This is a genomic window from Kribbella capetownensis, assembly GCF_004331485.1.
Lineage (GTDB): Bacteria > Actinomycetota > Actinomycetes > Propionibacteriales > Kribbellaceae > Kribbella > Kribbella capetownensis.
Genome location: NZ_SJKD01000001.1, coordinates 675,339 through 1,122,949 on the forward strand (window position 1 = coordinate 675,339; position 447,611 = coordinate 1,122,949).

450 protein-coding genes, 3 tRNA genes, 4 pseudogenes and 2 riboswitches (2 of these 459 cut by a window edge) are annotated in these 447,611 nt (G+C 68.6%); of the genes and pseudogenes, 230 read left to right on the top strand and 227 right to left on the bottom strand.

Translation table 11 applies throughout. The features are described 5' to 3' along the window. A protein-coding gene (locus E0H75_RS03325; protein WP_131511526.1) for an HAD family hydrolase crosses the window boundary here: on the bottom strand, window positions 1-621 show its 5' portion. The gene continues 189 nt to the left of window position 1, outside the view; only the first 621 of its 810 coding nucleotides appear in the window; it begins with the start codon at window positions 619-621; its stop codon lies beyond the left edge, outside the window. Continuing rightward, window positions 618-1,892, bottom strand: coding sequence for a serine--tRNA ligase (serS, locus tag E0H75_RS03330; RefSeq protein ID WP_131511527.1), 1,275 nt, complete (start codon window positions 1,890-1,892; stop codon window positions 618-620). The genes E0H75_RS03325 and serS overlap by 4 nt, the downstream gene beginning before the upstream one ends. Before the next feature lie 94 nt (window positions 1,893-1,986). Here serS and E0H75_RS03335 point away from each other — a divergent pair, with 94 nt between their 5' ends. Further along, the gene (locus E0H75_RS03335) at window positions 1,987-3,579 is read left to right on the top strand and encodes a bifunctional phosphatase PAP2/diacylglycerol kinase family protein (RefSeq protein ID WP_131511528.1); all 1,593 of its coding nucleotides are present in this window, start codon (window positions 1,987-1,989) and stop codon (window positions 3,577-3,579) included. 70 nt (window positions 3,580-3,649) lie between these two features. Here the strand turns inward: E0H75_RS03335 and E0H75_RS03340 are convergent, their stop codons facing one another. Further along, window positions 3,650-4,144 carry a DUF4446 family protein gene (locus E0H75_RS03340; protein ID WP_131511529.1) on the bottom strand — a complete coding sequence of 165 codons (495 nt, stop codon included), beginning with the start codon at window positions 4,142-4,144 and terminating at the stop codon, window positions 3,650-3,652. A 124-nt stretch (window positions 4,145-4,268) separates the two neighbouring features. Here E0H75_RS03340 and larB point away from each other — a divergent pair, with 124 nt between their 5' ends. Continuing rightward, complete coding sequence (larB, locus tag E0H75_RS03345) at window positions 4,269-4,988, top strand: nickel pincer cofactor biosynthesis protein LarB (protein WP_131511530.1); 720 nt, start codon at window positions 4,269-4,271, stop codon at window positions 4,986-4,988. Further along, the gene (larC, locus tag E0H75_RS03350; RefSeq protein WP_131511531.1) at window positions 4,985-6,283 is read left to right on the top strand and encodes a nickel pincer cofactor biosynthesis protein LarC; all 1,299 of its coding nucleotides are present in this window, start codon (window positions 4,985-4,987) and stop codon (window positions 6,281-6,283) included. Before larB ends, larC begins: the two co-directional genes overlap by 4 nt. Window positions 6,284-6,287: 4 nt before the next feature. Here the strand turns inward: larC and E0H75_RS03355 are convergent, their stop codons facing one another. The 3 genes from E0H75_RS03355 to E0H75_RS03365 are packed head-to-tail and all read right to left on the bottom strand — an operon-like array spanning window position 6,288 to window position 8,976. Continuing rightward, a complete protein-coding gene (locus E0H75_RS03355; RefSeq protein ID WP_131511532.1) occupies window positions 6,288-6,605 on the bottom strand; it encodes a cupin domain-containing protein in 318 nt (105 codons plus the stop codon). Continuing rightward, window positions 6,602-8,188, bottom strand: coding sequence for an MptA/MptB family glycosyltransferase (locus E0H75_RS03360; RefSeq protein ID WP_131511533.1), 1,587 nt, complete (start codon window positions 8,186-8,188; stop codon window positions 6,602-6,604). The genes E0H75_RS03355 and E0H75_RS03360 overlap by 4 nt, the downstream gene beginning before the upstream one ends. Continuing rightward, the gene (locus E0H75_RS03365; RefSeq protein ID WP_131511534.1) at window positions 8,185-8,976 is read right to left on the bottom strand and encodes a glycosyltransferase family 2 protein; all 792 of its coding nucleotides are present in this window, start codon (window positions 8,974-8,976) and stop codon (window positions 8,185-8,187) included. Before E0H75_RS03365 ends, E0H75_RS03360 begins: the two co-directional genes overlap by 4 nt. Window positions 8,977-9,202: 226 nt before the next feature. Between E0H75_RS03365 and E0H75_RS03370 the strand changes: the two genes are divergently transcribed. Continuing rightward, window positions 9,203-10,414, top strand: a complete 1,212-nt coding sequence (locus tag E0H75_RS03370; RefSeq protein ID WP_131511535.1) for an arginine deiminase — start codon at window positions 9,203-9,205, stop codon at window positions 10,412-10,414. A 162-nt stretch (window positions 10,415-10,576) separates the two neighbouring features. On the opposite strand, the gene E0H75_RS03375 is transcribed toward E0H75_RS03370, so the two are convergent. The 8 genes from E0H75_RS03375 to E0H75_RS03410 form a co-directional block, all read right to left on the bottom strand. Continuing rightward, window positions 10,577-11,545, bottom strand: a complete 969-nt coding sequence (locus tag E0H75_RS03375; protein WP_131511536.1) for a DUF5926 family protein — start codon at window positions 11,543-11,545, stop codon at window positions 10,577-10,579. Between the two features lie 60 nt (window positions 11,546-11,605). Next, window positions 11,606-12,022 (bottom strand): ATP-binding protein, encoded by a 417-nt coding sequence (locus E0H75_RS03380; RefSeq protein ID WP_131511537.1) that lies wholly within the window; start codon window positions 12,020-12,022, stop codon window positions 11,606-11,608. A 229-nt stretch (window positions 12,023-12,251) separates the two neighbouring features. Beyond that, window positions 12,252-13,112, bottom strand: coding sequence for a glycerophosphodiester phosphodiesterase (locus E0H75_RS03385; RefSeq protein ID WP_131511538.1), 861 nt, complete (start codon window positions 13,110-13,112; stop codon window positions 12,252-12,254). A gap of 146 nt (window positions 13,113-13,258) precedes the next feature. Beyond that, window positions 13,259-14,575 carry an LLM class flavin-dependent oxidoreductase gene (locus E0H75_RS03390; RefSeq protein WP_238162794.1) on the bottom strand — a complete coding sequence of 439 codons (1,317 nt, stop codon included), beginning with the start codon at window positions 14,573-14,575 and terminating at the stop codon, window positions 13,259-13,261. Beyond that, entirely contained in the window at window positions 14,572-15,288 is a 717-nt protein-coding gene (locus E0H75_RS03395; RefSeq protein WP_131511539.1) for an ABC transporter ATP-binding protein, read from the bottom strand. The genes E0H75_RS03390 and E0H75_RS03395 overlap by 4 nt, the downstream gene beginning before the upstream one ends. Further along, window positions 15,264-16,100 (bottom strand): ABC transporter permease, encoded by an 837-nt coding sequence (locus tag E0H75_RS03400; protein WP_131511540.1) that lies wholly within the window; start codon window positions 16,098-16,100, stop codon window positions 15,264-15,266. Before E0H75_RS03400 ends, E0H75_RS03395 begins: the two co-directional genes overlap by 25 nt. Then, the gene (locus E0H75_RS03405) at window positions 16,097-17,146 is read right to left on the bottom strand and encodes an ABC transporter substrate-binding protein (RefSeq protein WP_131511541.1); all 1,050 of its coding nucleotides are present in this window, start codon (window positions 17,144-17,146) and stop codon (window positions 16,097-16,099) included. The genes E0H75_RS03400 and E0H75_RS03405 overlap by 4 nt, the downstream gene beginning before the upstream one ends. Next, window positions 17,139-17,699 (bottom strand): flavin reductase family protein, encoded by a 561-nt coding sequence (locus tag E0H75_RS03410; RefSeq protein ID WP_131511542.1) that lies wholly within the window; start codon window positions 17,697-17,699, stop codon window positions 17,139-17,141. Before E0H75_RS03410 ends, E0H75_RS03405 begins: the two co-directional genes overlap by 8 nt. Before the next feature lie 303 nt (window positions 17,700-18,002). Between E0H75_RS03410 and E0H75_RS03415 the strand changes: the two genes are divergently transcribed. Both E0H75_RS03415 and E0H75_RS03420 read left to right on the top strand, forming a co-directional pair. Further along, window positions 18,003-18,494: an RNA polymerase sigma factor gene (locus E0H75_RS03415; RefSeq protein WP_131511543.1), complete on the top strand. Its 492-nt coding sequence runs from the start codon at window positions 18,003-18,005 to the stop codon at window positions 18,492-18,494. Beyond that, window positions 18,491-19,057: a methylated-DNA--[protein]-cysteine S-methyltransferase gene (locus E0H75_RS03420; RefSeq protein ID WP_131511544.1), complete on the top strand. Its 567-nt coding sequence runs from the start codon at window positions 18,491-18,493 to the stop codon at window positions 19,055-19,057. Before E0H75_RS03415 ends, E0H75_RS03420 begins: the two co-directional genes overlap by 4 nt. Before the next feature lie 123 nt (window positions 19,058-19,180). Here the strand turns inward: E0H75_RS03420 and E0H75_RS03425 are convergent, their stop codons facing one another. The 7 genes from E0H75_RS03425 to E0H75_RS03455 all read right to left on the bottom strand — a co-directional run bounded on the left by E0H75_RS03425 (window position 19,181) and on the right by E0H75_RS03455 (window position 25,731). Beyond that, window positions 19,181-19,861: a class I SAM-dependent methyltransferase gene (locus E0H75_RS03425; RefSeq protein ID WP_131511545.1), complete on the bottom strand. Its 681-nt coding sequence runs from the start codon at window positions 19,859-19,861 to the stop codon at window positions 19,181-19,183. A 27-nt stretch (window positions 19,862-19,888) separates the two neighbouring features. Next, window positions 19,889-21,217 (bottom strand): purine-cytosine permease family protein, encoded by a 1,329-nt coding sequence (locus E0H75_RS03430; protein ID WP_131511546.1) that lies wholly within the window; start codon window positions 21,215-21,217, stop codon window positions 19,889-19,891. Continuing rightward, a riboswitch (TPP riboswitch) is annotated at window positions 21,211-21,337 on the bottom strand. Its footprint overlaps the gene before it by 7 nt. Before the next feature lie 20 nt (window positions 21,338-21,357). After that, the gene (locus E0H75_RS03435) at window positions 21,358-22,020 is read right to left on the bottom strand and encodes an alpha/beta fold hydrolase (RefSeq protein WP_131511547.1); all 663 of its coding nucleotides are present in this window, start codon (window positions 22,018-22,020) and stop codon (window positions 21,358-21,360) included. Further along, entirely contained in the window at window positions 22,017-22,856 is an 840-nt protein-coding gene (locus E0H75_RS03440) for a hypothetical protein (RefSeq protein WP_131511548.1), read from the bottom strand. Before E0H75_RS03440 ends, E0H75_RS03435 begins: the two co-directional genes overlap by 4 nt. A 40-nt stretch (window positions 22,857-22,896) precedes the next feature. After that, window positions 22,897-23,751 carry a DUF3152 domain-containing protein gene (locus E0H75_RS03445; protein ID WP_131511549.1) on the bottom strand — a complete coding sequence of 285 codons (855 nt, stop codon included), beginning with the start codon at window positions 23,749-23,751 and terminating at the stop codon, window positions 22,897-22,899. 99 nt (window positions 23,752-23,850) lie between these two features. Then, entirely contained in the window at window positions 23,851-25,044 is a 1,194-nt protein-coding gene (locus tag E0H75_RS03450) for an ATP-binding protein (RefSeq protein WP_131362408.1), read from the bottom strand. Window positions 25,045-25,152: 108 nt separating this feature from the next. Further along, window positions 25,153-25,731 carry a class I SAM-dependent methyltransferase gene (locus tag E0H75_RS03455; RefSeq protein WP_131511550.1) on the bottom strand — a complete coding sequence of 193 codons (579 nt, stop codon included), beginning with the start codon at window positions 25,729-25,731 and terminating at the stop codon, window positions 25,153-25,155. A 59-nt stretch (window positions 25,732-25,790) separates the two neighbouring features. Here E0H75_RS03455 and E0H75_RS03460 point away from each other — a divergent pair, with 59 nt between their 5' ends. Next, the gene (locus tag E0H75_RS03460) at window positions 25,791-26,813 is read left to right on the top strand and encodes a GTP pyrophosphokinase (protein ID WP_131511551.1); all 1,023 of its coding nucleotides are present in this window, start codon (window positions 25,791-25,793) and stop codon (window positions 26,811-26,813) included. Here the strand turns inward: E0H75_RS03460 and E0H75_RS03465 are convergent. Continuing rightward, window positions 26,800-28,221 carry an MFS transporter gene (locus tag E0H75_RS03465; RefSeq protein ID WP_131511552.1) on the bottom strand — a complete coding sequence of 474 codons (1,422 nt, stop codon included), beginning with the start codon at window positions 28,219-28,221 and terminating at the stop codon, window positions 26,800-26,802. The two genes, E0H75_RS03460 and E0H75_RS03465, sit on opposite strands and share 14 nt — an antisense overlap. Window positions 28,222-28,411: 190 nt before the next feature. On the opposite strand from E0H75_RS03465, the gene E0H75_RS03470 reads away from it, so the two are divergent. From E0H75_RS03470 to E0H75_RS03480, 3 genes are all read left to right on the top strand, one after another. After that, window positions 28,412-30,175: an ABC transporter ATP-binding protein gene (locus tag E0H75_RS03470; protein WP_131511553.1), complete on the top strand. Its 1,764-nt coding sequence runs from the start codon at window positions 28,412-28,414 to the stop codon at window positions 30,173-30,175. After that, complete coding sequence (locus E0H75_RS03475) at window positions 30,172-31,950, top strand: ABC transporter ATP-binding protein (protein WP_131511554.1); 1,779 nt, start codon at window positions 30,172-30,174, stop codon at window positions 31,948-31,950. Before E0H75_RS03470 ends, E0H75_RS03475 begins: the two co-directional genes overlap by 4 nt. 63 nt (window positions 31,951-32,013) lie before the next feature. Next, the gene (locus tag E0H75_RS03480; protein ID WP_131511555.1) at window positions 32,014-33,804 is read left to right on the top strand and encodes a S9 family peptidase; all 1,791 of its coding nucleotides are present in this window, start codon (window positions 32,014-32,016) and stop codon (window positions 33,802-33,804) included. On the opposite strand, the gene E0H75_RS03485 is transcribed toward E0H75_RS03480, so the two are convergent. The 3 genes from E0H75_RS03485 to E0H75_RS03495 form a co-directional block, all read right to left on the bottom strand. After that, window positions 33,797-34,705: a S66 peptidase family protein gene (locus E0H75_RS03485; protein WP_131511556.1), complete on the bottom strand. Its 909-nt coding sequence runs from the start codon at window positions 34,703-34,705 to the stop codon at window positions 33,797-33,799. The two genes, E0H75_RS03480 and E0H75_RS03485, sit on opposite strands and share 8 nt — an antisense overlap. Before the next feature lie 10 nt (window positions 34,706-34,715). Next, entirely contained in the window at window positions 34,716-38,099 is a 3,384-nt protein-coding gene (locus tag E0H75_RS03490) for a phosphodiester glycosidase family protein (protein WP_238162795.1), read from the bottom strand. A 149-nt stretch (window positions 38,100-38,248) separates the two neighbouring features. Next, on the bottom strand, window positions 38,249-38,572 hold the full coding sequence (locus E0H75_RS03495; RefSeq protein ID WP_131511558.1) for a rhodanese-like domain-containing protein: 324 nt from the start codon (window positions 38,570-38,572) through the stop codon (window positions 38,249-38,251). A gap of 118 nt (window positions 38,573-38,690) precedes the next feature. Here E0H75_RS03495 and E0H75_RS03500 point away from each other — a divergent pair, with 118 nt between their 5' ends. Beyond that, a complete protein-coding gene (locus tag E0H75_RS03500) occupies window positions 38,691-39,500 on the top strand; it encodes a hypothetical protein (protein WP_131511559.1) in 810 nt (269 codons plus the stop codon). A 72-nt stretch (window positions 39,501-39,572) separates the two neighbouring features. Then, complete coding sequence (locus E0H75_RS03505) at window positions 39,573-40,532, top strand: trypsin-like serine peptidase (protein WP_131511560.1); 960 nt, start codon at window positions 39,573-39,575, stop codon at window positions 40,530-40,532. Here the strand turns inward: E0H75_RS03505 and E0H75_RS03510 are convergent. Beyond that, window positions 40,525-41,382 (bottom strand): DNA-formamidopyrimidine glycosylase family protein, encoded by an 858-nt coding sequence (locus E0H75_RS03510; protein ID WP_131511561.1) that lies wholly within the window; start codon window positions 41,380-41,382, stop codon window positions 40,525-40,527. The two genes, E0H75_RS03505 and E0H75_RS03510, sit on opposite strands and share 8 nt — an antisense overlap. Before the next feature lie 115 nt (window positions 41,383-41,497). Between E0H75_RS03510 and E0H75_RS42890 the strand changes: the two genes are divergently transcribed. Further along, entirely contained in the window at window positions 41,498-41,638 is a 141-nt protein-coding gene (locus E0H75_RS42890) for a hypothetical protein (protein WP_165553432.1), read from the top strand. Here E0H75_RS42890 and E0H75_RS03515 read toward each other — a convergent pair. Next, window positions 41,635-42,456, bottom strand: a complete 822-nt coding sequence (locus E0H75_RS03515; RefSeq protein ID WP_131511562.1) for a class I SAM-dependent methyltransferase — start codon at window positions 42,454-42,456, stop codon at window positions 41,635-41,637. The two genes, E0H75_RS42890 and E0H75_RS03515, sit on opposite strands and share 4 nt — an antisense overlap. A 127-nt stretch (window positions 42,457-42,583) precedes the next feature. On the opposite strand from E0H75_RS03515, the gene E0H75_RS03520 reads away from it, so the two are divergent. Then, window positions 42,584-43,762 (top strand): DUF418 domain-containing protein, encoded by a 1,179-nt coding sequence (locus E0H75_RS03520; RefSeq protein ID WP_131511563.1) that lies wholly within the window; start codon window positions 42,584-42,586, stop codon window positions 43,760-43,762. Window positions 43,763-43,836: 74 nt separating this feature from the next. On the opposite strand, the gene E0H75_RS03525 is transcribed toward E0H75_RS03520, so the two are convergent. Continuing rightward, window positions 43,837-44,106: a hypothetical protein gene (locus tag E0H75_RS03525; RefSeq protein WP_238162796.1), complete on the bottom strand. Its 270-nt coding sequence runs from the start codon at window positions 44,104-44,106 to the stop codon at window positions 43,837-43,839. Between the two features lie 82 nt (window positions 44,107-44,188). Here E0H75_RS03525 and E0H75_RS03530 point away from each other — a divergent pair, with 82 nt between their 5' ends. From E0H75_RS03530 to E0H75_RS03555, 6 genes are all read left to right on the top strand, one after another. Beyond that, window positions 44,189-45,142, top strand: coding sequence for a GlxA family transcriptional regulator (locus E0H75_RS03530; protein ID WP_131511565.1), 954 nt, complete (start codon window positions 44,189-44,191; stop codon window positions 45,140-45,142). After that, entirely contained in the window at window positions 45,142-45,567 is a 426-nt protein-coding gene (locus E0H75_RS03535) for a GNAT family N-acetyltransferase (RefSeq protein WP_131511566.1), read from the top strand. Before E0H75_RS03530 ends, E0H75_RS03535 begins: the two co-directional genes overlap by 1 nt. A 58-nt stretch (window positions 45,568-45,625) precedes the next feature. Next, complete coding sequence (locus E0H75_RS03540; RefSeq protein WP_131511567.1) at window positions 45,626-46,321, top strand: PadR family transcriptional regulator; 696 nt, start codon at window positions 45,626-45,628, stop codon at window positions 46,319-46,321. 154 nt (window positions 46,322-46,475) lie between these two features. Beyond that, a complete protein-coding gene (locus tag E0H75_RS03545; protein ID WP_131511568.1) occupies window positions 46,476-47,459 on the top strand; it encodes an ATP-binding cassette domain-containing protein in 984 nt (327 codons plus the stop codon). After that, a complete protein-coding gene (locus E0H75_RS03550; protein ID WP_131511569.1) occupies window positions 47,459-48,247 on the top strand; it encodes an ABC transporter permease in 789 nt (262 codons plus the stop codon). Before E0H75_RS03545 ends, E0H75_RS03550 begins: the two co-directional genes overlap by 1 nt. Window positions 48,248-48,260: 13 nt before the next feature. Further along, window positions 48,261-49,265, top strand: coding sequence for an L-idonate 5-dehydrogenase (locus E0H75_RS03555; protein ID WP_131511570.1), 1,005 nt, complete (start codon window positions 48,261-48,263; stop codon window positions 49,263-49,265). Here E0H75_RS03555 and E0H75_RS03560 read toward each other — a convergent pair. Beyond that, window positions 49,248-50,327, bottom strand: a complete 1,080-nt coding sequence (locus tag E0H75_RS03560) for an adenosine deaminase (RefSeq protein ID WP_131511571.1) — start codon at window positions 50,325-50,327, stop codon at window positions 49,248-49,250. The two genes, E0H75_RS03555 and E0H75_RS03560, sit on opposite strands and share 18 nt — an antisense overlap. A 76-nt stretch (window positions 50,328-50,403) precedes the next feature. Between E0H75_RS03560 and E0H75_RS03565 the strand changes: the two genes are divergently transcribed. Together E0H75_RS03565 and E0H75_RS03570 are read left to right on the top strand one after the other, a co-directional pair. After that, the gene (locus E0H75_RS03565) at window positions 50,404-52,218 is read left to right on the top strand and encodes an ABC transporter ATP-binding protein (protein ID WP_131511572.1); all 1,815 of its coding nucleotides are present in this window, start codon (window positions 50,404-50,406) and stop codon (window positions 52,216-52,218) included. Then, a complete protein-coding gene (locus E0H75_RS03570) occupies window positions 52,205-53,998 on the top strand; it encodes an ABC transporter ATP-binding protein (RefSeq protein ID WP_131511573.1) in 1,794 nt (597 codons plus the stop codon). Before E0H75_RS03565 ends, E0H75_RS03570 begins: the two co-directional genes overlap by 14 nt. Before the next feature lie 6 nt (window positions 53,999-54,004). Here E0H75_RS03570 and E0H75_RS03575 read toward each other — a convergent pair whose 3' ends face one another. Beyond that, on the bottom strand, window positions 54,005-54,478 hold the full coding sequence (locus E0H75_RS03575) for a nitroreductase family deazaflavin-dependent oxidoreductase (protein WP_202872813.1): 474 nt from the start codon (window positions 54,476-54,478) through the stop codon (window positions 54,005-54,007). A gap of 112 nt (window positions 54,479-54,590) precedes the next feature. On the opposite strand from E0H75_RS03575, the gene E0H75_RS03580 reads away from it, so the two are divergent. Continuing rightward, window positions 54,591-55,283 carry a TetR/AcrR family transcriptional regulator gene (locus tag E0H75_RS03580; RefSeq protein WP_131511574.1) on the top strand — a complete coding sequence of 231 codons (693 nt, stop codon included), beginning with the start codon at window positions 54,591-54,593 and terminating at the stop codon, window positions 55,281-55,283. On the opposite strand, the gene aat is transcribed toward E0H75_RS03580, so the two are convergent. Then, entirely contained in the window at window positions 55,276-55,899 is a 624-nt protein-coding gene (gene aat, locus E0H75_RS03585; RefSeq protein ID WP_238162797.1) for a leucyl/phenylalanyl-tRNA--protein transferase, read from the bottom strand. The genes E0H75_RS03580 and aat overlap by 8 nt on opposite strands. Before the next feature lie 233 nt (window positions 55,900-56,132). Between aat and E0H75_RS03590 the strand changes: the two genes are divergently transcribed. Next, window positions 56,133-56,828 (top strand): EcsC family protein, encoded by a 696-nt coding sequence (locus E0H75_RS03590; RefSeq protein WP_131511576.1) that lies wholly within the window; start codon window positions 56,133-56,135, stop codon window positions 56,826-56,828. A 5-nt stretch (window positions 56,829-56,833) separates the two neighbouring features. After that, complete coding sequence (locus E0H75_RS03595; RefSeq protein ID WP_131511577.1) at window positions 56,834-57,220, top strand: VOC family protein; 387 nt, start codon at window positions 56,834-56,836, stop codon at window positions 57,218-57,220. A gap of 3 nt (window positions 57,221-57,223) precedes the next feature. On the opposite strand, the gene E0H75_RS03600 is transcribed toward E0H75_RS03595, so the two are convergent. Together E0H75_RS03600 and E0H75_RS03605 are read right to left on the bottom strand one after the other, a co-directional pair. Beyond that, the gene (locus E0H75_RS03600) at window positions 57,224-58,063 is read right to left on the bottom strand and encodes a helix-turn-helix transcriptional regulator (protein ID WP_131511578.1); all 840 of its coding nucleotides are present in this window, start codon (window positions 58,061-58,063) and stop codon (window positions 57,224-57,226) included. Window positions 58,064-58,104: 41 nt separating this feature from the next. Beyond that, window positions 58,105-59,073 (bottom strand): hydroxymethylglutaryl-CoA lyase, encoded by a 969-nt coding sequence (locus E0H75_RS03605; protein ID WP_238162799.1) that lies wholly within the window; start codon window positions 59,071-59,073, stop codon window positions 58,105-58,107. Here E0H75_RS03605 and E0H75_RS03610 point away from each other — a divergent pair. Then, entirely contained in the window at window positions 59,066-59,710 is a 645-nt protein-coding gene (locus E0H75_RS03610) for a GNAT family N-acetyltransferase (protein WP_131511579.1), read from the top strand. The genes E0H75_RS03605 and E0H75_RS03610 overlap by 8 nt on opposite strands. Window positions 59,711-59,791: 81 nt before the next feature. On the opposite strand, the gene E0H75_RS03615 is transcribed toward E0H75_RS03610, so the two are convergent. Beyond that, window positions 59,792-60,589 (bottom strand): metallophosphoesterase family protein, encoded by a 798-nt coding sequence (locus tag E0H75_RS03615; RefSeq protein ID WP_238162801.1) that lies wholly within the window; start codon window positions 60,587-60,589, stop codon window positions 59,792-59,794. A gap of 103 nt (window positions 60,590-60,692) precedes the next feature. Here E0H75_RS03615 and E0H75_RS03620 point away from each other — a divergent pair, with 103 nt between their 5' ends. The 4 genes from E0H75_RS03620 (at window position 60,693) to E0H75_RS03635 (ending at window position 65,072) form a co-directional block, all read left to right on the top strand. Beyond that, a complete protein-coding gene (locus E0H75_RS03620) occupies window positions 60,693-61,430 on the top strand; it encodes a DUF8175 domain-containg protein (protein ID WP_131511580.1) in 738 nt (245 codons plus the stop codon). Then, window positions 61,430-62,695, top strand: coding sequence for a TrbL/VirB6 family protein (locus tag E0H75_RS03625; RefSeq protein ID WP_131511581.1), 1,266 nt, complete (start codon window positions 61,430-61,432; stop codon window positions 62,693-62,695). Before E0H75_RS03620 ends, E0H75_RS03625 begins: the two co-directional genes overlap by 1 nt. A 129-nt stretch (window positions 62,696-62,824) precedes the next feature. Next, window positions 62,825-63,376: a MarR family winged helix-turn-helix transcriptional regulator gene (locus E0H75_RS03630; protein ID WP_131511582.1), complete on the top strand. Its 552-nt coding sequence runs from the start codon at window positions 62,825-62,827 to the stop codon at window positions 63,374-63,376. 133 nt (window positions 63,377-63,509) lie between these two features. Beyond that, complete coding sequence (locus tag E0H75_RS03635; RefSeq protein ID WP_131511583.1) at window positions 63,510-65,072, top strand: molybdopterin-dependent oxidoreductase; 1,563 nt, start codon at window positions 63,510-63,512, stop codon at window positions 65,070-65,072. Here the strand turns inward: E0H75_RS03635 and E0H75_RS03640 are convergent. Next, entirely contained in the window at window positions 65,053-65,682 is a 630-nt protein-coding gene (locus E0H75_RS03640) for a TetR/AcrR family transcriptional regulator (protein WP_131511584.1), read from the bottom strand. The two genes, E0H75_RS03635 and E0H75_RS03640, sit on opposite strands and share 20 nt — an antisense overlap. 56 nt (window positions 65,683-65,738) lie before the next feature. On the opposite strand from E0H75_RS03640, the gene E0H75_RS03645 reads away from it, so the two are divergent. Together E0H75_RS03645 and E0H75_RS03650 are read left to right on the top strand one after the other, a co-directional pair. Beyond that, window positions 65,739-66,431, top strand: a complete 693-nt coding sequence (locus tag E0H75_RS03645; protein ID WP_131511585.1) for an ATP-binding cassette domain-containing protein — start codon at window positions 65,739-65,741, stop codon at window positions 66,429-66,431. Continuing rightward, the gene (locus tag E0H75_RS03650; RefSeq protein WP_131511586.1) at window positions 66,428-68,482 is read left to right on the top strand and encodes a YhgE/Pip domain-containing protein; all 2,055 of its coding nucleotides are present in this window, start codon (window positions 66,428-66,430) and stop codon (window positions 68,480-68,482) included. The genes E0H75_RS03645 and E0H75_RS03650 overlap by 4 nt, the downstream gene beginning before the upstream one ends. Before the next feature lie 95 nt (window positions 68,483-68,577). Here the strand turns inward: E0H75_RS03650 and E0H75_RS03655 are convergent, their stop codons facing one another. The 9 genes from E0H75_RS03655 to E0H75_RS03695 form a co-directional block, all read right to left on the bottom strand. Next, a complete protein-coding gene (locus E0H75_RS03655) occupies window positions 68,578-69,555 on the bottom strand; it encodes a hypothetical protein (RefSeq protein ID WP_131511587.1) in 978 nt (325 codons plus the stop codon). A 161-nt stretch (window positions 69,556-69,716) separates the two neighbouring features. After that, a complete protein-coding gene (locus E0H75_RS03660) occupies window positions 69,717-70,421 on the bottom strand; it encodes a hypothetical protein (protein ID WP_131511588.1) in 705 nt (234 codons plus the stop codon). A gap of 141 nt (window positions 70,422-70,562) precedes the next feature. Then, window positions 70,563-71,807, bottom strand: coding sequence for a hypothetical protein (locus E0H75_RS03665; protein ID WP_131511589.1), 1,245 nt, complete (start codon window positions 71,805-71,807; stop codon window positions 70,563-70,565). After that, complete coding sequence (locus E0H75_RS03670) at window positions 71,804-72,709, bottom strand: carbohydrate ABC transporter permease (protein ID WP_131511590.1); 906 nt, start codon at window positions 72,707-72,709, stop codon at window positions 71,804-71,806. Before E0H75_RS03670 ends, E0H75_RS03665 begins: the two co-directional genes overlap by 4 nt. A 9-nt stretch (window positions 72,710-72,718) precedes the next feature. Further along, window positions 72,719-73,609, bottom strand: a complete 891-nt coding sequence (locus E0H75_RS03675) for a carbohydrate ABC transporter permease (RefSeq protein WP_131511591.1) — start codon at window positions 73,607-73,609, stop codon at window positions 72,719-72,721. A 1-nt stretch (window position 73,610) separates the two neighbouring features. Continuing rightward, window positions 73,611-74,990 (bottom strand): N-acetylglucosamine/diacetylchitobiose ABC transporter substrate-binding protein, encoded by a 1,380-nt coding sequence (gene ngcE / locus E0H75_RS03680; RefSeq protein WP_131511592.1) that lies wholly within the window; start codon window positions 74,988-74,990, stop codon window positions 73,611-73,613. A gap of 110 nt (window positions 74,991-75,100) precedes the next feature. Then, a complete protein-coding gene (locus tag E0H75_RS03685; RefSeq protein WP_131511593.1) occupies window positions 75,101-75,772 on the bottom strand; it encodes an N-acetylmannosamine-6-phosphate 2-epimerase in 672 nt (223 codons plus the stop codon). Continuing rightward, complete coding sequence (locus E0H75_RS03690; protein WP_131511594.1) at window positions 75,769-76,671, bottom strand: N-acetylglucosamine kinase; 903 nt, start codon at window positions 76,669-76,671, stop codon at window positions 75,769-75,771. Before E0H75_RS03690 ends, E0H75_RS03685 begins: the two co-directional genes overlap by 4 nt. Further along, entirely contained in the window at window positions 76,668-79,328 is a 2,661-nt protein-coding gene (locus tag E0H75_RS03695; RefSeq protein ID WP_131511595.1) for a PLL family lectin, read from the bottom strand. Before E0H75_RS03695 ends, E0H75_RS03690 begins: the two co-directional genes overlap by 4 nt. Window positions 79,329-79,465: 137 nt before the next feature. Here E0H75_RS03695 and E0H75_RS03700 point away from each other — a divergent pair, with 137 nt between their 5' ends. After that, window positions 79,466-80,551: a glycoside hydrolase family 172 protein gene (locus E0H75_RS03700; RefSeq protein ID WP_131511596.1), complete on the top strand. Its 1,086-nt coding sequence runs from the start codon at window positions 79,466-79,468 to the stop codon at window positions 80,549-80,551. 107 nt (window positions 80,552-80,658) lie between these two features. Here E0H75_RS03700 and E0H75_RS03705 read toward each other — a convergent pair whose 3' ends face one another. Together E0H75_RS03705 and E0H75_RS03710 are read right to left on the bottom strand one after the other, a co-directional pair. After that, entirely contained in the window at window positions 80,659-82,089 is a 1,431-nt protein-coding gene (locus E0H75_RS03705) for a gamma-aminobutyraldehyde dehydrogenase (protein ID WP_131511597.1), read from the bottom strand. A 9-nt stretch (window positions 82,090-82,098) separates the two neighbouring features. Then, complete coding sequence (locus tag E0H75_RS03710) at window positions 82,099-83,724, bottom strand: amidohydrolase (RefSeq protein WP_202872814.1); 1,626 nt, start codon at window positions 83,722-83,724, stop codon at window positions 82,099-82,101. 161 nt (window positions 83,725-83,885) lie between these two features. Here E0H75_RS03710 and E0H75_RS03715 point away from each other — a divergent pair, with 161 nt between their 5' ends. Beyond that, the gene (locus E0H75_RS03715; RefSeq protein WP_131511598.1) at window positions 83,886-85,265 is read left to right on the top strand and encodes an aspartate aminotransferase family protein; all 1,380 of its coding nucleotides are present in this window, start codon (window positions 83,886-83,888) and stop codon (window positions 85,263-85,265) included. A 181-nt stretch (window positions 85,266-85,446) separates the two neighbouring features. Here the strand turns inward: E0H75_RS03715 and E0H75_RS03720 are convergent, their stop codons facing one another. The 5 genes from E0H75_RS03720 to E0H75_RS03740 form a co-directional block, all read right to left on the bottom strand. Further along, window positions 85,447-86,814, bottom strand: a complete 1,368-nt coding sequence (locus E0H75_RS03720; RefSeq protein WP_131511599.1) for an NAD(P)/FAD-dependent oxidoreductase — start codon at window positions 86,812-86,814, stop codon at window positions 85,447-85,449. After that, entirely contained in the window at window positions 86,811-87,611 is an 801-nt protein-coding gene (locus E0H75_RS03725; RefSeq protein WP_131511600.1) for an ABC transporter permease, read from the bottom strand. The genes E0H75_RS03720 and E0H75_RS03725 overlap by 4 nt, the downstream gene beginning before the upstream one ends. 115 nt (window positions 87,612-87,726) lie before the next feature. Then, window positions 87,727-88,632 carry an ABC transporter permease gene (locus E0H75_RS03730; protein ID WP_131511601.1) on the bottom strand — a complete coding sequence of 302 codons (906 nt, stop codon included), beginning with the start codon at window positions 88,630-88,632 and terminating at the stop codon, window positions 87,727-87,729. Continuing rightward, window positions 88,629-89,762 carry an ABC transporter ATP-binding protein gene (locus E0H75_RS03735; RefSeq protein ID WP_131511602.1) on the bottom strand — a complete coding sequence of 378 codons (1,134 nt, stop codon included), beginning with the start codon at window positions 89,760-89,762 and terminating at the stop codon, window positions 88,629-88,631. The genes E0H75_RS03730 and E0H75_RS03735 overlap by 4 nt, the downstream gene beginning before the upstream one ends. A 2-nt stretch (window positions 89,763-89,764) precedes the next feature. Further along, the gene (locus E0H75_RS03740; protein ID WP_131511603.1) at window positions 89,765-90,955 is read right to left on the bottom strand and encodes a polyamine ABC transporter substrate-binding protein; all 1,191 of its coding nucleotides are present in this window, start codon (window positions 90,953-90,955) and stop codon (window positions 89,765-89,767) included. Between the two features lie 147 nt (window positions 90,956-91,102). Here E0H75_RS03740 and E0H75_RS03745 point away from each other — a divergent pair, with 147 nt between their 5' ends. Both E0H75_RS03745 and E0H75_RS03750 read left to right on the top strand, forming a co-directional pair. Beyond that, window positions 91,103-91,585 carry an Lrp/AsnC family transcriptional regulator gene (locus tag E0H75_RS03745; protein ID WP_131362315.1) on the top strand — a complete coding sequence of 161 codons (483 nt, stop codon included), beginning with the start codon at window positions 91,103-91,105 and terminating at the stop codon, window positions 91,583-91,585. Continuing rightward, complete coding sequence (locus E0H75_RS03750) at window positions 91,570-92,937, top strand: NAD(P)/FAD-dependent oxidoreductase (protein WP_131511604.1); 1,368 nt, start codon at window positions 91,570-91,572, stop codon at window positions 92,935-92,937. The genes E0H75_RS03745 and E0H75_RS03750 overlap by 16 nt, the downstream gene beginning before the upstream one ends. Here the strand turns inward: E0H75_RS03750 and E0H75_RS03755 are convergent. The 3 genes from E0H75_RS03755 to E0H75_RS03765 form a co-directional block, all read right to left on the bottom strand. Further along, window positions 92,934-93,575 carry a hypothetical protein gene (locus tag E0H75_RS03755; protein ID WP_131511605.1) on the bottom strand — a complete coding sequence of 214 codons (642 nt, stop codon included), beginning with the start codon at window positions 93,573-93,575 and terminating at the stop codon, window positions 92,934-92,936. The two genes, E0H75_RS03750 and E0H75_RS03755, sit on opposite strands and share 4 nt — an antisense overlap. A 63-nt stretch (window positions 93,576-93,638) precedes the next feature. Next, the gene (locus tag E0H75_RS03760) at window positions 93,639-94,220 is read right to left on the bottom strand and encodes a carboxymuconolactone decarboxylase family protein (protein WP_131511606.1); all 582 of its coding nucleotides are present in this window, start codon (window positions 94,218-94,220) and stop codon (window positions 93,639-93,641) included. Beyond that, entirely contained in the window at window positions 94,220-94,534 is a 315-nt protein-coding gene (locus E0H75_RS03765; RefSeq protein ID WP_131511607.1) for a hypothetical protein, read from the bottom strand. The genes E0H75_RS03760 and E0H75_RS03765 overlap by 1 nt, the downstream gene beginning before the upstream one ends. Window positions 94,535-94,703: 169 nt before the next feature. On the opposite strand from E0H75_RS03765, the gene E0H75_RS03770 reads away from it, so the two are divergent. The 10 genes from E0H75_RS03770 (at window position 94,704) to E0H75_RS03815 (ending at window position 107,211) form a co-directional block, all read left to right on the top strand. Continuing rightward, entirely contained in the window at window positions 94,704-95,444 is a 741-nt protein-coding gene (locus tag E0H75_RS03770) for a GntR family transcriptional regulator (RefSeq protein ID WP_131511608.1), read from the top strand. A gap of 72 nt (window positions 95,445-95,516) precedes the next feature. After that, the gene (locus E0H75_RS03775; RefSeq protein WP_131513003.1) at window positions 95,517-96,629 is read left to right on the top strand and encodes an FAD-dependent monooxygenase; all 1,113 of its coding nucleotides are present in this window, start codon (window positions 95,517-95,519) and stop codon (window positions 96,627-96,629) included. Between the two features lie 74 nt (window positions 96,630-96,703). Next, window positions 96,704-97,492, top strand: coding sequence for a TIGR03084 family metal-binding protein (locus E0H75_RS03780; protein ID WP_131511609.1), 789 nt, complete (start codon window positions 96,704-96,706; stop codon window positions 97,490-97,492). Then, window positions 97,489-99,201: an acyclic terpene utilization AtuA family protein gene (locus E0H75_RS03785; RefSeq protein WP_131511610.1), complete on the top strand. Its 1,713-nt coding sequence runs from the start codon at window positions 97,489-97,491 to the stop codon at window positions 99,199-99,201. The genes E0H75_RS03780 and E0H75_RS03785 overlap by 4 nt, the downstream gene beginning before the upstream one ends. Continuing rightward, the gene (locus E0H75_RS03790) at window positions 99,198-100,319 is read left to right on the top strand and encodes an acyl-CoA dehydrogenase family protein (protein WP_202872815.1); all 1,122 of its coding nucleotides are present in this window, start codon (window positions 99,198-99,200) and stop codon (window positions 100,317-100,319) included. Before E0H75_RS03785 ends, E0H75_RS03790 begins: the two co-directional genes overlap by 4 nt. Beyond that, window positions 100,316-101,869: an acyl-CoA carboxylase subunit beta gene (locus E0H75_RS03795; protein WP_131511612.1), complete on the top strand. Its 1,554-nt coding sequence runs from the start codon at window positions 100,316-100,318 to the stop codon at window positions 101,867-101,869. The genes E0H75_RS03790 and E0H75_RS03795 overlap by 4 nt, the downstream gene beginning before the upstream one ends. A gap of 7 nt (window positions 101,870-101,876) precedes the next feature. Next, window positions 101,877-103,835 (top strand): ATP-binding protein, encoded by a 1,959-nt coding sequence (locus E0H75_RS03800; RefSeq protein ID WP_131511613.1) that lies wholly within the window; start codon window positions 101,877-101,879, stop codon window positions 103,833-103,835. Beyond that, on the top strand, window positions 103,832-104,989 hold the full coding sequence (locus E0H75_RS03805) for an acyl-CoA dehydrogenase family protein (protein ID WP_131511614.1): 1,158 nt from the start codon (window positions 103,832-103,834) through the stop codon (window positions 104,987-104,989). Before E0H75_RS03800 ends, E0H75_RS03805 begins: the two co-directional genes overlap by 4 nt. A 49-nt stretch (window positions 104,990-105,038) precedes the next feature. Then, complete coding sequence (locus E0H75_RS03810) at window positions 105,039-106,607, top strand: AMP-binding protein (protein WP_131511615.1); 1,569 nt, start codon at window positions 105,039-105,041, stop codon at window positions 106,605-106,607. Further along, window positions 106,600-107,211, top strand: a complete 612-nt coding sequence (locus tag E0H75_RS03815; RefSeq protein WP_131511616.1) for a TetR/AcrR family transcriptional regulator — start codon at window positions 106,600-106,602, stop codon at window positions 107,209-107,211. Before E0H75_RS03810 ends, E0H75_RS03815 begins: the two co-directional genes overlap by 8 nt. Here the strand turns inward: E0H75_RS03815 and E0H75_RS03820 are convergent. Beyond that, window positions 107,184-107,918: an AraC family transcriptional regulator gene (locus tag E0H75_RS03820; protein WP_131511617.1), complete on the bottom strand. Its 735-nt coding sequence runs from the start codon at window positions 107,916-107,918 to the stop codon at window positions 107,184-107,186. The genes E0H75_RS03815 and E0H75_RS03820 overlap by 28 nt on opposite strands. Before the next feature lie 55 nt (window positions 107,919-107,973). Here E0H75_RS03820 and E0H75_RS03825 point away from each other — a divergent pair, with 55 nt between their 5' ends. Further along, entirely contained in the window at window positions 107,974-109,107 is a 1,134-nt protein-coding gene (locus E0H75_RS03825; protein WP_238162803.1) for an MFS transporter, read from the top strand. Here E0H75_RS03825 and E0H75_RS03830 read toward each other — a convergent pair. Next, on the bottom strand, window positions 109,097-111,352 hold the full coding sequence (locus tag E0H75_RS03830; RefSeq protein ID WP_238162805.1) for an NACHT domain-containing protein: 2,256 nt from the start codon (window positions 111,350-111,352) through the stop codon (window positions 109,097-109,099). The two genes, E0H75_RS03825 and E0H75_RS03830, sit on opposite strands and share 11 nt — an antisense overlap. A 110-nt stretch (window positions 111,353-111,462) precedes the next feature. On the opposite strand from E0H75_RS03830, the gene E0H75_RS03835 reads away from it, so the two are divergent. Then, the gene (locus E0H75_RS03835; RefSeq protein ID WP_131511618.1) at window positions 111,463-112,917 is read left to right on the top strand and encodes an MDR family MFS transporter; all 1,455 of its coding nucleotides are present in this window, start codon (window positions 111,463-111,465) and stop codon (window positions 112,915-112,917) included. On the opposite strand, the gene E0H75_RS03840 is transcribed toward E0H75_RS03835, so the two are convergent. After that, window positions 112,855-114,288: a sulfatase family protein gene (locus tag E0H75_RS03840; protein WP_131511619.1), complete on the bottom strand. Its 1,434-nt coding sequence runs from the start codon at window positions 114,286-114,288 to the stop codon at window positions 112,855-112,857. The two genes, E0H75_RS03835 and E0H75_RS03840, sit on opposite strands and share 63 nt — an antisense overlap. Window positions 114,289-114,332: 44 nt before the next feature. Here E0H75_RS03840 and E0H75_RS03845 point away from each other — a divergent pair, with 44 nt between their 5' ends. Beyond that, the gene (locus tag E0H75_RS03845; protein ID WP_131511620.1) at window positions 114,333-115,349 is read left to right on the top strand and encodes a GNAT family N-acetyltransferase; all 1,017 of its coding nucleotides are present in this window, start codon (window positions 114,333-114,335) and stop codon (window positions 115,347-115,349) included. A gap of 450 nt (window positions 115,350-115,799) precedes the next feature. Here the strand turns inward: E0H75_RS03845 and E0H75_RS42895 are convergent, their stop codons facing one another. Further along, window positions 115,800-115,973 carry a hypothetical protein gene (locus E0H75_RS42895; protein WP_165553433.1) on the bottom strand — a complete coding sequence of 58 codons (174 nt, stop codon included), beginning with the start codon at window positions 115,971-115,973 and terminating at the stop codon, window positions 115,800-115,802. Between the two features lie 229 nt (window positions 115,974-116,202). Here E0H75_RS42895 and E0H75_RS03850 point away from each other — a divergent pair, with 229 nt between their 5' ends. From E0H75_RS03850 to E0H75_RS03865, 4 genes are read left to right on the top strand one after another with little or no spacing between them, the layout of a single operon-like run. Then, window positions 116,203-117,498, top strand: coding sequence for an NsdA family TPR-like regulatory protein (locus tag E0H75_RS03850; RefSeq protein ID WP_131511621.1), 1,296 nt, complete (start codon window positions 116,203-116,205; stop codon window positions 117,496-117,498). An 8-nt stretch (window positions 117,499-117,506) separates the two neighbouring features. After that, a complete protein-coding gene (locus E0H75_RS03855; protein WP_131511622.1) occupies window positions 117,507-118,040 on the top strand; it encodes a GNAT family N-acetyltransferase in 534 nt (177 codons plus the stop codon). A 29-nt stretch (window positions 118,041-118,069) separates the two neighbouring features. After that, window positions 118,070-118,960 (top strand): oxygenase MpaB family protein, encoded by an 891-nt coding sequence (locus tag E0H75_RS03860; RefSeq protein ID WP_131511623.1) that lies wholly within the window; start codon window positions 118,070-118,072, stop codon window positions 118,958-118,960. 21 nt (window positions 118,961-118,981) lie between these two features. Continuing rightward, complete coding sequence (locus tag E0H75_RS03865) at window positions 118,982-120,181, top strand: ROK family transcriptional regulator (protein WP_131511624.1); 1,200 nt, start codon at window positions 118,982-118,984, stop codon at window positions 120,179-120,181. 193 nt (window positions 120,182-120,374) lie between these two features. Here the strand turns inward: E0H75_RS03865 and E0H75_RS03870 are convergent, their stop codons facing one another. The 4 genes from E0H75_RS03870 to E0H75_RS03885 form a co-directional block, all read right to left on the bottom strand. Beyond that, window positions 120,375-120,971, bottom strand: a complete 597-nt coding sequence (locus E0H75_RS03870; RefSeq protein WP_131362277.1) for a ParA family protein — start codon at window positions 120,969-120,971, stop codon at window positions 120,375-120,377. 112 nt (window positions 120,972-121,083) lie between these two features. Then, complete coding sequence (locus E0H75_RS03875) at window positions 121,084-122,043, bottom strand: ABC transporter substrate-binding protein (protein ID WP_131511625.1); 960 nt, start codon at window positions 122,041-122,043, stop codon at window positions 121,084-121,086. Beyond that, on the bottom strand, window positions 122,040-123,995 hold the full coding sequence (locus E0H75_RS03880; RefSeq protein ID WP_131511626.1) for an ABC transporter permease subunit: 1,956 nt from the start codon (window positions 123,993-123,995) through the stop codon (window positions 122,040-122,042). The genes E0H75_RS03875 and E0H75_RS03880 overlap by 4 nt, the downstream gene beginning before the upstream one ends. Further along, complete coding sequence (locus tag E0H75_RS03885) at window positions 123,995-125,065, bottom strand: quaternary amine ABC transporter ATP-binding protein (protein WP_131511627.1); 1,071 nt, start codon at window positions 125,063-125,065, stop codon at window positions 123,995-123,997. The genes E0H75_RS03880 and E0H75_RS03885 overlap by 1 nt, the downstream gene beginning before the upstream one ends. A gap of 155 nt (window positions 125,066-125,220) precedes the next feature. Here E0H75_RS03885 and E0H75_RS03890 point away from each other — a divergent pair, with 155 nt between their 5' ends. Further along, complete coding sequence (locus E0H75_RS03890; RefSeq protein WP_131511628.1) at window positions 125,221-125,877, top strand: hypothetical protein; 657 nt, start codon at window positions 125,221-125,223, stop codon at window positions 125,875-125,877. Between the two features lie 13 nt (window positions 125,878-125,890). Here the strand turns inward: E0H75_RS03890 and E0H75_RS03895 are convergent, their stop codons facing one another. Both E0H75_RS03895 and E0H75_RS03900 read right to left on the bottom strand, forming a co-directional pair. Continuing rightward, on the bottom strand, window positions 125,891-126,352 hold the full coding sequence (locus E0H75_RS03895) for a group II truncated hemoglobin (protein WP_131511629.1): 462 nt from the start codon (window positions 126,350-126,352) through the stop codon (window positions 125,891-125,893). 12 nt (window positions 126,353-126,364) lie between these two features. Then, window positions 126,365-127,264, bottom strand: coding sequence for an aminoglycoside phosphotransferase family protein (locus tag E0H75_RS03900; RefSeq protein ID WP_131511630.1), 900 nt, complete (start codon window positions 127,262-127,264; stop codon window positions 126,365-126,367). A 38-nt stretch (window positions 127,265-127,302) separates the two neighbouring features. On the opposite strand from E0H75_RS03900, the gene E0H75_RS03905 reads away from it, so the two are divergent. Then, window positions 127,303-128,025 (top strand): hypothetical protein, encoded by a 723-nt coding sequence (locus tag E0H75_RS03905; RefSeq protein WP_131511631.1) that lies wholly within the window; start codon window positions 127,303-127,305, stop codon window positions 128,023-128,025. Here the strand turns inward: E0H75_RS03905 and E0H75_RS03910 are convergent. From E0H75_RS03910 to E0H75_RS03950, 9 genes are all read right to left on the bottom strand, one after another. Beyond that, a complete protein-coding gene (locus E0H75_RS03910) occupies window positions 127,988-128,668 on the bottom strand; it encodes a class I SAM-dependent methyltransferase (protein ID WP_131511632.1) in 681 nt (226 codons plus the stop codon). The two genes, E0H75_RS03905 and E0H75_RS03910, sit on opposite strands and share 38 nt — an antisense overlap. A gap of 45 nt (window positions 128,669-128,713) precedes the next feature. After that, a complete protein-coding gene (locus E0H75_RS03915; RefSeq protein ID WP_131511633.1) occupies window positions 128,714-129,541 on the bottom strand; it encodes a siderophore-interacting protein in 828 nt (275 codons plus the stop codon). An 87-nt stretch (window positions 129,542-129,628) separates the two neighbouring features. Beyond that, window positions 129,629-130,069 carry a type II toxin-antitoxin system VapC family toxin gene (locus E0H75_RS03920; protein WP_131511634.1) on the bottom strand — a complete coding sequence of 147 codons (441 nt, stop codon included), beginning with the start codon at window positions 130,067-130,069 and terminating at the stop codon, window positions 129,629-129,631. Next, window positions 130,066-130,320 carry a type II toxin-antitoxin system Phd/YefM family antitoxin gene (locus E0H75_RS03925; RefSeq protein WP_131511635.1) on the bottom strand — a complete coding sequence of 85 codons (255 nt, stop codon included), beginning with the start codon at window positions 130,318-130,320 and terminating at the stop codon, window positions 130,066-130,068. Before E0H75_RS03925 ends, E0H75_RS03920 begins: the two co-directional genes overlap by 4 nt. A gap of 121 nt (window positions 130,321-130,441) precedes the next feature. After that, window positions 130,442-131,572, bottom strand: coding sequence for an endonuclease (locus E0H75_RS03930; RefSeq protein ID WP_238162810.1), 1,131 nt, complete (start codon window positions 131,570-131,572; stop codon window positions 130,442-130,444). A 354-nt stretch (window positions 131,573-131,926) separates the two neighbouring features. Beyond that, window positions 131,927-132,847 (bottom strand): ornithine cyclodeaminase family protein, encoded by a 921-nt coding sequence (locus E0H75_RS03935; RefSeq protein WP_131511636.1) that lies wholly within the window; start codon window positions 132,845-132,847, stop codon window positions 131,927-131,929. After that, window positions 132,847-133,974, bottom strand: coding sequence for an aminotransferase class I/II-fold pyridoxal phosphate-dependent enzyme (locus E0H75_RS03940; protein ID WP_131511637.1), 1,128 nt, complete (start codon window positions 133,972-133,974; stop codon window positions 132,847-132,849). The genes E0H75_RS03935 and E0H75_RS03940 overlap by 1 nt, the downstream gene beginning before the upstream one ends. Then, window positions 133,958-134,584: a helix-turn-helix transcriptional regulator gene (locus tag E0H75_RS03945; RefSeq protein ID WP_202872816.1), complete on the bottom strand. Its 627-nt coding sequence runs from the start codon at window positions 134,582-134,584 to the stop codon at window positions 133,958-133,960. Before E0H75_RS03945 ends, E0H75_RS03940 begins: the two co-directional genes overlap by 17 nt. A 33-nt stretch (window positions 134,585-134,617) precedes the next feature. Next, complete coding sequence (locus tag E0H75_RS03950) at window positions 134,618-135,427, bottom strand: PrsW family intramembrane metalloprotease (RefSeq protein WP_202872817.1); 810 nt, start codon at window positions 135,425-135,427, stop codon at window positions 134,618-134,620. Between the two features lie 145 nt (window positions 135,428-135,572). Between E0H75_RS03950 and E0H75_RS03955 the strand changes: the two genes are divergently transcribed. Beyond that, complete coding sequence (locus E0H75_RS03955; RefSeq protein WP_131511638.1) at window positions 135,573-139,205, top strand: S8 family serine peptidase; 3,633 nt, start codon at window positions 135,573-135,575, stop codon at window positions 139,203-139,205. Window positions 139,206-139,272: 67 nt separating this feature from the next. On the opposite strand, the gene E0H75_RS03960 is transcribed toward E0H75_RS03955, so the two are convergent. The 4 genes from E0H75_RS03960 to E0H75_RS03975 form a co-directional block, all read right to left on the bottom strand. Continuing rightward, the gene (locus E0H75_RS03960) at window positions 139,273-140,283 is read right to left on the bottom strand and encodes an exonuclease/endonuclease/phosphatase family protein (protein WP_131511639.1); all 1,011 of its coding nucleotides are present in this window, start codon (window positions 140,281-140,283) and stop codon (window positions 139,273-139,275) included. Between the two features lie 39 nt (window positions 140,284-140,322). Next, window positions 140,323-141,300, bottom strand: a complete 978-nt coding sequence (locus tag E0H75_RS03965) for a helix-turn-helix domain-containing protein (protein ID WP_131511640.1) — start codon at window positions 141,298-141,300, stop codon at window positions 140,323-140,325. 351 nt (window positions 141,301-141,651) lie between these two features. Next, window positions 141,652-143,475: a hypothetical protein gene (locus E0H75_RS03970; protein ID WP_131511641.1), complete on the bottom strand. Its 1,824-nt coding sequence runs from the start codon at window positions 143,473-143,475 to the stop codon at window positions 141,652-141,654. Beyond that, window positions 143,460-144,218 carry an ABC transporter ATP-binding protein gene (locus E0H75_RS03975; RefSeq protein WP_131511642.1) on the bottom strand — a complete coding sequence of 253 codons (759 nt, stop codon included), beginning with the start codon at window positions 144,216-144,218 and terminating at the stop codon, window positions 143,460-143,462. Before E0H75_RS03975 ends, E0H75_RS03970 begins: the two co-directional genes overlap by 16 nt. Window positions 144,219-144,426: 208 nt before the next feature. Here E0H75_RS03975 and E0H75_RS03980 point away from each other — a divergent pair, with 208 nt between their 5' ends. Continuing rightward, a complete protein-coding gene (locus tag E0H75_RS03980; protein ID WP_131511643.1) occupies window positions 144,427-145,257 on the top strand; it encodes a carbon-nitrogen hydrolase family protein in 831 nt (276 codons plus the stop codon). 155 nt (window positions 145,258-145,412) lie between these two features. On the opposite strand, the gene E0H75_RS03985 is transcribed toward E0H75_RS03980, so the two are convergent. After that, window positions 145,413-145,496, bottom strand: a tRNA-Leu gene (locus E0H75_RS03985). 223 nt (window positions 145,497-145,719) lie between these two features. Between E0H75_RS03985 and E0H75_RS03990 the strand changes: the two genes are divergently transcribed. The 6 genes from E0H75_RS03990 (at window position 145,720) to pknB (ending at window position 153,217) form a co-directional block, all read left to right on the top strand. Then, complete coding sequence (locus E0H75_RS03990) at window positions 145,720-146,538, top strand: FhaA domain-containing protein (protein ID WP_131511644.1); 819 nt, start codon at window positions 145,720-145,722, stop codon at window positions 146,536-146,538. A gap of 10 nt (window positions 146,539-146,548) precedes the next feature. Beyond that, window positions 146,549-147,031 carry an FHA domain-containing protein FhaB/FipA gene (locus E0H75_RS03995; protein WP_131511645.1) on the top strand — a complete coding sequence of 161 codons (483 nt, stop codon included), beginning with the start codon at window positions 146,549-146,551 and terminating at the stop codon, window positions 147,029-147,031. 10 nt (window positions 147,032-147,041) lie between these two features. Next, window positions 147,042-148,436: a PP2C family protein-serine/threonine phosphatase gene (locus tag E0H75_RS04000; RefSeq protein WP_131511646.1), complete on the top strand. Its 1,395-nt coding sequence runs from the start codon at window positions 147,042-147,044 to the stop codon at window positions 148,434-148,436. After that, a complete protein-coding gene (locus E0H75_RS04005) occupies window positions 148,433-149,830 on the top strand; it encodes an FtsW/RodA/SpoVE family cell cycle protein (RefSeq protein ID WP_131511647.1) in 1,398 nt (465 codons plus the stop codon). The genes E0H75_RS04000 and E0H75_RS04005 overlap by 4 nt, the downstream gene beginning before the upstream one ends. Continuing rightward, on the top strand, window positions 149,827-151,278 hold the full coding sequence (locus E0H75_RS04010; protein ID WP_131511648.1) for a peptidoglycan D,D-transpeptidase FtsI family protein: 1,452 nt from the start codon (window positions 149,827-149,829) through the stop codon (window positions 151,276-151,278). The genes E0H75_RS04005 and E0H75_RS04010 overlap by 4 nt, the downstream gene beginning before the upstream one ends. 115 nt (window positions 151,279-151,393) lie before the next feature. Continuing rightward, window positions 151,394-153,217 carry a Stk1 family PASTA domain-containing Ser/Thr kinase gene (gene pknB, locus E0H75_RS04015; protein WP_131511649.1) on the top strand — a complete coding sequence of 608 codons (1,824 nt, stop codon included), beginning with the start codon at window positions 151,394-151,396 and terminating at the stop codon, window positions 153,215-153,217. Between the two features lie 53 nt (window positions 153,218-153,270). Here the strand turns inward: pknB and E0H75_RS04020 are convergent, their stop codons facing one another. Both E0H75_RS04020 and E0H75_RS04025 read right to left on the bottom strand, forming a co-directional pair. After that, window positions 153,271-153,888: an aminodeoxychorismate/anthranilate synthase component II gene (locus E0H75_RS04020; RefSeq protein WP_131511650.1), complete on the bottom strand. Its 618-nt coding sequence runs from the start codon at window positions 153,886-153,888 to the stop codon at window positions 153,271-153,273. 17 nt (window positions 153,889-153,905) lie between these two features. Continuing rightward, window positions 153,906-154,676 carry a DUF881 domain-containing protein gene (locus tag E0H75_RS04025; protein WP_131511651.1) on the bottom strand — a complete coding sequence of 257 codons (771 nt, stop codon included), beginning with the start codon at window positions 154,674-154,676 and terminating at the stop codon, window positions 153,906-153,908. A 111-nt stretch (window positions 154,677-154,787) separates the two neighbouring features. Between E0H75_RS04025 and E0H75_RS04030 the strand changes: the two genes are divergently transcribed. After that, window positions 154,788-155,048 carry a cell division protein CrgA gene (locus E0H75_RS04030; RefSeq protein ID WP_131511652.1) on the top strand — a complete coding sequence of 87 codons (261 nt, stop codon included), beginning with the start codon at window positions 154,788-154,790 and terminating at the stop codon, window positions 155,046-155,048. A gap of 195 nt (window positions 155,049-155,243) precedes the next feature. Here the strand turns inward: E0H75_RS04030 and E0H75_RS04035 are convergent, their stop codons facing one another. Further along, entirely contained in the window at window positions 155,244-155,690 is a 447-nt protein-coding gene (locus E0H75_RS04035; RefSeq protein ID WP_131511653.1) for an Lrp/AsnC family transcriptional regulator, read from the bottom strand. An 81-nt stretch (window positions 155,691-155,771) separates the two neighbouring features. Here E0H75_RS04035 and E0H75_RS04040 point away from each other — a divergent pair, with 81 nt between their 5' ends. The 5 genes from E0H75_RS04040 to E0H75_RS04060 all read left to right on the top strand — a co-directional run bounded on the left by E0H75_RS04040 (window position 155,772) and on the right by E0H75_RS04060 (window position 159,515). Continuing rightward, window positions 155,772-156,380 (top strand): hypothetical protein, encoded by a 609-nt coding sequence (locus tag E0H75_RS04040; RefSeq protein ID WP_131511654.1) that lies wholly within the window; start codon window positions 155,772-155,774, stop codon window positions 156,378-156,380. A 42-nt stretch (window positions 156,381-156,422) separates the two neighbouring features. After that, complete coding sequence (locus tag E0H75_RS04045) at window positions 156,423-157,028, top strand: putative antibiotic biosynthesis monooxygenase (protein ID WP_131511655.1); 606 nt, start codon at window positions 156,423-156,425, stop codon at window positions 157,026-157,028. Between the two features lie 86 nt (window positions 157,029-157,114). Then, window positions 157,115-157,639: an EXLDI protein gene (locus E0H75_RS04050; RefSeq protein ID WP_131511656.1), complete on the top strand. Its 525-nt coding sequence runs from the start codon at window positions 157,115-157,117 to the stop codon at window positions 157,637-157,639. 137 nt (window positions 157,640-157,776) lie between these two features. Then, on the top strand, window positions 157,777-158,733 hold the full coding sequence (locus E0H75_RS04055; protein WP_131511657.1) for an ATP-binding cassette domain-containing protein: 957 nt from the start codon (window positions 157,777-157,779) through the stop codon (window positions 158,731-158,733). After that, window positions 158,730-159,515 carry an ABC transporter permease gene (locus E0H75_RS04060; RefSeq protein WP_131511658.1) on the top strand — a complete coding sequence of 262 codons (786 nt, stop codon included), beginning with the start codon at window positions 158,730-158,732 and terminating at the stop codon, window positions 159,513-159,515. Before E0H75_RS04055 ends, E0H75_RS04060 begins: the two co-directional genes overlap by 4 nt. On the opposite strand, the gene E0H75_RS04065 is transcribed toward E0H75_RS04060, so the two are convergent. Next, window positions 159,512-160,192, bottom strand: coding sequence for a pyridoxamine 5'-phosphate oxidase family protein (locus E0H75_RS04065; RefSeq protein WP_131511659.1), 681 nt, complete (start codon window positions 160,190-160,192; stop codon window positions 159,512-159,514). The two genes, E0H75_RS04060 and E0H75_RS04065, sit on opposite strands and share 4 nt — an antisense overlap. Window positions 160,193-160,261: 69 nt before the next feature. Here E0H75_RS04065 and pdxR point away from each other — a divergent pair, with 69 nt between their 5' ends. Beyond that, complete coding sequence (gene pdxR / locus E0H75_RS04070; protein ID WP_131511660.1) at window positions 160,262-161,641, top strand: MocR-like pyridoxine biosynthesis transcription factor PdxR; 1,380 nt, start codon at window positions 160,262-160,264, stop codon at window positions 161,639-161,641. Here the strand turns inward: pdxR and E0H75_RS04075 are convergent. From E0H75_RS04075 to arfA, 5 genes are all read right to left on the bottom strand, one after another. Beyond that, window positions 161,628-162,542, bottom strand: a complete 915-nt coding sequence (locus E0H75_RS04075; protein ID WP_131511661.1) for a hypothetical protein — start codon at window positions 162,540-162,542, stop codon at window positions 161,628-161,630. The two genes, pdxR and E0H75_RS04075, sit on opposite strands and share 14 nt — an antisense overlap. A 95-nt stretch (window positions 162,543-162,637) precedes the next feature. Next, on the bottom strand, window positions 162,638-163,522 hold the full coding sequence (locus tag E0H75_RS04080) for a hypothetical protein (protein ID WP_238162811.1): 885 nt from the start codon (window positions 163,520-163,522) through the stop codon (window positions 162,638-162,640). Between the two features lie 282 nt (window positions 163,523-163,804). Continuing rightward, on the bottom strand, window positions 163,805-164,707 hold the full coding sequence (locus E0H75_RS04085) for a glycoside hydrolase family 43 protein (RefSeq protein ID WP_131511662.1): 903 nt from the start codon (window positions 164,705-164,707) through the stop codon (window positions 163,805-163,807). 25 nt (window positions 164,708-164,732) lie between these two features. Then, entirely contained in the window at window positions 164,733-166,919 is a 2,187-nt protein-coding gene (locus tag E0H75_RS04090; RefSeq protein ID WP_131511663.1) for a family 43 glycosylhydrolase, read from the bottom strand. A gap of 62 nt (window positions 166,920-166,981) precedes the next feature. Further along, on the bottom strand, window positions 166,982-168,484 hold the full coding sequence (gene arfA / locus E0H75_RS04095) for an arabinosylfuranosidase ArfA (RefSeq protein ID WP_131511664.1): 1,503 nt from the start codon (window positions 168,482-168,484) through the stop codon (window positions 166,982-166,984). 125 nt (window positions 168,485-168,609) lie between these two features. On the opposite strand from arfA, the gene E0H75_RS04100 reads away from it, so the two are divergent. After that, window positions 168,610-169,611: a LacI family DNA-binding transcriptional regulator gene (locus E0H75_RS04100; RefSeq protein ID WP_131511665.1), complete on the top strand. Its 1,002-nt coding sequence runs from the start codon at window positions 168,610-168,612 to the stop codon at window positions 169,609-169,611. Here the strand turns inward: E0H75_RS04100 and E0H75_RS04105 are convergent, their stop codons facing one another. Beyond that, the gene (locus E0H75_RS04105; protein WP_131511666.1) at window positions 169,612-170,757 is read right to left on the bottom strand and encodes an FAD-dependent oxidoreductase; all 1,146 of its coding nucleotides are present in this window, start codon (window positions 170,755-170,757) and stop codon (window positions 169,612-169,614) included. 93 nt (window positions 170,758-170,850) lie between these two features. Here E0H75_RS04105 and E0H75_RS04110 point away from each other — a divergent pair, with 93 nt between their 5' ends. Continuing rightward, window positions 170,851-171,402 (top strand): TetR/AcrR family transcriptional regulator, encoded by a 552-nt coding sequence (locus E0H75_RS04110; RefSeq protein ID WP_131511667.1) that lies wholly within the window; start codon window positions 170,851-170,853, stop codon window positions 171,400-171,402. Here E0H75_RS04110 and E0H75_RS04115 read toward each other — a convergent pair. The 3 genes from E0H75_RS04115 to E0H75_RS04125 all read right to left on the bottom strand — a co-directional run bounded on the left by E0H75_RS04115 (window position 171,378) and on the right by E0H75_RS04125 (window position 175,365). Then, window positions 171,378-172,163 (bottom strand): sugar phosphate isomerase/epimerase family protein, encoded by a 786-nt coding sequence (locus E0H75_RS04115; protein WP_131511668.1) that lies wholly within the window; start codon window positions 172,161-172,163, stop codon window positions 171,378-171,380. The two genes, E0H75_RS04110 and E0H75_RS04115, sit on opposite strands and share 25 nt — an antisense overlap. 12 nt (window positions 172,164-172,175) lie before the next feature. After that, window positions 172,176-174,404 (bottom strand): DUF4328 domain-containing protein, encoded by a 2,229-nt coding sequence (locus E0H75_RS04120; RefSeq protein ID WP_238162812.1) that lies wholly within the window; start codon window positions 174,402-174,404, stop codon window positions 172,176-172,178. 235 nt (window positions 174,405-174,639) lie between these two features. Further along, entirely contained in the window at window positions 174,640-175,365 is a 726-nt protein-coding gene (locus E0H75_RS04125) for a DUF4328 domain-containing protein (protein ID WP_131511670.1), read from the bottom strand. 140 nt (window positions 175,366-175,505) lie between these two features. On the opposite strand from E0H75_RS04125, the gene E0H75_RS04130 reads away from it, so the two are divergent. Continuing rightward, complete coding sequence (locus E0H75_RS04130; protein WP_131511671.1) at window positions 175,506-175,979, top strand: methylated-DNA--[protein]-cysteine S-methyltransferase; 474 nt, start codon at window positions 175,506-175,508, stop codon at window positions 175,977-175,979. 198 nt (window positions 175,980-176,177) lie between these two features. Next, window positions 176,178-176,534, top strand: a complete 357-nt coding sequence (locus tag E0H75_RS04135) for a hypothetical protein (protein ID WP_131511672.1) — start codon at window positions 176,178-176,180, stop codon at window positions 176,532-176,534. 85 nt (window positions 176,535-176,619) lie between these two features. Here E0H75_RS04135 and E0H75_RS04140 read toward each other — a convergent pair whose 3' ends face one another. Further along, complete coding sequence (locus tag E0H75_RS04140) at window positions 176,620-177,483, bottom strand: hypothetical protein (RefSeq protein ID WP_131511673.1); 864 nt, start codon at window positions 177,481-177,483, stop codon at window positions 176,620-176,622. A gap of 248 nt (window positions 177,484-177,731) precedes the next feature. On the opposite strand from E0H75_RS04140, the gene E0H75_RS04145 reads away from it, so the two are divergent. Together E0H75_RS04145 and E0H75_RS04150 are read left to right on the top strand one after the other, a co-directional pair. After that, window positions 177,732-178,274, top strand: coding sequence for a peptidylprolyl isomerase (locus tag E0H75_RS04145; protein WP_131511674.1), 543 nt, complete (start codon window positions 177,732-177,734; stop codon window positions 178,272-178,274). Between the two features lie 63 nt (window positions 178,275-178,337). Then, entirely contained in the window at window positions 178,338-179,078 is a 741-nt protein-coding gene (locus tag E0H75_RS04150) for a rhomboid family intramembrane serine protease (protein WP_131511675.1), read from the top strand. Here E0H75_RS04150 and E0H75_RS04155 read toward each other — a convergent pair. Then, window positions 179,075-179,491 carry a PPOX class F420-dependent oxidoreductase gene (locus E0H75_RS04155; RefSeq protein WP_131511676.1) on the bottom strand — a complete coding sequence of 139 codons (417 nt, stop codon included), beginning with the start codon at window positions 179,489-179,491 and terminating at the stop codon, window positions 179,075-179,077. The genes E0H75_RS04150 and E0H75_RS04155 overlap by 4 nt on opposite strands. Before the next feature lie 45 nt (window positions 179,492-179,536). Between E0H75_RS04155 and E0H75_RS04160 the strand changes: the two genes are divergently transcribed. After that, window positions 179,537-180,139, top strand: coding sequence for a TetR/AcrR family transcriptional regulator (locus E0H75_RS04160; protein WP_131511677.1), 603 nt, complete (start codon window positions 179,537-179,539; stop codon window positions 180,137-180,139). Window positions 180,140-180,336: 197 nt separating this feature from the next. Here E0H75_RS04160 and E0H75_RS04165 read toward each other — a convergent pair whose 3' ends face one another. From E0H75_RS04165 to E0H75_RS04175, 3 genes are read right to left on the bottom strand one after another with little or no spacing between them, the layout of a single operon-like run. After that, a complete protein-coding gene (locus E0H75_RS04165) occupies window positions 180,337-181,368 on the bottom strand; it encodes an S-adenosylmethionine:tRNA ribosyltransferase-isomerase (RefSeq protein ID WP_131511678.1) in 1,032 nt (343 codons plus the stop codon). Beyond that, entirely contained in the window at window positions 181,365-182,084 is a 720-nt protein-coding gene (locus tag E0H75_RS04170) for an SDR family NAD(P)-dependent oxidoreductase (protein ID WP_131511679.1), read from the bottom strand. The genes E0H75_RS04165 and E0H75_RS04170 overlap by 4 nt, the downstream gene beginning before the upstream one ends. A 29-nt stretch (window positions 182,085-182,113) precedes the next feature. Next, a complete protein-coding gene (locus E0H75_RS04175) occupies window positions 182,114-183,673 on the bottom strand; it encodes an FAD-binding oxidoreductase (RefSeq protein ID WP_131511680.1) in 1,560 nt (519 codons plus the stop codon). Between the two features lie 118 nt (window positions 183,674-183,791). Here E0H75_RS04175 and E0H75_RS04180 point away from each other — a divergent pair, with 118 nt between their 5' ends. From E0H75_RS04180 to E0H75_RS04190, 3 genes are read left to right on the top strand one after another with little or no spacing between them, the layout of a single operon-like run. Beyond that, window positions 183,792-184,424: a TetR/AcrR family transcriptional regulator gene (locus tag E0H75_RS04180; protein ID WP_131511681.1), complete on the top strand. Its 633-nt coding sequence runs from the start codon at window positions 183,792-183,794 to the stop codon at window positions 184,422-184,424. Continuing rightward, window positions 184,421-185,995, top strand: a complete 1,575-nt coding sequence (locus tag E0H75_RS04185) for a glycerol-3-phosphate dehydrogenase/oxidase (RefSeq protein WP_131511682.1) — start codon at window positions 184,421-184,423, stop codon at window positions 185,993-185,995. The genes E0H75_RS04180 and E0H75_RS04185 overlap by 4 nt, the downstream gene beginning before the upstream one ends. A gap of 58 nt (window positions 185,996-186,053) precedes the next feature. After that, entirely contained in the window at window positions 186,054-186,980 is a 927-nt protein-coding gene (locus E0H75_RS04190; protein ID WP_131511683.1) for a DUF4328 domain-containing protein, read from the top strand. A gap of 9 nt (window positions 186,981-186,989) precedes the next feature. Here E0H75_RS04190 and E0H75_RS04195 read toward each other — a convergent pair whose 3' ends face one another. Together E0H75_RS04195 and E0H75_RS04200 are read right to left on the bottom strand one after the other, a co-directional pair. Continuing rightward, the gene (locus E0H75_RS04195) at window positions 186,990-187,748 is read right to left on the bottom strand and encodes a protein phosphatase 2C domain-containing protein (RefSeq protein WP_131511684.1); all 759 of its coding nucleotides are present in this window, start codon (window positions 187,746-187,748) and stop codon (window positions 186,990-186,992) included. Window positions 187,749-187,808: 60 nt separating this feature from the next. After that, window positions 187,809-188,696: an NAD-dependent epimerase/dehydratase family protein gene (locus E0H75_RS04200; protein WP_238162813.1), complete on the bottom strand. Its 888-nt coding sequence runs from the start codon at window positions 188,694-188,696 to the stop codon at window positions 187,809-187,811. A 147-nt stretch (window positions 188,697-188,843) separates the two neighbouring features. Between E0H75_RS04200 and E0H75_RS04205 the strand changes: the two genes are divergently transcribed. Continuing rightward, window positions 188,844-189,449: a pentapeptide repeat-containing protein gene (locus tag E0H75_RS04205; protein ID WP_131511685.1), complete on the top strand. Its 606-nt coding sequence runs from the start codon at window positions 188,844-188,846 to the stop codon at window positions 189,447-189,449. A gap of 79 nt (window positions 189,450-189,528) precedes the next feature. Here the strand turns inward: E0H75_RS04205 and E0H75_RS04210 are convergent, their stop codons facing one another. After that, window positions 189,529-190,170 (bottom strand): VanZ family protein, encoded by a 642-nt coding sequence (locus E0H75_RS04210; RefSeq protein ID WP_131511686.1) that lies wholly within the window; start codon window positions 190,168-190,170, stop codon window positions 189,529-189,531. A gap of 268 nt (window positions 190,171-190,438) precedes the next feature. Here E0H75_RS04210 and E0H75_RS04215 point away from each other — a divergent pair, with 268 nt between their 5' ends. Further along, the gene (locus E0H75_RS04215) at window positions 190,439-190,831 is read left to right on the top strand and encodes a response regulator transcription factor (protein ID WP_238162814.1); all 393 of its coding nucleotides are present in this window, start codon (window positions 190,439-190,441) and stop codon (window positions 190,829-190,831) included. Between the two features lie 10 nt (window positions 190,832-190,841). Here E0H75_RS04215 and E0H75_RS04220 read toward each other — a convergent pair whose 3' ends face one another. The 3 genes from E0H75_RS04220 to E0H75_RS04230 form a co-directional block, all read right to left on the bottom strand. After that, a complete protein-coding gene (locus E0H75_RS04220) occupies window positions 190,842-191,453 on the bottom strand; it encodes an FMN-binding negative transcriptional regulator (protein WP_131511687.1) in 612 nt (203 codons plus the stop codon). A gap of 93 nt (window positions 191,454-191,546) precedes the next feature. Then, window positions 191,547-192,185 carry an SDR family NAD(P)-dependent oxidoreductase gene (locus E0H75_RS04225; protein WP_131511688.1) on the bottom strand — a complete coding sequence of 213 codons (639 nt, stop codon included), beginning with the start codon at window positions 192,183-192,185 and terminating at the stop codon, window positions 191,547-191,549. Window positions 192,186-192,224: 39 nt separating this feature from the next. Beyond that, a complete protein-coding gene (locus E0H75_RS04230) occupies window positions 192,225-193,022 on the bottom strand; it encodes an LLM class flavin-dependent oxidoreductase (protein ID WP_131511689.1) in 798 nt (265 codons plus the stop codon). Window positions 193,023-193,078: 56 nt separating this feature from the next. Between E0H75_RS04230 and E0H75_RS04235 the strand changes: the two genes are divergently transcribed. Beyond that, entirely contained in the window at window positions 193,079-193,582 is a 504-nt protein-coding gene (locus E0H75_RS04235; RefSeq protein ID WP_131511690.1) for a nitroreductase family deazaflavin-dependent oxidoreductase, read from the top strand. Further along, a pseudogene (locus tag E0H75_RS43905) lies at window positions 193,579-193,779 on the top strand (VOC family protein); the annotation flags it as partial. The gene E0H75_RS04235 and the pseudogene E0H75_RS43905, both read left to right, overlap by 4 nt. Before the next feature lie 16 nt (window positions 193,780-193,795). On the opposite strand, the gene E0H75_RS43910 reads toward E0H75_RS43905, so the two are convergent. After that, the gene (locus E0H75_RS43910; RefSeq protein WP_131511691.1) at window positions 193,796-194,260 is read right to left on the bottom strand and encodes a GyrI-like domain-containing protein; all 465 of its coding nucleotides are present in this window, start codon (window positions 194,258-194,260) and stop codon (window positions 193,796-193,798) included. Window positions 194,261-194,352: 92 nt separating this feature from the next. On the opposite strand from E0H75_RS43910, the gene E0H75_RS04245 reads away from it, so the two are divergent. The 4 genes from E0H75_RS04245 to E0H75_RS04260 all read left to right on the top strand — a co-directional run bounded on the left by E0H75_RS04245 (window position 194,353) and on the right by E0H75_RS04260 (window position 196,635). Next, window positions 194,353-195,159 (top strand): metalloregulator ArsR/SmtB family transcription factor, encoded by an 807-nt coding sequence (locus E0H75_RS04245; protein ID WP_131511692.1) that lies wholly within the window; start codon window positions 194,353-194,355, stop codon window positions 195,157-195,159. Next, window positions 195,156-195,746, top strand: a complete 591-nt coding sequence (locus E0H75_RS04250) for a dihydrofolate reductase family protein (RefSeq protein WP_131511693.1) — start codon at window positions 195,156-195,158, stop codon at window positions 195,744-195,746. Before E0H75_RS04245 ends, E0H75_RS04250 begins: the two co-directional genes overlap by 4 nt. Before the next feature lie 186 nt (window positions 195,747-195,932). Further along, a complete protein-coding gene (locus E0H75_RS04255) occupies window positions 195,933-196,223 on the top strand; it encodes a hypothetical protein (protein ID WP_131511694.1) in 291 nt (96 codons plus the stop codon). Between the two features lie 67 nt (window positions 196,224-196,290). After that, window positions 196,291-196,635 (top strand): ClpX C4-type zinc finger protein, encoded by a 345-nt coding sequence (locus E0H75_RS04260; protein WP_131511695.1) that lies wholly within the window; start codon window positions 196,291-196,293, stop codon window positions 196,633-196,635. Between the two features lie 161 nt (window positions 196,636-196,796). On the opposite strand, the gene E0H75_RS04265 is transcribed toward E0H75_RS04260, so the two are convergent. From E0H75_RS04265 to gyrB, 6 genes are all read right to left on the bottom strand, one after another. Beyond that, window positions 196,797-196,872 (bottom strand) — tRNA-Ala (locus E0H75_RS04265). Between the two features lie 13 nt (window positions 196,873-196,885). Then, window positions 196,886-197,017 carry a DLW-39 family protein gene (locus E0H75_RS43915; protein ID WP_238162815.1) on the bottom strand — a complete coding sequence of 44 codons (132 nt, stop codon included), beginning with the start codon at window positions 197,015-197,017 and terminating at the stop codon, window positions 196,886-196,888. A gap of 34 nt (window positions 197,018-197,051) precedes the next feature. Next, window positions 197,052-197,128: transfer RNA gene (locus E0H75_RS04270), tRNA-Ile, on the bottom strand. A 108-nt stretch (window positions 197,129-197,236) separates the two neighbouring features. Further along, window positions 197,237-198,166, bottom strand: coding sequence for a DUF3566 domain-containing protein (locus tag E0H75_RS04275; RefSeq protein WP_131511696.1), 930 nt, complete (start codon window positions 198,164-198,166; stop codon window positions 197,237-197,239). Continuing rightward, on the bottom strand, window positions 198,166-200,784 hold the full coding sequence (gyrA, locus tag E0H75_RS04280) for a DNA gyrase subunit A (RefSeq protein ID WP_475009172.1): 2,619 nt from the start codon (window positions 200,782-200,784) through the stop codon (window positions 198,166-198,168). The genes E0H75_RS04275 and gyrA overlap by 1 nt, the downstream gene beginning before the upstream one ends. Window positions 200,785-200,928: 144 nt before the next feature. Further along, the gene (gene gyrB, locus E0H75_RS04285; protein ID WP_131513017.1) at window positions 200,929-202,905 is read right to left on the bottom strand and encodes a DNA topoisomerase (ATP-hydrolyzing) subunit B; all 1,977 of its coding nucleotides are present in this window, start codon (window positions 202,903-202,905) and stop codon (window positions 200,929-200,931) included. A 451-nt stretch (window positions 202,906-203,356) separates the two neighbouring features. Between gyrB and E0H75_RS04290 the strand changes: the two genes are divergently transcribed. Genes E0H75_RS04290 through E0H75_RS04300 form a run of 3 tightly spaced genes read left to right on the top strand, consistent with a single transcriptional unit; the run spans window position 203,357 to window position 205,142 of the window. Continuing rightward, window positions 203,357-203,992 (top strand): hypothetical protein, encoded by a 636-nt coding sequence (locus E0H75_RS04290; protein ID WP_131511698.1) that lies wholly within the window; start codon window positions 203,357-203,359, stop codon window positions 203,990-203,992. Continuing rightward, a complete protein-coding gene (locus E0H75_RS04295; protein ID WP_131511699.1) occupies window positions 203,989-204,582 on the top strand; it encodes a hypothetical protein in 594 nt (197 codons plus the stop codon). Before E0H75_RS04290 ends, E0H75_RS04295 begins: the two co-directional genes overlap by 4 nt. Window positions 204,583-204,584: 2 nt before the next feature. Beyond that, entirely contained in the window at window positions 204,585-205,142 is a 558-nt protein-coding gene (locus E0H75_RS04300; RefSeq protein WP_131511700.1) for a hypothetical protein, read from the top strand. Between the two features lie 15 nt (window positions 205,143-205,157). On the opposite strand, the gene E0H75_RS04305 is transcribed toward E0H75_RS04300, so the two are convergent. The 6 genes from E0H75_RS04305 to dnaA form a co-directional block, all read right to left on the bottom strand. Continuing rightward, a complete protein-coding gene (locus E0H75_RS04305) occupies window positions 205,158-206,501 on the bottom strand; it encodes a hypothetical protein (protein ID WP_131511701.1) in 1,344 nt (447 codons plus the stop codon). A 56-nt stretch (window positions 206,502-206,557) separates the two neighbouring features. Then, complete coding sequence (locus E0H75_RS04310) at window positions 206,558-207,136, bottom strand: DciA family protein (RefSeq protein ID WP_131511702.1); 579 nt, start codon at window positions 207,134-207,136, stop codon at window positions 206,558-206,560. Further along, complete coding sequence (recF, locus tag E0H75_RS04315) at window positions 207,129-208,268, bottom strand: DNA replication/repair protein RecF (protein ID WP_131511703.1); 1,140 nt, start codon at window positions 208,266-208,268, stop codon at window positions 207,129-207,131. Before recF ends, E0H75_RS04310 begins: the two co-directional genes overlap by 8 nt. Window position 208,269: 1 nt before the next feature. Continuing rightward, window positions 208,270-209,187 carry a phosphogluconate dehydrogenase (NAD(+)-dependent, decarboxylating) gene (gnd, locus tag E0H75_RS04320; RefSeq protein ID WP_131511704.1) on the bottom strand — a complete coding sequence of 306 codons (918 nt, stop codon included), beginning with the start codon at window positions 209,185-209,187 and terminating at the stop codon, window positions 208,270-208,272. Window positions 209,188-209,213: 26 nt separating this feature from the next. Further along, entirely contained in the window at window positions 209,214-210,359 is a 1,146-nt protein-coding gene (dnaN, locus tag E0H75_RS04325; RefSeq protein ID WP_131511705.1) for a DNA polymerase III subunit beta, read from the bottom strand. Window positions 210,360-210,880: 521 nt separating this feature from the next. Next, window positions 210,881-212,431 carry a chromosomal replication initiator protein DnaA gene (gene dnaA, locus E0H75_RS04330; protein ID WP_131513019.1) on the bottom strand — a complete coding sequence of 517 codons (1,551 nt, stop codon included), beginning with the start codon at window positions 212,429-212,431 and terminating at the stop codon, window positions 210,881-210,883. A 1,218-nt stretch (window positions 212,432-213,649) separates the two neighbouring features. Here dnaA and rpmH point away from each other — a divergent pair. The 8 genes and pseudogenes from rpmH (at window position 213,650) to E0H75_RS04370 (ending at window position 219,518) form a co-directional block, all read left to right on the top strand. After that, window positions 213,650-213,787 carry a 50S ribosomal protein L34 gene (rpmH, locus tag E0H75_RS04335; protein WP_130386492.1) on the top strand — a complete coding sequence of 46 codons (138 nt, stop codon included), beginning with the start codon at window positions 213,650-213,652 and terminating at the stop codon, window positions 213,785-213,787. 26 nt (window positions 213,788-213,813) lie between these two features. Next, window positions 213,814-214,173 (top strand): ribonuclease P protein component, encoded by a 360-nt coding sequence (rnpA, locus tag E0H75_RS04340; RefSeq protein WP_131511706.1) that lies wholly within the window; start codon window positions 213,814-213,816, stop codon window positions 214,171-214,173. Continuing rightward, a complete protein-coding gene (yidD, locus tag E0H75_RS04345; RefSeq protein WP_131511707.1) occupies window positions 214,170-214,481 on the top strand; it encodes a membrane protein insertion efficiency factor YidD in 312 nt (103 codons plus the stop codon). Before rnpA ends, yidD begins: the two co-directional genes overlap by 4 nt. Before the next feature lie 9 nt (window positions 214,482-214,490). Continuing rightward, window positions 214,491-215,468, top strand: a pseudogene (gene yidC, locus E0H75_RS04350) (membrane protein insertase YidC); the annotation flags it as partial. A 331-nt stretch (window positions 215,469-215,799) separates the two neighbouring features. After that, entirely contained in the window at window positions 215,800-216,318 is a 519-nt protein-coding gene (locus E0H75_RS04355) for a Jag family protein (protein WP_475009169.1), read from the top strand. Between the two features lie 27 nt (window positions 216,319-216,345). Next, on the top strand, window positions 216,346-217,017 hold the full coding sequence (rsmG, locus tag E0H75_RS04360) for a 16S rRNA (guanine(527)-N(7))-methyltransferase RsmG (RefSeq protein ID WP_131511709.1): 672 nt from the start codon (window positions 216,346-216,348) through the stop codon (window positions 217,015-217,017). Between the two features lie 464 nt (window positions 217,018-217,481). Beyond that, entirely contained in the window at window positions 217,482-218,417 is a 936-nt protein-coding gene (locus E0H75_RS04365; protein WP_165553441.1) for a ParA family protein, read from the top strand. 144 nt (window positions 218,418-218,561) lie between these two features. Then, on the top strand, window positions 218,562-219,518 hold the full coding sequence (locus tag E0H75_RS04370; RefSeq protein ID WP_131511710.1) for a ParB/RepB/Spo0J family partition protein: 957 nt from the start codon (window positions 218,562-218,564) through the stop codon (window positions 219,516-219,518). A gap of 2,429 nt (window positions 219,519-221,947) precedes the next feature. Here E0H75_RS04370 and E0H75_RS04375 read toward each other — a convergent pair. The 4 genes from E0H75_RS04375 to E0H75_RS04390 all read right to left on the bottom strand — a co-directional run bounded on the left by E0H75_RS04375 (window position 221,948) and on the right by E0H75_RS04390 (window position 225,812). Continuing rightward, window positions 221,948-222,301 carry a DUF3817 domain-containing protein gene (locus tag E0H75_RS04375; protein ID WP_131511711.1) on the bottom strand — a complete coding sequence of 118 codons (354 nt, stop codon included), beginning with the start codon at window positions 222,299-222,301 and terminating at the stop codon, window positions 221,948-221,950. Beyond that, window positions 222,298-223,236 carry an SURF1 family protein gene (locus E0H75_RS04380; protein WP_131511712.1) on the bottom strand — a complete coding sequence of 313 codons (939 nt, stop codon included), beginning with the start codon at window positions 223,234-223,236 and terminating at the stop codon, window positions 222,298-222,300. Before E0H75_RS04380 ends, E0H75_RS04375 begins: the two co-directional genes overlap by 4 nt. A 7-nt stretch (window positions 223,237-223,243) precedes the next feature. Next, a complete protein-coding gene (locus tag E0H75_RS04385) occupies window positions 223,244-224,194 on the bottom strand; it encodes a D-alanine--D-alanine ligase family protein (RefSeq protein ID WP_131511713.1) in 951 nt (316 codons plus the stop codon). 307 nt (window positions 224,195-224,501) lie between these two features. After that, window positions 224,502-225,812, bottom strand: coding sequence for an aminotransferase-like domain-containing protein (locus tag E0H75_RS04390; RefSeq protein ID WP_131511714.1), 1,311 nt, complete (start codon window positions 225,810-225,812; stop codon window positions 224,502-224,504). A 200-nt stretch (window positions 225,813-226,012) separates the two neighbouring features. Between E0H75_RS04390 and E0H75_RS04395 the strand changes: the two genes are divergently transcribed. The 4 genes from E0H75_RS04395 (at window position 226,013) to E0H75_RS04410 (ending at window position 228,031) form a co-directional block, all read left to right on the top strand. Further along, window positions 226,013-226,201, top strand: coding sequence for a hypothetical protein (locus E0H75_RS04395; protein WP_131511715.1), 189 nt, complete (start codon window positions 226,013-226,015; stop codon window positions 226,199-226,201). An 84-nt stretch (window positions 226,202-226,285) separates the two neighbouring features. Further along, entirely contained in the window at window positions 226,286-226,942 is a 657-nt protein-coding gene (locus tag E0H75_RS04400) for a GNAT family N-acetyltransferase (RefSeq protein ID WP_131511716.1), read from the top strand. Window positions 226,943-226,954: 12 nt separating this feature from the next. Further along, window positions 226,955-227,347 (top strand): DUF2784 domain-containing protein, encoded by a 393-nt coding sequence (locus E0H75_RS04405; protein WP_131511717.1) that lies wholly within the window; start codon window positions 226,955-226,957, stop codon window positions 227,345-227,347. Window positions 227,348-227,377: 30 nt separating this feature from the next. Beyond that, window positions 227,378-228,031, top strand: a complete 654-nt coding sequence (locus E0H75_RS04410; protein ID WP_238162816.1) for a permease prefix domain 1-containing protein — start codon at window positions 227,378-227,380, stop codon at window positions 228,029-228,031. On the opposite strand, the gene E0H75_RS04415 is transcribed toward E0H75_RS04410, so the two are convergent. Further along, window positions 228,011-228,337 (bottom strand): PadR family transcriptional regulator, encoded by a 327-nt coding sequence (locus E0H75_RS04415; protein ID WP_131363282.1) that lies wholly within the window; start codon window positions 228,335-228,337, stop codon window positions 228,011-228,013. The two genes, E0H75_RS04410 and E0H75_RS04415, sit on opposite strands and share 21 nt — an antisense overlap. Before the next feature lie 83 nt (window positions 228,338-228,420). Between E0H75_RS04415 and E0H75_RS04420 the strand changes: the two genes are divergently transcribed. Then, window positions 228,421-230,571: an MMPL family transporter gene (locus E0H75_RS04420; RefSeq protein ID WP_131511719.1), complete on the top strand. Its 2,151-nt coding sequence runs from the start codon at window positions 228,421-228,423 to the stop codon at window positions 230,569-230,571. Between the two features lie 46 nt (window positions 230,572-230,617). Here E0H75_RS04420 and E0H75_RS04425 read toward each other — a convergent pair whose 3' ends face one another. The 9 genes from E0H75_RS04425 to E0H75_RS04465 form a co-directional block, all read right to left on the bottom strand. Further along, window positions 230,618-230,968: a VOC family protein gene (locus tag E0H75_RS04425; RefSeq protein WP_165553443.1), complete on the bottom strand. Its 351-nt coding sequence runs from the start codon at window positions 230,966-230,968 to the stop codon at window positions 230,618-230,620. Window positions 230,969-231,059: 91 nt separating this feature from the next. Further along, window positions 231,060-232,184, bottom strand: coding sequence for an N-acetylmuramoyl-L-alanine amidase (locus E0H75_RS04430; protein WP_131511721.1), 1,125 nt, complete (start codon window positions 232,182-232,184; stop codon window positions 231,060-231,062). Window positions 232,185-232,223: 39 nt separating this feature from the next. Continuing rightward, on the bottom strand, window positions 232,224-232,541 hold the full coding sequence (trxA, locus tag E0H75_RS04435) for a thioredoxin (RefSeq protein WP_202867696.1): 318 nt from the start codon (window positions 232,539-232,541) through the stop codon (window positions 232,224-232,226). Between the two features lie 41 nt (window positions 232,542-232,582). After that, the gene (gene trxB / locus E0H75_RS04440) at window positions 232,583-233,581 is read right to left on the bottom strand and encodes a thioredoxin-disulfide reductase (protein WP_131511722.1); all 999 of its coding nucleotides are present in this window, start codon (window positions 233,579-233,581) and stop codon (window positions 232,583-232,585) included. 108 nt (window positions 233,582-233,689) lie between these two features. Beyond that, window positions 233,690-234,454, bottom strand: a complete 765-nt coding sequence (locus E0H75_RS04445; RefSeq protein ID WP_131511723.1) for an anti-sigma factor family protein — start codon at window positions 234,452-234,454, stop codon at window positions 233,690-233,692. Between the two features lie 130 nt (window positions 234,455-234,584). Further along, the gene (gene sigM / locus E0H75_RS04450) at window positions 234,585-235,280 is read right to left on the bottom strand and encodes an RNA polymerase sigma factor SigM (protein ID WP_238162817.1); all 696 of its coding nucleotides are present in this window, start codon (window positions 235,278-235,280) and stop codon (window positions 234,585-234,587) included. Continuing rightward, on the bottom strand, window positions 235,277-236,938 hold the full coding sequence (locus tag E0H75_RS04455; protein ID WP_131511724.1) for a protein kinase family protein: 1,662 nt from the start codon (window positions 236,936-236,938) through the stop codon (window positions 235,277-235,279). Before E0H75_RS04455 ends, sigM begins: the two co-directional genes overlap by 4 nt. Window positions 236,939-237,098: 160 nt before the next feature. Continuing rightward, entirely contained in the window at window positions 237,099-238,745 is a 1,647-nt protein-coding gene (gene murJ, locus E0H75_RS04460; protein ID WP_131511725.1) for a murein biosynthesis integral membrane protein MurJ, read from the bottom strand. Further along, entirely contained in the window at window positions 238,738-240,999 is a 2,262-nt protein-coding gene (locus E0H75_RS04465; protein ID WP_131511726.1) for a DUF6049 family protein, read from the bottom strand. Before E0H75_RS04465 ends, murJ begins: the two co-directional genes overlap by 8 nt. A gap of 24 nt (window positions 241,000-241,023) precedes the next feature. Here E0H75_RS04465 and E0H75_RS04470 point away from each other — a divergent pair, with 24 nt between their 5' ends. The 3 genes from E0H75_RS04470 to E0H75_RS04480 are packed head-to-tail and all read left to right on the top strand — an operon-like array spanning window position 241,024 to window position 243,922. Further along, the gene (locus tag E0H75_RS04470; protein WP_420323276.1) at window positions 241,024-242,481 is read left to right on the top strand and encodes a CCA tRNA nucleotidyltransferase; all 1,458 of its coding nucleotides are present in this window, start codon (window positions 241,024-241,026) and stop codon (window positions 242,479-242,481) included. A 38-nt stretch (window positions 242,482-242,519) separates the two neighbouring features. Next, window positions 242,520-243,314, top strand: coding sequence for a hypothetical protein (locus tag E0H75_RS04475; protein ID WP_131511727.1), 795 nt, complete (start codon window positions 242,520-242,522; stop codon window positions 243,312-243,314). Beyond that, the gene (locus tag E0H75_RS04480; protein ID WP_131511728.1) at window positions 243,311-243,922 is read left to right on the top strand and encodes a hypothetical protein; all 612 of its coding nucleotides are present in this window, start codon (window positions 243,311-243,313) and stop codon (window positions 243,920-243,922) included. The genes E0H75_RS04475 and E0H75_RS04480 overlap by 4 nt, the downstream gene beginning before the upstream one ends. On the opposite strand, the gene E0H75_RS04485 is transcribed toward E0H75_RS04480, so the two are convergent. After that, window positions 243,919-244,695: an aminotransferase class IV gene (locus tag E0H75_RS04485; protein WP_165553445.1), complete on the bottom strand. Its 777-nt coding sequence runs from the start codon at window positions 244,693-244,695 to the stop codon at window positions 243,919-243,921. The two genes, E0H75_RS04480 and E0H75_RS04485, sit on opposite strands and share 4 nt — an antisense overlap. Before the next feature lie 53 nt (window positions 244,696-244,748). Here E0H75_RS04485 and E0H75_RS04490 point away from each other — a divergent pair, with 53 nt between their 5' ends. Both E0H75_RS04490 and E0H75_RS04495 read left to right on the top strand, forming a co-directional pair. Continuing rightward, entirely contained in the window at window positions 244,749-245,369 is a 621-nt protein-coding gene (locus E0H75_RS04490) for a hypothetical protein (protein WP_131511730.1), read from the top strand. 44 nt (window positions 245,370-245,413) lie between these two features. Continuing rightward, complete coding sequence (locus tag E0H75_RS04495) at window positions 245,414-246,850, top strand: ATP-binding protein (protein ID WP_131511731.1); 1,437 nt, start codon at window positions 245,414-245,416, stop codon at window positions 246,848-246,850. Here E0H75_RS04495 and E0H75_RS04500 read toward each other — a convergent pair. Both E0H75_RS04500 and E0H75_RS04505 read right to left on the bottom strand, forming a co-directional pair. Then, window positions 246,832-247,290, bottom strand: a complete 459-nt coding sequence (locus tag E0H75_RS04500; RefSeq protein WP_131511732.1) for a GNAT family N-acetyltransferase — start codon at window positions 247,288-247,290, stop codon at window positions 246,832-246,834. The two genes, E0H75_RS04495 and E0H75_RS04500, sit on opposite strands and share 19 nt — an antisense overlap. Before the next feature lie 133 nt (window positions 247,291-247,423). Continuing rightward, window positions 247,424-247,999, bottom strand: coding sequence for a dihydrofolate reductase family protein (locus tag E0H75_RS04505; protein WP_131511733.1), 576 nt, complete (start codon window positions 247,997-247,999; stop codon window positions 247,424-247,426). Between the two features lie 135 nt (window positions 248,000-248,134). On the opposite strand from E0H75_RS04505, the gene E0H75_RS04510 reads away from it, so the two are divergent. Next, on the top strand, window positions 248,135-249,136 hold the full coding sequence (locus E0H75_RS04510; RefSeq protein ID WP_131511734.1) for a sigma-70 family RNA polymerase sigma factor: 1,002 nt from the start codon (window positions 248,135-248,137) through the stop codon (window positions 249,134-249,136). A gap of 23 nt (window positions 249,137-249,159) precedes the next feature. Continuing rightward, complete coding sequence (locus tag E0H75_RS04515; protein ID WP_238162818.1) at window positions 249,160-250,419, top strand: amidase; 1,260 nt, start codon at window positions 249,160-249,162, stop codon at window positions 250,417-250,419. Window positions 250,420-250,606: 187 nt separating this feature from the next. On the opposite strand, the gene E0H75_RS04520 is transcribed toward E0H75_RS04515, so the two are convergent. After that, the gene (locus E0H75_RS04520; protein ID WP_131511735.1) at window positions 250,607-252,523 is read right to left on the bottom strand and encodes a glycoside hydrolase family 30 beta sandwich domain-containing protein; all 1,917 of its coding nucleotides are present in this window, start codon (window positions 252,521-252,523) and stop codon (window positions 250,607-250,609) included. A 117-nt stretch (window positions 252,524-252,640) separates the two neighbouring features. After that, the gene (locus E0H75_RS04525) at window positions 252,641-254,110 is read right to left on the bottom strand and encodes an MFS transporter (protein WP_131511736.1); all 1,470 of its coding nucleotides are present in this window, start codon (window positions 254,108-254,110) and stop codon (window positions 252,641-252,643) included. A 111-nt stretch (window positions 254,111-254,221) separates the two neighbouring features. On the opposite strand from E0H75_RS04525, the gene E0H75_RS04530 reads away from it, so the two are divergent. After that, window positions 254,222-254,788 (top strand): TetR/AcrR family transcriptional regulator, encoded by a 567-nt coding sequence (locus tag E0H75_RS04530; RefSeq protein ID WP_131511737.1) that lies wholly within the window; start codon window positions 254,222-254,224, stop codon window positions 254,786-254,788. Window positions 254,789-255,059: 271 nt separating this feature from the next. On the opposite strand, the gene E0H75_RS04535 is transcribed toward E0H75_RS04530, so the two are convergent. Next, on the bottom strand, window positions 255,060-255,647 hold the full coding sequence (locus tag E0H75_RS04535) for a TetR/AcrR family transcriptional regulator (protein WP_238162819.1): 588 nt from the start codon (window positions 255,645-255,647) through the stop codon (window positions 255,060-255,062). Window positions 255,648-255,704: 57 nt separating this feature from the next. Between E0H75_RS04535 and E0H75_RS04540 the strand changes: the two genes are divergently transcribed. The 6 genes from E0H75_RS04540 to E0H75_RS04565 are packed head-to-tail and all read left to right on the top strand — an operon-like array spanning window position 255,705 to window position 261,150. Then, window positions 255,705-256,940 carry an acyl-CoA dehydrogenase family protein gene (locus tag E0H75_RS04540; protein ID WP_131511738.1) on the top strand — a complete coding sequence of 412 codons (1,236 nt, stop codon included), beginning with the start codon at window positions 255,705-255,707 and terminating at the stop codon, window positions 256,938-256,940. Further along, complete coding sequence (locus tag E0H75_RS04545; protein WP_131511739.1) at window positions 256,937-257,725, top strand: SDR family NAD(P)-dependent oxidoreductase; 789 nt, start codon at window positions 256,937-256,939, stop codon at window positions 257,723-257,725. The genes E0H75_RS04540 and E0H75_RS04545 overlap by 4 nt, the downstream gene beginning before the upstream one ends. Beyond that, window positions 257,718-258,767, top strand: coding sequence for a phosphotransferase family protein (locus E0H75_RS04550; protein WP_131511740.1), 1,050 nt, complete (start codon window positions 257,718-257,720; stop codon window positions 258,765-258,767). The genes E0H75_RS04545 and E0H75_RS04550 overlap by 8 nt, the downstream gene beginning before the upstream one ends. After that, complete coding sequence (locus E0H75_RS04555; RefSeq protein ID WP_238162820.1) at window positions 258,734-259,435, top strand: histidine phosphatase family protein; 702 nt, start codon at window positions 258,734-258,736, stop codon at window positions 259,433-259,435. Before E0H75_RS04550 ends, E0H75_RS04555 begins: the two co-directional genes overlap by 34 nt. An 8-nt stretch (window positions 259,436-259,443) precedes the next feature. After that, window positions 259,444-260,190, top strand: coding sequence for an SDR family oxidoreductase (locus E0H75_RS04560; RefSeq protein WP_131511741.1), 747 nt, complete (start codon window positions 259,444-259,446; stop codon window positions 260,188-260,190). A 3-nt stretch (window positions 260,191-260,193) separates the two neighbouring features. Next, complete coding sequence (locus E0H75_RS04565) at window positions 260,194-261,150, top strand: LLM class F420-dependent oxidoreductase (RefSeq protein ID WP_131511742.1); 957 nt, start codon at window positions 260,194-260,196, stop codon at window positions 261,148-261,150. Here the strand turns inward: E0H75_RS04565 and E0H75_RS04570 are convergent. From E0H75_RS04570 to E0H75_RS04590, 5 genes are read right to left on the bottom strand one after another with little or no spacing between them, the layout of a single operon-like run. Beyond that, on the bottom strand, window positions 261,106-261,426 hold the full coding sequence (locus E0H75_RS04570; RefSeq protein ID WP_131511743.1) for a hypothetical protein: 321 nt from the start codon (window positions 261,424-261,426) through the stop codon (window positions 261,106-261,108). The genes E0H75_RS04565 and E0H75_RS04570 overlap by 45 nt on opposite strands. Window positions 261,427-261,432: 6 nt before the next feature. Further along, window positions 261,433-261,744 (bottom strand): hypothetical protein, encoded by a 312-nt coding sequence (locus E0H75_RS04575; protein ID WP_131511744.1) that lies wholly within the window; start codon window positions 261,742-261,744, stop codon window positions 261,433-261,435. Window positions 261,745-261,769: 25 nt separating this feature from the next. After that, the gene (locus tag E0H75_RS04580) at window positions 261,770-262,192 is read right to left on the bottom strand and encodes an MmcQ/YjbR family DNA-binding protein (RefSeq protein WP_238162821.1); all 423 of its coding nucleotides are present in this window, start codon (window positions 262,190-262,192) and stop codon (window positions 261,770-261,772) included. Window positions 262,193-262,200: 8 nt separating this feature from the next. Further along, window positions 262,201-264,063: a sensor histidine kinase gene (locus tag E0H75_RS04585; RefSeq protein WP_131511745.1), complete on the bottom strand. Its 1,863-nt coding sequence runs from the start codon at window positions 264,061-264,063 to the stop codon at window positions 262,201-262,203. After that, window positions 264,053-264,766, bottom strand: a complete 714-nt coding sequence (locus E0H75_RS04590; protein ID WP_238162822.1) for a response regulator transcription factor — start codon at window positions 264,764-264,766, stop codon at window positions 264,053-264,055. Before E0H75_RS04590 ends, E0H75_RS04585 begins: the two co-directional genes overlap by 11 nt. 112 nt (window positions 264,767-264,878) lie before the next feature. Between E0H75_RS04590 and E0H75_RS04595 the strand changes: the two genes are divergently transcribed. From E0H75_RS04595 to E0H75_RS04615, 5 genes are all read left to right on the top strand, one after another. Next, window positions 264,879-265,949: a hypothetical protein gene (locus E0H75_RS04595; RefSeq protein ID WP_131511746.1), complete on the top strand. Its 1,071-nt coding sequence runs from the start codon at window positions 264,879-264,881 to the stop codon at window positions 265,947-265,949. Next, entirely contained in the window at window positions 265,946-267,241 is a 1,296-nt protein-coding gene (locus E0H75_RS04600; protein WP_131511747.1) for a peptidoglycan-binding protein, read from the top strand. Before E0H75_RS04595 ends, E0H75_RS04600 begins: the two co-directional genes overlap by 4 nt. Next, entirely contained in the window at window positions 267,238-267,504 is a 267-nt protein-coding gene (locus tag E0H75_RS04605; RefSeq protein WP_131511748.1) for a permuted SH3 domain-containing protein, read from the top strand. Before E0H75_RS04600 ends, E0H75_RS04605 begins: the two co-directional genes overlap by 4 nt. Further along, complete coding sequence (locus E0H75_RS04610) at window positions 267,501-268,187, top strand: ABC transporter ATP-binding protein (RefSeq protein WP_131363354.1); 687 nt, start codon at window positions 267,501-267,503, stop codon at window positions 268,185-268,187. The genes E0H75_RS04605 and E0H75_RS04610 overlap by 4 nt, the downstream gene beginning before the upstream one ends. Before the next feature lie 152 nt (window positions 268,188-268,339). Beyond that, complete coding sequence (locus E0H75_RS04615; RefSeq protein ID WP_238162823.1) at window positions 268,340-269,527, top strand: ABC transporter permease; 1,188 nt, start codon at window positions 268,340-268,342, stop codon at window positions 269,525-269,527. On the opposite strand, the gene E0H75_RS04620 is transcribed toward E0H75_RS04615, so the two are convergent. Both E0H75_RS04620 and E0H75_RS04625 read right to left on the bottom strand, forming a co-directional pair. Then, window positions 269,429-270,787 (bottom strand): MFS transporter, encoded by a 1,359-nt coding sequence (locus E0H75_RS04620; RefSeq protein WP_131511749.1) that lies wholly within the window; start codon window positions 270,785-270,787, stop codon window positions 269,429-269,431. The two genes, E0H75_RS04615 and E0H75_RS04620, sit on opposite strands and share 99 nt — an antisense overlap. Window positions 270,788-270,896: 109 nt before the next feature. Continuing rightward, the gene (locus E0H75_RS04625; protein WP_131511750.1) at window positions 270,897-271,379 is read right to left on the bottom strand and encodes a DUF4188 domain-containing protein; all 483 of its coding nucleotides are present in this window, start codon (window positions 271,377-271,379) and stop codon (window positions 270,897-270,899) included. Between the two features lie 109 nt (window positions 271,380-271,488). On the opposite strand from E0H75_RS04625, the gene E0H75_RS04630 reads away from it, so the two are divergent. Further along, window positions 271,489-271,905: an acyl-CoA thioesterase gene (locus E0H75_RS04630; protein ID WP_131511751.1), complete on the top strand. Its 417-nt coding sequence runs from the start codon at window positions 271,489-271,491 to the stop codon at window positions 271,903-271,905. Next, on the top strand, window positions 271,902-273,005 hold the full coding sequence (locus tag E0H75_RS04635; RefSeq protein WP_131511752.1) for a zinc-dependent alcohol dehydrogenase family protein: 1,104 nt from the start codon (window positions 271,902-271,904) through the stop codon (window positions 273,003-273,005). Before E0H75_RS04630 ends, E0H75_RS04635 begins: the two co-directional genes overlap by 4 nt. On the opposite strand, the gene E0H75_RS04640 is transcribed toward E0H75_RS04635, so the two are convergent. Continuing rightward, a complete protein-coding gene (locus tag E0H75_RS04640) occupies window positions 272,987-273,421 on the bottom strand; it encodes a YciI family protein (protein WP_202872819.1) in 435 nt (144 codons plus the stop codon). The genes E0H75_RS04635 and E0H75_RS04640 overlap by 19 nt on opposite strands. A 162-nt stretch (window positions 273,422-273,583) precedes the next feature. Here E0H75_RS04640 and E0H75_RS04645 point away from each other — a divergent pair, with 162 nt between their 5' ends. Beyond that, window positions 273,584-275,020, top strand: coding sequence for a M12 family metallo-peptidase (locus tag E0H75_RS04645; protein ID WP_131511754.1), 1,437 nt, complete (start codon window positions 273,584-273,586; stop codon window positions 275,018-275,020). 102 nt (window positions 275,021-275,122) lie between these two features. Next, window positions 275,123-276,556 (top strand): pre-peptidase C-terminal domain-containing protein, encoded by a 1,434-nt coding sequence (locus tag E0H75_RS04650; protein WP_131511755.1) that lies wholly within the window; start codon window positions 275,123-275,125, stop codon window positions 276,554-276,556. Between the two features lie 46 nt (window positions 276,557-276,602). Here E0H75_RS04650 and E0H75_RS04655 read toward each other — a convergent pair whose 3' ends face one another. The 7 genes from E0H75_RS04655 to E0H75_RS04690 form a co-directional block, all read right to left on the bottom strand. After that, complete coding sequence (locus E0H75_RS04655) at window positions 276,603-277,784, bottom strand: M20 metallopeptidase family protein (protein ID WP_131511756.1); 1,182 nt, start codon at window positions 277,782-277,784, stop codon at window positions 276,603-276,605. Window positions 277,785-277,955: 171 nt separating this feature from the next. After that, window positions 277,956-278,492: a dihydrofolate reductase family protein gene (locus E0H75_RS04660; RefSeq protein WP_131511757.1), complete on the bottom strand. Its 537-nt coding sequence runs from the start codon at window positions 278,490-278,492 to the stop codon at window positions 277,956-277,958. 120 nt (window positions 278,493-278,612) lie between these two features. Further along, a complete protein-coding gene (locus tag E0H75_RS04665; protein WP_165553447.1) occupies window positions 278,613-279,116 on the bottom strand; it encodes a helix-turn-helix domain-containing protein in 504 nt (167 codons plus the stop codon). Window positions 279,117-279,496: 380 nt separating this feature from the next. Continuing rightward, window positions 279,497-280,576: a hypothetical protein gene (locus tag E0H75_RS43490; RefSeq protein WP_202872820.1), complete on the bottom strand. Its 1,080-nt coding sequence runs from the start codon at window positions 280,574-280,576 to the stop codon at window positions 279,497-279,499. 356 nt (window positions 280,577-280,932) lie between these two features. Next, window positions 280,933-281,763, bottom strand: a complete 831-nt coding sequence (locus E0H75_RS04680) for a DUF72 domain-containing protein (protein WP_131511761.1) — start codon at window positions 281,761-281,763, stop codon at window positions 280,933-280,935. Between the two features lie 100 nt (window positions 281,764-281,863). Next, the gene (locus E0H75_RS04685; RefSeq protein ID WP_131511762.1) at window positions 281,864-282,943 is read right to left on the bottom strand and encodes an inositol-3-phosphate synthase; all 1,080 of its coding nucleotides are present in this window, start codon (window positions 282,941-282,943) and stop codon (window positions 281,864-281,866) included. 11 nt (window positions 282,944-282,954) lie between these two features. Further along, a complete protein-coding gene (locus tag E0H75_RS04690) occupies window positions 282,955-283,524 on the bottom strand; it encodes a PadR family transcriptional regulator (RefSeq protein ID WP_131511763.1) in 570 nt (189 codons plus the stop codon). Between the two features lie 214 nt (window positions 283,525-283,738). Here E0H75_RS04690 and E0H75_RS04695 point away from each other — a divergent pair, with 214 nt between their 5' ends. From E0H75_RS04695 to E0H75_RS04715, 5 genes are all read left to right on the top strand, one after another. Then, a complete protein-coding gene (locus tag E0H75_RS04695; RefSeq protein WP_131511764.1) occupies window positions 283,739-285,238 on the top strand; it encodes a short-chain fatty acid transporter in 1,500 nt (499 codons plus the stop codon). A 171-nt stretch (window positions 285,239-285,409) separates the two neighbouring features. Further along, window positions 285,410-287,626 (top strand): transglycosylase domain-containing protein, encoded by a 2,217-nt coding sequence (locus E0H75_RS04700; protein ID WP_131511765.1) that lies wholly within the window; start codon window positions 285,410-285,412, stop codon window positions 287,624-287,626. Between the two features lie 8 nt (window positions 287,627-287,634). Next, window positions 287,635-288,828: a mannosyltransferase family protein gene (locus E0H75_RS04705; protein WP_238162824.1), complete on the top strand. Its 1,194-nt coding sequence runs from the start codon at window positions 287,635-287,637 to the stop codon at window positions 288,826-288,828. A gap of 293 nt (window positions 288,829-289,121) precedes the next feature. Beyond that, entirely contained in the window at window positions 289,122-289,421 is a 300-nt protein-coding gene (locus E0H75_RS04710; RefSeq protein WP_238162825.1) for a sigma factor, read from the top strand. Window positions 289,422-289,609: 188 nt separating this feature from the next. Next, window positions 289,610-290,044, top strand: a complete 435-nt coding sequence (locus tag E0H75_RS04715) for a hypothetical protein (protein ID WP_131511766.1) — start codon at window positions 289,610-289,612, stop codon at window positions 290,042-290,044. A 19-nt stretch (window positions 290,045-290,063) separates the two neighbouring features. Here the strand turns inward: E0H75_RS04715 and E0H75_RS04720 are convergent, their stop codons facing one another. Further along, window positions 290,064-294,023: a GH92 family glycosyl hydrolase gene (locus tag E0H75_RS04720; RefSeq protein WP_238162826.1), complete on the bottom strand. Its 3,960-nt coding sequence runs from the start codon at window positions 294,021-294,023 to the stop codon at window positions 290,064-290,066. Between the two features lie 257 nt (window positions 294,024-294,280). Between E0H75_RS04720 and E0H75_RS04725 the strand changes: the two genes are divergently transcribed. Beyond that, window positions 294,281-295,180 carry an NAD-dependent epimerase/dehydratase family protein gene (locus E0H75_RS04725; protein ID WP_165553449.1) on the top strand — a complete coding sequence of 300 codons (900 nt, stop codon included), beginning with the start codon at window positions 294,281-294,283 and terminating at the stop codon, window positions 295,178-295,180. Continuing rightward, window positions 295,156-297,390: a glycosyltransferase family 2 protein gene (locus tag E0H75_RS04730; RefSeq protein WP_238162827.1), complete on the top strand. Its 2,235-nt coding sequence runs from the start codon at window positions 295,156-295,158 to the stop codon at window positions 297,388-297,390. Before E0H75_RS04725 ends, E0H75_RS04730 begins: the two co-directional genes overlap by 25 nt. On the opposite strand, the gene E0H75_RS04735 is transcribed toward E0H75_RS04730, so the two are convergent. Together E0H75_RS04735 and E0H75_RS04740 are read right to left on the bottom strand one after the other, a co-directional pair. After that, a complete protein-coding gene (locus tag E0H75_RS04735; protein WP_131511769.1) occupies window positions 297,299-297,787 on the bottom strand; it encodes a GtrA family protein in 489 nt (162 codons plus the stop codon). The two genes, E0H75_RS04730 and E0H75_RS04735, sit on opposite strands and share 92 nt — an antisense overlap. Continuing rightward, complete coding sequence (locus E0H75_RS04740; protein ID WP_131511770.1) at window positions 297,784-298,503, bottom strand: class I SAM-dependent methyltransferase; 720 nt, start codon at window positions 298,501-298,503, stop codon at window positions 297,784-297,786. The genes E0H75_RS04735 and E0H75_RS04740 overlap by 4 nt, the downstream gene beginning before the upstream one ends. Before the next feature lie 166 nt (window positions 298,504-298,669). Here E0H75_RS04740 and E0H75_RS04745 point away from each other — a divergent pair, with 166 nt between their 5' ends. Then, window positions 298,670-299,824 carry an NAD-dependent epimerase/dehydratase family protein gene (locus tag E0H75_RS04745; RefSeq protein WP_131511771.1) on the top strand — a complete coding sequence of 385 codons (1,155 nt, stop codon included), beginning with the start codon at window positions 298,670-298,672 and terminating at the stop codon, window positions 299,822-299,824. A 15-nt stretch (window positions 299,825-299,839) separates the two neighbouring features. Here the strand turns inward: E0H75_RS04745 and E0H75_RS04750 are convergent, their stop codons facing one another. Both E0H75_RS04750 and E0H75_RS04755 read right to left on the bottom strand, forming a co-directional pair. Continuing rightward, entirely contained in the window at window positions 299,840-300,208 is a 369-nt protein-coding gene (locus E0H75_RS04750) for a VOC family protein (RefSeq protein WP_131511772.1), read from the bottom strand. 10 nt (window positions 300,209-300,218) lie between these two features. Next, on the bottom strand, window positions 300,219-300,941 hold the full coding sequence (locus tag E0H75_RS04755; RefSeq protein WP_131511773.1) for a methyltransferase domain-containing protein: 723 nt from the start codon (window positions 300,939-300,941) through the stop codon (window positions 300,219-300,221). A 130-nt stretch (window positions 300,942-301,071) separates the two neighbouring features. Between E0H75_RS04755 and E0H75_RS04760 the strand changes: the two genes are divergently transcribed. Then, window positions 301,072-301,437, top strand: coding sequence for a VOC family protein (locus tag E0H75_RS04760; RefSeq protein WP_131511774.1), 366 nt, complete (start codon window positions 301,072-301,074; stop codon window positions 301,435-301,437). 10 nt (window positions 301,438-301,447) lie between these two features. Here E0H75_RS04760 and E0H75_RS04765 read toward each other — a convergent pair whose 3' ends face one another. From E0H75_RS04765 to E0H75_RS04775, 3 genes are all read right to left on the bottom strand, one after another. After that, the gene (locus E0H75_RS04765) at window positions 301,448-302,449 is read right to left on the bottom strand and encodes an alanine racemase (RefSeq protein WP_131511775.1); all 1,002 of its coding nucleotides are present in this window, start codon (window positions 302,447-302,449) and stop codon (window positions 301,448-301,450) included. Window positions 302,450-302,453: 4 nt separating this feature from the next. Continuing rightward, window positions 302,454-303,584 (bottom strand): lipid II:glycine glycyltransferase FemX, encoded by a 1,131-nt coding sequence (locus E0H75_RS04770; protein WP_131511776.1) that lies wholly within the window; start codon window positions 303,582-303,584, stop codon window positions 302,454-302,456. A gap of 62 nt (window positions 303,585-303,646) precedes the next feature. Further along, the gene (locus E0H75_RS04775; RefSeq protein ID WP_131511777.1) at window positions 303,647-304,567 is read right to left on the bottom strand and encodes an SDR family NAD(P)-dependent oxidoreductase; all 921 of its coding nucleotides are present in this window, start codon (window positions 304,565-304,567) and stop codon (window positions 303,647-303,649) included. Window positions 304,568-304,687: 120 nt separating this feature from the next. On the opposite strand from E0H75_RS04775, the gene E0H75_RS04780 reads away from it, so the two are divergent. From E0H75_RS04780 to E0H75_RS04790, 3 genes are read left to right on the top strand one after another with little or no spacing between them, the layout of a single operon-like run. Beyond that, window positions 304,688-305,248: a TetR/AcrR family transcriptional regulator gene (locus E0H75_RS04780; protein WP_131511778.1), complete on the top strand. Its 561-nt coding sequence runs from the start codon at window positions 304,688-304,690 to the stop codon at window positions 305,246-305,248. A gap of 9 nt (window positions 305,249-305,257) precedes the next feature. Then, window positions 305,258-305,974 (top strand): SDR family NAD(P)-dependent oxidoreductase, encoded by a 717-nt coding sequence (locus E0H75_RS04785; protein ID WP_131511779.1) that lies wholly within the window; start codon window positions 305,258-305,260, stop codon window positions 305,972-305,974. 31 nt (window positions 305,975-306,005) lie between these two features. Continuing rightward, window positions 306,006-307,214: an MFS transporter gene (locus E0H75_RS04790; RefSeq protein ID WP_131511780.1), complete on the top strand. Its 1,209-nt coding sequence runs from the start codon at window positions 306,006-306,008 to the stop codon at window positions 307,212-307,214. On the opposite strand, the gene E0H75_RS04795 is transcribed toward E0H75_RS04790, so the two are convergent. Then, window positions 307,183-307,719, bottom strand: a complete 537-nt coding sequence (locus E0H75_RS04795; protein WP_131511781.1) for an NUDIX hydrolase — start codon at window positions 307,717-307,719, stop codon at window positions 307,183-307,185. The two genes, E0H75_RS04790 and E0H75_RS04795, sit on opposite strands and share 32 nt — an antisense overlap. 82 nt (window positions 307,720-307,801) lie before the next feature. On the opposite strand from E0H75_RS04795, the gene E0H75_RS04800 reads away from it, so the two are divergent. Together E0H75_RS04800 and E0H75_RS04805 are read left to right on the top strand one after the other, a co-directional pair. Beyond that, window positions 307,802-308,548, top strand: a complete 747-nt coding sequence (locus E0H75_RS04800; RefSeq protein ID WP_131511782.1) for an SDR family oxidoreductase — start codon at window positions 307,802-307,804, stop codon at window positions 308,546-308,548. Window positions 308,549-308,592: 44 nt separating this feature from the next. Then, window positions 308,593-308,988, top strand: coding sequence for a hypothetical protein (locus E0H75_RS04805; RefSeq protein ID WP_131511783.1), 396 nt, complete (start codon window positions 308,593-308,595; stop codon window positions 308,986-308,988). 4 nt (window positions 308,989-308,992) lie between these two features. On the opposite strand, the gene E0H75_RS04810 is transcribed toward E0H75_RS04805, so the two are convergent. Together E0H75_RS04810 and E0H75_RS04815 are read right to left on the bottom strand one after the other, a co-directional pair. After that, window positions 308,993-309,796 (bottom strand): deoxyribonuclease IV, encoded by an 804-nt coding sequence (locus tag E0H75_RS04810; RefSeq protein ID WP_131511784.1) that lies wholly within the window; start codon window positions 309,794-309,796, stop codon window positions 308,993-308,995. A 64-nt stretch (window positions 309,797-309,860) separates the two neighbouring features. Continuing rightward, the gene (locus E0H75_RS04815; protein WP_131511785.1) at window positions 309,861-310,361 is read right to left on the bottom strand and encodes an Lrp/AsnC family transcriptional regulator; all 501 of its coding nucleotides are present in this window, start codon (window positions 310,359-310,361) and stop codon (window positions 309,861-309,863) included. Window positions 310,362-310,455: 94 nt separating this feature from the next. Here E0H75_RS04815 and E0H75_RS04820 point away from each other — a divergent pair, with 94 nt between their 5' ends. The 5 genes from E0H75_RS04820 (at window position 310,456) to rplI (ending at window position 313,529) form a co-directional block, all read left to right on the top strand. Next, window positions 310,456-311,589 carry an MFS transporter gene (locus E0H75_RS04820; protein WP_131511786.1) on the top strand — a complete coding sequence of 378 codons (1,134 nt, stop codon included), beginning with the start codon at window positions 310,456-310,458 and terminating at the stop codon, window positions 311,587-311,589. Window positions 311,590-311,786: 197 nt separating this feature from the next. Beyond that, the gene (rpsF, locus tag E0H75_RS04825; RefSeq protein ID WP_130386399.1) at window positions 311,787-312,077 is read left to right on the top strand and encodes a 30S ribosomal protein S6; all 291 of its coding nucleotides are present in this window, start codon (window positions 311,787-311,789) and stop codon (window positions 312,075-312,077) included. Between the two features lie 92 nt (window positions 312,078-312,169). Then, the gene (locus E0H75_RS04830) at window positions 312,170-312,754 is read left to right on the top strand and encodes a single-stranded DNA-binding protein (RefSeq protein WP_131511787.1); all 585 of its coding nucleotides are present in this window, start codon (window positions 312,170-312,172) and stop codon (window positions 312,752-312,754) included. An 80-nt stretch (window positions 312,755-312,834) separates the two neighbouring features. Next, window positions 312,835-313,068, top strand: coding sequence for a 30S ribosomal protein S18 (gene rpsR, locus E0H75_RS04835; RefSeq protein ID WP_012924539.1), 234 nt, complete (start codon window positions 312,835-312,837; stop codon window positions 313,066-313,068). 14 nt (window positions 313,069-313,082) lie between these two features. Continuing rightward, window positions 313,083-313,529: a 50S ribosomal protein L9 gene (gene rplI / locus E0H75_RS04840; protein WP_131511788.1), complete on the top strand. Its 447-nt coding sequence runs from the start codon at window positions 313,083-313,085 to the stop codon at window positions 313,527-313,529. A gap of 59 nt (window positions 313,530-313,588) precedes the next feature. On the opposite strand, the gene E0H75_RS04845 is transcribed toward rplI, so the two are convergent. Together E0H75_RS04845 and E0H75_RS04850 are read right to left on the bottom strand one after the other, a co-directional pair. After that, the gene (locus tag E0H75_RS04845) at window positions 313,589-313,801 is read right to left on the bottom strand and encodes a hypothetical protein (protein WP_131511789.1); all 213 of its coding nucleotides are present in this window, start codon (window positions 313,799-313,801) and stop codon (window positions 313,589-313,591) included. A 29-nt stretch (window positions 313,802-313,830) separates the two neighbouring features. After that, window positions 313,831-315,249: a hypothetical protein gene (locus E0H75_RS04850; protein WP_131511790.1), complete on the bottom strand. Its 1,419-nt coding sequence runs from the start codon at window positions 315,247-315,249 to the stop codon at window positions 313,831-313,833. Window positions 315,250-315,498: 249 nt separating this feature from the next. Between E0H75_RS04850 and E0H75_RS04855 the strand changes: the two genes are divergently transcribed. The 7 genes from E0H75_RS04855 to E0H75_RS04885 are packed head-to-tail and all read left to right on the top strand — an operon-like array spanning window position 315,499 to window position 321,954. Then, complete coding sequence (locus E0H75_RS04855) at window positions 315,499-316,113, top strand: DUF6668 family protein (protein WP_131511791.1); 615 nt, start codon at window positions 315,499-315,501, stop codon at window positions 316,111-316,113. Window positions 316,114-316,127: 14 nt separating this feature from the next. Next, window positions 316,128-316,406: a conjugal transfer protein TrbC gene (locus tag E0H75_RS04860; RefSeq protein WP_238162828.1), complete on the top strand. Its 279-nt coding sequence runs from the start codon at window positions 316,128-316,130 to the stop codon at window positions 316,404-316,406. A 3-nt stretch (window positions 316,407-316,409) separates the two neighbouring features. Continuing rightward, entirely contained in the window at window positions 316,410-317,915 is a 1,506-nt protein-coding gene (locus tag E0H75_RS04865) for an SCO6880 family protein (protein ID WP_202872821.1), read from the top strand. Continuing rightward, complete coding sequence (locus E0H75_RS04870; protein WP_238162829.1) at window positions 317,912-319,435, top strand: type IV secretory system conjugative DNA transfer family protein; 1,524 nt, start codon at window positions 317,912-317,914, stop codon at window positions 319,433-319,435. Before E0H75_RS04865 ends, E0H75_RS04870 begins: the two co-directional genes overlap by 4 nt. Continuing rightward, on the top strand, window positions 319,436-321,226 hold the full coding sequence (locus E0H75_RS04875) for a type IV secretory system conjugative DNA transfer family protein (RefSeq protein WP_131511792.1): 1,791 nt from the start codon (window positions 319,436-319,438) through the stop codon (window positions 321,224-321,226). After that, window positions 321,216-321,590 (top strand): DUF4913 domain-containing protein, encoded by a 375-nt coding sequence (locus E0H75_RS04880; RefSeq protein ID WP_131511793.1) that lies wholly within the window; start codon window positions 321,216-321,218, stop codon window positions 321,588-321,590. Before E0H75_RS04875 ends, E0H75_RS04880 begins: the two co-directional genes overlap by 11 nt. Window position 321,591: 1 nt before the next feature. After that, window positions 321,592-321,954: a YrdB family protein gene (locus E0H75_RS04885; RefSeq protein WP_131511794.1), complete on the top strand. Its 363-nt coding sequence runs from the start codon at window positions 321,592-321,594 to the stop codon at window positions 321,952-321,954. On the opposite strand, the gene E0H75_RS04890 is transcribed toward E0H75_RS04885, so the two are convergent. Continuing rightward, window positions 321,944-323,284, bottom strand: a complete 1,341-nt coding sequence (locus tag E0H75_RS04890) for an MATE family efflux transporter (protein WP_238162830.1) — start codon at window positions 323,282-323,284, stop codon at window positions 321,944-321,946. The two genes, E0H75_RS04885 and E0H75_RS04890, sit on opposite strands and share 11 nt — an antisense overlap. A 475-nt stretch (window positions 323,285-323,759) precedes the next feature. Between E0H75_RS04890 and E0H75_RS04895 the strand changes: the two genes are divergently transcribed. Together E0H75_RS04895 and E0H75_RS04900 are read left to right on the top strand one after the other, a co-directional pair. After that, a complete protein-coding gene (locus E0H75_RS04895; RefSeq protein WP_131513042.1) occupies window positions 323,760-326,834 on the top strand; it encodes a replicative DNA helicase in 3,075 nt (1,024 codons plus the stop codon). 191 nt (window positions 326,835-327,025) lie between these two features. Beyond that, window positions 327,026-327,292: a hypothetical protein gene (locus tag E0H75_RS04900; RefSeq protein WP_131511795.1), complete on the top strand. Its 267-nt coding sequence runs from the start codon at window positions 327,026-327,028 to the stop codon at window positions 327,290-327,292. Here the strand turns inward: E0H75_RS04900 and E0H75_RS04905 are convergent, their stop codons facing one another. After that, window positions 327,293-327,925, bottom strand: coding sequence for a MerR family transcriptional regulator (locus tag E0H75_RS04905; RefSeq protein ID WP_131511796.1), 633 nt, complete (start codon window positions 327,923-327,925; stop codon window positions 327,293-327,295). Between the two features lie 87 nt (window positions 327,926-328,012). Here E0H75_RS04905 and E0H75_RS04910 point away from each other — a divergent pair, with 87 nt between their 5' ends. Together E0H75_RS04910 and E0H75_RS04915 are read left to right on the top strand one after the other, a co-directional pair. After that, complete coding sequence (locus E0H75_RS04910; RefSeq protein ID WP_131511797.1) at window positions 328,013-328,519, top strand: DoxX family protein; 507 nt, start codon at window positions 328,013-328,015, stop codon at window positions 328,517-328,519. Beyond that, a complete protein-coding gene (locus E0H75_RS04915) occupies window positions 328,516-328,917 on the top strand; it encodes a hypothetical protein (protein WP_131511798.1) in 402 nt (133 codons plus the stop codon). The genes E0H75_RS04910 and E0H75_RS04915 overlap by 4 nt, the downstream gene beginning before the upstream one ends. Window positions 328,918-328,919: 2 nt before the next feature. On the opposite strand, the gene E0H75_RS04920 is transcribed toward E0H75_RS04915, so the two are convergent. Continuing rightward, window positions 328,920-329,930, bottom strand: a complete 1,011-nt coding sequence (locus tag E0H75_RS04920; protein WP_131511799.1) for a TetR/AcrR family transcriptional regulator — start codon at window positions 329,928-329,930, stop codon at window positions 328,920-328,922. A gap of 69 nt (window positions 329,931-329,999) precedes the next feature. On the opposite strand from E0H75_RS04920, the gene clpX reads away from it, so the two are divergent. Next, window positions 330,000-331,220, top strand: a complete 1,221-nt coding sequence (gene clpX, locus E0H75_RS04925) for an ATP-dependent Clp protease ATP-binding subunit ClpX (RefSeq protein ID WP_131511800.1) — start codon at window positions 330,000-330,002, stop codon at window positions 331,218-331,220. On the opposite strand, the gene E0H75_RS04930 is transcribed toward clpX, so the two are convergent. Next, window positions 331,168-332,181 (bottom strand): helix-turn-helix transcriptional regulator, encoded by a 1,014-nt coding sequence (locus E0H75_RS04930; protein WP_238162831.1) that lies wholly within the window; start codon window positions 332,179-332,181, stop codon window positions 331,168-331,170. The genes clpX and E0H75_RS04930 overlap by 53 nt on opposite strands. Before the next feature lie 60 nt (window positions 332,182-332,241). On the opposite strand from E0H75_RS04930, the pseudogene E0H75_RS44900 reads away from it, so the two are divergent. Further along, window positions 332,242-332,637, top strand: a pseudogene (locus tag E0H75_RS44900) (FAD-binding oxidoreductase); the annotation flags it as partial. Between the two features lie 873 nt (window positions 332,638-333,510). Here the strand turns inward: E0H75_RS44900 and E0H75_RS44905 are convergent. From E0H75_RS44905 to E0H75_RS04950, 3 genes are all read right to left on the bottom strand, one after another. Beyond that, complete coding sequence (locus E0H75_RS44905) at window positions 333,511-334,023, bottom strand: GrpB family protein (RefSeq protein WP_165553451.1); 513 nt, start codon at window positions 334,021-334,023, stop codon at window positions 333,511-333,513. Then, entirely contained in the window at window positions 334,020-334,415 is a 396-nt protein-coding gene (locus tag E0H75_RS04945; RefSeq protein ID WP_131511803.1) for a RidA family protein, read from the bottom strand. Before E0H75_RS04945 ends, E0H75_RS44905 begins: the two co-directional genes overlap by 4 nt. A 105-nt stretch (window positions 334,416-334,520) precedes the next feature. Beyond that, window positions 334,521-335,597, bottom strand: coding sequence for an ABC transporter ATP-binding protein (locus E0H75_RS04950; protein ID WP_131511804.1), 1,077 nt, complete (start codon window positions 335,595-335,597; stop codon window positions 334,521-334,523). 192 nt (window positions 335,598-335,789) lie between these two features. Here E0H75_RS04950 and E0H75_RS04955 point away from each other — a divergent pair, with 192 nt between their 5' ends. From E0H75_RS04955 to E0H75_RS04965, 3 genes are all read left to right on the top strand, one after another. Further along, window positions 335,790-336,356 (top strand): ArsR/SmtB family transcription factor, encoded by a 567-nt coding sequence (locus tag E0H75_RS04955; protein WP_238162833.1) that lies wholly within the window; start codon window positions 335,790-335,792, stop codon window positions 336,354-336,356. Then, window positions 336,349-337,182 (top strand): SRPBCC family protein, encoded by an 834-nt coding sequence (locus E0H75_RS04960; protein WP_131511805.1) that lies wholly within the window; start codon window positions 336,349-336,351, stop codon window positions 337,180-337,182. Before E0H75_RS04955 ends, E0H75_RS04960 begins: the two co-directional genes overlap by 8 nt. 122 nt (window positions 337,183-337,304) lie before the next feature. After that, a complete protein-coding gene (locus E0H75_RS04965) occupies window positions 337,305-338,522 on the top strand; it encodes an MFS transporter (RefSeq protein ID WP_131511806.1) in 1,218 nt (405 codons plus the stop codon). Window positions 338,523-338,567: 45 nt separating this feature from the next. On the opposite strand, the gene E0H75_RS04970 is transcribed toward E0H75_RS04965, so the two are convergent. After that, complete coding sequence (locus E0H75_RS04970) at window positions 338,568-338,939, bottom strand: hypothetical protein (protein WP_131511807.1); 372 nt, start codon at window positions 338,937-338,939, stop codon at window positions 338,568-338,570. 98 nt (window positions 338,940-339,037) lie between these two features. Between E0H75_RS04970 and E0H75_RS04975 the strand changes: the two genes are divergently transcribed. The 3 genes from E0H75_RS04975 to E0H75_RS04985 all read left to right on the top strand — a co-directional run bounded on the left by E0H75_RS04975 (window position 339,038) and on the right by E0H75_RS04985 (window position 340,979). Beyond that, window positions 339,038-339,886, top strand: coding sequence for a phosphotransferase enzyme family protein (locus E0H75_RS04975; protein WP_165553453.1), 849 nt, complete (start codon window positions 339,038-339,040; stop codon window positions 339,884-339,886). Window positions 339,887-340,106: 220 nt separating this feature from the next. Beyond that, the gene (locus E0H75_RS43495) at window positions 340,107-340,280 is read left to right on the top strand and encodes a hypothetical protein (protein ID WP_202872823.1); all 174 of its coding nucleotides are present in this window, start codon (window positions 340,107-340,109) and stop codon (window positions 340,278-340,280) included. 9 nt (window positions 340,281-340,289) lie between these two features. After that, a complete protein-coding gene (locus E0H75_RS04985; RefSeq protein ID WP_131511809.1) occupies window positions 340,290-340,979 on the top strand; it encodes a dienelactone hydrolase family protein in 690 nt (229 codons plus the stop codon). A 1-nt stretch (window position 340,980) separates the two neighbouring features. On the opposite strand, the gene E0H75_RS04990 is transcribed toward E0H75_RS04985, so the two are convergent. After that, complete coding sequence (locus E0H75_RS04990; protein WP_131511810.1) at window positions 340,981-341,913, bottom strand: AraC family transcriptional regulator; 933 nt, start codon at window positions 341,911-341,913, stop codon at window positions 340,981-340,983. A gap of 90 nt (window positions 341,914-342,003) precedes the next feature. On the opposite strand from E0H75_RS04990, the gene E0H75_RS04995 reads away from it, so the two are divergent. Continuing rightward, complete coding sequence (locus E0H75_RS04995) at window positions 342,004-342,849, top strand: NAD(P)H-binding protein (protein ID WP_131511811.1); 846 nt, start codon at window positions 342,004-342,006, stop codon at window positions 342,847-342,849. Window positions 342,850-342,940: 91 nt separating this feature from the next. Here the strand turns inward: E0H75_RS04995 and E0H75_RS05000 are convergent, their stop codons facing one another. The 3 genes from E0H75_RS05000 to E0H75_RS05010 all read right to left on the bottom strand — a co-directional run bounded on the left by E0H75_RS05000 (window position 342,941) and on the right by E0H75_RS05010 (window position 346,000). Then, entirely contained in the window at window positions 342,941-344,104 is a 1,164-nt protein-coding gene (locus E0H75_RS05000; protein ID WP_131511812.1) for a zinc metalloprotease, read from the bottom strand. 103 nt (window positions 344,105-344,207) lie between these two features. Then, window positions 344,208-345,023, bottom strand: a complete 816-nt coding sequence (locus E0H75_RS05005) for an ABC transporter permease (protein WP_131511813.1) — start codon at window positions 345,021-345,023, stop codon at window positions 344,208-344,210. Further along, window positions 345,023-346,000, bottom strand: a complete 978-nt coding sequence (locus tag E0H75_RS05010) for an ATP-binding cassette domain-containing protein (protein ID WP_131511814.1) — start codon at window positions 345,998-346,000, stop codon at window positions 345,023-345,025. The genes E0H75_RS05005 and E0H75_RS05010 overlap by 1 nt, the downstream gene beginning before the upstream one ends. An 88-nt stretch (window positions 346,001-346,088) precedes the next feature. Between E0H75_RS05010 and E0H75_RS05015 the strand changes: the two genes are divergently transcribed. Beyond that, window positions 346,089-347,054 carry a helix-turn-helix transcriptional regulator gene (locus E0H75_RS05015; RefSeq protein ID WP_131511815.1) on the top strand — a complete coding sequence of 322 codons (966 nt, stop codon included), beginning with the start codon at window positions 346,089-346,091 and terminating at the stop codon, window positions 347,052-347,054. Continuing rightward, window positions 347,051-347,635 carry a YdeI/OmpD-associated family protein gene (locus E0H75_RS05020; protein WP_131511816.1) on the top strand — a complete coding sequence of 195 codons (585 nt, stop codon included), beginning with the start codon at window positions 347,051-347,053 and terminating at the stop codon, window positions 347,633-347,635. Before E0H75_RS05015 ends, E0H75_RS05020 begins: the two co-directional genes overlap by 4 nt. A gap of 3 nt (window positions 347,636-347,638) precedes the next feature. Here E0H75_RS05020 and E0H75_RS05025 read toward each other — a convergent pair whose 3' ends face one another. The 3 genes from E0H75_RS05025 to pip all read right to left on the bottom strand — a co-directional run bounded on the left by E0H75_RS05025 (window position 347,639) and on the right by pip (window position 350,275). Continuing rightward, the gene (locus tag E0H75_RS05025; protein WP_131511817.1) at window positions 347,639-348,370 is read right to left on the bottom strand and encodes a cupin domain-containing protein; all 732 of its coding nucleotides are present in this window, start codon (window positions 348,368-348,370) and stop codon (window positions 347,639-347,641) included. 68 nt (window positions 348,371-348,438) lie between these two features. After that, window positions 348,439-349,248: a phytanoyl-CoA dioxygenase family protein gene (locus E0H75_RS05030; protein ID WP_131511818.1), complete on the bottom strand. Its 810-nt coding sequence runs from the start codon at window positions 349,246-349,248 to the stop codon at window positions 348,439-348,441. 76 nt (window positions 349,249-349,324) lie between these two features. Continuing rightward, window positions 349,325-350,275, bottom strand: a complete 951-nt coding sequence (gene pip / locus E0H75_RS05035; RefSeq protein ID WP_131511819.1) for a prolyl aminopeptidase — start codon at window positions 350,273-350,275, stop codon at window positions 349,325-349,327. Between the two features lie 633 nt (window positions 350,276-350,908). Here pip and E0H75_RS05040 point away from each other — a divergent pair. Continuing rightward, window positions 350,909-351,730 carry a UbiA prenyltransferase family protein gene (locus E0H75_RS05040; RefSeq protein WP_238162834.1) on the top strand — a complete coding sequence of 274 codons (822 nt, stop codon included), beginning with the start codon at window positions 350,909-350,911 and terminating at the stop codon, window positions 351,728-351,730. Here the strand turns inward: E0H75_RS05040 and E0H75_RS05045 are convergent. Continuing rightward, the gene (locus E0H75_RS05045; RefSeq protein WP_131511821.1) at window positions 351,712-352,581 is read right to left on the bottom strand and encodes a Vgb family protein; all 870 of its coding nucleotides are present in this window, start codon (window positions 352,579-352,581) and stop codon (window positions 351,712-351,714) included. The two genes, E0H75_RS05040 and E0H75_RS05045, sit on opposite strands and share 19 nt — an antisense overlap. Then, entirely contained in the window at window positions 352,568-354,145 is a 1,578-nt protein-coding gene (locus E0H75_RS05050; protein ID WP_131511822.1) for an ABC-F family ATP-binding cassette domain-containing protein, read from the bottom strand. Before E0H75_RS05050 ends, E0H75_RS05045 begins: the two co-directional genes overlap by 14 nt. A 105-nt stretch (window positions 354,146-354,250) precedes the next feature. Here E0H75_RS05050 and E0H75_RS05055 point away from each other — a divergent pair, with 105 nt between their 5' ends. Both E0H75_RS05055 and E0H75_RS05060 read left to right on the top strand, forming a co-directional pair. Continuing rightward, window positions 354,251-354,853, top strand: coding sequence for a TetR/AcrR family transcriptional regulator (locus E0H75_RS05055; RefSeq protein WP_131511823.1), 603 nt, complete (start codon window positions 354,251-354,253; stop codon window positions 354,851-354,853). Between the two features lie 28 nt (window positions 354,854-354,881). Beyond that, entirely contained in the window at window positions 354,882-355,637 is a 756-nt protein-coding gene (locus E0H75_RS05060; protein WP_238162835.1) for an SDR family NAD(P)-dependent oxidoreductase, read from the top strand. Window positions 355,638-355,647: 10 nt separating this feature from the next. Here E0H75_RS05060 and E0H75_RS05065 read toward each other — a convergent pair whose 3' ends face one another. Next, complete coding sequence (locus E0H75_RS05065; RefSeq protein WP_131511825.1) at window positions 355,648-357,165, bottom strand: LCP family protein; 1,518 nt, start codon at window positions 357,163-357,165, stop codon at window positions 355,648-355,650. A 185-nt stretch (window positions 357,166-357,350) separates the two neighbouring features. Between E0H75_RS05065 and E0H75_RS05070 the strand changes: the two genes are divergently transcribed. Further along, window positions 357,351-357,752 (top strand): GNAT family N-acetyltransferase, encoded by a 402-nt coding sequence (locus E0H75_RS05070; RefSeq protein WP_238162927.1) that lies wholly within the window; start codon window positions 357,351-357,353, stop codon window positions 357,750-357,752. Window positions 357,753-357,833: 81 nt separating this feature from the next. Here the strand turns inward: E0H75_RS05070 and E0H75_RS43920 are convergent. Both E0H75_RS43920 and E0H75_RS42905 read right to left on the bottom strand, forming a co-directional pair. Further along, window positions 357,834-358,904 (bottom strand): annotated as a pseudogene (locus E0H75_RS43920) (protein-arginine deiminase family protein); the annotation flags it as partial. Beyond that, a complete protein-coding gene (locus E0H75_RS42905) occupies window positions 358,810-359,244 on the bottom strand; it encodes a hypothetical protein (RefSeq protein ID WP_165553455.1) in 435 nt (144 codons plus the stop codon). The gene E0H75_RS42905 and the pseudogene E0H75_RS43920, both read right to left, overlap by 95 nt. Before the next feature lie 165 nt (window positions 359,245-359,409). Between E0H75_RS42905 and E0H75_RS05080 the strand changes: the two genes are divergently transcribed. Further along, on the top strand, window positions 359,410-360,225 hold the full coding sequence (locus tag E0H75_RS05080) for a DUF3152 domain-containing protein (RefSeq protein ID WP_238162836.1): 816 nt from the start codon (window positions 359,410-359,412) through the stop codon (window positions 360,223-360,225). On the opposite strand, the gene E0H75_RS05085 is transcribed toward E0H75_RS05080, so the two are convergent. Both E0H75_RS05085 and E0H75_RS05090 read right to left on the bottom strand, forming a co-directional pair. After that, a complete protein-coding gene (locus tag E0H75_RS05085; protein ID WP_131511827.1) occupies window positions 360,216-360,581 on the bottom strand; it encodes a VOC family protein in 366 nt (121 codons plus the stop codon). The two genes, E0H75_RS05080 and E0H75_RS05085, sit on opposite strands and share 10 nt — an antisense overlap. A 74-nt stretch (window positions 360,582-360,655) precedes the next feature. Further along, window positions 360,656-361,237, bottom strand: coding sequence for a MarR family transcriptional regulator (locus tag E0H75_RS05090; protein WP_131511828.1), 582 nt, complete (start codon window positions 361,235-361,237; stop codon window positions 360,656-360,658). Window positions 361,238-361,331: 94 nt separating this feature from the next. Here E0H75_RS05090 and E0H75_RS05095 point away from each other — a divergent pair, with 94 nt between their 5' ends. Continuing rightward, window positions 361,332-362,096 carry an SDR family NAD(P)-dependent oxidoreductase gene (locus E0H75_RS05095; protein WP_131511829.1) on the top strand — a complete coding sequence of 255 codons (765 nt, stop codon included), beginning with the start codon at window positions 361,332-361,334 and terminating at the stop codon, window positions 362,094-362,096. A 212-nt stretch (window positions 362,097-362,308) separates the two neighbouring features. Continuing rightward, the gene (locus tag E0H75_RS05100) at window positions 362,309-362,539 is read left to right on the top strand and encodes a hypothetical protein (RefSeq protein ID WP_012924486.1); all 231 of its coding nucleotides are present in this window, start codon (window positions 362,309-362,311) and stop codon (window positions 362,537-362,539) included. A 246-nt stretch (window positions 362,540-362,785) separates the two neighbouring features. Here the strand turns inward: E0H75_RS05100 and E0H75_RS05105 are convergent, their stop codons facing one another. Beyond that, the gene (locus E0H75_RS05105) at window positions 362,786-363,151 is read right to left on the bottom strand and encodes a VOC family protein (protein ID WP_238162837.1); all 366 of its coding nucleotides are present in this window, start codon (window positions 363,149-363,151) and stop codon (window positions 362,786-362,788) included. 34 nt (window positions 363,152-363,185) lie between these two features. After that, on the bottom strand, window positions 363,186-365,870 hold the full coding sequence (locus tag E0H75_RS05110; protein WP_131511830.1) for a BTAD domain-containing putative transcriptional regulator: 2,685 nt from the start codon (window positions 365,868-365,870) through the stop codon (window positions 363,186-363,188). Window positions 365,871-365,935: 65 nt separating this feature from the next. Between E0H75_RS05110 and E0H75_RS05115 the strand changes: the two genes are divergently transcribed. The 7 genes from E0H75_RS05115 (at window position 365,936) to E0H75_RS05145 (ending at window position 370,839) form a co-directional block, all read left to right on the top strand. Continuing rightward, window positions 365,936-366,577, top strand: a complete 642-nt coding sequence (locus tag E0H75_RS05115) for a DUF998 domain-containing protein (protein WP_131511831.1) — start codon at window positions 365,936-365,938, stop codon at window positions 366,575-366,577. Further along, a complete protein-coding gene (locus E0H75_RS05120; RefSeq protein ID WP_131511832.1) occupies window positions 366,574-367,023 on the top strand; it encodes a YdeI/OmpD-associated family protein in 450 nt (149 codons plus the stop codon). Before E0H75_RS05115 ends, E0H75_RS05120 begins: the two co-directional genes overlap by 4 nt. Next, the gene (locus E0H75_RS05125) at window positions 367,023-367,379 is read left to right on the top strand and encodes a YciI family protein (protein ID WP_131511833.1); all 357 of its coding nucleotides are present in this window, start codon (window positions 367,023-367,025) and stop codon (window positions 367,377-367,379) included. The genes E0H75_RS05120 and E0H75_RS05125 overlap by 1 nt, the downstream gene beginning before the upstream one ends. 17 nt (window positions 367,380-367,396) lie before the next feature. After that, window positions 367,397-368,353: a GNAT family N-acetyltransferase gene (locus E0H75_RS05130; RefSeq protein ID WP_131511834.1), complete on the top strand. Its 957-nt coding sequence runs from the start codon at window positions 367,397-367,399 to the stop codon at window positions 368,351-368,353. Between the two features lie 35 nt (window positions 368,354-368,388). After that, window positions 368,389-369,519, top strand: a complete 1,131-nt coding sequence (locus E0H75_RS05135) for a sensor histidine kinase (protein WP_202872824.1) — start codon at window positions 368,389-368,391, stop codon at window positions 369,517-369,519. After that, the gene (locus tag E0H75_RS05140) at window positions 369,516-370,169 is read left to right on the top strand and encodes a response regulator (RefSeq protein WP_131511835.1); all 654 of its coding nucleotides are present in this window, start codon (window positions 369,516-369,518) and stop codon (window positions 370,167-370,169) included. Before E0H75_RS05135 ends, E0H75_RS05140 begins: the two co-directional genes overlap by 4 nt. A 61-nt stretch (window positions 370,170-370,230) precedes the next feature. Beyond that, window positions 370,231-370,839, top strand: coding sequence for a hypothetical protein (locus tag E0H75_RS05145; protein ID WP_131511836.1), 609 nt, complete (start codon window positions 370,231-370,233; stop codon window positions 370,837-370,839). On the opposite strand, the gene E0H75_RS44910 is transcribed toward E0H75_RS05145, so the two are convergent. Then, window positions 370,768-371,457, bottom strand: coding sequence for a M23 family metallopeptidase (locus E0H75_RS44910; protein WP_420323277.1), 690 nt, complete (start codon window positions 371,455-371,457; stop codon window positions 370,768-370,770). The two genes, E0H75_RS05145 and E0H75_RS44910, sit on opposite strands and share 72 nt — an antisense overlap. A gap of 157 nt (window positions 371,458-371,614) precedes the next feature. Between E0H75_RS44910 and E0H75_RS05155 the strand changes: the two genes are divergently transcribed. Then, window positions 371,615-371,797 carry a DUF5808 domain-containing protein gene (locus E0H75_RS05155; protein ID WP_131511837.1) on the top strand — a complete coding sequence of 61 codons (183 nt, stop codon included), beginning with the start codon at window positions 371,615-371,617 and terminating at the stop codon, window positions 371,795-371,797. Between the two features lie 6 nt (window positions 371,798-371,803). Here the strand turns inward: E0H75_RS05155 and E0H75_RS05160 are convergent, their stop codons facing one another. After that, window positions 371,804-374,053, bottom strand: a complete 2,250-nt coding sequence (locus E0H75_RS05160; protein ID WP_131511838.1) for a HelD family protein — start codon at window positions 374,051-374,053, stop codon at window positions 371,804-371,806. A 172-nt stretch (window positions 374,054-374,225) separates the two neighbouring features. Between E0H75_RS05160 and E0H75_RS05165 the strand changes: the two genes are divergently transcribed. Genes E0H75_RS05165 through E0H75_RS05175 form a run of 3 tightly spaced genes read left to right on the top strand, consistent with a single transcriptional unit; the run spans window position 374,226 to window position 377,090 of the window. Further along, on the top strand, window positions 374,226-375,467 hold the full coding sequence (locus E0H75_RS05165) for a M4 family metallopeptidase (RefSeq protein ID WP_131511839.1): 1,242 nt from the start codon (window positions 374,226-374,228) through the stop codon (window positions 375,465-375,467). A 46-nt stretch (window positions 375,468-375,513) separates the two neighbouring features. Beyond that, window positions 375,514-376,041 carry an NADPH-dependent FMN reductase gene (locus E0H75_RS05170; protein ID WP_131511840.1) on the top strand — a complete coding sequence of 176 codons (528 nt, stop codon included), beginning with the start codon at window positions 375,514-375,516 and terminating at the stop codon, window positions 376,039-376,041. A 44-nt stretch (window positions 376,042-376,085) separates the two neighbouring features. Continuing rightward, the gene (locus E0H75_RS05175) at window positions 376,086-377,090 is read left to right on the top strand and encodes an LLM class flavin-dependent oxidoreductase (protein ID WP_131511841.1); all 1,005 of its coding nucleotides are present in this window, start codon (window positions 376,086-376,088) and stop codon (window positions 377,088-377,090) included. A 31-nt stretch (window positions 377,091-377,121) separates the two neighbouring features. On the opposite strand, the gene E0H75_RS05180 is transcribed toward E0H75_RS05175, so the two are convergent. Further along, complete coding sequence (locus E0H75_RS05180) at window positions 377,122-377,697, bottom strand: Lrp/AsnC family transcriptional regulator (protein WP_131511842.1); 576 nt, start codon at window positions 377,695-377,697, stop codon at window positions 377,122-377,124. Between the two features lie 132 nt (window positions 377,698-377,829). Here E0H75_RS05180 and E0H75_RS05185 point away from each other — a divergent pair, with 132 nt between their 5' ends. After that, a complete protein-coding gene (locus E0H75_RS05185; RefSeq protein ID WP_131511843.1) occupies window positions 377,830-378,999 on the top strand; it encodes a trans-sulfuration enzyme family protein in 1,170 nt (389 codons plus the stop codon). On the opposite strand, the gene E0H75_RS05190 is transcribed toward E0H75_RS05185, so the two are convergent. Beyond that, window positions 378,971-379,549, bottom strand: a complete 579-nt coding sequence (locus E0H75_RS05190) for a ClpP family protease (protein ID WP_131511845.1) — start codon at window positions 379,547-379,549, stop codon at window positions 378,971-378,973. The genes E0H75_RS05185 and E0H75_RS05190 overlap by 29 nt on opposite strands. 126 nt (window positions 379,550-379,675) lie before the next feature. Here E0H75_RS05190 and E0H75_RS05195 point away from each other — a divergent pair, with 126 nt between their 5' ends. From E0H75_RS05195 to E0H75_RS05210, 4 genes are read left to right on the top strand one after another with little or no spacing between them, the layout of a single operon-like run. Next, the gene (locus tag E0H75_RS05195) at window positions 379,676-380,032 is read left to right on the top strand and encodes a helix-turn-helix domain-containing protein (RefSeq protein WP_131511847.1); all 357 of its coding nucleotides are present in this window, start codon (window positions 379,676-379,678) and stop codon (window positions 380,030-380,032) included. Window positions 380,033-380,035: 3 nt separating this feature from the next. Then, window positions 380,036-381,019 carry a pyridoxal-phosphate dependent enzyme gene (locus E0H75_RS05200; protein WP_238162928.1) on the top strand — a complete coding sequence of 328 codons (984 nt, stop codon included), beginning with the start codon at window positions 380,036-380,038 and terminating at the stop codon, window positions 381,017-381,019. Window positions 381,020-381,059: 40 nt separating this feature from the next. Further along, complete coding sequence (locus tag E0H75_RS05205; protein ID WP_165553457.1) at window positions 381,060-381,833, top strand: phosphotransferase family protein; 774 nt, start codon at window positions 381,060-381,062, stop codon at window positions 381,831-381,833. Continuing rightward, a complete protein-coding gene (locus E0H75_RS05210; protein ID WP_202872826.1) occupies window positions 381,830-382,234 on the top strand; it encodes a GNAT family N-acetyltransferase in 405 nt (134 codons plus the stop codon). The genes E0H75_RS05205 and E0H75_RS05210 overlap by 4 nt, the downstream gene beginning before the upstream one ends. Here E0H75_RS05210 and E0H75_RS05215 read toward each other — a convergent pair. Then, entirely contained in the window at window positions 382,218-383,099 is an 882-nt protein-coding gene (locus tag E0H75_RS05215; protein WP_238162838.1) for a hypothetical protein, read from the bottom strand. The two genes, E0H75_RS05210 and E0H75_RS05215, sit on opposite strands and share 17 nt — an antisense overlap. 222 nt (window positions 383,100-383,321) lie before the next feature. Between E0H75_RS05215 and E0H75_RS05220 the strand changes: the two genes are divergently transcribed. Beyond that, the gene (locus tag E0H75_RS05220) at window positions 383,322-384,476 is read left to right on the top strand and encodes an MFS transporter (RefSeq protein ID WP_272948896.1); all 1,155 of its coding nucleotides are present in this window, start codon (window positions 383,322-383,324) and stop codon (window positions 384,474-384,476) included. A 10-nt stretch (window positions 384,477-384,486) separates the two neighbouring features. After that, the gene (locus tag E0H75_RS05225; protein WP_131511853.1) at window positions 384,487-385,413 is read left to right on the top strand and encodes a DMT family transporter; all 927 of its coding nucleotides are present in this window, start codon (window positions 384,487-384,489) and stop codon (window positions 385,411-385,413) included. Here E0H75_RS05225 and E0H75_RS05230 read toward each other — a convergent pair. Next, entirely contained in the window at window positions 385,338-386,027 is a 690-nt protein-coding gene (locus E0H75_RS05230) for a TetR/AcrR family transcriptional regulator C-terminal domain-containing protein (RefSeq protein ID WP_131511855.1), read from the bottom strand. The genes E0H75_RS05225 and E0H75_RS05230 overlap by 76 nt on opposite strands. Window positions 386,028-386,077: 50 nt before the next feature. Here E0H75_RS05230 and E0H75_RS05235 point away from each other — a divergent pair, with 50 nt between their 5' ends. Beyond that, complete coding sequence (locus E0H75_RS05235; RefSeq protein WP_131511857.1) at window positions 386,078-386,989, top strand: SDR family oxidoreductase; 912 nt, start codon at window positions 386,078-386,080, stop codon at window positions 386,987-386,989. On the opposite strand, the gene E0H75_RS05240 is transcribed toward E0H75_RS05235, so the two are convergent. From E0H75_RS05240 to E0H75_RS05250, 3 genes are all read right to left on the bottom strand, one after another. Then, window positions 386,986-387,786: an MBL fold metallo-hydrolase gene (locus E0H75_RS05240; protein ID WP_131511858.1), complete on the bottom strand. Its 801-nt coding sequence runs from the start codon at window positions 387,784-387,786 to the stop codon at window positions 386,986-386,988. The genes E0H75_RS05235 and E0H75_RS05240 overlap by 4 nt on opposite strands. 41 nt (window positions 387,787-387,827) lie before the next feature. Continuing rightward, window positions 387,828-391,070: a S8 family serine peptidase gene (locus E0H75_RS05245; RefSeq protein WP_131511860.1), complete on the bottom strand. Its 3,243-nt coding sequence runs from the start codon at window positions 391,068-391,070 to the stop codon at window positions 387,828-387,830. 63 nt (window positions 391,071-391,133) lie between these two features. After that, entirely contained in the window at window positions 391,134-391,730 is a 597-nt protein-coding gene (locus tag E0H75_RS05250; RefSeq protein ID WP_131511862.1) for a LysE/ArgO family amino acid transporter, read from the bottom strand. 73 nt (window positions 391,731-391,803) lie between these two features. Between E0H75_RS05250 and E0H75_RS05255 the strand changes: the two genes are divergently transcribed. After that, window positions 391,804-392,691 (top strand): LysR family transcriptional regulator ArgP, encoded by an 888-nt coding sequence (locus tag E0H75_RS05255; protein ID WP_131511864.1) that lies wholly within the window; start codon window positions 391,804-391,806, stop codon window positions 392,689-392,691. On the opposite strand, the gene E0H75_RS05260 is transcribed toward E0H75_RS05255, so the two are convergent. Next, window positions 392,642-393,847, bottom strand: a complete 1,206-nt coding sequence (locus E0H75_RS05260; RefSeq protein WP_131511866.1) for an FAD-dependent monooxygenase — start codon at window positions 393,845-393,847, stop codon at window positions 392,642-392,644. The genes E0H75_RS05255 and E0H75_RS05260 overlap by 50 nt on opposite strands. Window positions 393,848-393,943: 96 nt before the next feature. Here E0H75_RS05260 and E0H75_RS05265 point away from each other — a divergent pair, with 96 nt between their 5' ends. Beyond that, window positions 393,944-394,528, top strand: a complete 585-nt coding sequence (locus E0H75_RS05265) for a TetR/AcrR family transcriptional regulator (protein WP_131511868.1) — start codon at window positions 393,944-393,946, stop codon at window positions 394,526-394,528. Window position 394,529: 1 nt separating this feature from the next. Here E0H75_RS05265 and E0H75_RS05270 read toward each other — a convergent pair whose 3' ends face one another. Beyond that, a complete protein-coding gene (locus E0H75_RS05270; RefSeq protein WP_131511870.1) occupies window positions 394,530-395,033 on the bottom strand; it encodes a GNAT family N-acetyltransferase in 504 nt (167 codons plus the stop codon). A 72-nt stretch (window positions 395,034-395,105) separates the two neighbouring features. Between E0H75_RS05270 and E0H75_RS43925 the strand changes: the two genes are divergently transcribed. After that, window positions 395,106-395,807: a calcium:cation antiporter gene (locus E0H75_RS43925; RefSeq protein ID WP_238162840.1), complete on the top strand. Its 702-nt coding sequence runs from the start codon at window positions 395,106-395,108 to the stop codon at window positions 395,805-395,807. A gap of 5 nt (window positions 395,808-395,812) precedes the next feature. Continuing rightward, complete coding sequence (locus E0H75_RS43930; RefSeq protein ID WP_238162841.1) at window positions 395,813-396,217, top strand: calcium:cation antiporter; 405 nt, start codon at window positions 395,813-395,815, stop codon at window positions 396,215-396,217. On the opposite strand, the gene E0H75_RS05280 is transcribed toward E0H75_RS43930, so the two are convergent. The 3 genes from E0H75_RS05280 to E0H75_RS05285 all read right to left on the bottom strand — a co-directional run bounded on the left by E0H75_RS05280 (window position 396,183) and on the right by E0H75_RS05285 (window position 398,149). Next, window positions 396,183-397,523: an ankyrin repeat domain-containing protein gene (locus E0H75_RS05280; RefSeq protein WP_238162842.1), complete on the bottom strand. Its 1,341-nt coding sequence runs from the start codon at window positions 397,521-397,523 to the stop codon at window positions 396,183-396,185. The two genes, E0H75_RS43930 and E0H75_RS05280, sit on opposite strands and share 35 nt — an antisense overlap. After that, window positions 397,493-397,648: a hypothetical protein gene (locus E0H75_RS43935; RefSeq protein ID WP_238162843.1), complete on the bottom strand. Its 156-nt coding sequence runs from the start codon at window positions 397,646-397,648 to the stop codon at window positions 397,493-397,495. The genes E0H75_RS05280 and E0H75_RS43935 overlap by 31 nt, the downstream gene beginning before the upstream one ends. A 144-nt stretch (window positions 397,649-397,792) precedes the next feature. Next, entirely contained in the window at window positions 397,793-398,149 is a 357-nt protein-coding gene (locus tag E0H75_RS05285) for a YybH family protein (protein ID WP_131511872.1), read from the bottom strand. Window positions 398,150-398,296: 147 nt separating this feature from the next. Between E0H75_RS05285 and E0H75_RS05290 the strand changes: the two genes are divergently transcribed. Together E0H75_RS05290 and E0H75_RS05295 are read left to right on the top strand one after the other, a co-directional pair. After that, window positions 398,297-398,722 (top strand): hypothetical protein, encoded by a 426-nt coding sequence (locus tag E0H75_RS05290; RefSeq protein WP_202872828.1) that lies wholly within the window; start codon window positions 398,297-398,299, stop codon window positions 398,720-398,722. 2 nt (window positions 398,723-398,724) lie between these two features. Continuing rightward, window positions 398,725-399,420, top strand: a complete 696-nt coding sequence (locus E0H75_RS05295; protein ID WP_131511874.1) for a TetR family transcriptional regulator — start codon at window positions 398,725-398,727, stop codon at window positions 399,418-399,420. Here the strand turns inward: E0H75_RS05295 and E0H75_RS05300 are convergent, their stop codons facing one another. Next, a complete protein-coding gene (locus tag E0H75_RS05300) occupies window positions 399,421-399,927 on the bottom strand; it encodes a DinB family protein (protein ID WP_131511876.1) in 507 nt (168 codons plus the stop codon). Between the two features lie 423 nt (window positions 399,928-400,350). On the opposite strand from E0H75_RS05300, the gene E0H75_RS05305 reads away from it, so the two are divergent. Continuing rightward, window positions 400,351-401,826 (top strand): DEAD/DEAH box helicase, encoded by a 1,476-nt coding sequence (locus E0H75_RS05305; protein ID WP_238162844.1) that lies wholly within the window; start codon window positions 400,351-400,353, stop codon window positions 401,824-401,826. Between the two features lie 33 nt (window positions 401,827-401,859). On the opposite strand, the gene E0H75_RS05310 is transcribed toward E0H75_RS05305, so the two are convergent. Continuing rightward, window positions 401,860-402,426 (bottom strand): CGNR zinc finger domain-containing protein, encoded by a 567-nt coding sequence (locus E0H75_RS05310; protein WP_202872829.1) that lies wholly within the window; start codon window positions 402,424-402,426, stop codon window positions 401,860-401,862. Window positions 402,427-402,530: 104 nt separating this feature from the next. On the opposite strand from E0H75_RS05310, the gene E0H75_RS05315 reads away from it, so the two are divergent. Genes E0H75_RS05315 through E0H75_RS05325 form a run of 3 tightly spaced genes read left to right on the top strand, consistent with a single transcriptional unit; the run spans window position 402,531 to window position 405,249 of the window. Continuing rightward, window positions 402,531-403,433, top strand: a complete 903-nt coding sequence (locus tag E0H75_RS05315; protein ID WP_131511880.1) for a phosphotriesterase family protein — start codon at window positions 402,531-402,533, stop codon at window positions 403,431-403,433. A gap of 20 nt (window positions 403,434-403,453) precedes the next feature. After that, window positions 403,454-403,822: a DUF1304 domain-containing protein gene (locus tag E0H75_RS05320; RefSeq protein ID WP_131511882.1), complete on the top strand. Its 369-nt coding sequence runs from the start codon at window positions 403,454-403,456 to the stop codon at window positions 403,820-403,822. A gap of 47 nt (window positions 403,823-403,869) precedes the next feature. Beyond that, entirely contained in the window at window positions 403,870-405,249 is a 1,380-nt protein-coding gene (locus tag E0H75_RS05325; RefSeq protein WP_131511884.1) for an MFS transporter, read from the top strand. Here the strand turns inward: E0H75_RS05325 and E0H75_RS05330 are convergent. Further along, window positions 405,239-405,880 (bottom strand): LysE family translocator, encoded by a 642-nt coding sequence (locus tag E0H75_RS05330; RefSeq protein ID WP_131511886.1) that lies wholly within the window; start codon window positions 405,878-405,880, stop codon window positions 405,239-405,241. The genes E0H75_RS05325 and E0H75_RS05330 overlap by 11 nt on opposite strands. A gap of 108 nt (window positions 405,881-405,988) precedes the next feature. After that, a riboswitch (cobalamin riboswitch) is annotated at window positions 405,989-406,054 on the top strand. A gap of 52 nt (window positions 406,055-406,106) precedes the next feature. Between E0H75_RS05330 and E0H75_RS05335 the strand changes: the two genes are divergently transcribed. Genes E0H75_RS05335 through E0H75_RS05350 form a run of 4 tightly spaced genes read left to right on the top strand, consistent with a single transcriptional unit; the run spans window position 406,107 to window position 408,064 of the window. After that, window positions 406,107-406,304: a CbtB domain-containing protein gene (locus tag E0H75_RS05335; protein ID WP_131364919.1), complete on the top strand. Its 198-nt coding sequence runs from the start codon at window positions 406,107-406,109 to the stop codon at window positions 406,302-406,304. Between the two features lie 4 nt (window positions 406,305-406,308). Then, window positions 406,309-407,058 carry a CbtA family protein gene (locus tag E0H75_RS05340; RefSeq protein ID WP_131511888.1) on the top strand — a complete coding sequence of 250 codons (750 nt, stop codon included), beginning with the start codon at window positions 406,309-406,311 and terminating at the stop codon, window positions 407,056-407,058. Next, on the top strand, window positions 407,055-407,624 hold the full coding sequence (locus E0H75_RS05345; RefSeq protein ID WP_131511890.1) for a histidine phosphatase family protein: 570 nt from the start codon (window positions 407,055-407,057) through the stop codon (window positions 407,622-407,624). The genes E0H75_RS05340 and E0H75_RS05345 overlap by 4 nt, the downstream gene beginning before the upstream one ends. 56 nt (window positions 407,625-407,680) lie before the next feature. Further along, window positions 407,681-408,064, top strand: coding sequence for a hypothetical protein (locus tag E0H75_RS05350; protein WP_131511891.1), 384 nt, complete (start codon window positions 407,681-407,683; stop codon window positions 408,062-408,064). A 286-nt stretch (window positions 408,065-408,350) separates the two neighbouring features. Here E0H75_RS05350 and E0H75_RS05355 read toward each other — a convergent pair whose 3' ends face one another. From E0H75_RS05355 to E0H75_RS05370, 4 genes are read right to left on the bottom strand one after another with little or no spacing between them, the layout of a single operon-like run. After that, on the bottom strand, window positions 408,351-408,728 hold the full coding sequence (locus tag E0H75_RS05355; RefSeq protein ID WP_131511893.1) for a VOC family protein: 378 nt from the start codon (window positions 408,726-408,728) through the stop codon (window positions 408,351-408,353). 40 nt (window positions 408,729-408,768) lie between these two features. Further along, window positions 408,769-409,365, bottom strand: a complete 597-nt coding sequence (locus tag E0H75_RS05360; protein WP_202872830.1) for a class I SAM-dependent methyltransferase — start codon at window positions 409,363-409,365, stop codon at window positions 408,769-408,771. 37 nt (window positions 409,366-409,402) lie between these two features. After that, window positions 409,403-410,266 (bottom strand): fumarylacetoacetate hydrolase family protein, encoded by an 864-nt coding sequence (locus tag E0H75_RS05365; RefSeq protein ID WP_131511897.1) that lies wholly within the window; start codon window positions 410,264-410,266, stop codon window positions 409,403-409,405. 19 nt (window positions 410,267-410,285) lie between these two features. After that, window positions 410,286-410,981, bottom strand: coding sequence for a GntR family transcriptional regulator (locus E0H75_RS05370; RefSeq protein WP_131511899.1), 696 nt, complete (start codon window positions 410,979-410,981; stop codon window positions 410,286-410,288). Between the two features lie 103 nt (window positions 410,982-411,084). Here E0H75_RS05370 and E0H75_RS05375 point away from each other — a divergent pair, with 103 nt between their 5' ends. Beyond that, window positions 411,085-412,182 (top strand): mandelate racemase/muconate lactonizing enzyme family protein, encoded by a 1,098-nt coding sequence (locus E0H75_RS05375; protein WP_131511901.1) that lies wholly within the window; start codon window positions 411,085-411,087, stop codon window positions 412,180-412,182. Then, window positions 412,179-413,021, top strand: coding sequence for an amidohydrolase family protein (locus tag E0H75_RS05380; RefSeq protein WP_131511903.1), 843 nt, complete (start codon window positions 412,179-412,181; stop codon window positions 413,019-413,021). Before E0H75_RS05375 ends, E0H75_RS05380 begins: the two co-directional genes overlap by 4 nt. Here E0H75_RS05380 and E0H75_RS05385 read toward each other — a convergent pair. Further along, window positions 413,006-414,091, bottom strand: coding sequence for a DNA polymerase IV (locus tag E0H75_RS05385; protein WP_131511905.1), 1,086 nt, complete (start codon window positions 414,089-414,091; stop codon window positions 413,006-413,008). The genes E0H75_RS05380 and E0H75_RS05385 overlap by 16 nt on opposite strands. A gap of 12 nt (window positions 414,092-414,103) precedes the next feature. Further along, window positions 414,104-414,568: a GNAT family N-acetyltransferase gene (locus tag E0H75_RS05390; RefSeq protein WP_238162845.1), complete on the bottom strand. Its 465-nt coding sequence runs from the start codon at window positions 414,566-414,568 to the stop codon at window positions 414,104-414,106. A gap of 128 nt (window positions 414,569-414,696) precedes the next feature. On the opposite strand from E0H75_RS05390, the gene E0H75_RS05395 reads away from it, so the two are divergent. Then, a complete protein-coding gene (locus E0H75_RS05395; protein WP_131511907.1) occupies window positions 414,697-415,011 on the top strand; it encodes a WhiB family transcriptional regulator in 315 nt (104 codons plus the stop codon). Here the strand turns inward: E0H75_RS05395 and E0H75_RS42915 are convergent. Further along, a complete protein-coding gene (locus E0H75_RS42915) occupies window positions 415,008-415,178 on the bottom strand; it encodes a hypothetical protein (RefSeq protein WP_165553460.1) in 171 nt (56 codons plus the stop codon). The two genes, E0H75_RS05395 and E0H75_RS42915, sit on opposite strands and share 4 nt — an antisense overlap. A gap of 288 nt (window positions 415,179-415,466) precedes the next feature. Here E0H75_RS42915 and E0H75_RS05400 point away from each other — a divergent pair, with 288 nt between their 5' ends. Next, a complete protein-coding gene (locus tag E0H75_RS05400; protein WP_131511909.1) occupies window positions 415,467-415,886 on the top strand; it encodes a hypothetical protein in 420 nt (139 codons plus the stop codon). Between the two features lie 23 nt (window positions 415,887-415,909). Here E0H75_RS05400 and E0H75_RS05405 read toward each other — a convergent pair whose 3' ends face one another. Beyond that, a complete protein-coding gene (locus E0H75_RS05405) occupies window positions 415,910-416,686 on the bottom strand; it encodes a phytanoyl-CoA dioxygenase family protein (RefSeq protein WP_131511911.1) in 777 nt (258 codons plus the stop codon). 62 nt (window positions 416,687-416,748) lie between these two features. Here E0H75_RS05405 and E0H75_RS05410 point away from each other — a divergent pair, with 62 nt between their 5' ends. Next, window positions 416,749-417,642 (top strand): helix-turn-helix domain-containing protein, encoded by an 894-nt coding sequence (locus E0H75_RS05410; protein ID WP_131511913.1) that lies wholly within the window; start codon window positions 416,749-416,751, stop codon window positions 417,640-417,642. Between the two features lie 9 nt (window positions 417,643-417,651). Then, complete coding sequence (locus tag E0H75_RS05415; protein WP_131511914.1) at window positions 417,652-418,065, top strand: PaaI family thioesterase; 414 nt, start codon at window positions 417,652-417,654, stop codon at window positions 418,063-418,065. Between the two features lie 6 nt (window positions 418,066-418,071). On the opposite strand, the gene E0H75_RS05420 is transcribed toward E0H75_RS05415, so the two are convergent. The 3 genes from E0H75_RS05420 to E0H75_RS05430 form a co-directional block, all read right to left on the bottom strand. After that, window positions 418,072-418,413, bottom strand: coding sequence for a TFIIB-type zinc ribbon-containing protein (locus tag E0H75_RS05420; RefSeq protein ID WP_131511916.1), 342 nt, complete (start codon window positions 418,411-418,413; stop codon window positions 418,072-418,074). A 75-nt stretch (window positions 418,414-418,488) separates the two neighbouring features. Next, window positions 418,489-418,893: a nuclear transport factor 2 family protein gene (locus E0H75_RS05425; protein ID WP_131511918.1), complete on the bottom strand. Its 405-nt coding sequence runs from the start codon at window positions 418,891-418,893 to the stop codon at window positions 418,489-418,491. Between the two features lie 53 nt (window positions 418,894-418,946). Beyond that, window positions 418,947-420,827, bottom strand: coding sequence for a penicillin-binding transpeptidase domain-containing protein (locus tag E0H75_RS05430; RefSeq protein ID WP_238162847.1), 1,881 nt, complete (start codon window positions 420,825-420,827; stop codon window positions 418,947-418,949). A 301-nt stretch (window positions 420,828-421,128) separates the two neighbouring features. Between E0H75_RS05430 and E0H75_RS05435 the strand changes: the two genes are divergently transcribed. Continuing rightward, window positions 421,129-421,458: an L-rhamnose mutarotase gene (locus E0H75_RS05435; RefSeq protein WP_131511922.1), complete on the top strand. Its 330-nt coding sequence runs from the start codon at window positions 421,129-421,131 to the stop codon at window positions 421,456-421,458. Window positions 421,459-421,572: 114 nt separating this feature from the next. Here E0H75_RS05435 and E0H75_RS05440 read toward each other — a convergent pair whose 3' ends face one another. The 5 genes from E0H75_RS05440 to E0H75_RS05460 all read right to left on the bottom strand — a co-directional run bounded on the left by E0H75_RS05440 (window position 421,573) and on the right by E0H75_RS05460 (window position 426,715). Beyond that, window positions 421,573-422,280: a pirin family protein gene (locus E0H75_RS05440; protein WP_131511923.1), complete on the bottom strand. Its 708-nt coding sequence runs from the start codon at window positions 422,278-422,280 to the stop codon at window positions 421,573-421,575. Window positions 422,281-422,285: 5 nt separating this feature from the next. Next, window positions 422,286-422,792, bottom strand: a complete 507-nt coding sequence (locus tag E0H75_RS05445; RefSeq protein ID WP_131511924.1) for a DinB family protein — start codon at window positions 422,790-422,792, stop codon at window positions 422,286-422,288. Window positions 422,793-422,907: 115 nt separating this feature from the next. Then, window positions 422,908-424,287, bottom strand: a complete 1,380-nt coding sequence (locus E0H75_RS05450; protein ID WP_131511925.1) for a S1C family serine protease — start codon at window positions 424,285-424,287, stop codon at window positions 422,908-422,910. Between the two features lie 101 nt (window positions 424,288-424,388). After that, on the bottom strand, window positions 424,389-426,026 hold the full coding sequence (locus tag E0H75_RS05455; RefSeq protein WP_238162848.1) for a sensor histidine kinase: 1,638 nt from the start codon (window positions 426,024-426,026) through the stop codon (window positions 424,389-424,391). Next, entirely contained in the window at window positions 426,023-426,715 is a 693-nt protein-coding gene (locus E0H75_RS05460; protein WP_131364960.1) for a response regulator transcription factor, read from the bottom strand. The genes E0H75_RS05455 and E0H75_RS05460 overlap by 4 nt, the downstream gene beginning before the upstream one ends. A gap of 138 nt (window positions 426,716-426,853) precedes the next feature. On the opposite strand from E0H75_RS05460, the gene E0H75_RS05465 reads away from it, so the two are divergent. Beyond that, window positions 426,854-427,855 (top strand): acetamidase/formamidase family protein, encoded by a 1,002-nt coding sequence (locus tag E0H75_RS05465; RefSeq protein WP_131511926.1) that lies wholly within the window; start codon window positions 426,854-426,856, stop codon window positions 427,853-427,855. Here the strand turns inward: E0H75_RS05465 and E0H75_RS05470 are convergent. Next, window positions 427,848-428,825: an LLM class F420-dependent oxidoreductase gene (locus tag E0H75_RS05470; RefSeq protein ID WP_131511927.1), complete on the bottom strand. Its 978-nt coding sequence runs from the start codon at window positions 428,823-428,825 to the stop codon at window positions 427,848-427,850. The two genes, E0H75_RS05465 and E0H75_RS05470, sit on opposite strands and share 8 nt — an antisense overlap. Next, window positions 428,822-429,730, bottom strand: coding sequence for a DMT family transporter (locus E0H75_RS05475; protein WP_238162849.1), 909 nt, complete (start codon window positions 429,728-429,730; stop codon window positions 428,822-428,824). The genes E0H75_RS05470 and E0H75_RS05475 overlap by 4 nt, the downstream gene beginning before the upstream one ends. A gap of 62 nt (window positions 429,731-429,792) precedes the next feature. On the opposite strand from E0H75_RS05475, the gene E0H75_RS05480 reads away from it, so the two are divergent. Next, window positions 429,793-430,284 carry an Lrp/AsnC family transcriptional regulator gene (locus tag E0H75_RS05480; protein ID WP_131511928.1) on the top strand — a complete coding sequence of 164 codons (492 nt, stop codon included), beginning with the start codon at window positions 429,793-429,795 and terminating at the stop codon, window positions 430,282-430,284. A 77-nt stretch (window positions 430,285-430,361) separates the two neighbouring features. Then, window positions 430,362-431,573: a pyrophosphate--fructose-6-phosphate 1-phosphotransferase gene (locus tag E0H75_RS05485; RefSeq protein ID WP_131511930.1), complete on the top strand. Its 1,212-nt coding sequence runs from the start codon at window positions 430,362-430,364 to the stop codon at window positions 431,571-431,573. 1 nt (window position 431,574) lies between these two features. Here E0H75_RS05485 and E0H75_RS05490 read toward each other — a convergent pair whose 3' ends face one another. Together E0H75_RS05490 and E0H75_RS05495 are read right to left on the bottom strand one after the other, a co-directional pair. Further along, complete coding sequence (locus tag E0H75_RS05490) at window positions 431,575-432,015, bottom strand: low molecular weight protein-tyrosine-phosphatase (protein WP_131511931.1); 441 nt, start codon at window positions 432,013-432,015, stop codon at window positions 431,575-431,577. A 6-nt stretch (window positions 432,016-432,021) separates the two neighbouring features. Further along, on the bottom strand, window positions 432,022-432,408 hold the full coding sequence (locus E0H75_RS05495; RefSeq protein WP_131511932.1) for a phage holin family protein: 387 nt from the start codon (window positions 432,406-432,408) through the stop codon (window positions 432,022-432,024). Window positions 432,409-432,561: 153 nt separating this feature from the next. On the opposite strand from E0H75_RS05495, the gene E0H75_RS05500 reads away from it, so the two are divergent. Genes E0H75_RS05500 through E0H75_RS05535 form a run of 8 tightly spaced genes read left to right on the top strand, consistent with a single transcriptional unit; the run spans window position 432,562 to window position 441,560 of the window. After that, window positions 432,562-433,707 carry a DUF4185 domain-containing protein gene (locus E0H75_RS05500; protein WP_131511933.1) on the top strand — a complete coding sequence of 382 codons (1,146 nt, stop codon included), beginning with the start codon at window positions 432,562-432,564 and terminating at the stop codon, window positions 433,705-433,707. After that, window positions 433,704-434,429, top strand: coding sequence for a FadR/GntR family transcriptional regulator (locus tag E0H75_RS05505; RefSeq protein WP_202872831.1), 726 nt, complete (start codon window positions 433,704-433,706; stop codon window positions 434,427-434,429). Before E0H75_RS05500 ends, E0H75_RS05505 begins: the two co-directional genes overlap by 4 nt. A gap of 21 nt (window positions 434,430-434,450) precedes the next feature. Beyond that, on the top strand, window positions 434,451-435,734 hold the full coding sequence (locus tag E0H75_RS05510) for an ABC transporter substrate-binding protein (protein WP_131511935.1): 1,284 nt from the start codon (window positions 434,451-434,453) through the stop codon (window positions 435,732-435,734). Then, window positions 435,731-436,660, top strand: a complete 930-nt coding sequence (locus tag E0H75_RS05515) for a carbohydrate ABC transporter permease (RefSeq protein ID WP_238162850.1) — start codon at window positions 435,731-435,733, stop codon at window positions 436,658-436,660. The genes E0H75_RS05510 and E0H75_RS05515 overlap by 4 nt, the downstream gene beginning before the upstream one ends. Next, window positions 436,647-437,456 carry a carbohydrate ABC transporter permease gene (locus E0H75_RS05520; protein WP_131511939.1) on the top strand — a complete coding sequence of 270 codons (810 nt, stop codon included), beginning with the start codon at window positions 436,647-436,649 and terminating at the stop codon, window positions 437,454-437,456. Before E0H75_RS05515 ends, E0H75_RS05520 begins: the two co-directional genes overlap by 14 nt. A gap of 11 nt (window positions 437,457-437,467) precedes the next feature. Next, a complete protein-coding gene (locus E0H75_RS05525; protein ID WP_131511941.1) occupies window positions 437,468-438,295 on the top strand; it encodes an SDR family NAD(P)-dependent oxidoreductase in 828 nt (275 codons plus the stop codon). Continuing rightward, complete coding sequence (locus E0H75_RS05530; RefSeq protein ID WP_131511943.1) at window positions 438,292-439,506, top strand: enolase C-terminal domain-like protein; 1,215 nt, start codon at window positions 438,292-438,294, stop codon at window positions 439,504-439,506. The genes E0H75_RS05525 and E0H75_RS05530 overlap by 4 nt, the downstream gene beginning before the upstream one ends. Continuing rightward, the gene (locus E0H75_RS05535; RefSeq protein ID WP_131511945.1) at window positions 439,503-441,560 is read left to right on the top strand and encodes a hypothetical protein; all 2,058 of its coding nucleotides are present in this window, start codon (window positions 439,503-439,505) and stop codon (window positions 441,558-441,560) included. The genes E0H75_RS05530 and E0H75_RS05535 overlap by 4 nt, the downstream gene beginning before the upstream one ends. A 92-nt stretch (window positions 441,561-441,652) precedes the next feature. Here E0H75_RS05535 and E0H75_RS05540 read toward each other — a convergent pair whose 3' ends face one another. Then, a complete protein-coding gene (locus E0H75_RS05540) occupies window positions 441,653-442,321 on the bottom strand; it encodes a GntR family transcriptional regulator (RefSeq protein ID WP_131364984.1) in 669 nt (222 codons plus the stop codon). Window positions 442,322-442,419: 98 nt separating this feature from the next. Here E0H75_RS05540 and E0H75_RS05545 point away from each other — a divergent pair, with 98 nt between their 5' ends. Both E0H75_RS05545 and E0H75_RS05550 read left to right on the top strand, forming a co-directional pair. Next, window positions 442,420-443,532 (top strand): phage tail tip lysozyme, encoded by a 1,113-nt coding sequence (locus E0H75_RS05545; RefSeq protein WP_131511947.1) that lies wholly within the window; start codon window positions 442,420-442,422, stop codon window positions 443,530-443,532. Further along, window positions 443,525-444,121: a PEGA domain-containing protein gene (locus E0H75_RS05550; protein WP_131511949.1), complete on the top strand. Its 597-nt coding sequence runs from the start codon at window positions 443,525-443,527 to the stop codon at window positions 444,119-444,121. Before E0H75_RS05545 ends, E0H75_RS05550 begins: the two co-directional genes overlap by 8 nt. On the opposite strand, the gene E0H75_RS05555 is transcribed toward E0H75_RS05550, so the two are convergent. Next, complete coding sequence (locus E0H75_RS05555; protein ID WP_131511951.1) at window positions 444,105-444,977, bottom strand: dimethylarginine dimethylaminohydrolase family protein; 873 nt, start codon at window positions 444,975-444,977, stop codon at window positions 444,105-444,107. The genes E0H75_RS05550 and E0H75_RS05555 overlap by 17 nt on opposite strands. Before the next feature lie 189 nt (window positions 444,978-445,166). On the opposite strand from E0H75_RS05555, the gene hisC reads away from it, so the two are divergent. Together hisC and E0H75_RS05565 are read left to right on the top strand one after the other, a co-directional pair. Next, entirely contained in the window at window positions 445,167-446,246 is a 1,080-nt protein-coding gene (gene hisC, locus E0H75_RS05560; RefSeq protein WP_131511953.1) for a histidinol-phosphate transaminase, read from the top strand. Next, window positions 446,243-446,968, top strand: a complete 726-nt coding sequence (locus tag E0H75_RS05565) for an SDR family NAD(P)-dependent oxidoreductase (RefSeq protein WP_165553462.1) — start codon at window positions 446,243-446,245, stop codon at window positions 446,966-446,968. The genes hisC and E0H75_RS05565 overlap by 4 nt, the downstream gene beginning before the upstream one ends. Before the next feature lie 171 nt (window positions 446,969-447,139). On the opposite strand, the gene E0H75_RS05570 is transcribed toward E0H75_RS05565, so the two are convergent. Next, a protein-coding gene (locus tag E0H75_RS05570; protein ID WP_131511957.1) for a hypothetical protein crosses the window boundary here: on the bottom strand, window positions 447,140-447,611 show its 3' portion. It continues 122 nt past the right edge of the window; 472 of the gene's 594 nt are visible here — the last part of the coding sequence; its start codon lies beyond the right edge, outside the window; its stop codon occupies window positions 447,140-447,142.

Below are 447,611 nucleotides of genomic sequence, written 5' to 3' on the forward strand. Positions count from 1 at the left end.
CGCGAGCGCAACCTTGAGTCCGGTCGACTTGTCCACGCCTTCCGGCGCGATGTCGAGCCACGCGGTCCAGCCGACGAAGTAGCTGACACCGTGCAGACCGAGCCGTTCGGCCAGCTGGACGAAGTCCGCCTCGGACTGCTCCGGGTCGCGGATGATCAACCTGGTCACGGGTTCCGGTGCCAGTTCGTCGGCGCCGACCACGCGGATCTTCGCGCCGACCCCGAGGTCGCCGTCGGGGAACGGCGCGGTGACCAGGTAGCTGCCGTCGTGTTCCTCGACCGCCATCCGTGCGTTCGGCGCGTACTTGCGCACCGACGCGATCACCGTTGTCGGGTCGAAGGTCCGCTCGTCGACCACGCGACCGTCCGGGTACTGGAGCGTACGCGCACCGTTGCTACAGACAACGAATCCACCGGATGGCAAGCCGAACCGTTCGGCCACCGGGCGGGTGGTCGACCAGGCACGGCCGGTCGCCAGGATCACCGGGACCCGGGCGGCCGTCCGCCGGACCGCGTCGACGACCGCCTCGGACAGCTGTTCGTCGTGGTCGATCAACGTTCCATCGATGTCCAGGGCAACTACTGTCGGCGCGGCGGCCACCGGCCGCGGGCCGTTGGTCATCTGGCAACCGGTTCGAGGACTTCGCGACCGCCGAGGAACGGGCGCAGGGCGTTCGGCACCCGGACCGAGCCGTCGGCCAGCTGGTGCGTCTCCAGGATGGCGACGATCCAGCGGGTGGTGGCCAGCGTCCCGTTCAGCGTCGCGACCGGCTGCGTCTTGCCGTCGGCGTCGCGGTGCCGGATGTTCAGCCGGCGGGCCTGGAAGTCGGTGCAGTTCGATGTCGAGGTCAGCTCGCGGTACCGGCCCTGCGTCGGCACCCAGGCCTCGCAGTCGAACTTCCGGTACGCCGAGACGCCGAGGTCACCGGTCGCGGTGTCGATCACCCGGTAGGCCAGTTCCATCTTGTCGAGCATCTCCTTCTCCCAGCCGAGCAGCCGCTGGTGCTCGTCGGCCGCCTCCTCCAGGCTGCAGTAGGAGAACATCTCGACCTTGTCGAACTGGTGGACACGGATGATCCCGCGGGTGTCCTTCCCGTGCGACCCGGCTTCCTTGCGGTAGCACGACGACCAGCCCGCGTACCGCTTCGGTCCGTCGGACAGGTCCAGGATCTCGTCCATGTGGTACCCCGCCAGCGCGACCTCCGACGTACCTGTCAGGTACAGCTCGGGGTCTTCGAGGCGGTAGACGTCGTCGTGCGCCGACAGGTAGCCGGTGCCGCCCATCACCTCGGGCTTGACCAGCGTCGGCGTGATCATCGGGGTGAAACCGTTCTCGACCGCCTGCTGGATGGCCAGCTGGAGCATGCCGAGCTGGAGCAGCATGCCGGCGCCCTTGAGGAAGTAGAACCGCGAGCCCGAGATCTTCGCGCCGCGTTCCATGTCGATCGCGCCGAGCAACTCGCCCAGCTCGAGGTGGTCGCGGGGCTCGAAGCCCTCGGCGGCGAAGTCACGCGGCTTGCCGACCTCCTCGACCACGACGAAGTCGTCCTCGCCGCCGACCGGGGCGTCGTCGGAAACCAGGTTCGGCAGGTCGCGGGCGAGCTCGTCGAAGCGGTTCCCGGCCTCGTTCGCGGCGGCCTCGTTCGCCTTCACCTCGGCGGCCAGCGTCTTGGTCCGCTCCAGCAGCGCGGCCCGCTCGTCGCCCTTGGCCTGGGCGACCTGCTTGCCGAGGCCCTTCTGCTCGGCCCGGAGCGCCTCGAAGGCGGAGATGGACGATCGACGCTCACTGTCGGCGACCAGAATTTGGTCGACCAGGTCCGTACTCTCACCGCGCTTGGTCAGGGCCGCGCGCACGACATCGGGGTTCTCACGGAGCAGTTTCGCGTCAATCACACGATGAGGGTATCGGGGCGTGTCTGAACCAGCGAAGTCTATTCGGGATGATGTGGTGGCAACACGTGATCATCGAGGGGGATTTGAGCGGGTCATGAGCCACCATCCACCCACTACCGTCGGCCGTGCACTGACGGTCGTCCTGGGTGCGCTCCCGTTCACTGTGATCACCCTGCTCGTGACCGGTCACTGGCCGCCACTGCAGCGCTGGGACGAGTCCACCGCCGCCCGGGCCGCCACGTACGGCGCCGCCCACGAGAGCGTGGTCGACGTCTGGCAGGTGGTCGGTGCCGTGGTTCTGCCGTGGACCTCGCGGGCGGTGCTCGTGATCGTGGCGGCGTACCTCTGGCATCGCCGGGCCCGGCTGCTGGCGGTCTGGCTGCTGACGTCCGCCGTCGCCGAGCTGGTGCTGGTCCAGGTGGTCAAGGCGCTGGTCGAGCGACCCCGGCCGGTGCCGATGCTGGTCGAGGCCGAGGGCTTCTCGTACGTGTCCGGTCACGCGACCGCCGCGTTCGTGATGGCCGGCGCCCTCGGTGTCGTCCTGCCCTCGGTGCGCGGGTGGCGGCGCCGGTTCCGCTTGCTGGTTCTGCTGCCGGTCATCGCGGTGGTGTGGATCGCGTCTGCCGACCGGATCGCGCTCAACGTGGACTTCGTGTCGGACGTCCTGGGCGGCTGGGCGCTCGGCCTTGCGATCCTGACCGCCACCTCGATCGGCTTCGGGCTGCGACCGGGACTCCGGCGACGCAGGCGCCGTACCCCGTCCGATGGCGACGGTACGACGACCCCGCCGCGGGCAGCCGTGATCGTGAACCCGATCAAGGTCGGCGACGGGGTGGCGTTCCGGCGGAAGGTGACCCGGGCGCTGGCGGTCCGCGGGTTCGACGACCCGCTGTGGCTGGAGACGCGGGTGGACGACGCCGGCAACGCGATGGCCAAGCGAGCGATCGAGAACGAGTCGGACCTGGTCCTGGTGGCCGGCGGCGACGGGACGGTCCGGGTGGTCTGCGCCGCGCTGGCGTACACCGGCATCCCGGTCGGGGTGATCCCGGCCGGCACCGGCAACCTGCTGGCCCGGAACCTGCACATCCCGCTCGACCTGGACGACGCGCTGGAGCGGATCCTGGAGGGCCGCGAACGGCGGATCGACCTGGTCAAGGTGCACGGCGACGAGCTCGACACCGACCGGTTCGCGGTGATGGCCGGGCTCGGGCTGGACGCTGCGATCATCTCCGGCGCGCCGCCGCATCTGAAGGCGCAGATCGGCTGGACGGCGTACCTGGTGTCGGCGGCGAAGAACATCAACCATCCGTCGGTGCGGGTGGAGCTCACGCTGGACGACGAGGAGCCGATCGATCGGCGGGTGCGCACGGTGGTGATCGGGAACGTCGGCATGCTGCAGGCGAACATCCCGCTGCTCCCGGACGCCCGGCCGGACGACGGGCTGCTTGACGTGGTGGTGATCGCGCCAAGGCGGGTGACCCAGTGGCCGATCGTGCTCTGGCGGCTGATGACGCGGACGAACCGGACGGACATGTACCTCGAGCGGTTCACCGGCCGGAAGGTGGAGATCACCGCGGCGGTCGACGTAGAGCGGCAACTGGACGGCGATCCGATCGGGCCTGGGCGGTCTCTGACGGCCGAGATCGAGCCCGGCGCCCTGCTGGCCAGGGTGCCCAAGCGGCGTTAGAGGGCGTCTGAGAACTCTGCACCGTCGCGAGGAGTGCCCCCCGGTAGGCGCAGGGTTCTCAGACGCCCACTTAGCTCTCGACGGTTGGGCCGGCTTCCTTGCGGAGGGTGTCGATCGCCTCTTCCTCTTCCGGCGACAGCTTGGCCTCGCTCACGAACGCCTTGATCTCCTTGGCGTACGTCCGCGCGTCGGCCCGGCTGTTGATCGACGTCAGTACGACGCCGTCGCCCTGGTCGTCGAGCAGCGCCATCGACCACGACAGCTTGCCGCCGGTGTCGCCGAACGCGTCGTACCGGACCACCGCGAGGTGCTGCAGCGTCTCCCGCAGCTCGCCGCGGGTCACCTCGAGCTCCTTGCCCAGCTTCTTCAACTCGGACCGGACCGTGCCCTGCTTGGGCTCCGGCTGCTGCGGCTGGGGCTCTGCCTCCGGGGTCGGTGTGGCGGGCAGCTTGGACGATCTGGACGTAGCTGACTGCGTTCGCAGGGCCTGGATGGCGAACACCAGGGCGAGCACCGCCACGAACAGGGCGGCGATCGCAATAGCACCGGCTAACGTCGAAGACACGCACGAGAGCCTAAGGCATCGGGTGGTATGTCTGAGTACTCAGGCGATTGCGGAGAGTGCGTGGCGTGGGTTCATCGGTGGACCGGAGGAGATACCGCGGCCGGGCGCCACGTAGATTCACGGCGTGACACATTTGCCTGATCAAGGTCCGCAACCGGGCGTCCACGACCTCGGATACGCACGGCTCGACACCGACCGGCTGGAGCGCACCGGCGACGCCGAGGTGGTCTACGGAGCCGGCAAGGCGCCTGCCCAGATAGTGGAACTGCTGCGGACGCTGCACGAGACCCACCCGGATCACGCCGTACTGGCGACCCGGCTGAGCGAGGAGGCCCAGGAGGCGGTCGCCGCGGCGCACCCGTCCGCGGTGGTCGACCCGGTCGGCCGTACGGCGGTCCTCGGTACGCCGCCTGTACTGCGCGGCACCGTGGCGGTGGTGTCGGCGGGTACGTCGGATGCCCCGGTAGCGGCCGAGGCTGCGACGACGGCCCGGGTATTCGGGGCCGAGGTGGATCTGATTACCGATGTCGGTGTGGCGGGGCTGCACCGGGTCATGGGTGTTCGGGAACGGCTCGACGCGGCGGACTGCCTGGTTGTGGTGGCCGGCATGGAGGGTGCGCTGGCCAGTGTCGTCGGCGGACTCGTCGGCGTACCGCTGGTCGCCGTGCCGACGTCGGTGGGGTACGGCGCCTCGTTCGGTGGGGTGGCGGCGTTGCTGGCGATGCTGAACTCCTGTGCACCCGGTGTGTCCGTGGTGAACATCGACAACGGGTTCGGTGCGGGTGTGTTCGCGGCCCGGGTGGCGCGGCGCGCGGCTCCGCAGGAAGCGAAGGACCAGCCGTGAGGATTGCCTGGATCGACTGCTCGGCCGGCGCCTCCGGGGACATGCTTCTCGGCGCGTTCCTGGATGCCGGTGCCGACCTGGCGACGGTCAACACCGCGGTAGCCGCTGTGGACCCGTCCCTCTCGGTGACGGTCGAACGCACTGCCCGCCACCAGATAGCCGCCACCAAGGCCACCGTCCGCGTGGACGGCACACCGCACCCGGAGAACACCCCGGACGCCGGCCACGGACATGGGCACGGCCACGGACATGGACATGGACATGGACATGGACATGGCCACGATGGGACAGCAGACACCGCCGGCGATGAGCCGGCGCATCAGCACACTCGGCCTTGGGCGGAGGTGCGGCGGATGCTTCAGGAGGCTGCGCTCGACGGGGCGGTTCGGGACCGGGCGCTGGACACGTTTGCTCGGCTGGCCCGGGCGGAGGCGGCCGCGCACGGTGTGACTCCGGATGAGGTGCACTTCCACGAGGTCGGGGCGTTGGACGCGATCGCGGACATCGTCGGTGTCGCGGCGGCCTCGGTCGCCCTCGAGCTCGACCGAGTGGTGGTGTCGACGATCGCGTTGGGAGGTGGGCGGCAGGCGCGCGGGCAACACGGCGGCATCCCGATTCCGGGTCCGGCGGTGCTCCACCTGCTGTCCGAGGCCGACGCACCGGTGATCGGCGGCACTGCGCCGTACGAGATGACGACGCCGACCGGCGCGGCGCTGCTGGCGTCACTGGCGGACGAGTTCGGGCTGCTGCCGGCGATGCGGATCGAGCAGACCGGCGTGGGCGCCGGCGGCCGCGACCCGATCGAGGTGCCGAACCTCGTGCGCGTGGTCGTGGGCGAGGCGATCGAGAGCCCGGCCACCGAACTCGTCTACGAGACCAACGTCGACGATCTGGACCCCCGGATCTGGCCGCAGGTGCTCGCCCGCCTGATGGAAGCCGGCGCGGCTGATGCCTGGCTGACCCCGATCCTGATGAAGAAGGGCCGGCCCGCGCACACCCTGTCGGTCCTGGTCGGCAGCGCGAACGCCGAACTCGTCCGCTCCGTGATCCTGGCCGAGACCTCGGCGATCGGGCTGCGCGAGTTCGCGATCCGCAAGCACGCGGCTGACCGCGAGTTCGCCAGCGTCGACGTCGAGGGCCAGCGCATCCACGTCAAGATCGCCCGGTACGGCGGTCAGGTGGTCAATGTCCAGCCGGAGTACGACGACGTGGCCGCCGCCGCGTCGAACCTCAAGAAGCCGGTCAAAACCGTGCTGGCCAAGGCGATCGCGGCCGGCCACGACCTCTGGAGCTGACGGCTCAGCGACCGCTGTAGGGAGGGGCGAAGAACACCAGCAGGGCCAGATCCTCGGTCACGTCGGTGAACCGATGCTCCTCCCCGGCCGGCACGAACAACACGTCGCCGGGACCGACCGCCTCGGTCCCGCCCGGCGTCACCAGAGTCGCCCGGCCGGTCGTGACGACGTAGATCTCGTCCTCGTGATGCGGCGCCTGGTCGTCCAAGCCGCCGGCCGGGATCGAGTAGGTGCCCACGGACATGGCCGAGGTCCGCAACTGTTCCACGTAGTCGTTCGGCTCGCGGCGTACGAAGACGCCCACCCCCACCAGTTTCTTCATCCAGGGAGACTAGTGGTTTGCTGCGGCACCGACTTCGACTTACGGCGCGGCCAGTCGTACGGCCACCACTGCGCACCGCCGCGGCGGGCCCAGATGATCAGGCCGACCAGCACCGCGAGCTCGATGGCCGGGCAGATCGTGTCCCGGAGCCGGGCGCTGAACCACTCCAGCGAGTCGGACAGGCTGGCCGCCACCTGTCGAGCGTTCGGATCACGCCCGGGCACGTAGGCGATCGCGAGCATGGTCGTCCGGACCACCATCAGCCCGTCGACCTTCGACGCGGCGACCGCGGCCAGCGCGACCCAGGCGATCAGGTCGTACCAGGGCAGCGAGTACATCGCCGTCAGGATCCAGGCGATCGCGTAGATCGCTGTGTACCGGATGGCGGCCGGCGTGGGGTCGTCCGCGTGGGTCTGTGGGACCAGCGACTTGGGGAACACCTGCGTCAGCAGGATCGCGACCACGATCAGGCCGACCCAGGCGAGGATCGCCAGGACCGTGCGCACCAGTCCGTTCGGCAGGAACAGGGTGAAGAAGCTCAGCAGCACCTTGTGCGGCGTACCGGTGGAGATGAACGACGTCTGCGAGCGCGCCTGCTGGAACGCCTGCAGGCCGACGAAGGCGTACAGACCGCCCATCGCGAGAGCGCCACCACCGCAGAAGATCGCGGCCTTGCGCCGGTCGTTGTGCAACGCCCACAGCATCGCGACACCGACCAGGCCGATGGACAGCTTGGTGCAGCCGGCGACGCCGATCATGATGCCGGCCCAGAAGATGTGCCGCCGGAACAGCACCAGTGCGATCACCGCGAACATCACCGCGATCGCGTCGTTGTGCGCACCCGCCAGGACGGTCCACAGGATCAGCGGGTTGGCCAGGCCGAGCATGATCACGCGGCGCCGGTTCGGCAGGTTGGGCCCGACCAGCTTGACCAGCAGCAGTCCGGTGACGATCAGGCTGATCGCGACCGACAACTGCAGCATCCACACCGTCAGCTGCATCGAGTCGCCACCGATCAGCGACGACAGCCACTGGACCCAGGTCGCGATCGGGCCGTACACGCTCTTCGCGCCCTGCCAGGGCCGTTCCGTCGCCGCGATCACCGGGTCGTACCCGAGCCGGATCGTGTCCGCCGGCGCGGTCGTGTACGGGTCGCCGCCGAGCGACATGATCCGCCCGTACGCCGCGTAGATCAGCACGTCGCCCGAGGCCATCGGCGGGACCAGCGTGATCGCCGCCGTCGTACCGATGCCTAGGGCAATCAATCGGTCGATTCGCGGAGCCCAGCCGTTCTTCAGGGCCTTGGTGGCGAGGAAGACACCGTACCCGCCGAGGATGATCGCGACGTAGATCATCATCGTGACGAGCCAGTCGTTCGGCTTCGTGTCCCACCAGTACGACGGGAGCCACGCGTGCCGGTTCGTCAGCGTCAGCACGACCACGGACGGACCGAGCAGGCCGGCGCCGACGATCAGCGCCGTACAGGCGAGGTAGAGGGCGACGGCCCAGCGGCCGTAGCGGTTGCCCAGCCGCTGATCGGTGGTCGCGCCAACGGTGTCCGGGGTGACGTCTGGCTTGCTCATTGCCCCGACTTCCGAGGGAACAGGCTGCGGAGCGACGGACCGCCTCCGTCGGCGGGCAGGGCGCTACGCGCGGCCAGGGCGCGACGGACGTGCAAGTACTGCTTCGCGCGGTGCAACTGGCCGCGCAGATCGGTCCCGGTGGCCCGGTGCCGGACCTCGATCGGAACCTCCAGGATGCGGAACCCCTTGCGGCCGAGGTCGATGCTGAGCGCGGTCTCGACGCCGAACCCGGCGGCCAGCGGAACTGCGGAGTCGAACGCGGCCCGGGTCAGGCACCGCTGCCCCGACAACGGCTGCTCCGGCGCCCATCCGGTCGCCTCCTCGACGCCGGCACGAGCGAGCCGTACGACGAACCCGTGCCCGCCGGCCTTGGACCCGTCGGCCCGGACCTGCGCCGGCAGGGTGCCGATGGTCATGTCCGCCATGCCGTTCTGCACCGGCTCGATCAGCGGCGCCGCCGCGGTCGCGGAGTCGGTCAGGTCGGCGTCCAGGAACAGCAGATGCCGGGGCCGCGCCCCGTCACGCGCCGCGACCGCCGCCGCACCCGTCTCCATCGCCGCCGCCTTCCCCCGGTTCCGGTCGTGCCGTACGACGACGGCTCCGGCGCGCTCGGCGGCTTCTGCCGTACCGTCCGCCGAGCCGTCGTCCACGACCACGACCAGGTCCACCCCGATGATCTTGTGCACCGCGTCCACGGTGGCCGCGATCCGGTCCGCTTCGTCCTTCGCCGGGATCACACAGGCGACGGCACGCTCGAACGGCTCGGAAGGCAGGTCATGACCGGACACAGCACCGCAGCCTAGTTCCTCCACAGCCGATCGACCTCGTCAGCGTCCGGCTGCTGTGGATATCTCGTTCTTTCGTACGACCGTGACGACCAGACCCGGTCCCGGTCCCGCCAAGTTGGCGATTCGGGGATATTGTCGGACAATCTGACAGATTGGAACGGCGTCCCCCGGCTCGGGGTGTGGCTGCCGTAGCTTGGTTGGAACGACCGGACGAAAGGGGAGGCCCATGACCGAGGCGCAGGGAGCCGGCAGGGCGTACGGCGTCGACAGCGAGGTCGGTCCGCTCCGGACGGTGATGCTGCACCGCCCAGGGAACGAACTCCGCCGGCTGACCCCACGGAACAACGACAAGCTGCTGTTCGACGGCATCCCCTGGGTCGGCCGGGCGCAGGACGAGCACGACGCCTTCGCCCAGGCGCTGCGGGACCGCGACGTCGAGGTGCTGTACCTCGGCGAGCTGCTCACCGAGGCGCTCGGCGACCCCGAGGCCCGCGCCCGCGCGGTGAAGGGCACCACCGAGGACCTCCGGCTGGGCGACACCCTGCGTGACTACCTGCGCTCGTCACTCGCCGACCTCGATCCGGCCCGGCTCGCGGAGGCCCTGATGGCCGGCGTACGCAACGACGAGGTCCGGGCGGGCGGGCTGGTGACCTCTCTGCTGGCGCACGAGGACTTCCTGATCGACCCGCTGCCGAACCTGCTCTTCACCCGCGACTCCAGCGTTTGGATCCGGGACTCGGTCGCGGTCACCTCGCTGGCGATGCCGGCCCGGATGCGCGAGACGCAGCTGACCGAGTTGATCTACGGCTTCCACCCGCGCTTCGCCGGCGCCGACAAGGTGTACGACCACCAGCTCGAGCACGTCGAGGGCGGTGACGTCCTGGCGCTCGGTCCCGGCGTACTGGCCGTCGGAGTCGGCGAGCGTACGACGCCTGCCGGTGTGGAGCGGCTGGCCCGGCGAGTGTTCGCCAAGGGTCTGGCCCACACCGTGCTCGCCGTACCGATCGCGCAGCAGCGAGCCACGATGCACCTCGACACCGTGTGCACGATGGTCGACGTCGACGCCGTACTGATGTATCCGAACATGGCCGAAGAGATGCGTGCGCTCGCGGTGACCACCGACGGCGACCAGCTGCACGTCGCCGAGCCGGAGCCGTTCCTGGTGGCCGCTGCGAAGGCGCTCGGCATCGACACACTGCGCCGGATCGATACCGGTCTGGACCCGGTGACCGCCGAACGCGAGCAGTGGGACGACGGCAACAACACCCTCGCGCTGGCGCCGCGGGTCTGCATCGCGTACGAACGCACGGTGGAGACGAACGCGCGCCTGGAGGAGTCGGGGATCGACGTCATCCGGATCTCCGGGTCCGAGCTCGGCTCCGGCCGCGGTGGACCCCGCTGTATGTCGTGTCCGGTACTGCGTGCACCGGTCAAGTAAGCCCTACGACACGCGCAGTGAAATCGGGGCTTGTGGCGGACGACCGATCTGAGTACTCTTCATGCCTAGGCCCAGGCCCTGTTGCTCCCCCGTCAGCAGGACTTGGGCCGTCCACATTCTTCAGCCGAACGCCCGGGTGCGGTGCACCCGGGCGTTCGCATGTCAGCGGATGGTCAGCTGACGACTGGCCAGACCGGCCCGCGCGGCGCGCTCCTCGGTGGTGAGCGGAGCCTCGGTGGCGAGCGCCTTCTCCAGCGCCGTGGCGAAGTCGGCCGCCGGCTTCTCGACATCAGCCGCCTCAGCGTCGGCCGGGAGCTCCCAGACCGGCGCCAGCACGCCCAGGGCCCGGAAAGAGCCGATCAGACGGCTGCCCTCGATCAGCGCCGACGAGCCGGCCGCGTGCAGCCGAGCCAGAGCGTTGAGCAGAGTGTCCTCGCTGTGTGGCATCACCCAGCGCAGGTAGCGGCGGTCGCCGATCTGCGTCCAGTACGCCGCGTCGACCGACTCCAACCGCACCGTCGGGGCAGCGGCCGCGTTGGCGCGCTCCAGACCCGCGGCGACCTCGCCGGTCGGGTCCTCGACGTTCTCGCCGACCCAGTAGTCGAAGCCCTCGTGCACCTTCACCTCGATCGGCTTCGAGGTGTCGATCAGGTCCTGCAGCCGGGGACCGTCCTTCATCAGGTCGCCGAGCTGGATCGGGTTGCCCGGTTCGGTGTTCAGTGCGGCGGTGATCGCGTGGCCGAGGTCGCGGCTCGGGTCGCCCGACGACGCGTGCGTCTGCAGGCCGATCCAGATCGACTCGTCGTCGCGCACCAGGCCCGGCATCGCCATCGGCAGCAGGGTGACCAGGTTGACCACCTTGCCCGCGTGCTCACCGGTCAGCTCGACCTCCGCCGTACCGGAGGGGACGATCTCGCGGAAGGCGATCAGGTCGCACTCGGCCGGCAGGCCCTCGAACGGCCGTACCACGAAGGTGTCAGCGGCCTGGGCCCGCTCCCGGCCGTGGCACTGCTTGAACCGCTTGCCCGAACCACACGGGCAGGGCTCCCGCGGCCCGACATCGACCAGATCGGCCGGGTCCAGCGTGACGGTCGTCGTGTGCTTCGTGCGCTGCCGCGACTTCTTTCCCATGGGCGCAGTCTTGCAGCCCACCGCACCCCGCGGCCAACCAGCTCAGTCCGGGGTGCCGGCTCAGTTCGGGATGATGGCGTGGACAGTCCGATGGGTGGCGGCGGTCCGCACGTCCCAACTCGTGGTGAGCATGTCGACGATGGCCAGGCCCCGGCCGCCGATCGATTCCGGATGGGTGTCGCTGATGCGCTGCGGCTCGGTGTCGCCGCGACCGTCGGTGACCTCGACGTGGATCCCTGACCTGTCGATCCACCAGGCCGCGCGCACCTCACCGGCCGGCAGCGGAGGCGCGTACCGGATTGCGTTGGAGAGCAGTTCGGACAGCACCAGCTGCGCGTCGTCGGACGCGGCTTCGGTGATCCGGTACCGCTTCAGATAGGCGGCCAGACGGCGACGGGCGTCCGCTACCGCGGACACTTCGTGCGGCAGTACGACGTCCACGACGCTGACGTCGGCAGGCAGGGTCGCAGAGGACAAGCAGGGTCTCCTCGATCATTGGAACAGCCATACGAACATCTGCCCAGCTTCCGGCCCCGGAAAACACCCGCATGCATTCCGTTACATTGCCCCGGCGTAGATCACAGTTTTTGCCAGGAAACCGAGACGAAATCGACAGAATTGAACGTTGCAATAACGGGGCGCATTCATCCCACTACGTATCCACACCACTCTTCAATCCGCAGTGGCACGGCCCACATCCGACGTCCTAGGTGTGACGGCGGGGGCGTCTGCGGGGCGGATATGTCACAGTCGGGACCGGTGCGGCCGGGGGCTCCGCGAGGGTCTTGAGGGCGGCTTCCGGGCGGTCGGTGATGATCGCGTCGACGCTGATGTCGCGGCAGTGGCGGACGTCCGCGTCGGCGTTCACCGTCCAGACGTGGACCTGGTGGCCGTGTTTGTGCGCCCGGTCGACGTACTCCGGGTGGGCGGTGACGATCTCCAGGCTGGGGCCGGCGTACGAGACTCCGGTCGGCAGTGAGCCGTCGCGGAACCGGAGCGGGACCCGGTCCATCAGCAGCACCGTGCGGAGGCCGGGTGCCATCGTGCGCATCCGGCGCAGCGACAGCCAGGAGAAGCTCATCACGCGGACAGGGGACTCGGTACCCACGTTCGGGTGCGCCCAGCCGTAGCGGTCGAGCGCCTCGATCAGCCGGCGTTCGACCAGGCCGGCGTACCGGGTCGGATGCTTGGTCTCGATCGCCAACTCGACCGGCCGGCCCGCGTCCCGGACGGCGGACAGCAGCGTGTCCAGGGTGAGGACCTTGCGCAGGTCCGGGTCCGGCAGGTCGGCGTCCTCGTCGAGGTCCGCCCACGGGTTCTTCCAGGAACCCCAGTCGAACGACTCGAGCTCCTCGAGGCTCATCGTCGAGAGCACACCGCGGCCGTTGGAGGTGCGTTCGATCCGGCGGTCGTGGACGCAGACCAGATGTCCGTCGGCGGTGAGCCGGACGTCGCACTCGAGTCCGTCGGCTCCCGCCGCGACCGCCCGGCGGTACGCCGCCAGCGTGTGCTCGGGACTGACATCACTCGCGCCACGGTGAGCCACCACCAGGGGGCGTTTCGGCATAGAACAAACTCTGTCACGGCCTGGTGTGAACAAGTCACGCAGGCTCGCCGGTGCGTTGGAAAACGGTTTCTTGTTAACCACCACATTCACCGGACCCGCGGGTACGACGGCGCCGGGCCCGCCACCTGGAGGGCCCGGCACCTGCTTCAGACCGTTGCCTTCTGCAACGCGGTCAGGCCGTAGTGGTCGCGCAACGTCGTGCCGGTGTAGTCGGTGCGGAAGAGGTCGCGGGTCTGGAGGATCGGGATCACCTCGTCGACGAACGTGGCGAGACCGGACGGGAGGACCGGCGGCATGATGTTGAAGCCGTCGGCAGCGCCCGCCTCGAACCAGTGCTGGATCGCGTCGGCGACCTGTTCCGGCGTACCGGTGAACGTCCGGTGGCCGCGCCCGCCGCCGAGCCGGCCGATCAGTTCGCGAACGGTCAGCTTCTCCCGACGCGCCAGGGTGACGATCAGCGTGTAGCGGCTCTTCGCCCCCTCGATCTCGTCCTCGTCCGGCAGGTCGGCCGGGAGTTGGCGGTCGAGCGGCAGGTCCTCCGGCGTGACCCGGAGCGTCTTCGCCAACTGGGCCCGCGCGTACTCCGGCCGGATCAGCTCGTCCAACTGACACTCCAGCCGCTGAGCCTCCTCGACCGTGCTGCCGATCACCGGGACGATCCCCGGCAGGATCTTGATCGTCGACGGGTCGCGCCCCAGCGCCGCCGTCCGCGCCTTCAGGTCGCTGTAGAACGCCTGTGCGTCCTCCAGCGTCTGCTGCGCGGTGAACACCGCCTCGGCGTACTGCGCGGCCAGCCCCTTCCCGTCCTCGGACGACCCGGCCTGCACGATCAATGGACGCCCTTGCGGGGACCGCGGCAGGTTCAGCGGGCCGCGAACCTGGAAGTGACGTCCGACGTGGTCGATCGGCACGACCCGGTCGTTGACCGCCCAGACACCCTGCTCCTTGTCCGCGATCGCCGCGTCGTCCTGCCACGAGTCCCACAGCTCGTAGGCGACCTCGAGGAACTCCGCCGCCCGCTCGTACCGCTCCGCGTGCGCCGGCTGCTCCGCGAGATTGAAGTTCAGCGCCGCCTCCGGGCCGGCCGTCGTCACCACGTTCCACCCCGCACGCCCACCACTCACGTGGTCCACGCTGGCGAACCGCCGCGCGAGGTTGAACGGATCGTTGTACGTCGTCGACGCCGTCGCAATCAGCCCGATCCGCGACGTCACCGCAGCGAGCGCGGTCAGCAACACGGTCGGCTCCAGCGAACCGGCCGGCCGCCGGCCGACATCGCCGATCAGCACCGGCGAGTCCGCGAAGAACACCGAGTCGAAACGACCGCGCTCGGCGATCCGCGCCAGCTCCTGATAGTGCTCCACCGATGTGTTCGCGAACGGATTGCTCTCCGGCAGCCGCCACGAGGCCTCATGGTGCCCGGTACTCATCAGGAACGCGTTCAAATGCAACTGCCTGCTCACAACGAAACCCCCAAAGCGTCGAGAAGCCGCGCGCGGACGGCGGCGAATCCTGGATCGGCCGGGCTACGCGGCGCGGCCAGTTCGATCTGTTCCTGGGCCACCAGCCGGCCCTGGTCGAGCACGATCACCCGGTCGGCCAGCACGATCGCCTCGTCGACGTCGTGCGTGACCAACAGGACAGCGGGCTGGTGCGCCGCGCACAGCTTGCGCAGCAACGCGTGCATCTTCAGCCGAGTCAGCGCGTCCAGCGCCCCGAACGGCTCGTCGGCCAGCAGCAACTCCGGCTCGCGCACCAGTGACCGTGCCAACGCGACCCGCTGCTGCTCACCACCGGACAACTCGTTCGGCCAGGCGTTCTCGCGCCCGGCCAGCCCGACCTCTTCGAGACTCTGCCGGCCGCGTTCGCGGGCGCCGTTCAGCCCGAGTACGACGTTGTCCAAGACTTTTGCCCACGGCAACAGTCGGGAATCCTGGAAGACCACCGACACCTGAGCCGGTACGACGAGCTCACCGGTGCCGGTGACATCGGAGTCCAGTCCGGCCAGTGCCCGCAGCAACGTACTCTTCCCGGATCCACTCTTTCCCAGCAGGGCGACGAACTCACCCGGTGCGATGGCCAGATCCACCCCGTCCAGCACCGCGCGCTCGTCGTACCGGCGGACGAGACCGCGGACCTGGACCGCGGCGGTCAGGAGGCCAGCGTCCGGCGCCATGAGAGGGCCCTCCTTTGGATCAGGCGGACGGCTCCGTCGGACAGCAGGCCGAGGACGCCGTACAGGACGAGGCCGACGATGATGATGTCGGTCTGTCCGTACGTCCGGGCCAGCTCCATCATGTAGCCGATACCGCTGGTGGAGTTGATCTGCTCGACCACGACCAGCGACAGCCAGGCGCCGGTCACGGCGAACCGCAGGCCGAGCAGGAATCCGGGCAGGGCGCCCGGCAGTACGACGCGGCGGATGAAGTCCCACTGCGACAGTCCGACGGTCTGCGCGAGTTCGACGTACCGGCTGTCGATCGTGCGCAGGCCGTTGTGGGTGTGGAGGTAGATCGGCACGAACACCCCGAGCAGGATGGTGACGATCTTCATCGACTCACCGATGCCGAGCCACAAGATCAGCAGCGGCAGCAGGGCCAGCGACGGGATCGCCCGCTTGATCTGGATCGGCCCGTCGAGAAGCGCCTCGCCGATGCGCGACAGTCCGGACAGGAGAGCGAGGGCAACGCCCAGCACGACCCCAAGTCCGAGACCGATGAAGGCTCGCTGGGTAGAGGTCCACAGGTTCGACTGCAGGCGGCCGTCGGCGATCAGGTCGCCGGCCGTGGTGACCACGGTCCACGGCGCCGACAGCACCCGCTGGTCAAGCCGGCCGGTGGCCGACCCGATGCTCCACAGCACCAAGACAAGCAGCGGTCCGAGCGCGGCGCCGAACCTGATCGGCTTGCCCGGTCCAAGCCGACGGCGTCGTACGACGGGAGTGGTCTGCTCGGCGGTGCGCAGACCGGGCAGGGTGGTGGCGCTCATTTGGCCACCCCCGCCTTGATCGCGTCCGCGGCGACCGTCTGGAAGCGCAGGTCGTACAGGTCCTTGGCCTGGATCACCGGGTTGCCGGTCTCCTTGGCGAGCAGGTCGATCGTCTCCTGCTGCCGTTCGATCGCACCGCTCCAGTCGGCGCTGATGTCCGGGTGGCCGGCGTTGTCGACGAGCCACTGGCCGTCGGACTCGGTCAGGCCCTGGTCCTTCACGTAGTACCCCTGGATCCATTCCTTCGGATGCGTGTCGATCCATTGCTGCGCGACACCCCAGGCGGCGACGTAGGCACGGATCGCGGCTGCCTTGCCCGGGTCCTCCAGCGACTCGGTCGGCGCGTACAGATGCCCCGCGTCGTCGCGCAGTCCGTGCGGGATCGTGGTCGCGCCGTCCTTGCCGTACTTGGCCAGGTACCGCTTGATCTGAACGCCGCCGATCGGTGCGAGGTCGACCTGCTTCGCGGACAGGGCATTGGAGTACACATCACCCGTGCTCGGCAGCTCGACCAGCTTCACGTCCTCCTTGGTCAAACCAGCCTTCTTCAACACCTTCAGCACCAGCGCGCCCTGCGCCTGACCGGGGCTGTAGGCAACCTTCTTCCCGCGCAGGTCCGCGAGCGTCTTCACGGTCACGCCAGGTGCGACGCCCAGCTGGTAGATCGGGTGATCGAGCGGGTCCTGGCGGAACTTCGACGTGACGATCTTCACGTGCAGCCCGGTCCAGGTCGCGTGGATCGGTGGGATCTCCGCGACCGAGCCGAGGTCGAGAGCATGCGCCCGGAACGCCTCAGTGGTCTGCGGACCGCCACTCAGGTTGGCGAACTGGACGTACTTCGACACCTTGTCGAACTGGCCGGACAGCTTCAGCGCCACCGCGGTGGCCGGATCGCCGACGACGATCCTGGCGCCGTCCGGAACGGTCGTCGGCAGCGCGGCATCCAGCGAAAGCGCCGCGCCACCCGCCTTCGCGGCACCACCGCACCCGGCCAGCAAGGTGACAAGGGCTGCGGCCAGTACGGCGTACTTGTGGGGTCTAGGCATGGTGGGCCTTCGGGTTCGAGGTGGCGGTGACGTAGCGGCCGTCGTGGTAGAGCAGCGGCTCGTGTTCACGTCGTTCGGTGTGGGTCGCGAGACGGGCGACGACCAGGCAGTGGTCGCCGACGGCGAAGCGGTGCTCGACCTGGGCGCGCAGATAGCTCGGCGCCTCGTCGAGGACCGGCTCACCGGTGTGCAGGCGCGACCAGCGGGTCGGGTCGCCGAAGCGGTCGATGCCGCTGGTGGCGAACCGGCCGGCGATGGCGTGCTGTTCGGCGGACAGGAAGTTGATCACCACGCTGCGGGCGGTGCTGACGGTCGGCCAACTGGACGCGGTGGTCGCGATCGCGAACGAGACCAACGGCGGCAGCAGGCTGACCGACACCAGTGAGGTGGCGGTGAACCCGGCCGGACCGTGGCCGGCGTCCGCGGTGATCACCACGACACCGGCGGCGTGGCGGCGGAAGACGGAGCGGTAGACGTCGGCGTCGACGATCCGCTCCTCGGTGTGGTCGGGAACCACGGACAGGGCAGGACGGTTCAAGGCAGGAACAGACATGTCTCTCCCTCGGAATCGGGACAGCGGCGACCGGAGGGCAGCACGAAGCGGCCCGGCCGGGCGGAGTGTGGGAGGCGGATCAGCAGGCCTCGTACGGCGGGAGCACCGCCGGGACAACGGGGGCGGGGATCACCGACAGGTGGCGCTCGCCGTCCGGAGCAGATCGATGACGCGACGGCGGGTCAGCAAGGTCGTCGTCATGTCAGTCATCTTCTCATTAATGTCTACCAAAGAACTCGACAATCTCGGGATCCGGACCGGCCTCCCTCACATCCGCGGGCCGGCATGCGTTCTACTGTCGTGATGGCTCCGGAGAAGGTCGTGCTGCCACCGTTCCAGGCGCTTGTCGACGCGCACTGGCGAGACGTGGCACGGCTGGCGCGAGCCCTGGCCGGACCGGTGGACGGCGACGACGTGGCCCAGCGCGCGTGGGAGAAGGCGTTCGCCGCCTACCCCGGCCTGACGTCGGCGAAGAACCTGCGCAGCTGGCTCCTGACCATCACCGCCCGGTGCGCGACCGACCTGCATCGGGCGCGCAAACCACAACGACCCCTGGACGAAGCGCCGCCGGTCGCGGTCGAGGGCCCGGACGCCGCCAACTGGCCGGACCCGGACCTCTGGCAAGCGGTCAACGAGCTGCCCGAACGCCAGCGCTTCGCCATCACGCTGAAATATGTCGGCGACCTGGACCACCACGGCGTGGCCGCCGCCCTCGACACCACGCCCGCCGCATCGCGCCGGCTCGTCAGTGACGCGCTCGCGGTCTTGCGCAGCAAACTCGGAGTGAACGCATGAACGACCTCGAGAGCCGGTTGACCCGGTTCGCCACCCCAGACCTGAAACCACCCGTCCTCCCGGACGCTGACGTCGCCTACACCCTGCACGACACGCCGATCGGCACCATGCTGCTCGCGATCGCGAACGGCCGCGTGGTGGCCAGCTCCTTCGGCGACGAGGAGACGATGACCAACCGGCTGGCCCGCGCGGTGTCCCCGCGCGTCCTGCGGCAGCCCCGCGCACTGGACGACGTACGACGGCAGCTGGACGAGTATCTGGACGGTCGCCGGCAGGAGTTCGAACTGGAGGTGGACCTCGCGCTCGCGACGCCGTTCCAGCGGCTCGTGCTGACCGATCTGCCGCTGCAGACCAGCTACGGCGCCACGACGACGTACGGGCGGGTCGCGGGGGAGATCCACAAGCCGAAGGCGGCCCGCGCGGTCGGTACGGCGCTGGGTGCGAACCCGGTGTGCGTCGTACTGCCGTGCCACCGGGTGATCGGTGCGAGCGGAGCGCTCACCGGATACGCCGGCGGGCTCGACGCGAAGCGTTTCCTGCTGAATCTTGAATCGAAAAGCTGAGTTTTCCGGAATCGCCGGAGCTGGATTTACACTCGGAATAGAAAGGAGCAGATCCCCAGTGTGGAGTGGGGATCTGCTTCTTTGTTTCCCTTGCCTGCAAGGGCTGGTGGATTACCTGACCAGTCAGTCAGTGGCCGGTTGGTGGATCTCCAGGATGAGCCGGCGGCGGCCGCCCCAGTCCCGCTTGTAGACCTTGTAGTTCTCAATTCCGGCGGCCGCACAGAGCCGGCCGTAGCTGATCTCGTCGTGGATGAAGTGCACGCTGCTGGTGCCGTAGTGCTCGGTGGTGACGATCCGGTGCTCGGGGCCCTGGCGCATCCCGTTCGCGATCTCGCCCGCCGTCGCCGGCCCCCACGCCGGTCCCTCGATGATCGCCATCCCACCCGGCTTCAGCACCCGGGAGATCTCGCAGATCGTCGACAGTTGCTCCTCCTCGCCGAACAGTTCGTGGAACGCCGTCCACAGGCAGATCACCGCGTCGAAGGAGTCCCACTTGTACGGCAGGTCGGTCATCGAGCCGATCGCCCAGTCGATCGACAGTTCCTCCTCGGCCGCCTGCGCCCAGCCGGCCTCGATCAGGTTCGGGGAGATGTCGAGTGCGCGCACGGTCTTGCCGGCCCGGCGCAGCGGCAGCGCGACCCGGCCGTAGCCACAGCACAGGTCGAGCACCGACTCGCGCTCCTCGAGCAACTCCTCGACGGCCTTGACGATCGCCGCGTCCCGCTCGGGCGTGGTACGCGCGGCCAGTCCTTCGGCCCCGAGTTCCGCGTACTCGGCCCGGCTACGCAGTGCGGAGTTCAGCATGAGCGCAAGTATCCCGGTTACTCCGGGTCAGTTGTCCAGCGGCCGGCGCCCGATCCTGCCCAGTACCACCGCGGCCAGCATCGAGACGACGATCGAGGTGTACGTCGCTCCGAGCCAGGACGGCACGGGCTGGTCGTTGAAGACCCACTGCTGGACGTCGGTCCACAACGGCGACCAGCCGGACACCGTGCCGGGATTGACTAACTGGTACGAGACGAAGCCGATCAGCCAGGCGACGGCCGGTTGCCAGCGGAAGCGCGCCGTACCGGAGACGTCCCAGTTCATCTTGCTGACCACGAAGAAGTCGGCGATCGCGACCGCGAACAAGGGGATGAAGACCGAACCGATCAGGTAGAGGAACTGCGTGTAGTTGCCTAGGTCAACCAATAGTGCGATCGCCGTCGCGACCACGCCGATGCCGACCGAGATCCACCGGCGGTCGATGTGACCGACCAGATTGTGTGTGGCCATCGTGGTCGAGTAGATGTTCGCGTAGGCCTCGTCGACCTCGTCCACCAGCAGGACAAGCAACGCGATCGCACCGGCGGGAAGCGTGACCAGCGCGGTGATCACGTCCTCGCTGTTGGTCTGCAGGGTGGCGACTGCGAAGACACCCAAGGCGTAGTACGCGATCGCGGCCAGGCCGTAGCCGAGTGCGGAGCCACCGAAGGCTGCCTTGTTCGTGCGCGAGTGCCGGGTGTAGTCGGCGGCCAGTGGCGCGAACGACACCACACCGGCGGCGGCCAGGTCGACGGCCGGCCAGAAGCCGAACACGCTGTCCTGCGGCAGATCGTGCACGGGCTTGCTCAACACCTGCACGAACAAGTAGACCGATGCGATCAGCACCAGCCAGACCATGAACTTCCGCAGCACCTTCACGCTGCCCAGTGGTCTTACGGCCATCGCCGTCGCGATCACTCCCGCCACGAGAACGAATAGCCAGCGCCACCGCTCGCTCGTCACGGCGACCGCTGCCTGCGCGATGACGATGATCTCCATCGTTGCCCAGCCGACGTTCTGGGCGATGTTCAGCACGGTCGGCGCGATGGAACCGCGACGGCCGAACAGTCCGCGCAGACTCGCCATCGCCGGTGCACCGGTCTGCGAACCGAACACGGCTGCGCCGCCGAGCACGAGCGCGCCGATCCCGCAGCCGACGACGACCGCGAGCAGACCCTGCGCGAGCGAACCCGTGTACGCCGCCACCAGCGCACCGGTGACCGGGCCGAACAGCGAGATGCCGAAGTTTCCCCAGAGGGTGAACTGGTCCAGGAACCCGAGCGTGCGCGGAGAGTCCGTGGTGAGGACGAGCGGCGCCTCGGTCTGGCTGGCAGGACGAACAACAGTACTGGTCATGGTGACCCGCTCCCTACGCCGGCATTACCCGGTCAGGTTCAGGCGGTCGGCGACCCGGCTGTCCTCAGCTCGTCGCCCTCTCAGCCCGCGCGTCCGGTGCGAGCTCCCGCAAGGATTGCTACCGCGTCAACGATAACGCGTCAGACGGGATCCGGCGCGGCGGCTGCCCGCTGGATGAGAGCGGCCAGCTCCGGACCGTTGGTCACCACCGGCATGTGCGCGCCGGTCGGCAGGGTCCGCGCCTCACCGTGGCACACCTCGGCCAGCCGCTCGACCCACTCGGCCGTGGACACCAGATCGTACCGGCCGCGCACGATCATCACCGGCGCCAGCACACGGCCGATGACCCCGGCCAGATCGTGGTGCCTGGCCGCTTCGCCGGCGCGTGCGATCGAGGACAGCGTCGTACGGGCGTACTGCGGGGTGACAACCCTGATCAGCCGCGGCGACTCCGGTACGGCGGAACCCAGCCAGCGAGCGGCGAGGTCCACCCAGCTCGAGGCCCGGATGTCGCCGGTCGGTGCGACCAGGACCAGGGCGTGCACCAGTTCGGGGAAGGCGATCGCGGTCTCGACGACGATCTGGCAACTCGCCGAGTGCCCGACCAGGACCGACCGCTCGCGGATCTTGTCCGCCAGCGCAGTCCCGAGAGCTTGTGGACGCAGATCCTCCCGGGCACCGGCCGGTTCGCCGTACCCGGGAAGGCTGACCAGGTGGTACGGCGTGGTGAGGTGCTCGACGGTTCGGTCGTACGACGCCGGCCCGAGGCCGAGACCCGGGACCAGGACGACGGGGACGCTCACTCCCAGGGTGGCCGGTCCGGGCGGGCCTGGACGACCGGGTTGCCGAGCTCCGGTTTGAGCGCGCGGTAACCGAGGGCGAAGCCGGCCGCGAGGATCAGCAGGCCGAGACCACCCCAGCCGTACGCCGTCGGCAGCCGGTCCACCGAGTCGTCGATCGCACCCAGGCCGGTCGACAGGACCATGATCAGCCAGATCAGGATCGGGACCATCGACACCGCGACCAGCAGGAGTCCGCCGAGCTCGACTGGATCCGGCTGGCGGCCGGCCCTGCGGCGGGCGAGCACGTCGCGGCCCCACATCCAGAGCGCGACCGCGCCGACCAGGAGCAGCAGGAGCTGGCCGATCGTGTCGATCACGTCGGTGCGCAGCGGGTGGTTGAGCGGTGAGCCCGGAGCCTGGGAGATCTCCCGGAGGGCGACCCGCTGGATCGAGATCACCAGCAGCCCGTAGACGCCGGCGATGATCGCGGCGAGCAGGACGACCCGGGCCGCACGGGGATCGCGCGGTGCGACGGGTTGGTCCCGCCCGTACGTCGGCAGCTCGTGCTGCTGGGGATGCGCCGGAGGACCGTACGGAGTGCCGGGCCGGTAGCTCGGCGGCTGGTTGTACTGCGGTCCGCCGGCGGGGTCGGGCCCCGCGCCGGGCGGGGGGCCGTACGGGCCTGGTTGGGAGCTGTACGGCTGGGGCGGGGCGTAGTGGCCCTGGTCGGGAGGGCTCTGCGGTCCGGAGCCGAACGTGCCACCGTCGTACGGGGCAGGTTTGGCGTAGTGGTGGTCCTCGCCGGACTGTTCGGGCTCATCGCCCCGGCCGTAGGTCGGGAAATCCTGTGACGACATCGCTGCTCCCTCCCCTCCGACTCAGCTTCTCACGGACGGCTCAGGTTGCCTTGATCGTGGGCCACGCGTTCGGCAGGCAGCCGCCCAGGCCCATGGTCTGCTGCATCATGACTGGCGCAGGGGTCTTCGCCTGGGTGCAGGTGGAGTGGCCGTGACCGAGCGCATGCCCGACCTCGTGGTTGACCAGGTAGTTCCGGTAGAGGGCGACGTTCCCGCCGTACGCCGGAACCGCGTACAGCCACCGTTTGGCGTTCAGGACGGCACGGTCGTCGACGCGGCAGGACACCTCGCCGCCGGTGTCGAGCGGCAGGCACAGCTTGTCGGTCAGGGTCGGCGTGGCCAGGATGATCCGCAGGTCGGCGTCGACCTTGTCGGTGCGCTCGAAGTTGACCGGGTGGATCGCCTGCCAGCCGCGCGGATCGGTCAGTGTCTGGTGGATGATCGCGGCAACGGCGGGCCCGTTCAGCGACACGCCTTGCTCGATCTCGACCCGGTACGTCAGCTTGTCCTTCACGCCGCTGGCCTTGGCGAATCCTGGCACGACCGCGAGCCGGCCGGTGGAGACAGTGACGTTCGGCTTCGAGCTCTTCGGCTTCCGGGTCAGACTCGGTGCCGGGCGCAACGGAGTGGTGAACTTCTGCGTGGGCGTCGCGATCGGTGCCGGTGCGGGAGTCGCCACCGGGGTCGAGGCCGCCGGGGCGTTGGTGCCGGCAATGACCTCTGCCGCGAGGCTCCGCCGACCGGCAGCGTCCGGGTGCATCACCACCACGGTCCCGAGCACGGCCAATGCGGTGACCGAGAACCATTGCGCCTTGTGCGACTTCTTCCGGCTGTGCCGGCCACCGCGCTTGCGGACACGCGCGTCCGCCTGCTGGCCAGTCCGCCCGGTGGTCATGACGATTCACCCTACAGAGCCAGCACCACTCCACGAAAGGGCAGATTCATGACTTGCACCACCAATGATCCGAAGGCCCGGTGGCCGATCAGAGGTACCTCAGGCCGTACGGGTGCGGAGGAACTTGCCGAAGTGGGGGACCGTGAAGGCGACGGTGCCGCGTTCGGCGGAGAAGACGAGACCCTTCTTGATCAGGCCGTCGCGGGCCGGGGAGAGGGACTGGGGTTTGCGGTTCAGGGTGCTGGCGACCTCGGCGGTGGGGACCGAGCCGTCGTCGACGCCGATGCCGAGCTCGGCCATCGCGCGCATGTACTCGCGTTCGGCCGGGGTGGCGCGTTCGTAGCGGGAGCCGAAGAAGCCGACGGTGAGTTCGGCGGAGGCCTCCGGGCCCGCGACGGCGACGTCCTTGATGGTGATCGGTGAGGTCGGGGCGTGGTCCCAGGTGGCGTGCGCGAAGGCCTGGACGAAGTACGGATAGCCGTCGGTCTGGGCGTACAGCTCGTCCAGCGCCTCGTCGTCGTACTGGACGCCCTCACTCTCCGCCGGAATCATCAGCGCGCGATCGCACGCGTCGCGGGCGAGACGGTCGACGCGGATGTAGCGGAACAGCCGCTCGGAGTACGACTTGCTGGCCGACAGTACGGCGGGCAGATGCGGGAGGCCGGCGCCGACGACGACCAGCGGCGCGCTCTGCTGGGAGATCTCGTGGCAGGCGGCGCACAGCGCGGACAGGTCGTCGGGACTGATGTCCTGCATCTCGTCGATGAACAGCCCGACGCCGACGGACAGATCGCCGGCCAGATCGGCCGCATCGGTGAACAGCTCGATCAGGTCCATCTCGAGGTCACCGGAATCCGCGCGGCCCTTCGCGGCGGCCACGTCGACCGGTGGATGCCACCGGATGCCCTTGCGGTCGTTGGCGGCGGTGCGCAGCGCGAACGCCTTCAGTACGGCGCTGAAGCTGTCGACCCGCTCGTCGTCGCGGTGCCGGTGTCCCAGCTCGCGCATCGCGGTGTGCAGTGCCTGCGCGATCGGCAGCCGGATGCTCTGGTCCGGCCGGGCCTCGATCTTCCCGGTACCCCAGGCGCGCTTGATCGCCTGGCTGCGCAAGGTGTTCAGCAACACGGTCTTACCGACGCCGCGGAGTCCGCTCAGCACCAGACTCCGCTCCGGCCTGCCTGCCGCGACGCGTTCGAGCACCACCTCGAACTGCCGCACCTCGATGTCGCGTCCGGCCAGCTCAGGCGGTCGCTGACCGGCGCCGGGCGCATAGGGATTCCGGATCGGATCCATGCTTTCACTGTATGAGCGCGTCTAGCGTTTTCCTTAGATTTCGCTAGCAACCCCCAGAGCGTGTCGCGAGCCCTGTCTACAGCTTTCTAGCAATTCCGCTAGAAACTCCTAGACCCGCCTAGCCAGCACGTCGTACAGATGCCAGTGCTTCGGCCCGTTCAGCGCCTGCCCGTCGTTCTCCACCTCGTCGAGCCGCTCCACGCTCCATCCGTCCAGCAAGGCCCGGACCTCCGCGTCGTCCTGCGCGGAGATCTTCGGCTGCCGCGCCCAGTCGTCACGCACCCCGAGCAACTGGCCGGCGAAGATGCCGCCCGGCCGTACTGACCGGGTCACCACCGCCCAGGTCTCCGCAAACCGTTCCGGCGGCGCGAAGAACAGGCTGAAGCCCGCATGGACAAGGTCGCCGACCGGAGGCCGCGCATCCCACAGGTCGCTGCGTTCCAGCGTCAGACCTGGCCTGTCGCCGGCTCGGCGTGAGACCTCCGCGAGAGCAGCCGGGCTCGAGTCGACGGCGTGGACCTGCCAGCCGCGATCGAGCAGGTCGAGGGTCTCGTTGCCGGCGCCGCAGCCGAGGTCGACCGCCGTACCGGGCTCGGTGAAGTAGGCGAGCGCGGCCTGGTGCAGCGGTCGGGGCGCATTGCCGGAGGTGAAGGCGATGTACGGCGCCCAGTCGGTGATGTCGGGCATGGGGCGAGTCTTGCAGGCGACTCAGGACACTAGGCCTTCGGGAGCACTATCGTCCTGTCATGGTTGGGCGGGTGGAGTGGGCTCGGCAGGCGGGAGCCCTGTACGAGCGGATGCATCAGCAGTACGTCGGTGGCGCGCGCAAGCTCGAGGCGCTCATCGACGAGCTGATCGGTGACGAGGAGGGCATCAACTACCTCAGCGCGACCGCTCGCGCGAAGGATCCGGAGTCGTTCCTGGACAAGGCGTCGAAGCCGCATCCGGACGACCCGGCCCGGCCGAAGTACGACGACCCGCTGAACCAGATCACCGACCTGGTCGCGGCCCGGGTGATCACGTTCCTGGCCGAGGCGGTGGACCGGGTCTGCGAGGTGATCGAGGCCGAGTTCGAGATCGTCGAGCACACCGACATGGGTGCGCACACCCGGGCGCAGGGCGTGTTCGGGTACGCCAGCAAGCACTACCTGGTCCGGCTGAACGCGACTCGCCGCGAGCTGCCGGAGTACGCCGTACTGAAGAACCTGGTGATGGAGATCCAGGTACGGACCGCGGTCCAGCACGCGTGGGCCGAGTTCGAGCACGACATCCGGTACAAGCTGGACATCCCCCCGGACCGCAAGCCGGAGTTCGACCGGCGGTTCCTGCTGGCGGCGGCGCTGATGGAGCTGGTGGACAACGAGTTCACCGAGATCGACCGGCTGTACCGCGAGCTCGCGGCGGCCGAACCGGACAAGACCCCGCGTGACCTGACGACGGCGACGCTGACGACGTACCTGACTCGGCGCTATCCGGATGCGCCACACGCCAAGACGAACCACTACACGTGGATCCTCGGCATCCTGGCCCGGCTCGGCGTCACCACCGAGGAGCAGCTCACCGAACTCCTGACCGGCATCGACAGCTCCGCGGTCCAGGCCGCGATGACCCACCGCTTCCCGGCCGGCACGGTGCGCCGCCTCGACGACGACCTACTGGCCGCGAAGGGTACGGCGTACGTCGATCTGTTCCCGGACGAGGAACGCCGGCAGAAGATCCTCCGCGGACGCCTCAAAGCACTCACTCGCGCCGGGATCATCGAGTCTTGACGAGGTCCTCCGCGACGGCTTCGGCGGTACGGCGGGCCCAGGCGCCGGTGGTGATGAGGCCGAGCACGAGGACGAGTACGCCGCAGCCGGCGATGACGAACCAGCACAGCTTGGCCGCGTCGATGAAGCCGGTCTCCAGCGTGCCGACCAGACTGGCGGTGAGGATCGTGCCCGCGATCGCCACACCCAGCGAGGCACCGACCTGGCGGCTGGTCGACGCGATCGCGGCCGCGACACCGGCCTGGGAGCGCGGCATCCCGGACACCGCGGCGTTGGTGATCGGCGCGTTCAGCATCCCGAAGCCCAAGCCGAAGATCAGGTAGCCGACCAGCAGCATCGCGGTCGACGTGGTCAGACTCAACCGCGACAGCACCAGCCCGGAGACAGTCAGCATGCTCCCGGCAACGACCAGCGGCATGCGCGGACCGCGGTGCCCGACAAGCCAACCGGAGATCGGCGCGAACACCACAGTCATCGCCGCCATCGGAAGCGTCAGCAACCCGGCATGCAGCGCCGAGAACCCACGCACCGACTGCAGATAGAGCGAGTTCAGGAACAGGAATCCGGACAGCGCCGAGAACCCAGCGACCGCGATCAGCGTCGCCCCCGAGAACGGCGCACTCCGGAAGAACCGCGGCTCCAGCAGCGGTTGCTCGCGCCGCCGCTCGTACATCACCAGGGACACCAGCGACGCGACCGTCACCACGAAGCACCCGATGATCAACGGCGAGGTCCAGCCGGCCGACCGGCCCTCGATGATCCCGTACGTCAGCGCGCTGAGCAGCAGCACCACCAGCACCTGCCCGACCGGATCCATCCGCCGCGGCACCGCGGCCCGCGACTCGGGCACGAACCGCGCCGTCATCAGTACGGCGCCCAGCGTGACCGGCACGTTGATCCAGAAGATGAACCGCCAGCCCGCCGCGTCGACGAGCGCTCCGCCGACCACCGGGCCGACAGCCATGCTGAGCCCGACCACGCCACCCCAGACCCCGATCGCCTGGGCCCGCTCGCGTGGGTCGGTGAAGGTGTTGGTGATGATCGACATCGCCACCGGGTTGAGCATCGAGCCGCCGATCGCCTGCAGCATCCGGAACCCGATCAGCAGGCCGATGGTGGGCGCGACTCCGCACAGCAGCGACCCGAGCCCGAACACCACCAGCCCGGCCTGGAACGTCCGTCGCCGGCCGACCCGGTCCGCGGTCGAGCCGGAGACCATCAGCAGGCTGGCCAGCACCAGGGTGTACGCGTCGATGGTCCACTGCAGCTCGGACACCGAGGCGCCGAGCTCGGACCGGATGGCCGGCAGGGCCAGGTTCACGATGGTGGAGTCCAGGCCGACGATGAAGAGGCTGGAACAGCAGATGCCGAGGATCAGCAACCGCCGCCTACGCGTCAGCTCCTCCACCCGGCTCCCTCCGACACCATCTGCTTGAAGACTGTACAACCGCCGTCCGGGAGCGGTTTCCTCGTGCTCGGCCCTCGGAATCGGCCGGGGCCGAAAACGGTTGGCGGACTGTCGGCGGCCCCGCCTAGGCTTGATCCATTCGCCTGGTCAGGTGCCTTCTCCATCCTTCTATGCCTCTTTGTGAGACGTCATGTCCCTGCGCCTCATTCCGTTCGCCGACCCGGGTGTGCCGGACACCCGGTCCGGTCTCCGACTCATCATCTGGCTGGAGCACCAGCAGCTGCGCGGGCAAGCCCTCGCCGTGTTCTGGGGGCTGCTCTATTTCGGCGGTATCGCCGCCGCTCCGGTCGCCGTCGGTCTCGCCGTCCAGGCGGTGATCGACCTGTCCTGGCCCAAGCTGATCCTGGCCGGGGTGCTGCTGCTCGTGTTCGGTGCGGCCAAAGCTGGCGCCGACTCGTTCTTCCACCGTGCCGTGGTGACCAACTGGATCGGTACGGCGGCGCGCCTGCAGCAACTGCTGTTCCGCAAGGCCGCGGAGCTGGGTTCGCTGCTGACCCGCCGGATCGCCGCGGGTGAGGTGGTCGCCGTGAGCAGCGGCGACGTCGAGAAGATCGGCTGGTTCGTCGAGGTGCTCGGCCGGTTCGCGGCCGCACTGCTGACGTGCTTCGCCGTGGTGATCGGGCTGCTGTTCTACGAGCCGCAGCTCGGCCTGGTGGTCGCCATCGCCGTCCCGGTGCTGGCGTTCTCGATCGTCCCGCTGATGGGGCCGGCCGAGCGTCGTGCCGACGTGCAGCGCGCCAAGGGCGGCCGCGCGACCGAGCTGGCCGCGGACACCGTCGCCGGTCTGCGCGTACTGCGTGGCATCGGTGGCGAGCAGCTGTTCCTGGATCGCTACCGAGACGCCTCGCAGGACTACCGCGCCAGTGCGGTCCGCAGTGCCCGGATGTGGTCGCTGATCGCGGCTCTCCAGGTGCTCCTGTTCGGACTGTTCCTGGTGCTGGTCGTGTGGATGGGTGTCCGGCTGGTGACGTCCGGCCGGATCACTGTCGGCGAGCTCGTCACGACGTACGGGTTCATCACGTTCATGCTGGTGCCGCTGCACACGTTCGAGGAGACGGCGAGTGCCTTCATCTTCTCGAAGGTGTCGGCCCGCCGGGCCGCGCGTGTGCTGGCCCTGCAGCGGACCGACGAGACCATGGGCACCGCCGAGGCCCAGCTGCCCGAGGGCGACCTGCTGGACCCGGTCACCGGTCTGCATGTGCCGGCCGGGAGCTTCACCGCGGTCGTCTGCGGCGACCCGGACGCGGGTGGCCGGCTGGCCGATCGTCTGGGCGGTCACAGCCCGGGCGCCGAGGAGAACCAGGCGTCCGTGCTGCTGGACGGCGTACCGCTCGACGACATCCCGCTGGACTCCGCGCGCACTGTCGTACTCGTGCAGGACAAGGACCCGGTGTTGCTGTCCGGGACGGTGCGGGAGCTGTTCGACGTACCGTCCAGTGGAGATGTCTCACCGGAGACTGCGCTCGACGCCGCGCAGTGCGAGGACATTCTCGACGTACTGCGGCAGACGCTGCCGGCTGGTGTCTCGGACCCGATGCAGGCCGTGCTGACCGAGCGCGGACGGTCCCTGTCCGGTGGGCAGCGGCAGCGAGTGGCACTGGCCCGTTCGCTGTACGTCGACCCGCAGGTGCTGGTGCTGGACGAGCCGACCAGTGCGGTGGACGCGCACACCGAGGCCAGGATCGCGGACGGTCTGCGACTGCTGCGGGCCGGCCGGACCACTGTGGTGTTCTCCTCCAGCCCGCTGATGCTGGACCGCGCAGAGCGCGTGGTGTTCGTGCCGGAGGGCCGCGTCGAGGCGGTCGGGACGCACCACGAACTGGTGCACACCAACCCGCGCTACCGCGCGGTCGTCACCCGTGAAGACGAGCCAACCTTCGAGGAGTCGGCGTGAGGAGCCCCGAGTACGACCCGGCGGCGCCGCAGGAAGCGGCGCGGCTGCCGGTGGCAGGCAGCGCGACCGTGCGCGCCTATCTGAAGATCCTGTTCCGCCGGCACCGCCGTGCGTTCGCCTGGCTGACGCTGGTGAACACAGTGGCGGCGCTGAGCGGGATGGTCGGCCCCTGGCTGCTCGGCAACGTGGTGGAGAAGCTGTCGCAGGGCAAGAGCGACGTCGACCTGCCGTACGTCGTGGTCGGCTTCGTCTGCGCGCTCCTGGTGCAGACGGTGTTCGTCCGGCTGACCCGGTTGCGTGGCGCGGTGCTCGGCGAGGAGATGCTCGCCGACCTGCGCGAGGACTTCCTGGTCCGCGCGGTCGGGCTGCCGCCGGGTGTCCTGGAGCGGGCCGGGACCGGTGACCTGCTGTCCCGGATCACCACGGACATCGACCGGCTCTCGCACGCGATGCGGGACGCCGTACCGCAGTTGACGATTGCGGTGATCTGGGCGGGGCTGCTGATCGGTGCGCTGATCATCACCGCGCCGCCGCTGGCCGTGGCCGTGGTGATCGCGATGCCGATCCTGATCATCGGCGCCCGCTGGTACTTCCGCCGCGCGCCTTCGGCGTACCGGTCGGAGGCCGCCGGGTACGCTGCGGTGGCCTCAGGCCTGGCCGAGACCGTCGACGCCGGCCGGACCGTCGAGTCGCACCGGCTCGGCGATCGCCGGATCAAGCTGGGCGACACCCGGATCGGTCAGTGGGTGGCGTGGGAGCGGTACACGCTGTACCTGCGGATGATCCTGTTCCCGGTGATCAACATGACCCACACGGTGGCACTGGCTGCGGTGCTGGTGATCGGTGGCGGCTTCGCCATCCAGGGCTGGCTCACCGTCGGCGCCCTCACCACGGGTGCGCTGTACATCCAGATGCTGGTCGAGCCGGTCAACATGATGATCCGCTGGTACGACGAGCTCCAGGTCGCGCAGGTGTCGGTGGCCCGGTTGGTCGGGGTCCGTGAGATCGAGGCGGCCGCAGCCGACGAGCAGGCCGAGCCCGAGGGCCGGCGGGTGCTCGCCGACGAGGTGCGGTTCGGTTACCTGGAGGGCCGGGACGTCTTGCACGGCGTGACACTGACGGTCGAGCCAGGTGCCCGGGTGGCGCTCGTGGGGCCTTCCGGTGCGGGGAAGTCGACCCTTGGCCGGTTGCTGGCCGGCATCTACTCGCCGCGGCTCGGTGACATCACCTTGGGCGGTGCTGCCCTCGACAAGATGTCCGCCGAGCAGGTCCGAAGTCATGTGGCGCTGGTCAACCAGGAGCACCACGTGTTCGTGGGCAGCGTCCGGGACAACCTGCGGCTGGCTCGGCCGGAGGCGTCGGACGCCGACCTCTGGGCGGCGCTGCGCTCGGTCGACGCCGACGGCTGGGTCGCCGGGTTCGACAACGGGCTGGACACCGAGGTGGGTTCCGGTGGGATCTCGCTGACGCCGGCGCAGGCGCAGCAGGTCGCACTGGCCCGGCTGGTGCTGGCCGACCCGCACACGCTGGTCCTGGACGAGGCGACCTCGTTGATGGACCCGCGGGCCGCACGGCACCTGGAGCGGTCGCTGGCCGGCGTACTGGAAGGCCGGACCGTGGTGGCGATCGCGCACCGGCTGCACACCGCGCACGATGCGGACGTGATCGCGGTCGTCGAGGACGGCAAGATCGTCGAGCTCGGCGGTCACGACGAACTGGTCGATGCCCAGGGCCCCTATGCGGCGCTCTGGCACTCCTGGCACGGCGATCGCTGAGGCCAGGCTCGGGGGCAGGCCGTTGGGCCTGCCCCCGGACCTGTCGCGTGTGAGGATGAACCTGTGCTGACAACGCTGTTCTCACTGCCGTCCACAACCGCTCTCGATGTGAACGACGAGGGTGCACTGCTCGTCCTGTACGACGGCAGCGGCACCCGGCAGGTGCACCACGTGGCACCGGACGGGACCTGGCGGGCGTTGACCGCGCTGGACGACACCGTCCGCGGCGCACGGTTCATCCCCGAGAGCAGCCAGGTCGTGGTCGAGCACGACGACGGCGGCAGTGAGCTCGGTCAGCTCTCACTGCTCGACCTCGACGAGCCCGGTCTCCCCACCCTGACCCCGCTCGTCCACGACCCGGAGTACGTCCACCACCTCGTCGACGCCAGGCCCGGCCGCGTCCTGTTCACCACGAACCGGCGCAACGGCACGGACTTCGACCTGGTCGCCCACGACTTGGGCGGCGACAGGGACACGGCCCTGTACGACGGTGGTGGCTGGGTGATGGGTGTGACCCCGTCCCCGGACGACAAGTGGGTGGTGCTGTCCCTGGCCAGCGCGCCGGCGAACTCCATCCAGCTCCTCCTGGTCGACACCGGGACCCGGTCCGTCACCGAGCTCACGCCGTACGACGCGCACAACGACCAGGCGGCGGTGTCCTGGCTGCCGGACTCGACCGGGTTCCTGGTGTCGACGAACGCGGACCGGGACCGGATGGCCCTACGGCGGTACGACCTCAGCGACCGGGAGTGGACCGACGTACTCGTGGACGACTCCCGTGATCTGGCCGGCTGGGCCTCTCCCAATGGTGAGGACCTGCTGGTCGGCGTACTGCACGACGGCGAGGTGTCGCTGGCCCTGCATCGGCTCGACGACGGCTCCGAGGTCGCTCCGGTCGGTCTGCCCGCGGGCGGTTGCGCCGGACTGCTGATGTTGACGCCCGATCCGCACTGGTCCGCGGACGGCTCGTTCGCGGCGATCACGTACAGCTCGCCGGTCTGTCCGCCGACTGTGTTCCGCTACGTCCCGGCGTCCGGGGAGTTGCTGGAGGTGCGGCCGCCGGAGATGCCGGAGGCGCCGTCGCAGCTCACGCACCCGGAGAGCCTGCTGGTGCCGTCGTTCGACGGGGAGCAGGTGCCGGTGTTCGTGTTCCGGCCGACCGGCCCCGACCTCGGCACCACCATCGTCCACGTGCACGGCGGTCCGGAGGGCGCGGCGATGCGCAACTGGGTTCCGGTCGTCTCCGCTCTCGCCGCCGATGGCCACACGGTCGTCGTACCGAACGTGCGTGGATCGGCGGGGTACGGGAAGCGGTGGTACTCGCTGGACGACCGGGAGCTGCGGCTGGACTCGGTGAAGGACCTGGCCGCGATCCACGCGTGGCTCCCGACGATCGGCTCCGACCCGAAGCGGACAGCACTGTGGGGCGGCTCGTACGGCGGCTACATGGTGCTGGCCGGGCTCGCGTTCCAGCCGGAGCTGTGGGCTGCCGGTGTGGACATCGTCGGGATCGCCTCGCTGGTCACGTTCCTGGAGAACACCTCGGACTACCGACGCGCGATGCGTGAGCGCGAGTACGGGTACCTGGCCACCGACCGGGAGTTCCTGGAGTCCGCGAGCCCGTTGAACCGGGTCGACGACATCCGTGCGCCGCTGTTCGTCATCCACGGCGCCAACGACCCGCGGGTGCCGCTGTCGGAGACCGAGCAGGTCAGCGACGCGCTCACGAAGCGCGGCGTGCCCTGTCAGGTCCTGGTGTACGACGACGAGGGCCACGGCCTGGCGAAACTGAAGAACAAGCTCGACGCCTACCCGCAGGCGTTGGCGTTCCTACGTCGGCACCTGGTCAGCTGAACAGCGGTGCGAGCGTTCCGGCGGTAGCGTCCAGCCGCGCCGGCAGTCCGAGCGGTACGGCGAGGTTCAGGTCCTCATGCCCGATCGCGGCGCCCTCGACCATCGGCAGACCGAGCGGCTCCAGCCGATCGCGCATCACTGCGTTCACCAGGTCGGAGTCGTCCGCTCCGCTGAAGTCGCCGATCACCAGTCCGGTGACGCCCGCGAACCAGCCTGAGCGGAGCAGCTGCGTCAGCAGCCGGTCCACCCGGTAGGCGTCCTCGCTCACGTCCTCCAGCACGACGATGCCGGTCGGCGGCGCGTAGGTCGGCGTACCGATGCTTGCTGCGAGCATGGCCAGGTTGCCACCGCGCAGCGATCCGTCGGCGACGCCGCCGACCACAGTCCGGGCGCCTGCGGGCGCGAGAAGGTCGGTCACCTTCTCGGGCTCGAACAGCAGCTCGCGGAGCCGTTCCCGGCCGTCCGCAGCGCCCAACTGCTCCACAGCGGCGGCCATCGGTCCGTGGATGGTCACCAGTCCGCGGGCGTTCAGAGGCTCGTGCAGCGCGGTGATGTCGCTGAACCCGATGAACCATTTCGGCCCGGCCACCAGTTCGTCGAGGTCGACGTACTCGAGCATCCGCTGGACGCCGTACCCGCCACGGGCGCAGAACACAGCCGCGAAGCGTGAGTCCAGCCAGGCCGTCCGCAGGTCCTCGGCCCGGGCCTTGTCATCGGCGGCCAGGTAGGTCAGCCGCTCATGCCCGGCCAGCACCGACGGCATCACCTCGACCTCGAGGCCCCACGCCTTCAGGTGCCCGGTCCCGATCTCCAGCCGCGCCGCCTCGACCCGACCGGATGGCGCAACCACGGCCACCCGGTCCCCAGCCCGCAGCCTCGCGGGCACCCTCACGTCAGTCACGCGCGGAACGCTACCAAGTGACCTCGATCGTGCTGCTCTTGGAGACGCCGTTGACCGTGACGCCCAGCTGGACCGTGCCTGGGCGGATGCCGGTCACCTGGCCGGTGGCCGGGTCGTACGACGCGACGGCCCAGAACGGCGCGGTGTTCGCCGGACCGATGTGGAGGAGCGCCGAGCCGAACCAGTCGGACGACACCGGGAACGCGACCGGCACCCGGCGCTCGTCCTGCACCACGGTCGCGGCCGCCCTACCCGTCTCACCTCGGTGCAGCGTCGCGGGCGCAGCGAGCTCGAGCGAGTCCACATGCGGCCGCAGCTCGACCTGGAACCAGGACCGCTCCGGCGCCGACCACTTCCGCTCGCCGGCGGGAGCCGCGGTGGCCTTCGGGTCGATCCCGACCAGCGCCCAGCCAGTGAAGCCACCCGCGTCCGGCGCCGCGGCCGGGCTCTTGCCCGAGTTACCGGTCAGCGGCAGCAGCACGCCGTCCGTCCGGGTGGCGGCGAACGTCCCAGCATGCGCCGCCATGTACGCCGCACCCTTGCCGGTCTGCGCACGGAAGCCGGCCAGCCACTTCACCAGCATCGCGGCCTCCTTGCGGTCGCCGAGCTGCGAGTTGGCCGTCGGGGACGGATCGTCGATCGGGTGGTGCGCCATCACCACGACGTTCCGGATCGACTTGTTCCGGGCCGCGTCGTCGAGTTGCGCGCGCAGGTCGCGGATCTGGTCGAACCCACCGGCCCGCAGCGAACCGAGCGAGGAGTCACGCAGGATGAACCGCGTGCCCTTGTGGTCGAAGGTGCTGGTCGGCGAGCCGAAGACCTTGCTCCACTCGGACAGGTCACCCGGTCCGTAGCTCTCGTGGTTGCCGGGCACGTAGTGCACCGGAACCTTGCCGGCCACCTCCTCGTCGATGATCTGCTTGGCCAGCGCGATGTCGTTCGGGAAGGCCCGGTCGACGAAGTCACCGTTGATCACCAGGAAGTCCGGGTGCTGCGCGAGCGCCTCGCGGATCGTCCGCCGGGCCTGCTTGACGTAGTCCGAGTTCGGGTCGTCGGAGGTGAACTGCGCGTCCGACATCACCGCGAACCGCCAGCGGCCGGCGCCGGTCACCGTCCCGTCCGTGACCACCATCGGGTCGATCACCTTCGCCGGCGGCGCCACGGTCACCGGCGGCGCGCTGCGCACGGTCAGGTCGTCGATGATGATCCGGCCGGAGTACTGCCGGGTCGGCACGGTCTCGACGACGTAGATCCGCCAGAACCGCAGTGGCATCGCCAGACCGGGCGGGATGTCCGCCTCGACGTACTTCCAGCCGGTCCAGTCCACGGTGGCCGCGAGGTTCAGCGTCTGCGCGGTGCCACCGGCAGCGTCGTACGCATTCGCCCGCAGCCACGCACCCTTGCCGTCGCCGTAGACCCAGGCGCCCAGCTTCTGCGGCTGGCCGGGCAGCGTCTGCTGCGGTGCCTGCGAGAGGTACGCCGCTCGCGTCGCCGTACTGCCCGTCAGCGAGTAGTCGAGTGCGATCGCCTGGCCGCCGTCATGCCCTTCGGCGGCGGACGCCGAGGCCGTCGCCGCACCGACCGGTACGGCGTTCGCGGCCCACTTGGTCAGGTCGTCGACCTCGTCCACGACCGTGCTGGTCAGACCGGCGGTGACACTGAGCTGGGTGGTCAGGTCCCCGACGTTGGCCGTGACCACCGTCGAGACCGCCTCGTCGCTGAGGACGTTGACCTCGAACCCATTGCCCTTGGCAACCACCTTGACGACGGCCGGGTCGTAGGTCAGCCTGACGTCCCGCGGTTCGATCCAGGTGGAGAACCCGTCGGCGTCGTACCCGTCGACCTCGAAGAACCCCTTGGCGACAGAGTCCGCCAACGACACCTGCCGGGTCGACGGTGCCAGGCGGGTCGGCGTACCGAGGACCGTCATTGGGAACCTCCCGTTCGCCGAACCGCGAGCCGCCGTGACCACGACGTCGCCGGCCCGCCGGCCGGTCACCACACCCTGCTGGTCGACGCGGACATTGCCCCCGGCGAACCAGTACGGCGTACCTGTTGCGGGAGCGTAGGTCTCGTCGTGGCCGGTGGCGGTGAGAACGCGGCTGAGGCCGGTGAGGACGCGGGAGCTGCGCGACACATCGGCGTCCGGGCCATCGGCCGCCGTACCCAGAGCCTCGACCTGGTAGCCCTTGAGCCTGCCGGAGCCCTTCACCGGAAGGAGTCCGAGGCCGTTCGGGATCAGGCGCTCGCCACCGTCGGACGGGTCGTTCACCACCTGCGGACCGGCCTCACCGGGCGAGCGGGCCAGCATGGTGGAGGAGCCGCCGCCGTCGAGGTTGAGCGCGTCGTCGGCACCGAGGCCGATCATCAATTCGCCCATCTCCTTGAGCGACAGGCCGCGGGAGCCGGTCGCCCGGCCGTCGACGGTCAGCAGGAACATCCGGCTGCCGTCCTTGTCGAAGCCGACCGCCGTCCGGGGCGCGAGGTCGGCGTCCGGTACGTCGGCGGGGACCACACCGTCCTTGGCCAACTGGTAGTTGCCGCTGATACCGACCGCGACGTTCGCCGCGTCGGGGCGCAGGCCGTACTCGACGTCGACCTTGTCGCCGACCTCGAAGGCGGTGAGGGCGTCGGCGCCCGCCTCCCGGCCGATCAGCGCCTGCTCGTTCGCGGCCAGCGGCGTGGTGCCCGGAGTGGCGGCTGAGGAGACGACCACCCCGTCGCGAAGGATCACCTCGCGCACGGTCGGCAGGCCGTCGACGGTCCGGGTCCGGGCCGCGTCACCCCACTGCGGCGTGTAGAGGCCGATGCCGCCGGAGTTGACGGCCGGCGAGTTCAGGTTGGTCAGCTCGAGCTTGGTCGCGTCGTCGTCGGTCGCGCCGCCCTGCAGGAACAGCTGCGCGATCTGGCCGAGGCCGTCCTTGCCGATCACCGCGGTGTCGTTGTGGCCGGCGGCCGGCGCGTTGATCAGCCGTCCGTCGCGCTGGATGCCGACACCGAGCGGCGCGGTCGTGTCGTTGATGTCGAAGAAGTCGCCGTTGACGCCGGCGATCGCCCCTCGGCTCGCCAGTTGCCGGCTGAGCGGCGTACCGCCGGAGACCTTGCCGGTGTTGACGTAGTCGACCGTCACGCCGTGCTTGTCCAGGTCGGTGGTCAGGATGTCGCCGCGCTGCCAGCCCTTGGGGTCCAGGCGCTCGAACGACGTGTAGTTCACGCCGGGCGCGACCGGGCTGTCCTCGCGCGTCGTCAGTACGCCGTCACCGGCGATCCCGGCATCCGGGATCGGGCCGTCTGTTGTCTGCGCGGAGGACGGGCTGACCAGGACACCGGCCAGCAGGCCACCCGCGCCGATGGCTGCGATCACGGGTCGGGTCAAGGGACGGAAGAGCGACACGGGAGCCTCCCCAACGTGGACGGACGCGGCCATCCGACGCGATGCGCTCTACCGTCACATGAGGCACAGGTGTACGCCGGTCAACCGACCGGTGACAAAGTAACGTCTCCAGCGGCTGACCGGAAGGTTTTCTTCTCTATTGACTCGGATCAGTTGGTGCTGACCGGGCGCCCGGACACCTGCCACGCGTGCATGCCGCCGTCCAGGTTGATCGCCTCGCGGCCGATCGAGTTCAGGAACTGGGTGGCCATCCCGGACCGGCCGCCGACCGCGCAGACGCAGAGCACCTTCTGGTCCGCCGGCACCTCACCGACGCGCTGCTGCAGGTCGCCGAGCGGGATGTGCACGGCGCCGTCGATGTGCCCGCGGTCCCACTCGTCCGGCTCGCGGACGTCGAGCACGAACGCCTCCGCAAGCAAGGTGTCGTCGAGTTCGGCCACCACGACCGAGGGGATCTGCTGATTCTGGAACATGCCTCCGATCATCCCAGACGCCAGGTGACGCGATCCGGCCACGGCGGGCCGAGGCGTGGAAATCGCGTTGACACCGGCAGACCGGATTGCGGACCGTAGATCACAGGAGGCGGCGGCGTTGGCACTGATTCAGGGCATCCCCGGCGAGTTCGGGCCGCAGCCGTGGGGCGAGGCGATCCTGCGGAACGGTGAGCTCCTGCTGCTCCGGATCACCCGCCGTCCCCCCAACCACGAGGTCCGGCTGCCGGGCCTGGCGACCACGCCGCGGCACGTGGTCGAGGACGGTACCGGCAAGGCGCTGACCTGGCGCCACGACGGCGACGACCTGCTCGTCCGCCTGCCCGAGTCCACCGAGCGGGCCGTCGTCCGGGTCTCGCTGGAGGGCAAGCTGCGGATCGTCCCGCCGGACACGGTCACCGCCAACGCGGACGGCGTCTGGGACCTCACCCCGGCCGGTACGACGGCCCACCTCGTCGCCCGCCGCTCCGCGGACGTCGCCGTACGCGTCTTCGGCGACGCGTCCGGCGAGATCGAGCTGGCGAACCAGTCGCTGCCCATCCATCACCTCGGCCGGACCATCGGACCCTTCCAGGTGCCGGCCGGTCTCGTGGTCCCACTGACACTTCCGGCCGGCGTACGCCGGGTGCTCGTCGCGCCGGTTGGCACCGTGCTGGCGTCGATCCACGCCTGCGGTTCGGCCGGCGAGCTGGTCGTCCGAGTCACGAACTTCGGCCGCACGGTGGCTCAGGGCGAGGTCGAGCTGGCGCTGCCCACGGGGACCTGCCGCTGGATGTTCGAGGAGCTCGAGCCCGGCGGGTCAACGGGCTGGACCGCCACGATCACCGGACGGCCGGGTGTGTACGTCCTCGAGGCCCGGCTGGACGCCGGCCGTCGCTCAGCCTCGTCACCGTATTCGATTCACCTGTGACGGGTTGAATTCCGGCAACGGTTCCCCTGTACTGAGGCTGATCGATCTTCCGCCCCGATCGAGGAGTCACCCATGCGCACTGCCCTGCCCAGAACCCTGCGGCTGCTGGCCGCCGGCGTCCTGCTTACCGGAGCTGCCACCACCACCGCAGCCGCTTCGACCTCCAGCTCGCCTGCCGCGACAACCGCCGTACAGGCCCCTGCACTGCCGTCGAAGGTGCCGGCCGGTGCGCTCGACGCGACCGGCTACTGGACCGCCGACAAGCTGAAGAACGCGATCCCGGCCGATCTGCCCGGCGATGCCAGAACCCCAGCAAAACAAGGGCCTTCCGGACCTGGGGGCATCGCCTCGAAGCCAACAGCGCCGCTCGGCCACAAGCTCGCGAACGACATCGTTCCGAGTACGGCGGGCAAGCTGTTCTTCGTCGACAACGGGCTCAACTACGTGTGCTCGGCGTCCACGATCAACAACAACTACAAGAACCTGATCATCACCGCCGGCCACTGCGTCCACAGCGGCTCCGGTGGGGCGTGGCACTCGAACATCGTGTTCGCGCCGGCGTACTACAACGGCCAGTCGGGCTACGGCCTGTGGAACTGGAGCCAGGCGCGCACGTTCAACTCGTGGATGGACAGCAGCGACTTCACCCACGACCAGGCGTTCGTCACACTGCAGCAGCGCAACGGCGCCAACCTGATCGACGCGGTCGGCGGGAACGGACTGGTCTGGGGCAACAGCCAGAACCAGCCCGGTGCCCGGATCTGGGGCTGGCCGGCCGAGCCGCCGTACAACGGTGAGGTGCCGTACTACTGCGACGGCGACACGTTCGCGTGGGGCGGCTCGGACGCCGCTCTCACCTGCTCCATGAACGGTGGTGCGAGTGGCGGTCCGTGGCTGAAGGACCGGATCGACGCGAACCTCGGGTACGTGTTCGCGGTGACGTCACGACGGACGACCAGCGGTACGCCGACGTTGCTGTCGACACCGAACTCGGCCGACGTGAAGACGATGTTCGACCTGATGACTACTTGAGCAGCTTCGACAGGCGGCGGTCGGCCAGCGGCTTGCCGCCTGTCTGGCAGGTGGCGCAGTACTGCAGCGAGGAGTCGGCGAAGCTCACCTCGCGGACGATGTCACCGCAGATCGGGCACTTCTGGCCCTTGCGGCCGTGCACACGCAGACCGGACTTCTTCTCCGACTTCAGGTCCTGGACGGCGAGCCCGGCGGACCGGTCGACCGCGTCCTGGAGGGTCTCGCGCATCGCGTCGTACAGAGTCTTGAGCTCGTCCTCGGACAGATTCGAGGCGGGTTTGAAGGGGCTCATCTTCGCGACGTGCAGGATCTCGTCGGAGTAGGCGTTGCCGATCCCGGCGATGACCGACTGGTTCCGCAGGACGCCCTTGAGCTGAACCCGGCCCTGGCGCTTGAGGATGTCACTGAAGTCCTCCAGCGACAGCGTGAACGGATCCGGCCCGAGCCGCGAGATCCCGGGGACCTCGGCCGGGTCGCGGACGACGTACACCGCGAGCTTCTTCTGCGTGCCGGCCTCGGTCAGGTCGAACCCGGAGCCGTCGTCCAGCACGGTCCGCAGCGCGATCGGGCCCTTCCCCGGCCGCACCAGCCCGGTCGACTGCTCCTCCCGCCACCGCAGCCAGCCGGCGCGCGCCAGGTGGATCACCAGGTGCACACCCTGCGCCGAGATGTCCAGGAACTTCCCGTACCGGTGGACGTCGTCGATCAGCAGCCCGACCAGCGACGAGATCGGCGGATCGTACGTCTTCAACGCACTGATCGCGGTGATGTCCGCACGAACGAACGCCCGGCCGACGGCTCGCTCCCGCAGGAACACCGTCAGCGACTCCACCTCCGGCAACTCTGGCACCGTCCCAGTGTGCCGTAAGCCAGGGACACTTTCCCGGGGTTCTCCGGTAAATCACCTATTGGAGACAGTTGTGCCGGACGGCTACCGTCGGTGGCAACAGGATAGGGAGGCCCTCATGGGGTTTGTGAAGACGTTGGTGAAGGGTGCCGTCGTCGCCAAGCTGGCCCAGATCGCGCAGCGTGAGCTGAGCAAGCCGGAGAACCAGCGGAAGATCAAGGAAGCGTTCCAGAAGGTGCAGCAGCGGCGGGCGCACTAGACAGGCTTGTGGGCCTGGAGGGTGTAGGTGGCGGGGAGCCGGTTCGGGTTCTCCGTCAGGCGCCACTCTCCGGCCTTGTCCTCGGTCATCAGGCCGGGGAGGGCGTTCCAGGGCGCGCTGTCGTGCTCGGCGAGTGAGTCGAAGACCAGCCCTGCGCTCTGAAGCGCCGTGATGATCTCGGACAGTCCGTGGTTCCACTCGTGCGTGACTGTGGTGGTGAACTCGACGTCGGTCTCGACGTACGTCCCGCCCTCGTCCCACACGATGGGCTCCGTGGTCTCGAAGTAGGGCCACTTCAGCACGGCGTCTTCCGGCCCCGCGTCGAGCGCCCACAGCATCGGGTGGCCCTCGCGGATGAACAGCCGACCGCCCGGCTTCAGCAGCCCGGCCACCGTGCCGGCCCAGCGCTGGATGTCCGGCAGCCAGCCCAGCGCGCCGATCCCGGTGAAGACGAGGTCGTACGACGCCGCACCCAGCACCTCGACCGCGTCGTACACGTCGGCCACGTGGAAGTCGACCGGCAACCCGAGCCGGTCCGCCAGCGACTGCGCCTGCTCGATGGCCGGCTGGGAGAAGTCCAGCCCGCTCATCCGAGCGCCGAGCCGCGCCAGCGACACGGTGTCCGTGCCGATATGGCACTGCAGATGCACAGCCCGCAGCCCGGACACGTCCCCGAGCCGCGGCAGATCGAACCGCACCACCTCACTGATGTACGCCGGATCCGTCTCGAACTCCGCCACGTGATAGCTGGGCGACGCCACATGCGCAGGCACCCGCTCGTCCCAGTTCGCCCGATTCACATCCCGGTAGTCGGTCACGGGCCGTACTGTCGCACAACCCGGTCATGCGATCCCACGGATTTGTCGCGAGGTAGGTGAAAGTCCACCCCTAGGGGAGGGGGCAGGGTGAGTGTGTCCGGGGGCTGGGGTTGGTGTGCTGGAGCACATGAGCCAGGGACTCGATCGGACGCGGATCCAGGACATCGACGCGCTGCGTGGTTTCGCCCTGCTGGGCATCTTGATCGTCAACATCACCTTCGCCGCCTCGGGCTTCCCGATCCATCTGGCCGAGGATCCGGCGTACCAGTCGTGGCTGGATCAGACCGTGCACTGGGTGTCGGCGACGTTCGTGGACATGAAGTTCTACCTGTTGTTCTCGTTCCTGTTCGGGTACAGCTTCCAGTTGCAACTGGAGGCGGCGCAGAAGGCCGGCGCCGCGTTCAAGCCGCGGATGCTGCGGCGGCTCGGCGGCCTGTTCGTGATCGGGGCACTGCACGGGATCTTCCTGATCACCGGTGACATCCTCAGCGTGTACGCGCTGATCGGTGTGGTCCTGCTGGGGATGCGGCGAGTGTCGGACCGGACAGCGCTGATCGTCGCCGGTGCCATCTACGCCTACCTGTTCATCACGCTGGGTGCGGCGGCGCTGTTCATGGACACGTCGGCGATCCTCGACCCGACCACCGCTGTTGCCTCGGCACAGCAGACCGCGGCCAACCTGGCCGGCTCGTTCAGCGATGTCATCGGCGAACATGTCCGGGCCATGCCGACGTACGGCCTGTCGCTGCTGACCGTTCAAGGTCCGACGACTCTGGCCGCATTCCTGGTCGGCATGGTGCTCGGGCGCCGGCGGATGCTCGCGAACGTCACCGGCACCGAGGCAGTACTCCGGCTGATCCAACTGCTCGGCTTCACCATCGGCATCACCGGCGGGATCATCTACGCCTCCGCGGGCGGTAACGGAGACACAGGCGCGGTACTGACCAGCGTGCTGACCGCTCCGTTCCTCACCGCGGCGTACGTCGCAACGCTGCTCAGGGTCATGCACTCCGACCGTGGCCAGGACGTCCGCCGCCTGCTGGCGCCGGCCGGGCGGATGGCACTGTCCAACTACCTGGGTCAGTCGGTGGCGATGGTGCTGATCTTCACCGGCGTCGGACTGGCCCTGGTCGGGCAGGTGTCGGCGCTCGCGACGATGGCCATCGCGGTCGCGATCTTCGCCGTACAGGTCGTGCTGAGCCACCTTTGGCTGAACCGCTACGGCTACGGACCCGTGGAAGGCGTACTGCGGGCAATCACCAATGCCACCGCACCGACGTGGCGGCGCCGACTCAGCAGGGTTTGATCAGAGCAGGCGGGGTTTGATCAAACGGAACGGCCCGCCGGGGAAGCCCCCGGCGGGCCGTTCCGGCGTATCGGTCAGGCCGCGTGGCGGCCGTGGTGCGTGGTGAGACGGGCCCGGCGGATCGTGTGCACGGAGCCGGTGGTCGTCACGGGCTTGTGGTTGAAGGGTTCGGCCCTGCCGCCGAGGGCGAGCAGGTCGAGCTTGGTCCGGGCCACGTCGCGGTCGTCAGCGACCCAGGAGCCGTCCGGACCGGTGGACAGACCGGTCGAGTGGCGCCTGTTGCTGAACTCCAGAGCCGCGATCACGGCCAGCACGAGTACTACGAAAACGATGTATCCGGTCATGGCAGTAATCATGCTACCAACTAGATCCCGCCACCACTGGCACTATTGACATAGTTCCACAAATTACTGCCATACTGGCGCCATGCTGGAAAAGATCGCGGTCGTCCTGATGGAGGACGTGGCCATGTTCGAGTTCGGGGTGGTGTCGGAGGTGTTCGGCCTCGACCGGACCGATGACGGTGTGCCCGCGTTCGACTTCAAAGTGTGTTCGACCACGCCCGGCCAGCCGCTACGGAGCAGCAGTCACTCCGCGGTGATCGCGCCGTACGGGCTGGAGGAGCTCGAGGACGCCGACCTGGTCGCGCTGCCGGCGACGACCTGGCGGGAGGAGTACGACGAGCGCATTCTCGACGCGCTGCGGCGGGCCGAGGCCCGCGGGGCGATCCTGCTGACGGTCTGCTCGGGCGCGTTCGTGCTCGGCAAGGCGGGCCTGCTGGACGGGCGGCCGTGTACGACGCACTGGCGCTACGAGAAGAAGTTCCAGGAGCAGTTCCCGCTGGCGAAGCTGGACGCGGACGTGCTGTTCGTCGACGACGGCAACATCATCACCAGCGCCGGCACCGCGGCCGGGATCGACGCCTGCCTGCACCTGGTCCGCCGCGAGCTCGGCAGCGCGGTCGCGACCCGGATCGCCCGCCGGATGGTCGTCCCGCCCCAGCGCGACGGCGGCCAGCGCCAGTACGTCGACGTCCCGGTGCCGGAGTCGTCGAGCGAGAGCATGCAGCCGGTGCTCGACTGGATGGTCGACAACCTGACCATCGAGCACACCGTGCCCGCCCTGGCCCGGCGCGCCCAGATGTCCGAGCGCACCTTCGCCCGCCGCTTCGTCGCCGAGACCGGCACCACACCACTCAAGTGGGTCACCACCCAGCGCGTCCTTCGCGCCCGCACCCTGCTCGAGCAGACCCGGATGGGCATCGAGCAGATCGCCGCCGAATCAGGTTTCGGGACGGCAGCCTTGCTCCGCCACCACTTCCGTAGGGTGGTGGGCGTGCCGCCACAGGACTATCGCCGTACGTTCCAGACCGCCAGCTGATGCTCACGTATCGCGCCGCCGTCGCTGCCGATGCCGATGCCGTGATGGCCTTCTGGGCCGTCGCCGCTGAGGATTCTCATCGCCCGCCGGATTCATCCGAGGCCGTGTCGCGGCTGATCGCCCGTGACCCCGAGGCACTGATCCTTGCCGTGGACGACGGCACGGTCGTCGGCTCGATCATCGTCGGCTGGGACGGCTGGCGCTGCCACCTGTACCGCCTCGCGGTCGCCCCGACCCACCGCCGGCGGGGCATCGGACGCGAGCTTGTCGCGCGGGCCGAGGCCCGGTTCACGGCGTACGGCGGAACGCGGGCGGACGCGATGGTGCTCGACGACAACGCTCAGGCGCACGGCGTCTGGACGACCGCCGGGTATGCGCCGCAGCCGGAGTGGTCCCGCTGGGTCAAGCCACTCTTGAATACTTGACATCGGATACCCTCGGGCTAATACTCGATTTCGAGTAATCGAGGTCGAGGAGGGTCTGATGGCCAAGCGGAAGGTCGGGAATCCCCTGGCGTTCGCCGTGCTCGGGAGTCTGGGCGAGCGGCCGATGCACCCGTACGAGATCTCGACGATGCTCCGGGCCCGTGGCAAGGACCAGAGCATCAAGATGAACTACGGCTCGCTGTACTCGGTCGTCGCGGCGCTGGAGAAGAACGGCTTCATCGAGGCGCTGGAGACGATCCGGGACGGCAACCGGCCGGAGCGCACGGTGTACCAGATCACCGGCACCGGGCAGGCCGAGTTCGACGACTGGCTGACCGAACTGGTCGGCACGACCACCCGTGAGTTCCATCCCCTCGAGGCCGGCCTGGCATACCTGCCCGGCCTGCGCCCCGACCGCGCGGTCGAGTTGCTGGAGCAGCGCGCCAAATCGATCGACGCGGACATCGAAGCGACGACCGCAGTGCACGAGCAGATGGCGTCGACGGACTTCCCGCGCATCTTCTGGGTCGAGTCGGAGTTCCGGCTCGCGCTGCTCAAGGCCGAGTCGGAGTACGTGCACCAACTCGCCGAGGAGATCCGCGCCGACACACTGGGGGGGTCCGCCTTCTGGCGCAAGGCCTGGAAGCTCTTCGAGGAGAAGGGCATCACCCCGGCCGAGCAACTCAAGGACCCTGTCAAGTACTTCGGGACCGAGTTCGAGTGGATGCGGGCGATGCCACCAGAAGCCCGGTAACAGTACGAGACGGCCCTCGACCCACGGTGCGGCAACACCAGGGTCAAGGGCCGCAGTTCCTCGAGTCGGTCCGAAGACCTGGCACCCAAGGCGCAATCATCAGGATAGCCAGCAGCGGACCGGCTCCCATCACCCACAAGGGAGTCACCACATCATGGTTACGCACGCCCTCGACGCGGTCGACCTGGTCAAGACGTACCCGGCCGGCCGCAAGAAGCCTCCGCTGCGCGCACTGGACGGGCTGACGTTCAGCGTCCCGGAAGGCATCGTCCTCGGCCTCCTCGGCCCGAACGGCGCCGGCAAGTCCACCACCGTCAAGATCCTCACCACCTTGTCCCGGGCCGACTCCGGTACGGCGCGAGTCGCCGGGCACGACGTCGTCCGCGAGCAGGACCAGGTCCGGCACGCGATCGGATTTGTACCGCAGAAGTCCAGCTCGGACCCGATGGCCACCGGCGTCGAGAACCTCGTCCTCAGCGGCCGGATCTACGGCCTGTCCCGGGTGAACGCCGTACGCCGGGCCACCGAACTGCTCGAACGGTTCGGGCTGACCGAGTTCGGCGATCGTCAGGTCAAGACGTACTCCGGCGGCATGCAGCGCAAGCTGGACGTCGCGCTCGGGCTGGTGCACCGGCCGCAGGTGCTGTTCCTGGACGAGCCGACCACCGGCCTTGATCCGGAGGCCCGCGCCGATCTCTGGAACGAGGTCGGCCGGCTGTCCGGCGACGAAGGTCTGACCGTGCTGCTCACCACCCACTACCTCGAAGAAGCGGACCGGCTGGCCGGTCAGCTCGCCATCGTCGACCACGGCAAGATCGTTGCCGAGGGCACCCCGGAGGCGCTGAAGGCGGAGCTGCGCGGCGACTCGGTGCACGTCGAGCTGGTCGACCCGGACCTCGACGGCACCGTCCGCGCCCTGCTCAGCGGGCTCGCCGGTGTCGGCGAGATCGTTGTCGAGGGCAACGCACTGCGCGCCCGGGTCGATCGCGGGGCGACCGCGGTTCCCGCCGTACTGGGAGCCCTTGAGGACAAGGCGATTCCGGTCACCGCGGTGACCGTGTCCCGGCCGTCGCTCGACGACGTGTACCTGCAGTACACGGGACGCTCGTTCCGTGCGGTGGAAGAGGAGGCTGCGTGATGTCGACCGCAATTCCGGGATTCACCACGCACACGCGCTTCATCACCGGCCGCTGGCTGCGGGCGCAGTACCGGCAGCCTGCCCTGATCGCCTTCACGCTGGTCCAGCCGGCGATCTGGCTGCTGCTGTTCGGGCAGCTGTTCAAGGGTGTCGTGAACATCCCCGGCTTCAGCGATTCGTCGTACATCGCCTTCCTGACGCCCGGGATCGTGATGATGACCGCGCTGATGACCAGTGGCTGGAGCGGTACGACGTTCATCGCGGACATGGAGCGCGGTGTGATGGACCGGATGCTCGCCTCGCCGGTCAGCCGCGGCGGCCTGATGGCCGGTCAGCTGATCAGCAACGCGACCACGACGCTGATCCAGACCATTCTGGTGTTCGCGATCGGTATGGCGGCGGGCGCGCGGTACGACGGCGGCGCGGCCGGCTATCTGGTCACGATCGGGGTGTCGATGCTGGTCGGGATCGGGTTCGGCTCGCTGTCCAACGCGGTGGCGCTGCTGACCCGGCAGCAGGAGGCGCTGATCGGGATCTCGCAGTTCGTCTCGCTGCCGCTGACGTTCATGTCGTCGATCATGATCGACCCGTCGGTGGCGCCGCACTGGGTGAACGTCGCGGCGCGCTTCAACCCGGTGGACTGGGCCGCGATCGCCGCCCGTCAGGCGCTGGCGGCCGACCCGGACTGGTCATCGGTCCTGCGCCACTCCGGTTTGCTGCTGGCTTTCACCCTGTTCGTCGGCTGGCTGTCGACGCGCGCATTCCGCACCTACCAGCGCTCAGTGTGAGCATGATCGATGCATGAGAGCAGTCGTGGTCCACGGGCCGGGTGACGTGCGGGTCGAAGAACGGCCCGATCCGTCGCCCGGTCCGGGTGACGTGCTGGTGGCGATGGAGTGGGGCGGGGTGTGCGGGAGTGACATCTCGTACGCGCTGCACGGTGCGTCCGGGACCGCCGTACTGCGGCATCCGCTGGTACTCGGGCATGAGATCGCCGGGCGGGTCGCCGTACTGGGTGAGGGAGTGACGTCGTACGCCGTTGGTGATGCGGTGACTGTGCATCCGGCGACTCCGTCGGACGAGCCGCTGCCGGCGCGGTTGATGGGACGGACGAACTTGCACCGCGAGGTCCGGTATCTGGGGTCCGCCGCGTTCGACCCGCATGTCGACGGCGGCTTCTCGACGTACATGGTGTTGCGGGCCTCGCAGCTCCGGGCGCTTCCTTCGGGCGTCGGCACTCAGCTCGGCGCGCTGGCGGAGCCGCTGGCTGTCGCGTTGCACGCGGTCGGGCGGCTTGGGCCGTTGGACGAGCGTGAGGTGCTGGTCAACGGCGCCGGGTCCATCGGCTGCCTGGTGGTTGCGGCCGTCAAGGCGCGTGGCGCCGGACGGGTGGTCGCGGCCGATGTGAACGCGGCGGCGCTGGACCAGGCTCGGGCCTTGGGTGCCGACGAGGTGTTCGCCTCGACCGAGCTACCCGAGGACGTCGAGCTCGTCGTCGAGGCATCCGGCGTACCCGATGCCCTCGGTCCACTCCTGCACGCCACCGCCCGCGGTGGGACCGTCGTCCAGGTCGGCAATCTCCCGATCTCCCCGACTCCGGCCGTCCTGGCCGATCTCGTCACACGCGAGATCACCTGGACCGGTTCCTACCGCTTCGTCGACGAGATCACCGAGGCCGTCGAGTTGCTTGCCAAGGGCATCGACCTCTCGCCGCTCATCGCAGGTACGGTCGACCTGGACGACGCTCCCGCCGCGATCCCCGCGGCCGGCTCGACCGCGGGCAAGGTGCTACTTCGCCTCGGCTAGGGCTTCGGCGTACCAGGGTTTGATGACCTGGTCGATGATCGCGAGGCGTTCGTCGAACGGGAGGAACGCGGACTTCATCGCGTTGATGGCGAACCAGCGGAAGTCGGCCAGGCCGTAGTCGAAGGCCTCGGCGAGCAGGGTCAGTTCGCGGCCCATCGACGTACCGCTCATCAGGCGGTTGTCGGTGTTGACCGTGACCCGGAACCGGAGTTTGGCGAGCAGGCCGATCGGGTGGTCGGCGATCGACTCGGCCGCGCCGGTCTGCAGGTTCGAGCTCGGGCACATCTCGAGCGGGATCCGCCGGTCCCGCACGTACGCCGCCAGCAGTCCGAGCTCGGCCTTGTCGGTATCCGGGTCGTAGTTGATGTCGTCGATGATCCGGACGCCGTGGCCGAGCCGGTCGGCGCCGCACCACTGGATCGCCTGCCAGATCGACGGCAGGCCGAACGCCTCGCCGGCGTGGATGGTGAAGTGCGCGTTCTCCCGCTGCAGGTACTCGAACGCGTCCAGGTGGCGGGTGGGCGGGTAGCCGGCCTCGGCGCCGGCGATGTCGAACCCGACCACGCCGGCGTCCCGGTACGCGACCGCGAGCTCGGCGATCTCCATCGAACGGGCCTTGTGCCGCATCGCGGTCAGCAGCTGGCGCGCGACGATCGGCCGCTCCGCTGTCGCCATCCCGTGCTCGAACCCCTCGTGGACCGCGTCGACCACGTCCTCCAGCGAGAGCCCGCCGTTCAGGTGCTGCTCCGGTGCGTACCGCACCTCGGCGTACACCACGCCGTCCGCCGCCAGATCCTGCACGCACTCGCTCGCCACGCGCTTGATCGCTTCGGCGTTCTGCATCACCGCAACGGTGTGGTCGAACGTCTCCAGGTACCGCTCCAGCGACCCCGAGTCCGCCGACTCGACGAACCACTCCCCGAGCTCCCTGGCATCGGACCGTGGCAGGACATGCCCGATCTCCTGCGCCAGCTCCAGCACCGTCTCCGGCCGCAACCCACCATCGAGGTGGTCATGCAGAAGAACCTTCGGTGCCGCGCTCAACTGCTCGGGAGTAATCATGCCGCCATGGTGCCAGCACCGGGGGATCCGGCAAATGTCCAAGATTTCCGTCGGTGCACCGTGCCATGGTGAGGAAATGATCAGCCGCCTGCGTCGTCGGCCCGAATGGCAGTTCTTCGCGGTTCTGCCCAAGGCGGACCCGCTGCTGGCCGCGGTCTGGTGGCTGCTCCTGCTGGCCCGCGGCGCGCTGCCTGCGGTCTTCGCGATCGCCATGGGGTCGATGGTCGGTGCGGTCCAGCACGGGTCTGCCCTGGCTGCTCCGCTGACCTTCATGGGTACGACGTTCATCCTGCTCCAAGTGCTCACGCCCGTACATCAGGCCGTCAGCGCCAACCTCGGCAGCCGGGTCGCGGCCTGGCTCAACGACGCACTCGCGGAGGCCTGTGTGGGACCGCCGGGGATCGGCCACCTCGAGGACCCAGAGCTCGCCGAGGACCTGACCGTGGCGCGTGAGTTCGACCGCGGCCAGACCGGTCCACCGATGTACATGAACGTCGACTTCGCCGCGGGCGGCCTGGTCGAGCTCGCCGGCGGTGTCGCGTCCGCGGTGGTGCTGTTCGGGTTCAACTGGTGGGCGCCGTTGCTGCTCGTCGGTGCCTGGTCGGCAACGCACTGGCTGCTCCGGGAGAGTGGTGTCTGGCGGGACCGGAACACGACCGAGGTTCGATCGGCGCAGCGGCATGCCGACTACGCCTATCGACTGGCCGTCGAGCCGGACGCGGCGAAGGAGGTCCGGCTGTTCGGCCTGGCCGACTGGACCGTGCAGCGGTTCACCGATCGGCGCCGGCGGCTGTTCGAGTTGCAGCACGCCGCGACGCGGCTGCGGGAACGCCCGATGATCTGGTGTCTCCTCATCGTCACGGTGGCCAACGGCCTCGTCTTCTGGGCGCTCGGAGCGGCCGCGATCGACGGACGGCTGGACCTCGACCGGCTGGTGGTGTTCGCCCAGGTCGCGATCGGGGTCAGCATGATCGCGTTCGGTGGTCTGAACTGGGTCCTCGACGGAGCGGCGGCACCAGTGGTCGCCGTACAGCGACTGGAGCCCGCGATGGCACCGGCCGGTGCACTGACGCCCGCCCGGCGACCGGTCGCTGCTGCTGCGCCCGTCCGCGGGAGAGCGGTCGCGATCGAGATCCGTGACCTGAGTTTCCGGTATCCGCACGCCACCCAGCCGGTCTTCGACGGACTCGATCTGACCGTTCCGGCGGGCTCGTCGCTGGCCGTCGTCGGCCAGAACGGCGCCGGCAAAACCACACTGGCCAAGCTGCTGTGCCGGTTGTACGACCCGGACGCCGGATCGATCGAGGTCGACGGGGACGACCTGCGTGACCTCGACACCGACGGCTGGCGGACCCGCGTCACCGCCGTCTTCCAGGACTTTCTGCGGCTCGAGCTCCCGGTGCGGGACAACGTCGCACCGGCCGGTGCTCCGGAGGCGGACATCCTGGCCGCACTCGTGGACGCCGGTGCCGGCGACCTGGCCGGCCTCGACACCCGGCTGGCCACGGGGTACGGCGACGGCATCGACCTGTCCGGGGGTCAGTGGCAACGGATCGCGCTCGCGCGTGCGCTGTGCGCCGTTCGGCAGGGCGCCGGACTGGTGCTGCTCGACGAGCCGACCGCCCAACTGGATGTCCGCGGCGAGGCGGCGATCTTCGACCGCATTCTGACGGCGACCCGCGATGTCACCACGATCCTGATCTCGCACCGGTTCTCGACCGTCCGGCATGCCGACCGGATCTGTGTTCTCGAGACCGGCCGGGTCGTCGAGCTCGGCAGCCACGAGGAGCTGATGGACGTCGGTGGGCGGTACCGGACGATGTTCGACCTGCAGGCCCAGCGCTTCACCGCGGAGGTCGACGAACAGGGGATGAGCTATGACACGCTCTGATATCGACGACCTGCCCAAAGCCGTGCCGGCCATGTGGCGGCTGTGCCGACTGGGCTATCAGCACGAGCCGCGGCTCCTGGTCTTCGCGTTCGGGATGACTTTGCTGGCCGCACTGCCGGACGCGTTGCTCGCGTTGTGGCTCGCGGTGCTCGCTGAGGGTGTTCTGCAGGACGACCGGCGAGCCGTTCTGCTGGCCGTGAGCGGGCTCGCGCTGTCCGTCACGGCGACGTGGTTCCTGCGCACGCTGTCGGCCCGGGTCTCCCGCCGATTCCGGGACCGCGTCACGATCATGCTCGAGGCCCACGTGGCCCGGCTGCAGGCGTCCGTCGCCACCGTCGAGCACCACGAACACCGCGACTTCCTGGACCGCCTGTCGGTCCTGCGCAAGCAGGTGTTCGTGCTCGACCACATGTACATGTCGCTGTTCTCGACCTGCGGCTGGATCCTCCGGCTCGGGGTGACCGTCGCTCTGCTGATGTCGATCCATCCGGCGCTCGTGCTCCTCTTGGTGTTCGCGCTGCCCACCGTCCTCAGCTCGAGCTGGCGGCCGGGCGTCGAGCGCGCGGTCGAGGAGCAGTACGCCGCCAACAGCCGCCTGGCCGAGCATCTGTTCAAGACCGCGACCACACCCGCTCCGGGCAAGGAGGTCCGCGTGCTCGGCATCGGTCGCGACCTAGTGGTGAACCGTCGTCGCGAGTGGGAGCGGTGGTACGCCCCGATGGCCGCGGCCCGCTGGACCAGCGCCGCCTGGCATGCCGCCGCCTGGGCTGTCTTCGGCGCTGCCTATGTCGGCGCCGTCCTGTTCGTCGCGTCCGGACTGAACGGCTCGGTGGGTCAGGTGTTGCTGATCCTCGCGGCCGGGGCGCGGTTGTCGTCGTACATCGGTGCGACCGTCGGCGAGATCGGCTTCCTGCGCGGAATCTGGCTGGACGGATCCCGGCGACTGGTCTGGCTGGAGAACTACGCGGCCTCGTTCGACACCACCGCGGATCTGCCGGCGCCCGACCAGCTCACCGATGGCATCCGGCTGGAGCATGTCTCGTTCTCTTACGCCGGATCCGAACGACCTGCTCTGGATGGCGTCGAGCTACGACTGCCGGCGGGCAAGGTGATCGCCGTCGTCGGCGAGAACGGCGCCGGCAAATCCACCTTGGTGAAGCTGATCTGCAAGATGTACGAGCCGACCGATGGACGAGTTCTGGTGGACGGGCAGCCACTGGACCGGATGCCGGCCGAGGCGTGGCGGCTGAAGATCGCCGGCGCCTTCCAGGACTTCTTCCGGTTCGAGTTCCGGGCCGACCACAGCGTCGGGCTCGGGGATCTGCCGAGGCTGGACGACGAAGCGGCCGTCGCCTCTGCCGTCGGACGGGCCGGTGCCGAGGATGTCGTGGAGCGGCTCGAGGCTGGGCTGAACACGCAGCTCGGCTCGACCTGGCCGGGTGGAGCGGAGATCAGCTTCGGGCAGTGGCAGAAGCTGGCGCTGGCTCGTGGCTTCATGCGGGACCGGCCGTTGCTGCTGGTGCTCGACGAACCGACCGCCGCGCTGGATGCCGAGACCGAACACGCCCTGTTCGAGCGGTACGCGGCGGCGGCCAGGAACAGCACGGACGGACGGATCACGATCCTTGTCTCACACCGCTTCTCGACGGTGCGGATGGCCGATCTGATCGTGGTCCTGGACGGTGCCCGGTTGGTCGAGACGGGAACACACGACGAACTCATGGCCCGCAACGGCCACTACGCCGAGCTCTACCGAATCCAGGCCGCCGCCTACCACTGATGCCACTCAGACGGAGTGGATCTTGAAGACGGGGACGCCGGGGGCGATGTGCAGGAGGGTTTCCTCGGGGGAGTTCTTGGTGACGTCGCCGCTGAAGAAGGTGCCGACCTCCCAGGCCCACTTCTTCAGGTAGAGGCGGAGGACGGGGAGCTTGTCGGCATTGGGGACCTCCTCGGCGCGGAAGGTCTCGATCTTGCGGCCCAGTTGGAGCCGGCCCTCGTTGCTGGCGCGGAGGTTCTTCACCCACTGGGTGTGGCCGCGGGGCGCGACCAGGTAGCGCTGACCGTCGAGGACCAGGAGGTTGACGGGGGTGCTCCGCCAGTCGCCGGTCTTGCGTCCGCGGACAGATAGGACCCGGCTGCCCATCAGGCTGATCCCGAGCTTGGTGAAGCGGGCGACGATCCGGTTGAAGATCCGCATGCTGCCGTCGGCAGCGGTGATCACGCGGTTGGCGTCGTAGGTCTGCTTGTACTCCGGCATCGTGGTGCCCTTCTCCGTTTGCGAGAGCGGTGCTCTCTGTTGTGATCAGTGAACACCGGAGCAGCGCTCCTTGTCAAGAGCACTGCTCTCGATTTTATGGCACACTGCCTCTATGAACGCCGGACGCACCGCACGCGAGAGAGCCCGCGCCGAGCTCACCGAGGAGATCAAGGCGGCCGCCCGCCGGCAGCTCGCGACCGAGGGAGCCGAGTCGCTGTCGCTGCGCGCGATCTCGCGCGAGCTCGGCATGGTGTCGTCCGCCCTCTACCGGTATTTCCCGAGCCGCGACGACCTACTCACCGCTCTGATCATCGACGCGTACGACGCTCTCGGTATGGCGGCCGAGTCGGCCGCAGCGAAGGACTACGAGCACCCGCTCCAGGCATGGCTCGCGGTGTGCGCCGCCCTGCGTGAGTGGGCACGCACCAACCCACACGAGTACGCCCTGATCTACGGCTCACCGATCAGCGGCTACCAAGCACCGCAGGCGACGGTCGAGCCCGCCGCCCGGACGCCGATCGTCCTGCTGCGCATCGTGAGCCAGGCCCACGCGGAGGGCTGGCTCAAGCTTCTCGATGACGCGCCGGAGCCCACCGGCAAGCTGCCCGAACAGCTCGACGTGATTGCCGAGATCGCTCCCGGCGTACCGCACCGGATCCTGCTGCGGGTGGTGATCGCGTGGACCCAACTGTTCGGGATGATCAGCTTCGAGTTGTTCGGTCAGCTGGTCGGGACGATGGATCCAGCCGACGACTTCTACGATGCGGCCACCCGGCAGATGGCCAAGTTCATCGGCCTCAGCTGAAAGCCTTGGGTAGCGGCAGTTTCACAGCCTCCGCGACCCGGCGTACATAGGCCTCCCGAGGGATCGAGACCGCGCCGAGCGTGGCCAAATGGTCCGTCACCCACTGGATGTCGAGAACGCGGTCGGCGGCGTACTCGTCGTCCAGCAGCTCGACCAGCCCGGCCACCGCAGCCTTCGACCCGTCGGTCTTGTGGTGGAACATCGACTCCCCGGCGAACAGCCCGCCGATCGCGACGCCGTACAGGCCGCCCGCGAGCTCGTCGCCGTCCCAGGCCTCGACCGAGTGCACCCAGCCGAGCCGGTGCAGTTCGGTGTACGACGCGATGATGTCCCGGTCGATCCACGAGCCGGGCCGGCGCGGATCGGCGCAAGCCCGGATGACCTGGTCGAACGCGGTGTTCACCCGGATCTCGAACTTGCTCCGCGCCCGCCGTACCGTCCGCGACGGCCTGTACCCGGCCACCTCGATCACACCCCGATCGACCGGCGACCACCACAGCACCGAACCCCGGTGGTCCGGCATCGGGAACAACCCCGCCCGGTACGCCGCCAGTACCGTCCCCGGAGCCAGATCCGCGCCACCCGCGACCACGTCACTCGCCCCAGCGACCGCCACCGGCGGAAACTCCCAGACAGACCCAGCAGGCTCGACAGGCACCCCTCCATCCTGGACCACGCCACATCGACCCGCCCCGCCCACCCAGCGGTGACCGGCCACACACCCAGCGCAGGCGGGGGCGCGGCCACCTAGGGGACACCAAGGGTTTCTCCCGAGTGGCGGCGATCCGGGAGCCACGTAGAGTTGAAGCACGCCCCGACTCCGTCGCGGGGAGGGCCGGAAGGAGCACCGTGGCCGGAGTAGCCAAGTTCGTCGCCAGCAGTCTCGCGCCCGCCGCGCAGCGGTTCGCACCCCAGGCCGCGGCGGGTGTCCTGCGCCAGATTCTCGAGGTCGCGATCGACGGCTACCAGCGGTTCCCCGGCGCGGAGCAGGTCGCCGAGGCCAAGCTGGCGAGGGTCGAGAACGATCCGCAGCTCGCGATCGACGCGGTGATCGACCAGCACATCCGGCTGGCCGGCGTCCAGGGCTTCGTCACCAGCATCGGCGGCCTCGTCACGTTCCCGGTCGCCCTGCCTGCGAACATGACCGGCATCGCGATCGTCCAGGCCCGCATGGTGGCCGCGATCGCCCACATCCGCGGCTACGACCTGGACGACCCGCGCGTTCGCACCGCGGTCATCACCTGCATGCTCGGCGAGGACGGCGTCACCGACCGGCTGAAGAAGTCGAGCCTGCCGACGTCGCCGCTCGGAATCGCGACCGCACCCGTGTTCGACCCCGAGCTGGACCGCCTGGTGTCCGGTGAGGTCGTCGCGGAGCTGATCGCCCGGATCAGCGGCAAGCGGATGGCGCTCACCGTCACCCGCCGGATCCCGCTGCTCGGTGGCGCGGTCGGTGCCACCGTCGACGGCTTTGCGACGTACCGGATCGGTCAGTACGCCGACAAGAGTCTGATCCGGCGCATCCGCCGGCCGATCGAGCCCTGACGAGCGTGGTCGCGCCGTTCTGGGGGCCGACGCTCGACTGTCCGGACCCGCTGGAGCTGGGCGAGTTCTACCAGCGCGTTGCGGGTGGTGAGCTGGCCGTCGTTCACGAGGCCTTCGTGGAGCTGAGGTTCGAGACGTACAGCCTCGGCTTCCAGCGCGACCTGAACCACCGGGCGCCGACCTGGCCGGATCCGCGCGTGCCGCAGCAGTGCCACCTCGACTTCATGGCGGCGGACCTGGACGCGGGACAGGCCCGCGTCATCGAGGCGGGCGCGATCCCGAGCGCGCTCCAGCCGGAGCCGTCGGTGTTCCGGGTCTTCCTCGACCCGGCCGGACACCCGTTCTGCCTGACCACCTGGCGTACGCCGAGCGGTCCGCCCAAGTCCCGCTGACCGTCAGACCGCGGCCGACTCCACCGACCGTCGGGTCATCGGGAGCCGGCTGCGCGTCTCCTCGTCGGCCGGTGTCTCGACGAACAACACCAGGTCTGGATGCGCGGGCACGGCCAGCTCGGTGACGGTGAAATGCAGCTCACCGGCCACCGGATGCAGGATGTGGCGCGGACGCGGACTGCACGCGGCGACCTCGTGCCGGGACCAGAGCTGAGCGAACTCCGGACTCAGCTTCTGCAGCCGCTCCAGGTCCGTCTCCCAGTCGGGGTCGCCGACATGTTCGCCGTACGCGGAGCGCAGCCGGCCGACCAGATACGGAACCTCGGTGTCGTAGTTGAGCAGCTGCTGCCGGGCGGTCGGCTCGGTGACGACGCACCAGAGCAGGTTCTTGTGGATGCAGGGCAGGGCATGCCAGTCGTGGAACAGATCGAGGTACGCCGCGTTGGTCCGGACGATGTCGAACCGGGTGTTCGTGATCACCGCGGGCAACGGGTCGAGCGCGGCGAGGATCTCGGCGAACACCTGCTCGTCCGCGCACAGGCTCGTACTCGGCGGGCGCGCCGGAGTCGCCTCGGCCAGGCGATACAGGTGTTCGCGCTCGATCGAGCTCAGTCGGAGCGTCCCGGCGACCGCATCGAGGACCTGTCCGCTGGCATTGATCGGCCGGCCCTGCTCGAGCCAGGTGTACCAAGTCACGCCGACCCCGGCGAGCTGGGCGAGCTCCTCGCGGCGCAGTCCGGGCGTACGACGCCGCCCGCCGGCGGGCAGGCCGACGTCCTCGGGGGACACCCGGGCGCGGCGCGCCTTCAGGAAGTCCCCCAGCTCGGTCCGGCGATCAGTCACCCGACCATCCTGACCGCACCCACCGACAATTTCCCACCGGATTATCCGGCGAGCGCCTGCACCACCCGGCTCGGCGACGGCTTGCCCAGCTGCCCGGCCATCCAGACGCTGGTGGCGACCAGCTTCTCCAGGTCGACACCGGTCTCGATGCCGAGGCCGTCGAGCTGCCAGAGCAGGTCCTCGGTGGCCAAGTTGCCGGTCGCGCTCTCGGCGTACGGGCAACCACCAAGGCCACCGGCGGAGCTGTCGACTGTGGTGACGCCGGCACGGAGCGCGGTCAACGTGTTGGCGAGAGCCTGCCCGTAGGTGTCGTGGAAGTGCACAGCCAACTCGTCGACGCCCACTCCGGCCGCATCGAACGCCGCGATCAGCGCGGTCACCTGGCCCGGCGTCGCCACCCCGATCGTGTCGCCCAGAGACAGCTCGTGGCACCCGAGCTCGACCAGCCGCGCACCGACCTTCACGACCTGATCGATCGGTACGTCGCCCTCCCACGGGTCGCCGTAACACATCGACACGTAGCCACGGACCGTCAGCCCTTCGGCCAACGCGCGCTGGATCGTCGGGGTGAACATCGCGAACTGGTCGTCCAGCGTGGAGTTCAGGTTCTTCGCGGCGAAGGTCTCAGTAGCGCTCGCGAAGATCGCGATCTCCCGCACGTCCGCGGCCAGAGCCCGGTCGAGACCACGCTCGTTCGGGACCAGCACCGGCGCCCGGACCACTTCCGGCAGGTCCAGCCGCTCGAGCAGTTCCGCGGCGTCGGCGAGCTGCGGCACCCACTTCGGGTGCACGAAGCTGGTCGTCTCGATGGTCGTCAGCCCGGCGTCCACGAGCCGCTGGATGAACTCGGCCTTGACCGCCACGTCGACGATCGCTGACTCGTTCTGCAGTCCGTCGCGGGGACCGACCTCGTAGATCGTGACCCGGCCGGGCAGTCCGTCGGCCCGCTCCACCTGCGGCTTCCGCATGTTCTTGCCCTCCGTACCGCCGACAATGGTCGTGATGAACACTCTTGCTGACATTCTGCGTGGCGTCGAACGCGGCGCGTTCCCGCCCCCGGACCTCGGCATCACCGTCGTGCCCCCGCCGTCGGACCGAGCGTCCTGCCTGCTCGCGTTCACCGCACACATCGTCATCGCCGCCGATGTCGACGCCGCCTGGGTCGCGGAGCGACTGCCACCGGGCGACCTGTGCGCACCGACGAACCCGCCGTTCCTGTCGGCTCTCGAGGGGGCGACCGGCCGCCACGTGGCCTCCCTCGACGCGATGCTGCTCGCGCCGGCAATCACCGACCCGGCAGAGCGCGCGGCAGCGACCGCCGGGCTCAGTGAAGTGACCGACCACCAGCACTCCCGGGTCGAGAACGCCCTGCACACCCGCGACGACGTCCGTGTGTATCTCGACGAGTACGGCGGTTTCGTGCTGACCGGGCGTGGACTCGCGGACCGCATCGAGTGTGCGATCGAAGTACCGGAGGACGCCCGCGGCAAGGGACACGGGCGCCGGCTGGCGCGGGCCGCGCGGGCCTTGATTCCTGCGAATGCACAGGTTTGGGCGCAGGTCACACCGGGCAATGCCGCGTCGATGCGCACGTTCTTCGCGGCCGGATACCGGCCTGTAGGTTCCGAAGCCCTGCTGGTCAAGTGACCACCGGGTGAACATCCGGTGGTCGGACCGTTGCTCGGGGCACCTAATCCACACCTGTGGACAACGTTGGGGACAACGTCCTCAGGCGGTGCGGCGCCGGCGGTGGTAGGTGTGCGGTTCGCCGGCGTAGAAGTTGCCGCGGTACAGACCCCGGATGATCTCGGCCTCGTAGCCGTCGAGTTCGGGCATGCCGAGTTCGCGGGCGATCTCGAGCTCGGCGTGCGCGTCGTACGGGACGCGGACGAACTGGATCGAGAACGTCGCCGGATCGGGTGAGTCCGGCACGCCTTCGAGGATCGTGTAGACCGGGGTCGGATCGTCCAGGCTGTTGCCGACCGAGCCGATGTTGAACAGCGTCCGGCCGAGGTCGACCTCATAGAACGGGTCGTGGGTGTCGGCGTACCCGACCATCGTCGGGATCGGTCCGTCGCCGGTGGCCTCGGTGTTGTCGAACATCAGCCGGTACTCCGCCTCGTCGTGGTCGAACCGGACGCGCTTGTGAACACTCGTCGAGGAGGCGTGGAACAACCGGATCTGCCGGCCGCTGAGCAGGAAGTCGTGGCAGAACGGGAGCCCGCGCAGCCAGATCCCCTGGTCCTCGCGCAGTTCCTTCTGCCACCAGCGCATTCCCTCGCTGTCGAACTCCCGGTCCGGGTTGGGCAGCGAGTCGTCCCAGTTGCCGAGGATGTTCACCTCGCAGACCTCCCGGCACCGGTCCACCACCGCCTGGCCGCGCGGTCCCTTCCCGACATAGTCGCCGAGGTTGAAGATCCGCTCGATCCCCCGCCGCTCGATGTCCGCGAGCACCGCCTCCAACGCGGTCAGGTTCCCGTGCACGTCCGAAATCAGCGCGATCCGCTCCAGCCCCATGTCCGTCATGGTTCCACCCTGCCGCACCCCACCGACACCGGTTTTCCCGGTGCCGGCCAAGGCCTGTGGATAACTTCCGCGGCGATCGGCCGATCTTTGCCAGCCTTGATCCATGAGGCCGGAGCACGAGAACAAGTCATCGTTCGGACGCGGGTTCGTCACCGCCTGCGTGGTCGTCAGCGCGGTGCTGCTGTGCGGCACTCTGCTGCTGGTCAGCGCTCTGACCTCGGACGACGACCAACAGGCGGCAGCGCAGACCGGACCACCACCCGCGGCGTCCAGGACCCCCGACACCCAGCCTGCCGCGGCCGGCGACGGCCGTTGCGGTCTGCCCGGTGGTGATCAGACGATCCCGACGAAGCCGCCGGCCGTGGACTCCTGGGAGGTCAGCCGTCGCGTCGTCGTACCGCGATCAAGCGCGACCGGACCCGCCCGGACCGATGCCGACGGCTTCCGGCACTGCTTCGCCCACTCACCGACCGGCGCCGTGTTCGCCGCCTACAACGTGGTCGCCGCCTTCGCCGACCAGGAGCAGGCGCTCGCCACGATCAAGAAGCTGATGGTCCCGGGCCCTGACACCGACGCCCTGAGGCGCGCTCAGAGCGAGTCGGAGCCGTCCGGCTCGGGGGCCTCGCAGGTGGCCGGCTTCCGCGTGCTCGACGCCGGTGGTGACCGAGCCACGATCATGCTCGCCCTTCCGGCCGAGTCGGCGTACGTGAGCATCACGCTGACCATGCGCTGGTACGACGGCGACTGGCGTCTCCAGTCACCGCCTCCCGGTGGGGCGGTCGGCGATCCGTTCTCCCAGCACCAGGACCTGAGCGACTTCGTGCCGTGGAGCGGTGTCTGATGTGTGGGCCGACGGAGATCGAGTGCCACGTCTTCCGCGGGATGAACCACGTCGCCGCCAACGCACTGGAACAGATCGCGAAGAGCATCGGGCAGGCGGCATCGGAGGGGGTTCAGGCGATCGCGACCTTCTGGATCCACCAACCGAGCCCGGCACTGTCGGTCGGCGCGGACACCTCGAGTCCGCGCAACAGTGCGATTGTCGACTTCCTCCAGGGCAACGTGCTGTGGGTGTCGGCGGCCGTCTTCACCGTCGCCGTACTGGTCGCCGGGATGCGGCTGGCCTGGGAGCAACGCGCCCGGCCGCTCCAAGAGTTGCTCAAGGCAACAATGGTGTTCGTCGTCGTCGGCGCGGCCGGCTCCGCGACACTGCAACTGCTGGCCGAGTGGTCGGACGGGCTCGCGGAGGCGATCATCCACTCCGCCCACCCCAACGACACGACCCTCGGCACGGCGCTCGCGAACGTGGTACTGCAAGGCAGCCTGGGCACGGTGACGGGAACCAGCCCGGCCACGCTGATCATGATGTTCGCCGGCGTCGCCGTCATCCTGGCAGCCCTGATCCAGGTCGTGCTGATGGTGATCCGGTCGGCGATGCTGATCCTACTGGCGGGCACGTTCCCGCTGGCCGCGGCCGCGACCAACACCGAGATCGGCCGGGCCTGGTTCCGCAAGTACTGCGGCTGGTCGCTGGCGTTCATCGCGTACAAGCCGGCCGCGGCGCTGATCTACGCGGCCGCGCTGAAGATGAACGCGAGCGGCATCGGGCAGTCCGGCAACAGCTTCGTGCAGACCACCACCGGCCTGATGATGTTGTTCCTCGCGATCTTCGCGCTACCGGCCCTGCTCCGCTTCCTGGTCCCGGTCACGGCCGCGGTGGCCGGCGGCGGCTCGGGGATGGGCAGCGCAGTGGCCGATCCGGGCGGCATGGCGACCGGCGCCGTCGGTGTCGGCAGATCGGCCTTCGGCCGAGGCGGCGGCGGATCCGGGTCTGGGCGGTCCGGCGGTGGATCGGGCCGTGGCGCATCCGGTGCGGTCGGAGTCGGTTCGCATCCCGGCGTCGTCGCGGCCGGTGGGATGGTGAACGGCGCACGGAAGTTCGCCGGCGGTCTGGCCGGTGCGGCGGCGCACTCCGCCGGTGAGCAGGGTGGCGGATCGACCACTCCGACCGCGTCCTTCGGTCCGCTGTCCCAGGCCGGCGGATCCCGCGAACCCCGGCGCGAGAGGAAGGGCCCGAGTGGCAGTGCGCCGTCCGCACCGAGCTAGACCAGATCCCGCCGGTGGCGCTCACCGGTGGCCGGGTTACGCTCAGGAGCTTGTCGGTTCGGGGTCGATCTGTAGCCGAAAGGTCACCCCGTGTAGCGAAGTGACCTAGTCAGCTAATAGAGTCCGCGCATGACCATCGCGCCTTCGCTTTGCTCGCCCCTAGCGCTCGCCGATGCAGAACCCACCCGCGCCGCGGAACCATGGGAAAGCGACGTCCTCACCGCGTACGGTCTGCTGCGAGAAGCAGCGGCCGAACTCGATCATGTGATGCGTCACTCCCTCAAGCGCAGTGGTCTGCAAATGGCAATGTTCGAACTGTTGCTGCGGCTGGCCCGCAGTCACGGGGAGAAGCAGCGTCTCACCTCTCTAGCCCGGGAGTTGACCGTCACCACCGGCGGCATCACCCGGCTGGTCGACCGCGCCGAGAACCTCGGTCTGGTACGCCGGGAACCCTGTCCCGACGATGCCCGCGGCTCGTTCGCGGTTCTCACCGAGGAGGGGAAGCGGCGGCTGCGCGAAGCACTGCCGGATCACCTCCTGGAGATCGACAGCCTCTGGATGTCCCAACTGTCCGACGAGCGGGAGGTCGTGCTCGGCAAGTTGCGCCGGGTTCGCGACAACGCCCGCCGCTGGCCGAATGGCCGGCCACCGCTGGGTCCGCTCTCTCCCGAGCGGATCTGACCCGGATCCGACCCCGGATCCGACCCCGGATCCGACGCAGTATCCGGGGAACAACTCGATCCTTGTATTACCCGCGACTAACGGATGGGGCGCCCGACTGGTGTCGGGCGCCCCGCCGCGTAATGGTTGAGAGGTGAACCAGCAACTCGTCGACCAGCCGCGGGCGCCCCAACGTCGTACCGAGGGCAGGAACGGGGTCCGCTGGCGTGGTGCCGTGGGTGGCATCCTCGCCGCTCTGGCCGGACTGGCGGCCGGGAGCGTCGCCGCCGGCCTCCTCGGCACCTCGCAGACACCCGTGGTCGCGATCGGGTCGGCGTTCATCGACCGGGTCCCGCCGTGGCTCAAGGACCTGGCGATCTCCTGGTTCGGCACCAACGACAAGACCGCGCTGCGGGTCGGCATCGTGATCGTCCTGCTCGCCCTGGCCGCGATCGGCGGCATTCTCGCGGTACGGCGCTACTGGGCCGGCGCGCTGATCATCGTCGTACTGACGGGGGCGGCGGTGATCGCGGCGGCGACGCGGGCGGACGCCGGACAGACCGGGTTCCTGCCGTCGGCGGTCGCCGGGATCACGGCCCTGATCATTCTGCGGCTCTTCAGCAGGCGGCTCGAGCCGCTCCTCCAAGGGCCCGACGACGGCGTGAGCCGACGCGGATTCCTGCAGTTGTCGGCCGGAGTCGCGATCGGCTCAGCGGCTGTCGGCCTGCTCGGCCGGGTCGTCTCGGGGAACCGTGCCGCGGTGGCCGATGCACGGAAGGCGCTCAATCTGCCGAAGCCGCCGAGCCTCGACGCGCCGGCGGGTGCGCAGGCCGAAGGCGCGGTGCCGTGGGTCACCCCGAACGACGACTTCTACCGGATCGACACGGCGCTGTCGGTGCCGCAGATCCTGCCGTCGGACTGGAAGCTACGCGTCCACGGGATGGTCGACCGCGAGATCGAGTTGAGCTTCGACGACCTGCTGAAGCGGCCGGTCCTGCACAAATGGGTGACGCTGACCTGCGTGAGCAACGAGGTCGGCGGCGACCTGATCGGGAACGCGATGTGGTCCGGAGTACTGCTCAAGGACCTGCTGCAGGAGGCCGGCCCGTCCTCAGACGCCGACGCGATCCAGTCCACGTCGAAGGACGGCTTCACCGCGGGTACGCCGCTCAGCACACTGCTCGACGATCGTCAGGCGATGCTGGCGTACGCGATGAACGGGCAGCCGTTGCCGGTCGAGCACGGCTTCCCGGTGCGGATCGTCGTACCCGGGCTGTACGGGTATGTGTCCGCGACGAAGTGGCTGACGGACATCGAGGTGACCCGGTTCGACCAGTTCGAGGGGTACTGGACGCCGCGCGGCTGGTCGGCGCTCGGACCGATCAAGTTGTCGTCGCGGATCGACGTACCGGGCGGCAAAGAGGTGCCGGCGGGTCAGGTCACGGTGGCCGGGGTCGCGTGGGACCAGCACGTCGGGGTGTCGAAGGTCGAGGTCCGGGTGGACGGCGGCCCGTGGCACGAGGCGACGCTGGCGACGGACGCGTCGATCGACACCTGGCGGCAGTGGCACTGGACCTGGGACAACGCGCCGCACGGGATGCACATGCTGCAGTCCCGCGCGTTCGATGCCAAGGGAAACCCTCAGGTCGAGGCCTCGGCCTCACCCGCACCGAACGGCGCGACCGGCCTGCACACGGTCAGCGTGAAGGTGAACTAGGTCGTTTCTGGGTCGTCACGGCGGTCAGGACCATCGGCAGGAAGGTGCGTTCGAGCGAGCCGGCCGGGACCTTCCGGGGCTCCAGCAGGCTTTGTGACCGCGCACCTTCGTGTACGGCGATGACGAGCCGGACGAACTGCTCCGCCGGGACGCTCATCCGCATCCCGCTGGTCTCGGAAATCTCCTCGACCAGCTTGGTCAGGCTGGTCCGGAACATCGCCCGCTGCCGATTGAGCGCCCGCGCCGCTTCCGGATTCCGCAACGCGTGCAGGGTGAACTCGGTCGAGATCAGATGCCACTGCCGCTGGTCCCCGGCCGCCTCGTCGAGCAGTCCTAGTACGGCGTCCAGCAGCGTGCCTGGCTGATTCGCAAGGTCCGGCAGCAGCGCACCGATCTGTTCGAGCAGGCGGTCGGTGGTTGCCTGGAACAACGCCAGCACGAGCTCGTCCTTGGACCCGAAGTTCGAGTAGAAGGCGCCACGGGTGAAGCCGGCCCGCTCGCAGATGTCCTCCACCGATGCGCCGTGGAATCCGCGCTCGGCGAACACCTCGAGGGCACCGTCGAGGAGGCGGGCCCGAGTGGCGGAGCGGCGGCGCTTGGGTGCATCCATCGGAGTAGGATACAGTTCTGTATTGAATACACAACCGTATTGAACGGGGAAGCGGGATGCAGCTCGAGGCCAGCCGGATCAGCGTGCGCGGCCCACACGCACCGATGCTCGACACCACATCGGTGGGCGTCGCCGACCATCAGGTCGTGCTGCTGGCGGGCTACCCAGGCCCCGGACATATCGCGGCAGCCCTCGGACTGTCAGGTCGGCTGCGACCCGACACCGGCCGGGTGCGGCTGGACGGCGCGACTGACGCCGCTCTGCTGCGCCGCCGGGTAGCCGTGGTCGACGCGCCCGGCATCACCGAACCGGACGACGCGCTGCCAGTGCAGACGGTGATCGGCGAGGAGCTGGCGATCGCTGGACGCAAGGCCGGCCGGAAGGCAGTGCTGGAGTGGCTCGACGATCATGACGCCACACAGCACGCAGGCAAGCGCTTCGAGCATCTACCGGTCGCCGAGCGGACCGAGTTACTCGCCGAGCTCACAGTGACGCGACCCGACGTACAAGCGGTCATCCTGACGATGCCGGACCGCCATGGCGGCGATCCGCAGGAGTGGTACGCCCTCGGCCGGCGCCTGGCGTCTCGCGGGTACGGCGTGATCATCACCTGTGCTGATGCATCTGCGCGTCTCCTGGGTGTGCCGGCCGCACAGCTTGGTTCTGTCGACCAGCCCGAGCCGATCCAGGTCGCCCCCGTCGCGCCGGTGAAACCCATGACTGCCATTGATGAGGAGCTGAAGGCGTGACCGCGCTGCGGATGGCGTTGAGTGAGCTGCGGCGATTGACCGCGGGCCGATTGCCGAAGCTGGCGGTGGTCGCACTGCTGCTCGTGCCGGTCCTGTACGGCGGCCTCTACCTCTACGCCAACCACGATCCGTACAGCCGCCTCGACAAGATCCCCACCGCTGTCGTCGTCGAGGACGCAGGTACGACGCTGTCCACCGGCGAGAAGCTGAACGTCGGACCGGAGGTCGCGGACGAACTGGTCAAGTCGAAGAGCTTCGACTGGCACAAGGTGGATCGGGCCGCCGCCGCCGACGGGGTGTCGGACGGCAAGTACGAGTTCGCCCTGGTGCTGCCGAAGTCGTTCTCGGGCGACCTGGCGTCGAGTGCGGACTTCACGCCCCGGCAGGCGAATCTCGAGCTGCTCACCAACGACGCCAACAACTACCTCGCCCACACCATCGCGAACCAGGTCGTCGCGCAGGTCACCAAGACCGTCGCATCGCAGGTCAGCGAGACCGCGGCGAGCAAGCTGCTGGCCGGCTACAACACGATCCACACGCAGGTCAGTCAGGCGGCCGCCGGTGCCGCGCAACTCCAGACTGGTCTCACCAGCGCGGCATCCGGTGCCACGCAGTCGCAGACCGGGGCGACCCAGCTCAACACCGCGCAGAAGCAGCTCTCCGCCGGCGCGACGAAGCTGGCGACCGGTACTACCGAGGCGTCGCAAGGCGCGACCGAGCTCGCATCGGGCGCCGGCAAGCTGGATTCGGGCCTCGGCACTCTCAAGCGCAAGACTGCGACACTGCCGAAGCAGACCAAGACGCTTGCCAACGGCGCCGATCAAGTGGCCGACGGCAACGAACAGATCGCCACCGTCGGACGCCAGGTCGCGACCGCGTCCAGCACGCTGGTCAAGGACCTCAGCACGGTCGACGGCACCCTCGCGCAGCGGCTGAAGGCCCGCGGTTTCACGCAGGCGCAGATCAACCAGGTGCTCGCCGAGCTGCGCGCTCCGGTCGTCACCGCGAACACCAAGATCCAGTCGACCTCGAAGCAGCTCAACCAGCTCGCGGCCGGCGCCCGCAAGGTCTCGAACGGCGCCGCCACGCTGGCCAAGGCAACGCCGGCGCTGACGAACGGCATCAGTACGGCGGCCAACGGCGCCAAGCAACTCGACACCGGAGCAGGCCAGCTGAAGACCGGACTCACGAGCCTGCAGACCGGCGCCCAGCAACTCGCGGCCGGCGAGAAGCAGGCGGTGACCGGTCAGGGCCAACTGCTCACCGGTGTGAACAGCCTGGCCGGTGGAGTCACCCAGCTGAAGACGGGCGCGACCCAGCTCAACACCGGGTTGGCCAAGGGCGTCAAGCAGATCCCCAACCCGTCCGCCGACCAGCGGAAGGCGGTCGCCGAGACCCTCGGCGCACCCGTCACGCTGCGGAACGTCTCACAGGCGACCGCGGACAGCTACGGCGCCGGCCTGGCACCGTTCTTCCTCAGCCTCGCCTGTTGGATCGGTGCGTACGTCCTTTTCCTGCTGGTCCGGCCGTTGTCACCGCGAGCATTGGCCGCCTTGCAGTCGCCGTTCCGGGTCGCCCTCGGCGGGTGGTTGCCCCCGGCCCTCTTCGGCGCGGTTCAGGCGACGCTGGTGTTCACCGCGGTGACCCTCGGCCTCGGCATCCACGCGGCCCACCCCTGGCTGACCGTCGGCTTCCTGATCCTGACGTCGTTCACGTTCGTCGCGATCCTGCACGCGTTGTCCGCGTGGTTCGGTGCCGTCGGCAAGTTCCTCGGCCTGGTGCTGATGGTGATCCAGCTGGTCAGTGCCGGCGGCACCTTCCCGTGGCAGACAATCCCCACGCCGCTGTACTTCTTCCACCACGCGCTCCCGATGAGCTACGCGATCGACGGCGTCCGCCACCTCATGTACGGCGGCCCCGGCACCTCCCTCGGCCGCGATCTCCTGGCCCTCGCAGCCTGGTTCGCCGTAGCCCTCGCCGCCTCGACCTTGGCCGCCCGCAACCAACGTGTCTGGCCGGCCAAGAAGCTCCAACCGGAGCTGGCCCTGTAAAGCGCGCGGACACCTACCGGCGACCTCGGACAGGTTAGTCCCTGTCCGAGGTCCCCACTTCTTGTCCGCGGTTCCGACGAACGACGAGCTGGCCGTCAGTTGGCGGCCAGTACGCCACCAGCGGTGAAGTTGTAGGTGGTGCTGCCGACGGTCAGCGACCGGATCGCGCCGTGCCAGGCGTTGTCCCGGCCCTTGCCGACGCCGGCGGAGATGAACTTGGCGTCGTCGCCGAGAACGGCCAGCGCCTCGGCCAGGGTGCACCGGGAACCGTTGATGCCGCACCGGTCGGTGCCGGTGTTGAAGTACGTACCGGTGAAGCCCCAGTGGTTGCCGGTGTCGGCCTTCGCGTCGATCTTGGTCCAGGCGTTCGAGGCCGAGTTGTCCGGCGAGTACACCAGCGTGGTGTAGGTCGCCCCGGCCACGTCGGGGTTCATCTCGAACTTGATCGAGGGCATGTTGCCCGCGATCGCCGAGTTCTCACCGGTCTGGAAGACCTCGTACTTGACCGCGCTGAGGGCGACCGGCTTGCCTGTGAAGTCGGCCTCGTTGCCCCACATGACCGCGTCGTTGCCGGTCGGGACGTTGAAGTTCAGGCCCTCGCCGGACGAGGACTGGCCCAGCTCGGCCCGGGCGTTGCCGATCGTGTTGCGGAAGATCTCGCCCCAGTTCTTCAGGTACGTCGTCCCGACCGGGCCGTTGATCTTCGCCTGGAGCGCGGCGTTCAGGTCGGACTCGTCGACCGTCCCGGCCTTGATCTGGCTGGACGACTTGATCGCGTCGGCCTTGGAGACGTCCGCGGCCGCGATGGCCTGCCGGAAGTCCCAGCCCATCCGGTCCAGCGGGATGGTGTTGGTGTGGATCATCGAACCCCACACCGCGGACGGGCCGATCTTCGCGGCGGTGACCGCCTGGTTCTTCAGCTGCGCCGTGCCGACGGTGTTCGGCCCCGGGACGACGGCCGCAGCCGTATGCGGTGCCGGTGCAGGACTCGCCGACGCACCTCCAGTCAGCCCCACCGTGGCGACGATCGCCGCCACCCCCAGTACCGCAGCGCGGCCAGTGTGCTTGTGCATCGTGTTCCCCCTCCAGGTGCCCGGCCCCCGTGGCCGGATCGTGAGACGCCGGGCATCGAACCCGGACATTGCACCTGGCAACCACCCGCCAGCGCCCCGCCTTGATCAGTTGCTTGTCGACCTCGTGTGCAAGGCCGCCTTGCTGATGACGGCCTTGCACATCAGAAGTCGGCTTGCGCGGTGATCTTGTCGTACTTGCCCGGCTTCAGAGTCTTCTCGGTGTCGGACATGTTGATGCACTCGATGTCCTCAGACTGCCCGACCTCCAGGTCGCCAGTACTGGAGCACTGGAAACTGGCCAGCACGCTGGGGCCCATCAGGAACTTCACCGTGAAGAAGGCCATACTCGGCCCGTCGGAGGTGTTCTTGAGGTTTCCGACGAGCTTGTAGCCGCCGTAGGACTGCGGCGCGAGCTTCCAACCAGCGGCCATCTCATGCTTGCCGGTCGTGAAGGCCTTGCCCAGGGAGATCTCGCACGGGTCGTTCCGGCTTCCCTCACACTCCGTGGTGGCCGGTGCCTGCGTCTTCGGCGCCTGGGTGGTGGTCGCGGCCTTGCTCGACGGCTTGGCGCTGGCCTTGGGTGCCGGAGCCGACGTGGCGGTGTCGGAGCCGGTCGAGGCGGTGTTGTTGTCGCCGGCGCCCCCGCCGCTGGCCGCCGAGATGACGACTATCAACGCGATGAGGCCGCCGACCGGGAAGACCACGAAATTGCGGAATTTGTGAGTCTTCTTCCTCGGCGCTGTGGTCTGCTGCCAACCGGGCGGCGCGCCCTGGACCGCCGGCGGGTAGCCCCCCGGCGGAGCCTGGTTGGGCTGGTTCGTGTACTGCGGCCCCCCGGCCGGGTGCTGCTGGTCCTGCTGAGACACAGGTGTCTCCCCCCTCGTGAGTGGTGATGGTGCTGCCCCTGCCCGGACTAGACCAGGAGGGGCCACCGGGTGCTACATCGGTGGGGGAACACGGAGTGTTACATCGGAGCCGGAAGCAACTGATCCCAGTGGCTCGGGGAGCTAACTGTTGACGAAGGCGGCGGTCTCGGAGAGGAGGCGGTTGGTGGTGGGTTGGTCGAAGAAGGTGATGAGGGCTTCGTAGGCGCCGGAGTCGGCGGCCGAGGGGTCGACGATGTACCCGTAGTAGCCATCCGTGTAGCCGATGACGCGGGTGATCGGATGCGTACTGTCCGCCTGCAGGCAGGCACCGTGCAGGGCGAACAACTCGACCGGCAGGTTGACCCAGCACACGTCGCCCATCGTCACCACGCTGACCGGCAGGTCCAGCGTCTCCGGCAACGACGCCGCAGCCATCAGCGCCTGGCCGCGCGCCCCGTCGAGACGCGTCTGCGCGATCCGGGCCGACGGGTCGTCGACGCCGTCACGCAAGGATCGCTCGGCCGTCGCGACGGCCGAGGCCCGATCGTCGGCCGACGGTAGGTCGCGGACCGGCAGGCTGATCGTCGTACGGCGGATGACCGGGGCGGACTGGGGCAGCTCGAGGCCCGGGCCGGCCAACGCCTCGCGGACCCGGGACGCGAGCAGACCGCCCAAGCGTGCGACCTCGACGGCACCGCGGCCTTGGCGGGTGAACCGCGGACTGACGTCGCCGGCGGCGCCCTGGAGGTAGCCGACCACCGCCGGGGCCAACGCGGCGCGGGCGGCGCCTGGCCAGTCGGCAGAGTACTGCAGGTTCTCCGGGCCGTGGGTTGTCGGGTGGCAGGCGAAGTCCAGCAGGATCGCCTCCAACGCGCCCTCGAGCGAGTGGAGCGCGAGGATGCCGGCGGTGTTGTCGTGCGGACCGTTCTGCCGGTGCCGGTTGGTGCCGACCCCGATCACCTCGATCGATCGCCAGGACGCCGTCACCGGACGGCGCTCCAACGTTGCATTGGCGATCGACGCGGTCAACGCCTCGTACAGGACCGGCTCCCGCTCGGCCGGGATGACCGGGTGGATCTGGCCGGTCCAGCCGGACGGCGCGGAGTGGGTGTGGGAAGCGGACACCACCACGTTCGCCGGCGGGATCCCGGCCACCTTGGCGGCGGCCGCGGCCAGTTCCGTGGTCAGTTGCTTGCCGACAGCAATCGCGTCCAGAGTCAGCCACAACACCCCGGGGTCGTCCGCCGTACTGAGCCAGATGATGGTGGCTCGCAACGGGTCCGCGGCCCCGGTCGCGGGAGCGGTCCGGGCCGCGTAGCCATCCAGGCGGTGCCCTGGCGGTGGGGTGACGTCGAGCGACGTCGCGGCGAGCAGGAGATCGGTCACTTGAGGGCTCCAGCAGTCATACCCGTGCTGATCTGTCGATGGAAGGCAAGATAGACCGCCAGCACGGGGAGGATCGAAATGGTCAGTCCGGCGAACAAGCCGGAGAAATCGCTGTGGTACCCCTGGGTCACCGCGATGTTGGCCAGTCCCTGGGTGACGAGGTAGCGGCTCTCGTCGGTGTTGAGCACCAGCGGGAGCAGGTACTCGTTCCACATCCCGAGGAACTGGAAGATGCCGATGCTGACCAGACCGGGGCGGGCCAGCGGCAGCATGATCCGGAACAGCACACCCCACTGTGAGCAGCCGTCGACCAGGGCCGCCTCGGCGAGTTCCTTGGACTGGGTCCGGAAGAACGCGGTCAGGAAGAACACCGAGAACGACATGCCGTGGGTCGCGTACACCAGGATCAGGCCGAGGTACGTGTTGAGCAGACCCAGGTTCTGAACGACGAAGAACAACGGCACGAGGGCCATGAACCCAGGGAACACCATGCCGCCAACAAAGACGTAGTACAGCACCCGGCTGCCCGGGAACTCGAAGCGCGCCAGCACGTACGCGACCGCTGACGACAGCAGCAGCGTCAGCAGTACGCCGCCACAGACGACGATCACGCTGTTGAAGAAGTAGGTGCCGATGTGGGACTCGCTCCAGGCCCGGGAGAAGTTGTCCCAGTGCCATACCGACGGCAGACTCCACGGACTCTTGAAGATGTCCGCGTCGGACTTGAACGAGCTGAGCACCGCCCAGAGCAGCGGGAACAGCACCATCGCGCCCCAGACGAGAACGAAGCCCTGGGACGTGCCGCCCAGCACCCGTGATCCCACGGTCCGCCCGGTCGGCGGGTCCGGTACGGCGGGAGCCGGGGCGGCGTCGATCCGGGCCGGATCCATCAGTGTGGCCACCTGTGCTCCTCAGTACTCGACCCGCTCGCGGCGGGTCAGCCGGAACGTCAGCAGGGTCAGGATCATGTTGATGGCGAACAGCGTTACCCCGATCGCCGAGGCGTAACCGAACTTCCCGTAGGTGAAGGCGTTCGTGTACATGTACAGCGAGATCACCTGGGTCGCGTCGTCCGGTCCGCCCGGCCCGACCGACAGGATCTTCACCAGCGCGAACAGGTCCAGCGCGCCGATGACCTGGAACGCGAGCGCGACCTGGACGGTGTTCCAGATCAGCGGCAGCGTCAGCCGCCAGAACGACTGGAACGCGCCGGCACCGTCGAGCAGCGCGGCCTCGTACAGCTCCCGCGGGATCGCCGCCATCGCCGCGGTGAACAGTACGACGTAGAAGCCGACGCCACCCCAGACCACCACAGCCATGATCGAGCCGAGCGCTGTCTTGCCGTCACCCAGCCACAGCTGGGCCAACCCGTCCAGCCCGATCGCCCGCAGGAACCCGTTGAGCAGTCCGTTGCGCGGCTCGAAGATGAACTGCCACAGCACTCCGACGACGGCGATCGACAGCACGCTCGGGAAGAAGTACACGACCTTGTAGAACTTCGCGCCCGGTACGCCGCCGCGGTAGTTCAGCATCGCGGAGAAGAACAGCGACAGCGTGACGATGATCACCGGCAGGCTGACCAGCAGGAACAGGTTGTGCCGCAGCGCGACCCAGAACACCGAGTCGTGGAACAGCGTGACGAAGTTGCCGAACCCGATGTAGTGGTAGTCCGCGGACAGACCCTCCCAATCGGTGAACGCGATCGGGAAGGCCTGCACGTACGGCGAGACCACGAACACGGCGTACAAGCCGAGCGGGATCAGTAGCAGGCTGAGAACGAACCGGTACTTGCCGTGGTGCATGTCAGACGTGGAACTTCTTGATCGACGGGTCCTTGGCGGTCTCGTCGGCGTACTTCTGCATCTGCTTGCTCCACTCGTCCGGCGTCACCTCGCGGTTCATCAGCGCCGCCATCGCCTTGTCCGAGTTGTCGAGCAGCTTCTTGTACCAGAGCCGGAACGACCAGTCGGCGAACATGTTGGTGCCGGCCGCGGTGATCACGTCCTGCATGGACTTGTTCGCCGACGACAGCTCGACGCCATCGGCCGCGCCCTGCACCACCGTCAGTGACTTGGTCACCTCGGTGAAGTTCTTCATGCACTGCTTGGACAGGATGATCCGGAGCAACTCCAGGCCGCCCTGCGGGTTCTTCGCCTTGGCCGGCACGATCAGCGCCCCACCCGGGCCGCCGGTCACCGTCTCGAACGGCGCCTTGTCGTCCTTCGACCAGCCCGGGACGGGCACCATCGTCATGCCCAGGTCCTTGGGCGCGATGGCGCCCAGCTCGTTCTCCAGCCAGCCGCCGCACGGGATGAACACGGCCTTGCCCTGCGCCCAGTAGGTCTGCGACTGCGTGTGCGACAGCGCCTGCGATCCCTCCAGCAGGTAGCCCTTCGCGGCCAGCTCCTGGTAGCCCTCGGCGGCCTGGATCAGCGCCGGGTCACGCCAGGCGTTCGGCTCCAGATTGTCGACCTTCTTCTTCAGGTCCGGCCCGGCCGCCTTGTACGCCGTCATCAGCATCGGGTTGGTCAGGTAGCCGGGGAACTTGCCCTGGTAGGTCCACGGTGCGATCCCGGTCTTCTTGATCTCCTCGCAGAGCGCGAGCATCTCGTCCCAGTGCTTGGGGTAGGTCCAGCCGTGCTTGTCCATCAGCGGCTTGCTGTACCAGATCCCGCCGACGCCGAACACGTACGGCATCTCGTACTTCACGCCGTCGTACCGGCCGGCCTCGGCGACGCCTGGCAGCAGGGTGTCCTTGACCTTCTTGCCGGGCTCGTCGTACGCGTCCATCTCGAGCAGCGCACCGATGTCCATCACCTGCTTCTTGCTGGCCAAGGTGGCGCCGTCGAGGCCGACGTTCTCGATCAGGTCCGGCGGGTTGCCCTGGATGAAGCGGGGCTGGAGTTGCTGCTGGAGCTGCTGGCCGCTGGTCAGCTTCACGTCCGCCTGCGGGAACTCCTTGCGGTAGAGATCCAGCGGCATCGTGGTCCATTCCTTGCCGTAGCCGCCGTCGAAGTTGAAGAACTCCAGCGGCTTCGAGCCGTCCACCGAGGCGCCGGTGCTCGCGGCCGGGGCGGACTTGTCGGCGACCGGCTTCGCACACGATGCGAGCGCCGCCACGGCGGGCGCGGCCAGCGCCACGCGGAGGAGGGTACGGCGGTCGACCTTGCCGGCAGTGCTCATGTGTCGCGTCCTCTCCCAGGGTTGAGTTGCGTCATGGATACGCCGCCCGGCACTCGCGCGGAAGAGGATTCGACCCTCGTCGACAAGGTGGGCTAGACCACTCGGATGGCCTATGTACCCGGGATCGCCTCGACCAACCGGGCCGTGATGTCCATCGGATTCGTGATCGCGTGACCGACCACGACGGCGTACGCGCCCGCATCGCACACAGCGCGGACGTGTGCGGGCGTACGAATCCTGCCTTCGGCAACGATCGGGCAGTCCAGCTTCGCCGCGAGCTGCCGGACCAGCTCGACGTCTGGTCCGGTCGGCGGCGTGCCATTGGTATACCCGGACAGCGTGGTCGCGACCAGGTCGGCGCCCGCCGCCCGGGCCGCGAGACCCGCGTCGACACTGTCCACATCGGCCAGTACCGGTACGCCGAGCTCCTCGTGGATCCGGGCGATCTGCTGGTCCAACCGTTGCCCGTCCGGTCGCGGTCGCGTCGTGCCGTCCAGCGCGATCAGGTCCGCTCCGGCCTCGGCCACCCCGACGGCCGAGTCGTACGTCGGGGTGATGAACACGCCGGCCGGGTCGCCGAGTTTGTTCAGCCCGATGATCGGCAGGTCCGTCACTGCCCGGATCGCGGCCACGTCGAGTGCCCCGTTCGCCCGGATCGCCCCGGCTCCTCCCGCCTCGGCCGCGCGAGCCATCAGCGCCATCGCCTCGGGCGAGTAGAACGGGTTGCCAGGCCCGGCCTGACAGGACACCACAAGGGTGCCGTGGGCAAGAACTCTCATCATTCCCTGCTTTGTCGTCTGCGGTGGATCACGGTCAAGGCGGCGTACGGATGCAGCGACCCGGTCGCGAGCCGCTCGGCGCCGTCGAGCGAGTTGCCGACGGCCGGGGTGAGCTGTGCGCGGGCCGACAGCGCCGCGCGGACCGGCTCCAGCAACTGATCGCCGGCACCGCGGAACAGCCCGCCGACACATGCGACCGGTACAGGTCCTTCGCCGGCCAACTGCGCAACGGCCGCGTTGATCGTCTCCCCGATGTCCCCGGCCGCCCGTACGACGAGGTCCGCGGCAACCGGGTCGCCTTCGGCGGCACAGCGCAGTACGTCGGGGGCGAAGCGGGCAACGTCGTCGACCAGCGTCGGCGACCGGTAGAGGGTGACTGGATCGAGCGGGGTGTCCGCGAGCTTCGTCACCGGCCCGCGACCGTCGCGGGCACGCTGGACGGCGACCAGACCGGCACGACCGATCGCGAAGGCACTGCCCGCGTCGCCGAACAGGTACCCGTGCCCGTCGAGCTTGTGCCAACTGCCGTCGCGATCCACCGCGAGACACACGAGTCCGGTGCCTGCGGCAACCACCACGCCGTACCCGTCGGGCAATGCGCCGGCATGTGCAGTCACCATGTCCTGCGTCAGTCGCACCTCATCGGCGTCCAGGAGCTCGCCGACGTCCGCCGCGAACTCCTCCGCGGCGCCAGGCACAGGCGGATAACCTGTCAGGCCGAGAGCGACCACCTCGACCGGGCCTGTCACACCCGCCTCGGCCGCGGCTGAGCCGACAGCGGTCAGCATGCGCCGGAGCGCGTCCGGGCCGTGCGTGTACCCAGGGCCCGTGCCGGTACGCCGGGACGGGAGGGCTCGGAGTCGGAGGGCGGACTGACCGCCGTCGATGGCGAGGTGAGTCATGCGGTGATCCAGTGCGAGTAGTCCTGCCACGGCAGGTGCCAACGGTTCACCTTGCGGGTCCGGCGGTCCTGTCCGGCGATGTCGTTGGCGACCAGGCGGACGGTTCCGAGCATCTCGTCGTACAGCACGGCCGGTGAACCGGTGAAGTGCAAGGTGCCGACAGGTTCCCACGGGGTGTGACCGCCGCGCACGTCGATCATCGAGCAGTGGTGGATCCGGCGGTCTGCGCCGAGCACGTACACCTCGACCGCATCGGCACCGGGGTTGAACGCGACCACGGGGTCGTCGGCGAGCTCCAGCTCACCGAGTTGTTGCCACCGGCCTTGACCGAGTCGGTCGTCCAGGTAGGTGTGGTACAGGTGGCCGTCCGCGCCGCGTACGTAGATCTCGGTCGAGCGGGCCGGTTCGTTGCGCGCCCAGACCGGTTCACCGGCGGCGATCAGGTCGCCGAGCACTGCCTGAACGCCGTCCTGCGTGCGGACGATGCGGCCGTCGTCACGCCGTACGAAGCTGACCGGAGCCGGCCGTCCGGCGAGGATCGCGTCGAACTCTGCCTGGACCTTCGCACCGGTGACTGCGTGCTCGGCGCTGGGTCGGGGCGGGAAGAACGGGTCGCCGGTCAGGTAGAGCATCGCGCCGATCAGCGCGGGCGCCACCGACCAGCCGGTCTCGACACAGTACGGTCCCCAGCCGATGTCGGCGTTCGAACCGAAGTACTCCCACGCGTCGAAGTCGAAGGCGCGCTGCCAGGTCCCGTCGAGTTGCTCGTCGTCCGGGTCGTCGATCTGGATCCGGCTCAGATAGTCGAGTACGCCGTGTGCCAGTTCCTCGAACACCTTCTCGCCGGTGACCTGGTACGCGAGCGGCAGCGCCCAAGCGGCGAACGGGGTGCCGTACAGCTGGTCGGTGATCGGGTCGCCGTTGGCCTGGAAGATCGACGCCTCGTCGACGCCGTACGCCTCGTTGCTCGGCGGGCACTTCCCGTCCCATTCGGCGAACCCGCCGTCCGGGCCCCGCCGGCTCTTCAGGTACGTGGCCAGCGACCGGAGCGTGTCCAGGTAGAGGGGCTTGCGGGTGTAGTGGTAGGCGCCGACCAGTGGCAGCAGGAACCGACCGGCCTCACAGGTCCGGCTGGTCTCCAGGCGGGCGCGCGGATGATGGCTCGCCATGTGGTCCAGTCCGCGGGTGGCGATGTCGAGGTACCGCTGCTCGCCGGTCAGGCCGTACGCGTACAGGTAGGCGCACTGGGCCGAGCTCTGCCAGTGCGAGGTCAGGTCGAGGCCGTCCTCGATCGGGGTCCGGGCGATCTCCTCCCAGCCCTTCACCAGGATCGTCGACGGGGTTCGCCAGGGATCGACCTGCAGGCCGAGTTCGTCGTTCGCGGTTCGCATCAGCGACTCGACGCCGCGCAGTCCGGCCTGGGTCGCACCGGAGATCAGCGCGAAGAGCGAGATCCAGCCGTTGTCGTCGGCGAACAGGTTGTTCGTCGCGGTCAGGTCGGTGCGGGCTCCGCGTGGCTCCCAGGCGCCGAACAACTGGTTGCGGTCGGTGAGCTGTTCCTCCTCGACCACGAGACGCATCAGGTTGTCCGCGATCGTGCGACCGCGCGGGAAGTCCGCCAGGTCGGCGTACATCCGGAAGGCGTGTGCGGTCTGGGTGAAGCAGTCGCCGCGTGGCACCGGGCGGAACGGGAGTCTGCCGTCGAGGTCGACCTCGTTCGAGAAGCCTTCCGCGACGCCCGTGGACCCGTCCGGCCGGTCGTAGAACATGCCGGCCCGGTCGAACCACGCGATGCCTTTGTCGACCATCCTCCGATAGCGCTCCGCCCGCGGGCCGACCGCGACGGTCGTCTGCTGATCGCCGACGGTGAAGGTGTGCTCGCCGTCGTCGAGGTACTGCGGCTCGGACTCGAATCTTCCGCTCGCGGTCTCGGTCAGGTCCAGATCGGAGGGCGACGGTTTGCTCGCGGACCTCGCGACCAGGCGGACCGGTTCACCGGAGGCGACCCACACCCGCGGCTCGGTGAAGACCTCGAGGTCCGTTGGGATCTCGGTACCGGTGACCTCGGCCACGATCACCTGCATCAGGCGCCGCCAACGGCGTACCGGCTTGTAGCGGCCCTTGAGGTGGTGTGTGAGTGCAGTCGTCGCGTAGAGCAACCGGCCGTCGCCGACCGGGATGTCCAGCAGGGCTGGGAAGGTGCGGTCGGGTGGTCCGAAGACCGCCTTGTGCGTGCCGGCGACCGTACCGTAGCTCAGCAGCTCGACCGCGTTGCTTGGGGCAACTACTTCCTGGGCGCGGGACAGGTGCTCGTCCAGGATGCTGAGCGGCTCCAGCCCCGGCAGGGCCGCGGTGGTGAAGATCCGCTCGATATGCGCCTCTCGTACGTCGCCCGCTGGGAGGAATCCGGTCTCGTCGAGGGCAAACTCGACGTACGCCGATCCGCCCGAACCGACGTACTGCGCCAGCGCGTCGGTGTCGAGGTGGTCGGGGTCCGGATAGCGGCCGGCGAGGACGAACACCGCACGGTGACCGGTGAGCTCGGCAGGCTGGGCGTCATACCGGACGTGTGGGAGTCCGGCCCGGTCGAGGGCAGCGGTGAGCGGGGCCGCAGGGCCGGGTGGTCCGATGACGGCGACGGGCGCTGATGCGGTCACCGGTTCACTGTCGCCGACTCCGCCCGGCCGGGTAAAGCACCTTGAGTAGACCACTCGGGCCTTCCGGGACGCTCAGGTCTCACCCAGTCCGCCGGCCAGTGCCTGTTGACCGGTCACCGCCTCTAGGGTCGTTCGCCATGGGTGACTTCAACGGGCTCGACGTCCATCTCGGCAACGTGGCGCGGTTGTCGGCAGCACGGACCTACTCGATCAGTGCGGAGAATCCGGACGGCTCGAAGGCGGGCGGCGCCCGGGCGACCGAGGGCGCGTATTCACGGCAGGCCCGCGAGCTCGGCCCGGGCTGGAAGATGGCGCCGTGCATCCCGCTCGCACCGGAGTCGACGACGACGATCGCGGACATCGAGGGACCGGGTGCGATCACGCACGTGTGGATCACAGTCGACTCGAAGCTGTGGCGGTCGCTGGTGCTGCGCGCGTACTGGGACGACGAGGAGACGCCGTCGATCGAAGTACCGCTGGGCGACTTCTTCTGCAACGGCTGGGGTCAGCACTGCCAGGTCAGCTCGGCGCCGATCGCGGTGAACCCGTCCGGCGGTTTCAACAGCTACTGGCAGATGCCGTTCCGCGGCCGCGCCAAGCTGACGATCGAGAACCTCCTGGAGACAGAGGTCCCGGAGCTCTTCTACCAGGTCGACTTCGTCAAGACCGAGGTCCCGGACGACACGGCGTACCTGCACGCGCAGTGGCGGCGCAGCAACCCGATCCCGTACGGCGAGGTGCACACGCTGCTGGACGGAGTCCGCGGGCAGGGGCAGTACGTCGGCACGTACCTCGCGTGGGGATGCAACAACTCGGGGTGGTGGGGTGAGGGCGAGGTCAAGTTCTACCTGGACGGCGACGACGAGTACCCGACCATCTGCGGGACCGGAACCGAGGACTACTTCGGCGGTGCGTGGGGGTTCATTCATCCGGAGGGCGAGTACGCGACGTTCACGACGCCGTACCTGGGAATGCCGCAGGCTCTGCATCCCGACGGATTCATGAAGAACCAGCAGCGGTTCGGGCTTTACCGCTGGCACATCGCCGACACGATCCGCTTCACCGAGGATCTGCGCGTCACCGTGCAGGCTCTGGGCTGGCGGCGCGACGGCCGGCTGCTGCAACTCCAAGACGACGTGGCCTCCACGTCGTTCTGGTACCAGACCGAGCCGCACGCACCGTTCCCGTCGATGCCGGGAAAGGACTACCTCGAGGTGATCTAGGCGTACAAACGGACAGGAGGTGTCACCGGCGGGGCGCACTGGTCTCGCTCGTCGGGCGCGCCGGTCGCCTCATTGACTGGACACCTCCTGTCGAGCTGCACGGAATTCTAGACCTCGATGTTGGACATCACGTGCTTGATCCGGGTGTAGTCCTCCAGGCCGTACATGGACAGGTCCTTGCCGTGGCCGGAGTGCTTGAAGCCGCCGTGCGGCATCTCGGCGACGATCGGGATGTGGGTGTTGATCCACACACAGCCGAAGTCGAGGCGGCGGGCCATCCGCAGCGCGCGGCCGTGATCGCGGGTGAACACCGACGAGGCCAGGCCGTACTCGACGCCGTTCGCCCAGCGCAGCGCCTCGTCCTCGTCGGTGAACCGCTGGACCGTGATGACCGGGCCGAAGATCTCCTGCTGGATCGCCTCGTCGTCCTGGCGCAGACCGGAGACGACCGTCGGCGCGTAGAAGTACCCGCGCTCACCGACGACCGCACCGCCGGTCCGCACCGACGCGTGGTCGGGCAGGCGATGGACGAAACCGTCCACCCGATGCAACTGGGCCTGGTTGTTCAAGGCGCCGTACGCGACGTCGGGGTCGTCGGGTCGGCCGGTACGGGTGCGGTTGGCGCGGACGGTGAGCGCGTCGACGAAGTCGTCATGGATCCGCGGACCGGCCAGCACCCGGGTCGCGGCGGTGCAGTCCTGCCCGGCGTTGTAGTAGCCGGCGTCGGCGATCGCCTGCGCGGCCTGCTCCAGGTCGGCGTCGTCGAAGACCACGACCGGCGCCTTGCCACCGAGTTCGAGGTGGGTGCGCTTGAGCTGCCGGGCGGCCGACGAGGCGACCTCCATCCCGGCCCGGACCGAACCGGTGATCGCGACCAATTGTGGGATCTCGTGGTCGACCAGTGCACGGCCGGTGTCGCGGTCGCCGCAGACCACGTTGAACACACCCGGTGGCAGGAACTCGTTGCACAGTTCGGCGAGGAGCACGGTCGAGGCCGGGGTGGTGTCGCTCGGCTTGAGCACGATCGTGTTCCCGGCGGCAAGCGCCGGCGCGATCTTCCAGACCGCCATCATCAGCGGGTAGTTCCACGGCGTCACCTGACCGACGACGCCGATCGGTTCGCGGCGTACCCAGGACGTGTGGCCGGCCAGGTACTCACCTGCCGAGCGGCCTTCGAGAACCCGGGCGGCGCCGGCGAAGAACCGCAACTGATCCACACACGGCGGCACCTCGTCGGTCGCGGCGATCGCCAGCGGCTTGCCGGTGTTGCGGCTCTCCACCGCGATGAACTCGTCCGCGCGCCGCTCCATCGCATCGGCGATCCGGAGCAAGGCCAGCTGCCGCTCGGCCGGCGTGGTGTCGCGCCAGGTCTCGAACGCCCGCGCGGCCGCGGTCATCGCCTGGTCCACGTCCTCCCGACCGGACAGCGGCGCGCGGGTGTACGTCTCGCCGGTGGCCGGCGCGATCACGTCGTACGTCGCTCCGCTCTGAGCAGGGACCGGCTTGCCGTCCACGAGGTTGGTGAGGGTTTGCTCCATGACCGTCCCTTATCTCGTTGAGTGATCGCCGAAGACGCACTCGCCCTCGACGTAGGTGGCCCGCACTCGCGCCGCTCCGATCTCGTCGGCTGGTCCGGTGAACGGATCCCGCTCGAGTACGACGAGATCCGCGAGCGCTCCGCCCTCGATCCGGCCGGTGTCGTCGGCATGGTTCAGCCAGGCGCTTCCCGAGGTGTACGCCGCCAGCGCAGTACTCAGGTCCAGAGCCTGCTCGGGAAGGAACGCCTCGGGATCGCCTGGCACTCGGCGGTTCACCGCGACGTGGATGGCGGCCAGTGGGTCGGGGCTCGACACCGGCCAGTCGGAACCGGCGGCGAGTCGGGTGCCTGAGCGGGCGAGATCGCCGAACGGGTACTGCCACGAGGTCCGCTCCGGACCGAGGAAGGGGATGGTCAGCTCGGTCATTTGTGGTTCGTAGACCGCCCACAACGCCTGCAGATTCGCGGCGACTCCGAGCCGCGCGAACCGGCCGATGTCGTCGGGGTGGATGACCTGCAGATGCGCGATGTGGTGCCGCAGGTCGCTGTCGCCGTTCTCCGTCAACGCCGCCTCGAAGGCGTCCAGCGCCTCCCGGACCGCGCGGTCGCCGATCGCGTGCACGTGGACCTGAAATCCGGCGGCATCCAGCTGGGTGACATGACTCCGCAACGCGACCGGATCCACGAACGAGAGTCCCGCGTTGGCGGTCCGGCAGCCACAGCCGTCGAAATATGGCTCGAGCATCCCGGCGGTGAAGTTCTCCGCCACACCGTCCTGCATGATCTTCACGCTGTCGGCCCGGAACCGCGGGAACTTCACCGCGTCCCGGCGTTCGATCAGTTCCTGCAGCTGCTCGGCGCCGCGGTCCCGCTGCCACCACAGCGCGCCGACGACTCGTGCGGTCAGCCGTCCGTCGCGGGCGAGTTCGGCGTACGCCGGAGTCGCGTCGCTGAGGTTCGCGTACTCGCCGAGGATGGCGTCCTGCCAGCCGGTGACGCCGAGCGAGTGGAGGTAGGCCTGCGCGTCGAGGAGGGCGGCGACCTGCTCGTCGTGGGTCGTCGGCGGGACCAGGCGGCCGACAAGATTCATGGCGCCCTCGTGCAGGGTGCCGGTCGGCGTACCGTCCAGGGCGCGCTCGATCCGGCCGTCCGGTGGATCCGGTGTGGTCGCGTCGATCCCGGCGTACTGGAGAGCTCTTGTGTTGACCCAGGCGCCGTGGTGGTCGGCGTTCACCAGGAAGGCCGGGCGGGCGCCGGTCACCGCGTCGAGGTCGGCCTTGCGCGGTGCGGCGCCGGGGAAGTCGGGCTGGTGCCAGCCGCCGCCGAGGATCCACGGGACGTCCGGGTGCGAGGCGACGTACCGCGCGATCGTCTCCTGGTACGCCGCGAGTCCGTGGGCCGGTGAGAGGTCGCAGTGAGCACGTTCGAGGCCGCCCTGCACCGGGTGGATGTGGGCGTCGACGAATCCGGGCAGCAGGAGGCCGCCTGCCAAGTCGACCACCTCGGTGTTCGGGCCACGCAGCCCCGCGGGGTCGGCGGTGACTGCCGCGATCCGGCCGGCCCGCACACCGACCGTCAGGCCCGGTCGGTGGCGGTGGCCGTCGAAAATCGATCCGTTCACGAACAGGGTGTCCACCCCGGCAACCTCCCCGTGGTACGGATTTCGCATCATAAGCCTATGCGAACCGATGACATCGACACCATATCGGCTTGATCGGCACGAAATCACTTGCTTGAACGCTCTTTCCCAGGCAGGATGACCAACTACACAGCCATCCGGAGACGAAGGATGTGACCATGTCGTTCGACGACGCAGAGTTCGCCACCCTGCAGAAGTCGGCGCGCGACCACCTCTGGATGCACTTCACCCGGATGTCCAGCTACGAGAAGAGCGACGTCCCGGTGATCGTCCGTGGCGACGGTGCCTACATCTACGACGCCCGCGGCAAGCGGTACCTGGACGGTCTGGCCGGACTGTTCGTCAACCAGCTCGGACACGGGCGCACCGAGCTCGCCGAGGCGGCCGCCAAACAGGCGTCCGAACTGGCGTTCTTCCCGCTCTGGTCGTACGCACATCCCAAGTCGATCGAGCTGGCCGAACGCGTCGCCGGGTACGCGCCGGGCGACCTGAACAGGGTCTTCTTCACCAGCGGCGGCGGCGAGGCGGTCGAGACCGCCTGGAAGCTGGCCAAGCAGTACTTCAAGCTCACCGGCAAACCCGGTAAGCACAAGGTGATCAGCCGTGCGATCGCGTACCACGGCACCACCCAGGGGGCACTGTCCATCACCGGTCTCCCGGACCTCAAGGCGCCGTTCGAACCGCTGGTGCCGTCGACGTTCCGGGTCCCGAACACCAACATCTACCGCGCCCCGATCCACGGCGACGACCCGGCCGCGTTCGGCCGCTGGGCCGCCGACCAGATCGCGGTCGCGATCGAGAACGAGGGCCCGTCGACGGTCGCCGCGGTCTTCCTCGAGCCGGTGCAGAACGCCGGCGGTTGCTTCCCGCCACCGCCCGGCTACTTCGACCGGGTCCGCGAGATCTGCGACGAGTACGACGTACTGCTCGTCAGTGACGAGGTGATCTGTGCGTTCGGGCGGCTCGGGCACATGTTCGGCGCCGAACGCTACGGCTACCGGCCCGACATGATCACCTGCGCGAAAGGCATCACCTCCGGCTACTCGCCGCTCGGCGCGATGATCGCGACCGACCGGCTGTTCGAGCCGTTCCTGCACGGGGACACCACATTCGCCCATGGCTACACCTTCGGTGGCCATCCGGTATCAGCCGCGGTCGCGCTGACCAACTTGGACATCTTCGAGCGCGAAGGAATCAACGAGCACGTCCGGGCCCGGGAGGGGGAGTTCCGGGCGACGCTCGAGAAATTGCTCGATCTGCCCTTGGTCGGCGACGTCCGCGGTGCGGGGTACTTCTACGGGATCGAACTGGTCAAGGACAAGGCGACCAAGGAGACCTTCGACGACGACGAATCCGAGCGACTGCTGCGCGGATTCCTGTCCAAAGCCCTCTTCGACGCCGGCCTCTACTGCCGGGCCGACGACCGAGGCGACCCCGTCATCCAACTCTCCCCGCCCCTGATCTGCGACCAGCCCCACTTCGACGAAATGGAACAAATCATCCGCTCCGTCCTCACCGAAGCCGAATCCAAGCTGTAGTCCAGACAGCTGAGACCTTCTCCAGCGTGCCGCTGCGCGCCCCGGGCGTCCGTGCTCGCGCCGCCTTCACCGAGCGACCCGTGCTGAGGTCCTGGTGACCTGGAACAGGACATATCTTGTGCCCACCCACCGGTTCCTGTTCCCGGCCACCCACCAGCACGAGCCCGCCGGGGAAGGTCTGCTAGAAGTCGAAGCCTAGGCCTAGTTTGTCCAGGGTTCGGAGCCAGAGGTTTCGGTGGCCTTGGTGGGAGTCGGCGCGGGACATGGACCAGCGGGTCAGGTGGATGGCGGCGGCGCGGAGGGGTTCGGGTGGGAAGGGCATGGGGCGTTCTTGGACCATGCGGAGGCGGGTGCGATCGGTGTCTTCGGCGTACAGGAGGTCGAGCATGACGTCGGCGCCGAAGCGGGTGGCGCCTACGCCTAGGCCGGTGTAGCCGAGGGCGTAGCCGATGTGGCCGGCGTGCGCCGTACCGAAGAAGGCGCAGAAGCGGGTGCTGGTGTCGATCACGCCGCCCCAGCGGTGGGTGAAGTGCAGTCCCTCCAGTTGGGGGAATGTCGTGAAGAAGTGGCGCGCGAGCAGCTCGTGGATGCTGTGGCGTAGTTCGTGCCGGGGATCGATCCGGCTGCCGAAGTAGTAGAGCGGGATGTAGCCGCCCCACAGGATGCGGTCGTCCCGGGTCAGGCGGTAGTAGTGGAAGAGGTTCGACGCGTCGCCGACACCTTGGCGGTTGCGCCAGCCGATGGACTCGAGCTGTACGGCGGACAACGGTTCCGTGACCAGGACCAGGTCGTAGACAGGGACCGTGTAGAGGCGCAGGCGCCGGAGCAGCGACGGGAACGCGTTCGTGGCCAGGGCGATCCGGTCCGCCCGGACCGAACCAGTTGCCGTCGCCAACGTTTTCCCGTGCATCCTGTTCACCTGCGACATCTCATGGATGCGTACGCCGTGCAGCAGGCAGGCATGGCGCAGACCCCAAGCCAGCCGGGCCGGCTCGACGAGCGCCATCCGACTCGGGTCGGAGAGTGCGCCGAGGTATGTCGGTGAGTTGACCTCAGCACGAGCCGCGTCCTGGTCCAGCAGGGTGACACCGTCGCGCTCACCCACCTCCTCGGCCAGTTCGTCGAGGTGATGTGGTTCGGTGGCAACGGTGAGTTCACCGCTCAGTTGCCAGTCGCAATCAATTCCGTAGCGCGCGATCGTGTCCCCGATGGCGGCGAGATTGTCGGCACCGAACTGCTCGAGCTGACCGACTTCCTCGGGCCAGCGCGCGAGACCGTTGGCGAAACCGTGAGTGAGGCTGGCATCGCAGAACCCGCCGTTCCGCCCACTGGCCGCGGATCCACACGTCTCCGATTCCAGCAGTACGACGTCCAGCTCCGGGTACCGTTCCTTCGCCCGCAACGCCGTCCACAGGCCGGTGTAGCCGCCACCGACCACGGCCAGGTCGGCCTCGGTCGGCCCGAGCAGCGAGGGCGAATGTTCCGGCGCGGCCTTGTCGTCGAGCCAGAACACTCGCGGTTCTGCATCCGCCAGCGCCGCAAGTTTCATCGTGTCCGTCGGCGGCGGGTGAGCTCGCCACCCACGACGAGCAGGAGGGCCAGCAGGAACATCGCCGTACCGACGACATTGATCTGTGGCGGGATCTCGCGCTGGGCGGACCCCCAGACGTACATCGGGAACGTCACCGTGGTGCCGGCGTTCAGGTTGGTGATGATGAAGTCGTCGAAGGACAGCGAGAAGCTCAGCAACGCGGCGGCCAGGATGCCGGGGAAGACCAGCGGGAACGTGATCCGCCAGTACGTCTGCCACTCGTTCGCGTACAGGTCCATCGCCGCCTGTTCCATCCGGGTGTCCATCCCGGCCAGCCGAGCCTTCACGGTCACCACCACGAACGACATGCAGAACATCACGTGCGCGATCAGGATCGTCCAGAACCCGAGCTGCCCGCCGAACCCGCTGGACACGAACAGCGCCAGCAGCGACGAGCCGAGCACGATCTCCGGCGAGGCCATCGGCAGGAAGATGAACAGGTTGGTCGCCGACCGGCCGCGGAACTGGTGCCGCACCATCGCGAACGCCATCAGCGTGCCGAGCGCGGTCGCGATGACGGTCGCGAGCAGGCCGATCCGCAGGCTGGTGCTGACCGCGTCGCACATGCCGAACGGCCGGCACGGGTGCTGCCAGTTGTCCCAGGTGAAGCCGTCGAACGTGTAGGACAGCTTGCTCTTCGGCTCGTTGAACGACATCAGCATCACGACGACGATCGGCGCGAACAGGTACAGCAGCACGACGATCGCGACCATCATGACCAGGTTCCGCCCGAACCACCGCCCGGCCCTGGTCATGGGACCTCCCGGCCTGGACTGAGGAGTGGAGGGAGCGAAGCGACCGGAGGGACGAGGGAAGGCCGGGAGTCAATGCCCCATGACCCGCCGCGCCGGAGGCGTGGCATCAGTGCAGTCATACCAGATCCTCCGTTCCGGCGCGGCGGATGTAGATCAGCACCAGTACGACGATCGCCGCCATCAGCGTCACCGACAACGCCGCCGCCGTCGGGTACGCGCCGGCCGCGAACAGCCGCTGGATGTCGTTGCCGATCATCCGCTGCTTCGGCGTACCGAGCAGCTGCGCGTTGATGTAGTCGCCGGCCGCCGGGATGAAGGTCAGCAGCGTGCCCGCGATCACGCCCGGCATCGACAGCGGCAGCGTGATCTTCCGGAAGGTGGTGAAGGGCCCGGCGAACAGGTCCCCGCCGGCCTCGAGGAGCCGCTTGTCGATCCGCTCCAGGCTGGCGTACAGCGGCAGCACCATGAACGGCAGGAAGTTGTACGTCAGCCCGGTGACGACCGCGGACGTGGTGGCCAGCAGCCGCCCGTCCGGCCCGAGGATGTGCAGCCACTTCAGCGCGTCGACCACGAAGCCGTTGTCACTCAGCAGCAGCTTCCAGGACAGTGTCCGGATCAGGAAGCTGGTGAAGAACGGAGCGATCACCAGCGCCAGCATCAGGTTCTTCCACCGGCCGGACTTGATCGCGATCGCATAGGCCAACGGGTACCCGAGCAGCAGGCAGATCGCGGTGGTGAGCAGCGCGTACCACAGCGACCGCCCGAACGGCCGCGCGTAGTCGGACATCGTGTCGATGAAGTTCTGCCAGTGCCAGGTCATCGAGAACCCGTTCTCGATCGACCCGTTCGGGTCGTACAGGCTGGCCGCGAGCAGCGTCACCAGCGGTATGACGAAGAACAGCAGCAGGAACAACCCACCCGGGAGCAGCAGCAGGTACGCCGTCAGCCGCCGGCCGGACTTCGGCTCGGAAGGAGGCGCCGGTGTCGCGGTGGTCGCACCTAGCTGGCCGACCGCACTCATCCGGCACCACCGCTGTCGTCGATGTCCTCGACTCCCGCGAGTGCGTCCTGCTGGGCATCGAGCACGAACGTGTGCGCGGGCTGCCAGTGCAGATCGACCTGGTCCCCGACGGCGAGCGTGCCCCGAGCACCGGTGTTCTGCTCGAACACCGTCAGCTCCTGGTCCCAAGACAGCTTGACCAGGTACTGCGTACTCACGCCCACGTAGCTGACATCGGTGACGACCGCACCCCGCAGCTGGTTGACGCCGTTGCTCTGCTCGGTGCCGGCCCGGGACAGGAAGACCTTCTCCGGTCTGATCCCCATCCAGACATCGCCCTCGGTGACCCGGCAGCGCGGCAACGGCACGGTCACCTTGCGACCCTGTACGTCGACGATCAGGTTCTGCTCGGCGCGACCGATGATCGTTGCCCGGAGCAAGTTCGACTGGCCGAGGAAGTTCGCCACGAACGTGGTCGCGGGCAGGTCGTACAGCTCGGCCGGCGTACCCAGTTGCTCGATCGCTCCGCCGTTCATCACCGCGATGGTGTCGGCCATCGTCATGGCCTCTTCCTGGTCGTGGGTGACGTGGACGAACGTGATGCCGACCTCGGTCTGGATCCGCTTCAGCTCGATCTGCATCTGCCGGCGCAGCTTCAGGTCGAGCGCACCGAGGGGTTCGTCCAGCAGCAGGACCTGCGGCTGGTTGATCAGCGCGCGGGCCAGTGCGACTCGTTGCTGCTGGCCACCGGACAGCTGCGCGGGCCGGCGCTTGCCGAAGGCACCGAGCTCGACCAGGTCGAGCATCTCCGTCACCTTCGGTTTGAAGTCCTTCACGCCGCGGCGGCGCAGCCCGAACGCGACGTTCTCGAAGATGTCGAGATGCGGGAACAGCGCGTAGTTCTGGAACACCGTGTTGACCGGTCGCTTGTACGGGCGCAGTCCGGTGATCTCCTGCTCACCGAGCCGGATGGTGCCGGTACTCGGCTCCTCCAGCCCGGCGATCATCCGCAGGGTCGTGGTCTTGCCGCAGCCGGACGGGCCGAGCAACGCGAAGAAGGCGCCGGCCGGCACGGTCAGATCGATCTGCTGCACCGCGTTCTGGGCACCGAAGCGCTTGCTGATGCCGGTGAGGACGAGATCACTGGTCATGGTCAGCCGCCGATCGCGAGATTGAAGTCGGTTTCGTAGAGCTTGGCCTGGTTCGTGTCCAGCGGCATGAAGGCGAACGTCTTGGCGAGCATCTCCTGGTCGGGGAAGATCAGCGGGTCCTCGACCAGTTCGGGGTCGATCGACTCCATCGCCTTCTGCGCACCCTGCACCGGGCAGATGTAGTTCACCCAGGCGGCGAGCGTCGCGGCCACCTCCGGGTCGTAGTAGTAGTTCATCAGCGCCTCGGCGTTCGCCTTGTGGGAGGCCTTGTTCGGCACCATCAGGTTGTCCGACCACAGCGCCAGGCCCTCTTCGGGCACCACGAACTTGATGTCGGCGTTGTCGGCCTGCATGGCGATCACATCGCCAGACCACGCTTCGCAGGCGGCGATGTTGCCGGCGTTCAGGTCCTGCACGTAGTCGTTGCCGGTGAACCGCCGGACCTGACCGGACGCGACGGTGTCCTCGAGCCGCTGCAGCGCCTTGCTCCACTCGGCGTCGTTGAAGTTCGACGGGTTCGCCCCGACCAGGCGCAGCATGAACGACATGGTGTCCGGCATCTCGGACAGCAAGGTGATGCGGCCCTTCAGGTCGTCGCGGCTGAGCAGGTCCTCGAAGCTGCCGACCTCCTTGGTGACCTTGGCGTTGTAGGCGATCCCGGTCAGGCCGCTCTGCCAGGGCACGCTGTGGTCCCGGTTCGGGTCCCAGCTCGGCGACCGGAGCTGCTCGAGCAGGTTGGCGTCGACGTTCGGGACCTTCGCGTGGTCGAGCTTCTGGATCCAGCCCAGACCGATCATCCGGGCCGCCATCCAGTCGGTCAGCGCGAAGAGGTCCCGGCCACAGGGCTGGCAGGTGCCGAGCTGGTCGCGCACCTTGGCATAGAACTCGGCGTTGTCGTTGACGTCGGCGGTGTAGTTGACCTTGAGGCCGGTCTCGCTCTGGAACGCGGCCAGGGTGGGCGGCACCGCGTTGCTGTTCTCCTCGTCCTCGTCGATGTAACTCGGCCAGTTCGAGAAGATCAGTGTCTTCTGCTCCGCGGACAGATCGGTGCTGACGCAGGAGCCGGCGCTCTGCTTCGCCGCCGGGATGCCGCACCCGGTCAGCAGCGAGCCCCCGGCCAGGCCGAGGGCGGACAGCGACATTCCGCGAAGAACCGTCCGGCGCCCCACGACGGATTGTTGACGAAGACTCATCGCACACCTCCCCGGATGCGTCTGTCGCGGGCGATACTGTCAAACAGAATAGATCGAGACAAGGGATTCCGTAGGTAATAGCCCGATTTGCAACGAATTCCGCTGCATTGACTTGCTTACACCAGGTAACCCTGAAAGGATCTCCGGGTGGCTGTGCGAACGGGGAACTCCGACAAGAACCAGGCGCTGCTGGACGACACCTCGAAGGCGATCATCGAGCAACTCCAGAAGGACGGGCGCCGTTCGTACGCCGCGATCGGCAAGGCGGTCGGGCTGTCCGAGGCCGCGGTGCGGCAGCGGGTGCAGCGGCTGACCGAGGCCGGTGTGATGCAGGTGGTGGCGGTCACCGATCCGCTCGAGCTGGGCTTCGACCGGCAGGCGATGATCGGGATCAAGGCCGAGGGTTCGCTGGAGCCGATCGCCGACGAGCTCGCGAAAATGGACGAGGTCGAGTACGTCGTGATCACGGCCGGCTCGTTCGACCTGCTCGCCGAGGTGCTGTGCGAGAGCGACGAGCACTTGCTGCAGGTGCTGTCGGAGCGGGTCCGGCGGATCGAGGGTGTGAAGGCGACCGAGACGTTCGTCTACCTGAAGCTGGTCAAACAGACGTATTCGTGGGGTGTGCGCTGATCCTCTGGGCCGAGACGACCGAGCCCGCGGCCGCACGCCCCGGGCTCGCGGGTGACCGGCACGCCGACGTGGCGATCGTCGGCGCCGGGTACACCGGCCTGTGGACCGCGTACTACCTCGCGAAAGCCGATCCGTCCCTGCGCATCGTCGTACTCGAGGCTCAGACCGCTGGGTTCGGAGCGTCGGGCCGCAACGGGGGTTGGTGTTCCGCGTTGTTCCCGGTCTCGTCGCGGCGGCTGGCGGCGCTGCCCGGATCGAGCCGTGCGTCGGCGATCGAGTTGCACCGGGCGATGCAGGCGACGGTCAACGAGGTCGGGCTGGTGACCGCTGCCGAGGGCATCAACTGCGATTACCACAAGGGCGGCACGATCGTGTTCGCGCGGACCAAGGCCCAGCTCGCCCGGGCCCGTGCCGAGGTGGGCGAAGCGCACGACTGGGGACCTGGTGACCTGCGGTTCCTCGAGGCGGACGAGGTCGCGGCACACGCGCGGGCCACAAAGGTGCTCGGGGCAACCTTCACACCACACTGTGCCGCGATCCATCCGGGCAAGCTGGCGCGTGGACTGGCCGCTGTGGTGGAGGGCCTTGGGGTGACGATCCACGAGAACACTCCGGTGACCGCGATCGAGTCCGGCCGTGCGATCACGCCGTACGGCGTCGTCCGTGCCGAGGTGGTGGTCCGGGCGACCGAGGGGTTCACGCCGGCGCTCGACGGGCAGTCGCGGGCAGTGGCGCCGGTGTACTCGTTGATGGTGGCGACCGAGCCGCTCGACGACGCGACCTGGGAGCGGATCGGGTTGGCCGATCGGCCGACGTTCAGCGATCACCGGCATCTGATCATCTACGGGCAGCGGACCGCCGACGGGCGACTCGCGTTCGGTGGGCGCGGGGCGCCGTACCACTTTCGCTCGCGGGTCAAGGCGTCGTACGACGAGGTGCCGCGTGTGTTCAAGGTGTTGCAGGCGACGTTGCGGGAGCTGTTCGACGGGCTGGACGACGTTGGGTTCACGCATGCCTGGGGTGGGCCTCTCGGCATACCGCGGGACTGGTGTGCGTCGGTCGGGTTCGATCGCGGGTCCAGGTTGGCATGGGCCGGCGGGTACGTCGGCGATGGCGTCAGTACGACGAACCTCGCCGGGCGGACGTTGACGGATCTGATCCTCGGGCGCGACACCGCGCTGGTGCGACTGCCGTGGGTGGGGCATCGGTCGCGACGCTGGGAGCCGGAGCCGCTGCGCTGGCTCGGGATCAACGCCGGGCTGCGCGCGATGAACTTCGCCGACACCGAGGAACGCGTGACCGGCCGGGACAGCCGGATCGCTCGCCTGATGGCGCCCTTGACAGGCCGCTAGCGGAGCGCTAGTTGGGTGGTGCCCTCTTCGAGCAGGGATGCGAGCGGGCGGCCGGTGAGCTGGATGCTGGGACGCATCCAGTCGTTGAGGATCGGCTCCTCGGTGGTGAGGTGATCGGTCAGCTCGGTGCGGCTGAGCTCGAACACGTGGGCCGGATTGCCGGTCAGGTCGACGACGGTCTGCATCAGCCGGCCCGCCTGTTCCTCCCACAGCACGTCACCGGCGTCGAGGTGGTCCGGGCGGATCAACAGCAGGTCCACGTCGCTGTCCAGGTCACCGTCGCCGCGGGCGATCGCGCCGTACAGGCTGGCGTGCACCGCCGGGATCCGCCAGGCGCTGATCTCGTCCGCGAGCCGGCTGACCAACGTACTGCGAAGATCCGCGAGGAACTCGACCGCCGGGGCGACCAGGTGCCGGCGATTGAGGCGATAGAGCAACGAGTTGCCGAGGTCGTCCACATGCACGAGCCCGGTCGTCGCCAACCTCTGCAGCACCAATCGCACACCCGCGACGCTGCCCGTGCCGGCCAGCTTGTGGATCTGCCGTCCGGACAGTCCCTCGTCGCTACGCGCCAGCACCTGGAGCACGGGCCCGTCGAGCGACGGCACGACGGTACTGATCGGAGTCCTGAGATCCATAACCCGACCCACCCTAGTGATCACAGCCCCACTCACCGTAATCACCATGATCCGTCAACTACCTCATTGGTATCCCCGCTTGAGGAGGTACTTGGCTCCTGCGTCGAAGCCTTCTGGGGTGAGGACCTCGAAGGCGAAGGCGTCGGCCAGGCGGTCGGTGATGTTGAAGGCGGTGCAGACCGCCAATGCGTCCTTGATCTGCTGGGGTGAGACACCTGCGGACAGAACCTCCCGCATGTCCTCGGCGCCCACCTTGCCCTCTCGGGTCAGCTTGCCGAGCATCCGCAGCGTTGCCCGCAGCCCGTTCTCGACGGGGGCCGTTTCCAGGTCGTCGAGGACCGCGGCGACCCGTGGCCCGTCCTGATACGCCTGGCTCGCGGTCGCGGTGTGTGCGCCGATGCAGAACGCCGTCTGGTTCACCTTCGAGACGTACGCCGCCATCAGCTCCCGGTCGCCGACCGACCACCCGGACGGGCCGCGCATCGCCTCGTGGGTGAACACCTTGGCGCGGTTGCCATAGAAGTCGGGCCGGTAGAAGACCAGCTTGGCGGCGTCCGGCACCGGCTGCCGCGAGAACAGCCGGATCATCGCGAAGAGCAGCTTGGTTCCGGGTTTGTAGCCGCTGTTCAGGATCTCGAGTCGCATCAGCCGGCCTCCCCTTCGGCGAGCGCCGCCAGCCCTGCTTCGTACTGCCGGGTGGACTGGCCGACCGCAGCACACACCACCAGCTCGAACAGCTGATCCTCGCTGAAGCCAGCTGCCTTGGCCGCGGCGAAGTCCGCGTCGGTCACCTGCGACGGCGTCATCGCGACCTTGCCGATCAGCGCCTGCAAGGGCGCAGGTCCGTCGGCGTTGCCGAAGGCACGGGCCCGATCCTCCGGGGACGCCGCTCCCTGTCCGGTCAGCACGCGATCCACCAGGGCTCGGTGCGCTACTTGCTTCTTGTCCTCAGCCGGCACGGCGCACTCCGCTTCTCGATCTCGGTTGTCTGCTCACATGTATATGACGATCGGCACGCCGCCGAACACGACATCCACCCGAAGAAGGTGGTAATTGGTCTAGTTGATCTGACTTCGACGGCGGTGGAAAGGGTTCACGGTGGGGTCCGCGGAGTGTTACGCAAGACCAATGCACAGTTCGCTGCCCGGGAAGGCCGCCGAGATCCGGGCGTTGCTGCTCAGCCTGATCGACACGCTGCCGGAGGGTGCCGCACTCCCGCCGGAGCGCGAACTGGCGGTGCGCTGGAACGTCGCCCGGATGACGCTGCGCCGTGCCGTTGACGAGCTCGTGATCGAGGAGCTCCTGGTCCGCCGCCACGGCAGCGGGACCTACACCACCCGCCCGAAGGTCGCCCGCTGGCTCGGGATGATCGGCTTCTCCGAGGACATCCGCCGGCGCGGCATGAGACCGGGCAGCAAGATGCTGGAGTTCCGCCACCAGAAGGCCGAGCGGGCCGCGGCGCGACGGCTGCGGATCCCGGTCGGCGACCCGATCATCGCGTTCACCCGCCTCCGCCTCGCCGACGATCTCCCGATGGTCGTAGAGCGCACCACGATGCCCGCGGCGTACGTGCCCGGTCTCCAGGCCGAGGACCTGAACGGCTCCCTCTACGACCTGCTCACCAACCGCTACGGCATCGACCTGGTCAGCGGCACCTCCCGCCTCGAACCCGTGATGCCCGACGCGAAGACCGCCTCCTGGCTCGGCATCCCCACCACCCAACCGTGCCTGGCCCTGCACGGCGTGAGCTTCGACCGCCGCGACCGAGTCTTCGAGTACACGTCGGCTCTCTACCGCGGTGACCGCTACGCCTTCACCACCGAACTCCGGACCACCCCCACCCCCCGAGCCAACGCCAAGGGCCTGTGAACCACATTCGAGTGGACCAGCGTGCCTTGCCCCGGTGCGTTCGGGGACGCCCTACCAAGTAACGTCCGGCGCATGGGCATCGGTGAGCGGAATGCGCTGGTTGTCGGCGCGGGGATCGGTGGATTGGCTGCGGCGGTGGCGTTGCGGCGGATCGGGTGGTCGGTCAGCGTGCTGGAGCGGGCGCCGATCATCGCCGAGGTGGGCGCCGGCCTGACGCTCTGGCCGAATGCGGTTCGGGCGCTCGGGGCACTCGACCTGGATGTCACCGACCGCACCGTCAAGACAGTCTCGCGCGGCAACATCCTGACTCCGAACGGCCGTTGGGTACGGCGCAATCACCCGGAGGACGTTGGCGTTCTCGCGATCCATCGCGCGGATCTGCACGACGTACTGCGGGAGCAACTGCCCGACTCGATGTTGCACACGGATGCCGAGGTGACCGCGGTGTCGTCCGACGGCACGGTGATGTGCTCGGGTGAGGAACTGACCGCCGACCTCGTGGTTGCGGCCGATGGCGTCAACAGCATCACGCGGCGGACGTTGTGGTCCGGCGACGCGGTCTTCCAGCGCCGAGCGGTCTGGCGGGGCGTGACGCCCCCGGAGTCGGTGTGGCCGGTCCAGGAGTCGCTCACGCTTGGTCGTGGCGTGCAGGTCGGCGTACTCCCGTTGCCGCGGGAGCGCGTCTACTGGTTCGTCACCGTGAACGCCGATCAGCCCAACCAGATGTACGCCGACGACCGGCGCGAGGTACTGAACCGGGTCGGGGACTGGCACGACCCGATCCCGGCGCTGGTCGCGGCCACACCACCGGATCAGGTGCTGTACAACGACATCATCGACATCGACCCGGTGCCGACGTACGTGAAGGATCGCGTCGTGCTGCTCGGCGACGCGGCGCACGCGATGCCGCCGGATCTCGGGCAGGGCGCGTGCCAGGCGATCGAGGATGCGGTGGTCCTCGCCGCGGCGCTGGCCGACGACGATCTGCCGCGCTACGACCGCGATCGTCGCGCCCGGGTGCAGCCGATGGCAGCGGAAGCCCGCGACTCGGTCAAGCGGAACTCCAACACCAACGCGCTCGCACACTCCGGGCTGATGCTCGCGGCCCGGTTCATCCCGCCGAAGGCGTGGCGGGAGGCGACCGCCAAGTGGGCCGACTGGACCCCGCCGAAGCTGCCGAGGTAGAAAACAAGCACACTTGATTCTTTTTCCGGGCCGTGCCAGTCTCGGCTGCACGATCCCCACCCAGGGAGTGCAGCGTGCAACTGGACGAAGTGCTGGCGGACCTGTGGGCCGAGAGTGCGGAGCTGGACCGGCTGGTCGGTGGACTCGCCGCCGAGGCCTGGGCGACGCCGACCCCGGCCGAGGGCTGGACGATCGCGCACCAGATCGCCCACCTCGCCTGGACCGACGAGGCCGCGCATCTCGCCGCCACTGATCCCGACGGCTTCAAGGCCTCACTGCAGAAGGCGGCCGCGAACCCGACCGGGTACGTCGACGAGGGTGCCGCCGAGACCGCGGCACTGCCACCCGACCAGCTCCTGCCGTACTGGCGGGAGACCCGCGCCGAGCTCGCTGACGCGCTGAAGAAGGTCGCGCCGGGCGAGCGAGTGCTCTGGTACGGCCCGCCGATGAGCCCGACCTCGATGGCGACGGCACGGTTGATGGAGACGTGGGCACATGGTCAGGACGTGGTCGACGCGCTCGGCGTCCACCGCCAGCCGAGTAGTCGGCTGCGTCACGTCGCCCACCTCGCCGTCCGCACCCGCGACTTCGCCTACCTGTTGAACGACCGCACCCCACCCGCCGAACCGTTCCGCGTGGAACTGACCGGGCCCGACGGCCAGACCTGGACCTGGGGTCCGGACGACGCCGCGCAGCGGGTGACCGGCCCGGCGCTCGACTTCTGCCTGCTGGCGACACAACGCCGGCATCGCGACGATCTCGCCGTACAGGCTGACGGAGCGGACGCGGAGGAGTGGCTCGGCATCATCCAGGCGTTCGCGGGGCCGCCGGGGAAGGGCCGGGAACGGGGGCAGTTCGGATGACCGCGCCCATCAGGATCGGCAACGCGTCCGGGTTCTACGGCGACCGCTTCAGCGCGGTCCACGAGATGCTCACCGGCGGTCCGCTCGACGTGCTGACCGGCGACTACCTGGCCGAGCTGACCATGCTGATCCTCGGGCGGGACCGCCTGAAGGACCCGTCGCTCGGGTACGCACGTACGTTCCTCAAACAACTCGAGACCGGCCTCGGCCAAGCTCTCGACCGTGGCGTCAAGATCGTCAGCAACGCCGGCGGCCTCAACCCGTCCGGCCTCGCTCAGGCGATCCAGGAGCTAGCGGACCGCCTCGGTCTGCACCCCAAGATCGCGTACGTCGAAGGCGACGACCTCCTGCCACGCGCAGCCGAACTCGACCTCGGCGAGCCCCTGACCGCGAACGCCTACCTCGGTGCGTGGGGCATAGCCGAAGCACTGCAGGCCGGCGCGGACGTCGTCGTGACCGGCCGCGTCACTGACGCTTCCGTCATCGTCGGCCCCGCCGCCGCCCACCACGGCTGGAAGCGGACGCAGTACGACGAACTCGCGGGCGCCGTGGCCGCGGGCCACGTGATCGAGTGCGGCTGCCAGGCGACCGGCGGGAACTTCTCGTTCTTCAGCGAGATCCGCGACCTCGGCCGGCCCGGGTTCCCGATCGCGGAGATCCACACCGACGGCAGCAGCGTGATCACCAAGCACGACAACACCGGCGGCGCGGTCACGATCGACACGGTCAAGGCGCAACTGCTCTACGAGATCACCGGCGCCCGGTACGCCGGTCCGGACGTCACCACCCGGCTGGACACGATCGAGCTCGACACCGACGGACCCGACCGGGTCAGGATCTCCGGGGTGTGCGGTGAGCCGCCGCCTCCGACGTACAAGGTGTCGCTGAACAGCGTCGGCGGGTTCCGCAACGAGGTGGACTTCGTGCTCACCGGGCTCCAACTGGAGGAGAAGGCCGAGCTGGTTCAGCGGCAGCTCGAGCAGGCGCTGCCGAAGCGGCCGACCGACCTGCAGTGGACGCTGGCCTGGACGGAGAAGCCGAACGCGGCGTCCGAGGAGGAGGCCAGCGTATTCCTCCGGTGCGCGGTCAAGGACCCGGATCCGAAGGTCGTCGGCCGCGCGTTCTCCAGCGCCGCGATCGAGCTGGCGCTGGCGAGCTACCCCGGATTCCATGTCACCGCGCCGCCTGGCGACGGATCGCCGTACGGCGTCTTCCGGGCCGGATACGTCGGCATCCACGAGGTCGAGCACACCGTCGTACGGCCGGACGGGACACGGAAGGTCGTCGACCCCGCGATGGAGACGCAGCCCCTGAGCCCGGTCGACGACATCGAACTGCCGATCCCGTTGCCGCAACTGGCGTTCAGCGGGCGTCCGCGGACGCGCGAGGTCCCGCTCGGCCGGATCGCCGGCGCGCGGTCCGGCGACAAGGGCGGCGATGCGAACGTCGGAGTCTGGGTGCGGGACGAGAAGACCTGGCGGTGGATCGCGCACACGCTGACGGTCGAGCTGTTCCAGGAGCTGCTCCCGGAGACCCAGCCGCTGACCGTGACGCGCTACGTCCTGCCGAATCTGTGGGCGGTGAACTTCGTCGTCGAGGGACTGCTGGGTGAGGGCGTCGCATCGCAGGCACGGTTCGACCCGCAGGCGAAGGCGGTCGGCGAATGGCTGCGCTCGCGGTACATCGACGTACCGGAGGTGCTGCTGTGAACGACTACCGGCAGACCGTATGGCGGTTCATGGCCGCCGAGGTGATGCCGCAGCTGGAGCGGTGGGAGCGAGACGGCGAGTTGCCGCGTGAGTTGCACAAGAAGGCCGGCCAGATCGGGATGCTCGGCGTCGCGTTCCCCGCAGCGGTCGGCGGTGGCGGCGGCTCGTTGCTCGACGCGATCGCAGTAGTCGAGGAGATGCATTACGCCGGCGGATCTGGTGGGCTGGTCGCTTCGCTGCTGACCTGTGGGATCGCGCTTCCGCATATCGTTGCTGCGGGCAACCAGGAGCAGATCGATCGGTGGGTCCGGCCGACGCTCGACGGCGCGCTGATCGGCGCGCTGGCGATCACCGAACCTGACGGTGGATCGGATGTGGCGTCGATCCGTACGACGGCTCGGCGCGAGGGTGACGTGTTTGTCGTGAACGGTGCGAAGACGTACATCACCTCCGGCTGCCGCGCGGACTTCGTCACGACCGCGGTCCGGACGGACGGTCCGGGCGCGCACGGGATCAGCCTGTTGGTGATCGAGAAGGGGACCCCCGGGTTCGCGGTGTCGCGCAAGCTGGAGAAGCTGGGTTGGCTGTGCTCGGACACGGCTGAGTTGTCGTTCACCGACGTCCGGGTGCCGGTGGCCAACCTGGTAGGGGCCCAAGGCACCGGGTTCGTCCAGCTCGCGATGAACTTCGTGGCCGAGCGGCTGACGCTCGCGGTCCAGGCATACGCCGGTGCGCAGCGGGCGCTCGACCTGACGGTGGAGTGGTGCCGGGCGCGGGAGACGTTCGGCCGGCCGTTGATCTCGCGGCAGACCGTGCAGCACACGCTGACCGAGATGGCTCGCCGGATCGACGTGGCGCGGGTCTACGTTCGGGAGGTCGCCCGGCGGGCAGAGGCTGGTGAGGACGTGATCGCCGAGGTGTGCTTCGCCAAGAACACGGCGGTCGAGGCCGGGCAGTGGGTGTGCGACCAGGCACTGCAGTTGCACGGCGGTCTCGGCTACATGCGGGAGGCCGAGGTCGAGCGCCAGTACCGCGACCAGAAGATCCTCGCCATCGGCGGCGGCACCACCGAGATCCTGACCGGCCTGGCCTCCAAACGACTGGGGTTCACCGCATGAGCAATCGCGAGGCGATGCTGGAGAAGCTGGCGGCGCTGGAGGCCGAGCACGCCAAGGCGCTGGCCGGCGGCGGCGAGAAGTACGTCGACCGGCACCACAAGCGCGGCAAGTTGCTGGCCCGGGAGCGGATCGAGTTGCTGCTCGACCGGGACTCGTCGTTCCTCGAGCTGTCGACACTGGCCGGCTGGGGGTCGGACTTCACCGTCGGCGCCAGCCTGGTGACCGGAATCGGCGTGGTGTCAGGCGTCGAGTGCTTGATCACGGCCAACGATCCGACCGTGAAGGGCGGCGCGAGCAATCCGTGGACGCTGCGCAAGGCCCTGCGGGCGGACGAGATCGCGCGGGCGAACCGGTTGCCGGTGATCAGCCTGGTCGAGTCGGGTGGCGCGGACCTGCCGACGCAGAAGGAGATCTTCATCCCGGGCGGCGCGATGTTCCGCGATCTGACCCGGTTGTCGGCGGAAGGGATTCCGACGATCGCGCTGGTGTTCGGCAACTCGACTGCCGGCGGCGCGTATATCCCGGGCATGAGCGACTACGTGGTAATGGTCGACGGCGGCGCGAAGGTGTTCCTGGCCGGTCCGCCGCTGGTGAGGATGGCGACCGGCGAGGACGCCGACGACGAGTCGCTCGGTGGCGCCTCGATGCACGCCCGGAAGTCCGGGCTCGCGGACTACTTCGCGGTCGACGAGCAGGACGCGATCCGGCTCGGCCGCCAGATCGTGTCGCGGCTGAACTGGCGCAAGCTCGGTCCGCCGCCGGCTCCGGCGTACGACGAGCCCTTGTCCGACGAGGACGAGTTGCTCGGGATCGTGCCGGGGGACCTGAAGATCCCGTTCGATCCGCGGGACGTGATCGCGCGAGTGGTGGACGGGTCGGTGTTCGACGAGTTCAAGCCGCTGTACGGGTCGTCGCTGGCGACCGGCTGGGCGTCCGTGCACGGGTATCCGGTCGGCATCCTGGCCAACGCGCGCGGCGTACTGTTCAGCGAGGAGTCGCAGAAGGCGGCTCAGTTCATCCAGCTGGCGAACCGAGCGAACACGCCGTTGATCTTCCTGCACAACACCACCGGCTACATGGTCGGGCAGGAGTACGAGCAGGGCGGGATCATCAAGCACGGCGCGCAGATGATCAACGCGGTCGCGAACTCCAAGGTCCCGCACATCTCGATCCTGATGGGCGCGTCGTACGGCGCCGGCCACTACGGGATGTGCGGCCGGGCTTTCGATCCGCGCTTCCTGTTCGCCTGGCCGTCGGCCAAGTCGGCGGTGATGGGTCCGCAGCAGCTGGCGGGCGTCCTGTCGATCGTGGCACGAGCCGCCGCAGCCGCGAAGAACCAGCCGTACGACGAGGACGGCGACGCCAAGATGCGCGCCTACGTCGAAGGCCAGATCGAAGCGGAATCCTTGCCGATGTTCCTTTCCGGCCGGCTGTACGACGACGGCGTGATCGACCCACGCGACACCCGGACAGTCCTGGCCATCTGTCTGTCCGCGATCCACTCGGCACCGGTGGAGGGCACCTCCTCCTTCGGCGTCTTCAGGATGTGAGGTACACATGCTGACAAGTGTTCTGGTGGCGAACCGGGGCGAGATCGCGCGGCGGATCTTCCGGACCGCGCGGTCGCTCGGCCTGTCGACGGTCGCGGTGCATTCGACTGCCGACGCTGCGATGCCGTTCGTCGGTGAGGCGGATGCGGCGGTGCAGCTGCCGGGGAACGCGCCTGCTGACACCTACCTCCGTGGTGAGTTGGTGATCGAGGCGGCGTTGAAGGCGGGCGCGGATGCGGTGCATCCCGGGTACGGGTTCCTGTCGGAGAACGCCGGGTTCGCGCAGGCGGTGATCGACGCCGGGCTGACGTGGATCGGGCCGCCGGTGGACGCGATCTCCTCGATGGGCTCGAAGATCGAGGCGAAGAAGCTGATGGCGGCCGCCGGGGTGCCGGTGCTCGCCGAGCTGACGCCGGCCGAGGTTTCTGTGGACGACTTGCCGGTGCTGGTGAAGGCATCGGCCGGTGGTGGCGGGCGTGGGATGCGGGTGGTCTCGCGGTTGGCGGATCTGCCGGGTGAGATCGAAGCTGCGTCTGCTGAGGCTCTGTCTGCCTTTGGTGACGGGACGGTGTTCTGCGAGCGGTACCTCGCGGCTGGGCGGCACATCGAGGTCCAGATCATGGCCGATCAGCACGGCACGATCTGGGCGGTCGGCGAACGCGAATGCTCGATCCAACGCCGCCACCAGAAGGTGGTCGAGGAAGCCCCGTCCCCGTTGGTGGAGCGCATCCCGTCGATGCGGGCCGAGCTGTTCGACGCGGCGCGGAAGGCAGCGGCCGCGATCGGGTACGTCGGCGCCGGCACAGTCGAGTTCCTGGCAGACGAGGGCGGCGCGTTCTACTTCCTGGAGATGAACACGCGGCTCCAGGTCGAACATCCGGTCACCGAGGAGACCACGGGGTTGGACCTGGTGGAGCTGCAGTTCGCAGTCGCCACCGGCGCTCACCTCCCGCCCAAGCCTCCCCCGACGGTCGGCCATGCGATCGAGGTGCGGCTGTACGCGGAGGATCCCGCGCAGGACTGGCAGCCGCAGACGGGTGTCGTTCGACGGTTCGCGCTTTCCGGAAAGAAGTTGGCGCCTGGTGGCGAGAATGTTCCGGAAAGCGGGGCCGGTCGGTGGCCGCGGATGCGGGTGGACTCGGGGGTTGAGGATGGTTCGGAGGTTTCGCCGTACTACGACGCGATGTTGGCCAAGGTGATCGTGTGGGCGCCTGACCGTACGTCGGCCGCGCGCCGACTGTCAGCCGAGCTGACCCGCGCCACGATCCACGGCGTGCAAACGAACCGGGATCTGCTGGTGTGGGTTCTGCGGCATCCGGCGTTTCTTGCTGGGGAGACCGATACTGCGTTCTTCGAGAAGCACGGTGTTGGTGTCGCGGTTGGTGCGGAGGTGCTGCGGGCGTCGGCCTTGGCTGCTGCATTGGCGGATGCCGCCGGGCGGGTCGGGCCGGTGCGGGTGCCGGCCGGGTGGCGGAATGTACCGTCGCAGCCGCAGCGGAATGCCTATCGCGTTGGTGACGTGACCGTTGCGATCGAATATCGGCTGACCCGGGACGGGTTGGTTGTCGACGGCAACATGGCGCTCGTGGACTCCGCGCCGGAGCGGGTGGTGCTGGAGGTCGACGGCGTACGGCGGGCCTTCCACGTCGGCACGTACGACGGGTTGGTGTGTGTGGACTCGTCGCTCGGGTCGGTGGCACTGACACCGGTGGAGCGGTTCACGGATCCGTCGCAGCAGGTGTCGCCGGGGTCGTTGCTCGCCCCGATGCCGGGCACGGTGATCCGGGTCGGCGTGCAGGTGGGTGACGAGGTGAAGCAAGGACAGCCGCTGCTCTGGTTGGAGGCGATGAAGATGGAGCACACCATCTCCGCCCCGGCCGACGGCGTACTCAGTGAGCTCAGGGTCGAAGCAGGTCAACAGGTCGAGGTCGGCGCCGTACTGGCAGTCGTTGGGGAGGAAGCATGAGCTTCGTGGAATCCGAGGAACGCCAAGCACTGCGGAAGGCAGTGGGCGAGCTCGGGAAGAAGTACGGCTATGCGTGGTTCAACCAGCAGGCGCGGACCGGCGGGCACACGACCGAACTCTGGCTGGAGGCCGGCAAGCTCGGCTACCTCGGGGTGAACCTGCCCGAGGAGTACGGCGGCGGAGGCGGCGGCATGGCCGACCTGTCGATCGTGCTGGAGGAGCTCGGCGCGGCTGGTTCTCCGCTGCTGATGATGGTCGTCTCGCCGTCGATCTGCGGCACTGTGATCTCCCGCTTCGGCACCGACGAGCAGAAGCAGCGCTGGCTGCCCGGTCTGGCCGACGGTACGACGATCATGGCGTTCGCGATCACCGAGCCGGACGCCGGATCGAACTCGCACCAGATCACCACGACCGCGCGCCGGACCGACGACGGCTGGTCGCTGTCCGGCCGGAAGGTCTTCATCTCCGGCCTGGACGTCGCGCAGGCCGTGCTCGTGGTCGGCCGTACCGAGGACGCCCGGACCGGCAAGCTCAAGCCGGCCCTCTTCATCGTCCCCGTCGACGCACCGGGCGTGGAGTTCCAGCAGATCGAGATGGATCTGATCAGCCCGGACAAGCAGTTCTCGCTGTTCCTGGACGACGTACACCTGCCGCGGGAGGCGCTCGTCGGCGCCGAGGAAGCCGCTCTGATGCAGTTGTTCGCCGGGCTCAACCCGGAGCGCATCATGGCGTCGGCGTTCGCGGTCGGCATCGCCCGGCACGCGCTCGACAAGGCGACCGCGTACGTCAAGGAGCGCCAGGTCTGGAAGGCTCCGATCGGCGCTCACCAGGGCCTCGCGCATCCGCTCGCGCAGATCAAGATCGAGCTCGAGCTGGCTCGGCTGATGATGCAGAAGGCGGCTGCGCTGTACGACGCCGGCGACGACCTGGCCGCAGGCGAGGCCGCGAACATGGCGAAGTACGCCGCCGGCGAGGTCGCGGTCCGCGCCACCGACCAGGCGGTCCAGTCGCTCGGCGGAAACGGCATGACGGTGGAGTACGGCGTCGCCTCGCTGGTCGCGGCCGCGCGCGCCACCCGGATCGCGCCGGTGAGCCGCGAGATGATCCTGAACTTCGTCGCCCAGCACTCGCTGGGGCTACCCAAGTCCTACTGAGGTCCGCCACAGTCTGATCAACCACCGGGCCAGGAGAGGATCCCCGCCGATGATCATCACGAGCCAGTTCCCACCCGTCGAGGTCCTCGACGTACCCATCCACGACGCCGTGCTCGGCCGGGCCCCGGAGTACGGCGATCGGCCGGCCATGGTCGACGGCATCACCGGCAAGGAGCTCAGCTACGCCCAGCTGGATGCGATGACCCGCCGGGTCGCGGCCGGCCTCGCCGAGCTCGGCATCCGGCACGGCGACGTGATCGCGCTCTACAGCCCGAACACGATCCTCTACCCGGTCGTCTTCTACGGCGCCACTCGCGCCGGCGCGACCGTCACCACAGTGAACGCGCTCTACACCGCCGACGAGTTGCACAAGCAGTTGGTCGACTCGAAGGCGAAGTTGCTGGTGACGATCTCGCTGTTCCTGCCGGTCGCGACGGCGGCGATCGAAGGCACCGACGTGACCGAGATCTTCGTCTGCGACAGCGCCGAGGGGTACCGCTCGGTGATGGAGTTGCTCGCGTCGACCGGGCCGGAGCCGGAGGTCTCGATCGATCCGGCGAACGACGTCGCCGTCCTGCCGTACTCGAGCGGGACGACCGGGGTGGCCAAGGGCGTGATGCTGACGCACCGCAACATCGCCACCAACATCGCGCAGGCCGAGCCGATGATCACGCTCGGGGAGGATGAGCGGATCATCGCGATCCTGCCGTTCTTCCACATCTACGGCCTCTCGGTGCTGATGAACCTTCCCTTGCGGCTCGGCGCGACCGTGGTGGTGCTGCCGAAGTTCGAGCTGCAGCAGTTCCTGACCACGCTCGACCAGCAAAGGATCACCCGGGCGTTCGTGGCGCCGCCGGTCGTGCTGGCGCTGGCGAAGCACCCGGCGGTCGACGGCGTCGATCTGTCCGCGCTGAAGCACGTGACGTCGGCGGCGGCGCCGCTGGACGGCGAGCTGGCCGAGGCCTGTGCGAAGCGGCTCGGCCTGCACGCGGTGTTGCAGGCCTATGGCATGACCGAACTGTCACCGGGAACGCACGCCGTACCGCAGGACGACCCGGAGCCGCCGCCCGGTGCCGTCGGCAAGCTCTTCCCGTCCACCGAGATGCGTCTGGTCGGTGCTGACGGCAACGATGTCGGCGACGACGAGACCGGCGAGATCTGGATCCGCGGGCCGCAGGTGATGAAGGGGTACTTCGGCCGCCTGGCAGAGACCGACGCGACCGTCGACCGGGACGGCTGGCTGCACACCGGCGACATCGGCCGGATGGACGCGCGCGGCTACCTGTATGTCGTCGACCGGGTGAAGGAACTGATCAAGTACCACGGATACCAGGTGCCGCCGGCCGAGTTGGAGGCCGTGCTGCTCACCGACGACCGGATCGCGGACGCAGCGGTGATCGGCGTCCAGGCCGATGGCAACGAGGTACCGAAGGCGTTCGTGGTGCCGATGCCCGGCGTCGAACTGACCGCCGACGACGTGATCGAGTACGTCGCCGCCCGGGTGGCGCCGTACAAGAAGATCCGGCAGGTGGAGTTCATCGACGCCGTACCGAAGGCGGCGTCGGGCAAGATCCTGCGGCGCGAACTCCGGGCGCGCGAGGCTGCCGCCCGTGAGTGAGGTCCTCAAGGCACCCCAGCAGGACCGCAGCCGGGCCACTCGGCAGCGGTTGCTCGAGGCGGCCGTGGAGTCGCTCGCCGAGGTCGGGTACGCCGCGACGACGGTGAGTGTCGTGGCCACCCGGGCCGGGGTGTCGCGAGGCGCCGCCCAGCACCATTTCCCGACGCGGGCGGACCTGTTCGAGGCAGCGGTCGAGTACATGACCGAAGTGCGGCTGGCGGAGATCAAGGCGCAGGCGGCCGCACTGCCCAGCGGACCGGCGCGGACCGAGGCGATCGTCGGGATGCTGGCGGACGTCTACACCGGACCGCTCTTCCGGGCCGCGCTGCATCTGTGGGTCGCGGCATCGACGGAGGCCGCGCTGCGGACCCAGATCGTCCGGCTGGAAGCACATGTGGGACGCCAGGCCCACCGCGCTCTACTGGAAGTGCTGGAGGTGAGTGAACGGACTCCCGGCGTACGGGAGACCGTGCAGGGCGTGCTGGACATGGCCCGCGGGTTGGGACTCGCCGACCTGCTCACTGACGACAGCGCACGCCGTAAGGGCATCGTCCGGCAGTGGAGCCGGATCCTCGATCAGGCTCTGCGCGCTCCTGGCGTGTGACCGAACGCCGCCCGGAACGTGTCGATAAAGGCACTCGTCGACGCCCAGCCACACTGATGCGCGACCCGGGTCACCGACTCCCCGGTCGCCAGCAGCCTGAGCGCCTGGTGCAGCCGGAGCTGCGTCCGCCACTGTGGGAAGGTCATGCCAAGGTCCGTCCTGCACAACCGGCTGAGATTCCGCTCACTCGCGCCGACCTCCCGGCCGAGCTCGGTCAGCGTTCTGGGGTCCGCGGGATTGTCACGTAGCAGGTCGCAGACGGCGGCCAGCCGTGCGTCTCTGGGTGTCGGCAGATACGTCGGACGCTGAGGCGATCGCCTCAGCTGATCGAGCAGTACCAGGTGGAGCCGCCGCCGTTCATCCGCGTCCGCCTCTTCGTCTGACGTGTAGGTGAGGAGCAGTTCCCGCAGGAGTGGGCTCACGACGAGGGCTGATGGTGCGTCGAGGCCCAGTGGGTTCTCCTCGAGTCCCACGGTGTGCAGCGCGGTCTCGCCGTACGCGCGGTGCTCGTGCAGGGTGCCGGCCGGGACCCAGATCGCTCTGGTCCCCGGGACGATCCAGCTGCCGGCGTCGGTGGTCACCGAGAGGACGCCGCGGCCGGCGTACACGATCTGGTTCCGGTCGTGCCAGTGCGCCTCGATCGCACCGCCGGCCGGGATCGGCCGGATTCCGGTGTTCGCGGGACGGAGCTGGCGGGTTTCCGGCATAGGTTGGCATTTTATCGGAAGCCGGACAGCACGCTCGGCGGCAACGATCGACGGTGTGCTGAGACTTCGACCGATCGGACTGATGGCGATCGGGCACGCGTGCGTGGATGTGTACCAAGGCGCCGTACCGGCGTTGGTGCCCTTCCTTGTCGCCGAGCGCGGGCTCGGGTACGTCGCGGTGTCCGGGATCACGCTGGCCGCGACGCTGTTGTCCTCGGTGGTGCAGCCGGTGTTCGGCGTACTGACCGACCGGCGTCCGCTGGCCTGGCTGATCCCGGTCGCGATGACGACGGCGGGACTCGGGATCGCGCTGGTCGGCGTCGGCGAGACGTACCTCTTGAACTGGCTGGCGGCCGCGCTGTCCGGGCTCGGGATCGCCGCCTATCACCCGGAGGCGGCGCGGATGGCGCGCACGGTCAGCGGTGGCAGCCATGTCGGGATGAGTTGGTTCTCGGTCGGCGGGAACGTCGGTTTCGCGCTGGCGCCGGTGCTGGTCACGCCGATCATGGCGGTTGGTGGACTGTCGCTGACTCCGCTCCTCGTCGTACCGGCTCTGGTCGGTGCGGTGATCACCAGGCTGGCCGTCCGATCCGCACGCTTGGTTGCTGGAGGCAACCGACTGGATCGGGCCGGGAGTGACGACTGGCCGTCGTTCCTGCGGCTGTCGGCGATCATGATCTGCCGCTCGATCGTCTTCGTCGGCCTCGGCACCTTCATCGCGCTGTACGCCGGTCAGCGGGTTGGCGGCGGCACGACGACCGGTGGGGTGGCGTTGTTCGTGCTGTTCGCGGCCGGCGCGCTCGGCACGCTGCTCGGTGGCCGGTTCGCCACCCGCTACGGGCGGGTCCGGACGATGCGGACGTCGTACGCCGTCGCCGTACCGGCCATCGCGTGTCTTGTGTTCGTGCCCGGTCCGGCGTTCTTCGGGTTCCTCGCGCTGACCGCGATCGCGATGTCGATCCCGTTCTCGCTGCACGTCACCCTCGGCCAGGACTTCCTCCCCGGCCGGGTCGGCACCGCGGGCGGTATGACGCTCGGTCTCGCCGTCAGCATCGGCGGGGTCGCCACTCCGGTTCTCGGCACGATCGCCGAACACACCTCGCTGCGCGTCGCGCTCAGCCCGCTGATCGCGCTGGTCCTGACCGGCTGCCTGATGGGCTTCGCGCTGAACGAACCCGCTACCGAGTAGCGGCGGTCGCCCGCTGGGCGATGCGGCGGTCGACCTTCTCGGCCAGGTGGTTGGGGGAGCACTCGGCCAGGTGGTCGCGGACGAGCAGGTGGATGAAGGAGTACTCGCCGCGTCCGGTGCGGGCGAGTACGTACCGGTCGGCGGCGTACCTGAGGAAGGCGCGGCGGCGCCAGGGGAGATAGCCGGTCCAGCGGAGCAGGAAGTCGTGCAGCAGGCGGGAGAGCGGTCCGGCGAACAGCGGTGGGCGACGACGCCACGCCTTCGCGGCGACAGCGCCGGTGATCACACCTGCCACGGCTTCGAGGTCAGGGGAGGTCAGATCGGCGCCGAACGCCACGGTCAGCAGGAATCCGGCGACTGCACCGCCCAGCACCCACGAATCCATCCACCAACCATGTCCAGCCGGCTGCTGAACTACGTGGTCGGTCGGTAGCGACTTGACCAGCCGGATGCCTTGCGCGACGAGCAGTCCGATCGCCAGACCGGTTGCGAAGCTGTCGGGCCGATCACCGAGGCTGAGCGTCGACCAGCCGGCCGCGATCACCACAGCGAACCGGACTCCCAGCAGCGACCGACGCCGGTTGTTGTGGGAGACCACCTGCTCGACGACGTACGACGCTGCGATCGCGGCCGCCTCGACACCGAGCGCCAGCCAGACGGGGAGGAACTCGATCAGTCCCATCACGGCGACGATCAGGACGACCGTGCTCGCCGTACTCAGAACAAGGGTGAGCAAGAGCAGTGGCGCCCGCTGCGGCTTGGGCCCGTCGGTCATGAGCGCCTGCCACGGGTGCGGCTTGATGTGCACGAGCAGCAGTGCCGCCCCGGCCACGGCCAGTCCGGCGAGTACGCCGTACTGCGCGAGCGTCACGAGCATCCCGCCGGCGGCGAGCCCGGCGAAGATGGCGGGCAGGCTGACCGCGTGAGTCAGGTAGTCCACCTCCGGCAGGGACAGTCCGTACCAGCCGTTGGGGATCAGCCATCGCGGTACGGCGGTGCGGTCGCCGGCACGGCTGCGGGTCCACCACGCCAGGCACCAGAGTGAGCGGACCGCGGTTCTGGAGTCGTACTGGCGGCTGGTCGAGCGGTGCCTGGCCAGAACCTCGCTGATGTAGGTGTCGAACAGCTCGCGCCGCAGGTCGGCCACACCGCCGGCAACGACCTCCTCCGGCACGCGGCCGTGGTACGCGAGGATCATCACGTTCAGCATCAGCGGTGAGTTGACCAGGTCCCATAGTTCGTCGTCCTGCTCGATCGCCACGCGTGCACCATCGAGGTCCGGACCGACAGCGGCGAAGTAGTCGAACACCTGCTGCCTGGTGAGCGGCCTGATGTGCACAGCGCCGTGCAGGCTGAGCTGGTCGGGCAGCAGTTCGTAGTCCTGGGTGCGGCAGGTGATGGCGAGCCTGCCGACCAGGTAGCGGTGGCGGAGCTCCTCGAGGACGGGTGCGAGCCTGGCGCGGCTCGGTTTGGCGATCTCGTCGAGACCATCGAGCAGGAGTGCCAGCCGACCGCGGCGCAGCCAGGTGCGGCCGACGGCGGGTGGGATGCCGTACCGGTTGTCGAGCTCGCCCAGCAGCCAGCGGACGAAGCCGGCCAGGAGCGGACTGTTCGCCGGCTCGTCGTCGTCCTTCCGCGACGGCTGCGCGGTCCAGCCGGCCAGATCGATCAGCACCGGGATCGGCTTGCTCTCGTCGGCGTGCGCCTGCTCGGCGAGGGCACGGGCGAGCTCCAGGAGCAGCGTGGTCTTGCCGGCGCCTGGTGCGCCCAGGATCAGCATCGAGTCCTGCAACTGGTCGAACACCGTGCCGATGTCGGTGTCGTCGGAGACCGGTCGGGGTGAGCTGTCGAGCGGCTGGACCAGGAGGTCGTACGGGCGGATGACGGCTTCGGGACGCTCGTCGAGGGCCAGCGCGATGCGAGTGCGGGAGGCGAGTGACCCGGCCACGCGCTGGGACAGGTAGAGGTCGACGCGAGCCAGCGCGTTCGTCCGGTTGCGCGGCTGGTCGGCGGAGCGGCCGGAGACGGTGGGGAGACGGCGGCTGCGGAACTCGAACAGGGCGGTGACGATCGCGACCAGCCAGAGCGCACCGATCACCGGCCAGGTCCAGTCCGCGTACGGCGCAAGGAAGCCGGGTGCGGTGCCACCGGTGCCGACGTTGATCGCGATCGGCAGCAGCACCAGCGTGAGCGACACGGTCAGCACGAGCACGACGGCACGCAGCATCCCATCCCGAATCCTCACTCCCCGGAGCGTAGCGGCGTACTAGCCGACCGGGCCTGTCCCAGCGCGAGTCCACCTGGCGATCCGGCACTGCGGGAATCGTTGTCCCGGCAGTTAGATTGACCTTTGTCATGACTACTGAGCGGATCGACCGGGCGAGTGTGGGGCTTCGGTCGGAGCGGGGACCGATCCTGCTCGCGGTGATGCTGAGCGTCGGGCTGGTGGCGATCGACGCGACCATCCTGGCCACCGCCGTTCCGTCGGTGGTGGACGACCTCGGCGGTTTCACCCAGTTCCCCTGGCTGTTCTCGATCTACCTGCTGGCCCAGGCCGTCTCGGTGCCGATCTACGGCAAGCTCGCCGACCTGCGCGGCCGCAAGCCGATCATGCTGGTCGGCGTCGGGCTGTTCCTGCTCGGCTCGGTGCTGTGCGGGTTCGCCTGGAGTATGCCGGCGCTGATCGCGTTCCGGTTGATCCAGGGTCTGGGCGCGGGCGCGATCCAGCCGATCGGGATGACGATCGTCGGCGACATCTACACAGTGGCCGAGCGGGCCAAGGTCCAGGGCTACCTGGCCAGCGTCTGGGGGATCTCGTCGTTCGTCGGGCCGACCCTGGGCGGGGTGTTCTCCGACTTCATCTCGTGGCGCTGGATCTTCTTCGTGAACATCCCGCTCGGCATCGCCGCCGCCTGGGCGCTGGTCCGTCGCTTCCACGAGAACGTCGTACCGCGGACCAGCCACCGGATCGACTACGCCGGTGCGGTGCTGCTCGCGGTCGGTGGCTCAATGCTGTTGCTCGGTCTGCTCGAGGGCGGCGGGGTGATGTGGTCCTGGGACTCGACCTCGAGTATCGCGATCCTGGCCGGGGCGGTCGCCCTGCTGACCGCGTTCGTCGTGGTCGAGCGCCGGGCCGCCGAGCCGGTGCTCCCGTTGTGGGTGCTCAGCCGGCGCGTCCTGAACTCCGCCAACTCGGCGGCCCTGCTGATCGGCGTGCTGATGATCGGCCTGTCGACGTACGTACCGCTCTTCGCTCAAAGCGTGCTGGGTACGTCGGCTCTGGTCGCCGGGTTCGCGTTGGCCGCGATGACGCTGGGGTGGCCGATCGCTGCCTCGGTCGCCGGGCGGATCTACCTGCGGCTCGGATTCCGTACGACGATGCTGTTCGGCGCGTGCATCGTGGTGGTCGGCTCCGGGCTGTTGCTCACGGTCCAGCCCGGGAGTTCCGTGCTGCACCTGGCCGCTGCCTGCTTCGTCATCGGCCTCGGACTCGGCTTCTCGGCGTCGCCGTCCGTCGTGGCGGCGCAGTCGTCGGTCGAGTGGCAGACGCGTGGTGTGGTGACGGGCGCGAACATGTTCGCCCGGTCGGTCGGCAGCGCGATCGGAGTGGCCGCCTTCGGCGCCGTGGCGAACGGTGTCGTCGCCGCACGCCTTGGCGACGACCACGCCGACCTCGAGACGCTGCCCGGTGAGGTCCTGGCCCCAGCTATCCACGACGTCTACTACGGCGCCGCCGGTGCTGCCGTCCTACTCGTCGTTGCCGTTCTCTTCATGCCGAACCGGATCCCCGAGCAACCCAACCGGGTCTAGCTCGACCTCGGTGCGCCAGGTGGCGTGCAGTGCTTGGAGACGTTGGGCGATCTCGGGGTCGTCGGTCACGCGGTTGTGCTGCTCGCCCAGGTCGACGGCGAGGTTGGTCAGTTGCCAGCCGGAGCCCATCGGGGCATGCTCGTACTCGCTGAGGTGAGCGACGGACGGGCTGTCGCTGTCGACCCAGCTGAGCTTCCAGTCGCCGGATCGCACGGCCCACTGGAAGCCGCAGTCCCAGTGCAGGGCGGTGTGGGCGGACTGGGTCTCGCCGGTGAGCACCGGCAGCAGGTCGACGCCATCCGACTCGGCTTCGCCACCTGCCGCAGCGACCAGCGTCGGCACGAGGTCCAGCGTGCTGACCAGTGCATCCGTCTGCTGTGCGGCTGGCAACTGCTCCGGCCAGCGCCACAGCATCGGGACCCGGATGCCGCCTTCCCAGACCGTGTACTTCGTCCCGCGCAGCGGAGTGTTGTCGGCGAAGTTGCAGGTCGAGCCACCGTTGTCGGTGGTGTAGACGACGAGAGTGTTGTCCGCCTGACCGGTGGCGTCGAGCAGGTCGAGCAGCTTGCCGATCTCGGCGTCCATCAGCTCGAGCTGCGCCAGGTAGTACTCGCGCCCGTGCGGGAGGTTCGGCACGATCACGTCGTCGTACCACTCGGTGTAGGTGCGGCCGGACTCCGGCTTCCAGTCGTTGTACTCCGGCAGGCCGCGGCGGGCGAGTTCGTCGGCGGGCAGTTGCCAGCAGAAGTTGTGCACCGCGTTGAATGCGAGCATGCAGAAGTACGGGCGTTCGTCCCCGGACTCGATGAACTCCGCGGCCCGGCGGCCGAGCTCGCTGGTCAGGAAGCCCTCGTGCTCGACCGGCTCGTCGCCGGACAGCAGTGGCTGCACCGCCATGTACTTGGCCGCATCAGCGCCGTACTCGCTCTGGGACTGCTCGGAGTGATGCAGGTAGTTGAGCCGGCCGAGCGACTGCCCGGCCAGGCCGTACAGCGTCTCCTCGAAGCCATGCTGCGGTGGGCAGGCCCGGTCCCCGACGTTCTCGCTGCCGTAGTGGACCTTGCCGAAGTACCCGGTCCGGTAGCCGCGCTCCTGCAGCAGCTCAGCCAGACTCGGTACGTCGTCCGGCGCGAAGGAGGCCGAGTCGAACCACTGACCACCCCACCGCTGCTGGTACCGCCCCGAGATGATCCCCGCCCGCGAAGGACTGCAGATCGGAGCAGTCACGTAGGCACTGGAGCAGCTCACTCCACCACTGGCCAGCCGATCCAGCCCCGGCGTCCGCACATCCGGATGCACCCCCAGCGCACTCCGATCCGCATACCCATGATCATCCGACACGATCAACAAGATGTTCGGCACCGACGTCACGGCTCAGCACTCTGCCACACCTGCGGGCGGGCTAGGTTGCTTGTATGCGTGCAGTCGACTGTGTGGGTGCCCTGATCCGGGATGAGCAGCAGCGTGTCTACGTCCAGCGGCGTACGGCGGATCGGCGGTTGCTGCCGGGGATCTGGGACATCGTCGGCGGGCACCTGGAAGCGGGAGAGACACCAGAGCAGGCGCTGGCGCGGGAGGTCGAGGAGGAGACCGGCTGGAAGGTCCGCGACATCCTCTGGACCGTCGCCGACTGGGAGTGGGAGCACGAGGGCCGGGTACGGCGTGAGCTCGACTACCTGATCACGGTCGACGGGGACCTGAGCCGGCCGCGACTCGAAGAGGGCAAGCACGACGCGTCGGCCTGGGTCGGGCCGGACGACCTCGAACTGCTGATGGTCGGCCGCACCGACGGCGACCGGCGGCTGCGCGACGTCGTGGCGCATGCGGTCCGCACCCGGTTCACCGAGCGCCTCCGGCTCGAACCGATGACCGCACCGGGCGACGTACTGCCCGGACATGCCGCGGACCTCGAGATCCTGCACGCCGATCCGTGGGTCGCCCAGTGGTTCGCCGGCACCTGGTCCGCGGAGGAGTCACTCGAACGGGCCACCGGGATGCATGAGGCATGGGAGCGGGACGGCGTCAGCAAGTGGATGGCCTACGACCGGACGTCCGGTGCACTGGTCGGCCGGGGCGGGCTCTCGCGGCTGGGGGACTACGAGCAGATGGCCGCGCTCGTGGGGTCCGAGTGGGCGACCGATCGGCTCGAGCTCGGGTGGAGTGTGCTCACGGCGTACCGCGGCCAGGGCGTCGCGACCGAGATCGGCCGGGCCGGACTGGACTTCGCGTTCCGCACCCTCGGTGGGAGCTCGGTCGTCGCGTTCACCGAGCGGATCAACCGTGCGTCCCGGGCGGTGATGGAACGGCTCGGGATGACCTACGTGGGTGAAGCCAGCTACGAGGGATGGGTCGAGGGCTTGGCGGAGGTCCAGCCGGACGCGCCGTTCGCGGTCTACATCACCGGACCCGAAGCGGACATCCAGCGGTCATAGCCGGTCGACCCCGGTCACGAACCGGGTCAGCAGGTTCTCCGGCGGATAGCTCAGAAGCTCGCGGCGTGAAAGCAAAGGGGCTCCGCTGTGTGATCGCCCAGGCGCGGCGATCACACAGCGGAGCCGGCCACCTCAGGGGGTGGCTCTCGGTGAGGTGTCAAGAGCCACCGGTGTCCTACCGCCCAGGACACTCGGCCCTGCCTGGCCCGAGGTGTCGGCCAGGAGGTGGTTTGGAACGGCTGGGCGGCGGTGATACAGGGAGCTCAACCGCCAGGCCCAGCCGGGTTCGGGAGGGCGGTGTGGTCCGGAGCTGAGGAGTGCTCCGGACCACACCTGGGTTTCGTCCGGGACTGAGGAGTGTCTCGGACCTTCCAGAGCTGCCCCTGAGCGTGAGGAGACCCCAGGGCGCAGCGAACCGGGTCTGAGGAGGACCCGGAAGGTCATGGTGTTTCAGTCGGTGCTGTCGAGTGGGCCGAGGACGTCGTTGGTGACTCGGAGACCGGCGAAACGGCGCCGCATCGCCTGCTCGTAGCGGGCCGCCAACGGCGCCTCCGCGACGTACTGAGCGATCACGTGCTCGCCGAACCAGACCCGCACTCGGCGCCGGTGCTGTCTCGACGTCATTTCCGCGATGGTCACTACTTCTCACCCCGTAACTCTGAGCCCTTGCAACCAGTTGGACTTACTGGTTGTCATGGCAGTAATGGTGCACGAGCCCAACGTGACCGCTCTAGGACCTGGACCGGACCTTTGCCGGACCTCTTCCGGACCTCTCGCGGACATCTGGGGGACCGCACCTTGTCGTGGGGCATGAGTCGAGACAACGTCTGATCTGACGTGAACGGGAGGAACGATGGCGGGGAGGTACACGCCAAAGACGGTCCTGGCGCACCTGATCCAGCGCCGGAACCAGACCTACTCCGAGATCGTCGCCGAGTTCGTCGAGCTGGGTGGAACCATCACCGAGCGGCACCTGCGGCGCCTCGCATCGGGCGAGCGCGCGGGCACCACTCCTCAGACCCGGCGCACCCTGCAACGCATGTTCGGAAAGCCGGTCGAGGAGCTCTTCGCGCCGTACGTTCCCGAACAGGCATCCCAGGTGGTGCCGGCACCTGCCGCGAGTGGACGGATCACGACAGGTAATGAGATGGAGGTTCTCGACATGGCTGCCAGCCGAGCGAGGGCGTTTGCCCTCGCGGCCCAGTCCGGTCTCGGAAGCGAGGCCATGGAACAGGTGTACGACGACGTGCGTCACGTCGCGAAGGCCTACCCGCAGCGTCCGCTGCCAGAAATCCTCGGCCAACTGGTCGAGACGCAGGACCTGGTCTTCGCGCTGCTGGAGAGCAGGCAACGCCCGGAACACCTGCGGCAGCTGTACTTCCTCGGCGGCGTGACCGGCGGTCTGCTGGCCAAGGCGTCCCACGACCTCGGCAACCCACACGCCGCCCTGACCCAGGCGCGGACAGCCTTCCTGTGCGCCGACAACGCCGACCACCACGGCCTGCGCGCCTGGGTGCGCGGCCTGCAGTCGCTGGTCTCCTACTGGGCCGGCAACCCGCACGACTCGGTCCGGTACGCGCAGCTCGGCGCCGGGTACGCCGAGCAGGCGAACAGCACCACCAGCGTCTGGCTGCCGGTGAGCGAGGCCCGCGCCTGGGCCGCGCTGGGCAACCCGGAGGCCACTCGCGCCGCGCTCGAGCGGGCCGAAGAGGCCTGGAACACGGTCCGCAACGACGACCTGGACGACATGGGCGGCCTCTGCACCTTCGGCCGGCACCGCCAGCTGTACTACGCGGCCGACGCGCTGGCGTGGCTGCCCGGTGAGGTCGACCAGGCCGCGCGGTACTCGAGCCAGGCGGTCGACGCCTACACCGACCAGAACCACCCGGAGTGGGCCTTCGGCGACGCCGCCGGCAGCCAGGCCGCGATGGCGATCAACCGGATCGCCAGTGGCGAGCTCGACGGTGCGGCCGACGCGATCGCGCCGGTGCTGGGCCTGCCGACCGAGCGCCGGATCAACGGTGTGGTGCACTCGGCCCGCCGGGTCCACCAGGCACTGCGGCAGTCGGGGCGCGCGGACGACGCCCGGGAGCTGCAGGAGGAGATCGAGATGTTCACCCGGACCCCGATGCAGACGTTCCCCCGGTAACCGCCCGGATGGATCCCCTGAGCGGCGACCTGACCACGCTGCGCGAATTCCGTCCCACCGATCTGGACGACTATCTGGCCATCGCCGGTGACGACAGGGTGACCACCTGGATGGCCTTCGACAGCTACGACCGCGCCAAGGCGGCCGAGGCACTCGTGGGCATCATCGAACGGTCGGCCCGGGAGGACCGGCCGGATCACATGCTCGCCGTCACCCGACGGGACGACGACCGGGTGATCGGCTTCGCCCGGCTGGCGCCCAGCGGGCCGTGGGGAGCGAAGCTCGGCTACGCGGTCCACGCCGATCACTGGGGCCGCGGCTACGCCACCGACGCCTCGCGGGTGATGCTGCGGTTCGCGTTCACCGCCCAGGGCCGGCACCGCGTGACCGCCGCGATCGGCCCGGAGAACGAGGCCTCGATCGCGGTGGTGAAGCGCCTCGGCTTCACGTACGAGGGCCACCTCCGCGACCACGTCTTCACCAACAGCGCCTGGCGCGACTCTCTGCTCTACTCCCTCCTGGCGAACGAGTACGCCGACTGACGGCTTGGCGGCCGGGGCAGACTGGCTGTATGGCAGCCACCATCGCTGGACCGCTGGACCCGCTGCGGGACGGGTTGGCGAAGCTGATCATGACCAAGGTGGCGGGTCCGGACCCGCGCGCCGAACGCAACCGGGTGCACAACACACCCGGTCCCCGCTGGTTCGCTCCGGACAGCCCGATCCGGCGGGTGCACGGCGACGCGTCGATGTTCGCCGGTGGACTCCGGGCTCTGCTCCTGCAGTCGCTGCACCCGCTCGCCATGGCGGCCGTGTCCGCGCACTCCGGCTACCGCGGCGACCCGTGGGGACGGCTGCGCCGGACCAGCTACTTCTTGGCCATCACGACGTACGGCGCGGTCCCGGACGCCGAGGAGGCGATCGCGCGCGTCAAGTCCGTGCACGAGCGGGTCCGCGGGACGAGTCCGGACGGGGTGAAGTACCGCGCCTCCGATCCGCACCTGCTCAAGTGGGTCCACGTGGCGGAGGTCGACAGCTTCCTCGCCGCACACCGGCAGTACGGCGTCGCACCGCTCAACGCCGAGGAGCAGGACCTGTACGTCGCAGACGCGGCGCTCGTGGCCCGCAAGCTCGGAGTCATCGACCCACCGACCACCGTGGCCGAGTTGCGGCAGACACTGCAGGAGTACCAGCCGGAACTGCGCGGCACGACCGAAGCCCGCCAGGCCGCCCGCTTCATGCTCGTGCACCCACCCGTGCCGTGGGCCGCGCGCCCGGCGTACGGCGTACTCACGGCCGCTGCGGTCGGTCTGCTGCCGTGGTGGACCCGGCTGCCACTGCGGCTGCCGTACCTGCCGCTTGCCGAGCGGACCGTCGTACGCGCCAGCGGCAACGGCCTCACCAAGACCATCCGGTGGGCTCTGACGTCGCCAACACTGGGAGAAATCGGCGCGGACTCCTAAACGCGCCGGTAGGTTGTTCTCGTGCCGCTGCGTCCTCATCGTCCGCTCCCCCTGGCCACGCCGGCGGGAGTCGAGGTGCTGACCAGGATTCTGACCCAGGGCCCGATCCCGCGGGTGGAGATCGCGCGCCGGACCGGACTGTCTCAGGCGGCCGTCACCAAAGCCGTCGCGCCGTTGATCGAGGCCGGGTTCGTCACCGATCAGGCGCCTGTGCCGTCCGAAGACAACCAGCTCGGCATCGGCCGGCCGGTGAGCCCGTTGACCGTGGTCCGCGAGAGCGTCTCGCTGATCGGGTTGAAGGTGACCCCGACCAGCCTGATCGGCGTGACCACCGACTTCACCGCCGGAATCCTGACCGTCCGGCATCAGCGGCTCGACGACACCGCGCCCGAGCGGGTGATCGACCAACTGGCGGACTTGTCGAAGGAACTGATCACCTCGCTCAAGCTTGGCGAGGCGGTGGCCGGGCCGCTGGTCGGCATCGGTGTGGCGGTGTCCGGCGATGTCGACGCGGCGCACGGAGTCGTCCGGGACTCGCCGTTCATGGGTTGGCGGGACGTCCCGGTCGCGGAGCTGATGGGTCAGCGGCTGCGGCTCCCGGTCGTGGTGACGAACGACGTACGGGCGCTGACTGTGGCCGAGCACTGGTTCGGGGTCGGCGTCGATGCCGACTCGTTCGCGGTCGTGACGATCGGGTCGGGCATCGGCTGCGGGCTCTACATCAACGGTGAGGTCGTGTCCGGCGCGTACGGCGTCTCCGGCGAGCTCGGCCATCTACCGCTGGCTCCTGGTGACCTCGTCTGCACCTGCGGCCGGCGCGGTTGTGTGGAGACGGTTGCCTCGTCCGACGCGATCCTGGCCCGGACCCGGGAGACCACCGGGCGGGCGGATCTGGATCTGGCCGGGGCGATCAAGCTGGCGCACGAGGGCGATGAGCACGCGCGCGAGGCGTTCGACCGGGCCGGTGAGGTGATCGGTGCGGCGCTGGCCGCGATGGTGAACCTGGTCGGGCCGGAGCTCGTGGTGATCGCGGGCGAGGGCGTCGCGGAGTACGACCTGTACGAGGAGCGGCTGCGGCGGACGTTCGCTGAGCATGCGTTCGGGGCCGCCGGCGACTGCCGCCTGATGCTGCGCTCGCACACCTTCGACGACTGGGCCCGCGGCGCGGCCGCCACGGTGATCCGCTCCTACGTCCGCGGCGAACCGCCCCTCAACCGCTGAGCCGCGCACACAGCCCCAACCGCCCGCCCCCCGCCCGCCCGCCCACCGCCCACCGCCCACCGCCCACCGCCCACCGCCCACGAGCATTTGAACGGACAACCCCTCCCGTTGCCGGTTCTCCCCTCGAATTACGAGGGGAGAACGCTGTCTTTCAGGGGTTATCCGTTCAAATGCACCGGGAGGGGGAGAGCGGTCAGGTGCGGGCGGCGGCCAGGATCTTGCGCCAGACCTTCTTGTAGGACTCCAGGCCGTCGGCGGCGAGCGGACCGCTGGGGCCGGCCGTGATCGACACCCGCTCCGGGATCGTGCCCCAGACCGGAATGCCTTCCTCGGCGTACTGCTGCATCGCTTCCTGGTAGCTCCGGGTGTACGTCCGGGCCGAGCAGATCACCAGGCCTGCCGGGACGTCGTCGGGAACCAGTTCCAGTACGGCCTTCACGCGAGGTGTCTCCACCCCGCCGATGCGGGTCGGGATGACCACGATCCGGGCTCGCTCGAGGGCCTTGTTCAGCAGCCGCTCGTGGGACGGCGGCATGTCCACGATGCCGATGCCCTCGGGCGGAACTTTGTCGAGTGCCTTGTTCAGCAGCCGTTCGGTCGGCGCCTCCTCGATCTCGATCCTGTTCAGATGGTCGTCCTCGGAGGAGTCGACCCAGTCGGCGGCACTGCCTTGTGGATCGGCGTCGACCAGGGTGGCTGTGCGACGGTTGGAAGATGCCAGCGCGGCCAAGTACACCGACGTGGTTGTCTTTCCGACCCCGCCCTTCAGTGCAGCTGTCACGATGATCATGAGAGTGAACTTACCCGGTCCTGTCCGATTTCCGGCGTGTCGTCGGCGTTGCTCACCCACATCGTGATAGTTGCCCCCAGCCCATGTGAACAAGCTCAAGCCCGCTTCAGAGCTACTTCTTGCCCAGCCAGGTGTCGACCTTCGACTGGTTGTCCTTGACCCACTTCTCGGCGGCGGCGTCCGGCGTCAGCTTGTCGACGGCGATCATCCGGGCCACCGCGTTCTGGTCCTCGTTGGTCCACTGGAAGTTCTTGACCAGGTCGTACGCCGGGCTGCCCGAGTCGGCGAACTTCTTCGAGACCACCTTGTCCAGGTCGTACGGCGGGTAGTCGCAGGCAACCTTCGCCGGGTCGACATCGCAGCCGGACTTGTACGGCGGCAGGTCGATCTTCACCAGCTTGAGCTCGTTGAAGAACCACTGCGGCTCGTAGAAGTACGCCAGCAGCGGCTTCTTGTTCTTCTCCGCGTCCCGGAACGCCTGGATCAGCGCGGTCTCGCTACCGCTCTGCACGACCTTGTAGTTCAGCGACAGGTTCTTCACCAGCGCCTCGTCGTTCGTCACGTACGACGGGTCGCCGTCGAGCAACTGGCCCTTGCCACCGGACTCCGAGGTCTTGAACTGGGCGGCGTACTTGTTCAGATTCTTCCAGTCGGTGATGTCCGGGTACTTCGCGGCCATCCACGGCGGCACGTACCACCCGATCACACCCTTGACCCCGGTCGAACCCGTCTCGACCGCGACCTTCTGGTCCTCGATGTACTTCTTCTTCAGGTCCTCGTGGCCCCAGTTCTCCAGCACCGCGTCGACCTCGCCGGTGCCGAAGCCCTGCCAGGAGATCTCCTCCTTGAGGTTCTTCTTCACCACCGTGCAGCCGAGATCCTTGCTGGCCACGTACCCGACCACGGCCGCGTTCGCCTCGTACCCGACCCACGGATTGACGGCCAGGTTGAACGTGCCGCAGTCCTTCGCACCGCTCGCGGCCGGTTCGTCCGCACCGACCTTCTCCCCGCCGCATCCGGCGAGCGCGAGTGCCGCGGCCGTCAGGACACCGGCGTACCGGAGCTTGTTCACAGCTTGTCTCCTCTAACTGTTCCGTTGAACTTCCGGGTCCGCGCGGCCGCCTGCGTGATGCGGTCGAGCAGGACCCCGAGCAGCACGATCGCCAGCCCGGCGGCCAGTCCCTTGCCGTACAGCTCGCTCTGCGCGAAGCCGGCGGCGACGTCGTACCCGAGGGCACCGGCGCCGACCAGGCCACCGACCACCACCATCGCGAGCACGTAGATCAGGCCCTGGTTGACCGCCAGTGTGATGGCTCGGCGGGCCACCGGCAGCTGCACCTTGCTGATCACCTGCCAACTGCTGGAGCCGACCGAGTTCGCCGCCTCGACCGTTGCCACCGGCACCGCCTTGATGCCGTCAGCAACGATCTTGGTGGTGACCGGTACGGCGTACACGACGGCGGCCGCGATCGCGGTGAACCGGCTGGAGCCGAAGAGCGCCAGGAACGGCACCAGGTAAACGAACGGCGGCATCGTCTGGCCGGCGTCCAGAACCGGCCGGATCCAGGTGTCGACCCGGTGCTTGCGCCCGGCCCACACTCCGAGCGCAAGACCGACGACGACCACCACGACGGTCGCGAGCAACGTCGAGGCCAGCGTGATCATGCTGTCGTGCCACACCCCGGTGGCCACCAGCAATCCCGAGCAGACCGCCGCCGGCACCGCGCCCCGCCAGCCCCCGAGTACGGCGGCCAGCGCGACAACGACCGCGGCCACGAGCCACCATGGCGACCCGGTCAGCAGGGCTTCGAGCGGGTTCAGCAGACCGTTGGTCACCGCGTCACGGACGCCGTACGTGAAACCGCCGAAGGTGTCCTGCACCCAGTTCGTCACGTCGGTGGCGATCACGGCGATCCGCGAGCCGAGGTTCACGGTGTCCGGGAACTCGGCCGCCCACACATAGGTCCGGGAGAACCAGATCGCGACCAGCACTCCGACCGCGCCCGCGCCGAGCAGGACCTTCCGGCGGACGCTCGCCGTACGCCACGGCCGGTCGCCGGCCGCGGTGGTGACGCGGTCGAGCACGATCGCGATGACCACGATCGCCAGGCCCGCGTTGAACGCGACGCCGACGTCGAGCGTCTGCAGAGCCGTCAGCACGGTCTGCCCGAGGCCGGGCGCGTCGATCAGCGCGGCGACCGTCACCATCGACAGCGCCGCCATGATCGTCTGATTGATGCCGACCACAACAGTGCTGCGCGACATCGGCAGCAGCACCTTGGTCAGCGTCTGGCCGCGGGTCGATCCGAGCGAACGGGCCGCCTCGACACTCTCCAGCGGGACCGAACGGATCGCGTGCGCGGTCAGCCGGACGGCCGGCGGCGCGGCGTAGATCACGGTCGCGATGGTTGCGGCCGCGGGCCCGATCGCGAAGAACAGGGTGAGTGGCGCGAGGTACACGAACGTCGGCAGTGTCTGCATCAGGTCGAGCACCAGCGTCGCGACCCGGAACGCGCGATTCGACAATCCCGCCCAGATGCCGAGCGGGATCGCGACCAGCAGCGACAGCAGCACGGCCGCGATCGTCAGCGAGAGCGTGTCCATGCTCTCCTGCCACAGCCCTTGCAGCCCGACGAACCCGAGCCCGGCCGCGGTCAGCAGCGCGACCTTCCAGCTCCCGAACGCCCAGGCCAGGTACGCCGCCAGCGCAACCACACCGAGCCAGCCGATCACCGGGACCGGACGCCCGTACGACGGCTGGGCCAGGACGTTCTGGAGCAGTACGACGAAGTGGTCGACGCCGACCCGGATCGCGTCGAAGACGGCGTTGCCCTGGCCGACGTCGTCGCGGTGATCGGTCAGCCAGCGGTGGAACGCGGTCGTCTCCTGACCACCGAGAACGAGTGTGTCGATCCCGCGGAGCAAGAAGTACGCCGCGACCCAGACGACAAGCAGGATCCCGATGATCACGCTGCGGCGCGGCCGTCGTACCTCGAACTCGACCGAGCCGGTGATGGACGCCATCAGACGGGCTTTTTGTGCGGCGGCGCCACGACGGCGAGGATCTCCTCGTCACCGATCACACCGAGCAGCGTGCCGTTGGAGACGACCTTGACCGGGCGGTCCGACTCCAGCACCAGCCGGGTCGCCTCCCGGACCAGAACGTCCGGGCCGAGCTCCGGCCCGTCCAGCGGCTCCTCCGGGCGCGGCTCGCGAACGATCCAGCGCAGCGTCAGTACGTCGGCCCGCTGCACGTCCCGCACGAACTCGCGAACGTAGTCGTCGGCCGGCGCACCGACCAGTTCGTCGCCGGTGCCGAACTGCACCGCGGCGCCGTCGCGCATCAGCAGGATCCGGTCACCCAGCTTGAGCGCCTCGGACAGGTCGTGGGTGATGAACACCATCGTCTTGCCGACCTCGCGGTGCAGGCGCACCACCTCGGTCTGCATCTCGCGGCGGATCAGCGGGTCGAGCGCGGAGAACGGTTCGTCGAAGAGCAGTACGTCGGGGTCGTTGGCGAGCGCACGGGCCAGACCGACGCGCTGCTGCATGCCGCCCGACAACTGCTCGGGGTAGAGGTTCTCGTTGCCGGCCAGGCCGACCAGGTCGATGACCTCCTGGGCCCGACGGCGTCGGTCCGGCTTGCTCTCGCCGCGGATCTCCAGGCCGTACGAGACGTTGTCGATCACCTTGCGGTGCGGCAGCAGCCCGAAGTGCTGGAACACCATCGAGAACTTGCTCCGGCGAAGCGCGCGCAGCCGCTTCTCGTCGGCCGCGCGGAGGTCCTCTCCCTCGAAGATCAGGGTGCCGGCGGTCGGTTCGATCAAGCGCGTGAGACACCGGACCAGCGTGGACTTGCCCGAACCGGACAGGCCCATCACGACGAAGACCTCGCCGGGTGCCACGTCGAAGCTGAGGTCGCGGACGGCCGCCGTACATCCGGTCTGGCTGTACAGGGCGGCGCGGTCGAGCGAGGCGAGCTCCGGCCGGCGGGGGACGCGTTGCGCCTTCGGGCCGAACACCTTCCACAGGCCGTGGATCGACAGCAGCGCGTTGTCGTCCTGCACCCCGGGATACTCGAGCTGAGCGGTCACTGGTTCACCCTCGCATCCCCGCCACGCGGATTCGTCGTGAACCGCGACTGTATCCAACCCACAGTCCCCCGGCGCGGGCACGGGGTGTCTGCGGCGTCAGCGAACGGACCCCGGCGTCGGTGAAACTGGTGGCCCACGATGCGAGGAGTGGCGACATGCCTGACGTTCCCGCCGAAACCCAGGCCGCCGGGCCCGCCCCTGCGTCCGTGCGGGCACAGATCCTGTCGACCGAGCACTGGAGCCTGCTGGCCACGCGCAGCCTGGCGTGGAGCGAGAGCTTCAGCCGCGCCAGCTGGTTCGTGACGGTTGTTTCGGCGGCCATGGTCGCGCTTGCCCTGGTCGCGCAGAGCACCGAGTTCGGCGTCGGGTTCCGCATCTTCGCGCTGCTGGTCATCCCGTTGCTGGTGGTCATCGGCGTAGCGACTGTCATCCGCTTGGTCCAGCTCAACGGCGAGGACGTCGAACTGGTGATCGGCATGAACCGGTTGCGGCGGGGCTACCTCGACATCGCGCCCGAACTCGAGGAGTACTTCGTGACCGGGCATCGCGAGGATGTCGCCGGGATCATGCGGACCTACGGCACCCGCCGTACGCGGATCCCGGCGACGCAGTACCTGTCGAGCATCGCGTTGCTCGTCAGTGTGATCGTGGCGGTGCTGGTCGGCGCATTGGCCGGCCTCATCGGCGACGCGCTCGGCACCGAGCTCGCGGTGTCCGTCGTCATCGGAGTCGTCGTAGGTGTCGCTGCACTCGCGGCCGTCGTCCTGCTCGTCGTCCGTCACGTCCGCCAGACCTGGGGCCGGCGGACCTGATGGACAACGATGACTACGGTTGGTACGGCGGAGCTTCGCCCCAGCCCCAGTGGGGGACGGGCGCCTCGGGCGGTGGGGTGGCGCCGGGCTGGGAGTTGGACAGCGCGATCCGCGTGCCCCACTCGATGTACGCGACGAAGGCCGAGCGGAACTCCGGGTCGTCCGGGAGCCCGGCCGGGTCGGCGCTCTGCGCGATCAGGGCGGCCCAGCGCGACCGCTGCTCCTCGGTGAGCGACAGGCCGAGGTGGTGGCCCAGCATCGCCGGGTAGCCGCCGAGCTCATCGGTGTACCGGCTGTGGCCGCGGAAGACCTCGCCCAGCCAGATCGCCACATGCTCGCGGTGCTTGTCGCTCATGTGCGCGAACACCGGCGCGAGGACCGGGTCGCTCGGCACCTTGTCGTAAAACACCTGGGTCAGGCGCAGCAGCGCCTCGTGCCCACCGGCCCACTCGTACAGCGTCGGAGTCGTCGTCATGTAATGATGTAATCACGAGTACAGCGCATCGGCGACAGCGGCCAACTCGGCCTCGATCCGGGTCGCTCCGTCCTCGGTGAACCAGAGCACGTTCTGCAGGATGCGGCCGGCCGTCCAGCCGAGTGCGCGGTCCCGGTCGATCGCGGTGACCTCGAGCATCAGGTCGAACCGGTCCCGGATCGCCTTCGGCAGATCGCCGGTCGCGACCAGGTCGTCCCACCGGTTCCACAGCACCGGGAAGACCTCGAAGCCGGGATCACCGGCGAGTGGCTTGGGGTCGATCACCAGCCACGGCTGCCGCTGCGCGGCCATCACGTTGTAGTAGTGCAGGTCCCAGTGCAGCAGCCGGTCACCAGAGTCCGGCAGCAGCTCGGTGACCTGCGCGACGAAACGCCGTACCAGCCGCTGCTCGGCCGGATCGGCCAGCCGGGGGATCAGGCCGGGCGCGTCCTCGACCATGGCACCGGCGATGTCCGCGAGGCGGCGGATCCCGGGCGGTGCCGGTACCGCGCTGAGCCTGACCAGGAGCTCGGCCAGGATGCGGGTTGCCTCGACGTGGTCGGGCAGATCGTCGAGGGTGCGCGGTTCGAGCCGTTCGAGCAGCAGGGTAGACGTCGCCGGGTCGTCCTCGAGCACCTCGACGACGTCGTCGTGATTCCAGCTGCGCAGGGCGAGCGCTTCGGCCTCGCTCTCGTCGTTGACCGACTGGAGCTTGAGCATCGCCTCGGTCCCGTCCTGCCGGACCACCGGGAGAATCAGCGACGCCTCGCCGCTCAGCGGGTCGCCCGTGACGGACAACTGCCACCGGTCGAGGTAGGTCGTGGCCGTGGCCGGCAGGCTCGCCAACCACTCGGGCGACCGCTCGCTGTGGTTCCTGATCAGCTTCGCGGGAATCTCGATCACCCTCGGCACAGTAGGTGGTTCGGCCGGGGTGTGCTTGGGTTTTCTCCGTGACCGAGGTGGAACGCAGGCACCGGCGAGTGCAGCGCGTGGTGGCAGTGACGTATCTGGGGATCCCGTTGGTGTTGCTGGGGATCGTGGCGTGGATCAGCACGCAGGGACCAGCCGCGACCTGGATCGGTTACGTCGTACCGGCCGGGATGCTGGTGTTCGGGTGGATCCTCTGGCGACGGCATCGGTACGTGCCGCGTTGGTGGGCCGGCGTCGGGGGACTGTTCGGCGGCATCGCCGGGTTGTTCGCGACGCTCTATCCGCTGATGCTCGGCATCTGGTGGCCGGCGCTTCTCGCGTTGCCGGCGCTCATCGTCGGCCTGGTCGTGGGGCTCGCGCTCGCCCGCGCTGCCGATCGTGCGCTGCTGGTCCCGGTCGTACCGGAACTGGCGGAGACGCCGTACGAGCTGGTTTTCCGGTTGCGCGGGATGCCGCTGGCCGCAGTACTACTCGGCAAGGACTCGGTGACGATCCAGGGCCATCCGTTCCCGCGGTCCGAGGAGCAGTCGCGGTCGTATCCGCTGGCCGCGATCACCGGGACGTTCGAGGTGTCGCTGAGTGGTGCCGAACGGCTCAAGTTCCCGATCGCGATTCCGCACCCGCCGGTCGCGTCCGAGGGGCCGGCGATCATCCTGCAGGCCTCCGGCGACGACTGGGTGCTGCCGAGCAACCAGGCGCCGACCCTCATCGAGCTTCTGGACCGGCGCAGGTCCATCGCATAGCCAACGCGAACCCGACGTCGTCGTACTGCGCTCCAGGGAAGACCTCGTCGTACACCTCGCGGAACTGGGCGCGGGACAGGTAGCGGTCGCTGGCCAGGTGATCGAGCCACGGCTTGCTGTGCCAGAAGCGGAACTCGAACCACGCATCACGCAGGCCGAGTCGACGGAGCTGCCGCGGGAAGCCCAACCAGGCGCCCAGCAGGTAGATGTACCGCGGCGGTGTCGGAGTCCAGTCGCACACGTTGTCGACCACCGCGACCGTGCCGCCCGGACGGACCAGGCTCTTGAGGTGTTCGAGACCGGCCCGGTAGTCGGGCAGGTGGTGCATCATCGTGTGGCTGTAGACCAGGTCGAAGCCGTGGTCGTCGATCGTGAACACGTCGGCCGTGCGGTACTCGAGGTTCGGCCGGGACCGGGTCCGGCGGGCGATCTCGATCATCGGCTCGCTCAGGTCGACGCCGACGACGTGATCGAACTGCCCGGCCAGCCGCTGGGTCGCGTGGCCCGGCCCGCACCCGGCATCCAGTGCACGCTCGCCGTGCAGCCCGAGACCGATCACCCATTGGGTGTTCTGCCCGGGCTGCAGGCTGACGAACCGGTCGTACGCGGCCGCGAAGCGATCGAACGAGGCAGGGTCATCCATGCTTCGTACGATGCCGCCCGGGCCGACCTGGTTCGCCCGCCGACGTCAGGAACCCTCGCGCTCCTTGCGAGCAGTCTCGGCCTTCTCCGCCTGCCAGCCGTCCTCGTTCTTGCCCAGCCGCCAGTAGCCCGACAGCGAGACCCGCTCACGCGGCAGACCGCGTTCCTGGAAGAGGTTCTTGCGGATCCGGAACACGAAGCCGGCCTCGCCGTGCACGAACACCTGGACGTCACCGGCCGGGAAGTCCAGCGCCTCGACCGCGGCGACCAGCCCGTCGCCACGACCACCCGAGCGGCTCGCACGATGGAACCAGGTCACGTCGACGTCGCCGGAGCCGCTGAGCTTCTGCTCCTCGGTCTCGTCGTCCACCTCGACCAGGACGGTCGCCCGTGCACCCGGCAGCAACTGCTCGACCGCGGCACCGATCGCCGGCAGCGCGCTTTCGTCGCCAACCAGCAGGTGCCAGTCCGCTGCCTCGTCCGGCGCGTAGGCGCCACCCGGACCGTTGAACCACAGCACGTCACCGGGCTTGGCCGCCGCGGCCCACGGCCCGGCGACGCCCTCGTCGCCGTGGTAGACGAAGTCGATCGCGAGTTCCTTCGCGTCCTCGTCCCAACTGCGCACGGTGTACGTCCGCATCGTCGGCCACTGCTCCCGCGGGTACGTCTCCCGGACCACGCCCATGTCGAGCGGCTCGGGGTACTCGACCCCGGGCTGACTGAACAGCAGCTTCACGTAGTGATCGGTGAATCCGTTGTCGGCGAAGTCCTCGGAGCCGAACACGACCCGGATCATGTGCGGAGTGATCTGCTCGGTACGGCGAACAGTCGCGCGCTTGCACACGCGATTGCGACGGGGTGCGGGGCTGGTCACACGACCACAGTCCTCTCGGCGGAAGTTAGGCCTACCTAACAACCCTAACCCACCAACCCCACCCCCGCCGCGACAACCGCAGCCCGGCTACGCGCTGCGCTCCGGGTCGTTCACATCTGCGATGTAGAACCCGAGTTTCACGCCGGCCTCCAACTGCTTCTGATCACCGGATGCGAAGATCAGGTCTTGCGCGTCGACGGCCTCCGCGGTCGCACAGTGCACCGCGTCGGACCCACGAAGTGCCTGAGCCGACGCCAACTCTCCCGCTCTGCGAACCACTGGCTGGGTCGGATCGATGACAAACAACTCCCCCCAGTAGCGATCGAGATCTTCGAGCGCCTCCGCCTCCCGAGCATGAGTGATTCGATGGCAGCGCACCGCCCTCGCCAACGCGGCGGCGGCCTCGACATAGAGCAGCCTCGTGGTGACGACGTCGTCGGCGTCCTCCCACAACCGGCGGCACGCGGGGGACACCGGCTCGGGGATCAGCAGCGGGACGAAGGCTGAGGTGTCGAAGTAGCAGATCACCGCCTCTGCTCCGCGATCAGGTCGCTGACAATGCCGTCAGCCTTGGTGGGGATGCCTGCCGGGCGCTTCTTCCGGAGTGGCGGGCGGGCCTTTCCCTCGGCCACCAACTGCTGGAGCTTGGTCGGACCGTCGACCGGCACGATGCGGGCGATCGGCTTGCCGTGGTCCGTGATGGTGATCGTCCGTCCTTCGCGCACTTCAGCGAGATGGCGGCTCAGGCCGTCGCGAAGCTCCCTGATCCCGATGTCCACCAGACCTCCTATGGCCACTTTTCCTCCTTCGATTCTAGCCACATTGCCTGTCTCCACCACTGTGGAGCGGGCAGGCGAGCGGCGCGAAGGGCAGATCGTGGGGAAGGTCGGGGCAGATCGGTCAGGGCCAGATGGAGGTTATCCATTCGGGGTGGTCGATGAAGGGGTTTCGGTTGTGTTGGTAGGTGGTGTAAATGACCTCGTTGCGGCGCTGCTCGAAGGCGTCGGGCGGGTCGGCGGCGGCCCAGGCCTTGAGGACGGAGAGCTTGCCGATGTACGGCGCGGAGCCGTTGTTGACCGAGTTGTTCGGCTCGAGGTCGGCGAAACCGTCGCCGCCGTCGTACCGGACTGCCATGTAGAAGATCATCCGGGCCACATCGCCGCGAACGGCGGGACGCGGGGCGAAGGAGTCCGAGTCCGCCGTACAGCCGGTGCACTGGGCGACGGCCGAGCCGCCGTTGTCGAAGTCGAGGTTGCCGCGCACACCGTTCACCGACACGTCCTCGGGCCGTAGGTGGTGGATGTCGGTGCCGGGGCCGGTCGCCGTACCGAAGTCGCCGTGGGACTTGGCCCAGACGTGCTCGCGGTTCCAGTCGTCCGGGTCACCGCCGTTGGTGCTCTTGCTGATCGAGCGGCCGGAGTAGATCTCGATCACGTTGTTGCTGTTCGCCGGGTCCTGGTCGGTGTCCTTCAGCGCGTTCCAGACCTGGTCGTAGGTGAGCTTGGTCTGGCTCGAGATGATCGTGTGCAGCGCGGACTTCAGCGCGGGCCCGGTCTTGCCCTCGGCGCCGGCGTAGTAGTCACCCGGATCCGGCCCCGGATCGTCCGACCCGCCACCGCCGAACGCCGTCGCGTTCTTCAAGCCCGGATGCGAGAAGTACGCCGCCAGCGTCCCGGTCACCGTGATCTTCTGACCGAGACGTCCAGGGTTGGTCTGCAGTCCATACGACGCCCTGAACGCGGACGGGATCTGGACGTACAGCATCGCCGACGTACTGGTCTGCGCGGCCGAATCCGCCAGCGCCAGCGCATAGTCGTTCGGGAAGTTGCTCCGCACAACGGTGCTGGTCGCGGTCGGCTGACCGACCACGTACCCCTCGACCGTCGCGGTGGATCCGTCCTGCCGGCCGATCGCGGTACTGACGGAGATCGTCGCGGTGGTCGCCGCGGTCGACGGCGTGATGCCGAAGCCGAGCAGGGCGAGCACGACGGAGACGACCAGGGCGGGACGCAGGGCGCGTGGAATGGGCACGGCAACTCCCAGGGGCGGTTGGGATCCGGTCGCCCTCAGTTTGCCCACCGGATCGGGTCACCGAACGTCCGGCGGTGAAACCGTAGGTGAATTGAGTCGGTGGGGCGGTGAGCATGTGAGTGACGCTCACCGCCCCACCTGGGTGTATGGGCCCCCATCAGGCCGCGACGAGCCGCCGCGGGCTGCTCTGCCCATCCACCAGTGAGGCGCTACTGGCGGGCAGCACCTCACCGCACAGGAGGAGGGCACAGCCCCAGACGAGCAGCCCTCCAGCGGTGGCGTGGTGCGGACGCCGTTTACGGACCGTACTCAGTCCAGCACGCGTTGTCCATGCCTCAGCGCGGCCGTCTCACCCTACTGACGGGAAATTGACTCGGAAGCAGTCGCCCGGGCCAGTACGGCGCTCGCCACCGCGGCATCCGCCGCACCGATCCCGGTCAGATCGGCCACCGACCGGCGGCTCCGGTCCACGCCGTCCCGCAGTACGGCGCCGACCGCCCAGTCGACGTCGTTGCCCACGACACCGGCCCGTACGGCGTTCCCGAAGTCACCGTGATCGAGGCACTGCGCGTGGTCGTCGGTGGCGATGAGCGCACCCGCGAACACCTCGACCGGCAACTCACCCTTGCCGGGCATGTCGGTCCCGATCCCGGTCACGTGCAGCGCGGACCGGAACGCCTCGGCCGGCAACGGCTCCCGGGCAGCGGTCGTCGCGATCACGCACGCCGCGCCGTCCAGTCCGTCGGGCCGCGCGTCCAGGCCGTCCTCGGCGAAGACCGCGCAGAGCGCGTCCACAGCTTCGGGACGACGGCCCCACACTTTGACCCGGCGTAGCGGCCGCAGTTCGCACAACCACTGCACCTGCATCCGTGCCTGCTCGCCGGTCCCGAGGACCGCGACCTCGTCCACGTCGGGAGGTGTCATCGCGTCGGTGATCAGCGCCCCGGCGGCCGCCGTACGCCACGCGGTCAGCAGGCCTTCGTCGGCGAGCACCGCGGCAGGCGCGCCGTTCGTCGCGTCGACGAGAAGCATCAGCCCGTTGTTGACCGAGGCGAACGTGCTGGCGATCTTCACCACGAAGTACGGCGACCGGTCGACGTACCCGGCCTTCACGTGGCAGTCGCCGGCATGCTCGGGGAAGTCCAGCACCATCGGCGCCGGGACCGACGTACGACCCTCGGCGTGGGCGATGCACGCAGCGCGAACCGCGCCGAAGACCAGGTCCGGTGTGGCGACCCTCGTGATCTCGGTCAGACCGATCACTGGCAGCGTCATCAGCGCTTCTCCAACCATTCGCCCCACACGGTCAAGGCCTCACCAGGATCGCTGCGCCCGATGCCGACCCGGAAGCGGTCGGTCGGGGTCTCGGTCAGCGCCGAGCTGTAGATGCTCGACGGCAGCAGCAGTACGCCGGCCTGTTCGACGAGGTCGGTGCACATTGCCTCGACACCGTCCGCACCGAGGTAGCGCGGGAAGCAGACACAGCCGCCGTCCGGTGCGGTGAACTCGAACAGCTCGGGATAGCGCGCGAAGAACTCGGTGAACACCGGCAGGTTCTCCGCGACGATCCCGCGGTTGCGGGCGAGCACCTGCTCACGAGCTCTCAGCGCGATCAGCGCGAGTACTTCGCTCGGCGCGGAGTTGCAGATGGTCGTGTAGTGCTTGGCGCGCTCGAGCTTGTCCAGCACCGCCCGATCCCGGCAGGCGATCCAGCCGATCCGCAGGCCGGGCAGCCCGTACGCCTTGGACATCACGTTGAGGGAGAGCGCCGTACCGGACAGGTCTGTTGCTTGCGGCAACGATGGTGCGGAGAGTTCCAGTCCGCGGTACACCTCGTCGCTGAACAGCGTGATCCCACGCTCGTCGCACAGCCGCACCAAGCGGTACCAGCTGTCGAGGGACGGGACCGCCCCGGTCGGGTTGTTCGGGAAGTTCACCGACACCATCCGGGTGTTCGGCCGGAGTGCGGCTTCGATCGCGTCGACGTCGAGCGCCCAGCCTTCCTCGGGCCGCAACGCGACACCGGTGACCTCACAGACCGACAGCGGGACCGTCTCTGCCGCCTGGTAGTTCGGGGTCAGGACGACCATGTGATCCGCGGGCTCGAGCAACGTCCGCATCGCCAGGTAGAGCGCTTCCTCGGCCCCGGCGAAGCACAGTACGTCGTCCGCGCCAGCATGCTCGTACGTCGCGGCGATCTCCTCCCGCAGTGCGGGCAGTCCGCGCGTCTCGGTGTAACCGAGGGCCAGCGACTCCCACCGCTGCCGGCCGTCGTCGTCGGCCAGCGCGAGCAACTCGGCCAGCGACAACGTCTGCGCGTCCGAGGCGGTCAGGTGGTAGCGCGCACTGAACTCCCACTGCGCGAAGTAGGTCTCCAGCCGGAAGTCAGGCAGGGTCGGCATCGGCGGGTTCCTTCCGGGCCTCGGCGAGCAGTTGATAGAGCGCGGACCGGGAGACGCGCAATGCGCGGGCAACGGCCGGGACCGATCGGCGCTGACTCAGGACGCCGGCGGTGTCCAGCTGACCGAGCACCTCGAGCCGGTCCGCGCGGGTCAACCGGTCGACCGCCGCGCCGCGCTCGCGGACGTACGCACCGACGATCTCGTTGAGCGTCTCGGACCAGTCGTGCTCGAACAGCACCCGCGGCTGCCCGGCGACCGGTGCAGCAAAGGCCGCCAGCAGTCGCGAAGCCTCCTCGAAGGCCGTCCTGTCGACGTTGATGCACAGGACGTACGCCGGTTCGCCGTCGTCGTCGCGGATCACGGCGCTCACGCTCGACAGCCGGCGTCCGTCGGAGAGCGACTTCGGGTAGGGGCCGTAGACGCCCTCACCGGTCGCGGTCAGTTCGGCCAGCTCACCGAGCAGCGAGGGCTCACCGGGCTCGCGGCCGGACAGCGGGTTCCAGATTCCGGCGACCTGGTCGGTCACGGCGTCGTGCAGCACGACCTCGGCATGCGGCGACAGCAGCCGCGCCAGGGCGTCACCAATCGGTGCGAGTTGATCCGGCTTCACAGGTGGACACTAGGTCCATGATGGACAGTTTGTCTAGGCAGCCGAGACCGGGACGCGCACCTGGTCCATCCGCTGTGCTCGCTTCAGGCCGTACAACAGCAGGCCGATCGAGATCACACCGACGATGATGTAGGTGACCCAGCCGCCGATCCCGTCCCAGGTGGTGTGCAGGGCGACGGCGAGCGCGTACATGCCGAGGAAACCGACGAAGTGCTTGCCGCTCGGCACGATCGCGAACCGCCAGAGTCCCCAGCAGGCCAGCCCGGTCCAGGCAGCGTGCCCGGCCGGTGAGAGCAGTCCGCGGATGAACAGCGTCCGCTCGGCCGCCCCGACGCTCCCGTCGGACTGCAGCAGCGCGACGAAGGCGTACCCCATCGTCTCCAGTACGGCGAAGCCGGTGCCGACCGCGACGCCGATGACGATCCCGGTCCCGAGCGAGGTCCGGTAGCGATGCCCGAAGAACACCACCAGGATGGTCGGCACGACGAGCTTCGCCGCCTCCTCGATCAGCCCGACCCCGAGCATCGGCAACGTCCCGAGTCGCCGCATCGCGTCGTACTCGAGCAGGCCGGCGACGACAACTCCGACGACGCCGCCGAACAGCAGCGACCCGCCGAGCGTCGGGCCGTCGATCAGCCAGCGCCCGGACCGGCCGGCCGCGAACGTCACGAACGTCAGCGGTACGACGAGGGCGCCGAGCAGGATCAGCGTCGGGAACAGATTCGGGTTCGCGGTGTCGGTGAAGACGGCGAGGACGAGCACGTACAGCGCACCGCCGACCAGCAACGTGCCGAGCCAAGCCCATCTACGCGCCACCTGCTGTGCGGCCATGTGCGCTGTCATGCCTCCGATGGTGCCGGGGCTGGCGTGCTTGCGCCATGTCGCAGGGACGGCAGTGATGGACAGGCCGGATCCCCGTGACGTGATTGCAAACTCTGTCTCAAGAAGAGGTGGTCCTGCCCCCAACCTCTCGAAGGAGAATCCGACTATGTCCCATCCACGGATCACTGCTGCCACCCTTGCAGCGGTACTGGCCCTCGGCGCGGTCTCGGTGACCCCGGCCGCCGCCGCGTCACCACCCCCGACCGGGAACACCAGCCCGACGAGCAGTGCGGTCACCCTGATCACCGGCGACGTCGTCGAGGTGACCGACGCCGGTGGCGGCCGGAAGGCGGCCAGCGTCCACCCGGCCCCGGGCCGCGAAGGCGTCTCGTTCCACACCATCGAGGCCGACGGCGGCCTCCGCGTCCTGCCGAGCGACGCCGTCCCGTACATCTGCACCGGTGTCCTCGACGCCGACCTGTTCGACGTGGACGAGTTGATCGCCGACGGGTACGGCGACTCCGCCGCCCGGCAACTCCCGCTGATCGTCAAGTACACCCCGGGCCTGCGCACGTCCGAAGCCCTCGCCGGTACGACGACCACGCGGCAGCTCGCGTCGATCGGCGGCGAAGCCGTGGACGCGGCCAAGGACCAGCTGCCCGAGCTGTGGAAGTCCTTGTCCCCGGCGGTCGGTGCTCGCTCGCTGAGCAGCGGTGTCAGCAAGATCTGGCTCGACGGCAAGGTGAAGCCGGTGCTCGACAAGAGCGTCCCACAGATCGGCGCACCGGACGCGTGGAAGGCCGGCTACGAGGGCTCCGGCGTCCAGGTCGCCGTACTCGACACCGGCGTGGACGCGCAGCACCCGGACCTGGTCGGCAAGGTCAAGGAGGCCGAGGACTTCTCCGGCAGCCCGACCGGTGCGCAGGACCACTTCGGCCACGGCACGCACGTCGCTGCGACCATCGCGGGCACCGGAGCCGGCGCGGGCGGGACCAGGAAGGGTGTCGCCCCGAAGGCGGACCTGCTGGTCGGCAAGGTGCTCGGCGACGACGGCTACGGGTACGACTCCTGGATCATCGCCGGGATGGAGTGGGCCGCCGCCGAGGGTGCCAAGGTCGTCAACATGAGCCTCGGTGGTGGTCCGACCGACGGCACCGACCCGCTCAGCCAGGCGGTGAACGACATCACCGCGCAGACCGGCACGCTGTTCGTCGTCTCGGCCGGCAACGACGGTGCGGACGAGACGATCGGTACGCCGGGAGCCGCCGCGTCCGCACTGACGGTGGGTGCCGTGGACCGGACCGACGGGCTGGCCGACTTCTCCAGCCGCGGACCGCGTCTCGGCGACGCCGGACTCAAGCCGGAGATCACCGCGCCCGGCGTGGACATCATCGCCGCCCGCGCGGCCGGGACGGCCATGGGCGCGCCGGTGGATGAGCTCTACACCGCAGCCTCCGGTACGTCGATGGCCGCGCCGCACGTTGCCGGAGCGGCAGCCCTGCTGGCGCAGCAGCACCCGGACTGGAAGGCCGACGAGCTGAAGAACGCGCTGGTCAGCACTGCCAAGACCCAACCGAACCAGAGCGTGTACGCCCAGGGCGCCGGCCGCGTGGACCTGACCCGGGCGGTGGCGCAGAAGGTGTTCGCCACCGGTGTGGCGGACTTCGGCCCGCAGACGACGACCGGCTCGTCGACGCGCACCATCAACTACCGCAACGACTCGGACGCGCCCGTGACGCTCGCCCTGTCCGTTGCCGTCAGCAACCTCGACGCCGGCAAGCCGGAGACCGACGCCTTCGGCGTTCCCGCCACCATCACCGTGCCCGCGCACGGCAACAGCGACGTACCGGTGGACCTGACCGCGGCCAAGCTCGACCGCGGGCTGCACAGCGGCTGGATCGTTGCCACCGGCCCCGACGGCGTCGTCACCCACACCGCGGTCGGCGCGCTCCGGCAAGGCCCGAAGCACACCGTCACCCTGCGGGCGGTCGGTCTCGACGGACAGCCCACCGGCGTCCCGGTCATCTCGCTGTACGGCGACAACTCGCGCTCCGACGTACTGGCCTGGATCCCGGACGGCTCCAGCTACACCGCCGAGGTCGAGGAGGGCACCTACCTGCTGCACTCGCTGGTCGAGAACGGCGAGCCTCAGGACGAGAAGGTCAGCCTGTTCACCGACCCGAACATCGTGGTGAGCAAGGACATCGAGGTGGTGATCGATGCACGCAAGGCGGTGCCGATCACGATCCGGACGCCGAAACCGTCCGAGCAGCAGGCGGTGCTGAGCTACTACGTGCACCGCGAGTACGGCAACGGCCGCTCGATCAGCCACGGCGTCATGCACTTCAGCACGGTCAAGGAAGTCAGCGTCACGCCGACCAAGCCGGTCAAGGACGGCACCTTCGAGTTCTCGTCCCGCTGGCAACTGGTCGCGCCATTGGTGCAGGCCACGGTCTCCGGTGTGACCGGACCGCTGGACATCAACCTGCTGCACCAGTCGCCGTCGTACGAAGGCAAGAAGCGGTTCCCGCTGGTGTCCGCCGACTCGTCGTTCCAGGGAGTGAAGGGCGCGGTGGCGGTGCTGGACTCCAGTCAGGACGGCAGTGAGCAGGACCAGATCGCGGCGGCCGCGAAGGCGGGTGCCGCTGGAGTGATCCTGGTGCGGCCGGCAGACTGGTCGGCGTGGACGGTCTGGCGCCCGACCGGTGACCGCGAACCGATCCCGGCGATGGTCACGACGTTCAAGGACGGCCATCGGCTGATCGACCGGGCCGAGCGCGGCCACGCCACGATCGACCTGACCCTGACCACCTCGAGCCCGTACCTGTACGACGTCCAGCAGGTCTCGACCGGGTCCATCCCGAGCAAGATCGACTACAAGGTGACCCCGGCCAACAGCGCGCGGATCACCACCGGGTACGCCGACAACGGCGGCTTCGACTGGGCCAAGGAGCAGCGGTTCGGGTGGCGGCCGTGGCAGGAGTACTCCTGGAACGACTCGCAGCGGTTCGTGCAGACTCCGAAGGTGCGGGAGGAGTGGGTGACGTCCGGTGACTCGATCTGGCAGCACCGGGTGCACCACCTCTACACCTGGGATGACATGAACCCGCTGGCCGGTGGCATGACGACGCTGCCGCGGACCTACCAGAACGGCACCTCGAAAGAGACCTGGTTCGGTCCGGTGGTTCGGCCGGCCACGGCACCTGGAGTGGTGTCGAGCCGGACCGGCGATCGGCTGTCGCTGCGGATCCCGTCGTTCGTGGACGCGGACGGGCACTACACGGTCGGCGAGACCAGCTCGGCCAGCGCCAAGCTGTCGCGCAACGGTCAGGTGATCGCCGAACTACCGGATGCGTGGGAGGACGTCATCACCTCCAGCGACACCGCGGCGTACAAGCTGGACCTGGCCACCTCGCGGATCGACGCCGACGGGGAGTGGAACTGGGCGACGAACACGGCGACCTCGTGGGAGTTCCGGTCCGGTAAGCAGGCGGAGGACAAGGCGACTCCGCTGCCGCTGCTGCAGGTCGGCTACAAAGTCCCGACCGACCTGACCGGTCGTGTCGGCGCCCGGACGCACGTCGTCGGCTTCGAGGCACCGCGGTCAACCTCGTTGAGTGCCTGGGCTTCGTTCGACGAGGGCAAGACCTGGCGGCAGCTCCTCGTGGTAGGTGCCCTCGGCCACTATGTCGCCGTGGTCGCCAACGCCCACGACACCGTCTCGCTGAAGGTGCAAACCACCGGCACGGACGGCGCGAAGTTCACGCAGACCGTGATCCGCGCGTACGGCGTCAAGTAGTAGTCACCACAGAGTTCGGCCCGGACGGTGCGACCACCGTCCGGGCCGATCCGCTGTCCGGCGACGGTCAGTAGTAGACGCGAGCGCTGACTGCCCGGTGGTCGGAGTAGTTGCGGTCCTCGCGGTCGGAGCCGGTCTCGGCCTGGTCGGCGGCGTCACCCTCGTCGAAGGTGACGGTGTGGAACGCGCTCACCGTGGGCAGCGCGCCGGACGGCCGGCGGGCGAAGAGGAAGTCGATCCGCCGGTCGCCGCCGATGGTCCAGTTCGACGCCAGGCAGGACAGGTTGCCGGCGCAGGCGGAGTACCCGGCGTCGCGGTAGCCGAGTGAGCCGCCGGCGTCGCCGTTCAGCAGCTGGAACCAGGGCCGGAACGCACCGCCGCTGACGTCGGAGTAGTTCAGGTCGCCGCCGAAGATCAGCAGGCTGCCGCCGTACCCGTCCTCGGTCAGCTCGGTCGCCGTCTCGCGCGCGTTGGACTCCGCGCACGGCGGACCACCCGACGCCGAGGTCGGCCAGTGCACCGACGCGACCGTCAGGTCCTTGTTCGCGACCTTGTCGTGCAGCCGGACCTTGACCGCCTTGGTCCGGGCCTGGTCGTTGTTGGCGCACGCACCGGACTCGTCGCTCTGCGCCTGCCAGGTCGCGTTGCCGAGGCCGAGGTTCGTGAAGCGCGCGGTCCGGTAGATGACGGCGTTGGTCTGGTGGTCCTTCGGTGCGCCGCAGGGGCTGTTCATCGCGGCGGGCGAGACGTCGGCGATCACGCCGGCGTACGTCTCGCCGAGGTCGGTCGAGAGGCGGTCCAGGTACGTGTCCAGCTGCACGCGGTTGCTGATCTGCTGGACCGTGAAGACGTCCGGCTTCAGCGGGGCACGCTTCAGGTAGTAGGCCAGGTCCTGCCAGTCGCCCGGACAGGCCAGGTCGACGGTCGGCAGGTTCTCCAGGTTGTTGTCGTACACGTGGACGAAGGCGGGGTCGTTGTTCGCCGCGGCGGTGGTCACGTCAGCGTGGGCCGGGGTGATCCCGGCGAAGGCCAGCGTGAGAACGGCCAGTGCGGCACCTTTTCGGGGCGGGGTGCGCATGGCGGCAGTACACCACGGCCGAGGGCTCATCCCTGGCGGTCAGATCCAGCCGCGCTTGGCGGCCTGGAACGCCAGGCCGGTGCGGGTGTCGACGCCGGCCAGCGCCATCATCCGGTCGAGCCGGCGCTGGACGGTACGACGGCTGATGCCCAGCTGGGACGCGATCGACTTGTCCGGCACACCGGCGACCAGCAGCGACAGCAGGAACCGCTCGTTGTCGTCGAGACCTTCCGTCTCCTCGGAGTTGCCCCGCTGGAGCTTCACCGGCGTCGCCTGCTCCCAGTGGCTCTCGAAGAGGGCCAGGAGTGCGTCGAGCAGTTGGCCGCGGCTGATGACGGCGGCTGTCGGCTCACCGATCCCCAGCTCGTCGTCACGGACCAACGGGCAGACCGCGGTCGACCGGTCCACGATCGCCAGCCGGACCGGGAGCGTCGGCAACGCGCGCGCCTCCTCACCCCAGCTCACGCCCTCGGCGATCGAGTCGAGTTCGCCCGGGGTCTCGAGGAGGGCGCGTTCGTAGATCGCGCGGTACCGGACGCCGCGGGTCAGAGCGCCGTACTCCTCGGTGTTGTCGGCGCCCTGCATCGCCAACGGGTTGGCGCGGCAGAACCAGAGGATCTCCTCGCGCGCCGATTCCTGCAGGTCGCGCAGCCGCTCCCGGAGCGCGGTCGCGCCGACGATCACCTCGACCAGGTGGTGCGCGTCACGGCGGCTCGCACTGGCGCGGAACTCCTCGCTCAGCGCCGCCACCGTCTTGCGGGCCGTCTCCAACGATTCCTGCCGGCGGAGCAGCGTCGTACCGAGAGCAACGTCCGGCGGGAGCGGGCGGAACACCGGGTCGTCGACCTCGGTGGCCGCGACCAGTCCCTTCGCCTGCAGCCGCTGCAGTACCTCGTCCGCCTCGTGCCGCGTCAACTCCGCGACTTCGGCGAGCTCCCCGGACCGGGCCGCGGACAGCCCGACCAGCAGGCGGTAGGCCTGCTCCTCCCGGGCATCAAGCAACAAGCCTTCCTGCATGGGCGGCCCCCTCTCGGCGCGGTAGTCCACCTAATCAGGCGTTACAACGCTGAAGCGAGCCGATTCCCACTGGCCGTTCCGTGCCGCGGCACGCAAGTGTCATCACGGATTTGCTGAGGGACCGTCACTTCCGGTCAGAACGTTCGCGGAACTCGCCGCCCCTGACCGGGGCGGTGGGGCGGGGACGAGACGACACAGCGCACCCGCCCGCCTGCGAAAGAGAACATGATGAGTCTGACCGACTACGCCGGGGTCGCCGGCCTGGTAGCCGCGGCCGTCCTCGCCCTGTGGATGGTCCTGGGCGCCCGAAGCGTGACGAACGCCCGCCACCGAGGGACTCCCAGGCCGGGGCTACCCCGCCTCCGCCGGTGACACCTTCCGCGCGTTGTAGTAGGTGAGCCCGCCGTACGCGTACATGCCCAGGCCGAGCACTGCCATCCCGGCGATGACCAGCCACCGCAACGGGTTCGCCACGTAGAGGGCGAGGAACCACGACTTGGTGTCGGCGTTGCCGGTCAGCAGGAAGATCGCAGGTACGAGCGCCTGCGGGAACAGCGGGATGGCGGCGAAGCCGAGACAGAAGCCGGCCAGCGTCCGCTTCCAGCGGGGGATCGACTCGTACTGCGCCTTCTTCTTGGCTTCCTCGACGGTCCGGCCGTGCCTGAGCAGCGTGAGCAGCTCGGGTCCGCGCTGTTCGAGCCGGTTGATGGCGAGGCGGCCGAGGTACCACCACGCCAGTACGCCGGACAGCAGCCCGATCGGGACGCCCCACCACGACCAGTAGAGCGCAGCGACCAGCGCGGGTGCCGCGGACACGGACACCAGTACGAGCATCACGTAGACGAGGCCCATGGTCTCGCCCTCGTTCTCACCCGAGTTGAGCGGATTGCCGGACCGCTTGTGCGCGTCGGTCGTCGGTACGGCGGCCCACACCGAGCAGGCCACGATCAGACCGGCCGCGCCACCCAGGAGCGCCGGCAGCACGCTGAGCACGAGCGGCCAGGCACCGGCGTCGCCTGCCCACCAGGTGAAGAGCACGGTGATCAGGACGGTGAGCGGTCCGAAGACGAGCAGGAACGCGCGCTGCCGCGCCCGTACATCCGGTCCGGCCGAGCCGGGGGTCATCAGCGTCGTCCAGAGCGCCGTACCGTCCGCACCGTACAGGTTGGAGGCCATCGCACCGGCCATGATGACGGCCGCCGGACCGGCCCACGGCAGCATGTAGGTCGCCTTGAGTGCGAGCGGCATCATGCAGAAGAAGAGTCCATAGCTGACCGCGAAGACGGCCTTGTGACCGTAGAGCAGGTCCCGCGTCCACGAGCGGAGTTCCTTGGCTGCGGCCGCACTGCTCGGTCCGTCGGCGGACAGTGGTCGCCGGACCTTGTGGCTCATGTGGCTGGCAGTGGTACGGCGTACCAGGAGAGCGGACCAGGCGATCAGCATCACTGCGGCGAGCAGGACCAGGCCGACCAGCGGCAGCAGCGCCTCGAGCCAGTCGCCACGACCGGCGGCCTCGACCGCGGCCAGACCCCAGCCCGACGGTGCGATGCGCGCAGCAGTGGCCACGGTGCCCTGCACGTCGGTGGAGACGTACGCGACGATCAGCGCCCAGCCCTGCGCCGCGAACGCCAGGATGAACGCGTTGACCACCGCGGCGAGGACGGCCCCCGAGCGGACTTGCAGGAGTACGCCGTACACGGCGACGGCGAGCCGGGACGCCAGGATGAAGCAGAACAGCTGTAATACGAGGGCCGGCAGGGCGATGAGAGCTGCTGCGACGCTCAGCTGCGCACCGGCAACGACCAGACTCAGCAGGGCCACGAGGCTGATCACCGGTGCGACGCCGGCGACCGCAGCGACCAGCAGTCCGGTCGACAGCGTGCGCGGCGGCAACGGCAGCATGCTGAAGTACTCTGGCTTGAGCGTCTCGTCACCGCCACCCGCGAACAGAGGCCCGACCACCCAGCCGAGCATCCAGATCCCGAGCGCAACGACCAGTCCGTCGTTGTCGCCGCGGGCTGCGACCCAGATCGTGCCGCCGGCGAGCACCAGGCCGCAGAACGCACCGGCGCCGATCCAGGAGACCCGGTTCTGGTCCTTCAGTGCATGCCGGAACGAGGACAGCCGCATCCGGACCAGCGTGTGCGAGGTGGCGTAGGTCAGGCCGAGAGCCACGACAGACCCTCCGCACCCCGGGTCGAGGCACCGACCAGCGACACGAACGCGTCCTCCAGGCTGCCGCCGGCCTGCACCTCGGAAACAGTGCCCGAGGCAACGACCTTGCCGTCGGCGACGACCGCCACCCGGTCGCACAGCTGCTCGACCAGCGCCATGACGTGACTCGACATCACCACCGACCCGCCGCCGGCGATGAACCTGTTCAGGATCGTCCGGATGGTCGCCGCCGACACCGGGTCGACCGCCTCGAACGGTTCGTCCAGCACCAGCAGCCGGGGCGCGTGCAGCAAGGCGACGGCCAGTCCGAGCTTCTTCCGCATGCCGGTCGAGTAGCCGATCACCTGCTTCTCGTCCTCGTGATCGAGCTCGAGCACCTCGAGGAGTTCCGACGTACGTCTCCGGACCTCGTCCTCGGGCAGACCCCGCAGCAGGCCCAGGTACGTCAGCACCTCACGCCCGGTCAGCCGCTCCGGCATCCCGAGCCCGTCCGGCAGCACCCCGACCAGCGCCTTCGCCTTCGTCGGCTCGTCCCACACGTCCACCCCGAAGATCCGCGCCGTCCCCTCGTCCGGCCGCAGCAACCCGACCGCCATCGACAGCGAGGTCGTCTTCCCCGCCCCGTTCGGCCCGAGCATCCCGAAGAACGATCCGGTCGGCACCGACAGACTCAGCCCGTCGACCGCCCGCTCCTCGCCGAACACCTTGGTCAACCCGACCAACTCGAACGCCGCACTCTCCATACCGCCAGTTTCCTCCCAGCCAACACCCCTAAAGGTCAAACCCTGCCACCGAACACCCGCCGCGGTCGTCACCCGCGCGACCGACCCGCCCCATCCCCCACACGGCCTACACCGCGTTCGGTTCGCGCCATGGTGTGAGTCTTTCATCGCAGGACGAAGGGCCGTGCCGTTGCGTGGTTCTGTCGGTGCTGAGTGCGACCGTAGGGCGATGACGGGGATTCGGGTTGCTCTTGCGCAGCCGGCTATCAGTGCGGACGCGCGGGTGAACGGGAAGACCGTTCGGTCGTTGATGCGGAAGGCAGCGGCTGGGCGGGCGCGGTTGGTGCACTTTCCGGAGGGTGCGCTGAGTGGGTACGCGAAGGAGCAGATCGCCGACTGGTCGCAGGTTGACTGGGGTGTGGTCCGCGGGGAGCTCGAGCGGGTCATGGCGTTGGCCGCTGAGCTGCGGCTGTGGGTCGTGCTGGGGTCAGCGCATCCGTTGACGCCGCCGCATCGGCCCCACAACAGCTTGTATGTGATTTCGGACGCGGGCGAACTGGTCGACCGCTACGACAAGCGCTTCTGCTCGAACACCGAGATCAACCATTTCTACAGCCCTGGCTTCGACCCAGTGGTGTTCGACGTCGACGGCTATCGATTCGGCTGCGCGATCTGTGTCGAGATCAACTTCCCGCAGTTGTTCAGTCAGTACGAGCGTCTCGGCGTCGAGTGTCTGCTGCTGTCGGCGTACCCGGTGGACTCGATCTTCGAGCTGAAGGCGCGTGCGTACGCCGCGATCAACTGCTATTGGGTTTCGATGTCGCTACCCGCGCAGACCGTCGACCTGATGCCGTCCGGTCTGATCACGCCCACCGGCACGTACGCCGCCCAGCTCAGCGGGAACTCCGGTCTCGCCATCACCACGCTGGACCGCGACGACCCCGCCCTGACAGTCCCGTTCCAGCACGCCCGTCCGTGGCGCGCCACTGCCATGAAGGGCGAGATCTACCGCACCCGGGCGGTAGACGACCCCCGCTCCCGAGACCACACCATGCTCTAGCTGCCCTCCAGGTGTGACCTTGTGCACGCATCCGCCCTCAACGCACGATGGGGCAGGCGAGCGAGCACGCGACGAAGGAGCGCACGTAGCCGGCTGCGGGTCAATCACAGTTGGGTGGGGAATTGGAAAAGTCCCGGTCGTTGACCGGGACTTTGTGCGCGAGGGGGGAGTTGAACCCCCACGCCCTTTCGGGCACACGGACCTGAACCGTGCGCGTCTGCCTATTCCGCCACCCGCGCGCAGGTTGCTCTGACGATGTCTTCTGCAACCGAGTGAGAAGACTAGCACGGGATCTGGCGGACCTTCACATTGCGGGTTCGGTCGAACCTCCCGATACGATCGATCGTCGTACCCGGTGTGTCCACCGTGACGTGGACGCGGCGTACGGCGTGCCTGCTGGGGGCGCCGGACGGCAGGCACGATCGTTGGCACCAGCCGGCGACCGACCGTGGAGGAGGAGGCGTGCGACCGCTGCAGCGCTTCGAGCGACGCCTGGAGGGCATTGTGAGCGGTGTCTTCGCGCGTGCGTTCAAGGGCGACGTCGAGCCGATCGAGCTGGCGGCGGCGCTCAAGCGTGAGATCGACAACACCGCGCGGATCCTGTCCAGGGACCGCCGGCTGGTGCCGAACCACTTCACGATCGAGCTCGGTCCGGGCGATTTCGAGCGCCTGAACGCCTACGGCCGGACCCTCAACCACGAACTGGCCAACGAACTGCGCGACCACGCCGACATCCAGCGGTACACGTTCTCCGGCCCGATCGAGATCGAGCTGACCCAGCAGGACGACCTCCCGACAGGTAAGTTCCGGGTGGTCAGTGCCACCGTCGGTTCACCGCAACGGCGGTCCCAGCCCTACCCGCAGGAGCCTTACGTGCCGCCGAACGACGGCCCGGTGCTGAGCACCCCGGCCAGCCCGCCGCCCCCGCAGCAACAGCAGCCCCGACGCGGTCACCCCCAGGTGATGCTCGAGGTGAACGGCCGGCGCCGCCCGGTCAACCCGCCCGGCGTGGTCCTCGGCCGCGGTACCGACGCGGACATCCAGATCAACGACCCGGGTGTGTCCCGGCGGCACGCCGAGATCCGGCTGATGCCGGAGGGTCCTGGCGGCATCCGAGTGGTGCTGGTCGACCTGGGCTCCACCAACGGCACCCTGGTGAACGGCCGGCGGACCACCGAGGCCGAGCTGGTCGACGGCTCGACCGTGCGGATCGGCAACACAACCATGACGCTGCGTCTCGCGGACGAGCCGATGGCCCAGCCGCCGAGCAGCGGGTGGTGACTGAGCTTCCATGTCGGAACTGACCCTGACCCTGATCAAACTGGGGTTTTTGGCGCTGCTGTGGATGTTCGTCCTGGCGGTGCTGTCCGTGATCAGGTCCGACCTGTTCGGCGCCAAGGTCGACAGCCGCGCCGCGGCCGCCGTCGTACCGCAGAACTCCCGTACGCCGAAGCCCGCCAGGCCGACCAAGAAACGCAAGGGCCTGCCCGGGTCGGTGACGATCGCGGACGGCCCTCAGGCGGGCGTCGGCGCGACCCTGGTCGACGAGCCGGTGATCATCGGACGCGGCTCGGACTGTCAGATCCGGCTCGATGACGACTACTCTTCGACCCGGCACGCCCGGCTGTTCTCTTCCGAGGGGCAGTGGTGGGTCGAGGACCTCGGCTCGACCAACGGGACGTACCTGGACGGCCAGCGGGTGACCCGCCCGGTGCCGGCCGAGATCGGCGGCTCGGTCCGGATCGGCCGGACGACGCTGAACATCGCGAAGTAGGCCTGCCTCGATGACCCTGTCGCTCGACTACGCAGCACTGTCCGACGTCGGACGGGTGCGCCGCAACAACGAGGACTCGGCGTACGCCGGTCCGCACCTGCTGCTGCTCGCCGACGGGATGGGCGGCGCGGCGGCCGGTGAGGTGGCCAGCGCGGCGGCGGTCCAGGTGATCCGGCGGCTGGACAACCCGGAGATCAGCGGCGAGGACATGATCGAGGCGCTGGCCGGGGCGGTGCACCGGGCCAACGAGCGGCTGTCCGAGCTGGTCGAGGAGGACCCGGAGCGCGAGGGGATGGGCTCGACCGTCACCGCGCTGATGTTCGACGGGCAGCAGCTCGGGCTGGCGCATCTCGGCGACTCCCGCGCGTACCGGATGCGGGACGGCCAGCTGTACCAGCTGAGCCACGACCATACTTTTGTGCAGTCGCTGGTGGACGAGGGCCGGATCTCCAAGGAGGAGGCCTTCACCCACCCGCACCGCAACCTGATCCTGCGGGTGCTGGACGGCCGGCCGGACTCCGATCCGGACCTGGAGATCCTCGACGTCCGGGCCGGCGACCGGCTGCTGCTGTGCAGTGACGGCCTGCCCGACTACGTGAGCGACGAGGTGATCGCGGCCTCGATGGCCGACGGTACGCCGGACTCCGTGGTGGTTGAGCTGATCACGCACGCCCTGGAGGCCGGGTCCAACGACAACGTCACCTGTGTCGTCGCGGACGTGATCGAGACGCCGCCCGTCAGCGGGGAGTCGCCGCAGCTGGTCGGCGCCGCGGCGGAGCTGGCGCAAGGCAGCACGGGACGCGGCGAGCCGACCACGGCCATCCGCGGCCACGGCGGCCACGGCGGCGGCGGTCACGCGGCCGCGTTGGACCCGGAGGAGCTGCGGTACGCCCCGAGGCCGCCGAAGCGGTTCCCGTGGCTGCGCCGGATCGCCGTACTCGTGGTGATTCTCGGTCTGATCGGTGGCGGCATCTGGTTCGCGTACAGCTGGACCCAGAAGCAGTACTTCGTTGGGACCGACGGCGACTACGTGGCGATCTTCAAGGGTGTGGAAGCAGACCTCCCCGGCCTGACGCTGTCGAAGGTGTACGAGCGGCAGACGCTGCAGGTGGACAAGCTGCCGACGTACAGCCGGGAGCAGGTGGAGGGCAACATCCAGGCCGACAACCTGGCCGGGGCCCACGCGATCGTGGGTGAACTGCAGCACACCGCGGACGAGTGCGCGCAGGTCAAGCCGACCCCGAGCCCGACACCGCGGCCGACCACGCCGCTGCCGAGTACGCCGCCGGCGACCGGCAAGCCCGTGTCCACGCCGCCGAAGCCCCCGGCCACGGTTCCGGTGACTTCACCGTCGACGACGCCGAGTACGCCGGTGGACCCCGACGACTGTGACGGCGTTCGATGAGCATCGCGTCGACGTCGGTCATCCAGATCATCCCCCGCACCCGGCGCGGGGTGGAGTTGTTCCTGCTCATCATCGCGGTCGGAGTTTCGGTCGCGGCGTACGTGAACATCGGCATCACCGTGCAGGACAAGGTGCCGGCCAGCACCGGGTACTACGCCGCCGGCATCGGCCTGCTCGCGCTGATCGCCCACCTCGCGCTGCGCTACCGGGCGCCGTACGCCGATCCGGTCCTCCTGCCGTGCGCGGTGCTGCTGAACGGGCTCGGTGTGGCGATGATCCATCGCATCGACCTCGGCCTCGCCTCGATCGCCGAGGCGAACGGCCGGACCCCGAAGGCACCAGCGGCACCGCAGCAGATCACCTGGACCGCGGTCGGCATCGTGCTTTTCCTCGTGGTGATCCTTTTGATCAGAGATCACAGGCGCCTGCAGGCCCTCACCTACACCGCCGGACTGGCCGGTCTGGTGCTGCTCGTCCTGCCGCTGATCCCCGGCCTCGGTGTGAACCTGAACGGCGCCCGGATCTGGATCCGGCTGGCCGGGATGTCGTTCCAGCCTGGTGAGTTCGCGAAAGTGTGCCTGGTCATCTTCTTCGCCGGTTATCTGGTGGTGAAGCGCGACGTACTGACGCTGGCCGGGCACCGCTTTCTCGGGCTCGACCTGCCGCGGGCCCGCGACCTGGGCCCGATCCTGATCGCCTGGGGCGTCAGCCTGGGCGTGCTGGTCTTCGAGAGTGACCTCGGATCGTCCCTGCTGTTCTTCGGCCTGTTCCTGTTCCTGCTGTACGTGTCGACCGAGCGGGCCGGCTGGCTGATCATCGGTGGCCTGCTGTTCGCGGCCGGAGCGTTCTTCGCGTACCAGACGTTCGGACACGTGCACAAACGAATCCAGGACTGGCTCGACCCGTTCTCGATCGACGGCGGCCAGGTGGCGACCGGGCTGATGGGTCAGGCCTGGGGCGGCGTCCTCGGCCGCGGCCTCGGCCAGGGCCGCCCGGAGATCACGCTGTACGGCCAGAGCGACATGATCATCTCCTCGTTCGCCGAGGAGCTCGGCCTGACCGGGCTGATCGCGATCATCCTGGTCTACACACTGATCATCGAGCGCGGCCTGCGGACCGCGCTCGGCTGCCGTGACATCTTCGGCAAGCTGATCGCGACCGGTCTGGCGATGTCGTTCGCCCTGCAGATCTTCGTGATCGTCGGCGGCGTCACCGGGCTGATCCCGCTGACCGGTCTGGCCACGCCGTTCATGGCGCTGGGCGGTACGTCGCTGGTCGCGAACTGGGCGATCATCGCGCTGCTGCTGCGGATCAGTGACCAAGCACGCCGGCCGCAGACGCCGGCCGCCCCCGTGTCCGACGAAACGATCGCCATGGCGGTGCAGAAGCAGTGAATTCAGCGATCCGACGACTGGCCGTGGCAGCGATCATCCTGATGCTCGCGCTGATGGCGAACTCGACGTACCTGCAGGCGTTCCGGGCCGGTGAGCTCAACGGCCGCAACGACAACCGCCGGGTGCGCGACTCGCAGTTCTCGGTGAACCGCGGGCCGATCCTGATCGGCAGTACGCCGATCGCCAAGAGCGAGCGGTCCGACGACCGGTTCAAGTTCCAGCGCACCTACCCGGCCGGACCGACGTACGCACCGCTGACCGGGTTCTACTCCTACTTGTTCGGCCGTGGCGGGATCGAGCTGACGATGAACTCCGAGCTGAACGGCTCGGACCCGTCGATGGCGTTCCGCCGGATCATCGACGTGATCAGCAACCGTCCGCAGCAGGGCGGCAGCGTGACCCTGACCCTGAACGCCGCGGCCCAGCAGGCGGCGTACGCCGGACTGGCCGGCAAGACCGGCGCGGTCGTCGCGCTGGAGCCGAAGACGGGCAAGGTGCTGGCGATGGCGAGCCGGCCGTCGTACGACCCGAACCAGCTGGCCTCGCACGACCTGGACAAGGTCAGCGACGCGTGGAAGCGGCTGAACGCAGACCCGAACAAGCCGCTGTCGAACCGCGCGGCGAAGGAGCTCTACCCGCCGGGCTCGACGTTCAAGCTGGTGACGGCGGCGGCCGCGCTGTCGAGCGGGAAGTACACGCCTGAGACGAAGGTCAACTCGCCGGCCGAGCTGCCGTTGCCGCAGACCACGCAACCGCTGGTGAACGAGGACCGCCGCAACTGCGGGGGCAGCGACAACGCGACCCTCACGGTGGCGCTGCGCTTCTCGTGCAACACGGCGTTCGGCAGCGTCGGCCTGGACCTCGGTCCGGACGTACTCCGTGACCAGGCGGCGAAGTTCGGCTTCGGCGAGAAGCCGTTGCCGGAGCTCGGCGCCGTGGCCAGCCAGTTCCCCGGCGACCCGAATCAGCCGCAGACGGCGCAGTCGGCGATCGGCCAGTTCGACGTCCGGGCCACGCCGCTGCAGATGGCGATGGTGTCGGCCGGGATCGCGAACAAGGGCGAGGTGATGAAGCCCTACCTGGTCCAGAGCGTGAAGACGGCGGACCTGAAGACGGTGTCGGAGACCAAGCCGGAGTCACTGCACCAGGCGGTCACACCGGAGGTCGCGTCTCAGCTGACCACGATGATGATCGACGTCGTGAACAACGGCACCGGCAAGCCCGGCCGGATCAGCGGGATCCAGGTGGCCGGCAAGACCGGTACGGCGCAGACCGCGCCGGACCGGCCGCCGTTCGCGTGGTTCACCGCGTTCGCGCCGGCCGACGACCCGAAGGTCGCGGTCGCCGTGCTGATCGAGAAGGCGAACATCTCCCGCGACGACATCGCCGGCGGCAAGCTCGCCGCGCCGATCGCGAAGAGCGTCATGGAGGCGGTGCTGAACCAGTGAGCACCATACGGAATGATGCCGTCACAGTGCGTCTTTCCAACGGGGATCCACGTGTGGCTGTCGCTACCGTGGGCAAATTGAGTGTGTTTTTCCGGACAGGTTGGAAGGCTGAGTCATGACATCGCAGGCACGTCTCGTCGGCGGCCGGTATGAAGAAGGCGAACCGCTCGGCCGCGGCGGCATGGCCGATGTGCGCAGGGGCGTCGACAACCGACTCGGCCGGGCTGTCGCGATCAAACGGCTCCGGGTCGACCTGGCGAGTGACGCGACCTTCCAGGCCCGGTTCCGCCGCGAGGCGCAGTCGGCGGCCTCGTTGAACCACCCGACCATCGTGTCGGTGTACGACACCGGCGAGGAGCCGGACCCGAACGGTTCCGGCGTCACCATCCCGTACATCGTGATGGAACTGGTGACCGGCAAGACGCTGCGCGACCTGATCCGCGAGGGCCGCAAGATCATGCCGGAGCGGGCGCTCGAGATCACCTCCGGCGTGCTCGAGGCTTTGGACTACAGCCACCGGGCCGGCATCGTGCACCGCGACATCAAGCCCGGGAACGTGATGCTGACCCCGCAGGGTCAGGTCAAGGTGATGGACTTCGGCATCGCCCGGGCGGTCGCGGACACCTCGTCCACGATGACCCAGACCGCGGCCGTCATCGGCACCGCGCAGTACCTGTCACCGGAGCAGGCGCGTGGTGAGACCGTGGACGCGCGCTCGGACCTGTACTCGACCGGCTGCCTGTTGTACGAACTGCTCACCGGCCGGCCGCCGTTCGTCGGCGAGTCGCCGGTGTCGGTGGCCTACCAGCACGTGCGGGAGCAGCCGCTGCCGCCGTCGTCGTTCGACCCGGACATCCCGCCGGAGGTCGACGCCGTCGTACTCAAGGCGTTGGCGAAGAGCCGCGAGGAGAGGTACCAGAGCGCGTCGGAGATGCGGCAGGACATCCACCGGGTGCTGGCCGGGCAGCAGGTGACCGCGCCGATGGCGTCGGTCGCCGAGACCCGCGCGATCCCGGCGACGATGGCCTCTACCGCGGCGACGCAGGCGTACCGGCAGGGTCCGGCCGACGACCTGCTGCCGCCCGGCGGCGACGAGGACGACCTCGAGGACTCGCGGTCGCGGCGCAACCGCGGCCTCGCCTACTTCCTGCTCGGCCTGGCCATCGTCGCGATCGCGGTCGGTGCCTACGCCCTGTTCACCAACCTGGGCAAGGACAACGGCGGTACAGCGACCACTCCGCCGGCGAAGGTCCAGGTGCCGGACGTGAGCGGCATGACGGCGACGCAGGCGACCGCGGCGCTGACCGAGAAGGGCCTGAAGTTCGCGCAGGGGCCGAACCAGACGAGTGACACGGTCGGCCGCGGATTCGCGCTCAGCCAGACGCCGGAGCCGGCCACCGAGGCCGACCCGGGCTCGACGGTCACCGTGGTGTTCTCCTCCGGCCGGGCCGCGTTCCCGGTGCCGGATGTGATCGGCAAGACCGAGTCGCAGGCCCGCAAGGCGCTGGAGGACTCGGCCGGGAAGTTCAAGGTCAAGGAAGAGACCGTCAAGCAGGACAGCGGCGAGAAGGCCGGCACCGTCCTCGCGGTCAGCCCGGATCCGAACGGCCAGTACCCGTCCGGCGCCGAGTTCACCCTGACCGTGTCCAGCGGCAAGGAGCTGGTCGAGGTCCCGAACGTCGTCAGCGTGCCGCAGGACGACGCGACCAAGCAGCTCAAGGATCTCGGCTTCCAGGTCGGCTACAAGAACGGCACCGACCCGAACTACGGTCCGGACGCGGTGATCGCGCAGAGCGAGAAGGCCGGCGCCAAGATCGCGAAGGGCTCGACGATCACACTGACCGTCAACACCGAGCCCGACGAGCCGAGCGACACCCCGAGCACCACCCCGTCCACGCCGGAGAGCCCGGGCACGCCAGGAATCACGATCGGCGGCTGACCGCCGTACAACGCACAAAGGCCCCCGCCTCGGCGGGGGCCTTTCGTGTGGGGTCAGTTGACGACGGGCGCCAGCCCGACCGAGCGGGCGACCGCGTCAGGGTCGCCGCAGATCGCGAGCCAGTTGGCCAGCATCCGGTGGCCGCCCTCGGTCAGCACGGACTCCGGGTGGAACTGGACGCCTTCGACCGGGAGGTCGCGGTGCCGGGCCGCCATGATCACGCCGGCGTCGGTCCGGGCTGTCACCTGCAGCTCGTCCGGCACAGTGTCCTGGGCGATCGCGAGCGAGTGGTACCGGGTCGCGGTGAACGGCGACGGCAGTCCGGCGAGCACACCGGCGCCCTCGTGCAACACCTGGCTCGTCTTCCCGTGCAGCAACTCGTCCGCGCGCCCGACGACTCCGCCGTACGCGACTCCGATGGCCTGCAGGCCGAGGCAGACGCCGAAGATCGGAACCTCGCCGCCCTTCTCGCGCACGATGTCCACACAGGCGCCGGCTTCCTCGGGCGTTCCGGGGCCGGGCGAGAGCAGGACTCCGTCGTACTCGGTGACCTGGTCAGGGGTGACCTCGTCGTTGCGCAGCACAGTGGTCTCGGCCTGCAACTGCTGGAGGTACTGGACCAGGTTGTAGACGAAGGAGTCGTAGTTGTCGACGACAAGGATCCGCGGCATGCGGACCATTCTGACAGCTACCGGCCGCTGGCCGTCGGGCTGGCCGAGGGAGTGTGCTCGAACCCGGGCACGGTCGCGCTCTGCAGGTCGAGCGTGCCCTCGTACGCCGGCATCGCGATCGACGACTCGTTCTTCACCTCGTAGCCGAGCTGGAACTTCACCACATAGTCCTGCAGGTTCTCGATGTACTGCGAGTCGTCCAGCGCCTGCTGCAGCTTCCGCCGGTCACCGAGCGCGGTGATCTTGTACGGCGGCAGGTACGGCACACCGTGCAGTACGACGGAGTTCCCCACGCATTTGATCCCGGTGGTGGAGATGACTCGGTGGTTCTGGATCGAGAGCGCGTCGGCACCACCGGCCCAGAGCGCGTTGACCACCGCCTGGATGTCCTGCTGGTGGATCACCAACCAGTCCGCGTCGACGTCCGGGTTCTCCTTGACGACCTCGGACGGCGCATCCTTCAGTGTCACCGTCAGACCCGGCCCGGTGACCGGCGTGGTCCCGACCTCCTCGGACAGGTCCTGGAGCTTCTTGGACAGCGCCGGATCGATCGAACCCTGCTGCTCCTGCAGCTTCACGATGTCCTGGGTCAGCGCCGCGTGCTGGCGGACCAGGCTGGCGCTGCGGCGGCTCTGTTCCTCCACGAGCCCGGCGAGCGTAGTGTTGCGGGAAGGACGCAGGTCGGTGCCCCGGGCGTTGGTGGCGCTGGTCGCGAACAGCAGACCGGCGCACAGCAGCGCCAGGGGTGCCCCCACGCGCCACAGCGAAATCCGCTTGAACCTACGCACCTGTGATCTCCATGTTGCTGTCTGCACTACGCTAACCCCGGACCGGACCCGACAGGTCCGGGCCTCCTGGCCTCAGAGGTCAGCTTATGCGTCCTTACAAGGAGTTCAGCCGTGCCCGAGTCGAGCAGTCGCAACAAGAAGAAGACCGACAAGGTCAAGGTCCAGAAGACGCCGAAGAAGCCGCGCACCACCAGCCGCGTGTGGGTCGCGCCGGTGATGCTGGCCTGCTGGCTGCTCGGGCTCGCCTGGCTGGTCGTCTTCTATGTGGCCGGCCAGAACATTCCGGTGATGGACGACCTGGGCAACTGGAACCTGCTGATCGGCATGGGCCTGATCGCGGTCGGCTTCGTCGTCTCCACCCAGTGGGTCTGAGGCACTGACCCCACCGGGTGAACCGGGCCTGTCCGGAATCACAGCGGTGGAGTTATCCACATCCATATCCCCAGTTGTGCACACCGATTTGGCGACGTTATCCCCAGCTCGCCGTCGACTTCTCCACCGGATCCGGCCGAAACTCGGCGAAATCTGTGGATAAGTCAGGTTTGAGTGGATGAGTTTCCACACCGTTCACGTCGGCAGCGGGCGGTTGTCCACCACCTTCTTCATCACGATCGTCGAGGTCAGCCGCTGTACTCCGGGCAGCCGGGCCAGCCGTTCGTCGCGCAGCCGCTGGAATGCGCCGATGTCGGCCGTCGCCACCCGGACGAAGTAGTCCGGCTCCCCGAACAGCCGCTCGGCATGCACCACCTCGGGGATCTCGGCCAGCCCGGACTCGAACCCGGCCACCGACTCCTCCCGGTCCATCGTGACCGCGAGCAGCACCTCGAACCCGCGCCCGACCGCACCCGGATCGACGACGGCCCGGTATCCACTGATCACTCCGGACCGCTCCAACTCCCGCAGCCGGCGGTGACAGGGCGCCGCACTCAGCCCGATCCGTTGGGCGAGTTCGGTGACGGTCAGCCGGCCCTCCGCCTGAAGCACCGCAAGGATCTTGCGATCGATCGCGTCCATGACACAGATCCTAGCCGTGATCCCGCGATGCGAGCATGAATTCGCACGATATCGTCGCTGATTCAGCAGTAATCTTGCGCCATGCTGGACTTCCTACCCCTTCTCGCCGCCTGCTTCGGGATTCCGCAGTACCTGCCGCAACTCCTCAAGCTGCGCGGCACTGGTGACACGGCCGGCGTCTCCTGGTCCTGGGCGACGCTGACGAGTGCGAACAACGCGGCCTGGTTCGCATACTTCATGGCCTCGGGCTACTGGACCGCGAGCCTGCCGTCCACGGGAGCAGCCATCCTGGCCGGCACCCTCTCGGTGATGCTGGTACGACGTGGCGCGGTGAACCGCCGAGCGATCGCCTGGATCTGCGGCTGGGTGGGACTGCTCGTGCTCGCGGCCGCCGTCGGTGGACGAATCGGCCTGGGGACCTTGCTCGCCGCCGCCTCGATCGTCCAGGTGACGCCGTCGGTGTGGACGGCGTACCGGACCGAGCGCCCGACCGGCATCTCCCGAGGCACCTGGGCGCTGGTGTTCGGCGAACTGTCCTGCTGGTTCGTCTTCGGCCTGTGGAAAACTGACCCGCGCCTGATCACGCTAGGCGCCACCGGCATCCTCGCGAGCCTCCTCATGCTGGCCCGCATCCGCCACGCCACCCGCCTGCCCGCCACATCTATCGACCGGGTGAAGTCTCCGGCGTAGCTTCGAAACTGCGACCTGGGCCTAGACAGGGGAGGTCTCACGATGTTCGTTCAGGTCATTCAGGGGCAGATCACCGATGTCGAGCAGGCGCACGCTGCCTTCGACCGGTGGATGGAGGAACTCGCGCCCGAGGCGATGGGCTGGCTGGGGAGCACGGCCGGGGTCACCGCGGACGGACGGTTCATCGTGCTGGCTCGCTTCGACTCCGCCGAGTCCGCGCGGCGCAACAGCGAGTCGCCCGCGCAGGACAAGTGGTGGCACGAGTTCTCCTCGCTGCTCACCGACGGCGCGACGTTCCACGACACCGAGGACGTGACGGTCGACCAGGGCGGCAATCCGAATGCGGCGGGTTTCGTCCAGGTGATCCAGGGGCGGGCATCGAACCCCGAGCGAGCCCGGGCGCTGATGGCCGAGCATCCCGAGGATTGGGCCGCCTTCCGGCCGGACATCCTCGGCAGTCTGCTCGCGATGTCCGACGGTGCCTTCACGACCGCGCTGTACTTCACCTCCGAGGCGGAGGCCCGGGAGGGCGAGCGGAAGGAGCCGCCGGCCAGCCTGAAGGCGACGATCGACGAACTGAACTCGCTCGACGCGGAGCAGCCGGTGTTCTTCGATCTCGAGCATCCCTGGCTGTACTCACCGCGCTGATCCGCCCGGGTCCACTTCTACGTAGAGATGTATGTAGACATGGCTCGACCTCGTACGTATAGTTCTACGTAGGAGGAGTGAGAACCATGCCCAACAAGACGATCTACGTGTCGGACGACGACCTGCCGCTGTACAAGAAGGCGCAGGAGCTCGCCGGGAACCTGTCCTCGGCGATCTCCATCGCGCTGCGCAAGTACGTCGAACTGGAGGAAGGCCGGCTCGAGGGGTACGACGAGATCACCGTACGGGTGGGCCGAGGCACCGGCCGCAAGCAGCGGTTCTCCGGCGTACTGCTCGCCGAGGGCGGCCGATCCAGCAAGCACGGCTACGAGGCCTTCAAGGTCTACCGGAGCCGGACCGGCAAGTACGTGCTGCACGCGGATCGCAGCAACCTGTTCACCGTGGGCGCCGACGACGAGCAGTACCTGAGCGGCTGGCGCTCCTGGATCGGCAACTGGAGCACCGACCAGTCCTGGAGCATGGCCCAGGGCGAGGCCACCCTCGATGTCGTCGACACCGTCGAGGAGCTCCGCGAACTGATCCCCGAGGACCTCTACGAACTGGTCGAGGAAGCCTCGGGCCACCCCACGGTGGAGGATCTCGACATCTAGTCCCCACCCCTCCACGCTGATCCGGCGCCTTCGACGAAGGCCGGCCGGCTGGATCAGCACGCCCTGAATCTCCTCCCACAGACCCTTTCAGCCATTGGGTCAGGTTCACCCTGCCCACTTTCACCCGAGGAAGCCTCATGTCATCAGCGATCGACGTCCGCGGACTACGCAAGTCCTACGGCGACAAGCTCGTGCTCGACGGCATCGACCTGAACGTTGCCGAAGGCACCATCTTTGGCCTGCTCGGCCCGAACGGCGCCGGCAAGACCACCGCGGTGCAGATCCTGTCCACCCTGACCGCGGCCGACGCCGGCGAGATCCGGGTCGCCGGGTTCGACCTGCACCAGAACCCCGAGGGCGTCCGGTCCGCGATCGGCGTCACCGGCCAGTTCTCCGCGGTCGACGGCCTGCTCACCGGCCGCGAGAACCTGATCATGATGGCCGACCTGCACCACCTCGGCCGTCGCGAGGGCCGCCTCCGCGCGGACGAACTGCTGGAGCGGTTCGACCTGGTCGAGGCCGGTGCGAAGCTGGCCTCGACGTACTCCGGCGGCATGAAGCGCCGGCTCGACCTCGCGATGACGCTGGTCGGGGATCCACGGATCATCTTCCTGGACGAGCCGACCACCGGCCTGGACCCGCGCAGCCGGCACAGCATGTGGCAGCTGATCCGCGAACTGGTGGCCGGCGGCGTCACGGTCCTGCTCACCACGCAGTACCTGGACGAGGCGGACGAGCTCGCCGACCAGATCGCCGTACTCGATCACGGACGGCTCGTCGCACAGGGCACGGCCGAGCAGCTGAAGCGGCTGGTACCGGGCGGGCACGTCCGGCTCCGGTTCACCGCGCCCGACGACTTCGCCCTCGCGTCCCAGGTCCTGCCGGCCGCGGCGCGAGACGAGGAAGCACTGGTCCTGCAGGTGCCGAACGACGGCAGCGTGCACTCGCTGCGCGCCCTGCTGGGCCGGATCGACGACGCCTCGCTCGAGGTCGACGAACTGACGGTCCACACCCCCGACCTGGACGACGTGTTCTTCGCCGTCACCGGTCAGCCCACTGTTGAGACTTCGCCCGAGAAGGTGACGACGAAATGAGCTACGCACTGCAAGACACCGCCACCATGCTGCGCCGGAACCTGCGGCACGCCCAGCGCTACCCCGGTTTGTCCCTCGGCGCCCTCGGGATGCCGGTGATCATGATCCTGCTGTTCGGCCTCGTCTTCGGCGACACGTTCTCAGCAGGGCTCGGCGGCAGCGGCGCCGGCTTCGACTACATCGACTTCCTCACCCCAGGCATCCTGCTGATGTCGATCGCGTCCGGGACGATGTCTCCCGCGGTGGCCGTCTGCATGGACATGACCGAGGGCATCGTCGCGCGGTTCCGCACGATGGCGATCTTCCGGCCCGCCGTACTGACCGGACACGTGCTGGGCAACGTGCTCGTGACGATCGTCAGCCTGGCGTTGGTGGTCGGCTTCGCCGTACTGATCGGGTTCCGCCCGAACGCGTCGCTGGGAGACTGGCTGCTGGCAGCCGGCCTGATGATCGCGCTGACCGTCGCGCTGACCTGGTTCGCGATCGCGCTCGGCCTGACCAGCAAGACACCGGAGGCGGCGAGCAACGTCGTCCTGCCGATCTCCCTGCTGCTGCCGTTCCTGAGCAACACCTTCATCCCGCTGGAGTCGATGCCGAGCGGAATCCGCTGGTTCGCGGAGTACCAGCCGTTCACTCCGACCATCAACACCCTGCGGCACCTGCTGCTGGGTACGCCGATGGACAGCGGCGACGGCTGGCTCGCGCTGGCCTGGTGCGCCGCCATCGCCGTGGTCGGCTACTTCTGGGCACAGAAGAACTACAACAAGGGGACTGTGGCCTAGCTCGGTGCGCCCAGCAGGTTCGCCCTCGTGCGGATGTGCGCAGGCACCAGCAGGTCGCAATCCGGGTTGTTCTCCGGCTCACCGGCCACGACGTGGAGCGGGATCACGCCAGTCCAGTAGGGCAGGTCGAGGTCCTGCTCCTCGTCGTTGGCGGGCCCCGAGCGAGTCTTCACCGAGGCTTCGGTCAGTGAGAGCGCGAGGACCGAGGTCTTCGCGAGCTCCTTGCGGTTCGGCGGACGGACCGCGGTGGAGCGGCCGGGCACCAGGTGGTCGACGATGCGGTTGAGCGCGTGCAGCTTCTCGTCCGGATCGGTCACCAGCCGCGGTACGCCGAAGATCACCGCCGACCGGTAGTTGACCGAGTGATGGAACGCCGAGCGGGCGAGCACCAGACCGTCCGCGTGCGTGATGGTCACGCAGATCGTCTGCTGCGGCGCCGCGACCACACTGCGGGCGGCAACCGACCCGTGCAGGTACAGCGTCCCGTCGGGTCCCTCGTCCAGATCCACGCCGTACGCCGTCGGCAGCACCAGCGGTGCACCGTCGACGACGACACCCAGGTGGCAGAACATGCCGTCGAGGAGTACGTCGTACAGCTCCTGCCGGTCGGTAGCAGCTCGCTCCTTGGAGCGGCGCAGTGCAGTCCGGTCGGTCGGCTGAAGCGGCGTGGTGGTCATGTCACCAGAGTCCCGTCCGCAGTGGCATGCTGGCACGGTCCATTCCCGCGCGAATCAGGTAGTCCATTCGTGGAAAGCTCCCTGCCGCTGACCATCGATCGTCGTACCGGTCTGCCGCTGCACCTGCAGCTGGCCGAGCAGTTCCGGGCCGCGATCCTGGACGGCCGGCTCCGATCAGGCCACCGGCTCCCGTCTACCCGCGATCTCGCCCGCGACCTGTCCGTGTCCCGGTCGGTGACTCAGGCGGCGTACGACCAACTCCACGCCGAGGGGTGGATCGAGGGTCGTACGGGGGCGGGGACCTACGTGACGGACGTCGTACCGCTGCAGCCCGCCGTACGGCACCGGGCCGCACCTCAGCCGGATCCGGCGGCCGAGCTGCTTTCGCTGCGGCCGGGGATCCCGTACATCGCTCCGACGCCGGACCCGGGTTGGCGACGTGCTTGGCGAGAGGTGTCGACGCAGTCGCCACCACATGGGTACGACGATGCCGCTGGGCTACCGGAGCTCCGCACTGCGTTGGCTGACCATGTCGGCCGGGTCCGCGGGATCGCCTGCGAACCGGAGAACATCCTGATCACCAACGGCACCGTGCACGGCCTCCGGCTGCTCCTCACGGTGACCCGGCGCCCGGGCGACCGCATCGCGATCGAGGACCCCGGCTACCTGAACGCCGTCGTCGCGGCCCGGGACCATCACCTCGAGATCGTCGACGTACCGGTGGACGCCGACGGGCTGCAGGTCTCCGCACTGACCGAGGCCCCAGCCGTCTACGTGACGCCGTCGCACCAGTACCCGCTCGGCGGCCGGCTACCCGTTGCCCGACGCAACGAGTTGGTCCGGTGGGCACGACGGAACGACGCGATGCTGATCGAGGACGACTACGACAGCGAGTTCCGGTACGACGTCGCGCCACTGCCCGCACTCGCCCAACTCGACCTGGATCGAGTGGTCCATCTCGGCACGCTGTCCAAGACGATCAGCCCGGCGCTCCGGCTCGGTTGGCTCGTCGCATCCGACACGATGGTCGACCGGCTGGCCCGCTTCCGCGCCGAGTCCGGCGACTGGCCCGGCTGGCCGATGCAGGCCGCCCTCCTCGCCATGCTCCGCGACGGCTACCTCGACCAAACCGTCCGCAAAGGCCGCCGCCTGTACGCCGACCGCCGCCTCCACACCTGCACAGTTCTCTCGCCCTACGGCCAAATCATCGGCCAGGAAGCCGGCCTCCACATCACCCTGCTCCTCCCCGCCCCCCTCAACGACCGAGCCATCACCACCGCGGCCCGCCAAGCCGGCGTACAAGTAGCCCCCTTGTCGGACTACCGCCGATCCACCCCCGGCCCACCCGGCCTGGTCATCGGCTACGCCACCCCCTCAACCCCAGACCTCCACCAAGCCCTCGACATTTTGGTGAAGGTCCTCGACGGAGTAGGTGTCAGTCGCCGTTGAGTGGGTCTGCTTCGGGGACCGGGGCACCGCGGAAACCGACGGGGTCGGGGAAGGTGCCGTTGACCTTTCCCAGGCCCTTGATGACGGTGCCGGTGCCGTTGGCGTGACCAACGGCGTACAGGTAGCCGGCGCTGGTGTCCTTGTCGATGCCGAGGAGCAGCGTGCTGTTCTGGCCGCACTTGGTCGCGATCAGCTTCTCGAAGCCCTGCCAGGTACGGGCGCGGACCGGCTTGACGATCGGCTTCATCGGCGACGTGGTCGGGATGCGGATGGTGTAGAGCGAGCCGCCCCGGAGGTTCGCCAGGAAGGTGTCGTACGTCGCCGTCTTGCTGATCAGCGCCATCGACTTCACCGCGCCGAGACCGGTCGCCGAGCCGGTACTGCGCCAGCTCGTTGCAGAGGCGGTCCAGCGGAACAGGGTGCCGTCACCGCGGAGCCCGTACGCCGTAGAACGGCCCAGGGTCTGCGAGACCTCGAGCGCGGTGAAGTTCGCCCACCCGCCACCGATCCGGATCAGCCGCTGCAGCACCGGCACGCTGGTGCCCGAGTCGTCGTACGGCGTCACGTAGGCACTGAAGTACAGACCGTCGCCCTGCACGACCCACCCCGACACCTCGATGCCGGGGATGTCGGGCTCGTGGACGACCGTCGTCGCCAGTCGCACCTGACCGGGCTGGTAGACCCCCGTGACCGTGCTGGTCAATTGTTTGCTCGGCGGCGTACTCGCCGTGACCACGCTCTCCATCGCGTCACCCGGAGCAGTCACGGCCTCAGTCATCAGACTGCACGCAGCAGCCGTTCCCTCCGCGGCCGCGACACCAGCCTGCGCCGGCACCACGACGGCTGCCGCACCAGTCAGTAACGCCGCCCCCGCCAGACCCCAAACCAACTCCCGTCGCATCAAAACCCCTCCCCGGATCTCGAATGCCTCCCGTACATCCTTGATGCGCAGCCGGCACGAAAGGTTGGAGCAGTGCCCGGGTCGGTCTGTTGGTGTCAGTCGCCCTTCAGTGGGTCGAGGTCGGCGACTACGCCCCAGCGGAAGTTGACGGCGTCGGGGAAGGTGCCGTTGACCTTGCCGCGGCTCTGGATGACGGTCGCGGTGCCGTTGGCGTGGCCAACGGCGTACAGGTAGCCGGAGTTGGTGTCCTTGTCGATGCCGAGGAGGAGGGTGCTGTTCTGGCCGCACTTGGTGGCGGTCAGTTTCTCGAAGCCCTGCCAGGTGCCGGCGCGGATCTGCTTGACGATCGGCTTCATCGGGGCCGTGGTGGGGATCCGGATGGTGTACAGCGAACCGCCGCGGAGGTTCGCCAGGAACGTGTCGTACGTCGGGGTCTTGCTGACCAGCGCCATCGACTTGACCGCGCCGAATCCGGTCGCCGAACCCGTGAGGTGCCAACTCGCGCCGATGTTCCACCGGTACAGCGTGCCGTCGCTCCGCAACCCGTAGGCCGTCTGACGGTAGACGCTGAAGTTCTCATCGGCGTACTGCGACACCTCGAGCGCGGTGTAGTTCGTCCAGCCGCCACCGATCCGGACGAGCGTCTTCTGCTCCGGCTCGTTCGTCGAGTAGAAACTGCGGTACAGCCCGTCGCCCTGCACCACCCAGCCCGAGACATCCACGCCCGCGATGTTCGGCTCGTGGATGAACGTCGTCGCGAGCCGCACCTGGCCGGGCTCGAAGATCCCCGGTGTCGTGCCGGTCGCGCGCTTGCTCGGCGGCGTGGTCGCCGTGATCACACTGCCGGCGTCCGTCCCGGTCGCCGTGATCGACTCGGCCACCAGACTGCACGCAGCGGCCGCTCCCTCCATGGCCGCTACCCCCGCCTCCGCCGGCGCCCCGAGCACCGCAGCAGCAGCCAGCACCGACGCCCCCGCCAAACTCCGAACAATCCCTCGTCGCTTCACCGTCGTTCCCCCGATCTCGTGTCCCTCCGTACACCTAGATGCGAGCGCGACCGAAAAGGTTACGACCCCGCAGTTCTCCCCCTCCCGACACCAGCCTCCTCCAGGTAAACCCACGCCCACTCCGACTCTGTGCACGGACCAACCACCTGAGCGAGCCCTGCGTGGTTGATCGGTGCACAAGGTCGGGTGTGCGCGGCTGGTGATGCGCTGCGCGGAAACGTCCGCAGTGCTTCTGGCGATCCTGTCGAGGGCCTTCTAAGGGGTGAGGGGGTTGTGGTGGAGGGGTGGTTGGACGATGGGGGTTTCGTCGAGCCAGGTGAGTTCGGAGAGCCACATGGTTCGGCCGTCGGGGTCGGTGCCCACCTGGGTTGGGTTCCAGGCGTGGTAGACGAACCAGTCGCGTCCGCCGTGGTGGATGACCATGTTGTGACCGGGACCGGCTGCGTCGGGGGAGGACGAGAGGATCGGGTCGCCGGACTTTGTGCAGGGGCCGGTGGGGGATGCGCAGCGCGCGTGCCCAACGGCGTACTCGGCGCGGTCGAAGGCGTTGGCCGAGTAGAAGAGATGGAAGACACCAGCCCCTTCGACCATGTACGGCGCCTCGACCAGCGCACCCTCCCACGGGAGGTCCTGCTTGATCAGCTGATGGACCGGACCGGTCAAACTCAGACCGTCGGCCGACAGCTCCGACGCGTAGATCCAGGTGTCGACGCCGATCGCGTTGCCGTCGTTCTTCCAGTACAGCCAGCGCCTCCCGGTCGAGTCCTGGAACGGCGACGCGTCGATCGAACCACCCTCGTCTGCCTGACAGATCAACGGTTCAGGCGATTTGTCGACATATGGACCTGTCGGCTCGGACGCGACCGCGACCCCTATGCACTGCCGGCCGGAGGCAGTCCCATGGGTCGTGTAGTACATGACGTACCGGTCGGGCCCGTGCACCGATACCTCCGGCGCCCAGACCCGACCCGGCGACGACCAATCCGGTAACGACGGCAGAGCGTCGCCGACCTGCTCCCACGCCACCAGGTCACCAGAGCTCAGAGTCTGCACGTTCCCCAGCGGCCCGTTGGTCGCGAAGGCGTAGAAGCCGTTGCCCACCGCAATGATGGCGGGGTCGGCGAAGTTGCCGTCGTAGACCGGATTGGTGAATCCCACGTGTCTCCCTCCAGCAGAACCGCAGTTACTTGCTCTCGTAGAACCGCAGATAGTCGAAGGTCGCCACCGGCGCCGGGTTCGCACCGGTGAACTCACCATGCGCATACAGCCCGAGCTTCGGCGTCTGCCCCGCGGGCAGCACCCACGACGCACCCCACGTCCAGTTCTTCCCATCCACCGAAGTCCCAGCCCGGTAGACGTTCTCGCCTGCTGCGTTCTTGTGATACGCGATCCGCATCCACAACGTCGACGCCGACCGCCCGATCGCCGCCGCTCCGTACGTCGTCGCACCATCCGACGGTCGCGCCACCAACTCACGCCCGTACTCCGTCTGCCTCGTCTTCCAGATCGAGACCGACCCCAGCCGCGCGAAGTCGTCGTCGTTGAGATAGACGATCATCCCGGCCTGCTGATAGTTGCGTACGTCGTTCGCACCGAGGTCGAGGTGCAGTTTGGTCTCGGCGATCCAACTGTCCCCGGCCGGCGTCTGGTGGAACAGCAACCCGGCGTTGTTCCCGCTGCCGACCATGTCCGCGTTCTCCAACGGCCACGACAACTTGCCGTCAGCAACAACTGCGTTGGCGTCCTGACGTACCCACGACCAGTCGTCACCCAGGCCCGAGGAGAAGTCGTCCCCGGACAACAGCTTCCCGGTCCGCGCTACGTCGGCCATCCGTCGTACCGGCTCCGCCACCGGCCGAACGGTCAGGTTGTCAACCTCGGCCGACCCGAGCCACCGCACCGGCGCAGCCCGAAGCTTCAGACCAGGTACGGCGAGTTCCGCCTCGGCGTACACGTCACCCAGACCGGCGTCGTTCACGCGAGCAGTGACAGTAGTACCGGAGACCTGCACGCTCAGCTTGTTCCACTGCGACCGGTCGAAGTCGGCGGGGAGCGCAACGGACTTCGCTGCGCGGCCCGCCATGAGAGTGAGCTTGCCGTTCGCGACCGAGGCGACCACCTGGTTGCCGAGCACCGTGCTGAACGCGCCGCCCAAACGGACGTCAGCCTCGACACGGATGGAGCCACCGGGCGCCGACTGACGCGTCCGCGCGGCACCGGAGATGGACGCTGTCGGTCCGCCCAAGGCGTCACCGGGCTGCCGACTAGCACCGAGCACGCCGCCAGCCGGATCGGTCGAGTCGATCCCGAGTCCGGACCCGGTCGTCGGCGCGGGCACCGGTCCCTCGGACGGGCCGAGACCGGCGCGGGTCCGCGGCCAGCCATCGATCCAGTCGATCCGGTCGATCAGCATCGGCCGCCGGTTGACGCCGAGCGGGTTGGTCAGCCACGGCGTACCGCGGTCGATCGCGTGGTAGACGATGTGGTCCTGGCCGGCCGCGTCGGTGATGAACGCATGGTGGCCGGGTCCGATCCACTTGTTGCCGTTCTGCGTGATGACCGTCGTACCGCCGACGTGCGAGTCGGTCAGCGCGACACCGTCCTTGTCGAGGAACGGGCCGCGCGGCGATCGGGACCGGCCGGCGAAGACGGAGTAGCCAGTGCTCGGGCCGGCGCAGCAGTTCATCGACGAGCCCATGAAGTAGTACCAGCCGTCGCGGTAGACGACGTACGAGCCCTCGTAGCGATCGCCGATGGTCACCTGGGTCGGCGTACCGACCGAGTGCAGGCCGTCCGGCGACAGTTCGGTGACGGAGATGCCGCCATTGAAGCCGCCGTAGTACAGGTACCGCTTTCCGTCGGCGGCGGTCAGCAGAGCAGGGTCGATCGTGCCAAGGAAGCCGCCGTTGCCGTCCGATCGCGGGCCGACGACGGGTCCGTCGGTAGCGGTCCATGGTCCGGTCGGAGTCGGGGCGGTGGCCACGCCGATCGCGGGATCACCGCCGGCGTTGGCCGTGGTGTCGGTGACAGTGAAGTACATGACGTACCGGCCGCCGAAGTACCGGATGTCCGGCGCCCAGAAGAACGAACCGGGCGCGGCCCAGGCCGGCTTCGTCGCGTCGGTGAAGACGGTGCCCAGGTACTCCCAGGAACTGAAGTCCTTGGTCCTGGCCATGTGCATCAGGCCGAACGGGCCGTTGGCGACCAGCGGGTCCGAGGTGGCGTAGGCGTACCAGTAGCCGTCCCGGCCCTGGATGATCGACGGGTCGGCGAACGTGTCGGCGAAGCTGGACGTGATCGGGTTGGTGGTCTTCACCGCGGGGTCGGGTGCGGCCGTGGCGGCCGTCGTACCGGCGGCAAGGGCTGCCACAGCGCAGACTGCGGCGAGGAGTCTTCTCGGAGGCACGGGCGGGTTCCTCTCTGTTTGGTGCATCAGCCTTCGTCGGTGCGGAGGCGGATCAGATGCCACGAGGCAGGCGGCAGCGTGGCGGTGCAGTTCCCATCGACGACCTCGGTGCCGTCGACGGACCGGGGCACCACCCGGTCCGGGTCGTCCGCGGTGTTCGCCGCGGCCCGGTCGTCGTCGTACAGGGCCAGGTGCTCGACCACACGCAGACCACGGCCGAGCGGGATCTCCAGGTCGACCTTGTCGGTCTCACTCCGGTTCACCACGAAGATCGCGGTCTCGCCGGTGTTCTCGTCGTACGTCGCTGTGCTCCACAGCGCCGGGATGCGGCCGAACGCGGCGGTGTCGATCTCCGGCCCGTCGCCGATCGCGGTCTGCAGAACGGTCGGACCGGCGTACCGGGCGGTCAGCGCGAACGGATGGAAGATCGTCTGCCGCCAGGCGCGGCCGTCCGGCTCGGTGCGGATCGGAGCGATCACGTTGACCAGTTGCGCGAGGCAAGCGATCTTCACCCGGTCGGCGTGCCGCAGCAGCGTGATCAGCAGGCTGCCGACCACCACGGCGTCGTCGACCGTGTAGGTGTCCTCGATCAGCGGGCTCACCTCGCGAATGCCGAGGCCGAGCTCGCCCGGGAAGTGCCGCTGGTTCCAGACGTTCCACTCGTCGAACGACAAGGTGATCTCCTTGTCGCTGCGCTTGAGCGCCTTCACGTGGTCAGCCGTCGCGACCACCGAGGAGATCATCCGGTCCATCTCCTCGGCCGCCGCGAGGAAACTGGCCTGATCACCGTCGTGAGGTTCGTAGTACGCGTGCAGGCTGATGTGGTCGACCAGGTCGTACGTGCGTTCCAGCACGACCCGCTCCCACTCGCCGAACGTCGGCATGCCGGCGTTGCTCGAGCCGCACGCGACCAGTTCGAGACCGGGCTCGACCCGGCGCATCGCGTTCGCGCTCTCCTCGGCCAGCCGGGCGTACTCCTCGGCGGTCTTGTGGCCGATCTGCCACGGGCCGTCCATCTCATTGCCCAGGCACCACACCTTGATGCCGTACGGCGCCTCGTGGCCGTTGGCGACCCGCCGATCGGGCAACTCCGTACCGGCCGCGAGGTTGCAGTACTCCAGCAGCTCGACCGCTGCCTTGATCCCGCGGGTGCCGAGATTGACCGCCCAGATCGGCTCGATGCCGGCCTTGCCGGCCCAGGCGACGAACTCGTCGGTGCCGAACTGGTTCGGCTCGATCGCCCGCCAGGCCAGGTCGAGCCGGCGCGGCCGCTGGTCCTTCGGCCCGACGCCGTCCTCCCAGTCGTAGTTCGAGACGAAGTTCCCACCGGGGTAGCGGATCGTGGTGACGCCGAGCTCGCGGACCAGCTCCAGCACGTCCTCGCGGAAGCCGTCCGGGTCGGCGGTCGCGTGGCCTGGCTCGTAGATCCCGGTGTAGACGCAGCGGCCCATGTGCTCGACGAACGAGCCGAACAGGCGCCGGTCGAGTGCACCGACCACGAACGCTCGATCCACGACAAGGCGTGCCACGAGGCCTCCCAGCGAGTGTCTACAACGTTTAACGTGGATGTCTACAACGATTGATATCCGGTGTAAAGGGTTCGCCCCCGGCAGGCATGGCACACTCAGGCGACAAGCGGTGACAGGAGGTACGGATGGCGACCAGGCTGAGCGATGTGGCGGCACGGGCCGGCGTGTCGGTGAAGACCGTGTCGAACGTCATCAACGACTACCCGCACATCACCGCGCACACCCGGGCCAAGGTCGAGGCCGCGATCGCCGCCCTGGACTACAAGCCGAACGTCAGCGCCCGCTCGCTGCGCAAGGGCCGGTCGGACTTCATCGCCCTGGCCATCCCGGAGATGGCCTCGCCGTACTTCGCCGAACTCGGCGCGGCGATCAGCCGGGCGGCGAAACGGCGCGGCATCACCGTGCTGATCGACCAGACCGAGGGCGAGGCGGCCGCCGAGAAGCTGGTCCTCGACGGGATGCGCGGGCAACTGATCGACGGGATCATCTTCTCCCCGATCACCACCGCCCCGGCGAAGATCGGCACGGCCGGTACGGCGAAACCCCTTGTTCTGCTGGGCGAACGGCCCGCCGGTGGCACCTTCGACCATGTCGCGGTCGACTCGGTCCAGGCGTCGTACGACGCGACCACGCACGTGATCTCGATCGGCCGGCGGCGGATCGCCGCGATCGGCGTCGGCGGGGGAGCCGGCACCGGAGCGGTTCGGCGGAAGGGATACCGGAAGGCGCTGAAGGCGGCCGGGTTGCCGCACGACCCGGCGCTCGAGCTGGCCGGGACGGGCTATCACCGCGACGACGGCGCGGCCTCGATGCGGGAGCTGCTGGCGTTGCCCGAGCGACCGGACGCGGTGTTCTGCTTCAACGACCTGCTCGCGCTCGGCGCCCTGCGAACGCTGGCCGACGCCGGCCTGTCGGTGCCTGGCGACGTCGCTGTGGTGGGCTTCGACGATATCGAGGACGGCCGGTACCACTCGCCGTCGCTGACCACGATCTCGCCGGACAAGGAGTGGCTGGCGAGCAACGCGGTCGATCTGCTGCTGGAGCGGATCTCCGGCAGCGGTGAGGCCGCGCTCCGCGACCTGACCGTTCCCTACACGTTGGAGATCCGCGAGACGACCGCCGGCTGATCAGCGGTCGGGGAAGCCGGCGAGCTGCTTCGCGAACGCGTCCTGGACCTTCTGCCGCCTGCCGGCCAGGCCGAGGATGGCGTTGCGGACCGGGCGCAGCGGGCGCGGGAGGTTGGCCAGTCGGGTCAGCCGGTGGGCCAGCCCGATCACCCGGACCGCCTCGGCGCGAGAGTTGGTGGCGTAAGCGTCGAGCTCCGACTCGTCGCCGCGGTTCAGCGCGACCGAGAGCGCATCGGCCAGGACCATCGCGTCCCGCAGACCGAGGTTCATACCCTGGCCTCCCGCCGGGCTGTGGGTGTGCGCGGCGTCGCCGGCCAGCAGCACCCGCCCGGCGCGGTACTCGTCGGCCACCCGCTCGTGGATCCGGAACCGCGAACCCCAGACCACCTCGGTGACCTTCGGTGCGCTCTTGCGCGGACCACGGCTGACCAGCAACTGCTGCGCGTACGCCGCGTCCGGGTGTTCCGGCGCGTCACCCACCTCGGCGACCAGCCGGAAGGAACCGTCCGGCAGCGGCGCGACCACGAGCAGTCCAGCGTGGGAGAAGTACAGCGCGACCTCGTCGACCGGCAGTCCGCCGTCGACGCGTACGTCGACCAGGCTGCAGGACAGCTGCAGGGTGTTGCCCGGCATCCGCAGCCCGGCCAGCTCGCGGATCGTGCTGTTCATCCCGTCGGCGGCAACGACGTACCGCGCCTTGATCACGTCGCCGCTGTCCAGGGTCACCTCGGCGCCGTCCGCGGTCTGGGTCAGGCCGGTGGCCGCGTACGGACGCAGTACCGAACCGCCGAGCTCCTCGAGCCGCTCCAGCAGGACCCGCTCGGTGACGTACTGCGGCAGCATCACGATGAACGGGTAGTCGGTCGGCAGGTCGCCGAAGCCGACCGGGACGAGCCGCCGGTCACCATCGCGTACGGCGAAGTCCTCCAGCTCCAGGCCGAGCTCGACCAGACGCTTGGTGGCGCCGATCTGATCCAGCACCTCCAGTGTCCGCGGGTGGATCACGCAGGCCCGGGAGGTGTTCGCCCCCTCGGCCTGCCGGTCGACCACGACCACCGAGTGCCCCTGCAGCCGCAAGCCGGCCGCCACTGCGAGCCCGACCGGGCCCGCACCCACCACTACGACATCCGCACGCTCCGGAGTCATCGTTGCTCCTTCCGAGGTTTATCAACGCTTGTTGACTTTTACTGTAGGAGTGCCTGGAAGAAAAGTCAACAGGTGTTGGCATATGCTGTGGGCATGGCGGAACGGAAGTCGGACCGGACCCGGGCGGCGATCCTGGCGGCGGCCCGGGAGCGCTTCGGCGCGGACGGGTACGAGCGGGCCACGATCCGGGCGATCGCGGCGGACGCGGCGATCGACCCGGCGATGGTGATGCGGTACTTCGGCAACAAGGAGAAGCTGTTCGCGGCAGCGGCCGAGTTCGATCTCCGGCTGCCCGACCTGCGCGACCTACCGCCGGATGAGCTGGGCGACGCGCTGGTGCGGCACTTCGTCACCCGATGGGAGGGCGACGACACGCTGCTGGCGTTGCTGCGGTCATCGGTCACGAACGAGGCCGCGGCCGACCGGATGCGGGGCATCTTCGCGGCCCAACTCGCGCCGACGCTGCGCGCGCTCGCGGTCGAGGAGCCGGCCGTGCGGGCCGGCCTGGTCGCGAGCCAGACCCTCGGCTTCGCGCTCTGCCGCTACATCCTCGGGATCGCGCCGATCGCCACGATGTCCCACGACGAGGTGGTCGCGTGGCTCGGCCCGACCATCACGCGCTACCTGACGTCGTCGGCGCCCTGATCGAGCCAGGCCCGCGTGGCCGGCAGCGCCTCCTCCAGCGGCGGGAGGTGCGGGTGCCACTTGAGTTCCCACTCGAGGGACAGCGGGTAGTCCGTGCCATCGAGGGCCTGCAGTAGATCCCGGATCGGGTAGTCGCCGGCGCCCATCGCCACCGGGCGGTAGTCCTGGCTCGAGTCGCTGTCCTTGATCTGCACGAACTCGATCCACGGCTTCAGCAGCTCGAACGCCTCGGCCGGGGTCTCACCGTGCGACCAGGTGTGCGCGCTGTCCCAGATCACCTTGACGTTGTGGCCGGGAACGTCGTTGTCGAGCAGCGTGAGCAACGCGGCCATCTTCCGGCCGGCCGAGTGCGAGTCGTGGGTTTCCAGCAGGATCTGCGCGTCCCGGGGAGCGGAGGTGACCCGGTCGAGCGCCCGGATCTCGCCGGCGCTGGGTCCGTCCGTCGTACCGCTGTCGACATCGCCGGGGAACACCCGGACGCCACGGGCGCCGAGGTCGGCGGCGAGTTCCAGGTGGGCCTCGAGCGGCTGGTCCTCGACCGCGCAGAGCTTCACGTAGCTGCTGACGGCGAGAATCTCCAGGCCCGCGTCCTCGATCCGGATCCGCAGCTCGCGGCGTTCCGCCGTACTCAGAGTGGTGTTGGTGAACTCGTCCGGCGCGGTCCGCAGTTCCAGGCCGGAGATATCGTTGCCTTTGGCAAGTTCCAGGACGTGGTCGAGTGGTGCTCCGGGGCAGCCGAGCGTGGAGAAGGCGAATCTCATACCGCTATCAGATCAGACCCAGCGCCGCCGCGGGTGAGTGCGTGGCGTGGTGGGCTGCTCAGGCTCCTGCTCCGGCTGCTGGTGCTGCTCGGGGGTGTAGTACGCCTGCTGCTCGTACTCCGACGGCTGCTGCTCGGCCTGCGAGTAGTCCGAGGTGTACGGCGACCCGTAGGACTCCGTCGCGTAGTTCGGGCTGTAGGTCTCGTAGGAGTCGGTGCTGCCGCTGTACTCCGTGCTGTAGTCCGAGCCGCTGTACGACGTCGGGCTGTAGGAGTCGTACGACGGCGTCTCGTAGCTGCTGCTGCTCGAGTAGTCAGAGGCCGGGCTGCTGTAGCCGTAGTCGGTCGACTCGTAGTTGCTGGTGCCCGTGTACTCCGAGCTGTACGACGAGTAGTCCGAAGCCGGCTCGTACGACGTCTGGTAGCTCGAGGACGAGTCGTCGTACGACGAGCTGTAGTCCGACGTGTAGCTGGTCTGCTCCGGCGTGTACGTCGGCTCCGGGCTGTAGGACGGCTCGGGCGTGTACGTCGGCTCCGGCGTGTAGGACGGCTCGGGTCCGTACGACGGGACCGGCGGGAGCGGCTTCGACGGAGTCAGGAAGTCGTCCTGTTGCTGCTGCCCGAGGGCCGGTGCCGACGGCTCGTAGTAGCCGGAGGATGCCGACACGTGCGACGACGGCATCGTGTGCGAGGACGGCGCGTGCACCGAGTGCGAGGCCGTCGGCTGCTCGATCGCCGACGGGCTGTCCACCGCGACCCGAGCGGCCCGGCGGCCGGCGCGCGCAACTGGCGCGGGCTCAGGCTCGGGTGCGGGTTCGGCCTCCACCGGGGAGGTCGCCTGGGTGAGGTAGTCCGGAGTGCTGTCGTACGTGTAGGGCTCGGAGTAGGTGGCGGCCCAGGACCGCTCCGGCTGAGCCGGCTGCTGCGGCTGGTAGCTGTACGGGTCGGGCTCGACGACGGTCAGCGGCGGGGTCTCGTCGCGCCAACTGCTCGGCTGCGGGCTGCTCGGCTGCGGGCTGCTCAGGGCGCTGTTCGACAGCGGGTCGTCGCTGCCGGCGCCCAGGTAGTCGCTCCAGCTCGTCCGCGGACCCGGCTCCGGCTCGTAGCTCGTCTGCTGGGCGGGCTGCTCGTCCCGCCAGGTCTCCACCGCGTTGAACTGCTCGGTGGCCGGGCCGCCGTCGACGTCCTCGTTCTGCCAGCTCTCCACGACCGGGGCGAACGGGCTCCACTTCGGAGCCTCCTCGACGGGCGCGTCACCACCGAACGCGGCGGGCGCTGCCGGACCCGCAGCGAACGGGCTGCCGCCGACGGGGAAGTCGGACGCGGCCGCACCGTCGCCCGGGAAGCCTGCTGGGGGCGGCGCGAACGGGTTGGCGACCGGAGTGGTGGCCGCACCGCCACCGGCCATCTGCAGCTCCCGGCGGCGCGCCGCCGGGGGGAGGGCCGAGGCTGCGATCGGCTCGGAGATGGCGGGCTGCTCGTCGGTGTCGTCGTTCGCGTACGTCGGCACCGCCATCAGCTTCGGCTCGCGCTGGTCCCACCACGGCACCCACTCGCGGGTGGTCTGCATGGTGTTGATCCGGCGGATCACCATCGTCGCGGCGACCGCCGACACCGCGGTCAGCACCAGCGACGCCGTACCGGCCAGGGCGATACCGCGCAGCGACCCGACGGTCGCTTCCATCCACATCAGGAACCGGCGGACGACCACGTCGAACGCGAGTGCGCCGATCCAGGCCACCCACCACACGGACGTGAGAGCGGGAGTCCTGAACCGGCGCAGGTCATCGGCGTACACCGGGGTCTTCGGATCGCTGGCCAGCCAGACGTCGTCGACGATCTGCTTGGGATACCAGAGGTTCGGTCCGGGACAGAACCAGCTGGCCAGCACCCAGCCGTGGCTGCGGCGATGGTCGGCCTGGCAGAAGACCTCGGAGTTGACCCGGGCCCGCCACAACCAGATGACGAAGACGACCGCGGCGGCGACGGAGACGATCACGTTCGGGACCGCGGTGACCTTGGCGATCGCGTCGGCGCGGTTCAGGTCGGCGTCATCGACGTTCGGCATCCCGCCGAGGTAGCGGTGGACGACGCTGTAGGTGTTCCAGTCCGACCAGGTGGAGAGCAGGTGGGTGATCGTGGATGCACCGAGCAAACCGATGGCGAGCTTGCCGACCGGCCCTACGTGCTGGAACTCCTCGGCTGCGTGCGGCTGCCAATCTTCCTGATCTGGGGAGGACAAGACAAGGACTGCTGGCTGCGGGTGGCTCACGTCGTGCGTCCCTCGCGTTGCTGGAACTCCGTCTGTTCGGCGTCTCGGCCAAATCCTGCCCCCGCATGACCGAGCCACATTGATACCACGAAGTAGGTACGCGTGTGCAGTCGGTCCCAGCACAGAGGGTATCGACTTAACGTGTTCTTTTCGTGCGCCCATCACCTCTTGTAACGAGGCATTCGACCCTGCGTGACGGTTTGGTTTACCGCGCAGGAGGTTGGAAGCCGGTCTGCTGCTGGCCGGCCGCCCACCACGGCACCCAGGGCCGCCGCGTCTGCAGCTCGTCGATGCGCTGGATCAGGACCACCCCGAGAACGGCGGCCGCGGTCGTGAACAGGGCGGAGATGCTGGACAGGATCACGTTCGTCCGCAGCTGTCCGACCTCGGTCGCACCGCCGAGCACACCGCGCTGCACGATGTTGCCCGTCACCAGTCCGACCACCCAGGTCAGCCACCAGGCCCACACCAACTGCGTTCCGGGGATGGTCTTCAGCGACAGCGTCTGCGGCGGGGTCCGCGGGTCGCTGGCGGCGACAATGTCGTCGACGACCTGCTTGGGGTACCAGAGGTTCACCACTGGGCAGATCCAGCTGCCGAGCACCCAGCCCCGGGTGAACCGGTGCTCGCCGCGGCAGAACATCTCCGCGTTCCACCGGACCCGCCACAGCCAGACGATGAACACCACCGCGGCCGCCAGCAGCGCCAGCGCCGCGACGATGCCGAGCGAACCGGAGATCAGGTCGGCCTCGGCCAGCCGGTCCGGGTCGTCGCCGTACTTCTTCAGCGTCTGGAACGAGTACCAGTCGGACCAGGCGGTGGCCCAGGTGGTCGCCGTGACCACCCCGATCAGGATCGACGCGGCCAGCCCCATCGTGCGCTCTGAGCTGAACCAGCGGTCCAGCGGCGGCTGCTGCGCCTGGCTCGGCATGGGATCAGAAATAGCACAACACCGCGTGACCGGGCGAGAACATCACGTTGCGAACCGCAGGGCGTGTCCGTGTCCGCTGGTGCCGGTATCCGTCGCAATTCCGCCGGAAACTGTCGGTGCCCGGCGCGACGATGGGTGGCATGCGCTGGTCCGTGGTCGACTCACCCATCGGCGACCTGACCCTGGCCGTCGACGAGGCCGGGCTGTGCCGGCTGCACTTCGGCCGCGCCGACCGGCCCCTCGAGACCGATCCGCTGCTGACCGAGACCCAGGAGCAACTGAAGGCGTACTTCGCCGGCGAACTGCAGGAGTTCACCGTGCCACTCTCGGTCCGCGGCGGCTCCGAGTTCGAGCGCGCCGTCTGGGCCCAGCTCCGCCGGATCCCGTACGGCGAGATGCAGACGTACGGCGAAGTCGCCAAGATCGTCGGGGACGCCGGAGCGGCCCGAGCCGTCGGCACCGCCTGCAACCGGAACCCGATCGCCGTCGTCGTGCCCTGCCACCGGGTCGTCGGCGCCGGCGGCAAGATGGTCGGCTTCGGCGGCGGCATCCCGCTCAAACGCCACCTGCTCGAACTCGAGGCGCGGATCACCATCGAGACACTGTGGACCTGACGATCAGGCACACGATCAGGCACACCGTCAGACACACCGTCGGCACGCTGCGAAACCTGACGAAGATCTGACACCGGGCGACGCGTGCGAAAGCGCGGTAAGGACTACTGAAGGACTACCGTTGCTAACAGCGATCGGATCGTCACGCTTGAAGCGAGCGATTCAGTCGTCACCAACCCTGCCCCGGAAGACGCATAGATGACCAAAACCCGCTCCACCGAACACCCCCACCCCGACCTGAGCGCACTGATGGACAAGAGTGCCGAGGAGTGGTCCGCGCCCGAGATCCAGGACGCGGCCCGCTCGGCCCTGCAACTGCACGCCCCCGACCGCGAACCACTGACCTGGGTCAAGCGCTTCGGCGTCCTGCCCTGGCTGCACCGCAACGATGCCGTCTGCCTGCACTGCGGCGGCACCTATCCGTGCATCACGCACCGCTATGCCACCCAACTCCTGTCGGCCGGCCGCTACACCATGACCAAGCCGGACCACGACGACGAGCACGACGAGCAGGGCGACCGGCACGACCACGACCAGGATCCGCGACCGAACTGACGCCGTACGCGCAAGGCGCCGTCAGCAAACGAAGGCCGCGAACCCCAGCCGGGGTTCGCGGCCTTCGCCGTTGCGGTGTGTCGGGTCAGGAGTCGGACGGCTTCGGGTTGCTCGTCTTCCGCGGGGTGGGCGCCTTCTTCGTGGTGCCGTTGGCCGCTGCGTTCACCTCGGTGTCGTCGGTCTTCGCCTCAGTCGGCTTGGCGGGCTCCGGCTTCGACTCGGCCCTCGGACCGTCGGTCTTCGGCGACTCCGGCTTGGGCATGTCCGTCTTCGGCATGTCCGTCTTGGCCGCATCCGTCTTGGCCGCATCCGTCTTGGCTGTGTCCGTCTTGCCGTTCGACGACGCGGCCGTGTCCGGACGAGACGTCGCACCGGCCGGGGCGGAGCTGTAGTCGCGGCCGCTCGTCGGGGTCGACTGCCAGGCCGGCTCCGGCGGGGTCAGCAGCTTCTTCACGGCCGCCGCCGCCAGGGCCCCGAAGCCCAGGAACAGCACGACCTTGCGGAGCCGGTGGCTCTTCTTCTTCGGCGCGTCGATCTCACCGTTGAGCGCGGCCTTGGTGGCCCGGCCCCGGCGGGAGGTCTCCTGCACGACCGGCTCGGCCGCGGCTGCCAGCGACGCCAGCGCGGCGGTCACCTTCGGCAGCACGTCGTCGTTGAACCGCTCGCGCGCCTTCTCGGCGGCCTGCTCGGTTGCCGGGCCGACCTTCGCCAGCGCGTCATCGATCACCGGGCTTGCCTTCTCCACCGCGACTCCGGCGTAGTGGGCGCCGCGCTCGACGGCCTTCTCGGCGTACGGCGACACCTTCTCCCGTGCGGTGCCCACGGCCGGCCCGAGGTGCTCGCGGACCTGGCCGACAGCCGGCCCGATCTTCTCCGACGCCGACTCGGCGAGTGGCTTGACCCGGCCCTTAGCGGTCTCCACCCGGCCCTTGGTCTTCCTCGAACCCACGATTCCCTCCTCGGTGCCGTCCATCCCGGACGGCGTTCCGGCCCATCGGCGACATGGACGCTGTGCTGATACGGATCTGGACATTTCCGCTCTGGTTTGCATCGTACGACGTACTCAGCCGACAAACCGGCCTCCCTGTACCCACTACCGGCCGGTTCGATCACACTCCCGGCCAGCCGCTCCGCCTCCGGTTGGACTCACATGACAGGATCGAGGGGTAAGCCGTTTCTGATGAGGAGTGAACACCCGTGGCCGAAGAGCTGTACGCGACCCTGCAGACGACGAAGGGTGACGTCGTCATCAGGCTGTTCCCCAACCAGGCGCCGAAGACGGTCAGCAACTTCGTCGGCCTGGCCGAGGGCACCAAGGAATGGACCGACCCGCAGACCGGCGCGCCGAGCACCGCGCGGTTCTACGACGGCCTGACCTTCCACCGGGTGATCGACGGATTCATGATCCAGGGCGGCTGCCCGCTCGGCACCGGCACCGGCTCGCCGGGGTACTCGTTCGACGACGAGATCCACCCGGAACTGCAGTTCGACCGGCCGTACCTGCTCGCGATGGCGAACGCCGGCATCCAGTTCGGCCGCGGCACCAACGGTTCGCAGTTCTTCGTGACCGTGGTCCCGACGCCGCACCTGAACCGCAAGCACACGATCTTCGGCGAGGTCGCCGACGACGAGTCGAAGAAGGTCGTCGACGCGATCGCGACCGCGAAGACCGCACCCGGCGACCGGCCGATCGAGCCGATCGTGATCAACAGCGTCACCATCGAACGCAAGAACGCCTGATTTCCGCGGCGGGCCGGGCCGGCGTGCCCGGCCCTCCGCGCCTCTTGGGAGGAACCCACCCGCGTGACCGAGACCGTTTGCTACCGGCACCCGGATCGGCCCGCCGGGGTCCGGTGCCAGCGCTGTGACCGGCCGATCTGCCCGCAGTGCATGAACAGCGCCTCCGTCGGCTTCCAGTGCCCGAGTTGCTTCAACGAAGGCGTGAAGTCGGTCCCGCGCACCCGGACGTCGCTCGGCGGCGTCGCCCGCGTCAACGGGCAGATCGTCACGCTCGTGATCCTGGCGCTCAACGTGCTGGTGTTCATCGCCGTGCGCACCGGCAGCAGCCGGGTCGTCAACGACCTGGTGCTGGTGCCGTTCCTGGTGGATTCCGAGCCGTGGCGGCTGCTCACGTCGGCCTTCACCCACGTGCAGATCTTCCACATCTTCTCGAACCTGTTCATGCTCTACCAGCTCGGTCCGCCGCTGGAGCAGATGCTCGGCCGGCTCCGGTTCTCGATCCTCTACCTGCTGTCCGCGCTCGGCGGCAGCGTCGCGGTGTGGATGCTGGCCTCCCCGGTCTCCGCGACGCTCGGTGCGTCCGGCGCCGTACTGGGTCTGGTCGGTGCGCTGCTGGTGATCAGCCGGGCCCGCGGCCTCGACATCACCTGGATCATCGCCTACGTGGCGATCACGGCGGTCATCTCGTTCACCATCCCGAACATCTCTTGGGAAGGTCACCTGGGCGGGTTCATCACCGGCGCGGCCGTCGCCTGGGTCTTCCTGCAGATCACCAAACACCGCCGCAGCAAAGCCCGCACCTAGACGGCTCTGTGGTCGGTCCGGTGCGGGCCGAACTCCTCCTGGTCGTGGTCGACCGGGCGGCCGTCGAGGTGCCAGCTCCACGTGGTCGTCGGCGTGATCCGCAGGTACGTGCCGTCGCCGAAGCGGCCGTCTCGCTTGACGACCTCGGCCGTGCCGTAGACGCGGAGGAACCGCGGTGACCACGGGTTGGTCGAGACCAGGTCGTCGATGACCAGAGCCACCTGTTCGTGGCCGGCTTCGACGTTGCGGACCTTGCGCGTCTTCGCCGGGTCGACGCCGCCGACGTAGAAGTAGTGGCCGTCGTACTCGAATCCGACCGGTACGACGTCCGGCTGGCCGTCGGGGCCGACGGTGGCGAGCCGGGCCAGTGGCTGGGACTTCAGGTACGCCAGTTCCTCTGTCGTGAATGCCATACCTGCTAAAGTACAACGATCGTTGTAACTACGCCAGGAGACGCCATGGCACGGGCCGGGAAGCGGCAGGAGGTGCTGGCCGGTGCGCTGACCGTGTTCGCGCGGGACGGGTACGCGCGAGCGAGCATCGACGTGATCGCGGCTGAAGCGTGCGTCTCGAGCCGCACGCTCTACAACCACTTCGGCGACAAGGCCGGGTTGTTCCGGGCGGTGATCCAGGAGAGCGCGACGCGGGTCGCCGCCGCCCAGCTCGCGATCATCGAGCAGCACCTCAGTCACGTCACCGACCTCGAGGCCGACCTGGTTGCCTTCGGCATCCACTGGCGTACGCCGATGCCGGACTACGCCGAGCACTCCGCGCTGGTCCGCCAGGTCAACGCCGAGGCCGGCCACATCCCCCAGGAGGCCGTCGACGCCTGGCAGGAAGCCGGACCTCTCGCCGTACGACGGGCCCTCGCCGAGCGACTGGCCGTCTTCGCAGCCGACGGACTGCTGCGGATCGACGACCCACTGCGAGCGGCTCTGCACTTCTCCCTCCTCATCTCCGGCGCCAACCCGTCGTACCGCGGCGGACCGGTGACACCCGACGAGATCACCGAGGCCGTCACCACCGGAGTCCACGCCTTCCTGCACGGCTACACACGCTGACCGTTCAATCCGCAACTAATCGGCCTAGGCCACAACTTTCCTTCGGTTCTGTGAATGCAGATGACAGGCGGGCCCGGATGCTCGTCTAATCAGATGACGTCCCGACGGGGGACCACATCGGTAAGGACATCCACATGAGCCCACGCGCAGTGGACAAACGGGCCCGCCCAGGCAACGAGCGGTATCTGCCGCCGCCGTCAACACAGCAGCAGGCAAACGTCGCCGAACTCGTGCCAGAGGTAGTGCTTGTTCAGGGCGGCGGTGTAGGCACGCTGGACGGCGTCGGGGCCGGCGACCGACTCCAGCAGGAGGAGATGCGAGGCCTCCGGGGCGTGCATCCCCGTGATCAGGCCGTCGACGACGCGGGACGGGTGGTCCGGGCCGAGGACAAGGTCCGTCCAGCCGTTTGACGGGGTGACTGTGCCGTCGGTCGTTACGGCGGACTCGATGGCTCGGACAGCGGTGGTGCCTACGGCAATGACCCGGCCGCCGTTGGCCCTGACCCAGTTGACGAGGCGCGCGGTGTGCTCGGGTACGTCGTACCGCTCGGGCAGTGGTGGTTCGTGGCTCTCCAGGGACGAGACACCGCAGTGCAACAGGATCGGTGCGATCAGGACGCCCTGCGCTGCCAGGTGACTCACCAGCTCGAAGCTGAACGGCCTTGCGGCGCTGGGCATCTCCGCACTCCCGGGCTCACGGGCGAAGACAGTCTGGTACGACGCCAGTGGCCAACGTCGTCCGACGTAGCTGTAGCTGATCGGCCGGCCGTGACGAGTCAGATAGCCGAGCACATCGGGCACCGGCGGCTTGGCGCGCCACAGACGGTTGGACTCCGATTGGTACGGCGCGAGCAGCGTCAGCACACCCCCGGGCATTTCCACCTGGTCGCCCGCCGTACCTCCCAGCATCGGTGCCCGGTTGCTGCGCAGTTCGACGACCCAGGTGCCGTCGTCGAGCGCGGTGGAGAAGTGCACGACGACAGGTGCCACACCGGCACCGGTGATCCACGAGCCGTCCACAGCCGCGGGCAGTGTGCCGGAGGTGTTCACCAGTAGCAGGTCGCCTGGCCGCAGATGCTCTCCGATCCGGTCGAACCGGGTGTGCGTGATGGTCGACCCCTCCGCGACCAGCAGCTTCACCTGATCCCGCGAGAGCCCTCTGGCCTCGGGTGGTTCGGAAGCGTTCAGCGAATCGGGCAGGACGAAGCGGGTCTGTGGATGGACCGTCACGGCGCCACCGCCGCGGCGAAGTCGGCTGCTCGGTAGCGACCACTCGCCGGCCGGCTGTCCAGCAGTTGCAGGAACGCCGGTACGACGGTTGCCGGCTCAGGCCGGTCCGAGATGTCCTCACCGGGGAACGCGGCCTGGTGCATCGCCGTCCGGAGGTCGCCCGGATCGACGGCGTACACAGCAAGCGAGGGGTGCTCGGCGGACAGCACGCGGCCGGCGTGGTCGAGTGCAGCCTTGGCCGAGCCGTAGCCGCCCCAGCCTTCGTACGCCTCGACCGCGGCGTCGGAGCTGATGTTGAGCAGGACACCGGCTGCTGCAGTGAGTGCAGGCAGTAACGCCTGGGCCAGTGCGATCGGCGCGACCACGTCGACCTCGTAGACGCGACGCAGTTCGTCGAGGTCTGCGGCATCCAACTGCTGCAGGGGACTCGGGCCGAGGTAGCTGGCGTTGTTGACCAGTAGGTCGAGCCGGCCGAGCTCGGTGACGGCATCGACCAGGTCAGCACGGTGTTCGGGGTCAGTGACGTCACCCGCGAGCGGGACCACGTCGGTGCGGCCGGCCAGCGCGTCGGCCGCGTCCTTGAGGGCATCGGCGCCGCGGGCGTCGATGACCAGCGCCCAGCCGCGGTCGGCCAGGCCGTGCGCCAGCGCGAGTCCGAGGCCGGCGGATGCGCCGGTGACGAGAGCGACAGGACGGTTGGCGGATTCAGGTGTCATGTCCGTCACTGTCATACTTCAAGTCGACTTCAGGTCAAGAGGATCCCTGGATTGAGGACGCGGCCGGGGTCGAGCACGTTCTTGACGGCCTGCAGGGCTTCGACGGCCAGCGGCCCGATCTCCTCGGCGTAGGCCTCTCGATGGTCTGTGCCCACGCCGTGGTGGTGGCTGATCGTTCCGCCGGCAACCGCGATCGCCTGGCTCGCCGCGGCTTTCGCCGTACGCCATTGGCCGACGGGATCGTCGGTCTGCGCGGAGATGACAGTGAAGTAGAGGGAGGCCCCTGTTTCGTAGACATGCGAGACGTGGCACAGCACGAGCGGCGGAGTGCCTTGGTCGGTCAGTGACCTCACGAGTGCCTCGGTGACCGCGGCCTTCAGGGCGGGCACCTTCGCCCAGAAGGCAGCGGTCTCGAGCGTCTCGACCAACGCACCTTCGTCCAGCAAGGGATCCCGCAGGTACGGCGCCCGGTAGCGCCCGACGCGCCAGGTCTCCCCAGGCCCTTCGCCGACGTTCTGCCCACCGGCCGCGGTCAGCACACCCGCCGTCGCTTGTTTGTACGGACCGTCGAACCCGACGATCGCGAGTACGCCGCCCGTCCCACCGCCGAGCACATCCGGATCCGCGAGGTTCACCGCGGTCTCCGCTTCGTCGGACAACCGCAGTACGGTCGGCAACGGCCCGTCCTGCGCCAGCCGGCGGATCGCGGTCAACCCAGCCTCGAAGTTCTCGAACCGCCACCCCTCGAAGTGCCGCTCGGTGGGTCGCGGCCGGATCCGTACGACGACCGACGTGATGATCCCGAACGCGCCTTCGGACCCGAGCACCAACTGACGCAGGTCCGGACCGGCGGCGGACATCGGTGCGCGTCCGAGCTCTACGGTCCCGCGCGGTGTCGCCAGCGTCAGCCCGACCACTATCTGATCGAACCGCCCGTACCCGGCCGACGACTGTCCACTCGACCGCGCCGCTGCATAGCCGCCGATACTCGCGCCCTCGTAGGACTGTGGGAAGTGGCCCAACGTGTAGCCGCGGTCAGCGAGCAGCGCCTCCGCCGCCGGACCCCGCACGCCGGCCTGCAGTGTGGCGGTCCGCGACACCTCGTCGATCTCGATCAGTTGGTCCAGCCGCCGCAGATCCACGGTGATGAAGCGCCGCGACGCCGCCAACCCTCCTACGACTGACGTGCCGCCGGAGTACGGCACCACAGCCAGATCGTGCTCCGAGCACGCCGCCAGCACCGCGAGCACCTCGTCGTGGGTGCCCGGGTACACCACTGCGTCCGGCATGTCCGACGTGTCGCCGGCGCGGTGCCGCAGCAGGTCCGGAGTCGAGTAGCCGCGCGTGTGAGCCCACCGGGAATCCAGATCCGTGGTCACGTGCTCGGCTCCGACCACCCCGGCCAGGAAGTTCAGCTGCGCGGCCGTCAGCCCGGGCCGGTCCACCGGGTCCACGGGACCTGCGGCTGGCCGTCGTACGCCGAGATGCTTCAACGCATCGACGGCCGCGGCGGGCAGGTCGACGGGATGTGCCGGGTCGCCCCAGCGTCCCGGCGTGAGTTGCACAACAGGGAGGTCCGATTCGGTCAAGGTGGGCTCCCTTTCGGTACACCTGCGGGGTAGCGTCCGTGGGAGGTGGAACCCCCTGGCTCCCACCTTCCACGGACAGTTCCGGGACGGCAGAGTCGCTGATACACTCTGACGTGTGATGTCTCAGCGTAGCAGCGACGCGGTGTCAGACCCAGGGCCGGAGACGAGCGCGCGTCCGGCGCCCGCGAACGCGATCGGCGAGGAACGGATCCTGGACGCGGCCTATGAGCTGCTGCTGGCGATCGGGATGCGCCGGATGACGATGGCCGACATCGCCCGGCACGCGGAGGTCTCGCGTGCGACGCTCTACCGCCGCTGGCCGAACGTGCAGGCCGTGGTCGCGGCTCTGATGACCCGGGAGTGGACCACCGCGCTGATGTCGGCGTTCCAGCCGGACGCGGCCGACGGTCGGTCCCGGCTGGTCGAGGGCGTCGTCGAGGTGGTCGCGAAGACCCGGGTGCACCCGTTGATGCGCAAGATCATCGAGCTCGATCCGGAGTTCCTCACGCCGTACCTGCTCGAGCGCCGCGGCAGCAGCACGGTCGCTCACCTGGCGCTGGTCGAGGAGGGCATCAAGGCCGGGCAGGCGGACGGCTCGATCCGGACCGGCGACCCGATGTGGCTGGCCCGGCAGATCATTCTCGTGTCCCTGGCCTCAGCGGTGTCCGGGCCGGTGATGGCCGCGAAGGACGAGTACACGATGCTCGACGAGCAGCTCCGGGAGATGCTCACCAGGTACTTGGCGCCATGACCGACCGGGGCGGCGGGGCGGGGAAGCCATTCAGCACCGTCGGCAATGCCAGCTTGAACGCGGCTCGCCGTGCCCGTGAACTGGACTGGCTGGAGACGACCGGCAAGGTCGACGTACTGGTCGTCGGTGGTGGAGTGACCGGTGCCGGCGTCGCCCTGGACGCGGCCGCCCGCGGACTGTCCGTCGCCCTGGTGGAGAAGCACGATCTGGCGTTCGGCACCAGCCGGTGGAGCTCGAAGCTGGTGCACGGCGGTCTGCGCTACCTGGCGTCGGGCCACGTCGGCATCGCGTACGAGAGCGCTGTCGAGCGCGGCATCCTGATGAAGACGACCGCGCCGCATCTGGTCCACCCCGTCCCGCAGGTCGCCCCATGGTTGCCGCAGGCAAAGTTCGCGCAGGCGGCGTTGCTGCGCGGCGCCTTCCTCGGCGGCGATGTCCTGCGCACGTTCGCGCGGACGAGCGACGACTACCTGCCGCACTCGCGCCGGGTCAGCTCGGCGGAGATCCTGCGGTACGCACCGACGCTGCGGCCGGACGGCATGCGCGGCGGCTTCCTGACCTGGGACGGACAGTTGTACGACGACGCGCGGCTGGTGGTCGCGATCGCGCGGACCGCGGCGCAGTACGGCGCTCGCGTGCTCACCCGGGTCGCGGCCACCGAAGTCACCGGACGAGGCGCCGTACTGGTCGACCAGTTGACCGGGCACCAGTTGCAGGTGGCCGCGTCGGCGGTGATCAACGCGGCCGGGATCTGGGCCGATCAGGTTGCCTCCGGCATCAAACTGCGGCCGAGCCGGGGGACGCATCTGGTCTTCCCGCAGTCCGCGTTCGGCGGGCTGTCCGCCGTGCTGACCGTCCCGGTCCCCGGCCAGTTGCGCCGGGTCGTGATGGCGATCCCGGCGCCGGACGACCGGGTGTACGTCGGGCTGACCGACGAGGACGCGCCCGGCCCGGTGAGCGACGTACCGCGGGCGACCGAGGCAGAGATCGACTTCCTGCTGGACACCATCAACCACGCGGTGCAGACGCCGCTGACCCGGGCCGACCTGCTGGGGACGTACGCCGGACTCCGGCCGCTGCTCGACACCGGACACCACAGTGGTGAGCACAAGACCGCGGACATCTCCCGGCGGCACGCGGTGATCACCGGTGCCGACGGGCTGGTGACGATCGTCGGCGGGAAGCTCACGACGTACCGGCGGATGGCCCAGGACGCGCTCGATGCCGCCCTCGGCCAGTCCGAGCTCGCCGTACGCCGACCGTGCCTGACGCACCGGATCCCGCTGGTGGGTGCGGCGGACCGGGTCCGGTTGGCTGCCGTACGAGCGCCGGCGCGGTTCGTCCAGCGATACGGCGTGGAGGCACCGGAGGTGATCGCCGGCGCGCCGACCATGCTGGAGCCGATCGCGCCGGGGCTGCGGACGACGTACGCCGAGTTGCTGTTCGCGGTCCGCCATGAGGGGGCGCTGACGGAGGACGACGTACTGGACCGGCGGACGCGGATCGGGCTGTCAGCGGCGGACCGGGAGTTGGCGCTGCCTGCGGTCCGGGAGGCATTCGCCGCAGTCTGACGCTCCCAGGGCTGAGGCTCCCAGGGCTGAGCTAACTTGGCTGCGGGGAGGTGGACAGGTGTCGCAGCAGTATCCGTATCAGCCGGGGCCGTATCAGCCGATGCCCTACACGGCGCCGCCGGTGCCGCCGCGTTACCGGCCGTTGCGGCGGATCGCGCAGGTCAGCATCGTGCTGATGGGGCTGACCTGCGTCGCCGCGGTGATCCAGTCGGTCCTGCTCTGGCGCTCGTACGACGACGTGAAGCGGTTCGTGTACGGCTTGCTCTCCGAGGAGGAGATCGACCGCGGCGTCCGCTCGATCGCCGGCAGCGGCCCACTTCTCGACCTGGTCGGCTACCTGCTCCTCGGCACGGCCATCACCTTCATCCTGTGGCTTTGGCGAGCGCGTGAGAACGCCGACTTCATCACCTCGCCGTTCGGTCCGAAGCCGTCGGACCTGAGCCCGCACCGGCTCGTGCAGGGCTGGGTCGTCGGGTCGTGGTTCTGTCCGATCGTGCAGTTCTGGTACCCGCTGCGGATCGTCGACGACGTGGTCGCCGCGAGCGAGCCGCGGGACCGGCCGGGTGCGTCCCGGACCGGCGAGGTCCGTGGACTGCTGTACGGCTGGTGGGCGGCGTGGACCGGGTTCTGGGTGATCCTGGTCGGCGGTGGCGGGATCGCGCTGATCGGCTTCATCGTGTGGATCGTCCGCCTGGTCGACGCGGCCGATGCTGCCGACGCGACCGGTGAGTACGTCGATATCTACGATCTGCAGGACTTCATGGTCCGGGTCGCGCTGGGCGTCAACATCGGCTTCACCGTGGCGACCGTCCTACTCATCGCGGCAGGGGTGGCCGCGTCACTGCTGCTGCTCCGCGTCAGCCGCTGGCAGCACGACCAGGTCACCGTTCCGCCGGTTGCCGTGGCGCCGCCACCACCTCCGCAGTACGTACCGCGCTACACCAACCCGGGTCCGACGTTCCCGTCCTACCGGCCGCCTTCGTAGAGCCGGACTCTAGAGTCGACACAGTACTGCGGTGGCGTCGTCGTACCGCTTGCCGCGAAAGCTGCTCGGGTGCGCCGCCTTGTCGTACTTCCAGACGCGATCGACCAGCGTTGCCGGGCCTTCCGTCTCGAGCACGTCGATGAGGTCCTCCCACGAGTGCCCGTAGCGCTCGGCGTACCGCGCCGCTCCGTCGCTCAGTACGGCGATCAGTTCGACGTCCCCGCGATCCGTCGTACCGGTGAGCGCCTCGTACGCCGCCTTGGGTTCGGTGCTCGCGGCCCAGAACCCTCCGGGCTGATTGCGGAGCCGGCGGACCGCCTCGAAGGTGTACTCCGGCAGGAGATCGACGCGATTGTCGCTGTGAACGGTGATCGCTCCGCCTGGTGCCCGCACGACGAGAGGTGAGTCGGCCAGGACCAGGTGTTCGACCTGGTCCGGCCCGGCGCGGAACATCGCGACTGTGGACGACGGGCTGTCCGGATTGGTGAGGTCACAGGTGCCGGCATGCACGGCGCAGACGGCGGCGATCGCGTCGGCCAGCAACTCGGGCAGCGGTGCGGACGACTGCGAGAGGAGCGGTACGGCGAGCTCACGGGCCAACTGGGCGACCAGCCAGGCGACCGTGTGCAGGCAGCCGGAGTCGAGGCCTTGCCCGGCAGTCGCACCGTCGAGCACGACGACGAAGTCGGGTCCGGTCAGTGCGAGGTCCTCGTTCACTGCGGGCGGTCGCCGATCCGGCGCGGGCAGACTGAGCGAGCGGATCTCCACCCGTCCATTCTCCCTTCCCACCCGATCGCGACCGCCGACCGTCCCCGCGTCGACGGGCGGCTAGGGCTGTGCGGCCCAACTGTCCGTGAGGGACTGGTCGAGGGAGATCTTCGGCGACCAGCCGAGGTGCTTGCCGATCAGGGCGGTGTCGGCCTGCTGCCAGGCGACCGCCGGTGTGCCGTCGTGGATGTCCTCGACGATCCGCGCCGGTTGACCGCTCAGCTCGAACAGCTGCCCGGCCACATCCCGCGCCAGCACCGCCCGCCCGGTCCCGACGTTCAGCACCGGTGGCACCTTGCCGTCCGTGAGAGCGACCGCGACCACCGCCTCGGCGACATCCCGCACATCGACGAAGTCGCGCCACACGTCCAGCGACCCGACCTCGATCAACTGCCGGCCGCGGAGATCCCGGATCACCCGGCCGGTGAGCGTGCTTTCGGGCGCACCAGGGCCGATCACGTCGAAGATCCGGAGTATGACGGCATCTGCGCCGTTGCGCTGGGCGCGGAGGACGAGTTCGGAGCCGGCCAGCTTGGTGAGACCGTACGGACCGGCGGGGCGGGGCTCACCCTGCTCGTCCTGGCTGGTGCCGTGCGATGCGCCGCCGTACTCGGCGGCCGAGCCGAGCTGGACGAAGCGGGCGTGGCTGGCGTTGTCCCGGACCGAGGCGAGCAGAGCCCCGACGGCCGTGACGTTCGCGCGGACCAGAGTGGCCGGCTCACCCAGGGTGGCGCCGGCCGCGTTGATGACCACGGTCGGCTTGTACATGCCGATCTGCGTGTCCAGAGCGTAGGAGTGCATCGTGGCCAGGTCGCACAACCGGTGCGGCTCACCCCGGCTCCGGCTCAGACCACGGTGCTCCACGCCGCGGTCGGCGAGCAGTGCGCAGATCCTGGCGCCGAGGAAACCTCCCGCGCCGAACACCATCACCCGCTCAGTTCCGGTCACGCTTCCATCGTGCGGCCCGTATTTGTCGGTGGGCTGAACGTTGGCCCTCGTCACGATCACAACTCCCGCGCGGACATCTCGGCGTACCTGCGTGTCGGTACCTCGTGGCAGGGTGGGGGACTCCGACGAGCGGGTGGAGGGTGAGCGATGGCAGACCGAGGGCACGTGCCGGTGCCGACGGAGTCGACGATCCGGGATTGGGACGACGCCGATCCGTCCGGGCAGACGTACGAGCGGGTGCTGTTCATCGACAGCGACTTCACCGAGGTGGAGAACCGGGGCGGGACCTTCCAGGAGTGCACCTTCCGCGGGGTCAGGTTCAACGCCTCCACCCACACCGACGCGGCGTTCGTGAACTGCACCTTCGTCCGGTGCTCGCTGTTCGACGCCACGTTCACCGGGTGCAAGCTGCTCGGCAGCTTCTTCGACGACTGCACCTACAACCTGCTGAAGGTGTCGGGCGGCGACTGGTCGTTCGCCGGGCTTCCGGGTGAGGATCTGCGCGGGACCGAGTTCACCGGCGTGAAGTTCCGTGAGGCGGACCTCACCGGCGTACGGGCGGGGAAGGCAGTACTGCGAGATCTCGATCTGTCCGGGGCATCGCTGCAGCGGGCCGACTTCACCAAGGCCGATCTGCGCGGATCCGACCTGTCCACGCTCGACCCGCTCACGGTCGAGCTGAAGGACGCGCGCGTGGACATCACCCAGGCGATGGTCATCGCGACCTCTCTCGGGCTGGACGTACGTCCCTGAGCCTGTGGATATCTCCGCGTAGTCGCGTAGTTATCCCCCGTTTTCATCCACAGCCTGTGGATAAGTATCCGGAGTGTGCTCATCGGGCCCGAGCCGCCGCCCGGAAGCCGCTGGGTGGTTTCGCCACCGGGATCGGCCGCGGGACGAGCCGGCCTCGGCGGTGGCGGGCCGGTTGCCGCCGTACGACGATCATCGCGGCGTGCTCGACGACGTACGGACCGGTGACCAGGCGGCTCGAGCGGGTCAGCGTCTGCAGGCCGGCGACCAGACCGACGCCGGCGAAGGTGCCGAGCGTGTTCGCGATCAGGTCATGCAACTGGCAGGAGCGGCCGAGCTGCGGGATCAGCGCCTGGACCGCCTCCACTGACGCGGACAGCCCGATGCCGGCGGCGAGTCCGTCGACCGGGCGTCCACTGGCGAGTGTCAGCATTCCGGCTGCCGGAACGAACAGCAGGACGTTGAGCAGGCCCTGGAGCGAGGTGAGGCCGCCGGTGGTGGCCAGGTGTGTGCCGCACTGGCCGACGCTCGCCAGCCGGTGCGCGGTCGGGCTGAGCGTCGCTGCCAGGACCAGAGCGACCGCCGCCGGCAGGCAGAACGCTCCCAGCCGAGGGACCAGATCCCCCGGCCGCCGCAACGACGAGAGCGCGACCGGCAGTGCCATGCCGGTCAGCACGAGCCAGGTGTCCAGTAGGTGTGGGATGCCGCGATAAGTCTCGAGCACTCGTCGGACCCTCCCGTGGTCGACCGGCTGACTCGAACGCTTTCTCGTCGATCTCTTCCACATCAGACGATCTGTCGTCCGATCCCACGCTCGCCAGAGGGGCCCGGACATCTGCACGCACCCGCAAACAGTCCGTGACAATCCGTGCACAAACTGTCACGGAAGGAAGGTGCTCTAGGCAACGATCATTTGCTCCACGACCATCGGCCGCCCGCTCGCGGTGGCTTCGGCCTGATCGCGATGCGGCAGGTCGGCGAGGCAGGCGACGGTGCGGAGGCGATCCGGCTCGCTCAGAATGCTGTGGCCGCACGTGATCCTGATGGATCTGCAGATGCCCGGCGTGAACGGACTGGCCGCGATCACCGAGCTCACGCAGCGCGGCGTGGAGTCGCACGTCCTGGTGCTCACCACCTACGACACCGACGCTCACGTCGTACCCGCGATCGAGGCGGGTGCGACCGGCTATCTGCTCAAAGCTGCTCCGCGCGACGAACTACTCCGGGCGGTGCGAGCCGCGGCCCAGGGGCAGTCGGTGCTGGCGCCGTCGGTGGCGAGCGTGCTGATGAACCGCGTGCGTACGCCGCCGGCAGTCGAGCTGCTGAGTCCGCGCGAGCTCGAAGTGCTGCAACTGGTGGCCGCCGGCAAGACCGCGGTCTCCTGAAGCCTCCGAACTAGCGGCGGTGTTGGGCTACTGCGGTGGCCGTGGCCTCTTCGCCGTCGGCCGTGAGGCCCGTGATCACTCCGTCGACGTCCGCCTCCGGCCGGTTCTGGCTGAGCTTGAACTTCGCCTCGATCCGCTTGATCGCGATCTCCACGCCGACGATCGCACGCAACTGCCCACTCACGAACTTCTCCGGCGCATCGTCCACCGACCACGGTTCCGCCCGGCCCGCCTCGTGCAGATCGGACAGCCGCCGTACGACGTTCTCGACCCAGGCCGGATCGTCGTACACGGTCATCGTCCCGTGTACGTGGGCGGTGATGTAGTTCCAGGTCGGGACCACTCGGCCGTGTTCGCGCTTGGAGGCGTACCAGGCCGGCGAGACGTACGCGTCCGGTCCGCGCACGATCACCAGCGCGTCCACGAGCACAGGCTGCTTCCAGTGGTCGTTGTTGCGGGCGAAGTGCCCGAGCAGGACGTTCCTGGAGCGGTCGTAGATGAACGGCAGCATGGTCGCCACCAGTCCGTCCGGGGTCATGGTCACCAGGTCGGCGGCACGGTGGCGGGCGAGCAGTTCGTGCATCGCCTCGTCGTCGGCGGCGAAGTGCGCGGGAACATACATGCAGGGATCCTTGTCGATGGCGAACAGCCCCAGTCTCCCTCGCGCCGGCCGCCCGGCGACAGGTCCATTCCGGTCAGGCTTCGCCCGGGCCACTCAGTGCAGGACTTCGTGCGTCCACTCGGCGCGCGGCTGAATGTGCAGGCGCCAGTACTGCTCGGCGATGCCGTCCGGGTCCCACGCCCCGCCGGGTGACACCCCTCCGGCGACCGTGACGGTGGCTGCGTGCACGCCCGCGGCGCCGTACTGCTGGTCGAGCAGTGTCACCAGCGTGCGTACGCCGGCCTTGCCCAGCGACAGGCTGGCGTAGTTCGGCTTCGGCTCGGGCATCCCGCCGGTGATGATGAACGTGCCGCTGCGCCGCTGCGCCATCGCCGGTACGACGTGCGCCGCGGTGGTGATCGCACCGACCACGTTCACCGCCCACGCGTCCAGGTGCTCCCGCACGGTCAGCTCACCGATCGCGTCCGGCTGGATGATCGCGGCGTTGTAGACGACCACGTCCGGTACGCCGTACTCCTCGGCCACTCGATCGAGCGCGGCTCGCAGGCCGACCTCGTCCGTGCTGTCAGCCTTCGCCGTGAACACCTCGGCACCCGGCAGCGCATCGGCCGCGCCCTTCAGCGTCTGCTCGGACCGCGCGATCAGCCCGGCGCTCATTCCCTCCCGCACGAACCGCTTCGCTACCGCGACGCCGATCCCGGGGCCGACTCCGACAATCACCACTCCTGCCATGCGACGACCGTATGACCTGACATCAATGTCAGAGTCAAATCAGGACCGCAGTTTGGCGGCGTACTCGTAGTCGCGGCGCCAGTCGCCGGAGGGTGCGAGGATCACTCGTTCGGTGCCGGCTGCCGCGTAAGCCTGGAGTTGGTCGGCCGCTCGCGACGGGTCGGCGTCGAGCTGCGGCGCCACGACCGTTGCCTTCAGCGGCGGACGGTCGTGGTCCGAGGCGAGTTTGTTGATCTGGGCAAGGTTCGCGCGGATCTCCGTCGGCGACATCGCGATCGTCGCCCATCCGTCGCCGTACCGGGCCGCCCGGCGGATGGCCGGCTTACCGTTGCCTGCGACAACGATCGGAGGGACTGCGGAACCCGGTGCGAGCTTCGCTTGGAGCCCGTCCGCGAGCACCGCGGGCCGGCCGGCGATCAGATCCGGCAGCACCTTCAATGCCTCGTCCGTGAGCCGGCCGCGGTCCGCGAACTCCACGCCCGCCGCCCGCCAGCCGATGTCGCCGTGGGCCGGATTCCCTGTGCCCACACCAAGAACGAGCCGGTTACCCGACACCAGTTGCAGCGTATTGACCTGCTTGGCTGCCCACGCCACCGGCCGCAGTGCCAGCAGCATCACGTTGAACCCGACCGTGATCCGCTCGGTCACCGCCGCCGCGGTCGCGAGCACCACCGTGCTGTCCAGCATCGGTGCACTCGCGATCAGATGATCCGTGGACCACACGGAATCCAGCCCGATCTCCTCCGCGAACCGGGCGCTCTCCCGTACGTCGCCCAGAATCGGCCGCGACGGATCCGGCGTCGACGTCGGCAGGATCACTCCGATCTCAAGTCCCATACCAGCCGCAACTCGTCCCTCTCCACCGCTATTCCAGCACCGTGGGATGCTGGGGCATGACCTCGCTGTTCGCCGACGCCAACCGTGTGCAGAAGGCATTGCGCAGCTTCGCCGCGAGCAGCACGGGTGCGTGGTTCTTCAGCCGTACGGCGCACCATCTCGATAGCGCACTCGCGCGGGCTACCAAGGGGCGCAGGACGGTGGCGGGTGTCGTCTTCGGCGTACCGACGGTGCTTCTGACCACCACTGGCGCCAAGACCGGGCAGCCGCGGTGCGTGCCTGTGCTCGGCGTACCGTACGGCGCCTTCCTGGGCCTGATCGCCTCGAACTGGGGCCAGGCGACGCACCCAGCTTGGTCCTACAACCTGAAGGCCAACCCCGACGCCGAGGTCTCCGTCGACGGCAACCCGCATCCGGTCCGCGCCCGGCTGGCGACCCCGGCCGAACGCGACGAGATCTGGTCTGCCGGCCTCGCCTACTACCCGGGCTGGCGCAACTACGAGGTCCGCGCCGGCACCCGCCACATCGAAGCCTTCGTCCTCGACCGCCGCGTACCGTGACGGGATGGACGCCGCACCACGAATCCGCCCTCGGCGCACCGGTCTGGCCGACCGAGCCGGGTGAGCAGACGCCCACGGTCCACCTCGACAACCTCGACACCGCCGTCGCCTGGGCCACCGCGTGCGGCGCGACACTGGCTCCCGTCCAGCCCAACCCGTCCGCCCACCGCGTCGTACTCGACCCGGAAGGCCACCCGATCTGCCTCTGTCTGGTTAGCTCTTCACCGGCCAGAGGACCTCGATCAGATGGTCGTCGGGCAGCAGGTTCCAGGTGGGGTTGGTGTGATAGATCCACCGAGGCAGTCCGACCCGGATCAGGCCGGCCTCGTCTGTCTGCTGGATGAGGTGCTGGACAACAGCCTGGCCTGCGGTCAGGTGAATGTTGTCGCGATACACGACCGAGACGGCCTCGGTGGCAGGCTGCACCAGCGCCTCGACTCGTCCCCTCGGCGTACCGAGCCGATCAACCGGCACGACGCTCTCGCCGTGGACCAACCCGGCCTCGTCCGGCTCGCCCACACAGATGTACGGCGCCCCAGCCTGCTCCAGCTGCTGAGCCTCGCGCACCCGGCGGATCTCCTCGAGGTCCACTCCTGCACCCGAGTCCGGATCCGACGAATCCCAGACAGCGCGGATACACAACACCGGCTGCGCGAGTAGTGATCTCCGCACCATCATGCGCGCCATCCTCACCCTTCACCCAAGGGCAGGGTCAAGGATCCCGAGATATTCATTGACAAGAATATTCTTGGTGATGAATACTTCGAGGCATGGACCAGATCGCATCAGCTCTTGGCGACGGCGCACGGTGGCGCATCGTCGAGCTGCTCGCCGAGCGACCACGGTCCGTCGGCGAACTGGCCGAGCTGACCGGCCTGCGCCAGCCGCAGACCACCAAGCACCTCCAGACCCTGAGCCGGGCCGGCCTGGTCACGGTCACCCCGCTCGGACAACGCCGCGTCTACGCCCTCGAGGCCACGCCACTGCGGTACCTCGAACGCCGGCTGGGTGAGCTGGTCGGAGCGATCGAGGCGCACGCGGGCGATCGAGTCGTGATCGCGCGGCACCGCGCCTCGATCGACGCCGAGTCCGCGATCGCGGACCGGGAGCGCTGGGCGGACGGACGGACCTTCTCGTTCGAACGCATCCTGGCCGCGGCGCCGGACGTCGTCTGGCAGCACTGGGTCGATCCGGACCTGCTCGCAACCTGGTGGGCGCCGCCGTCGGTCACGATCGCCGACTGCATCCTCGAGTCGAAGGCCGGCGGTCGCGCGGTCCTCGACTACCGCGACGGCGAGCAGCTCTACCGCTCGCGTGGACAGGTCCACACCGCTGACGAAGCCTCACACCTCGTCTTCGATCTGAGGTTGCTGGACGACTCCGACGCGGTCTCCTTCCACAGCGAGTACGACGTACGGTTCGCGGCGGTCCCCGAGGGCACCCGGCTGCAGGTCGACGTACGCATCAACGAGACGACCGTCGACGCCGTCCCATACATCGCCGGCATCGCCACCGGCTGGGGTCAGGTCCTCGACAACCTCACCGATCGCATCAACGACAAAGGAGCAGACAGATGAGTGAACGCAAGGTACGAGCCAACATCAGCCTCACCCTCGACGGCCGGTACAACGGTCCTGGCGGCCCTGGTGACCTCGGCGCGATCGTCCCGTACGCCGTCACTGATGTCGCGCGTGACCACCTCACCCGCATCTGGGAAGGCTCGACGACAGCACTGCTCGGCCGGGTGAACGCCGAGGGTTTCATGGGCTGGTGGCCTCCGCTCGCCGACGACGAGACCGCCGATCCGCGCGATCGCGGCTACGCGAAGTGGCTCCGCGACACCGAGAAGGTGGTCCTCTCGACCACGCTGACCGAAGCACCCTGGGAGCGCACCCGCATCGTGAACGCGCCCGCCGCCGACGTCGTCGCCGAACTCAAGGCCGACGGCGAAGGCGACATCCTCGTCAACAACAGCACCACCGTCATCAAGCCCCTCCTGGCCGCCGACCTCCTCGACCGCCTCTACCTGATCATCACCCCCGAAATCGCCGGCAACGGAGACCGCCTCTTCGACGACGATCTCCCCGCCTCCAAATGGACCCTCGCCCGCCAAGACACCGGCAACCTCGGCGAACTAGCCCTCATCTACGACCGCACCCGCTGACTTGCTTGCGCGGAGTGAGTTGGTCACGGGGAGGTTTGGCCGCCGATGGGGTCGCGAACGAGCACGCCTGACCGATGTTCCTGTTCGTCGCGGACGTACTCGGTCAGGTCGTCGACGGCCAAGCCGGCCGAGATACGCCGTACCGAACACCAGCGGTGCCACCGAGTCGACCATCAGCATCAACGGATGTACTTCGACCACGACGAGCCTGCCGCCGGGTCGCAGTACTCGAGCCGCTCCGCCCAATCACGCGTCCAGCGAGGCGATCCAGCACAGCGATCCGTACGACGCGAAGACGACATCGACGGGCTTCTCCGCGGGCCGGTCGACGGTTTGGATCTGCTCCAGTACGTCGACTCTCCGGTCGTGTGGACCTCGGCCAGCCGATCCCACAACTGCCTGTTCACCTCGAGCTCCGCGTTCTCGTCCGTCATGCAGCCCACCATGACGACCTCGGGCTCCGGTGTCACCCGTTGACGGTCAGAGGTTGTCAGGTCTAACCTGACAACTTGTCAGGGTGGTCCTGACAGGTTGGGAGAGCGTCATGCCGGACAACGTGATGCGTTGCTCGTTCTGCGGGAAGGCCAAGGACGAGGTGAGCCGGCTCATCGCCGGTCCCGGGGCGTTCATCTGCAACGAGTGCGTGGTCCTGTGCGAACAGCTGATCGGCGGCCAGCCCATGGCGACGTTCCCGCCGCTCGACGGTAAGACCGACGACGAACTCCTCGCCGAGATGGTCCAACTGGACGCCTCCCGCAACCAGGTCGAAGCCGCCGTCCACGACCGCGTCCAACTCCTCCGCACCCGCTCCGTCACCTGGGCCAGAATCGGCGAAGCCCTCGGCACCACCCGCCAATCAGCCTGGGAACGCTTCTCCAACGAGGCATAGCCCGTAACCAGCAGGCTTCGGAAGCCGCGCGACACAGACGTTCTCGGCGCAAGCAAGGAACGCGGCGGGCGGGAGAGCGGCCGCGCAATATGCGACGGATGGAGCGCGCGTGGGGGAGATACGCGAAAGGCCGGTCTCCGTCGGGAGACCGGCCTGTCGTGTGGTGGAGACGAGGGGACTTGAACCCCTAACCCCTGCCTTGCAAAGGCAGTGCTCTGCCAGTTGAGCTACGCCCCCGTGGGGGTATTGGTCAGCGGCCCGGGGTGACCGGGTCGACGGCCTCGGCCCAGAGGTCCTTCTCGGCGCGGGACTGCTGGGTCTTCTTGTAGGCGAAGTATCCACCGATGCCGGCGACCAGCACCAGCAGGATCTTTCTCAGCACCGGGACTCCTCGGATCGGGGTTTCGCCATGGGGATGGTGGGCCTAACTGGACTTGAACCAGTGACCTCTGCCTTATCAGGGCAGCGCTCTAACCGTCTGAGCTATAGGCCCGCGTTCTGCGGGATCGAACCCGGGAGAGATTACCGCACCAAGTGCCCCTCTCCCAAACCGGTTCCGGTCAGGCCCACGCGGGGCCCGACCGGAGACACGGGTACGTCGTCAGTCCTCCGACGCCAGCGTGACTTCGAGGCCGCCGAGCAGCGTGGCGGCGATGTTGTAGAGGAAGGATCCGAGCGTCGCGAGCGCGGTGATGATGAGTACGTCGGCACACGCCAGCAGCGTGGTGAATCCCATCACCTTTCCGGTGTTGATGTAGTTCTCGATCCGGAACGGTTCGGCGGTCGGCGTACCCAGAACTTCCTGGACCGTGTTGTTGATGTTGTCGAACACGCCGGCCGCGCCGATCGCGGACCAGACGATGAACACCGCGACCCAGGTGACGATGCCGAACGCGATCGACAGCAGGAACGCCGTCTTCATCACCGACCACGGGTCGATCCGGGACATCCGCAGCCGGGCCTTGCGGGTCTGCGGCCGGTGCGACGCCTTCGGGGTCTTCTCGGCCTTGGCCGAGAGCCTGCTCTCGGTCTTCTCCGGCTTGGCGGTCTTCGGCGACGAAACCGACGCAGCCTTGTCGAGCACCGCCTGACGCGCCGCGCTGAGCCGGTCACCCAACGTCTCGGTCTTGGCCGGCTCGTCGGTCAGCCCGTACGACGATGCCGCCGGCCCAGTGGCTCGCGGTGCACCTGTCGCACCGGGGGACCAGGGCTCGGGGCGGCCAGGCGTACTCGGACCGGGCGCCACCTGGCCCGGGCGCTGCTGCTGTGGGCGGACCGGCTGCTGCTGAGGCGGCCGAGCGGTCTGGCCAGGCAGGGGAGCGCCACCCGGCGCGGCGCCGGGTCGCTGCTGCGGCCGGTACTCACTGGCCCGCTGGCCGTTCGGAGCACCTGTTCTCGGCTGGCCGTTGGAACGACCGTTGGAGGCCGGGTCGGCCGGTGGCGTGGACTGCTCCCGGCCTTGCGCCGGCCGCTGGGTCTTGGAGCTGTCCGCCGCACCGTCTGGCCATGTCGGCCTCGCGCGGTTGGTCATCAGTCACCCTCCTGGCCGGCTTCGTCGTCTTCGACGGTAGCCGCGCCGTCGACGTCCGTCGAACGCTGGTCACCATTGTTGACGCCCTCAGGGGTGGATTCGGTTGTCGATCCGTCCACATCCTGGGCACCTTCGGAGGGTGTACCCGCTTCGGCGCCGTCGGATTCCTCGGCGTCGAGGTCTCCGTCGAGTTCGCCGTTCACGGTCAGGTCGGTGTTCCGGGCGATCGCGACCACAGCGTCGGACTCTCCGACGCCGGCGAACCGGACGCCCATCGTGTCGCGGCCCTTCACCGGCACGCTGTCGACCCGGCTGCGGACGACCTGGCCGCTGGCCTTGATCGCCAGCACCTGGTCCTCGGCGACCACGATGATCGCGCCGACCAGCGAACCGCGCTCGTCGTTCAGCTTGACCGCCTTGATGCCGAGGCCGCCGCGGCCCTGCTGGCGGTACTCCGAGACCCGGCTGCGCTTGGCGTACCCGGCGTCGGTGACAGTGAAGACGTACTGCGTCTCCTCGTCGGCACCGGCCCGGATCACCGACATCGAGAGCAGCTCGTCGCCGGAGCGGAACTTCATCCCGGTCACGCCGGAGGTGGCCCGACCCATCGGGCGGAGCTGCTCGTCGTTCGCGGTGAAGCGGATCGACTGACCCTTGCGGGACACCAGCAGCAGGTCGTCCTCGGCAGTGGCCAGGTCGGCGCCGATCAGCTCGTCGTCCTCCTCGCGGAAGTTCACCGCGATGATGCCGCTCTGCCGGGCCGAGTCGTAGTCGGTCAGGGCCGTCTTCTTGACCAGGCCCTTCTTGGTCGCGAGCACCAGGTAGTCGGACTGCTCGTAGTCCCGCAGCGTCAGTACCTGCGCGATCTGCTCGTCCGGCTGGAACGAGAGCAGACCCGCCACATGTGAGCCCTTGGCATCCCGAGCCGACTCGGGCAGCTGCCACACCTTGGCCCGGTAGACCCGGCCCTTGGTGGTGAAGAACAGCATCCAGTGGTGGTTCGTGGTGGCGAAGAAGTGGCTGATCTCGTCCTCTGCCCGCAGCGCAGCGCCGCGGACGCCCTTGCCGCCACGGTTCTGGGTCCGGTACAGGTCGGTCTTGGTCCGCTTCGCGTACCCGCCGCGGGTGATGGTGACGACGACGTCCTCGTCCGGCACCAGGTCCTGCACCGACAGGTCGCCGTCGGCCGCGATGATTTCGGTCCGCCGCTCGTCGCCGTACCGGTCGACGATCTCGGCGAGCTCGTCCTTGACGATCGTGCGCTGCCGCTCCGGGCTGGCCAGGATGTCCTCGAGGTCGGCGATGATCGCCTCGAGCTCCTGCAACCGCTCGATGATCTTCTGCCGTTCCAGGGCGGCCAGCCGGCGCAGCTGCATGTCCAGGATCGCCTGGGCCTGGATCTCGTCGATCTCCAGCAGCTCGATCAGGCCGGTGCGGGCCTCGTCGACGTCGGGGCTGCGCCGGATCAGCGCGATCACCTCGTCGAGGGCGTCCAGCGCCTTCACGTAGCCCCGGTAGATGTGCGCGTTCTTCTCGGCCTCACGCAGGCGGAACCGGGTCCGCCGCTGGATGACCTCGATCTGGTGGTCGATCCAGTGGCTGATGAACAGGTTCACGCTGAGCGTGCGCGGTACGCCGTCGACCAGCGCAAGCATGTTGCAGCCGAAGGTGTCCTGCAGCTGCGTGTGCTTGTAGAGGTTGTTCAGTACGACGCGTGGCTGGGCGTCCCGCTTCAGTACGATCACGAGCCGCTGCCCGGTCCGCGACGAGCTGTCGTCGCGGATGTCGGCGATGCCGTTGACCTTGCCGGTGTTCACCAGCTCGGCGATCTTCTGCGCCAGGTTGTCCGGGTTGACCATGTACGGCAGCTCGGTGACGACCAGGCTGGTACGGCCCTTCGAGTCCTCCTCGATGTCGACGACCGCGCGCATGGTGACCGAGCCGCGGCCGGTGCGGTAGGCGTCGTCGATGCCCTTGTAGCCGACGATCAGCGCGCCGTTCGGGAAGTCCGGGCCCTTGATGTGCTGCAGGCAGGCGTCGAGCAACTCCTCCGGGGTCGCGTCCGGGTGCTCCAGCGCCCAGTCGACCGCGGCCGCGACCTCGCGCAGGTTGTGCGGCGGGATCTGCGTCGCCATCCCGACCGCGATACCGGACGAGCCGTTCACCAGCAGGTTCGGGAAGCGGGCCGGCAGGATCACCGGCTCCTGCGACTTGCCGTCGTAGTTGGCCCGGAAGTCGACCGTGTCCTGGTCGATGTCGCGGACCATCTCCATCGCCAGCGGCGCCATCCGGCACTCGGTGTACCGCATCGCGGCCGCCGGGTCGTTGCCCGGGGAACCGAAGTTGCCCTGGCCCTGGATCAGCGGCGCCCGCATCACCCACGGCTGCGCCAGCCGGACCAGGGTGTCGTAGATCGCCGAGTCGCCGTGCGGGTGGTACTGACCCATCACGTCACCGACGACGCGAGAACACTTGTTGAAACCACGGTCCGGCCGGTAGCCGCCGTCGTACATCGCGTAGAGGATGCGCCGGTGCACCGGCTTCAGGCCGTCGCGGACCTCGGGCAGTGCGCGGCCGACGATGACCGCCATCGCATAGTCGAGGTACGACTGCTGCATCTCGGTCTGCAGGTCGAGGGGCTCGACCCGGTCGTGGCCCGGAGTGGTGGGGGTCTCGGTCATGAAAAGCTCGTCCCGTTCAAGTCAGTACGTCGGTCGATGGCGCCGGCGGATCGTGGCCCGGGGCAACGGGCCACGGATCCATCAGATGTCGAGGAAGCGAACGTCCTTGGCGTTGCGCTGGATGAAACTGCGCCGCGCCTCGATGTCGTCGCCCATCAGCGTCTGGAACGTCTCGTCGGCGCGGACCGCGTCGTCCAGGGTGATCTGCAGCAGCACCCGGTTCGCCGGGTCCATCGTGGTCTCCCACAGCTCGTTCGCGTTCATCTCGCCCAGACCCTTGTAGCGCTGGATCGGGTTCTCCTTGGGCAGCTTCCGGCCCGCCTCGGCGCCGGCCTCGAGCAGTCCGTCGCGCTCCCGGTCGGTGTACGCGAGCTCGTCGGCGTGGTTGCTCCAGCGGATCTTGTACAGCGGCGGCTGCGCGGCGTACACGTGCCCCCGCTCGATCAGCGGCCGCATGAACCGGAACAGCAGCGTCAGCAGCAGGGTCCGGATGTGCTGGCCGTCGACATCGGCGTCGGCCATGATCACGATCTTGTGGTACCGGAGCTTGTCCTCGTCGAAGTCCTCGTGGATGCCGGTACCGAGGGCGGAGATGATCGCCTGGACCTCGTTGTTCTGCAGGACCTTGTCGATCCGGGCCTTCTCGACGTTCAGGATCTTGCCGCGGATCGGCAGGATGGCCTGGAACTTCGGGTCCCGGCCGCCCTTCGCGGAGCCACCGGCCGAGTCACCCTCGACGATGTAGACCTCGCACTCCTCCGGGTTGGTCGACTGGCAGTCGGCCAGCTTGCCGGGCAGACCGCCGCCACCCAGCAGACCCTTGCGGTTGCGGGCCAGGTCGCGCGCCTTCCGGGCGGCGATCCGGGCGCTCGCGGCCGCGGTCGCTTTGCGGATGATCTCGCGACCCTCCTGCGGGTTCTGCTCGAACCAGGCGCCGAGCCGGTCGTTCACGACCCGCTGGACGAAACCCTTGACCTCGGTGTTGCCGAGCTTGGTCTTGGTCTGGCCCTCGAACTGCGGCTCGGCGAGCTTGACCGAGATGATCGCGGTCAGGCCCTCCCGGATGTCGTCACCGGTGAGCCGGTCCTCCTTCTTCTTGATCATGCCCTGGTCCTCGCCGAACGAGTTGACCAGTGAGGTCAGCGCGGCCCGGAAGCCTTCCTCGTGCGTACCACCCTCGTGGGTGTTGATCGCGTTCGCGAAGGTGTGCACGGACTCCTGGAAGGAGCCGCTCCACTGCAGCGCGACCTCGAGGCTCATGCTGTTCTCACCGTTGGCCGCGGCCTCGAACGAGATCACGTCGCGGTGCACGGTCTCCCGGATGCCGGTCAGGTACTTCACGTAGTCGACCAGGCCGTTGTCGGCCTTGAAGGACTGCTCGACCGGGTGACCGTCCTCGGTGTGGTCGGGACGCTCGTCCCGGATCACGATCTCCAGGCCCTTGTTCAGGAAGGCCATCTCACGGAATCGGGTGGTCAGCGTCTCGTACGAGTACGTCGTGGTCTCGAAGACGTCGGGGTCGGCCCAGAACGTCACGGTGGTCCCGTTCGAGTCCGACGTACCGATCTCGGCGAGGTCCTCGTCCGGGACGCCGTGCGTGAAGGACTGCGTGTACAGCTTGCCCTTCAGCTTCACGTCGACGCGGAGCTTGGTGGACAGCGCGTTCACGACGGAGACACCGACACCGTGCAGACCACCGGAGACCTTGTACCCACCGCCGCCGAACTTGCCGCCGGCGTGCAGGACGGTCAGTACGACGGTGACGGCCGGCTTGCCCTCGGACTCGACGATGTCGACCGGGATACCGCGGCCGTTGTCCTCGACGCTGACGGCGCCGTCGGGCAGCAGGGTGACGACGATGCGGTCGCCGAACCCGGCCATCGCCTCGTCCACGGCGTTGTCGACCACCTCGGTGACGAGATGGTGCAGACCACGCTCACCGGTGGACCCGATGTACATTCCAGGACGCTTCCGGACCGCGTCCAGACCCTCCAGGACCTGGATCGCACTCGCGTCGTACTCGCGGTCGACGACGTTCGACGGGATCGCGTCGAGCATCGCGGGAAGTTCACCGCTGTCGGGTGCGACGGTGCCGATGGGGTCGGCGGACTGGTTGGCGTCGATCTCGGTCGGCTCGTCGGTCACCGGCTGTTGTCCTCCTCGGACCCCGCGTTCGCGAGGCATCGCTGCACAGTGGAAACCGCCCCCTACAGTGTTGTCAGAGGCGCGGCTCGCTCTACAGGCTCCATCTTACCTGTCGACCGAAGCAGAACCTGCCACCAGGCGCCTGAAACTCGGGTCAGGGCGTCTTTTCTCCCTCGTCGCCATGTCCCCTCTCGCGGGTGGGGGGCCGGAAAGCGCTCAAGGCCGCTCAGTGGCCTCCGGTCGGTTCACCACTGTCCGTCTGGGAACCGAGACGATCCACACCGGTACAGACCGGTTCAACAGACCGGGCCGAGCGCGGACGAGGCGGTCCGTCGCGCACCCCATCGCCCTTAGGATCGCTGCCGTGGAAAGTCTCGACGACGTCATCGACGCCATGATCGCGGAGCGGGTGATCCACCGGCATCGGCGCAAGTGGCTGATCGCGATCGCCCTCGTGGTCGTCCTGGCCCTGATCGTCCTGGCCACCGGTGGGTGGAAGGAGAAGAAGGGCCGGACCGTGCCGACGCTGACTGCGCCGGTGACGGTGACGTCCGGCAAGTGGGAGTACAACTTCACCAAGGCCGAGATCGTCCAGCACCCGAAGAAGGAGTACTCGCCGGCCGAGGCCGAGCTGCTGGTGTACTTCGACCTGAAGAACATGGACGACGAACAGGACACCAGCGACTCCCTGGACGGCCGGTTGCTCCGCCTGGTGCCCGGCGACGGCAAGGATCTGGTCGAGTCCAACGGTGCGACCTGCCGCGGGCAGATCGGCTGGGTCGTCGTCTTCGGTCTCCCACCGGTCAGTTGCGTCACCGAGTTCGACGTACCGCCGGACTTCACCGCCGACATGGTCGAGATCGGCGTCCTCGGCGAGCGCTTCGAGTCCGACCAAGGCTTCCTCGGCGCGAACGAGGACCCGTACTGGCAGCAGCCGGAAGCGGATGCGGTGGTCCAGATCAAGCCGACCGTCGTCGTCGACAACGGGGAGAAGAAGTGAAGCTGTATCGCCCCGCCACCGTCCTGGTCGGTGTCCTGTTCATCCTGCTCGGTGGACTGACCCGGCTCGCCACCCCGGACCACGTGTACGAGAAGCAGAACATGGAGGTCGTGCACGGCACGATCGGCGAGAAGCTCCCGTACGGCGACTCGTCGGTGACCATCACCCGGATGAAGTTCGCCAAGACGGTGCTGGAGAGCGGCGCCGGTGAGGACGACGAGCCGATCGAGACCGACGGCGTGTTCGTCGCGCTCGAGTGGGACGCCGTCCGCGGGGTCACGGAGCCGCTGTCGGCCAACCCGACATTGCGTGCCGACGGCGGCACCATCTACCGGCCGCTGGGCGTCACCGAGTCCGGCCTCGACTTCCCGGACCCCGGGTTCGCCCAGATCGGCGCCGTCGTCTTCGAGGTCAACCCGTCGGATCTGAAGGGTCTGACGCTCCGGCTCGATCCCGCGCCGCTGTACAACGTCCTGTACGTCGCCATCGACGTCGACCTCGGCATCCCGAGTGAAGATGTGGCTCAGCGGCTCGTCGACGGAGCCGCGGCTCAGTACGTGTTCGGGAACCGCGAGGTGAGGGTGGCGTGACGATGACCAGGCATCGCGCGGTCCGCTGGGGTGTGCAGCTCGCGCTGCTGCTCGCGCTGCTGTCGACGAGTTCCTTCCTGATGCTGCGGGACTACATCGACAACGACGAGGAGTTGTTCGACGAGGGCCGGGTCACCGAGGTGGTCAAGCAGGGCCCGGTGACGATCGGCGACGTCGAGTGGAAGCTGGACTCGCTGGAGACCTACACCACCCTCGTCAACGACGAGGGCGAGGAGATCTCGCTCGACGACAAGCCGGCCGGCTCGGTCATCGTGGTCGCGAAGATGACGGTGACGCCGCTCGACGGCCTGTACATGAAGGAGAACGGCTTCAGCTGCTCGGCCAACCTGCGCGACGACCGCGGCAACCTCTGGCAGACCAAGCAGCCGTTCAAGTTCGCGCTGCCGACGTACTGCACGAACGAGGACCAGCCGTTCTACCGGAACAAGCCGGGAGTACTCGCCGGCGTGTATGTCGTCCCCGAGTCGGCCGTCCCGCATCTGACCGGCGTCGTCGTACAGAACCTGGCCGAGCGCCGGCGCATCATCCTCACTCCCTGACAGGGGAGCCGGCGCTCAGGCGTTGACCGGCTCTTTGTCCACCTCGTTCGTCTCCGCCTTGGCCGCTTCCGCCTCGGCGGCCTCGGCGCGACGCCGGGCTCCGACCGAGATGCAGAGGTCGAATGCGGCCGCCAGCAAGGCGATCCGCAACGGTTCGAAGATGAGGCTCTGGCCCAGGTCGGCGATCTCGTGGACCATCAGTCCCCAGTGCATGGTCTCCGGTCCGATCGCGCGCTGGATCAGGACGAAGGCCCAGTCGCTGCCGAGCAGCCAGAACGTGTAGACCATGCAGACGACGCCGAGGAACACCGGACCGACCCGGACCAGCAGCCGGAACGCGTTCAGCGTCGGGTAGAACTTCTCCCGCAGTCCGCCGAGCACCAGGTTCGGAGCTTTGTTGGTGAGGGCAACGATCCGGTTCGGCTGCGGTGCCTCCTGCTCGAGCTGACCGCCGAAGCGGCGCTCGACCCGGGTGCCCTTGAAGACGCCGCCACTGGTCAGCACCCGGTGACCGAAGACGACGGTCGTGATCGCGAGCCAGGTCAGCGGTTCCGCGACGCCGAGCTTGAACAACGGCCAGAGGCTCTCCCAGAAGAAGCCCCAGAGGAACTCGATCCCGGCCGGGATCGGGATGTGGATCCCCGCGAAGAAGTCCTTCAGCCCGTCCCACCAGTCCAGCGACCAGTACCAGAACGAGCGCTCGCTGATCCAGCCCTTGGCGTCCTCGACCGCGAACGGCGTGACGACGACCGTGATCAGCAGGAAGAACGCCTCGGCCCAGACCTGGACGAACTTCGCCGGCCGGCTCGGCCAGCGGTCGTCGACCGCCTCGATCACCCGGCGCAGGACCAGCAGGATGACGATCGCCGGCAGGTACTTGTGCCACTGGCCGCCGCCGAGCTCGAAGAAGGACGCGCCCGACTGCAGACCGCGCTGGACGTTGTTCGTGGACGTCAGCGATCCGATCTGGTCCTCGAGGAATCCCCAGGCCGACCACACTGCGACCAGCGGCAGCAGGGTGACGGCCAGCAACTCCATCACGCCTTGCTGCGTCGGGTCGGAGGTCTCCTCGCTCTTGTTGGACGCCGCGTCACGCCAGCGGTAGAGCGACGTCGCGCAGGTCCGGATCATGCCGACGGATGCGGCGATCTGGAGCAGCACACCGATCGAGAACACTCCGGTGCCGAGGCTCGAGTGCGCGTGCTCGTCCAGCCAGATCGCAGCCTCCACGCAGGCCTTGAAGCCGAGGAAGCCGGCCAGCCACCAGGTCGTCAGGGGCAGCAGGTTCCGCCACCAGAGCCGGAAGGTGTCTCCGATCAGGTGGACCATCTCGCGGAAACCATCGACGATCGTGCGCATCGCGCCCGATCCTAGGGGAGTTGCGGGTCGCGAGGGCAAGTTGCTCGGCAGTTGGTTCAGCCGTAGGTGTCTCGGGGGCCGCGGCCGCCGCGGATGGTGCGGGGGCCCTTGCGCCAACTGGGGGTGTGGGGTCCCTGGACGTTGACCTGCGTGACCGTGCCGTCGCCCAGTTCGGTGTTGAGGCGGCGGACCAGGTCGGGGGCGAGGAGCTTGAGCTGGGTGGCCCACGCGGTGGACGACGTACGCACGGTAAGCACCGTGTTCTCGTACGACTCCGGCGTACAGTGCTCGGCCATTTCCGGACCGACGATCGTCGGCCAGCGTGCCATCACGCCGTGTACGGCGACGTCGACCTCCCAGCCCTGGTCGCGCATCAGCCGGCCGAGCGTGTTGGTCAGCTTCTGTGGATCCCGGTCGTCCGGACGCGCGCTGCTGATCTGGGCGCCGTCGATCCGCGGCCGCCGGCGCGTCCGCTTGACCGGTTTGATCGGGCCGCTCGCGGCCTGCTGCTTCAGCCGTCCGGCGAGCGATTTCGCCAGGTCCAGTCCCTGCTTGTCGTGGTCAGCTTCGTCCGGACGCTCCGGAGCCGCCTCGCTCTCGAAGCCGCTCTCAGAGGAATCCCGGGGTTCAGGCACGCCGCACGGATCCTTCACCGACATCGAACCGGACGCCGCTGAGCTCAGCGGGGACGTCCGCGCCGACCGCCGCGGTCACCAGCACCTGCTCGGCCGGCGCGACCAGCTCCGCCAGCCGGTCCCGGCGCTGCGTGTCGAGCTCGGCGAACACGTCGTCCAGGATCAGCACCGGTTCACCCCCGTCCGCTCGAAGCAGTTCGTACGACGCCAGCCGCAGCGCGAGCGCGAACGACCACGACTCACCGTGACTCGCGTACCCCTTCGCAGGCAAGTCCCCGAGCCCGAGGACGACGTCGTCGCGATGCGGTCCGACCAGCGACACACCCCGCTCGAGCTCGTCCTGCCGCCTCTCCTGGACCGTCGCACTCAGCACCTCGGCGAGCTGCTCCCGGGACACCACACCGGGCTCGAGCAGGACCGACGACTTGTACTCCAGCCGCGCATTACCCTTGCCTCGGGCAACAGCGTCGTACGCGCCGGACACCAATGGACGCAGGGATTCCAGCAACTCCAGCCGGGTGGCGAGCAGTTCGGACCCGGCGCGGACGAGATGTGAGTCCCAGACCTCGAGCGTGCGCAACTGTCCCTCGGCGGCGCCGGACCGGTTCTGCCGGCGAGCCATCGAGGCGCTGCGCAGCAACGAGTTCCGCTGCTTGAGCACGCGGTCGTAGTCCTGCCGTACGCCGGCCATCCGCGGCGACCGCAACGTCAGCAGTTCGTCGAGGAACCGGCGTCGCTCGGACGGATCGCCCTTCACCAGGGCGAGATCCTCCGGCGCGAACAGCACCGTGCGGAGCAGGCCGAGCACTTCCCGTGGCCGCGGTACCGGCGAACGGTTCACCCGGGCCCGATTTGCCTTCCCAGGATTGATTTCCAGCTCGACGACCACGTCGCGGTCGTACTGGCTGCGGATCTCGGTCCGGACGATCGCCCTGGTGGCCCCGGCCCGGACCAGTGGCGCGTCCGTCGCGACCCGGTGCGACCCGAGGGTCGCGGTGTAGTGGATCGCCTCGACCAGGTTGGTCTTGCCGTGGCCGTTCGGCCCGACGAAGGCGGTCACGCCCGGGGCGAGCCCGACCTCCGCCTGCGCGTAGGACCGGAAGTCGAGCAGACCCAGGGCGGTGACATACACCTCAGTGCTTGGGCGGTGTCGCGTACGACGGGTCCGCGGCCTCGGCGCCCTTCACCGCGTGACCGCCGAACTGGTTGCGCATCGCGGCGATCGCCTTCATCGCCGGCGAGTCCTCCTGCCGGGAGGCGAACCGGGCGAACAGCGCGGCCGAGATGGCCGGCATCGGCACCGCGTGGTCGATCGCGGCCTCGACGGTCCACCGGCCCTCACCGGAGTCGTCGGCGTACCCGCGGATCTTGGCCAGGTGGCTGTCGTCCTTCAGCGAGGCGACCAGCAGGTCGAGCAGCCAGGACCGGATCACGGTGCCCTCGCGCCAGGACTCGAACGCCTCCGGCACGTTCTCCACGACATCGGCGGCCTCGAGGAGTTCGTAGCCCTCGGCGTACGCCTGCATGATCCCGTACTCGATGCCGTTGTGGACCATCTTCGAGAAGTGCCCGGCGCCGACCTTGCCGGCGTGCACGAAACCGAACTCACCCTCGGGCTTGAGCGCCTCGAAGATCGGCATCACGACATCGACGGTGTCCTTGTCGCCACCGCACATCAGGGCGTAGCCGTTCTCCAGGCCCCAGACGCCACCGGACACACCGCAGTCGACGAAACGGATGTCCTTTTCGGCGAGCTGAGCGGCCCGGCGGGTGTCGTCGGTCCAGCGGCTGTTGCCGCCGTCGATCACGATGTCGCCGGGGGAGAGCAGGTCGGAGAGCTCCGTGACGACCGCGTCGATCGCCTGCACCGGCACCATGATCCAGACCACCTTGGGCTGGTCGGCGGTCAGCTTGCCGACCATGTCGGCCAGGTCCTTGGCGTCGGAGATGTCCGGGTTGTGGTCGACCCCGACCACGGTGTGGCCTGCGTTGCGGATCCGCTGGCGCATGTTGCCGCCCATCTTGCCGAGACCGACAAGGCCGAGCTCCATCGTGAATCCCCTTGTTCTGTTGGCTTTCAGCTGTTCAGGCGGACCGGCATCAAGACGTACCGGAACTCGCTGATCGGATCACCGTCGAAGTCCCGCACACCGGTCAGCTCGGCCGGCTTGGTCGCCTGCGTGAAGGCCAGGTGCGCGACCGGCGTACCGATCGCGTTCAGGCCGTCGAGCAGGTACGTCGGGTTGAAGCCTACGGTCACGGGCTCACCGGACACCCGCGCCTCGATCGACTCGGACGCCTGCGCCTCGTCACCACTGCCGGCGTCCAGGGTCACGGTGTCGTCGCTGAACGTCAGCCGGACCGGCGCGTTCCGCTCGGCCACCAGGGCCACACGCTTGACCGCCTCGACCAACGTGGCGGTGTCGATCCGGACCCGGGTCGCGATCGCGGCATCGGTCGGGATGATGCCGCGGACCTTCGGGAACTCGCCGTCCAGCAAGCGCGTGGTCGCCCGCCGGTTGCCGCCGGAGACCTCGCCCTCGAAGCCGACGATGCCGTCACCGCTGCCCGGCGCGGCCAGCGAGACGATCACGTCCGATCCGGTCATCGCCTTCGCGGTCTCGGACAGCACCCGGGCCGGCACCAGTGCGGCCGCGGACGCGTCGGGGGACTGGGGGTTCCACTCGAGTTCGCGGATCGCGAGCCGGTAGCGGTCGGTGGCCAGCAGCGAGATCGTGGATCCCTCGATCTCGACCCGGACACCGGTCAGCACCGGAAGCGTGTCCTCACGCCCGGCCGCGGTCACCACCTGCGAGACCGCCTGGGCGAAGACGTCGGCCTTGACCGTCCCGCTCGCGGCCGGAAGCTCCGGCAGGGCCGGATATTCCTCGGTGGGAAGCGTTTGGAGCGTGAAGCGCGAACTGCCACACGTGACTTGGGCCTTCGCGCCATCGACGGCGATGTCCACCGGCTGGTTCGGAAGGCTCTTGGAGATGTCGGCGACCAGCCGGCCGGAGATCAGGCACTTCCCGCTGTCGGCCACCTGTGCGGGCACGGTGACGCGGACGGAGGTCTCGTAGTCGAAACCGGACAGGGTGATCTGCCCGTCCTCGGCCTCGACCAGAAGGCCGGCAAGGATCGGGACGCTGGGACGACTGGGCAAGCTGCGCGCGGCCCAGGCCACCGACTCGGCCAGTACGTCGCGCTCGACGCGAAACTTCACCGCTGGGTGCCTCCTGATTCGGCTGTGTGCCAGGCAGATCCTGCCACGGACAAGTGTGCTCTGCGCCAATCGGGCGTGACGTGGCGCTTCGGGCGGGTCGCGTCGGCGTCGTTCCGGTGGTTCTGCGTGCTGCCCCTCATTGTGCTCCGAGGACAGCCTGACAGGTGCCGCAAGCCGGCGCGAGACCGGGGTTTTCCCCAGGTTGGGCCGCTCGATCGTTTTGTGGACTGGGAACTCTCTACAGATTCCATAGGGTTCTTAGCACCGGTGGATACTGTGGAAAAGCGCCGACTTCCCAGGTCAGACATGGTTTTGTCCTGTGCATGCCGTGTGGACGAATCCCGGTCTGTCTGAGGACGCCTGGTGATGACGGATTCTGTCCCCACAGCCAATCCACAACACACACCGATGTGTCCACGGTGATACCCACAGTTATCCACAGGAGTATCCCCAGCCTGTGTGGTTCCGGTGACCGTGTCGTAGCACTCGGCGTACAGAATTCTGGACGCGGTCACCGGACCTCATTGCTGCTTCGCTTGGTGCTTGATCCGGTTGGTCAGTTCGGTCACCTGGTTGAAGACGCTGCGCCGCTCCGACATCAACTGCCGGATCTTCCGTTCGGCATGCATCACGGTGGTGTGGTCGCGGCCGCCGAACTGCTGACCGATCTTCGGCAGCGACAGGTCGGTCAGCTCGCGGCACAGGTACATGGCGATCTGCCGCGCGGTCACCAGCACCCGGCTCCGGCTCGAGCCACACAGGTCGTCGATCGACAGACCGAAGTACGACGCGGTCTGGCCCATGATCATGCTGGCCGTCACTTCGGGCTTGCTGCCTTCGGGGATGAGGTCCTTCAGCACGATCTCGGCCAGGCTCAGATCGACCGGTTGCCGGTTCAGGCTGGCGAACGCGGTGACCCGGATCAGGGCGCCTTCGAGTTCACGGATGTTGGTCTGCACCTTCGACGCGATGAACTCCAGCACCTCCGGCGGCGCGGTCAGCCGCTCGGTGGCCGCCTTCTTCCGCAGGATCGCGATCCGCGTCTCCAGGTCGGGCGGCTGGATGTCGGTGATCAGGCCCCACTCGAACCGGTTCCGCAGCCGGTCCTCCAGCGCCTCCAGGCGTTTCGGCGCGCGGTCGGAGCTGATCACGATCTGCTTGTTCGCGTTGTGGAGGGTGTTGAAGGTGTGGAAGAACTCCTCCTGGGTCTGGATCTTGCCCTCGAGGAACTGGATGTCGTCGATCAGCAGGACGTCGACATCGCGGTACCGGCGCTGGAACTGGGACGCCTTGTCGTCGCGGATCGCGTTGATGAAGTCGTTGGTGAACTCTTCGCTCGACACGTACCGGACGCGGGCGCCGGTGTAGAGGCTGCGGACGTAGTGGCCGATCGCGTGCAGCAGGTGGGTCTTGCCCAGACCGGAGTCGCCGTAGATCAGCTGCGGGTTGTACGCCTTGCCCGGGGCCTCGGCGACGGCGACCGCGGCCGCGTGCGCGAACCGGTTCGAGCTGCCGATGACGAAGGTCTCGAAGGTGTACTTCGGGTTGAGTCGCGCCTCACCCTGTGCCTCGGTGGCCGGCTGGGGCATCCCGTTCGGCGGTGGGGCGACCGATCCGAGCTGGTGACCGAACGGCTGCTGCCGCGGCGCGGGACCGCGGGGCTGCTCGTAGTGCTGCGGCGCCGGCTCCTGCCGCTGCGGCGGGCTGAACTGTGGCGCGTTGTTGTCCGGTTGGCTCAGCGCGGACTGGATCGTCGGCTGGTACGCACCGTCGGTCCGCAGCGGCTCGCGGACGACGGGCTGCGGTGGCGCCTGCGGTTCGCGCAGTTCCGGGTCGAGCGACGGGTCGACCGTCACGGCGATCCGGATGTCGCGGCCGAAGCTCTCCGACAGGATCCGCTCGAGGTCCGGGCGCAGCCGGGTCTCCAGCTGGCCGCGGGTGAAGTCGTCGGGAACCGCGACGATGGCGGTGCTCTCGTGCAGCGTCACCGGGCGGGAGTTGGTCAGCCAGGCACGCTGGTTCGGCGGGAGACCCGCGAGGACCCGGGTCCAGGCATCACCGAGGTCCGTCACCGGACCGGGTCCTTCGGCTCGAGGCTCGGCAACCCGAGGACCACCGATCTGCGGCTCGGGCGCCCGAACCTCAGCAGCGCCGCTCTCATTGTTCGCACGCCCATCACCCTCGTTCCGCACCGGTCCTGCTCCGTCCCCGTACACGGGGCGATCGTTTCCTGGCGGTTCAGCCGGCCCTCGTTCACCGGTCCAGTTGTTGCTGGTCTCACCGGAGTACCTGAGATTGCCGACCACCGGTGCGGCACCGAAGTACGCCGTACCCGCCGGCGGCTCGGGGCTGGGCACCGGCGTCGGCGTCGGCTCCGGGCCGGTCGGCAGATCGGTGGCTGCTCGCTCCAGCTCGGAGCGGTAGCCGTACCCCTGGTACCGCGGGCGGTAGCCGGACTCGGGGGTCTCGGGGAGGGGAATGGGAAGAGAGGGGCTGAGGTGGTCGGCCGGATCGGTCCGCGGCGCCGGCTCCGGTGCGGGCGGGATCTCGGACCGGAAGTCCACCGCCGGTTCCGGTCGTAGATCCTGTCTGCCGTCGCCGGTGTATTCCACCTCTGTGAATTCCGCACTGGCGGAATGGTCCTCGACCACGCGTTGCTCCCCGAATCCATCGCTGCGGTGGCCGGCGCGTTCCGGGCTGGACCCGTTCGGCGCGACCGTTAGACCCGACACCCGTGCAGCCGGTGCGTCGCCCGTTCCGGCTCGGCGCGGTTGCCGTTGTCCGCAGTCGGGCGCCGTACTTTCCACACGGTTGTCCACAACTGTGAACGACGCGTGGAGCAGGTTGGTTACCGATCGCGGGGTGTGGGACCTCTGGTGTGAGGGGGAGACGCTAACAAGTCTGCCCAGCCTGCTTCAAGCCGTCATCCACAGGCTATGAACAGCAATTTGGGGGAAACGTCCGGCGTGTCGGGTGGACGCCGGAGCGTAGTCGTGTTGAGGAGATTGCGGTCGGTGACCATCCTGACCACTGTGTGACGATCCGTTGACCGCTCGTGTGCCCACTATTCTGTCCACAGGCCTGTGGATAAGTATGGGGACGGCTGGTTTGACCTGTCCACAGGCGGCCACGTACCGTTGATCAGTCGGTGTTGAACCGGCCCTTTTGTGCTGCGCTCCCTGCTGGACCACACTGGTTCCTGAAGTGGCGTGTGTGCAGGACTGCACCAGCGGCAGATCTATCAGTGGGTCTGTCGATCATTGTGATCTCGAGTAACCGGAGTCATTCCAGTGAGCAAGCGGACGTTCCAGCCGAACAACCGTCGCCGGCACAAGAAGCACGGCTTCCGTCTTCGGATGCGTACCCGTGCCGGGCGCGCGATCATCGCCGCCCGCCGTGGCAAGGGTCGTCAGCGCCTCGCGGCCTGACCGACCTCATCGACGGTGACCACCTCGTGTTGCCCGCGTCGAACCGGTTACGCCGGTCCGACGACTTCAGCCGCGCCGTCCGATCGGGACGGCGGGCCGGGCGGCGTGCGGTGGTCCTCCATCTGTTGGTGCGGGACGACCGGGCGGACGACGCTCAGGCCGCGCCCGCTCGCGTCGGATTCGTGGTGAACAAGGCGGTGGGCAACGCGGTTCTGCGGAACCGGGTCCACCGCCGTCTGCGTGCTGTCCTGACCACGCGGCTCCCTGATCTACCGGCCGGCAGCCTGACGGTCGTCCGCGCCCTTCCGTCGTCCGCTTCGGCGTCGTACGACGAACTGGCCGCGGACGTCGACGGTGCGCTGCGGCGGATCCTGGACCCACGATGAGGATCAATCCCGTGAAGAGCGGGATCATCGGTTTTCTGAAGTTGTACCGACTGACCATCAGCCTGCTGTACGGGCAGGTGTGCAGGTTCTACCCGAGTTGTTCGGCGTACGCCCTGGAGGCGGTCGAACGCCACGGTGCGGTGCGCGGTTGCTGGCTGGCGGCGAGGAGACTCGTGCGCTGCCACCCGTGGAACCCCGGCGGCTACGACCCCGTTCCACCCAAAGATGTCGACCAGCGCGGAGAGTCGATCTCCGCCAACCAGCCCGGACCGTCCACCGACGCCGGGCCTGTGCAGCGAGGTGCTTGAGTGACTCTTCTGGCCATCCCCGAACTCGCGTTGTGGGACGGGATCGTAGACCTGTTCAACGCCGTCATGACGCCGCTCTACTGGGCCGTCTCGGCGTTGCTCGTCGGCTGGCACTGGGTGTGGAGCCAGGTGCTCGATCCCAACGGGGGCTGGGCCTGGGCGTTGTCGATCGCCGGCCTGACCATCGTCATCCGCACCCTGCTGATCCCGCTGTTCGTCCGGCAGATCCGCTCCAGCCGGAACATGCAGCTGCTGCAGCCGAAGATGAAGGAGCTGCAGAAGAAGTACGGCCACGACCGGGAGAAGCTCGGTCAGGAAATGATGAAGCTGTACAAGGAGACCGGGACGAACCCGTTCTCCTCGTGCCTGCCGCTGCTGCTGCAGTCGCCGATCTTCCTGGCCCTGTTCCGGGTGCTGGACTACGCGGCCAACGGCAAGGCTCACAGCAAGATCATGGAGCCGTACGTCGAGTCGCTGCAGCACGCCAAGATCTTCGGCGCGGAGATCTCGCAGACCTTCCTGAAGGCGAGCGGTCCGGGCGAGAACAACGTCAAGATCGTCGCGATCGTGCTGATCATCCTGATGACCGCGACGATGTTCACCACGCAGCTGCAGCTGATGCGCAAGAACATGCCGAAGGAAGCCCTGACCGGCCAGGCCGCGCAGATGCAGAAGATCATGCTGTACGTCTTCCCGGTCTTCTTCCTGATCGGTGGCTTCAACTTCCCGATCGGTGTGCTGATCTACTGGTTCGTCTCCAACGTGTGGACGATGGGTCAGCAGTTCTACGTGATCCGCCGCAACCCGGCTCCGGGCACCCCGGCGTACGACGCGATGGAAGCCCGCAAGCGCGAGCACAACCTGCGCGCGGGCAAGCCGGCCGACGAGGGCCTGGCGTCCGCCGACGGTACGACGACGGAGCCCGGTTCGGACCGGCGTCCGGCACAGCGGCAGCAGCCGAAGCGGCAGTCGCGCAGCGACCGCAGGGGCGGCGCTCCCGCGAGCGGTGCCTCGGACTCCGGTGCCTCGGACTCCGGCGCTTCGGCTGAAGGTGCGAAGGCCGCCAGTAACGGGCAGGCGTCGAACACGCAGCCGAACGCGGCGAAGAAGACTCAGGCCGGTGCTGCCAAGAAGCAGCCGGCCGGCAAGAAGAGGACGGCGGCCAAGCGCCAGCCGGCGGCGAAGTCGGCCGCCCAGAAGAAGGCGGCGCAGAAGAAGTCCGGCGGATCACGCTGACCTGCCTGCGCTGATTCCTCTTCCTGCTTGTGTATGACCTGGGTCCCCGTGGGGCGGATCTCGACATTGTGAAGGAGTGGCCGTGAGCGACGGCATGCAGAACAACGAGGCGACAGAGGAGTCCACCGACTCCGCTGCCGATCGTCTGAAGGCACTCGAGGCGGAGAGCGACATCGCCGCCGACTACCTCGAGGAGTTGCTGGACATCGCCGATCTCGACGGTGACATCGACATGGACATCGACGGCGACCGCGCCGCGGTCTCGATCGTCGGTGCGGAGCTGAACAACCTCGTCGGCGAGAACGGCAAGGTGCTCGAGGCGCTGCAGGAGCTCACCCGGCTGGCCGTGTATCGAGAGACCGGTGAGCGGTCGCGGCTGATGCTGGACGTGTCGAACTACCGCGCGAACCGGAAGGCCGAACTGGAGGAGGTCGGCCGGAAGGCCGTCGAAGAGGCGAAGGCGACCGGGACCCCGGTGCGGCTGGACCCGATGACGCCGTTCGAGCGCAAGGTCATCCACGACGTGGTGGCCGCCGCCGGCCTGACCAGCGAGTCCGAGGGCGAGGAGCCGCGCCGCCGCGTCGTCGTCCAGCCGTCGTGATCCGATGACCGCCGGACGTGTGACCTTGTGACCGAACCTGTTTCACGTGAAACGCCGCCGCTCGTGGAGAAGCTGTATCCACGGGCGGCGGTGCGGCTTGCGGCGTACGCCGAACTGCTGGCCACCGAGGGGACTCTCCGCGGGCTGATCGGCCCACGCGAGGTCCCGCGACTGTGGGATCGCCATCTTCTGAACTGCGCGGTCCTCGAGCGATTGATCCCCGAGGAGTCGACAGTCGCCGACATCGGCACCGGCGCCGGCCTGCCGGGAATCGTCCTCGCTCTTGTTCGTCCGGACCTGCACGTGTCGCTCGTCGAGCCGTTGCTCCGGCGCACCACGTTCCTCCAGGAGGCGGTCGAATCCCTCGGGCTCGACAACGCCACCGTGGTCCGGGCACGGGCCGAAGAACTCCCGCCGGCGTCGTACGACGTGGTGACTTCCCGCGCCGTCGCCCCTTTGGGCAAACTGGCCGGGTGGTGCCTGCCACTGTGCGTCGAAGGGGGGCTGATGCTGGCGATGAAGGGCGCGTCCGTCGAGGAGGAATTGGACGCCTCCGAACGCGAACTCGAAGCCCTCGGAGCCGAGCTCTGGCACATTCACCAACTCGGCGTCGATGAACTGGCCCGGCCGACGACAGTCGTGAGTATTGTGGCCGGACGTGCTGCAGGGGGATCCCGGCACGGAAGACGCGGGAGGTGAGTGGGTTGGTGAGTCGTGCCCTCGGATGGCCCGAGAAGAGCACCGGGGAAGCCAAGAGTTCCCAGGCGATCGGCTGGCCCGCACAACCCGCTTCCAACTCCCAACTGCTGACCGCGGACCCCGAGCCGGCGAGGGACGACTACCTGCCGCCGATCGACAGTTCTGCTCTCCGGTCGGTCGCCGCGACCGGCCTCGACCAAGCATCGGCTCCTGCCGAGACTCCCGTTTCACAGGAAACCGCGGAGCCAGGAGATGATGGTGTTTCTCGTGAAACGGCATCGCTGGTGGATGCCGACGACGACCTCTCCGAGTCTCCACCGCCTGTGGATGACGACCGCATGAAACTGCCTCCGCAGACGGGGATTCGTCCACAGAAGCCTGTGGATGAACCTGGGGGCAGACCCGCCCCGACCCCTACCGACATCCTCTTCGGGCCAAGTCCCGCACCTATTGGAATGGGCGCCATGACTGCCGCACAGATCGCCGCGCGGGCCACGTCGGACGAGCTTCAGCGACGACTTCTCGAGACTCCGATCGCCGCCGCCACCGAACGGACCCTGCTGGTGAATGAAGGACGCACTATGGGCCGCGAGTTCCCGCTGCCTGCCGAGACCCGGGTCTTCGTCGTCGCCAACCAGAAGGGTGGCGTCGGCAAGACCACGACGACCGTGAACGTCGCCGCCGGCCTCGCGTTGTACGGCGCGCGGATCCTGGTCATCGACCTCGACCCCCAGGGCAACGCGTCGACGGCCCTGGGCATCGACCACTCCGAAGGCACCCCGGGTGTCTACGAGGCGGTCATCGAGGGCGAGTCGCTGGGTAAGCTGCTCCAGCCGTGCGCCGAGCACCCCGGGATCATGGTGATCCCGGCAACCATCGACCTGGCCGGCGCCGAGATCGAACTCGTCAGCATCGTGGCCCGAGAGAGCCGGCTGAAGCGCGCCCTCGACGCGCACCTGGCCGAGACCGAGGCCGCGGGCGAGAAGTACGACTACGTCTTCATCGACTGCCCGCCGTCGCTCGGCCTGCTGACGGTGAACGCGCTGACCGCCGCCCGCGAGGTGCTGGTCCCGATCCAGAGCGAGTACTACGCGCTCGAGGGCCTGTCCCAGCTCCTCCGCCACATCGACATGGTGAAGTCGCACCTGAACCCAGGCCTCGACGTCTCCACGATCCTGCTCACGATGTACGACGCCCGGACCAAGCTGGCCGGTGAGGTCGCGGCCGAGGTCCGTGGCCACTTCCGTGACGCCGTACTGCGGACCGCCGTACCGCGATCGGTCCGGATCTCCGAGGCACCGAGCCACGGGCAGACCGTCCTCGCGTACGACCCGGCGTCCGCCGGAGCGCTCTCCTACTTGGAGGCCTCCCGTGAGATCGCCATGCGCAACAACACCTGATCCATCCACGGCCCTGGCCCGCCCGGCGTACTGGGACACCGGTTACGGTTGCTCCAGCAGGATTCCTGGGCGGGCTGTTTCACGTGAAACGGTGCTCGGTAGGACAGCAGGACATCAGCAGGTTGTCGAACTCGAGGGAGCGCGATGAACACCCGACTCGGACGCGGACTTGGTGCGCTGATCCCCAGCACGCCTGCTCCTGGGAGCACCGCCACCCTCGGCAGCAAGTCCAGTTCGATTCCGGGAGCGCCGCCGGTCGTACGGCATGAGTCGGAGCTCGCGGCGGTGCCGGGTGCGGAGTTCGCCGAGATCGAAGTCTCGAAGATCACCCCGAACCCGAAGCAGCCGCGCAGCGTCTTCGACGAGGAGGCGATGGAGGAGCTGGTCCACTCGGTGAAGGAGATCGGGCTGCTGCAGCCGATCGTCGTCCGCCGGCTTGAGCACGACAAGTACGAGCTGGTGATGGGCGAGCGCCGCTGGCGCGCGACCCAGGAGGCGGGCCTCGCCACGATCCCGGCCATCGTCCGCGACACCTCGGACGACGTGATGCTCCGGGACGCGCTGCTGGAGAACCTGCACCGGAGCCAGCTGAATCCGCTCGAGGAAGCAGCGGCGTACCAGCAGATGCTCGACGACTTCGGCTGCACCCAGGAAGTCCTCGCCACCCGCATCGGTCGCTCCCGCCCGCAGATCTCGAACACGCTGCGGCTGCTGAAACTCCCGGCCGGCGTACAGCGCCGCGTAGCCGCCGGCGTCCTGTCCGCCGGTCACGCCCGAGCGCTGCTCGGCCTCCCCAGCGGCGACGCCATCGAGCGTCTCGCCCAACGCATCGTCGCCGAAGGCCTCTCCGTCCGCACCGTCGAAGAGATCGTCGCCCTGGGCGACATGAACGCCGACGACGCCACCCCCACCCAACGCCGCCGCAACAAGCCAGTCGCTCCCCGCCTAGTCGATCTGGCCGACCGCCTCTCCGACCGCTTCGAAACCCGCGTCAAGGTCGACCTCGGCAAAACCAAAGGCAAAATCACCGTAGAGTTCGCGTCCCTGGACGACCTGGAACGCATAGTCACCCTCATGGACCCCAACAAACCCACCCCGTAGATCAGAGGGGCAACATCCCGCCCTCACGGCCAACACCAGGCCGCGGGTCCACCACGCCGCAGGTCGAACCGCCAGCCAGCCACCTTCGAGGCCAGCACCACTGAGCGGCGACCACCTCGCGAGCACCACCACACCTGGCGGGCATGGCCAGCACCGTCGCGGCCAACACCCAGCTATCGCTGACCGCCTCCGCGACAACCTCGTCCGCGCATACAACGCGCAGCCGCCCGCAATGCCTCCTCGCCACGCGAGGACTGCCCATGAGCACCGCCCGACAGTCACGCAAGTACCTCGGCGCACAACGCGATCACTCAACCCGCGTAACCCACCAGCGATCGCGCCGCCCACGCTCCGAGCGACCCCAACGCGCCCCCCGGGCGCGTACCCCGTCATCGCCGCGCGTCCTGTGCCAGCAACTGCTCAGCGGCAAGACCTCCACCCGCGGAGGCCCGCCGATCAGATGGGTCTCGTCAGCCTCCGGATGTACCGAACGACAGGAGGTAGTCGCTCAAACCCAGCCCAGCGTGGCGCCCGGGAGTGGGCCCGGCTGCAAGCCGAGGGACTACCTCCTGTCCTTCGGTACGGGCGCCCGCGGCGAAGACCCCGGGCCGGAAGGCGGGGTACTTGCGCCTGGCTCGGCGGAGTACGACGGACTTCGCTGGCTTCTGTCCACCCGTCGCTCTAGCCGGCTCCGCCCGCGGTCCCCGTCCGGCAGACTCCGAGTGGACCGAACAGCCGGAGATGGTCGTCCGAAGCCGCCTCGACGGGCTGACCGCGAAGACGACGGTGCCGGTTAGCAGGGCGCCCCATGCCGGGTCTGCCAGCCCAGAGGAGTAGTGCCCAATCCGCGGTACGGTCGGAGGCCCGGGGACGGCAGGACTGAGTAGCTTGCCGAGGACGTCGGCATGTGGGGTCGGCGGGGTAGATCGAACTCGCTCGGTGAGAGCTCCGCGGTTCAGCCACCGAATGTTTCACATGAAACATGAGTCCCGCACCGGCTAGCCGACTCCGCTGTGGCTGGTGTCGACGTCTCAGGAAGTACCGCAGGACGGGGCGTGGAGGGCGCAGTTCACCGGGGCCGTGTCCGGCGGAGGGGTTGGGACTCGGTTAGCGACTAGCCGTTCTTCCGTACGGACGGACGGACGCCGGCAGGGTCCAGGTGCGAAGGGGCCGCAGTTGCCGAGAGCCTCGGTGCCTGGAGTCGTCGTTCTTGGGTACGGGCGGACGCTCGGAGTCCAGGGCAGATGGCGACGGCGGGGGCCAGGAGACCCGGCGCTTGGGCCGGCGGAGTGGTCCGACCTAGCTGGCTTCATCTCCGCGGCACGCTCGCCACTCCGCGCTCGCTAGTCGGCCTCGGATGTTGCTGTCGATCGGGCGCCTCGGGGTGTACGGAGCGACGGGTAGTCGTCGGCTGCGGATGACGTTGGGCCTCGTCCGGCGGAGGTCGGAGGCCGGGCCGAGCTAGAACTTCCCGCTCTTCGGTACGGGCGGACGTCGGCGGAGGGCAGTCGGCCGCGGGCCGTTGTCGACGGCATCCGCAGCCCAGGCCGCCGGGGTTGTCGAGCGACCCTGTGCGGCCGCCGGAGACGGGCAGGCTCGAGTGAGGCCGTGGCGTGAGCTGACGTGCGAGCTGAGCTGTGAGGTGCGCCAGGGCAGGAAAAGAGCGGGCGCAGGAAGGCTTAGGGCCAGGAAGGGCGGAACGGTCGCTGGGGCGGCGAGGTCGAGCGTCCGGAACTGCTGAGATTCCTCCGTGTGCGGGATTCTTAGCGTGGTGCTGGTGACGTCGCTTGGTGGCGTTGGCGTCGAGAGCGAGTCTCGGCCTGCTGCGCGAGGGTGCTTAGGATCGCGTTGGGAGAGGAATTCCGGGGTTTGGTGGGGCTAGCTTCTACGTGTCGATCCGACGCGATTTGTCGACAAAGATACTTGGGGACTTGCGGCGATGTTTCATGTGAAACATTCGGGGGTTCGTGGCGCTGATGAGGTGAGTGCGGAGAGCTTGGTCAGATCGTCCGGATACGCGGAGGGGAGACGTGCGTACTGGGAACCGAGGTTGAGGATGTCGGTCTGCGGACGTCGACGGAACTGCTGGCCGTAGTGGCGTTTGAGCGCCCGGTGGCGTCGGCGCCACGAGATGCCCACGAGAGCGCATCGTTGCAGCAGGAGCGAGGCCAGCTGAGGGCTTGTCGCTAGGTGACCTCGCGGGGCGACAGGACCTCGTAAGTTCCAATGGGCAACCGAAGCGCAGCAGTTCGAGCTGGGTGCCTATCGGGGAGTGTCAAACACGCGGGCCCGCGGGATGCGAAGAGCGATGCCGGTTGTCGCAGAGGTGCGTGGCTGACTGGTTGCAGCTGGCGGGGGTCGCCTGGGCGGGGACGTTGAGGGTCCCGCGAGAGCCTGGCTGGGCACGCCGTGGGAGGGCGGCTGGGGGGTTAGCGGCCCAGGAGTTCGTGGGTGGTTTTGCGCTCGGCGTAGAAGGAGAGGAAGGGGATGGTGCCGGCTAGGGCCATCAGGACCAGGCGGGGGAGGGACCAGCGGACTCGGCGGAAGAGGTCGAAGGTGCCGAGTAGGTAGATGACGTACAGGAAGCCGTGGAGGGGGCCGACGACGTTCATTGCGCTGGGGTCGTCGGCGAGGTACTTCAGGGGCATTGCGACGAACAGCAGCACCAGCAGCATGACACCGACGATGTAGGCGATCACGCGGTACCGGGTGAGTGCACCGCGGACGGCCGGCGTGAGTGGCTGCGGGGTGGCGGAGGTGGCGGGGTCGGCTGGTGAGGTCACGCTGAAACGGTACCGCTCGACTCCACAGCCCCACCGGCCCGGTCACCTTCACCACCAGGCTCACCACCCGACCGACCATCCGTCCCGCCAGCCCCGGCGTCTTGGTCGCCGTCAGTCGAGCTGACATCGGTCCCATCTACCCCGCCGGCCCGGGCACCTTCACCGCCGGACTCACCTTCGGTGTCGGTGGGCGAGTGTTCGGTTCGGTGGGCGTCGACGACCATTCGCCACCACATCCAGAGGGTGAAGGCGGCGAAGATCCACCACTGGAAGGCGTAGGCGACGTTGCGGAGGCCGGCGTGGTCGGTGGGGGGTGGGGGCGGCGGTACGACGGCCGGTGCGGGGGAAGGTACGGCGCCTGACTCGACCGATGCCTGGATGACGAAGGCGTCGTACAGCCGGTAGTCGACGAGGTGGACGATCGTCGGGATGCGCAGGGACGACAGCACGCGGCCCTTCGCCGCGTCGCCGGAGGAGTCCTCAGCCTCCGAGGCTGTCACCGTTCCCGTCAGCTTCACCGGCCCGGTGGGTGCCGCCGCAGCCGGATCGTTGACCGAGGCAACCCAACCGCGGACGACCATCACGGCGCCCGAACCGTCAACCATCAAAGGGGTTGCGACCCAGAACCCGTCCCGATCGCCCTGCCGCCGATCCGCGATGAAGACCTGATCAGCACCCGCCGCCCAAGTACCGCTCACGGTCACCCGACGGCCGACAGCCTTCGACGGCAGGCCCTCGTCGATCGAGAACAGCGACTGCAACGCGACCGGTGCACCCTCGGCCCGCTTGGCCGTGGCCGCGTCCGTCTTCGACCGGTACACATCCAACTGCCAAACGCCCAGCACTGACATCACCGCAGCAATAGCCAATGCCAACAGCAACAATCCGGACCACCGCGGCGTCAGTACCGTCCGCCACAGCGGCCGTCCATCCATCAGGACCTCAACAACGAGCCGCGGCCGCAGCCAGCAGGTCGCGGCACAGCACACCCAGCTCGACGCCCGCAGCCTCAGCCGCCAGCGGGACCAACGACGTCTCCGTCATCCCCGGAGCGACGTTGACCTCGAGGAACCAAGGCACGCCCGAAGCATCCACCACCAGGTCCGACCGCGACAGATCGCGCAGGCCCAATGCCTCATGGGCCGTGACCGCCGCCGAAGCACACGCGGCCGCGACGCCGTCACCAAGCTGAGCCGGTACGACGAACTGCGTCGCGCCGGCGGTGTAGCGCGCCTCGTAGTCGTAGAACCCGGAATCCGGCCGGATCTCCACCGCAGGAAGAGCGCGAGGCCCATCGCCCGTGTCGACCACGGTCACGGCGATCTCGGTCCCGTCGATGTACTGCTCGATCAGCGCGACCCGCCCGTAGGCGTAGCAATTCACCATCGCCGACGGCAGTTCCTCTGCCGACCGCACGATCGACGCACCGAGGGCCGAACCGCCGCGGGCCGGCTTCACCACCAGCGGCAGCCCGATCTGGTGGATGACCGCCTCCATCAGCGCGGCGGCGCCCAGCTCGCGGAAGGTTTCGTGCCCGAGCACCACAGACGAGGGCGTCTGCAGTCCGGCGGCGCCGACCATGGTGGACGCGACCGGCTTGTCGAAGGCCGTCCGGCACGCTGCCGCGTCGGCTCCGACGTACGGAACGCCGTACAGGTCGAGGACCTGGCGGAGCGCGCCGTCCTCGCCGGTGACGCCGTGCAGGACGGGGAAGACCGCGTCCGGCGGATCGTCGCGGAGCCGTTCCACCAGGTTGGCGTCGACGTCACGCTGCTCGACCTCGACGCCGACGCTGCGCAGGGCGTCGGCGACCCGTCGGCCGGACCGGAGCGAGACGTCCCGCTCGTGGGACAGTCCACCTGCCAGTACCAGCACTCGACCCAGATCACTCATCACAAATATCCCGATCACTCGTGGGCGACTCCGGCACGGTCGCCGGTCCCGAGGCCCACTGGAACGGTACCGCTACCGCGTCAAGGACCCCTGGCCGCCCGCAGATCCATTGCGCAACCTTTGCGCACTCTAGGCCTCGATCCGTAGCTCCCGGCGCGCTGCGCGGCACTCGGCGGGCACATCGCGGCGTTGGACGACAAGGCACGGAGAAACCCACTCCGAGCCTCGCCCTCCGCCTTGCGCTGCACTCCCGGTGACGTCACTGGCACCTGCTCGCGGCTGCCAGGAGCCACGGATCGAGGGCACGTCAGCTCAGCTCCGGACCTGGGGCGTCGTATCCGTGCCCGGCGCCGGGTGGCAGTGGGCCGAAGGTCTGGCGGAGTTCGAGCTCCTCGTGGATCACCGCGGCCAGCCGGCCGACGCCTTCGGTGATCCGCTCCGGCGTCGGATGACAGTACGACAGCCGCATGCACTGCGACCCGAAACCGTCGGCGAAGAAGGCGGTCCCGGGGACGTAGGCCACCCGCGCGGTGACCGCGCGCGGCAGCATCGCCTTCGCGTCCAGCCCGTCCGGCAGGGTCAGCCAGACATAGAACCCGCCGCCCGGCCTGGTCCAGGTCGTTGCCGCAGGCATCTTTTCCGTCAGCGCCGCCAGCATCGCGTCACGGCGCTCCCGGTACATCTCCTGGAACTGCTTGACCTGCCCGAGCCAGTCATGCCGGGTCAGGTACGACGAGATCGCCAGCTGACTGAACACCGGTGGACACAGGGTGGCGGATTCCTGTGCCAGCACGAGTTTCTCGCGGACGGCGTGCGGCGCGACCGCCCAGCCGACCCGGAAGCCCGGCGCGAACGTCTTCGAGAACGAACCGAGGTAGATCACGCCCTCGCGGTCGTCGGCCCGCAGCGCTCGCTGCGGCTCACCGTCGAAGCCGAGCAACCCGTACGGGTTGTCCTCCAGCACCAGCAGGTCAGCGCGCTGACAGATCTCCAGCACGCGCGAACGCCGCTCGTTGGACAGCGAGACACCGGCCGGATTGTGGAAGTTCGGGATCGTGTAGAAGAACTTGATCCGCTTGCCGGCCGCACGCACCGCCGTGATCGCCTGCTCGAGGGCCTCCGGTACGACGCCGTCGTCGTCCATCGCGACGTGGACGACCTCGCACTGGTACGCGCGGAAGACGCCGAGGGCACCGACGTACGACGGCGCCTCGCAGATCACCACGTCGCCCGGGTCGCAGAACACCCGCGTGACCAGGTCGACGGCCTGCTGGCTGCCAACGGTCACGACCACGTCGTCCGGGTGGGCGTCGATCCCCTCCAGCCGCATCACATCGCAGATCTGGTCCCGGAGCACCGGATCGCCCTGACCGGAGCCGTACTGCATCGCCACCGCGCCGTTGTCGATCACCAGGTCGCGGACCGCGCCGCCGACCACGTCGAGGGGGAGTCCGGCGATGTTCGGCATGCCCCCGGCCAGCGACACCACCTCGGGCCTGCTGGCGACCGAGAACAGTGCCCGGATCTCGGATGCGGTCATGCCCTTGGTCCGTGCTGCGTACCGGTCGACGTAGTTGTCGAGACGGGTCTGCCGGACATCAGGCACGTCAGCACTCACTGAGCCACTCCATGGACGGTGATCGAGGGGAAGTCACCAGGTTACGCCGGACCATCCCGAGCGCGCCTGGGCTGTGGAACGGCGTGACCTCTCACTACCATGCCTTATAGGGGCAGGTTCCGACCATGCCGCGGGTTGGCTGCTGAGACAGTCCGCGGTCGGGTGCGGCCTGAGAGGTGGAGCGGAAGGCGGAATCTGGGATGAGCGTGGGCAAGGCTGCCGGGTGGACGCTCGGTGGACTGCTACTGGGTGTGCTGGCCGGTTTCGCCGGCGAGCTCTTCCGGCGGCAACCGGCCGCCAAGGTGCAGCAACGGTACGTCGCCCCGGAGGCGACCGAGACCCCGGACGTGCGGGCAGCGGCTCCCGCTCCGGCCCCGGCGGCCCGATGAACCGCAGGTGAAACCCAAAGTGACGAAGCTAACAGGCAGTACGCCGCCCCACCGGACACCGGGCACCGCGGACCGGACGCGCTGATGGCCCGACGGCTGGAACCGCTGACGCTCGCCAATCTCGGCGAGCTGCCGGTGGCGTGCCGTGGCTGTGTGTTCTGGGAGCTCGACCCGGTCGCCGCCAAGCAGGCCGACCGCAACGGCGACACCGGCCTCGAGAAGGAGGCCTGGCTGTCGCAACTACTGCTGGACTGGGGCACCGCGGGTGTCGTCCTGTACGTCGACGACGAGCCGGCCGGATTCGCGGTGTACGCCCCGGCGACGTACCTCCCGAGGATCCAGGCGTTCCCGACCGCGCCGGTGAGCCCGGACGCCGTCGTACTCGCGACCGGGCGGATCCTGCCGCGCTACCTCGGCCTCGGACTGGGCAAGATCCTCGTCCAGGCGGTGGCGAAGGACGTGCTCAAGCGCGGGTTCCGTGCCGTCGAGGCGTTCGGCGACTCCCGCTGGGACGGGCCGGGATGTGTCTGGCCGACCGAGTTCCTCCGTGCGGTCGGCTTCGGCGTCGTCCGCGAGCACCCGCGGAACCCCAGGCTGCGGCTGGACCTGCGCTCGGCGGTGACGTGGCGCAGCGAGATGGAGGCCGCGGTGGAGCGGCTGATGGGCGCGATCCGGCCCGAGCACTCAACACCCAAGCCGGTCACGGTCCGGGACGCCCTCACCCGTACGCCGAGCTCCTGAGGCCGGCCCGCGATGATCTGGCGCTTCTTCGCGGACGTGATGTTCGTGCTGCACGCCGCCTTCCTGCTGTTCTTCGTCCTGGGTGGATTCCTGGCCTGGAAGTGGCCCAAGGTGATCTGGGCGCACCTGGCCATCGTGGTCTGGAGCGCGGCGATCGTGATCATCGACTACGACTGCCCGTTCACCGGGGCGGAGAAGTTCTTCCTGCGCAAGGGCGGCGAGCCTGTCTACGAGGCGGGGTACATCAATCACTACCTCGATGGCACGCTGTGGCCGCAGGGCCAGACACCGGTCGCGGAGAAGGTCGGGTTCGCGCTGGTGATCATCTCGTACGCCGGCTTCTTCGTCCTGCGGCATCGGCGGAAGGCCAGGCTCAGGGGAGAGTCAGTGGGACCCCGGACGTGATCAGGCCCCGGCATCCCCATACTGGAAGACGTGTCCAGCACCAGTACGCCGGTTGACGCGTACCTGACCGCACTCGGCAAGGCGCTGCCCGGCCCGCGCCGGCGGAAGGCGGACCTGCTCGCCGAGGCGCGGGACCACCTGGTCGATGCGACCGAGGCCTTCGAGGCCGACGGACTCGACCGGGACGAAGCCGAGCGCGAGGCGGTGGCCGACTTCGGCGAACTGTCCGACGTCGTGCCCGGCTATCGCGCCGATCTCGCCGTCAGCCAGAGCCGGCGGACCGCGATGATGCTGTTCCTGGCGCTGATCATCCAGCCGATCGTCTGGCAGGAAGGCGTGTGGAGCTGGAACCAGGACCCGGCGACGCCGAATCCGGTGAACGACTTCTTGCAGTCGTTCGTCCGGACCGTGGGCATGTTCGCGATCGCCGGTGCGGTGCTGGCCGTCATCGCCGCCGGTATCGGTCTGCGCAACGCCTTCGTCCGCCAGCACGTCACCCGCGTCACGGCAGTCTTCGCCCTGGTCAATGCCGTCGTGATCAGCCTGATCGGTGTCGCGATGTCGGCGACCGGCGGTCGCACGCCCGACCTTCCCGCCTTCGGGGTGGTCGGGACATTCGTCGTTCTGCCGTTGGTGTTCGTCGGCCTTCAGGCCGGCCGTTGCCTACGCCTGGCCCGGGCGTAGCACACCTTCCACCACAGCCCGGAAGGTCAGCCACTCCTGCTTGCCTGAGGCAAGCATCTTCTGGCCGGCTGAGGTGAGCTGGTACGTCCGCCGCTTCCGGCCGCCGACCGTGCTCCACTCGCTGGCCAGGTAGCCGGCCCGCTCCAGCCGCCGCAGCGCCGGGTACAGCGTGCCGGTGGGCAGGTCGAGCTCGCCGCCGCTGCGCTCCAGCAGGGCTTCCATGATCGCGTAGCCGTGCAGCGGTTCGGGCTCGACGACCGCCAGGATCATCGGGTCCAGGTGCCCACGCAGCGCATCCGCCTTCATGTAGCCAGTCTACCCATATGCCTGCTATTGTCGAGAGACAACATGTAGCCAATCTACTTATCAGGATGTGAGGAGGCCCGGCGATGACCGTGGACACCCCAGTACGACGCCCGCCCCGGAACAAGAGTGGACGGCCCGGATTGCTGCACCGGGTGTCCGGGTGGTCGATGCGGCACGCCGGACTCGCGCTGCTGCTCTGGGTGGTCGCCCTCGTCGCGGTGACCGCCGCGTCGACCGTGGTCGGCGACAGCTACAAGAACGACAACTCGCTGCCCGGGACCGACTCCCAGCGAGTGACCGACATCTTCCAGGAGCACCAGCCGCAGGGTGAGACCGCCTCGGTGCAGATCGTCATGCACGCCGACGGCGGACTCCGGCCGGAGAAGCCGCGAGTCCTCTCGATGCTGGCCGCTGTCGGCGGCCTCCCGCACGTCGCGTCGGTGGCCGACCCGTTCACTGCTCCCGGATCACTTTCACCAGACGGACGTACGGCGTACTCGACGGTGAGTCTGGATGTCGCCGTGGCGGACATGCCGATCGAGGACGTCCGCTCGATCATCGACAAGGCTCAGCAGTTCCGGGTCCCCGGTCTGACCGTCGAGGTCGGTGGCGACCTGGCGCGATCGGCCGCGGAGAGTGCGGGTGGTGCGTCCGAAGGCGCCGGCATCCTCGCCGCGCTGGTGATCCTGGTGTTCCTGTTCGGATCGTTGCTTGCAGCAACTCTTCCACTGCTGACGGCCTTGTTCGCGGTCGGCAGCACGCTGGGCCTGCTGGTGCTGGCGTCGCACTTGTTCACCGTGCCCGACTACACCGCACCGGTGATGATCCTGGTCGGACTCGGTGTCGGCATCGACTATGCGCTCCTGATCTTCTCCCGTTACCGCCATGAGTTGCTGAAGGACGGGACCGATCGCGCGACCGCGTCGATCGTTGCCCTGGACACCGCCGGTCGTTCGGTGATGTTCGCCGGCTGCACTGTGGTGATCGCGCTGCTGGGCCTGCTGGCGTTGGGACTTGGTTCGCTGCAAGGCGTCGCGCTCGGTGTCACTCTCACCGTGCTGATGACAATGCTCGCCGCGGTGAGTCTGTTGCCTGCTCTGCTGACGCTGTTCGGCAAGCGCATCGAGCGGAGTGTCCGCAAGCACGCCGCGAAGCAGCGCCGTACGCCGGGGGACGGGTGGCGGAAGCTGGCAGCGGCGGTGCAGCGTGGACCGTGGGTGCCGTTGGTGCTCGGAACTGTCGCGCTGGTCGCGTTGTCGTTGCCGGCGCTGGGCATGCGGCTTGGCTTCGCGGACGCCGGGACGGACGATCCGGCCAAGACGAGTCGGAAGGCGTACGACCTGCTGGCCCAGGGATTCGGACCGGGATTCAACGGTCCGCTGGTCGTCGTGTCCGAAGGCGACCAGGCTGCGACTCAGGCGCTCGGCCGCACCTTGACCGCCGATCCGAACATCGCCGCGGTCACGCCTCCGCAGTCGACGCCCGACGGCAAGGTCGCGACCGTACTGGCGTTCCCGAAGTCGGCACCGCAGGACGCGGCGACCAGTGACCTGGTCGAGCGGTTGCGGAACGACACCCTGCCTGCGCTCGAGTCGCAGACCGGGGCGACGTACCTCGTAGGTGGCGCGACCGCGGCGGCCGACGATTTCGCGTCTGCGGTCAGCAAGCGGCTGCCGATCTTCGTGCTGGTCGTGGTCGGACTGTCGGCGCTGTTGCTGATGGCGGTGTTCCGGTCCGTACTGATTCCGCTGAAGGCCGCGGTCCTGAACCTGCTCAGCATCGGCGCTTCGCTCGGTGTCATCACGTTGGTCTTCCAGCAGGGCTGGTTCGGTGCACAGCCAGGTCCGATCGAGGCGTTCGTACCGGTGATGATGTTCGCGATCGTGTTCGGGCTGTCGATGGACTACGAGGTGTTCCTGGTGTCCCGGATCCACGAGGAGTGGCGGCGTACCAAGGATGCGAAGGAGGCGGTCCGGGAAGGCCTGGCCAACACCGGCAGCGTGATCACCGCGGCGGCCGCGATCATGATCGTGGTGTTCGGCGCGTTCCTGCTCAGCCCGGAGCGGATGCTGAAGCAGTTCGGGCTCGGGCTCGCGACCGCAGTGCTGCTCGATGCGGTGCTGATCCGATGCGTCATGGTCCCGGCCATCCTGCGGCTGTTCGGCGACCGCGCCTGGTGGCTGCCGCGCGGACTCGACCGAGTGCTCCCGAAGATCGCTCTCGAGAAGGACTGAACCCGATGCGAGGCGGGCCGACCCCTGCGCGGCCCGCCTCGGTTGGTCATTCGCCGGCGGCCACTCCGATCTTGTGGCCCTGGGCGTCGGCGAACACGCCGAAGCTCGTGCCCGGCACCTGCTGCATCGGCTGGACGACGCTTCCGCCCAGCTTCTCGGCGCGCGCGAGCGTGTCCGCGACATCCTCGACGGACACGAAGAACAGCACCTCGTCCTCGGCGCCCTGCCGCGGACTGATCGCGACGTACGGACCGTCCGGTGTCCCGGTGTCGATGAACGTGTAGCCCGGGAACCCGCCCTCGGACGCGATCTTCCACCCGAACAGGTCCGCGAAGAACTGACGAGTCGCGTCCGGGTCCGCCGATCGGATCTCGGTGTGGACGACTGGATGTGCCATGAGCCCCTCCCAACTGAATGACGTCCCACCCGGCGTGATCGCCGGGCGAGTAGCGCTCATTCAGGTGACGAACGGCCCATCCCGGAATCGACTAGACCGTCAGTTGGCCGAAACGGAGCATGCCGGTGGCCGCGTCCTGCTCCGGCGGGAGGTACACACGCTGGATGGCGACCACGATGGCCTCGGCGATCACGTCGCGGAAGGCCGGATCGGCCAGCCGCGCGGAGTCGTGCGGGTTCGTCACGTATCCGATCTCGAGGCGGACCGCAGGCATCTTGGTGCGCCGCAGCAGGTCCCAGGTCTTGGCGTGGGTGCGGCAGTTCAGCAGGTCGGTGCGGGCGACGATCTCGCGCTGCACCAGCCCGGCGAACTGCTCACCGACGCTCGACGAGGCGCCGTGCAGATCGTTGCCGTAGTAGTACGTCGCCACACCCTGGGCCTCCGGGTTCATCGACCCGTCGGTGTGCAGCGACACGCAGAGGTTGGCGTCCGTCTCGTTCGCGAACGCGGCCCGGGCCAGCTCGTCCGGCCCCTGGTCCCGTCCCCGGGACAGATACGCCCGTACGCCGGTCGCACCCAGGCGACCCTCGATCCGGGAGGCCAGGTCGTACGCGACGTCGGACTCGCGCAGGCCGTAGCCCTCCCAGCCGTAGTCGAAACCGCCGTGACCGGCGTCGATCACCACGGTCTTGCCGGACAGCCGCGGGCCGGCCGCGCGAACCGCCTCGGACGCGCGCAACGCATCCGGCCGGCCACCCGTCGCCATCGGCTTGATCCGCTGCAACGCCTTGAACGTCGACGGCCCACAGGTGCCATCACCCGGCAGACCCATGTTGCGCTGGAAGTCGGTCACCGCACGCTGGGTGTCCGGTCCGAAGATCCCGTCGATCCGGGCGACCGCGAAGCCGAGCTCCTGCAGTTTCGCCTGCAGGGCCAGTACGTCGTCACCGGTCAGCGGGTGCGAGACGACGTACGTCAGCAGCCGGTCGCCCAGCCGCCAGCGTGCGTCGTCGATCGCCCGGTACGTCTGTGGGCCGACGACCCCGTCGATCATCAGGCCCCGTTGCTGCTGGAAGCCCCGAACGGCGTGCGCGGTCGCTTCGTCGTAGACGTCGTGACCGCCCGTCAGCAGTCCTAGCCGCTGAAGCTTGCCGATGATCTCGGCGACCGCCTCACCGCTGTCGCCGATCCGGTACACGCCGTGGGGGCCTTCCATCAGAACTGCTCCTTGCCGTGGCGGACGGGTCCTACCTGTTCAGGAGGTGAAGTCGGCCAGTTCCTTCAGCAGCGCCGCCTTCGGCTTCGCGCCGACGATGGACTTGGCCAGCTCACCATTCACGTAGACGTTGATGGTAGGGATACCCGTAACACGGTAGTTGCTCGGGGTGACCGGGTTCTCGTCGACGTTCATCTTCAGGAAGGTGAGCTTGTCGCTGTGGTCCTGCGCCAGCTCCTCCAGGATCGGGGAGACCTGGCGGCACGGTCCGCACCACTCGGCCCAGAAGTCCACCAGCACCGGCTTGTCGCTCTTCAGCACGGTCTGGTCGAACTCGGCGTCGGTGACGGCGTTCATCTTCTCGCCCACGGGCGTAACTCCTTCAGTGGTTGTGAGGTTCAGACGGAGACAGGCTCGGTGGCCGTGCTGGTGTCACGGGCAGCCGCGGCCGTCGCCTCGTGCTCCAAGGTGGCCAGGAAGCGCTCGGCGTCCAGGGCGGCCGCACAGCCCGTGCCGGCGGCGGTGATCGCCTGCCGGTAGGTGTGGTCCACCAGGTCGCCGGCGGCGAAGACACCCGGCAGGTTGGTCTCGGTGCTGCCTTCCCGGACCAGGACGTAGCCGTCCTCGTCCAAGTGCACCTGACCCTTCACCAGCTCCGAGCGCGGGTCGTGCCCGATCGCGATGAACAGGCCGGTCACCGGCAGCTCCCGGGTCTCACCGGTGACGGTGTCCCGCAGGGTCACGCCGGTCAGCTTGTCGTCGCCGTGGATCGCGGCGACCTCGGAGTTCCAGGCGAAGTCGATCTTCTCGTTCGCGAACGCCCGGTCGGCCATGATCTTCGACGCGCGCAGCTCGCCGCGGCGGTGCACCAGCGTGACCTTCTTGCCGAACCGGGTCAGGAACGTGGCCTCCTCGACCGCGGAGTCGCCACCGCCGACGACGGCGATCTCGTGCTCGCGGAAGAAGAACCCGTCACAGGTCGCACACCAGGACACGCCGTGGCCGGACAACCGGTCCTCGTCCGGCAGGCCCAGCTTGCGGTACCCGGAACCCATGGCCAGGATCACGGCCTTGGCCCGGTGCTCGGCGCCCGCGGAGTCGGTGACCACCTTGATGTCGCCGGTCAGGTCGACCGAGACGATGTCGTCCGCCACCAGCTCGGCGCCGAAGCGCTCGGCCTGCTGGCGCATCTCGTCCATCAGCGCGGGACCCATGATGCCCTGCGAGAAGCCGGGGTAGTTCTCCACGTCGGTGGTGGTCATCAGTGCGCCACCGGCCGTGACAGAGCCCTCGAACACGAGCGGTTCCAGACGGGCGCGGGCGGCATACACGGCGGCCGTGTAACCGGCCGGACCGGAGCCGACGATGATGACGTTGCGAACTGCGGAGTCGCTCATGCAGGCGTTTCCTCGTGTCGTCGAGACTGGTACGTCGTACTCAACGGATCCTAGAGGCCGACCATTCCCACGGTACCCATCACCGGGCCGCCGTACCGCATTGCCGCCTCAGCGGTTGCGCAGCGTCACCGTGGTGTCGTAGAAGGGGTCGGCGACACCCCCGGATTCGCTACATCCGGTCACCACGAAGACCTGGATGTCCTGGGTCGAGGCGCCCTGCAGACCGATCACGGTCGCGCGCTGGTCGTCGACCTTGGCGGGCTGCACGAGCCGGAGCTGCGGGTTGGGCCGGCCGGACGCGAAGTTCTTCGCGCAGGCGAGCTCGTCCGCCGAGCCGTTCAGCAGCGTGCCACCGGAGTTCTCCAGCCAACGCTGCGCGTCCGGGCCGACATCCGAGGTGGACAGCGTCGGCGCACCGGTCGGCACCACGGTCGTCGGGTTCGTGTCGGCCGTGCCTCCGGGAGCGTTGTCCTTGGTGGCGAAGACCACGCCGACGCCGATCGCCGCGACAACCACGACGGCCGCGGCCGCGCCCAGCAGCTTAGGGAGGTGACGGCGCGGCTCCTCGCGGATCTGCGCGAGCGAGTGCACGCCGATCGTCGACGAGCGCAGCATCGACTCCGAGACGATCACCGCGTCGAGGTGCTCAGCGACATCGGTCGGCATCGGAATGTCGGTCCGGCCCTCGTCGGCCAGGTCCGCGGACAGTTGCAGCAGCGCGTCGAAGGTCTGCTGACAGTCCGGACAGGCCTTCACATGTTCACGAGCCCGGTGGGCCTCGGGTGCGGGTAGCAGGTTCTCGATCAGGTCGGCGATGGTGTCCGGGTCCAGGTGCTCGAGGTGCTCACTGGTCGGAAGACCGGAATCGGTCATCGGGAACTCGCCTCCTCACGGGAGGTGCCCAGGATCGGGCGCGGTGTGCTCATGGCTGATGTGCTCCGGTCGAGGCATCGGGCAGCGTAGCCGCCAGAACATGGCGACTCCGCTTCGACGGCGTACCCACTCATTCGGTTCCCACCGCTTCGGCAGCAGTTTTCGCTGGTACGTCGGGTGCCTCGGCACCGGCCCGTGTGGTCTGCCAGTGCCGGAGCAGTGGCAGCAGGCGGGCCCGGCCCCGGGCACAGCGGGACTTCACCGTGCCGGGCGCGCAGCCCAGGATCGCGGCGGCCTCCTCGATCGAGTAGCCCTCCATGTCGACCAGGACGAGCGCGCTGCGCTGGTCGGAGTTGATCTGCTTGAGTGCGTTGAGTACGTCGAGCCGGCGTTCGCGGACCTCGGCCGGGTCGTCCTCGGCCGGTCCGGCCAACTCGGTGGCGCGGTCCTCGTCCTCCGGCAACGGGTCGGCGGCCCGGACCTGACGGCGGCGGATCCGGTCCAGGCAGGCGTTCACCACGATCCGGTGCAGCCAGGTGGTCACCTTGGCGTCACCACGGAACGAGTCGGCCCGGCGGAACGCCGAGATGAACGCCTCCTGCAGCGCGTCGGCGGCCTCCTCCGGCTCACCCAGGGTGCGGATCGCGACCGCCCACATCCGGTCCCGGTGCCGACGGACCAGGTACCCGAACGCGTCCGGGTTGCCCGCGACGTGCAGCCGGAGCAGCTCGTGGTCGTCCAGCTGGTCGTAGCTGACCGGTCCAGCCGGCGCGGCAGGCTGGCCGACGGGTTCAGGCGGCCCGATCCGACTGATCTCGGGTGTCATTTCTGGATTGTGACCTCCGAGATCTCGCCCCGGTACCCGCTGCCGTCCTTCGGGATCTTCGTCAGCCACACCAGAACGTACTGCGTCTGGGTCGGCGCCGACGGAGTCAGGGTCGTCGTCCCCTCGGGCTGGTCCTCCTCGGTGGCGACCGGCGTCCAGCCGCTGACCGTGGTCGGCGACTTGGTCGTGTCACCCTTCGGCACCATCAGCTCCAGGCTGGTCTTGTCGCCCTTGAGCGCGACCAGCACCTTCGACACGGCCGTCGGCTCGCCGAGGTTGTAAATGATGCCGACGCCCTCCTTCTGGCCACCGAAGTTCGGCTTGTTCTTGTACGACATGGTGGTCCAGCTCGTGTCCTGCTTACCGTCGTAGGACTTCCCCACGTCGTCCGGGTGCTCGTTGCCGTTGCCGTCCGGCGGCGGGTCGAAGTCCTTCGCGCTGACGATCGTGGCCGGGCCACCGGTCGCGGACGGCGTCGTACTCGTGGCCGGCGGCTTGCTGGCGCCGCTGTCGCTGCCGTCGTCCTGGTCGTTGTTCATCGCGCCCTTGAGCAGGAACTGCGCCATCGCGACAACGGACAGCAGCGCGAGGATGGCGAGCAGGATCAGGATCCGGCCGCCCCACGAGCCCTTCTGCTTCGGCTTCGGGTCGTCGGCGCGACGCCGACCGTTCCCGTTCGACGGCGGCGGTGGCGGTGGCTGCCGAAGCGGCCGGGTCTCCGCCGCGGTGGAGTACGCCGAGTGCGTCTCGTGCCCGTTGCTGCTCTGGTACGCCGGCGGTGTCGGGTCGAGCGCCGGCGGCGGTGTCTGCGGCACCACCTGGGTGGCGTCGTCGATGCTGCCGTTCTGCCGGGCGACCTGAACGGTCTCGTCCATCTGGTTCGGCGGCTCGTGCGAGCTGCCGACGACACCGGACAGCGCGGCGGACAGGCCGGCGGCGCTGGTGATCGGCGGAGTGTGGTGCCGCGGCGGGTTGCTCAGCAACCGGTCGCAGATGTCATCCAGGGAGCGCGGTACGCCGGCTCGCACCTGGCGCGGACTGAGCAGACGTCCGTGCTCGAACGGCGCGGGCTGCATCCCCCAGGCCGGGCCGGGGCCAGGCCAACGGCCGGTGAGCGAGGCGTAGAGCAGCTCACCGAGCGCGTGGATGTCGTGCTCGGGCGAACCCGGGCCGGTCGACCGCAGTGCGGCCTCGGTGGCGAGTCCGACGACTTTGATCGCGCCCGCGTCGGTGACCACGACGGTCGACGGGCTGATCGAGCCGTGGGAGAGTCCGGTGCGGTGCAGGTTCTCCAGTGCTTCGGACACCTCGCGCGCGAGCCAGCCGGCTTGTTGACCGGTCAGCGGCCCGGTCGCGAGCATCCGCTCCAGCGGACGGCCGCCCGCCCATTCGCGGACGCAGTACGTGACACCGTCGTGCATGTCGCAGTCGAGCACGCGCAGGAAGCGGGGATCGGCCGCGGCGGCCGCGCGCCGCGCGGCGTCGAAGAGCAGGTTCGTCCGTGGGTCGCCGACCGGCAGGATGTCCACGACGACTGCCCGACTGAGTACCTCGTCCACTGCCCGCCACACCCGTGCACCGTCGATCTCCGCGAGTAGCTCGGCGATCCGGTACCGGCCGGCAAGCAGGGCACCAGGACTGACGGTCTGGTTCGACACGGTGTCTCTCGCCCTCCTCGATGCACTGGTCGGCCTGCGTCTGGCGCCCCGGATCCGGTCGGCGGGGACCCGGTCACGATCAGCTGGCGGCCTGACCGCAGCCCCATCGTAGTGCCCCCCTGATCCCTCAAGTGGTGCACGAGTGCACAAGCCACCGGGTTCAGCGGCGTCCGGGCAGCTTCGATGTGACCATGGACACCACGTCGTTGACTTCGTGGATCCTCAGTACCCTCGCCACCCCGGCGTACACCGGGAGCATCACGACGGCGGCCACCGCGAGTTCGAGGACCGCGCCGAGTGGTCCGGACCACTCGATCGCCATACCGAGCAGCCAGAGCACCCCGCGCCCGGCCAGCACTGCGATGACGGCAGCGATCACCATCGCGAGCAGCGGTAGCCCGATCCCAGCACCGTGCACCCGCGGGACCTTCCGGCGGAGGACCGGCCGGGACAGCAGTACGGCGACCAGGTACGCCAAGGCATAGGCCCCGCCGAGGACCACACCGCTGAACCGGAGGTTCTGCTGGTCCAGCACCACACGGACGCCGATCACGGCCGCCGCGATGTTCGTCGCCGCGATCACGCACTGCAGGAAGAACGGCGAGCGAGTGTCCTCGAACGCGTAGAAGACGCGCAGCTGGAAGTACTGCACGGTGAACGGCACGATGCCGAGCGCCAGCGCCATCAGCGTGTACGACATCAACGTCAGGTTGTTCTTGCCGGATCCGTAGCCGGCGATCACCGTGACGATCGGGTACGCGAAGGCGATCATCGCGGCCGCCGCCGGTACGACGATCGCCAGCGTCTGCCGGATCGACCGCGCGGACAACCGCTCCACTTCGACCAGGTCCCCGTCGGCCGCGAGCGCCGACATCTGCGGCAGCGCGGCCGTCGCGAGCGACACCGTGACGATGCCGTGGGGCACCAGGATGATCAGCATCGCCGTGCTGTAGGCGAACAGACCGGCCTTCGCACCCGCGTCGTTCGACGCCGTACCCGCGATGGCGAGCCGGGTGACGACGACCAGCGTCACCTGGTTCACGGCGACGAACAGCACGGTCCAGATGCCCAATCGGGCAGTGTGACCCAGACCAGTACCGCGCAGACCGAACTTCGGCCGGTACAGGTGCCCGCTCGCCCTCAGGTACGGCAGCAGCACCAGCAGCTGGACGGCGATGCCCACTGTGTGCCCGAGACCGAGCAGCAGCTCCTCGCCGTGGCTGTAGGTGGGTGGAATGTCGCCGGTGCGGTAGATCAGCATGAAGATCACGATCGACGCGCAGGCGACGATGTTGTTCGCGATCGGCGCCCACATCATCGGGCCGAACCGGCGCCGCGCGTTCAGCACCTGGCCGACCAGGACGAACGCGCCGTAGAAGAAGATCTGCGGCAGACACAGCCGGACGAACATCACCATCGACGCGCGCTCCGCCGCCCGGGACGGCTCGTGCAGCTCCGACGGCATGTACAGCTCGGCGATCGCGGGTGCGAGCAGGACGCACCCGACCGTGACGACAGCGAGTACGACGAAGCCGAAGGTGAGCAGCCGGTTGGTGAAGTCCTGGCCGCCGTCGTCGTGGTTCTTGATCGCACGGACCAGTTGCGGCACCAGCACCGTGTTGAACACGCCGCCGGCCAGCAGGATGTAGAGGCTGTTCGGGATCGTGTTCGCGGCGGTGAAGATGTCGGCGCGCAGCGCGGTGCCGATGGCGGCCGCAAGGAGGGCGATCCGGACGAATCCGAGCAGGCGGGACAGCACCGTTCCTGCTGCCATCACCGCCGCGGAGCGCAGGGTGCGGTCAGCCATCCTTCGAACCGACTCCTTCTTTCAGCGACGCCTCGGGAAGTTCGTCGGGGGCGGGGTCACCGGTCGTCGTCTCCAGGGGAGCCGGGTGCAGCGGGTCGGGGGTGGCTTCGGTCGGGGGGTGTGACGGGTTCCGGCGCTCGGTGCGGATCCGGCGGTAGATGCGGACGAACGACGTACCGAAGAGCAGCGCGCAGGCCGCGCCGACCAGGACCCAGCCGACGCTGCCGTACTGGCTGGCCTGGATCAGCAGCTCCTCGGAGTCCCCGACCGGACGACCGGACGACGTGATCACCTGCGCGTTGGCGCGGATCAGGCCGTTCTGTTCCGCGCTCGCGTTGATCCGCGGGGTCCACTTCTGGCCCGCGGCCAGGATCCGGCTCTGCTGAGGTTCGATTCGCAGGTCGGTGCGGTTGGCGGGCGTCACCACGACCGCCACGCGAACGGACCACTGTGTGCTGTTCGTGATGGTCAGCGGGAACGTGCCTTTGCTGCCGGCCAGGTTGACCTTGATCTCCCGGCGCTCGCCGTTGACCGGGTTGTTGACCAGGTGCACCTTGTTCAGCTGCAGGTTGACCGAGCCCAGCTCGACCGCCGAGAAGTACCGCGCCTCGTCCGGGAAGCCGCGCCAGCTGGTCGAGGTCGAACGCAGCAGCGCCTGTGGCATGACCTGGAGCAGATCGTCCGGGTTCGCCAGCAGGTTCTGCATGGTCGTGATCGCTTCGTCGAGCTGCTTGATGCCGTCGAGCTGCGGACCGGTCAGGCCGCCGTTCGACTTCGGTGCCGCGGGTGCCTTGGTGGTCGGCGGCTTCGGTGTGCTCGCGACTGCCTGGTCGACGTCGGTGGCCGTGATCCACGGCAGCGTCAGGCTCCCGGCCAGTGCGGCAGTGGCTTGGCCTTCGACATCCCAGCCGCGAGGCGGCAGCGCAACCACGGTGGCCGGGTTCTTGTCCTTGCCCTCGGATGCGATCAGCGCGGTCTCGGCGGCGAACCGCTGCCGGACCTGGAGCGGGCTGTCGTTGCCGTCCGCATCCGGACCGCCACTGGTGAGCGCGGAGTCCGCGATGACGGTGCGGACGGTGCGGTTCGGGCCTTCCGGGGTGATGACGTCGTACACCGGACTGTTGGTCAGCGCCGCACGGTCGTCCGCGGACCAGGAGGAGCTGCTGACCAGGTTCAGGTCCTGGTCGGTGGCGCCGGCGAAGCCGCCGGACGCAGCGGCGAGGTAGCGGCTGGCCGCGGCACCGCCCTCGAGCCAGAGCCCGTTGGTGAAGGCGGGGGCGAGGTTGTACCGCTCGGTGGTTGTCCGTGCCTGCGCGATCAGCTTCTTCAGCGGTTCGCCGGCGTCGAGCAGGCCGGCCACGTCCGGATCGCCGTACGGGAGCAGGACGACCTGGTCGCCGCGGATGCGGCTCGCCTCGAACTCCTTGAACCACGCTGCCGCGGTCGCCTGTCCGGTGCCCTTGGTCGTCTGGCCGCCTGAACCGACGATCTCGTACCCCTTGGCCATCTGCCGGACCTCGTCGAGCATCGCGGGATCGACGAGCCAGGTCACCGTGTGCTGCTTGCCCAGGGCGAGCAATCGACCGAGGGATCCGGTCGGGGACAGCGACTGGGCCAGCGAGTCGTTCGTGAACCGCGACCCGCCGAGCTGGGTCGGCCGGTGCCGCAACGGGATGACGAGCGCGGTGTTCACCTTGCGGGTCAGTGGATCGGTGCCGATGACCGGCATCAGCGTGCGAGATCGACCGATCGTGACGCGGTCGCTGTTCGGCGGCTGACCGCGGAACACGACGCCGACGACGTACGCACCGGTGCGGTCGGAGATCCGCCACTGCTCCCACGGCACGGTCAGGGTGAACTCCACCGAGGCCTTCGGTGCGAGCGGCTGCTCGAACGGCTGGAATGCCGTTCCGTCGGTGAGGTTGGCGCAGCTGTCCCGGTCCCGCATCGCGACATCCTGTTCGGCGGACACGTCGGCGATGTCGGCGGAACTGGACAGCCGGGTCCGGTCGATGCAGGCGAGCGCCTGGGGCTCGTCGAACGTCACCGAACTGGTGTTCGTCACCCGGCCTTTGATCACCACGGGGTCGCCGGGCTTCGGTGCCACCGGCGCGAACGAGTCGATGCTGACGTCGACAGTCAGTTCGTCGCCGGGCGCCGCGGCGGTCGGCTGAACGCCGAGGAACGCTGCGCAGGCAACAACCAGCAGGCCCGCACCCGCCGCCGCGGAGAGCCTCAGTCGCCGTCTGAACACGCCGTCACCGTAACCTAGTTCCCCGTGTCACCCTTTGCCGACCAGTCAGCCTCCGCCGGATCGTTGTCCGCCGTGCAGCAGCAAGCGGTCCAGTCGCTGCTGCGGATCGCGCCGGTCGTCGACGAACTCGGCAGCCGCTTCGCCGCCGCCGGCCACGAAATCGCCCTGGTCGGAGGACCCGTCCGGGACATTCTCCTGGGCCGCGGGAGCAAGGATCTCGACTTCGCCACCTCAGCACACCCGGACGTGGTCGAACGGTTGCTGTCCGGCTGGGCGGACCATGTCTGGGACATCGGCAAGGCGTTCGGCACCATCGGCAGTCGTAAGGGCGAGTGGGTTCTGGAGATCACGACGTACAGGTCGGAGTCCTACGATCCCACCTCGCGCAAGCCGGAGGTCGCGTACGGCGACAGCCTCGAGGGCGACCTGGCCCGGCGCGACTTCGCCATGAACGCGATGGCGGTGCTGCTCCCGTCGCACCGCTTCGTCGACCCGTACGGCGGGATCGAGGACGTCGCGAGCAAGACGATCCGTACGCCGGGCACCCCGGAGGACTCGTTCTCCGACGACCCGCTGCGGATGATGCGGGCGGCCCGGTTCGCCGCGCAGCTCGGCTTCACCCCGGACCCGGCGGTGGTGGCCGCGATGACCGCGATGGCCGAGCGGATCACGATCGTGTCGGCCGAACGGGTCCGCGACGAGCTGGTCAAGCTGATCTGCTCCGACCACCCGCGGATCGGCTTGGACCTGCTGGTGTCCACCGGCCTCGCCGACCACGTCCTGCCCGAGCTGCCCGCGCTGCGGCTGGAGGTGGACGAGCACCACCGGCACAAAGATGTGTACGAGCACTCGCTCACCGTCCTCGATCAGGCCATCGACCTCGAATCCCGCCTCACTGTTCCGACGCCCGATTTCGTCGTCCGGTTCGCCGCGCTGATCCACGACATCGGCAAACCGAGGACCCGGCGCTTCGAGGGCGCGGGCAAGGTGACCTTCCACCACCACGACGTGGTCGGCGCGAAGCTGGCCCGCAAGCGGATGAAGGCGCTGCGCTTCAGCAACGAACAGATCGACCAGGTCGGCAAGCTGGTCGAGCTGCACCTGCGCTTCCACGGCTACGGCACCGGCGAGTGGACCGATTCCGCCGTACGGCGTTATGTCCGCGACGCCGGCGACCAGCTCGACCGGCTGCACATCCTCACCCGCGCCGACTCCACCACCCGCAACCGGCGCCGGGCCGAGGCGCTGCGGGCGGCGTACGACGATCTCGAGGCGCGGATCGAGCGGCTCCGGGAACAGGAGGAGCTCGATGCCCTGCGCCCCGATCTCGACGGCAACCAGATCATGGAGATCCTCGGCATCGAAGCCGGCCGCGAGGTCGGCGAGGCATACAGGTTCCTGATGGACCTCCGCCTCGACCAGGGCCCGATCGGCCCCGAACGCGCTCGCGAAGCACTCCTGCACTGGTGGAACGAGCGCTGAGCGTTCCCACCGTCTCCCGACCGCAGTACCGTCGATAGATGGTGTGGCTTCTGGCCGCCCTGGGGGGCGGTGGGTTGGTATGGGCCGGCCGCTACTGGTGGGCGCGGCTGGGATCCAGGCGTCTCGATCGCACCGAGCTCGAGCAGATCCGCGTGCTCGCGGACGACGATGTGACGTTGCTGGGCAGCGAACTCCGGCGGCTGGACGAACGCGTGGCGGGTCACGAGCTCGACGCCGACGCGCGACATGACTATCAGCAGGCGCTCGATGCCTACGAGTCGGCGCAGCGATCGGTGCGCGACCTGAAATCGGTGGAGGAGCTCAGCACGGTCACCGACACGCTGGCCGCCGGGCGGTACGCGATCGTGTGCGTGCAGGCCCGAGTCGCCGGCGAGACCATCCCGGAGCGCCGGGTTCCGTGCTTCTTCAATCCGCAGCACGGCCCGTCGACCACCGACGTCGTCTGGACCTGGCCCGGTCGAGGCACCCGGACGGTTCCGGCGTGCGCGCAGGATGCCGCCAGGGTGAAGGTGCACGAAGCGCCCGAGATCCGGTACGTCGACTACGGCAGCTGGAAGGTTCCGTACTGGGAGGCCGGCACCGCTGTGGGCCAGTACGGGCGTGGCTATTTCACCAAAGGCAGCGGCGCGACCTTCATCGCCTTGTCCGCGTTCGAAGGTGCGGCCGGCGCCCCCGGCGGTTGGGGCGGCTGGGACGGCGGGATCAACTACGGCGGCGTCGACGGTGGCCATGGCTTCGACGGTGGCCATGGCTTCGACGGTGGCCATGGCTTCGACGGTGGCGACGGCGGAGGCGGAGGCGGCGACGGGTGATCGCCTGGAACCTCCGCGGTCTGCTGGGCGCACGACGCGCGAACACCCTCGCATTGATGCGGACCTTGACCGAGGAGGACGTCTCGGAGCTGGGCGCGGAGGTCGGCAGCCTGTCCACCCGGGCGATGGACCGCGACACTCGCCGCAATTACGTCGGCGCTCAGCAGGCGTACGCCGCTGCTAGGGGAGCGCTGGCCGAACTCCAAGGCAACGAGGCAGTACACGCTGCTACGGAGGCGGTCGCGACGGGACAGTACGAGCTGGTGTGTGCCCGCGCCCGGCTTGCCGGAGAGCCCGTTGCCGAGCGCCGGGTGCCATGCATCTTCGACACAAGGCACGGGCCGTCCATCGCTGATGTGCTGTGGAGCCAGTCGGATCACGCTCGGCTCCCGGCCTGCGCGGAGGACGCTGCCCGACTGGAGGCCGGCGATGAGCCGCTGATCCGCGAGGTGGAGTACACCGGACTCCGGATGCCGTACTGGCAGGTGGGCGCCGCCTTCGCGCCGTACGCGACCGGGTATTTCGGCTCCGGTGCGGCCGGCGCCGGTCAGCAAGCGCTCGCGCTGTTCGAGGGTGGCCCGCCTGCGCGACTGCACACAGCCGGCTAGATGGGTTGTGGACGCAGGGCTGTGTAGGCCTTGGTGATTGCGTCGCGCGAGGGTGCGTGAGCGGCGTACGTCGTGGTGGCTTGCCGGGTCGTGATCGACGCGATCGGGAGGGCTGGGTCGATCGAGTTGGTCAGGTAGGCGGCGTCGTACGACGCGAGGTCGGCGAGCGGGATCGGCGTGGTCTCGAAGTCGGGCAGGCCTTGCTGCAGGAGTTGCTGGCGGATGCCTGGCAGGACCGGCGCGGCCGGGAACACGATCGTGGTGCCGCGGGCGAAGCAGATGTTCCAGATCGAGGCTTCGGAGATCTCGCCGGTGGTGGTGTGGAAGATCGCGTCGTCGTACCCGGCGGCCTCGGCCTGGTGGCCGTAGTACACGAGGTCGAAGGTGCCGGTGTGCTTCAGGTGCGGGACGGCTCGTTCGTGCTCGAACGCGAGCAGACGCGGCGGACGTACGCCGGGATCGATCGGTGGGCTGACCCGGATGAGCAGACTCGGCTCGCCATCGGAGGCGAAGACGTTGATGCGGATAGAGAGGTCGCCGGATCCGGCGTGGTCGAGTGCGGTCCGGAGGTCGGCACGGACGCGGTCTGCAGGGACCGGGCGGCCGAAGACCTCGCGGGAACTGCGGTCGAGCCTGTCGAAGTGCAGGTCGAGCCCGTCGACCCGGCCGGCCCGGACCTGCATCGAGGTGAAGTGTCCGTAGCTGGTTGCCCGGAGCAACGCAGTGTCGACGGTGCGCAGCGGTTCGCCGTTCAGCAGGAGCAAGTCGGTCACACCACCAGTCTGACCTGAGCGGACCACCGGGCGGTCTGGTCTACCCTCGCGCTGTGGACGTCTTGAGCATCATCGGGTGGGGCGGATCCGCGCTGGTCGTCGCGTCCCTGCTGCAGGCGCGGATCCTGCGACTGCGAGTCCTGAATCTGATCGGCTGCGTGATCCTGGTCGGGTTCAACCTGGCGATCGGGGTGTGGCCGATGGTCGGCATGAACGCCGTCCTGGCGGTGATCAACGTGGTGCACCTGTGGCGCCTGCTCCGGCACCGGCACGACGAGGCCGAGTACCAGGTGCTGCAGGTCAACGACACCGACGCGTACCTGGGCCACGTGCTCGCACAGCACGGGAAGGACATCAGCCGGTTCAACCCCGGCTTCACACCGAGCGCCAGCCCGTACGCGTTCCTGGTCCAGCACGGCGACCGCACCGTCGGCGTCGTCCTTGCCCACGACGCCGGCGACGGCCGGGCCCAGATCGACCTCGACTACGTGCTCCCGAAGTACCGCGACTTCACCCCGGGCGAGTTCGTGTACCGCCGCAGCGACGTCTTCACCGACCACGGCTTCCACCAGGTCCTCGCCCCACCCCGCATGCGCGAGTCCATGCCGTACCTCGACAAACTCGGCTTCCACCCCGAGGGCGACCACCTCATCCTGAACCTCGAGCGGCACTGATCAAAGTTGTAGGGCTGTATTTATTATAAGTATAGTTCTCAAACATGAGGAAGCCTGAGCGCATCTTCGCGCGGGACGCCGAGTGGGATCACCTGGCCCGGTTCGCCAGCCGGACCGCGGACCGTCCACAGCTGGCCGTCATCAGCGGCCGGCGTCGGCAGGGCAAGACCTTCCTGGTGCAGGGTCTGGCCGAGGAGGCCGGCGGGCTGTACTTCGGGGCGACCGAGGCCACGGAGGCCGAGTCCCTCGCTCTGTTCGCGGCGGCGGTCGGCATGCATCTGGACCTCTCCTCTCCGCCGCGGTTCCGCCGCTGGGACGACGCCATCCGGTTCCTGTTCACGACCGATCCGGCCCGTGGGCCCTTCGTGATCGACGAATTCCCGTACCTGAGCAAGGTCTCGCCGGCGCTGCCGTCGATCCTGCAGCGCGAGATCGATCAGGCCGCGTCCGGCGGGCGTCCGACCTCCGTGCTGCTGTGCGGTTCGGCGATGTCGGTGATGGGTGGACTGTTGTCCGGCAACGCTCCGCTCCGCGGCCGGGCGAGCCTGGAGCTGGTGGTCCGGCCGTTCGACTACCGGTTGGCGGCGGAGTTCTGGGACTTGGCCGATCCGAAGCTCGCGGTGCTCGTGCATGCGGTGGCCGGCGGCACCCCGGCGTACCGGCGGTTCGTGGACGACGACATCCCGGCATCGGCGGGCGACTTCGACGACTGGATCCTGCGGACGGTGCTCAGCCCGGTGAACCCGCTGTTCCGCGAGGCGCGGTACCTGCTGGAAGAGGAGATGGATGTCCGCGACAGTGCGCTCTACCACTCGGTGCTCGCGGCAGTTGCCGCAGGCAACAGTACGCGCGGTGGGATCGCGAACTACGTCGGCCGGAAGGCCACCGACATCGGGCATCAGCTGACGGTCCTCGAGGACAGCGGTCTGTTGCGACGCCAGGAGGACGTCTTCCGCGCCCGGCGAGCCACCTATCACGTGGCCGAGCCGCTCGTGGTCTTCTACCAGGTGGTGATGCGGCCGCAGTGGGGACTGCTGGAGAGCGGCCGCGCCGAGAATGTCTGGGAGGCGGCCAGAACACGGTTCTCCTCGCAGGTCGTCGGCCCGCACTTCGAGCAACTGTGCCGGGACTTCGCGCTGGCCGCACCACCGGAGCTCTTCGGCGAACTGCCCGGACAGATCGGTGCCGGCGTCGTACCGGATCACAGCCGGCGCAGCCAGATCGAAGTCGACGTGGTGGTGCTGGCGCCGACTGTTCCCGGGCAGCGTCGCAAGCTGCTGTCGCTGGGTGAGGTGAAGTGGGGCGAGGTGATGGGGCGGCGGCACGTCGAGCGATTGGAGCGGGCCCGGCAGTTGCTGTCGCGGAACTATGACACCTCGGAGACGAAGCTGGCCTGCTACAGCGGCGCCGGCTTCGAGCCGGGCCTCGATCCGGAGGTGCTCACGATCGGACTCGACCGCCTCTACAAGTCCTTCGCGTAGCAGAGGGAGGCTGGTTCGTTCTCGAACGGTGGGTACGGCGGGGTGGGGGTGTAGCCGTGGTTTGTGTAGAGGGCGATGGCTTGGGTTTGGTGGGTGCCGGTCTCGAGGCGGAGGCGGGTGAGGCCGGTGGCGCGGGCCTGGGACTCGACCGCTTCGAGCAGGATCCGGGACAGACCCCAGCCACGTGCGGACGGTTCGACGTACATGCGCTTGATCTCGCCGACGCCGGGGGAGACGGGCTGCAGGCCGACGCAGCCGACCGGACTGCCGTCGAGGACGAGCAGGGTGAAGGAGATGTCGGCGTGGAGCGCGACGAGTGGCTGGTCTTCGCCGTACATCGCGGCGAGCTCGGCCTGCTGAGCCGTGGTCAACGCGATCAGCGTGGGGTCGGTGCCCGGGACCCACCGGAGTTCCAGTCCCTCGATCTGCTCCGTCGTCATGCGTCCGGACGGTAGCAACCTGGCGTGACGCTCCTGTTTCCATTTCCTCTTGGGACCCGCGGACAGGTGTGAGGCAGCCCAGCGCAACCAATGGATCGCGCTGAGCTCCACGCTCGAGGGGTTGTGATTCCGGCTAGGCGGGCTGGTAGGTGAGGAGGGCGAGGCTTGCGCCGATTGTGCGATTGTCGACAAGGCGAAGCGGCTTGACGAGCGTGGTCTCGCCGAAGAGGCGATCGCCGGCCCCGACCACGAGCGGGTAGGTCATCAGCCGCAGCTCGTCGACGAGGTCGTGCTCGATCAGCGTGCGCGCGAGGCGGCCACTGCCGTAGACCACGATCTCTCCGTCCACCTGGTGCTTGAGACTTGCGACCTGCTCGACCAGGTCGCCCTTCAGGACGGTCGAGTTGTCCCAGCCGGGTCCTTCGAGGGGCGACGACGAAACGACGTACTTGGGCAGGCTGCGCAGCCGGCTCGCCCAGGCGTCGGTGCGGGTTGCCCAACCGCGTGCGACGAACCAGTGGTACGTCAGTCGGCCGAACAGCAAAGCCTCGGTCCGCATCGCCTCCGCGATCTCGACCTTGGCCCATTCCTCGCGATCCTGGTCGGTGATGCAGGTGAACCAACTGCCGCGCCCGAGGTCCCCGTCGCCGGTCGCGTCCTCGATGACGCCGTCGACCGAGACGTTCTCGCTGACGATGATCTTTCCCATGTCGTACTCCTTGGTTGGTGGTGGTCGCTACACGTGGGGCAGACGCCGCGGTGGCGGAGAAGGGGGCGCCCCTTTCTGGGCACGGCCGGCGTCAGTACAGCTGTGGAAGCACCAGCAAGGGCGAGAGTGGAGTCGATGAGAGCCGATCTGATCAGCAGGGCGCAGGCCGGGGACGGCGACGCGTTCCGGGCGTTGACCGAACCGCACCGCCGCGAGTTGCACGTGCACTGCTACCGGATGCTCGGCTCGTTCCAGGATGCCGAGGACGCTCTCCAGGACAGCCTGTTGTCGGCCTGGCGAGGTCTCGGGACGTTCGAGGGCCGCGCCTCGATCCGTACCTGGCTCTACCGGATCGCCACGAACAGATGCCTCAGCGCGCTGCGCTCGGCCACCCGGCGTCCGGCCAAGGAGTGGGACATCCCCGGTATCGAACCGCCGGAGCCGACCCGGCTCGGCGAGGTCGCCTGGCTCGAGCCGTATCCCGACGAGCTCCTCGAGGACGCGACCAATCTGCCGCTCGGTCCGGAGGCCCGCTACGAGCAGACCGAATCCATCTCGCTGGCCTTCGTGACCGCGCTGCAGCTGCTGCCGCCACGTCAGCTCGCCGTGCTTGTTCTCCGCGACGTGCTCGGATTCCACGCGCGCGAGACGGCCGACATGCTGGACACGACCGTCGACTCGGTCAAGAGCGCCCTCAAGCGGGCGCGGGTCGGGCTGCAGCAACGGCGGTCCGAATCTCCGGTTCCAGGATCGCCTGCCGAGGATGCGCTCGTCGCGAAGTTCGTCAGCGCGTACGAGTCGGCCGACATCGCTGCGTTGGTGGACCTGCTGACCGATGACGTGTTCATGTCGATGCCGCCGCTGCCACTCGAGTACCAGGGGCGGGATGTCGTGGGCCGCTTCTGTTCCGACCTGTTCGGGACAGGCCGCAGGTTCGACCTCGTGCCGACCCGAGCCAACGGGCAGCCGGCGTTCGGGATCTATCTGCACGCTCCGAGTGGCGTCCGCCACGGCACCGGCCTCCTTGTCCTCACTGTTGCCGGCGACCGGATCTGCGCAATGATCCGTTTCGAGAACAGTGTTTTCCCGTCGTTCGGGTTGCCGAGATCACTGCCCGGACCGCGGGACTTGGGATAGCTCCGACGTGGTGTGATGAACGCGTGCAATCGCTGGAAGAGATCGCGGCCGATGTCAGGGCCGGCAAGTTGGATCCTGTTGAGCTGGTCCGTACTGCGCTGATCCGGGCCGAGGACACTGCCGAGACGAATGCCGTCGTCCACCTCGACGCCGACGGAGCCTTGCAGCGCGCGGCACGTCACGACCGGAGTGGTGCGCTCGCCGGTGTGCCGGTCCTGATGAAGGAGATCGTCGAAGTCGAGGGCTTGCCGTACCGTTGCGGGTCGGCGTCGATGGACGAGGTCGGGCAGCAGGACGCTGACGTCGTACGCCGGTTGCGGGCGGCCGGCGCGATCATCATCGGGCTGAGTCACACGCATGAGTTCGCATACGGGTGCACGGGTACGTCGAATCGGCTCGGGCCTTGCCGTAATCCGCACGACTTGGCGCGGATGACGGGTGGGTCCAGTGCAGGCGCTGGTGCTGCGGTGGCGGCGGGGGTGGTTCCGTTGGCGATAGGGACGGATACGGCTGGGTCGGTGCGGATCCCGGCGGCGTTGTGCGGGGTGGTTGGCTTCAAGCCGGCGTACGGGACGGTGTCGGCCGACCGGGTGTTCCCGTTGTCGCAGAGTCTTGACCATGTCGGCGTACTGACCTCGACTGTTGCCGATGCGGTCTATGCGATGTCGGTGCTTTCTGACACTGCGTTTACGGGGGCTCCGCCGGTACGGCTTGGTGTGGTGACCAATCCGGAGTACCTGGATTTCACGGACGAGGTTGGTGCGGCGTGGACGGCTGCGTTGGGTCGTCTCTCGGCGGCGGGCGTGGAGTTGGTCGGCGTTGAGTTGCCGGACTGGGGAGACAGCTTTACTACCGCCGCTCATATCCAAGGTCCGGAGGCGGTCGCGAATCACGCTGGACGGTCGATGGCGCAGTACCAACCCGACGTCCAGGAGCGGCTCCGCGAGGCCGCCGAGGTCACGCCCGCGGACTACGACGCCGCCGTTGCGAGGGCGATCGAGATCACGGCAGAGATGGAGCGCGTCCTCGCCGGGGTGGACGCCGTACTCACCCCGACCGTTCTCTGCACGGCACCACTGATCGCCGACGCCGCCACACCCGAAGGCAGCAAGGCGATCCGATCCCAGCTACTCAAGAACACCCGCCTGGCCAACCTCACCAAACACCCAGCCGTCAGCCTCCCGCTCCCCACCGAAGGCCTCCCCGTCGGCCTCCAACTCATCGCCCCCACCAACAACCAAGCCGCCGCCACCGCCCACTGGCTCGAATCCCAACTGTCGTAGGCCAGGTTTCGCCGTGAGGAGAAATCGGTTGCCGTCACACCTCGGTGTGGGAAAGGCGACAGGATCGCCCTCGAGTATGAGGGTAACGGCGACACCTTCGGCACGGATGCGGAGTGGGTCAACGATCACTGATCTGGTGCCGGGGTGGAAGGTTGCGGACTTCTACCCCGGCAACTGCGCTGGTGGGTCAGCGGTAGAGGCGGAGGTCGGCGAGGCTCCACCAGTGGTCACTGGTGGAGGTTGAGGTGACGCGGATGTATCTGGCGAGGGTCGGGTGCAGTGTGATGGTCGTGAGCTGGCCGGTTGAGTTGCCGGTGGTCGGCTTGGACCAGTGGGTACCGTTGTTGCTTACAGCAACGTTCCAGGTCGCGGCGAAGTCGCCGAGCTGGCCGCCGCTGTCGAGGGCGAGCTGGCGGAAGACGCGAGGCGAGCCCAGGTCCACCTGCAGTGATTGACCCGGCGCCTGCGCCTCTTTGCTCGTCCACACCGTCGAGCCGTCGGCGTCGACCGTCATACCTGCCTCGGCGCCGTTGACCGATGCAGTCGCCGTCGCGCCCTCGAGTGAGACCGGCTGCTGCACGTCCGCCGACACCCGTCCCCAGGTGAACGTCGCGATCGAGCCACCGGGCAGCTCGTACTCGAAGGACTTGTCCCCGACCGCCACCGCGAAGCTCCGCGGGTCGTCGTTCTCGTTGTGTACGACGAGAGCCGTCGTACCGTCCGGGTTGCGGAACGCCGCCGACATCAGTTGCCCATTCCACCCGGTCGTCCCGTACGACGTACTGCCGATCCGGACCGCGCCCGCCTTCACGAACTTCGACAGGTGGCCGATCGTGTAGTACTCCGCATCGGTCGTGACCGTGCCGTCCGGTTGCAGCGTGACCAGGCCGGTGCACGTGTCGCAGCCGCCGAGGTGCGGCCCGCCGGTCGAGTCGAGTGCGATGTTCCAGTTGACCACCGACTTCGCCCAGTTCCGGGTGGTGCCGAGCATCAGGTTGCGCGCGTGCCAGGTGAGTGTGCCGCGGAAGATCTGCGGCGGAGTGTCGTCTGGCCCGTGCGATCCGGAGCACTCACTGAACCAGATCCCCTTCGACGGGAACGCGTTGTGCAGTGCAGTCTGGGCTGAGGCGTCGCCGGAGTAGCAGTGGTACGCCGTACCCGCGATCCACTTCGCCGCCGGTGTCTGCAGCAGCTTGTACGGGTAGTCGGTCTCCGGGTCCTCGCCGGGCGGTGTGGACTCGATGTCACCCGGGTGCGTGGTCCAGTTGTGGTCGTAGCCGAGGATCTTCGTCCGCGGACTCGCCTTGTGGAGCAGCGGACCGAGCGCCGAGATCACCGCGGCCTCCTGCCGGACGGGCATGTCGGTGCCTGGGTACGCGCTGGGTTTGCGGTTCTGCGGCTCGTTCTGGACGGAGATGAAGTCGACCGGTACGCCTGCCTTGGCGTATGCCTGCACGAACTTCACCAGGTACCGCGCATAGGCGTCGTACACCGCGGGGTCGTCCTTCAACCGGCCGCCGACGAGCGAGTCGCCGGTCTTCATCCAGGCCGGCGGGCTCCAGGGCGTCGCCATCACCTTCAGCGTGGGGTTGAGCTGCTTGGCGCGGCGGAGCAAGGGGAGGACCTGCTGCTGGTCGTGCCCGATGCTGAACTGCTTCAACGCGAAGTCGGTCTGGCCTGCCGGTACGTCGTCGTACGTGTAATGCTCGGCCTCGGCAGTGAAGTCGGAAGAGCCGACCGGTTGGCGCAGGAAGCTCACGCCAATGCCTTGCTTCTGGTCGAACAGCTTGCGCATTGTCTGCTCGCGGTCCTGCGAGCTCAGGCGATACAGCACGTTCGCGGACGAGTCAGTGATCGAGGCACCGAAGCCGTCCATGGTCTGGTACGACGTCCGCGGGTCGACCGTGATCGTGGTCAGATCGCTCGCGCCGCGCTGGAACGCGACCGGGGTTCGCTCGTGCAAGAGCTCCGCCCGATCCGGCGTCGTCACCCAGACACGCGCCTGGTCGGTCGGTGCGTGCCCGGTCGTGGGATGCGCCTGCGCGGGAACGCTGAGCGAACTAACCGCCAGTGCCAGAGCAACCCCGAATGCCTGCGTCCTCATCGCACTCCTCACATCGACCCGGCAGAAACGGCCACAGACAACGCTTCCCCACAACTTCTGTCAATATGCGGGCCCTGCTGGATCACCCCGCGCGCTCCTGCCATCGCGTGCTCGCGGTCAACGGCTGTTTGTGGACACCTCGTTCGGCGTGGTGACCGTGGCTGGATCGGTGGAACGGTCCGGCAGCGTCGAGCCGTCCGCGGGCTTGGACCTCGCCAGCCACAGGGCGGTGAATACGGCGGCGGCCACAGTGACGGTGCCGGCGGCGACGAAGGCGCTGTTGAGGCCGGTCTCGAAGGAGGCGCCGCCGGATTGCCGGGTGCGGACGATGGCTCCGAGGACCGCCACGCCGAGCACGGCGCCGATCTGCCGGGTGGTGCTGCTGATGCCAGAGGCGAGGCCGCCTTCTTGCGGGCTGACCGCTTGGATGGCGGCGCCCGTCAGTGGGGACATGGTCAGAGCGAAGCCGATGCCGACGACTGCAAGCCGCCACCACACATTCCCGTATCCGGTGTCGGCGTGCACCATGCCCAGCGCCAGCAACCCTCCTCCGGCCAGGGCCAGACCGATGGTGACCACGATCCGGAAGCCGTACCGGGCGGCGAGCCGGCCCGCGAACGGGCTGACCACCACCATGGCAACGGAGGTGGGGAGGGTCTGCAGGCCGGCGCGCAGGATCGAGCTGCCCTGGACGTACACGAAGAACTGGGAGAAGAAGAACGACGAGCCCATCAGCGCGAACCCCACCACGATCATGGCGGTGTTGGACACGGTGAACAGCCGCTGCCGGAACAGCCGCAGTGGGAGCATCGGTGCGGAACGACGCGCTTCGACGGCGACGAAGCCGGCCAGGAGGATCGCCGCGGCGGCGAAGCACGCCAGGATGACCGGTGAGGTCCAGCCGCGGGCGCCACCCTCGATCAGCCCGTAGGTCAGTGCCCCCACCGCCAGAACGGACAGCGCCGTACCCGGGATGTCGATCGCGGGTGCGCTCGGATTGCGGGACTCGCCAAGATGGCGCAGGCCGACCAGCAGCAGGATCACGCCGATGGGCAGATTGACCAGGAAGATCGCGGGCCAGCCGAAGGCATCTGTCAGCACGCCGCCGGCCACGGGTCCGGCGACCAGGCCGATTCCGCTGAATCCGGCCCACAGCCCGATCGCCTTCATGCGTTCCTGAGGAACTGGATAGGCGGCGGCGAGCAGGGCCAGCGAGGCAGGGCTCAGCGCCGAGGCTCCGATGCCCTGCAGCACCCGCCCGCCGATCAGCCAGCCGGCCGAGGGCGCGAGGCTGCACAGCACCGATGCGGCGGTGAACACCACCGCACCGGCCAGATACACCCGCTTGCGGCCGAACCGGTCAGCGAAAACGCCGCCGGTCAGCAGCAGCATGGCGACCAGCAGCACGTATGCGTCGACGATCCACTGCAGACCGGTCAGCTGCGTGTGCAGCCGGTGCTGCATGTCGGGTAGCGCTGCTCCAACAATCGTGTTGTCGAGCAGCACCATGAATTGGCCCAGGCAGGTCACCGTGAGCAGCACGGCCCGGTTCGGTCGACTGCGTACGGCGGCAGGCGATGCAGCCACGGGGATTCCTCTCGCTTGGCGGTTGCGCTCTAACGCAGTTGTTGACTGCGTTAGGCGACTGTAAGGAGGCTACCCCACAAACGCAAGTCATTACTGCGTTAAGGTGGGGGCATGGACGAGCGACAGCGAGCCCGGCGACCCGGCGGGCGCGGCGCCCGCGTCGGTGCGGCGGTGCATCAGGCAGTCACCGACCTGATCAGCGAGCGCGGCTACGGCAACGTCACCGTCGGCGAAGTCGCAGCCCGCGCGGGCGTGGCGGACAGCAGCATCTACCGCCGGTGGGGCAGCCTGGAAGCCCTGCTCACCGACGTGGCGCTCACCCGCCTCAACGCGCGGTCGCCGATGCCCGACACCGGGAGTCTGGCCGGCGACCTGCGCACGTACGCGGCCAACGTCGCCCGCGAGATCACCGGACCCGAGGGTCTGGCGTTGCTACGCCTGGCCGTAGCCCTGTCGAGCAACGGTCAGCAGGGCACGCAGGCGCTCGACGACCTCCTCGCCGAACGCGGCCGGCAACTACAGTCCATGCTCGATCGCGCCCAGGAACGCGGCGAGCACGCCCCCGACGCCCTCGGCGTCCTGGACCACGTGATGGCCCCGATGTACATCCGCGTCCTGTTCGGCCTAGGCCCACTCACCCCCGACTACGTCAACAGCCTCGTCGACCGACTGCTATGACCCCAGCCTCATCCGCCCACGACCTGCGGGACAGCGGGACATCGCCTACCAGGTGCGATGTCCGGAAACAAAGGGTCACCAGGCGACGAAGAGTTTCCGGAAAGCCGTCCAGATCGTTCACCACAGCTGGCGACCCACGCGGTCCAACAGCTGTTCGAGGGTCCACAGGGGCCGCGACACCGCGCTGTACTCGGGGCGGCGGTAGCCGCAAAGGCTTGGGTGGGTGGGAGCGTCTGCGAGCACGTGACGGCAGGAGCGCGCGTGGGGGCGGTTACAGCTTGCGCAACAGGTGGAGGGCTTCTATGGCGTGGGTTACCAGTTCTTTGTCGGTTGACTGGCGGTCGTTTTCCGGGAGGCCGGACCATTCGATGGCGAGGTCTTCGGTGTACGCGAGCCACGCGTGCACTTGCATGTACTCGCCCGACGCCGGTGACTCAGCGACCTCGGGGAGGCCGAGGTACGTCAGGACGCGCTTGGTGAGGCCGGCGCGGGTTTCGTCGTACACCTTGACTGCGTAGTCGTCGCCGCCGGCGGCGCCTCGGACGAAGGAGATGTACGCCGTGCGCCGTCGGGTGATGAACGCGACGAACTGGATCAGCATCTCGTGCAGTTGCTCGTCGGGCGGAAGAGAGTCGTCCGGCTTGGTGACGCGCAGGAGACGACGGCCGGCAGCGGAGATGACGGCGACGTAGTAGTCGCGCTTGCTCGGGAAGTAGTGGAACAGCAGGCTGCGGGAGATTCCGGCCTGCCCGGCGATAGCGTCGATCGACAGCTCGTGGATCGGCTGCGTGCGCAGCATCATCAGCCCGATCCGGACCAGTTGCTTCTTGCGGTCCTCCGCTGACAGTCGGTGATCCATGCTATTGAGCATTGCTTAGGGGCTGAGCTACGGTCAAGGCAACCCGAAGGAGTCTTGATGGGATTCGAACCTTCCGCCCGGGCGCGTGAGCTGATCGGCCGGGTAGCGGAGTTCATCCGGACTGAGATCGAGCCGGTCGAGGCGGAGTTGCAGGCCGCGACCCGGGCGGCCGCCGATCCGTGGCAGCCACAGCCTGTGTTCGCGGAGTTGCAGGCGAAAGCCCGCAAACAGGGACTCTGGAATCTGTTCCTCCCGCCGGCCGAGCCCGGCAACGAGCAGTACGGCGAAGGCCTGCCGAATCTCGACTACGCCCCGATCGCCGAGCTCACCGGCAGGTCGTTCCTGGCGCCGTACGTCTTCAACTGCAACGCGCCCGACACCGGCAACATGGAAGTGCTGCTGCGGTACGGCGACGCCGAGCAGAAGAAGCAGTGGTTGGAGCCACTGCTCGACGGCGCGATCCGGTCCGCGTTCTGTATGACCGAGCCGGACGTCGCGTCGGCGGACGCCACCAACATGGCAGCGACAGCGGTCATCGAGGGCGACGAGGTCGTCATCAACGGCCGCAAGTGGTGGAGCACCGGAGTCGGTCACCCGGACTGCCAGCTCCTGATCTTCATGGGCCTCACCGATCCCGACGCCCCTCGGTACGCGCGGCACACGATGGTGCTCGTCCCCCGGGACACCCCCGGTGTGAAGGTCGAGCGCCTGCTCCCGACGATGCACCGGTACGACGAACCGCACGGCCACGGCGAGGTGTCGTTCACCGACGTTCGCGTGCCGGCGTCGAACATCCTGGTCGGGCCGGGACGTGCGTTCGAGATCGCGCAAGGACGGCTCGGGCCGGGCCGCGTCCACCACTGCATGCGGCTGATCGGCCTGGCGGAGAAGGCGCTCGAGCTCGCGTTGGAGCGCGGCACCACCCGGACCGCGTTCGGTAAGCCGATCGTCAACCTGGGCGGCAACCGGGAGCGGATCGCCGACGCGCGGATCGCGATCAACCAGGCCCGGTTGCTCGTGCTGCAGACGGCGTACCTGCTGGACACCGAAGGGCTGGCGGGTGCGTTGAGCGAGGTGAGCCAGATCAAGGTCGCGGTGCCGCGGATGGCGCAGGACGTGATCGACATGGCGATCCAGTTGCACGGTGGTGGTGGGCTGTCGGACGACTTCCCGCTCGCGGCGGCTTGGACGAGTGCGCGGGCGCTGCGGCTGGCGGATGGGCCCGACGAGGTGCACCGTGGAGTCATCGCCAGGCTCGAACTGGCGTCGTACCTGCCCCGGGAGGTCAAGTGAGCCGCGTCCTCGTCACCGGCGGCGCCAGCGGGCTCGGTGCCGCGCTGGTCGCCCGGTTCGTTGCCGAAGGCCACCAAGTGCTCAGCACGGATGTCGCCGACGACGGTCCGGACGGCGGAGCGAAGTACCGCAGACTGAACGTCCGTAGCGCCGAGGACTGGGCCGCGGCGGTCGAGTGGTGCGAGCAGAACTGGGGCGGCCTCGACATCCTGGTGAACAACGCCGGCATCGCCACCGGCGGCCGGATCGACGTCGAGACTCTCGACGAGTGGGACCGCGTCGTCGACATCAATCTGATGGGTGTCGTCCGCGGCTGCCGTGCGTTCACACCCGTCTTCAAGCGCCAGCGCTCGGGCCACATCGTGAACACCGCGTCCGCGGCCGGCCTGGTCCACCCGCCGATGATGAGCTCGTACAACACGGTCAAGGCCGGTGTCGTCGCGCTCTCGGAGACCCTGTCGCACGAGCTGCATCCGTACGGCGTGAACGTCTCGGTCGTCTGCCCGTCGTTCTTCCGGACGAACCTCGGCGACTCGATCCAGGGCGAGGACACCGCGATGGGCGCGACCGCGCGGCAGCTGATCGAGAAGTCGCCGCGGACGGCCGACGACATCGCGGCCGGGGTGATCACCGGGATCAAGAAGAAGCAGTTCCTGATCATCCCGGACCGGCCGGCGCTGATGGCCTGGCGGACCAAGCGGTTCGCCCGGCCGCTGTACGACCGGCAGATGCGCAAGATCGCCGCCCGGGCCCGCGAGCGCGCCGAGGCCGCCGCCCGTGGGTGATGGCGCGCGGGCGGTCCGCGAGGAGGACTCCTTCGACGTGCCGGCGGTGGACCGCTGGCTCCGGCAGCAGACCGAGTTGCCGGCCGGGTTGCCGGAGGTCAAGCAGTTCTCCGGCGGTGCGTCCAACCTGACCTATTTACTGCGCTACGACGGCCACGACCTGATCCTGCGCCGCCCGCCGGCCGGGACCAAGGCGAAGGGCGCGCACGACATGGGCCGCGAGTACCGGATCCAGGCCGGCCTCAAACCGGTCTTCCCGTACGTTCCGACCATGGTTGCCCACTGCAACGACGACGCGGTGATCGGCTCCGAGTTCTACGTGATGGAGCGGATCGAAGGCACCATCCCGCGGACGTCGGCGCTCGGCGTGGATCTGACCGCCGACCAGACCCGGCAGCTCGGCTACACACTGATCGACACCCTGGTGGAGCTGCACGCCGTCGATGCCGACGCCGCCGGTCTGACCGACCTCGGTCGCGGCCAGGGGTACGTCGAACGCCAGGTCAAGGGCTGGTCGGATCGGTACCGCAAGGCCAAGACCTGGAACGTGCCGAGCTACGAGCGCGTGATGGCCTGGCTGGCCGAGAACCAACCGGCCGACGTCCGTACGTGCGTCATCCACAACGACTTCCGCCTCGACAACGTGGTGCTCGCCCCGGACGACCCACTCCGGGTGGTCGGCGTCCTCGACTGGGAGCTGGCGACCCTCGGCGACCCGCTGATGGATCTCGGCGGCGCGATGGCGTACTGGGTCCAGGCCGACGACGACTGGGCGTTCCGCCGGTTCCGCCTGCAGCCGTCCGACGTACCCGGCATGCTGACGCGGGACGAGATCGTCGCGTACTACGCCGAGCGGTCCGGACTGAAACCGGAGAACTGGGCGTTCTACGAGGTGTTCGGGCTGTTCCGGCTGGCCGTGATCGCGCAGCAGATCTACTACCGCTACCACCACAAGCAGACCCACAACCCACGGTTCAAGACCATGTGGAGGCCGGTCAACCTGCTCGAGTGGCGCTGCCGCCGGATCATGCGGCGGGCCTGATGGCCGTCATCTATCTCGTCCGGCACGCACAGGCGTCCTTCCGCCGGTCAGACTACGACCACCTCTCGCCGCAGGGTGAGGAACAGGCGACCGTGCTCGGCAAGGCTCTGCTCGCCCGCGGGGTGACCGCTGATCTCGTGCTGCGTGGTTCGATGCGGCGGCACGCCCAGACCGCGGCACTCGCGCTCGCCGAAGTGACCGCGGAAGAGGACAAGGGCTTCGACGAGTTCGATCACACCGAGCTGATCGTGGCGCACAAGCCCGCTTACAAGCAGCGTGCGGTGATGCTGGCCGACCTCGCCCGGACCGGCCACCCGGAGCGTGCCTTCCAGCAGATGTTCACCGCCGCCACCCAGCGCTGGGTCGAGGGTGGTGACGGCTACACCGAGACGTTCCGCGCCTTCTGCGACCGGTCCGAAGCCGCAGTACGTCGTACTGCCGAGCGACTGGGCAAGGGCGAGACCGCTGTGGTCTTCACGTCGGGCGGTCCGATCGCGGCGGTGGTGAGCCGGCTGCTGTCTGGTGGCGACGAGCTGTGGTCGCGGCTCAACCCGGTCACGATCAACACCGCGATCACCAAGGTCGTGTCAGGCCGGAGCGGGCTGACTGTGGTGAGCTACAACGAGCACGGGCATCTCGACGGCAGCGAGTTGCTCTCCTACAGATAAGGCTCCCAATGAGACGGAACATCTTGATCACCGGCGCCAGCGCCGGACTGGGGGAGGAGATGGCCCGGCAGTTCGCTGCCAAGGGCCGCAACCTGGCGCTCACCGCGCGCCGCGAGGACCGGCTGGAGGCACTCCGGGCCGAGCTGACCGAGCGGTATCCCGGGCTGACAGTGGTGATCCACAAGCTCGACGTCACCGATCACGAGCACGTCTTCGAGGTGTTCCGCAAGGCCGATGCCGAGCTGGGCCAGCTCGATCGGGTCATCGTGAACGCCGGCCTCGGGAAGGGTGCGCCGCTCGGCACCGGGCGGTTCGACGCGAACCTGCAGACCGCGGAGACCAACTTCGTCGGCGCACTCGCCCAGGCCGAGGCGGCGATGGAGCTGTTCCGGGCGCGGAACGCCGGGCACCTCGTGTTCATCTCGTCCGTCTCGGCGGTCCGCGGGTTGCCGAAGACGGTGACGACGTACGCCGCGACCAAGGCCGGGGTGGCCGCACTGGCCGAAGGGCTCCGGCTGGAGCTGCTCCGCAAGCCGATCAAGGTCAGCACGATCTTCCCCGGGTACATCCGGTCGGAGATGAACGAGCATGTCGCGAACACCCCGCTGATCGTCGACACTGTTCCCGGCGTACGAGCGATTGTCGCCGCGATCGAGGCCGAGAAGGCGACGGCGTACGTGCCACCGTGGCCGTGGAGCCCACTCGCCCGGGTGATGCGGTACGCACCACTGCCGTTGCTGAAGAGGATGATCTAACCCATGCGTTGGGGTCTGACTGTTCCGTTGACCGGGGTGCCGCTGCGCGATCACCGGCCGCTGGTCGCTGAGCTGGCGTCGCTGGGTTACACCGATCTGTGGTCGGCCGAGGTGGCCGGGGCGGACGCGTTCACGCCGCTGGTGCTGGCGTCCGAGTGGGACGACCAGTTGCGGCTGGGGACTGCCGTCGTACCTGTGCACACGCGGGGGCCGGCCGCGTTGGCGATGAGTGCGGCCGCGTTGGCGGAGTTGGCGCCGGGGCGGTTCGTGCTCGGGATCGGGGCGTCGTCGGAGACCATCGTGACCGGGTGGAACGGAATCGCGTACGACCCACCGCTGGCCCGGACCCGCGACGTACTGCGGTTCCTGCGGCAGGCGTTCGCCGGGGAGCGGGTGGACGGGGAGTTCGACAGCTTCACCATCCAGCGGTTCCGGCTGGAGAAAGCGCCGGACGTGCCGCCGGCGATCATGCTCGCGGCGCTGCGGCCGCAGATGCTGAAGCTGGCCGCGCGGGAGGCGGACGGTGCGATCACCAACTGGCTGTCGGCCGACGACGTACGCCAGGTGCGGGCCGAGCTCGGGCCGGACAAGGAGCTGGCCGCGCGGATCTTCGTCTGCGTCACCGACGACGCGGAGATGGCGCGCAACATCGGCCGCTTCCTGATCGCGACCTACCTGACCGTGCCCGGGTACGCCGCCTTCCACGACTGGCTCGGCCGGGGCGCTGCGATGAAGGAGATGCGCGAGGCCTGGGCTGCGGGCGACCGCAACGCCGCGATGGCCGCCGTACCGGTCGAGGTCCTGGACGACCTGATCGTCCACGGCACCCCGGACGAGTGCCGCGACCACATCGGCCGGTACGTCGCCAACGGCTTGGACACCCCGATCATCGCCACCTTGCCGACAGGCACTGACCTACTCGAGACCGCCCGCGCCCTCGCACCGCTCAGTCTGGGCTGACCGAGAAGGCACGGACGCACAGCGGCTCGGGCTGAGTTGCTGGATCACGACGGCACCCGGCACCTTCGCGCCCTTGGTGTAGCCCGACACCTGGACGACGAAGGTGACCTGCGCACCGATCGGCGTCGTCGCGGTGGTCAGCCTGGTCGGTGGGTACAGGTACTGCCGCATCAGGAAGGGGATCACCTGCTTGGCACTCCGACAGGCCAACGCGGTCGCGGCGGTCGGATTGTTGGCGTTGAGCTGAGCAACGAAGGACCGGGCCAGGTCGCCCACGGATGCTTACGGCTCCGGTGATCTGGCGGGCTTCTCGGTGGCCGACGGACCAGTCGTCGGCCTGGGGATGGGCACCTGGACCGTCCTGGTCGGGAGCTTCGGTGACAGGTCTTGCGTCTTGACCACCACCGAGGTGACCTTGGTGGGCGCCGAAGTGGGCGTATGGCGGCCGGAGATCAGCCTGGCGACGAGTACGCCGCCCGTGATCAGGGCCCCGACCAGGAGTGCCACGAGCAGGGTGATGATCAGACCGGCTCGGTTCTTGCGAGGTGGTTGTCCGTAGTTGGGCGCGGCCGGTCCGCCCGGTGGGTAGCTCACCCTGCTCAGTTTCGCAGGCGCGAGGTCAGCTGAGGCGGTGGTCGGCGAGCCAGGTGGTGGCGCGGCGGTTGGAGGCCTGGGCGAGCCAGGCGTCCTGGATGATCTCGGTCAGTTCCTGCTTGGTGAGCTCGCCGATCCGGCTCGCGCGGACGAGGACCGACGGGTGGCCGTCGAAGTGTGGGGTGGTGAAGAACGGGTTCGACTCATCCGACACCAGGGCGAGCTTGTCGTCCTGCGACTCCACCCAGAACACGATCACGTCGTCGTACCGCTCGCCGGTGTCCGGGTCGAACGCGTCCGGCCGCGCGGTCCGGAAGAATACGAACGACTTCCCGCCGACCTGGTACACCGGCCGTTCGCTGTCGGTGTCCTTCTTCCAGACGGTGACATGCGGCATTCCCAGCGCCACCTCGTGCACATCCGCCACTCGCGCTTTCCGCCCGGCCACACGCCGAGTTAACCAGCCGGGACCCAGATCGAGAAGACCGATCCGTTGCCGGGACTGCTGGTCACCGCGATGCGGCCGCCGTGTGCTTCGGCGAGGTGCTTGGTGATCGCGAGGCCCAGGCCGCTGCCGCCGGTCGTCCGATTGCGGGACTGCTCGGCGCGGTAGAACCGGTCGAACAGGTGGGGCAGGTGCTTGTCCGCGATCCCGGTGCCGTTGTCGGTGACGGTCAGGTTGTAGCCGTCGGCAACACGTCGTACGCCGAGCACGACCTGGCCGCCGGACGGAGTGAAGCGGATGGCGTTCGAGACCAGGTTGCCGAGGGCTTGGCGGATCCGGGCGCTGTCGACCGAAGCCGGAGCTGAGTCGGGTACGTCGGCCGTCAGCGCTACGCCGGCGGTCTCGGCGGCCGGTCGATGCGCCGAAACCACCTGCTGCGCCAGCTCGGACAGGTCTCGCGGAGCGCGGTGCAGCCGGAGCATGCCGGCGTCCGCGAGCGCCAGGTCCTGTAGGTCGGCGACCAGATGCTCGAGCAGCCCGGTCTCCTCCAGCAAGGACGTCACCAGCTCACGATCCAGCGGTACGACGCCGTCCTCGGACGCGACCAGATAGCCCTTGATGTTGGCCAACGGGGTCCGCAGTTCATGGGCGACATCGCTGACCATGGCCTTGCGCTGGTGATCGTGCTGCTGGATGGACTCGGCCATCGCGTTGAACGCGTGCCCGAGCCGGGCCACCTCGTCCTTCCCGGTCACCGGGACCCGGGCCGCGTGGTCGCCGCTCCGCATCCGCTGGGCCGCTCCCGTCAGCGCCACGATCGGACGGACCAGCCTGCGCCCGGCGAAGAGCATCACCAGCGCGGCGATCAGCAGGACGCCGAGCGCGGTCGCCGCGGTCCGCAGCATGCCTTCGCCGGAGAACACGTTGAACGTGCTCTTCGCACCGAGATAGAGCTTGGCCTCCGGAGCGACGTACGGCGTCAAGGCCTGCGACCGGGCCTCCGTCGTGCAGTGGACGAAGGTGTTGGACATCTCTGTCTTGTCGTTCGGCAGCACCATCCGCAAGCCGTTCTCGGTGGCGACCTTGTAGGTCTCGCCGGCCTTGTCCAGGCACTCACTCGCCCGGCGGACCTCGTCGTCGTTGACCACCTTGGCCTTCGCACTCGGCGCGTTCAGCCCGGCCGGCACGCACTTGTCGGTCGCCGCCTGGCCGGGCTTGGCGAACTGCATCACGCTGACACCCTCGGCCGACTTGCTCGACTCGACCATCACCTGCGGTGTGTTGCCGGCCCGCGCCACCGAGGCGGACTTGCCTTCCGCCTGGTAGCAGGCGGCGGCCTGGTCGGCGAGCCGGTCCCGGTCGCGCCGCTCGTCGTCGGTCAGTCCCCAGCCGAAGTACAGCGGCGGCAGCGGAGCGACGGCCGCCGCGGTGATCTTCTGGGTCGCGTTCGCTGCCACGGCCTTGCGCAGGCCGTACACGCTCATCGTCCCGCTGAAGGCGAACCCACCGCCCTGCGCCCGCGCATCGATGGTTGCCGCAGGCACCGAGGGCAGCTCGGGGCCGGCACCGAGCATCCGGGCCGAGTCCGCGATCACGGTGCCGTCCGGCTCGGTCAGCGCGACCCGCCGCCCGAGCTGGTCGGCGAGCCGGTGGACCTCCTTGTCGACGCCGGACCAGGTCGGGTGGTCGGCGGCGTACTCGGACAGCGTGTTGAAGACCTCGCCGTCGACCTGCAACTGGCCGGTGTTCGCGTCGATCTCGCCCTGGAGCTTCTCCGAGGTGCTGTAGGTGGCGAGCACCGCGGTCGCGATCACCGCGCCGAGCGCGACCGCGAGGGACAGGCCGAGGAAGCGGACCAGCACACTACGACGCATCCGACGTCACCACCTTGTCAGCCAGCTTGTAGCCCACGCCGTACACGGTCTTCAGGTACGCCGGTGTGCCGGGCGACGGCTCGACCTTCTTGCGCAGGTTCATCACGTGTACGTCGATGGTCCGGTCGAAGACGTAGTGGTCGAACCCGAACGCGTGCTCCAGCAACTGCTGCCGGGAGAACGCCCGCCCGGGTGAGGCGGCCAGGCAGGCCAGGATCTTGAACTCGGCCGGGGTCACGTCGAGCAGGCGGCCGGCCAGCCGGACCTCGTGCCGGATCGGGTCGATCTCCAGTTCGCCGACGCGGTACACCTCACCCTCGGCCCTACTCCGGGTGCGCCGCAGTACGGTCCGCACCCGGGCCACCAGCTCGCGCGGGTTGTACGGCTTGGTCAGGTAGTCGTCCGCGCCGAGGTCCAGGCCGAGCAGCAGGTCGTCCTCGGTGGAGCGTGCGGTCAGCATGATGATCGGTACGTCTGCGCCGGTGTCACGGTCGGCCCGCAGGACCCGGCAGACATCCAGGCCGTCGACCTTCGGCATCATCACGTCGAGCACCAGCAGGTCAGGGCTGCGCCGGCGGGCCTCGTCGATCGCGGCCCGCCCGTCGTGGACGACGACGGTCAGGTGCCCCTCCCGCTCGAGATACCGCCGGATCAGCTCCGCCTGCTTCAGGTCGTCTTCGGCGACGAGAATCCGCGCTGGCATGGCTTCAATGTCGCCGATGTTCATGAGAATCCGATGAAGATCGACTGAGAGCATCGGGTGCAAACGGCTCCTTCACAGGTTCTTCACCGCCCCGGCGGCACGCTCCACCACCATGAGAACCTCACGAAAAGCACTCGCCGTGGTGGCGGTCCTGGCGCTGGCCGGCTGCGGGAACGGGCCGGACCCGGGCGCGGTCGGCGGCGATCAGAAGAACGGCGACAAGAGTCCGCTCGCGGAGTACATGGGTGAGGGGTTCGTCAGCTCGCGCGGTGGTGGCGGGATGCGGATCGCGGTCCGGGCCGGCGGCGGCCAGGGGACGTCCGAGGAGGAGCTGGCCAAGCAGCGCAAGGTCGAGGACGCCACCGCCGCGTGCATGAAGGACGCCGGCTTCGAGTACGTCGCCGTACCGCCGGAGTCGCAGCCGAAGAGCAAGTTCAACGACGCCTTCAACCTGCCGGAGGACAAGTTCGCCCAGCAGTACGGCTACGGGATCAGCACGATCGACTGGTCCAAGACCGGCGACGACGACAGCAACCCGAACACCAAGATCCGCAGCGCCCTCTCGGCGAAGGCCCAGAAGGCGTACGACACCGCGCTGAACGGGCCGAACGCGACCGCCAACGGCACGGTCGTGATCGCCCCGAAGGAGGGCAGCGGCCCGGCCACCAGCGGCAAGCAGGACCTGGGCTGCCGCGGCAAGGCGGTCGAAGAGGTCTACGGCAAGGGCGAGGACCGCGCGGCCGACTTCAAGAAGTACGAGTCCCTGTTCAAGGACATCGAGGCGCTGCAGAAGCGGATCGAGGGCGACCAGCGGGTGGTCGACGCCACCACCGCCTGGGCGGACTGCCTGGCCGACGCGGGCCACTCCGGCTTCAAGAAGCTCGACGACCCGCGGGAGTCGATCACCCGGAAGCTGGACGAGCTCACCGGCACCACGCCGCCCGCCGGCAACTCGTCCGGCAAGGCAGTGATCAAGGGCCCGCCCTCGTTCGACAAGGTGGACGCGGCCAAGCTGTCCGAGCTGCGCAAGTCCGAGATCGACCTCGCGGTGGCCGACCAGAAGTGCCGCGCCACGACGTACGACGCCTCGTACAAGACGGTGCAGTACGCGATGGAGAAGGAGTTCGTCGACCAGCACAAGGCCGAGCTGGAGGCGTACCGCGACGGAATGGCGAACCGGTGACCGCATCGCCCAAGTCGCGGCGCCGGGTCCTGGTCGGGGTGTCCACGGTGGCGGCCGTCTCGCTCGGGGTCGGCGTCGTGGCCGGCACCCGGATCACCTCACCCGAGGACGCGGCGGCGAAGACCGCGGCACCGAAGGCCTCCCAGATCACCGTGCCGGTGGAGAAGAAGGCACTGTCCAGCAAGGTGGTCGGCCGGGGTGACGCGTCGTTCGACGGCGCGGTGAACATCCGGGTCGAGACCAGCGGACTGACCACCCCGGCGATCGTCACCGGCAAGGTGCCGAAGGTCGGCTCGACCATCACCGAGGGGAAGGCGCTGCTGGAGATCACCGGCCGTCCGGTGATCGGCCTGGCCGGCGTACTGCCGATGTACCGCACGCTCACGCCGGGCAGCAAGGGACCGGACGTGCTGCAGCTCGAGCAGACCCTCGACCGGCTCGGCCTAGACCCTGGCACGGTCGACGACGAGTACGACGGGAGCACCTCGCGGGCCGTGGAGCGCCTGTACGAGAAGGCCGGGTACGACGCCCCCGAACCGGACGAGCGGCTCACCCAGGCGGTCGACGCGGCGGAGAAGAGCGTCGACGCGGCGAAGAACGCGCTCCGCCAGGCCAAGGCCGCGCTCAAGCAGGCCCAGGCCGCGAAGGCGAAGGATCTGAGCGTCCAGCAGGGCGCGGTCGATGACGCCGAGGAGAACCTGGACGACGCCGAGGACGAGCTGGCCGACGCTCAGTCGAAGGCCGGTACCCCGCTTCCGGTGTCGGAGGTGGTCTACGTGAAGACCCTGCCGCGCCGGGTCGACGACGTGAAGGTCGAGCGCGGCGGCACCGTGAACGGCGTGGTCATGTCGGCCAGTGGCGCTTCGCTGGTCGTCACGCTCAAGGTCGACGCACAGACCGCGGAGCGGCTGAAGGCCGGGATGACAGCGAGCCTCACTCTCGGCGACGGTACGTCGGTCGCCGCGAAGGTCCGCCGGGTCACCCGCAACGGCGAGCAGTACGACGTCGTCGTCGGGCCCAACACGCTGACGGCCAAGCAGCTCGAGCAGCTGCGGGACGCGAACGTCCGGGTGACGATCCCGGTCAAGAGCACGAACGGCAAGGTACTCACGGTCCCAGTCGCCGCGCTGTCCGCAGGCTCGGACGGCGGATCCCGGGTCGAGGTACTGCGCGACGGCAAGGTTGAGTTGGTGCCCGTCACGGTCGGATTGTCGGCCGACGGGTTCGCGCAGGTCAGCCCGAGCGGCGACGCCTCGCTGGCCGATGGCGATCAGGTGGTGGTCGGACGATGACGGCCAAGCAGCTCGAGCAGCTGCGGGACGCGAACGTCCGGGTGACGATCCCGGTCAAGAGCACGAACGGCAAGGTACTCACGGTCCCAGTCGCCGCGCTGTCCGCAGGCTCGGACGGCGGATCCCGGGTCGAGGTACTGCGCGACGGCAAGGTTGAGTTGGTGCCCGTCACGGTCGGATTGTCGGCCGACGGGTTCGCGCAGGTCAGCCCGAGCGGCGACGCCTCGCTGGCCGATGGCGATCAGGTGGTGGTCGGACGATGACGGCCGTGGCTTTGCCGGCGCCGGTGGTCGAGATGATCGGCGTACGCCGGTTCTTCCCCGGACCACCCGAGGTACAGGCGATCCGGGACGTCGACCTGATCATCGGGCAAGGCGAGTACCTGTCGATCGTCGGCCCGTCCGGATCCGGCAAGTCGACGCTGTTGCATCTGCTCGGGCTGCTCGACAACCCGACCGGCGGGGTCTACCGGCTGGACGGGGTCGACACCATGAGCCTGCGCGAGCGGCGTCGCGCCGTACTGCGTGGGGAGCGGATCGGGTTCGTGTTCCAGTCCTTCCACCTGCTCGACCACCGGACCGTCCTGGAGAACGTCGCGCTTTCGATGGTGTACGTCGGCGTGCCGCGACGAGTGCGGTTGGCCCGGGCACGAGTCGCGTTGGAGCGGGTCGGCCTGGCGCACCGGATGGAGTTCGCGCCGACCACGCTGTCCGGCGGTGAGCGGCAACGGGTCGCGATCGCACGAGCCCTGGTCGCTGAGCCGAGCCTTCTGCTCGCGGACGAACCGACCGGCAACCTGGACAGCGCCAACGCGGAGGCGATCCTCGCAGTGTTCGACGAGTTGCACCACGAGGGGATGACGCTGGCCGTCATCACCCACGACGATCACGTCAGCCGCCGGGCCCAGCGCCAGGTCCGCATCGTCGACGGAACCCTCCAGTGGTAACCCCAGCAGGCCCCCCGGATCCCGCCGGCGGGCCGTCCACCACCCGGCGTGGGCTGCGGCGGCTGCGACCCCGCCTGGCGCTCGCCGGTCTCATCCGCCGTGCGGGCTCCTCTCCCCACCCCACCCGGTCCCGCCTCCGATCGCGTCCCGCCGTGCGGGACCTCCTCGACGAGGCGCTGGCCGGGGTAGCCGCCCGGCCGACCCGGCTGATCCTGACCACCCTCGGCACCGTGCTCGGTATCGCCGCACTGGTGGGAACTGTGGGGCTCGGGCAGACGGCGGCTGGGCAGATCACTCAGCGGTTCGACCTGGCCGCGGCGACGCGGATCGTCGTACAGCCGGAAGACAAGGGCGGGCAGGAGGGCGAAGCGGCGACGCAGTTGCCGTGGGACGCGCCGGAGCGGATCCAGCGGCTGAACGGCGTGGACGCGGCCGGTACGGTCAGCAACCTCGACATCGGCGACGACCTGGTCCGCAACGTCGCCGGCGTGAACGGCGGCGAGGGCAAGGCGCTCCAGGTGATGGCAGCGTCCGCCGGTCTGTTCGACGCGGTCCGCGGCGTACTGGGCACCGGACGGTTCTTCGACGCCGGCCACGACCAGCGCGGCGACAAGGTCGTTGTCCTCGGCAAACATGCGGCCGAGCGGCTCGGCATCAACCGGGTCGACGCGCAGCCGGCCGTGTTCATCGGCGACGAGCCGTACACGGTGATCGGCATCCTCGAATCCGTCACCGGCCGGGCCGAGCTGAACGACGCCGTGATCATGCCGAACGGTACGGCGAAGACGGCGTACGACCTGGAATCTCCGGACGCGGTCGAGATCCGGACCCAGGTGGGCGCGGCGCAGTTGATCGCCGGTCAGGCGCCGATCGCGATCCAGCCGAACGATCCGAGCACGCTGAAGGTCGACGCACCGCCGAAGCAGGGCGCGGTTCGCAAGGGCGTCGAGTCCGACCTGAACGCGCTGTTCCTCCTGCTCGGCGCGGTTGCTCTCCTCGTCGGCGGCCTCGGAATCGCGAACGTCACGCTGCTGTCGGTGCTCGAACGCATCTCCGAGATCGGCCTGCGTCGCGCACTCGGAGCAGCCCGGCGGCACGTCGCGATCCAGTTCCTGGTCGAGAGCGTGATCGTCGGCTTCCTCGGCGGTCTACTCGGTACGGCGGTCGGCGTACTGCTCACCGTCGGGGTGTCGTGGGTGCGGGACTGGACGCCGATCCTCGACAACCGGCTCGCGTTCGGCTCACCCCTGCTGGGTGCGTTCATCGGCCTGGTCGCCGGCACGTACCCCGCCTGGAAGGCCTCCGCCATCCAGCCCATCACGGCGCTGCGTGGCACCTGAGCCGTCCCGGCTGAGCCGTGCGTAGACGAGGGCGGTGACGGCGAAGCCGAGGGCGACGAAGGCGAGGACGGCGTACGACTTCCCGCTGTCGGGCAGGATCACCGCACCGAGTGCGGCCGCGGAGACCTGCCCGACGTTGAAGATCATGTCGTACAGGGAGAACACCCGGCCGCGATACACATCGTCGACACCCGTCTGGACGAGGGTGTCGACGCTGATCTTCACGCCCTGCGCGCAGAAGCCGGTGAGGAACCCGGCGACGATGATCGCGGGCTGCGTGTAGAGGCCGCCGGGCATCGCGGTCACCACGGCGGCGGCGACGAACAGCAACGTGATCCACTGCCGCAGCGTCATCACCCGGGTCGCCCACGGCGTGACCAGTGCGGCGAGGAACAGGCCGGCGCCGACCGCGCCGGTCGCGATGGCGAGCGCACCGAACGCCTCGTCGAGCCGGTCGGGTCCGTAGAAGTGGTTCCGGTACAGCAGGATCATCGCGACGGTGATGAGCCCGAAGAAGAAGCGCAGCGATCCGATCGCGGCCAGTCCGAGCGCAGCCTGCTTGCGCTGCCGCAGATGCCGGCCGCCGTCGACAAGGCCTTTGGCAATGCCGCGGACGGCCTCGATCACGCCCGGCTCGTCACCTGTCAGGTCCGGGCCGAGCTGGTCGCGCCGCAGCCGGAGGGCCAGGAACGCGGCGGCCAGGTAGACGACCACGGTGAGTCCGAGGACGGCGAGATCCGAGTCGACGATCAGTTTCACCCCGGCGCCGATACCGCCGCCGATGAGGAAGGACGCCGTACCGGAGGTCGGGGTGACGGCGTTCGCCATCACGAGCTCGTCCCGCTGGACCACGTGCGGGAGGCCGGCGGACAGGCCGGACAGCAGGAACCTGTTCACGCCCAGGGTCAGCAGCACCGCCAGGTAGAACGGCACGCCCGCGTTGCCCACTGCAACGATGGCGCCGACGCCGACGACCAGGACCGCTCGGGTCAAGTTGGCGCCGAACAGGATCTGTCGCCGCGACCACCGATCCAGCAGTACGCCGGTGAACGGCCCGAGGATCGAGTACGGCAGCAACGCCACCGCGAACAGCCCCGCGATCGCCCCCGCGTCCGGCGCCCGCTCCGGCGAGAACAGCACGTACGACGCCAGCGCGACCTGGAACACCCCGTCGCCGAACTGCGACGTCAACCGCACCGCGAACAGCCGCCGGAAGTCGCGGCGCCGCAGCAGCGTCCCAAGATCCCGGATGAACCGCACGCCTGAACTGTAACCGCGCGGGCCGGTCGAGCCCGGTCGGCTCGGTCCACTGCCCAGTTCTTGGCCGGTCGGTTCAGTCCCCGGTCGGCTCGGTCTCCGGTCAGTCGGCTCAGTCGTCGGCTGGTCGGTGCAGGCGCTCGGCGGCGGTCTCGCCGCGCTGGCCGACCGGGACCACGCCGGCGACCTTGCCGAGGCCGATCGGCGGCATGTTGCCGTAGATGGTCTCGGTGTTGCCGGCCGGGACGATGTACGTCTCGTGCCAGATGCCGGCGCCGCCACCCTTGAACGAGTTGCGGAAGTAGTCCAGCCAGGCCGGGCGGTGCGTCCGGTTGCTGTCGCTGGCGAACGCCTGCAGCTTCTCGACCGACTCCCAGTACTGGATCATCGTCACGCCGCGCCACGTCGGCAGCGCCCGGAACCCGAGCAGCCCGCTGTCCGGATCCTTCGACAGCTCCCGCAGCATCGGACTCATCGCCCTCCCCACCGGCAACCACGCCTTGAGCGCCCGCAGCGAGTTGATCCGGAACCCGATCAGAAACACCACGATCTCGCCCTCATACGCAGCCGTCTGCCGCCCCTCGACCACTCTCATCCCTGGCCCCTCCCCTTCAGCTCAGCAGATTCCCCAGTCTGGCGGAAACAGCAGGTCGTCCCGCCCGGAATCAGGACGTCGTGCATGGCGGTCACCTTATGGTGGGCGGATGGATCGGACGTCGTTTCCGCATTTTCTGGCGATCACGTTGCGGTGGAAGGACAACGACGTCTACGGGCACGTGAACAATGTCGAGTACTACAGCTTCTTCGACACGGTGATCAACGACTTCCTGGTCCGGGCCGGCGGGCTCGACATCCACCGCGGCGAGGTGATCGGGCTGTGTGTGGACTCGCAGTGCACCTTCAAGGAGTCGCTGGAGTTCCCGGGCACGGTCGACGCCGGGTTGCGGGCCGGGCAGCTGGGTAACTCGAGTGTGCGGTACGAGATCGGCCTGTTCCGCGCGGGCTCGGACCAGCCGGCCGCCACCGGGCGGTTCGTGCACGTGTTCGTGGCGCGGGAGGACCGCCGGCCGGTGCCGATCCCGGACAGCATCCGCCAAGCGTTGGAAGGGATCACCGGATGATCGTGCGCGGCGCCGTACTGCGAGAGATGGGTCTGCCCGCTCCGTACGCCGAGTCGCGGCCGCTGCGGATCGAGGAGGTCGAGCTGGCGCCACCTGGTCCCGGTGAGCTCCTGGTCCGGATCCGCGCCGCCGGTCTGTGCCACTCCGACCTGTCGGTGATCGACGGCTCCCGACCCCGGGTGATGCCGATGCTGCTCGGGCATGAGGCCACCGGTGAGGTCGTCCAGTCGGAGGCTCCCGGGTTCGCGGCCGGTGACAGCGTGGCCTTCGCCTTCGTACCCGCCTGTGGCGAATGCGGTCCGTGTGCGGAGGGCCGGGCCGCGTTGTGCGAGCCGGGGGCCGCCGCGAACACGGCTGGCACTCTGCTGTCCGGCGTACGACGGCTGGACGGGGTCCACCACCATCTAGGGGTGTCCGGGTTCGCCGATCACGCGGTGGTGTCGGCGCGGTCGGCGGTGAAGATCGACCCGTCGTTGCCGCCGGAGATCGCGGCGTTGTTCGGCTGCGCGGTGATGACCGGCGTCGGCGCGGTCGTCAACACCGCACAGGTCCGGGCGGGCCGTAGTGCGGTCGTCTTCGGCCTTGGCGGTGTCGGACTGTCGGCGCTGCTCGGTGCCGCTCTCGTGGGAGCGCATCCGCTGGTCGCGGTGGACGTCGTACCGTCGAAGTTGGCTTTGGCCGAGGCCCTTGGCGCGACCCACACGGTTCGTGCAGGGGAGGGCGCCGTCGAGGAAGTGCGGGACGCGACCTCAGGTGGAGCGGATTACGCCTTCGAGACCGTTGGAAACGCGAAGGTGCTCGAGCAGGCGTACGCCGCCACCCGCCGCGGCGGGATCACGGTGACGGTGGGGCTGCCGCATCCGTCGCAGACGTTCAGCGTGCCCGCGGTCAGCCTGGTCGCCGAGGAACGCACGGTGAAGGGCTCGTACCTCGGCTCGTCGGTCCCGAGCCGCGACATTCCCCGCTACATCTCCCTGTACCAAGCCGGCCGGCTCCCGGTCGACCGCCTGCTCAGCGCGACCGTCGGACTGGACGACCTCAACGAAGCCTTCGACAACCTGGCCGCCGGCACCTCGGTCCGTCAGGTGTTGCTCTTGTGAAGGTTCTCGGCGGCCTTCAGGAAGGTCTCCGCCTCCCGGGCGCGGGCCTCCGGAGTGAACTCGTCCCCGAAGTCCTCGGGGGCCGCGACCTGCCGGAGCTCCAGCGTCCCGGTGTTGCCGTCGTCGGCCGCCAGGCAGCGCCAGCCCCACTCGACCGCCTCCTCGCGGGAGGCCACCTCGATCAGGCAGAACCCGGCGATCAGCTCCTTGGTCTCGGCGAACGGCCCGTCGACCACCCGCCGCTTGCCGCCGCCGTCCAGCTGCATCCGGAAGCCCCGGGAGCTCGGCAGCAGACCCTCGCCGGCCAGCAGCACGCCCTTCTCGGCCATCTCCGCCATCACCAGACCCATCTCGGTCAGGCTCCGCTCGCTCGCCAGCTCGCCGCCCTCGGACGTGTCCGTGGCCTGGAAAATCATCAGGTAACGCACCGGGAACCCCTCCCAAGTCGCTGTTAAATCCTGGGAAGAATCTAGACCCGGTGGCAACCCTTCAGGCAGGCTACGCACAGTGTGTTCACGGGCACCGCTCGTGAGGCATGTCAAGTGAGACACGCGGAGTCCCTGAGGAGGACCCCAGTTATGCAGACCCGCCCCCGCCGCCTCGGTGCCGTCATCGCCGGTGCCGCAGTCTTCGGCGCGATCGCCGTCATCGCCGGCAATCAGGCAGATGCCCAGCAACCCGCCCCCACCCCGATCGACCAACTGCTCGGCCAGGAACTCCAGGGCAAGTCGGCCCTCGGCCGGATCCAGTCCCGGGTCACCGAGCTCGCCGACCGCAACGGCATGGAGGCCTCCCGCCTGGAACAGATCCTGGCCACCGACAAGACCAGCTGGCTGGACCGCGACGGCAAGCTCTTCTACCGCGAGCCGGTCGCCGGGAAGGCCCAGCGGCAGGCCGCCGCCTCGCCGTCCCCGCGCTGGGCCGCGAAGGCGGTCGCCGCCGCGACCGGTCCGGCGTTCGAGCTGCACAGCAAGCCCGGCTCCAACCGGGTGATCTACCTGGACTTCGACGGCCACACCATCAGCGGTACGGCGTGGAACACGAACGGCAAGCCCGCCACCGTGAACGTGACGGCGTACGACACGAACGGAAGTCCGGGCACCTGGAGCACCGCCGAGCAGGACGTCGTACGTGACGTCTGGGCCCGCGTGGCCGAGGACTACGCGCCGTTCGACGTGGACGTGACCACCCAGCAGCCGGCCGCGGCGGCCATCACCCGGTCCGGTGCGTCCGACCAGCAGTACGGCACCCGCGTGGTGATCGACCCGACCACCTGGTACCAGTCCGGCTGCGGTTGCGGCGGCGTCGCGTACGTCGGCGTGTACGACAACACCAGCCAGCACTCGTACTACCAGCCGGCGCTGGTGTTCACCAAGGGCGTCGGCACTGGCGCCAAGAACATCGCCGAGGCAGCCTCGCACGAGGCCGGCCACAACGTCGGCCTGAGCCACGACGGTACGGCGTCTGTCGGGTACTACGCCGGTCACGGCGCCTGGGCACCGATCATGGGCGTCGGCTACTCCAAGGCGATCAGCCAGTGGAGCAAGGGCGAGTACACCGGCGCCAACAACAAGGAAGACGACTTCGCCGTCATCGGCCAGAACGGTCTGGCGCTGCGTGCCGACGACCACGGCAACACCGCCGCTGCCGCCACGGCTCTGACCCTCGGCACCAGTACGAAGGGCATCTACGCGAACGACTCGGACGTCGACATGTTCCGGATCGACCTGTCCGCCGGCACCTTCACCTTCGCGGCGAACTCGGCCGCGGCCGGGGCCGACCTGGACATCAAGCTGCAGCTGCTGAACTCGTCCGGTGCGGTCGTCGCCACCGCCGACCCGGCCGCCGGGCAGTCCAACTCCGCCACTCCGACCGGACTGAGCGCGAGCATCAGCCGGCAGGTCACCGCGGGCCGCTACTACCTGCGGGTCGACAACACCGGCTACGGCAACCCGGCGAACACCGGCTACTCGACGTACGGCAGCCGCGGCGCGTACACGGTGCGCGTCAGCTGAAACACCTGAGTCACCCGGGGCCGTCGTTCCCACCGAGATCGACGGCCCCGGGTCATGGGGGGACCCGCCCGCCCCGGGGGGAATCTGTGAGGAGATTCCTGAATGAAGAGCAAGTTCCGCCGCACTGGCGCGCTCGCATGCGCCGGAGCAGTCGTGTTCGGAGGGCTGGCCGTCGCGGCAGCTACTCAGGCCGACGCAGATCAGAAGCCGATCGACCAACTGCTCGCCGAAGCCACGCCCGGCAGCTCAGCGCTCGGCAAGGTGCAGTCGCGGCTGGATGAGATTGCCCAGCGCAACGGTCTGGCCGAGGAGCAGTTGCAGCGCATCCTGGCGACCGACAAGACCAGCTGGCTGGATGCCGATAGCAAGCTGTTCTTTCGTGAGCCTGGCCTGACGGCTGCTCAGAAGGCACCGGAGGCGTCGCCGCGCTGGGCCACCGAAGCAGTTGCCGGTGCCACCGGTCCGGCCTTCGAGCTGCACAGCAAGCCGGGCTCCAACCGGGTGATCTACCTGGACTTCGACGGTCACACCATCACCGGTACGGCGTGGAACGCGTCCAAGGGGATCGATCCGGTGAACGTGTCGGCGTACGACACCGACGGCGATCCGGCCAACTACAGCACCGCCGAGCAGGACGTCGTACGCGAGGTGTGGGCTCGGGTCGCCGAGGACTACAGCACCTTCGATGTGGACGTGACCACGCAGGAGCCGCCGCAGTCCGCGATCGACCGGTCCGGTGCGTCGGACGAGCAGTACGGCACGCGGGTGCTCATCGATCCGGACACCTGGTACCAGTCCGGGTGCGGTTGTGGCGGCGTTGCGTACGTCGGTGTCTACGACAGCACCAGCCAGCACGACTACTACCAGCCGGCGCTGGTGTTCACGAAGGGCGTCGGCACCGGTGCGAAGAACCTGGCCGAGGCCGCCTCTCATGAAGCCGGCCACAACGTCGGACTGAGCCACGACGGCACCTCGACCGTTGGCTACTACCAGGGCCACGGCGCCTGGGCTCCGATCATGGGGGTCGGCTACTACCGCGGCATCAGCCAATGGAGCAAGGGCGAGTACGCCGACGCGAACAACAAGGAGGACGACTACGCGGTTGTCGGCTCGCACGGTCTGGCTCTGCGCGCCGACGAGGCTGGTGGCACGACCGGTGACGCAGCCGCTCTGACCGTCGGTACGCCGGCGTCGGGGTTTGTTGCCGCTGAGGACGACACCGACGTCTACCGCGTCGATGTCAGTGCCGCAGGCAACTACACCGCGACCGCGAGTGCGGCCGCGACCGGTGGCGACCTCGACATCAAACTCGACCTGCTCGACAGCGCGGGCTCTGTCGTCGCCTCGGCCGACCCGGCGTCGGGCCAGAGTGACGCCGGAACGCCGACCGGCCTCGGTGCGAGTGTTACCAGCACGCTCCAGCCGGGTACGTACTACCTGCGGATCGACAACGTGGGCTACGGGGACCCGCTGAACACCGGGTACTCCACCTACGGCAGCCGCGGCGCCTACACCCTCGGCATCGCGCCCTCCTGATCCCTGTGGCTGGCCGGTCTCTGGCGGACCGGCCAGCCACAGGCTCTCAAGTCAGGTGCGAGACGGCGAGATGAGCAAGGGCGGCGGACTGGTGAGCCAGCACGTCGTCATCGAAGCGGACGATGCTCGAATGGTTGGACGGAGCCTTGTCCTCGGAGACGTCGTCGGGACGGGCGCCGAGCATGATGAACGTACCGGGGACCTCTGCGAGGATCATCGAGAAGTCCTCGGCGCCCATCAACGGATTCGCCAGCGGTTCGACCCGCTCTGGTCCGAGCAGGTCGGCGAGCTTGGTCTGCGTCTCCGCCGTACGTCCGGCATGGTTGGTCGTGACCGGGTACTGCCTGGCGAAGGTTGCGTCGACGGTGCAACCGTGGGCCGAGGCGATTGACTCGGCCAGCGCGGGTAGCTCGCTGGAGAGCTGATCGAGGCTCGCGTCGGAGAGCGTTCGGACGGTGGCGCCGAGCTTGGCCGAGTTGGGGATCACGTTGATCGCGACGCCGGCGGACAATTGCGTCACGGTGATGACGACCGGGTCGAACAGGTTCACGCGCCGCGTCACGTAGCTCTGCAACGCCAGCACGATCTCGGCGACGACAGGCACCGGGTCGACCGACTTCTCCGGCTGTGAACCGTGCCCGCCCTTGCCGTGCACCGTGATGTACAGCCGGTTCGAGCTGGCCATCATCGTGCCGGGCCGGGTCTGGAAGATTCCCTTGGCGGCCAGGGCCCACACGTGTACGGCGTACGCGGCGATCGGCTTCTCGCCGCTGGCGTCCAGCACCCCTTCCCGGATCATGTACCCGGCGCCGCCGAGTCCCTCCTCGCCCGGCTGGAACATGAAGACGACGTTCCCGTGCAGCTCCTCGCGATGCGCACTGAGCAACTGCGCGGCACCCACCAGGCCGGCCGTGTGCAGGTCGTGGCCGCAGGCATGCATGTTGCCGTTCTCGGAGGCGTAGTCCAGGCCGGTCTCCTCGATCACCGGCAACGCGTCCATGTCACCGCGGAGCAGCACCGTCGGGCCTGGGTGCCCACCCCGCAGTACGCCGACGACCGACGTCACCTCCCGCCCGGTCGTCACCTCCAACGGCAACCCGGCGATGGCGTCGAGCACCAAACCCTGTGTCTTCGGCAACTCGAGTCCGACCTCAGGATTCCGATGCAACTCCCGCCGCAACTCAACCACTCCCGGCGCGATCCCCGCACTCTCCCGCACCAAATCCATCAGCCACTCCTCAAACCTCACCCGACCGAGCCACCGTACCCGCACCCCACCCAGCGCACCTGCGGGCGGTGCGAGTGGTGTGGGTGCACCGATGGTCTGGGTGCGGGTGGTGCGACTGCGCCGGTGGTGCGAGTGCGGGTGGTGCGGGTGGTGTGGTCCTCGCGGGCGCGGCTACTGCTTCGGGGTGTAGGTGAGGATGACTACGCCGTTGCCGACCTCGGTGACGGAGGCGAGGTCCATCTGCGTCGGCGAGATCCCGGACAGCAGTCCCTCCCCGGACCCGGCGACGAACGGGTGCACCCAGAGGTGCAACTCGTCCAGTAGCCCGGCCTCCACCAACGCCTGGCTGAAGGAGCCGGTGCCGTACTTGAGCAGCGTCCCCTCACGAGACGCCTTCAGCTGAGCGACCGCCTCGACGGCGTCGCCCTGCAGGACCTGGGTGTTCCAGGTCGCCTCGGTCAGCGTCCGCGACGCGACGTACTTCGGCAGCGGGTTGATCGCGTCGGCCAGTTCGCCGGGTCGCTCCGGCCACGAGGTCGAGAAGACGTCGTACGTCGCCCGCCCCATCAGCAGTGCGTCGGCCGCGTTCAGCAGCTTCGCCGCCTGCTCGTTGTGCCGATCGCCCTGGAACCCTTGCTGCCCACCCCAGAAGGCATCCCCGGCCACCATGCCGTCCAGCGAGATGTACGTCGATTCAATGAGTCTCATGGCGACGGAAAATACTGACTCCCCCCAAATCCGTCTTGTACCCAAACGCAGCCCCAACCCACCCCCGCTCCAGCCCCGGCCCGATTCCGATCCAGCTCCCGGTCCTGGTCCTGGTCCAGTTCACAGGCCCAGGACGGCGGTGCGTTGTGCTACCTCTGCCGGGGTGTGGCCGATCAGCCGCCGGAGTGATCGGGTCAGATGTGGCTGGTCGTAGTACCCCGCTTCGGCAGCTACCTCCGCGATCGTCTTGCCTGCGTGCAACATCCGGACGGCCCGCCTTGCGCGTTCGATCAGCTCCAGCGTGCGGAGTGGAAGCCCGACCGCCCGCACGAACCGGCTCTGCACGGTCCGCTTCGGCATCGTGCGTACGACGCCGTGCCGCAACTCGTCGATCAGCGGATCGAACACCATCAGATCCGCACGCCGCAGCCGGTCGATGAACACGTCGATGTTCTGCGGCGTCGGCATCTCCCAAGCCCGACCGTCCAGCAGGATCCGACCGTCCGACAGGATCGGCAGCACCGCGTCACGCATATTCGTGAGGCCGGCCGGCGGAAACATCGGCAGGTACGTCCCAAGCCGGAAGTCAGCCCCGAAGTACTCCGAGCCAGCCGAACACACCATCGTCGTCGCCCTGGTTGCCGGACCTCGCAGATGCACAGCCCAGGTCCCGCCAACCCGTGCGAACCCAATCCCCGCAGTCGTCGAGGCAAGAGAGCTGAACGCCGTCGGACTGTCACACTCCGCAGACCAAACCTGCATCAACGGCCCGACCGGCCCACCCACAATGCGACTGTCGAGCCCCATGCAGCGTAGTGAATCCCGTCCCCCCACCCCACGCAACCGCCTGCACCACGATGCAAAACCTCCACCCCACCGACCGGTCGCGACGGGGCTCCCGTCGAGCACCGCCGCCAACTGCACTGGCGGAGCTCCCGGCGAGGGCGGCGGCCCTCGCGAGCGCCGCCGCCCGTTCCACCGCACCAGCACACCGCGCGGGCTGGCTAGCGGTGTAGATGTTTTGGGGCGGTGCGTGGGCGGGTGGTTGGCGCGGGGTGGGTTGGGGGTGGGGTGGTGGGGGTTGGGGCTGGAGGGGAGATGCCGGATAGGGCTGTTTGGAGGGGGGAGGGAGCGGATCTGTGGATGGAGTGGGGTGGGGCGGGTGGGGTGAAGGTTAGGCGGTGGGAGGTTGGGTGGGTGGTGTTGAGGAGGGCGGGGGTTGGGAGGAACTGGGGTGGGAGTGGGAGTTCGTGGGTGGGGGTGTGGTGGGACTCGGCTTTGTGGACCTCGGTGGATAGGTGGTGGAGGAGGGCTGTGGTGGTGGAGCGGGATTGGGCGGCGGCCAGGCCGGTGGGGGCTAGTTCGTAGGTGTCGAGGTGGGCGAAGCCTTGGCGGAGGATGGTTTCGAGGTGGTCGCGGGTGCTGGTGCCGGACGGTTCGAGGTCGGGGAGGCGGGTGGAGTTGTAGACGAGGGTGGTGAGGAGGGGGAACTGGCCCTCTGCGGTTTGCTGGTTGAGGGCTCGGAGCACCTCGCCGGGCTGGAGGTTGCCACGCGACTCCAGGTCGGCAGCCAGGATGCGGACGGCCGGGACGAAGGCTGCGTAGTAGCCGCCACCCCGGGCGTCTTCGATGCCGGGGGCAACTTTGTCCACACCTAGGCGGGTCAGGTATTCGTTCAGGTGGTCCTGGGCCCAGGCTTCGGCGACGCCTTCCTCGAGTTGTCGGCTACCGGGACGCGTGAAGGCGCCCCGAGCCGCCTCCTGCGTCGCGCCGGCCGGGCCAAGGAAGTGTGCGTGTTCGTGCAGCAACGTGGCGAGCGACTCGCGGTACTGAACGAGGACCGGGAGCGGTTGCTCCTCTCCCGCATGCAAGTACATCTGCCGCAGCGGATCGAGGATGCACTCGCTGTCCAGGTACAGCGTGCCGTCCCAGTGCGCGAGGCCGAGAACTTCACCGACCGTTTCGACCACCTGCCCGTTCCACGCAGTCTGACCGGCGCCGGACACCTCGACCGCCACCTGCCCACTGCGCGCCAGTAACTCCTCGAGCGAATCCGGTGGCGCGGCAATCACGGAGGCGGTCATGGACGGGAGGCCGTCGCCAGGCGGATCAGGGAATCCGCGGACCTCCGGAGGTTCGCTTGTTCGTGGGGGTTGTCTGTAGAGGCCGCGAGTCGGCGTAGTTCCGTCACGAGCCAGTCGGTCCGGGCCTGGCGCTCTGCCGGTGTCGAGCGGCTTGGCGCAGCAACGTTGGGCGGATCGACGTTCAGTGGAGCGTGGGCCGGCTCCGCGAACGTCAGTCGAGCGTGGTCGGGCTGGGTGCGGTGCGGCGGGGTGTGGCTCGAATGCTCCATGGTTTGTCCTCCCGAGGTCTGATCTCGGCGGAGAACATACGGAGATTCGTCGACGTCCCAGCGGCGAACTTCTCAGCTGTGGATAACTCAGAACAGCGTCGGAGGATCGAGCTCGACGGGCTCGGGGAGCGGCGCAAGATCGGGGAGGACAGCGCGGACGTCGGCGTAGAAGCGGCGGGCGAGGTTGAGGGCCTCCACGTTGTCGGGGGTGTGGAGGAAGATCGTGGGTGAGCGCCCTTCGCCCAGCCAGTTCACCACCAGGTCGACGAGGTACGTCCAGCCCTCGATGGTTTCGGCGACCGAGTCACGGCCGATGTACCGGACGATGGGGAACGCTGTCAGGGCACGGGTACGCCGTACCACCCGTGGCTTCTTCATCCACGCGTCACGCTCGGCGTAACTGGTCGGCCGGCGTCCGAAGAGCGTGCCCGTGTCGAACGGGATCCACTCGGCCTGCACGCGCCCGAGAACACGCTCGAGTTGACCGGCGGCGACCGCGTCGTCGAAGAACGCCGGGTGGCGGACCTCTACGGCGTACCGGTAACCGCGAGGGGCGTAGTGGAGGAACGCGGCGAGCGTGCCGAGGTCGGTGGGGGAGAACGAGGCCGGCAGTTGGATCCACACGGCGTGGTTGCGTTCGGCGAGCGGTTCGATCGCTGAAAGGAACGCGCGGAGTTCGACCTCGACGCCACTCAGCCGGCGCTCGTGGGTGATCAGTTGGGGGAGTTTGACCACGAAGCGGAAGTCAGACGGTGTCTGCTCTGCCCAGTTCGCGACGGCGGACCGGGACGGTGTCGCGTAGAAGGTGGTGTTGCTCTCGACGGCGTTGCACCACGAGGCGTACCACTCCAGTTTCGAGCGGGACGGTTGCGGCCAGGCCTGGTGAGTCCACTGGGCACAGCCGACATGCAACCGCATGAACTCAACCTATAGAACAGCGCGGGACCCGGCCCATCGGCCGGCTCCCGCGCTGTGACGTGCTACCCCAGCGGAACTTACTGCTGCGCTGGAAAGGATGTCAGCGCTCGACCTCGCCGCGGATGAACTTCTCCACCAGGTCGCGGCAGACGTCGTCGGCGTACTGCTCCGGCGGCGACTTCATGAAGTACGACGACGCGGACAGGATCGGGCCGCCGATGCCGCGGTCCTTGGCGATCTTCACCGCGCGGATCGCGTCGATGATGATGCCGGCCGAGTTCGGCGAGTCCCAGACCTCGAGCTTGTACTCCAGCGACAGCGGTACGTCGCCGAAGTTGCGGCCCTCGAGCCGGACGAACGCCCACTTGCGGTCGTCCAGCCAGGCCACGTAGTCGGACGGACCGATGTGCACGTTGCGTGCGTCGATCTCGTCGCGCAGCTGGGACGTGACGGACTGGGTCTTGCTGATCTTCTTGGACTCCAGCCGCTCGCGCTCGAGCATGTTCTTGAAGTCCATGTTGCCGCCGACGTTCAGCTGGTAGGTCCGGTCGACGGTGACGCCGCGGTCCTCGAACAGCTTGGTCAGCACGCGGTGCGTGATGGTCGCGCCGATCTGCGACTTGATGTCGTCGCCGACGATCGGTACGCCGGCCGCGGTGAACTTGTCCGCCCACTCCTTGGTGCCGGCGATGAAGACCGGCAGCGCGTTGACGAACGCGACACCCGCGTCGATCGCGCACTGCGCGTAGAACTTGGCAGCCTGCTCCGAGCCCACCGGCAGGTAGCAGACGAGTACGTCGACCTCTGCCTCGCGCAGCGCGGCGACCACGTCGACCGGTGCGGAGTCGGACTCGGTGATGGTCTCGCGGTAGTACTTGCCGAGACCGTCCAGGGTGTGACCGCGCTGCACCGTGACGCCGGTCGGCGGCACGTCGCAGATCTTGATCGTGTTGTTCTCACTGGCGCCGATCGCGTCGGCGAGGTCCAGGCCGACCTTCTTGCCGTCGACGTCGAAGGCGGCGACGAACTGCACGTCGCGGACGTGGTAGTCGCCGAACTGGACGTGCATCAGACCGGGGACGCGCTCGTCGGGCTTCGCGTCACGGTAGTAGTGCACGCCCTGGACGAGCGAGCTGGCGCAGTTGCCGACACCGACGATCGCTACGCGGATCGAGGTCATCTGGAACTCCTTCAATTAGGCGGTTGGTGCAGGTCAGGGGGCCGCTGTTGCCGCCGCTCGCCGTCGATCAGCTCGTTCAGCCAGCGGACCTCGCGCTCGGCCGACTCCAGGCCGTGCCGTTGCAGCTCGAGGGTGTAGGCGTCGACTCGCTCCGCGGTCCGGGTCATCGCCGCCCGGAAGTTGGCCAGCCGCTCCTCCATCCGGGCCCTGCGGCCCTCGAGGATGCGCAACCGGGTGGCCGGATCGGTCCGGCCGAAGAACGAGAAGCGGACGCCGAACGTGTCGTCCTCCCAGGCCGACGGGCCGGCGTCGTGCATCGCGTGCGCGAAGTGGTCCTTGCCGTCGGCGGTGATCGTGTACACGATCTTCGGCCTGCGGCCCGTCCCCGGCGTACCGGGGTCGGCCGTGATCAGGCCGTTGCGGAGCATCGCCTTCAGACACGGGTAGAGCGACCCGAACGACAGCACGCGCCCCCAGCCGAACTGGGCGTTGACGCGCTTGCGGAGCTCGTAACCGTGCATCGGCGCTTCATGCAGCAGACCGAGTACGGCGAGTTCCAGGACCCCACTGCGGTTTCCCATGACCCCACCTCCCTCGGTCTAGTTTGTCATGACCTGATGTATCGGTTCGATACATCGCTGCGCCACTGTAAGCAGAGCCGAGGACTGTGGACAACTCCTGACAAAGCCGCCCTTTGTCAGCTTGATCACGCGGCACGCCGGGAAACCTGTTACGTCAGGCTCCGATCTGCGTTTAATCGTGTGACACAGCGTCGTGGGTCAAGAGCGGAGGGTCATGGCCGACAGTCATGCGAAGCACGCGAAGCAGGACGTCGAGAGCGGTGCTGACGGCGGAGGCCCGCTGGCCCAGGTTGCGCTGCGGTTCACCGCCTTCACCGAGAAGTGGCTGCCGGACGCGTTCGGGTTCGTGCTGGTCGGCACCTTCGTGGTGTTGCTGTTCGGCTTGGTCACCGGTGAGCCGCTGCTCAAGCGCCCGGACGATCCGGCCGCGACCAAGGGCTTCGGCCTGGTCGATGCGTGGGGCCTGGGGTTCTGGAGCCTGATCACCTTCACGCTGCAGATGGTCATGATCATCATCGGCGGGTACGCCGTGGCGACCAGTGGACCGGTCGCCCGGTTGATCGCTCGACTGGCCAGGATCCCGCAGAGTCCGCGGACCGCGGTCGCCTTCGTCGCCGCGGTGGCCATGCTGGCGTCGTACCTGAACTGGGCGTTCAGCCTGATCTTCGCCGCGATCCTGGCGCGTGAGGTGGCCCGCAACGTGCCGAAGGCGGACTACCGCGCGCTGGGCGCCATGGCGTTCCTCGGCCTCGGCACGGTGTGGGCGCAGGGGCTGTCCGGCTCGGCGGCGCTGCAGGTGGCCAGTGCGAGCAGCAGTCCGGCGCCGGTCCAGGAGGTCATCAAGGCGAGCGGCCACGCCAACGGGCTGATCCCGCTCAGCGACACCATCTTCACCTGGCGGGCCGTCGTCGCGACCCTCATCGTGTACGTCGTCGGCGTCGGGATGGCGTGGTTCATCGCGCCGGGCGAGGACAACTCACGGACCGCCGAACACCTCGGCATCGAACTGCGGCCACTCGTCGGCCGCGGATCGGTGTACAACGGTCAGCGGGAGGAGAGCGAGACCCGCCGGCCGGGGGACTGGCTCGAGCACTCCCCGCTGTCCAGTCTGCTGATCGTCCTGCTCGGAGCGGTGTACCTGGTCCGCTACTTCAGCGGGAAGAACTTCTTCAGCGCGCTCGACCTCAACACCGTCAACCTGATCCTGTTCCTGCTCGCCCTGCTCCTGCACTGGCGCCCGTGGCGGATGGCCCGCGCGGTCCGCGACGGCGCACCCGCGGCGGCCGGCGTCCTGCTGCAGTTCCCGCTGTACGGCGGCATCTTCGGGATGATCGCGTACACCGGCATCTCCGCGCGGCTGGCCGGGTGGTTGGTGCAGGCAAGCAACCAGTTCCTGTTCCCGCCGCTGGTGGCGATCTACTCCTGCGTCCTCGGCATCTTCGTGCCCAGTGGCGGGAGCAAGTGGGTGATCGAGGCGCCGTACGTGCTGCAGGCCGCCAACGAGCTGAAGGTTGACGCCGGCTGGATGGTGGTGGTCTACGACCTCGGCGAGGCGAGCGCGAACCTGCTGCAGCCGTTCTGGATGCTGCCGACGCTGGCCATCCTCGGCCTGAAGGCGCGCGACATCATGGGCTACACGTTCACGATGTTCCTGGCCTGCTTCCCGGCGGCGTTGATCGCCGTGACCTTGCTTGCACCGCACGTCACCGGGTGATCCGGGCGGAAATCGCTTGCTTGCGCCGGGAAAGATCTGGGTAAGGCCTGGTCCGGCGCGCGCCCGCGTGACCGCTCGGCTTGTTAGCATCCGGAGCGGATTCGGGGCCGTTACCACACCCACCGTAGTCTGTGGGGCAATGACTTCCGCGAGATCGTCGAGGATTGCACTGTGAGTGAAGCTCGTAGAAGGGCCGTCCCGGCCCGTAAGCCCAAGAAGCACTGGGCGCTCCGGGTCCTCGGCTGGCTGGCCGCACTCTTCTTCGTCGGCATCATCGGCGCCGTCGCCACCTTCTTCATCGTCTACCAGACGACGGACATCCCGGACCCCAACAAGGAGTTCGCGACCAACACGACGACGGTCACCTTCGCCGACGGCCAGCAGGCGCTCGGCTCCTTCTACGATCAGAACCGGCACTCGGTGCCGCTGGCGCAGATCCCGAAGCACGTCCAGGACGCGGTGACCGCGGCCGAGGACCGCACCTTCTGGACCAACCCCGGCATCTCGCCGTCGGGTATGGTCCGCGCGGCGTGGAACATCGCCCGCGGCGAGCAGTTGCAGGGTGGCTCGACGATCACCCAGCAGTACGTGAAGGTCATGTACCTGACCCAGGAGCGGACCGTCTCGCGGAAGTTCCAGGAACTGTTCATCGCGACCAAGCTGAGCCGGTCGCAGGACAAGAGCAAGACCCTCGAGGGCTACCTGAACACCGTCTACTTCGGCTATGGCGCGTACGGCATCTCAGCGGCCGGCGATGCCTACTTCCAGCAATCGGATCCGCGCAAGCTGAGTGTGCAGCAGGCCGCGTTCCTGGCCACGGTGCTCAACAACCCGAGCCTGTTCGACATCAACGACCCGCGCGCGTCGAAGCGGATCGTCGAGCGGTACAGGTACGTTCTCGACGGGATGCGGCAGAGCGGCACCATCACCCAGGCGCAGCAGACGGCGTACAGCAAGTCGCTGCCGAAGATGAACATGAAGAAGAAGAGCAACCGCTTCAAGGGCCCGAACGGCTTCCTGCTCGACATGGCGCGCAAGGAACTGCAGCGGCTGGGCTTCGACGAGGACCAGATCAGCGGCGGCGGACTGAAGGTGGTCACCACCTTCGACCTGAAGGCGCAGAACCAGATGGTCATCGCCGGGACGCAGGAGCTGCCGAAGAAGCGGAACAACCTGCATGTCGGCATGGCCTCGGTCCGGCCGGGCACAGGCGAGCTGGTCGCGATGTACGGCGGCCCCGACTTCCTGAAGAGTCAGTTGAACTGGGCAACCAGACCGGCCCGCCCGGGATCCGGGTTCAAGCCCTTCGCACTCGCCGCCGCGCTGAAGGACGGCACGTCGGTCTGGGACATCTTCCAGGGCGACAGCCCGATCGAGATCCAGGGCCAGGAGCTGAACAACGAGTTCGACGAGGACTACGGCGACGTCACCTTGCTCAAGGCGACCGAGCAGTCGATCAACACCGCCTTCTACGACCTGGTCGACAACAAGATGGAGAACGGTCCGGCCAAGCTCGTCGACGCGGCCGAGGCGGCCGGTATCCCGAAGACCAAGGCGCTCGAGATCGGCCGCAACAACCCGTCCACGGTCCTCGGCCCGGACCCGTACGCCTCGCCGGTCGACATGGCGAACGCCTACGCGACGTTCGCCGCCGACGGCATGTATGCCCCGGTGCACACGATCAAGAAGGTGACCGGTCCCGACGGCAAGGTGTTGTGGTCCGAGAAGAGCCTGGACAAGCAGAAGGCCCGACGGATCGACCAGAACGTCGCCCGGATGGTCAACTACGCCCTGCAGGACGTGGTCGAGAAGGGCACCGGTGAGGACGCCAAGGAGCTGGACCGCCCGGTCGCCGGCAAGACCGGTACAGCCGGTGGTGTGGCGGCCGAGCACCGCAAGGCCAACGCGGCGTGCGACGGCTGCAAGGACGGCGACGACACCCTGACGTCCTGGTGGACCGGGTACACGCCGCAACTGTCCACCTCGGTCCTGTACCGGGCCGGCACGACCGGTGAGGGCGACCTCGACCCGTACTCCAGTGACGACGCGTTCTTCGGTGGCGGCTGGCCGCTGAAGACCTGGCTGGCGTTCATGGACCCGGCACTGGCCGGTCAGCCGGACATGGGCTTCCAGGATCCTGACGAGGACGAGCTCAAGGACAGTCCGACGCCAACGATCACGCCGTCGGAGACTCCGACCAGCACGCCGCCCGCACCGCCGACGAGCACTCCGCCGGCGCCGCCGACCAGCACGCCGCCGACCGACAAGCCGTCGACCACCCCGACCGGCAAGCCGACGGGGAAGCCGACCCGGACACCTCCGGGCTGGCCGTTCCCGACAGGTGGCACCCCCAACACGCCGGACAAACCCGGCGGCGGCGACCAGTAGCCGGCCCCGTGTTCGAGCGGACGGCCGGCGACGAAGGCAAGCCCGGCCGGGCTCGGCGGGCCCGGGCCGACGGGGTCGGGCTGTCCCGATGGCTGCCGACCGCGATGGGTCGCGAGGTGCTCGGGTGGTGGCTGGTCACCCGGGCGGCGCTGTTCATGCTGTCGGTCTCCGCCCCGCTGCTGTTCAACCGCGGCAGCGACTACCCGAACGTCTGGCGGGCCTGGTTGCAGTGGGACGTCTGGCACCTGAAGGCGGTCGCGGAGTTCGGCTACAACAACGGTGAACCGTCCGGCGCCCCGTTGGCCGCGTTCTTCCCCGGGTTCCCGCTGCTGGTCCGGATCGTCAGCTGGACCGGGATCGGTTACGTTGCCGCCGGCATCGTCGTGTCCGCGGTCGCCAGTGCCGTCGCGGGCGTGTACCTGGCGCGACTGGCGCAGTACGAGTTCCCGGAACTGAAGGGCCTCGGCCCGCACGCGGCGATGATCTGGTACGGCGCTCCGGTCGGTGTGTTCCTGGCCGCCGGGTACACCGAGGCGCTGTTCTGCGCGTTCGCGTTCCCCGCCTGGCTGGCGGCCCGGCAGGGCCGGTGGGCGCGGGCGGCGATCTTCGTCGCGCTGGCCTCGACCGTGCGAGTGTCCGGCATCTTCCTCGCGTTCGCCCTCGTGGTCGAGTTCATCACCTCCAAGAAGCGGGACTGGCTGTCACTCCCGTGGCTGGCCCTGCCCGCCGTCCCGGTGCTCGCGTTCATGGCGTACCTGAAGCAGATCTACGGCTCGTGGTTCGCCTGGCAGGAGGCGCAGGAGAAGGGCTGGGCGCGCGAGTTCACCTGGCCGTGGACCTCGCTGATCCATACGATCGAGGCCGCGACCAAGGGCCACTTCTCCGCCGACCGCAGTGACTGGACCTGGATGTTCCGGGCCGAACTGGTCGCGCTCGTCGTCGGCCTGCTGCTGCTCGCCTGGCTGATCCGGCGCCGCTCCTGGGGTGAGGCCGCCTGGGTCGCGGCCACCGTCGGCGCGTTCTGTACGTCGTTCTGGATCTACTCGCTCACCCGGGCGACGCTGCTGTGGTGGCCGCTCTGGATCGGCCTGGCGGTCATGAGCCGGCGCAGACTCTGGCTCGGCCGCCTCTACCTGGCCCTCGCGATACCCCTGGCCGCGATCTGGGCGGCCGCCTTCTTCACCGGCCGCTGGACCGGCTGACGAGGCTCGTTCACGCCTGAACCGTCCGGCATGTGGACAGTTTGCGGGGTAGGCAACCCCTGAGGGGCCTTGGACGTCGTTAGGTGTGAAGGGGTGGCAGTCCGGGCGGGGACCGCCACCCCTCTCAAATGTTCCGGCGGAACCTTTCAGGGGCAGGCTCCGCCGAGAATCGTCCAGCGTGGGCGGCGGCCGGTCAGGCTGCCGCCCGTACTGCTGCCGGGCGGCATGCAACCGCCGCCGGTGGTCGGCCAGTAGTCCAGGTGGAGATCGCCGACGACTGAGGGAGCCGGACCGTGACGGATCGGGACGCCGAGTTCCTGGAGTACGCAGCAGCGCACCGCGGCCGGATGCTGCGGACCGCCCGGCTGCTGACGTCCGGGGACGCGTACTGGGCCGAGGACCTGGTCCAGGTCGCCCTGACCAAGCTCTACGTGCACTGGACGAAGGTACGGCGGGAGGATGGCGCGGCCCGGTACGCGGACCGGATCCTGGTGAACGCGTTCCTGGACGAACGGCGCCGGCTCTGGCGGCACCGGGAGGCCAGCACCGACCGCCTGGCATCGCCAGTGGTGCCGTCGCCACCGCACTGGTGATCGGCGTCGGCTGGTCTGTGGTGTCTCCGGGTACGGCGACGGACGGGGCACCCGAACCCGCGGGACCGACCACCGCCGCGAGCCCGACCCCGACTCCGATGCCGTCGCGGTCCCCGGGGCAGGTCATCGGTGGACTCGCCAGCGACCACCGGCCGCCTACACCCGTGCCGTCCACCCCAGTCCCGCTCGTGGCTAACACCAAGGCGTTCCCCGGGCCGATCACCTGCGACCTGATCCCGCAGGGCTGGGCGGTCACGCGGGTCGGGACGAGGCAGAACGGTGATCCCTCACAGCAGGAGCTGACCGACCCGAACCTGCAGAACCCCGAGCAGTACCACGCGCAGAGCCGGTACCTGCGGATCCGCGCCTCTCAGCTGATGGACGAGGGGGAGGGCCTCACCGCGGACAAGTACTCGACTCCGTGGACCGACCTGCCGAAGGTCCGTGCGGGCAAGAACGAGGCGATCATCACGCCAGGCAACAGCCGCAACGGTCGCCGCGAGCTGTTCGTCCGCCAGGGCAAGAGCATCCGCGTCGTGGTCATCAGCAACAACGCGTACAACCTGGGCTGGAACCAGGCGACACTGCTGCGGTTCGCCGGTTCCTGCCACTACAAGAAGTGACAGGAACCGGCGAACTCGATCAGCCGTAGTTGCGGTCGATCGACTGCGACGGAGTCGGGCTCGGCTTCGTCTCCGCAGCCCGCTTGTCAGTCGGGTGCGTGCCGGCCTCGACGCCCTTCAGCGTCCCGAGCAGTTCGACCTCCGACAGCGTGACACCGGCGGCGCCCGCCGCTGGTGTCAGCACCAGCCGGTACTGCGTGTAGGCCTTCGGCGAGGCGATGCTGAAGGCCCGCGTGGACGACGGCCACGGCCAGGTCTGCCCGGTACGCCGGTCCACCGCGGACCACGTCGTACCGTCGTTGGACCCTTCCAGCGCCCAGGCGGACGGAGCCACTCCGGTGGCGCCGCTGGTCAGCGTGTACATCCCGACCGGCCGGCCCTGTGGGAGCGCCACCGTGATCGTCGGGGTCGCGCCGGTCAGCGTGACCTGGGTCTTGGAGTCGTTGTCGGTCAACGCGGTCACATCCGCGTCGCCGGCCCCGATCACCGCACCCTCGTCCTCGGTCGAGTCCCGCCAGGTGCTCGGGTCCTCGCCCGGGGTGGTGATCGACGGCGGGGCGTCATTGCGGCCGGTGCCCCACCGCGACGGCTGGTCGGTCATCTCGAATTCGATCTTGCCGCCGTTCGCGATCAGGTCGTGCGGCAACGCGGTCGACGTCCACTTCTTGCCGTTGACCTTCACGCTCTTCACGTAGATGTTGCGAGCGCTGTTGCCCGGTGCGCTGATCGTCAGCTTCTTGCCGCCGGCCAGCCGCACCGTGGCCTTGGTGAACAGCGGCGACCCGATCGCGTACGTCGGGGAGCCGACCTGCAACGGGTAGAACCCGAGCATGCTGAACAGGTACCACGACGACATCTCGCCGTTGTCCTCGTCACCCGGGTACCCCTGCCCGATCTCGGACCCGAGGTACAGCCGCGACAGCACCTCACGCACCTTCTCCTGCGTCTTCCACGGCTGACCCGCGACGTCGTACATGTAGGTGATGTGGTGCGACGGCTGGTTGCTGTGGCCGTACTGCCCCATCCGTACGTCGCGCGCCTCGAGCATCTCGTGGATCGTGCCGCCGTACCCGCCGGTGTGCAGCGCGTCCTCCGGCGTACTGAAGAACTCGTCGAGCTTCTTCGCCAGGCCGTCGCGGCCGCCGTACAGGGCGGCCAGGCCGGCGCCGTCCTGCGGGGTCGAGAACGCCATGTTCCACGCGTTCGTCTCGGTGTAGTCGTGACCCCAGTCGCGCGGGTCGAACGTGCTCGGCGAGCTGCCCCAGACGCCGTCCGGGCCCTTGCCCTGGAAGAAGCCGAGCGCGGGGTCGAACAGCGTGACGTAGTTGCGGGCCCGGTTCAGGAAGTACTTGTAGTTGTCCAGGTACTCCTGCTTGCGCGGGTCGCTCTTCTTCGCCTTGTCGTACAGCGCCTTCGACATGTTCGCGATGCCGAAGTCGTTGATGTAGCCGTCCATCGACCAGCTGAAGCCCTCACCGGTGGTGTTGGCCGTGTAGCCGTTGAACGTGGCCAGGTCCATGCCCTTGCGGCCGACGTTCTGCGACGGCGGTACGGCGGTCGCGTTCTTGACCGCCGCGTCGTACGCCGCCTGGACGTCGATCCCCTTGATGCCCTTCAGGTAGGCGTCGGCGAACGCGACGTCGGAGCTGGTGCCGACCATCAGGTTCGCGTAGCCCGGGGACGACCAGCGTGAGATCCAGCCGCCGTCCTTGTACTGCTGGACGAACCCGTTCACCAGGTCGGCCGCGTCGTCGGAGGAGAACAGCGAGTACGCCGGCCAAACGGTGCGGTAGGTGTCCCAGAAGCCGTTGTTCACGTATGTCTGCCCGGCCACGATCTTCGATCCGGTCGTGGTCGGCGTGTCCGTCCCGACCTTCGGCGAGGTCGGGGACGCGTACTTGATCACCGGCTTGGAGTGCGTGCCCGTGTTCTCCGAGCCGTTGTTCGGGTAGAGGAACAGGCGGTAGAGGTTCGAGTACAGAGTGGTCAGCTGGTCAGCCGTCGCGCCCTCGACCTCGATGGTGCGCAGCTTGGCGTCCCACAGTTGCTGTGCGGTGTCCTTCACCTTGCTGAACTTCGAGTCGGCGGGCAGCTCCAGCTCGAGGTTCTTCTTCGCCTGGGCCGTGCCGATCAGCGAGGTCGCCATCCGGAGCTCGACCTGCGTCACCTTCGAGCCGAAGGAGAAGTAGCCGCCGACGGCCGCGCCGCCGCCGTCCGACAGCTTGCCGGAGGCAACCACCTTCTGGTCGACGACGCCGTACACGAACAGGCGGCCGGCGCCGGTGGACAGGCCGCTCTTGATGTCGCTGAACCCGGTCACCACACCGGTCTCCGGATCGAGCGTCAGGCCGCCGCTGTTGTTGACGTTGTCGAAGATCAGGGACGCCTTGCCGGCCGGGAAGCTGAACCGCAGCATCGCGGCGTGGTCGGTCGGCGCGATCTCGGCCGCGTTGCCGTTGTCGAACGTGACGCCGTAGTAGTACGGCCGGGCGACCTCGTTGTCGTGGCTGAACGACCAGGCCCGCGCCTTCCGGTCCGCGGTCGGGGTCGTGGCCGTCGACGGCATCACCTGGAACGTCTGCCGGTCGCCCATCCACGGGCTGGGCTCGTGGCTGATCGACAGCGCCTGCATCGTCGGCTTGTTGTCCTCGTTGTTGCCCTTGGCATAGTCGTACAGCCAGGACGTCGAGCCGGCGTTCGTCACCGGCGTCCAGAAGTTGAAGCCGTGCGGTACGGCGGTCGCCGGGAAGTTGTTGCCCCGCGAGAAGCCGCCGGTCGCGTTGGTGCCGCGGGTGGTGAGCGCGAGGTCCGACGGGTGCTTCGACGCGGTCTTCTGCGCCGCAGTGTCGGGGTTGATGGCCTGCGCGATCCGCAGGTCGTCGACCCAGCCGCGGAACTCGGCCGGCCCGGACGGCTTGTCGTAGCCGATCAGGATCCGCTGGATCGTCTTGCCCTTGGCCACCGTGCCGAGGTCCGCCTCGACGTTGTTCCACTGGTTGGTGGACAGCCCCTTGGCGTCGCCCTGCCCGCGCGGGCTGAGCTCGAAGCCGTGGTGGTCCTTCGCCTTCAGATCGCTCAGGTACGTCCCGTCGGAGAACGCCAGGTCGATCGCGGCGTACGTGCTCGGGTAGCTGAGGTCGCCCTCGGTGTGCTCGGGGAAGATCTTGTACGAGAGCCGGGTGTCCTTGCCGACCTTCAGATCCACGTCGGCGATCTTGTTCCAGGTGTAGCCACGGCCCTCGGCGGTCTGGTGCCCGGCGTACCGGAACGACTTGACCCCGGTGAAGCCGACGCGGGCTCGGGCGTTGTAGGCGCTGGTCGGGCCGGAGTCCAGCCGCGACTCAGCCACGGGGCCTGGTGGCGGCAGTGGTGCGCCGTTGGACAGGTACCAGTCGGCCAGCTGGACGATGTTCTCGCCGTGGTTCAGCGTGATGTCCAGCTTGAAGAACTTGTACGCCGTCTCGTTCGTGAAGCTGTACTCCTTGGTCTGGAACCGGGTCTCGAAGCTCTGGCCCGTCCGGGTGTCCAGCGTGGTCCAGGTGGTCCCGTCGTTCGAACCGGACATCGTCCAGTTCTGCGGGTCGCGACCGTCGGCGTCGTTGGCCGAGGTCAGCGCGTACTTGCGGATCACCACCGGGACCGAGGTCTCGTAGACCAGCCAGCCGGTCGGCTCGAACACCAGCCACTTGGTGAACTTGTCACCGTCGGCCACGTTGGTGGCGATCTCACCGCCGCCGGTGTTCTCGCCGTTCGCGGTCACCGTGGTGACCTTGTCCATCTCGCTGCCGCCGATCCCGGTCGGCGTCGGCCCGCGAACGCCGTCGGTCCGCGGCTTTCCGTCCGGCCCGGTCTCGACCGCATCGGTATACCCCGGCTGCGGCTGCCCCGGCTCGAACGAGGTGAAGAAAGAGGACCCGGTCACCACCGGCTGATCCTGCACGGTGCCGGCTGCCGGTGGACCGGCATGCGCTGACGTCATGGCAGACGACATTGTCACAACTAGCCCGAGAGACGCGACGAGCCCCAGAGGGCGGCGGAGATCCATCTACGCTCCTTGCACGGCCGGACCGGCGCGACAGCCCGAGCTGTCCGCCAGTGGAGTACGCGGCCCCGATGACAAGGTTGTCAGCCCGCGCCCGGGGCGATCCTGCCCATCATGATCACCCGCGGTCAAGGGTTCGTCGCGCACTGTTCGCCCGTGTCTCGGGATTGATCGGTCGGCGGTAGGTTGACGGCATGGATGAGCGGGTGTTGGTTACCGGGGCGGCCGGGTTTATCGGGCGGGCTGTGGTGGCTGCGTTGCGGGGGCGGGGTCTGGCGGTTACTGCTGTGGATCGGGAGCCGCCGGATTCGTCGTGGGACGACGGGGTGCACGTGGTGACCGGGGACCTGGCGGAGCAGGAGACGTGTGTTGCCGCGTTTGAGACTCGGCCTACCGCGGTCGTGCATCTGGCGGCGTTGACGTCCGTGCTGCGGTCGGTGGATGCGCCGATGCAGACGTTCGCTCAGAACGTGACGATCACGCAGGTTCTGCTGGAGTTGTCCCGAGGTAGTGGGGTAGACCGGTTTGTGCTGGCGTCTACCAACGCGGTGGTGGGGGACGTCGGTACGGCGACGATCACGGCGGACCTGCCGTTGCGGCCGTTGACGCCGTACGGGGCCACCAAAGCGGCGTGCGAGATGTTGCTGTCGGCGTACTCGGGGAGCTACGGGATGGCGACCGCGGCTCTGCGGTTCACGAATGTCTATGGGCCGGGGATGTCGCACAAAGACAGTTTTGTGCCGCGGATGATGCGAGCAGCCCTGTCCGGGACGGGCGTGCGGGTGTACGGCGATGGGCAGCAGCGGCGGGATCTGGTGTTCATCGATGATGTGGTCAGCGGGATCCTGCTGGCGCTGGACAGCAAGTACGACGGGCGCGCGATCATCGGATCGGGCCGGTCGGTGTCGGTGCTCGAGATGATCGAGACGGTGCGGACGGTGACTGGCTGCCCGGTGCCGGCTGAGCACATCGAGGCCCCGGCTGGTGAGATGCCTGCTGTGGTTGTCGACGTCACGAACGACCTCGGCTACGCGCCGACGGTGTCCTTGGAAGACGGGCTCGCCCGCACATGGCAATACTTCAGCAACCAGTGATCGGGCAGCTGAGGAAGCACTGGCTGCTCGTTGCGCTGCTGGTGCTGGGCGCCGCGCTCCGGGTGCTGGCGACGATCGCGTACCGGCCGGCGATCTTGTACGTCGACTCGGTGCGCTACCTCGACAACATGCACAGCCTGAAGCCGGATCAGCTCAACCCGATCGGCTACTCGCTCTTCCTCAAGCCGCTAACAGCGCTCGGCGGCGTCACCTTCGTGGTGATCCTGCAGCACGTGATCGGTCTCGCCCTCGGCGTCGCGATCTACGCACTGTGCCGCCGCCTCGGTGTGTACCGCTGGCTCTCCGCAGTGGCAGCCGCTCCGCTGCTGCTGGACGCGTACCAGGTCCAGATCGAGCAGAACATCATGGCCGAGACGCTGTTCGACGTTCTGCTCGTCGGTCTCCTGTGGCTGCTGCTCGGCTGGGGTGCACCCGGCTGGAAGCGTGCGGCCGCGGCCGGACTGATCCTCGGTGCCGCGTTCGTACTGCGCACCATCGGCATCACTCTGCTGGTTGCCGTCGTGATCTACCTCGTCGTGGTCGGCTCCGCCTGGCGGACCAGTTGGCGCAGGGTGCTCGGCCGGAGCGCAGCCGTGACCGCCGTGTTTGCGGTCGCGCTCGGCGGCTACGCGACGTACTTCCACTCCCAAACCGGCCGCTGGGGCTTCTCCGGCGCCGAGAACCAGGTGCTGTACGGCCGGACCGCGGTCGTCGCCAACTGCGCGAAGCTGCCGCTGAACGACGGCACCCGGCTGTTCTGCCCGAAGGAGCCGCTCGGGCACCGGATGGGCGTCGACGAGTACGCCCACGATCACTATGGCGACCCGAACTGGCCTGGACCGCTGCCTCCCGGTACGACGAAGCAGCAGCTGGCGACCGACTTCAGCATGCTGGTGATTCGGCACCAGCCGGCCGACGTGGCGTGGGCTGCGCTGAAGGACTTCTCCAAGGGTTTTGCGCCCACGCGCACCACCTCGCCGGACGACGTGCCACTGGACCGCTGGCAGTTCCAGCTCACCTATCCGAACCTCAGCGACCCCAACACCGCCAAGGCCGCGGTGAAGTGGGGCGGCACCGAGCCGCACGTGAACACTGGGCCGGCCAAGGTACTGCGTGCCTACCAGCTGCACGGTGGTTACACCCCGGGCCTGCTGCTCGGCATCGCCGGCCTGATCGCCTTCGCTGCGGCGTTCGGGCTAGGCCGGGCGCGGACGTCGCGGCTCCGCTCGGCCGCACTGCTGCCGGTCGCGGCTGCTGTGATCCTGCTGCTCGGATCGGCGGCGTTCGAGTTCTCCTGGCGGTACCAGCTGCCCGGTCTGGTCCTGTTCCCGTTCGCCGGTGCCCTCGGATTGACCGCTTTGCTCGGCCGGAGCCAGCAGCGCCCGCCGCTGGCGCAGTACCCGGACAAGGTCGACTCCGCCGCGCTGGATGATCTCCGTGAACGGCACGGTGACCCGGCGTTCGCTCCGCTCGTCGTGGTGATTGCCGCGTACAACGAAGCCGGCGGCATCGGTCCGGTGCTGGAGCACATGCCCAAGACCTGCGCCGGCCTCCCGGTCGACGTACTGGTCGTGGTCGACGGCGCCGAGGACAACACCGCCGAGATCGCCGCCGAGCATGGCGCGTACGTCTGCGTCGCACCGGTCAACCGTGGTCAGGGTGCAGCGCTTCGGCTCGGCTACCAGATCGCTGCGCAGGGCGGAGCGCAGTACGTCGCGACCACGGATGGCGACGGGCAGTACGACAACGACGAGCTGCCGGTGCTGCTCACGCCGATTCTGGAGGGCCGGGCCGACTTCGTCACCGGCTCCCGCCGACTGGGTCAGGAGGACGCGGACAGTCGCCTGCGCTGGATCGGTGTGCGCGTGTTCGCCGTACTGGCGTCGATCCTGACCAGGCGGAAGCTGACCGACACGTCGTTCGGGTTCCGGGCGATGCGGGCGGCGCTCGCGTGCTCGGTGACGCTGAGGGAACCGCAGTACCAGTCGTCCGAGTTGCTGCTCGGTGTGCTGGCCGGTGGCGCGCGGGTCGTCGAGCTACCGATGACGATGCGACGCCGCGGCGATGGGAGCAGCAAGAAGGGCCCGGGCCTGGTGTACGGCGCGAACTACGCCCGCGTCATGGCTGGGACGTGGTGGCGGGAGTACGTACTGCGGCGGCCTCCGGCTTGGCGAACACGAACCGGTCGAACAGCACGAACTTCAGGATGAACATCACCCCGTAAGTGCCGAGGAAGGTCGCGCTGACCAGCACGGTCTGCCAGACGTGGGAGTCGATCCGATCCCGCAGCCAGTGGTCCGCGGCGCTGGTCGCCAGCGCCGCGGCGAGCGCGGTGACCACCACGATGATTGCGTACGGCAACAGCTCGCGGGTACGGTCGGCCCGGCCGGTGCGGCCCCACGCCCAGCGGCGGTTCAGCACGTAGTTGGGCAGCGCGCCGGCCAGGAACGCGACCACGCTCGCCCACAGCGGGCGGGCGCCGACCCAGTAGCACAGGGCGAACGCCAGCTCACTGATCACACCGGCGATCACCGACGACGCCGAGTACTTTGCCCACAGCAACAACCGGAAACGCGGCAGCGACAATCGGGAGCCCGGCAGCCTCATCCCGGCACCCGGGCCACGCCGAGCACCGTCTGCCCGAACGGGACCGGGACCACCGACTCCACCGCCCGCGTCACGGGTACGACGAACCGGTCGTAGATCGAGACCAAACGCGGATTCGGCTTGGTGCTGCCGCCACGGCGAACGGCTGCCCACCAGGCGATCCCGCCGAGCAGGTTCACCGGCTTCGCCAGCTCGACCCGGAGTCCGGCCCGCTCGAACGCGTCGCGCAGCGCGGCCGGGGTGTAGCGGCGGAAATGGCCGACCCGGCGGTCGAATTCGCCGTACAACTGCTGGTAGCCGGGCACCCACAGCACGATCGTGCCGCCGGGGATCACCAGTCTGGACAGCGATTTGAGCGCCGCGGCGTCGTCCTCGATGTGCTCGAGCACGTTGATGGCAACGATCGAGTCGACCGGCTTGCCCACCGACAGCTCGCCGCCCAGCGCGAGCTGCCGCGCCTCGACCTCCGGCCGGTCGGCGAACCGCTCCGCCAGCAGCTCGACCGCATCCGGATCCGCGTCGGTCAGCACCAACCGGTCCAGACCAGTGAACTGGGTAGCGAACTCACCCAGCCCGGCGCCCACCTCCAGGACCGTGCGTCCGCAGTGCGGCGCGATCAGGTCGTACTGGTAGCGGCGGTACCGCGGCTGGTCGGCTCCGCCCTGCTCGAGGTCGCGTCCGGTCGCGTCGCTGAAGGCTCCGGTATGTTCCCGCATCTTGGCAATTGTGCCCTCTCCCCGCGAGGCTGTGACGGCTGGGACGGATTGCCAGCAAATTCTCAGCCGCCGAAGTGGAACTGATCACGTTAGGTTTGGTGCACGCCGGGATAGGAACAGGTACAACGGCAACTTTTCTCTCTCTACTGCGAAGGCGGAACCCCTCGTGCGCGTACTGGTCCTCGGTGGTGATGGTTACCTTGGGTGGCCGACCGCGCTCCACCTGTCCGATCGTGGTCATGACATCGCTGTACTCGACAACTTCGCCCGCCGGGGCTACGACAGCGAGCTGGGAGTGCAGAGCCTGGTGCCGATCCAGGATCTGGACGCCCGGGTCGCCGCCTGGGAGGAGGTGTCCGGGAAGCGGCTCACGTCGTACGCCGGGGACCTGCTCGACGCGGACTTCGTCTACCGGGTGCTGAGCGAGTTCGAGCCGGACGCGATCGTCCACTTCGCCGAGCAGCGGGCGGCGCCGTACTCCATGATCGACCGGGCACACGCGGTCTACACCCAGCACAACAACGTGGTCGGCACGCTGAACCTGATGTACGCCATCGCCGAGACGAACCCGGACATCCACCTGGTCAAGCTCGGCACGATGGGCGAGTACGGAACGCCGAACATCGACATCGAGGAAGGCTGGCTGGAGGTCGAGCACAACGGGCGCAAGGACCGGATGCTCTACCCGAAGAAGCCCGGCTCGTTCTACCACCTCAGCAAGGTGCACGACTCGCACAACCTCGAGTTCGGCTGCCGGATCTGGGGTCTGCGCGTCACCGACCTGAACCAGGGTGTCGTCTACGGGCAGCAAACCGACCAGACCGTGCAGGACGCGCGGCTGGCGACGCGGTTCGACTACGACGCCGTGTTCGGCACCGTGCTCAACCGGTTCGTCATCCAGGCGGTGCTCGGCGAGCCGCTGACCGTCTACGGCACCGGCGGCCAGACCCGTGGTCTGCTGGACATCCGGGACACGGTCGAGTGCATCCGGCTCGCGGTCGAGAACCCCGCGGACGCCGGCGAGTTCCGGGTCTTCAACCAGATGACCGAGAGCTACTCGATCGCCCAGATCGCGGAGAAGGTCGCGGAGTGCTTCCCCGGCCCGGTCCAGGTCGAGCACCTGGAGAACCCGCGGGTCGAGCTGGCCGAGCACTACTACAACGTCAAGCACACCGGTCTGGTCGGCCTCGGCCTGCAGCCGCACCTACTGTCGGAGACGCTGATCGAGTCGATGTTCGACATCGTCTCCGCCAACAAGGACCGCGTCGACCCGGCCGCACTACTCCCGACCGTCCGCTGGCGCGGCCACCTGAAGTCCTAGTGCCGACTCAGGGCACTAGACGAAGAAGCAGAAGATGTGGCCGACCGGGTCGGCGTACACGCGCACGTTGGGCTGCGGCTGAAACTCCATCAGCCGCGCCCCGGCGTCGATCGCGCGCCGGTGCGCCGTCTCCAGGTCGTCCACTTTGAAGTCCAGGTGCAGCTGCATCTGCTGCTGCTCGCGAGAGCTCGGCCAGGTCGGCGGCCGGTACGTCGGCTCGCCCTGGAACGACAGCTTCGTCACGCCTTGCGGGCCGATCGCAGTCGCCCAGCCCTCCTCGTCGTCGCCGAGCTCCCAGCCGAGCAGCCGGCAGTAGAACCGGGCCAGCTCCTGCGGGTCCGGGGCGTCGAGCACTACACCCATCAACGGAATCTTCTCGTTCATCCTCCGCAGGTTAGGCGCGCCCACCGACAAGCAGCGTCGGGATCGCCGCCAGGAAGCGGTCCCGGGTCCCTCGATCAGCCTGTTCGGCAAGCCACGTGTCGGCGTCGTCCTGCGTGATCAGCGCCTCCTTCACCGCCGCGGCCGCCGCCATCTCCAGCTGAGGCGCCATCACCGAGTGATCCGTCACGACCTCGGTCCGTACGACGACCTCGACGTCCTGGAAACCGGCGTCGAGAAGCAGATCGCGGAGGCTGCGGGCCGCCCGCGGAGCCACCGAGCGTGACTCGAGGCCGAGCAGTACGACGTCGGTCAGGTCCTGGTCGGCGCTGTCGATCAGCAGGAAGCCGTAGTCCTGCCCGCCGAGCACGACCCGCCCGCCCTGCCGGACCACCCGTCGCGCCTCGGCCACGGTCGGGACCGGGTCCTCGAGCAGATGGACCAGCCGTACCGCCCGATAGCCGTCCACCGACTCGTTCTCCAGCGGCAGGTCGTCGGACCGTGCCACGTGAAACATCGCACCGGGCACGCGGATCCGGGCAGCGTCGATCGCCTCGGGGTCCGCGTCCACGCCGGTCACCTTGAGGCCCTTCTTGGCCAACTCGCCGACCGCGTGGCCGGTGCCGCAACCCACATCGACGCAGGTCGCGCCCCGCTTCAGGCCCAGCAGCCGGTACGACTCCGCCCGGAGCTCCGCTGCTCCGGCCCGTTCCTCGATCCGCTCCAGAAAGCTCATGACCTCACGCTGCAACTTCAGGTCCACCTGAAGTCAAGCTTGGGGGGAGGCTGTCACACATCCGGAGCGATCTGCGTCAGGCTGGGTGGCGGGACCGTCCCGTCGAGCTCGCAGCAGAAGGAGCAGGGTCGTGAAGTTCGCGAAGACCATCGTGTACGTCGAGGACGCCAAGGCGTCGATCGAGTTCTTCGAGCGTGCGTTCGGTTGGAAGGGGACCTACTGGGACCAGGGGGCGGGCGAGGTGGACGCCGGCGACACCAAGATCGTCTTCGCCACCTATGCGGTCGGCCAGAGCCACCTGGCCGAGGTTGGCGCGCCCGGCGCGGTCGGCTTCGAGCTCGCGCTCACCAGTGAGGACGTCGAGGGCGACTTCCAGCGAGCCGTCGACGCCGGCGCGGAGCCGCTGAAGGCACCGGAGAAGACGCCGTGGGGGCAGGTCTCGTCGTACCTGCGCTGCCCCGACGGCACCGTCGTCGACCTGGCCTCGCCGGCCTGAGAGACGCGGACTAATCCATCGACACCTTGTCGAAGCTCGTGGTGGTGAAGCGGACGTCGACACCGACCGTGTCGCCGACCGCGGGGGGCGCCACCGACGAGGGCAGGAAGAGCATGCTGGCCTGCATGTGCGGCGGCTCGGCGAACCAGCGCTGCTTGCCCTCGATGGTGAACGGCGACAGCGCCATGCCGGCCGCGTCCAGGCTGCCCTTCGCCATCGCGATCGCCCGCTGACGGACACTGGCCGCCGCGGTGGGAGCCTCCAGGCCGACACCGTGCGCGGTCCCGCCCGACACCACCAGGATGTGGCCGTCGCCGCTCACCCGCCGCTGCCGGTAGCCGACGCGTTCGCCCCGGCGGACCGAGTGCACGTCCAGTACGGTCGCCCGCACGGTCAGCGCACCCCGGTCACCCAGCCAGAGGGCGGTGCCCATCCGCAGCTTCACATTCTCGCCGATGTCGGCGAGCTTCTGCGCCGGCACGTGCGACACCCACAGCGTCCCGCGCCGGACCGCCTCGGCCGCCTTGCCCAGCTCCTGCGCTTCCCTGAGGTTGGCCGACGTACCGCCGGCACCCATCGGGAAGTGCAGCGACCAGCCCTCGAACCGGATCCGGTCGAGCGCGTTCAGCAGCATCGTGTGCCGCAGTTCGCGGGCGCCGATGCCGTGCCGGCGCATCGACGTCTGTACTTCGATCAGCACCCGGCTGCCGGCCGGGATCGACACCAGGTCGGCCAGCCGGCTGACGGTGTGGATCACGTTCTTGCTCTGCGGCACCTCGTGGAACGGGCGCCACGGCGACAGGACGACGATGTCCTCCCGCGGGTCCGCCGGCACCTCGAAGTAGGTACCGACCGCGACCGTCCGGGCTCCGAGGGCGCGCGACTCCGCGATCAGCCGGGGGTTGCCGAATCCGTACCCGTTGCCCTTGGCGACCGGGACGATGTCGGGGTTCCACGTGGAACGCAGGTGTTCGCGCCATCGATCGGAATCGACGTGCAGGACTAGGGGCATGGTGTCAACGCCGTCTCATGTAGAGGTCGAATGCGGTGTAGAGCGCCTTGTTCAACGGCAGATCCCACTCACCGACGTACTCGACGGCCTCGCCGCCGGTGCCGACCTTGAACTGGATCAGCCCGACGTGCGGGTCGTTCGGGTCCAAGGTGTCGGTGATGCCCCGTAGGTCGTACACGGACGCGCCCGCGGCGAGTGCGTCCGCCATCATGCGCCACTGGATCGCGTTCGATCCGCGGACGTCGCGTTTGGCGGTCGAGCTGGCCCCGTAGGAGTACCAGGAGTGACCGCCGACCCGGACCCAGATCGTCGACGCGACCAGGTCGCCCTGATGGTAGGCGTTGTAGATCCGGAAGTCGCAGCAGCCGGCCGGCTGGTTCGCCATCGCGTCCAGCATCTTGACGAAGTACGGCAGCGGCCGCGGGGTGAAGTGGTCCCGCTCGGCCGTCTCGACGTACAGCGCGTGGAAGGCCTTCAGGTCCTCCGGACCGCCCTGCGTCACCTCGACGCCGGCCTTCTCCGCCTTCTTGATGTTGCGTCGCCAGAGCTGGTTCATGCCCTTCAGCAGGTCTTCCTGGGTGCGGCCGGCCAGCGGTACCTGGAACACGTACTGCGGTTGGCCGGCGGCGAATCCCTCACCGGCCTTGGGCGCCTTCCAGCCCAGCGCCCGCAGTTGCGCGGCCACCGTCGCGCCGGACGGCTCGATCACATCCGCTCGTACGTCGCCGAGCTTCGGCTGCTGGCCACTGGCGATCGCATCCTTGATCGTCTTCGCGCCCCACCGCCGGGTCGCCACCGGCGGACCCATCCGTACGCCGAACGCCCCGTGCTCCTGCAGATGCGCTGCCAGCGGACGCAGGTACCGGCCAAGATCGACCGCATCCCAGTCGATCACCGGACCCTCAGGCAGATAGGCCAGGTAGCGCTTCACCTTCGGCATCTGCCGGTACAGCACCAGTCCGGCGCCGACCAGCTCCGCCGGATTGGCCGGGTCGTACCACCCGAGTGACTCCGCCTTCCACTCACTCTTCACCGCCGCCCACCCAGGGGTCTGCAGGAAGCTCGCCGACGGTCGCGCAGCGACGTACGCCCCGTGCTCGTCGGCCGAGATGGTCCGGATGCTCAAGTCACTCACGGTCGGTCAGGTTACCGGCCCGACGCCTCAGACCGTAGCCGAGCCGGTCACCTGATCAAACCTCAGCTGTTGAGCAGGTCGATCGATAGATCCCACAGCCGGGCGGCGGATTCCGGATCGAGCGCGTACGCCGCGACACCGGTGCTCTCGCCCGGCATGTTGGGTAGAGCCTCGTTGTTGTCCTCGAAGTACCGGCCGGTCACGCCCTGTACGAGTGGCGACGCGGCCAGCAGCACCGAGGTCGCCGCGCCCTGCTCGACGGTCTTCCAGCCGTACTCCGCCTCCCACTGCGTCAGCAGGTCCGGCGCGATGTGCCGCTGCAGCGCGGTCCGGATTCCGCCCGGCATCAGCGAGTTGGCGACGATGCCGTCACTCGCCCAGCGCTTGGACGCCTCGACGGCGAACAGCACGTTCGCCGTCTTCGACTGCCCGTACGACAACCACGGCTCGTACGGCCGGTGCTCGAAGTGGAGGTCGTCGAGGTGGACGTCCGAGCGACGGTGGGCGCTGGAGCTGACCGCGACGATGCGTGCGTCACCGGCCGCCGCGAGGGCGTCGTGCAGACCGAGCGCGAGGCCGAAGTGACCGAGGTGGTTGGTGGCGAACTGGTGCTCCCAGCCTTCGGGAGTGCGGTTGAGCGGCTCGGCCATCACACCGGCGTTGTTCACCAGGATGTGGAGTGGGCCGTCCCAGTTGGCCGCGAAGGCCTTGACCGACTCGCGGTCGGCGAGCTCGATCGGCGCGACGAAGACGTGGTTGTTGCCGGTCGATTCGATGATGCCGGCCGCGGTGCGTTCACCGGCGGCGGTGTTGCGAACGGCGAGAGTGACCTCGGCGCCGGCCGAGGCCAGGGCGCGGGCGGTCTCGACGCCGATACCCGACGCGCCGCCGGTGACGACCCCGCGGCGACCGGTCAGGTCGACGCCGGCGATCACCTCGGCGGCGGTGGAGTCATGGCCGAAGGGGGTGGTGATTCTGCTCATCAGGTCTGTTCCTGTTCTGCGAGCTACGCTTTAACCGGAGGAACCTCCGGTAAATCCAGTTAACTGGAGGAGCCTCCGATTAACAAGTCCGCTAAGTTCTGGGGTCTGAGGGGAGGGGACATGACCGTGCGTCCGCTGCGTGCCGACGCCCAGCGCAATCGCGACCAGATCCTGGCCGCCGCCGCGCGGGCGTTCTCGACCTGCGGCCTCGAAGCCACGCTGGACGGCATCGCGAAGGACGCCGGCGTCGGCATCGGCACGCTGTACCGGCACTTCCCGACCCGCGAGCTGCTGATCGAGGCGGCGTACCGGAACGAGCTGGCGGCTATCTGTGCCGCGGCTCCCGAACTGCTCGACTCGACGCCACCGGCCGAGGCCCTCCGCGCCTGGATGGATCGCTACATCGACTACATGACTCGCAAGCTCGGGATGGCCGAGGCCCTCCGCGCCGTCATCGCTTCCGGCGCCAACCCGTACGCCCAGAGCCTCGAGCTGCTCGTCGGCGCCATCAAGCCGCTCCTCGAAGCCGGTGCTGCAGCCGGCGAACTGCGGTCGGACGTCTCCGCCGAGGACGTCCTGGTCAGCATCAGTGGCGTCGCCCTGGCCACCGGCAAGAACCGGGACCAGGCGGACCGTGCGCTCAACCTGCTCATGGACGGCCTCCGCTACCGGTCTGCCTAGGCTGTGCAGGTGCAGAAGGTCGCGTTGGTGACGGGGTCGGCGTCGGGGATCGGAGCGGCGACGGCTCGGCGATTGGCGAAGGACGGGATGGTCGTGGCCATCCACTCGCGGAGCAGCCGCGAGGCCGGAGTCGCGTTGGCCGCGGAACTGGGTGGGTCGTATCACCAGGCCGATCTCGAGGACGACGCCGCGGCCAGTGGGCTGGTGCCGAGTGTGATGGCTGAGCACGGACGGCTCGACGTACTGGTGAACAACGCGGGGATCAGTTGGCCGGTACCGCATGCGGAGCTGGACGGGTTGTCCGCGGCTGCCTGGCGGCGGCTGCTCGACGTCAACCTGATCGCGCCATGGTTGTTGTGTACGGCGGCTCTCCCGGCGCTGCGCGAATCGGGTGGCTGCGTCGTCAACGTGACGAGCCACGCGGGCGTGCGGCCGAAGGGAAGCTCGATCGCGTACGCCGCCAGCAAGGCCGCGCTGAACCACGTGACCAAACTGCTGGCGGCCGCGCTCGGGCCCGATGTACGGGTGAACGCGGTCGCGCCCGGACTCGTGGACACACCACTCACCGCGTCGTGGACAGAGGCGCAGGAGCTGTGGAAAACCTCGAGCCCGATGCGCCGCGCAGCCGAGCCCTCGGACGTCGCGGACCTGATCTCGTCACTCGTCCACAACACCTACATCACCGGCGAAGTCGTCCTCTTGGACGGCGGTCTGAACCTGCGCTGATTCTGTCGGCGGGGCCTCCTACGATCGCGGGATGTCCTTGGGTCGAGACTTCCGGCGGCTCTGGGCCGCCTTCGCAATCAGTGCGCTCGGCAGTGCGGTAGGAAACGGAGCTCTGCCTCTCGTTGCGGTGCTCGCTCTCGACGTCTCGACCTTCCAGGTCTCCCTGCTCGCGGCGCTGTCGACGCTCGCCGGTGCCGCACTCGCGCTGCCGATGGGCGACTTCATCGAGCAGCGGCACAAGCGGCCCGTGATGATCGCGTCGGACCTGATCCGGTTCGGGGCACTGGCGTCGGTGCCGATCGCCGCGGTGTTCGGCGTCATGACGTACACCCAGTTGTGCGTCGTCGGCGTCATCCAGGCCACAGGCCTGATCGCGTTCACCGCCGCGAGCGGTGCGCACCTGAAGGCACTGGTGCCGGCGGCCGCGCGGGGCGAGGCGAACAGCAAGTTCGAGCAGACGACGTGGACGACGCTGACCGTCGGTCCGCCGATCGGCGGTGCGCTGGTCAGCCTCGTCGGGGCGACGGCCTCGCTCGGGGTCGACGCGGTCTCGTTCCTGCTGTCGGCGCTGGGCATCCGCCGGATCCAGCAGCCGGAGCCGGAGCCGGAGGCGCGGACGGAAAAGCGCGACATTACCGCCGGCTGGCGGTACATCCTCGGGCACCGCGGGCTGCGCGCCCTGTTCTGGAACTCGCAGCTCTTCGGCGGTCCGGTGATGATGGTGACGCCGCTGCTGACCGTGCTGATGCTCCGCGACCTGAAGCTGGAGCCCTGGAGCTACGGAGTGGTCCTCGGAGTGTCCTGTCTCGGCGGCATCCTCGGTGCACGAATGGCGCCGCCGCTCACCCGCAGACTGGGGCTGCACAAGATGCTGTTGCTGTTCGGTGCAGTGCGAGCGGTGTGGGTTCTGCCCTTGCCGTTCGCGCCGGCGGGTCTGGCCGGGCTGGTGTGGCTGACCGTGGCCGAGGCCGGGATGCTGCTGATGGCCGGTGCGTTCAACCCGTCGTTCGCGACGTACCGGATGGAGGTCACCGAGGACAGGTACATGGCCCGGGTGCTGACCGCCTGGTCGATCAGCTCGCGCTGCGTCCAGCCCGCGTTCATGGCCCTCGGTGGCGCGCTCGCCGTGGTGATGGGGTTGCGTGGGGCGATGGTCGTGGCCGGCGTGTGCTGTCTGTTCAGCGCGGCCGTGCTGCCGTGGCGGTCGGCTAAACCAGCCCCATTGCCTGAGCCAGTCTGACCTGGGTGCCCATCATGCCGCCGTCGGCCTTGGCATCGAGGTAGGCGATCGCCTCGTCCGGCGGCAGGACCAGCACCTCGACGACCTGCTCGCCGTCGTCGGGGTTGGTCGGCTGGGCGTCGACCACGATGTCTGCGGCCACAGTCGCCCAGTACGAGATCGGGTGCGGCAGATGCGGACGGTACGGCGCGGGCCGTCGGTGCTCGGCCCGATGCGCGCCGAGCCAGGTCAGCGGCCCGGTCAACCGGGCGCCGGCCTCCTCCAGCAGTTCGCGGCCGACCAGCTGCTCGATCGTCTCCTCCGGCTCCCGGGTGCCGCCCGGCAGGAAGCGCCAGCCCAGATCGTTGCTACAGACAACGATTCCGCCGTCGGCGCGGCCGATCACGTGCACGTTGCTGATCAGCTGGTCGGCCGGCTCCTCGGTGGAGTACCGGACGTCGAGCTCACCCCAGGGCCAGTAGTCCGGCGCATGGAGCTGGGGAAACAGTTCGGCCCAGGTCTGCATACGCACTATTGTCCGCCACCGCGGCGAGCGACGTCGTAGCGCTGCTCGCAGCGAAGAGCCACCTGTGACCGAGGATGGGGGGATGGACACGCGCAACGAGCAGCTTCAGCAGGTGGCGCTGGTGACCGGAGCGAACAAAGGGATCGGTCTCGCCGTGGCGGAAGGACTGCTCCGGTTGGGGATGACGGTCTTCCTCGGAGCCCGCGACATCTCCCGAGGTACAGCGGCCGTGGCGGCCCTCGCCGCTCAGGGGCTGGATGCACGCGGTGTCCAGCTCGACGTCACTGACCAGGCCTCGATCGATGCCGCCGCGGACCTGATCGCGCGCGACGCCGGGGCGCTCGACATCCTGGTCAACAACGCGGGCATCGTCGTCAGCCACGCACGGCCGAGTGAGACCTCCATCGAGGAGCTGCGCCGTACCTACGAGACCAACGTCTTCGGCGTGGTGGCGGTCACCAACGCCGTACTGCCGCTGCTGCGCCGGTCCTCCTCGGCGCGCATCGTCAACCTGACCAGCGACCTCGGCTCGCTGGCCCTCGCGGCAGGCGACGAAGACTTCCCGCCGCTGCTGTCCTACAACTCCTCGAAGACCGCGCTCAACGCCGTCACCGTGGCCTACGCGAACGAACTGCGAGCCGAGGGGATCCTCGTCAACGCGGTCTCACCGGGATCCGTCGCAACCGATCAGAACGGCCACGCAGGCCTGCTGACGACCGAGCAAGGAGCCCGTCTGCCCATCCGAATGGCAACCCTGCCAGCCGGTGGTCCGACCGGATCCGCGGTGACGGCCGGCGAAGACCTCAGCGAGCATCCCCTGGCCTGGTAGGCAGCCTGATCGGCTGCTTCGGCTGCTGCGCTACGGTGCCGTACATGCCACCCCCGGAACCGGACCCCGTGCAGGCCCGGCGCACCACGACGCGGTTGCTGTGGGCCTGTGCTGCGCTGACCGTGCTCGTCGGAGTCTTCCAGCTGGCCGGGATCCTCAACGGCGACGGTGAGTACGACGCTCTGGCCTGGATCGGGGTGGCCATCGCGGCCGTGAGCCTGCTCGCGCTGATCGGCATCTACTGCGCCTGCGCTCTGGAGCGGCTCAGCCTGCGCACGCGGGTGTTCCGACTCGACCTGTTCCAGGTCACGACTGTCCTGCTGCTGGTTGCGATCGTCGCCGGCGTCCTGGTGCCGAGCAGCAACACGACCGCGCTCGCCCTCCTGCTCCCGTGGGGGCTGACCTACTGGCTGCACAACCTGAACCAGCCGGCCGAGTAGGCGCCTACTTCAGGTGCGCCCGCAGGTAGTCGATGTCGGCCTTCTGACCGTGATCGGCGTTCGGCGTCTCGACGACCACCGGCGCACCCGCGGCCTGCACCACCGAGACGATGTCGGCCGGGTCGATGTGGCCCTCCTCGAAGTTGCTGTGCCGGTCGGCGCCCGAGCCGAACTCGTCCCGTGAGCCGTTGGCGTGCACCAGGTCGATCCGCCCGGTGATCGCCTTCACCTTCTCCACGATCGTCGGCAGCTCCTCGCCGGCCGCGTGGAAGTGGCAGGTGTCGAGGCAGAACCCGACGTTCTCCAGGCGGTCGTTGCCCGACGCTTGGACCGCGTCCCACAGCCTGGCGATCCGGTCCAGCTGGCGGGCCATCGCGTTCTCGCCGCCGGCGGTGTTCTCGATCAGCAGCGGCACCGGCAGCTGGGCGCGCTCGATGCACTTGCGCCAGTTGTCGAAGCCGGCCTCGGGATCGTCCTCGTCGCCGACGTGGCCGCCGTGCACGATCACGCCCTTGACGTCGATCTCGGCGGCCTTGTCGAGCGTCTGCTGCAGGAGCTTCCGGCTCGGGATCCGGATCCGGTTGTTCGTGTTCGCCACGTTCAGCCGGTACGGCGCGTGCACGTACAGGTCGATGCCGGCGGAAGCCGCGCGTTCCTTGAGCGCTTCCTCGCCGTCGGCGTACGCGAGCTTGGGCGCCTTGTAGTCCTGCGGGTTGCCGAGGAAGAACTGCACCAGGTCGGCGCCCCGATCGGCCGCCTCCGCCAGCGGGTCGGCCTGGTCCACATGCGCACCGAGCTTCACAGTCATGGCACCCACCCTAGATCTGCCCACCGACAGTTCTGAATTCCTCCCCCACCCCACCGCCCCGGTCTCACGAACCCCATCCCGCCGAGCGGGTGACCGGCCGGGACTCCTGAACCGGAGGCTGCACCGGACGGCCTTCGAACTCCGTCGACAATACGATGTGCGTGTTCATCTCCCCGTGTTCGCCGAGGCGCTCGAACAGGCCCTCGAGGTGACTCATCGAGGTGACGCGGACCCGCAGCATCGAGCAGGAGTTGCCGCTCAGCTTGTGGATCTCCAGTACCTCGGGGAAGTCCTCCGCGCGCGTGGTCTTCAGCAGGCAGCGCCCGGTCGTGCAGCGCATCTGGACGAACGCCGACAGCGGCTGACCGGCCCGGGCCGGGTCCACCTCCGCCCGGTAGCCGGCGATCACGCCGGACTCTTCCAGCCGCCGTACCCGGTCCGCCACGGCCGGCGGCGACAGGTTGACCCGCTTGCCCAGCTGGTTGAACGACAGCCGTCCGTCGGCCTGCAGTTCGGACAGGATCTGCCAGTCGGTGGAGTCCAGGTCACGCTCCTGAAAGGTCATCTCCCCAGAACACCTTCGACTTCGCCGGTATGCAAGGCCGAACGCCTTACTTCAGGCATTGAGCCGCCACGGCCACCTTTCTAGCGTTGTAGGCATGCTCATTCCCATCGTCCTGGCCGCGGCGCTGATGAACGCCGCCATGATCGCGGCGAGCGCGGTGAGCACCATCTTGATCTCCGACCGGTTGAACCCCGGCCTGGCCGGTCTCCCCAACACAGCCGGCGTACTGGGCACCGCGGCCGGTGCCATTGCTGTTGGCTGGTGGACCGCCCGGCTGGGGCGCGCTCACGCGCTCCGCATCGGGTACGGATTCGCTGTCGCCGGTGCAGCGCTGACAGTGCTCACCGCAGTCGGTGCGCACGTGGCATTGCTCTTCGTCGGCATGTTCCTGCTCGGTGCTGGGAACGCTGCAAGCCTGCTGTCCCGGTACGCCGCCGCTGAAGCCGTAGCAGCCCCTCGACGCGCCTCAGCCATGAGCGCTGTCGTCTGGGCCAGCACTGCCGGTGCGGCCGGTGGCCCGTTCCTGATGGCTCCGTCCCAGGCCTGGGCCTCCGCCCTCGGTCTTCCTGCCCTCGCCGGTCCGTTCCTGGTCGCGGTGGCAGCCGTCTTCAGCGCTCTGCTTGCCGCCAGCTACATCCGGGTCGTGCGCCCCGCGGACGAGCCAGAGCCGGAGCGGCACGAGCAGTCTGTGGCGTCTCGTCGTACGCCGGTCCTCCTTGCCGCTGGAGTGATGGTCGTCGGGCATCTGGTGATGGTGGCGCTGATGTCGGCGGTCCCAGTCCACGCTCACCACTTGGGCGACGGTCTCGGCCTGCTGGGGGTCATGCTGTCCGCTCATACCCTCGGCATGTTCGCGCTGTCTCCCCTGACCGGCTGGTTCATCGACCGTTGGGGTCCGCGGCCGGTCATGGTCGGCGGACTTGTGCTCCTGCTGTCGGCCGCCGTTCTGACCACGCAGTCCGGTGCGATGTTCACGCCGGCGCTCTTCCTCCTCGGCTACGCCTGGAACCTCTGCTACCTGGGCGGCAGCGCCCGCCTGCTCGGCACAGCCCTCGAGAGCAAGGTCGAGTCCTCCATCTGGGCGATCTCCGCCCTTGCCGCGCTCAGCTCACCCTGGCTGTACACCGTCGGCGGGTACCTGCTGCTGGCGGTGATCTCGGCAGTTCTCGCGGTGTCGCTGCTGGTGCTGGTGGTCCGGCGTACTGCACCTGACGTCGTCAGTCGGTGACGGAGAGTTAGCGGAACAGGCCTGTGGATATGGTCAAGCGAGCGTCCGGACGCTGGTATTCTCTTGGATGTGGCCCGGTCCATCGACCGGGCTCGTTGCTTGGCGCCGACGGCAAGTGTCGGCGTGAAGCGAATCGCATCGCCCTCCTGCCACGGAGAGACCGTGGCCGCCAAGTCCGAAGGAGGTGGAGTTCGCGCATGCGTCGTTACGAAGTCATGGTGATCCTCGACCCTGAGCTCGATGAGCGCACCGTGGAGCCGTCCATCGACCAGTACCTGAACATCGTCCGCAAGGAAGGTGGCACGGTCGAGAAGCTCGACATCTGGGGTCGTCGCAAGCTTGCCTATGACGTGAAGAAGAAGTCCGAAGGCATCTATGCCGTCGTCGACCTGACCGCCGAGCCGGCGGTGGTGAAGGAACTCGACCGTCAGCTCACGCTGAACGAGTCGATCCTCCGCACCAAGGTCATCCGCCCGGACCAGCACTGACCCTGGGGTCGTCAGCAGCTATCGATACTGTCGGCACCAGCCGGTACTGATAGCTGTAGACACAGACACACCCGATAGCAGGAGGAACGGCAATGGCAGGCGAAACCGTCGTCACACTGGTCGGCAACCTTGTCGACGATCCTGAGCTCCGGTTCACCCCGTCCGGTGCCGCCGTCGCGAACTTCCGGATCGCGTCGACGCCGCGGACGTACGACCGGCAGACAGGTGAATGGAAGGACGGCGAGTCGCTGTTCCTCAGTTGTTCCGTCTGGCGCCAGGCCGCGGAGAACGTGGCCGAGTCGCTGCAGCGCGGGATGCGCGTGATCGTGCAGGGCCGGCTGAAGTCGCGTTCGTACGACGACCGTGAGGGCAACAAGCGCACGGTCTTCGAGATCGACGTGGACGAGGTCGGTCCGAGCCTGCGCAGCGCCACCGCGAAGGTGACCCGGGCGATGCGCTCCGGTCCCGGCGGTGACGGCGGCGGCTTCGGTGGTGGCGGTGGCGGCAACCAGGGTGGTGGCAACTACGGTGGCGGCGGCCAAGGTGGCGGCGCCCCGCAGAACGACCCCTGGGCAACCCCGCAGGGTGGCGGCAGCGGTGGTGGCGGTCAGGCTGCCCCGCAGAACGACCCCTGGGCCAGCCAGGGCGGCGGCTCGATGGAGGAGCCTCCGTTCTGATCCGGCGCTCCGGGTCGTAACCATGTAAGACAGACCATTCCGGCACGTGTGCCGGGCTCTGGAAGGAAGAGAGCACCACAATGGCCAAGATCATTCGGAAGCCGAAGAAGAAGGTCTGCGGCTTCTGCAAGGACAAGGCGACGTACGTCGATTACAAGGACACCGCGCTGCTGCGCAAGTTCATCTCGGACCGCGGCAAGATCCGCGCCCGCCGGGTGACCGGGAACTGCGTGCAGCACCAGCGCGATGTGGCCACCGCTATCAAGAACGCTCGTGAGGTGGCGCTGCTGCCGTACACGAGCACGGCTCGCTGAGGGAGGCCCGAACCATGAAGCTCATCCTGGCGCAGGAGGTCGAGGGCCTCGGAGCCCCCGGCGACATCGTCGAGGTGAAGGACGGCTACGGCCGCAACTACCTGGTTCCGCGCGGCCTGGCCATCGGCTGGACCCGCGGCGCCGAGAAGCAGATCCAGTCGATCAAGCGGGCGCGTGACGCCCGGGCGATCCAGGGCAAGGAGCACGCGAGCGAGGTCAAGAACCAGCTCGAGCAGCTCAACGTCACGCTGGACGTGAAGGCCGGCGACACCGGCCGCCTGTTCGGTTCGGTCACCCCGGCCGACATCGCCGGCGCGATCAAGTCCGCTGGCGGCCCGCTCGTCGAGAAGCGCGCGATCGCGATCGCGTCGCCGATCAAGAGCACCGGCAAGCACCAGGTCTCGGTGCAGCTCCACCCCGAGGTGGCCGCCACGGTCCGCCTCGAGGTCGCGGCCGTCTGACCTCAGCACGACCCAAGGCCCGCATCTCCCTCGGGGGATGCGGGCCTTGTCGTTTCGGCTCAGCCTGGTGTGGGCGTCGGCCAGGGGAGCGGCTTGGGGTCGTTGCCTTCGCCACCGTTCTCCGGCTTGGCGACCCTCGGCCACTTGACCGCGCCCGGATCCGATTGGTTGCCTCCAGCATCAGGTGGAGCGACCCGCGGCCACTGCACCGGACCGGGGTCGTCGTCCGCCATCACCTGCCCGGCCGGCACCAGCAAACCTGCTGTCGCCACCACTGCCGCAAGCACGCGGCCGGACCGATTCACTTCTTGTCCAACGCGTACAACGTCGAGTCGTGCACCACGAGTGCGCGCCCACCCGCGACACCCCACGGCCGCGCGGTATCGGCGGGAAGAGTCTGACCCTTGCCGCCGGGGGTCGTGGCGACGAGATCACTGCCGACCATCCCGAAGATCGTCGTACCGGTGACCGAAACCGGGTGGAGGTCGGCGTACCGCGCTGTCGACTTGTGCTCGAAGTCGATCACGCAGTTGCCCCAGGCAGCGACCTTGCCGGCCTGGTCCGGCACCCACTGCCAGCTCTCGACGTCAGCCTCCTTCGCCACCGGGCAGGTAGCGAGGATCGCGCCGTTCACGGTCGAGTGCACGACCGGGATCACGATGTCCTTGGTGTCCGACTTCCACAGCACCAGCGCGCGGCCGGGGCTGGCGGCGACCACATGCTCGATCCCCTTCGACCCGGACGGCGCCTTCGGGTTCACGGTTTGCAGGCCCTTGTCCAGCTGACTCCAGAACAGCGGACCGGTGTAGCGCGCCATCAGCGCCTTGTCGCCCTCGGCCAGCAGAACCGTGGACAGGCGGGGTTGGTTCGGCACCGCCTTCACCTTGCCACCGGCCACCATGCTCGCGCCGGCATCGCCTTCGACCTTGATCAGCGGCGATGTCCCGAAGAACTGCACCTGCGCCTGGTCGGGCAGCTCTACGGAGGTAGCTCCCGCACCGCCACCGGCCCAGTAGTACAAGGCATCCGGCGCGGCCACCGCGAGCACCGGCTTGGAGTCGATCGTGGTGTAGACCGGGCTCAGCGCGTCCTTCGGCACCTTGTCCTGCCAGAGCACCTTGCCGTTGCCGTCGAAGACGGCGACCTTCGCGTCCGGCGTGACGATGGCGACCTGCTTGCCGTCCGGCGACACCGCGGGCGCCGACTTGGCGGCGATGTCGACCGTCCAACTCGCCTTCGTCGACCAGCCCGGTGGCACCGGCCGGGCCGAGAACTGGTCCGGCACGACCTTCGGCTCGGGCAGCGTCGGGACCTTCGGTGCTTCCGACGGCTTGGACACGTCGCTGTCGCCATCCCGGAACACCGTGAAGTAGAGCGTCGTACCTGCGATCAGTACGACGGCCAGCGCGATGCCGGCGATGACCGGCCAACCCGGCCTGCGGGCGCCGCCGCTGCTGGTGCTGCTCTCCGATTCCACTGCGTCGACCCGACCGTCGGGGTGGACGATCAGCGGCCAGGACGAACCGTCGGACTCCACCGCGGTCGCGCGTACCGGCCGGCCGAGCTGTCCGGCCCGGTCGCTCACGACGGCGATCGCGGCCTGCCGTGGATCTCGGTGGTTGCTGACCGGATGGGTCCGCCCGGCGATGGTGACCTCGGCGTTGCGGTCGTCGTGCAACCGGATCGTCACCTTGGGCCAGGACGGGATCTTCTCAGCCACGGCGACCTCTCATTCCCGCCACAGATCTCCCTCGTTCATCCGACTACGCCGCCCCCGTTCTAGCATGTGCAGCGACCACCGCAGGCCAGAAATCCGGGCCCGCGGGACTCTGCGGGCCCGGCCCGGCTCGACTGCTCCGGCCAGGGAGTGGCGGGCCGCCAGGCCTGTGGATAACTCACGCAACGTACATCCGGGAATTGAGAGAATACGGTGAGCGACAGCTTGTCACACACCACGAAAGGAGGGGCCATGACGCAGAATCCATGGGATCGGCAGTCAACGACCTCAGGTCCGCAACAGTCACCGCCGGGTCCCTCGCCGCAGCCCGCGGGCGGGCCGTCCGCACCGCAGCACGGTGTTTCCGCACCGGCCGAGGACCAGCGGCTGCCGAAGTTCGCGATTCCGGCCGCGGACACACTCTGGTGGGTCGGCGTGCACGGCGGCGCCGGCGAGACCACGATGGCGCTCCTCCTTCCGGGGAGCCGGGCGGCGAACCATCGCTGGCCGATCCCGCCACCACCGGTGCCGACACCGGTCGTCCTCGTCGCCCGGACGCACGCTTCCGGTCTGCGGGCCGCCCAGCGGGCCGCGGTCGAGTGGGCGTCCGGTGTGGTCCAGGGCGTAGCCGTGCTGGGCCTGGTGCTGATCGCGGACGCGCCCGGGCGACTGCCCCGGGTGCTGGACGACTTCGCCGACATCGTCGGCGGCGGCGTGCCGCGGGTCTGGGACATCCCCTGGATCGAGGAGTGGCGCCGAGGGGAGGCCCCGACACCGGAGAACACCCCGGACGAGGTCTTCGAAGTCCTCGAATCCATCTACGCACTGCGCGCCGCGAACCCTGCGGACTATCCCGCCCCGTACTGAAAGGTCCCTCCGCGATGATGCTGGCCCATCTGATCTCGGATACGCATGCCCTGATACCGCTCAGCGGTGGCGGCACCCGGCCACCCGGCGGCGAGAAACTCGAGCTGGTGATCGACTGGGTGCGCTGGATCGCCTTCGCCATCTGCGTTCTCGGCATCCTGATCGCCGGCGCCATGATGGCCGTCGGCCAGCGTCGCGGTGAAGGTGGTGAGCATGCCGCCCGGCTCGGCTGGGTGCTCACCGCCTGCATCGTGATCGCATCTTCGACGCTGCTCGTCGGCGCCCTGCAGTGACCCATGGCCGCTGACACCGTCCGCGGCGCTCCGCGGACGTACGGGAACTGGCGACAGCCAGCCTCGGCCGGGATCGCCGGCCTGGGTTCGCTCGGCACTGCTCTGCTGATGGGCGGTCTGGTCATGACGATCATGGCCACGATGGCCGGCGGTCTCGTCGGCGCGATCGTCACGCTGCTGATCGTCGGTGTCTGCCTGCTCCTGCTGACCACCAAGGACAAGCACGGGCTGTCCGCCCTGCAACGTCTCTCCACCCGGATCGGATGGGAACGAGCGAAGATGGCGAAGCACAACATCTACCGGTCCGGCCCACTCGGCCGTCCCGCCTGGGGCACCTTCCAGCTCCCGGGTCTGGCCGCCGCGTCCCAGCTGAGCGAGTTCGAGGACTCGTACGGCCGGCCGTTCGCGCTGCTGTACTACCCGAGCACCCGGCACTTCACGGTTGTCATCAACGCCGAGCCGGACGGTGCCTCACTGGTGGACCAGGAGCAGGTGGACGTGTGGGTCGCGCACTGGGGCCAGTGGCTCGCCGCGCTCGGCCACGAGCCCGGCATCGTCGCCGCGTCGGTGACGGTGGAGAGCGCGCCCGACACCGGCATCCGGCTGCGGCGCGAGGTCGGCAGCAACATGCTGGACGGTACTCCGGCCATCGCCCGGGCAATGCTCACGGAGGTCGTGCAGACGTACCCGGAGGGCTCAGCGCTGATCTCGGCCCGAGTCGCTCTGACGTTCAAGGGCACGGACCGGAGCGGCAAGCGCCGCAAACAGGAGGACATGGGCCGTGAGCTCGCGTCCCGGCTGCCTGCTCTCACCCAGAGCCTGAACGCCACCGGTGCGGGTGCGGCTCGTCCGGTCACCGCTCAAGAGTTGTGCGAGACCGTGCGCATCGCCTACGACCCGGCGTCCGCCGTACTGATCGACGAGGCGCGCAGCCATGGAGACGTGCCGGAGTTGCAGTGGACCGATGTCGGTCCGGCCGGTGCGCAAGGGTTCTGGGACAAGTACCGGCACGACTCCGCGTGGTCGGTGACGTGGCAGATGACCCAGGCGCCGCGTGGCGAGGTGTTCTCCTCGGTGCTGTCCCAGTTGGTCGCGCCGCATGCGGACATCGATCGCAAGCGCGTCACCTTGCTCTACCGTCCGCTGGACGCGGCCACTGCGGCCCGAGTGGTCGAGGCCGACAAGCGCAACGCGTCGTTCCGCGCCACCACCTCGAGCCGTCCATCGGCCCGGACCATGACCGAGGCCAGGGCGGCGGAGCGGACCGCACAGGAGGAAGCGCGCGGAGCGGGGCTGGTCAACTTCGGCATGGTCGTGACCGGCACGGTGATGACCGCCGAGCAGATCCCGGACATGATCGCGGCCATCGACAATCTGGGCGCCACCGCCCGCGTCCTGCTCCGGCCGGCGTACGGCTCGCAGGACTCCGCCTTCGTGGCCGGCTTGCCGCTGGGCGTCGTACTGCAGAGCCACCTGTCCGTTCCGGCCGGCATCCGGGAGGCCCTGTGAAGCCGGCCGACCCGGTCCGCTCCGGCAAGCGGCCGATGCCGCGCGGCTGGCCCGGTGCGGGCCGCGGCTACTCGACGTACCTCCAGGCACCGGCCGAGTGGCGCGGCACCACGGTCCAGGTCTGCGGCCTCTGGCCTTTCGCCGCGGGCACCGGCAGCCCCATGGTCGGCGTACCCATCGGTCGCAACATCCTGTCCGGCGCCACCCTTTGCTGTGACCCGATCAACTGGTTCACCCGAGCCAACCTCATCTCGAATCCGTCGATGTTCGTGCTCGGCAGGCCCGGCTTGGGCAAGTCCACGGTGGTACGGCGGATGGCGTTGGGGCTGGCGGGGTACGGCGTGCAGCCGTTGGTGCTGGGAGACCTGAAGCCTGACTACCGGGACTTGATCGAGGCGCTGGGTGGGCAAGTCATTCGGCTGGGGCGTGGGCGCGGGCATCTGAACGTGCTGGATCCGGGGGAGTCGCGTAGGGCGGCGCAGCGGCTGACCGGGAAGGCACGGGAAGCGATCCAGGCCGACGCGCATGGGCGTCGCCACACGATGGTGTCCGCGTTGATCTCGATCATGCGCTCGGTGCCACCGACGGACCGCGAGGAGACGATCCTCGACGAGGCGCTCAAGGTTCTCGACGAGCGATCCACCGGTACGCCGGTCCTGCGCGATCTGCTCCAAGTCGTTCAGGACGCGCCGGACCGGGTCCGCAACGTCGCCTTGGATCGCGGCAGCCTGGATCGCTACCGGCAGATCACCGAGGGCCTGGAGGCATCGCTGATCGGTCTGGTCGGTGGTGGCCGGCTGGGCGAGATCTTCTCCGCGCCGACCGACAACCCGATGCGGCTCGATCGCCCGGTCGTGTTCGACGTGTCCTCGATCGATGACTCCGAGACCAGCCTGCAGGCCGCCGTACTGCTGGCCTGCTGGTCTTACGGGTTCGGCGCGGTCGCGGTCTCGCAAGCGTTGGCCGATGCCGGCCTCGAGCCGCGACGGCACTACTTCGTCATCCTCGACGAGCTGTGGCGGGTGCTGCGCGCCGGCCGTGGTCTGGTCGACCGCGTCGATGCGCTGACCCGGCTGAACCGGCAGCGCGGAGTCGGTACGGCGATGATCTCGCACACCATGTCCGACCTGCTCGCGCTCGAGAACGCCGAGGACCGGATGAAGGCGAAGGGCTTCGTCGAGCGGTCCGGCATGGTCGTCTGCGGCGGTCTGCCACGCGCCGAGATGGAGAACCTGACCGAGGTCGTGCCGATGTCCGAGGAGGAGCAGAACATGCTCATCGGCTGGCAGGACCCACCTGCCTGGGACCCGGCCACCGGGGTGGAGGTCGCGCCGCCCGGTCGCGGCAACTTCCTCGTCAAGGTCGGCGGCCGTCCGGGGATCCCCGTCCACGTCAGCCTCACGTCGGTCGAGCGCGAGATCAACGACACCAACAAGCTCTGGAGGACCGACCCGGTGCTGGAGTTGCCGCCGCCTGACCCGGCCACCCGCGTAGTCGCCCGAGCGGGAGGCGACAAGTAGATGGCCGACGGGAGGCGCAGTACCGGACCCGGCGTGCTGTCCGTCGAGACGATCCTCGTCTTCATCGGTGTCGGCGTCTTCACGATCGGTGTCGTGGGGATCTGGGGTGCGCTGAAGACGGCCGCCGCGATCGACGGAGCCCAGGCGGTGCCCGACCCGATGACCGCACTCGTCGATCTGATCGACGGCCAACTGCAGTGGTCCACCTCGGCAACCGGCGTGCTGATCCTCGAGTTCGTCCTGTTGCTGGTGATCGCGGTCGCCGTCCTCAGCATGAGGCGTCGGAGTGGTGCCGGCCGGGTGGACCGGCAGGCGTACCTGATGGCGAGGCGGTCGGAGATCTCGAAGCTGACCCGCGCCGGTGCGCAGGGAATCGCCGATCGGCTCGGCGCCGGCCACGCCGGTCCCGGCATCCCGATCGGCCGAACCGTCCGCGACGACCTGGAGGTGTTCGGGTCCTGGGAGGACATGCACATCGACATCTGGGGACCACGGTCCGGCAAGACGTCGTCCCGTGCTGTGCCCGCGATTCTGGATGCGCCGGGTGCGGTGGTTGCCACCTCGAACAAGCGCGACCTCGTTGACACCACCCGGGGTCCGCGGCAGGAGCGGGGACCGGTGTGGGTGTTCGACCCACAGCAGGTGTGCGAGGAGCCGCCGACCTGGTGGTGGAATCCGCTCACCTACATCACCGACGAGGTGAAGGCGCGCGACCTGGCCGGGCACTTCGTCGCCTCGCAGCGCCGGGAGAACGCCCAGACCGACGCGTTCTTCGATGCTGCCGGCACCGATCTGCTGGCCGGTCTGCTGCTCGCCGCCGCGGTCGCACGGCGCCCGATCACGCAGGTCTACAGCTGGCTTGCGGACCAGCGGAACGACGAGCCCGAGCGGATTCTGCGAAGGACTCCAGGCCTGCAGTTGTCCGCCGATGCGCTGGCCGGTGTGATCAGCGCGCCGGACAAGCAGCGCGCCGGTGTCTACGGCACGGCCCAGCAAAGTGCCCAGTTCCTGGTCAACCACAAGGTCACCCGCTGGGTCGTCCCGCAAGGAAGCAACGATCCTCGACCGCAGTTCGACCCGCACGAGTTCGTCCGCCGGGGCGGCACGCTCTACAGCCTGTCCAAGGAAGGCGCCGGTACGGCGGGACCGCTGGTCACCGCGTTGACGGTGGCCGTCGTGGAGGCGGCCGAGCAGTACGCCAGGGGCTGCCCGATGGGTCGGCTCCCGACGCCACTCGTCGGCGTACTCGACGAGGCCGCGAACGTGTGCCGGTGGAAGAACCTGCCCGATCTCTACAGCCACTTCGGCTCCCGCGGCATCGTGCTGATGACGATCCTGCAGTCGTGGGCGCAGGGGACGGAGTGCTGGGGCGAGCGCGGCATGGAAAAGCTCTGGTCCGCCGCCAACATCCGCCTGTACGGCGGCGGTGCCTCGGACGCGACGTTCCTCGAGAAGCTCAGCAAACTGATCGGCGACTACGACATCACCACGAGCTCGGTGTCGTACAGCAAGGGCGAGCGCGGCACAAGCCGGCAGATCCAGCGGCACCACATCCTCGAGGTGTCCGACCTCGCCGCGTTGCCGCCGGGGCGCGCGGTGGTGTTCCCGTCCGGGATCCCGGCGACGATGGTGAAGACGGTGCCCTGGTTCGCGCGACCGGATGCCCACGCGGTGGAGGCCTCGCTGGCGAAGTACGATCCGGGAGCGACCGGCGCCCGTACGCTCGAGCCCGCGGTGCCGGACGGCGTCCCGGTATGGGAGCAGAGCGAGGAGCAACGCGGTGGATGGTGAACAGGAACTCTTCTACCCGCACGTTGCGGCGTTCGTCGAGGACCGGCTGATCTACCTGTACACCCGTCGGCTCGGGCAGCAGTTCGTCTGGTGTCCGGAGTGGTTCCGGCACGCCGAGGCGCTCAGCCGGCTGGACTCGCTGTGGCGTGCCTGGGAGCACCTGCGGCTGGATCCGGCCACCGGGATGTCAGCCTGGTGGCGCGACCACGCGGACCCACAGATGTCTGTCCTGCTCGACCCCGACGGTCCGTTCGCGGCCTGCCGCGGTGCCCATTCGGAGTACCCGATCCCGCCGCTGCCGGTCGAGGAACCGCCCGCCGGGCTGTTCTTCGATCAGCGGCAACCGAACCTCCGGGGGATCTGACATGTGGAAGTGGACCAACCTGCTGCTCGCCTTCCTCGTGGAGCTGGTTGCCTTAGGCATCTTCGCCTGGTGGGGTTCGCAAGCGACCGACAACACCGCGCTGCGGATCGTGCTCGCCGTCGGACTACCCGTTGTCGCGGCCGTCATCTGGGGTCTGTACGCCGCGCCGACCGCAAAGCGGGGTACGCCGGTGGTGCGGACCGTCGTGAAGGTTCTGGTGTTCGGCCTCGCCGGCGCCGCGCTGTGGAGCCTCGGTCACCCGGTGCTCGGCGTCGTCTTCGTGGTGGTGGTCGCGGCGAACCTGCTGATCATCCACGTGCAGAAGCTCAGCCCGGACACGCCGCAGCGCAACGTCAGCGAGTAGCGCCTGTCACCAGCCAGGCGTCAGTGCGTTCGCGCGTGATCAGAGTGAGCAGTCGCAGCAGCATGAACCCGCCGAACGCCCACCACAACGCGACGATGCCGCCGTCGAACCACAGCACGCTCAACGCCAGCGGTACGTAGAGCACCAGCGCGATCACCCCGGCCACCGCCAGATACGGACCGTCTCCGGCGCCGATCAGTACGCCGTCCAGCACGAACACCACGCCGTTCACGGGTTGCCACAACGCCGCGACGATCAGTACGGCGGCGAGCGTCCGACGTACCTCGGGATCCGTGGTGAACCACGGGACATAGATGTCGCGCAGACCCCAGAGCGCGAGCCCGCCGACGAACCCGGAAACCAGGCCCCACCACATCATCCGCCGGGTGATCGCGCGGGTGCCGGCCACATCGCCGGCGCCGAGTGCCCGCCCGGTCAACGCCTGCGCCGCGATGGCGATGGCGTCGAGTGCGAGGGCGAGGAACGACCAGAGAGTGAACGCGACCTGGTGCGCGGCGACCGACGTCGTACCCAAGGCGGTGGCGACGAAGGTCAGCAGGATGAGTGCCACCCGCAACGTCAGGGTGCGGACGATCAGCGGGATGCCCATCTGCGCGGAGGCAAGGATGCCCGGTCTGTCCGGTCGCAGCTTTGCTCCGTCGCGCCGGGCACCCCGGACGACCACCACGACCAGCGCCACTCCGGCCGCTGTCTGTGCGAGCGCCGTACCCAGAGCAGAGCCGGCGATGTCGAGGTCGAGGCCGTAGACGAGGAGGACGTTCAGACCGATGTTGACGAGGTTGGCGGAGATGGCGACGACCATCGGCGTCTTGGTGTCCTGCAAGCCACGCAGTACGCCGGTCGCGGCCATCAGCAGCAACATGGACGGGATGCCGAAGCACGAGATGCGCAGATAGATCACGGCGTGATCCGCTACATCCGGCGACGGGTCGAACGCGGCGATCGCAGCCGGAGAGAGCAGCAGTCCGGCGATCGCCAGTACGACGCCCAGCAGCAGCGCCAGCCAGAGTCCGTCGATGCCCTGGGCCAGTGCGCCGCGGTGATCACCCGCACCGATCCGCCGGGCCACTGCCGAGGTCGTGCCGTAGGCGAGGAACACGCAGATTCCGACCAGCGTCTGCAGGATCGTGCCGGCGATGCCCAGTGCGGCGAGTTGCGGCGTACCGAGGTGGCCGACGATCGCGGAGTCGGCGAGCAGCATCAGCGGCTCGGAGACCAGCGCGAAGAACGCCGGGACGGCGAGCCGCAGGATCTCGCGGTCCTGGGGACCGATCAGTCGTCGCAGTCCTGCCCGGCTCGGCCCAGTCACCGCGCCGCCGTCGCCAGCGCGCGGTATGTCATGAGCATGCGGCCCATTGTGCCTGACCTGGCCTGTGCACAGACGGCCGGATCCCACAGTCCGGAAGGAGGTCGCGGACTTTTTCTTCTCCACAGTTGTGAACGAGTGAAACCGCAGGTCAGAGGGATGTTTTGGATCCCTTTTCACAGATATCCACAGGATTGTGCCCAACCTGTGCACACCCGATCACGGGGTTTCCCACAACTCGTCCACACCCCCTGTGGATGACCGGCTAGCACCCGGTGACCTGACGGGCGTACGGTCGCGTGTCTGGCGCCGTCCGCAAACTGTCGGTGGCCGTGTTTACGGTTCGATCAGGTGTTCGAATCCCGGCCTATGATGGTCGGGGTGGCGCGTCGGTGGGCGGACGAGGAGGTCGGGCGAAGTGAGCGTGGCGGAGTTCCGCGGGGGGCAGGGCGGCGGCCAGGAAGAGCGCAGCCCGGAGATGGGCTTCGACCGCACGCCGCCGCAGGACCTGGCCGCGGAGCAGTGCGTGCTCGGCGCCATGATGCTGAGCAAGGACGCGATCGCCGACGTGATCGAGACCCTGCGCAGCACCGACTTCTACCGGCCGGCGCACGAGATCGTCTTCGACGCGATCACCGACCTGTATGCCCGCGGTGAGCCGGCCGACGCGATCACGGTCGCGGCCGAGCTGAACCGTCGCGGCGAGATGGCCCGGATCGGCGGCGCGCCGTACGTGCACACACTGGTCGCCTCCGTCCCGCTCGCGGCGAACGCGGGGTACTACGCGCACATCGTCCGGGAGAAGGCGATCCTGCGCCGCCTGGTCGAGGCCGGCACGAAGATCGTCCAGCTCGGGTACGCCGGTGAGGGTGAGGTCGACGACGTCGTCGACGAGGCACAGGCGGAGATCTACTCGGTCACCGAGAAGCGGACCGCCGAGGACTACGCGCCGCTGAAGGACATCATGGAGGGCGCCCTCGACGAGATCGAGGCGATCGACTCCCGTGGTGACGCGATGGTCGGCGTACCGACCGGGTTCACCGACCTCGACGAGCTGACCAACGGGCTGCACCCCGGCCAGATGATCATCGTCGCAGCGCGTCCCGCGATGGGGAAGGCGCTCGCGCTCGACACCCCGCTGCCGACGCCGACCGGCTGGACCACGATGGCCGAGGTCGCGGTCGGCGACCAGTTGCTCGACGCCAACGGCCAGCCGACCACGGTGGTGGCGACGACCGAGGTGATGGTGGACCGGCCGTGTTTCCGGCTGTCGTTCTCGGACGGCAGCACGATCGTCGCCGACGCCGAGCACCAGTGGCGGGTCGAGGACGGCGGCCGCCCGGTGGTCTGCACGACTGCCGACCTGTTCACGGCGATGTCAGCGAGTCCCGGACTGACACCGCCGATCACCGGGTCGGCGCCGCGGCAGATCACCGGGCACGGCTTCCCGGCCGCGCTGGCCGGTGAGGGTGAGCGGCGGGTGGAGTGGATCCACCAGGTCGACAGCGTGCCGGTGCGCTGCGTCGAGGTCGACAACCCCGATCACCTGTATCTGGCCGGCAAGACGATGATCCCGACCCACAACTCCACCCTGGGTCTCGACCTGGCCCGGTCGGCGTCGATCAGGCACGGCCTGACCTCGTGCATCTTCTCGCTGGAGATGAGCCGCAACGAGATCACCATGCGTCTGCTGTCCGCCGAGGCGAAGGTGCCACTGCACCACATGCGCAACGGCAAGATGACCGACGAGGACTGGGCCCGGCTGGCCCGCAAGATGGGCGAGGTCTCCGAGGCGCCGCTGTTCATCGACGACTCCCCGAACCTCACCATGATGGAGATCCGCGCCAAGGCCCGCCGCCTCAAGCAGCGCCACGACCTCCGCCTGATCGTGATCGACTACCTCCAGCTGATGACGTCCGGCAAGAAGGTCGAGTCCCGCCAACTCGAAGTCTCCGAGTTCTCCCGCTCCATCAAGCTCCTCGCCAAAGAACTGGAACTCCCGGTAGTAGCCATCTGCCAGCTGAACCGAGGCTCCGAACAACGCTCCGACAAACGCCCCATGGCCTCCGACCTCCGCGAATCCGGCTGCCTGACCGCGGACACCCGGCTGCTGCGCGCGGACAACGGTGCCGAGATCTCGCTCGGCGAGCTGCTGGCCACCGAGGGGCGGGACATCCCGGTCTGGTCGCTGGACGACCGGCTGAAGCTGGTTCCGCGCACGCTGACGCACGCGTTCCCGAGCGGGGTGAAGGAGGTCTTCCGCGTCAAGCTCGCCTCCGGACGCGAGATCAAGGCCACTGCCAACCACCCGTTCCTCACGTACGACGGCTGGAAGCCGCTGGGTGACCTCACGCCCGGCGCCCGGGTCGGATCGCTTCGCCATGTGCCGGCTCCGCTCCAGGTGACGCCGTGGGACGAGGACGAGATCACGGTGCTCGCTCACCTGCTCGGCGATGGTTCCTTCGTCAAGCGCCAGCCGATCCGTTACGCGAGCATCGAAGAGGCCAACCTCACCGCCGTCGCCGAGGCCGCGCACCGGCGCTTCGGCATCACCGCGATCCGCGACGAGTACGCCGCCGCGCGCGTGACCACCCTCCGCCTGCCCGCGCCGTACCGGCTGGCCCGCGGCAAGCGCAACCCGATCGCCGCCTGGCTCGACGGCCTGGGACTGTTCGGTCTGCGCAGTCACGAGAAGTTCATCCCCGCCGGCATCTTCGGGCTGCCGAAGGAGCAGATCGCCCACTTCATCCGCCACCTCTGGGCCACCGACGGTTCCGTCCGCTGGCGACCTGAGATCAACGCCGGCCAGATCTACTACGCCTCGACCAGCCGGCGGATGGTCGACGACATCGCACGTCTGCTCCTCAGGTTCAACATCTTCGCCCGAGTGTCGACTGTGCGGAAGAACGGCTATCGCGACTGCTACCAGTTGCACATCTACGGTTCGGAGAATCAGCTTCGTTTCATTGACGAGATCGGAGTTCACGGTCAGCGCGGCGATGCGTGCAAAGAGGTTCGGACAAACCTGCGGTCGGTGGCTTTGGCGCCTAAGTTGGACACCGTTCCGATCGAGGTTTGGGACCAGGTGAAGTCCGTGATGGCCGAGCGTGCAGTCATGCAGCGGGAGCTAGCTGCGGCACTCGGGAACCACGGTGCGGGTAGTCGTCTGTTTGCAGGCGCGCCGACGCGTGGGCGACTGCGCGATGTAGCAGAAATCCTGGACAGCTCGGACCTCGAACTCCTTGCCACCAACGACATCTTCTGGGACACCGTTACCTCGGTGGAGAGCGTTGGCGAGCAAGAGGTGTACGACGCCACCGTCCTCGGCACCCACAACTTCGTTGCCGAGGGCATCGCTCTCCATAACAGCTTGGAGCAGGACGCCGACGTAGTAATCCTCCTCCACCGCGAAGACGCCTACGAACGCGAGTCTACGCGGCCCGGTGAGGCGGACTTTATTGTCGCGAAGCACCGGAATGGGCCGACTGCTGACGTTGTCGTGGCTTTTCAGGGGCACTACTCCCGCTTCGTCGACATGGCTCACGACGGTTAGTACGCGCGATGCCGGACCAGTAGAAGAGTTTGGCGTGCTTGGCGAAGTGCCACGGCTGGGTAGCCCACGGGGATGCTGAGGCCGGTCGGCCAGGCGAGCGTTGCCGCCGCTCGGTTTGTCAGGTGCTGCTACCTCCTGGAAGCAGGCTCCGAAGGGCCCAGCTGAATGCGCGGATTGCTCCGATGCGGCCGGTGTTCAATGCTGTGAGCCAGGAGCCCGCAGGGGAGATCTACCGGCAATCACAGGAGTGGCGCCGCCGGGACATGGGCACGCTCGTCGCGGAGCTCCGCAAGAAGACACCGCTGCGGTCCGGTCTGACCCAGCGCCGCGCCGCCGATCTGCTCGACTTCCTGATGGGACCTGAGTCGTACGGCGCCTTGGTGCTGGATGCCGGCTGGACCCAGCGTCAAGGGGTGACCTGGACAGCCGAGACTCTCGGCAGTCAGTTGTTCGGGTGATCAGTGGTCCTTCCAGCGGTGGGCTGAGATGGACTCCTGGGCGAGGAGGCGCAGCGAGGAGATGAGAGTTTCGCCGAGGATGGTGCCGATGACGACGGATTCGGCCAGTTGGTCCCGGGTGGGGTTGGTGGTGACGGCGTCGATCTCCAGTTCGGTGAAGCGTTCGACGGCGTCGGCGTAGGCGTCGAGGAAGCCGACCAGGTCGTCCTGGCCGAGGGTGCGGAGCGCGGCGACGGTTTCGATCAGGGTGGCGAGGGCGGGCGCCTCGGGTTCGACGGACCAGCCGCGGCGGGTGATCAGCTCAGTCACCTGAGTGGTGGCAGCCGCGCGGGCCTCCTCTGAAGCGGTCTGTTTGCGGGTCGGCGTGAGTGCGCGATGGGCGCGGCCGATCTGTTCGTGCAGGGGTAGGTCGTCGGAGTCGAGCGACTCGAGGATCTCCTTCACCTGCGCCACCGGGACCTGGGCGAGCTCGACCAGTGCCCGGATCAATCGCAGCCGGCGGGCGTGGCGTTCGCCGTACGACGCCTGGTTCGGGCTGCTGAGCTCACCCGCCGGGAGCAGGCCCTCGCGCAGGTAGTACTTGATCGTCGGCACCGGGACCTCGGTGGCCCGGCTCAGTTCCCCGATGCGCATTCTCGCTTGCCTTCCTCTCGACTGTGATGGATAGTATCAGTATCCATAAGCGGATACCTTCACTATCTATGTAAGGAGATGGCGCAGATGATCCCCCTTGTTCTGGTCCTGGCGACGTTCGCCTTCCGGGCGCTCGGCGCGCTCGGGGTCCGGCGGTTCGCGACCTGGCCCGTCAGCGCGGCGCACGCGATGGCAGTCATGCTGCTGTTCACCGCGAGCGCGCATTTCGTCCCGGCCGGCGTGATGGTGATGCCGAACCACGCGGACATGGTGCGCATGGTGCCTCCGTTCCTGCCGTTCGCGGATGCGCTGGTGTACGTCACCGGCGTACTGGAGCTGCTCGGTGCGGCCGGCCTCGTGCTCGCCGCGACGCGCTGGCTCGCCGGGTACGCCCTCGCCGCGTTGTTCGTGGCGTTGCTCCCGGCAAACATCCACGCGGCGGTGGCCGACGTACCGTTCGCCGGCGGCGAGGCGACCCCGCTGTGGCAGCGGATCCCTGAGCAGATCCTCTACCTCGCCGTCGCCCTGTGGATCGCCAAGACCACCAAGCCTGCTACCACCGCTGCACAGCAGAAGGAGTTGGTGCACTCATGACCGAGGCGTCGCGGATCATCGCCGGGGCGATCCTGCTCACGATCGTCACGATCCAGTTCGGCGGCTACTTCATGACCAAGATCGTCCGCGGTCAGGTGCCGATGACGGACTTCCAGAAGTCATTCGCGCGAGCCGGCCACGCGCACGCCGGCGTACTCGTGATCCTCAGCCTGGTCGGGCTGCTGTACGTCGACCAGACCAGCCTGGACGGCGTCATGCTCTGGGTCGCCCGCCTGGCGATCCCGGCCGCGGCGATCCTGATGTCCGGTGGCTTCTTCGCCTCCTCCGCCGGCAAGGACAGGACCCAGCCGAACCAGTTCCTCTGGGTCCTGTGGCTCGGCGCCGCCTCCCTCGCGCTCGGCGTCCTGACCCTCGGCATCGGCCTGATCGTCGCCTGACCTCAGCCGGCTGCGACGGTTCGCGCCGACTGGGTCGAAGCGATCGCCGCGCCCGCCCCGAACCCCTCGGCGCGGGCGGCGATCCGGTCGCCGGTGAGCGCGACGGCGTACTCGAGGTCGTCGCCGATCACCTCGCAACCCAGGGCAGACGCCAGTACGCCGTCCTCGTCGTGCACCACCTGCACCCGTGGCAGCGGAACTACTTGCCGTAGGCATCCAAGAAGGCTGTCGGTGGTGAAGCGAGCGAGCGGCCCGAGCTCGGACGGATCGCTGGACACCAGGGCGATCGTGACCGCTCCGTCGGTGGAGCGTACGACGTCCTCCGCGGCCGCGAGGCGGTTGAGTCCGAGGATGATGACGACGCCGGTGCCGAACTCCGCCGTACGGCGAAGCACCTCGTCGGTCACGGACGGCGGCGACCAGGACTCGTGCGCCGGCCGCACCGGGGGCATGGTTGGTGGACGTCTCCAAGGGTCATCGACGTCGAGGTCGGCCAACCCGGCACAGGCACGAGCGACCACTAGCGGCTGGACGAAGCCGGGGGCCGAGGCCAACTGGGTCGCACCGGTCAGCAGCGTGAGCGCGAGCCGCGAGACCTGGATCCTCCGACCGAGTTCACCAGGGCCCAGGGCGTCGAGCGCGAGGCCGAGGAGCACCGCGTTGAAACCGAGCAGCGAAGCGTACGGCGTCCCGAAGTCCGCCAGGTCGGGCTGCGCGCCCGGGTGTTCCCGGTCGAACCACGACAATGCGAAGGCGGTGAGCCCTTCGGCAGGTGTGTTCACCGCTCGACGTGCGCCTCGGCCCGGCCGGTTCTGATCGGCAAGCGCTGTCAGGTAGAGCGCGCGCTTGCCGGCGAAGTTGGAGTACACCGCGCCCCGGGTGAGGTCGGCGCGGTCGGCGATGCGGTCGATCGTCGCGTCCCGGTAGCCGTGCTCGGCGAACTCCGCCCGCGCCGCGGCCAGCACCTTCGCCCGGTTGCGGAGTTGCAGTTCCGCCCTGCTCAAGCGGCTCACGACCACCACTCTAACATTGAGATGTTGCTATCATCTGGATGACGACAACATCTGAGAAGGCGGTGGGGGATGGCAGCCGAGGTGCTGAAGTGCACGTTCTGCGGCAAGACCCAGCACCAGGTCGGCAAGCTGATCGCCGGCCCCACGCCGCTGTGCATCTGCGACGGCTGCGTCGAGCTGTGCAACGAGCTGATCGCCGAGGGGGAGCTCAGCGACATCAGCGACGACCTGCCGGCCCGGGTACCGAGGCCGCGGGAGATCCGCGAGTTCCTCGACGGCTACGTGATCGGTCAGGACGACGCGAAGAAGGCGCTGTCCGTTGCCGTCTACAACCATTACAAGCGGCACCGGAGCAAGCCCGGCGACGTCGAGCTGGGCAAGTCGAACATTCTGCTGATCGGCCCGACCGGTTCCGGCAAGGCCCATCTCGCCCAGACACTGGCCCGGATGCTCGACGTACCGTTCGCGATCGCCGACGCCACCGCCCTCACCGAGGCCGGGTACGTCGGTGAGGACGTCGAGAACATCCTGCTCAAGCTGATCCAGGCCGCCGACTTCGACGTCCGCAAGGCCGAGACCGGCATCGTCTACATCGACGAGATCGACAAGATCGCGAGGAAGAGCGAGAACCCGTCGATCACCCGCGACGTCTCCGGCGAAGGTGTGCAGCAAGCCCTGCTGAAGATCCTGGAGGGTACGACGGCCTCCGTCCCACCGCAGGGTGGTCGCAAGCACCCGCAGCAGGAGTTCATCCAGATCGACACGACACGGGTGCTCTTCATCGTCAGTGGCGCCTTCGACGGACTCGACGAGTTGGTCGCCCGGCGCACGCGGCCGTCCCGGTTGGGCTTCGGCGCCGCGGCCGAGCAGGCCACGCCAGCGAAGGTCATGCCGGAGGATCTGGTGAAGTTCGGTCTGATCCCTGAGTTCGTCGGTCGGCTGCCGATCGTCACCACCGTGCCCGCGCTCGCCCGCGACGCCCTGGTCGGGATCCTCACCGAGCCGCGCAACGCGCTGATCAAGCAGTACCGCAAGCTGTTCCGGCTGGACGGCGTCGACCTCGAGTTCACCCCGGACGCGGTCGAGGCGATCGCGGACCTCGCCCTGCTCCGCCGGACCGGAGCCCGCGCACTGCGCGCGATCCTCGAAGAAGTCCTGCTCCCGGTGATGTACGACGTACCCGGGCGTGACGACATCGAGCGGGTGGTGGTGGATCGCGACGCCGTCGAGACCAACGTCAATCCGACCCTGGTGCCGCGGACTCCGCCACGACGGCGAAGGACCGCGTAAGCCGCTCGCCGACGCCGGCGATCATCGCCGCGACCTCCGGCGTCGCCTCGTCGACCGTGAACTCGGCGCCCAGGGCAACGATCGGCACGACCAGGGAGAGCACCAACGACGCGGTATCGGCGCTGAAGCGGACCACGCACGTGGACGGTCCAGCCGGCTCGACCGTGCCGCGAACGACACCCTCGAAGGTGTTGACCACGCGCTCAGCCGGGAGCTGAACGGTCAGCCGAACCGCGTGCCGGTACTGCGCGGCCGCAAACGACTCGACCAGGTACGTCGCCGCATCCGGGGCCGGCAGCACTCGCGGCGTGAAGCGATGCAGTACGGGCGTCACCTCGGAGATCCGGTCGACCCGGAAGGTCCGCCAGTCGTCGCGCGCCGGGTCGAACGCAAGCAGGTACCACCGCCAGGTCAACGTGAGCAGCTGATGCGGCTCGATCCGCCGACGGGTCGTCGTACCTTGGCGGCTTTGGTAGTCGAAGGCAACGATCTCGTGGTCACGGCAGCAGCGCGCCAGCACGGCGAGCACACCCGGATCCACCTGCGCGACCCCCGGTCGGGGAACTGTCGAGGCCGCAGAACTCACCGCGGCCAACTGCGGTCGGAGTCGCGCCGGCAGCACCTGCTCGAGCTTGGCGAGAGCCTGCGTCGAGCTCTCCGCGATCCCGCTCACGCCACCACCGGCCGCGCTGACCAGGCCGAGTGCGACCGCCACTGCCTCATCGTCGTCGAGCAGCAGCGGCGGCAGCGTCGTACCGGGACCGAGGCGGTAGCCGCCGGCTGTCCCAGTCGTCCCAGTCACCGGGTAGTCAAGGGACCGCAGCCGGTCGACGTCGCGTCGTACCGTCCGCTCGGTGACGCCGAGGCGTTCGGTCAGTTCGCGGCCGGACCACTCGCGGCGGCTCTGCAGCAGCGACAGCAACCGGAGCATGCGGCCGGGCAGCTCTTTCCGGGTACTCACCCGAACAGGATGCCTTGCGGACAGTATGTGTCCGCAAGGGCTCATAGCGTCGGTTCCATGATGTTGACGAAGAAATCGAACGGATACGACCAGGCGCGGCTCGGGTTCCAGCGGCGGGACCCGCATCGGCCGGACGTGATCTTCCCGGTCACGAGCGCGGCCGAGGTCGAGGAAGCCGTCCGGTACGCGGCCGAGCACAACCTGCGCCTGGCAGTGCAGGCGTCCGGGCATGGGCTCGCGAAGGGTCTCGACGGCGGTGTGTTGATCGCGACCGGCGCCCTCAACGGCGTCCGGGTCGATCCCGGGCGGAAGACGGCGTGGATCGAGGCCGGTGCGACCTGGCGGGACGTGATCGACGCGACCGCGCCGTACGGTCTCGCCCCGCTGTCCGGCAGCTTTCCAGGAGTCGGCGCGATCTCCTACACGCTCGGCGGCGGCCTCGGGCTGATGGCGCGACGGTACGGGTACGCCGCGGACCACGTCCGCCGGATCGAGATCGTCACCCCGGACGGCGTACGGCGGGATGCCGAGGACGACCCGGAGCTGTTCTGGGCGGTGCGCGGTGGCGGCGGCAACTTCGGCGTGGTGACCGGAATCGAGGTCGACCTGTTCGACGTCGCCACTTTGTACGGCGGCAGCCTGTACTTCGACTTCGTGCAGAACTTGACCGTGCTGCACGTCTGGGCCGACTGGACCCGGTCGGTTCCCGACCAGGTGACCTCGGCCATGGCGCTGGTGCCGCTGCCGGACATCCCGCAGGTCCCGGCGCCGCTACGTGGGAGGTACGTCGCCCAGGTTCAGCTCGCGATCCTCGGCGCGGGCGGAGAAGATTTGATCAAACCACTGCGCGCGATCGGTGAGCCGGTCCTCGACACCGTCGGCGAGCTCCCGTACACCGAGTCGGGCAAGATCTTCGCCGAGCCGGAACGCCCGGACAGCTACCGCTCACAACGCCCTGCTCAGCGACCTCGATCCGGCGGCGCTCGCGACGCTGCCGAAGCTCGCCGGACCGGGCGCGTCGGCGATGTGCGTGATCGGCATCCGTCACCTCGGTGGTGCGCTCAGCCACGAGCCCGCGGTTCCGAATGCGATCGGCCACCGCACAGCGTCGTACTCGCTGACCGTGCTCTCACCAGGCGAGGACGACGTAGCCGCCTTGCACCGCAGCATCCTCGAGCCGTGGCGCGGCGTCACGGTCGGCCGCCTGCTCAACTTCTCCGCCGGCCCGCTGACCGGCGACGAGATCCGTGCGGCATTCGACCCGGGCGACCACCGTCGGCTCACCGAGCTCAGGAACAGGTACGACGCCGACCGCCGGCTCGCACCGAATCACGAGCTCTGAGCGGCGCGCCGGAGGATCTCCTCGACCAGCCCGGCCTTCGCTTCGACGTACGCCGCTCGGTCGGTGGTGAGGAGGTGGGCCAGCTCGCGCTTCAGGGCGGCGTACCGCTCCCGGTCGGCGGCGTTCGCCCTCAGACGGTCGCGCAACAGCACATGGTCCTGATGCGGCTTGTTGCCTTCGACAACGACGTACAGGTGGTGGTAGTGCGCGGTGCCGGGCGGAAGGGTGAACGCCTCCCGTCCGGTAATGCCGAGGTCGCCCTCGTGCTGGTAGCCGGCGGCAACCATCGCCGCGACGGCGGGCGGCACCAGGTCAGCCCTTGAAACCACAACGTCGACGTCGATGATCGGCTTCGCGGCGAGCCCCGGTACGGCGGTGCTGCCGACGTGCTCGATCGTGTGCGGGATCCCTTCCAGGTAGGGCGACAACCCATCCCGGATCTCCGCGAACCAGATCGGCCACCGCGCGTCGTACTCGACCACCGACGCCGGAGGGATCACAGGGCCGCGGTGACGTCGATCTCGACGAGCTGACCCGTGAAGCCGAGCTGTGCGACGCCGAGCAAAGTGCTGGCTGTGCTGAACGCCGGTGCGAGCGGCGACACGTTGAGCTGGTCCCACACCGCACCCAGATCGTCACGGTCGGAGCTCGCGACATAGATGACGGTGCGTACGACGTCCTCCGGGGTGGCACCTGCGGACTCGAGCGCGATCAGGATGTTGCGGATCACCTGCTCGGTCTGGTTCTTGAGGCCGCCCTCGGCGAGCTCGCCGGACGGTTGCAGCGGACACTGGCCCGCGAGGTAGATCAGAGTGTCGGCCCGGACCTTGGTCACATGGTGATAGCCGGGGGTCGCGTGCAGTCCGTCGGGGTTGGTCCGCTCGATGGTCACTCCCCGAGCAAACGCGATCCTGCGCCGCCCGGTCAACGGGATTACGCAGTCAGACGCAGCGCTGCCGCCGGGCCTATGGAGCCAGGCCCGGCGGCAGCAGAGTGATCAGGCGTTGAGCCGCTCTTCGGTGGTGGAGGAGAAGAGGTGCAGCTTTTCCGGGTCCGGAGCCAGGTGGATCAGGCTGCCCTTCTCGGCGTTCTGGCGGGTGCTGATCCGGGCGATGATCTGCTGGTTCCCGGTGTGCTCGGCGGTGCCGTAGAGGAAGGCGTCGGAGCCGAGCTCCTCGACCACCGCGACCGTCACCGGCAGGCCCTCGTCCGCGAAGTGGAGCGCCTCCGGCCGGACGCCGATGGTCAGCGTCTTGTCGTCGCCGGCCTTGGCCAGCAGGGTGCGGTCGATCGGCACCAGGTAGTCACCGATCAGCGCGCCGCCGTCGGCGATCTTGGCCTCGATCAGGTTCATCGCCGGCGATCCCATGAAGCCGGCCACGAACTTGTTCCGCGGCTTGTCGTACAGGTTCAGCGGGGTGTCGACCTGCTGCAGGACGCCGTCCTTCAGTACGGCGACCCGGTCGCCCATGGTCATGGCCTCGACCTGGTCGTGGGTGACGTACACCGTGGTGACGCCCAGCCGGTGCTGGAGCTCGGCGATCTGCGTGCGGGTCTGGACCCGGAGCTTGGCGTCGAGGTTCGACAGCGGCTCGTCCATCAGGAAGACCTGCGGGTCACGGACGATCGCGCGGCCCATCGCGACGCGCTGACGCTGACCACCGGACAGTGCCTTCGGCTTGCGGTCGAGGTACTCATCGAGGCCGAGCAGTTTGGCCGCCTCGGCGACGCGCTTGGCCCGCTCGTCCTTGTGCAGGCCCTGCATCTTCAGGGCGAAGCCCATGTTGTCGGCGACCGACATATGTGGGTAGAGCGCGTAGTTCTGGAACACCATCGCGATGTCCCGCTCTTTTGGCGGGCTGTTGGTGACGTCGCGGTCGCCGATGTAGATGGATCCCTCGTTGACCTCTTCGAGCCCGGCCAGCATCCGCAGTGCGGTCGACTTGCCCGATCCGGATGGTCCGACCAGCACCATGAACTCGCCGTCCTCGATGTCGAGGTCGAGCTTGTCCACAGCGGCGATGTCGGTGCCCGGGTAGACCCGGGTGGCTCCCTTGAACGAGACAGTTGCCATATCGCGCTTCCTTCCTTCGCCGGCAGGAACGTGCCGGACGATCCGTTGCAAAGGCCCCAGGTCTGGGGTGGCTTGCCATGGTGACGCATCACCGAGGCACTCAGTAGAACGAGCAACTACTCGTTTACATTCCCGACCGATGGATCCGCAGGTGCATTGACAAGCAAGTTTTTTACGTACAAACTTTTTTGTGTGATCAGAGACGTCATGCACCTGGAGCAGCTCGAACAAGCCGAGGCGCTGTTCAAGCCGCAGCGGATCGAGGTGTTGCGGCGGCTGGCCGAGCCGCACACCTGCGGCGAGGTGGCCGAACAGCTCGGGCAGACTCCGCAGCGCGTCTACTACCACGTCAAGCGCCTCGTCGAGGCGCGGCTGGTGACGCAGGTGGACGAGCGCAAGGTGCGCGGCGTCCACGAGGGCATCTACCAGGCGACGGCGCGTTCGTACTGGCTGTCCCCGCGGCTCGTCGGCCGGATCGGCGGCCTCCGCCGGACCCAGGACGAACTGAGCCTCGGCTACCTGCTGGACCTGATGGAAGAGGTCCAGACCGACATCGCCGCGCTGGACCGGACAGCTCCGGAGCTGCCGTCCATCGGGGTGTCCGGTGAGATCCGGGTCCCACCGGACCGGCGGCGCGAGTTCTTCCAGGACCTGCGCAGCACGCTGCAGGACCTGTTCGAGCGCTACGGCGGCTCCGAAGGCGACGCCTTCAAGCTGGCCGTGGCGTGCTACCCCAAGGGAGACCAAGACCATGACTGAACCGCTCATCCTCCACGTTCGCGCCCGGGCCGGCATCGACGACGTCCGGCAGGCGCTGACCGACCCGAAGACCCTCGACCTCTGGCTCGGCGAGCACTCGAACGTCGACCTGCCTACGACCTTCGAGTTCTGGGGCCGCTACATCCCCGAGGGCGACGCCCCGCACCAGCGCCTGCTCGGGTACGACGGCCAGACGCTGAAGCTGGCGTGGACACTCGATGGTGAGGAGACCACCACCGAGATCGCGCTGACGGCCGAGTCCGACGACGCCACGCTGATCCAACTTACTCAGAGTCACTTCGACTTCGCGGACGCGATCAGCCGGGCGTCGATCCGCGGCGTACTGCAGACCTTCTGGTCGCTCGCGCTGGCCAACCTGGTCGACCACCTGGAAGGGCGCGCGCTCACCACCCGGCCGGACTTCACCTCGGCCGAGTTCACCGGCGAGGCGCTGATCGACGCGCCGATCGCCCAGGTGTACGAGTCGCTGACCACCTCCGAGAAGGCCTCGGCGTGGTTCGGCTACCCGGTCGGGATCGAGCCACACGTCGGCGGCCGGTTCGCGATGGGCGGCTTCGACGCGGGACCGGGCGCCACTGTCGTCGGAGTCGTCGAGGGCCGGAGCATGTCTGTCGATTGGGGTGACTCCGGCATCAGCACCTGGGAGCTGGCCGAGTCCGACGGCAAGACCCGGCTCACCTTCGTGATGAGCGGGTTCGACGAGGGCAACCCGCCGTACGCTGCCTGGCTCGGCTGGCTCAGCGGGGTGGCCGCATTGCGCCGCTTCAACGAGCAGAAGGACTGGCAGTCCATCTGGGTCGCCTAGAACCAGTAGGTGCGACCCGGCGACCAGATCGAGCAGGGCGGTGACCGCCCTGCTCGATCGTCGGCCCGGACCTCTCGTTTGAATCGGCAGAGGGCGAGCGTGAGGCTGGGAACATGTCGGCTATGACCAGTTCGGGGGCGTCCAGCGGCGCCCGCGTCCGGTTCGCGCATGCGCCGGGGTTCTGGGTGATCGCCGCGGCGTTCCTCATCACCCTGGCGTTCTCGACCGTGCCCACTCCGCTCTACGCGATCTACCAGCACCGCGACGGGTTCCCGACGTACGTGATCACGGTGATCTTCGCCAGCTACGCGATCGGTGTGATGGCCTCGCTGTATCTGGCCGGGCATGTCAGCGACTGGCTCGGCCGGCGCCGCATCGCGTTGCTCGCCGTACTGGCCCAGGTGGTGTCGGCGGTGATCTTCCTGGTCTGGCAGGACGTGCCTGGCCTGCTGATCGCTCGCTTCATCTGCGGCGTCGGCGTCGGCGTGCTCACGGCGACCGCCACCGCGCATCTGTCCGAGTTGCGGCAGATCGCGCGTCCGGCTGAGGACCCGAGCCGGTCGGCGCTCATCTCGAGCATGGTGAACCTCGGTGGGCTCGCGTTCGGTCCGTTGGTGGCTGGTCTGCTGGCGCAGTACGTCGCGTCACCGCTCGAGCGCCCGTACGAGGTGTTCCTCGTGTTGTTGCTGCTCAGTGCGGTGGGGATCGCGCTGGTGCCGGAGACCGTCGAGCGGTTGGAGGAGCGGCCGGCCTATCGACCGCAGCGGGTGGCTGTGCCGTCCGCCTCGAAGCCGTTGTTCTTCGCGTCGGCGATCGGGGCGTTCGCGGCGTTCGCCGTCTTCGGGTTGTTCACGTCGCTGGCCCCGACGTTCCTCGGTGGTGTGCTGCACCACAGGGCGCCGTTGCTGGCCGGGGTGGTGACGTTCGTGGTCTTCACCGCCGGCGCGGTGAGCCAGGCCGTGTTCGTCCGGTTCGAGCGTGGCCACCAGCTCCGGATCGGCCTCGGCTTCATGTCACTCGGTCTGATCGGTGTCGCCGTCGGCGGCCTGATCCCCAACCTGGCGGTGTTCGTCGTCGGTGGCGTCATCGCCGGTGCCGGTGCCGGCCTCGTCTTCCGCGGCGCCGTAGCCACCGCCGCCTCCCTCGCCGGCCCCACGACCCGTGGCGAAGTTCTCGCCGCCCTCTTCCTCATCGCGTACGTCGGACTCGCCGTGCCCGTCCTCGCCATCGGCCTGGGCATCGCCCTGCTGCCGGCCCAGGTCGCCCTGCTGGTCTTCTCCGCGATCATCCTGATCCTGGTCAACGCCGCCGTACTCCGGATGCTCAAGGCAACTACCTGACTGTCGCTTCCGGTCTCCGCGCCGCTGCTCGCCTCGCGCTGACCATCACCACAGGTTGTCGAGGTGGGTGAGATGTCGGCGGAAGCGTCGGGCGTCGTGGCGGGGGAGGTTGTGTTCGACGGTGGTGAGGATGTGCTGGACCTCGATCAGTGAGGGGCAGCACTCCCACATGCCGCAGCCTTCGTCGTACCTGTAGTCGTGGATGCGGTGATACGGGGAACAGACGAAACGCTCCCAGATGTGGAGGGCTTCTGCCGCGGCTCCGGGCCAGAGGCGGGTGTGTTCGAGGTACGCGAGAACTGTGCGTCCGTGCGGCGACAGTCCCGGGAGGTTCGAGACCCTGATGACATCGGTCGGGTGGGTGCGCAGCCGGAAACGGACGTCGGCGCGGACCTGTCCTGGTCGCCTACGCGGCATGGACCTTTCGTGTGATCAGCATGAGGTCCATGCTCCCACAACCTCGTGGGGCGGAAAGTCGGCTGACAGACGGGCGTGGGGCCTGCAAGCTGTGGGGCATGGTGCGGGTGACGGATCTGGAGCGGGACTACGGGGTCGTGGTCTCCGGGCTGCGGCCGCATGAGGGTGGGTTCGAGAGTGACTGCTGGGTGGCGGACGACACCTGGTTCGTCAAGATGTGGAAGCAACCGGGCCTACCCACCGGCCTGGGGATGCTGCATGAGCTGCGCGGGCTCGGGCTGCCGGTGCCGGAGGCGATCCCGGCGGTGTCGGGTGAGCTCTACGCAGTCTGCGCGGGCCGGCCGTACGCCGTCTTTCCCTACGTCCACGGCCGAGTCGGGACTTTCGACGATTGGCAGACGACCGCGCAGGCGTTGAGGCAGCTTCATGAGCTCGAGGTCCGGGTGGAACTGCCGCCGTTCAGCATGGACGAGCGACACGTCCGGAAGCTGGCCCAGCGGCTCGATCACCCCTGGATCGTGGATCGGCGGGACGAGGTGGCTGCGGCCGTACGCCGGTTGGACGCCGCGGTCGAGCGGGCGCAGGCCAAGACGGTGCCGGAGATCATCTGCCACCTCGACTTCGGTGTGCACAACCTGATCCTGGACGACGACGGTCAGATCGCGGCCATCCTCGACTGGGAGCAGGCCGTTATCGGTCCGCGGGAGCACGACCTGTGGATCGCGGGCGACCTATCTGAGCTCGAAGCCTTCCTCGACGAGTACGGCGCGTACGACCTCGACATCGATCACCTCGAGTACGCCCTGCTGGCCCGCGGCCTGCGGGACATGGCCGCCCGCGTCCTCAACGACATCGACCGCCCAGGAGTCGACACGTGGGGGTTCGACCGAATCACCAGGCTGGACAGCGATCTGAAGCGCTTCCGCCCGTACTGCAGGACGGCCTGAACGACATGAGTGGGGAGCGGGAGGAGTTGCTCGCGGCTTGGCGCGTCGAGGAGGAGCGGCACCGGGAGGGCTGGGACTTCTCTTACCTGCAAGGGAGGCTCACCGAGGAGGAACCACCGTGGGACTTCGACACCTCGTGCCGCGTGGCACTGAGGAAAGCCGAACACGTTCTGGACCTGGGGACGGGCGGTGGCGAGCGCCTGCTGAGTGGAAAGGCCGCGTGGTTTTCCACGACATCGGTGCCCTCGTCTACTACTTCACGCTCGTCCCCTGGGACGTCCCCGACGACTTCACCGTCGACGCGTACGCCGACACACTTCTCGACCTCCATCAGCACCCACCCACCTTCACCAAATCCCGCTTCTGGCTCCGAGCGGTGAAGCCACCGGCCTAGGATGCGCGCATGGGTGTGAGCGTGGAGGTTGGGGAGCAGGGCGCGTATCTGGCTCGCGTGGGGCGGGCCGGGATGTTGTTGCTGCCGATGATCACCGGGATCGGCGAGCAGGTCCGGGCGTGGGCGGACGAGTTGGCGGGGGAGGGGATCACCGCGTTGGCGTGGGATCCGTTCAAGGGGCGCAGTACCGACAACTCGAGCCGGCCGGAGCTGAGTGAGCTGTTGCAGGAGATGGACGACGACCAGGCGCTGGCCGAGCAGCGGGAGTTGCTCGACTATCTGTTCGGGGAGCTCGGCTGCACCAAGGTCGGCGTGATCGGCTGGTGCCTGGGCGGGCGGTTCGCGTTCCTTTTGGCGGCGCGGGATCAGCGGTTGGCGAGTGTGGTCGCCTTCCACCCAACGATCCCGTCGGACATGCGGCCGCATCACACGTACGACGCGATCGCCGAGGCCGGTGGGATCACGGCGCCGGTGCTGGTGAGCTACCCGAGCGCCGACACCGCCGTACCGAACGCCGACTTCGAGGCTCTGCAGACGGTCCTGCAGGCGCGACCGGCCGGCGCGACCTTCACGCAGTACTTCCCCGGCGCGGACCACGGCTTCTCGGACAAGGCCCGCCACGACACTCCCGTCAACGCCGACGCATTCCACCTGGCCTGGCCCCAAGCCCTAGCCTTCATGCGAACGACGACGGGCTGACTCAAGCCGCGCGGCGGTGGGCGGTCGGCGTCGTACCGCGGACGCGTTTGAAGGCGACGCTCAGCGCGAAGGCGTTCGCGTAGCCGACTCGCCGGGCGATGGTCTCGACGGTGTCCTTGGTGGCGCGGAGTTGGTCGGCGGCCAGTGTGATCCGCCACCCGGTCAGGTAGCTCATCGGCGCCTCACCCACGAGTGCGGTGAACCGGCGAGCCAGCGAGGCCCGCGACACCCCGACCCGATCCGCGAGCTCCGTGACGTTCCACGGGTACGCCGGATCCTCGTGCAGCAACCGCAACGCCGTACCGGCCACGGGATCGGTCTGCGCCTGATACCACCCGGGCGCATGCGACTCCGGCCGCGCGAACCACGCCCGCAACGTGGTGATCAGCGCAAGGTCGAGCCACCGATCCAGCACACTCTGCTGTCCGGGCGCATCCCGCTGGATCTCCCCGCTCACCATCTCCGTCACCGGACCCGCGATCTCCGCGGCCGGTACGACGAGCACCGGCGGAAGCGCCGTGACGAGCCGCCGACTCACATCGCCCGCCAACTGGTAGGTGCCGCTGGCAACCATCACTGCACCGGACGCCCGGCTGCCGTACGTCCGCACTCCGAGCCGGGCGGAGTAGTCGACCGGTGCCCCAGGCAACGGCTCACACACGCCGCCGGGATGGATCCGCAACTGTGGTGCCGTCTCGACGGTGTCACCCACGACGTACGGCGATGATCCCGTGAAGATCGCGACATCGCCCTCCTCCATCCGCACCGGCTCGATGCCGTTGCGAGTGACCCACCCCGACCCGCGAACCAGGGTGGCCAGCGCGAGTGGAGCCTCGTCGCGGATTTCGATCGCCCACGGCGGATCCAGGATCGTCAGGTTGAACACCCCGTCCCGGGCGCGGGTCCCGGCCAGCAGGTCGTCGAGCACGTCCATGTCCGCAGCGTACGCTATTTGAGCGTCTCGGACATTGAATTGCGCCGAACAACCATGGTTCGTCTCATCGAATCCGGCTGAACTAGAGCCATGACAACGACACCGATTCTCATCCTGGGTGGTAAGGGCAAGACCGGCCGCCGCGTCGCCGAGCAACTCGAGACCCGCGGCATCTCGTACCGGCTGGCGTCCCGCTCGAGCGAGCAGCGCTTCGACTGGTACGACGACAGCACCTGGCAGGCGACGATCGCCGGCGCCGACACGGCGTACCTGGCGCCGCCGGTCGGTCCGACCGTACTCGCGCAGGCCGGCCGGTTCGTCAAGGAGGCTGCGGCCCAAGGTCTTCGCCGAGTCGTCCTGCTGTCCGGCCGCGGCGTCGGCAGCCCCGGTCGCGACTTCGCCGTGTACGACGGCCAGCTCGACCTGGAGCACGCGGTGCAGGCGAGCGGCGCGGACTGGACCATCGTCCAGCCGGCGTGGTTCGCGCAGGGCTTCAGCGAGGACTTCCTCCGCTATCACGTGCAGGCCAGCGAGATCCGCGTCTCCGCGGGCTCTGGCGGCGAGGCCTGGATCGACACCAACGACGTCGGCGACGTGATGGCCGCCGCGCTGCTCGACGAGTCGTACACCGGCCAGGTGATCGCGGTGTCAGGCCCGCGCCCGCTCACCATGACCGAGGTCGCCGCCGAGCTCACGGCCGCGATCGGCCGCCCGATCGAGTACGTCGATGTCGAGCCGGAGGTCCACGTCGAGGAGCTCCGCGAGGACGGTCTGCCCCAGGAGGACGCCGAGGCCGTTCGCGACCTGTTCGCCGTGATCCGCAACCACCGCTCGGAGTACGTGTCCGACGGAGTTCAGCAGGTCCTCGGCCGGCCGCCGCGCGACTTCGCCGACTGGGCCCGCGAGACCGCGGCGACCGGCGTCTGGGCGGAGTGAACCTCAGGCACTCACCAACCGATGCTTCGCGGGTGGCCGCACGCTCAGGCGACCACCCGCGAAGTCAGTTGATGAGTGTTGGCGGTCCGGGTCAGTGCTGCATCGCGGTCCACTCGTCGTGGCTGAGCTCCTTGATCTCGCCGGTGCCGGCCTTGGGCTGGACCGTCGTGCCGCCACCGACGGCTCCGCCGCCGAAGATCAGGCTGGCCCAGTTGTTCTGGGCGGTCAGCGACGTGGTGGCGTTGTCGTCGTTGATGTCGGCCCTGGCGGTGTCCGCGGTGTCACCGTCGCAGTTCCAGTCGATCGGGCCGCTGGCCGCGCCGGACGTCGTACGGTTCGAGCCGTTCGGGCACTTCCACATCGTCTTGAACGCCGCCGCGGAGCTGCCGAGACCGGCGGACTCCTTCAGGCTCGCCTCGTTCAACGCCGGCGGGGCGACGTTCGAGTAGCCCCAGTACAGGCTGCCGTCGGACTTCAGCACGCCGCCGAGCTGGAAGAAGTAGTTCATCACGCTCAGGTAGTTCGGCTTGTAGTTCACGTTGTCGGTGCCGCCGTGCTTCAGGCCGATGTTGTGGCCGAACTCGTGCACGAACGTGCCGACGTTGTAGTTGTCGGTCGCGTTCCAGCTGCACTTCGGGCCGACCGTGACGATGAACGTGTCGTTCGGGATGTTGAAGGCCTGTCCGCTGCTGCAGCCGCCGTCGTAGCTGTCGCCCCAGATCATGTAGTAGAAGACGGCCTTGCGCACCGAGGCGAAGTTGGCGGCCTTGATCGCGTTGGTCTGGGTGGCCGACGGATTGAGGTCGGCGTCGTACGGGACCTGGTTGCCGCCGCCGAGGTCGTACTTCGTTCCGCGGGCGGAGCCGGCGTCGAGGTGGACCCGGATGCCGGTGCTGCCGTCCGGGTTGCTGACCGGCGCAGTGGCGTACACCTGGACGATCCGGTCGAGCGCGGCCGCACTGGCGAGCCTGCCGTCCATGTAGTCCATCTCGACGAACAGGTCCTTCTTGTTCGGCGTCGCGCCCATCGCGGGCAGGTCGACGTCGATCACACCGTCGCCGTTGGCGTCGTACCCGTTGGTCTCCCAGGCGTCGGGGAGCGCGTCCCCGTCGGAGTCGGTCGCGGCCACGACCCGGGTGCTGCCGGCGGACGGTTCGTCGGATGACCGGGGTACGGCGGCCGCCGCGCTCGTGGCGGCGAGCGCAGCGACGGCCAGGGAACTGAACATGGTCAGAAGCGCAGGGCGGGGCCTCATCAGATCTCCTTGTGGGCGGTGGGTGATCTGCCCGCTACCGTAGGTGAATCCCGGCTCGGCGAGCGGCTCAGGAGAGCCAGTGACCCAATTGGGTCACGCCGGATCAGCCGGCCGAGCGGAGCATCGACCGGATGCCGACGGTCAGCCCGAGGGCGGCGGTGACGATCGCGGCGACCCAGCCCCAGAGCACCGCGGTGGTCAGTACGTCGCCGGAGAACAGCGCGCGTTCCGCGTCGACGACGTACGAGAGCGGGTCGAACTTCGCCGCGACCTTCATCCAGCCCGGCCCGGTCTCCAGCGGCAGCAACATCCCGGACAGGATCATCACCGGGAACAGGAACGTCTGCTGCACCACCCAGAACATCCAGTCCTGCTTGCGGACCGCGATCGCCAGCGCGTAGCTGAACGCGCCCAGCCCGATCCCGAACACCGCCAGCAGCGCCATCCCGACCACCGCACCACCGAGGTGCAGGTCGAATGCGAACGGCGTCATCACCGCGATCACGATGACCGCCTGGCCGAACAGCGGCACCATCTCCTTCAGCGCCCGGCCGATCAGCAGGGATGACCGCGACAGCGGCGTGACCAGCATCCGTTCGTGCGCGCCGGTCTGGAACTCGAACAGCAGGTTCGCGCCGGTGGTCGACGTACCGAACAGCGTCGTCATCACCAGGATCGACGGGACGAACCACTGCCAGACGCCGTCGCCGAACGCACCGCGCATCGATCCGGACAGCAGCGGCCCGAACAGGACCAGGAACACCAGCGGCTGGATCATCCCGAACAGCAACGAGAACGGATCCCGCAGTACCGGCTTGAGCTCGCGCGTCATCACGATCTGGATGTCGCGCACCAGACTTCGCCTCGGCTGGTCCTGAGTCGCGGCAAGGTCGACGGGGGACAGGGTGAGCGTGGTCATCAGGCGGCCTTTCCGTTGGTCGCAGCAGCCGTCTCGCGCAGACTGCGGCCGGTGAGGTTGAGGAATACGTCGTCGAGGGTCGGGCGATGCACCTGCGCCGCCGCGATCGGTACGCCGGACTGCTGGGCGGCCGTGATCAGCTCGGGAAGTGCTGCCGGTCCGTCCGCGACGCGGACACTGAGCTCGTCGCCGGTGGCAATCACTTCGCGGGCACCGGGCAACTTCCCGGCCAGCTCGGACAGCTTCGAGAGGTTGCTGGGAGCAACGGTGATGGCGAGCCGGTCGCCGGCCAGCTTGGCCTTGAGTGCGTTCGCGGTGTCGTCTGCGATCAGCTCGCCGTGGTCCACCACGACGACCCGCTCGGCCATCGAGTCGGCCTCGTCCAGGTAGTGCGTGGTCAGCACGATCGTCATCGAGTACTGCTCGCGCATCCGCAGGATGTGATCCCACAGGTTGGCCCGGTTCTGCGGGTCCAGCCCGGTCGACGGCTCGTCCAGGAACAGCAGTTTCGGCGCGTGCACGAGCCCCATCGCGACATCGAGCCGGCGACGCTGGCCTCCGGACAGTTCGGACACCTTGCGGCCGGCGAGTTCGGTCAGCTCGAGCGCTTCCAGCAGTTCGCCGGTACGACGCTTGGCCGCGCGCCGGTCGAGTCCGTAGATGACGCCCTGGCCGACCAGTTCGTCGCCGGCCCGCTGGTTGTGGCCCGCGCCGTTGCCCTGGCCGACGTACCCGATCCGGCGACGTACCTGGCTGGGATCCGCGGTCACGTCGTACCCGGCGACCGTCGCCGTCCCCGACGTCGGGGTGATCAGGGTGGTGAGCATCCGCAGCGTGGTGGTCTTGCCGGCGCCGTTCGGGCCGAGCACGGCGACCAGTTCGCCGGGCTCGACGTCCAGGCTGATGCCGCGGACCGCGTGCACTGTCTCGGTACGGCTCACCACGAAGTCGCGGGTGAGCTGTCGGGTGCTGATCACGATGTCTCCTTCGGTCTTGGCTTGATGTCTCAGACTTTTCCAGCAGTAGCGGACAGGTTGTGGCCGCTTCTTCTGGCAATCTGGAGTCATGTCCGAAACCTCGGCCCGACTCCTCTCGCTGCTGTCCCTGCTGCAGGCCCGCCGCGACTGGCCGGGCGCACTGCTGGCCGAACGCCTCGAGGTCAGCCCGCGTACCGTCCGCCGCGACGTCGACCGGTTGCGCGACCTCGGCTACCCCGTGCGTGCGTCGAAGGGACCCGACGGCGGCTACCGCCTCGATGCGGGGGCAGATCTGCCGCCGCTGCTGTTCGACGACGACCAGGCGATCGCGGTCGCGGTCGCACTGCAGACCGCGACCACCACGGTCACCGGGATCGAGGAGGGCGCATTGCGCGCGCTCGCCACGGTCCGCCAGGTCATGCCCGCGCGGCTGCGCCAACGGGTCGACGCACTCCAGGTCACAACGGTCGACAAATACGCCGACAGACGTCGTACTGCGGTTGATTCGGACCAGCTGATCGCGATCGGCATGGCGGTCCGAGCGCACGAGGTACTGCGCTTCGACTACGCCTCACCAGGTGCGTCGGATGACTTCGTCCCGCCCCGGAAGGTCGAGCCGCATCATCTCGTCACGTGGGGTGGACGGTGGTACCTGGTCGGCTGGGACCTCGACCGGAAGGACTGGCGGACGTTCCGGGTCGACCGGATGACGCCGAAGACGCCGACCGGTCCGCGGTTCACCCCGCGTGACCTGCCCGCGCCGGACGTCGCGACGTACATCTCCGGCAAGTTCAAGGGCCGGGATCAGTTGCCGTGCACGGGCCAGGCGATCCTGCAGGCGAAGGCGTCCGACATCGTCCAGTGGGCCGGCGGTGGGGCGATCGTCGAGGAGATCACCGCGTCCAGTTGCCGGCTGACCCTGAGCAGTTGGTCGTGGACCGGACTGGCCGCGACCTTCGGCATGTTCGAGCGCGACCTCGAGTTCGTCGGGCCGCAGGAGCTGATCGACGCGGCCCATCACCTCGCCGCCCGCTACACCGCGGCCGCCTCATGACGGCCGAGCTGATCGTCGCGGACGCGGCCGGCTGGCAGGCCTGGCTCGTCGAGCACCATCGTGAACCCGACGGCGTCTGGCTGGTGCTGGCGAAGAAGAACGTGACCACGCCGACGAGCCTCAGCTACGACGAGGCGCTCGAGGAGGCGCTCTGCCATGGCTGGATCGACGGTCAGCGCAAGGGTCGCGACGAGCACACGTTCATCCAGCGCTACACGCCGCGGCGCTCGCGCAGCATGTGGTCGCAGCGGAACGTCGACCTCGTCGCCCGGATGGAACGCGACGGCCGGATGCTTCCGGCCGGCCGCGCCGAGGTCGAGCGGGCCAAGGCGGACGGGCGCTGGGACAAGGCGTACGGCGGTTCGAGCGCGCTGGACATCCCCGCTGACCTGGCCGAGGCGTTGGCCGCGGACCCCCTGGCTCAGGCGATGTTCGAGATCCTCACCAGTGCGAACCGCTTCGCGGTCGTCCATCGGGTCAACGAGGCGAAGCGGGCCGACACCAGGGCCAAGCGGATCGCGCTGTACGTCGGGCAGTTGGCGCGTGGCGAGACGATCTATCCGCAGAAGCGGACGCTCTGACCGTCAGTCGTCGAGCATGTCGAGCGTCGCGTCCTGGCCGGCGGTCAGCGGGAAGTAGGCCAGGAACGTCACGCCCTGCTCCTGCGCGTCGAAGTGGGAGATGCGGTCGCTCGGCGGCTCGTAGAACACGTCGCCCGGTTGGAGGATGCGCGGGTCGTCGTCGCCGACCTGGTACTTGACCGATCCGGTCTCGATGCTGCCGAACACCGGTCCGTTGTGGACGTGCGCGCCGGCCACGCCGTTCGGCTCGATCGTGATCCGGCGAACCTCAACCCGGCGTACGGCGAGATCGTCCGGCAACCCCTGGTCGAGGACGACGACCCGGCTCACGGGTGCCGGCTCTGGCTCGCCGGGCAGCATCCCGACCTCCTCGCCGAACTCCGCGCAGTCGCCCTCGTGGGGGAGGTGCTCGATGGCCAGGTGGGTCATCGAGGAGGTCGTCCCGGCACCGTGCCAGTGCCGCTCGCCGGGCTTGATCCGGACGCGATCGCCGGTCCGGATCGCCTCCACGGGCCCACCTTCGCGCTGCACGAGCCCTACGCCTGCTGTCACCACCAGCACCTGCTCGCCTTCGTGACGATGCCAGCGGGTGCGCGCGCCGGGGGCGAACGTGACGCTGTCGATCTGCGTCGACGGCGCCGGACCGGGTGGTACGACGCTCTCGATCCAGGCCGGTCCGGTGATCCAGGCGGCGGAGGCGACGGTGCGGGGGAACGGTGGGCGATCGATGTCCATGCCGGGATCGTACATACCAATAGGTACAGAGCGCACGCGCTTTGTCTGGCCGGCTCCCGAGGGACCTGTCAGTACAGGACGGGGTTCAGGGGTGAGGAGATCGGCTCGCCGGGTTGGTTGCCGGGCATCCAGGTGGCAAGGTCGGCTTCCTGGAAGCTGTTCACCGGCGGCGCGATCTCCATGGCGGCGTCGACGTAGATGATCGTCATCACCCGCCGTGGTACATCGGTCGTGTTCGGCGGCGCGTGGTGGAAGGTCCAGCCGAGGTGGTAGCTGACCTCGCCCAGCTCGTACGGCTCGGACACCTCAGTGAAGTCCTGGTCGGCCAGCGCCTGCTGCAGGACCTGTTCGGACTCGTCGCTGATGGGCAGGTCCCGGCCGTGCTCGAAGACGTGACTGCCGGCGGCGAACGACAGCGGGCCCATCTCCATCGGCGTCTCCTGCAGCGGAACCCACACCGTCACACACCGATCGGTCGTGAACGGCCAGTAGTACTGATCCGCGTGCCAGGGCGTGACGCCACCACCGGACTCCTTATAGAGCGCCTGGTCGTGGTACAGCCGGACCGACTGCACGCCCAGCAGTTGCGCCGCGATCCGCGCCAGCCGCGGTGACGAGACGAAGTCCAGCACCTGTTCGCTGTCCTGCCACAGGTTCATCACCTGCAGGAACGCCTTGCCGTAGGTGTCGCGCTCGTCCAGCGGCAGGTCCTGGGTGTTCAGCTCGATCACCTTGCCGGTGATCTCCGGCTCGTACGCCGCGATGGTCTCGGGGCTGAGTACGTTCTTCAGCTTGACGAAGCCGTGCTCGGCGAAGTGCGCGATATCGGACCGGCTGAGGGTGTAGTCGGTCACGAGCTCCGGGCGGGTCAGAGTCATGCCACCCAAGGGTTCCGGGGCGAGTAATCGTTGTAAAGATCAGTGATCAAATCTTTGCCCTGTCGTGCCGGTGCGGTCAGGACCGGGCGAACCGGTCCAGTGCCGCCAGGATCAGCTCCCGCACGCCCAGTCCGCCGGCGCCATGGCCGGCCTGTCCGAGCAGGTGCAGCTCGGCGTTCGGCCACGCGTGAGCCATCCGCCAGGGGACGTCCGCCGGACTGCTGATGTCGAGCCGCCCGTGGATCAGCACCCCGGGAATGCCGGCCAGCTTCCCCGCCTCGCGAACCAGCACGTCCTCCTCCAGCCAGGCAGCGTGACCCCAGTAGTGGGTGACGAGCCGGGCCAACCGCATCCGGATCACCGGATCGTCGTACCGCGGGTCCGGCTTGTAGTTCGGATGCGTCGCGATATGGGTGTCCTCCCAGTCGCACCACGCCCGGGCGGCCCGCTCCCGGACCGCAGGATCCGGATCGTGCAGCATGCGGCTGTAGGCGAGGGCGAGGTTTCCGTCCCGCTGGTCCGCGGGTACGACGTCGCGGAACTTCTCCCACTCCTCGGGGAAGATGCGGCCCATGTCCCGGGTGATCCATTCGATCTCGCGCCGGGTCGTGTTCGTGACACTGAAGAGCACGATCTCGGACACCACCTCCGGGTGCTGTTCGGCGTACGCGAGCCCGAGCGTCGCGCCCCAGGACGCGCCGAGCAGCAGCCACTTCTCGATCCCGAGCTGCTGGCGGAGCTGCTCGAGATCCGCGATCAGATGGGCGGTGGTGTTGGTGCTGAGGTCCACGTCCGGCTCGGCAGCGTCCGGCGTACTGCGGCCGCAGTTCCGCTGGTCCATCAGGACGACCTTGTACTTGGCCGGGTCGAAGTACCGCCGCCACCAGGCCCCGGCGCCCGAGCCTGGGCCGCCGTGGATGACGACCGCCGGCTTGCCGTTGGGGCTGCCGCAGACCTCCCAGTAGACGCGATGCCCGTCGCCGACGTCGAGCATGCCCTGGTCGTAGGGCTCCGTCTCGGGATACATGCACGCTCCTCCGGGAGATATAACAGTGCTGTTGCATCAAATATAACAGCACTGTCAGATTGTTGGGTTTGTCCCACGCGACCGACTACGCCCGCTCCTCCGTCGCGTGCTCGCGGCCGCTCCCACCCGCCCACGTTCCCGTGCGGGCTGCGGTCAACCGCAACGTGGCGGGGTCGTGGAGGTGGTTGCTTGAGGCGACTGCATTGCTCCGGAGACCTGCGAGTGGAGGCAGTCGTCCTCGGGGGCGTCGACCCGACTACGGCAACCTGGCCACGCCCAAGTGCCGCGCGCCTGTGCGGCTCTCACCCACTGGCCACCTCCGCCTGACACACCGCGGCCACCACCGGGGGTCGAACCGCCGGCGGCAGCCGGCTCAACCGCGGGCGGCAGCCCGCAAGGAAGCATGGGCGGGTGGGAGCGGCCGCGGAGCACGCGACGAAGGAGCGCAGTCGGCTGCGTGGGATCCGACACAGTCACTCGTAGGCGTGAGGGGGTTCACTCCTCGGGTGGAGGTGTGGTGGGCCGGGGTGGGTGGACAGTGAAGGTGTGACCACGTCGGTGGCAGTTCGGACGGTTGGGCCCAGGGTTCGGGATGTCATTGCGGTGGGGCGGCCCGCCTTCTGGGCTGTGTCGGTGGTTCCGTACTACGTGGGCATCCTGCTCGCGACGCACCGCCTGGTGCCGCCGCTCGAGGAGTGGCCTCGGCTGATTGTCGGTGCGGTGGTCATGGGCCCGCTGGTGTGGCTTGCGGTGCTGGCTGTGAACGACGCGTACGACCTGCCCAGCGACCGCCTCAACCCACGCAAGGCGAACTCCCCGCTCCTCAACGGACGGATCACCCTGCGGGCGGCCAAGCGCCTCGCGTTCGCAGCTGCGGTCGCGGCCGTCGGGGTCAGCCTGCATGTCGGCGTGGTGTTCGCGCTCGGGGTCCTGCTGGCAGTGCTCCTCGGGTACGCCTACAGCGTCCCGCCGATCCGTCTGAAGACCCGCGCCGGTTTCGACGTCGCGGTCAACGCCCTCGCCCTCGGCGCTTTCGGACCGCTCGCCGGCTGGGCCGCGATCAACCCCGATCTCGGCGACTTCCCCTGGCTGATGGGCCTGCAGGGAACACTCGCCGCAGTCGGCCTCTACCTCCCCACGACTCTCGCCGACCTGGACGCGGACCGAGCCGCCGGCTATCACACGATCGCGGTCCGCTTCGGCGGGCGGACGACGTACCTGATCGGGTACGGCGCCTGGATCGCAGCGGCGACGCTCTCGGTGGTGCTGGCCGCGACCGGCACGATCATCCCGCGCAGCATGCTCCTGCTGGAGTTGGTGATGGTCCCGGTCCTGGTTGCGGCGTACCCGAAGCTGATCGGTCCGCGGCAGTCGTTCAAGGGGATCATCGTGCTCGCGTCGTTGTTCCTGATCCCGTGTGCCACGTTCGCTCTGACCTACACCGGCGTCCTCTGAAAGTGCGCGAGAGTGCCCGTCTCCAGAGCTGTCCAGACCGAGCCGTCGACGTCGACCGCCAGACCGTGCGGCTCGGAGCCGTCGCCCAGCGGGACCTGGGTGATGAGGTTGCCGTTGGCATCGAGTTGGGCCAGGGCGGACGCACCCCACAAGGTGATCCAGCAGCCGCCGTCGTCGGTCGCCACGACTGCGTGGGGCTTCGATCCTTCGGGGAGCGGGAACTCCTCGATAGTCCCGTCCGCCGTGATCCGGCCGGCCTGCCCCCCAATGATTTCAACGAACCACACTGCGTCAGGTCCGGCGCTGATCCCGACCGGTCCTGCGGCCGCCGTCGGCAGCGGATAGGTGGTGACCGAGCCACCCGTGGTCATCCGGCCGATCGCGTTGCTTTGGTTGAGCGTGAACCACAGCTCGTCGGCGGCCGTGATCATCGCCGGGAACCCGCCGCTGGTTCCGATCGGATACGTCGTCACGTCGCCGTCGACCGTGATGCGAGCCAACTGATCCGTGTTCATCAACGTGCACCACAACGCGTCGTCCGGTCCCGCGCACAGGCCGTACGGCGCCCCGATCGCCGCAACCGCCGAAATGTTGCCTGCAGCATCGATCCGGCCGACGTGGTCGTCGCCGTTGCGGGTGAACCAGACGCCACCGTCGGGTCCTGGCACGATCACACTCGGCCGCGACCCAGGTGCATCGAGATCGAATCTGGCCGGTGCTTGTTCCGAAGAGCGCGAAAGGCGCGCGACGACACCGGAGTGGACCAGCGTCGTCCACACCGCGCCGTCGACAACGGTGACGCCGTACGGGCCCTCGTTCGGCTCGGCGACGGTGTACTCAGTGAGTGACAAGGCAGTTCTCCTTCAGGTCGAGAACGGCTCCGCGCCAGCGGGAGCTGAACCGGCGGTCGTGGCTGACCACGACGAGCGCACCGGCGTAGCGATCGAGCGCCGCTTCCAGCTCCTCCACCAGGACGAGCGACAGGTGGTTGGTGGGTTCGTCGAGCAGCAGTACGTCGTACGGCGTGGTCAGCAGTCGAGCCAATGTCAGCCGTCGGCGCTGACCGGTCGACAGGGCGCCGATCCGGGTCTGCAGTTGGTCTTGGCGGAACAAACCCAGGCCGGCAGCGCCTGGATGGCGAGCCAGTGCGGACCGGAGGGTGTCGTCGGGCCGTGGCTCGATGACCTCTTGCCGGAGGTAGCCGATCCGGCCGCGGCGTTCGACGTACCCGGAGTCAGGCTGCAACTCCCCGGCGAGGACATCCAGCAAGGTGGACTTGCCGACGCCGTTCGGACCGGTGATCAGCAAACGGCCGCGGGCCGGGATCTCTGCCGAGATGGGCAGCAGCCGATCCTCGACCGAGACACCGACCGCGTCCAGGCCGGCGGCCGAACCCGTCGTACGGAGGGACGGAGTGAACCTCAGCGGTTTCGCCGGCACCGGTGGCGGGTCCTCTTCCAGACGACGTAGGCGTTCCTTCGCGTTGCGGATCTTGCTCCGCTCGGCCTCGTTCACCCGGCCGGTCGCCCGGTCGTACGCGACCTTGTTGTTGTCCTTGATCGTCCCGTGGTGCGAGACCCGGTCGGCCGTGGTTCGGACAGTCACGCGCATCGCCGCGACGTCGTCCTCCCACTGCCGGCGGGTCTGCTCGAGGCGGGCTCGCTCGGCCGTCTTCTCGGTGAGGTAGCCCTGGTAGCCGTTGCCGTACCGGGTGACTCGATGCGTGTCGCCGTCGACCTCGAACAGCGTCGACGCGACCCGCTCCAGGAACGCGCGGTCGTGCGAGACGACGACCGTCGTACTGCGCCTCGCTCGGAGGTGGCCCTCCAGCCAAGTGGCGGCCGAGACGTCCAGGTGGTTCGTCGGTTCGTCCAGCAGCAGGATTTCCGGGGAGGAGGCGAGTACTGCGGCCAGGTGCAAGCGCGCTAGTTCGCCGCCGGACAGTTCCGACAGGCGGCGGTCGTCTGGGATGGTGCTCAGCCCGAGTCCGTGGGTCGCGCGGGCGAATCGCGCATCCGCGTCGTACCCCTCGCGGAGCTCGAACACGGTCTGGAGCTCGCCGTACTCGTCCAGGAGGTCGATGCGACCCGCGGCGAGAAGGTGCTCCAGTTCGCGCATCCGTGATTCGATCCGGCGCAGGTCGGCCAGGGCGTGGTCGGCGAGCGCGTTGACGTCGAGGTCGAGCGGCAGCGGGTTGTCCTGGGCCAGGTAGCCGATGCTGCCGGCCGCGGTGACCATGCCGTCCGTCGGCTGCTCGAGGCCGGCCAGGAGCCGCAGCATCGTCGACTTGCCGGAGCCGTTCTCGCCGATCAGGCCGCTGACCTGGCCCGGTGGGAACGCGCAGATGACCTGGTCGAGCACCATTCGGTGGTCGTAGGACTTGGTGACATCGTGCAGGGACAGCTGGGTAGACATCCGGATCTCCTGACGTGCTCGCGGGTTCGTTGGACTGCGAACGGCGGGTCAGAAGATCACTGGCGTCCTCCACTAATGCGACGAATGTTGCATTAAGATGATGCCATGACGGATGCGGAACGCGCAAGCAGGCCGGGCGGGCGGACGGCGCGGGTGCGGTCGGACGTGCTCGCGGCGGTCGAGATCGAGCTGGCCGAGCACGGGTACGACGGGGTGACGATCGATGCGGTCGCGGCGCGGTCCGGCGTACATCGGACGACTGTCTATCGCCGGTGGAAGACCGTCGCGGGTCTGCTCGTCGACCTGCTTCAGGCAGGCGCGGACGATGCCTGGGCTCCTGCCGACACGGGCTCGCTCGAGGGCGACCTGATCGAGATCAACCGCGAGGTGTTCGCCGCGCTCACCGTCCGCCCGTCCGTCACTCAAGCGGTGATCGCCGCCTCCTTCCGTACGCCGGAAGCCGCCGAAGCCCTCACCAACTTCTGGACCGACCGCTACACCCGCACGGAAACCGTCGTACGCCGAGCCATCACCCGAGGCGAGGTCCCCCCATCAACCGACCCCCACCAGATCGTCATGACCGCAACCGCTCCCCTCTACCACCAACTGGTCCTCCTACGGCAACCCATGCCCCAACCCATGGCTGTCCACTATGCGCAGGTCGCCGCCGCCTCCGCCGTGCGCGGATTAGGGTCGGGGGACGGGTAAATGTGAGGAGACTGTTTTGACTGGACGGTTGGCGAACGAAGTTGTGCTGGTGACCGGGGCTGCTCGCGGGATCGGGCGGGCGGTGGCGGTGAAGGCGGCTGCCGAGGGCGCGGCCGTGGGGCTGGTCGACGTACTCGCGGATCAGCTGACCGCGACGACCGCCGAACTGCAGGAGTCCGGGGCGAAGGCCGCGGCCGCGGTGGGGGACATCACCGACGAAGCCTCCGTGCGCCACGCGGTGGACAAGCTCACGAACGACCTCGGGCAGCCGGTCACCGTGCTGGTGAACAACGCCGGCAAGAACGCGTACGCCGATGCGACCAAGATGACCGTGGACGAGTGGGACAGCGTGTTCGACGTGGACCTGAAGGGCGCCTGGCTGATGGCTCGGCAGGTGCTCCCGGCCATGATCGCGAACCGGCACGGGTCGATCGTCAACATCGCGTCGATCCACTCGCAGCTGACCACCGCGGGGATGTTCCCGTACGCCGCGGCGAAGTCCGGCCTGGTCGGGATGACCCGGTCACTCGCGCTGGATGTTGCCGAGCACAACGTCCGGGTGAACGCGGTCAGTCCGGGCTACATCGGCACCGACCTGCTCGAGGAGTTCTTCGACACGATCCCGGGCGAACGCGAGAAGGCGCTCGGCGTCCACCCGCTCGGCCGGATCGGTACGCCGGAGAACGTCGCCGAGGTGGTCTGCTTCCTCGCCTCCGAAGCCGCCGCGTTCGTCACCGGCGCCAACTGGGCCGTCGACGGCGGCCTCGGCGTCCGCTACGCCTGACCGCCGGGTCTCAGCTGGTCGGGTGGTAGGCGCAGTCGTCCGCCAGATCCCCGGGAGTGGTCTTGGTGGTCGTCGGCTTGCCAGTCGACTTGCGAGACGGTGCCGTCGTCGTCGGGTGCGGCTTGGGGGCCGCCGCCGGGTTCAGGGCGCGCTTGATGATCTCGCGCATCCCCGCGTAGTTCGGGTTGCGCCCGTTCGGGAAGTTCTTCTTCTTGTCCAGATCGATGTTGGTGATCTTCGCCGACTTCACCCGCTGGCCGAGCGTGACGAACTCCGGCAGCAGCTTCTGCGGGATGTCGGTCCGGATCAGCTGCTCGCCGGCCTTCGCGATCGACTGGTAGTTGGCGAGCACGTTCTGCGGGGTCGCACGCTCGACGATCGCCTTGATCGTGCAGCGCTGCCGGGCCTGCCGGGCGAGGTCCGCGCCCGGCACGCGGTACCGGCCGCGGGCGAACCACATCGCGTCGAAGCCGCCCAGCTCGCGATCCGGGCCGGGCTGCAGGTACCGGCTCGGCGGGATCTTCTTGTCGTCGTCGCCCCCGACCGGGACCGGGTAGTTGATGTTGACCTTGATCCCACCGAGCGCCTGGACGAGTTGCGAGAATCCGATGACGTTGATCTGCACGTAGTAGTGCAGCTTCAGCCCGACCGCCTCGCCCACCGACACCTTGAGGACGTCGGCCCCTTCGTTGTCCGACGGACCGAGGATGCCGGGGTACTTCTGCGGGATCATCCGGTACATCGCGTCCAGGTAGAAGTTCGACTGCTCGGTGTCGCCCAGCTTCGGATCCCAGAACCCGGTCGGATACTTCTCGTGCAGCGGCGAGTCGGCCGGGAACGGCATCCGCATGAAGTTCCGGGTCAGCGAGATCAGCGCGGTGTCACCGGTCTTGGTGTCGATGCTGGCCACGATGACGGTGTCGGTCCGCGCGCCGTCCCGGTCCGCGCCGTCGTCCGCGCCGAGCAGCAGGATGTTGAGCCGCGGCAACTGGTCCCAGACGTTCTTCTTCGCGGTGATCGTCGGCCGGGTCTGGCTCTTCGACTCCTCCCCGCCGAACACCTTCTGGACCAGGCTGCGCTGCGCCATCAGCGTCTCCGCGCCCATCGCCGTACTGGCCGCCATGCCGAAGCACACCAGTCCGATCACCAGCGACCCGAACATCCGCGCACCCGGCCCCGCGGCCAGCGGCCGCAACATCTTGTACGACGTGACCAGGACGACCACCCACAGGAGGGCGACCGCAGCCAGGCCGGCGACCATCCACAGCAGCAGGGTCGGGTCGAGGGCCCACGCGATCACGTCGTCGCGGCGCTTCAGGCCGACGTACGCCGCTGCGGCGTACCCGGCGAGGCTGAGCAGCGTCACCGCGGTACCGAGGCGGAACCGGCGGGCGACCAGGTACGCCGTCCCCGGCAGGAGCGCGCCGAGGACCGCCAGACAGGCAGCGGCAACCGAGGTGTGCCGGCGGGGCCTCGCCCTCCGGGCGCGGGTGGAACCAGCGGCGCGGCGGGCTCTGCTGCTCGACATGGGCTCCACTCGTCGGTCGACGGCAGGACGGGTGGACGCGTCCCCGGTGCGCGTCCATTTCCTTCGATTCACCCGGGCGGCAAAAAGTTGGCATGATCTTCCAGATGACCGACATTCAGGTACGACGGGCGAAGCCGGACGACGCGGAGGCACTGGTCCGCCTCCGTGGACTGATGCTCGCCGCGATGGGCACCGACATCGGCGGACCGGACGCTCCGTGGCGGCCGATCGCGCTGGCCTGGTTCGCCGAGCGGCTCGCGGCCCCGGACACGTTCGCGGCGTACGTCGTGGACGATCCGGCAGCCGGTGTGGTCGCGTGCGCGGCGGGCGACGTACTTGTCCACCCGCCGGGTCCGAAAGACCTCACCACATACCGCGGTCACCTGTACAACGTCAGTACCGAGCCGGACTTCCGGCGCCGCGGCCTGGCGCGGGCCTGCGTCGGCGCACTGATGGACTGGTTCCGCGACGAGACCCCTATCGGCGTGGTCGAGCTGCACGCGACCGACCTGGGCATCGAGCTCTACCGAGAGCTCGGCTTCAGCGAGTCCCGCTACCCGGCACTGCGCCTGCACCTGACCCGCTGACCCACCACGGCGTCGCCCGGCTGGTGTCGCGGAGCGCGTTCGTGGAGCAATGCACCTCACCGCCGCCGAGGTGTGCCCAGAGGAAGCCTCGACCCACTGCACGCGGACGCCGTTCCGGCCGAGTGCTCGTTCGGTCGCCTGCCGGAAGACGTCCCGCTCGCCGAGCTTGGGCCCGTGCGGGTCCGGTGCCGCGAACTGCCGGTCGGTCAGCGACAGTCCGTTGACCAGGCCCGGCGTCATCGCCCTCAGCAGTCCGAACCCAGGCACTCGCTCGAACATCACCGGCAGGCGGACCAGTTCATCAGGGCGCAGACCGGTTGCCTTCAGCAAGATCTTCAGCTGCTCGTCGATGTGCTCGGCCGCGGCCTCGTTGTCCGCCAGTCTGGTACTGAGGACCTGGTCGACGGTCGGCTTCGACGACGAGTTCGTGTCCGCGAACAACCGTTGATCGCCTTCGCCCTGGCGTTCCACATCCCGCAACAGCTTCACCGCGAGTCGCGGATCGGCGACCGCGAGTGTCCAGCCGCGCTCGTTGTTCGCGCGGACCACGTGAGTCGTCTCGTCCGCATGCCCGACGATCAGCCACGACGTGTCGATCACCACCGGCGGCTGGTACCCCTGGCTCGTCACCATCGTGATGAACCTCGGATCCGGATGCCGCTCGCCCGACCCGTAGACGATCCGCCCGTGTGGGTACCCGTCGTACGGCGGTAGTGACTCGAGGTTGCCCCCCATGTTCAGCAGGTCGTCGAGGCCGGCGGATGCGGTCTTGCTCAGTTCCTGAACGATGCCGACATCCGGGCCGCGCACGTCGCGGTAGAGCAACCGGCCGGCCGGGCGCGGGGTGTCGACGCCGCCGACCTCCCAGACGTTGCCGGAGCGGATCAGGATGCGCATCGTGTGCGGCCCGCCGACCGCCGGCATACTCGCGGTCGCCGGCTCGAAGGTGTCCTGCAGCCACATGTCCTTCCAGCCCCTCGGCGTACCCCTGACGAACCGCAGTCGCGCGTCCGTCGATGCCGTTGCCTTGCGCAAGCTCGTCGCGAAGGGTTGCCACTCACCCGGAACGCCGTCCGGGTACGGCAGATTGTCGTCCCACCAGCCGGATCGTGATGCTTGCGGACGCATCGCCGGACAGGTTGCGCTGGGCATCGATTCGGAGTGGGGCCAGGTCGGCCGCATCACGTGCACCGTTGATCCGGTCGTCGGCCGCATCGTTGCAGGCGGCAAGCTTCTCGTCGACCGCCCGGCCGGGCTTGTCCAGGTCGGCCGGGTCCACCGTGCAGCGGCGCTGGTCGTCGTCCAGGTTGGGCAGGAAGATCGCACCGCGGGCTCCGGTCCAGGTGTCCTTGCCGGCGTCGTCGGCGCGGGTCAGCAGTCCGTCGCGGTTCACGTCAGCGGTCAGTTCGGCGCCGGTCGGCGCGGCCCGAGCGACCACCGGCGTGGCGGTCAGCAGGGTCGCAGCGGCGACGCCTGCGGTCCAGCGTCTCATCGAAGACTCCTTTTTGATACGTGCGTGCTTCTTCAGAGTAAACTAACACGGCCGTATCAAAACCTGCGGATCTGGTTCCACCCGTGGATGGAGAAGGGTTTCGGGGCACAGTGGCAAGAGGAGAGTGAGAAGACGCCCGCCGGGGTGTCGTGAGGAGCTCACCGGATGCGCCGCTGGAGTGTTGTCAGGACGATCGGGTTGGCCGCCGCGGTGGTGGTCGCGATCGGGGCCCTGTACGAGCTGCCGGCCAGCCCGTTCGCCCGCCACGGCTACCCGTCCAAGCCGGGAACTGAGACCGCGCAGTCGTCCGCGCAGGGCGTCGTACCCCAGCTGTCCACAACAGCCGCACCTGGTGAGACGCCCGTGCCGGCCACGCCGAAGCCGGTGATCACTTACCCGATGCGCGGGACGCAGTCATACGCCGTTCTGCCTGCGAGTCCGGCGGTGATCGGGCGGGCCGGGACCTTGCTGACGTTCCAGATCGCGATCGAGGGTGGCATCAAGGGGATCGATCGCACTGCGCTGGCGCAGTTCGTGCGGGCGACGTACGGCGCTCCGCAAGGCTGGACGTCACAAGGGCAATGGCAATTCCGGCAGGTCGGGCCGGGCGAGACGCCGGACTTCAAGCTGATGCTCGTGACGCCGGAGACGCGCGACACGATCTGTGGTGCCGCGCCGGATCGCTACACCAGTTGCCGGATCGGGGATCGCGTTGTGCTGAACGTCGCCCGCTGGGTGCACGGCGTACCGAACTTCGGTGCACCGCTGACGACGTACCGGCAGTACATGATCAACCACGAGACCGGGCACCGGCTCGGCCGCGGCCACGAGCTCTGCCCGGGACCCGGCCAGCCGGCACCGGTCATGCAGCAGCAAACCCTTGGTCTACACGGCTGCACGGCGTACGCCTGGCCGTACCTGAACGACGTCCGCTACAAGGGCCGCCTAGGTCAGTACGACGACCCGATCCCTCATTCCTGAATGATCGACAAGACGTTGCCCGCTGGGTCCTTGAACCAGGCGATGAGTGGGCCGACGCCGCGGTAGATGCCGAGTTCGTCCTGGTCGTCGTTGTACCGCTCGAACGTGACGCCGCGATTCGTCAGCTCACGTGCGGTCGCGGTGATGTCGTCGACCGGGAAGTTGAGCACGGTGTACTCGGCCGGCACGTGATCCTGCTTCGGGTAGACGAGGATCGGAATGCCGCCCGCGATCTGCAGCTGCAGCATCCCGTTCTCCTCGCCGACGGTCAGGCCCAGCGTGCTGCCGTAGAACTCCCTCGCGGTCGCGATGTCGTCCACGGAGAACCCGCTGAACGCCTTGGTGTCCTTGAACATCTCGAACCTCCTTGTTGACTCCCTGACATCAGGTACGTCGAGGCTGTCGACGGCTCTTCGACACCGCGGCGACCTCAGTTGTGCAGAGCCGCCTGGGGGATCGCCTGCGTGACGGTGGCCGTGACGGCTGCGGATTCGAGGCCGTCGGCAACGGTGTGCAGGAGGCGGACCAGGTGGGCCGCGTCGGTAGGGCCGAGAATCCCTGTGATCACGTCGAGAACGCGGACCGTCAGACCATCCAGCTGAGACAGCCGCGCCTGGCCCAGCGACGTCACCGCGAGCTGCGGGTTGGTCCGGACCATGCCGAGGGCCTCGAGCTCGGCGATCGCCAGCTCCGCCTCGCCCGGCGTCGTCCCGACCTGTTCCGCCACGTCGTCGGCGGTGCGGCGGCCGTTCGCGATCGCGTTCAGCATCAGGGCGGCCGGCATCTTCATCCCGACCGCGTCCTGCAGGCCGAGGATGAGTGGATGCGCGTGGCCGCGGACTCGCTCGACCGCGTCGAGCAGCCGGAGCGCGTCGCCGACATTGCCGATCAAGTGCTCGGTCTGGACAGCCTCGAGGCCGGTGGGTTGGACCCGATCGGATGGTTGCACGACTCCGTCGGCCACTCTTTCAGGGACCGCCAGTGCCTTCGTTCCAGCGTCTTCGATGGTCACGTCTCCAGCGTACGGAGTCGTTCCGACAGCCCGGCGTGTCGTTCCTGAGGAAACCCTGTGAATCTGAACGCCTCGATCATCTACCCTCGCGGGCATGCAGTTGAACGGCAAACGAGCACTGGTGATCGGTGGAGGCGGCGGCGGGATCGGACGCGCCGTCAGTGCGGCTTTCGGGGCCGAGGGAGCCGCGGTGACAGTCGCGGACATCGACCTCGGCCGGGCCGAAGAGGCGGCCGAGGCGCTGCGGCAGGGCGGTGCGACGGCGTACGCCGTGAGCGGGGATGTCCGCTCGCTGCAGGACGTCGAGGCGATGGTTGCCGGAGCGGTCGAAAATCTCGGCGGGCTCGATGTCCTCGTCACGGTTGTCGGTGGTCAGGTCGCGTTCGTGCCGGCGGTCAAGCTGCACGAGATGGCCGACGAGGACTGGGACACCATCTACGAGGTCAACCTCCGGTACGTCGCGCGCGCAGTCCGGGCGGTGCTGCGCGTGTTCCTCGACCAGGGCAGCGGCGGCACCATCGTCAGCGTCGGCTCGGTGACCGGATTCATGGCCGCACCGCAACAAGCGGCGTACGGCGTGATGAAGGCCGGACTGCTCAGCCTGGCCAGGACGGTCGCCGCCGAGTACGCCGGGGACGGCATCCGCATGAACGTCGCGGCGGCTGGTGCGATCGCGACGGCGGTGGCCAACGCGAACGTGGACGCGGAGGTCGTCGAGGAGATCCCGCTGGGCCGGTTCGGCAGGTCGGAAGAGGTGGCCGCTGCCGTCGTGTATCTCGCCTCGGACGCGTCGGCGTACATGACCGGCCAGCAGGTCGTGCTGGACGGCGGCGTCTCCGTGCGCGGGCCGTTCGACTGAACGATCACGACAGTCGAAAACCTGCTCGAAGAATTGGGTCCTGCCCGGTCTCGAAAAAGTTTTGCCCGCAGCCGGACAAATCGCGATCGAGCCGTGACTTAGCGTCCGCGTCCTCCGTTGGATCTGACGTGACGGTGAACACACGGCGCACCGGCACCGCGCTCGCTCCGCGTTCCCAGGCCGCACATCTCGAAAGACAGCCAGGAGGACCAGTGACAACCGCCACCGCCACCCAGACGTCTGAGCGCCGACGCGTCCGAGTCTGGTTCGGTGAGCACGTGATCGCCGACTACAACGCCGAGCCGGCGTTGGCCGAACGGTACGCACACGCCATGAGCCGTCGCTTCGCCGGACTTCGGGTCACCAACGACCCGATGCCCGCCGTGGACCGACTCCCCGACCCCCTGCCCGGCGAGCGCATGTGGGACGTAGCACCCCGCTGAGAAAGCCCCCGGTACCTTCTCGCGTTCCGTTTCTCACCAGACAACCCACCCGGAAACGCGGCCCGGTCGAGAACCTCACCTCGATCACCTTGAAGGCATCGGGTTTTGGCGGCAAGCGAGTGCGGGCAGTCTGCCCCTCGCTTGCCGCCGTTTCTCCCCTGCACACATGCGCCTGACAGCACCACCTGAAACCGAGAACCACGTCCGCACCGGGATCCCCAAGCTCCGGTGCGGACGTTTCTCCTGTCAGAGGTTGGCGTAGTACTCCGGCCGCATCTGGATCAGCTGGACATAGTTGCCGTCCGGATCGATCAGCGTCGCGAACCAGCCGATGCCGCGATCCTCCGGATGCACCAGCCACTCCACCTCGAGCGTGCGCAGGTGCGCGGCGGTCGCCTCGATGTCGTCGACGGCGAAGTTCACGATGCACCGGCCGGGCTCGGCGGTCTTCACGGCGACGTCGTCGCGGGGCTCGATGACCAGGCCGAACCCGCCGAGGTTCAGGTTGCCGTAGCCGTCGACCTCCGCGTGGAAGCCGTCGCGGTACCAGGCCTTCAACCGGTCGGGGTCGGCACTGCCGAGCAACATGCTGTTGAGAACGGGCTGAGCCACACTGTCTCCTGTGTCCGTCGAGCTGCCGATCAGCTCACACGTCCGGTACGTCGGAGCCGCCCTGGCCGTCTCGACACGCAGCGATGAACTCCGCCACGATCGGGCCGAGCACCTCTGGGTCGACATCGTGCGGTTGACCGTCCATCGTCAGCCGCCGGCCCTGCGGCAGCAGGTCCGCCACGATCTGCGCGGTGTTGCGCCGCCACTCCCGGCTCTGGCCGCCGTCGATGACCAGCGTCGGCACGGTGATCGTGGTGGCCCAGTGCGCCGGGATCGTGAAGTCGTCCATCAGCAGGGTGTCGTACGCAAGCGTCGGCGCCAGCGCCTCGAGGTCCTTCCACAGCGGGGCATTCCGCAACGGCGCGACCACCTCGGCCGGCATCTCCACCGCCGTGACCAGGAACAGTTCGGTCGCGTCGCCGTACCGGTCCTGCGCGACCAGTTCCTGCAGCCGGCTCGCGAGGTCGACCGGCACGGATCGGGTGTCGTCGAGGATGAACGGCGGTTCGATCAGCAGCAGCCCGCTGATCGGCACACCCTGCGCGGCCGCCTCCGCTGCGAACACGGCACCTGTCGAGACACCCAGCGCGTACGCCGAACCTCCCACGACGTCCACGACCGCGGCCAAGTCCTCCAACTCACGCTCGACCGCCCACGGCTGCACATCGCCACTGTCCCCGCGCCTACGCCGGTCGTACGTCGCGACCGTGAACCCGTCGGCCAACCGCTTCGCCAACGGAATGAATGTCCGCCGGTCGTTCAGCGCGCCACCGACGAGGACGATCGCCGGACCGCTGCCGCCGTACACCTCGACGACGATCGGTGTGCCGTCACGCGAGACCACGGTCTCGATCCGCGGCCGCAACGCTGCGGTGGACGGCGCTCGCTGCGGGGTGGACTCGCCGTACAGGCCGCCCAAGTAGGCGAAGAGGTCGCTGTGTCCGTACAGCCGCGGCTCGGTGTGCTGGGCCAATCCCTCGAAGTACCGCTCGTACCGCCGCCGCGTCGCTTCGAGCTCGCCGGCCTCCTCCAACCGCTGCAGACAGAACGCGCGGACCGTCTCCAGCAACCGATAGCGCGACCCCGACGTACCGTCCACACGGACGACGAGCGACCGGTCGACCAGTCGGGCCAGCAGTTCGGCGACCTCAGCCACCGGTACGTCGTCACCCGCGCACACCGCCTCGGCCGCAGCCAGCGTGCATCCGCCGGGATGTGGTGCGAGGCGGCGAAGTACGGCGCGTTCGGGTTCGCCGAGCAGGTCCCAGCTCCACTCGACCATCGCCGACAACGTCTGCTGCCGATCGGGCAGACCGCGTTGGCGGTATCGATCGTCGAAGCGGTCGACCAGGTCGTGGACGTCCATCGCGCCCACTCGGCTCGCGGCCAGCTCCAGCGCCAATGGCAGACCATCCAGCCGTTGGCACAATGCAACGACGGCGTCGGTGTTGTCAGCGGTCAGCCGGAAGCGCGGATCGGCAGCCTCGGCCCGCGCGACGAACAGTTGAACCGCCGGACTGCCGGCCGCGTCGTTGCCAGCCGTCGGCAGCTCCAATGGAGGAACCGGCCGCCGATGCTCGCCCGCGATGCCAAGAGGCTCCCGGCTGGTGGCGAGGATCCGCAGACCCGGCGAGCGCAGGAGTTCGGTCGCAACCTCCGCGGCGGACTCGATCACGTGCTCACAGTTGTCGAGGACAACAAGTACGTCGCCACCCGGCTCAACGGTCTCCCGGACCAATGCAGATGCTTCGGCGCCCGGCTCGAGTGCGGCCAACTCGACGAGCCAGACGCCATCAGGTGAGTCGGCGCGGCGAGCGGCCGCGAGCGCGAGGCTCGTCTTGCCAACCCCACCCGCGCCGGTCAGCGTCACCAGCCGCGCCGACTCGAGCTGCTCCACCACTTCGCCGACCGCCGGATCCCGGCCGATCAGTTCCGTGAGCTCAGCCGGAAGGTTGCTCTTCGCCGGGGCCTTCGCCGACGGCTCCTCGGTCAGGATCTCCTGATGCAGCGCGACCAGCTCGGCGCTCGGATCGAGCCCGAGCTCGTCCCGCAACCGAACCCGCAGGTCTGCGTAGCTCTCCAGCGCCTCGGCTTGCCACCCAGACCGATGCAGCGCCTTCATCTGTACGGCGCGCAGTCGCTGTCGCAATGGGTGACGCGCGACGAGCTCCGCCAGCTCGGCGACCAGTTCTTCGTGCTCACCCAGCACGAAGCGCGCCTCGGCGTACGCCTCCTGGACCGCGAGCCGTTCTTCGTCGAGCCGGTCGATCGTTGCCCGGGCGAACGCTTCCTGCGCCACGTCGGCGTACGCCGGACCGCGCCACAGCGTGAGCGCGTCGGCGAGGGTGGCAGCGCGCATCCGGGCGCTACCGGTCTGCCGGGCGCGAGTGGCGAGGGCGCGGAACCGGCCCGAGTCGACCGCTTCGGGTGCCACCGCAATCAGGTAGCCGGCCGGTCCGGTCTGCACGAGCTCGCGTGCACCCGGCTCGGCGTCCTCCAGCGCGCGACGCAACTGGGAGACGCGGGTCTGCAGCGTCGCGGTCGGGTTGCCGGGGAGCTCGTCGCCCCACAGATCGTCGATGAGCATCGTCACCGCGACCGGGCGACCGGCGTGCAGCAGTAGATCGGCCAGCAGCCCTCGCACCTTGCGATCAGGGATCCGCACCGCCTGGCCGTCGTCGGTCCACGCGGTGACTGGCCCCAGTACGCCGAAACGCATGCGGCTCAGACTAGTGCCCTGCGTTCCAAAGGTTTTCTGAAGTGGTTCGCTCCAGGCTTGCCGCCATGACGACCATGACGAAGCAATCCGCACCACCGCTCCTGCTCGCCGGCGCGATCGCCGGCCCGCTGTACGTCGGCATCGGCACCATCGAGGCGATCGTCCGCGACGGCTACGACATCCGCAGGCACTCGCTGAGCCTGCTGGCGAACGGCACCGGCGGCTGGATCCACTCGACGATGATGGTCGTGACCGGCCTGCTCACCGTCGTCGGCGCCCTCGCACTGCGCCGCGCGGGTCTCCGATCGCGCTGGGCCTTCGGCGGCATCCTCGTGTACGGCGCAGGTGTCGCCGCCGCCGGCCTGATGCGGGCCGACCCGGCCGACGGCTTCCCGATCGGTACGCCGGCTGGGATCCCGGACAGCGTCAGTTGGCACGGGTTCGGCCACGTCATCGCCGGATTCATCGGCTTCATCGGCCTGATCGTGGCCTGCCTCGTGCTCAGCCGGAGGTTCGCCCGCCAGAACGAGCGCGGTTGGTCCCGCTTCTCGCTGGTCACCGGTGTCGTCTACTTCCTCAGTCTCATCGGCCTCTCCACCGGTGGTGGCTCCACCGCCGGCAACCTGGGTTTCACCGTCGCCGTGATCCTCGGCTGGACCTGGTTGACCCTCCTGATGCTCCACGCTCGGACGGAGGAGGTCCGATGAAGTTCACTGCCGAACTCTTGTCCACCGGCAAGAACACCGCCGGCTTCGAGATCCCCACCGACGTCGTCGAGGCGCTCGGCGGCGGTGGTCACCCGAAGGTCAGCGTCACCGTCAACGGCTACACCTTTCGCACCTCGATCGCCCGGATGGGTGGCCGCTATCTGCTGGGTTTCAGCGCTGAACGTCGTACCGAGGCCGGCGTCGTACCCGGTGGGGTGATGGAGGTCGATGTCGAACTCGACACGGCCGAGCGGGTGCTCGACGTACCCGAGGAACTTGCTGCGGCGTTGGCGGCGGATGCCAAGGCCAAGGAGTTCTGGGAGACGCTGAGCTACAGCAAGCAGCAGTGGCACGCGCTGCAGGTGACGTCCGCGAAGACCGATGTGACCCGGGACCGACGGATCGAGAAGTCGATCGGGATGCTGCGCGAGGGCCGGGCCCGCTGATGCGGTTCATCGCCGTACTGCGGGCCGCCGAGGACTACGGGTTTCCACCGCCGGAGCTCGCGGAAGGGATCGCCGCACTCGGCGCGGAGGCGGTCCGGAGCGGAGTGCTGGTCGACACGGGCGGTCTGTTGCCGGTGGCAACCGCTACCCGGGTCGCCGTCTGCGCCGGGACTCTGACCGTCGGTGAAGGGCCGCGAGAGGATGCGCTGCCGCTCGGCGCGTACGCGGTCTACGACGTGACAACCCGCGACGAGGTCGTCCGCTGGACCAAACGTTTCATGGATCTGCATCGCCGGACCTGGCCCGGCTGGGAAGGCGAGTCCGAGATTCGCCAGGTATTCGGCCCGGAGTCCTGACGCTCTACTGTTGCGGCGTGGACTGGCCGGCTGGGGTGACGACGGGACCGATCCAGCCTGCGGATGTGCCGGCCGTGGTCGAGGTGGCGAACGCGATCGCCGCAGCCGACGAGACCGGTGAATACGTGACTGTCGAAGGAATCACCGAGGCCCTCGACGATGCCACCGACTCGCTCGCCGTGTGGCTGGACGGACGGCTGGCCGGTTACGGCCTCGTGCCAGAGTCGTCAGTGCGCGACGGGCAGGCCATCGTGAAGGTGAGGGGCGGCGTTGATCCCGGAGCGCGGCGGAGAGGTCTCGGTGGTCCGCTGCTCGATTGGCAGGTCGGGCGTGCTCGCGAGCGCGGCGCTGACCTGGTCGACGTCGAGGTCCAGGCCGCCAACTCCGGCGCTCTCGCCCTGATGGCGAGCCGCGGCCTCGAACCGGTCCGCTACTTCCGCCTGATGCAGCGCTGGTACGACGACCAACCGGTGCCGCTGACGCCCGTGCCCGACGGTTGTGCGGTGATCGGGTTCGATCCGCGCGACGACGAGAAACTCCGGATTGCGCACAACGAGATCTTCGTGGACCACTGGGGATTCGCACCGAAGAGCGAGGACGACTGGAAGAAGTGGTTCACCGGTAACCGTCACTTCCGGTCGGCGCTGTCGCGGATCGTCGTCGACGGGGATCGGATCGCGGCGTACGCGCTGGGCTACGAGTTCCCAGTCGACACCGAGAAGACCGGCGTACGCGAGGTGTGGATCGGGCAGGTCGGGACGCGGCGGGAGTATCGCGGTCGCGGGCTCGCCCGGGCGGCGGTGAGCGCCGTACTGCGGGTTGGCCAGGAGTCCGGCTTCGAACGGTCCTCGCTCGGCGTGGATGCCGACAGCCCGACCGGCGCCGGCCGGCTGTACGAGTCCCTCGGCTACACCGCCATCTCGACCGAGATCCTGCACCGGCTCTCACTCGTAGGACGGAGTCCGCCGGACTGATCTCCGTCGTGGGAGCCAGGTCCGCGGGACCCCGAGTGAGTCAGACTGAGGCGATGGGCGGACTCGAGCGGCTGGGTATCCCCGGTCCACGGACACGGGATCGGGTGATCGACGTCGCCGTCGTGCTCGCGGTCGGCGTCGCGTCCTCGGTGCCGTTCATCGACCGCGAACCCGGATTCGTCACCACGCTCGGCGTCGTCGCCAACCTGGCCACCGTGATCCCGCTGCTCTGGCGCCGCCGCTGGCCGTTCGGGGTGATGGTCGTGGTCGGCGCGGCCGCGGTGCTGGTCTCGCTCCACCATCGACCGGGGCAGAACCTGCAGTACGGCGGCCTGGTCGCGATCTACACGCTCGCCAGCCTCGGCCACAAGCGGTGGCAGCGGATCGGGCTGCTCGTCGTCATCCTGGTCACGTTCCCGCCGGCGTCGCTGCTGCTGAAGCACAACGACCTGGACGAGTTCATGTTCACCTTCCTGCTCCCGGTCGCCGCGTTCCTGGCCGGATCGCTCGAGCGCAGTCACCGCGAACGCGTCGCCCAACTCGAGCGGGAACGCCTGTCGGAGGCCGCCCGGGCCGCCGCCGAGGAGAGGGCTCGGGTCGCGCGCGACATGCACGACATCCTGGCTCACGCGGTCACGCTGATGGTCGTCCAGGCCGAGGCGGGGCCGGTCGTCGTACGCACCGATCCGGACCGCGCCGAACGGGCCTTCGACGCGATCGCCGACGCGGGCCGGGACGCGATGGTGCAGCTCCGGCGGCTGCTCGGCGTACTCAAGGCCGGCGAGGACCGGGCACCGCAGCCGACGCTGGCCTCGCTGCCGGAGCTGGTGACGGGTACGGCGTCGTTGGAGGAGGCCGGCGTACGACGTCCGATGGCGCCGGACACCGAGGTCGCGGTGTATCGGATCGTCCAGGAGGCGTTGACGAACACGGTGAAGCACGCGCGCGCCACGCGGGTCGCCGTACTGCTGGACTGGTCGGACTCGGCATTGGAGTTGTCGATCACCGACGACGGCGTCGGCGGCGAGGTGTCGGCGGGCGGGCACGGACTGGTCGGGATTCGCGAACGGGCCACTGCCTGTGGTGGGATCGCGGAGGCCGGGCCGCTGGACGGTGGTGGGTTCGAGGTGCGGGCCAGATTGCCTTATCTGGAAGGGGTTTCATGATCCGGGTGGTGCTGGCCGACGATCAGGAACTGGTCCGCAGCGGCTTCGCGATGATCCTGGACGCGCAACCCGATATCGAAGTCGTCGGCGAGGCGGCCGATGGCGCCGAGGCGATCGAGCTTGTCCGAGCTTTGACGCCGGACGTGGCTCTGCTCGACGTACGAATGCCGCGCGTCGACGGGCTCGCCGCGGCCCGCACGATCTGCTCGAGTACTCCGTCGAAGGTGGTCATGCTCACCACCTTCGACTCCGACGACTACGTGTACGACGCGTTGTATGCCGGGGCGAGTGGGTTCCTGCTGAAGGACGTACGGCGCGACGATCTCGTGCACGCCGTTCGCGTCGTCGTGGCCGGCGAGTCTTTGCTCGCCCCGAGTGTCACCCGTCGTCTGATTGCCGATCTGACCCGGAGCCGTCCCCGCAGTACGCCGGCCGCCGCGCTCGACGTACTCACCAGCCGCGAGCGCGAGACGCTCGTGCTGCTCGGCCGCGGTCTGTCCAACGCCGAGATCGCCACTGCTCTGACCGTCAGTGAACACACCGTCAAGACCCACGTCAGCAACACCCTCGCGAAGCTCAACCTTCGCGACCGGGTGCAGGCCGTCATCGCGGCGTACGAGACGGGCCTGATCACTCCCACGAACCAGTAGTTGCCGGAAGCTCCCTCTCGTCGGCGATGTGGTGGCCCGTCACGGTGACGACGCTGGAGATATGACGAGACCAGGGATGGTGGCGGCCGGACTGCTGGTTGCCTACGGCATCGTTCGGTTGATCGACGGGGTGGACGGCTCGCACGGGCCTGGGCTGGCGTGGACGGTTGGGCATCTGCTGTTCCTGGCCGGCATGCTGCTGTTCGCCGTGGTGCTTGTCCTCGCTCGCGGTGAGCTGATCCGGCGACGGGGAGTTGGCGCCGTGGCTGTGGTGGTCGGGTTGCTGGGCGTAGCGGCGTTCGTCCGGGTGATCCTGGTCGACCTCATGGTCGGCTTCCGCGCCGAGGACCGGGCCGGGATGTCGCGGATCAGCGACGAGTACGACCGCTGGCCGGGCAACCTCGGCATCTACGAACCGCTGTCCACCATCGGACCCGCGTTGTTCCTTGTCGGATTGCTCGCGTTGGCGGTTCTCCTCGTCCTCGACCGCCGCCTGCCGATCTGGTCCCCGATCCTGCTCGCCGCCGGCTTCGCCGTCATCACCGTCAACCTGGATCTGATGCCGCTCGGCGGCCTCCTCCTGGCCGCCGCCTTCGCGTTAGCAGTACGACCGACACCCACGATCGACGCCGTACCCACGCCGGACCTTGGCAACCGACGCGACAGGTGACAACTGCCCACCGCCGTGCCAACTGGCCAGGAACGCCTGTGGCGGCACGGCTCCACGCCGGATCCACCACTTGCCCGGAGCCGTCGGCCAACTGATCCCGAAATGCAGATGCGGCGGCGTCCCACGAGCACTCCCGGTCTTCCCAGTCAGCCCCAACGTCTGCCCGACCCGCACCATCAACCCCGGCCGGATCCCACCCGCGATCGCCGACAAATGCGATCCGTAGTACCGAACCCCGTCAACCCCGACCACGGAAACCGACAACCCACCCCGATCCCGCCCCACATTCGTCTTCCCATCCCACCCATCCACCCGCGTCACCTCGTCCACCCACCCATCGACAGGCGACACAAACCTGCACCCGACCTTCGCAAAGATGTCCGACGCCGGATAGTCATGATGACTCTGCGAAGCATCCCCCCGACACCCCCCAACCGGAAACACATACCGAAGGTGTGCAGTCGTCGGCGCTGTCGGTGGCGGTTCCGTGCGTGTCGGGGTGCTACTGGCCTGTGCGGACGGAGAACGATCGGGTTGGCCGGTCGACAGCCAGAAGACTCCTGCGGCGGCGACGGTCACCACCGCCGCCACGATGCAGACCCACACGGTCCGAGTCACAGGACTCCGTTGCGGTCGGCATCAATACGGTGCGTGTGGATTCGGTTCTCCGTTCGTGGATCGCCCCATTGAAGCCTTGTCCCTGTGCGCTGTCCATGGGTCGGGTTCACCGGGAGAACATCCGGTGCAACACTGAACGGCGAGCTACCGTCGGGGTGTGGGCGATAGGACAGGCAAGTTCCTGGGCATCCCGTACGACTGGCGACGCCCGACGCTGGACCGGACCAGGTCACGCTGGTGGAACCCCGCCGAGCCTCGGCTGTTCACGCCGAAGGTGCTCGGCTGGGGCTACGACGTCAACTTCGCGCGGCTGTTCGGCCGCCACCCCAAGAAGGACTGACCTGGCTCAGCGCCGTACGTCCCACGCGTCGGAATCCCGCAGTACGTCGGGAAGCTCGCCGATGACCCCGAGTCGTTGGGTGCACCGGGTCAGAGCGACGTACAGGTCACGCAGACCCCGCGGCGACTCGATCACGATGCCGTCGGGGTCGACGACCAGGACCGAGTCGAACTCGAGGCCCTTGGCTTCGCGGGCGCTCAGGACGGTGACGTCGAGGTCGGCGACCGCTTCGTGGACGAGCTCGAGCCGGCTGCGCGACGTGATGATCCCGACCTGCCCGTACGCCGACTCCTCGGCGGCGACCTTGTGGACGTACAAGGCCTGGTCGGACGCTGAGATGTCGGCGTGCCACGGTTTCACGTCGGTCGAGCGCACCGACTGCGGCGCCTTCGCCGACGGGTCGACCTCGTGCAGGACGTCACTGGCCAGGTCCATGACCTCGGCCGGTGTGCGGTAGTTGAGCGTCAGCTCGGCCAGCCGCCAGCGATCGCCGAACGTTTCGCCGAGCGCGGCCGACCAACTCGTCCCGCCACCGATCGATCCGGTCTGCGCGACGTCGCCGACCACAGTCATCGAACGCAGCGGGCAGCGACGCGCGATCGCCCGCCACGCCATCGGTGAGAGCTCCTGCGCCTCGTCCACGATCACGTGCCCGTACGTCCAGCGCCGGTCCGCCGCGGCCCGGTCCGCGAGCGTGCGATCGTCGTCCGCCTCGTAGCGTTCGGCCAGCGCCTCGGCGTCGAGGATGTCCTTCGCGGTCAGGATCTCCGCGTCATCGTCGTCGTCGAAGTCGGTCGACCCCGAGCCGCTCAGGACGTCCAGTGCCCCTTGCGCATAAGCGATCGCGCGCGCCCGGGCCGCCCGTTCGCGAGCCGCCTCGCTCCCGTCATCGCCGAGCAACTCGGCGGCCTCGTCGAGCAGGGGTACGTCGGACGGACTCCAGTCGGCGCCGTACCGCAGCAAATGTTCGCGGTCGAGCTCGCTCAGTTGCGGCGCGGCCAGCGCCAGCCGGTCCTCGTCGCCGTACAGGTTCTCGAGCAGCTTCTGTGGGCTGAGCAGCGGCCAGAGTTGGTCGAGGAGCGCCTGCACGGCCGGCTCGGCCAGGACCTCCTTGCGCAGCTCCGAGAGCTCGTACTCGTCGAGCAGGTTCTCTCCGTCGTACGGGTCGGTGGCGACCAGGTCGGCGTACTGATTGGTCAGGTGGTCGACCATCTCGGTCCGGAAGAACGGACGAGCCTGGTTGTGGGTGAGATTCCGCGCCCGAGCCCGCTCGCGGATCTCCAGGCACACCTGCGGATCGAGACGCAGCACGGTCCGGTCGACGGTGACGTGGACGGGGCGCTCCGGGATCCACTCGCGGTCGTCGACGGCCTTCGCGATCACGTCGGCCATCACCAGCCGGCCCTTCACCTCGGCGCTCTCGGCCGTCTCCGGGCGGGTCGCGGTCAGGCTCGGGTACAGCTCGGCGACGGTGACCAGACGTACGCCGTCCTCGCCGAGCGACGGCAGCACCTGGCCGATGAACCGCAGGAACGCCGCATTCGGCCCGACCACCAGAATTCCGCGCTTTTCCAGTTGTTCCCGGTGGGTGTAAAGGAGAAATGCCGCCCGGTGCAGCGCGATCGCGGTCTTGCCGGTGCCGGGACCGCCCTGGACGACCAGGATTCCGGGCAGCTCGGAGCGGATGATCCGGTCCTGGTCGGCCTGGATCGTCTGCACGATCGACTCCATCTGGCCGGTCCGCCGCGCGTCCAGCGCCTTCAGCAGGACAGCCTCGCCGATCACGCCGGTGCCGGGCTTGGACGGGTCGGCCGCGGTCCGGCCCAGGTCGAGTTGCTCGTCCTGGACGTCGATCACCTTGCGCAGCCGGGTCTGGATGTGCCGGCGCCGGACGACGCCCTCGTTCGCCACCGCGGTCGCGATGTAGAACGGGCGGGCGGCGGGCGCGCGCCAGTCCACCAGCAGGGATTCGTAGTCGTCGTCGTGCAACCCGATCCGGCCGAGGTGCAGGATCTCACCGTCGGCCGCGTCCAGCCGGCCGAAGTACAGTCCCTCCTCGGCCGCGTTCAGCCGGGCCAGCCGCGCGTTCAGGTCGCGGATCCGGCCGTCGCGCTGGTGGAGTGCCTGCGCGTTGCGGGTCTGGACCAGTTGCTCGTCCTGCTTGCGCTGCTCGGCCCGCTCGCGCTCGGTGTCGAGCGCGGCGTAGAACGTCGTCAGGTGACCCTGTTCGGCCTGCACCGGATTCGGCAATTCCATCCCCTTGTGATAAACTACGCGCGTTGGTTCCCAGAGATCATTTCTGACGCATTTTCTGGTAGCAGCCATACAAATCCTTGAGTTTATCCTCCTTCCCGGAGTTTTTGTACTGCCGCAGTTTTTCCGGCTCGTCCCCTGTCCCCGGATCGGCCGGGTGGGGCACGATCGGAGGATGGTGTTCCACTACATCGTCCCGCCGTACCTGCTCGAGCAGCTCGAGCAAGCCGTGGACGACCCCAGCCTCCGCGCCCGCTTTCGCCAGTCGCTGCAGCACGACGCCGTACTGCGAACACGCCCGGCGGCCGGAGCCGCTGCCGCCGAGCCCGCGGCCGAAGCCGGTGGACTGCAACGCGCCGTGTACGACGCGGAGAACCAGACGGACCTCCCGGGTACGCCGGTGCGCGCCGAAGGCGAGGATCCGGTCCAGGACGAGGCCGTGAACCAGGCGTACGACGGGACCGGCGCGACCTGGACGATGTACAGCGAGTGCTTCGGCCGTGACTCGATCGACGGCAGCGGGCTGCCGCTGACGTCGACGGTGCACTACGACCGCGGTTACGCGAACGCGTTCTGGGACGGCGCCCAGATGGTCTTCGGCGACGGTGACGGCGAGATCTTCGGCGGGTTCACCGAGTCGGTCGACGTCACCGGACACGAGCTGACTCACGGCGTCACGCAGTACACCGCGAACCTCGCCTACGAAGGGCAGTCGGGCGCGCTGAACGAGAGCATCTCCGACGTGTTCGGTTCGCTCGCCAAGCAGCACAACCTCGGCCAGAGCACCGAGGAGGCCGACTGGCTGATCGGTGCGGGACTGTTCCGGCCGGGCGTGCAGGGTGTGGCGCTGCGCTCGATGAAGGAGCCCGGTACGGCGTACGACGACCCGCGGCTCGGCCGCGATCCGCAGCCGGCGCACATGTCGGACTACATCGAGACCGAGGACGACAACGGCGGCGTACACCTCAACTCGGGCATCCCGAACCGGGCGTTCTACCTGACCGCGGCGGGGATCGGCGGCAACGCGTACGACGACGCCGGGAAGATCTGGTACACCACACTCACGTCGGGCACGCTCTCCGAGACTGCGACGTTCGCCGAGTTCGCCGAGGCCACCCAGGCGGCCGCGACCGAGCTCTTCGGTGACGACTCCAGCCAGCTCGCCGCCGTCACGGAGGCCTGGCAGACCGTCGGCGTCCTCACCGCGGACTCCTCGACGCCCACCGAGCCGTCCGAGCCATCGACCACCACCGAGCCGTCGACCACCACCGAGCCATCGACCACGACCGAGCCGGAGGCCGCCGAGCAGTCGCGATCCGAAGCGCGCACCGAGTCCGAGTCGGAGGAGCTCATGCGTGCGGCCAAGTCGGACCTGCCCGCCAGCAGCCCGCCCGCGCCACCTCCTTCCAAGGACTGAACGCGAGTTTGACCTCAAGCAAAGTTGAGGTATTAGCGTCCTCAGCGTGACTGTTCATCCCTTGCGGCTCGCGCTGCTCACGCGCAATGTGGACGCCGCGCGGTTCGGGACACTGGTCACGCACTGGTTCGCGCGCGAGGTCGAACGCAGCGACGAGTTCAAGCTCGACCTGATCGACCTCAGCGCCGTACCGCTCACCGAACTGCCGCGGCGGATCGAGGACGCGGACGCTGTGGTGATCGTCACGGCCGAGTACAACCACGCCTACCCAGGCGATCTGAAGGTCGCGATCGACGCGGTCCGCCGACCCTGGTATGCCAAGCCGATCGCCTTCGTCGTGTACGGCGGCCGGTCGGGCGGACTGCGCGCCGCCGAGCAGCTGCGACTGGTCTTCGCCGAACTTCATGCGGCGACGATCCGCGACTCGCTCGGTTTCCACGAGGACGACTTCACCCTGGCCGGCGAACCCACCGACTCGACCACCCCGGCCGCAGCGTCTGCGCTGCTCCGGCAGTTGGCCTGGTGGTCCCGTTGTCTGCGTGACGCCCGCGCAGACACGCCGTACCCGGAATAGGTCGCGACGGACGGCGGTTGCGACCTGAGGTGAGCTCCGAACCGATGCCCCTGTCCGTGCTCGACCTTTCGCCGGTACCGACGGGATCGCGACCGTCGCAGGCGCTGCACGAGACGCTCGAACTCGCCCGGACCGCTGAGGCCGCCGGGTACCACCGCTTCTGGCTGGCGGAGCACCACAACATCCCGAGCGTGGTCAGCACGAGCCCGGAGGTGATGATCGCGGCCGTCGCCGCGGCTACCTCCACCATCCGCGTCGGCTCCGGCGGCATCATGCTACCGAACCACTCACCGCTGAAGGTCGCTGAGACCTTCCGTGTCCTGGCCGGTCTGCACCCCGACCGCATCGACCTCGGCATCGGTCGCGCACCCGGCACCGACCAGCGCACCGCGCTCGCACTCCGCCGTAGCCGCGAGGCGCTCGGCGCGGACGACTTCCCCGAGCAGTACGCCGAACTGCGCGCGTACGCCGAGGGCTTCCCGGCCGGCCATCCGTTCGCGCCGATCTCCGCGCAACCGAGCGACGTACCGCTGCCGCCGGTGTGGATCCTCGGCTCGAGCACGTACGGCGGTCAGGCCGCGGCGGCGCTGGGGACCGGGTTCGCGTACGCCGGTCACTTCGGGACTCTGGATCCGGCCGGCGTGATCGCGTCGTACCGGGAGATGTTCCAGCCGTCGGACCAGCAGACCGAACCGCACGCGATCCTCGCGCTGGCCGCGATCGTGGCCGACACCGAGGAGCGCGCACAGCAGTTGGCCCGGGCCAACGCGCTCTCCATGCTCCGGCTCCGATCCGGGCGACCGGGCCCGCTGCCGTCGCCGGAAGAGGCTGAGGCCTACCCGTGGTCGGACGCCGAACTCGCCGCGGTCGAGGAGTGGGCCGGCCTCGTCTCGGTCGGCACCCCCGACCAGGTCGCCGCCGACCTGTTCCGCCGAGCCACGTCCGCCGGCGCCGACGAACTCATCATCACGACGAACATCCACAACCCCGCCGAACGCCGCCACTCCTTCGACCTACTCGCAACCGCCTGGGGGCTGAAGCCCCGCTGATTGCGGACTGCCAGCACTCAACAACGCGTGCCTAGTGGCGTCGCGCACTGCTGTCTGAGCGTGAGCCGGCCAGTTCGGGCGCACTTGATGAGTGCTGCGGGTCCGGCTCGCCGCGGACGTGTTCGAAGATCAGGCTGGTTTCGGCGTGGACGACTGCCGGGTCGGCGGTCAGGTGGTCGAGCACGAACTCGCGGAGGGCGTCCGGTGAGGGCGCGGACACGTGCAGCAGGTAGTCGTTCGCGCCGCTGACGTGGAAGAGCGACAGGACGCCCGGTAGCGCCGGGACCTTGCTGCGGAAGCGGTTGATCTCGTCCCGGGAGTGGGCGCCGATCCGGATCGCGATCAGCGCCTGCAGTGGCTGACCGAGCGCCGCCAGGTCCACCTCGGCGTGGAAGCCGCGGATCACCCCGCGCTCGCGCAGCGACCGTACGCGCGTCAGGCACGTCGACGGCGCGATCCCGGTCGCCTCCGCCAGCGCGTTGTTCGGCATCCGGCCGTCGGCGGTGAGCAGCCGGACCAGCTCTCGATCCACCTCGTCCAGCCCGCCGGGCCCGGACCCGGGCGCGGCCCGCGGCGCCGGTCCGGGGCTCCGACGATCCTTCGGCATGGCACCACTGTAGGGCTCCTCCACAGAATCCACAGCGTGTGGATGAGCCTGTGGATGAATTTTCTTCGGAACTCTTGCGGTAGATCTGCAGAAGATTCCATTCTCGGTCACCCCAGCGTCCGAGGAGGCTCGATGACCCAGCTCGACACCCGGTCGGTCCACGCCGGCCGTGACGACCTCACCGCCCTCGGCGTCCACGTGCCGCCGATCGACCTGTCCACGACTTATCCACTGCCCGATGTGGACAGCGGCGGGACGTCGTACGACGCGCTGGCGCAGGGCAACGGCCCGGACGGCGGCAGCCTCGTCTACCAGCGGCTGTGGAACCCGACCGTCGCGCGCTTCGAGAGCGCCTTGGCGGAGCTCGAGCAGACCGACGGTGCGGTCGCCTTCGGCAGCGGTATGGCGGCGCTCACCGCCTGTCTCCTCGCTACGGTCGCGGCCGGTAAGCCGCACGTGGTCGCCGTACGCCCGCTGTACGGTGGCTCTGACCACCTGTTATCCACAGGCCTCCTGGGGACAACGGTGAGCTGGGCCGGCGTCACCGAGATCGGTACGGCGATCCGGCCGGACACCGGGCTGGTGATCGTGGAGACGCCGGCGAACCCGACTGTGGAGCTGGTGGACATCGCCGCGGTGGTCCGGCAGGCGGGCGACGTACCGGTGCTGGTGGACAGCACCTTCGCGACCCCGGTGCTGCAGCAGCCGGCTCGGCACGGGGCAAGCCTGGTGTTGCACTCGGCAACGAAGTACCTCGGAGGGCACGGCGACGTGATGGGTGGCGTCGTCGCGGCCGGCGTGGAGTGGGTCGGCCGGCTACGGCAGATCCGCGCAGTGACTGGTGGCCTGCTGCACCCGTTGGCGGCGTACGAACTGCACAGGGGACTGCAGACGTTGCCGGTGCGAGTGCGGGCGCAGCAGGCGAGCGCGGCCAAGGTGGCGGACTGGCTCACCGCCCAGCCCGCCATCGAGAAGGTCCACTACCCCGGCCTGTCCGACCCCCAAGAGCTCATCGGCCGCCAGCAATCAGGCCCCGGCGCCGTCCTGGCCTTCACCCTGACCGGCGGCTACGCAGCCGCCGCGCAGGTGGCCGCCTCGCTCCGCCTGATCACCCACGCCGTCTCGCTAGGCGGCGTAGACACCCTCATCCAGCACCCCGCCGCCCTGACCCACCGCCTCGTAACCCCCGAAGCAAAGCCAGGCGAAGGCCTCCTCCGCCTCAGCCTCGGCCTCGAGGACCTCGAGGACCTCACCGCGGACCTTCAGCAAGCACTCAACTCACTACCGCAACGGGCCGGGTGAGGACTCGGTCGATGATTCCGTAGTCGCGGGCTGCGTCCGGGGTGAACCAGCGGTCGCGGTCGAAGTCGGTTTCGATCCGGGGGAGCGGCTGGCCGGTCCGGTCGGAGATCAATCGCGCCAGGTCCTCGCGCGCCTTGATCGCCTGCTCCGCCTGGGTCTTGATGTCGCTCGCCGTACCACCCATGCCGCCGGTCGGCTGGTGCATCATGATCCGCGCGTGCGGCAGCGAGAACCGCTTCCCCGGCGTACCGCAGGTCAGCAGCACCTGACCCATCGACGCGACCATCCCCATCGCGTACGTCGCGACGTCGTTGCTGATGAAGTTCATCGTGTCCAGGATCGCCAGCCCGGCCGAGACCGAGCCGCCGGGCGAGTTGATGTAGAGCGAGATGTCAGCCTTCGGATCCTCGGCGTTCAGCAGGATCAGCTGAGCGCACAGCGCGTTGGCGTTCTCGTCCTTGATCTCGTCCCCGAGGACGAGGATGCGCTGCCACAGCAGCCGCTCGTAGATGTGGCTGTCCAGGTTGTTCGGAAGCTGAAACTGACTCATGCGTCCAGCCTGCGGCGAACCGTCCGGAACCGGGCCGGAATCTGCCCGTGGCAGATCTGCCCGCCGCAGACCTCCTCGAGATGGCACACTCGTTACAGGACTTCATGATGCGAGGAGGGCCACGACGTGTTGCTACGCCAGGTGATAGGGAACGTCTTCCGCCGGTTGCGGCGCGAGCGGGGCATCACCCTGCGTGAGCTCGCCGAGCTGGCCCAGGTGTCGGTGCCCTACCTGTCCGAGATCGAGCGCGGCCGCAAGGAGCCGTCCTCGGAGATCCTCGCCGCGATCTGCCGGGCACTTGACCTCGATCTGACCGACCTGCTCGCCGAGGTGCAGTTCGACCTGGCCACGGCGGTCCGGTCCACGCTGCCGGTCCGCCTGCAGACGGCGGCGATCCGGGTCGAGCAGTCCAGCCCGCAGCGCATCACCTCGTCCCCGCACGCCTACTCCGGCACGGCACAGGCTTTCGCACTGGTCGCCTAGTTGGTGCGCTGGTACTGCAACCCGTCCGCCACGGCCTGGCGTACGACGCCTGCACCGGCTGAGGTGCAGGCGTTCCACCAGAGTCTGCCCGGCTACCGCCCGACTCCGCTGACTCCTGTCCCCGCACTGGCGTCGGAGTTGGGAGTCGGTCAGGTTCTCGTCAAGGACGAGTCGCAACGGCTCGGTCTGCCCGCGTTCAAGGCACTCGGCGCCTGGTGGGCGATCCACCGCGCGCTGCAGGAGCGCCCTGGTCCGGTGGGGCTCGTGACCGCGACCGACGGCAACCACGGCCGTGCGGTCGCCCGGCGGGCCGCCATGCTCGGTCTCGCGTCACACGTGTTCGTGCCGGACGTCGTCGACGAGAAGGCGATCGACGCCATTCGCGCCGAGGGTGCGACCGTGACCGTCGTACCTGACTCGTACGACGCCGCGGTCGCCGAAGCGGCGGCGTATGCGGTGGACGGGCGGCTGCTGATCCAAGACTCTGCCTGGCCCGGGTACGAGGACGTGCCCCAGCACGTGGTCGACGGGTACTCGACTCTGTTCCGCGAGATCGAGGTCGAGCCGGATCTGGTCGTCGTACCGATGGGTGTCGGGTCGATCGCCCAGGCAGCGGTCACGCACTACCGCAGTGGTTCGTCCACCGCAGCAGTGCTCGGTGTGGAGCCCGCCAGTGCCTCGTGTGTCACCACCAGTCTGCTGGCCGGTGAGCTGGTGACGGTGCCGACCGGCAAGACAGTGATGGCCGGCCTGAACTGCGGTACGGCGTCAACCCTCGCCTGGCCTGTACTACGGGCCGGCCTCGACTACGCGGTGACAGTCGACGACGACGCCGCCCTGCAAGCAGCGTCTGACCTGCGCGGAGCCGGCATCTCGTCCGGTCCCAGCGGAGCCGCAACACTGGCCGGCCTCCGCGCGGCCCGAGACAATCTGGACCTCGGGCCCGACAGCACGGTCGTCCTGATCAGCACAGAGGCGGCGCACTAAATCAGGTTCGTCCGGGGACGATCCCGCCTAGCCTGACGTGGTGCCGAACCATGTGAAGCGCCGGTCACCGGCGGAACCGGGGTCGATCCCTGCAGTCCTGAACATCTTCGAGTCCGAGGTCCGGTTCTATCGGGAGATCGCGCCGGTTGTCGGTGTCCGGGTGCCTGCCTGCTACGAGTCCGAGGTCACCGCCGAGGGGACGCTGCTGGTGCTGGAGGACCTGTCCGACTGGGTGCCCGGCGCTGAGCCCGTGGCGGGTGCCAAGGCTCTGCGGGACCTGCACGATCGGTGGATCGGCCGTGCGCACCTGGAGTGGCCGTGGCTGCGGCCGCTGGAAGCCGGTGCGGACCTGGTCGCCGCCCTGTTCGATCGGACCTGGCTCCGACTGGCCGCGCGCTCCGACCTGTCCGCGCCGGTGCGTGAGGCGGGGGAGCGGCTGGTGGGTCATGTCCTGGACGCTGAGGGCCATGTCGCGCGAGCCGGCGAGCTCACGCTGGCCCACGGCGACGCCTCGGCCCAGAACCTGCGGACCGCACCGGATGGCGTGGTCGCGTTCCTGGACTGGGAGGACGTGTCAGCGGCGCCGGGCGCACTGGACCTGGCGTGGTTCCTGCTGTCGTCGGTGGAGCCTGAGCGCTGGAGTGAGGCGGTGGACGCCTACGGGACGAGCCAGGGCTTGGCAGAGGCCATGCCGTCGACGATGGTTCAGGGCTACCTCACCATGGCGGACTACCCGGAGGGCTCAGAGCCGGCCGCCGGCTGGAACGCCCGCCTGGAATCGGCCGCTGAGCTGCTCGCACGGGGTCGCGTGTGACGACTGCGCGCTACGTGGTGCGGTTTCCGGTCGACGATCAGGAGTTGTCGACGCTGCACGCCCTCGCCTTCGGGAGTGAGGTCAGCGTGCAGCCGTGGGCCGCGCGGCTGGAGCGGCACGCACTCACCTGGGTAGGGGCCTTCAGCAACGATCAGCTGATCGGGTTCGTGCAGGTGTGCTGGGACGGTGGCGCCCATGCGTTCGCGCTGGACACCGCCGTCCATCCGGAGCACGGCAGGCAAGGCATCGGCAAGCAGTTGGTGCTGACCGCTGCCGCGGAGGCGAAGGCCGCCGGGTGTGAATGGCTCCATGTCGACTTCGAGCCACACCTGACGGCCTTCTACCTGAACGCGTGCGGGTTCCGCCCGACCGACGCTGGACTGCTCAAGCTGCAGGGCTGACCGCGGTCAGGCGCTCGGTGGACACGCACGACGTCAGGCAGCGTTCCTTCTGGTCGCCGAGCAGGTCCGCGGTCCAGGTGGTGAAGCCGCCATCACCCAGGCCTTCGCCGTCGAGGCCGATGCCGAGCGCCGTACCGGAGTAGTAGTTCTCGCTCTTGGTCCGCTCGGTGTCCTCGGTGAGGCTGATCTTCAGCGCCGGCCGGACCGTGTCGTCGATCCGCTCGCGCACCGCGGACGGCTGGAACATGGTGAAGGTGAGGTCGGCCGTGTCACCCAGTACGTCGTGCCAGAACCGCAAATGGTCGATCAGCAGCTCGGCCTCAGTCCGGCCGGAGCCGGTGTCCCGCGCACTCGAGACCAGCACGAACAGCTGGAAGTGAGCGAACATGCCCGGCCCCTCGAACGGCTGCGCACGAAGCACCCGCTGGCAGGCGGCCAGGTCCACTCGCGCCTGGCCCGCGCGACGTCGTACGGCGGCCTCGATCGCCAACTCGTTCGTCGGGTCGCTGGCGACCTCGGTACCGCGGATCGTGCTGACCACCTGGTTCTGGTTGATGGTCGACATCGCGGAGCACGTGCCGAGCGGAGTGACCGGGGACAGCTCGAGGCCCTCGAATCGGTCCGGCAGCCGCTCCCACAGCCGCTGCTGGGTCTTCACCAGCTGCCGCGGGTCGGCGGGTCCCGGTCGCACGAACCGGTCCTGCTGCCACCGCTGCAGCAGGCGGGCCGGCGTCACCTTGGCGGCTCGCCGGCGGTTCACGTCCAGCAGGACCGACTGCAGTTCGGACTGGCTCAGCCCATCGACGAGGGCGTTCCGGCTGCCTTCCGGCAGCTTCGCCCAGAACCGTTCGCTGACGTCTCCCATCGCTCTACTCTGACGGACTCGTGTCCCGGACCGCTCCTCATTTTGCGCGGCGGTTATCCACAGCTGGTGGAAATCACCTGCCCGGCGCGGTGATTTCGCCGTATCTTTCAAGACATGAGATTCACGAGCCCGCACCTTTGACGTAGAGACCGCCCCGACCGCCTGCCGACCAGCCTCTCCGCGCGGATTGTCGCGTTCGAGGCGCTGCAGGACTTCATTCCGCTGTATCCGCTGTACCAGTTGCTGTTCGCCGATCACGGCCTGTCGGCTGCCCAGATCTCGACGCTGTTCGTCATCTGGTCGACGACCGGGTTCGTGCTCGAGGTGCCGTCAGGCGCCTGGGCGGACACCTACTCGCGGCGCAAGCTGCTGGTGCTCGGTGCGCTGATCAGCGGGCTCGGCTACGCCGCCTGGATCACGCTGCCGTCGTTCGCCGGCTTCGCCCTGGGATTCGTGCTCTGGGGAACCTCCTCGGCGCTGATCTCCGGCACCTTCGAAGCCTTCGTGTACGACGAACTGGTCGCCCGGGACCGCGCCGGTCGATACGCGAGTCTGCTGGGTCGGGCCAGGTCGGCGTCCTTCCTGGCGAACCTCGCGGCCACCGCCCTGGCGACACCGCTGTTCGCCCTCGGCGGCTACACCTTGGCCGGCGTCTTCAGTGTGCTCAGCTGTCTGGTTCAGGCCGTTGTCGCATTGACCCTTCCAGAGGCGCCGGCGGCCGAAGCAGCAGCCGACGATGGCTCCGAATCGACGGGCGCGGCGTTCGCGTCGTACCTGGCCATGCTGCGGTCGGGTGTGACGGAGGTGCTGACCGGCCGGACGGTGCGCCGGGCGGCAGGTCTGGTCGCCGTGTTGATGGGCTTCATGGCGTTCGACGAGTACTTCCCGTTGCTCGCTCGCGAGGCCGGTGCGGCCACTGGTGTGATCCCGCTGCTGATCGCCGGTACGGTCGCCGCCCAGGCCATCGGCGGTGCGCTGGCGGGAGCGGCGTACAAGTTGCCTCAAGCAACCTTCGCGATCGGTCTGGGGGTGACCGCGGTGCTGATCGCCTGGGGTTCGCTGAGCCGGTCGGCCTGGGGCTTCGTCCCGATCGCGATCGGGTACGGCGTCATGCAGTTGGTGATCGTGGTCTCCGAGGCACGCCTGCAGGACTCCATCACGGGTCCGGCACGCGCCACGATCACGTCGGTGTCCGGCTTCTTCTCGGAGGTGTTCGCCATCGCGGTGTTCGCTGGGTTCGCGCTGGGTTCGCTCTGGTTCAGCATGGCGATCCTGGTCGCGGCCCTCACCGTGCCGGTGCTGCTGACGGCGTTCGTCGTACCGCTGGCTCTGCCGGCGCCCGTCGATTCGGTGTCCGCCGAAGCAAGGGAGGCCTAGTGTCACAGTCATGAGGAAGCAGGGTGTGCTGGCCGCGGGTGCTGCGGCGGTGACGGTGGTGTTGTGGGCATCGGCGTTCGTCGCGATCCGCCATGTCGGGCAGGAGATCTCTGCGGGTGCCCTGTCGCTGGGCCGGTTGCTCGTCGGGAGCGTGCTGCTGGGTGCCTTCGTGCTCACCCGGCCGCGCCGCTGGCCGGCCAAGGGCGACTGGAAGCTGCTGCTGGTCTGCGGTCTGCTCTGGTTCGGCCTCTACAACCTCGCGTTGAACGAGGCCGAGCGCCGCCTCGACGCGGGCACGACCGCAATGCTGGTGAACATCGGTCCGTTGCTGATCGCACTCCTGGCTGGAGTCCTGCTACACGAAGGATTCCCACGCCAGTTGGTGATCGGCAGCGTCGCGGCGTTTGGCGGTGTGGTCCTGATCGGCCTGTCGTCGTCCAGCGGCAGCGCGGAGACGTGGGGTGTCCTGCTGTGCCTGGTGGCTGCGGCGGCGTACGCAATCGCGGTGGTCTCGCAGAAGCCACTGCTGTCTCGGCTGCCCGCGCTGGAGGTGACCTGGCTGTCGTGCGTGATCGGTGCGGTCGCCTGTCTGCCGTTCGCCCCGACACTGGTGCGGGAGACCGCCGACGCGCGGCCGTCGACCATCTGGTGGATCGTCTTCCTCGGCACGTTCCCGACGGCAATCGCCTTCACCACTTGGGCTTATGCGCTGGCCCGTACGACAGCCGGCCGGATGGGCGCCACGACGTACCTCGTCCCGCCGCTGACGATCTTCCTCGGCTGGCTCCTGCTCGACGAAAGCCCTGCGCCACTGGCCTACCTCGGCGGCGTGCTGTGTCTGATCGGCGTCGCGATCTCGCGCTACCGGCGACGGGTGGCGGCGATCCCCGAGGTCAGCGTGGCCAGTCCGGACTCGAACCCGCTGTCGAAGTCGTAGGCGAGACCCTCGCGGCCCAGCTCACCGACGACGCGCGCGAGTACGGGCGCCTTGCCGGCGGGCAACTGCTCGACCCGGGTGATCAGGTCGGGCGCGAGGTCGAAGTTCTCGGTGCGGACCGATGCCTCGCCGAGCGAGAAGCCGTGGATGAAGTCGACCAGGGTGTTCGCCGCCTCGAAGATCTGCCGCGGTGACAGCCCGGCCCGGTCGAGCGCCCGGTAGAACGGCTCGACGACCACCACCACGACCGCGGACACCGCGGACGTGTCCGACAGCACCTGGAGCGCGAGGTTCGGGTGCGCACGCAGAGCGTTGCGGTAGCGCCGGGCGGCGACCTTCAGCTGCTCGTCCCACGGCACGGAATCACCAGGATCGGGCTGCTCGAGTCCCGCGAAGACCAGCTCCGCCAGTCCGGCCAGCACAGCCGCCTTGTTCGGCAGGTGGTGGTAGAGCGACATCGGGTTGACCTCGAGGGTCGCGGCCAGCCGCCGCATGGTCAGCGCGTCGATCCCCTCGTCGTCCACGATCCGCAGGGCCGCGGTCAGGATCGCCTCGCGGCTCAGCCGTTCCTCTCCGGCGCGAGGTCGCCCGGACCGCTTGCCCGCATTAACCATACGTCGTATGGTACATAATCATACAACGTATGGAAGAGGGAGGCGGGCGGATGAAGCCGTTGGCGGGCAAGGTGGCGCTGGTGACCGGAGCGACCCGGGCGGCCGGGCGGGGCATCGCGGTCCAGCTCGGCGCGGCCGGCGCGACCGTGTACGTGACCGGCCGGACCACGCGGGCCGGGCGTTCCGAGATGAACCGGCCGGAGACGATCGAGGACACCGCGGAGCTCGTCGACCAGGCCGGCGGCCACGGCATCGCCGTACCCGTGGACCATCTCGTCCCCGATCAGGTGCGCGACCTGGTCGACCGGATCGACCGCGAGCAGGGCGCGCTGCACATCCTGGTCAACGACATCTGGGGTCAGCACGGCGAACCCGAGTGGGACAAGACGGTCTGGGAGAGCAACCTCGAGGACGGTCTCCGGCTGCTGCGGCTCGGCATCGACACGCACGTGATCACCAGCCACTACGCGCTGCCGCTCCTGATCAAGTCACCCGGTGGCCTCGTCATCGAGATGACCGACGGCACCAACGACTACAACGCTCATACGTACCGGGTGTCGTTCTTCTACGACGTCGCGAAGGGCGCGGTCGGCCGGATGGCGTTCGCGCTCGCGCACGAACTCGACAAGCACGAGGCGACCGCCGTACTGCTGTCGCCCGGGTGGCTCCGGTCCGAGGCGATGCTCGAGGGGTTCGGCGTCACCGAGGAGACCTGGCGCGACGCGACCGAGCGGATCCCGCACTTCGCGATCTCCGAGAGCCCGTCGTACGTGGGCCGCGCGGTGGCGGCGCTGGCGGCGGACCCCGACGTACGACGGTGGAACGGGAAGTCCACGTCGAGTGGCGAACTCGCGCAGCTCTACGGATTCACCGACCTCGACGGCAGTCGCCCGGACGCGTGGCGCTACATCGTCGAGGTCCAGGAACCAGGCAAGCCGGCCGACACCACCGGGTACCGCTAGAGCTTGTACGGCGGACAGACCGTGTCGCCCGCGGTCGGTGTGGGGAGCGGGCTCGCGTTGCTGTCGAGTGCCGCATGTGGATGCGCGGCCGCGATCGGGATCCCGCCCGCGGCCGCCAGCGCCAGCACCTCTCGGCGTGACGTGACCGCCTGAGCCGGATCGCGCTCGTACACATAGGTCAGACCGGGCCACCGGGCCTGCGCGGGATGCACCAGCACATCACCCCCAAGCACGGCCCGCTCGGTCACCACCGACTGATGCCCGGGCGTATGCCCTGGCGTCGGCAGCAACCGTATCCCTCGCAGCCCGACCTCCCCGTCCACCATCCGCAACTGACCCGCGTCGACCACGGGCCGGATCATCCGTTCGTACGTCGCCCCGCCGCGCACATGCTCCAGCTCATCCCGCTGTACGACGTACTCCGCCCGTGGGAACCGCGGCGCCGACCCCTCCGCACTCCACCCGACGTGATCCAGATGCACATGCGTCAGCACCATCGCGTCAACGTCATCCACACCGACCCCGGCCGACTCCAGCAGCCCCGGCAACCGTCCAGCCACTCCCAACCACTCAGCCGCCTCGCCACCAGCCGGCCCGACCCCTGCATCCACCAGTACGACCCCGGCGTCGCCAGTCACCAAGTAGCTGTGGAAGTGCAGGAGCCACCCGCTGCCCGACACGTTGCCTGGCATCACGCTCGCGGTCCACGCGGCGTGCTCCTTCCCCCAACCAGGCAACGCATCCGGCACACTCTCGGGAAACACCGCCACCGCATCGCACAAGACGGTCACGTCCACGCTCGATCCCTCCTCCCCGCAGAGGTACCGCAGCGAGGGGGTCAGCGGAACAGATACGCGTTGACCGTCGTCTCCTCCGTCGTCGTCCCGGCCGCGTCGCGCAGCGTGGTCCGCAGCGACACACCCCGCCCGGCCGCCGGAGTCGGGAACGTCGCCCGGTACGTCCCGTGCCCCGCCGGTACGACGGCCGCAGCGTGCCACGTGCTCCCGCCGTCACCGGAGACCGCGACCCCGACCTTCGTCAGGGCAGGCGCCGACGCTCCGGCCTGCGGCACGACGGTCAGCGTCGTCACTGGCGTCCGCTCGGCCGTGTTGTGCGTGTCCACGACAGGCCGGTATCCGACTGTCCACAAGGGCGCGCGCGTTCCCTCGGCAGACCGGAAGGTGGCCGTGTAGTCCACCCGCTCCGAGAACGCCGACACCGACGTCCGCGTCAGCGACGTCTGATACCGGTACGTCGCCGCGCCCCCAGGTGCCTCGATCGACCCGAACTGGTCGGCCTCGGCCACCAGGGTGCTATCGCGATACAGCTGACCGGTCTCGGTGTCAGAGGCCGTGAGTCCGGTGTGTCCGTCCGCGTCCGACAGCGGATTCATCGAGAGGGTCAGCCGACCGTCTGCCTGCTCCGCTCCCGCGCCCGATGGACCGAAAGCGACCGCATTCCAGCGATTCCGGTAGGTCTCGCCGGCGCGATAGGCCTTCGCGGCTGGGTCCTCGAGCGTCGTGACGGCGATCGGCTCCGGGTCACCCGGCGCGGTTTCGAGCAGACTCTCCCGCCAGGTCCCCGCGTCCAGATGCTCGACGACGCTGGCCGGCGTACCGAACGCGACGTCGGGATAGAACGGCGCATAGCCGTCGACGCTCGTCGCGCCGTGCAGGATCACGTCGGTCCCGGCTCCCTGATGGACACTCGTCTGCACGGTGGCCAGGTCGCGATCGCGTACCGTCCGCTCGTATCCGGTCGGGAAACGTGAGCTGACCTGCTCGGCGAGCCGATACAGGTACGGCGTGTTCCGGAAGTCGCCGTCAGGACCAGGCACACCCCACTGCGACGAGACCACAGTCGTCAATTGGCCCACCGGCAAGGTCGGTCCTTCGCCCAGTGTGGCCAGAGAGGCGCCGGGGACGGTGGCGACGTACTGCTCGATCCGGCGCTTTCCGTCGGCCGAGGTACGGAGGTAGTCGGCGCTGAGATAGGCCTGCTGCGCGTCGGCGCGAGGCAGCTTCACGCTGACCTTGCGCGCCTTGCGGGCGTCCAGGACCACGGTCGTGTCGGCGGTCAGGCGTACCGACGGCTGGACCAGCCCGTACGACGTGACGTTCGCGCCGAAGAACTGCGAGTCCACGCCGTACTCGCCCGCGCGCAGTCGCACCGTGACCGTGCCGCTGGGGTCGGTGGTGAACGTCTCGCCCGGGCGGTCGAGCGCGAAGATCGAGACGAAGGCTTCGGTGGCCGGCATACCGTCCGGAGCGATGGTCTTGATGGTCAGGTCGTGGGCCTCGACGTCCTTCATCACGGTCAGCGGGATCCGCACGGACTGGCCCGCGGTGGTCGCGACCAGTTGACCGACGTACCGGCCGTCGGGCCCGCTGTGATTGGTCGCGGACGTCACCTGGACCGTTGCGGAACCACCGGCGGGGATCGTCAGTGCATCGGTGCTCATCGTCAACGCCGCCGTGGGCGCAGCGCCGCCGTCGGGATCGGTCAGCTCGCCGGTCACCTGGAGGGTGACCGTGGCCGTGCTCTTGTTGTAGTACGTCACGTCCTTGGTCACTGGCTCGTCATCGGTGTGCGGCCAGCTCGCCGTACCGAAGGTGATCGTCGCCGGTGCCGCGACGACGGTCTGGGTGATCGCGCGGGCGACGTCGACCCGGCCGGTGCCCTGTTCGAAGACAGTCAGTCCGGGCGTGGGCTTCGCGGAGGCCATCAGCGCGCTCTTCAGGTCGAGAGCCTTCCAGTCCGGGTGCTGCTGGGCCAGGAGAGCCGCGGCTCCGGCGACATGCGGCGTCGCCATCGACGTACCGGATTCGCGGAGGTAGTGGTCGTCGACCGGCTCGCCGATGATGGCCTCGGATCCTCGAGCGGCGACGATGCCCACCCCGGGTGCGGTCAGCTCCGGCTTGATGGACGTACCGTCGCGCCCCGGGCCCTTGCTGGAGAAGGGCGCGAGCTGGTCCTCGCGGTCCACCGCGCCGACCGTCAGCGCGCCTGCGGCGCTGCCCGGCGACAGCACCGTGCCCTCGCCCTGCTCGCCGTCGTTCCCGGCGGCGACGACGAACAGCGTGCCGGTCTCGGCGGTCAACGTGTTCAGGGCCTGCTCGACCGGGTCGTCCACGGGCCGGCCCGGATTGCCCAGACTGATGTTGACGATCTGTGCCTTCACCTCGTTCGCGGCCCACTCCATGCCGGCGATCAAGGTCGAGTCCGAACACACGGTGTACCTGCAGATCTTCCCGTCGTACAGGTCGGCGTCCGGGGCGACACCGCGATAGCGGCCGCCGGACGCGGCGCCCGTTCCGGCCAGGATCGAGGCGACGTGGGTGCCGTGACCCAACTGGTCGCCGGGCTGACCGTCGAGGTTGAAGACACCCTTGACCCGGTCGGCGAGGTCGGGATGGGTCGCGTCGATCCCACTGTCGAGGACTGCGATGCGGACGCCCTTGCCGGTGAACCCGGCCTGCCACGCGACCGGCCCGCCGATCTGCGGGACGGACTTGTCCAGCAGCGGCTCGAGTTTGCCGTCCAGCCAGATCTTCTCGGGTCCACTGGACCGCAGTACGGCGGCGCCGGTCAGGAAGGTCGACGCGGTCCGCTTGTCGACCTTGCCGGCCGTGGCGTCGACGACATCGAGCCTGCGCTGCTGCTGGAGTCCGGTGGTCGCGGCCCGTTGCGTCGCGTGCTGGACCAGCACCGGGATCGTGGTGGTGTGCGCATCGTCGTACCCGGATTCGATCAGACCGGTGACGTCGAACAGCCGCGGATCCAGTCGGCCGGCGGCGAGTGGTGTCCGGACGTCCGCCGGGATCACGGTCAGTCGCCCGTCGACCTTGCTCATGCCGAACCCGATGTTCTTCCGGCCCGGCCCGGGCTCGACTCCGGGCGCGCCGTGCTCCGGCACGACCACCCGGTCACCGGTGATCAGAGTGACGTACGTCGTGCGCCCGGCGGCGACCGGATGCCCGCCGGCCGTCGTACTGGCGGATGTTGTCGTCGCCGCTGCCGTTGCCAGTGCGGCGCCGAGCAGAACACCGAGGCCTGCCCATCGCGAAGCCTTGCGTGCCATCGCACCCTCCCGGTTGTCGATCCCCCTGTAACTACGGGTTGAGTGCCGGGAAGGGTTGCGTCTTCAGGGCAGGAGGAGCCAGGTGGCGATGGTTGTCATCAGGAGGGCGATGGCGGTGTCGAGGTACTGCCAGGCGCGGGGGCGGGAGAAGACGGGGGTGAGAGTGCGGGAGAAGAAGCCGAGCGAGAAGAACCAGATGAAGCTGGCGGCGACAGCGCCGAGCCCGTAGAACCAGCGGCCGTCGGTGCCGCGCTGGTTGGCGAGAGAGCCGAGCAGGACGACGGTGTCGAGGTAGACGTGGGGGTTGAGGTAGGTGAACGCAAGGCACGTCAGTACGACGCTGCGGAGCGCGGTGGGCGCGTGGTCGGCGGGACTGATCGAGCCGGGGTTGAAGGCTCGCTTCAGGGCGAAGGCGGCGTACAGGTAGAGGAAGGCGGCGCCGCCGTACTTCGCCATGTCGAGGGCTAACTGACTCCGGGTAAGAAGGGCGCCGAGGCCGGCGATGCCGCCGGAGATGAGGAGCGCGTCGGACAACGCGCAGGTGAGGACCACCGGCAGGACGTGCTCACGGCGCAGGCCCTGGCGCAGCACGAAGGCGTTCTGGGCGCCGATCGCGACGATCAGCGACAAGGACGTGGCGAAGCCGGCGAGGAGGGGCATGCCTCGACGGTAGGCAGCGGACAGCCGGACAAACCAGCTAAAGATTCTGAAGCAGCATTAGGATTGCTTCATCATGCAGTTCGACTCCGCGCAGCTCGAGACGTTCGCGGCCGTTGTCGACGAGGGCAGTTTCGACGCGGCGGCGCGGCGTCTGCGCGTGACGCCGTCGGCGATCAGTCAGCGCATCAAGGCGTTGGAGAGTCGCCTCGGTCAGGTCGTGGTGATGCGCGGCAAACCGGCGCGTCCGACCGCGGCCGGCGAGGCACTGCTCCGGCTCGCGCGGCAGGTCTCGCTGCTCGAACTGGAGGCGATCGTCGCGGTCCGCGGCACGGTCGAGGCGCTCCGGCTGCCGATCGCGGTGAACGCGGACTCGCTGAACAACTGGTTCCTGCCCGCGATGCTCGACCTGTCCCAGAGCCTCGACGCCAGGTTTCTGGTTCACCAGGAGGACGAGGAGCACTCGGCCGAGTTCCTCCGCAACGGCACGGTCCTCGCCGCGGTGACCGCTGATCCACTGCCGGTTCAGGGCTGCCGCGTCGTACCACTCGGCAAGATGCGGTACCTGCCGGTCGCCACCCCCGAGTACGCCGAGCGCTGGCTGGCCGGCAAGCCGCTGGCGGACGCGCTCGCCGAGGCTCCGATGGTGATCTTCAACGCCAAGGACGTCCTGCAGCACCGGCTGATCCGCAAGGTGACCCGGCGCCGGATGGACCCGCCGACGCACGCGGTCCCGGCGCCGGGCGCCTTCCACCAAGCGGTCCGGATCGGCCTCGGCTGGGGCATGCTCGAAGACGAGGTCGCCGAACCCGAGTTGGCCGCCGGCCGCCTGGTGGATGTTGCCCCCGGCAAGTACATCGACGTGCCGCTGTACTGGCAGCACTGGAAGCTGGAGTCGCCGATCCTGGACGCGCTCACGGCCGCGGTGCTGCGGGCCGCTGCGGCAGGTCTTCGTACGTCGTGAGCTCGATCGCGTTCCCCACCTTCAGTGGCATCTCGTCGATCAACCTCCGCCACGGCAGGTACGGCAGCATCCGGAAGGTCAGGTTCCGCAGCACCATGAACCACTTGCTCTCCGGGATGAACCAGCGCGCGCCGTCCACCCCTTGCTTCTGACAGGCCGCGACGAATCCCCGCATCCGTACGTCGTACTTGCGGAACGCTGCCACGTGGTCGCCACCGGCTGCGTGCAGCTCACCGGCCAGGACGTACGCCCCGACGATCGCGAGGCTGGTGCCCATCCCGGACAGCGGCGAGGCGCAGTACCCGGCGTCGCCGACCAGCGCGACCCGACCGCGAGAGTAGCTGTCGAGCTTGATCTGACTGATCGAGTCGAAGTAGAAATCCGGCGTAGTGCGCAGACCGTCGAGCAGTCGCGGGACCTCCCAGCCGAGGCCGGCGAACTGCTCAGCGATGATCGCCTGCTGCGCCGGTACGTCGCGCCGGTCGTAGCTCAGCGGGTCCGATGCGAAGTAGAACAGCGCCTTCGCCTCGGTGTTGTCGCGGGCGCTGTAGGTGCCGACCGTCTTGCCCGGCTCGGTGAAGATCCGCCCGGTGTGGTCCAGCCCGAGATGGTTCTCCACCGTGAACACCGAGGCGTAGTACCCCAGGTCATGGACGTACGACGACTCCGGCCCGAACGCGAGCCGCCGGACGTTCGAGTGCAGCCCATCCGCACCGATCACCAGGTCGAACCGCCGCCGCAGCCCGCTCTCGAAGACCGCGTCGACGCCGGACTCGTCCTGGTCGAGCGAAGCGATCGAGTCGTCGAAGAGGTACTCCGTCGTCGCCGCGGTCAACTCGTACAGGACGTCGACCAGGTCGCCGCGAAGGATCTCGAGCTCACCGCTGAACGCCTCCGGAGTGGTGGTCGCGACGGCCTTGCCGGACTCGTTGACGTAGACCATCGAGCCCATCCGGGTCGCCCGCGCCTCGACCTCGGCCAGGATGCCCATCCGGTCGAGCACCTTCAGCGAAGCGCCGCGGAAGTCGACCGCGTAGCCGCCGGGGCTCGGCGCCGGCGCGCGCTCGACCACGGTCGTGGTGAAGCCGTAGCCGTGCAGCCAATAGACGAGGGCGGGACCGCCCACACTCGCACCGGAAATCAGAACCGTCGTCACCGGAAGCCTCCACAGGTTGTCGCCGGCACGACTGTACGACGGTCTTAGACGTTTGTGCAAGACGTTCGTATGAGACGCACGTGCTAGGGTGGTGGGATGGGAAACCGGGAGGCGCTGATCGAGGGCGCGAAGACCTGCCTGCTGGAGAAGGGCTACAGCCGGACCACCGCGCGCGACATCGCGACCGCGGCCGGCGTCAGCCTGGCGGCGATCGGGTACCACTTCGGCTCGAAGGAAGCGCTGCTCAACGAGGCGATGCGCGAGGCGCTGATCGGGGAGTGGGCCGCCGAGGTGGGTGGCGCGATGGCGGCCCGGGAGGCCGGCGGCGGTTCCCGGGAGCGATTCGTCGCGACCTGGCGGCAGGTCGTCGAGAGCCTGTCGAACCCTCGGCTACGGGCACTGTGGACGACGCAGTTCGAGGTCCTCAGCCTCGGGGCGAGCAACCCCGAGTTGGTCGCCGAGCTGTCCAAGATGCAGGGCGAGGCGCGCGAAGGTCTGGCGCAGATGTTCGGGACGGTCGACGCCGACGGCGACCCGGAGACGGCTCAGGCGGTCGGATCATTCCTGCAGGCGCTGATGCTGGGAGTGGTCGCGCTGCACCTGTTCGACGCGGACAGCGCCCCCACCGGTCAGGAGCTCGCGCGGTCGATCCGGCTCGTGGCGGATCGGCTGGACGGCTGAATTACAGCGGGCGGTGCATCACGTGCAGGCCGACGTACCCGTGCGTGGGGTGGTCGAAGGCCTCCGGAACGGTCCCGATGATGGCGAAGCCGAGCGCTTGCCACAGGTGTACGGCGGACTCGTTGGTCTCCACCACTGCGTTGAACTGGATCGACCGGAACCCTTCCCGGGCGGCCCAGTCGATCATGTCCTGACCGAGCAGCCGGCCGACGCCCTTGCCGCGGGCGGCCGCGTCGACCATGAAGCTGGCGCTGGCGACGTGCGATCCCGGACCCGGGCGGTTCGGGTACATGTTGGCGGTGCCCAGTACGGTGCCGTCGGCATCGACCGCCACCGTGGTCCGGCTGCGCGCGGCGCTCGACGGTGACATCCAGAGCGGGCCGGCCTGCTCCTCGGTCAGGTCCGGGTCGTAGGCGTACGTCTCCCGCGCGGTGACGATCTCGTGGAAGAACGGCCAGATGGCCGGCCAGTCGGCGTCGGTCGCTGTTCTGATCTGCACTGTCATGGTGCGAGAAGCATCACCCGTCAGGGTACGGATGCCAACCGGATATCGCCGTACGCCATAGACTTCCCGGGGATGACAAACACCGTGGTCCAAGGGTTGCCGCGCTGGAGTCTGGCCGTGCCCCCGCTCGCTCTCGTCGTCCTGGTCCTGTCCTGGGGTCGTGACCTGCGGACCATCCTGCTGATCCTGGTCTGCGCCGGTCTGGGCACGGCGGTGATCGCGGCCGTCCACCACGCCGAAGTGGTCGCGCACCGCGTCGGTGAACCGTTCGGCACGCTGATCCTCGCACTCGCGGTGACGGTCATCGAGGTCGCACTGATCGTGACGCTGATGGCGTCCGGCGGCGACAAGGCCGCGACGCTCGCGCGGGACACCGTGTTCGCCGCGGTGATGATCACGTGCAACGGCATCCTCGGCCTGGCACTCGTTGTCGGCTCGGTGCGGCATCACGTGCAGGACTTCCGGGTCCGTGCGTCGACCGGTGTGCTCGCGGTGATGACCGCGCTGGTGACGCTGAGCCTGGTGCTGCCGACGTTCACGACCAGCGCGCCGGGGCCGCAGTTCAGCACGGCTCAGCTCGCGTTCGCGGGTGTGGCGTCACTCGTGATGTACGGCGTCTTCGTGTTCGTCCAGACGATCCGGCATCGGGACTACTTCCTTCCCGTCCCGACGCGGAGGCCGAAGGCGAGGACGCGGAGAGCGAGGAGGCGCACGCGGCCGCGCCGAGCGGGAGGACCGCGCTCCTCAGCCTGGGCCTGCTGTTCGCCTGCCTGATCTCGGTGGTCGGCCTCGCCAAGACGGTCTCGCCACGGCTCGAGTCCGCGGTGGAGTCGGCCGGCGCACCGCTGGGCGTGGTCGGTGTCGTCATCGCGCTGCTGGTGCTGCTGCCGGAGACGGTTGCCGCCGTACGCGCCGCACTGCGGAACCGCCTCCAGACCAGCGTCAACCTGGCCCTCGGTTCAGCGCTCGCCAGCATCGGCCTGACCATCCCGGCGATCGCGGTCGCCTCCATCTGGCTGAACGGGCCGCTGGTGCTCGGCCTGGGTGGCAAGGAGATGGTGCTGTTCGCGCTGACCGTCGTGACCAGCATCCTCACCCTCGCCACCGGCCGGGCGACCCTGCTGCAGGGCGCCGTTCACCTGATGGTGTTCAGCGCGTTCCTGTTCCTTGCCGTAAGCCCTTGAGGTAGTCGATCACCGCCTGCTTCACCTCGTCCGCGGCCCAGCTGTGCTCGGCCCAGCCCAGCGCGTTCCCGTTGTAGGACCGATCGCGCAGTTCCGGATCGACCCCGAGCTGGATCAGCTTCTTCACCGTCTCGAGGTGACCGCCGATCGCAGCCTGGTGGATCGGCGCGGATCCAGCCATCACGCTGAGGTCGAAGCCCAGGTTCTCCAACGGTTCCAGAGCCTCGGTCCGGCCGATCTCAGCGGCCCGGATGGGAAGGTACGGGTTGCGCGCGATGGCTCGCGTGACCAGATCGCGGCTGACCTCCGGGGTCTCGCCCCGCATGACGGCGGCGAAGACCTCATGTACGTCGTCGAGCGGTGCCGCACCGCGAGCACGCAGCAGCTCGGCGATCTCGGTGTGTCCCTGGATGGCGGCGAACTCGTACGCGCGATGCCCGCAAAAGCCCGGATGCTCGGTACCGCGGCCCTCCGGATCGATGCCTTGGGCAAGCACCAACTCGGCCCGGTGCAGCAGCCCTGTTGACGCCGCGAAAACGAGCTCATCCTCCAGCAGCTGCTGTGGCGTCGGGTGGGCGGTCGTCATCCGCTCGTGCCACGGGCCGCCGTCGCCCTTGCCCAGTCCGTACTCGAGCAGGAGCTCCAGGTGCACGTCGTCGTACGGCGGAGGGCAGCCGGGCCCGCAGTTGTACATGGTCTGGCTGTCGTTCGGATCGGCGCCGGCGTCCAGCAGCAGCCGGGCGAGCTCGACCCGGTTGCGATGCGGTGGCTGATCGCCTTCACCACGACCGAAAGCCCCGGTCAATGCGGTGAACGGCGACGGCATGCCCTGCCACAGGTAGCCTGCGTTCGGGTCGGCGCCGTACTCGAGGAACAGCCGCGCGATCTCCACCTGATGCGGTACGTCGAGCCGCCCGTAGGTGATGTAGAGCAACGGTTTCCAGCGGTACGGACCGCCCTCTTCCCTTGCCTGCCAGGGATCCGCCGCCAGCACCTCACGTACGGCGTCCAGCTCGCCGGCCACCGCCATCGTGTAGATGTTGCTCCGAGCAACCTCTGGGAACTGGTCGAGCAACTGCTCCGCCGATCGCTGCCGGGCCGGATCGTCCTGCCCGTAGTGCAGCGTCGCGAGCCGCAGGAACTCCTCGGTGCGTTGCTCCAGAGTGTCGAGCGGACCGCCGATCGACTGGCGGTGCGGGGAGCGGCTGTACTGGTCGACCAGCTCCAGATGCCGGACGATCCGCGGCCAGCTGGGGAACCTGTAGCTGCGGGCGATCACCAGTTGCGCGTCGGCCAGCGACTGCACGGGATGGAACTCGTCGGCCAGGGCGACAGCCTCGTCGTCCCGGCGCGGACCTCCTTGAGCAGGGTCTTGGCCTGCTTGCGCAGGTGGTCCAGGTGCGGGTCGTTCGGAAGATTCCGGGTCGGCATCGCGACCTCCTCTCTACGAGCCTGCTGTCCGCGTCGTCAGGCGAGAAAGGAGGTGAACAACAACCACACAACTCCGTGATCAGGTGGGCTGAGCCCTTCCCGCGGACCGGTGGCACCCTGAGTGCCTACCAGAACCGTAGCCGATCAAGGCTTTTCCATCCACCACTCGGTGAACTCGTGCGCGCGGTCGCGGGCGAGGCGGATCACCCACAGGTTGCTGAACTCGCTCGGCGGCTGGGTCTGGTACGTCGTCCAGCCGCGGACGAACCCGACGCCGTCGCCGAACCCGAGCACCTCGTACTCGAACCTCGTCTCGCCCGGTGCGTCCGCGACCTCCAGCCAGGCCGCGACGATCGCGTCCCGGCCGACCACCGGCTCGTCGTCCGGCCGGCGGTACCAGGTGGCCTCCTCGGTCCAGAGCGCCGCGATGTGGCCCGGGTCGTTCGACTCCCACGCCTTCCGGTACTTCGCGACCCACCGGTCCAGGTCCTTCTCCCGCATGGTCAGGCGATCCTCGTCATCCGGCCATCCTGCCCCAGCACGAGACCCAGCTCACGTCGTCGCCTACTTGAACATGTTCAAAAGGCGGTCGTACGCTCAGCGCGTGACCAAATTTGAACGTGTTCAGTTTGTGAGGACGTGGTGAGCATGACCGTGACGACGTACCTGATCTATCTGCTGGTCTCGGTACCGCTGACGATCTGGGTGGCCCGGACGCTGAGCCACAACGGCCGGATCTTCCTGATCGACGTGTTCCACGGCAACGAGGAGTTCGCCGACGCGGTGAACAGGCTGCTGGTGGCCGGGTTCTACCTGGTCAACCTGGGGTTCGTGACGCTGTTCCTGCGCGCCGACAAGGTGGTCGTCGACGCTCGCGGGGTGTTCGAGCAGCTGAGCGTGAAGCTCGGCATCGTGATGCTCGTGCTCGGCGTACTGCACCTGATGAACGTCTGGATCTTCAACATGATCCGCCGCCGCAGCCAGCTCGAGACCATGACCAACCCGCCGGTGGCGCCGAACGACGTACTCCCGGCCGAAGCGCTGGCCAAGGCGCCGGCCCACTACGGCTACTGACCATGGACGAGCTGACTACGCTGACGGATGTGACGGAAAGTGCGACCAGCAAGGGTGAGCAGACCCGGGAGCTGATCCTGTCCACCGCGCTGCGGCTGTTCCGCGAGCAGGGGTACGGCAAGACGACGATGCGGGCGATCGCCACCGAGGCGGGCGTCTCGGTCGGCAACGCTTACTACTACTACGGCTCCAAAGAGCACCTGATGCAGGCGTACTACGACCACCTGCAGGTGCAGCACGTCGAAGCGGTCGAGTCGGTCCTGGCGACGGAGAAGGCGTTCGTCCCGCGGCTGACCGGCGTACTGCGGGCCTGGCTCGAGGTGTCGGCGCCGTACCACGAGTTCGCCGGCACGTTCTTCAAGACCGCGGCGGAACCGAAGAGCCCGCTGTCGCCGTTCAGCGATCAGTCGCGGCCGGCGCGGGAGGCGAGCGTCGAGCTGTTCCGCCGGGTCGTCGAGGGCTCGGACCTCAAACTGCCGGCCGACCTGAAGGCGGAGCTGCCCGAGCTGCTGTGGCTGATGCAGATGGGGATCGTGCTGTTCTGGGTGCACGACGACAGCAAGGACCTGCGTCGTACCAAGGCACTGATCGATCGGTCCGTCCCGCTGGTCGACCGGCTGCTCCGGCTGACCCGCATCCCGGGTGTCCGGGGCGTGACCAACGACCTGGTCGGCCTGATCCGCTCGATCAAGTCCTGACTATTCTCCGGTCAGGCCGTCGATGCGTTCGCGGAGCAGATCGGCGTGGCCGTTGTGGCGGGCGTACTCCTCGATCATGTGGATGTAGAGGTAACGGACGGAGTACTCGCCCTCGTGGCCCGGGCGCAGGAACGTGTCGTCCAGGGTGTGGCCCGCGGCGATCTCGCCAGAGGCCTTCACGATCTCCCGGAACTCCGCGAGATCGTGCTCGGCCCGGGCCGCGTCGGCCAGGTCGAAGTCGCCGTCCGGGTGCTCCGCGGTCCAGTACTTCGGTGGCGCCGGGAGCTGGGCGAGGGCCCGATGGAACCAGTACTTCTCGACCTCGCTCAGGTGCCGGATCAGCCCGATCAGCGACAGGCTGGACGGATCCACACTGCGCTGGACCAACTGCTCCCCGGTCAGTCCGGACACCTTCCACAGCAGCGTGCCGCGGTGGAAGTCCAGGAATCCCTGCAGAAGCTCACGCTCGCCGCCGGCGGTCGGCGGATCCACCCGATTCTCAGTCATCACGGTGCAGAACCTAGCCGTGTGACGAGCGTCCTGTGAACAAACCGGCGCGGCGCGGACCCTGCGTGACGTAGACTGTCCGTGACGGCCCGCCCAGTTCTGCCTCGGGCCGGAGCGCCTGTGACAGAGCGCGCTCGTGTCCCGTACGCGCTGTAACTCGACGCTATCGGGACACGCAGTCGACCACCACGCGCCGCGGCTGATGAACGGCCGCGCCGGGCAGGACGACCCCCCGACTTTCTGGAGTACTACATGGCGGCCCGCCGCCCGACATCAACGCAGTCTGCCCAAACACCCTCCACCTCCCGTCCCCGCCGGCGTCGCCGTTCCGACGGCGCCCCTCGGCCGAAGGTTGCTCAGAGCAACAAGGCCGTCACGCGGGCGGCCTACGAACAGGTCGCGGAAGTAGTTGTCCCGGACAACTTGACGTTCGCGGACCTCGGCGTACCGGCGTCCCTGGTGGCCGCACTCGCGGCGGCCGGGGTGACCAAGCCGTTCCCGATCCAGGCGGCGACGCTGCCGGATGCACTGGCCGGCAAGGACGTTCTCGGCCGCGGCCGGACCGGATCCGGCAAGACCTACGCCTTCGTGCTGCCCGTGCTGGCCCGGTTGGCCGCGAGCCGGACCAAGCGGCGTCCGAATCACCCGCGCGCGCTGATCCTGGCGCCGACGCGCGAACTGGCCACCCAGATCCAGGCGTCCATCACGCCACTGACCGACGCGCTCGACCTGCGCACCATGACCATCTTCGGCGGCGTCGGCCACGGTCCGCAGATCACCGGCCTGCGCAAGGGCGCCGACATCGTCGTCGCCTGCCCGGGACGGCTCGAGGACCATCTCCAGGCCGGGCACGTGAAGCTCGACGCGGTCGAGATCACCGTGCTCGACGAGGCCGACCACATGGCGGACCTCGGCTTCCTGCCCGCCGTACGGCGGATCCTCGAGGCCACCCCGACCGGCGCTCAGCGGCTGCTGTTCTCGGCCACGCTGGACGCGGGCGTCGACGTCCTCGTGCAGCGGTTCATGACCGAGCCGGTGACGCACAGCGTGGACTCGGCGCAGTCGCCGGTCTCGAAGATGACCCACCACGTGCTGCACGTCCAGCCCGACACCCGGCTCCCCGTGCTCGTCGACCTGACCGCGGCGCCCGGACGGTCGCTGGTCTTCACCAGGACGAAGTACGGCGCGAAGTCGCTGACCAAGAAGCTGATCGCGCAGGGCGTGCCGGCGGTCGAACTCCACGGCAACCTGTCCCAGGGCGCCCGCACCCGGAACCTCGAAGCCTTCTCGGAGGGTACGGCGAAGACGCTCGTCGCCACCGACATCGCGGCCCGTGGAATCCACGTCGACGACGTCGCACTGGTGATCCACGCGGACCCGCCGATCGAGCACAAGGCGTACCTGCACCGCTCCGGCCGGACTGCCCGGGCCGGTGCCGAGGGCACGGTCGTGACGCTGATGACCGACGCCCAGGTTCGCGACGTACGCGACCTCACCCGCAAGGCTGGGATCGCGCCGACCATCACCAAGCTCTCCACCGGCGACCCGCTGCTCTCCGAGCTGGCTCCGGGCGAGCGCACCTTCGTCGCTCCGCAGCTGGCAGCCGCCTCCGCAGGCCGCTCGTCAACCAGCCGAGGGCCAGCGGAGTCCGGCTCCGCCGGCCGCGGCGCAGGCGGTCGCAGTGCGGGCGGTCGTGGTGGCGATGGTCGTGGTGCGGGCGGCCGCGGGAGCCGCCGTCGACGCGGCGGCCGAGGCGCACAGGCACCCAGCGCAAGCCGTCCGGCCTCCTCCGGTTCCGCCAAGCGCTCGGCGCCCACGACGAGCACGGCCTCGACCTCGCGATCTGGCGGAGCAGCCGCCTTCTCCGCCGGCACCCGAGCCTCCCGCCGAACCAGCTGACGTTGCTGTTGGGAACCGTCGGTTGGGCTGACTTCAGTCAGCTTGGCCGGCGGTTTCTGCTTGTTTGCGGGCTCGGTGGGCTCGGACTCGGCCTCTAATGGCGCAGGTGGGGTTCGGGCACCAGCGTCTGCGGCCGGTCGGGTCGGTGAAGACGCCGCGGCAGTCGTGCTCGGGACACGCGGAGAGAAACACACGCTCGGGACCGGTCAGCTGATCGACGGCCTGACGGGCGATGCGAGACAACGCGTCCTCGGTCGTCCGCGGACGGGAGCGCTCAAGCCGATCAGTCACCGTCAGCACGGCCGAGTCACCCTCGAGAAACGTCGCGAGCGCCTCAACCGCCGCCGCATCAGGCGGTACGCCGTCCACCGTCGCGAGCGCGATCGGTCGCAGGATCTCCCGCAACTCCCAGGCCCGCGTCAGGTCCGCCGACGTCACCCTCCGCACCGGCCGCAGCTCCACCAGGTCGAGCCACTCCGTGAACCGCTCGACCGTCGGCATCCGCTCCACCGGGTTCTCCCCGAAGTGCGTTCCGCGCGTGGCGAGCAGGTTCAGCCACGTCGCGCCGAGATCCAGCCGGAACTCCATCCGATCAACCACCTGGACATCGTAACGCCTCACCCGTTACGTTGGTAACGGCTCAACCGTTACAAGGAGGATCCGATGCAGGACGCCGTACCAGATCAGGCCGCCGCGGAGTCCCGGTGATTCGCGCAGTCATCGGTGACATCCCACCGGACCAGCTCGGCATCACCGACTCGCACGACCACCTCTTCTTCCGTACTCCGGTCATGCCAGGTCAGGAGCTCGATGATGTCGAGGCGGCAGTCGCCGAGACGCAGGCCTTCGCAGCGGCAGGCGGCCAAGCGATCGTGCAGTGGACCCCGCATGGTCTAGGACGACGAGCCGACGCGTTACCCGGAATCTCAACCACCACAGGGGTTTCGCTGATCGCGGCCACCGGACTGCACCGGGCCGAACTCTACCCCGACGGATTCGTCGACCAGGTCCGCCCGAAGCTGGCCGAGATCTTCCACGCCGAGCTGACTGTTGGCATCGGCAACAGTCAGGTTCGCGCCGGGCTGATCAAGGTTGCCGGCGGCTACCATGTGCTGGATTCCCATGCCCGCTGGGTGATGCGGGCCGCCGCCGAGGCGCATCACGCGACCGGCGCACCGATCGCGGTTCACCACGAGCTCGGGACCGCCGCGGACGCGGTACTCGATCTGCTGGTCGACGAACTCGCCGTACCGCCGGCCAGTGTGATCCTCGGGCACCTGAACCGCTTTCCCGACCAACGAGGGCACCTCGAGCTGGCCGAGCGAGGTGCATGGCTGGCGTTCGACGGTCCGTCGCGAGCCAATCACGCGACAGACCCCTGGCTGATCAACTGCCTGGCCGCGCTCGCCGACGCCGGATACGCGGACCGCCTGCTGCTCGGCGGCGACACGACGACTGCTCGTGCGCGCGGCGCGACCGGTGAGGGGCCCGGCATGCCATACCTGCTGGCCCATCTCCGGCCGCGGATCGAGCGGCGGCTCGGTGCCCAGGTGGCAGACGCAGTGTTCACCTCCAACCCTGCTCGCGCCTTCGACTGGAGCGTCTGAGAACCCAGTACGTTTTCGCCATGAACGTGATCGCGCAGGTGTTCGTGGTGGTGGCCGGGCTCTTCCATGTCGCGGTGTTCGCCCTGGAGAGCCTGTTGTTCCGCAGGCCGAGCACGTACCGGCGGTTCCTGATCAAGGACGAGGCCGAGGCGGCCGCGGCGCGACCGTGGGCCTTCAACCAGGGCTTCTACAACCTGTTCCTGGCGGTCGGTGCGCTCGGCGGCCTGATCTGGGGCGGCGACGAAGGTCACGCGGTCGCGCTGTTCAGCTGTGGGTGCATGGCCGGAGCCGGTCTCGTCCTGCTCGCCTCCGATCGCCGGATGCTCCGCGCCGCGGCCGCCCAGGCCGTCCCACCGATCATCGCACTGGTGCTCGCGGCGGTTCTCTGAGATCCGGGGTTGACTTAAAGTACCCTTGAGGTCAGAAGGTGCTTGGCATGACCATTGCAGCCGAGCCCGCGGTCGACCAGGGCCCCCCGACCCCGTCCGGCGGCGTTCTCTCGCCGCAGTACCGCTCGCTGACGGTCGGGATGGTCGCGTTGATCACCCTGGTCGCGTTCGAGTCGCTCGCCGTCACCACCGCGATGCCGACCGTCGCGCAGGCGCTCGACGGGCTCAGCCTGTACGCACTCGCCTTCGGCGGACCGCTCGCCTCCGGCGTGATCGCAATGGTGGTCTCGGGAACCTGGAGTGACCTCAAGGGCCCGACCCGCCCGCTCTGGCACGGGACGGCATGGTTCCTGGCCGGTCTGATCATCGCGGGCCTGGCTCCGACCATGGAGATCCTGGTCGTGGGCCGCATCATCCAGGGCTTCGGCTCCGGTCTGCTCACGGTCGCCCTGTACGTCGTCGTCGGGCAGCTGTACCCGGCCCGGCTGCGACCGCGCATCTTCGCCGCCTTCGCGACCGGCTGGGTCGTCCCGTCGCTGGTCGGCCCGGCGATCGCGGGCCTGATCGTCGAGAACGCCAGCTGGCGCATCGTCTTCCTCGCCGTACCAGCCCTTGCGATCCCGGCGGCGCTGGTGATGCGGCCCGGGCTCAGAGGCAGCACGCACGAACCGCTTCCGGGACGTCTGTGGGACAAGCGAGCGCTGTGGGCGGTCGCGGCTGCGGTCGGGGTTGGTCTGCTCCACTACGGCGGCCAGCAGCACGGCGTACTCCAGCTCGCTCTGCTCGCGGTCGGACTCGGCGGCGTGGTCGCCTTCGCGCCGAAGCTGCTGCCGCGTGGAACCTTCACCTTCGGGCGCGGTCTGCCGTCCGTGGTTGCACTCCGCGGTCTGGTCGCGGCGTCCGGCTTCGGTGCCGAGGTGTTCCTGCCGCTGATGCTCACCCGTGAGCGTGGCTTGTCCCCAGCGGTCGCCGGCTTGGTGCTGACCGTCAGCGCACTCAGCTGGACCGCGGCCTCGTGGTACCGCGGCCGCCCGAACCAGCCGTTCTCACACTCGGTCTTCCTGCAGGCCGGCATGATCGCGATCGTGCTCGGCATCGTCACCGCCACGCTGACCTTGAACGACAACGTGCCGGTCGTCGTCGGCATCCTCGGCTGGAGTCTCACCGGACTCGGCATGGGCACGGTCTTCCCGACGCTGTCCGTGCTCGTGCTGGACTACTCCGAGTGCGAGGAGCAGGGCGCCAACAGCTCGGCCGCGCAGTTGAGCGACTCGTTGGCCACGGCAACGATCCTGGCGATCGGCGGTTCGCTCTTCGCGGCCCTCGAGCCGCACTCCGCACTGACGGCGTACCTGGTTGCGTTCGGTCTGCCTGCCGTGCTGGCGCTGATCGGCGTGCAGGCGGGTCGTCGTACCGCTACTCCTTAGAGCCGGTCACCGCGATGCCGGCGCCGAGGCCGATGATCATCAGACCGCCGGTGCCGCCGACCAGTTCGAGCCGGCGCGGCGAGCGGGCGAACCACTCGCGCGCCGTACCGGCCACCACGGCCCAGACGCTGTCCGAGCAGAGCGCGATCAGGATGAAGACCAGGCCGAGGACGAGGATCTGGAGCCAGGCCGGGCCGGCCGGGCCCTTGTCGACGAACTGCGGCAGCGCGGCGGCGAAGAAGACCGCGGTCTTGGCGTTGGTGACTCCGACCAGGAACCTCTGGCGCATGGTCCGCCGGCTGTTGCCCGGCTTGACCCCGCTGGTCATCGTCTCGACCAGCGACTTGCGGGTGCGGAAGGCGTGCACGCCGAGGTAGATCAGGTACGCCGCGCCCGCGAGCTTCACCACGGTCAGGGCGATCGCACTGGCCGCGATCAGGGTGCCGAGCCCGAGGGCGACCGCGACCAGCATCACCGCGGCGCCGATGGTGTTGCCGACCATGGTCAGCACCGCTTCCCGGCGACCGACCGCGAGCGCCCGGCCGACGATGAACAGCACGCTCGGACCGGGAACGACAATGATGATGAACGCGGTGATCGCGAAGGCGACCAGGTGATGAGCGGACGGCATCTGCCCAGGGTAGGTCCGGGGGTGGGGAACGTCACCCGGCCGTCCCACGCGTTGACCCCTCTCGATCCGCACCGCTACGGTTCGGGGGACAACCTGCGGTGCCATGAGGGAAGCCGGTGAGAGTCCGGCACGGCCGCGCCACTGTGAGCGAGCTCAGCTCGTGAGTCAGGACGCTCGGGCACCAGCAGCCTTTCGAAGGGGACGCGCACTTCCCCAGGAGGTTCAGATGGCAGCTCCTGCCCGCTCGGTCGCCGTACCGGCCTATTCACCCCGGCTCCTCGCCGCCGCGCTGCTCAGCATCGGCGTCCTGCTCCTGCTCGGCTACCTCGTCATGTTCGACCAGGGTGCGGTGTCGCACTCGGGCATGTACCTGCACGAGTTGATGCACGACGGCCGCCACCTTCTCGGCGTGCCCTGCCATTAACCCGATGCGCACCTTCGGATCGCTCCTGGTGCGCGGACTGATCATCGGACTCTTCGCCGGCCTGCTGGCCGGAACCTTCGCGTACGTGACGGGCGAGCCGCACGTCGACGCCGCGATCGCCATCGAAGAAGCCGGTGCCGCGCACACCCACGACCATGGCGACGGCACTGCGGCCGCCGCCGAAGAGGAACCGCTCGTCAGCCGCGACGGCCAGAAGGCCGGGCTGTTCCTCGCGACCACCCTGTACGGCATCGCGCTCGGCGGGATCTTCGCCGTCGCCTTCACGCTGCTGCGGCGCAAACTGCGGACCGAACGTGATCCGTACGCCGCTCTCGGCCTGGCCGCTGCCGGCTTCGTCGGGATCGTGCTGGTCCCGTTCCTCAAGTATCCACCGAACCCACCCGCGGTCGGCGATCCGGACACGATCACCCGCCGTACGGTGACCTACCTGCTGACGCTCGTGATCGGACTGCTCGCGGTCTGGGCCGGTGTCGCCGCATCACGGTGGGCCGCCCGGTACGGCGACGTCGCCCGGCTGGCCGGCGGAGTGGTTGCCTTCCTCGTCACGATCGTGATCGCGTACCAGATCCTGCCGTCGATCAACGAGGTTCCGGGGTCGTTCCCCGCTACGCTGCTGTGGCAGTTCCGGTTCGCCTCACTCGGTACGCAGGCGACGCTGTGGCTCCTGCTCGGATTCGGGTACGCCGCCGCGGTGGACCACCGGCTGTCCCGACAGAAGGTGGTAGCCGCTTGACGGCGTTGACGCTGGTCGCTCATGCCCTGACCCCCGCTCTGCGTGGCCTTGTGCTCGGCGGCGACGCCGAGCCGGACCCGGCTGGTCTCGCCGCCGCGCGTGAGTTGCCGGTCGGGGCTGGGCGTGAATTGGCGGCCGACGCGGTCTTCGCCGGCCCGGAGGTGGCCGCCGTACGGACCGCGGAGGCGCTCGGCCTGACGCCTGTCGTCGAGCCGGCGCTGCGGGACCGCGAGTACGGCGACTGGTCCGGACGTGGACTCGAAGAGTTGCTCGCGGCCGATCCGGAGCGGGTCACCGCATGGCTGGAGCGCCCGCACACCGCCACGCCGGGCGGCGAGTCGGAGAACGACGTACTCGCCCGGGTCGCTGACTGGCTGGGCGATCTCGGTGAGCAGTACGGCGAACGTCGTACCGTCCTGGCCATCGTCCACCCGGCGGTGGTGCGGGCGGCCGTACTCTACGTCCTGGACGCCCCGGCCGAGTCGCTCCGCCACGTCGACGTCCGGCCCCTGGCCCGTGTCCGCCTCTCCCTGCACGAAGGCTCCTGGTCGCTGGCCTTCGGGTGAACGGCGAATCGCGGTCTGGCGTCGCCAGAGTGGCCGCCAAGGTGTAAGACCGGGATATGACGCTCACCGAAGCCCGCAACTTCCTCCGCTCGGAACTGCTCGCGGTCGCGGCGCTCGTCGTCCCGAGCCAGACACCGACGGTGACGCAAGACGTCGGCCCGGTCCGTCAGGAAGCTCTCTCGGACGAGCATGGTCCGGAAGCGGTCTGCACCATCACCGTCGAAACCGGCGACCCGACCTCGCCCGACCCCGAGGCCCAGATCGGCTTCGCCGCCGAAACCCTCGACGGCCGCGGCTGGAAGGTCGAGGTCGCCCCGGTCGAAGGCGACCACCACCACCTCACCGCAAACCGCGACGGCTACGACCTCACCGTAGACGCCAGCACCACGGACTGGCGCCTGACCTTCACCGGCCAAACCCCCATCACCGACGACCTCTGAGGTATTTGGGTGTAGTGGGGCGCTTTGGCTGCTGTGGTGCTGGTGCCGGCTGCCGCGTGCTCGGGTGCGGGACTGTCTTGGGGTGTGCGACAGGTCCTCGAGGGCTGGAACAGGAAATACCGTGTGCCGGCCCACCAGTTCCTGTTCCAGGCTGCGATGCGCACACCAGCAACTGTCCCGCGGGCGACGAAGGAGCCCGCAAGGTGTGGGTGGTAAGCCCACCAGGGAACCACGGGCGGGCGGGAGCACGCTGGGGGAAGATCATCCCCCGTCCACACCCGGACGATCAGCTTGTGGCGGCTCGTTCGGCGGCGCTTCGGAGGACGCAGAATTCGTTGCCTTCGGGGTCGTGCATGACGACCCAGCCGGTGCCGTCGGGTTCGCGGTGGTCGTTGGCGATGGTGGCGCCGATGGTGAGGAGCCACTCGACCTCCGCGTCGCGCGGGCCGTCCGGCTCGAGGTCGAGGTGGACGCGGTTCTTGGCGGCCTTCTCGTCGTTGTTGCGCTCGAAGAGCAGCGTCATCGAGTCCGTGACGACCGCGGCGTACGGGTCGTCCGGCGCGTCGTCGTCGGGGCGCGGCGCTCTCAGCACCTGCAGCCAGAAGCCGGCCAACTCGTAGGGGTCGTGGGCGTCGAAGGTCACGGTGCGAACGTGCGAAGTCATGCGCCGAGCGTCGCGTACGCCGCCCGCCCCCGCCACCGGATTACCTACGGAACATCAGGCACTCATCGGGGATCGAGGGATCGACGTACGGCGTGAAGCCCGCAGCGACGGCGATCGCGGTGAGCCCATCGGGCAGCCATCGATGGACGTAGATGTTCATCGGATGGCCGCCGTACCCGGAGGACTTATGAGTCGACTCCTCACCGACATGGAAGCCGACCAGTAGAACCCCGCCAGGCCGCAGGACCCGGTAGAACTCGGCGAACGCCTGCGGCACCACGTCGCGAGGCAGGTGGATGACCGACCACCACGACACCACTCCGCCGAGCTCGCCATCGGGCAGGTCCAGCGCGGTCATCGACCCGACCCGGTAGTCCAGCTCGGGATGGTCCCGCCGCGCGACCTCGATCATCCCGGGGGACAGGTCGATCCCGATCACCGGTAGACCACGCGAAGCCAGCAGACCGACGACCCGGCCAGGTCCGCACCCCACGTCCAGCACCGGCCCGCCTTCGGCGAGCTTCCCGAACAGGTCGAGAGTCGGCGCCTCGAACGCCGGGCCGTCCTGCACGAGTTCGGCGTACGAGACGGCGACAGTGTCGTACGACGTCCGGATGTCGGCGAGATGATCGGTCACCCGGCCGACCCTAGAGCCGGCCGGGGACAGTTTCGGATCAGGCCTTGCCGAGGGTCTGCTTCTGCCGGCCCAGGCCCTGGATCTCCAGCTCCATGGTGTCGCCGGGGGCCAGGTACGGGAACCGGCCGGACAGCGCGACGCCCTCCGGGGTGCCGGTGTTGACGATGTCGCCGGGGTCGAGCGTCAGGTACTGCGACAGGTCGCGGATCAGCGCCGCGACGCTGAAGATCATGTCCCGGGTGTTGGAGGCCTGCCGCGGCTCACCGTTGACCCAGGACTTCAGGTCGAGGTTCTGCGGGTCGCCGATCTCGTCGGCCGGGACCAGCGCCGGGCCGAGCGGGTTGAACGTCTCGCAGCACTTGCCCTTGGACCACTGCCCGCCGGACTGCTCGAGCTGGAAGGCCCGCTCGGACACGTCGTTCGACACGGCGTACCCGGCGATGCACGCGAGCGCTTCCGCGTCGGAGTCGACGTACCGGGCCTGCTTGCCGATGACGACGGCGAGCTCGACCTCCCAGTCGGTCTTGGTCGAACCGCGCGGGACGAGGACGTCGTCGTTCGGTCCGACGACCGTGTTCGGGGTCTTGAAGAAGACGATCGGTTGCTTCGGCGGCTCGGCACCGGACTCGGCCGCGTGGGCGGCGTAGTTCTGGCCGATGCAGACCACCGCGCCCGGCCTGGCGATCGGGGCGCCGATCCGCAGGCCCTCGACGTCGACGGCCGGCAGGTCGCCGGCCTCGAGCGCGGTGTGGGCACGGGCAATGCCGTCAGCGGCGAGGAACGCGCCGTCGATCTCACCGCCAGTGTCGCGGGTGACGGAGCTCAGGTCGTGAACGGTGCCGTCGGCGGCGCGCACGTACGGGCGCTCCGCACCGACCGCACCGAGGCGCAGCAGTTCCACAAAGATCTCCCTGGGTGAGTCATTCCTGGTCGAAGATCGGCCGCAACCGGGCCCGGGAGGCCTCGATATGCGCCCGCATCGCCGCGGCCGCCTCCTCCGGGTCGCCCTTGCGGACGGCGGTCACGACAGTCTTGTGCTCCCGCAACGCCTTTGTCGCGATGCCGCCACCGTAGTACAGCCGGAACAGGTGCAGGTGGCAGTGTGTCCGCGCAAAGGACAGCCGGGCGGTCTCGTTGCCGGACAGCTCCAGCACCAGGTCGTGGAAGCGCTGGTCGTGCGCCGCCATCGCCCGGTAGCTCTCGTACGCCGGACGGTCCGGTACGTCGGTGTAGCTCAGCATCTCGGCCTTGAGCCGGGCCAGGTCCTCGGTGCCGGCCCGCTGGGCGGCACGCCCGGCCGCCCACGGCTCGATGTGCAGCCGGTACTCGAACAGGTCGTCGAACTCGTCCCGGGTCAGCCGCGACGACACCCGGTAACCGCGCAGCGGCTCCTTGATCACCAGTCCGTCGGACTCCAGCCGCGCCAGCGACTCCCGGATCGGGGTCTGGGAGATGCCCAGTTCACGGGTCAGCGCGTCGATGTTCAGCCGGGTGCCCGGCTGGACCACGCTGTCCATGATCAGGCCCTTGACCGTCTCGTAGACGTCGTCGCTCAATACCTGTCGCTGGGGCAGGCGCGAGAGCTGCCCCGCCAGACCCACATGCGCATCTGTCACCGTCGCTCCTCCCGGGAAGCCCACATTCTGCCCCACACTTGACGGCTCCAGTGTGAAGCGGCAGCATCAGCTTCGCAATATCCTATAGGATCTGGAGCCGCCCATGACCATCGATTTCCGCATCACCAGGGCGGAGGCGTACCTGGTGGACCTGGAGGTCGAGACGGTCCGGACCGACGCCGTGCAATCCTTCCTGAAGCAGGAGACGGTCTTCGTCGAGCTGGAGACCTCCGACGGAGCGGTGGGACGCGGGTACTCCTACACGATCGGCACGGGCGGGACCGCCGTACTGGCGCTGCTGCGTGATCACCTGCTGCCGCGATTGGTGGGTGCCGACGCGCGGAATGTCGAAGGATTGTGGTCGGACCTGTTCTGGTCTACTCACGCCACGACGGTCGGAGCCATCACCTCGCTGGCCCTGGCCTCGGTGGACACCGCGCTGTGGGATCTACGCTGCCTGCGCGCCGGTGAGCCGCTGTGGCGGCTGGCAGGCGGGTTCCGGCAGCAGGTCCCGCTGTACGACACCGAGGGCGGTTGGTTGCACCTGACAACCGATGAGCTCGTCGCGGGCGCGCTGGCGTCGCAGCAGGCGGGCTGGCCGGGCGTCAAGCTCAAGGTCGGCAAGCCGCGCGTGCACGAGGATCTCGAACGGCTCCGGGCGGTCCGGGACGCGGTCGGTCCGGCGCTGGACATCATGGTCGACGCGAACCAGTCGATGACGTACGCCGAGGCCAAGCGACGGGCCGCCGCGTTCGAGGCCGTGGACCTGTCGTGGTTCGAGGAGCCGCTGCCGGCCGACGACGTGACCGGCCATGTCCGGCTCGCCGAGTCGACGTCGATCCCGATCGCGGTCGGCGAGTCGCTGTACTCGATCTCGCAGTTCCGCGAGTACGTCGCCGCCGGTGGCGCCGGGATTGTCCAGGCCGACGTGGCCCGGATCGGCGGGATCACACCGTGGCTCAAGGTCGCGCACCTGGCCGAGGCGTTCAACCTCGAAATCTGCCCACACTTCCTGATGGAACTGCACGTCAGCCTGACCGCCGCCGTACCGAACGGGCGGTACGTCGAGCACATCCCGCAGTTGCGCGCCATCACGCGGTCCGAGATGGCTGTGGTGGACGGACACGCCGTCGCGCCGGACGCGCCCGGGTTGGGTATCGAGTGGGACCAAGACGCGATCGACGATCGGAGAGTCGCATGAGCAGAGTCGATGCCCACCACCACGTCTGGGATCTGACCGTCCGTGAGCAGAGCTGGATGGTCGGGCCGGAGCTGGACCCGATCCGGCGCAACTACGGCATCGATGATCTGGCGCCGCTGGCCGGGGCCGCGGAGGTCACCGCGACAGTGCTGGTGCAGACCGTCGGACTGGTGGAGGAGACGGTCGAATTCCTGGAGGTTGCTGCGAGCAACGGGCTGGTCGCGGGCGTGGTCGGCTGGGTGGATCTCACCGCGGATGATGTGGCGACCGCGTTGTCCGGGCTGTTGGCGCGGCCGGATGGCCTGTATTTGAAGGGGATCCGACACCAGGTCCACGACGAGCCGGATGTCGACTGGCTCCTCCGGCCCGAGGTCCAGCGCGGCCTCGCCGCGGTCGCCGACGCCGGTCTGGTCTACGACCTCCTGACCAAGACTCCGCATCTTCCCGCCGCGATCTCGACCGCCCGCGCGTTCCCCCAACTGACCTTCGTCGTCGACCACATCTCCAAGCCGGTGATCGGTGAGCCTCTGGAGCCGTGGGCAAGTCAGCTGCGTGAGCTGGCCGCACAGCCGAACGTGACCTGCAAACTCTCAGGCATGGTAACCGAGGCTTCATGGACGGACTGGAAACCCGCGGACCTGCAGCCGTACGCCGACGTGGTACTAGATGCCTTCGGCCCCGACCGGGTGATGTTCGGCTCCGACTGGCCGGTCTGTCTGCTGGCCGCGTCGTACGCCCAGGTGGTCGACACTGCGGAGACTCTGACAGCCAGGCTGAGTCCTGCGGAGCGCGAAGCAGTCTTCAGTACTACGGCTACCCGCACCTACAAGCTGTCCTGAGGTGGGGCGAATTCGACCCTGACGCCGAGGAGGCGGATCGGCCGGCGGAGTTCGAACTTGTCCAGCAGGACGAGGGCGGTGACGGCGATGACCTCGGGGTCCTGAGTGATCTCGGGCAGCTTCCGGCTCTTGATCGGGGTGTAGAAGCTGATGAAGCGGACCTTGACCCAGATCCGCTGGATGCTGCGGCCCTCGGCGACCACGTCCCGCGTCACCTCGACCGCGATCCGGCGCAACTGCTCCTCCACCTCGGCCCGTTCGACCAGATCCTCCGGGAACGTCTCCTCGCGACTCCGCGACACGGGTTCCCGCGGTACGTCGGTCACCTGAGTGTCCCCGAGTCCGCGGCCCAAGGCGGCGTACCAGGCGCCCATCTTCGGACCGAACCGCTTCCGCAGTACGTCGACGTCCGCGGCGGCCAGGTCGGCGACGGTGACGATGCCGAGCTCGTTGAGGTTCCGCTCCATCCGGCTGCCGATGCCCCACAGCTCACGGACGGCCCGGTGGTCCATCACCTCACGCCAGTTCGCGGCAGTGAGCCGATAGATCCCCGCATCCGTCGTACCGGCGTGCTCGAAGGCCGTCGCGTGCGACCGCGGCTGCTTCGCGAACGTGGTCGCCAGTTTGGCGCGGGTCTTGTTGTCGCCGATGCCGACCGAGCAGGTCAGCGTGGTCCGCTCCGCGACCGCCGCGCGGAGGTCGGCCGCGAGTTGCTCGGGATCGTCGGTCTCCGCGCCGACGAAGCACTCGTCCCAGCCCCACACCTCGACGACCACCGGGAACGACCGCAGCGTGTCCATCACCTCGGTCGACGCCGCTTCGTAGGCAGCCGGATCGGACGGCAGGAAGACAGCCTGCGGGCACTTCTTGTACGCCGCCCGCACCGGCATCCCCGAATGCACGCCGTACTCACGGGCCTCGTACGACGCCGTGGCGACGACCTGCCGTGGTTGGGTCGGATCCCCGGACCCGCCGACGACCACCGGCAGACCACGCAGTTCGGGCCGCCGCCGGATCTCCACGGCGGCGATGAACTGGTCCATGTCCACATGCAGGACCCACCAGGTCATCGCGGCCCCACGTCAGAGTTCCTTGCGCATCTGCTGCGAGGTGACGGTGTAGCCGAGCGAGTTGTAGAGGCTGATCGCCGTGGTGTTGTTGCCGAACACGTTCAGGTCCAGCTGGGTGTACCCGAGCCGCCGGCACTCCTCCTCGCCGGCCAGCATGATCGCGCGGCCGTAGCCCTTGCCGCGGTGGCCGGAGTCCACCTCGATGCCGTAGATGAACGGGATCCGCGGCTTGGTGCTGATCCACAGGCTGCCGATCGTCTGGTCGCCGTCACACGCCATCCAGATCAGGTTGTTCTCGCTGACCCGACCGTCGGGCAGGAGCTTGTCCGTCTCGCGATGCGCGAACTCGAGCGCCTCCGTGGGGTTCAGGCCACGGGCCGGTCCGATGCCGGCGGCGAACGACTCGGCGTTGCGGTCCTTCCACTGCTGGAACTCGGTCTCGGTCATCGGGCGGAGGGTCACCGGAGGCGTGGTCACGTGCTGACGATAGACCCGGGGGTTTGCGGCCGGGTACCAGAACCAGTGCCCGCGGTTGTGGATCCAGCCGCGGCGGACCGATCGATGCCGAGGTGTCACACCATGACTGCGCAGCCGAGGAGCCCGTCATGAGACGGCGCAAACCGCCCGCCGGAGCAGTGGCCAAGGCCCCGGAGGGCCTGCCGTCTCCGCTGCTCGAGAACTGGGCCTGGCAGGACCAAGCCGCCTGCGCCGAGGTCGACCCGGAGCTGTTCTTCGCCGCCGAGTCCGAACGCGGCCTGCGCAAACACGCCCGCGAGGTGCTCGCCAAGGCGCTCTGCCGGACCTGCCCGGTACGGCGTGAATGCGCCGAACACGCGTTGATCGTCGGCGAAGCGTACGGCGTCTGGGGCGGCACGACCGAAGAAGAACGCGAACCGGCCCTCCACGGTCGCCACCGCTAGCTGCCGGCCGCGAGCATCCGGCGTACTGACTGCAGGCTGAGCATGAGGAAGCGCGGGTGGTGGTAGTTCTCCACCCGCCGCTCATCCGGCGGGCTCGTCATCTGGCGGTCACCGGACACCCGCCACATCGGTGAGCCGTACTGATGCAGTGGGCGCTCGTCGATCATGTGGCGATCGAGGAAGGGCAGGTAGTCGACGAACAGATCGCGCTCGTACGTCTCCTGCAGAGCCGTGAGGTCGAGTCCGGGCCTAAGAGTCGCCGACCCGCCGATTGTCCGTAACTAGGCTTTCAGTCGTGCCATGCAGCGTTGACACTGCCTCGATGAACTGTCCAGCTTTACGATCAGGAGCGAATCCGTGCGCCAGAGCCTTGACTATAGCTCTCGGGCTGCATGATGGTCGGGTGTCCTCAGTGAGTATTACGGACAGTCTCCGTCCTGGTCAGGGAGTTCATCATGACAGGTGTGAAGCGGCTGCCGGCGATGCTGGCCTGCCTGCTCGTCCTACTCACCGGATGCATCAGCGGGAACCCGGGAACCGAGGAGGGCGCGACCGGGGACAAGTTCGTCACCTCGGCGCGGCACCAACTCGCCTTCTGCAAACTCGTCGCCGTGTTCCCGGGCTCGGTGCAAACCGTGAAGGAGCCGTTCTTCACCAACATCAGCGGCAACACCGCGAACGACCAGGGCCGGCGCCTGCTGGTGCAGACGTTCAACCAGGCCGCTGACGCCATCTCGGGATCACCCAACGACGAGGCTCTGCGCGCACTGTTCGACGAACAGGTCCGGGCGTACATGCTCGGTACGAAGACCGCCTCCGCCGCGCTGGCGACGGCCGAGAAGCAATGGAACGCCGAACTGGCCAAGGCGCGATGAGCACAGCCGCCGGATCTCGCGCTTCAGCCCGCCTGGGCGTTGCGGACCTCCCGGACGTTCTCGGTCCGGCCGTGATCCATGCCGAGCTCGCGCTCCCGCGCGATCATCGCAGCCGGCCGGAAGTTGAGGATGTACGCGCGGCGCTGAGTGCCGGTGGTGTTGCCGCGCGAGTAATGCAAGGTACGTCCGCCGTGCGCGACCGCGGACCCCGGCGGGAGCGGCACCGGCGTCGCGCCCGGCTCGTCCTCCGAGCAGTCGCACTCGATCGCGCCGCCGGCGCCCGCGGACCGGTGCGGCCGGACGGGGCCGCGGTGCGAGCCCTCGACGTACCACATGCAGCCGTTGTCGACGGTCGCGTCGTCGAGCGACACCCAGATCGACGCGGCCCGCTCGTCGGGAAGGTCGACCCAGTAGCCGGCGTCCTGGTGCCAGGGCGTCGGCGTCGCCGTGTGCGGTGCCTTGGCGATCAGCATGTCGAAGTCCAGTACGGCGTCGGCGCCGATCAACTCGCGGGCGATGGCCAGCGCGCGATCGTGCAGTGGCAGCGACGTGAGCTCGGGGTACAGGTCGGACGGCCACATGATCTGCGTGATGTTCTCGGTGGCGCCACTCGATCGGGCGCCCGCACCGAGGTCGGATCGTTTGTCGCCGGCCGCGATCTCGCCGGTCAGGAACCGGTCGTAGATGTCCCGGTACAGCTCCACGTCGGCGGCGCTGAGCAACCCGTCCAGGACGACGTACCCGTCGCGGTCGAAGAGCTGCGCGATGTCAGATCCAGCTGAGACTGTCGAGTCGGTCATGGACACCATCCTCGGGTCGTACGCCGGCGATCGCGTTCGGAAATCGCCGCCGGAGAATCGCGATGGCTGACAGGCCGTCGGACGTTCCCGACATCGAGTCGACCAGTGAGCGCGAGATCGTGGACCTGCGCGGCCTCGGTCCGTTCGTCAGCCTCGGCCGCTACCACTACCTGGTCGCGCACGAACCGTTGCCGGAGCAGCGGCACGACACCTTGCTGGTCCTGGCGCTGCCACTGCGGAACGGCATCGACTTCGTGATCGACGGTTCGATCGTCAGCGCCGGTCCGGGCCAGGTGCTGCGGATCCGGCCCGGCGCCGGCTACCGGACCGGGACAGGCACTCAACCGCGTGGCGACCTGCTGTGGCTGATCCTGCGCAGCCGTGGTGAGGCCGGGCAGCCGCCGTCGCGGATGATCGACGAGCTCTGCCAGGCCGATCGTGACGTCTGGCCGGCTTCGCCGCTGAGCATCGACCTGTTGTCCCGGGTGCTTTCCTCGTCGAGTGCCGAGGACTGGCTGACCGGGGTCTGGCGCGAGTCCCTGTGCACCACCGCGGTGATCGAACTGGTCCGCGGCCTGTCCGAGGGCGACGGCGGCACCGCGGAGCATCCGGGTTTGCAGCGGGCGTTGCGGTGGTTCGAAGACCACTTCGAGGAGCCGGTGACAGCCGCGCAGCTCGTCGAGGTGTCCGGGATGTCCGGGACCCGCTTCCACGAACTCTTCACCGAGTCCTTCGGCACGAGTCCCAAGGACTACGTGCTACGCGCCAAGGTCGCCCGGTCCGAACGGCTGCTGGCCGGGACCTCCGACAGCATCACGGAGATCGCCTACCGGCTCGGGTTCTCGTCGAGTCAGTACTTCGCCTCGGTGTTCCGACGCTACCTCGGGGTCTCGCCCAGCCAGTACCGCCGCCGCGAAGAACTGCTGCGAGCGGCTGCGAAGTTCACCGCTGGTTAGCCTGTCGGCATGGAGCTGACGTTCGAACTGGCCGAGAAGGTGCTTGCCGCGCAACCGTTCAGCGTGCTGCTCGGCGCGCGGTTGACCGCCTTCGGCGATGGTGGCGCGACTCTCGAGCTGGACATCCGGGACGAACTGCGGCAGCAGAACGGCATCCTGCACGGGGGAGTCCTCGGCTACGCGGCCGACAACGCGATCACCTTCGCCGGCGGTACGGCGCTCGGCCCGGAGGTGCTGACCGGTGGGTTCACGATCAGCTACCTCCGTCCGGCCCAGGGCGCCGTACTGCGGGCCGAGGCCACGGTCGCGCACGCCGGCAGCCGGCAGGCCACCTGTACCTGCCAACTGTCGACCGTCGACGAGTCGGGCGACATCAGCCTGTGCGCAATCGCCCAAGGCACAGTCATAGCCCTCCGCCGCTGACCGGCGTCAGTCGAAGAGTTCTTCCAGGAAGGATTTCTTCTTCTTGCGCGGGTACTGCTGATTCCCGTAGCGCGGGTCGTACTTGCGATCCTTGTCGTACCGCCGGTCGTCGTCGTACCGCCGGTCATTGTCATACCGGCGATCGTTGTCGTAGCGGCGGTCGTCGTACCGCTTCTCCTCGTGCCGCGGCTGCGGGCTGTTGTACTCGAGCTCGGCGTCCACCAGCCGCTCCAGTTCACCCCGGTCGAGGAAGATCCCGCGACACTCGCCGCACTGGTCGACGGTGACGCCGCTGCGTTCGTAGGTGCGCATCGCGCCTCGGCACTTAGGACAGGTCAGGCTCTCCATCCAGCAACCCTAAGTGACGAAATCGCCGGAACGCCGGGCTTTCAGGGAACTCTCAGGGTCTTCGGAGCACAACTCTCAGGAGATTCGATCGGTCGCCGATACAACCTGCTCCACCAGGTGTTCCCGCCCGGTGGGCGGGTCGTACGGCTCGGGCCAGAAATCGGTGATCCTGGTGATCAGGCCGTCCGCGAGCTCGAGATACACGAGCCCGACCATCTCCTCGTCACCCACGGTGAAGTTCATCGATCCGGCCGCGGTGGTCCTGTCCACGATCAATCGCGTCACTGTGGCGGTCCAGTCGCCCGGATACTCCCGATTGAACTGCAGGTACTTCGTCCGCCCGGTGATCCGCTCGCGAGTCTGCGGCATCTCGTACACCACGTCCGCACTCAGCAACTCCCCGAACGCGTCCCACTCCCGCGCCGCCATCGTCGCGAAGTACTGCGAAACAACACCCCGAGTCCGCTCTGTCTCGTCCATGCCCCAAAAACTAGACCGCCCCACCGACACTGTCGGTGGGGCGGTTCGACGGACTACTTCGTGTGGCTGAGGAAGTTTTGGACGATGGGGCCGGCTGCTTTGCCGCCGGAGACGCCGCCTTCGACAATGACGGCGAAGGCTACGTCGCCGCGGTAGCCGACCATCCAGCCGTTCGTGACGACCTTGCCCTTCTGGACGACCTCGGCGGTGCCGGTCTTCGCGGCCACCGCACCGTTGCCGGCCAGCAGATGCGCGGTCCCGTTGGTGACCGTCGTCCGCATGAAAGTCCGCAGTGCCGCAACAGTTGCCGCAGGCAACGGAGAGGCGGCTGCTCCGGCGGCGTCCTTGCCCGGCACCAGAACCGGCTTCATCGCGGTCCCGTGGTCGACCGCCGCACCGATCAGCGCGACCGCCAGCGGGCTCGCCGTGACCGTGCCCTGACCGATCATCGAGGCCGCCTCGGCGGTGTCGTCCTTCGGCGCCGGCACCGAACCGCCGTACGCCGAGATCGACAGGTCCAGGTCACGTCCGATGCCGAACATCGCCGCGGCCTTCGTCATCCCGTCCTTCGGCAGCCTCGCGTGCTGCGAGATGAACGCCGTGTTGCAGGACTCGTTGAACGCCTTCTGCATCGTGCCCGCGCCGTACGCCGCCAGCCCGTCGTAGTTCTTGAACGACTTGCCGAACACGTTGATCGTGTTCGTGCACGGCAGCTTGGTCGCCGCAGTCTCGCCGCTGCCCAGCAACGCCGCCGACGTGACGATCTTGAACGTCGACCCCGGTGCGTACCGGCCCTGGAAGGCGCGGTTGTAGCTGGCCGGCGTCGGCCCGTTCGCGGCCGCCAGAACCTGACCGGTCGAGGCCTGTACGGCGACCAGCGACGCCGGCAGCTTGCTCGTCGCCAGCGCTGCCTCCGCCGCCTGCTGCATCTTCGTGTCCAGCGAGGTCTTCACCGGCTTGCCGACCGTGCCCTGCTGGCTGAACACCGTCTTGATCGTCAGCTTGGTCTTGCCGTCCCGCAGCGTGACCGTGCCACCCGGCGTACCGGCGAGCTGCTGCTGGAACGCGTACTGCAGGCCCGTCGTCCCCACCTGGTCGCTGGCCGACGCGCTCGGACCGGCGTTCTTCAGCGTGTCCTCGGTCGCGGTCCGCATCGTGCCGATGATCGACCGCGCGAACGTCGGCGTCGCCGCCAGCGACTGCGTCCCGCCCATCGTCAGTACGCCGGGCAGCTTGCCCATGATCGGCCGCAGCCGGTTCCACTCCTCGGACCGGATCGTGATCGCCTCGACGAACTGCCCGGCCGGCGCCGCCTTCGCCCGCGCGGCCAGCTTCGCGCCGTCCACATCGAGGTTCTTCGTGAAGGCGGCGTACGTCGCGGGCGTCGCCACGGTGCCCGAGGTCACGCCGACGATGACGACCGGACGGTTCGCGGTCAGCGCGGCACCGTTGCGGTCCAGGATCGCTGCCCGCGCGGGCAGCGCACGGACCCGCTTGAGGTAGTTCGCCTCGCCGAGTCCCGGGTAGATCGTGTCGCCTGAGGCCTTGATCTTCCACGCGTCGCCGGTCTTCACCGCGGTCGCCGTACTGGTCCACTTCATCGTGCCGATGCCGCGCAGGTCGGCCTCGACCGCGAGGTCCTGCGTGCAGTTGTTGCCGTCGGTGCACTTCGGGTCGCCCTGCGGTGTCACCTTCACGGTGTTCGCGATCAGCGCGCTGTCCACGTCGTCGAGCCGCTTGCCGAAGACGGTCGGGTTGTCGGTGAACGCCGCCGCCGCGTCCGGCTTCCCGTCCGGAGCCCACGCCGTTACCCAGGCGTCGGCGAACTGCTTCACCACCTCGGCGGACGCCTGCTTCTCGTCGTTGGGGTCCGGCTTCCCACCTGCTCCTGGTTTGCTGTCGGAACAACCAGCGGTGATCAGCAGACTACTCAAGCAGACGATGGCAGCGGTTCGCTTCACGTTTCCAACTCTCGCACGACGACGGATGGACACCTGGGACAGTCTTCGGCGTGTGGCTGACAGCCACGAGGGCGAAAGTACTCAACCCATGCAAGTACGACGCCCGTAGCCCCGCGGGAGTTGGCGCGGGTACGCCGTTCGTCCGCGCCGGACCGGCCGTGGATCGCCAGGACGAATCAGCACCGAGACGCAGCGTGAATCACCGCGCCGGAGGTCTACCGTGATCATGGAACGCGGTGAACGCAGGGTCACCACCGGCGTATTCTGCTCCTTTGTGACCCGCCTTGCTCTGCACAGCCGGCTGATTCCCGGCACCGAAGAGGCCTACGAGCTCGAGCACGCTCGCGTCTGGCCGGAACTGATCACCGTGATGCACGCCGCCGGGATCGCCGACTGGTCGATCTGGCGCAGCGGCAGCGATCTGTTCCACCTGGTCGAGTGCGACGACTTCGAGGCCGCCACCGCACAACTGCGCGACGACCCGGTCGACCAGCGCTGGCAGCAACACATGAGCCAGTTCGTCGAAGGCTTCGCCCAGAACCCCGAAGGCGTCGCCGGCCAGTCCCTGCGCCACGTCTGGACGATGAGCGAGCAGACCAGCTAGCCCCGGACGTGTGCCACTCACCAAGTCCGCGAACGGCCCTCAGCTGACTCATGGGTGAGCGTGAAGCCGGTCGCCGCCGGTGAGTTGGTGAGTGGTGCAGGTCCGCGATCTCTCTCAGTCGTACATCTCCCACACCAGGAGCTCGGCGCCGTGCGCCCCGGCCGTGGCACGTGCGCCGTCGAGACCGGTCAGTCGCGCAGCGTCCGACGTACCGAGGTCACCGGCGCCTTCCAGGCTGGCAGTACCGCTTGCGACAAAGAGATGGATGTACGGCGCGGCCGGCAGAGCGACTGTGCCACCAGGACCCAGACGGGCGACGGACATGCCGGCGGAGCGCTGGTTGATGCGGATGGCGGTGCTGTCGGCGTGTTTCGGCAGACCGGAGGCGATCGGGATCAGTTCGCCACCCGTCAGATCGATCTCGCTCTGCTCGTACGACGGCGGCAGGTCGAGTTCGTCCGGGCGGACCCACATCTGCACGTAGTGGACCGGCTCGGCGCCGTCGTTGCGTTCGGAGTGCAGGATGCCGGACCCAGCGCTCATCCGCTGCGCGAGGCCCGGGTAGACCGCCCCGCTGTGTCCCTGCGAATCCCGGTGCGCCAGAGCCCCGCGCAGTACCCAGGTGACGATCTCGAGGTCCTGGTGTGGGTGCGTGTCGAAGCCGGTGCCGGGGGCAATCGTCTCGTCGTTGTGCGCGAGCAGGAACCCGAACCCGACGTTCGCCGGGTCGTAGTGCGGCCCGAACGAGAACGAATGCCGCGAGTCCAGCCACTCACTCGCGGTCTGGAAGCGATCGTCGGCCCGCCGGATCTCCACACTCACAAGGTCTAGTAATACCCCTTCTGGCCGTCGAGCAACTCGCGCATGGTGTCGAGATGGCCGACGTGGCGCGCGGTCTCCTCGAGCATGTGGAGGAGCATCCACCGGAGCGTGGGCTGGTACTCCGGGTCCTTCCCGACCTCGTCGAGCGAGTGCGCCGCGACGATCTCGTTCGACTGCGCGCACTGCGCCTCGAACTCGTCCAGCAACTGCGCCAGCGGTACGCCGTCCACCCGCATGTCGGCGCTCTCCGGCTCCTTCTGGAACTGCGGGTTGGACGCCTCCGGCTCACCCAGGAAGATGACGTTGAACCAGCAGTGCTCGGTCCACCGCAGATGCGACACCAGCCCCGCCGGCGTCATCAACGGCGACTCCGGGAACACCACCCGATGCTCGTCCGCCTCCGCCAGCCCGTCCAGCTTCCACCGCACCAGCGCCCGCTGCAGATCCAGCCACCCGATCAACTGCGTGCGCTCATCAGCAACAAGAGGCGGCCGTTCCCGCGAGAAGGTCATGGCCGGACGCTAGCCTGCACCCCCCTGCCACCGCACGCATTTATCCACAAAGAAAAAGGGACTGCGGCCGCTCGGTGGGCGGCCGCAGTCCCAACCAGGGAGGAATGCCGTGGTGTCAGCCGGTCGGGTTGCCGTTGTCGGACCCGAGGGTGGCGGTCACCGACTGCGCCTTTCCGTTGCGGGTGAAGTTGATCTTCACCTCATCGCCCGGGCGGTGCGAACGGACCGCGGCGACCAGCGCGTCCCCTGACGAGATCGCCTTACCGTCCACAGCGGTGACCACATCACCCGCTTGCAGACCGGCCTTGTCCGCCGCACCGCCGGACGTTGCCTCGCCGAGGCGTGCTCCTGAAGAGAGCCCGTCGGAAGACTGCGCGTCGCCGACCGTCACTCCGAGCCGCGCATGCGTGGCCTTGCCCTTGGCCACCAGCTCGTCGATGATCGGCTTGGCCTGGTCGATCGGGATAGCGAAGCCCAGGCCGATGTTGCCGCCTTCGGATTGTCCCGATCCGCCGGCGGTTTTGATCGCGCTGTTGATTCCGACCACCTGGCCGGCGAGGTCGATGAGGGCGCCGCCGGAGTTTCCGGGATTGATCGCGGCGTCCGTCTGGATTGCTGGGAAGACCGTCGTACTGTCCTGCTGCTCGTCGCCGGAGGTGACCGGGCGGTTCAGCGCCGAGACGATCCCGCTCGTCACGGTCGCCTCGAGGCCGAACGGCGAACCGATCGCCACCACGCCCTGCCCGACCCCGAGCTTGCCGCTCTGTCCCAGCGTGGCCGGGGTGAGGTCGGTCGCGTCGGCGTGGATCACGGCCAGGTCGGTCAGCGGGTCGGTGCCCTTGACCGTGGCCGGTACCGTCCGCCCGTCGTTCAGCATCACGGTGATCTGCGCCCCGGCGCCGCCGCCGGCGACCACGTGGTTGTTCGTGACGATCAGGCCGTCCTTGCTGATCACGATGCCGGACCCGGTGGCCGCGCCCTGCTGGGACGTGACGGCGATCTTCACCACACTCGGCAGCACCTTCGCGGCGGCGCTCTGCACCGAACCGTCCGGTGCCGCGGCAGGAGCGGCCTGGTTGCCGTTCAGCGGCGCCGTCACCGACGGCGTCGCGCTGGAGTCATTGGTCGCCGAGTACACAGCCGCACCACCTACGCCGCCCGCGGCACCGACCAGAAGCGCGGTCAGTGCCACCGCCGCCAGGCCACGCCGCTTCGGCTTGGCAGGCTTCGGCTGGTGAGCCGGCTGCGGGCCGAAAGGCGGCCAGTTGGATCCGGGAGGCGTCCCCTGATGCGTCCCCGGTGCTCCGTACTGCGGGTAGGCACTCCCACCTGAAGGGTGCTGACCCGGTCGCTGCTGACCACCGAGCGGCGCGAACTGCTGCTGCTGGTGCTGTCCGTAACCAGACAGGGGCAACTGCTGCGTCCGGTCCGGCCCCTGCTGCTGAGGGTTCTGGCCGGGCTGGTTCTGCGGCTGGTGCGGCTGGTTCTCGGTCATGAGCAGTACTTTGCGGCCTGGACCTGAGAAGGCCCTGAAGATCCCGTCAAAGCAGCCGAAGAACTCCATGAAGATCCCCTGAAGGATCAGTCAAGCAGCTGTCAGCGCGTCTGGGTGGCCGCGTGCGGCAGCCACAGCGTGAACTGCGCACCGGCGCCCGGGACGTTGCGGGCGTAGATCATCCCGCCGTGCTGCTCGGCCGCGTGCTTCACGATCGCCAGCCCCAGCCCAGAACCGGGCCTGCCGCGCGCCTCACTGGAACGGTAGAACCGCTCGAATACGTGCGGCAGGTCCGCCTCGGCGATCCCCGGACCGGAGTCCGTCACAGTCAGTACGCCGTCCAGCAGCCGGACCGTCACACGCCCGGACGGCCGCCCGTCGGTGCGCGGGGTGGCGCCTTCGGGAACGCTGTACTTCGCCGCGTTGTCGAGCAGATTGGTCACTGCCCGTCCGAGCAGTCGCTCGTCACCCCACACCGGGAACGGGGTGAGCTGGACGTCCCACTCCAGCCCTGGCGCACGGCGCCGTACCTTGATCACTGCGTCCTCGACCACGTTGGACAGCTCGATCAGCTCCGCGTTGCGGACCTGCGGGGTGTCGCGGGCCAGTTCGGTGAGGTCACCGATCAACGTGGTCAGCTCGTCCATCTGAGCGCGTACGTCGTCCAGTAGTTGCCGCCGGTCCTCGGGGCGGAGGCCGCCGCGCCGGTCCGCCTGGGCCAGCAGATCGAGGTTGGTCCGGACGCTGGTGAGCGGCGTCCGCAGTTCGTGCCCGGCGTCGCCGACCAGTCGCCGCTGGCGATCCTGTGATCGGGCCAAAGCCGCGAGCATCGCGTTGAAGGCCCGGGCCAGGCGGGAGATCTCGTCCGACCCGGACACCGGGATCGGCTTCAGATCTTCGGTCTGCGCCACATGCTCCGCCGCACCGGTCAGTCGGGCCAGCGGCCGGAGCCCGGACCGCGCGATCGCGTTGCCGGCCAGCGCCGCACCGATGACGCCGATCAGGCCGAAGGCCCACAGCACCACACCGAGGTTGTGCAGCGTCCGGTCGATCGGCTCCAGCGACTGGGCCACCACCAGTGCGGCAGGCTGGATGAGCTCCGGATTTGTCCGGCAGTTGACGTCCAACGGGCAGTAGTGCGCGGGTACGGCGACCACACGGAAGTGCGTGCCGCCGTTACGGACCCCGACGGTGCGCAGACTGGCCTCGTCCCCCTGCGTCTGAGCGATCGCGATCTCGTCCGGACCCATCGGTGGGACCGGGCTGTTGGCCGCTCCGAACGACTTTCCGTCCGCACCGATCATGCCGACCCGGATGTCGCTGAGGCCGAGCGCGTCGGAGGAGACGTTCTGCAGGTTCTCGAGGTTGGTCAGCACGCCCTTCTGCGCGGCCGCGGCGACCCGGTTGGTCAGGCTGTCGTCGAGGTTCTGGTACATCTGCTGGCGCACAGTCATGTACGCCGCGACGCTCACGATCGCGACGGCCAGACCGACCGCCACCGCCGCCAGCAGGGTGACGCGGGCGTGCAGGCTGAGGGTGTGGACCTTCTCCTGCCACCAGTCCTGGGTCCGGGCCGCGGTCGCGACCATTCGATTCCCGTTGCCATTGGCAACAGGCTGACCGGGCTGCGGTGGTCCGGGCGGCTGCGGTTGCTGTGCACTTGGCGCGGCACCGGGCTGACCTGCGCCCGGCGGACGGCCGGCGTACGAGGGGAAGTCTTCGGGGTGTTGCTTGCTCACGGTGGGGTGTCTCTCAGCACATAGCCGATGCCGCGGACGGTGTGGATCAGCCGGGGAAGGTTGTTGACCTCGGTCTTGCGGCGCAGATAGCCGATGTAGACCTCGAGGGAGTTGGCGGTGGTCGGGAAGTCGTAACCCCAGACCGCGTCCAGGATCACCGCGCGTTCGAGCACCCGGCGCGGGTTGCGGATCAGCAACTCGAGCAGGGAGAACTCGGTCCGGGTGAGTGGGATCGGCACGTCGCCGCGGTGCACCTCGTGCGCGTCCACGTCGACCACCAGGTCGGCGTACTGCAGGATCTCGCCGCGCTGGCCGCCCTCGCCGGGCGTCGTGCTGCGGCGGAGCAGAGCGCGCAGCCGAGCCAGCAACTCCTCGAGTGCGAACGGCTTCGTCAGGTAGTCGTCGCCGCCGGCATCCAGGCCGTCGACCCGGTCCGCGACTGCGTCCCGGGCGGTCAGCACCAGGATCGGGATGTTGTTGCCGGCGGCCCGCAGGGCCTTGGTGGTCTCCAGACCGTCCAGGCGCGGCATCATCACGTCCATCACCACGACGTCGGGCTCGACGTTGCCGATCACGGCCAGCGCCTCGGCGCCGTCGGAGGCCGTCACCACCTCGAAGTCGTTGAACTCCAGGGAACGGCGCAGCGAGTCCCGGACCGCCCGGTCGTCGTCCACCACCAGTACGCGCATCGTGCTCCCCGCTCGGCCTGAGTCCGGACAGCCCGGAATGACCGTCCGCGTGTCGAGATTAGGCCGTCTCTGTGAGAAACGCCTGAGAACCCGCTGATCACTCGCCCAATCCCGCCGTACGCCGTAGGTTGCTGGCTCGTGGACATCCTCGACTTCACCCCCGAGCCCGAGCAGTTCGCCTGGACCTTCGGCGGGGTGCCGCCGGTCCGCCGGATCAAGCCGGGCACCGCCCTGCGGTTGTGGACCGAGGACGCGTACTGCGGCACGTTGCGCAGTACGACGGATCTCGCCAGCGCCTCGCTGAAGATGCCGTTCGTGAACCCGCAGACCGGCCCGTTCTACGTCGAGGGCGCCGAGCCGGGGGACACCCTGGTGCTGCACTTCGTCGACCTGACACCGGCCCGGACCTGGGGTGTGTCGGCGACCATCCCGTACTTCGGCGGTCTGACCAGCACCGACCGGACCGCGACGTTGCAAGACCCGCTGCCGGAGCGGACCTGGATCTACGAGGTGGACTCGGACAAGCAGACCGTCGGGTTCCAGGCGCAAGGCAGCGACCTGGAGCTCGCGCTGCCGATGGAGCCGATGCTGGGCACGGTCGGTGTCGCGCCCGCTGCGGGTGAGGCGCGCTCCTCACTGGTCCCGGACATGTTCGGCGGCAACATGGACACGCCGGAGATGCGGGCCGGTGCGACCTGCTACCTCAACGTGAACGTCGAGGGCGCGCTCTTCTCGGTCGGCGACGGGCACTACCGCCAGGGCGAGGGGGAGTCCTGCGGGACCGCGGTCGAGGGCGCGATGAACGTCGTACTGATCGTGGATCTGGTGAAGACGCCGGGACCGGTCTGGCCGCGGATCGAGAACGACGAGTACCTGGCCGTGGTCGGATCGAGCCGGCCGCTCGAGGACGCGTGGCGAGCCGGGCAGGTCGACATGGTCCACTGGCTCGGATCGCTGTACGGACTGGACAAGCTGGATGCCTACCAGTTGCTCAGCCAGATCAGCGAGGTCCCGCTGGCCAACGTGGTCGACGTGAACTACAGCGTCGTCACCAAGGTCCCGAAGCGCCTGCTGCCGGCCGCAGACGTCTACACCGGCATCCACCAGCACCTGCGCGAGCTGGCGACCACGCTCAGCTGAACGCCGGTACGACCTCCTCCGCGAACCGTTGCAGCGGTTCGTGGTCGTACGCGACGCCCGGAATGTAGACGATGACGTACTCGACGCCGGCCTCGGCCAACTGCTCGATGTGCGCGGTGAGCTCCTTGGTCGTGACGATCCCGGCGCGGAGGTCCGGCGGACCACCACCGGCGCCGATCTCGGTGAACTCCTGGACGCTGTAGCGGCCGCGGGCCTTTGCCGTCGCGGTCGCCGGATCGGCGCCGGACTCGATCGGGAACACGTTGATACTGGTCGATTTCACGATCTCGTCGTAGTCCCGGCCGAGCTCGTCGCAGTGGGCGCGCAGTACGGCCAGCTTCTGCTTGACCAGCTCGGGCCTGCCGCTGCCGAAGTTGCAGGCGTCCGCGTACTTGGCGACCAGCCGCAGGGTGACCTTCTCACCGCCGCCGCCGATCCAGAGCGGTGGTTGCCGGCGTGGTTCGACGTACGGCCGGTCGACCGAGTGGTACTTGCCCTGGAAGACGACATCCTCCTCGTGCCACAGCCGGTGGATCAGCTCGACGGCCTCGGTGAACGAACCCATCCGGTCCTTGAGTCCGGTCCAGGGATAGCCGTAGGCCTTCCACTCGTGCTCCGACCAGCCGGCGCCGATCCCGGCGTACAGACGGCCGCGGCTGGCGACGTCGACGGTCGCCGCGATCTTGGCGTAGAGCGCGGGGTTGCGGTAGCCGTTGCAGCCGACCATCTGGCCGATGTTCACGCGCTCGGTGTCGCGGGCGAGAGCCGCTGTGGCAGTCCAGGCCTCGAAGACGGTCTCGCGGACCGGCTCGGGCACCGTGTGGAAGTGGTCGAACAACCAGATCGAGTCCCACGGACCTGCGTCGGCCGCGCGGGCGACCGCCGTCATCGCCTCCCACTGCTCGACCGGGTCTTTGATCTCGACCAGGTCCATCCGCCAGCCCTGTGGCACGAACACACCGAACTTCATCGGATCCTCCGGGTACGACGTGAGATCGCGACGCCGGTGAGGCACAAGGCGCCGCCGGCCAGCGCGAGCAGAGCGGGAGTCTCACCGAGGAACAGCCAGCCGAGGGCGATGGCGACGACCGGTACGGCGTACACCGTGGCGCCCATCTTGCCCGCGCTGGTCCGCCGGAGAGCGAACGCCCAGGTGGTGAAGCCGAGCGCGGTCGGGAAGACAGCCAGATAAACCGCCCACCAGATCGTCCCGGCGCTCGCCGTACCGAGCTCGTCGATCAGGGTCGGGGCGAAGGGGAGGCAGACGACCGCGCCGATCGTGCAGGCGAGCCAGGTCACCTCCGCTGCGGGCAGCCGGCTCAGCAGTGGCTTCTGTGTCACCACGCCGACGGCGTACGACGCGGCCGCGGTGATGCAGAGAACGACGCCCCAGGTCTCCGCGCGGCCGGTGGAGGTCGACGTACCGATCAGCACGATGCCGCCGAACGCGACCAGGCTGCCGATGACGACCTGGCGGGGGAAGCCTTCGCCGAGAGTGAGACCGGCGAGCAAGGCGATGAGCAGTGGGGCGATGTGGACGAGCATGGCCGCGGTGCCGGCGTCGAGGCGACGTTCGGCCTCGTTCAGCGTGAGGTTGTAGACGCCGAACCAGAGCAGGCCGCAGGCCAGCAACTGCGGCCAGTCGCGCTTGCCCGGCCAGCGGCGTTCGGGGACCTCCCGCCGGGGACGGAGGACCAGGAACGCACCGAGCAGGACGCTGCCGAGGCCCAGGCGGATCAGGGCCAGGGCACCGGCGGAGAACTCGGTGCCGACATGCCGGATGGCGACGAACGACGAGGCCCAGAGCACGACGGTCACGGTCGCTGCTCCGGTCGCGAGTCCCTTCTGGGGCGGTGCTTCCACGATGGTTGCCACGTGATTACCCTAGAAATCGCATCCGCCGTTTCCCATGGCGAAACGAGCCGAGGAGCTGACTCATGGTTGCCGAAACGAAGGCAGAAGGCGCGCAATCCCTTCAGACTGAAAAGCCGCTGCTCGATGCCCTGAATGTTCGGCTGCTGACCGAGCTGACCGCGGATCCGCGGCTGCGCACCACCGAACTGGCGCGTCGGCTCGGAGTCTCGGCGCCGACAGTGCGCGAGCGGGTCACCCGGTTGGAGGAGTCTGGCGTGATCCGCGGCTACCGGCTCGAGGTCGACCCGGCCGCGCTCGGGCTGCCGGTCGCGGCCTGGGTGCGCCTGCGTCCCGGTCCCGGTCAGATTCCGCGAGTCATCGAGCTGGCCGCGCGAACGCCGGAAGTCGTCGAGTGCCACCGCATCTCCGGCGAGGACTGTTTCCTGATGCGCGTCCAGGTCGCCGCCATCGCCAGCCTCGAGGACGTCCTCGACAAGTTCCTCGTCCACGGCCAGACGACCAGCTCCTTCGTCGTCTCCACCCCGGTGCCGCCGCGCTCGGTGCCGCTGGAGTGAACCCCAACCACCGCTGAGAGTGGTCTGCCTCACTAGGCTGTTGGCGACTTCAGCGACCTCTGGAAGGACCCTGGACCATGGCTGCCGACAAGTCTGTCCGCAGAGTTGCCCTGCTCACCGCCGGCGGGCTCGCGCCGTGCCTGTCGTCCGCCGTCGGCGGGCTGATCGAGCGCTACACCGAGGTGGCGCCCGACGTCGAGATCATCGCCTACCTGAACGGGTACCACGGCCTGCTCAGCGGCCGGTACGTCGAGGTGACGCCGGAGGTGCGGGAGAAGGCGTCGCTGCTGCACAAGTTCGGCGGCAGCCCGATCGGGAACAGCCGGGTCAAGCTGACCAACACCGCCGACCTGGTCAAGCGCGGCCTGATCGCCGAGGGCCAGAACGCGCTCCAGGTCGCGGCCGAGCGCCTCGTCACCGACGGCGTCGACGTACTGCACACGATCGGTGGTGACGACACCAACACGACCGCGGCGGATCTGGCGGCGTACCTGCACGAGCACGACTACGACCTGACCGTGGTCGGCCTGCCGAAGACGATCGACAACGACGTGATCCCGATCCGGCAGAGCCTCGGTGCGTGGACCGCGGCCGAGCAGGGTGCGCTGTTCGCCCGCAACATCATCGGCGAGCACAGCTCGAATCCCCGGATGCTCATCGTCCACGAGGTGATGGGTCGCAACTGCGGTTGGTTGACCGCGGCAACGGCCCGGGAGTACCGCGACTGGTGGAAGCAGCAGGAGTGGAACCCGGGCATCGGCCTGGAGGCGGCCGGCTGGGACGTGCACGCGGTGTACGTGCCGGAGCAGACGATCGACCTGGACGCCGAGGCGGAGCGGCTCGGCAAGGTGATGGACGAGCACGACTGCGTCAACATCTTCCTGTCCGAGGGCGCCGGCGTGGAGTCGATCGTGGCCGAGCTGGAGGCCCGCGGCGAGGAGGTCGGCAGGGACCCGTTCGGTCACGTGAAGCTGGACACGATCAACCCGGGTGCCTGGTTCGCCAAGCAGTTCGCCGAGCGGATCGGTGCCGAGAAGACGATGGTGCAGAAGAGCGGCTACTTCAGCCGTTCGGCCGCGGCCAACGACCGCGACCTGGCCCTGATCAAGGAGTGCACCGACTACGCCGTGGACGCGGCGATGCGCGGCGAGAGCGGTGTGGTCGGCCACGACGAGGAGCGCGGCGACGAACTGCGCGCGATCGAGTTCCCGCGGATCGCGGGCGGCAAGAAGTTCGACCCGGGCGTCGACTGGTTCGTCGCCCTCAAGTCGGAGATCGACCAGCCGTAGCTCAGGCTCTGGTCCGGAGGCGGTCGACCCAGGCGTCGGCCGCCTTCTCGATCTGCGCGAGTACGTCGTCGAACCCGTCGTCGTCCCCGTAGTACGGATCCGGTACGTCGACGTCGGCGAACAGTTGGATCGGGACGGCCGCGCGACCTCGCCGGGTCAGCGCGGACAGGTGTCCCGAATCCATCGCGAGGACGAGGTCGCGCTCCGCGAGCCACCCTGGCCGGAACTGCCGGGCGCGGTGTGCGCTGCCGTCGTACCCGCGCCGGCGCAACGCCGCCGCGGCCCGCGGGTCCATCGGGTCGCCGACATGCCATCCGCCCGTGCCCGAGCTGGTGACCTCCACGTCGTCGATCCCCGCCGCCGCGAGCTTCGCCCGCAGCACGACCTCCCCGATCGGCGACCGGCAGATGTTCCCGCTACAGACGATCTCGACCCGCCTCACTTAGTGCTACTTGATCTCGGCCTTGTCCGGGAGGATGACGTTGATGATCACCCCGACGACGGTGATGATGAACGCGCCGAGCAGCGCGTTCCAGAAACCGTCGACGTGGAACTGGACGTCCAGTTTCCCGGTGATCCACGACGTGAGCAGCAGCATCGCCGCGTTGATGACGAAGGTGAGCAGCCCCAGCGTCAGGATGATGAACGGGAGCGACAGCAGCTTCACGACGGGCTTCACGATCGCGTTCACCACGCCGAAGATCGCGGCGACGATCAGCAGCGTGAGAATCCGCCGGCCCGTGGTCGCACCCTGCAGGGTGATCCCGGCGACGATCCAGCTGGCGATCGCCAGCGCGACCGCGTTGGCGAGCAGCCTGATGACCAAGTTCTTCATGCCGTCGATCCTCCCACCCGAGCGGTAGCACCAAGCCTCGATCCGTGGATCCTGGCGCGCTGCCAGGATCCACAGATCGAGGCTTAGGTCCGGCGCGACCCTGAGCCGACCCTGACCTTGACACAAGAATGACCAAGTGATCTGATCATTTTCATGTTTCGACGTCAGTGGGTAGCTGCGGTCGGCGCGGTGTCGTTGACCGCCGGAGCCATCACCATGCCTGCGGCCGCCTCTGCGACGCCGGAGGAGTGCAGCGCCGTGCGGACCAACTGGACCGCGACCGCCGAGCCGCACGCCGCGCCCGAGTCGCTGCTGAACGCCTACAGCGACACCGGCAAGGGCTGGACCGGTGCGGACAGCACCTACTCGGTCCAGTTGCCCGGCGGCCGGACCGCGTGGGTCTTCTCGGACACGTTCCTCGGCCCGGTCAACCCGGACGGCAGCCGTCCGACCACGACGCCGTTCATCAACAACTCGTTCGTGGTCCAGCAAGGCAAGACGCTCAAGACCGTGACCGGCGGTACGCCGGCCAACCCGACCGCGCTCCTGCCACCGCCGGCGAACGGCTGGTACTGGGTCGGCGCGGCGGCGACCAGCCACGCCGGTCGGTACCTCGACGTCACCGCACTGCGATTCGAGAAGACCGGTCCGGGTCAGTGGGATTGGCACTGGGCCAGCAACTACCTCGCGCGGTTCGACAGCAAGACGCTCAAGCTACGCTCGCTGACCCCGCTCCCGTCCGCCGCCAACGTGCAGTGGTCCGGCTGGCTGCTGAACGACCGCGGCTACACCTACATCTACGGTGTCGAGGACCTGGGCAGCTCGAAGTACCAGCACGTCGCACGGGTCCGTGGCGATGACCTGACCGCGAAGCCGTGGGAGTACTGGACCGGCGCGGGCTGGTCGGCAGATGAGACTGCCTCGGCCCGAGTGCTGGAGGGCGTCGCCAACGAGCACAGCGTGACCCGGTGGCACGACGGCTACGTGCTGGTCACCCACGACACCAAAGAGCTGTTCAGCAAGCGCGTCCTCGGGTACTTCTCCTGCTCGCCGACCGGACCGTTCGTCAAGCCGGTCGAGCTCTACCAGACGCCCGAGACCGGCGCGACCGGGAGCTACGGGAACGCCAACATCATCACGTACAACTCCCACGACCACCCGGACCTGCGCCGCGGCAACCAGCTCCTGGTCAGCTACAACGTCAACAGCCTCGACGCCAACACCGACCTGTACGCCGACGTGAGCATCTACCGCCCCCGGTTCGTCGGAGTGACGCTGACCCCGGCGGGAGCACAGTGAGCTCATCGGGTGGCGTCGTACGCCGGAGCCTGCTCGACGATCTGGCCGCGTCGATGCTGGCGCTGATCGCCGACCGCAAGCTGTCGTCCGGTGACCAGTTCGAGTCGGTGCGATCGCTGGCCGACCGCTTCAAGGTCGCCGTACCGACAGTGCGGGAGGCGCTCCGCCGGCTGGAAGCAACCGGCGCCGTCGAGCTCCGGCACGGATCAGGCGTGTACGTCGGTCCGCACGTCGGGCGACTGGTCCTGGCCAACCCGCTGGCCCCGACGCCGTCAGCAGACCGCTTGGTCGAGCTGCTGCAGGCGCGGGCGCTGATCGAGCCACCGGTCGCCGCAGTGGCCGCGCGAGTCCGCACCGAGGCCGCGCTGCAGCAGATGGAGCGTGACCTGGCCGCTGCGGCGGAGCTGGTCGAGACCGGCGACCACGCCGGGCTGGCCGAGGTCAACATGGACTTCCACCGGTCGCTCGCGCAGGCGTCCGGCAACGCGACGCTGGCCGAGGTGGTCGAGTCCGTGACGGTCGTCAACGTCCGCGAGCAGTTGGAGATCCTGCACATCCATGGAGACCGGCAGACCGATCTGGACGAGCACCGAGCCATCCATGCGGCCGTCCTGGCCGGTGACTCCGAGCTGGCCGAGCGGCTGACTCGCGAGCACCTCGACGGCGTCCTGGCCGTCATCAACGAACGTGTCAACCCGCCCCAAGACCCCAGCACCCCCTGAGAGCTGAGAGGACGCACCACAATGCGACGCATCACCAATCGGAAAGCACTGACCGCTCTGGCGGTGGCCGGCGCGCTCGTGCTGTCCGCCTGCGGGGGCGGTGGCGGCTCGAGTGCCGCCAAGGGCGAGGACAAGCCGGTCGACTCGCTGAAGTTCTACAACGACAAGGGCGGCTGGAAGGACGCCTTCGTCCAGGTCGGCGCGGCCAGCAAGAAGGACGTCGGGGTCGGGATGGAGCCGGTCGGCTACTCCGACTCCAACACCTACACCGCGTTCATCCGGTCCTCGTTCCGGACCAAGGAGAAGCCCGACCTGTTCAGCTGGCACACCGGTAAGGAGCTTCAGGATCTGGTGGACCAGAAGCTCGTCGCCGAAACGACCGACCAGTGGAGCAAGGCGGTTGCTGACGGCAACATCCCGGAGCAGCTGAAGCAGTATTTCACCTTCGACGGCAAGCAGTATTGTCTCCCGCTGCTGGCGGGCTACTGGGTGATGTACTACAACAAGGCCGTCTTCAAGAAGGCCGGGATCACCGAGACCCCGAAGAGCTGGCAGGAACTGATGACGGTGGCCGACAAGGTCAAGGCCGTCGGAGTGAAGCCGTTCTACCAGACCAACATCCTGTTCAGCTTCGTCTGGTTCGAGACGCTGCTGGCCGGCAAGGACCCGGACCTGTACGACGCCCTCGCCGCCGGCAAGGCGAAGTACACCGACCCGGGCGTGGTCGAGGTGATGAACGAGTGGAAGAAGATGATCGAGGCCGGCGACTTCAGTGACCCGGGATCGAAGACCGAGCCGCAGGCGCAGCTGAAGAGTGGCTCCGTCGCGATGATCAACTTCGGCACCTGGTTCAGCGGCAACCTGAACACGCTGAAGATGAAGGCCGGCACCGACTACGACTTCTTCCTCATCCCGAACGTGAATCCGTCGCTGCCGAAGACCTCGATGATCTTCGAGACCGGTCCGGTCTGCTCGGCCGCCGCGAGTGATCACGCCTCGACGGTGAAGAAGTGGACCGACTGGTGGGTCACGCCGCAGGCGCAGACCGCCTGGGCGAACGCCCGCGGCGATCTGTCGTTCAACCCGAAGGCCGAGGTGAAGGACCCGGGCCTGGCGGCGCTGAACAAGGACGTCGGTGGTGACGGCTACCGGTTGATCAACCGCTGGTTCGAGGCGACACCGGTGCCGGTGGCGAACAAGGCGCTCGAGGTGTTCGGCGCGTTCGTCACGAAGCCGGGCGACCCGATGCCTGGCCTGCAGAAGATCCAGGCCGAGGCGGACGCGTACTGGGCCAAGCAGAAGTGACCTCGACCATCGAGCGGCCGGCACCCGTCAAGCGCCGTACGACTGCACAGCAGTCGGCGCGGACGGGTGCCAGGGCCGCGCCACTGTTCGGCCTCCCGGCCGTGGCCGTGGTCGCGTTGCTGCTGTACCTGCCGTTCCTGTGGACGACGTACGTCAGCTTCACCGACTACGACGGCCTGGCCTCACCGATCTGGTCCGGACTGGCGAACTACAAGGCGATGTTCAGCGACCCGGATCTCACCGGTGCGCTGGTCAACACGCTGCTGTGGGTCGCCGGCATGGTGACTCTGCCGGTGGTGCTCGGGCTACTGATCGCCGTACTGACGTACGGGCACAAGTGGGGCACGTGGCTGCGGCTGCCGTTCCTGCTGCCGTACGCGATCTCCGGTGTGGCCGTGGGTGTCATCTGGGGCTTCGTGCTGCAGCCGGATGGTGCGCTCGGGCAGATGCTGGGGTTCTTCGGCCTCCCTGGTGCGCACACCGGCTGGCTGCAGGCCGGTCCGGGCAACACGCTGATGATGATTGTGGCCGTCACCTGGCAGGCGGCCGGTGTGAACGCCCTGCTGTTCGTGGTCGGGCTGCAGTCCATCCCGGCCGAGCCGCTGGAGGCCGCCCGGCTGGACGGTGCGGAGGGCTTCCGGATGTTCTGGCACCAGCTGTGGCCGCAGCTGCGGCCGATCACCACGGTCGTCATCGGCCTGTCGATCGTCGGCAGCCTCAAGACGTTCGACGTGGTGTGGGTGATGACGCAGGGCGGTCCCGGTACGTCGTCGGAGACGCTCGCGCTGTCCATGTACAAGGAGACGTTCGTGCTGAACGACTACGGCCAGGGTGCTGCGATCGCGCTGTTCCTGAGCCTGGTCACCTTTGCCGCGTCGATCCTCTATCTCCGCTACCAGTTGGGAGATTCGCGTGAGCAGGGTTAAGACTCCTTTCCTCGTCGTGCTCGGGCTGATCTGGCTCGCGCCGGTGTACCTGCTGATCGTGAACGCGTCGAAGTCCGTCGACGGGTACGACGCGGCGACGGTGTGGAAGCCGGCCGGCTTCTCGCTGTTCACGAACTTCGGGGACGCCTGGAGCAAGGCGGCACTGGGCGACACGTTGGTGGCGACGACGCTGTACAGCGTGATCGCGCCGGTGCTCGCGGTGCTGATCGGTGCCGCTGCCGGGTACGCGATCGTCGTACTGAAGCTGAAGCGCGGATTCCTGTGGTTCGTGTTCATCTTCGGCGGCACGATCTTCCCGCTGCAGATGATCCTGATGCCGCTGTTCTCCGGGTACGCCGACTCCGGCCTGTACGACACCCGGGTCGGGATGATCATCGTCTACACCGCGATCAGCGTGCCGTTCTCGGCCTTCGTGATGCGGAACTTCTTCACCGGGATCGCGCGGAGCGTGTTCGAGGCCGCGGTGGTCGACGGCGGCGGACTGTTCCGGATCTTCCGCAGCATCTACCTGCCGATGGCGGGCTCGGCGCTGGCCGCGATCTTCATCCTGCAGGCGACGTTCGTCTGGAACGACCTGCTGCTGGGCCTGACCCTGAGTCAGTCCGAATCGGTCCGCCCGATCATGCCCGCTCTCACCGGCCTGCAGAGCACGTACGGCGGCGCCGCCCTGCCCACCGTCCTGGCCGGCGGACTCCTGGTCTCCCTCCCCACCGTCATCCTCTTCCTCGCCGCCCAACGCTTCTTCTCCCGAGGCCTCGCCCTCGGCCAGTTCTGAAAGGGACACATATGTCGCAGGATCCTGGCGCCACCGTCGGTGGCGAAGTGCACAGCGCCGCCTCCGGCGGCGGGGGTGGGGGGCGCCGCACAGTCGTCGTGACCGGCGGGGCCGCCGGGATCGGGCGGGGTGCTGCCGAGAAGTTTGTTGCCGAAGGCGATCAGGTGGTTGCCCTGGATCGGGATGCGGATGCACTGGCTGCGCTCGAGAAGGAGTTGGGCGTCCGCGGGATCGTGGTCGATGTGGGTGACCGGGGGGCCTTGGCAGGAGCTGCGGAGCAGCTTGAGAGCGTGGATGTGTTGGTCTGTGCGGCTGGGATTCAGCGGTACGGGACTGTGGTGGATACCCCGCCTGCGGTCTTCGACGAAGTGATGGCGGTGAATGTCGGCGGGGTGTTCTTTGCTTGTCAGGCGTTCGTGCCGAAGCTTCCACGCGGCGGGAGTGTTGTGGTGGTTTCCTCGGTGCAGGCCTATGCCGCGCAGAAGAGTGTCGCGGCGTACTCGATGGGGAAGGGCGCGCTGCTCAGCCTCGTGCGGGCGATGGCGGTGGATCACGCCCCGGACGGGATCCGCGTGAACGCGGTCTGCCCCGGCTCGGTGGACACTCCGATGCTGCGGACGTCCGCGGCGCAGTTCGGCGGTGGGCGATCGACCGACGAGGTGGTCGCCGAGTGGGGCCGCTCGCATCCGCTCGGCCGGGTGGCGACACCCGGAGAAGTTGCCGAGGTCATCCATTTCCTGGCCTCGCCGGGTGCCGCGTTCGTCACCGGCGCGGACGTGAAGGTGGACGGCGGACTGACCGCCGGACTGGCCGTCGTACTTCCGGAGGATGCCAAGTGAAGATCGTCGACATCCGCGCCACCACCGTCACGATGCCGCTCGAGGCACCGCTGCGGCACAGCAACGGCGCGCACTGGGGGCGGTTCGTCCGGACCGTCGTCGAGGTCGAGGCCGACAACGGCCTGATCGGCCTGGGCGAGATGGGCGGTGGCGGCCAGAGCGCCGAGGCCGCGGTCACCGGACTCAAGCCGTACCTGGTCGGCCATGACCCGGCCCGCACCGAGGCGCTGCGCTGGATGCTCGCCAACCCGACCGCGAGCCTCTACAACAACCGGACCCAGTTGCTGGCCGCGATCGAGTTCGCTTGCCTCGACCTGCAGGGCCGGGAGCTCGGCGTACCGGTACATGAACTGCTCGGCGGCAAGGTCCGCGACCGGGTGGAGTTCGCCAGCTACCTGTTCTTCCGGCACCCGGCCGACGACGGCACCGGCGAGATCCGGACTGCCGAGCAGCTCGTGGAGCACGCGCGGGCGCTCGTCGACGAGCACGGCTTCCGCGTGCACAAGCTGAAGGGCGGCGTTTTCCCGCCGGACTACGAGCGGGAGTGTTTCCGCGCGCTGGCCGAGGCGTTCCCGGGGCACCGGGTCCGGTTCGACCCGAACGGCGCGTTCAGTGTCGAGGAGGCGATCCGGTTCGCCCGCGGCATCGAGGACCTCGACAACGACTACCTCGAGGACCCGACCTGGGGCCTGAACGGGATGCGCCGGGTCCGCGAGAACACCCCGATCCCGCTGGCCACCAACACGGTGGTGGTGAACTTCGAGCAGCTCGCCGCGAACGTGCTCGACCCGGCCGTCGACGTGATCCTGCTGGACACGACGTTCTGGGGCGGCATCCGGCCGTGCATCAAGGCAGCCGGCGTCTGCGAGACCTTCCAGCTCGGGGTTGCCGTGCACTCCTCCGGCGAGCTCGGCATCCAGCTGGCGACGATGCTGCACCTGGGCGCGGTGGTCCCGAACCTCGCGTTCGCCGCGGACGCGCACTACCACCATCTGCGCGACGACATCATTGTCGGAGGCAAGCTTCCGTACGACGGCGGGACGATCGCCGTACCGGAGGCCCCCGGTCTCGGGGTCGAGCTGGACCGCGACAAGCTGGCCGAGTACGCCGAACTGTTCCGCGAGCTCGGCCCCTACCCGTACGACCGCGACCCGGCCAGGCCGGACTGGTATCCCCTGCTCCCGAACACCGATTGGGCCGATCCTTCGTGACCATCCCGCGCAGCGCCGATCTGGCGAGCGACGTTCTGACCCACACGTACGACGACATGTTCAACCCGCCCGGGCTGACCAACTTCCTGGGCACCGCACAGGTCGATCTGGACGTGTTCGCGGTCCGCAGCGTGAACTTCCCGCCGTACTCGCACGGCGACTGCATCACCGGTCAGCTGTACGTCGACGGCCGGCTGGCCCGGTCGTACGGCGGCACCGTCGAGGTGGTGTGGCGGCCGGACTGTGTGGTGCGCTCGACCACGGTCGACGGGCTGGACCTGCGGTCGACCACCGCGTGTGCGCCCGGCCGCCCCGCGGTCGTCGTACAGCTGGAGGTTTCTGGAGCACCAGGGCGCTCGGTGCGTCTGGGCCTTGCACTGAACAGTACGGCGACTCGTTCGCCGAGCGGCTGGCTGAAGCCGGAGCCGCCGTCGGAGCCGAACACATTGCGTGCCGACGGCGAACATGTCGTCGGAACAGGGGAGTCCGGGTCCGCGGTGAGTGTGCAGGGTCTCGACGTACCGGGTGCCGTGGATCGTTCGATGCTCGAAGCAACGATCACGCTGGACTCGTCGGGCCGTGGCCGGCTGGCGTACGTACATGTGCTGGCGGGTGACCTGGCTCAGGCGACGGAGCACTTCGACGCGTGTGTGGCCGACGTACCGGCGGTGATCGCGGACGCGGAAGTCCTGTGGGACAAGGCGTTGGCGGATGCGTTCGACCCGGACAGCGATGGGTTCAGTGGGTCGCTGCCGATCCTGGAGACGTCGAACGAGGCGCTGCGGAAGCTGTACTGGTGGGGCGTGCTCGGCGTGATCTGGTTCCGGCGGGACAACCCGGCCAGTGTGCTCGGGCGGACGTACGACACGTTGATGCCGCGCTACTGGCAGACGACGACGTTCATCTGGGACTACAGCCTCTCGTCGCTGACCCACGCGCTGCTCGATCCGGCGCCGATGCGCAAGCACATCGAGCACTGGATCGATCTCGACACGCACAAGCACTTCGGGACGGAGTGGCTGACCGGCGGACCGGTTGGCTACTGGTACTCCGTCAACGACTTTGCGATGACGCGGTTGGTGCGTGACTACGTGCGCTTCACCGGAAACTCAGGCTTCCTGGACGATTCGGTCGGCAGCAAGCCGGTCGGCGAGCACCTGTATGACTGGGCGACCGCCTGGCGCGGACTGCGCGGCGACCACGCGCTCGCGGACTACGGCGGCATCGACAACCTGCTCGAGTGCGTCAGCAGCTACGTCCACGAGGTCGCCAGCTTCAACGCCGCGAACGTGTGGTGTCTCCGTGTTGCTGCCGAGCTCGCCTCCCGCTCGGGCGACGACGACCGTGCCGAGTTGCTGCGCAAGGAGGCCGACGAGCAGGCCGGACACGTCAACGAGTTGTACGTCGAGGGCGCCGGCTTCTTCCACGCCCGGCAGCCCGACGGAGCCATGGTCCCGGTGCGGCACTGCTACGACTTCAACATCGTCGGTACGACGATGGCCGCCGACCTCTCCGAGACGCAGCGGGCCGAAATGGTCGAATTCTTCCAGCGCGAACTGCAGACACCGACCTGGATGCGGGCGCTCTCGCCGTACGACGCCGATGCGGCGTTCAGCCTGCGGCCGGATCACCAGTGGAACGGTGCCTATCCGGCTTGGCCGGCCGACGCCGGGCGGGCGCTGTTCCAGCTGGGCCGGGCGGACGTCGTACTGGATTGGCTGCCTGGCTTGGCGAAGTCGGCCAACCAGGGTCCGACCGGTCAGGCGCACTTCGTCGAGGAGGCGGTCCCGGCCATGGCCGGTGGTGCCCGCAAGTCGCCGCCGCAGTTCCCGTACCTGATCGACTGGTCGTGCTCGTCCTCCGGCTCCTGGGTCAGCCTGATCCTGGAGGGTGTCTTCGGTCTCGAGGTCGGCCTGGACGGAACAGTCACCGCGAACCCACAGGTCGCCGCCCTGGACCCGGACGCGCGCCTGACCGGCCTCCGCGTCGGCTCCAAGACGTACGACGTCACCGCCACCGGCGCCCACCCCTCCAACCCCCGTCTGCTGGGCTGACCCACCGCTGTGTGGGTTGGCCCATCGGAATCCGGTGGGCCAACCCACCCTCGGCTGGGCTAACCCACCAGACGGGAGCAAGGGGCAGGCGGTCAGCTGGGCGGCATCGCGATGGCTTCCAGGAGGGACTCCTGGGCGCCCTCGAGGTGACGGCGGAGTTCCTCGACGCATTCGTCGAGCTCGCCGCGTTCGAGCAGCCGGACCAGCTTGCGGTGGGACGCGACCTGTTGGCGCGCGTCCTGCCGCAGCGCGTCCACCCGGGCCAGTGCGAGTCGCGCCTCGCCAGTGACCGAGTCGGCGGTCGCGATCAGCCGCTCGCTGCCGGTGAGCGCGACCAGACTGCGGTGGATCGCCAGGTGCGTCTCGGTCATCGCCTCCGGGTCGGCACCATCCTTGGCCGTGGCGGCAAACGTCCGCATCGCCTCGCGGACTCGCTCGCGCGCGGCCTCATCCGCATCGAACCAGGCCCGGATCCCGGCCGACTCCAGCACGAACCGGGCCCGGCAGATGTCCGCCACCGCGTCGGGGTGCAGGATCGCGACGCTGACGCCCTTGTTCGGCTCTCGGACCGCGAGTCCCTCGGTGACCAGCATGGTCATTGCCTCGCGAACGGTGCTCCGGGCAACACCGAGTGCCTCGGCCAGCGGTTGCTCGCGCAACGGCGTACCGGGCTCGAGGTCGCCGGCGAACAGGGCGGAGCGCAGGGCGTCGACCACCCGGTCCACTGTCGTCGAGCGATCCACCCGCAGCCGTTCGTACATAGGGAGATTCTCGTCCAGGCAGGGTCCGTTGTCGCGCCCGGCACCCCCCTGTGGATAACTCACGATGCGGAAAGGCCCCTTTCAGGCAGGATTTTCGGGTGGGTGACATCAAGGTCGTGCCGGTCATCGGCGGCGTCGTGGCGGCGCTGTTCCTGCCGCTGCTGATCGTGCTGGCCCTGGTCGTTGTCGGCCTGGCCGGGATGGATACAGCCGAGGCGCAGTGCGATCCGACCGGTCTGACAGGCAAGGGCAACCGGCAGCAGGCGTTCAACTTCTTCGTCTCGGCCGGCTACAGCAAGGAGCAGGCGGCTGGGGTGGTCGGCAATCTGATCACTGAATCCAGCGTCGAGCCTGCGCTGCGGCAGGGCGACGTACCGGGCACGGTCACGCATCCGGCTGACATGGTCGACAGCCCGCTCGGGTGGGGCCTGGTGCAGTGGACTCCTGCGGGGAAGCTGATCGAGCCGGCCCGCCAGGCGGGGGTCGCCGACGCGACGATCGAGTCGCTGGAGTTCCAGCTGGACTTTCTCAAGGATCAGCTCGACGGTGGCGGGCCGGTGCCGGAGAAGGTCGCCGGTGACAAGCTGAAGGTCGCCACGACCGTCGACGAGGCAACGTTTGCCTTCGGCTACCACTTTGAGCGCTTCGCCGATCGCGACGACCTGGCCGGTGCCAACTGGGCTCAGCGCAAGGCCGATGCCCGGACTGTCCTGGAGCGGTACGGCGATGGCGCCAGTGGTGGACAGTGCGATGGTGGAATCGTCGAGACCGCGCTGGCCCTTGCCTGGGACACCCCTGGCCACGGCCACGACCCGAAGCCGGCTTATGCAGCGGCCGAGGCGGCGTACAACGGCTCCAAGGGGTACGACGAGCTGACCGACTGCGGTGTCTTCGTGGCGACCGTGATGGTGATGAGTGGTGCCGACAAGGACTACGTACGCCGGCTCACCAGTAGCCAGCGGGCTTATGTGCGGGGATCACCGAAGTACGAGGTGTTCGAGGATCTGACCAACGAAGGGCAGTTGCGGCCGGGCGACATCTTCGTGCACGACGGGCACACGTTCATCTACACCGGCAACTACACGGGCGGCGACGGGAAGACGTACAACGCGGCGTCGGCCTCGCTGACCGAGCATGTGCCGGAGGCGTCGCGGGTGTACTTCTCCGACTCGCGCGGCCACTACACCGTCGCTCGGAGGTCAGATGACTGAGAAGTTGTGGATGGTCTTGGGTGTCATCGCGTTGCTGATCGGTGGCCTCGTGGCGTTTCGCGGGGACGGGGGGCACACGCTCACCATCACGTCGATCCCGAACGACCTCACCCTTACACTCGACGGCCGGCAGATCCCGGCGAACGGCGACGTTGCGGTGAAGGCGGGCCGGCATACGTTGACCGGTGAGCGGCCCGGGTTCGAGACGTACACCGAGACCGTCGAGGTCCACGCGGATGCCAGCTACAAGATGTACCTGTTCGCCGACGACGCCGAGGGCCGTGCCTGGGAGACGGCACATCCTGACCAGGTGCTGGAGACGGAGTCCGATGCCGGCCGCCGGTTCGACGAGCTCAATGGCCGGCTCGAGGCGAAGTACCCGCTGCTGCAGGAGCTGCCCTTGGTCGGCCGCGGCTTCACCATCGACCAGGGCGTCTCCCGGGCTCACCCGGGAGACCCCGAGTACCTCGCCTTCTACATCAGGCTGACCTATCCCGAAGGCCGGAAGAACGCCCACGACTGGCTCACCGGCCACGGGTACAACCCCGACGACCTCGAGCTCATCTACACGGTCATGCGGGGAGGATGAGCTCGCCGCCCGGAGTCGTGATGGAGTCCAGTGGGAAGTCGAGCGGGTTTGTCAGGCAGCGAGCGGACCCACCGGCCTTGTGGAACTCAGTGAAGTCGAGGACAACCACGCGCAGTCCGAGTCCAGCGAGTACGTCGTGCAGACGCGGGGAGCAGGCCGGCATGATGATCGTCTCGTTCACCACGATCGAGTTGCCGCTGAACGCGAACGCCTCGTCGTCGGTCAGCACGATCGGGTCCGGCACGAGGTCGAACAGCGCCGCCTGGCTCGCCGCGTCGAACGCCGCCGGGTAGACCATCGCGTGCGTGCTGTCGACCGGGCAGAACGGCAGGTCGAGGTGGTACATGCCCTCGTGCGCGATCCGCAGCCCGCGGACGCGGATGTTCCACTCGGTCGCCAGGTGCTTGAGGGCGCCTGCCTCGGTGCGCGGGCCGTAGCCGACGACCAAGCTGTCGCCGAACACGAACGCGTCGCCGGACTCGAAGTGCGGCCCGACGCCGTCACTGCCGGGCCGGCCGAGTGCGAACCCGTGCCCGACGAACCAGTCACCCGCGGTCAGCGACTCCTTGCGGCGCGGCTCGAACCGCATGTGGGAGAGCATCGCGCGGCCGTCCGCCGCCGCGAGGCCGAGGTTCATCGCGTAGACCATGTCCGGCGAGTCCGGCCGCTGCGGCAGCACCTCGACCTCGCCATCGGCGTCCACGATCGCCTGCCGTAGCGAGTCCCACTGCTTCAGAGCCAGCTCGGGATCCGGCTGGTCGTGCGTCGACATGTAGGGGTTGATCACGTAGTCGATCCGGAAGTGGTCCGGGCGGACCATCAGATACCGGCGACCCCACTCCAGCGACTGACCCATGAACACCCTCCGATGACTGGCGAGATCTGCTGTCAGATCCCCTGATTGTCCGACAATCAGTCAGTGTGCAGCCAAGAATCGGTCCGCGCAACATGCGGGTTCGCGCGGTGTCGGGAGTGACTCAGCCGGGCCTCTTGGTGTGACCCAGCCAGGGTGGCCGGAGGGTGCGGTAAGGATTAACCTGCGGGCATGACCCCTGACAACGAGGTTCGCTTCCGCGGGTGCCTGGACGATGTGGCGGCTTACAAGCCCGGTCGTCCGCCCGCGCGCTCCGACGGCCGGCCGACGTACAAGTTGTCCAGCAACGAGAACCCGTACCCGCCGCTGCCCGGCGTCCTGGCCGCTGCCACCGAGGCTGCGGCGCAGATGAACCGCTACCCGGACATGGGTGCGGTCGACCTGCTCGAGGCCCTGTCGGCACGGTTCGGCGTACCGGTGAGTGACCTCGCCGTCGGGACCGGATCCGTTGCGCTGCTCTACCACCTGCTGCAGGCCGCGGTTTCCGAGGGTGACGAGGTGATCTACGCCTGGCGCTCGTTCGAGGCGTACCCGATCGCGGTCCAGCTGACCGGCGCGACCTCGGTCCAGGTGCCGCTGACCGTCGACGCGCGGCACGACTTCAAGGCGATGGAAGCCGCGATCACCGAGCGGACCAAGGTCGTCCTGGTCTGTACGCCGAACAACCCGACCGGCCCGGTGGTCCGCGCGGACGAGTTGCTCGCGTTCCTGGACGTCGTACCGCGCGATGTCCTGGTCGTGCTGGACGAGGCGTACCGCGAGTTCGTCCGCGAGCCCGGGATCGTCGACGGTGTCGAGGTGTACCGGGAGCGGCCGAACGTCGTCGTACTGCGGACCTTCTCGAAGGCGTACGGGCTGGCCGGCTTCCGGGTTGGTTATGCGATCGGGCACCCCGAGGTGGTTGCGGCGATCCGGAAGTGTGCGTTGCCGTTCGGGGTCAGCCACGTAGCGCAGGCGGCCGCGATCGCCTCGCTTGCCGTCGAGGAGCAGTTGCTGGAGCGGGTCGAGGCGCTGGTTGATGAGCGGACCCGAGTCGTCGAGGAGCTGCGCGCCGCGGGCTGGGACGTGCCCGATTCGCAGACGAACTTCGTCTGGCTGGAGCTCGGCGAGGACACGGTCGCGTTCGCCGAGGCGGTGCAGGCCGAGGGGGTCTCGATCCGTCCGTTCGCCGGTCACGGCGCCCGGATCTCCATCGGCGAACGTGAAGCGAACAACCTCTTCCTCGCGGTCGCGCGCGACTGGCGCAAGTGAGGTCGGCGGCCAGGTCGCTGATCTGGATCTCGGGCGCATCGGCCGGGATCGGGGCGGCTCTGGCCGCGGCCGTCCCGTACCCGGATGCGCGGGTGATCGACCTGTCCCGGCGCGGCGGAGGTACGGCGGAACACTTCAAGGCCGACCTCTCCGATCCGGCCGGCTGGGAGCGGGTCGAGAAGCACTTCGAGGCAGAGCTCACCGGGTACGACGGTGATCGCGTCGTCTTCATCCACAACGCCGGGACCATTACGCCGATCGGTCCAGCCCACGCGGTCGACAGCGCCGCCTACACCAGTGCGGTGCTACTCAACTCCGTCGCACCGCAGGTCCTCGGTCGAGCCTTCCTGACCGCGACCGCCGGCCTGCGCTGCGAACGCCACCTCCTCATGCTGTCCTCCGGCGCCGCCAAGACGCCGTACGCCGGCTGGTCCTCCTACACCGCCGGCAAGGCGGCCGTCGAGCAATGGGTCCGCACGGTCGGCGCCGAGCAACCGGCCGACGGCTGCCGGGTCATCGCGGTCGCCCCCGGCGTCGTCGACACCGACATGCAGTCCGAAATCCGCTCCACCGACTCGGAGTCCTTCCCATCGGTAGACCGCTTCCACACCCTCAAACAGTCCGGCGCCCTGGCCACCCCCGAGTCCGCAGCCGCCGGCATCTGGTCCGTCCTCGCCCGCGACCTTCCCAACGGCTCCTGCGTAGACCTCAGACACCTCTAGACACATCGGCGGATCGGGCATGCGAAAGCCCGGCCCGCGCTGGGACGGGGGCCGGGCGTGATGCGGCGCCGGGAGGAGTGAGGCTTGCTCCCGGCGCCGCGGATGGTGCTACCGAATCAGTCACCCCACCGAGGTGGCTCTTTCGGGTCCAGCATCACTGACCAGGGAGGGTCAGTTGTTCTGCGTCGAGTCCTGCTCGCAGGTCTTCAGCGTGTCGATCGAGTTGCCGTCGTTGAACGCACCGAGAACGCCGGCCAGGTTGGTCAGCGGCACGTTGCCGCCGATACCCGTCGCGGACAGCTCGTTGTGGCACGCCTGGAACGGGCCGACGTTGTTGCGGCTGACCGACACCACGCCGTCGTCGCCCATCTTGTACCACTTGCGGTTGGCCTGCGCGTTGCCCTGCTCGCAGGTCTTGACAGCGGTGACCGAGTTGCCGTCGTTGAAGAAGCCCACGACGCCGGTGATGTCGCTGGCCGGCACGTTGCCGCCGATACCGGTGCCGGAACCGAACAGGTGGCAGGCCTGGAAGGGGCCGACGTTGTTGTCGTCGATGGCCAGGAGGCCGCCGTCGCGCTTGACGCCGTACCAGCCGTGGTTGCCGCCGTAGGCCTTGCTGGCCAGCGACGCCGCGTCGGCCAGG

Excerpts from the sequence above, each read along its gene's own strand:
- E0H75_RS03335 (WP_131511528.1), top strand. The coding sequence starts at position 1,987 with ATGAGCCACCATCCACCCACTACCGTCGGCCGTGCACTGACGGTCGTC.
- E0H75_RS03355 (WP_131511532.1), bottom strand. The coding sequence starts at position 6,605 with ATGAAGAAACTGGTGGGGGTGGGCGTCTTCGTACGCCGCGAGCCGAAC.
- E0H75_RS03360 (WP_131511533.1), bottom strand. The coding sequence starts at position 8,188 with ATGAGCAAGCCAGACGTCACCCCGGACACCGTTGGCGCGACCACCGAT.
- E0H75_RS03370 (WP_131511535.1), top strand. The coding sequence starts at position 9,203 with ATGACCGAGGCGCAGGGAGCCGGCAGGGCGTACGGCGTCGACAGCGAG.
- E0H75_RS03375 (WP_131511536.1), bottom strand. The coding sequence starts at position 11,545 with ATGGGAAAGAAGTCGCGGCAGCGCACGAAGCACACGACGACCGTCACG.
- E0H75_RS03385 (WP_131511538.1), bottom strand. The coding sequence starts at position 13,112 with ATGCCGAAACGCCCCCTGGTGGTGGCTCACCGTGGCGCGAGTGATGTC.
- E0H75_RS03395 (WP_131511539.1), bottom strand. The coding sequence starts at position 15,288 with ATGGCGCCGGACGCTGGCCTCCTGACCGCCGCGGTCCAGGTCCGCGGT.
- E0H75_RS03400 (WP_131511540.1), bottom strand. The coding sequence starts at position 16,100 with ATGAGCGCCACCACCCTGCCCGGTCTGCGCACCGCCGAGCAGACCACT.
- E0H75_RS03405 (WP_131511541.1), bottom strand. The coding sequence starts at position 17,146 with ATGCCTAGACCCCACAAGTACGCCGTACTGGCCGCAGCCCTTGTCACC.
- E0H75_RS03410 (WP_131511542.1), bottom strand. The coding sequence starts at position 17,699 with ATGTCTGTTCCTGCCTTGAACCGTCCTGCCCTGTCCGTGGTTCCCGAC.
- E0H75_RS03415 (WP_131511543.1), top strand. The coding sequence starts at position 18,003 with ATGGCTCCGGAGAAGGTCGTGCTGCCACCGTTCCAGGCGCTTGTCGAC.
- E0H75_RS03420 (WP_131511544.1), top strand. The coding sequence starts at position 18,491 with ATGAACGACCTCGAGAGCCGGTTGACCCGGTTCGCCACCCCAGACCTG.
- E0H75_RS03425 (WP_131511545.1), bottom strand. The coding sequence starts at position 19,861 with ATGCTGAACTCCGCACTGCGTAGCCGGGCCGAGTACGCGGAACTCGGG.
- E0H75_RS03430 (WP_131511546.1), bottom strand. The coding sequence starts at position 21,217 with ATGACCAGTACTGTTGTTCGTCCTGCCAGCCAGACCGAGGCGCCGCTC.
- E0H75_RS03440 (WP_131511548.1), bottom strand. The coding sequence starts at position 22,856 with ATGTCGTCACAGGATTTCCCGACCTACGGCCGGGGCGATGAGCCCGAA.
- E0H75_RS03445 (WP_131511549.1), bottom strand. The coding sequence starts at position 23,751 with ATGACCACCGGGCGGACTGGCCAGCAGGCGGACGCGCGTGTCCGCAAG.
- E0H75_RS03450 (WP_131362408.1), bottom strand. The coding sequence starts at position 25,044 with ATGGATCCGATCCGGAATCCCTATGCGCCCGGCGCCGGTCAGCGACCG.
- E0H75_RS03455 (WP_131511550.1), bottom strand. The coding sequence starts at position 25,731 with ATGCCCGACATCACCGACTGGGCGCCGTACATCGCCTTCACCTCCGGC.
- E0H75_RS03460 (WP_131511551.1), top strand. The coding sequence starts at position 25,791 with ATGGTTGGGCGGGTGGAGTGGGCTCGGCAGGCGGGAGCCCTGTACGAG.
- E0H75_RS03470 (WP_131511553.1), top strand. The coding sequence starts at position 28,412 with ATGTCCCTGCGCCTCATTCCGTTCGCCGACCCGGGTGTGCCGGACACC.
- E0H75_RS03495 (WP_131511558.1), bottom strand. The coding sequence starts at position 38,572 with ATGTTCCAGAATCAGCAGATCCCCTCGGTCGTGGTGGCCGAACTCGAC.
- E0H75_RS03505 (WP_131511560.1), top strand. The coding sequence starts at position 39,573 with ATGCGCACTGCCCTGCCCAGAACCCTGCGGCTGCTGGCCGCCGGCGTC.
- E0H75_RS42890 (WP_165553432.1), top strand. The coding sequence starts at position 41,498 with ATGGGGTTTGTGAAGACGTTGGTGAAGGGTGCCGTCGTCGCCAAGCTG.
- E0H75_RS03520 (WP_131511563.1), top strand. The coding sequence starts at position 42,584 with ATGAGCCAGGGACTCGATCGGACGCGGATCCAGGACATCGACGCGCTG.
- E0H75_RS03525 (WP_238162796.1), bottom strand. The coding sequence starts at position 44,106 with ATGACCGGATACATCGTTTTCGTAGTACTCGTGCTGGCCGTGATCGCG.
- E0H75_RS03530 (WP_131511565.1), top strand. The coding sequence starts at position 44,189 with ATGCTGGAAAAGATCGCGGTCGTCCTGATGGAGGACGTGGCCATGTTC.
- E0H75_RS03535 (WP_131511566.1), top strand. The coding sequence starts at position 45,142 with ATGCTCACGTATCGCGCCGCCGTCGCTGCCGATGCCGATGCCGTGATG.
- E0H75_RS03540 (WP_131511567.1), top strand. The coding sequence starts at position 45,626 with ATGGCCAAGCGGAAGGTCGGGAATCCCCTGGCGTTCGCCGTGCTCGGG.
- E0H75_RS03545 (WP_131511568.1), top strand. The coding sequence starts at position 46,476 with ATGGTTACGCACGCCCTCGACGCGGTCGACCTGGTCAAGACGTACCCG.
- E0H75_RS03550 (WP_131511569.1), top strand. The coding sequence starts at position 47,459 with ATGTCGACCGCAATTCCGGGATTCACCACGCACACGCGCTTCATCACC.
- E0H75_RS03555 (WP_131511570.1), top strand. The coding sequence starts at position 48,261 with ATGAGAGCAGTCGTGGTCCACGGGCCGGGTGACGTGCGGGTCGAAGAA.
- E0H75_RS03560 (WP_131511571.1), bottom strand. The coding sequence starts at position 50,327 with ATGATTACTCCCGAGCAGTTGAGCGCGGCACCGAAGGTTCTTCTGCAT.
- E0H75_RS03565 (WP_131511572.1), top strand. The coding sequence starts at position 50,404 with ATGATCAGCCGCCTGCGTCGTCGGCCCGAATGGCAGTTCTTCGCGGTT.
- E0H75_RS03570 (WP_131511573.1), top strand. The coding sequence starts at position 52,205 with ATGACACGCTCTGATATCGACGACCTGCCCAAAGCCGTGCCGGCCATG.
- E0H75_RS03575 (WP_202872813.1), bottom strand. The coding sequence starts at position 54,478 with ATGCCGGAGTACAAGCAGACCTACGACGCCAACCGCGTGATCACCGCT.
- E0H75_RS03580 (WP_131511574.1), top strand. The coding sequence starts at position 54,591 with ATGAACGCCGGACGCACCGCACGCGAGAGAGCCCGCGCCGAGCTCACC.
- E0H75_RS03610 (WP_131511579.1), top strand. The coding sequence starts at position 59,066 with ATGAACACTCTTGCTGACATTCTGCGTGGCGTCGAACGCGGCGCGTTC.
- E0H75_RS03615 (WP_238162801.1), bottom strand. The coding sequence starts at position 60,589 with ATGACGGACATGGGGCTGGAGCGGATCGCGCTGATTTCGGACGTGCAC.
- E0H75_RS03620 (WP_131511580.1), top strand. The coding sequence starts at position 60,693 with ATGAGGCCGGAGCACGAGAACAAGTCATCGTTCGGACGCGGGTTCGTC.
- E0H75_RS03625 (WP_131511581.1), top strand. The coding sequence starts at position 61,430 with ATGTGTGGGCCGACGGAGATCGAGTGCCACGTCTTCCGCGGGATGAAC.
- E0H75_RS03630 (WP_131511582.1), top strand. The coding sequence starts at position 62,825 with ATGACCATCGCGCCTTCGCTTTGCTCGCCCCTAGCGCTCGCCGATGCA.
- E0H75_RS03640 (WP_131511584.1), bottom strand. The coding sequence starts at position 65,682 with ATGGATGCACCCAAGCGCCGCCGCTCCGCCACTCGGGCCCGCCTCCTC.
- E0H75_RS03645 (WP_131511585.1), top strand. The coding sequence starts at position 65,739 with ATGCAGCTCGAGGCCAGCCGGATCAGCGTGCGCGGCCCACACGCACCG.
- E0H75_RS03655 (WP_131511587.1), bottom strand. The coding sequence starts at position 69,555 with ATGCACAAGCACACTGGCCGCGCTGCGGTACTGGGGGTGGCGGCGATC.
- E0H75_RS03675 (WP_131511591.1), bottom strand. The coding sequence starts at position 73,609 with ATGCACCACGGCAAGTACCGGTTCGTTCTCAGCCTGCTACTGATCCCG.
- ngcE (WP_131511592.1), bottom strand. The coding sequence starts at position 74,990 with ATGAGCACTGCCGGCAAGGTCGACCGCCGTACCCTCCTCCGCGTGGCG.
- E0H75_RS03685 (WP_131511593.1), bottom strand. The coding sequence starts at position 75,772 with ATGATGAGAGTTCTTGCCCACGGCACCCTTGTGGTGTCCTGTCAGGCC.
- E0H75_RS03690 (WP_131511594.1), bottom strand. The coding sequence starts at position 76,671 with ATGACTCACCTCGCCATCGACGGCGGTCAGTCCGCCCTCCGACTCCGA.
- E0H75_RS03700 (WP_131511596.1), top strand. The coding sequence starts at position 79,466 with ATGGGTGACTTCAACGGGCTCGACGTCCATCTCGGCAACGTGGCGCGG.
- E0H75_RS03705 (WP_131511597.1), bottom strand. The coding sequence starts at position 82,089 with ATGGAGCAAACCCTCACCAACCTCGTGGACGGCAAGCCGGTCCCTGCT.
- E0H75_RS03715 (WP_131511598.1), top strand. The coding sequence starts at position 83,886 with ATGTCGTTCGACGACGCAGAGTTCGCCACCCTGCAGAAGTCGGCGCGC.
- E0H75_RS03720 (WP_131511599.1), bottom strand. The coding sequence starts at position 86,814 with ATGAAACTTGCGGCGCTGGCGGATGCAGAACCGCGAGTGTTCTGGCTC.
- E0H75_RS03725 (WP_131511600.1), bottom strand. The coding sequence starts at position 87,611 with ATGACCAGGGCCGGGCGGTGGTTCGGGCGGAACCTGGTCATGATGGTC.
- E0H75_RS03730 (WP_131511601.1), bottom strand. The coding sequence starts at position 88,632 with ATGAGTGCGGTCGGCCAGCTAGGTGCGACCACCGCGACACCGGCGCCT.
- E0H75_RS03735 (WP_131511602.1), bottom strand. The coding sequence starts at position 89,762 with ATGACCAGTGATCTCGTCCTCACCGGCATCAGCAAGCGCTTCGGTGCC.
- E0H75_RS03740 (WP_131511603.1), bottom strand. The coding sequence starts at position 90,955 with ATGAGTCTTCGTCAACAATCCGTCGTGGGGCGCCGGACGGTTCTTCGC.
- E0H75_RS03755 (WP_131511605.1), bottom strand. The coding sequence starts at position 93,575 with ATGGATCTCAGGACTCCGATCAGTACCGTCGTGCCGTCGCTCGACGGG.
- E0H75_RS03760 (WP_131511606.1), bottom strand. The coding sequence starts at position 94,220 with ATGCGACTCGAGATCCTGAACAGCGGCTACAAACCCGGAACCAAGCTG.
- E0H75_RS03770 (WP_131511608.1), top strand. The coding sequence starts at position 94,704 with ATGCACAGTTCGCTGCCCGGGAAGGCCGCCGAGATCCGGGCGTTGCTG.
- E0H75_RS03775 (WP_131513003.1), top strand. The coding sequence starts at position 95,517 with ATGGGCATCGGTGAGCGGAATGCGCTGGTTGTCGGCGCGGGGATCGGT.
- E0H75_RS03785 (WP_131511610.1), top strand. The coding sequence starts at position 97,489 with ATGACCGCGCCCATCAGGATCGGCAACGCGTCCGGGTTCTACGGCGAC.
- E0H75_RS03795 (WP_131511612.1), top strand. The coding sequence starts at position 100,316 with ATGAGCAATCGCGAGGCGATGCTGGAGAAGCTGGCGGCGCTGGAGGCC.
- E0H75_RS03800 (WP_131511613.1), top strand. The coding sequence starts at position 101,877 with ATGCTGACAAGTGTTCTGGTGGCGAACCGGGGCGAGATCGCGCGGCGG.
- E0H75_RS03805 (WP_131511614.1), top strand. The coding sequence starts at position 103,832 with ATGAGCTTCGTGGAATCCGAGGAACGCCAAGCACTGCGGAAGGCAGTG.
- E0H75_RS03810 (WP_131511615.1), top strand. The coding sequence starts at position 105,039 with ATGATCATCACGAGCCAGTTCCCACCCGTCGAGGTCCTCGACGTACCC.
- E0H75_RS03820 (WP_131511617.1), bottom strand. The coding sequence starts at position 107,918 with ATGCCGGAAACCCGCCAGCTCCGTCCCGCGAACACCGGAATCCGGCCG.
- E0H75_RS03835 (WP_131511618.1), top strand. The coding sequence starts at position 111,463 with ATGACTACTGAGCGGATCGACCGGGCGAGTGTGGGGCTTCGGTCGGAG.
- E0H75_RS03845 (WP_131511620.1), top strand. The coding sequence starts at position 114,333 with ATGCGTGCAGTCGACTGTGTGGGTGCCCTGATCCGGGATGAGCAGCAG.
- E0H75_RS42895 (WP_165553433.1), bottom strand. The coding sequence starts at position 115,973 with ATGACGTCGAGACAGCACCGGCGCCGAGTGCGGGTCTGGTTCGGCGAG.
- E0H75_RS03850 (WP_131511621.1), top strand. The coding sequence starts at position 116,203 with ATGGCGGGGAGGTACACGCCAAAGACGGTCCTGGCGCACCTGATCCAG.
- E0H75_RS03855 (WP_131511622.1), top strand. The coding sequence starts at position 117,507 with ATGGATCCCCTGAGCGGCGACCTGACCACGCTGCGCGAATTCCGTCCC.
- E0H75_RS03860 (WP_131511623.1), top strand. The coding sequence starts at position 118,070 with ATGGCAGCCACCATCGCTGGACCGCTGGACCCGCTGCGGGACGGGTTG.
- E0H75_RS03870 (WP_131362277.1), bottom strand. The coding sequence starts at position 120,971 with ATGATCATCGTGACAGCTGCACTGAAGGGCGGGGTCGGAAAGACAACC.
- E0H75_RS03880 (WP_131511626.1), bottom strand. The coding sequence starts at position 123,995 with ATGGCGTCCATCACCGGCTCGGTCGAGTTCGAGGTACGACGGCCGCGC.
- E0H75_RS03890 (WP_131511628.1), top strand. The coding sequence starts at position 125,221 with ATGCCTGACGTTCCCGCCGAAACCCAGGCCGCCGGGCCCGCCCCTGCG.
- E0H75_RS03895 (WP_131511629.1), bottom strand. The coding sequence starts at position 126,352 with ATGACGACGACTCCGACGCTGTACGAGTGGGCCGGTGGGCACGAGGCG.
- E0H75_RS03910 (WP_131511632.1), bottom strand. The coding sequence starts at position 128,668 with ATGGATGACCCTGCCTCGTTCGATCGCTTCGCGGCCGCGTACGACCGG.
- E0H75_RS03935 (WP_131511636.1), bottom strand. The coding sequence starts at position 132,847 with ATGACGCTGCCAGTGATCGGTCTGACCGAGATCACGAGGGTCGCCACA.
- E0H75_RS03940 (WP_131511637.1), bottom strand. The coding sequence starts at position 133,974 with ATGCCGACCCTGCCTGACTTCCGGCTGGAGACCTACTTCGCGCAGTGG.
- E0H75_RS03950 (WP_202872817.1), bottom strand. The coding sequence starts at position 135,427 with ATGACAGCGCACATGGCCGCACAGCAGGTGGCGCGTAGATGGGCTTGG.
- E0H75_RS03955 (WP_131511638.1), top strand. The coding sequence starts at position 135,573 with ATGTCCCATCCACGGATCACTGCTGCCACCCTTGCAGCGGTACTGGCC.
- E0H75_RS03960 (WP_131511639.1), bottom strand. The coding sequence starts at position 140,283 with ATGCGCACCCCGCCCCGAAAAGGTGCCGCACTGGCCGTTCTCACGCTG.
- E0H75_RS03965 (WP_131511640.1), bottom strand. The coding sequence starts at position 141,300 with ATGCAGGAAGGCTTGTTGCTTGATGCCCGGGAGGAGCAGGCCTACCGC.
- E0H75_RS03975 (WP_131511642.1), bottom strand. The coding sequence starts at position 144,218 with ATGGAGAGTGCGGCGTTCGAGTTGGTCGGGTTGACCAAGGTGTTCGGC.
- E0H75_RS03980 (WP_131511643.1), top strand. The coding sequence starts at position 144,427 with ATGACGGGGATTCGGGTTGCTCTTGCGCAGCCGGCTATCAGTGCGGAC.
- E0H75_RS03995 (WP_131511645.1), top strand. The coding sequence starts at position 146,549 with ATGTCGGAACTGACCCTGACCCTGATCAAACTGGGGTTTTTGGCGCTG.
- E0H75_RS04000 (WP_131511646.1), top strand. The coding sequence starts at position 147,042 with ATGACCCTGTCGCTCGACTACGCAGCACTGTCCGACGTCGGACGGGTG.
- E0H75_RS04005 (WP_131511647.1), top strand. The coding sequence starts at position 148,433 with ATGAGCATCGCGTCGACGTCGGTCATCCAGATCATCCCCCGCACCCGG.
- pknB (WP_131511649.1), top strand. The coding sequence starts at position 151,394 with ATGACATCGCAGGCACGTCTCGTCGGCGGCCGGTATGAAGAAGGCGAA.
- E0H75_RS04020 (WP_131511650.1), bottom strand. The coding sequence starts at position 153,888 with ATGCCGCGGATCCTTGTCGTCGACAACTACGACTCCTTCGTCTACAAC.
- E0H75_RS04035 (WP_131511653.1), bottom strand. The coding sequence starts at position 155,690 with ATGGACGCGATCGATCGCAAGATCCTTGCGGTGCTTCAGGCGGAGGGC.
- E0H75_RS04040 (WP_131511654.1), top strand. The coding sequence starts at position 155,772 with ATGCTGGACTTCCTACCCCTTCTCGCCGCCTGCTTCGGGATTCCGCAG.
- E0H75_RS04045 (WP_131511655.1), top strand. The coding sequence starts at position 156,423 with ATGTTCGTTCAGGTCATTCAGGGGCAGATCACCGATGTCGAGCAGGCG.
- E0H75_RS04050 (WP_131511656.1), top strand. The coding sequence starts at position 157,115 with ATGCCCAACAAGACGATCTACGTGTCGGACGACGACCTGCCGCTGTAC.
- E0H75_RS04055 (WP_131511657.1), top strand. The coding sequence starts at position 157,777 with ATGTCATCAGCGATCGACGTCCGCGGACTACGCAAGTCCTACGGCGAC.
- E0H75_RS04060 (WP_131511658.1), top strand. The coding sequence starts at position 158,730 with ATGAGCTACGCACTGCAAGACACCGCCACCATGCTGCGCCGGAACCTG.
- E0H75_RS04065 (WP_131511659.1), bottom strand. The coding sequence starts at position 160,192 with ATGACCACCACGCCGCTTCAGCCGACCGACCGGACTGCACTGCGCCGC.
- E0H75_RS04075 (WP_131511661.1), bottom strand. The coding sequence starts at position 162,542 with ATGCGACGGGAGTTGGTTTGGGGTCTGGCGGGGGCGGCGTTACTGACT.
- E0H75_RS04100 (WP_131511665.1), top strand. The coding sequence starts at position 168,610 with ATGGCGACCAGGCTGAGCGATGTGGCGGCACGGGCCGGCGTGTCGGTG.
- E0H75_RS04105 (WP_131511666.1), bottom strand. The coding sequence starts at position 170,757 with ATGACTCCGGAGCGTGCGGATGTCGTAGTGGTGGGTGCGGGCCCGGTC.
- E0H75_RS04110 (WP_131511667.1), top strand. The coding sequence starts at position 170,851 with ATGGCGGAACGGAAGTCGGACCGGACCCGGGCGGCGATCCTGGCGGCG.
- E0H75_RS04115 (WP_131511668.1), bottom strand. The coding sequence starts at position 172,163 with ATGAGATTCGCCTTCTCCACGCTCGGCTGCCCCGGAGCACCACTCGAC.
- E0H75_RS04125 (WP_131511670.1), bottom strand. The coding sequence starts at position 175,365 with ATGCCGAGCCAGGCGCAGCAGCCGCCGCTGGACCGCTGGTTCAGCTCA.
- E0H75_RS04130 (WP_131511671.1), top strand. The coding sequence starts at position 175,506 with ATGCGCTGGTCCGTGGTCGACTCACCCATCGGCGACCTGACCCTGGCC.
- E0H75_RS04135 (WP_131511672.1), top strand. The coding sequence starts at position 176,178 with ATGACCAAAACCCGCTCCACCGAACACCCCCACCCCGACCTGAGCGCA.
- E0H75_RS04155 (WP_131511676.1), bottom strand. The coding sequence starts at position 179,491 with ATGGCATTCACGACAGAGGAACTGGCGTACCTGAAGTCCCAGCCACTG.
- E0H75_RS04160 (WP_131511677.1), top strand. The coding sequence starts at position 179,537 with ATGGCACGGGCCGGGAAGCGGCAGGAGGTGCTGGCCGGTGCGCTGACC.
- E0H75_RS04170 (WP_131511679.1), bottom strand. The coding sequence starts at position 182,084 with ATGACACCTGAATCCGCCAACCGTCCTGTCGCTCTCGTCACCGGCGCA.
- E0H75_RS04180 (WP_131511681.1), top strand. The coding sequence starts at position 183,792 with ATGTCTCAGCGTAGCAGCGACGCGGTGTCAGACCCAGGGCCGGAGACG.
- E0H75_RS04185 (WP_131511682.1), top strand. The coding sequence starts at position 184,421 with ATGACCGACCGGGGCGGCGGGGCGGGGAAGCCATTCAGCACCGTCGGC.
- E0H75_RS04205 (WP_131511685.1), top strand. The coding sequence starts at position 188,844 with ATGGCAGACCGAGGGCACGTGCCGGTGCCGACGGAGTCGACGATCCGG.
- E0H75_RS04220 (WP_131511687.1), bottom strand. The coding sequence starts at position 191,453 with ATGTATGTTCCCGCGCACTTCGCCGCCGACGACGAGGCGATGCACGAA.
- E0H75_RS04225 (WP_131511688.1), bottom strand. The coding sequence starts at position 192,185 with ATGGCAGGAGTGGTGATTGTCGGAGTCGGCCCCGGGATCGGCGTCGCG.
- E0H75_RS04230 (WP_131511689.1), bottom strand. The coding sequence starts at position 193,022 with ATGGGACTTGAGATCGGAGTGATCCTGCCGACGTCGACGCCGGATCCG.
- E0H75_RS04235 (WP_131511690.1), top strand. The coding sequence starts at position 193,079 with ATGACCTCGCTGTTCGCCGACGCCAACCGTGTGCAGAAGGCATTGCGC.
- E0H75_RS43910 (WP_131511691.1), bottom strand. The coding sequence starts at position 194,260 with ATGATGGTGCGGAGATCACTACTCGCGCAGCCGGTGTTGTGTATCCGC.
- E0H75_RS04245 (WP_131511692.1), top strand. The coding sequence starts at position 194,353 with ATGGACCAGATCGCATCAGCTCTTGGCGACGGCGCACGGTGGCGCATC.
- E0H75_RS04250 (WP_131511693.1), top strand. The coding sequence starts at position 195,156 with ATGAGTGAACGCAAGGTACGAGCCAACATCAGCCTCACCCTCGACGGC.
- E0H75_RS04255 (WP_131511694.1), top strand. The coding sequence starts at position 195,933 with ATGTACTTCGACCACGACGAGCCTGCCGCCGGGTCGCAGTACTCGAGC.
- E0H75_RS04260 (WP_131511695.1), top strand. The coding sequence starts at position 196,291 with ATGCCGGACAACGTGATGCGTTGCTCGTTCTGCGGGAAGGCCAAGGAC.
- E0H75_RS04275 (WP_131511696.1), bottom strand. The coding sequence starts at position 198,166 with ATGACCAACCGCGCGAGGCCGACATGGCCAGACGGTGCGGCGGACAGC.
- gyrA (WP_475009172.1), bottom strand. The coding sequence starts at position 200,784 with ATGCAGCAGTCGTACCTCGACTATGCGATGGCGGTCATCGTCGGCCGC.
- gyrB (WP_131513017.1), bottom strand. The coding sequence starts at position 202,905 with ATGCTCGACGCGATCCCGTCGAACGTCGTCGACCGCGAGTACGACGCG.
- E0H75_RS04300 (WP_131511700.1), top strand. The coding sequence starts at position 204,585 with ATGACCAGGCATCGCGCGGTCCGCTGGGGTGTGCAGCTCGCGCTGCTG.
- E0H75_RS04305 (WP_131511701.1), bottom strand. The coding sequence starts at position 206,501 with ATGCGCACGATCGTCGATGGTTTCCGCGAGATGGTCCACCTGATCGGA.
- gnd (WP_131511704.1), bottom strand. The coding sequence starts at position 209,187 with ATGGAGCTCGGCCTTGTCGGTCTCGGCAAGATGGGCGGCAACATGCGC.
- yidD (WP_131511707.1), top strand. The coding sequence starts at position 214,170 with ATGAGGATCAATCCCGTGAAGAGCGGGATCATCGGTTTTCTGAAGTTG.
- E0H75_RS04365 (WP_165553441.1), top strand. The coding sequence starts at position 217,482 with ATGACTGCCGCACAGATCGCCGCGCGGGCCACGTCGGACGAGCTTCAG.
- E0H75_RS04370 (WP_131511710.1), top strand. The coding sequence starts at position 218,562 with ATGAACACCCGACTCGGACGCGGACTTGGTGCGCTGATCCCCAGCACG.
- E0H75_RS04380 (WP_131511712.1), bottom strand. The coding sequence starts at position 223,236 with ATGGATGGACGGCCGCTGTGGCGGACGGTACTGACGCCGCGGTGGTCC.
- E0H75_RS04385 (WP_131511713.1), bottom strand. The coding sequence starts at position 224,194 with ATGAGTGATCTGGGTCGAGTGCTGGTACTGGCAGGTGGACTGTCCCAC.
- E0H75_RS04395 (WP_131511715.1), top strand. The coding sequence starts at position 226,013 with ATGAGCGTGGGCAAGGCTGCCGGGTGGACGCTCGGTGGACTGCTACTG.
- E0H75_RS04400 (WP_131511716.1), top strand. The coding sequence starts at position 226,286 with ATGGCCCGACGGCTGGAACCGCTGACGCTCGCCAATCTCGGCGAGCTG.
- E0H75_RS04405 (WP_131511717.1), top strand. The coding sequence starts at position 226,955 with ATGATCTGGCGCTTCTTCGCGGACGTGATGTTCGTGCTGCACGCCGCC.
- E0H75_RS04415 (WP_131363282.1), bottom strand. The coding sequence starts at position 228,337 with ATGAAGGCGGATGCGCTGCGTGGGCACCTGGACCCGATGATCCTGGCG.
- E0H75_RS04420 (WP_131511719.1), top strand. The coding sequence starts at position 228,421 with ATGACCGTGGACACCCCAGTACGACGCCCGCCCCGGAACAAGAGTGGA.
- E0H75_RS04425 (WP_165553443.1), bottom strand. The coding sequence starts at position 230,968 with ATGGCACATCCAGTCGTCCACACCGAGATCCGATCGGCGGACCCGGAC.
- E0H75_RS04430 (WP_131511721.1), bottom strand. The coding sequence starts at position 232,184 with ATGGAAGGCCCCCACGGCGTGTACCGGATCGGCGACAGCGGTGAGGCG.
- trxA (WP_202867696.1), bottom strand. The coding sequence starts at position 232,541 with ATGAACGCCGTCACCGACGCCGAGTTCGACCAGACCGTGCTGAAGAGC.
- trxB (WP_131511722.1), bottom strand. The coding sequence starts at position 233,581 with ATGAGCGACTCCGCAGTTCGCAACGTCATCATCGTCGGCTCCGGTCCG.
- E0H75_RS04445 (WP_131511723.1), bottom strand. The coding sequence starts at position 234,454 with ATGACCGATTCCGGTCTTCCGACCAGTGAGCACCTCGAGCACCTGGAC.
- sigM (WP_238162817.1), bottom strand. The coding sequence starts at position 235,280 with ATGACACCCGAGATCAGTCGGATCGGGCCGCCTGAACCCGTCGGCCAG.
- murJ (WP_131511725.1), bottom strand. The coding sequence starts at position 238,745 with ATGGCTGACCGCACCCTGCGCTCCGCGGCGGTGATGGCAGCAGGAACG.
- E0H75_RS04475 (WP_131511727.1), top strand. The coding sequence starts at position 242,520 with ATGGTGTGGCTTCTGGCCGCCCTGGGGGGCGGTGGGTTGGTATGGGCC.
- E0H75_RS04495 (WP_131511731.1), top strand. The coding sequence starts at position 245,414 with ATGAGGAAGCCTGAGCGCATCTTCGCGCGGGACGCCGAGTGGGATCAC.
- E0H75_RS04500 (WP_131511732.1), bottom strand. The coding sequence starts at position 247,290 with ATGACGACGGAGCAGATCGAGGGACTGGAACTCCGGTGGGTCCCGGGC.
- E0H75_RS04505 (WP_131511733.1), bottom strand. The coding sequence starts at position 247,999 with ATGGGAAAGATCATCGTCAGCGAGAACGTCTCGGTCGACGGCGTCATC.
- E0H75_RS04510 (WP_131511734.1), top strand. The coding sequence starts at position 248,135 with ATGAGAGCCGATCTGATCAGCAGGGCGCAGGCCGGGGACGGCGACGCG.
- E0H75_RS04520 (WP_131511735.1), bottom strand. The coding sequence starts at position 252,523 with ATGAGGACGCAGGCATTCGGGGTTGCTCTGGCACTGGCGGTTAGTTCG.
- E0H75_RS04530 (WP_131511737.1), top strand. The coding sequence starts at position 254,222 with ATGGACGAGCGACAGCGAGCCCGGCGACCCGGCGGGCGCGGCGCCCGC.
- E0H75_RS04535 (WP_238162819.1), bottom strand. The coding sequence starts at position 255,647 with ATGGATCACCGACTGTCAGCGGAGGACCGCAAGAAGCAACTGGTCCGG.
- E0H75_RS04540 (WP_131511738.1), top strand. The coding sequence starts at position 255,705 with ATGGGATTCGAACCTTCCGCCCGGGCGCGTGAGCTGATCGGCCGGGTA.
- E0H75_RS04560 (WP_131511741.1), top strand. The coding sequence starts at position 259,444 with ATGAGACGGAACATCTTGATCACCGGCGCCAGCGCCGGACTGGGGGAG.
- E0H75_RS04565 (WP_131511742.1), top strand. The coding sequence starts at position 260,194 with ATGCGTTGGGGTCTGACTGTTCCGTTGACCGGGGTGCCGCTGCGCGAT.
- E0H75_RS04585 (WP_131511745.1), bottom strand. The coding sequence starts at position 264,063 with ATGCGTCGTAGTGTGCTGGTCCGCTTCCTCGGCCTGTCCCTCGCGGTC.
- E0H75_RS04590 (WP_238162822.1), bottom strand. The coding sequence starts at position 264,766 with ATGCCAGCGCGGATTCTCGTCGCCGAAGACGACCTGAAGCAGGCGGAG.
- E0H75_RS04595 (WP_131511746.1), top strand. The coding sequence starts at position 264,879 with ATGAGAACCTCACGAAAAGCACTCGCCGTGGTGGCGGTCCTGGCGCTG.
- E0H75_RS04605 (WP_131511748.1), top strand. The coding sequence starts at position 267,238 with ATGACGGCCAAGCAGCTCGAGCAGCTGCGGGACGCGAACGTCCGGGTG.
- E0H75_RS04610 (WP_131363354.1), top strand. The coding sequence starts at position 267,501 with ATGACGGCCGTGGCTTTGCCGGCGCCGGTGGTCGAGATGATCGGCGTA.
- E0H75_RS04625 (WP_131511750.1), bottom strand. The coding sequence starts at position 271,379 with ATGAGAGTGGTCGAGGGGCGGCAGACGGCTGCGTATGAGGGCGAGATC.
- E0H75_RS04630 (WP_131511751.1), top strand. The coding sequence starts at position 271,489 with ATGGATCGGACGTCGTTTCCGCATTTTCTGGCGATCACGTTGCGGTGG.
- E0H75_RS04635 (WP_131511752.1), top strand. The coding sequence starts at position 271,902 with ATGATCGTGCGCGGCGCCGTACTGCGAGAGATGGGTCTGCCCGCTCCG.
- E0H75_RS04640 (WP_202872819.1), bottom strand. The coding sequence starts at position 273,421 with ATGATTTTCCAGGCCACGGACACGTCCGAGGGCGGCGAGCTGGCGAGC.
- E0H75_RS04645 (WP_131511754.1), top strand. The coding sequence starts at position 273,584 with ATGCAGACCCGCCCCCGCCGCCTCGGTGCCGTCATCGCCGGTGCCGCA.
- E0H75_RS04650 (WP_131511755.1), top strand. The coding sequence starts at position 275,123 with ATGAAGAGCAAGTTCCGCCGCACTGGCGCGCTCGCATGCGCCGGAGCA.
- E0H75_RS04655 (WP_131511756.1), bottom strand. The coding sequence starts at position 277,784 with ATGGATTTGGTGCGGGAGAGTGCGGGGATCGCGCCGGGAGTGGTTGAG.
- E0H75_RS04660 (WP_131511757.1), bottom strand. The coding sequence starts at position 278,492 with ATGAGACTCATTGAATCGACGTACATCTCGCTGGACGGCATGGTGGCC.
- E0H75_RS04665 (WP_165553447.1), bottom strand. The coding sequence starts at position 279,116 with ATGGTGTGTTCGGCTGGCTCGGAGTACTTCGGGGCTGACTTCCGGCTT.
- E0H75_RS43490 (WP_202872820.1), bottom strand. The coding sequence starts at position 280,576 with ATGACCGCCTCCGTGATTGCCGCGCCACCGGATTCGCTCGAGGAGTTA.
- E0H75_RS04680 (WP_131511761.1), bottom strand. The coding sequence starts at position 281,763 with ATGCGGTTGCATGTCGGCTGTGCCCAGTGGACTCACCAGGCCTGGCCG.
- E0H75_RS04685 (WP_131511762.1), bottom strand. The coding sequence starts at position 282,943 with ATGACCTCGATCCGCGTAGCGATCGTCGGTGTCGGCAACTGCGCCAGC.
- E0H75_RS04690 (WP_131511763.1), bottom strand. The coding sequence starts at position 283,524 with ATGGGAAACCGCAGTGGGGTCCTGGAACTCGCCGTACTCGGTCTGCTG.
- E0H75_RS04695 (WP_131511764.1), top strand. The coding sequence starts at position 283,739 with ATGGCCGACAGTCATGCGAAGCACGCGAAGCAGGACGTCGAGAGCGGT.
- E0H75_RS04720 (WP_238162826.1), bottom strand. The coding sequence starts at position 294,023 with ATGACGTCAGCGCATGCCGGTCCACCGGCAGCCGGCACCGTGCAGGAT.
- E0H75_RS04725 (WP_165553449.1), top strand. The coding sequence starts at position 294,281 with ATGGATGAGCGGGTGTTGGTTACCGGGGCGGCCGGGTTTATCGGGCGG.
- E0H75_RS04730 (WP_238162827.1), top strand. The coding sequence starts at position 295,156 with ATGGCAATACTTCAGCAACCAGTGATCGGGCAGCTGAGGAAGCACTGG.
- E0H75_RS04735 (WP_131511769.1), bottom strand. The coding sequence starts at position 297,787 with ATGAGGCTGCCGGGCTCCCGATTGTCGCTGCCGCGTTTCCGGTTGTTG.
- E0H75_RS04740 (WP_131511770.1), bottom strand. The coding sequence starts at position 298,503 with ATGCGGGAACATACCGGAGCCTTCAGCGACGCGACCGGACGCGACCTC.
- E0H75_RS04750 (WP_131511772.1), bottom strand. The coding sequence starts at position 300,208 with ATGAACGAGAAGATTCCGTTGATGGGTGTAGTGCTCGACGCCCCGGAC.
- E0H75_RS04755 (WP_131511773.1), bottom strand. The coding sequence starts at position 300,941 with ATGAGCTTTCTGGAGCGGATCGAGGAACGGGCCGGAGCAGCGGAGCTC.
- E0H75_RS04765 (WP_131511775.1), bottom strand. The coding sequence starts at position 302,449 with ATGCCCCTAGTCCTGCACGTCGATTCCGATCGATGGCGCGAACACCTG.
- E0H75_RS04775 (WP_131511777.1), bottom strand. The coding sequence starts at position 304,567 with ATGAGCAGAATCACCACCCCCTTCGGCCATGACTCCACCGCCGCCGAG.
- E0H75_RS04780 (WP_131511778.1), top strand. The coding sequence starts at position 304,688 with ATGACCGTGCGTCCGCTGCGTGCCGACGCCCAGCGCAATCGCGACCAG.
- E0H75_RS04790 (WP_131511780.1), top strand. The coding sequence starts at position 306,006 with ATGTCCTTGGGTCGAGACTTCCGGCGGCTCTGGGCCGCCTTCGCAATC.
- E0H75_RS04795 (WP_131511781.1), bottom strand. The coding sequence starts at position 307,719 with ATGCAGACCTGGGCCGAACTGTTTCCCCAGCTCCATGCGCCGGACTAC.
- E0H75_RS04800 (WP_131511782.1), top strand. The coding sequence starts at position 307,802 with ATGGACACGCGCAACGAGCAGCTTCAGCAGGTGGCGCTGGTGACCGGA.
- E0H75_RS04805 (WP_131511783.1), top strand. The coding sequence starts at position 308,593 with ATGCCACCCCCGGAACCGGACCCCGTGCAGGCCCGGCGCACCACGACG.
- E0H75_RS04810 (WP_131511784.1), bottom strand. The coding sequence starts at position 309,796 with ATGACTGTGAAGCTCGGTGCGCATGTGGACCAGGCCGACCCGCTGGCG.
- E0H75_RS04815 (WP_131511785.1), bottom strand. The coding sequence starts at position 310,361 with ATGACCTTTCAGGAGCGTGACCTGGACTCCACCGACTGGCAGATCCTG.
- E0H75_RS04820 (WP_131511786.1), top strand. The coding sequence starts at position 310,456 with ATGCTCATTCCCATCGTCCTGGCCGCGGCGCTGATGAACGCCGCCATG.
- rpsF (WP_130386399.1), top strand. The coding sequence starts at position 311,787 with ATGCGTCGTTACGAAGTCATGGTGATCCTCGACCCTGAGCTCGATGAG.
- E0H75_RS04830 (WP_131511787.1), top strand. The coding sequence starts at position 312,170 with ATGGCAGGCGAAACCGTCGTCACACTGGTCGGCAACCTTGTCGACGAT.
- rpsR (WP_012924539.1), top strand. The coding sequence starts at position 312,835 with ATGGCCAAGATCATTCGGAAGCCGAAGAAGAAGGTCTGCGGCTTCTGC.
- rplI (WP_131511788.1), top strand. The coding sequence starts at position 313,083 with ATGAAGCTCATCCTGGCGCAGGAGGTCGAGGGCCTCGGAGCCCCCGGC.
- E0H75_RS04855 (WP_131511791.1), top strand. The coding sequence starts at position 315,499 with ATGACGCAGAATCCATGGGATCGGCAGTCAACGACCTCAGGTCCGCAA.
- E0H75_RS04860 (WP_238162828.1), top strand. The coding sequence starts at position 316,128 with ATGATGCTGGCCCATCTGATCTCGGATACGCATGCCCTGATACCGCTC.
- E0H75_RS04865 (WP_202872821.1), top strand. The coding sequence starts at position 316,410 with ATGGCCGCTGACACCGTCCGCGGCGCTCCGCGGACGTACGGGAACTGG.
- E0H75_RS04875 (WP_131511792.1), top strand. The coding sequence starts at position 319,436 with ATGGCCGACGGGAGGCGCAGTACCGGACCCGGCGTGCTGTCCGTCGAG.
- E0H75_RS04885 (WP_131511794.1), top strand. The coding sequence starts at position 321,592 with ATGTGGAAGTGGACCAACCTGCTGCTCGCCTTCCTCGTGGAGCTGGTT.
- E0H75_RS04895 (WP_131513042.1), top strand. The coding sequence starts at position 323,760 with ATGGGCTTCGACCGCACGCCGCCGCAGGACCTGGCCGCGGAGCAGTGC.
- E0H75_RS04905 (WP_131511796.1), bottom strand. The coding sequence starts at position 327,925 with ATGCGCATCGGGGAACTGAGCCGGGCCACCGAGGTCCCGGTGCCGACG.
- E0H75_RS04910 (WP_131511797.1), top strand. The coding sequence starts at position 328,013 with ATGATCCCCCTTGTTCTGGTCCTGGCGACGTTCGCCTTCCGGGCGCTC.
- E0H75_RS04915 (WP_131511798.1), top strand. The coding sequence starts at position 328,516 with ATGACCGAGGCGTCGCGGATCATCGCCGGGGCGATCCTGCTCACGATC.
- clpX (WP_131511800.1), top strand. The coding sequence starts at position 330,000 with ATGGCAGCCGAGGTGCTGAAGTGCACGTTCTGCGGCAAGACCCAGCAC.
- E0H75_RS04950 (WP_131511804.1), bottom strand. The coding sequence starts at position 335,597 with ATGGCAACTGTCTCGTTCAAGGGAGCCACCCGGGTCTACCCGGGCACC.
- E0H75_RS04960 (WP_131511805.1), top strand. The coding sequence starts at position 336,349 with ATGACTGAACCGCTCATCCTCCACGTTCGCGCCCGGGCCGGCATCGAC.
- E0H75_RS04965 (WP_131511806.1), top strand. The coding sequence starts at position 337,305 with ATGACCAGTTCGGGGGCGTCCAGCGGCGCCCGCGTCCGGTTCGCGCAT.
- E0H75_RS04970 (WP_131511807.1), bottom strand. The coding sequence starts at position 338,939 with ATGCCGCGTAGGCGACCAGGACAGGTCCGCGCCGACGTCCGTTTCCGG.
- E0H75_RS04975 (WP_165553453.1), top strand. The coding sequence starts at position 339,038 with ATGGTGCGGGTGACGGATCTGGAGCGGGACTACGGGGTCGTGGTCTCC.
- E0H75_RS04985 (WP_131511809.1), top strand. The coding sequence starts at position 340,290 with ATGGGTGTGAGCGTGGAGGTTGGGGAGCAGGGCGCGTATCTGGCTCGC.
- E0H75_RS04990 (WP_131511810.1), bottom strand. The coding sequence starts at position 341,913 with ATGGACGTGCTCGACGACCTGCTGGCCGGGACCCGCGCCCGGGACGGG.
- E0H75_RS04995 (WP_131511811.1), top strand. The coding sequence starts at position 342,004 with ATGACAACGACACCGATTCTCATCCTGGGTGGTAAGGGCAAGACCGGC.
- E0H75_RS05000 (WP_131511812.1), bottom strand. The coding sequence starts at position 344,104 with ATGAGGCCCCGCCCTGCGCTTCTGACCATGTTCAGTTCCCTGGCCGTC.
- E0H75_RS05005 (WP_131511813.1), bottom strand. The coding sequence starts at position 345,023 with ATGACCACGCTCACCCTGTCCCCCGTCGACCTTGCCGCGACTCAGGAC.
- E0H75_RS05015 (WP_131511815.1), top strand. The coding sequence starts at position 346,089 with ATGTCCGAAACCTCGGCCCGACTCCTCTCGCTGCTGTCCCTGCTGCAG.
- E0H75_RS05020 (WP_131511816.1), top strand. The coding sequence starts at position 347,051 with ATGACGGCCGAGCTGATCGTCGCGGACGCGGCCGGCTGGCAGGCCTGG.
- E0H75_RS05025 (WP_131511817.1), bottom strand. The coding sequence starts at position 348,370 with ATGGACATCGATCGCCCACCGTTCCCCCGCACCGTCGCCTCCGCCGCC.
- E0H75_RS05030 (WP_131511818.1), bottom strand. The coding sequence starts at position 349,248 with ATGACTCTGACCCGCCCGGAGCTCGTGACCGACTACACCCTCAGCCGG.
- pip (WP_131511819.1), bottom strand. The coding sequence starts at position 350,275 with ATGTATCCCGAGACGGAGCCCTACGACCAGGGCATGCTCGACGTCGGC.
- E0H75_RS05050 (WP_131511822.1), bottom strand. The coding sequence starts at position 354,145 with ATGTCTACCCAGCTGTCCCTGCACGATGTCACCAAGTCCTACGACCAC.
- E0H75_RS05055 (WP_131511823.1), top strand. The coding sequence starts at position 354,251 with ATGACGGATGCGGAACGCGCAAGCAGGCCGGGCGGGCGGACGGCGCGG.
- E0H75_RS05065 (WP_131511825.1), bottom strand. The coding sequence starts at position 357,165 with ATGTCGAGCAGCAGAGCCCGCCGCGCCGCTGGTTCCACCCGCGCCCGG.
- E0H75_RS05070 (WP_238162927.1), top strand. The coding sequence starts at position 357,351 with ATGGGCACCGACATCGGCGGACCGGACGCTCCGTGGCGGCCGATCGCG.
- E0H75_RS42905 (WP_165553455.1), bottom strand. The coding sequence starts at position 359,244 with ATGAGACGCTGGACCGCAGGCGTCGCCGCTGCGACCCTGCTGACCGCC.
- E0H75_RS05080 (WP_238162836.1), top strand. The coding sequence starts at position 359,410 with ATGCGCCGCTGGAGTGTTGTCAGGACGATCGGGTTGGCCGCCGCGGTG.
- E0H75_RS05085 (WP_131511827.1), bottom strand. The coding sequence starts at position 360,581 with ATGTTCAAGGACACCAAGGCGTTCAGCGGGTTCTCCGTGGACGACATC.
- E0H75_RS05095 (WP_131511829.1), top strand. The coding sequence starts at position 361,332 with ATGCAGTTGAACGGCAAACGAGCACTGGTGATCGGTGGAGGCGGCGGC.
- E0H75_RS05110 (WP_131511830.1), bottom strand. The coding sequence starts at position 365,870 with ATGCGTTTCGGCGTACTGGGGCCAGTCACCGCGTGGACCGACGACGGC.
- E0H75_RS05115 (WP_131511831.1), top strand. The coding sequence starts at position 365,936 with ATGACGACCATGACGAAGCAATCCGCACCACCGCTCCTGCTCGCCGGC.
- E0H75_RS05120 (WP_131511832.1), top strand. The coding sequence starts at position 366,574 with ATGAAGTTCACTGCCGAACTCTTGTCCACCGGCAAGAACACCGCCGGC.
- E0H75_RS05125 (WP_131511833.1), top strand. The coding sequence starts at position 367,023 with ATGCGGTTCATCGCCGTACTGCGGGCCGCCGAGGACTACGGGTTTCCA.
- E0H75_RS05140 (WP_131511835.1), top strand. The coding sequence starts at position 369,516 with ATGATCCGGGTGGTGCTGGCCGACGATCAGGAACTGGTCCGCAGCGGC.
- E0H75_RS05145 (WP_131511836.1), top strand. The coding sequence starts at position 370,231 with ATGACGAGACCAGGGATGGTGGCGGCCGGACTGCTGGTTGCCTACGGC.
- E0H75_RS05160 (WP_131511838.1), bottom strand. The coding sequence starts at position 374,053 with ATGGAATTGCCGAATCCGGTGCAGGCCGAACAGGGTCACCTGACGACG.
- E0H75_RS05165 (WP_131511839.1), top strand. The coding sequence starts at position 374,226 with ATGGTGTTCCACTACATCGTCCCGCCGTACCTGCTCGAGCAGCTCGAG.
- E0H75_RS05175 (WP_131511841.1), top strand. The coding sequence starts at position 376,086 with ATGCCCCTGTCCGTGCTCGACCTTTCGCCGGTACCGACGGGATCGCGA.
- E0H75_RS05180 (WP_131511842.1), bottom strand. The coding sequence starts at position 377,697 with ATGCCGAAGGATCGTCGGAGCCCCGGACCGGCGCCGCGGGCCGCGCCC.
- E0H75_RS05185 (WP_131511843.1), top strand. The coding sequence starts at position 377,830 with ATGACCCAGCTCGACACCCGGTCGGTCCACGCCGGCCGTGACGACCTC.
- E0H75_RS05190 (WP_131511845.1), bottom strand. The coding sequence starts at position 379,549 with ATGAGTCAGTTTCAGCTTCCGAACAACCTGGACAGCCACATCTACGAG.
- E0H75_RS05215 (WP_238162838.1), bottom strand. The coding sequence starts at position 383,099 with ATGGGAGACGTCAGCGAACGGTTCTGGGCGAAGCTGCCGGAAGGCAGC.
- E0H75_RS05225 (WP_131511853.1), top strand. The coding sequence starts at position 384,487 with ATGAGGAAGCAGGGTGTGCTGGCCGCGGGTGCTGCGGCGGTGACGGTG.
- E0H75_RS05230 (WP_131511855.1), bottom strand. The coding sequence starts at position 386,027 with ATGGTTAATGCGGGCAAGCGGTCCGGGCGACCTCGCGCCGGAGAGGAA.
- E0H75_RS05235 (WP_131511857.1), top strand. The coding sequence starts at position 386,078 with ATGAAGCCGTTGGCGGGCAAGGTGGCGCTGGTGACCGGAGCGACCCGG.
- E0H75_RS05245 (WP_131511860.1), bottom strand. The coding sequence starts at position 391,070 with ATGGCACGCAAGGCTTCGCGATGGGCAGGCCTCGGTGTTCTGCTCGGC.
- E0H75_RS05250 (WP_131511862.1), bottom strand. The coding sequence starts at position 391,730 with ATGCCCCTCCTCGCCGGCTTCGCCACGTCCTTGTCGCTGATCGTCGCG.
- E0H75_RS05255 (WP_131511864.1), top strand. The coding sequence starts at position 391,804 with ATGCAGTTCGACTCCGCGCAGCTCGAGACGTTCGCGGCCGTTGTCGAC.
- E0H75_RS05265 (WP_131511868.1), top strand. The coding sequence starts at position 393,944 with ATGGGAAACCGGGAGGCGCTGATCGAGGGCGCGAAGACCTGCCTGCTG.
- E0H75_RS05270 (WP_131511870.1), bottom strand. The coding sequence starts at position 395,033 with ATGACAGTGCAGATCAGAACAGCGACCGACGCCGACTGGCCGGCCATC.
- E0H75_RS43925 (WP_238162840.1), top strand. The coding sequence starts at position 395,106 with ATGACAAACACCGTGGTCCAAGGGTTGCCGCGCTGGAGTCTGGCCGTG.
- E0H75_RS43935 (WP_238162843.1), bottom strand. The coding sequence starts at position 397,648 with ATGCCGACCCGGAATCTTCCGAACGACCCGCACCTGGACCACCTGCGC.
- E0H75_RS05285 (WP_131511872.1), bottom strand. The coding sequence starts at position 398,149 with ATGCGGGAGAAGGACCTGGACCGGTGGGTCGCGAAGTACCGGAAGGCG.
- E0H75_RS05290 (WP_202872828.1), top strand. The coding sequence starts at position 398,297 with ATGACCGTGACGACGTACCTGATCTATCTGCTGGTCTCGGTACCGCTG.
- E0H75_RS05295 (WP_131511874.1), top strand. The coding sequence starts at position 398,725 with ATGGACGAGCTGACTACGCTGACGGATGTGACGGAAAGTGCGACCAGC.
- E0H75_RS05300 (WP_131511876.1), bottom strand. The coding sequence starts at position 399,927 with ATGACTGAGAATCGGGTGGATCCGCCGACCGCCGGCGGCGAGCGTGAG.
- E0H75_RS05320 (WP_131511882.1), top strand. The coding sequence starts at position 403,454 with ATGAACGTGATCGCGCAGGTGTTCGTGGTGGTGGCCGGGCTCTTCCAT.
- E0H75_RS05325 (WP_131511884.1), top strand. The coding sequence starts at position 403,870 with ATGACCATTGCAGCCGAGCCCGCGGTCGACCAGGGCCCCCCGACCCCG.
- E0H75_RS05330 (WP_131511886.1), bottom strand. The coding sequence starts at position 405,880 with ATGCCGTCCGCTCATCACCTGGTCGCCTTCGCGATCACCGCGTTCATC.
- E0H75_RS05335 (WP_131364919.1), top strand. The coding sequence starts at position 406,107 with ATGGCAGCTCCTGCCCGCTCGGTCGCCGTACCGGCCTATTCACCCCGG.
- E0H75_RS05340 (WP_131511888.1), top strand. The coding sequence starts at position 406,309 with ATGCGCACCTTCGGATCGCTCCTGGTGCGCGGACTGATCATCGGACTC.
- E0H75_RS05350 (WP_131511891.1), top strand. The coding sequence starts at position 407,681 with ATGACGCTCACCGAAGCCCGCAACTTCCTCCGCTCGGAACTGCTCGCG.
- E0H75_RS05355 (WP_131511893.1), bottom strand. The coding sequence starts at position 408,728 with ATGACTTCGCACGTTCGCACCGTGACCTTCGACGCCCACGACCCCTAC.
- E0H75_RS05375 (WP_131511901.1), top strand. The coding sequence starts at position 411,085 with ATGACCATCGATTTCCGCATCACCAGGGCGGAGGCGTACCTGGTGGAC.
- E0H75_RS05380 (WP_131511903.1), top strand. The coding sequence starts at position 412,179 with ATGAGCAGAGTCGATGCCCACCACCACGTCTGGGATCTGACCGTCCGT.
- E0H75_RS05385 (WP_131511905.1), bottom strand. The coding sequence starts at position 414,091 with ATGACCTGGTGGGTCCTGCATGTGGACATGGACCAGTTCATCGCCGCC.
- E0H75_RS05395 (WP_131511907.1), top strand. The coding sequence starts at position 414,697 with ATGAGACGGCGCAAACCGCCCGCCGGAGCAGTGGCCAAGGCCCCGGAG.
- E0H75_RS42915 (WP_165553460.1), bottom strand. The coding sequence starts at position 415,178 with ATGATCGACGAGCGCCCACTGCATCAGTACGGCTCACCGATGTGGCGG.
- E0H75_RS05400 (WP_131511909.1), top strand. The coding sequence starts at position 415,467 with ATGACAGGTGTGAAGCGGCTGCCGGCGATGCTGGCCTGCCTGCTCGTC.
- E0H75_RS05405 (WP_131511911.1), bottom strand. The coding sequence starts at position 416,686 with ATGACCGACTCGACAGTCTCAGCTGGATCTGACATCGCGCAGCTCTTC.
- E0H75_RS05410 (WP_131511913.1), top strand. The coding sequence starts at position 416,749 with ATGGCTGACAGGCCGTCGGACGTTCCCGACATCGAGTCGACCAGTGAG.
- E0H75_RS05415 (WP_131511914.1), top strand. The coding sequence starts at position 417,652 with ATGGAGCTGACGTTCGAACTGGCCGAGAAGGTGCTTGCCGCGCAACCG.
- E0H75_RS05420 (WP_131511916.1), bottom strand. The coding sequence starts at position 418,413 with ATGGAGAGCCTGACCTGTCCTAAGTGCCGAGGCGCGATGCGCACCTAC.
- E0H75_RS05425 (WP_131511918.1), bottom strand. The coding sequence starts at position 418,893 with ATGGACGAGACAGAGCGGACTCGGGGTGTTGTTTCGCAGTACTTCGCG.
- E0H75_RS05445 (WP_131511924.1), bottom strand. The coding sequence starts at position 422,792 with ATGACCTTCTCGCGGGAACGGCCGCCTCTTGTTGCTGATGAGCGCACG.
- E0H75_RS05450 (WP_131511925.1), bottom strand. The coding sequence starts at position 424,287 with ATGACCGAGAACCAGCCGCACCAGCCGCAGAACCAGCCCGGCCAGAAC.
- E0H75_RS05460 (WP_131364960.1), bottom strand. The coding sequence starts at position 426,715 with ATGCGCGTACTGGTGGTGGACGACGACCGGGCGGTCCGGGACTCGCTG.
- E0H75_RS05470 (WP_131511927.1), bottom strand. The coding sequence starts at position 428,825 with ATGAAGTTCGGTGTGTTCGTGCCACAGGGCTGGCGGATGGACCTGGTC.
- E0H75_RS05480 (WP_131511928.1), top strand. The coding sequence starts at position 429,793 with ATGGTTGCCGAAACGAAGGCAGAAGGCGCGCAATCCCTTCAGACTGAA.
- E0H75_RS05485 (WP_131511930.1), top strand. The coding sequence starts at position 430,362 with ATGGCTGCCGACAAGTCTGTCCGCAGAGTTGCCCTGCTCACCGCCGGC.
- E0H75_RS05495 (WP_131511932.1), bottom strand. The coding sequence starts at position 432,408 with ATGAAGAACTTGGTCATCAGGCTGCTCGCCAACGCGGTCGCGCTGGCG.
- E0H75_RS05500 (WP_131511933.1), top strand. The coding sequence starts at position 432,562 with ATGTTTCGACGTCAGTGGGTAGCTGCGGTCGGCGCGGTGTCGTTGACC.
- E0H75_RS05510 (WP_131511935.1), top strand. The coding sequence starts at position 434,451 with ATGCGACGCATCACCAATCGGAAAGCACTGACCGCTCTGGCGGTGGCC.
- E0H75_RS05525 (WP_131511941.1), top strand. The coding sequence starts at position 437,468 with ATGTCGCAGGATCCTGGCGCCACCGTCGGTGGCGAAGTGCACAGCGCC.
- E0H75_RS05540 (WP_131364984.1), bottom strand. The coding sequence starts at position 442,321 with ATGTACGAACGGCTGCGGGTGGATCGCTCGACGACAGTGGACCGGGTG.
- E0H75_RS05550 (WP_131511949.1), top strand. The coding sequence starts at position 443,525 with ATGACTGAGAAGTTGTGGATGGTCTTGGGTGTCATCGCGTTGCTGATC.
- E0H75_RS05555 (WP_131511951.1), bottom strand. The coding sequence starts at position 444,977 with ATGGGTCAGTCGCTGGAGTGGGGTCGCCGGTATCTGATGGTCCGCCCG.
- hisC (WP_131511953.1), top strand. The coding sequence starts at position 445,167 with ATGACCCCTGACAACGAGGTTCGCTTCCGCGGGTGCCTGGACGATGTG.